The organism is Methylophaga sp. OBS1 (assembly GCF_026319365.1).
In genome coordinates, this window is sequence record NZ_JAPDMS010000001.1 from 57,174 (window position 1) to 518,546 (window position 461,373).

The window sequence follows — 461,373 nt, forward strand, 5'->3', positions numbered from 1 at the left end:
TGATGATCGTTTTGGATATATTTTATTCAGCACCAGTGCGACAGAGATTCTGCCCCTCAGTTACAACCGCGAAGCGATCCTTGCCACTATTGAGGCGGGAGCGTTGGGTAAAGGCTTATCTAAAACCGATATCTTCCAGGCATTGCGCCAAGCCGCTGAAATGTTTGAGGGAGAGGCTTACCGGGGCTCACGTAATATCTTGTTGATTTCCGATGGTGGTGAAATTCTCGATGCGGATGAAAAATCCCAGGTACAGGCGCTTCTGGCCGAAATGCGGATTAATCTCTATTGGATCTATCTTCGCAGTATGAGAGGGATGACGCTGGATGAGCAGGCGGATGATAATCTGTTATGGCTGGATATGCCGGAGCGTAAATTGCACCGTTTTTTTAAACAGCTCACGACACCATACCAGGCCTTTGAGGCTGGTTCCCTGAAAGAGTTTGCCGCTGCCATTGATGAAATTGATCGCCAGCAATATCAGCCGCTGATTATTGAGGAACGTTTGCCCAAGCAGTCGCGTGCGGATGTATTGTTATATCTGGCATTATTATGCTGCGGTGTGCTGGCGTTTGCCCGCCTCTATACCCGTTGGGGCGTAGAGAAAGCCTTTGATAAACACAGTGACTGACAGTCGCAATCAGTGGCCGGCTTTGCTATCGTGACGGGATAACAAGTATTGAAGACCAAGCACCGATGAGCCAATCCCCGCCCGCTGAATGGCTGGAAGTTTCCCTATCTGATCAGCAATGTCGTTTTTGGCACAATGAGCAATGCCTGTTCACTGCGCCTGTCTCAACCGCGTTGAATGGACCGGGTGAAGTCGATGGCAGCGGCTGTACCCCCCGGGGCTGGCATCAAATCCGGGCCTGTATCGGTACGGGACAGCCTGTCAACAGTGTGTTTGTGGGCCGACGTCCTACCGGTGAAATCTACCATCCTCAACTGGCAGCGCAATTTCCCAAACGTGACTGGATTTTGACCCGGATTTTATGGCTCAGCGGGTTGGAAATCGGCAGAAACCGATTGGGAAATGTTGATACAATGCGCCGCTATATTTATATCCACGGTTGCCCCGATTCGGCGCCGATGGGGCAGCCAATCTCCCATGGCTGTATCCGTATGCATAATCAGGATCTGCTGGCTTTGTATGACCAGGTTAAACCCGGTCTCAAAGTACTGATTCGCGAATAGGGTTGAAATGCTATGACACTAGGACCATTGATGGTCGATCTGCTTGGCACCGCGCTGAGTGAGGACGAGAAAGACATTCTGCAACATCCGCTGGTCGGTGGCGTCATTCTGTTCAGCCGCAATTTCGATAATGTCAGTCAGCTAGAAGCCCTCTGCAAGCAGATTCACGCCCTGCGGCAACCACACTTGTTGATTGCGGTGGATCATGAAGGCGGCCGGGTTCAACGCTTCCGCGACGGTTTCACCCGGCTACCGCCGGTTGGCGCGATCGGAAAGACATTTCATCAACACCCCAGGTTGACGCTGCAACGCGCTGAGCAAACCGGCTGGCTGATGGCGGCTGAACTCCGTGCCGTCGGTGTTGATTTCAGTTTTGCCCCGGTGCTGGATCTGGATTATGGCGTCAGTGAAGTGATTGGCGACCGGTCTTTTCACCGCGATCCGCAAGCCGTCACTACAATTGCCCGTGCCTATATACAGGGCATGCGCAAAGCCTGGATGTCGGCAGTGGGTAAACATTTTCCCGGTCATGGCGCGGTGGAAGTTGACTCCCACCAGGGGCTGCCGGTCGATAGCCGTTATTTTGAAGATATGCTGCAGGCTGACATGTTACCTTTCAGCCAGCTGTGTCAGAAAGAACTCGCAGGTATTATGCCAGCACATATTGTCTACGAGCAGAGTGACGCGCTTCCGGCTGGTTTTTCCCGTTTCTGGTTGCAGGAAATCCTCAGAGAGCGACTCGGTTTTCAGGGTGCGATTCTGAGTGATGATCTGAGTATGGCAGGGGCAGCGATAGCCGGCGGTCCACTGGAACGGGCAGAAGCGGCACTGGAGGCCGGTTGCGATATGGTGCTGGTCTGCAATAATCCCGGCAGTGTGGTTGAGGTTATCGATGGTTTAAAAATCAAACCGGATCCTCTGCGTCATGCCCGTCTGGTTCGTTTGCATGGACGACATGCCACGCCCAGGGAGGAACTGCTGACCAGCGGCGAGTGGAAACAAGCCGTTGAAACCATTGCCGGCTATTCACCGGATCCGGAAATGGAGCTGAACCTGGTATGAAAATCTGGTCTTATCTGCTTCTGCTTTTATTGAGCGTCAATGTTCAGGCCGGGGTTTATCCCGGTGCTGCGGTTACCAGTCAGCAGTCAGAGAATAAATCTTCTCAGGCTGAAAACGCCAAGCCGGTGTCGCGTTTACCGAGTCCGCAGGCGACGGTAAAACAATTTATCAGCGCCATGACCCGGGTTGCCACCGGTGAAGATGAGGCGATTGACAAGGCGGTGGCGACGCTGGATTTATCTAAAGTCAGCCCGTTGATTCAGGAGGAGCGCGGTCAGCAGACCGCCCGCCTGTTGTTCAGCGTGATTCAGCTGGGTGAAATTCCCAAAATAGAAGAGATTCCGCTAAGCCCCAAGCTTGAACAATACACACTGCTGCGAAGTGAAGCGGGCAATGTGGTGCTGCGTATCAATGATCAGAACAACTGGTTATTCAGCAGTAAAACGGTGGAAAGTGTGCCGGCTATTTTTGACCTGTTGACCCAGGAGCAGAGCTTCACTGAAGGCGATGAGAGCTCGGTGTCACTGCCCACCAGTGTTCAACTGCGTGCACAAATGCCACCGGTTCTGAAACAGGGCTTTCTGCTGGAGTACTGGCAGTGGATTGGCTTGTTTCTGATTATCGTGGTGGGCTCAGTCGCCGACAAAGTGCTGGCCTGGGTGCTGAAAATCAATGTCAGCCGCTGGCAGAAACAACACCCGTCTTTTGAAACACTGGACAGTAATGTGTTGCGGCCGCTGGGCCTGATGGCGATGGCGTTAATGTGGTGGTCGGGATTAAATATGCTTGGGTTACCCGATACCGCCCTGGTGATCCTGCTGGTGGCAGTGAAACTGCTGGTGTCATTATCCGGTATCTGGAGCGCCTTTCGGATTGTCGATATTTTTGATGCCCTGTGGACAGGTCGGGCACTCAAAACACGCAATAAATTCGATGATCTGCTGGTGCCGATGGTCAGCAAAAGTCTCAAAGTTTTTGTGGTGGTTATCGGTATCGTCTTTGCCGCGGATAATCTCAACATTGATGTCACCAGTCTACTGGCGGGTCTGGGTCTGGGCGGTCTGGCTTTCGCGCTGGCGGCGAAGGACCTGCTGGGTAACTTTTTCGGGTCGGTGACCGTACTGCTCGACCGTCCGTTCAGCATCGGCGACTGGGTGGTGATTGGTGATATTGAAGGTACTGTGGAGCAGGTTGGTTTCCGCAGTACAAGGGTGAGAACTTTTTACAACTCGCTGGTCACGATGCCCAACTCGATTCTGACTACCACCAAGATTGATAATATGGGTGCCCGACGGTTCCGCAGGATGAAGCACGTATTGTCGGTCACTTACGATACGGGGCCGGAGCGAATCGAAGCCTTCTGCGAAGGGATCCGCAAGATCATTCAGCTGCACCCTTACATGCGTAAGGATTATTATCACGTCTATTTCAATGAATATGGCGCAGCCTCATTGAATATACTGGTTTATGTGTTCTGGGCAACGCCCGACTGGAGCACAGAGCTGCGTGAACGACATCGCTTTTTGCTGGATATTTTGCGCCTGGCCAAACAACTGGAAATCGAGTTTGCCTTCCCGACCCAGACGCTCTACCTCAAACGTGGCGATGTGGAGCATCCTCCTGTGGAACCGTTCAAACCCGGCATGAGTCAGGAAGAAGCCTTGGCTCGGGGGCAGAGGGAGGCCGAGTCTATAGTCAGCCAGACACTGGGTACTGATATCCCGGGCCCGGTTGAGTTTCCAAGATAATTAGCATGAGACAGGTTTAAGCTTTAATGGCCGAACAGTTTGTTCATCTTCATCTTCATACCGATTATTCTCTGATCGACGGTCTGGTCAGGGTAAAACCGCTGGTTAAACAGGTCGCTGAATACGGCATGCCCGCTGTGGCCATTACCGATCAGCACAATCTGTTTGCAGCAGTGAAACTGTTCAATGCTGCGATGCAGGCCGGGGTGAAACCCATTCTGGGTGCCGATTTACGCCTGCGCGATCCCAACGATGCTAAGCACAGCACCCGTTTTGTGGTTTTGTGTAAGAACCTGGACGGTTTTCATAATCTGTCGCGATTGCTATCGCGGGCCTATATTGAGGGCCAGCATCTTGGGGTGCCAATGCTGGAGGCCGACTGGCTGGAAGGGCAGACAGACGGTTTGATCTGTCTGTCAGGTGGGCGTGAGGGCATTCTGGGCCGGGCGCTACTGAATCATCAGCACGACGAAGTTCAGAACCAGCTGGCTTTCTGGCAACGCCTGTTTCCCCAGCGTTTTTACCTGGAATTAATCCGCACCGGCCGCGAGGATGAAGAACGCTTTGTGCGTGAAGCGGTAGCCCTGGCTGCACAAAAGCAGATCCCGGTAGTGGCGACAAATGATGTTCGTTTCCTGGAGGCCAAGCATTTCGAAGCGCACGAGGCCAAGGTGTGTATTCACGATGGTCGTCAGCTGGATGACCCCCGTCGTCCCCGACTGTACTCGGAGCATCAGTATCTGCGCAGTGCCGATGAGATGGCAAAAGTCTTTGCCGATATTCCGGAAGCGATCGAAAACACGGTTGAAATTGCCAAGCGCTGTAATCTTCAGCTGACACTGGGTGAGCATTATCTGCCGGACTTCCCGGTGCCGGCAGGCATGACGATTGAGGAATTCTTTGCTCAGGATTCCTTCAAAGGGCTCGAAGAACGCTTGCAGGTCTTATTTCCGGATGAGGCTGAGCGTGCCGCCAACCGGGCCCGCTATGAGGAACGTCTGCAGATTGAGCTGGACGTGATTAACTCCATGGGCTTTCCGGGCTACTTCCTGATTGTTGCCGACTTTATCCAATGGGCCAAAAATAACGGCGTGCCGGTGGGGCCGGGACGGGGCTCTGGTGCCGGTTCACTGGTGGCCTATGCGCTTAAAATCACCGACCTGGACCCGCTTCAGTACGATCTGCTTTTCGAACGCTTTCTGAACCCCGAGCGGGTGTCTTTGCCTGACTTCGACGTCGACTTCTGCATGGATGGCCGTGACCGGGTGATCGAGTACGTCTCGCAGCACTATGGCCGGGATCATGTATCGCAGATCATCACCTATGGCACGATGGCGGCCAAAGCGGTATTGCGCGACGTCGGACGGGTGCTGGGACATCCCTATGGCTTTGTCGATCAATTGGCCAAGCTGGTGCCGTTTGAACTGAAAATGACGCTGACCAAGGCGCTGGAACAGGAGCCTCAGCTAAAAGAGCGTTATGACAACGAAGAAGAAGTCAAAGCGCTGATTGATCTGGCGCTGCAACTGGAGGGGCTGACTCGTAACGTCGGTAAGCATGCCGGCGGCGTCGTCATCGCACCCAAGGAACTGACTGAATACACGCCGCTCTACTGCGAACATAACGGGGCGGGCCTGGTTTCCCAGTTTGATAAGGACGATGTCGAAAGTGTCGGACTGGTGAAGTTCGACTTTCTGGGGCTGAAGACCCTGACGGTGATCGACTGGGCAATGAATAACGTCCGCACGTTATTGGGGGAGAAAGCAGACGAAATCGACATCACCAATCTGCCGCTGAATGACAAACCCACATTTGATCTGCTCAAACGTTGTGAAACTACCGCGGTATTCCAGCTGGAATCGCGTGGCATGAAAGAGCTGGTCAAGCGACTGCAGCCGGATACCTTTGAAGACATTATCGCGTTGGTGGCATTGTTCCGTCCCGGGCCGCTGCAGTCAGGCATGGTTGATGACTTTGTGAACCGTAAGCACGGTCGCGCCAAAGTCGATTATCCGCATCCCGATCTGGAGCCGGTACTGAAACCGACTTACGGCGTTATCGTCTACCAGGAACAGGTTATGCAGATCGCGCAAATCCTGGCGGGCTACAGCCTGGGTGGCGCCGATATGCTGCGACGCGCGATGGGTAAGAAAAAGCCCGAAGAAATGGCCAAACAGCGGCAAATCTTCCTGGAAGGTGCAGCAGGCCGAGGTATCGAGGAAAAAGAAGCCGGTCCTATCTTTGACCTGATGGAAAAATTCGCCGAGTACGGCTTCAATAAATCGCACTCGGCAGCCTATGCGCTGGTCGCCTATCAGACTGCCTGGCTCAAGGCGCATTATCCCGCTGCCTTTATGGCTGCGGTGTTGTCAGCGGATATGGACAACACTGACAAAGTTGTTGGGCTTATCGACGAATGCCGTGATATGAAACTCAATGTGATGCCGCCGGATGTCAACCACAGCAAGATTAAATTCACGGTCGAGGATGAGCGCACAATTCGATATGGTCTCGGCGCGATCAAGGGGGTCGGTGAATCGGCGCTGGCCGGTATTGTGGCTGAGCGTGAGCAGGGTGAGGAATTTGCTTCGCTCTATGATTTCTGCCGCCGCGTTGATATGCGCAAGATTAACCGCCGGGTGATGGAGTCATTAGTCAAAGCCGGTGCCATGGACTCTCTGGGCGGTCATCGCGCCAGTCTGAGTGCCAGCCTGACCCGGGCGATGCAGATTGCCGAGCAGCATCGTCGTGACAAGGACAGTGGCCAGAATGATTTATTCGGTCTCAGTCCGGAAAGTGACACAGAACAGGATGAACCGCTGGAGCCAGCTGCGGAATGGGCAGAAGAGCATCTGCTATTGGCAGAGAAAGAGACGCTGGGGCTGTATCTGAGTGGCCATCCGATTGATCGATACGAAGCCGAGCTCGCGGCGTTCATCCCCAAAAAAATTAATGAACTTGATGCGCCGGAATCCAAGGGCTATCAGCGCAATGAAAAACCGGTTCTGACTGCCGGTTTGATTGTCGCCATCCGTACGATGAAATCGAAAAGTGGCAGCCGGATGGCCTTTATTACGCTGGATGATCAGAGTGGACGACTGGAGGTCCGGGTATTTGGTGAGGTCTACGAACAGTATCAGAGCTTTATTCAGCCCGATAAACTGGTGGTTATTCAGGGCAAGATTGGTCAGGACAATTTCACCGGTGGCCTGTCTGCCACTGCGGAAAAAGTGTTTGATATCACCGGGGCGCGGGAAGCTTTCGGACAGGCATTACAGATTAACTTCTCCAGTGAGGATGAGGTTCATCCCTGGGTGGAGCAGCTCAAAAATACGCTGACGCCATTTAAAGGGGGAGCGCTTGGGATGGAACTCAGGTATCAGAATCAACAGGCCAGTGCGCTGTTCAAGTTTGGTGAAGAGTGGCAGATCACACCAAGCGATACCTTACTCAATCAGATCGCTGCGATGCCGGGAAAGGTTGCTGTTACAATGAAATACAAGTCCTCAGTATAAGGCGGCTCCATGTCTGTGGGAGACAACAGTACAACAACACAGACCGCAGTCAGCGACGATTCGTTAAACGATGCGCTGGATGCGGCGCTTGAGGCAAGCCAGAAGACTGCTTCGCAGGCGCATTCATCGGAAAAATCGGTGCGTCAAAGCAGCTCGGATGAGCGAAGTCAGCGCAGACTCGCCGAGCGTTTAAGTCTGCCATTTATTGGATTGCATGATTATCCTTTTGATGAGTCCGTATTGAGCCTCATCCCGGCTGAGTTCGCGCGTAAACATGATGTGATCCCGCTGAGGGTAAACAAAACCCACCTGTTGGTGGCACTGGCCACGCCGATGGATATGGATCTGTTTCAGACCCTCAACTTCATTACCGGCTACAGTATTGATGTGACGGTCGCCACGCCCGCTGATATTCAGTGGGCGGTCAGAAAGTACTACGGGGCCCGCGATGATGAGCTGGCACTGGAGTCACTCAATGATTCAATCCAGCCGCTGGAACCAACCGCTGATTCGCATGATGAAATGATGCGACTCAGTTCGGAAAAGCCGATTGTGCGGCTGGTAGCTAATATCATTGTCGATGCGATCGAACGCCGTGCTTCCGACATACACATCAAACCCCGTGATAAAAATGTTGAACTGATTTATCGCATGGATGGCGTGCTCACCAATATTCGGTTTTTCAGTAAGACTTTACTGGCTGCTGTGATCAGCCGGATCAAAATTCTGGGCGGCATGAATATCGCCGAAAGACGATTACCCCAGGACGGTCGCTGCTGTGTTAAGCACAAAAATAATCCGGTCGACTTGCGGATTTCAATTATGCCGACGGTTGAAGGCGAAAGCGTGGTGATTCGGCTGCTTAATGCTCAGGTGGGGCTCAAAGCCGTGTCTGAATTAGGGTTTTCGAATCACGATCAGCGTCTTTTTCTGGATTTGCTCAACAGGAGTAATGGCATTTTCCTGGTAACGGGGCCGACCGGTTCCGGTAAATCCACTACGCTGTACGCAGCACTCGCCGAGGTACAGAAGCAAAATGTCAATATCCTCACCGTTGAAGATCCGGTTGAATACCATATGGACGGCATTCAACAGATCCAGATTAATCACGCTACCGGCTATAGCTTTGCCCGGGCATTGAGAAATATCCTTCGCCACGATCCGGACGTGATTCTGGTGGGGGAAATCCGCGATGAAGAAACCGGTAAGATTGCTGTAGAGAGTGCGCTGACAGGTCACCTTGTACTGAGTACCCTGCACACCAACGATGCAGCCGGTGCTGTGACCCGGCTGTTAGAAATGGGCATTGAGCCTTACCTGCTAACCGGCTGTCTGCTGGGCGTACTGGCGCAGCGGCTGGTTAAGCGTAATTGTCAGCATTGTCTGGAAGAGGAACCTGTCGATGGGCCGATAAGGCATGCCCTCAATGTCAGTGACAAGGAAATTTTCTATCACAGTCGTGGTTGTGAACATTGTAATCAGACAGGCGTCGCCGGACGCCTCGCAGTCTATGAATTGCTGGAAGTGAGTGATAGTCTGCGGAAATTGATCCACATTGACATAACATCGGGTGAAATTCATCAACATGCTATTCAGCAAGGGATGGTCTCACTCACCGATAATGCCCTCGCCAGAGCCCGAGCGCGAGAGATTTCATTGGCCGAAGTCTATCGTGTACGATTGGACTGATTGATTAGATAGATAATTCTGAGGATAAGCCGCGTGGATATGACTCCGTATTTCAGGTTGATGGCGGACAAAGAAGCATCAGATATGTTTTTTTGCACCGGCACCGAACCTCACATCAAAATTCAGGGTGTGATTCGACCTGTGGGTACCCAAAAACTGGCACCGGGTGATGTGCGTGAGATGGCATATGCGTTGATGAATGAGGAGCAGGTTGCCGAGTTCGAAAAAACGCTGGAGATGAATTTCGCGGTACCACTCAAGGGCGTTGGTCGTTTCCGGGTTAACATCTTCCGTCAGCGCGGTGAGTGTTCGATTGTTATCCGTTATATCAAAACCAAGATCCCGCGTTTTGAAGAGATGAATCTGCCACCGGTACTGGGTGATATCGTGATGGAAAAACGCGGTTTGATTCTGGTAGTAGGAGCGACGGGTTCCGGTAAATCGACCACGCTGGCATCAATGATTGGCCATCGAAACCGAAACGCCAGCTCGCATATTCTGACGATTGAAGATCCGCTGGAATTTGTTCATGCCCATGAACGTTCGATTGTCCAGCAACGTGAAGTCGGCATCGATACCCTGAATTACGAAAACGCACTGAAAAACGCATTGCGGGAAGCGCCGGATGTCATTCTGATTGGTGAAATCCGGGATATGGAAACCATGAAGCACGCGATTAACTATGCTGAGACCGGTCACCTGTGTCTGGCTACACTGCACTCCAATAATGCCAACCAGGCACTGGACCGCATTATCAACTTTTTCCCGGAAAGCCTGCACCGTCAGTTATTTATGGATATGTCACTGAACCTGCGGGCAATTGTGTCGCAGCGTCTGTTGCCGACTGTGGATGGCAGCACCCGGGTGCCGGCCGTCGAGATCATGCTCAACACGCCATATATTTCCGAACTCATCAATAAAGGGGAGGTCGGCAGTATCAAGGATGCGATGAAAGAGTCGACCGATCCGGGTACGATTACCTTTGATAAGGCGCTGATTAAACTCTTCAAGGACGGTAAGATCACGATGGAAGAGGCACTGCAGAACGCGGATTCGCGGAATGACCTCAGTCTCGCTATCCGTCTCGGCGAAGGCGCGGTCGACAATGACGACGACGATGAATTGATCCTCAACTAAGTTTTGTCCGCCGCCTCTGTGTATAATTCGACAATTTTGGATGTAAGGTTAACCTGATGCAGTTAAATTTCCTTGACTACGAACAACCCATCGCCGAACTGGAAGCGAAAATCGATGAGTTGCGCTACATGAGTAACGACAGTGATCTCAACATCACTGAAGAGATTCAGAAGTTAAAGGAAAAAAGTGAATCACTGACCAAGTCAATTTTCGCCTCGCTGACGCCCTGGCAGGTGACCCAGATGGCGCGACATCCACAGCGTCCCTACACACTGGATTACATCAAACACATCATCAGTGACTTTGAAGAACTGCATGGTGATCGCACTTATGCTGACGACAGTGCCCTGGTCACCGGTATCGGTCGTCTCAATGGCCGTCCGGTCGTCGTCATCGGTCACCAGAAAGGCAGAGATACCAAGGAAAAAGTGGCCCGCAACTTTGGCATGCCACGTCCTGAAGGTTACCGCAAAGCGCTGCGTATTATGAAAATGGCAGAGCGTTTTGGTTTACCGGTGATTACTTTTATCGATACGCCGGGTGCCTATCCGGGTATTGGTGCCGAGGAACGTGGGCAGAGTGAAGCCATTGCCCGTAACCTGTTTGAAATGGCCAAGCTGAAAACCCCGATTATTTCTACTGTCATTGGTGAAGGTGGCTCGGGCGGGGCGCTGGCTGTTGGTGTCGCTGATCACCTGATGATGCTGCAATACAGTATTTATTCCGTGATTTCACCGGAAGGTTGCGCTTCGATTTTATGGAAGAGCGCCGAGAAAGCCTCTGATGCCGCTGCTACCCTGGGTGTGACCTCCGACCGGCTGAAGGAATTAAATCTGATCGATGAGGTGGTGCCGGAACCGCTGGGTGGCGCGCATCGTAATGTTGAGGAAATGGCGGCCCGCATCAGAAAGTCGATCGAAGCCAAAATCAAGGAGCTGGAAGCGGTTTCCCACGATAATCTGATTAAGCGTCGTCAACAACGGATCCTGAGCTACGGCGAATTCGAGGGTTAACGTCGGGGTGTCTCTCAACCCCCAACAATGTATTGTTGATCTGATAAAACGGGTGGATGGACGCGCTGTCTGTGTGGCCTTCAGTGGCGGTGTCGATTCTCACGTGCTGCTGCATCTGCTGGCTACCACCCGCCATCCCCAATTGCCCGCCCTACGTGCTCTGCATATCGATCATGGCCTGCATGCTGAATCTGCTGACTGGGCCGTGCATTGCAGGCAAGTTGCTCAGGCGCTGAACATTAAGTTCGAATCCATCCAGGTCAGCGTGGAAAAGCGGGAGGAGTTGGGTCTCGAAGCTGCTGCCCGTGAGGCCCGCTATCATGCCTTTCGTTATGATCTATCAGCGAATGAGGTGCTGCTTACTGCCCAGCATCAGGATGATCAGGCAGAAACGCTGATGCTCCAGTTACTGCGTGGAGCCGGACCGGCTGGTTTATCAGCCATGTGGCCCGAAGCAACACTTGATGGCCTGAGTATCATTCGACCTTTTCTCAACGTTTCCAAGCAGGCGCTGCTGGAGTACGCCCGGTTGCACCAGCTGCAATGGATTGATGACCCCAGCAACACCGATCTCAGCATTCATCGTAATTATCTGCGTCACCAAATCTGGCCGCGTTTGAATGAGCGCTGGCCGACTGCATCAAAAACCATGAGCCGCAGTGCAGAACATTGCCGCGAAGCGGTTGAACTGATGCGTGATCTAGGCAGTCTGGATGCCCGGCATGTGTGCCCGGAGCAAAAGAATCGCCTGTCCATTTCCGCACTGAGCCAGTTGCCCCAGGCAAGACAACGCAATCTGCTGCGTTATGCCCTGGAGCAAAACTCTCTGCCACTGCCCTCTGCCGCCATTCTGCAAAGGATTATTGATGAGGTCATTCCGGCTGCCGAAGACCGCAATCCTGAAGTGCACTGGCCGGGGGCGATGATAAGGCGTTACCGTGATGTGATTTTCATCGAGCCGGATCGCGACGAGCCGCTGGATTTAGGTGAATTTGAGATAACCGGCAGTGACGAGATCAGACTGGCCGACGGGCGTCTGCTTAGATGGCAACTGGAGTCCGGTAAAGGCCTCAAACAGCATGTACTGAATCGCCCGTTGAAACTGAAATTCCGCGAGGGCGGGGAGCGCATTCGACTGCAGGGCCATGCGCAACATAAGTCACTCAAACAGTTGTTTCAGGAGTGGGATGTGCCACCCTGGCAACGTCAGCAAATCCCGTTGCTTTTTGTCGATCATGAACTGGTAGCCGTTGTGGGTTATGGCTATGCAGAACACTACGCCGCGGATATTGGCGAAAAAGGGTGGCTGCCGGTGCTGGAACAGGCATCTGCGAAACCAGTTTTTGATTGAGCGGACAGGGCAATTCTGATAATTTATACCGTATTTTGAGCGCAGCCATTCTGGCCGCGTCATTTTTATTGAACTCTCCATAATATGACTAAATTTATTTTTGTCACTGGTGGTGTTGTGTCGTCTCTCGGGAAGGGGATCGCCGCGGCATCACTGGCTGCGATACTTGAAGCCCGTGGTCTGAAGGTCACCCTGGTTAAGCTGGACCCATACATCAACGTCGATCCGGGCACCATGAGCCCGCTGCAACACGGCGAGGTGTTTGTGACTCAAGACGGTGCCGAGACTGATCTGGATTTAGGCCACTACGAACGCTTCATCGACGCAGATATGAGCAGTCGTAACAACTACACCACCGGCCAGATTTACGAAAACGTGATTCGTAAAGAACGCCGTGGCGAATATCTCGGTAACACGGTTCAGGTCATTCCCCATATCACCGATGAGATCAAGCGCTGCATTTACGAAGGCGCCGATGATGCCGACGTCGCCTTGATTGAGATTGGCGGTACCGTAGGTGACATCGAGTCGCTGCCTTTCCTGGAAACCATCCGTCAGATGGCGACCGAACTGGGCCGTGAACGCGCGCTGTTCCTGCACCTGACACTGGTGCCTTATATCGCTTCTGCAGGTGAAATCAAAACCAAGCCGACTCAGCATTCGGTGAAAGAGCTGCGTACTATCGGTATTCAGCCTGATGTTCTGGTGTGCCGTATTGACCGTCCGTTGCCGGAATCAGAGCGTCGCAAGATTGCGCTGTTTACCAATGTCCCGGAAAAAGCGGTTATCTCCGCGATTGATGTCGACAGCATTTATAAAATCCCGATGGAACTGCACCGCCAGGGACTGGATGACATCGTCGTCAAACAACTCGGTATCGATGCCAAGCCGGCTGATCTGAGCCAGTGGGAAAAGGTCTACGAAAACCTGAGCAATCCGGAAGGCGAAGTCAATATCGCCATGGTCGGTAAATACATGGAGCTGACCGAAGCCTATAAATCCCTGTCTGAGTCACTGATTCATGCTGGTATTCACACCCGCACCAGGGTCAATGTGCATTATGTTGACTCTGAGCAGGTTGAACAGCAGGGCACCGACTGCATCAAGGACATGGATGCGATTCTTGTTCCCGGCGGCTTTGGTGAGCGCGGTGTTGAGGGCATGATTGAAACAGCCCGGTTTGCCCGTGAAAACAATATTCCGTATCTGGGGATTTGTCTGGGTATGCAGGTCGCTGTGATTGAATACGCCCGTCACAAAGCCGGTCTGCCGCAGGCCTACAGCACCGAGTTTGATTTAAACACGAAAGATCCGGTGATTGGTCTAATCACCGAATGGCAGAAAGCGGATGGCACCGTCGAGCAGCGGGATCAGGATTCTGATCTGGGTGGCACCATGCGGCTGGGTGGTTACTCCTGCCAGCTGAAAGCGGGTAGTCTGGCCCATCAAATCTACGGTGCTGATGAGATTATCGAACGTCACCGCCATCGTTACGAATTTAATAACAATTACATGGAAGCGCTGGAAAAGGCAGGCCTGGTATTCTCAGGCATGTCCAAGGATCAGAGTCTCGCAGAAATGATTGAAATCCCGGAACATCAATGGTTTGTCGCCTGCCAGTTCCATCCGGAATTCACGTCGACGCCGCGACATGGTCATCCCTTATTCGAGGGCTTTATCAGCGCAGCCAAACAGAACAAAACGCAGCGGGGTAACCACTAATGCAATTATGCGGATTTGAAGCTGGAAACCGTCAGCCGCTGTTTTTGATCGCGGGTACCTGTGTCATCGAAAGTGAGCAAATGACGATGGACGTTGCCGGTCAGCTCAAGGAAATCACCGATAAGCTTGGTATCAACTTTATCTACAAGTCTTCTTTTGATAAGGCCAACCGCACCTCCACCAAGAGCTATCGCGGACCGGGCGTGGAAGCCGGCCTGGCGATTCTGGAAAAGGTCAAAAAAGAATTCAATCTGCCGGTCTTGACCGACGTGCATGAAGATACCCCGCTGGCCGAAGTGGCCAGTGTCGTTGATGTTTTGCAGACACCTGCCTTTTTGTGCCGCCAGACCAATTTCATTGTCAATGTTGCTAGTCAGGGTTTGCCGGTGAATATCAAGAAAGGCCAGTTTCTGGCCCCGTGGGATATGCAACATGTCGCGGCGAAAGCTAAATCTACTGGCAATGAACAGATCATGCTATGCGAACGCGGCACCTCTTTCGGTTACAACACCTTGATTTCGGATATGCGCGGTCTGCCCATTATGCGCAACATGGATTGTCCGGTGGTATTTGATGCTACTCATTCGGTTCAGCAACCGGGCGGACAGGGCGGTGCCTCTGGCGGTCAACGTGAATTTGTACCGGTACTGGCCCGTGCCGCAGTGGCAACCGGCGTGGCAGGCCTGTTTATGGAAACCCATCCTGAGCCTGAAAAAGCCCTGAGTGACGGCCCGAATTCCTGGCCTCTGCATCAGTTATCCGCTTTGCTGGAAACGCTGCAGGCCATCGATAGCACAGTTAAACAACAGGACTACATCGAAGACGCCCTGCTGGCGAAACGATAAGTCCCTGAAAACAATTCTTGATAGATGGGAGCAAAGCATTGAGCAAGATTATTGATGTAATAGCACGTGAAATTATCGATTCACGTGGCAATCCAACCGTAGAAGCCGATGTTGTGCTGGAAAGCGGTGCTATGGGCCGTGCTGCGGTACCCTCCGGCGCCTCCACCGGTGAACGTGAAGCCGTGGAACTGCGTGATGACGATAAAGCCCGGTACTTGGGTAAAGGCGTCCTGAAAGCTGTCGCCGCCGTCAATGGTGAACTGCGTGAAGCGGTGTTGGGTATGGAAGCCACTGATCAGCGTGCGATTGACAATAAGCTGATTGAAACGGATGGCACTGAAAACAAGGGCCGTCTGGGGGCGAATGCCTTGCTGGCCATTTCCATGGCCACTGCCCGTGCTGCGGCAGCTGACGCCAAAAAGCCGCTGTACAAGTACCTGGCAGCGAGCGATGAAGCGGTGATGCCGGTACCGATGATGAATATTATCAATGGCGGTTCTCACGCCGATAACAGCGTGGATCTGCAGGAATTCATGATTATGCCGGTTGGTGCCAGCAGCATCAGTGAAGCGATTCGTTACGGTGCGGAAGTATTTCATGAACTGAAAAAAGTATTGAACAGCAAAGGCCTTAACACTGCTGTCGGTGATGAAGGTGGTTTTGCGCCGGACCTGCCGTCTAACGAAGCGGCGATTGAAGTCATACTGCAGGCCATCAAAAATGCCGGCTATGAAGCCGGTAAAGACATCATGCTGGCCCTCGATGCCGCCAGTTCAGAGTTTTACAAGGATGGTCAGTACGTGCTGGCTTCTGAAAACCGTTCTCTGTCTTCTGCCGAGTTTGCCGATCTGCTGGCCGACTGGGTCAGCAAATACCCCATCATCAGTATCGAAGACGGTATGGATGAGAATGACTGGGAAGGCTGGAAACTGCTGACCGATAAAATCGGTGACAAAGTGCAGCTGGTCGGTGATGACCTGTTCGTGACCAATCCTAAGATCCTGCAGGAAGGCATTACTAAAGGTGTCGGTAATTCCATCCTGATTAAGGTCAATCAAATCGGTACGCTGTCAGAAACTCTGGATGCGATTAACCTTGCCAAGGAAAATGGTTATACCGCCGTGGTTTCTCACCGCAGTGGCGAAACCGAAGACACCACCATTGCCGATCTGGCGGTCGCTACTAATGCAGGTCAAATCAAAACCGGTTCTTTGTCACGTTCAGACCGTGTTGCTAAATACAACCAGTTGCTGCGCATTGAAGCAGAGCTGGGTGACAAGGCCAGCTATCCGGGCATGAAGGCGTTCAACGTCAAGTAAGGCCTGATGACTAAGCCCGTCATGATTTTCCTGGCCATTCTGCTGGTATTACTGCAATACCGATTATGGCTGAGTCATGACGGGCTGCCGTCGCTGCTGCGTTTGCACCATCAGGTAGAAAAACAGCGACTGGATAATGAAAAACTGACCGAGCGTAACCAGGTACTGGCAGCGGAAGTTCAGGATTTGAAAAGTGGTCTCGATGCTTTGGAAGAACGTGCCCGCAGTGAACTGGGCATGATCAGAGAAGGCGAGACTTTTTTTCATGTCATAGAAGAGCAAGATGAGCAAAAGTGAAGCCGTATGGGCTGTCGTCCCGGCAGCCGGCATCGGCAGTCGCATGGGCGCCGATATTCCCAAGCAATATCTCAAGCTCAATAACAAAGCTTTGCTACAGCATACCCTGGAGCGACTCGCTTCCCATCCCAAGATTGAAGGCATCGTTGTCGCACTGGCGGAAAATGATCCCTGGTGGCCCGAACTGGCGCTTCAGCTTGATTGTGAGTTGCTGCTGACAAACGGCGGTGAGGCGCGCTCTGATTCCGTAGCCAATGCACTGGCAGCGCTTGCTGAGAAAACCGACGATAATCCCTGGCTGTTGGTGCATGATGCAGCTCGCCCCTGTATTCGTCACAGCGATATTGATCAGATGCTGTTGCAATTAAGAGAGCATGAAGTTGGCGGTATTCTGGGGGTGCCTGTCACCGATACTGTCAAACGGGTTGATGACAGTGGCGTTATTGTTGAAACCGTGGATCGTCATGGTCTATGGCGAGCGGGCACGCCGCAGATGTTTCGTCTCAAATTGTTAAAGCAGGCGCTGGAATCAGCGGCTGAACAAGGCCTTGCCGTGACCGATGAAGCCAGTGCGGTGGAACTGATGGGATTACGGCCGATGATGGTGGAAGGGCATCAGGATAATATCAAGATTACCCTACCGCAGGATCTGGCGCTCGCCAGCCTGTATCTGGAACAACAAAGCAGAGGACAGTAATGCGCATAGGTCACGGCTATGATGTACATCGTTTCGCCGAGAACCGGCCATTAATCATCGGTGGGGTGACGGTACCGCACAGCCATGGCCTGGAAGCCCATTCTGATGGTGATGTGTTGATCCATGCTATTTGTGATGCCTTGCTGGGTGCCGCTGGCTTATGGGATATCGGTCATCATTTCCCGGATACCGATGAAGCCTTTAAAAATATCGACAGCCGCGTGTTGTTGCGACGGGTGATGGCTGACTTATTAGAACGTGGTTGGGTGGTCAATAACGTCGATGCCACCGTGATCGCGCAAGCCCCCAAGCTGGCGCCGTTCATCCCTGAGATGAAAAGCCTGCTCGCCAGCGATATGGCAGTCAGTGAAGATGAAGTGAATATCAAGGCCACAACGACAGAAAAGCTGGGTTTTACCGGCCGTAAGGAAGGCATTGCAGCTCATGCTGTTGTCCTGTTGAGGAAAGCCTGATGGCATTTGATTTCAATTCATTACAACGTGCAAACACCCTGGCAGGCAGTTGCCGCGCCAATATCCGTTTGCAGCCGGACCATTTCCGGGTCGATGAACAGTTGCCTTTCGAACCAAGCGGTGAGGGCGGTCACGCTATGCTGCTGATAGAGAAAACCGGCAGCAATACCGACTGGGTCGCCAAACAACTGGCACAATTTGCTGGTGTGGAGGATGTGGCTGTTGGCTATGCCGGTTTGAAAGATCGACATGCGGTTACCACGCAATGGTTTACCGTGAAAACGGAAGGGCATGAAGAGCCTGACTGGTCGCTATTTTCAGCCGATGACTGTCAAATCAAAACACTTACCCGACACAATAAAAAACTCAAACGCGGTGTATTGTCGGGTAACCGCTTTTTACTGATTTTGACTGGCATTGATGGCGACAGCGCTGTCTGGGAACAGAGCCTTGAGCGCATTCAATCCGAAGGGGTACCCAATTATTTTGCCGAACAGCGCTTTGGTCACCAGTTTTCTAATCTGGACAGGGCGCAGCAGTGGTTCGAAACCGGCAGAAAGCCTAAAAAGCGCCAGCAGAAAAGCATGATTCTATCTGCAGCGCGATCCTGGCTGTTCAATCAGGTGCTGTCAGCCCGTATCAACCAACAGAACTGGCAGACAGGCGTGCCGGGTGATGTGATGCAACTGGCCGGTAGCAGCAGTATTTTTCTGGCAGAAGTCATTGATGAAACCATCACTGAGCGCTTGAATACATTTGATATTGATATTACAGGGCCACTTTGGGGGCGCGGCAGAGCAGCGAATCAAGCCGACAGTCTGGCGCTGGAAAATGCTGTACTGGCAGACTGGCAAACCTGGCAGCAGGGGCTGGAACAGGCCGGGCTCAAACAGGAAAGGCGGCCTTTGCGGGTGTTACCGCAGGCGTTGAGCTGGGAGTTCAGTGAGGATAGCCTGTCTCTGTCCTTCTTCCTGCCCGCTGGTTCTTATGCCACGGCAGTGATGCGTGAACTGGCAGAGATAACTGACGTGAGTCACTGGAACTCGCCGGAACCGCAAGTTTCACATCAATAAACGGGTTTTTCGGGGCTTATCATGCTGAAAATGAAAACAGGCCTTTTGCTGATTATCACTTTGCTAATCACTCACCCTGTAGCAGCACAGCAGTGGCAGGCCGAGAGCGCTGATAAACAGATGGCGGTGCTGGAGCTGTTTGTTTCCGAGGGGTGTGGCCTGTGTCCGGCAGCAGAGCGTTGGGTAGAACATTTACCGGAACAAGGCTACAGCGAAGCACAGTTGATTGTGCTTGGTTTTCATGTCGATTACCTGGATGACAAAAAAGGCTGGGTAGACCGTTTTGCCAAACCCCGGTTCACTGAGCGGCAGCGGCAGATGGCGCGTTTGAACCTGTATCAGACGGTTTTTACTCCGGAGCTCTTTATCAGTGGCGAAGTGGTCCATAACTGGCGCGAGCATGGCACTGATGTGATTGAATTTATCAACAGCTTTGATTCGGAAGCCGAAATCAGCCTGAGGGTCAAAAAAACGGACGACACGCTCAACATCGACACTGCGGTAACGGTGCTCGGCGAGGAAAATCAGGCTAACAGTCAGCTTTATCTGGCCGTGACGGAAGACAATATCATCAGTGAAATTCACGGTGGTGATAATATCGGTGCGGTGTTTAACCATCAGAATCTGGTCAGACGCTGGCTGGGCCCGTTTTCAATTGATGCCGGCGATGATGCCACCCAAATTCAGACCACAGTCCCACTGGATCCGACATGGAAGCACCATGACCTGAGTGTCGTTGCTGTGGTGCAAAACCTCGATAATGCCTATGTTCTGCAGGGGCTCTCTTTACCATTGAAAGCACAGTAATGGATTTCTTACCGATATTTTTAGATTTAAAGCAGCAATCATGTCTGGTTGTCGGCGGCGGAGATATCGCCGCCAGAAAAGCTGGTCTGCTACTCAAAGCCCAGGCTGTCGTGACCATTGTCGCGCCGAAGCTATCGTCGAGCTCACAAAAGCTGGTGACCAGCCAACAGGTTCACTGGCTTGAAGCCAGGTTCGACCCTTCTCAACTGGGGCAGGAGAGACTGGTCATCGCTGCCACCGATGATGAGACAGTCAATGCCGCTGTTTATGAGGCCGCCAAAGCCCGAAATATTCTGGTGAATGTGGCTGACAGCCCGGACCATTGCGATTTTATCCTGGCATCAATACTGGACCGTTCACCGATAGTCGTCGCGGTCTCCAGCGGTGGCGATTCGCCGGTTCTCGCCCGTAACCTGCGTGCGAGACTGGAAACCCTGATTCCACCGTCTTACAGCAAACTGGGTGATCTGGTCGGCCGCTACCGGGACAAGGTCAAACAGAAGTTTGAAAATGTCTCCCAGCGCCGCCGTTTCTGGGAGTCGGTGCTGGAAGGGCCAGTGGCCGATCACATGATGGCAGGTCGTGAAGAATTAGCGGAAAAGACCCTGCTGGAAAAGTTACAGGATCCTGATAACAAGGATCTGGGGCGGGGAGAGGTCTATCTTGTGGGTGCCGGACCCGGTGATCCGGATTTGCTGACATTCAAAGCATTGCGTCTGATGCAACAGGCGGATGTGGTGTTTTACGACCGTCTTGTCAGTAAAGAAATCCTGGCGCTGGTTCGTAAGGAAGCCGAGTTGATTTATGTGGGTAAACAACGGGCCTGGCATGCAGTGCGACAGGAAGAAATCAATGGTCTACTTCTGCAGCATGCGAAGCAGGGTAAACGGGTATTAAGACTTAAAGGCGGTGACCCATTTATTTTCGGTCGTGGCGGCGAAGAAATCGAAACACTGGCTGATGAAAAGATTCCATTTCAGGTGGTGCCCGGCATCACAGCGGCTTCCGGCTGTGCCAGTTATGCCGGCATTCCGCTAACCCATCGCGATTACGCACAAAGCTGTGTTTTCGTCACCGGACAGTTAAAACAGGGCGAACTGGATCTCAACTGGGAGAGTCTGGTGCAGCCTCGTCAAACAGTTGTGGTTTATATGGGACTGGCTGGTTTGCCAGAGTTGAGCCGTCAGTTGCAGGCGCATGGTATGCCTGCAGATAAACCGGCCGCGCTGGTTCAGCAGGGCACGACTGAGAACCAGAAAGTCTGGATCAGCACGATTGATGAATTGCCGTTGCTCGCTGAGCGGGAACAACCGGTGGCCCCAACACTGGTGATCATTGGTGAAGTGACTCGTCTGCATAACACACTGGCTTGGTTTAAGGGTGGGTGATATCAGCCAGTTTGTGTGGTTTATATCAACCAGTAAACCAGAGGTCCGCACCACTGCTTAAAAGTAACTGGTTGTCATAAAACATTTTTCAGAGTTGGCATTTTCCGTGCTTAATTAGAATCGGTTTGACTATAACCATAACAACGATAAAAGATTTCGGGAGAGTAATGAGTAATGCAAGTTCCGCATAAAAAGAAAGCATTAAGTCTGATGCTGGCCTCTGCGCTGGTGTCAGCCCCGGTCCTCGCTGCAGATGAGGATCAGGTAGAGCTGAGTGATATCAAGGTAATCGGTACAACACCCATTGGTGGTGTTGGTCTGGAAGCCGATAGAATTCCAACGAAAACACAATCGGCTGATGCCAGTGATATAGAAAGAGTCCAGAGCCTGGATTTATCCGATTTACTGAATCGAACCATGGGCAGTGTCAACATCAGCGCTGCTCAGAATAATCCTTTTCAGCCTAATTTGAATTATCGCGGGTTTACCGCTTCACCATTGGTCGGTAGTGCCCAGGGCCTGTCCGTCTACATGGATGGTATTCGTGTCAATGAACCATTCGGTGATGCGATTAACTTCGAATTACTGCCGGAAGCGGCGATTGCAGATATTGACCTGGTGTCCGGTTCAAACCCTGTGTTTGGCCTCAATACCCTGGGTGGTGCACTGTCAATCAGAACAAAAACAGGTTTCACGCATCCCGGTCATAGCTTTGAGGCTTACACCGGTTCATTCGGTCGTGATTCAGGCACGATTGAGAGTGGTGGTAGCGATGGGAACCTGGCTTATTATGTGACTGGTTCCATTACCAAAGAAGATGGCTGGCGTGACTTTTCACCCTCACGCGTAGAGCAGTTTTTCTCGAACTTAAGCTATGCCAACGAAGACACCACGCTGGACTTTGGTATCACGGCTGTTGATAGTGATTTGAATGGTAACGGCGCTTCACCAGTCGAACTTGTTGCGGCAGATCGCGATGCCGTTTTCACCTATCCAGATAACACGCAAAATGAACTCCGCATGTTCACTCTGAATGGCTCACATTGGATTAATGACACCACAATGTTAGCTGCCAACACCTACTACCGCAGAAGCGACCGTAGTTCGTTCAATGGCGATGGCGGTGAGTTTGAGGCGGATGGTGATGCCGCAGGTAGTCAGATTATTGATGATGATGGTAACCCGATCAGAACCAGTGCAGGTGCGGTTACTCTGGGCGATTTTGATAACCCTGCCTATGACGTTGAGGCAGAGTTGGAAGATGGTGACTTTGAGGTTGAAGGTCTGGGCCTGAATAACCGGAGTCAAACTGAACAGGACAGCTGGGGCTTTGGTGTCCAGACAACTTCATTCAATGACCTCTTTGGCAGAGAGAACCAACTGACAGTCGGTGTCTCCTTTGACCGCTCCAAAGTGGATTACTCTGCCAGCTCTGAGATCGCTTACCTGACTGAGACCCGGGGCACTGATGGCACGGGAATTGAGTTGCTGGATGAACGCGTCGATGGAGAAATCGACACTAACACTTACAGCATTTTCTTCACCAATACTCACAGCCTCACAGAGCGTCTGGATTTGACTGTCGGTGGTCGATACAACTGGATCGCGATTGATATTTCAGGCACCAGCCAAGGTGGGACCCAAGACTTGAATGAGTCTGGCAATACGCATGACTTCAAGCGGTTTAACCCATCGGTCGGTGCCACTTATGCATTGACAGAGAACCTGACCACCTATGCCAACTATAGTGAGTCCAACCGTGCACCAACGCCGTCAGAACTGACATGTGCTGAGCCGGATTCACCTTGTGCATACCCCAATGCATTCCTTGCTGATCCGCCATTAGATGATGTCGTGGCCAGAACAGTTGAAGCCGGTCTGCGTGGTCAACAGGCTAACTTCAACTGGTCAGCCGGTGTGTTTTACACAGAGCTGGAAGATGACCTGTTCTTCTTCAACGATGCCGATGATGACACACCGGTATTAAACACAGGTGTCTTCGATAACATTGATAAAACAGCACGTGCTGGTCTGGAATTAAGTGCAAACGGTGCCGTTAACAAACTGAGTTGGTTTGCACACTATTCATACATCCGTGCGACATTCGAAGACAACTTCTCCTATAGCCGTGAAGTGAATGAGGAAGATGAAGTCTTTTCTGTCAGTAAAGGTGATAGATTGCCGAATCAGCCTGAGCACAACATCAATGTTGGCTTTGATTATGCGTTTACAGAAAAGCTCTCACTGGGTACAACAGCTTCATACCGCTCCAGTCAGTACTTCCGTGGTGATGAAGCCAACGTTGATAAAAAGATCGAAGGCTATACTGTATTTAATCTGCATGGACGATACAAAGTCACTGAGAACTTTGAGTTCTTTGGCCGTATAGATAACGTTTTTGATAACGAGTACGAATCTTTCGGCCTGTACGGTGAACCGGGTGAAGCTGGGTTGGAACAATATGAAAACCCTCGCTTTGTTGGTCCCGGTGCGCCCAGAGCAGGTTGGATTGGCTTCAAGCTGACGCTGTAAAGCACAGCTTAATTTCAACATTGGGCTACCTTCGGGTGGCCCAATTTATTTCAGGACCAAGCATGCTGAAAACCTTAATACCCGTCATTCTGTTCTGGCCAATAACCAGTCTTGCAGCTGATAACAACCAGCTGTTTGAAACCTGTCTGGATGTCGCTTTAAATGCGCGTAACGGCCATGTCATCAAAGTTGAACTCAAGCTTGAAAATGGGCGTGAAGTTTACGAGTTTGATATCAGAGCATTGGATGGTAAGGACTGGGATGTCGAGTGTCTGAAGTCTTCGGGTGAGTTAATCGAGCTGGAACAGGAGGTGGATCATCCCAACCATCCGCTGTTCAAGAGAAACGTTAAATTCAACGAAGAAGAAGCCAGAGCGATTGCACTGGCGCTCTATCCTGGAGAAATCATCGAGGTCGAATACGAGATTGAGTCCAACGGTGATTCCTCGTATGAGTTTGACATTGATACCTACGAAGGCAGCGAGATAAAAATTGAAATTGACGCAGCTACCGGTGAGGTGGTCGAAACCAACGAGGAGCTGTGGCAAGTGGGTCTTGAATAATCTCTGATCTTTAGACGTTTGTTAACCGCAGTCTGACAATGTTCAACTGCGGTTTTTTATTGAAAGCGCAGTGATAAATCCACGGCCTGAATATCCTTGGTCAAAGCGCCGACTGAAATCCTATCCACGCCGGTTTCAGCAATCTCACGAATATTGGCCAGGCTGATACCACCGGATGCTTCCAGCAAGGCTTTTTTGTCATTGATAGCCACGGCTTGTTTCAGTGTTTGAAGTTCGAAGTTATCCAGCAGCACAATATCCGCACCGGCATTCAGTGCGTGATTCAGTTCATCCAGGTTTTCCACTTCCACTTCGATAGGGACACCAGCATTCAGTGATTGCGCCTGTGATACTGCTGCAGCAATAGAACCGGCTGCATTGATATGATTTTCCTTGATGAGAATCCCATCATAGAGTCCGAAGCGGTGATTAAAGCAGCCGCCGCATCGCACAGCGTATTTTTGTGCCACCCGCCAACCCGGTAATGTTTTGCGGGTATCCAGCACTTTGACCGGCAGTCCGGCAACGGCATCCGCATATTGCCTGGCGCTTGTTGCCGTTGCAGATAATGTCTGCAAAAAGTTCATTGCTGTGCGCTCACCGGTCAGAACTGCGCGCGCTGGGCCTTTTATTCGACAGATGATAGCGTCTGCAGCAAGCGCATCCCCATCCGCTGCCAGCCATTCAATTTGAATACGGTCATCAAGACGACTGAAGACTGCGTTGAACCAGTCACGGCCACATAACACGGCGTCCTGACGCGTGATTAGCTGGGCCTCGGCGATAGACTCTGCCGGAATCAGATTGGCAGTCAGATCCTGTTGACCGACGTCCTCCAGCAGGGCAAGCTTGACTTGGGAGTCGATAAACGCAGACGGTAACGGGTTTTCAATGGTCATTGAAAGGCTCTTTACTGAAAAACTCAATAGGGTAACGCGTGAAGACTGAATAATCTACGACATTGAGGGAATGCCTGTTTGAACATTGATCTGACACAGGGACGCTGCAATGAGGCGGTGTTCTACTTATCACCCAACCATGATGAGCGTCCCGACCCGACGGATATTCAAGGCATTGTCATTCACAACATCAGTCTGCCTCCCGGGGAGTTCGGCCAACGGTTTATTGATGACTTGTTTCTGAACCAGCTGGACAGCTCACAACATCCCTATTTCGAACAACTGAAGGGTCTGAAAGTCTCCTCTCATCTATTGATAAGACGTAATGGGGAGCTGGTTCAGTTTGTACCATTTCATCAACGGGCCTGGCACGCGGGCGTATCAAGCTGGCAAGGCAGGGAACGCTGCAATGATTTTACGATAGGTATCGAGCTTGAAGGCTGTGATGACAAGCCCTTTGATGATACCCAGTATCATCAGCTGGCTGCGGTTATCAGCGCTTTATGTAAGGCTTACCCCCAGCTCAATTATGAGCGAATTGCCGGTCATGAACATATTGCGCCTGGACGCAAAACGGATCCGGGGCCGTTTTTCGAATGGGATTACCTGAGACAGCTACTGGACTGACATAAAAAAAGCCGCCCTCGGGCGGCTTTTTCAACGGCAGGCATTTGCCTTATTGTGTGATAGCGATCAGTTCGATATCGAAAATCAGTGTTTCGTTGGGACCAATCAGCTGACCCGCCCCACGTGGACCATAGGCGAGGTTGGCCGGGACGACGATGCGCCATTTTCCGCCTTCTTTCATCATCTGCAGTGCTTCCTGCCAGCCCTGAATGACACCGTTAACCGGGAAAGTGGCTGGTTCGCCGCGGTCATAAGAGCTGTCAAAGACGGTACCGTCGAGCAGGGTGCCTTTGTAATGCGCGATGACTTTATCGTTTTCAGTCGGTGTCGCACCATCGCCTTCTTTGATGATTTCGTATTGCAGTCCGCTGTCAGTGGTGACAACGCCTTCTTTCTTGGCATTTTCGGCCATGTAGGCTTTTGCTTCAGCCTGTTTTTCGTTCATGACTTTCGCCATTTCCTGGGCTTTTGCTGCCTGGTATTCCTGAATCACTTTTTCTGCCGTGGCCTGATCCAGTTGTGGCTCGTTACCTGCCATCATGTCGGCAACACCTGCTTTGAATGCGTCCAGTTCCAATTCGACGCCTTCCTGCAGCATGTTTTGTCCGACCTGAATACCAAAGATGTAGCTCAGTTTCTGCTTGTCTGTGTCCAGGGTTGCGGCGTGATCATCAGCCATTACGTTTGCTCCAAATAATAAGGGTAAAAAAATCAGTGCTTTTAATTTCATTTATTAGGCTCTCTGGTTGGAATTTAACTCAATAGGCGTTGCGGAATTTAGTACAATTGCATGTTTTAAAGTTCATCACCATACGCGAAATCAACGGAATTTTCACTCGACCCGCGTCAATATCTGAGCAAAACACTTGGTTATTGTCTTAATTGATACTATAATAGTACCAATTAGGAGGTTCAGCTATGCTGCGAATGGGAAAACTGACGGATTACGGCATTGTGCTGATGAGCTATCTGGCAACGCACGCCAGACAGCAGCACAGTGCTCACGCCATCGCCGATGCGGTAAAGGTGCCGTTACCCACCGTCAGGAAAGTATTGAAGTCTTTATCCCATGAAGGTCTCCTGCAATCGGAACGTGGCGTCGCAGGTGGTTACAGCCTGAGTCGGGAAGCGGAACAGATTTCAGTAGCGGAAATCATTACGGCCATTGAAGGCCCCATAGCCCTGACCGAATGTGTCAGTGGTGAAAGCCACTGTGAGCAGGAAACGCACTGTGCGGTCCAGACTAACTGGACGCGCATTAACAACGCGGTGTTTCACGCACTGGATGAAGTTAAGCTCTCAGATATGCTGACATCGCAGAATACATCGGGGATAAGCCCAATTAGATTCTACTCATCTGCAGCCGGGATGAGTAAAGCAACAATACAGGATGGTGAGTTTCATGACTGAGCAAAGTCAACAACTTGAGTCGATTACTCAAAGAGAATACAAGGCCGGTTTTGTTACCGACATTGAGGCAGAAAGTCTGCCGCCAGGCCTGAGTGAAGAGGTTGTCCGTGAAATCTCCCGTATCAAGGGAGAGCCTGAGTTCATGCTGGAATGGCGCCTGAAAGCCTATCGCCACTGGCTGACCATGGACACGCCGGAATGGGCGCATGTGCATTATCCTGAGATCGACTATCAGCAAATCAGCTATTACTCAGCGCCGAAGAAAAAAGACGACGGTCCGAAAAGTCTGGATGAAGTCGATCCGGAGCTGTTGCGTACCTATGAAAAACTGGGTGTGCCACTGGATGAACGTGCCCGTCTCGCCGGTGTTGCCGTCGATGCGGTGTTTGACAGTGTGTCTGTGGCCAGTACTTTCCAGGACAAGCTGGCAGAAGAGGGCATTATCTTTATGCCTATCTCTCAGGCCGTGAAAGAACACCCGGAACTGGTTGAAAAATATCTGGGCAGTGTGGTGCCTTATAAGGACAACTACTACGCAGCGCTGAACTCAGCGGTCTTCAGTGACGGTTCTTTCGTCTACATTCCCAAAGGTGTGCGTTGCCCGATGGAACTGTCGACCTACTTCCGTATCAACGCGGCTAATACCGGTCAGTTCGAACGTACGCTGATCATTGCTGACGACGACGCTTATGTCAGCTATCTGGAAGGCTGTACCGCACCGATGCGTGATGAAAACCAGCTTCACGCTGCTGTCGTAGAACTGGTCGCGCTGGATCGGGCTGAAATCAAATACTCCACCGTGCAGAACTGGTATCCCGGTGATGAAAACGGTAAGGGTGGCATCTACAACTTTGTCACCAAACGTGCTGCCTGCCGTGGTGAGTCCTCCAAAGTGTCCTGGACTCAGGTGGAAACCGGTTCAGCCATCACCTGGAAATATCCCAGTGTCGTCCTGCAGGGTGACAACTCTATCGGTGAGTTCTACTCCGTGGCGGTCACCAACAACATGCAACAGGCCGATACAGGTACCAAGATGATACATCTGGGTAAAAACACCAGCTCGACCATCATCTCCAAAGGTATTTCTGCCGGCCGTTCACAAAACGCCTATCGCGGCCTGGTTCGTGTCGGGCCCAATGCAGAAAATGCCCGTAACTACACCGAGTGCGACTCATTGCTGATGGGCGACAAATGCGGTGCCCACACCTTCCCATATATTGAGGTGAAAAACCCGACAGCGAAGGTGGAGCACGAGGCCTCGACATCAAAAATCAGCGAAGACCAGCTGTTCTATTGTAAGCAGCGCGGTTTGGATGCCGAAGATGCGGTCTCGATGATTGTGAACGGTTTCTGCAAACAGGTCATTCGTGAGCTGCCGATGGAATTCGCAGTCGAAGCGCAGAACCTGCTCGGTTTGTCATTAGAAGGTTCCGTCGGTTAAACGAACGAGAACCCATTCGGATTTTCAGAAATATAGAGACTTATACATGTTAGAAATTAAAAACCTGCATGCCAGCGTTGAAGGGAAAGAAATCCTCCGCGGCATCAATATGACCGTCAATCCAGGCGAAGTCCACGCCATCATGGGCCCGAACGGCGCAGGCAAAAGTACATTGTCCAATGTGCTTGCCGGCCGTGACGGCTATGAAGTGACACAGGGCGAAGTCATCTATAAAGGTGAAAACCTGCTGGACCTGGAACCGGAAGAACGCGCTCAGCGTGGTGTGTTTCTGGCTTTCCAATATCCGGTAGAAATCCCGGGTGTCAGCAATATCTATCTGCTGAAAGCTGCCCTGAACGCGGTTCGCAAATATCAGGGGCTGGATGAAGTTGATGCGATTGACTTCCTGAATCTCGTCCGTGACCGCATGAAGCTGGTCAAAATGGATGAACAGTTCCTGCACCGTAATGTGAACGAAGGCTTCTCAGGCGGTGAGAAAAAACGCAACGAGATTCTGCAGATGGCGGTCCTGGAACCGGCACTGGCGATTCTTGATGAAACCGACTCCGGTCTCGACATCGACGCACTGCGTGTTGTTGCTGAAGGGGTCAATGCCCTGCGTGCTGAAGATCGTTCGATCGTCATGATTACGCACTACCAGCGTCTTCTCGACCATATCGTGCCGGACTTCGTCCATGTATTGTCTGAAGGCAAAATTGTTAAATCCGGCGACAAGGAACTGGCTAAAGAATTGGAGAAATCCGGTTACAGCTGGGTTCACGATGCACCGGAAGGTCAAACCGCATGAAACAGTTAACTGAAATCACAACGCCATTTGGCGAAGTGGCTTCTGCCAAAACCCTGCCGGGCACTGAACTCGGCTGGTTGCAGCAACTGCGCGACAAAGCCCGTGCGCAGTTTGAACGCCACGGCTTGCCGGCGAAAAAAGTTGAGGACTGGAAATACACCTCTCTGTGGTCTTTAAGCCAGGAAGGTTTCAGTCACGATGCCAATGCAGTCAGCCTGGATAAAACCGAGTTGGCACACGTGGCTGCATTGGAAGATGCCTATCGCTTTGTCATTATTGACGGCCGTTTCAGTGTTGAATTGTCCGAGCTTGAAGACCTGGAAGAAGGCCTGTCTATCAAGCCACTGGCAGAGGGGCTCGACAATGCCCAGTCTATGCTGGGTGAGCAGATCGATTTAGAGAAACCGGGTCTGAATGCCATCAACACCATGTTGATGCAAGACGGTCTGGTGCTACAGGTGAATGCGGGCAAAACCATCAGCAAACCAGTTGAACTCCTGGTTATCAGTACCGCTGAAAACCAAAAGCTGGCCAGCCACTTGCGTAATCTGGTTCAGGTTGAAGCGGATGCGGAAGTGACCTTGCTGGAGCACTATGTCAGCTTGGCAGACACCGAAGGTTTCACCAATGTGGTGACCGAAGTGAAGCTGGATGAAAAAGCCACGTTGAATCACTTCAAACTGCAGCACGAATCCTTGGCGCATTACCATATCGCGACCCTGGCCTCAAAACAGGCGGCCGGCAGTAACTGGCATACCAATAATATTTCACTGGGCGGCAAACTGGCGCGTAATGATATTCACAGCCAGTTGCTGGGTGAAGAAGCGCACGTCACGCTGGATGGTCTTTATCTGGTCACTGGTGACCAGCATGTCGATAACCACACGCGTATCGATCATGCCGTGCCCAACACCACCAGTGATGAGGTATACAAAGGCGTGCTTGATGGCAACAGCCATGCCGTATTTAACGGTAAGGTGAATGTGCACAAAGATGCCCAGAAAACCGATTCCAGCCAGAGCAACAAGAACCTGTTGCTGTCTCGCAGCTGTGAAATCGATACCAAACCGGAACTGGAAATCTATGCCGATGACGTCAAATGTGCCCACGGCAGTACCGTCGGTCAGATTGATGAACAGCACCTGTTTTTCCTGCGTGCCCGTGGTTTGGACGAAACAGCTGCCCGCAGCCTGCTGACTTATGCTTTTGCCGTCGATGTATTGCAACGGATTAAGTCAGCACCTATGCGTCAGGCCTTGTCTAATGTCATAGAAAAACGGTTACCGAAAGGGGCGTGATTGCATGACACAAACCGAATTAAAAGCTGTGCCGTTTCCTGAAACCGACTTTGATGTTGAAGCGATCCGACGTGACTTCCCGATTCTGAATCAGGACATTAACGGCAACCCGCTGGCCTATCTGGATAATGCCGCCAGCAGTCAGAAACCGGTTCAGGTGATTGAAGCGGTCGACGCCTACTATCGTCTGGACAATGCCAACGTCCACCGTGGTGTACACAAGCTGAGCCAGCGCGCGACCGATGCTTATGAAGGCGCTCGCGATAAAGTCCGTGGTTTCCTGAATGCTAAATCAGACAAAGAAATTGTCTTTGTTCGCGGTGCCACCGAAGCCATCAACCTGGTGGCACAGAGCTTTGTGCGCCCGCAGATCAAGTCGGGTGACGAGATTCTGATCAGCCATATCGAGCATCACGCCAATATCGTGCCGTGGCAGATGGTGTGTGAGCAGACTGGCGCCAAACTGAAAGTCATTCCCATGACTGAATCCGGTGAACTGGATCTCAGCGATTTCGACAGCCTGCTGAACGAACGCACCAAAATCCTGGCGATTGGTCATGTGTCGAATGCGTTGGGCACCATCAATCCTATTAAGGCAATGATCGGTCAGGCCAAAGCTAAATCGATTCCAGTGCTGGTAGATGGCGCCCAGGCGGTGCCGCATATCGCTGTCGATGTGCAGGATCTGGATTGTGACTTTTACGTCTTTTCCGGTCATAAAATGTTTGCGCCCACCGGTATCGGTGCGCTCTATGGCAAACAGGCACTGCTGGAAGCGATGCCGCCATGGCAGGGCGGGGGCGATATGATCCTCTCGGTCAGCTTTAGCCATACCGAATACAACACGCTGCCATACAAATTTGAAGCCGGCACACCGCATATTGCCGGTGCCGTCGGACTGGGCGCAGCGATTGATTATATGCAGGCTATCGGCATCGATAAGCTGGCTGCCTATGAACATCACCTGCTGGAAGTTGCTACAGCGAAGCTGGAAGCTATTGATGGTATTCGTATTATCGGTACCGCCAAAAATAAAGCCAGCGTGTTGTCGTTCATGATTGAAGATGTGCATCCCCATGATGTCGGTACCATTTTCGACCAGCAGGGGGTCGCGATTCGTGCCGGTCACCACTGTGCCCAGCCAGTGATGGAGTTCTATGGCATCGCCGCAACGGCACGGGCTTCCTTCGCGTTCTATAACACCGAGCAGGAAATTGATGCGCTGGTTAATGCCATCAAAACCACACAGGAGTTGTTTGCCTGATGAGTGATTTAAGAGATCTCTATCAACAAGTGATCATGGATCACAAAAAGAATCCGCGTAATTTCCGTGAGATCACCGATGCCAATCATATGGCGCATGGCAATAACCCGCTGTGTGGTGATGCGCTGGTGGTTTACGCCAAACTCAAAGATGGCGTGATTGAAGATGTCAGCTTTCAGGGCAGTGGCTGTGCGATTTCCGTGGCCTCAGCCTCGCTGATGACCGAGATTCTGAAAGGCAAAACCATGGAAGAAGCCGAAGCGCTTTATGAGAATGTGCATAAAGCCCTGACCGGCGAAGCGGGCGGCGGCGAACTGTCCGGCAAACTGGAAGTGCTGGCCGGCGTCAAAGAGTTCCCGGCTCGCGTCAAATGCGCCACGTTATCCTGGCACACCGTGCATGCCGCGATGGACAGCGACCACGATATATCCGTAACCACAGAATAAGCAGGGCAGATTGATGAACGACCAATACCAAATCAGCCCGGAACAGCTCAAAGAAGATGTGATCGAGGTGCTTAAAACCATCTACGACCCGGAAATCCCGGTCAACATCTACGAGCTCGGGCTTATCTACAATATCGAAATCAGTACCTCAGGCAACGTCCATATTGATATGACGCTGACAGCCCCCGGCTGCCCGGTTGCCCAGTCTTTCCCGGGTGATGTTGAATCGCGTGTGATGTCCGTCCCCGGCGTCAAAAAAGCGCATGTTGAGCTGGTATGGGAGCCACAATGGACCAAGGACATGATGAGTGAAGCCGCACAGTTGCAACTGGGCATGTTCTAGCATACTGCCAAGCTCTCCTGAGCTTATCCAATACACCAAACTGAAAAATACCTGTGGGTGGTAAACCACCCACAGTGAGAGTCAAGAGCCGACCTCTAAGGGGCTGTCATCATGACAGACGAGTAATGCGAGATTAAAGTAATCTCAGTCTCATTATTTCCCCATAACTCCTGATCACCTATAGGAATAATTCCTAAATATGCCGAATTCCTTCTGTGGTTCTTGAGAATCAGATCACAGCCTCCCGCTGTTAATGTGAAGTCGCACAAACTGCAGAATAGGATTTTTTCCTAATGCCTGTTTGCGATTCCCTCACTAATATTGACTGATTTTCAATGACCACAGCGGGACTCAGTCAATGACGGCAGTAACCTCCAACGACCAACCACCACGTTCTCTTCTTGCCGGTTTCAGTATTTTTATGCTGGCACTGATGTGTGTGTTGCCGTTTTTGTCGCCTTATCACATGCCTCCTATCGCCAGTTTTTATAATGAATGGGCAGCTGCTTTGTTGGCAGTATTTGCCAGTTTGTTTTTGATTGGTCAAAGACAAGACAATTTGCAAATTCCTGTCATCACTTTTGTGCCGCTGGGGCTGATGGGGGTTTTAGGGTTGCAAATAGCGCTAGGCATGCCTGATTACTGGCAGAATCAATTTGTCGCCATGCTCTATCTTGGACTGTCAGCATTGCTGATGATCTTAGCTGCCAACCTCAGACATACAGTGTCATTGGAAAAAATCGTACCGGGTATCGCCTGGGCATTTGTTGTCGGTGCGACCTGCATTATGATTTTGTTACCTATTGGGAAGCTTTTGCCAGATGAGCACGCTTTGGCAAAGTGGATACTCGATAGCAAATCCGGCAATATCGGTCAGGTCAATCACTTCTCCAATTATCTGGCCCTGGGACTTGCATCATTGCTTTATCTCAGGATGAGTGGTCGTGTTAATACGCTCATCACTGTGCTGATTGCCGGGCTGATTCTGCTGGGTTTTGCCCAAGGTGGTCAGCGGATGGCGATCCTGTACGTCGCCTTGCTGGCTTTTGGTGGCTGGTTTCTAGGTAGAACTGTTTCCCAAAACCAGTCAACCGCGATGAAGCCCACGGCATTACTTTGGTTGATACCTGGGTTTATTCTGGCTCAACTTATCGTCCCTATGCTGGCTTTTCTCGAACCGTCGAAAATGCCCGCAGAACGGCTGGCACAGACGCTGGGCTCGGAATCCAGTCGTTTACTGCTTATTGATCAGGCCTGGAATTTGTTCAGACAACATCCCTGGTTGGGTGCTGGTTGGGCAGAATTTTCCTGGTACAACTTCACGGTGACGGAAGCTTATCCTTCCTTAAAAGGACTTTGGCATCATGCCCACAATCTTGTTCTGCAGTTACTGGCAGAGACTGGCATTGTTGGGGCAATGATTCTTACTGGCGGTATGTTGTATTGGTTTAGAGAACAGTTTCTTAACACAATGACCGCTGAACGCTGGTGGTTATTGGCACTGTTATCAGTGATCGGTATTCACAGCATGCTGGAATATCCACTCTGGTATATGACTTTTCTGGCCATTGCGAGCCTGCTGCTGGGACTGGGCTCAGAGCGACCATTGCAAATTCGTTTTCAGCTGGCACCTGTCTTTTTCTTAGTCATCTTCATTTTTTCAGCCTGGTCGATGGGAAATATGCTGACCAGCTATCAGCAACTTGAGACTACGCTGACCTCGTTACGTGAGGAAGGATTGCCGCAATCAGAAATCGATAAGAACCTGGAAAAACTCCATCAACTCAGGGAAACATCGGTTTTTACCCCGGTTGCCGATAACTTTCTGGTCAGAGTGTTACCTAATCAACCGGCGTTGATCAAAGACAAGCTGACAATCAGTCAGCAGGTAATTGAGAACTGGCCTGGTCGTGTTGAAACATACACACATGCCTATTTGCTGGCCATGAATAACCAGCCAGTTGCGGCACAGAAGATGGTGCGGATGGCAATCAAGCAATTCCCGGAATATCGTGAAGCCTATCATCGTTTTGTCCTGGCGCAGGTTGTGAAGCGACAGGAAAATGCCCTGTTGCCCATACTCATTATTCTCCAGGACCCCTACCAAGCTTCCGAGTCAGAACTGGGGATTGATGAGTGAACTTAATCAGGAACAAAAAAAGCGGCGGGAATTTATTCCGAAATCATACGCAAAACTATCGCTTTTAATTTCAGGAATTATTCCTATAGGGAACCTTTCCTGATTCGCCTAATATCAACGTCAACGAAGTTCAACCGGAGAGAGTCACATTCATGAATGCCAAAGTCGACACAGACCAACATCCACTGAAAGCCAAACTGCTGGAACTGGTAGACGATATCCTGGCACATGATGGTTATGGTGATATCCGTGTTGAGGTTCGTATTCTCAAACGCCGTCAAAAAGAAGTCATTCTGCATTGCGGTAAACAGTACCGTTACGTGATTGATTTCCCCGGTGAGCAGGGAGCCGCCTCCTGACAGGAGTGAATAAAACCGGATGACAGCAATGAGTGTGAGCGGGTCACATCAATAAAAAACTTTTAAACCCGATGTCCAACAGGCCGCTAGGGGTGGCTGAGGCTCAAAATCCTGAGAGAGATATAAATGAACATCAACCAAATGAAATCGGCGATTGCCAAATTCCGTAAAGCGGATTTGTCAGTCATCAAAGACGAACAACTGCGTAACAAAGCAAAAAAACTGCAAGGTAAAGAAAAAGGTTTCACCCTGCTGGAACTGCTTGTGGTTATCACCCTGATCGCGATTCTGGCAACCGGTGCACTGATTGCCTATGAAGACGTGGGTGAAGCTGCTGAAGCGGCCTCTGCCGGTAATGCTGCAGCGACTATTGACCGCGCCATTCGTACTTACCGTGCGGTAGAGAATGTATATCCCAATCAGTGGGATAACTTAGTTGAAGAGGGTGGCTCAGAAATGTTCTTCCGCGCCCCATCAATGAGAACATTCCTGGCTGCATGGCAAGCACCTGTATCAGGTGATACAGAACATGAAGTTTTGCAAGAAATGTTTGAAGAGTCTGGTATTGAAGAATTACAAGTTCTTAACACAGGCTCCAACTTTACCACTGCGGTCGCTGACAATCCTGCACCTAACCGATTCCACAATGAAAGTACTGGTGATGCCTTTGAAGCGGAAATTGAAGACGGGGAGTTCCCATCGCATCTGGCAGTTGTTCCAAACGATCAGTGTCCAACAGGAATCTTGACCAACGATTATCCAACAGCAGCATTTGACACCACAGTTTCTGTCAGTGGTAACAATCTGCAAAACCGTTATGGTGACGCTCTTGAGGGTGATGAATGTCACATGATGATTGCTCTTGGCTTTGGTGGTGATGCTGCTGCATCAACCACTTTCAGTAACGTAGCGATTGCGCAATCACCAACCTATGTCCGTAATACTGGTGATGAAGATACTTCAGTAAACCCTGAAATTCACTATTCTCGTTACATTGGTTTGTTCCAAGCTGGCCAATATGGTGACGCAGATGGTGACCCCAATGGTGCAGGAGCTGAGTGGTCATGGAACGATACTCTGCGTCTGATTGCTATCGTATCAACTGATGGCAAAAACATTGACGAGCTGGTTTCAGAAGCTCAGCAATAATCTCGTTTAGAGATGCCAAAAGAGGGGCGGGCTCAGCCCGCCCTTTCTTTATTTCAGAACGTTGCGTCAATAAAGCTTATTGCCAGAACGTTTTGTATGAACAGGATGCCATGCAGCGTAAACAGGGGCGCTAAATTCAGCGTGAGATCAATCTATCGGGAACAAGTAAATGTGGTTTTTATTGTTTGACCGAGTTAACAGCACTAACAATAAGAAAAAACAGGCCGGTTTCACACTGATAGAAATTCTGCTTGTCATTGTCTTGCTGGGCATCGTCAGTATTGCCGCGATCAATGCCTTTGATGGTAATGAAGATCAGGCACGTGAGAATATCACCCGACTGGAAATGGCCGAGTTGCAAAAGGCCTTGCTGCAGTTTCGTCGTGATAATCGTGAACTGCCTTGCAGCATCTATCGCCCGGGCGTCTACAACCCCCTTGATTTCCGCAATAACTTCGGTGATGTCGGTTTTATTGATGCCTTTGTGCTTCCAGCCGGTGGCGCTTCTCAGGCTGTGTGGCAGGACTGGTGTCTTTCTGCGCTGAACAATGCCAGTAACGAAGTACAGGCCTCAAATGCGCTTTTCATGCTGAACACCTTCCCTTATGACATTGCAGACCCTGATCTGGCTGCCTTAACGTGGAACAGAAGTACCCAACTGGGATGGAATGGCCCTTACATTAGCAAAGAAGGACTGACTGACGGTTGGGGCAATCCCTACCTGTTGCTGGAAGCGGAGCTGACCCTGGGGCAGAACCATCGCTGTGAAGCAGACTCAGGTGACTATGCCATTGATAGTTCAACGGGGAATTATGTCTGTGTCGCAGCAAATGATGCGGCATTTGACCCCGTCACCGACATACTCCCGGCTGATATCGCCCGTATTGTAAGCTCTGGGCCGGATGGGATTCTGGATAGTGAGATCAGTAACTACGATGTCGCAAAAACCAATCCGGATCCTGAGGTCATTGACGATCCCTGCATCCCACAAAATGACGATTTTGTTTTGTGTTTGTTGAGGTAGGGAGATAAAAGAGTGACTTCGGCACGTTCTCATTTATCACGCTTGCAGGCGGCAGGGTTCACATTGCTGGAAATGGTCTTGGTACTGTTTCTTGTTGGCTTGCTCGCCTCAGCGGGGCTGTTATTCACTGAAAATGTCGAACAACGGGCTGATTATGAGGAGACGCAAAGGCGAATGGCGGCGATTAAACGTGCCATCATTGGTGACCCGAACCGCACGATTGACAACTCGCCAGAAATCAGCGGATTTATCTCTGATGTTGGGCGTTTACCGCTATGCCTCAAGGAGCTCATTACATTAGGCGAAGTCGTCGATATTGTAGACGGTGTTTATGCCTCTCCCTGTGACGATGATGCAGAAAACAATATCCGAATCTGGCAGCTGAATACTGAAACAGGCAGGGGGAGCGGCTGGCGCGGCCCCTACCTGCAGGGGGAGCAGGAGGATAGTGGTGTCAGCACATTCCGGGATGGTTACAGCAATGTCAGTACCGATCCGGTTGAGGACGATTTGAATTTTGGCTGGCAGCGTTTTGAGGCTGATCCCGTCACCGGCGAAGTGCAAATAGTTAGTAGCGGATTTGATCTAAGTAGTGCCGTTGACGATATCAGTGCCACCTTGACGAACCTGAATGACTACATACTGACGCTTGGAAATTCATGGGGCAATGTGTCGACAATCTTGAATTTTGACTCCTCGCTGACATTCCAGGAGTTCAGACTTAAATTAAGCTTTCCAGTGGGAGGCGCCCCCGAATCATGGCCGGCGACCGAAGCAGAGCGGGAGGTGAGTCGCTCGCTGTCGTCAGTATTCCCAACCTTAAACATTAGCAGTGTCACTAATGCAGAGATAACCGTTCCATTATCGACTGTTGAGAAAATACGATTTTCTGCAGCCATCAATAAGTCAGGAGATGAAATTACGCTTGTGCCCGGCACGGTGATCAGTTACACCACGGAGTCAGCACCACTCCCTGAGGATTATATCGATGAATATAAAGTTGCCAGTTATTGTAATGGTGCCTGCACGATAGAGATTAGCAATCTGGCGGAGCCCGATGGCAATTTTATGGAAGTCACGCCGGGCGCCTCATCAGAGATTCTGGCTTCGACCAATGTGATAACTTTTATTGCAAATAACTTGGCAAAACGCGCCATCAAAGTCCCTGATGGCAGTAGCATTTCCGGTACAACACTGACATTACCCAATACGGCTACAATCAGCCTTCCAGCCAATAGCAGCTCTGTGGTTTCAAATAATACGGTCGTGCTGGGAGGCGATACCATCACGGTATCCGAAGCATTTACATTGGCCAACCGAACTGTGACCACCACAACTTCTGGTGATGTTTTTGCTGTGCCAGCGGGTACTGCATCAAGTGGTAATGATTTAATCATCCCCGCGTCGTTGAGTTTGCCTCTCGGCGTTCATAGCCTGACGGTGGTTTGTGAGAACAATGGGCATGTATACGTTGACGGCACCTGTGATGAAGCTAATTTTTCCAACGCCACTGAGGATGTTGTTGTTATTCCGCGAACAAGTGGTCCTGTTAAGCCAGAACCATTCTTATGGGGCGGGCTCTGATGCGGCACATAAGCAATCAGTTTGACTACTTGAAGACCGAGCTAGAATGAATTTAAAGAATCTGACCGATAAATTAACTTCCCTGCGTCCTAATAATGTCATGGTCTGCGAATGGACTGGCCTGTCTATGCAGGCAGCGGTCTTCAGTAAAGCTGGAAAAAAACTCCAGGTCCAGGCCACCGCATCATCAGACAGTATTGATCCTGCAGTCGCCTTCAGCCAGATTCTGAGCTCGCTTAAAACGCAAGGCTGGCAGGGTAAACATGTCGTCATTCTGACCCCCTCTGTGATTACTGCGATGGTAGAGCTTCCGGTCTCACCGAAAAAACCGAAGCCGGTTAATCAGATGCATGAATTGGTTCGCTGGGAAGTAGAACCCCTATTGATGCAGCATCAACTGCAATGGACGCTCGGACAGTTAATGGAGTCACACGGCATGCTCTCACCGGAGCAGGTGCTGGAAATCAATCAGGCGCAAAAGCTGCAAAAACAGGAAGGCAATAGAAACGAGCGTGGTAATAAACGATTCGGTGAAATGGCGCTTGAGCTGGGTTATGTCACTCGTGAGCAGGCACAGTCCCTGTTTGTGGTACAGGATTGGTTGCGGGGTGAGGACGATGACGTTCAATGTGGCTGGTCAGCCCAGGGTGAGGTGGATGATGCGCCGGGTGTCTGGAATTGGCTGACAACGGCCACGCATCAGTCTGTGATAGATAAGTGGAGTGAGCTCTGCGAAGACTATAAGCTTCATCTTGCCGGTCTGATGCCACTGACAGGAAATAGTGTGGCATTGATCGAGCATGCGGAGAAACACCTGGTTGTACTGGAGACAACAGAATTTATCACTACCTCTGTGCATTTGAAACGCGACCTGATCGTTTCGGTTCAGCATTATGTCAATCGCAGTGCTTCAATGCTGGATGCTTGTCTGGAAGTTTTTCATGCTGAAAACGCTCAGCATCCCGGCGTAGTTCTCGCAGCCCCTCCGGATAGCCTGCCAAGCTTGAGACGAAGTTTGAGTTCTGCGTTGGCAAACGAACCTGATCTGGTGATGTTTGATGAGCGCGATGGACTATCACCAGGCATGTTTGCCGCTGGACGGCTGTTTTTTGGTCTCAAAGGCGCTAAAAAAATCAGTATGGTCAGGCCGGGAGGACCATTGCCACCAACCTGGCACAGACCCGAAACACAGGCTTTAGCGCTAGTTTCAGCCATGCTGCTTTTGATCGTGATCTCTGAGATAACGATGTCTATCCAGCAGGCTTCCATCAGTAAAGAAAAAGCTGAAGTTGATGAACGTGCTGCCGTTCTGGATGCGGCAGTAGATCGCATAAAGAAACAACGTGAAGCGATTGAAAAACAGAAAGCAGAGTTGGAAGAGCAGAAAGAAAACCAACGAAGAATGGAAGCCAGGTTGGAATTTTTTGGTCAGGAACTGCCCGAGAGAGCGCTGCTGGTTCAGGCCATACTCGGTGTGCTTCAAAACAATATTAATGAGCAGATCATCGTTAGTCGGGTTGATGAAATGGGGCGGCGCGCGTCTGTGCAGCCATCAGCGTCACCGCCGAGTAAGCCGGGGGGGATAGAAACTGACAATTTCAACATTGATGCCTGGGCGCTCACAGAAAGTGCGGCGCAGGAATTTGTACAAAACATGAAACTCTCTGTGGCCGCTTGGGATATGGAGGTGAGAGATATTCAGGTCATCGAGAAACCGGGCCCAATGAATCTGTCAGGCTATTCGGTATCGATGAGCCTGGTGCGAGTGGTCTCAGAAACGGAGATTGGGGATACGCAGGCATGAAGTTGAGACAATTCAATAAACGTGAACGTATCCTGGCAGGCACAATCCTGGTTGTCGTAATTCTTGGTGGCTATGGCTTATTGAGGTTTGAGCCACGGCTCGAGACTATTCAAAGTCTTGAACGGCAAAAAGACGCTACGCTTAACCGTCTTGCCAAAATGGAAATTCCTAATGAGCCTCAAGAAGGAATAGACGAAATCAAGCGTGAGCTTGAAGACCAGAAAAAAGCATTGGATGCCATTCGAGAGAGTGCTGGCCAGGTTGAAATGCAACTGGCACCGATAGATTCACAGGAACTGAAGGTGAAGATCTCTGAGCTTGCACGTGACAGTGGTATTCGAATTAGAGTCAATGAGGCACTTCGGGCTCAGCCTATCAGTGGTCGGCGCGGTAATAACGGGGAGGAAGTAATACCGCCGGCAACAGNAGNTTNNATAATACGTATGGCNCCTGGTTCAATGTTTCAGCGCCCTTTGCANCGACTTGAAGTCGATGGCAGTTATCTTGCGTTCAGGCGTTTTATCCATGGTCTGGATGAGCTCGCCTATCAAGTCACCGTGATTCGTCTGAATATTGACAAGCTTGAGATATCGCCTTTCAGAGGTACCTCACAAATGTTGAAAACGGAAATGATTTTAGCGCTCTAAACAAGGACTTTCATGGCTGTCAGAGATGAACAATTAATCAGAGCGGGGGTCGAAACGGGGCTTATAGAAGAGTCAACCGTTGAACAATTGCGTCTGATCGGCAGGCGCGAGCGGGTGCCACTATTATCAAAGTTGCTTGCGCATTACCGTTTACCTCTCTCAGCCATGCATAGAGCCCTGGCAGAAGAGCATGGCCACGATTTTGTTGACTTAACGGATGCCGAGCTGAATGCGACGCTCACCAAGAAGATCCCGTCCAGCCTGATCAACCGCAAACAATTGTTGGTCATGACAGTGGACTCTCGTGACATGCTGGTTGTTAGTGATCCTACAGATCGAATGTCGATCGATTCTGCGTTACGCCTGATAGGCACGACTTTACCTGTAGTGATGAGTGACCCTGAACGCTTGCGACTGGCAATCAGGAAAGTGCTGGCCAACACCGCTGTAGGCCAAGCCAATGAGTCTGCAGCAGTGACTGAAACAGATTTGGTTGCCGTCCTGGATAGTGTTCTCAAGGATGCCTATCTTAATCGGGCATCGGATGTGCATTTAATGACGGAAGAGGATGGCTTACGTGTTCGCTTCCGGGTGGATGGCAAACTAACAGATTATCCCCTTGATGCTGACCAGTCTGTTGCAGCGGGATTGATATCCCGGGTGAAAGTATTGTCTGGACTGGATATTTCAGAGCAGCGGATGCCCCAGGATGGTGGTTTCTCTTATCGACTTGCCTCTCCCGTTGATATGGAATTCAACATTCGTGTGGCGACAGCGCCGACCCGCTTGGGCGAGCGCATTACCATGCGTTTACTCGGTAGTGAAAGCAACAGCCTCACACTGACTGATTTGGGCTTTCTTGAGAATGATTTGATCGAGTTCAAGCAGGCGATACGAAAACCTTACGGCATGATTTTGCTTACGGGGCCTACTGGAAGTGGTAAATCAACCACATTGTGCGCCGCACTGCAGGAAATCAATCATTCCGATATCAATATCATGACGGTGGAGAACCCGATTGAATATGTGATTGACGGTATCTCACAAATTCAGACTGGCCCCAAGATTAATTTTGCCGATGCACTACGGTCTTTGCTTCGTCATGACCCGGATGTGTTGATGGTGGGGGAGATTCGTGACTCTGAAACGGCTGACGTGGCCGTCAAGGCAGCCATGACGGGCCACTTGGTTTTCTCTACATTACATACAAACAATGCCGTGAGCGCTGTGACGCGTCTGGTCGATATTGGCTGCGAACCATTTTTGATTGGTTCAACGATGACGGCGGTGATTGCGCAACGGCTGGTCAGACGCCTCTGTCGCCACTGTGCCAAAAGCCGACCAGCTACGGATGATGAAAAAGTGCTGTTGGGTGTTGAAGATGAGGTCGAAATTTTCGAGCCAGTAGGCTGTGCCGTCTGTCAGGGCCAGGGCTTCAGAGGTCGTTTGGGCCTGTTCGAAACGCTTTGGTTCGACGAGCGTCTGGCAAGAATGGTAGCAAAAGGGGCCGATGAAGAAACACTGGAAGCCAATGCGGGGAAAGCCCTCAAATTTATGTGGGAAGATGGCTGTGAAAAAGTTCTGAGAGGGCTTACCACGCTGGACGAGGTCCGTGATGTGGCTGTTTTCAAACGTCATGATATGGCGGAGATAGCCTGAGATGCCGATGTTTGCTTATCAGGCTTTGAGTCGGACCGGGGAGGAGCTCTCCGGTAAGATGCAGGCGGAAAATACTAATGCTGTGGCCCAGGCACTGCGTACAGAGGGGTTGCGTGTCCTTGATATCAAAGAAAAACGTCGTTCAGGTTTTCTAGGACAGGATAACTTCAGCGATTGGTATGCGACACAACGATCTGCTTCGACTGACGCCTTAATTTTCTTCTACCGGCAAATGGCATTCATGCTCAGAGCAGGTCTGCCACTGGCTGAATGTATCCAATTGGCTGCGACGCAAGTGAGTAGTCCCAGGCTCAACTTTGCGCTCAGGAAAATGCACCGTGATATTGAGGCAGGCCAATCTCTGTCCTCTGCGTTGCGTAAACACCCGGATGTATTCAGTAATATCGCGATTAATCTGGTGGTTGCCGGGGAGAGCACGGGTGAGTTGGATGTGATTATGGACCGGCTTGCGATTCATCTGGAAAAAAAATCACAGCTACGCAAGCAGATGATCAACGCCATGATTTACCCAGTGGTGGTCATATTGGCTGCGATTGGCGTGGCGGTATTCATGGTGACAATGATCATTCCCAAATTTGCACAATTTATTCAGGGGCGTGGTAAACGACTGCCAGAATCAACACAGACTTTAATTGACGGTGCGGCTTTCCTGAGAGAGAACGGGCTGACCATTATCGGCGTGATGATTGCCATAATGATCCTTATTCTGATCACTTATAAAACCTACCCCGGCCGACGCTGGATTGATCGCATCCTGCTCAGCACGCCGGTGTTTGGCAAATTAATTATATACGGGTCAATGTCACAGATGAACTGGGCCTCATCAATTCTGATGCGAAGCGGCATAACAATTTTTGAAACACTCAAGATAACAGCAGATCTCATAGCCAATAAAATCTACTCGGACAAACTAAAGCGGGCATCGGAAAGCGTCATGGCGGGGCGGGATCTGGCCAGTAGTATCCAGCATCCTCAAATGCCATCACTGGTGACACATATGATTGCTATTGGCGAGAGAACAGGTTCATTGGATCGTATCCAGCAGGAACTTGGGATCTACTATCAGAACCTACTTGAAATTGGTATCAAACGTCTGTCTGCCATGCTTGAACCGGCGATGATTCTGATCATCGGCGGTATGGTGGGCTTTGTCTATTATGCCTTTTTTCAGGCGCTTTTTGCCCTTGCAGCCTAGACAGCAGGAAAACATGATGAAACAAGTGATCAAGTTAATTATTTCCGGCCTCATACTCGCCCACTTGGGCGCAATAAGTGCGAACGAAATGCAAGGTGCGAGTAATGATCGAACATTTATCCGTGACCCTTTCACGCCGAGTATTCTGATGTACGAACAGGCGGGGACGGTGGCGAACATTGATAGTGATGCATTCGGATTTCGTCCAGCGCCAGATGATGTTGAGATACAGATTCCTAAAATGCGCCTCAGAGGTTTCATCACACCGGAGGGAGAGCAGGAAGAGCTGGCATTGCTCGAGATCAGCGGCAGCGGTGTTTACATGGTGCGTGAGGGGGATGAAATTAACATTGATCCCAGACAGCCCGCCAATGCCATTCGTATTTCTGAAATTTCCCGACTGAGTATCACCATAGAAACCGGGACACTCGGCCGTATTCGCGTTTTAAGATGAGTTATATGAAATCCACAAGAATAAGTTTTGTACTGGTGAGCATGATCGTTGCTGGTTTGGCCTCAGCTGAAACGCAGAATCAAACGGTGATGAATCAGACTTACATCGCCGAGCGACCACAGGCTATCCCGCCTCGGCCTGTTATCAATAATCCTGACAACACCACGCGTATCAGAGAGGTTGAGTTCACGGGTAGTGCGATCAGTGATGTTGTTCGAACCCTTTCTGAGTTGAGTCGGCAGAATATTATTGCGACGCCGGAAGCAGCGCAGAGACAGGTCACGATTCATCTGAAGGATGTCACGATTCTGGATGCAGTTAAATCAATCAGTCGCATCAGTGATTTGTGGTACCGCTATGATGAAGATACCGATACCTATCGTTTAATGACGCGTGAGCAGTACAGTAAGGATTTGATTGTCAGGGAAAGCGAAAACATCGAGATATTCCGTCTTCTCAATGCCAATGTGCTGGTGATCGCACAAGCTATTGAAGACATTTATGGTCAACGGGTTTTGCTCTCTTATGGTTTGCCACCCGCCTCAAACAGTTTCGGTTCTGGTTTTGGTTCCGGAAACAGCATAGGCTCAGGCTCTCAAAGAGGAAGTTTCGGCAACGTCAGAGGGAACAACCGAAGTGTACGTAACTCAAGTCGAACGAGTCGCTCTAGTGGCAGTTCCCGCGGGCGGAGTGGTATTGGTCGTGATAACCTGACGCAGTCGGGTGCGGTCTTGGATGGCGATGAACTCACTGTCGATCAGATCGAACAGATTGCTTCGGCAATTGAGCAGTCAGGAGCCCGCAATGTCAGTCAAGAGGCGCTGCAGCAGGCTACAGTCCAGTCTCAGCCCATTTATGTGACGGTCAATAATGAGCATAATATGCTTGTTGTGCGATCAGACGACCGAGCAGTGTTGTCTGGCATCAAACAGCTGATAGACCGGATGGATATTCCTGTCCCACAGGTGATGCTGGAAATGCGAATCCTTAACGTGGTTCTTGGCGAAGATATCAATTCAATCTTCAACTTTGAGCTGCAGCCCAGTGGCAGTAATCAGTCACAAAACCCGATTTTGCTTGGCAATAATAACCTGCTGAACTCCGGTACTTTTGTTTATGAGTTTCTCAACAACCGTCTGCGGGCCAACATTCAATTTCTTGAAGAACGAAATCGTATCAAGGTTCTATCCAATCCAATGGTTGTTGCTTCCAATCACAGGCCTGCAGAGTTATTCATCGGTGAGGAAGTTCTGCTGACGGAAGGCTTTGAGTTTTTCCCGGCAGTTATAGATAACGGGATTGTATTGCAACAGGCTTTTGTTGAAGCCCAGATTTCTCGTGAGGATATCGGGATTACCCTGCGCCTTACGCCAAGAATTAACAATGACCAAACGGTTGAATTGTTCATTGAACAGGAAAATTCCACTGTAAATGAAGGGGGTGGCACGATTCCGGTGGGAGATACGGTGACGGGTATTACTAATGTACCGGTTGATACAGTAGACACTGCCAGGCTTACCGGAACGGTAATGGCCAAAAATAATCTGACAGTTGCTGTCGGAGGCTTGATTCGAACCAGCGAAAACCGCAATGAACGGAAAGTCCCCCTATTGGGTGAAATTCCAGTTATTGGGCGATTGTTCACATCCACAATTGAAGGTGAAGAAGAGACCGAGACTGTCCTCTTGATAACTCCGCGAATTATGAATGTGCCTGGAGAAAGCGAGAGCATTCGAAACAACGATAATCTTTTTTACAAGTCGCACAACGCGGGCTACCCGGATCCGGCTGAACCGCCAAACCGTTTCATTGATAAAGAAGATGATGTGAATGCGGAAACAGCCACGGCTGCTGAAACAATGGATTCGGCCAACGCAAGTCGTCAAGAAATCTATATGGAAATGAGTGAATATGCCGCAGACATGATGCGCATCAGTGAAATCGATAGACTCAAGGACCCTCTATACTCGCTGGTTAGGGTGCCACGTGCCCTGCGTGAAGATATTTTCCCTGGTACTCAGTTAGCGGCCAAGCCTCTGGATGCATGGAATAGGGGGGGGATGTATGTCACTGCGGTGCGGGTCCTTAATACAACAAGCGTAGAGCAGCCCGTCAATTATCAAGACATTAATGGTCGTTGGCTTGCCTCGACAGTTGAGAATACTTCGCTGGCACCTCGGGGGCAGGAGGGTGACACGACCTATATGTATCTGATTTCAGCCTTGCCGTTTGAGGAGGTGATGAATGAAACCCGGTAAATGGATGCGCCTATCATTGACCTCATTGCCGGTCCTCTGCGTGTCGTTTTCAGCTTTGGCAGCACCGAAGTTAACCATGCATGTATTTGAGGAAGTGCCTACATCAGAAAATGAAAAACAACTGGCTGAGATTAAATCGACAAGCACTTATCAACCGTCTTCCGTTCCAAACAATAAAGCTAAAGAACCTGAGAGGTTAAAATTACACGTCTATGACAGACGTCCCGAGAAAAAAGTGCCGCCATTGACCTATGATTATGCGGACATTTATATCAAAACGGGGTATCGCCGAGATGACCTTCAGTGGAGTATCGCGGGTTTAGGGGGACAGCCGAATATTTTATCGGAGCTCACATGGCAGGATCTGGAAATTGCAACTATTAATCTGGGCGCTAATTTATATCTGAAAAATAACTGGTTCGTGAACGGTGACCTAGTCTGGGGTGAAATCTTTGATGGTAAAAATCAGGATTCCGATTATTTAGGAAACAACCGTACATTGGAATTCTCTCGTTCCAACAATGGGGCAGATGAAGGCAATATTCTCGATATCTCTTTGGCTGCTGGGCATCGCTTTGCCTGGCCTTTAAACCAGGCTAATACTTCAAGTTTTGAATTAAGGCCAAAACTAGGGCTCGCCTATCACAGCCAGAATCTCAAAACAGTTGATGGTTATCAAACCATACCAGCAAACGGGCCCTTTGAAGGGCTGGACTCGAGTTACGACACTACCTGGTTTGGTCCTTGGGTGGGGCTGGAGACGATTTTTATCAAAGAAAATCGCTTTAGCCTTGGGCTGAATCTTGAGTATCACTACTTTGAGTACGATGCGGAAGCTCAATGGAACTTAAGGACGGATTTTGCACAGCCTGTTAGCTTTGAACATGAGGCAGAAGGCACTGGATGGGTGGCTGGAATCAACAGCAAGTGGTCTGTTTCACCTGCACTTGCAGTCACTTTGGATTTTGAATATAAAAACTGGCTTGCGGACAGAGATGGCGTTGATACAACTTATTTCTCTAACGGTAATGAAGTCAGCATTAAACTCAACGAGGTCGATTGGGAAAGCTATGGGTTCAGCCTGGGGCTAAATTATGATTTTTGATCCAGCAACATACCTGATTCAGCTATGAGCTTGCGAGGGCTGATCAACGCCAGGATTGTGCTGTCTGTTGTCTTGATTCTCATTATTGGCGGCCTGATGGCCATCTGGCAGGCGCGTCAGTCGGTTCAGAAAGAGATCAATTCCTCTTTTAACCTGGCCCTCCAGATGATTGATCTGAGCTTCAAATATCCAGCCAATCGTGCGATTACTGAACAGCACTGGATGCGTCAGCTCAGTGCTATTCAGAAAACCCGTCATATACATATCAGTCTGGTGAATGATGACGGCAGTGAAAGTGAATGGCTCGCGGGAAAGAGAGTGTCTGACGAGGAGGATATGCCACCGGCCTGGTTCAAAATGGCGGTCACTTCCGACGCACCCTCTGCGAGCTATGATATTCAATTGCTGGATGGTCGAACAAAAACCATTCTTATCCGCGCTGATCCTATCGATGAAATCGCCGAAGCCTGGGGTGAGTCGGTCGCTTTTTTCTGGTCGATAGTATTGATGATGATGGTCATTTTTGTCGCCATTAATATCGTTTTTCAATCGATGCTTAAGAGTGTCCATGCGATTCTGGCGGGTTTGCGTCGTGTTGAGAGTGGTGAATACAGTAAAAAATTACCGCATTTCAAAATCAGTGAATTCGATGCCATAGCTACAGAAGTGAATAACCTGACGGAGGCCCTGAATATTGCCAGACAGAATAACCAGGCGCTGGCCCGACATACGATGCACATTCAGGAGAATGAACGGCAGACTATGTCGCGCGAACTGCATGACGAAATGGGCCAATCGCTGACCGCTGTTAAGGCGATGGCTGTTGCAAGCAAGCAGCCGAAAGCGAAGATCAATGAGATTGCGGACTCTATCATTGGTATCTGTAACCATCTTTCAGTGGTCGTGCGTTCGATGATGCGTACCCTGCACCCGCTCAGCCTCAGTGATTTGGGGCTCGCAGCGACTTTGACAGACCTGGTCACCGAATGGCAACGGCGATATCCTGCGCTGGAAATTGATTTAACTTATGATGAGGCTGTGAACTGGCTTGATGATGAAGTAGGCATCCATGTCTACCGCATCGTTCAGGAGTGTCTGACTAATGTGGTCCGTCATGCTCAGGCATCCAAAGCAACGGTGACGGTCAGACGACATATCATCAAAGGTAAAGAGCAGGTCGTTATCAGAGTCGAGGATGATGGGATTGGCGGCTCAACGGAAGGAGAAGGCTTTGGTGTGCTGGGTATGCGCGAGCGGGTTGAGAGCATGGGCGGCCAGTTTGCATTCGAATCCATCCCCGGTCAGGGAGTCAGAGTCAGGGCCTGGATGCCATTCATAGAGAGAGAGAATGACGAACAATAACATCAGTGTTTTATTAGTCGATGACCATGAAGTCGTTCGCGCTGGATTTCGTATTTTGTTATCAGCACAACCCTTTATCGGCGATATCATGGATGTGAACCGGGGTGAACTGGTTGGACAGGAATATGAAAGGCTACAGCCCGATGTGGTGGTGATGGATTTATCGATGCCGGGTATCGGCGGCCTGGAGACGATTCGGCGTCTGCATAAGCAGGATCCTAAAGCGGTAGTGCTGGTTTACAGCATCCATGACGAGGCCATTTATGTTGAAAGGGCACTTCAGGCCGGTGCCAGAGGCTATGTCAGTAAAAACAGCGCAGCTGAAGTCCTTGCTGAAGCGGTCAAGGCCGTGGCAGAGGGAAAACAGTATGTGGAGGAGAAGCTGCTACCTGAAATCGATGATGTGCGTCATATGGATATTGAGCATTACCGCGAAGTCGTCGATTTATTATCACCGCGCGAGTTTGATGTGTTCTGTCGGCTGGCTAAAGGCATGACCGCGCACGAAGCAGCGAATGATCTCCACCTTGGCTATAAAACGGTGGCTAACTACAACACCCAGATTAAGAGCAAGCTGAAGGTGAACACAGCGGCGGAACTTGCCAATATTGCCGTGGTGCTGGGGCTGATTAAGCCCTGAGTCAAAATCTAAGTGACTGATATTGATGCCGATCAATATCAATAAAAAAATCTTGATAAACCTCTTGAAAAGCCTCACTGGTGGACACATTATTTTAGTCAGAAAGACATGTCTCTCTGATTAACTTGATGTTTTTTGGAGGTTTATTATGGCAATTCAACGTTACAGACCCCTTAGCCTGCTGGATGAACTGCAGCGGGAAATGAATTCATTGTTTCAGACGCCGACCACAGAGAGCAGCTTTAACAGTGAAGAGTGGAGCCCGGCCGTGGATATCAGTGAAGATCAGGATAAATTCACGATTCATGCGGATCTGCCCGGTGTGAAATCCGAAGACATTGAAGTCACCGCTGAAAACGGCATCCTGACGATTAAAGGTGAGCGCCAGGGGCATAAGGAGGAAGAAAAGGATAACTACCGCCGCGTGGAACGATTCAGTGGCAGTTTTATCAGACGTTTTACCCTGCCGGAAAGAGCTGATCTCGACAATATTGCGGCCAAGACCCGTGATGGTGTGCTCGAACTGACTATTCCCAAGTCAGTGGAGGCCAAACCCCGCCGTATCGAGGTCAAAGTCGATCAGTAAATATTAAAAGCCCGGTATCAATCCTGTGCCGGGCTTTTCTTTATTAATCGCAGTTCCCGGAACCAATGACAGGTTTGCTTTTCCTGCGTGCTCACGGTTTATACTGGCCTTGAGGCGAGGCACTAACAGGGAGCAAGTCCAATGACAGATCAGCGTAAAGAGGAACCTGTCTACATTCCGCATGCCGGCACAGCGCTTTTGGGCACATCGCTGCTCAATAAAGGCACGGCATTCAGCGAGCAGGAGCGACGCGATTTCAACCTGACCGGACTGATTCCGCATCACTTTGAATCAATAGAAGAACAGGCCGAACGCGCCTATCTGCAATATGCCAGCTTTGACTCGGCCATTAATAAACACATCTACCTGCGTATGGTGCAGGATACCAACGAAACCCTGTTTTATTATCTGCTGGAACAACATCTGCAGGAAATGATGCCGGTGATTTACACGCCGACTGTGGGCGAGGCCTGCGAGAAGTTTTCACAAATCTACCGTCGTGCCCGCGGTCTCTTTATTGCCTATCCTGACCGTTATCGCATTGATGAAATTCTACATAACGCCACCAAACGCCATGTCAAAGTGATTGTGGTTACCGATGGCAGCCGCATACTGGGCCTTGGCGATCAGGGCGTCGGTGGCATGGGGATTCCGATTGGTAAATTGTCTTTATATACGGCCTGTGCCGGTATCAGCCCGGCTTATACATTGCCAGTGATGCTGGATGTCGGTACTGATAACGACACCTTGCTCGACAATCCGATGTATATCGGCTGGCCGCATCACCGGATTGATGATGAACAATATGATGAATTCATCGAACTGTTTATCGATGCTGTAGAACGTCGCTGGCCTGGTGTTTTAATCCAGTTTGAAGACTTCGAACAGCGCAAGGCGTTGCCGCTGCTGGAGCGCTATCAGGACCAAATCTGCTGCTTTAATGATGATATTCAGGGCACGGCATCCATCACAGTGGGCTCCCTGCTGGCAGCCTGTCGTTTTAAACAGCAGAAACTCTCGGAGCAGCGCATCGTATTCGCCGGCGGCGGATCAGCCGGTTGCGGCATTGCCGAGCAGTTGGTCGCTCAGATGTGTCGTGAAGGACTGACCGAGGAAGCGGCAAGAACCCGGATTTATATGGTGGATAAAGCCGGGCTGCTGACTAAATCAATGTCCGGGCTTTATGATGCGCAAGCTCGACTGGCGCAGTACGACAATGCAATCAGCAACTGGTCAGTAACGTCTGATTTTATCAGCCTTGAACAGGTCGTTGAGCAGGCCAGACCGACCATTCTGATTGGTGTTTCGGGGCAGCCGGGATTGTTTACCGAATCGCTGATTAAAACCATGCAGCAACATTGTGAGATGCCGGTGATTTTTCCCTTGAGTAATCCCTCAAGTCGCGTTGAGGCGTTGCCGGCAGATTTGATTCGCTGGACCGGTGGCAAGGCCATCATTGCGACCGGCAGTCCTTTTGACCCTGTGGAATTTGAAGGCAGGGAGTTTGTGATATCTCAATGCAATAACAGCTATATTTTCCCCGGTATCGGCCTTGCTGTGGTAGCGGGCGGGATTTCGCGGGTCACTAAGGAGATGATGATGGTGGCGAGTGAAGTGCTGGCTAATAACTCGCCTTTGTCAACGGATAACAGCAGTGCCTTATTACCCNCACTCAGCAGCGTACGTGAGTTGAGTCAGGCGATCGCCTTTGCGGTCATTCGTATCGCACAGGAGCAGGACCTGGCGGCCCAGTCAGATGAACAGAGCGTGCAGGAAGCGATTGAGAACACTGTCTGGAACGCGCAGTATCGTCAATATAGAAGAGTCAGTATTTAGCAAAACTTTTCTTGTTACCACTTGTCATGTTGGATGGGTATAGGAAAAATTCCTAAAATNAATAATGGCTGTTATACTGTACTCACAAGTTTGATCATTGCTCTTGTGGGTAGAGATTGATCGTTTTGGATCTTTCATCTCAAAAAGGAGCTTTACATGACAACTTCTGTTCTGAAAATTATTCCTGCCGCTCTGGCTTTATCTCTCTCTTCTACTGCTTTTGCCGCAGATGACAACTACGATCTGGATGATATTCGTAACTGGAATATCGTCAAAATCGAAACCTGTCTTGATGCCGCACTGGATACCATTCCCGGTAATGCCCGTAAAGTTGAACTGAAAATGGAAGGCGATGATCCGGTTTATGAGTTCGATATTGAAGCAGACGCCGACGGCAACACTTATAACGTTGAATGCAATGCCGAGGAAGGTTTTATTACTGAAATCGAGCGTGAAGTCGATGCTAACGATCCGGCATTCAAGAAACTGGCAAAAATCTCACAAGCTGAAGCGCGTGAGACTGCGCTGATGTTCCATCCGGGTGAAGTCGTCGCCTCTGAAATGGAAGTCGGTTTCGATGGTGACGCCACTTATGAGTTCGATATTCAGAGCGTGCATGGCTATGAAGTCAAAGTCGATGTCGATGCCACCACCGGTGAAATCGAAGAGGCGAATATCGAGCTTTATGAAATCGGTATGGAAAAAGAATAAGCCTTTTTCTGATTGCGACAAAAAAGCCGCTGAAAATTCAGCGGCTTTTTTTTGCCTTTTACTGTGAGCCGCAGTGGAAGCAATTGATAGCTCCAGCCGTGGAGATGTTTCGGCTTCGCTCAACATGACATTTAGCCAATTGTGCCAATAGCCCCTTGATAAAGCAGAGGCCTCTTATACGAGGCCAATGACTGTCCAGTCCAGCCTTTAAGCCCCCAACGCGGCTAACTGCTGTTCCAATTGCTGATAAGCCTGCTGCATTTCTCCCAGCTTTTCGCGCTCTTTGGCCACGACTTCTGCCGGTGCTTTAGCGACATAGTTTTCATTGGCCAGCTTACCGGAAGATTGCTTGATGACCTTGTCGAGCTTGCTCATTTCCTTGTTCAGACGGGTAATCTCGGCGTCTTTATCGATCAGGCCTTCCAGCGGGATCAGGATTTCCATTTTGCCCACCAGCGCGGTGGCAGCGGCCGGTGCTTCACCATCCAGTAAGTCAATGGATTCCAGGTTGGCAAGCCTGCTCAGGAAGTTACGGTTGTTCTCCAGTCGGATCTTATCCTCAGCCTGAGCATCTTTGAGCAATACCGGCAGTTGTTTTTTCGGTGCGATATTCATCTGCGAGCGAATTGAACGCACACCGGTGATAAACTGCATCACCCATTCCATCTCGGCAACGGCAGCTTCATCGATCTTATTGTCATCAGCAACGGGGTAGGGCTGACGCATAATCGATTCACCTTTGACTCCGGCCAGAGGTGCAATAGTCTGCCAGATTTCCTCGGTGATAAATGGCATAAATGGATGTGTCAGACGCAAGGTCGCTTCCAGCACCCGGACCAATGTGCGACGGGTACCGCGTTTGGCTGCTTCTGATGCGGTGTCAGAAGTCAGTACCGGCTTTGACAGTTCCAGGTACCAGTCGCAGTAGTGATTCCAGATAAACTCGTATATGCCCTGCGCAGCCAGGTCAAAACGATAGCTGTCCAGCGCTCGGGTGATGTCTTTCTCCGTGCTTTGCAGCTTGGAGATAATCCAGCGATCGGCCAGACTCAGTTCGACATCACTGTTATCAATGCCGGTGTCCTGATCTTCGGTGTTAATCAAAACGTAACGCGCGGCATTCCACAACTTGTTACAGAAATTGCGGTAACCGGCAATCCGGTTCATATCGAAGTTGATATCACGGCCGGTGGAGGCGAGCGAGGCAAAAGTGAAGCGCAGGGCATCAGTACCGTGTGGCGCAATGCCGTCCGGGAATTCCTTGCGGGTCGCTTTTTCAATCTTGGCGGCAAGTTGCGGCTGCATCATGCCACTGGTGCGTTTGGCAACCAGACTTTCCAGATCGATACCATCGATAATATCGATAGGATCCAGGACATTACCCTTGGATTTCGACATTTTCTGACCATAGGCATCACGTACCAGACCATGGATATAGATTTCCCTGAACGGCACATCATCCATAAAGTGCAGGCCCATCATCATCATCCGGGCGACCCAGAAGAAGATAATGTCAAAACCGGTAACCAGGACGCTGGTCGGGTACCAGGTTCTCAGCGCATCGGTATTGTCGGGCCAGCCCAGCGTGGAGAATGGCCACAAGGCGGAAGAGAACCAGGTGTCGAGCACGTCTTCATCCTGATTCAGTTCAATGTCATCAGCAAGCTTGTGCTTGTGACGTACATCGGCTTCATCATGCCCAACATAGACATGACCGTTGTTGTCATACCAGGCCGGGATGCGGTGTCCCCACCAGATTTGACGTGAGATACACCAGTCCTGGATGCCATCCATCCAGTTGAAGAAGGTTTTATCCCAGTTGCCGGGGACGAATTTGACCTTGCCTTCTTTCACGGCTTTGACTGCGGGCTCGGCCAGTACGTCAGCTTTGACATACCACTGGTCGGTTAGGAAGGGTTCAATGACTGCACCGCTGCGGTCACCGCGGGGCACCATCAGTTTATGATCCTGAATGCTTTCCAGCAGACCCAGTTCTTTCAGGTCATGCACAATCACATCCCGGGCTTCGTAACGATCCTGCCCCCGGTATTTTTCCGGTGCATTATCGTTGATGGCAGCATCAGCGGTCAGGATATTGATCTGCTCCAGATTATGTCGCTGGCCCATTTCGTAGTCATTGAAATCATGGGCCGGGGTAATTTTTACGCAACCGGTACCGAACTCACGGTCGACATAATCATCGGCAATGATCGGGATTTCTCTGCCCACCAGCGGCAGGGTGATGGTTTTGCCAATCAGGTCCTGATAGCGTTCATCTTCAGGATGGACTGCCACCGCGGTATCGCCAAGCATAGTTTCAGGGCGGGTGGTGGCGACTACCAGATGGCCACTGCCATCTGTTAGGGGATAGCGGAAATGCCAGAGGTGACCGGATTCTTCCTCTGACAATACTTCCAGATCAGAGACAGCGGTATGCAATACCGGATCCCAGTTCACCAGGCGCTTGCCCCGATAGATGAGACCTTCATCATAAAGCCGCACAAAGACCTGTTTCACTGCTTCGGACAGCTCATCGTCCATTGTGAAGCGGTTACGTGACCAGTCCAGCGAAGAGCCCAGGCGGCGAAGCTGGCGGGTAATATTACCGCCCGATTCTTCTTTCCATTCCCAGATCCGTTCGATGAATTTGTCCCGGCCCAGATCATGGCGGGTTTTGTCCTGAGCATTCAGTTGACGCTCAACTACCATCTGGGTTGCGATACCGGCATGGTCAGTACCCGGTTGCCACAGGGTGTTATGGCCTTTCATGCGGTGATAGCGGGTCAGCGTATCCATGATGGTATTGTTGAAACCATGGCCCATATGCAGGCTGCCGGTGACATTGGGTGGTGGCAGCATGATGCAGTAAGGGTCACCTTCACCGGTCGGTTTGAATTCCCCGGCCTGTTCCCATTGCTGATACCAGCGTTCTTCAATCGCGTCAGGACTGTATGTTTTTTCCATCTTGTTCTTGTTCAGATCTAAGTCGTTAAAGTAGCAGGGCATTATACCTGCTGAGGCAGGTCGCGGTCAGCCGCAATCGGAAATTGGTCTGCAGGAAAATTAAATGTGGAAGGTATCGAGTTCGTAGCCACGCTGTTTGTAGAACTGAAAACGTTCTCGCCCCGCCTGTTTCACCGGGGCATTATCGTCGATAATCTCAGCCACCCGTTCAAACTGACTGAAAAACAGCGGTTGCTGATCGGTGAGGTTGATTAATACATCCATCAGTCGGGGCGGGCTGGTTTCAGCGTGGCCGATGAGCACCGGGCTGGCATTATCACTGCCTGAACTTACCTGTTCATGAGGAACGAAACTATCCGGGCGGATAGCCCATAATGCCTCGTCCAGCGCGGCACTCTGGCTGGCATTTTCGGTGTGGATGTAGACTTGCTGACCCTGATGATAAATCTTTTCAGCCAGGCGGCAGGCAAAGGCCTGCCGCTGTTCCGGCTCAATTGACTTCAGCACGTAAAAGCTGACTCGGGTCATATCAGCTTTGTGATTCGATTTTGTTCAACAGATATTGCACCAACAGTGGCACCGGACGACCCGTTGCCCCCTTGGCTTTACCGCCGAGCCAGGCAGTGCCGGCGATATCCAGATGTGCCCAGTGGAATTTTTCGGTGAAACGGGACAGGAAACAGGCGGCCGTGACGCTGCCGGCTTCTTTACCACCGACATTGGCGATATCGGCAAAGTTACTGTCGAGTTGTTTCTGGTAATCGTCCCAAAGAGGCAACTGCCAGGCGCGGTCGTAACTGTCATTACCGGCTTTGAGCAGGGCATCAGCCAGATCCTGGTTGTTGGCCATCACACCGGTTGTGACGCTGCCCAGTGCGACAATGATCGCCCCGGTCAGGGTCGCAATATCAATTACGGTATCGGGTTCGAAACGTTCGCTATAAGTCAGCGCATCACACAGAATCAGGCGGCCTTCAGCGTCGGTATTCAAAATTTCGATGGTTTTTCCGGCCATGCTGGTGACGATATCGCCCGGTTTGTTGGCATCGCCGTCCGGCATATTTTCCGAGCTGGGAACCACGCCCACAACATTAATCGGCAGGCCCAGTTCTGCGATGGTTTGCATGGTGCCGAATACGCTGGCAGAGCCACACATGTCGTATTTCATCTCATCCATGCCCTGAGCGGGTTTGAGGGATATACCGCCAGCATCAAAAGTCAGGCCTTTACCCACCAGGACGACGGGTTTGGCGTCGCCGGCACCCTTGTATTCCATGGTGATCAGCTTGGCTGGTTGACGACTGCCGCGGGAGACTGAAAGCAGGGACCCCATGCCCAGTTTTTCCATTTCCGCTTCATCCAGCACGGTGGTAGTGATGCTGTCGAACTGCTGACCCAGTTTGATACCTTGCTCGGCCAGATAGCTCGGGGTGCAGATGTTACCGGGCAGGTTGCCCAGTTCACGTGCCAGGTTCATGCCGCGGCCAATCGCTGCGCCTTGATCGACGGCCTGGCCCAGCGCCGCCGTGTCAGTCTCATCACAGGCAAAACTGAGCTGTGTCAAAGGTTTTTCGATCGGCTTGTTTTCACTTTTAGTGTGTGTGTAACGGTAGAGTGCCGTTTCGGTATTGACACTGGTCTGCCGCACTTTCCAGGCAACTGAGCGATCACCCAGTTCCACCTCGGCGAGACAACAGGTCGCGGTTTGTGCGCCACTTTCATTCAAAACCTGCGCCATGGTGGTGGTCGCCGCGTTGAAATCGTTCTCAGTGGTTTTGCCTTTTTTACCGACACCAACCAGCAGAATACGTGGACTCTTGATGCCTTCGGGGTGATACATGAACAGGGTCTGACCCGGTTTGCCGGTAATATCGGCGGCATCAACCACACGCTGCACCGCGCCGCGGGTGTCTTCATCCAACTGCGCAGCGCAGGGGCTCAGTTCGCCGCCATCATAAACGGCAACAACGAGACAGTCAGTCTGCTGTGACGCCAGCGCATCGGTAGTGACAAAATACTGCATGGATTTCTCCTGTAGGGATGAATTAGTTTAGACTTCTTGAATTCGAAATTGATTGTGCCAAAAACAAACGTTTTATTCTAACCAAGACACGCCGTTAATGCTCAACGTTCCGCACCCGATATCTTCCTGGCTGACCATCATCGATCGCTATTTGCTCAGGGAGTTTGTGATTAACCTGGTCGCTGTGACCGGCGTGCTTTGGCTGATCTATATTTCAACCCGCTTTGCCCGCTATCTCGCAGATGCCGCGGTAGGTAACATGCCAGCCGATGTGATTTTCAGCCTGCTTGGCCTGAGTTCGCTGGGAGCGTTGTCGATTCTGTTGCCGATAGGCGCTTTTCTCGCTGTCATGCTGTCACTGGGGCGGATGAGTTCCGATAATGAACTCACCGTCATGTCGGCCTGTGGCATCTCCAATCTGCGCATCATGCGCAATGTGCTGCTGTTTGCCGGTACCATTGCAGTCATTGTCGCCGTGCTGTCATTGTTCGTGGTGCCCGGCGTGTTGTCTGAACGCTATGAATTACAGGAAAAGGCCAAGATTTCCGCGAATACGACGGGCTTGATTGCGGGCAGTTTCAAGGAAAGTGAAGGCGGCGACTGGACCTTTTATTCGCAGGGGCTCAGCGCCAATAAGCAGTTTATGGAAAATGTCTTCATTGAGATTGATCGTGAGGACAAGCCACTGATATTTCGCTCCGAAACCGGCCACTTCGAAATTGATTCGCAAACCGGGGATAAATTCCTGGTCCTGGAAGAGGGCTACCGCTATGAGGGCAGAGCGGGGGATCAGGATTTCACTATCGCGCAGTTCGGCAGCCACAGTCTGTTGATAGAAAAAGGACAGGAAGGCGAGGTGCGTGAACGTCACAAGGCGATGGCCACGTCAGACCTGCTGGCACGGGGCGAACCGCGTGATCTTGCAGAAGTTCAGTGGCGTACAGCTGCGGCCCTGATGACGCTGCTGCTGTGCCTGTTGGCGATTCCGCTGGCCAATGCCGGTCCCCGTCAGGGACGTTATGCCGGATTTGTCCCAGCGGTGCTGATCTACATCATTTACAGCAATCTGCTGGGCGTCAATCGTGCCTGGGTCGCCAAGGGGGACATTCCCGTCTGGCTCGGTGGCGTCTGGGTGCATGTATTAATGCTGGTGGTGCTGTTGCTGCTGTTGAACCGTCAGACCCTGCGTCGTTTTCTTTCCCGCTATCAACAAAAACAAAGTTCATAAATGCGCATACTGTCTAAATACATTGCCAAAAACATTATTGCCAGCACCGCCCTGGTGCTGCTGGTATTGCTGGCGTTGTATACCTTTATGGACTTTATTACTGAACTCGATGATCTGGGCGAGGGCGACTACGGCATCGGCAGTATCCTCAGCTATATTGCATTGACGATGCCCAAGCGGATTTATGAATTACTGCCGGTGGCAGCCTTGCTGGGCAGTGTGATTGGCCTGGGTAATCTCGCCAGCCAGAGCGAGCTGGTGGCGATGCGGGCCGCGGGTTATTCGATTGCCGATATCAATAAAGCTGTCGTGGTGGTGGCAGCCATACTGATGCTGGTGGCTTTGGTCATTGGTGAAGGGCTTCGACCGATTACTGAACAATATGCCAGACAGTTACAGTCGGTGGCGCAGACCGGCACGGTGGGAACACGCTCCGAACATGGTTTCTGGACCCGTGACGGTAACCATTTCAATCACATTGACAGAATTAATGCCGACGGCAGTTTTTCCAATGTGGCGATCTATGAGTTTGATGACAATCACCGGCTGCGGATCCTGACCCGGGCTGTCAAAGCAGAATATCAGGATGAAAGCTGGATCTTAACCGATGTCGTCCAGAGTACGATTAATGAGGCAGGGGTCAAGGTCCGGTCTGTCACGCACGCCCGCTGGCAATCCCAGCTCAATCCGGGCATGGTCAATATCGTGGTGGTGCCGCCTGAATTCTTACCGGTGTGGGACTTGTTGGAATATGTGACCTATCTGAAAGACAATCATCAGTCGGTGGCCCAGTATGAGCTGGCTTTCTGGAGTAAATTGATGATGCCGGTGAGTGCGGCGGTGATGGTGCTGCTGGCCGTGCCGTTTGTATTTGGACCACTGCGTTCAGCGCCGATAGGGGGCCGGATTCTGGCCGGTGCTTTGCTCGGAATCGGCTTTCACCTTTTTAACCAGAGCTTTCAGCACATGGGGCTGGTGTTCGGTTTGTTGCCGTGGCTGGCATCGTCGTTTCCGACTATGCTGTTTGCCGCACTGGCTTTGTGGATGAACAAGCGGGTAAGGTAAAACAGAATAAAGATGGCGTCCCCAAGGGGATTCGAACCCCTGTTACCGCCGTGAAAGGGCGGTGTCCTAGGCCTCTAGACGATGGGGACCCAGGTCTTTAAATTGTCTCAAAAGAAAAGGGTCTGATTGTTCAGACCCTCAATTTGGCGTCCCCAAGGGGATTCGAACCCCTGTTACCGCCGTGAAAGGGCGGTGTCCTAGGCCTCTAGACGATGGGGACCTAAAACTTTTCTTTCGAGTTATTGGTGGAGCTAGGCGGGATCGAACCGCCGACCTCCTGCATGCCATGCAGGCGCTCTCCCAGCTGAGCTATAGCCCCCGAAAGGAAGCGCATACTATAGGGACTGAAGCCCGCTCTGTCAACACATCATGACAAAATTATTTTATCCCCTCAGCGGATTCAGCGTGCCTGATGAACGGCCTGAAAATCACTCACCAGCAGGCCTTAAAGCTAAGTCTTTGAGCAGATGGGATTATCCGCTTCAGCGTGGCTGATAGCGACGGAACTAATTTGCTGATTACTTATATATATGCGATAAATTGAGCGTTATTTTTCATTCGGTCAGGACGTTAATCATGGCTGGGTCAGCAGCTTGAGGATGAACATGCGCAAATTAAAGCTTCTCTCTACCTTATTACTGTCCTGCATTACCGGGACGGTTGCGGCCCAACAGGAACAGGGACTCAGTTGCCACTTTGGTTACGAGGATCTATTCCTGCCGGCATCGGAGGTAGATTCGGAGCAGAGCCCGGTTGATGTCAAAGCCAATGATGTGCAGTTACTGCAGAGCGGTACCTCGGTGTTCTCCGGCGATGTCGATATCACCCGCGCCGGTCAGCAACTGAGCGCAGAGCGCGCCACGTATAATCGTGCCAGTGGTGATGTTACCGCCAGCGGCGATGTCAGACTGCGTGATAGTGAAATTATCATTGATTCCCAGCAGGCTGAATGGTCGATGCAAAAAGATGAGGGCAGAATGCTGGATGCCCAGTATCGAATCCGTCAGATGCATGCCCGTGGGCAGGCCAGTCACCTGTTGCGTAAAGGCAAAGCCAGCACAGATTTGAAAAACGCCAGCTATACCACTTGTCCGGAAGGGGATAATGCCTGGTTGCTGGATGCCGATGAAGTCCACCTGGACCATGTGTCCGGTGTCGGGGAAGCCGAAGACGTGGTGGTTCGCGTGGGCGGTATCCCCATATTCTATACGCCTTACATCAACTTCCCGCTCAATGATAAGCGTAAGTCGGGTTTCCTGCCGCCTTCAGTAGGCAACAGTGATGAGACCGGTTTCGATGTCATGACACCCTATTACTGGAACATTGCGCCTAATATGGATGCCACTTTGACGCCGCGATATATGAGTGATCGTGGGTTGATGCTGGGCGGGCAGTTCCGTTACTTATCAGAGTGGGGAGAGGGTGAGATCGAGGCCAACTTCCTTGATTCAGACGATCTCAAAAATAGTGGTGAAGATCTGAATCCATATTACCAGGAGGATCGTGAGTTATTTACCTGGCAGCACCGTTCTTATCTGCCCAACCGCTGGCGTGCGATTGTCGATTATAACTATGTCTCGGATGAGAATTATTTCGAGGATTTTGGCTCCAGTCTGAGTCTGTCCAGTCGAACTCACCTGAACCGCCTGGTTGAGACCGGTTATGTGGGGGATGTCTGGAACTTTACTGCTCGCATGCAGGGCTATCAGACCCTGTCAGATGTACCTGAACAATATAAACGACTGCCTCAGCTACTATTGAGCGGTTACCTGCCTGACCAGGCGCTGGGCCTGACCTATGAATTTGATGCGGAGTATGTGGAGTTTGATCACAATGACCGGGTCGAAGGTCAGCGTATTAATTTCGAACCGGCTGTCAGTATGCCGATGGGTAACTCAGCCTTTTTTGCCACGCCCAGACTGGCGTTTAACCATACCCGCTACAATCTCAAAAGCGATGATCTGAATCAGTTTGATGATGATGCATCACGTTCTCTGCCTATAGCCAGTTTTGATACCGGGCTGTTTTTCGAGCGTGAGCTGAACATCGGCAAGGGCAATTTTTTACAGACACTGGAGCCCCGGGCTTTCTATCTTTATATACCCGAGCGAGATCAATCGGATATTCCCGACTTTGACACCAGTCTGTCCACATTTAACATGATCCGGCTTTTCTCCTATGACCGCTTTATTGGTGGCGATCGTATCGGTGATGCCAATCAGCTCTCGCTCGCTGTGACTTCGAGAATCATCAATCAGGAAACCGGTGATGAAAATCTGAGGTTGACGCTGGGACAGATTCGCTATTTTGATGATCGCAATGTAACCCTGCCCAATGGTATTGAAAATAGTGATGCTGATTCAGATATGATTGCAGAAGCTGTGGCATTCATTAATGACGAATGGTCAGTCAGTGGTGAAATCCAGTGGGATCCGGGCGAAACCGAATCCAATATGTCCTCGGTGGGACTGCGCTATCGCGGTGATAAGGGCGGTATTTTCAACATCTCTCATCGTTACCGTCGTGATGGTGCGGATATTACCCGCCTGGAAGGTCTGGAACAGGTCGACATTTCAGCCCAGGTGCCGGTCTCAGATCGCTGGCAGCTGTTTGGTCGCTGGTACCGTTCCATCGATCAGGGTAAAACGCTGGAAGCCCTGGCCGGCTTACAATACGACAGTTGTTGCTGGGCCACGCGTCTGGCAATACGTAACTACGTCAATGATGCCTTTGACGATGACCGCAATCTGGCCATTTATTTCCAGGTTGAGCTGAAAGGCCTGGGCGCCTTTGGTAAAAAATCTGACAGCTTGCTGGAGACCAGTATTCGCGGTTATCAGGCAGACTGAACCCCGTTAGAGTCAAAGCCGTGACACACAGCTTGAACTGATCCTTATATAATGCCCGCGTGAATTTTGGAGTAATAATTTTGATGAAGTTTTTGATTGCCGCGTTATTGGTGGCCAGCAATGTTTGGGCTGCACCGCTGGACCGCATCATTGCCGTTGTTAATGATGAAGTGATTCTGGAAAGCGAGTTGATGGACATGCAGCAGACAGTAAGGCAGCAAATACGTCAGCGTCAGGCTGCGATCCCGCCCAGCGATGTGCTGCGTGACCAGGTATTGGAAAGACTGATTATGCAACGCCTTCAATTGCAGCGTGCTGAACAAGTGGGCGTCAGGGTAGGCGATGATGCATTAAACGCGGCACTGCGTCAGATTGCCGACAACAACAATATGAATCTCAGACAGTTTCGTGATGTTCTTGAAGAAGACGGTTACGACTTCAGTCAGTTCCGTGAAACGATTCGTGAAGAGATGATTATCAGCCGACTGCGTAAAGGTCAGGTGGAGGACCGTGTTGTTGTTTCTGATCGGGAAGTGGATAACTTCCTGTCGACGCAGAGTGTGCAGAGTGGCAACAGTGACATTGAATACCAGTTGCAGCACATCCTGATTAGTATGCCGGAAGCAGCATCACCGGAAGAAGTACAGGCGGCGCAGGAACAACTGGAAAAGATTCAGGGTTTATTGGCCGAAGGCGGTGACTTCGGTCAGGTCGCAGCGGGTTACTCCGATGGTCAGAATGCACTGGAAGGGGGAGAACTGGGATGGCGTAAACAAGGTGAACTGCCTTCACTATTCGCTGACGTCGTTCCCAAGCTGTCTGTCGGCGAAGTGAGCGAACCGCTGCGCAGTGGCAGTGGCTTTCATCTGGTCCGGCTCAAGGACAAAAAGAGCGCTGAGACCCATCTGGTCAAACAGACCCTGGCCAGTCATATCCTGATTAAGACCAACGAACTCGTGACCGATGAAGAAGCAGAAGCACGTTTGAATCAACTGCGTGAACGTATTGCCAACGGTGAAGATTTTGCCGAACTGGCCCGTGCTCACTCTGAAGATACCGGTTCAGCCATTGAGGGCGGCAGCCTGGGCTGGGTCAGTCCCGGTGTAATGGTGCCGGAGTTCCAGGAAAAAATGGATGAACTTGCGATTGGTGAAATGAGCGATGTTTTCCAGAGTCGTTTTGGCTGGCATCTGATCAAAGTGGAAGACCGGCGTGAAGAAAACATGGCGGAAGAGTTCAAACGCAACAAAGCGCGCGAGCAAATCCGTCAACGCAAGATCGACGAAGAATTGGAAAGCTGGTTGCGGGCAATGCGTGATGAAGCCTATGTCGAATACCGTGATCTTTAATGGTGATAAGGCGTATAGCACTCACCAGTGGTGAACCTGCTGGCATAGGCCCTGACCTCGCTGTTCAACTGGCGCAGACCCGGCAACAGGCGCAATTGATTGTCCTGGCTGATCCGTCGCTGTTGCAGCAAAGAGCACAGCAGCTAAATCTGCCGTTAAAGCTGATTGAGGCCGATCTGAATCAGCCTGCGGCCATAGCCGAACCCGGAAGTCTGTACTACCTCCCTGTCCAGTTAAGTCAGCCGGTTACTGCCGGCGAGCTTAATCCAGCCAACAGCAGCTATGTGCTTGCCATGTTGCAGCTGGCACTCGATAAAAGCATCAGTGGTGAATTCGATGCGATTGTGACGGCGCCAGTTCATAAGGGCGTCATAAACGATGCCGGTCACAGCTTCAGTGGTCACACCGAGTTTTTTGCTGATGGTGCGGGTGTCGCTAAGGTGGTGATGATGCTGGCGACGGGTGATTTGAGAGTGGCACTGGCGACAACGCATTTACCGTTGGCAGCGGTGAGCGATGCTATCACCCGTGACAGCCTGCAGCAGATTCTGCATATTACCAATGACTCACTCAAGCGTCAGTTTGGTCTGAACAAGCCCCGAATCGCTGTTTGCGGGCTCAACCCCCATGCTGGTGAAGGCGGTCATCTGGGACATGAAGAAATAGACACCATACAGCCGGTCATTGATGCCTGTCAGTCTGAAGGGCTTGCAGTCAGCGGTGCCTGGCCGGCAGATACCATTTTCAATCAGGATAGGTTGAAAGACTATGATGTGGTGCTGGCGATGTTTCATGATCAAGGGCTACCGGTGCTCAAGCATCATGGCTTTGGTCGCGCTGTAAATGTGACGCTGGGCTTGCCCTTTATCCGTACCTCCGTTGATCACGGTACGGCACTTGATCTGGCTGCGACCGGTAAAGCGTCTGCATCCAGCCTGCAGGCCGCCATCGACATGGCGCTCGAAATGGCTGACAGCCAGCAATCCCAAGACAAATAATATGACTGAATCTCACTACCCTCGGGCGCGCAAACGTTTTGGCCAGAACTTTCTTCATGATCAGGCCATTATTGAAGCAATTATCGAGGTTATCAGCCCCGATAAGGGGGAACATCTGGTAGAAATTGGCCCTGGTCGCGGGGCGCTGACCAAACCACTGCTGAGCCGTTGTGACCATCTGGATGTGGTTGAACTGGATCGGGATCTGGTACCGTTGCTGAAACAGCAGTTCGCTGGCCAACCGCATCTGACAATTTATGAAGCTGATGCCCTTAAATTCGACTATCAACAACTGCAGCAGAATGATGAAAAGCTGCGGGTGATCGGTAACCTGCCTTATAACATTACAACCCCGCTGTTATTCCATCTTATCGAGCAATCCGCGTGTATTGAGGATATGTGCTTTATGCTGCAACGCGAAGTTGTTGAGCGCATCTGCGCTTCACCGGGTTCAAAGCAGTATGGTCGTTTGAGTATTATGCTGCAGCATCAATGCTACGCAGAGCAAATGTTCATCGTACCGCCTGAAGCCTTTGACCCCCCTCCCAAAGTCGAATCTGCGATTATTTATCTGCAACCTCTGTCACAAAAGAAAGGCGGCGATGTGGATAGGGATTGGCTGAATAAGCTGGTCACGGTCGCGTTTAGCCAGCGCCGCAAGACGATCGCTAACACATTGAAAAAACTACTATCTTTGGCTGACCTGGAGCAGGTGGGGGTCAAACCGGAACAACGTCCCGAGACAGTCACCATTGAACAATATGTGGCAATGGCGCGTCGCCTGGAACAGAAACAGGCAACCTGACAATATTCATGGCCTGAATCAGATTGTCAACCTTATGCCGAAGATTCCGGCTGAAGCCCGATAAAATCTATTTACAAACAGTGATCCGTTGTCTTGACACGCTAATTTTGCTGTAGTTAGATACACACAGTCCGGTCTCGCTGAGCCAGGTAGCAGCGAATCCGGCATTTGGACGACATAACGATCAATAACGATATGAGGAATTAAGCTGTGAATAAATCTGAACTCATCGATGCAGTTGCTGCAGCTGCAGACATCTCTAAAGCAAAAGCCGCCCAAGCTGTTGATGGCATGACATCAGCTGTCACTAAAGCGCTGAGCAAAGGCGACCAGGTCACGCTGGTTGGCTTCGGTACTTTCTCTGTTCGTGAGCGCGCTGCACGTACTGGCCGTAACCCACGTACCGGCGAAGAAATCAAAATCGCTGCGGCTAAAATTCCTGCTTTCAAAGCTGGTAAAGCACTCAAGGATGCTGTAAACTAGTCTTTTTTCTTGGGGTGCTTAGCTCAGCTGGGAGAGCATCGCCCTTACAAGGCGAGGGTCGGGGGTTCGATCCCCTCAGCACCCACCAGGAATTCTTGGAGCGGTAGTTCAGCTGGTTAGAATACCGGCCTGTCACGCCGGGGGTCGCGGGTTCGAGTCCCGTCCGCTCCGCCAAGTACGAAAAAGGGCGCATTTTATGCGCCTTTTTTTTTGCCTGATGGTTTAGACTATCCATTTTTATAACTACAGATATGAAGGTTTTCTTCCATGTTGCATTACATTCGTGATCGCGCCCAGGGATGGATTGCCTGGTTCATTGTCGGTCTGATTAGTATTCCGTTTGCTTTGTGGGGGGTAAACTCCTACATGACCGGTGCATCCGACGTTGTTGTCGCAGAAGTCAACGGCCATGAAATCAACCAGACAGAACTCCAGCAGTCCCTGCAGCAGTATCGTGACCAGATGCGTAACGTCCTGGGTGAACAGTTTGATCCGGCGATGTTTGAAGGGGCAGCTGTCAAACGGAACATTCTTGACGGCTTGATTGAACAGCGATTACTGCATGAGGCCAGTCAAAAGCTGGGACAAACAGTCAATGATGCCTCAGTCTCAGAAATGATCCGTTCCAACCCGGCGTTTCAGCGTGATGGCCAGTTTGACCCTGATTACTATGCGATGATGCTGGCCCGTGTGGGTTACAGTCCTGCCAGTTTTGAAGCCCAGCTCCGCAATGATTTGCTGACCCAGGAACTGACCCGGAATATTCAGCGCTCAGCTATCGTAACGCCGGTGCAACTGGATAGAGTGCTGGAACTGGAAAAGCAGCAACGTGAAATTGCTTACGGGGTGGTGCCGCTTCAGAACTATGTTGATAAAGTCAGCATCGATGATGAAGCTGTCCGTGCATACTATGACAACAACAAAACGGCATACACCGCACCCGAGCAGGTCAGAGTGAATTATGTTGAACTCAACATAGACAGTATTGCTGACACTATTACGGTTGATGAAGAAGCATTACAGCAATTCTATGTCGATAACGAATCTCAGTTTGTGGGACCCGAACAACGTCGTGTCAGTCACATCCTGATCGAAGGTGACGACGAACAGGCGCTCGCAGAGATTGAAAAGATTGCTGAGCGACTCCAACAGGGTGAAGATTTTGGAACGCTTGCCAAAGCTGAGTCGCAAGACACGGGTTCGGCAGCTCAAGGCGGCGACCTTGGCTATTTCGGCCCTGATGTGATGGAGCCTGCTTTCGAAGAAGCAGCTTTTGCACTGGAAAATGTGGGCGATATCAGTGAGCCGGTACAGACGGAGTTCGGTTATCACCTGATTAAATTGACCGGTGTGGAATCACCAGAAGTACAGGACTTCAGTGACGTCCGTACTGAAGTTGAGCAACGCTACCGCAGTCAACAGGCTGAAGCTCAATTTTATGATAAAGCTGAACAACTCGCTAACCTGAGTTTTGAAAACCCGGATAGCCTTGATGTGGCAGCCGAAGAACTCGGGCTTGAGATTCAAACTACGCCGCTGTTTACTCGCGGTGGTACCGAGTCAGGCATAAGCAGCGAAGCCAAAGTAGTAGAAGCCGCTTTCAGTGAGGATGTGCTGCAAAACGAACTGAACAGCGCTGTGATTGAGCTATCGGATACGCATCTTGTGGTGATCCATAAGAACAAACACATTCCAGAGAGTGTGTTGCCATTTGAATCTGTTAAACCTGCCATAGAACAACAGCTGTTATTTGATGAAGCCAGCCAGTTTGCCCGTGAAAAAGGTGAAGCCATCGTGGCTGAGTTGAAAACGGGTGCCGAGGCGCAGACGTTGTTGGAAAGCTGGCAGCCCGCAGCTTTTTATGGCCGTGACAGCGAGGCAGTCAGTCAACAGATTCTGCAACGCGCGTTTGAAATGCAAAAGCCTGAGTCTCAGGCCCAATACACCGGCTTTACAGCGGATAATGGCAATTACGTTGTGATCAAGCTGACTGATGTTCAAAACGGTCAGACTGCGGATGTTGAGGCTGAAGAAAGACAGTCCATACAAGAGCAGTTACAGCAAATGATGTCCAACGCTGAACTGCAGGCATTCATTGCCAGTCTGCGAGCAGACGCCGATATTGAGATTCGGGATAAAAGTCTGAGATAGATTTTAAGCAGACAGAAAAAAGCGCCTTCGGGCGCTTTTTTTATGTCAGCCTGGCAATAACGGCAGCACCGACACTGTCACCCCAGATATTGACGGTGGTGCGGAAACGATCCAGGAACCAGTCCACAGCCAGCAGCAGCGCGATACCTTCGAGTGGCAGCCCGACCGCAGTCAACACAATCACCATCGTTACCAGACCGGCTTCAGGGATGCCTGCAGCACCGATTGCAGCCAGTGTCGCAGTAATAAAGACAAGTCCCTGCTGCATCAGCGTGAGTTCGATGCCATAGGCCTGGGCGATAAACATGACCGCTGCCGCTTCGTATAAGGCGGTGCCATCCATATTGATAGTCGCCCCCAGAGGTAAAACAAATTTAACCGCTTTGGGACTGACCTTGTTTTCACGAGCACATTCCATGGTCAGCGGCAGGGTGGCTGAGGAACTGGCGGTACCAAAGCCCGTGACCAGTGCCCTGGCCATACCTAACAGGTAATCCATACCGCGGTGGGCGACAAAATAAAGGATACAAAATAATATAATTGCGTGAAGCAGCAGGCCGGTCAGTACCGTCACGACATGCATGCCTACCGCGCTGATTTCTGCCATAAACTGTTCGCCGCCCCCGGTACTTCCCAGGCGGGCGGCAATCAGCGCGAATATGCCAACCGGGGCAAAATGCATAATCCAGATTACCAGCTTCATCATGGCTTCATTGATACCATCGAATACCGCAAACACGGGTTTGGATCTATCACCGATAGTGGTGAGTGCCATCGCAAACAGGATGGCAAAGACGATGAGTGGCAATAACTCTGTCTGACTGGCAGCAGCAAACAGATTGGGGGAGATGAGTGACAGGAAGATATCACTGATACCCGTGTCCTGTTTCGACAGAATATGTTCCGGCACAGCAGTCTGTGTCAGTTGAATGCCAGCGCCGGGTTGAATCCAGTTTACGACCAGAAGACCGACAAAAACCGCCAGTGCTGTGGTCGACAGATAGTAGACCATCGTATAGCCCCCCAGCTTCCCCAACTGCCGGATATCACCAAGACTGCCAATACCACTGACGACAGAGGCAATGATCAGGGGAATGATGGTCATCTTCAGCGCGTTGAGGAAAAGGCTGCCCAACCAAGCAACAGCCATGGCGGCTTCACCGGCATACCAGCCATAAAAAACGCCGATAACCGCACCGGCAATGATAAAGCCCAACAGAACCAGGGCATGAAAGTGCGACATTGGATTTCCCCGCGCTGAAAACAAAACAGGGCATATAAAATGCCCTGTCGTGAATATTAGCAGATTGCTGGCGTTCTACTTATCGCCGATGCCGACGATGTTGTAACCCGCATCCACATAAGTAATTTCGCCGGTGACCCCTGACGCCAGATCGGAGCAGAGGAAGGCAGCGACATTACCGACTTCTTCAATGGTGACGTTACGACGGAGCGGAGAGTTACGCTCACCATAAGCCAGCATTTTGCCGAAATCGCCGATACCGGCGGCCGCCAGGGTTTTGATAGGACCCGCAGAAACGGCGTTCACGCGAATGCCTTCTTCGCCCAGTGAGTAGGCCATGTAACGGACAGTCGCTTCCAGTGCGGCTTTAGCGACGCCCATGACGTTATAGTTATCAATCGCACGTTCAGCGCCCAGATAGCTCAGTGTCAGCATAGAACCGTTACGGTCAGCCATCATCGGTTTACCGGCCTTGGCCAGTGCAGCAAAGCTATAGGCACTGATATCGTTGGCCATGGAGAAACCCTCGCGGGTGACGCTGTCAACAAAGCTGCCCTGTAATTGTTCACGTGGCGCAAAGGCGACTGAATGAACGATGGTATCGAGACCATCCCAATGTTTGTTCAGATCGTCGAAGACCGCCTGAATCTGGTCATCGCTGCTGACATCGCAGGGAAAGACCATTGCCGGGTCGGCGCCACATTCTTCAGCAATTTTTTCAACGCGGGATTTGAGCTTGTCATTTTGATAGGTAAAGGCCAGTTCAGCCCCTTGTTTGGCCATGGCATGTGCAATGCCGGAGGCGATAGAGCGCGGGCTGGCAACGCCCACAATTAACACGCGTTTGCCTTGCAGGAAACCCATAAGTCTCTCCTAAACTGCGGATAAAGCGGGATAACTTACCTGATTTTATCACCAACGGGAAGGGCGACCGCGCAGTAAACTCGTGATAATCTTGGTCACACATCTGGTTCCAATTTTGACGTTGTGAGAATGAAACTGAGATATCTGCTGGTTTGTCTGTCGCTGCTTGTTGTGTCCGCCTGTGAATTCGGTGCGGTCAACTCACCCTACCCGGATCAGAATGCTGAGCTGGATACCCTCTATACTTCCTTTTCGCTTCGACCCAAACACCTTGACCCGGCCCGCTCATACAGTGCCAATGAAATCGCCATCACCGGTCAGATTTATGAGCCACCGTATCAGTATCATTATCTTAAACGTCCTTATCAGCTGGAGCCGCTGGTTGCAGATGCTATGCCGCAAGTGACTTATCTGGATGAAAATAACGAGCCGGTAGCAGAAGACAGTGACAATATTGCCTACAGTGTTTACACGATTCCGCTCAAAAGCGGGATCTATTACCAGCCTCATCCGGCATTTGTCCGCGATGAACAGGGTGATTTTCTGTATCACGCTTTGACGCAGGAACAACTTGACGAGGTCGAGAAGCTGGCTGATTTTGAACAAACTGATACGCGTGAGTTGAAAGCCGATGATTTTGTTTACCAAATCAAACGCCTGGCCCATCCCGAGATCCACTCGCCGATTCTGGGTCTGATGGGAGAACATATCGTCGGGCTCAACGATTTTGCTGACAAGCTTCGTGAACTCCGTCAGCAGGGGCGGCCTATCGACCTTCAAGCACTGGCACTTGAAGGGGTTAACGTCATTGATGACTATACTTACCAGATTAAGGTCTATGGCAAATATCCCCAGCTCCGCTTCTGGCTGGCGATGCCTTTTTTTGCCCCGATTCCCTGGGAAGCGGAACAATTCTACGCTCAGCCCGGACTGATCGATAAAAACATCACGATTGACTGGTATCCAGTCGGCACCGGTCCCTTCTACATGACGGAAAATGATCCCAACCGGCGAATGGTGCTCAGTAAAAATCCGAATTTCCATGGCGAGTTTTATCCCACGGAAGGCGACCCTGGCGATGCCGAAGCCGGTCTCCTGGATGATGCTGGCAAGCCACTGCCCCTTATTGACCAAATCGTTTTCACTCTGGAAAAGGAAAACACGTCCTACTGGGGTAAATTTATTCAGGGTTATTATGATGTCAGTGGCATCAGTTCCGACAGCTTTGATCAGGCTGTACAGGTGTCTTCTGCCGGTGAGTTCGGCCTCAGTGATGCAATGAAAGTGAAGGGCATACAACTGGAAACGGCTGTCGGCACCTCGACCTTCTATATGGGCTTCAACATGCTGGACCCGGTCGTAGGCGGTTATAGTGAGAAAGCGAAAAAGCTCAGACGCGCCATTTCCATCGCTATTGACCATGAGGAATATATATCGATATTTGCCAACGGTCGGGGCATACCGGCACAGGGGCCTGTGCCGCCGGGTATATTTGGTTACGTAGAGGGTGAAGCCGGCATCAACCCGTATGTTTATGAATGGCAGGATGGAGAGGCGGTGAGAAAGTCTCTTGATGAGGCAAAAAAACTGCTGGCCGAGGCAGGCTATCCCAGAGGGCGTGATGCCGAGACCGGTGAGCCGTTAGTCCTCTATTTCGATGTGCCGGCCAGTGGCCCCGATAGTAAAGCGCAACTGGACTGGTTACGTAAACAGTTCCGCAAACTCAACGTGCAGTTGGTGATCCGCAGCACCGACTACAACCGTTTTCAGGATAAAATGCGTCGTGGTCGCGCCCAGATTTTCCAGTGGGGCTGGAATGCGGATTATCCTGATCCTGAGAACTTCCTGTTTCTACTCTATGGCCCAAACGGTAAAGTTGAGACGAAAGGGGAAAATGCAGCCAACTACAAAAATGAAGCCTTTGATAAGCTGTTTGAGTCAATGCGGGTGATGCCCAACAGTGATGAGCGATTAAAGATTATTCAGCGCATGGCCGATATCGCTCGAGAGGATGCACCGTGGGTGTGGGGATTTCACCCTAAAATGTTTACGCTCTATCATGCATGGAATCACAACATCAAGCCTAACCTGATGGCCAATAACACCCTGAAATACCGCCGTCTGGATACAGAACTGCGGCAACAATTACAGGATGAATGGAACAGGCCGACAGTATGGCCATTGCTGTTGTTGCTGTTGGGCTTGTTGATCGTGATATTGCCCGCTGTGATGGTTTACCGTCATAAAAAGCATAAAAAACATTCAATTCCATCTGCTTGAGCAGCAGATTTTTTGTGAACTGTTCGGTAAAATACCCGCTGAATTTATGCTGTTTCTGCCGGATGCTATAGAGGGAGTTTAAGAGTGGATCTTGCTACGCTGCTGGGCCTTGTGACCGCCTGGGGATTGATTATCGCAACCATCGCACTGGGTGCGGCGGCTGGTACTTTTGTCAACATGCCCTCTTTGGCCATCGTTCTCGGCGGGACCTTTGCCGTGGTTTTGATGCGATTCACCCTGGGGCAGTTTATCGGTTCGATAAAAACGGCGACCAAAGCCTTTCTGCATAAATCCGAATCACCTCAGGCGATTATCGACAACGTCGTAGAGCTTGCCGGTATAGCCCGTAAAGAGGGCCTGCTGGCTCTGGAGCGCCAGGAAATCAGCAATCCGGTGCTTTCCAAGGGCATTATGATGCTGGTCGACGGTCACGAACCCGCGGTGGTAAAAAAGGCTTTGCTGACGGAGTTGAATGAAACGCTTAACCGCCACAGTGTCGGTCAGCAGATTTTCAAAGCGATGGGGGATGCGGCACCGGCAATGGGTATGATCGGGACGCTGGTGGGGCTGGTTCAAATGCTGAGCAACATGTCTGACCCCAAGTCGATTGGTCCTGCAATGGCTGTGGCACTGCTGACCACCCTCTACGGCGCCATGCTCGCCAATATGTTTGCTCTGCCTATCGCCGACAAGCTGTCATTGCGAAGTAGTGAAGAGCTGATGAACAAAAACATCATTATCGAGAGTGTGCTCGGCATTCAGGAAGGCCAGAACCCCAAAATTCTGGGTGAGATTCTGAAAAACTTCCTGCCCGCCTCCAAGCGTGACAGCGAAGAAGAAGCCGCAGCCTGACGCAGCGGTCTTAGTCTATGAGCGAGAATCCGAACAGAGCCAAACGCGACGCGGAAGGCTTACCCGCCTATATGGCGACCTTTGCCGACCTGATGTCACTGCTGATGTGCTTCTTTGTGTTGCTGCTGTCCTTCGCTGAAATTGATGCGTTGAAATACAAGATGGTGGTCAAATCACTGGAAAATGCATTTGGTGTTCAACGTGAGGTTCCCAAAGATGAAATTCCTGAGGGTACCAGCATCATTGCACAGGAGTTCAGTCCGGGGGAACCTAAACCGACTCCCCTGAAAGTGGTCAGACAGGATACAATGGACGAAACTCGCGAACAGCTCAAGGTCACTGCGGATGCCGAACAGCTGGCTCAACAGCAGGTCAAGGAAGTGGCTGAAGAGACCCAGGAATTCAGGGAAGCCTTGGAGCAGGAGATCCAGGATGGATTGATTGTCGTAGAGAGCCAGTTCAGTCGTATCGTGATCCGAATCAGAGAAAAAGGATCCTTTCCCTCAGGTGATGCGCGACTGAATCCAGGATTTGTCCCGATCCTGCGCAAGATTCACGATGTGTTACTGACGACGGATGGTCGCATTGCCGTGGCAGGGCACACGGACAATGTGCCGATTAATACCCCGCGATATCGTTCCAACTGGGAATTGTCCACATCGCGGGCCACATCGGTGGTGCATGAGTTACTGGCCCCCGGTCAGATACCCGCTGAGCGTTTCGTGTTGGAAGGCTACGCGGATACCAAGCCTCTGGTGCCTAATGACACCACGGAAAACCGGGCTCAAAACCGCCGGGTAGAGATTATTGTCCTCAAATCAGCCGTTGAGGAGGAACTGACTCGATCTATTGACGAACTGATGCAGGACCACGAATCCGTCGATAGTGAAATCAGCCCGCTATACCAATAACAGGAGTAGATAATGAAATATCTTCACAGAACCGTTTATTTATTGAGTTTATTGCTGGCATCCACTATGGCTTCAGCGGCTTCCTGGCAGGTGGATAATGGCAAATCTCAACTCAGCTTTGTGTCGGTCAAGAAAAATAATATTGCTGAGGTCCATCACTTTGACTGGATTGCAGGATCTGTCAGCGAGGCGGGTGACCTCGCGCTTGAGATCGATCTGACCAGCGTCAATACCGGCATCGAAATCCGTGACTCGCGAATGAAAGAGTTTTTCTTTGAGGTCGATGCCTATCCAACAGCTGCTCTGCAGGCCAGGATCGACCCCGCCATGATTGCCGAGCTCGAAGCGGGACAATCAAACAATCTGACCGTGGATGCTGAACTGGATCTACACGGACAGAAACAAGCCGTGACAATGACGTTGCTGGTCACCAAAGTCAGTGACAGTGAGCTGCTTGTCGTCTCCAATCAGCCGGTCATTCTCAATGTGGCTGATTACGACTTGGTCAAAGGCTTGGAAAAATTACGTGAACTGGCCGGTCTGCCCAGCATCAGCCAGGCGGTTCCAGTCAGTTTTTATTTAACATTGAACGCGATGTAAAAGAGGTTTAATCCGCGTCATGCAAAAGTTTTCAGTTGAAACCGGCATTGTTATCCCTATGGACAGACCTAATGTGGATACCGATGCCATCATCCCCAAGCAGTTTTTAAAATCCATCAAACGTACCGGCTTCGGTCCCAATCTGTTTGATGAATGGCGTTATCTGGATCATGGTGAACCAGGTCAGGACTGCAGTCAGCGGCCGATAAATCCCGACTTTGAGTTGAATCAGCCGCGTTATAAAGGCGGTACCATCCTGCTGGCCCGGGAGAATTTTGGTTGTGGTTCCAGCCGTGAACATGCGGTCTGGGCCCTGGATGATTTTGGCATCCGTGTCATTATCGCGCCGAGCTTTGCTGATATTTTCTTCAGTAACACCAGCAAGAACGGCATTCTTGCTATCACGCTGGAAGAGGAGCTGATCAACAAGCTGTTTGCTCAGGTTGAAGCCACGCCCGGTTACCAGCTCAAGGTTGATTTAGCGGCGCAGACGATTACACTGCCCGATGGTGAAGTTATCGAGTTCGAGATTGACAGCTTCAAAAAGCACTGTCTGCAGGAAGGACTCGATGATATTGGTCTGACGCTGCAGCACACCGCTGAGATCGAAGCCTACGAAGCCAAACGTAAGCAGGAAGCGCCCTGGCTGTTTTCCTGAAACCAGATAGAGCAATTTAAAGAAAGTAAAATGACAAAAAAAATAGCAGTTCTGCCCGGCGACGGGATTGGTCCTGAGATCGTTGCCGAAGCGGTCAAGGTATTGGAAAAACTCCGCACTGAAGGACTGGATATCAGTCTGGATTATGGGCTGGTTGGTGGTGCCGCCTATGACGAGACAGGCACTCCGTTACCAGAAGCGACGCTGACCATGGCCAAAGAGGCGGATGCGATTCTGCTTGGTGCTGTGGGTGGCTACAAATGGGAGTCACTCGATATCAGTGTCCGTCCGGAAAAAGGCTTGCTGGGTCTTCGCAGCGAACTCAACCTGTTTGCCAACCTGCGTCCTGCCATCCTGTATCCGCAACTGGCCGGGGCATCCACGCTTAAACCGGATGTCGTCGCCGGTCTGGATTTGATGATTGTGCGTGAGCTGACAGGCGGTATTTACTTCGGCCAGCCACGCGGTATCCGTACGCTGGAAAATGGTGAAAAGCAGGGCTATAACACCCTGGTTTATCGTGAAAGCGAAATCCAGCGTATCGGTAAGGTCGCGTTTGATATCGCTGGTAAACGCCAGGGCCGTGTGTGCTCGGTGGATAAGGCAAATGTGCTGGAGTGCACGGAACTCTGGCGTGAAACTATGACAGAATTGGCGAAGGATTACCCCGCTGTCGAACTGAGTCACATGTACGTGGATAACGCGGCGATGCAACTGGTGCGGGCACCCAAGCAATTTGACGTGATGGTGACCACCAATATGTTCGGTGACATTCTGTCTGACTGTGCCTCCATGCTGACGGGTTCTATCGGTATGCTGCCATCGGCATCACTGGATGAAAACAGTAAAGGGATGTACGAGCCGATTCATGGCAGCGCCCCGGATATCGCGGGTCAGAATATGGCTAACCCGCTGGCAACCATTCTGTCAGCTGCTATGATGTTACGTTATACGCTCGATGAGGCCGTCATGGCTGATCGAATCGAAAATGCTGTGAGCCAGGTGCTGGATAACGGTCTCAGAACGGCCGATATCTATTCAGAAGGCAGCACCCGAGTATCGACATCGGAAATGGGCGATGCGGTGGTCGCAGCACTTTAAACCCAAGACAAAAGGTGAAATGTGAGTAAACAAGTTGATGTTGCAGTCGTAGGCGCCACCGGCGCTGTCGGTGAAACCATGCTGGAGATTCTGCACCAGCGTAATTTCCCGGTCGGTAAAGTCTATGCACTGGCCAGTGAGCGCAGTGCCGGCAGCAGAGTCAGTTTTGGTAACAAATCACTGGTCGTTGAAGACCTGGCGACATTTGATTTCTCCAAAGTTCAGGTCGGCCTGTTCTCGCCAGGTGCCAGCGTGTCTGCGGAATACGCACCGAAAGCGGCCGCTGCCGGATGTGTGGTGATTGATAACACCTCACAATTTCGTTACGACAAAGATATCCCCCTGGTCGTACCGGAAGTAAATCCGGAAGCCGTTGCAGACTACAAAAATCGCGGCATTATTGCTAATCCCAACTGCTCTACCATTCAGATGATGGTGGCACTGAAGCCGATTTATGATGCGGTTGGTATCACCCGCGTTAATGTCTGCACCTATCAGGCAGTTTCAGGCTCGGGTAAGCCGGCGATGGACGAACTGGCCAAGCAGACAGCGGATTTGCTTAATGGTCGTCCGGTAGAATCCAGTGTTTATCCCAAGCAGATCGCCTTCAATGTGCTGCCGCAAATTGATGTGTTCCAGGATAACGGCTACACCAAAGAAGAAATGAAGATGGTGTGGGAGACCCGCAAGATCATGGGTGATGAGAATATTCTGGTGAACCCGACAGCAGTGCGTGTACCCGTTTTCTTTGGTCACTCGGAAGCGATTCATATCGAAACCCGTGACAAGATGACTGCTGAGCAGGCAACCGAATTGCTGAAGCAGTCTCCGGGCATTGTTGTGCTCGACGATCGTAATGATGGCGGCTATCCCACCGCTGTGACGGAAGCCTCTGGTCATGATCCTGTCTATGTCGGCCGTATCCGTGAGGATATCTCTCATCCAAACGGTTTGAATTTGTGGGTAGTTGCGGATAATGTTCGTAAAGGCGCAGCACTGAACAGCGTACAAATTGCAGAAGTTCTGGTCGAAAACTACCTTTGATCAGCGCATAGGAAGGGTGAGGGGATGACGATGAAGAAACAGGTTCTGGCCGGAATGGTGGCGGCTGCCACAATGGGTTTTTTCACGCCTCTCACCAGTCACGCTTTTGGCCTAGGTAAGATTGAGGTCATGTCGGCTTTGAATGAACCTTTCAAAGCTGAAATTGGCCTCACTGCACTGCAGCCGGATGAAAAGGATAACTTGCAGGTGAAAATGGCATCTGATGCTGAATTCACCAAGGCAGGTCTGAATCGCAGCATCCTGCTGAGTCAAATGCAGTTCGACATCGTTGAGTCGAATGGCCGTGACAAGATTCTGATTACATCCAAGCAGCCCATCAAAGAACCCTTCCTTGATTTTTTGATTACGGCCACAGCGGGGTCTGGCATTCTGCTCCGTGAGTACACGGTATTACTTGACCCGCCTGAATACGTGACACAAGCGGTTCGTGGCACTGAACGGCCCAGTGAACCGACAACACCATCGACTCAGACCTCGACTACGGATCGCTATCTGTCTCAAAATACAGATAACAGTCCCGGTAGTTATGCGGTAAAACGAAGTGACACACTCTGGAATGTCGCAGCTAATACCCGACCGGATAACAGCATCACAGTGCATCAGATGATGATGGCGCTGCTCAACGCCAATCCCAGGGCTTTCAAAAATCAGAATGTCAATGGTCTTCAAGCCGGTGTGACACTCCAGATTCCCCCGCGTAGTGAGATCACGGCAATGTCGCCCGCTGAGGCGAGAGCCGCCTTTACCGAACAGAATTCAGCCTGGAAGAACCGCAACCAACAGCCTGTCTCTTCTGCGCCTGCCGCTCAGGTAGCAACACAGTCTGAAGACCCGAACACCGAGGCTGATACTGCGTCGGCACAGACGCAAACTGACCAGACCGACAGTGAAGCGTCAACATCGAATGTTGATACTTCGGACGCAGCGTCATCAGATGGTCGTCTCAAGCTGGTTGCACCTGAAGATGCGGCGACATCAGAAGATGACGCCTCACCTAACGTGGCGGGCAATGAAGATATCAAAAAGTTAACTGAGCAATTAACACTGGCTCAAGAAACCATCGAAGCGCAAACTCAGGAAAACATCGATTTCAAACAGCGTATGGATGCCATGGAAGAGCAACTCGAAACCATGCGTCGATTGATTTCACTGAAAGATGCTGATCTGGCCCGCTTACAGTCGATGCTTGAAGAAGAGGACCCGGCGCTTGCTGATCAGGCAGCCATGATAGTCGACTCTGAAGCGCCGTCAGCGCCATCAGCTGACTCTAATGACACTCCCGCTGAGACTGAACTTGAGGATCAGGAACCAGGCTCAGACACTGAAGATGAAACCGAACAGCCTTCACCGGTGCAAACAGCCGCAGATGAGGATGTCATCAGCACGACCGCACAAGCACTTAATCTTGAAGCTGACGAGGTACATTCCACCATCGATCAGGTCAAGCAATTCCTCAATGACAACAAACTACCGGCTGCGTTGGGCCTGTTGTTGGTATTACTGCTGCTTTGGTTACTGGCGCGTCGCAACAACCGTGATGTGAGCTGGGATGAAGCGGTGAAAAAAATGGACAAAGGGGCTGATAATGAGGTCTCAGACACCACGGTAGTCGCCCCGGTGACAGGTGACGACATCACTGATGCACCGCTATCGGAACAAGAGCATGAACAGGAAAAATCGGTTGCAGAACTGGTTGAACAAGCGGATATGTTCGTGGGGTATGCTGACTATGTACAGGCCAGGAACTCGCTGGAAGAAGCCAGAAATATTGAGCCTGATAACACGCTGGTAGCCTACAAATTATTGTTTGTGTTGTATAAGCAGCAGCAGACAGAAGCGTTCATTTCACTGGCGGAAGACACGCCGTTCGATACGGAAAGCTTTGAATGGTCCGAAGTCAAACAATGGGGACAGGAGTTGTCTCCGGCCCATTATCTGTTTGTCGAGCAGCAAACAGCCACTCAGGATGATGAAGTGAATACTGATGACAGTATGACCGACTTCGAGCCTGAGCCTGCGCCTGCGCAAACCGCCGCTGAAGATGAAGACAAGGACAATGATCACCTTGAGTTCAACCTGGCTGATGTTTCTGAGACTGGATCCGAATCTCAGTCTGAGCCCGAGCCCGAAACAGAAGCACAGGAAAGCACTGACAAACAGGTCGTGGATGATCTGGATGATGATTTGTTATCTTTCGATACCAACTTCGGCTTCGATGACAAAGACGAACTGTCTGACAGCGAGCAGGATGATAGCGCTTCACTGAACCTGGATATCGCTGAAGAAGGGGAGCGTGAAGAGACATTATCCTTTGATGAGGATTTTGCCACGGAGACTGCCGAAGCAGAACAAGATCTGCCCGATGAAAATGATTTCACTGCATCTACGGAAGATGAGCCTGACCTGGAGTTTGATATCGGTGATCTCGACGACATTGACGAGGCAGAGACCAAACTGGATTTGGCAGCGGCTTATGTTGATATGGGCGATCCGGAAGGGGCGCGCAGTATCCTGAATGAAGTACTGGCAGAAGGTAACGAAGAACAGAAGAATCGGGCTCAGGCATTGCTCAATTCCCTGTCTTAAAAGGGAGTGAATGTGAGGATTGCGCTCGGCGTTGAATATGCCGGAACCCATTTTTGTGGCTGGCAGTACCAGCCGCATTCCCGCACTGTCCAGGACGAACTGCAAAAAGCGGTGTCGACAGTCGCCAATCATCAGGTAGAAGTGTTCGCTGCCGGCAGAACAGACACCGGTGTTCACGCACTTAATCAAGTTGTTCACTTCGATACCGAGTCGGTTCGGGAGCAGCGTGGATGGCTTCTGGGTATTAATGCCAACCTGCCCAAAGATATATCTGTCAATTGGGTCAGGGAAGTTGACGATGACTTCAACGCCCGCTTTACAGCGATTAAGCGCAGTTATCGTTATCTGATTCTGAACCGGCTAAGTCGTTCAGCAGTGCATCACCAACGAATGTGGTGGCACCATCATCCACTGGATATCGGACGCATGCGTGCGGCCGCTGAGCAACTGGTTGGTCGTCATGACTTCTCATCCTTCCGAGCCAGCGAATGTCAGGCCAAAAGTCCAATCAAAACCCTGGATAAAATTGCTATCAGCAAGCAGGGTGATTGCATTGCTGTTGATGTCGAGGCACGCTCTTTTCTCCATCATATGGTGCGTAACCTGGTCGGTGTGATTGTGTCGATTGGTGATGGCAGTAAGCCGGTCGAATGGGCGGGGGAAGTACTGAGAAGTGCTGACAGAAGTCGGGGCGGTGTTACTGCGCCGCCGGATGGCCTTTATCTGGTCGATGTTCGTTATCCATCAGAATATTCTTTACCAACAGTGTCGGGTTTTCCGGTGCTCTGGTAAAGTATCACAACGATCAACGAGCGATATCAGAACGCAATGAGAACCCGTGTCAAAATCTGCGGCATGACGCGTCGCCAAGATGCTGATTTTGCAGCCGAAAATGGCGCTGATGCGATAGGCTTGGTATTTTACCCGTCCAGTCCCCGTGCGCTGACTGTTGCGCAGGCTCAGGAAGTCGTGGCTGGCATCGCCCCGTTTGTTTCGGTGGTCAGCTTGTTTGTGAACCCGGAAGCAGAACTGGTTTCACAGTGTCTTGACGCATTACCCATTGATATAATCCAGTTTCATGGTGATGAAAGCCCGGCATTTTGTGAGCAATTCGCCAGGCCCTATATCAAGGCCATCCGAATGAAGCCGGGTATAGACCTGAAAAAAGCAACAGAGGCCCATCGCAAAGCCAGTGGCTTTTTGCTGGATGCCTATCAGCCCGGTGTGCCGGGCGGTACCGGTAAAACATTCGATTGGTCTCTAATCGCCGATATTGATAGGCCCGTTATTCTGGCCGGTGGCTTGAATGCTGACAATGTTCGGCAGGCGATACAACAAGTGCGACCTTTCGCGGTAGACGTCAGTGGTGGCGTTGAGCGTGAAAAGGGGATAAAAAGTCATGAAAAGATGAGCGCTTTTATGAGAGAGGTAGCTAATGCTTGAGCAGCATATCCACGATTACTTTAAAAACTTCCCGGACTCACGAGGACACTTCGGCCCTTATGGTGGTCGTTTTGTAGGTGAAACCCTGATGGGAGCCATCTATGAGTTGGAACAGGCTTATCAGCAATATCGCGATGATCCTGATTTTCTGGCCGAAATGGACAAGGATCTCAGTACTTTTGTCGGCCGTCCTTCACCTCTCTATCTGGCGGAAAACTGGTCTCAGAAACTCGGCGGGGCGCAAATCTATCTCAAGCGTGAAGACCTGAATCATACCGGCGCGCACAAAGTAAATAACACCATTGGTCAGGCATTGCTGGCCAAACGCATGGGTAAGAACCGTATCATTGCTGAAACCGGTGCCGGTCAGCACGGTGTTGCCACGGCCACAGTCGCTGCACGGCTGGGTATGGAATGTGTTGTTTACATGGGTGCTGAAGACGTTGAGCGTCAGGCACAGAATGTCTACCGGATGAAATTGCTGGGGGCGCAGGTGGTGCCGGTCGAGTCAGGCTCACGTACGCTGAAAGACGCACTGAATGAAGCACTCCGCGACTGGGTCACCAATGTCGACGATACGTTCTACATTATCGGCACTGTAGCCGGGCCTCATCCTTATCCCGCCATGGTGCGTGATTTCCAGTCCGTCATTGGTCGCGAAACCAGACAACAGGTCATGGAGAAAACCGGAAAGTTACCTGACGCGCTGTTAGCGTGTATCGGTGGCGGTTCAAACGCCATTGGTTTGTTCTATCCCTTCATTGAAGACGAGTCAGTAGCGATGTACGGTGTCGAGGGGGCTGGGCACGGTATTGAAACCGGTCAGCATTCAGCGCCGCTGAGCGCCGGTGTCCCCGGGGTGTTACACGGTAACCGTACCTATCTTATGCAGGATGAGAATGGTGAAATCATCGAGACTCACTCGATTTCAGCCGGTCTTGATTATCCGGGTGTCGGCCCTGAACACGCCTGGTTGAAAGATATCGGTCGTGCCAATTATGTCTCTGTAACCGATGATGAAGCGCTAGCAGCATTTCATGAGTTAACGCGTACCGAAGGCATTATTCCGGCGTTGGAATCCAGTCACGCACTGGCTTATGCCAGTAAACTGGCCCCAACCATGACCTCGGATCAGACGCTTGTCATCAACCTGTCGGGTCGCGGTGATAAAGACATGCATACCGTTGCAGCCATGGCTGGTTTGAATTTCTAAGGGAGTCACAATGAGTCGCATTAGCCAATGTTTCGAAAGTTTAAAAGCCGATGGTCAGACTGCCCTGATCCCTTATGTCACAGCGGGTGATCCTGAACCCTGGGTCACTGTGCCGCTGTTGCATGCGCTGGTTGATGCCGGTGCTGATATCATCGAGCTCGGTATTCCATTCTCAGATCCCATGTGTGATGGACCGGTCATTCAAAAAGCCTGTGAGCGCGCGCTTAAAAACGATGTCAGCATCAGACATGTGCTGAAAATGGTTAAGCAGTTCCGCGAAAAGAATAAAGAAACCCCAATCGTGTTAATGGGATATGCCAACCCGATCGAGGCCATGGGCTATCATAATTTTGCTGAACTGGCCAAAGACGCCGGTGTTGATGGGGTGTTGACAGTGGATGTGCCACCGGAAGAATCTGATGAGTTTCGTCAGACCATGGATGAGCATGACATTGATACTATTTATCTGGTCGCGCCGACCACGTCTCCCGAACGCATGGCAACGATTGCCAGCTTCGCCCGCGGCTTTATTTACTACGTCTCAATCAAAGGGATTACCGGCGCTGCCGCCCTTGATGTGAGTGAAGTCTCGCAAAAGCTGTCACTGCTGCGTGAAAAAACCTCACTGCCATTAGGTGTCGGTTTTGGTATCCGTGATGGTAAATCCGCTGCTGCTGTATCGGAAATCGCTGACGCCGTCGTCGTCGGCTCAACTCTGGTTCGCTGCATCGAAGAGCATGCTGATAAACTGGATGAATTACCCGCTGCTGTCGCCGGTTTACTGGCTGAAATGCGTCATGCGATTAACGCCCGTGACCTGGCCAGTGCCTGATTGCAAATTTAAGGTGAAATGATGAGTTGGTTTGAGAGATTACTTCCGTCCAAGATCCGCACTACGGCTCGCAGTCGCTCAGTGCCTGAAGGCGTCTGGTGTAAATGCCCAAGCTGTGACAGCGTACTCTATCGTGCTGAACTGGAACGCAACCTGATGGTTTGCCCAAAGTGCGAACATCATCAGCGTATCGGTGCCAGAGCCCGTCTGGAAAGTTTTCTGGATGAAGATGAACGAAAAGAAATTGCACCTGACGTCAAACCTATCGATACATTACGTTTTAAAGATAGCAAACGCTATCGTGATCGCATCAGCCAGGCACAGAAAAATACCGGTGAAAATGATGCGCTGATCGCGATGCAGGGAAAAATTAACAATCTGCCGGTCGTTGCCGTCGCCTTTGACTTCAGTTTTATGGGCGGTTCCATGGGGTCTGTTGTCGGCGAGAAATTTGTTCGCGCCGCCCAGGAAGCGCTGAAGCATCATATCCCCCTGATTTGCTTTTCTGCCAGTGGCGGTGCCCGCATGCAGGAGGGCTTGTTCTCTCTGATGCAAATGGCGAAAACCAGTGCCATCCTGACCCAGTTGAGCGATGCCGGGATTCCTTTCATTTCGGTAATGACAGATCCAACTATGGGCGGGGTCTCTGCCAGTCTAGCCATGCTGGGCGACATCAATGTAGCTGAACCCAAAGCGCTGATCGGCTTTGCCGGTCCCCGCGTGATTGAACAGACTGTCCGTGAGACTTTGCCCGAAGGTTTTCAGCGCGCAGAATTCCTGCTCGAGCATGGGGCGATAGATATGATTGTGGATCGCCGTGATATGCGTGACCGGCTCAGCAATGTGCTGACTTTGCTGCAGAAACGCGCTGCGGTCTGATAAGGACACCAATGCGCTTTTCTTCTTTGTCGCAGTGGCTGGCGTGGCAGGAACACTTGCACTTCAGGGATATCGATCCGGGACTGCAACGCGTCGGCACCGTCTGGCAGAGAATGAAAGGCAGCAGCCAGTTGCCTTTCAAACTGATCACCGTTGCCGGCACCAATGGCAAGGGATCGTCAGTGGCGATACTGGCTGCTATTTTGCAAGCGGCGGGCTATAAAACCGCCACTTATACCTCGCCCCATTTACTGCGCTATAACGAGCGTATCGCTATCAACAACGTACCCGCCAGCGACCAGGACATCTGTGAAGCATTCCAGCGTATTGATGATGCCCGTGGCGATGTGTCGCTGACTTACTTTGAGTTCGCTACGCTGGCAGCGGCAGATATCTTCTGTCGTGAACAGGTTGATGTCGCTGTACTCGAAGTCGGTATGGGGGGGCGCCTGGATGCGGTCAATCTGTTCGATACCGATGTGGCACTGATCACGCCAATTGGCCTGGATCACATGGCCTGGCTGGGTGATAACCGTGAACTGATTGGCCGGGAGAAAGCAGGAATTATCCGTAGTGACAAACCCGTTGTCTGCTCAGAAGCTGTCCCACCGCAGACAGTGATTGACTATGCAGCGTCGCAGACAGCGCCGATCTTTATACAAGCGCGTGACTATGCTTATCAGGATTTTAACCAGCAGTGGCAATGGCGTAACGACGATGTCAGTCTGGAAAAACTGCCCCTGCCAGTACTGCCTGGTAAATACCAGTTACAGAACAGTGCTGCCGTATTGCAGGTCTGTCATTTATTGAATCAGCAGGGATTGAAGATTTCTGAAGAGGCCATACGTCATGGTCTGAAAACAATACGCCTGTCCGGACGTTTCCAGATAATTCCGGGGCCTGTTACCCGTGTACTGGATGTGACTCATAATCAGCAGGGCGCTGAAAACCTGGCCACAGTGCTGGAAGAGACTCAAACCGGTGGCAAAACTTATGCCGTACTGGCGATGCTGAAGGACAAAGACTGCCAGGCTGTGGCCAAGGCACTGAACGTGGCGGTGGACGGCTGGTTCCTGGCTGGGCTGGACGGAGATAGAGGCATGAGCGGTGCCGAGCTTGGCAGTCAGATTGCCTCCGTCACTGGTGCAGATAAAACACACTGTTTCGAGACTGTGAAACAGGCCTATGAGGCTGCAATGAATGAAACTGTGGCTGGCGACAGAGTACTGATTTTCGGTTCATTCCACACGGTGGAAGCAGCCATGTTGTTTCTGCCTGAGTGTCAGCAGCCGGTCTCCCGGGCGAGTTAACCTCACTGCTGATACAGGCGGGTAATTTCAGCCTTGTGGTGTTCGAGCACCTTAGCGCGTTTGATTTTCATGGTCGGCGTCATCATGCCATTTTCAATCGTCCATGGTTCCAGCCTGAGACTGACCCGCCGGATTTTGGCGTAGGCAGGAAAGTCATGCATTAACTGACGCAGACGCTGAATGACAAATTGATGCAGTGATTTATCATCCAGACTCGCGTTTTCCATTGGGTTCAATTTCAGTTGCTTGGCCAGGCTGAACCACTTATCACTGTTTAAGACCAATAAAGCAGAAAGATAAGACTGCCCCTCACCGACAATCATTGCCTGTTCAAACAGGGCGTCGGATTGAATAGCCACTTCCATATCGGCCGGCGGGACTTTCTCGCCATTGCTAAGCACCAGAATATCCTTAATACGACCGGTGATAAAAATGTGGCCGCTGCTGCTGATTCTGGCCTGATCCCCCGTATGCAGCCAGCCTTCAGCGTTGATAGTCTGTGCCGTCGCTTTATGATTATTCCAGTAACCCAGCATATTGCCGGGACCTCTCACCATCAGTTCCTCGTTATCACCGATTTTAACGGCAACACCGGGAATGGCGCGGCCCACACTGGCGGGGAAGTTGTTATTGGGCTCATTAACACTGACTACCGGGCTGGTCTCAGTGAGACCGTAACCCTGTAATAAATTCAGGCCCAGACCGATAAAGAGTTTCGATGCCTGTTCCGGCAGGGGCGCACCGCCACTGACAGCCAGACGCATCCTGCCACCCAGTCGTTCCAGTACTTTACCGGCAACCAGTTTGTTTAAGAGGGGCAGCATAACAAAGCCCGGACGCCAGCCACGCCTGCCCTGACGGTAGAGGAAGTGAGACCAGCCGATATTGGCATTGGCTTTGAACAGCATGCGGCTCAGCATGCCTTTCGCGGCCAGTTGTGTTTGCAGACGCGTATAGATACGTTCGAAAATTCGCGGTACCGCAATCAAAATAGTCGGTTTGACCAACTGTATATCATCAGCCAATTGAGAAATACCTCTGGAATAGGCGACGGTAGCGCCAGCCATGATCGGCAGGTAATAGCCGGCAGTTCGTTCCAGGGTATGCGACAGAGGCAGAAAGGACAGAAACAGATCATCACCGAGAATATCGAAATACTGTAGTGAGCCGGCAGCGACAGAAAGCATGTTGTGATGACTGAGCATCACGCCCTTGGGTCGCCCGGTGGTGCCGGAGGTATAAATAATTGAAGCCAGCTGATGCGGATCAGCATCCCAGTCCCTGACCTTATCGGCATGTTCCGGTAACCAGTGGCTGGCATAAACCAGAAGTTCATCGTCGGGCTCATCGTCGTCATGATTGATGATAACCCGCCGCAGGCTGTGTTCTTCAGTAATGGATGACTGGAGCCGTTTCCATTGATTGAGGTTCTGCAGAAACAAGCATTTCACATCAGCGTCTTGCAGAATATAAGCCACATTGTCCGGCCGGTCATCAGGGTAAAGTGGTACAACTACAAGCCCCAGTCCCATTGCCGCCTGATCGAAAAATACCCATTCTTTACTGTTACGCAGATTGAGCGCTACGCGGTCGCCCGGTTCCAGCTTCTCAGCCGCCATCGCCTTCTGCCAGCGGGCTACCTCCCGGGCAACATCACGCCATGAGGTATCTGACCAGTCATTAATCTCAGTGGAGTAGCTCTTGTAAGCCACCTGATCCGGCGTGCGTGCCAGGCGCTCAAGAAATAATCCGTAGAGCGTGCCGGCTTGTTCTGCTGAGATGTAATCTGTTCCTGCTAGTGCCATTAATCCGATCTACATCAGCCAACGAAGTTGCAGCCCCACAATATCGACACTGGCATCATATTTACCGCGGAGGTTATAGATACTCTCGGATTCATTGATGCGAGGGTCATCCATAAAAAGGTGTGCATAGGCCGCATCAATAACGATGTTATCAGAGTATTGATAGCTGGCACCAAACGCTACCCATTTGCGGTCATTACCGGGAATACGTGCAGTTCGGAACCCACTGCTGGGTATCGGTGTTTCATCGTAGGCAACGCCAGTACGGAATTGCCACTTGTCGTTATATTGATAGCTGAGTCCGATGCCGTAACGCATGCTGTTATCCCAGTTTTCTGGCTTATCGGTTGATAGAATCCCGTCTGATTCAATCACCAGTTCTTCAAATCGACTCCATCGGGTCCAGGTGGCATCAGCCATGATGGCCCATTTATCATTCAACTGATGATGTATTGCCAGGGAGACTGTCTCAGGTAAGTCCAGATCGGCGCTGATATCTTCCTTGACGCCGAGGGCATCCAGCGTACCGTCGCCTTCCAGAGTGTGAGAAATTTTTGACCGGTAAGAGAGGCCAACACGGGTTTGATCTGTAAACTGGTAGAGCAGACCAAGATTATAGCCATATCCCCAATCGTCACCTTCCAGTTCAACGCCGGCATCGGCAGGAACCTGAGCGACCTTGGTTAATTTGACGTCGATATATTGGGCACTGACACCAAAACCCAGCGACAACTTCTCTGTAGCCTGAATAGCCAGGGTCGGATTGAAGTTGAGCGTCAGCATTTCAGATTTCACCGCCAGGTAACGACCGACCCAGTCATCTTTGTATTCGGTGACCAGGCCGAATGGTGCAGAGACACCAAAGCCTAATGTGACTTTGTCATTGACGGGGTGGCTCAGGTAAAAATTCGGGACAAAAGCGTCATTACCTGCATCGCCACCATCACCCCCAGTGAGAGGATTGCCATTGATAGTGGAACCTTCATCACGAAATTCGGATTGTGGTTTGATGTAATTCAAACCCAGGTCAAGTTCACTACGGTCGAGATACGTGAGGCCAGCGGGGTTGAAAAATATCGTGCTGGCATCTTCAGCAACGGCAGCACTACCGGCAAAAGCCCGGCCCAGACTGGTGATGCTTTGCTCCTTGATGGCAAATCCGGCAGCAGACACCGTCCCGGGTAAAGCTGCGATTAATACGAATGCTGAAATATTTTTTAGTTTCGAGTTCATAGTCAACCACTTGCATCATTTTCTTAACTAGCAGTCTAAACTATATTAAGCCATCAAATGACGCAAGCATTTATCATTAATCTCATCAAACCCGTCTGAATAACAAGTCCCATACGCCGTGACCAAGGCGGTGCCCACGCTGCTCGAATTTGGTTATCGGTCGGTAGCTTGGCCGTTCAATAAAGCCGTCATCATTGCCACAGTTAACAAAGCGCTGATTGGCAGAAACATCGATCAGCATCTGTTCCGCATAATCCTGCCAGTCAGTGGCCAGATGCAAATGGCCTTCGTGCTTGAGTTTGTCGGCCAGCATCGTGACAAAAGCAGGCTGAATAATGCGACGTTTATGGTGTCGCTTCTTATGCCAGGGATCAGGAAAATAAATCTGCACGCGATCCAGACTGTTATCCGGTATCCGGTGCCTGAGTAGTTCAACGGCGTCAGTACAGGCAACGCGCACGTTATTGAGTGCTAAGGTTTGAATCGATTTAAGCAATTGACCGACACCAGGTCGATGAACCTCAATCCCGATAAAGTTCTGTTCAGGCTGATTTTGAGCCATTTCAGCCAGAGAAGCACCGTTACCAAACCCGATTTCAAGCACGACAGGCGCATGGCGGCCAAACAGGCTATCCAGGTCGATAGCTTCGTGAGTGTCATCGATGCCAAAGCGGGGCCAGAGTTCATCAAGCGCTTTCTGCTGGCCGGGCGTCAGCCGGCCCTCGCGACGGACAAAACTTCGAATCGGACGCATGACTCTGGATTCAGACATCGTGGACTTTTTCCTGCTGGTAAATAAACCTGCGATCATACCGCAATGGTGGTTTACAGGGGATCCCAAATTAGCTTGTTTGTCCCGATTTACCGGTTTAGGATCGGGCGTCGAATAAACGATAAACAGAACTGTCTCACTGTTGTATTTCAGCGACCTTGAAACTGGTAGAATATCAATATAAGTGGGCTGTCAGTATCGCTAAAAAGTGGCGTCAGCTGTAGCTTTACCATGCATCATGGCCGAAGCGAAACGAATTCGACATATGCCAAAATAGACCTTTCAAGGTATAATGGTCGGTCTTGACACAAAATCTTCGGGACATTCCGAGCCCGGCAATCCTTTGCAAACACATCAGGCAAAGCATTAAAGAGAGAAGGAAACTATGGTTCATCCAGTATTAGAAAGCGTCACTAATGACGTAATCGAAAGAAGTAAGAAAACGCGGTCGGTCTATCTGTCGCGGATTGATGAAGCTATTGGTAAAGGGCCTCATCGTGCAGTATTAGGATGCGGTAACCTGGCTCACGGATTTGCAGCCTGCTCAATGACAGACAAAGCCGATTTGGCTGGTGATCAAAAAGCCAACATCGCCATCATTTCTTCTTACAACGATATGTTGTCTGCTCACGAGCCGTTCAAGGACTTCCCGAAACTGATAAAAGATGCCGCTCATGAAGCAGGCGGCGTTGCCCAGTTTGCCGGTGGCGTACCGGCCATGTGTGACGGTATCACCCAGGGGCAGCCGGGAATGGAACTGTCTCTGTTCAGCCGTGACGTGATTGCCATGGCGACCGCGGTCGGTCTCAGCCACAACATGTTTGACGCTGCGCTCTATCTGGGCGTCTGCGACAAAATCGTACCGGGTCTGTTGATTGGCGCGCTGAGCTTCGGTCACCTGCCGGCGATTTTTGTACCGGCCGGTCCAATGCCAAGCGGTATGCCTAACAAGGAAAAAGTGCGTATCCGTCAGCTTTATGCAGAAGGAAAAGTCGGTCGTGAAGAACTGCTGCGTGCTGAATCCGAGTCTTATCACAGCCCGGGTACCTGTACTTTCTACGGTACTGCCAACAGTAACCAGATGATGGTGGAAATGATGGGCCTGCATTTGCCCGGCAGTTCCTTCATCAACCCCAACACGCCGTTGCGTGACGCGCTGACCAAGCGTGCAGCAGCACAAGTCCTGAAATTCACCTCACTGGGTGATGACTTCCGTCCGATTGGTCACATGATCAATGAAAAAGCCATCATCAACGCGCTGGTCGGTCTGCTGGCCACAGGTGGCTCCACAAACCACACGATGCACCTGGTCGCTATCGCCCGTGCAGCAGGCATTATCATTAACTGGGATGACTTTGACCGTCTGTCCAAGATTATTCCATTGCTGACCCGTATCTATCCGAATGGCACTGCCGACGTTAACCACTTCCAGGCGGCCGGCGGTATGGGCGTGCTGATTGGCGAATTGTCAGCCAATGGCCTGATGCATACCGATATCCTGACCGTGGGTGATGACAAGGGTATGGAGCAATACACGCAGGAGCCGACCCTGAAAGAGGGCACACTGAGCTGGCAGGAAGGACCGAAAAAGTCTTTGGACCCGGAAGTAGTCAGCAGCGTGACGGCGCCGTTCGCGACCAGCGGTGGCCTGCATCTCATCCAGGGCAACCTGGGCCGCGGAATGTCGAAAATTTCTGCCGTTGAGCCCAAGCATCAGGTCGTCGAAGCGCCAGCGATGGTATTCGACAATCAGGATCACGTGGTTGAGGCTTTCAAACGCGGTGAAATGAATAAAGATGTCATCGTCGTCCTCCGCTTCCAGGGCCCGAAAGCCAATGGTATGCCGGAACTGCACAAACTGACGCCACCACTCGGTGTGCTGCAGGACAAAGGTTACAAAGTGGCGCTGGTTACTGACGGTCGCATGTCCGGTGCCTCCGGTAAGATCCCATCAGCGATTCACCTGTGGCCGGAATGTGCCGATGGCAACCTGATGACCAAGGTCCGTGATGGTGACATGATTCGTCTCGACACCCAGCGCGGTGAACTGAACGTGCTGGTCGACGAAGAAGAACTGAACTCACGCATGGCTTGTGTGATGGCAAATACGGAACATCATTACGGCATGGGCCGTGAATTGTTCGATAGCTTCCGTCAGGGTGTCTCCACCTCTGAGACCGGCGCCATCAACATGTTCAATGTCGAATAATCAACAATAAGCTGGAAACGCCTTATCCATGTCGAAAACAATTCATGAAATTATGAAAGTTTCACCGGTCGTGCCGGTGATGGTGATCAACAATGCCGACCATGCTGTGCCACTAGCCAAAGCTTTGGTCAAAGGCGGCCTTAAAGTGCTGGAAATCACGCTGCGTACTGACGCTGCGCTGGAATCCATCCGCCGCATCAAAGCAGAAGTGCCTGATGCGATCGTCGGTGCGGGTACGATTATTAATATCGACACGCTGAATGCCGCGATTGATGCGGGCGCTGAGTTCATCGTCAGTCCCGGTACCACAGATAGCCTGATCGATGCCGCCCTGAAAACCGGTGTGCCGCTGCTGCCGGGTATTGCGAACCCCAGCGAAGCCATGCGACTGCTGGAAAAAGGGATCACTGCCATGAAATTCTTCCCGGCTGAAGCGGCCGGTGGCGTCCCCATGCTGAAATCAATCGGTGCTCCGATTCCACAAATCACATTCTGTCCGACCGGTGGCGTCAGCCAGAAAAACGTCAATGACTACTACAAGCTGCCTAATGTCGGCTGTGTAGGCGGCTCATGGATGTGTGCAGCGAATCTGGTCGATGCAGAGAACTGGGATGAAATCACCCGTCTGGCGGCAGAAGCGATTGAACTCGCAACAGCCTGAGTATTTCAAGCATCACTGAAATTGAAAAAGGCGCTAATCAGCGCCTTTTTTATTGGGCGGAATCATGAATAAAGCCGTGTCATGCCGAGCGAAGTCGAGGCATCTTTGAGGTTGGAGAGATCCTTCGACAGGCTCAGGATGACAGGGGTGAGAGTCAAAGCCGTATCATGCCGAGCGAAGTCGAGGCATCTTTGAGGTCGGAGAGATCCTTCGGCAGGCTCAGGATGACAGGGGTAGAGAGTCAAAACCTGTCATGCCGAGCGCAGCCGAGGCATCTTTGAGGTCGGAGAGATCCTTCGGCAGGCTCAGGATGACAAGTGGGATGAATAAAGCCGTGTCATGCCGAGCGAAGTCGAGGCATCTTAGGGCTTTGAGAGATCCTTCGGCAGGCTCAGGATGACAGGGGTAGAGAGTCAAAGCCGTGTCATGCCGAGCGTAGGCGAGGTATCTTTGAGGTCTGAGAGATCCTTCGACAGGCTCAGGATGACAGGGGTAGAGAGCCAAAGCCTGTCATGCCGAGCGCAGTCGAGGCATCTTTGAGGTTGGAGAGATCCTTCGGCAGGCTCAGGATGACAGGGGTAGAGAGTCACAACCTGTCATGTCGAGCGTAGGCGAGGTATCTTTGAGGTTTGAGAGATCCTTCGACAGGCTCAGGATGACAAGTGCGATGAATAAAGCATGTGTCATGCCGAGCGAAGTCGAGGCATCTCACGGGCAGAGAGACGCCACCAATCAATCCCTTTTGAGCAAAACACCACGGTCTAACCAGTCATGAATCAACTGCCGCGCACCCTGCTCAACCACTTCTGGCTGTGAATGCTGCATGGCAGCGACAATATCCTTAACAGACTCATCTCCACGCAGTCCCTGTGACAGTAATTCCAGCAAGCGGGCACTGACCGGATTGAGTTCAATAAACTTAATCTCATCGTGCTCATTGCGCATCACCAGCAAACATACCGGTGTTTCGTTCGCTGATGTTGGTTGGTTCTCAACACTGATTTGATGCACAGGATATTGATACACCAGCAGCCAGGCTAACTGAGATTGCTGATAACGCAGTGCCAGACAATCTTCGTCAGCAATCGGCGTGCGGGAAAATTCAGCTTCATGAATACTTAAAGCCAGTTCCACCCATTCGTAATGTGCCAGTTCCCTCAGAAAAGGCGGATCTGCATCATTGAGCCGTTCATTTTCGAGATAGGCCATAAACTCGCGGGCGATTTCCACGAATAGCGGGGTTTTGCATTGATGCTTAACCATAAAGTCCCGCACCATAGCTTGCCATTGCGCTTCATCATAGAGGCTTCGAATCACCGGAAAAGCGTTTTGCAGCGTGCCGTTGATGTTATTGAAAAACAGATCACGATAAATCGCCATACGCCGGTCTTCGATGTGCGCCGGTGCCGGTTCGCCTTCGGGATTGCGGATGTGTGCGGCGAAGCGGTATTGCGTAGCCTGAAATGAATCAGCCATGCGAGACATGTTTAAACGCTGGCTGTTGCTGATAACGTTGAATGGTGCTGACTTCTTCGATTAACTGCGGCAGTGGCGGGATATTGAAATCGCGCTCAAGCAGAGTGGGTTTGACGCCATGATACTGATAAGTCTGGGACAGCAACTCCCAGACCGGATCGATCACATCGGCGCCATGCGTATCGACAATCAGATCCTCGGCCTCATTGTAGTGGCCGGCAATATGCAGATAGGCAATACGCTCAGTGGGCAGGGCCTTGATATAGTCAATCGGATCGTAACGATGATTGACGCTGTTGACATAGACATTGTTCACATCCAGCAACAGGTCACAGTCCGCTTCTTCAAGAATTGCCCGGGTAAAGGCAATTTCATCCATTTCCTGTCCCGGCGCTGCATAGTAAGAGACATTCTCAATCACCAGTCGACGTTCAAGTATCGACTGAACTTTTTTAATGCGATCAGCGACGTAATGGACGGCTTCTTCAGTGAAAGGAATTGGCATCAGGTCATACAGGTGACCATCGTCACTACAGTAGCTTAAATGCTCGCTGTAACAGCGTATATTGTGTCTGTCGAAAAACTGCTTGAGCCGCTGCAGGAAATGCTCATCCAGTGGGGCAGGACTGCCAATCGACAATGACAGACCATGGCAGAGCATCGGATAACGCTCGGTGATTGCCGAGAATTTACGGCCGAAACCGCCCCCCATTTCCATCCAGTTTTCCGGTGCGACTTCCAGGAAATCGATACCGGTGTCATCCATTTGGGCCAGTTCGTCAATAAAACTGCGGCGCAGGCCGAGGCCGGCACCGTTCACCGGACAAGTTTTACTATTCATAGACGCTCCTGCATTCAGTCTCTGGATCTGTGACGCCTGGGCGGGCGCTTTGTTACAGATGTGGCTTAATCCAGATTGACTTCGAACATGGTGCGATCAACGCCGACATTGCCCGTGGTCGGATCGACCATGTAGACGATCGCTTTATAATGGCCGGATTGTTTGATCTCGGTTTTGCCTGAGAACATGCCCACCGGACCGGTAAATTCAAGCGGCACTTCAGCGAGGGTTTCCTCATCCTGCATCAGGATGGCTTTAACTTCATAGTTATCCGGTTTCCAAAGACCATCTTTGGTAATCGGGCAGCCACACAGCAATGAGGCTTTGGTATAGAACTCGACTTTGCCGCCCTCGAGTACCTGAGTCCAGGCATCGACAATAAAGCCGGGCATGTTAAGAATGATGCCATCACCCAGCAGGTGTTTACCCGGTACGACCCAGGAAGTGACCGTGGCTTCCTGTAGTGACTGCCGGTAGCCATAAGGCCCCATCAGTTTAAATTTCAACAGGCGTGGTGCTTCGAGGTCGACTTCGGCCAGAAATCCGGCAGTTTTATCATCAGTGAGTGTTTGTCCGCGTTTGATCGGGTTTTTGACCAGTAAATCGGTATCGCCGGTCCCGCCATTGATCCAGCCTTCATCCAGAATTTCACCGGTTTCCGCATCTTCAACCACCACGCGCACGCCGCCGACACCGGTACCAATAAATTTGGCATCCACTGCCTGGGCCCGAATCATAATCTTAGTCTCTTCTGCCTGAGCAGGCAGACTCAATGCCATGACCAGGGGTAGCAGTAGGGCGAGAAACAATCTTTTCATGATAGACCTCATGTCATTAATGGAACGGATTACTGTCTTTGTGACTATTATGATTGCGCAATGTTCTGTTTGCATACCTCTATTTCATGACGGCATGCTGATGGCATGGTCAACTGCTACAATGACGCTCTGTGAAACTTGAGGCAAGCGCGTCGGTCATTAATCTGACGTTCTGCCAATCTGGTTACTCCTGACAGGTATCGCTTCATGCTCGCTTATATTATTAGACGGATTCTTTACGCCTTTCCCATACTGTTGGGGGTGAATGCGCTCACATTCGTTTTGTTTTTCATGGTCAACACGCCAGACGATATGGCGCGAATGCACCTGGGTAACAAGTACGTGAACGAGGCGGCAATCGAAACCTGGAAGCAGGAACGTGGCTATGACCAGCCTTTGCTCTGGAACAGTGAGGCAGAGGGTGTCGATAAAGTCACGGAAACCATTTTCTTTGCCAAATCTCTCAGCCTGTTTGTGTTTGAATTTGGCCAGGCTGATGATGGCCGGGACATCGGTGAAGATATCAAGAACCGCATGTGGCCAAGTCTGGCGATCGCAGTACCGATCCTGATTATCGGTCTGATGGTCAATATCACCTTCGCTATGCTGATGGTCTTTTTCCGGGCTACTTATGTCGACCTGAGTGGCGTCATCCTGTGCGTGATTTTGATGTCGATATCCGGCCTTTTCTATATTATTGGCGGCCAGTTCCTGGTCGGTAAAATCATGCAACTGGTGCCGATATCCGGCTACGCAGAAGGCTTTGATGCGACCAAGTTCCTGATACTGCCGGTTGCTATCGGCATTATTTCCGGTATTGGCAGCGGCTCTCGCTGGTACCGGACTTTATTTCTGGAAGAAGCTTCCAAAGATTACGTCCGCACCGCCCGTGCCAAGGGCCTGTCAGAAGTCCGGGTGCTGTTCTCACATGTGCTTAAAAACGCCATGATCCCGATTTTGACCGGTATCGTGGTGGTGTTGCCAACTTTGTTTATGGGCAGCCTGATTCTGGAATCATTCTTCGGTATCCCCGGCCTGGGTAGTTACACTATTGATGCTATTCATGCACAGGATTTTGCGATTGTCCGGGCGATGGTCTTCCTGGGCTCAGTGCTCTACATTGTCGGCCTGATGCTGACCGATATCTCATACACCGTCGTTGATCCGCGGGTAAGACTCGATGGCTGAGTCAATACAACTTCGCGAACAGGCTCTGGAATGCCTGTTAATCGCTGATCCCTGGCTAAAAGCGTCTGCCACTCAGGCACTCTACAAACAGGTCCAGGAACAGGGATTTTCGGTCTCTGATGATAGCCTGGCAGTGCCCGCTTTCCCCGGCCGTCCTGATAAGCCAGAACTGGTTGCACCCCGTGACTTACCGCGTCGCCGCAATAATCAGAAAACCGGTCATGCCACCCTGATTCATGCCATTTGTCATATCGAGTTCAACGCTATCAACCTGGGACTGGATGCCATTGCACGATTTGCCGATATGCCGGAGGCATTTTATGCAGACTGGATGCAGGTAGCTTATGAAGAAGCCACCCATTTTGAAATGCTGGATCAGCATTTACGGACGATGGGATTTGCTTATGGTGATTTCCCAGCCCATGACGGGATGTGGGAGATGGCTCGAAAAACCCATCATGACCCTTTGACGCGAATGGCGCTGGTGCCGAGAGTACTGGAAGCACGTGGCCTGGATGTGACGCCCTCGATGATGAACAAGCTCAGAGGTTCAGGGGATTATCAGGCGGTAGAGATTCTGGAAACGATTTTGCGGGAAGAAGTGGGGCATGTGAAAGTCGGCACCCACTGGTTTAATTTTCTCTGCGAGCAACGTGGACTGGACCCGTATCTGACCTTCAAAGACTTGCTGGAAACTTATTTCAACGGCGAAATTCGCGGCCCGTTTCATACTGATGCCCGTATCGCGGCCGGCTTTAGTGAAGCCGAAATGGCGCTGCTGGAGTCCCAGGCGGTGTATAAAAAACAGGCCTGAATCAGTCTTCTGACGCTTTGGCCTTTTTCTTCGCCATTTCTGCTTTCTGACGACGGGACTCTTTGGGGTCGGCAATCAAAGGTCGATAGATTTCGATCCGGTCCTTGTGATTGAGGCTGGCATTGAGTTTACACATCTTGCCGAAAATACCGACCTTGTCGGTGCTCAAATCAATCTGTGGGTAACGCTCCAGAATGCCGGAACGTTTGATGGCTTCCTCGACCTGGCAGTCGGCCGGCACTTCAATTTCCAGAATCAGTTGCTCATTGGGCAGGGCATAAGCCACTTCAACAACAATATGTTCAGCGTTTTCCATAGATTTCCTGGGCACGTTTGCAGAAGGCATCGACCAGTGAGCCGGAGATCTGGGTAAATACCGGCCCCAAAGCCAAATCCAGCAGCCGGGTGGAAAACTCAAAATCCATATCCAACTGGACACGGCATCCCTGATTGTCACCGATGGGCTTGAATTGCCAGTGACCTTCCAGATGGCGGAAGGGGCCGTCAATCAGTTCGATACGGATAGCATTGCCGTGATCGAGTACGTTTCGTGTTGAAAATTCATGATGGATACCCCCTTTGGCGATATCCAGTGCCGCACAGATCACATCTTCATTTTTATTGATGATACGGCTGCCTTTGCACCAGGGCAGAAAACGTGGATAAGCTTCCACATCATTGACCAGATCAAACATCTGATCAGGCGTATACATCACCAAAGCACTTCGTGTAATGGTAGTCATCAGGTCGGGTTATTGTCTTATATTTTCAGTAGACCGGTCAGGTTGGCAAACACAATCAGGATTGCCAGCGGTGACACGAAACGAATCAACAACAGCCAGCAATAATGCAGAATCCGGCTGCCCATCGCCAACTCATCAGCCGTGCTGGCAGGTTTTATCATCCATCCGGCGAAAATGGCTATCAGTAAGCCACCTAAAGGCAACATGATATTCGCAGTCAGGTAGTCAAGCAAGCCGAAGGCCGTCTTGCCGAACAGCGTCCAGTCCTGACCGATGTTGAATGAAAACAGGGTTAGCAGACCCAGCAGCCAGATAATGCCACAGGACAGCAGGGTCGCATTACGACGACTGAAACCGTGGTTTTCTACCATCCAGGCGACTATCGGCTCCACCAGGGAGATACCGGAACTCCAGGCGGCAAAGACCAGCAGCAGGAAGAAAATACCACCGAAGAACTGCCCACCCGGCATATGGCCAAAGGCGATTGGCAGGGTTTCAAAAATCAGGCTGGGCCCGGCGCCCGGCTCCATGCCGTTGGCAAACACCAGTGGGAAAATGGCCAAACCGGCCAGCAGAGCAACACCGGTATCCATCACTGAAATCGTCACAGACACCTTAAATATAGATGTTTTCTTGGGGAGGTAAGAGCCATAAACCATGATCGCGCCCATCCCCAGGCTCAGGGTGAAAAAGGCGTGGCCCATCGCTATCAGAATTGAGTTCGCAGTCAGCTTGGAAAAGTCAGCATCAAACAGAAAATGCACGCTGCGGGTAAAAGCCTCACCGGTATTGAAAGCGTAACCGACCAACATGATGAGAATGATAAAAAGTGCCGGCATCATAATGCGTACCGACTTTTCCAGACCATGCTGTACCCCACGGGTCACCACAAACATGGTGATAATCATAAACAGCGTGTGCCAGGCCAGCAGCCGCTCGGGGTCACTGACCAGTGCCGAATGAATACTTGCTGCGCCATCCGGGGTGACGCCCTCAAATACACCAAACAAGGTACGCGGGATGTAGGCCATGGCCTGACCGGCAATGACACTGTAATAAGAGAGGATAAAAAAGCCTGCCAGGACCCCCATGGCCCCCAACCAACCCCAGATTCTGGAGCGACCCTCTTCTTCGGCGAGGGACCTCAGGCTGTTTATGGGATTCTGGCGACCCCGGCGGCCAATCAGCACTTCCGCCATCATCAATGGCAGACCAATCAGGGCAATACAGCCGAGGTAGACAATGACAAAGGCACCGCCACCATTTTCGCCGGTGACGTAGGGAAATTTCCAAATATTACCAAGACCAACAGCTGAACCGGTGGCCGCCAGAATAAATGCCCAGCGGGAAGTCCACTCACCGTGTATCGACTTTGCAGGTCTTGCCATGTTTGAGTCCTGATTGATGCACAAATTGCTCCGATTGTAACCAGATTTTGTTCAAATCAACAAACAAGCCTCACCTGGTCGTATTGACTGAAAATAATGAAGACCGCCGCTAAAAACTTTATAATGGACGGATGGCTAAAAAGAACAAAAAGAAAACACTCAGTGACAACACCATCGCGGTCAACCGCAAGGTTCGTCATGACTTTTTTATCGAAGAGACCTTTGAAGCAGGAATATCTCTTGAAGGTTGGGAAGTAAAAAGTCTGCGTGATGGCAAGCTGCAATTAAACGAGAGTTATGTGCATATCCGTCAGGGCGAAGCCTATCTGGCTAATGCTCTGATTTCTCCGCTTAAAACCGCTTCCACCCACATCGTGCCCGAATCACAGCGCGACAGAAAACTGTTACTGCACCGTCGCGAGCTGGATAAGCTCATTGGCGCCGTCGAGCGCAAAGGCTACACCCTGGTGCCACTGACAATGTACTGGATGAAAGGAATGGCCAAGCTAAAAATCGCACTGGCCAAAGGTAAGCAACTCCACGACAAACGCGCCACAGAAAAAGAACGTGACTGGCAGCGCGACAAAGCCCGTATCCTCAAAATGAAATAGGGGCCAACGCTTCGACATCGTCATTGCGAGGCCCCAGGCCGTGGCAACCCAGTCCAGTGCGCAGAGAAATGCCCAAGTCACACCGCGTTTGCCACAACAAACAATGACCAACGCCAACCTTCCCCGTCATTGCGAGGCCCCAGGCCGTGGCAACCCAGTCCCCACCGCCGAGAGTTGCCCGAGTCACACCGTGTCTGCCACAACAAATAATGATCACCCCCAATCCATCCCAGTCATTGCGAGGCCATAGGCCGCGGCAATCCAGTCCAGTGCGCTGAGAAATGCCCAAGTCGCGTCGTGTTAGCCACAACAAACAATGACCAATGCCAACCCATCCCCGTCATTGCGAGGCCACATGCCGTGGCAATCCAGTCCCCACCGTTAATAAGTGCACCAAACCAAAACGACCAGAAACCGATAACAAGTAAAAATAACCAACGCTAATATCGAGCCCACACCCAAAATCCACAAAATAAATTAAGACGACACAAAAAGCCCCTAGCTGAGAAACTTGTCTTTCTCTATAATGTCCATGTAACACAAGCTTTGGGGGCGACCTGGCTTCGACGGGGATCGCAAAACCTGAGGTGCATGCCGAGTATTTCAGTTCTTCTCGTAAAACAGACTGAAACTTAAAATAGTTGCTAACGATAACAACTACGCACTAGCTGCTTAATAACCAGCAAATGCCGTCCGACCAGACCCGTGCTTGTGCGACTGGTATCGGGCGTCGACTCACACAAGATCGTCTCGACGTAAGCTAGGTGCGAAGAGACTAAAACTTTGACTAGCTCGCTGTCTGTTTGCCCTGTCCATCGGGTTGCAGCCAGTTAAATCAAAAGATGGAATAAGCATGTAGATCCAACGGCGGAGGATCTCCGGACGCGGGTTCGATTCCCGCCGCCTCCACCAATCGAATAGAGAAACCACCCTCGGGTGGTTTTTTTGTGTCTTTTGTTTCTGAGTGGCTTCTGTCATTTCTATTTTGAGGCTGATTGTTGTGGCAAGGGATTTAACTATACAACGAACAAGAAAAGTATCTAAAAGACTCTGTTGAGATCATTACTAGTTAGTTTAGTTGATGTACACATTTTTAATCTCCTGTCGCCTGTAGTTGATTATTACATGGGATGCTAAGTTTTCTGAGCAAATACACCTTGAGTTAAAACATACAAATTCATTGGCCTCGTATATTAAATTAACAGCTAAAAATTGATTTTAGTTTTTTATATAATTTAGTAGTCTCTGAATGTGAAGTAATTCTCAAATTTCTCCAATCAGGAACCTGATAGCATGGAAAGCATTACTGAAGAGACTATTACTGCAATTCTAAACCTTTCCCTTCACGTCTGTATGGCTGATGGGGTTCTATCTGAAGTCGAAGAACAGTCAATTATCGAACAAATCAAGGACTGTTTCGAAATTGTCGATGAAAACGCACTCAGAAACTCAATAGATAATTTTTTTGACTCTGATCATCCGCTAGATGGTCTGATAGCTCCTCTGGTTGATACGGTCTATCTAAAAAAATCGTTAAAAATTGCATATTTTGCGGCTGACGCAGATGGCCTTGATGTTAGAGAGAACATTGCTTTTCAGAGGGTTCTGCGTTCATGCAATTATTTCCTAGAGGATATCGTTGATGTCTGAACACATAGACCTGTCTCCAAATCCAATCGCACACATAAGAACGCTTAGTAGCATTGGCTACAACCTCAACAGCGCCATTGCAGACATTATTGATAACTCCATTACCGCTCAAGCCAAGAATATTTGGGTTGATGCAGAGATAAGAGGTAATTCAGTAAAACTGAGAATTACTGACGATGGCTTTGGTATGAGCCGTGATGAGTTGATCGAAAACATGAGGATCAGCTGCAGAGACCCTTTCGAGGAGAGGCATGAGAACGATTTGGGACGCTTTGGTTCTGGAATGAAAACAGCAAGTTTCTCTCAGGCAAAAATACTAACTGTCATTTCTAAAACCAGTGGTTCTAGTCCGGCTGTCGCAATCTGGGACCTGAATTTTGTAGAAGAAAAAAATGCATGGCTGATTAGACTGCCGCAAGTTGAACAGTTCAATCTGCTTTACCAAGAAGAGATTAATTCACTTTCCTCAGGCACAACCCTCATTTGGGAGCAGATCTATAGATATTCTGATTTAAATGAGGGAGAAATTGAAACCACAGTCTCAGCTGATATTGCTGCATTAAAAAAGTTTCTCTCACTCTATTTTCATAAGTTCCTGCAATCAGGTCTAAGAATTTTTATAAACAGGCAGGCAATAACACCAATCGACCCTTTTTTGACTAAATCTAAAGGCTATCAGGAAGGCCCCTCGCAATCCTTCAGGGTAAAAAAAGGTGGCAAAGTTGAGATACGTGTACATACACTGCCTCATGAGTCAAAACTGACCAAGAAAGAGCTTGATGATCTTGGTGGACCTGGCGAACTCACAGCCAATCAAGGTTTGTATGTCTACCGTTCAAACAGGCTCATTATCGCTGGCGGCTGGCATGGGTTAACTCAGTGGACACAGCTCGGAAAGCTGGCGCGTGTGGAGGTTAATGTGCCAGCTTCTCTGGACTCAGAGTGGGGTACAGATGTAAAAAAAGCAACGCTGGAAATACCCACCAAGATCAGAACAAAACTCAAACAGCTGATACAGGATCCTATCAAGAGATCAAAGCGCTCATATAGGTATCGTGGCCAAGTAGAAGAGGCTAATTCCTTTTGGGATATACGAGAGAATGATAGAGAGGCCACGGTCACTTACGAATTATCACGTGATAACAATCGATTGAAAGATATACTTGAACATGTAGACAAGGAAACGGCTGACAAACTTGTTGCATACCTCATAGACGTCTCATCAACTCTTCCTATCAACCACATCTACGAAAAGATGTCATCCAAACCAAACAGTATCGATCAGACAAAAATTGAATTTAGTGATCTCCTTAAGGAAGTTGAACATTTATGGAAAAAGCAAGACTAGAAGATTCATTCAAGAATATTTTTCGCCTATGTGAAGAGGCAAAAAAAGCAGGGCAAATAGTAGATGTCGCATTCATTGATAGTCTTGTCGAGCATCTCCGATCCAGCCCTCTACGACAATATGATGATTTTACAGATGAAGACTGGAAGTTAATCAAGTTCAGGGTTGAGTCCAGTATCAACATTGATATCCAGGAACAGAGCACTTCACTGGTAAGTAAGGATGTTGAGAGATGGCTTAATCATAAACGTGCCGATATCTCATGGAACTATTGGAATGCATATAGAGAACTTTTAGTTGATAACGGCCGTTCAGAGAGTGTCATAAATGACACAGAGAAAGTCATAGATGAAATTCTTGACGCGAGTGGTGACCCGAATTTAACAGGCCCTTGGAAACGCAAAGGCCTGGTAATGGGTAATGTTCAGTCAGGAAAGACTCAGAATTATCTTGGTCTCATTAATAAAGGTATCGATGCTGGTTATAAGGTAATTATTCTGCTCGGTGGACACCTGAATGAGTTGAGAAAGCAGACTCAGGAGCGTGTAGATGAGGGAGTGACTGGTCGAGAATCTTCTCACTTGGCTAAATTGAATACAGGCAATGCTGAGAGGGTAGGTGTTGGCTTATATAGAGATAAGGATCTGGAAGTTTTTACATTTACTTCCACAGAGAGTGACTTTCATAAGAATCTTGAACAGATAAGGTTTCCATTTACACAGGTCAATGCGCCTGTGGTTCTCGTCATAAAAAAGTGGGCATCGGTTCTCAAGAGTGTGAACAAGTGGATTACAGACAAGCATGATCTTGACCCTGAGAATAATATCAAACTCAAAATGCCACTTCTCTTGATTGATGATGAGGCTGACTATGCATCCATCAACACAAAGAAAAAAGTATCAAAAGTTACCACCATCAATGCTGGTATCCGAAGTCTGCTGAATCTGTTTGAGCGTTCAACTTACATCGGTTATACAGCGACACCTTTTGCCAATATCTTTATAGATCCTGACGAGGATGGGGATGAACTGATTGGTGATGATCTTTTCCCTGAGAATTTCATGGTGAAGATGCCAATTCCAGATAATTACGTCGGACAAAATCACTTCTTTCTGTCTGAAGAAGATGATGATTCATCCAGTCCGGTAATTGTTGTTGATGATTACCACACAACCATACCTAACAAGAGTAATAAGTCATCTAAACTGACAGATTTATCAGAGTCTCTGAAAGATGCGGTCAGAGCTTTTCTTATCGTCACAGCTTGTAGAAGCTGCAGAAAAGAGAGTCGGGCCCATAACACGATGCTAGTCAATATGACGCACCTCACTGCTCTGCAGGATCAGTTGGCCGGGATGATTGATTCTTATGTAGGTGAAATAAGAAATGCAGCTGATTTTGCACTTGGATACTCTTCAGATAAAGCAGTTATAAAATCATCTCTCATCAATCAACTTAGAGAAACTTTTAACAACCGCTTCTATGATATTCCGGAAAGTTTTGAGGATATCTATCCTTTCCTGAAACAGGCAATTTTCAAGACGGAGGTCTTGGCGGTTCACGGAAAAGGCGACACACTGGATTATAGTCGTTATCAGGAGAATGGTCTGGCTGTAATTGTCGTCGGAGGACACAAGCTTTCTAGGGGGCTCACCTTGGAAGGACTTACGGTTTCATACTTCACACGTAATTCAAAAATGTACGACACACTGATGCAGATGTGTCGCTGGTTTGGCTACAGGCCTGGCTATAAAGACCTATGCAAGTTATATCTCACTGAAGAGTCACTTGAATGGTATACCTTCATTTCTGAGGCTATTCAGGAGCTCTATCACGAGCTTGAGAGAATGTCCCGACAGAAAAAAACGCCAAGCGAGTTTGGCTTGAAGGTTCGTGACTATCCTGGCGCACTCCTTGTAACTGCAAAACAGAAGATGGATACAGCTGAAGCCTATACCAGATCGATGGACTTGTCTGGCTCGAGGATCAGAAGGTTTGAGTTCTTCACTGATGATCAATCAAACAACAATAATATAAATACTGTGAATGGATTTATAGCCAACCTTGAGAAGCTTTATAAACACACCAAGACAGATAATGGCTCAACGCTTTTCTATGATGTGAATCATGAGGATGTAATAGCGTTCATGCAAATGATGAAGCTCGCTGAGGACGAAATTCCTGATTATCTGATTGAACAGTACATTCAAAAGCTGAAATTGAACGGGTTACCTAACTTCAGGGTGTGTGTAAAAAATTTCACAGGTAACTCACCTGATACGTGGTGGTCAAAGAAGCTTCTCGAAGAATATAACATTACACTGCCAGGGAACTATACCTTCCCGTCACCAGTGGGCTTAGTTAAGGCTGCTAAACGAAAACTCACCTATTCAAGAAACAAGCAAACAATGAGACAGCCCAGCTCAGAGTTGGGTGAGAAAACAGACGAAAGGTTATTTCTTCCCAAAAGTGAGTTTGTAAGCACACGTTCTGATTCGGTTACAGATGACATAAGGCATCCAGACAGAGACTTCCCCGGGCTAATTTTGTATACCTTCGCTACTGCAGTTGTTAAAGCGAAAAGTGGTGTTAAGGGAACTAAAGGTAATAATGATGGTGTGGATAAGCCTCACTCAGATGTCACTGTCGGTTATTCATTGTCTTTTCCGGAGCCGGACAACCTCAAAAATAAACCTAAGGATGAAATAGAACGGATCAGAAAAAATACAAAAGTCAGCTACCTCACAAATAAGGTGTGGCGTGATATGACGGCCTTTATTGATGATGAGCCAGAATTTGACGAAGGGGCCGGGGTAGAAGAGGAGACAGACGAAAATGACAGCTAGTCTCTACGACTTTTTCAAAGATGATCCTTGGGCTGATATTGAACAAGGCACTTATCCAAAATCTGCTCGCAGGCTTTACTCTGAGGACGATCGCTTCTGGGTCTCTGTTGATGAAGCAGGTCAGAAACTTTTTTTCATAGAAGAGCCTGTAATCTGCGAGGTGGATACAGACCTCAAAGTGTCCTGTTTACGGGTAGACATGGTAAAAATGAACAGTTCTACTAGATTAGTCTGCACTCTTGTCGAGGATGAATTAAAAGACAAATTCTCTACTGTTACCAAGGACATCGCTCATTATTGTTCCTCACATCAAGGGCTAAAGTTATTCCAGCACGCTGTTGAACGTATTTTATCTTGGGGAGAGTTCTTGAAACCCTCCAGAGAGGGGCTGAGGCATAGTGAGTTGGTCGGCTTCTGGGGAGAGCTCTATACGCTGAAAAAACATATTTCTCCACACTTACAAATAGACAAAGCAGTGTCAGGCTGGGTTGGACCACTTAAGAAAAAACAGGATTTTACGCTTGGGGAAACCAGCATAGAGGTAAAAACTTCCCAATCCGGCGATGGGAATGAGATAAGAATCTCGTCACTGGAGCAACTCCAGAAACGAACGGAAAAGTTATATTTACTGACTCTGCGTATTGTTAATACTAAAGAACAGGATGATTTGAGTCTTGAAGACCTCTATCTGGAGATTGTTCAAGAGTTGGAGTTTTCTCCTGTTTCTAAACGTGATTTCCTGCAGAAAGCTGCATCACTTTATGGAAAAGCAACCCAAAGCCAGTTGAAGACCAAATTTATAGAAGTCGACCATGCTATATATGAGGTCGATGATGATTTCCCCAGACTCGTTCCTGAAAATATACCTGGTCCTAGTATCGTAAGGGTGAGTTATTCAATCGATGAAAATGCACTTGGCAAACATCGTATTCTGGATGGAATAAAGGATCTATTATCAGATGGATGAATTATTAGAATTTAGGGAACAGTTCCTTAACCGGATTAAACTTGCAGCAGAATCCCACCTCTCAGCTGAAGAAGAGAAGTTTTTTGAAGATATCTCAGAGTCGTTATCTGAGGCCGGTATTTTGGATAACGTTGAGTATTCGCCCTACAGGAACTCTAATAAAGGTCTCAAAATAGACGGATACAGTTGGAATGACCTTGAAAAGTCGCTGACAGGAATCATCACTGATTACGAAGGCCTGGATGAGATCTCAACCATCAATAAGGCCGATATTCTCAAATTAAGTAAAAAGGTAGAGCGCTTTCTAGATAAGGTTGAAGACAAGTCGTTCTTGGATGAGCTTGAAGAATCTACCGATAGAGTTATAGCCACGAGTATGGCTTATTTTCTACCTGATGCAATTAAGTGCAGGGTGGTTATTCTTACAGACAAGAAACTCAGTGACCGGGTTAAGAAAATAGAAATTGAGGACATTAAAGGTTTACCAACCTCAATTGAAATTTGGGACATAGAGCGAATCCGAATACTGAATGATTCAGGTACGGAAAATGAACCATTTACAGTTGACTTTATGGAGCTTTGTAAAGGCCTGAGTGTTCTTCCAGCTAACATTAATCCAGAAGATACAAGTACATACCTCTGTGTTGTGCCTGGTGAGGTTCTCAGCAAACTTTACGATGAATATGGTCAAAGACTTCTTGAAGCAAATGTTAGGACATTTCTAGACTTCAGGTCCTCGGTCAATAACGGCATCAGAAAGGCACTTCTGACCGAGCCTGAAAATTTCTTCTCCTATAACAATGGGTTGACGTGTACCGCTACTGGAATCAAAACAGAGGTTATTGATGGCAGAGAGGTGATTACGAGTCTTGATGACTTGCAGATTGTAAACGGGGGCCAGACAACCGCTTCGATATATTTTTCACCTCGTGAAAAAGGTGGAATAGGAGAGTTGAGGTATAAAGACATAGATCTCTCGAAAGTTTTCGTCCAGATGAAGCTGACAGTCATTACTGAGGAAGAAAAAAGAGAGATTCTAAAGTCTAAAATTTCACAATACGCTAACACACAAAATGCGATCCAGAAGTCTGATCTTGTATCTAATCATCCTTTCCATCTGAATCTGGAGAAACTTGCCCTTACAATACCAATGCCTGCAGGTGAATCTGGCTTATCCACGAAGTGGTTTTATGAGCGGGCTCGCGGACAATATGGAACTAGAATACGAGCTTTGAGTTCTGCGAAACGAAACCAGTTTGAACTTGAGTTTCCCAAAAATCAGAAATTCAATAAAACGGACATGGCAAAGTTTGAGAATACCTGGCGAATGAACCCTCATGAGGTTAAAAAGGGTGCCCAAGCTAACCTGAGATTATTAGGGGCAAAAATAGCAGATGAGTATGACAAGGACGACTCAAGCTTTAAGCATGCCTTTTACAGAGAGCTGATTGCGAAGGCTATACTCTTCAAATCCGCAGACTCTGCCATCTTAAAGTCAGACTGGTACAAGGAAGAGAAAGGTTTCAAGGCTGAGACAGTTACATTTACATTGGCACTACTCAGGCACCTTCTTATCAAAGATGGTAAAGACATAAACTTGGAACGAATCTTCAAAAACCAGTCAGTTTCCTCATCACTTTTAGATGAGATAGTTAGCCTTGCTAAGTTTGTGAGAGAAAAAATACTCGATCCGAATTTTAGACAGGGTGTTGGTAACCCCTCTGAGTTCTGTAAATCAGAGAAAGGTTGGAATCTTGTCAAAAAACTTGATTACGATTTGAGCCTCATCAACAGAGCAGACTATGTGGATGCAGAGCAGAAAAGAGAGGCAGAACACAAAAATGATGAGATAAATGAGGCAGGTGCCCAAATTGAGTCACAAACATCCGTTATGGAAGTGACAGCGGATGAGTGGCTCGCAATCAAGGAGTTTTTTAAAAATATGGGCTATCCGATCGACCATAAAAATGTTGCCTTACCTGAAAAATGCTCTTTCATAAGTAGTGGTAAGTGGTTCCCAAGTGAGAGGGAGAGCAAAGTGGTGATGGATGTGAGGAAGCAGGCATACCTGAATGGCTTTGATTTTGTCTGATTAGGGATAAATGCTACCAATACAGCCTAGAAAAGCCCCTTTTTTTCTAAAATTTTAAGAACATGGTTGGCTATTTGTTTAGCTAGAAATGCTGGTACTGCATTTCCGACTTGTTGGTATTGCCAGCCTCTGGTTCCCTCAAAGTAATAGTCATCGGGAAAGGTTTGTATTCTGGCTGCCTCTCTGACAGTTAAAGATCTATTTTGACTAGCATCATAATGTATTTGGGCATGACCATCTTTTCTTAAGTGACTTGTGATGGTCAGAGGGACCATATCTGAGCCAATAGTCCTGAACCTATCTGCTTGATTACCAGACTCCCAGTTCTTATGGTCTGGCGATAATGCAAATGGAAAATCTTTACTCTTTGGGAAAGGACTTTTCTGATGTTTGTGTGCATTTGCCCATGATGCAGAAAACATATACCTTTGCAGGTCACTAATCATGTGCTGCCTGGTATCATGATTTGGAACGCCATCGAGACTTCTATTCAACCAGTTATATAGATCTGGGTATTTATATTTGAAGTTGTCATCGTATGGGGGATTGTTGCCTTCTTGCTTACAAAAAAGCGCATTCCCCCTACCTGCATTAATGTCAGTGATATCCCCGGATAGTTTGAGTTGCTCGACTTCTTTGAGGGTATTAGCAAAGGATGTTCTGATCTTCTCAGCATCCTTGGAATTGAAGTTCGATAATTTTTTATTATTTCTATCGATGACCCGTTCTATTTCTCTCTTATCAGAGAGAATTGAAATCAAATGGTCTCGATTTTTTTCCCAAGTAGATATCCAGTTTTTATGGCTATCGTTCAATGTTTCACTTTTTTGGCTGATACCACTTCTGAGCTTAGGCAAGCCGCTCAGTAACTCACTTGTTGAAGGGGTGGGTAGGACATCTTCCCTCATAAAATCATCAACAGGACCGTACTTGTGTTTGATACCGAGAAGTATCACGCGCTTGCGAGCTTGAGGAACTCCAAATTTACTTGCGTTAATAACTAATTTCTTATTGCTTTTGTAGAGAGGCCCAGCAGTATCTGTAGCTGGTTCATCTGGTTCACGGACAAGTGAATATATGTCGTAATGTTCGTTATCCTCAATTTTGTCAGGCCTTACCAGTTCACGTTTGATTCGTTCAAAAATCAGTTCACCTGTGGCCAGTTTTGCACTCAGTATGCCTTCGACATTTTCCATGACAAAGACATCTGGATCAGCTTCATCAATTACTCTCAAATACTCTTGATAGAGGAAAAAACGCTCATCATTTTCAGGTGAGTAATCCTTTATTGCCTTGATTCTATTTCTGCCATTAACGGAATATGCCTGACAAGGTGGTCCACCAATGACTATTAAGGGTCCAGTAGTTGAAGATTTAATTTGTCTGATACGCTCAATGATTTCCAATTCATCTTGAGTTTCCTTGTCATCTACATCGCTGATTGGCTCACCTTTTCGTATTTTTTTCCACTTATCAGGTTTACCCAGTGCTCGAGGTTTTAAAAGAGTTTCTTTGCGAGCTTCGTCCCATTTATCACGACATTTCTGGATCATCTCTTCCTTTCTGGCTTTCTTGGTATCTTCATCACTACTGGTGATGTATGGATAGTAGAAGAGTTCACGCTCTTGTTTAGTGAGTTTTCTATAAAAAGACCGCAATGTCAGCGTGTCATGTGCGTTTTTTTCGTACTCGACAGACATTGCAATTTGAAATGGGGAGTTGGGACGACAGTTGCTGAAACCTTCACCGAGCCCCCCCGGGCCAGCAAACAAATCGATAACGGTAATTTTATTTTTTGAATTACTTTTCATTTTTTGCAGGTCAAAATTTTCAGGTAATAATACCAGGTTATCCAGTAAAAACCAGGACATGGTGGAGGTCATTTGTGGCTGATGTTTTTGACAAAGAAACCAGATCAAAAAATATGTCTCGTATCAGGGCAAAAGACACTAAGCCTGAGCTACTAATCAGAAGGGAGCTTCATAAAAGGGGATATAGATATCGCTTACACAGAGCTGACCTCCCTGGTAAACCAGATATGGTTTTGCCAAAGTTTAGGGCAGTAATTGAGATACGTGGTTGTTTTTGGCATGGGCACAATTGCCACTTATTCAAGTGGCCTAAATCTCGAAGTGAGTTCTGGGAGAGAAAAATTAATCAGAATATAGTTCGGGATAAGGCAAACACAAAAAAGCTTGAGGAGTTGGGCTGGAGAGTTTTAACGGTCTGGGAATGTTCGATAAAAGGAAAGACTCGTCTTGGCAGTACGCAACTCATAGAGCGGATAGTTGATTGGATAGTTGCAAATAAAAATAGCAGTTCAATTGAAGGAGAAATATAAGGCGCATAATCATAAGTCATTGGCTTCACCTTTACCGCCAAGTTCAGCTTATGAAACGGATAATTCTTCTCAAATAAGCTTTAAAATCAATTCAATATCATGACTTTTTTATATCTCTCATTGACGGGGCAAGCTGATATTCTCAGTTGGTAGCATATATCAATATCAACACACTAAATTTTAAATTAGCTTCGCGCCGCCCCAATCGAACAGAAACTACCCTCGGGTGGTTTTTTTGTGTCTGCACCATTAATAGAAATATACAGTTATTTGAATGTTGCTCCGGTGTTCTATTGGTAGATTTTCCCCGCCTGATTTTCTTTTTCCACCTGGTAAGCGTCACAGACCGTTCAAAATTGTTGACGAATCCTTCTGTGCTTAGGAAGATAGCCTCATAGCCATTGGGAAAGCCAGTCTCTATGCGGATCAGAGAAAAAATCAGTCTTATTGTCATCGTTAGCATACTGATTACGGCGATACCCACAGCGATACTGATTACAGCTTTTGCCAAAGAGAAGATTCTGAGTCGTGAGGTTAAGAATCTGTTAACCATGACTGATAGTCAGGTTGACGTGGCATCAGAGCGGTTGCGAGCAGGGGAGCAGAAGCTAAAAGCATTATCACGGCTATTACAGGAAGCGCTGCAAAAGCCGGTAACGCAACAAGAAATCGATGCTTTTTATCAGGAGGCCACGCTGAATGATGATGGCATCTGGCGTAACCGTCGTGATGATTATGACGGACAGCAGGAGGCCGGTATTTTTCTGCCGGATTCGTCAGCACTCAGCGATCAGCAGAAAGTCATGCATCTTCGTATCAAGCAGGTTATGGATACCTTTGGTGCTGCAGCCAACCGTTTGCACGAAAATGTCTGGTATCTGTCTCGGGACCGCAGCGAGGTCATTTTCGATAAGACTTTTCCTGAGTTTGTTTTTGATCAAGACGCTGATAATGACTACACCCAGACACCCTGGATGACATTGACTTCCCCCGAATCAAACCCGGCTCGCGGCTATCGGTTTACACCGCCACTATTTGATCCGGTGCCGAAAGTTTGGATGGTCAGTGCAGTCTATCCCCTTTACTTGAATGAACAATGGATGGGTGCACTTGGGGAAGATATGCAACTCACTAATGTTTTGGGGTTTATCTTCCGTGATCAGCAGATGTACCCGGATACGCAGCACTTCCTGCTTGATAAAGAAGGGGAGTTTATTCTTGCCGGTCAATGGCAGGAGGCACTTGAGGCGGCAACGGATCAGGATGATTTCGCGTTGAATGGGGAAGACGAATTAAAAGCGTTACTCAATACCCACTCACTGGATTACGCCTCGGTATTGTTGTCACGGAATTTGATGATTGATGGCGAGGAATATATTGCGCTGGGCATGCGGATTGCCCCGGTGGACTGGTCTTATTTCCGTTTGGTACCTGTGGCTAATATTGTTGAGCCGCTGCAACAGTTACTGTTCATGTTGTTCGTCATGGTCTTTGTGATTACTGCGGTGTGTGGTGGGCTGATCACGGCGGCGATTCACACCAATGTTGTGTCGCGTTTGACCCGTCTGACCCGGGCAATTCGATCTTATGAATCCGGTGACCGAAATGTGGTCGCGCAGAGCGTGAAAGGCAAAGATGAAATTGCCATGGCTGCGCGGGAATTTGATGTTATGGCCGAGCGTGTGGCGGACGCCAGGCAAGCTTTGGCTGAGAGTGAGGAACGCTGGAACCTGGCCCTGGAGGGGGCCGGTGACGGGGTCTGGGATTGGAATATCACGACGGGAGATGTCCTTTACTCCAAACAATGGGCACGAATGCTCGGGTTTAAAGAGCATGAGATTTCCCCCGAGATTTCGTCCTGGGATGAGCTGGTTCACCCGGATGATATTGGAAAAGCCCGCGAGCATCTGGATGACTACCTCAGTGGTAAGAGCGCCGTTTTTGCTGCTGAATTCAGAATGCGCTGCAAGGATGGCAGTTGGAAATGGATTTTGTCACGCGGCATCGTGGTCGAGCGGGACCGGGCACAGTGCCCGACCCGGATGATCGGTATGCATACCGATATTTCTTATCTCAAACAAATCGAAACAGATCTTCGGACACTGACAAAACAGCAACAGGAATTGCTGGAATACAGCCCCATCGCGACAAGGATTGCTGCTGACGGTGGCAGAAAAGTGATATACGCAAACCGGGGCTACGCAGAGCTGATAAAGCGTGACGCTGATACGGTGCTCGGTGCTGACCCTGCTGATTATTATGTCGATGAAGCACAATACCAGCATTACCTGAAGACCCTGGAGCAGGATGGCAAAGTGTCTGATGTGCTCACTCGTCTGCAGATACCCGATGGTGAAGAAAAGGTGGTGCTGGCCACCTATATGCCAATTCAGTACGAAAACGAAAAATGTGTCATCGGCTGGTTTTATGATGTGACCGAGTGGTTGAAAGCACAGGAAGCCTTACGTTTACACGCCAGCGTTTTCGATAATGCCTGGGAAGGTATCCTGATCACCGATAAGGACAATCGCATCATTACCGTTAACCATGCTTTCACTGAAATTACCGGTTATGGTCAAAATGAGTTGATAGGTGAGGATCCGGGCGTGCTGGCTTCCGGTCGTCAGGATAAAAGTTTCTACGACAAGATGTGGAAAACCATTCACGAGACGGGGCGCTGGCGAGGTGAAATCTGGAACCGTCGGAAGAATGGTGAGTTTTATGCCGAAATCCTGACTATCAGTGCCATTAAGGATGAGCAGGGCGAAATCACTAATTATCTCGGCCTGTTCGCGGATATTACCGAAATAAAAAATACCGAGCGTCAACTGGAGGATCTGGCTCATTACGATTCGCTCACCCAACTGGCCAACCGGACATTGTTGTCTGACCGGCTTGAGCAGTCATTGAACCATGCCCGACGCCGAGGCAGTATGCTGGCAGTGTGTTTTCTTGATCTGGATGATTTCAAGCCTATCAATGACAGTTTCGGCCATGATGTTGGCGATAAACTACTGATTGAAGTGGCAAATCGTCTTAATCAGGTGGTTCGAAGTGGTGATACGGTTGCTCGAATGGGCGGCGATGAGTTTGTTCTGCTGATCACCAATATTGAGGATCTTCAAGAACTGGATCCGGTGCTGACCCGTATCAACAAGAAAATTGCAGAAGAAATTTCACTGGATAGCCATATTGTCTCTGTTACCGCCAGTATCGGCGTAGCAATTTATCCGTTGGATGATGTCGATGCCGATACCCTGATTCGTCATGCTGATTTATCCATGTATGAGGCCAAGCAGGCGGGGCGTGACGGTTACCATATTTTTGATGTCAAACTCGACCAGCAGATGCATGCGCTGCATGCCCGTATTGAACAGGTTGCGGCAGCGCTGCGAAACGATGAGCTTTGTCTGTACTATCAACCCAAAGTCAATATGAGAACCCGTGAGGTCACGGGGATGGAAGCACTGATACGCTGGCGACACCCGGAAAAAGGCGTGCTGGGCGCGGGTGAGTTTCTACCGGCGATTGAATCGCATGAACTCATCATTACTGTAGGCGATTGGGTGCTGGAACAAGCCCTGCAACAGATTCAACAATGGCGCAGCCAGGGACTGGATTTACAGGTCAGCGTGAATGTGTCGGCACGGCAAATCCAGCATATTGATTTCGTGGATAAACTGGAAAAACTGCTGTCGAATTATCCTGACATTCCCCCTGCCTTGCTGGAGCTGGAGTTACTGGAAACATCCGCGCTTGAAACCCGCCAAACGGCAGGTGTGGTAGAGGCGGCAGGTCAGCGGCTCGGTATCTTTTTCGCGCTGGATGATTTTGGAACCGGATATTCTTCGCTGACCTACCTGAGAAAATTACCCGTCAGAACGCTGAAAATTGATCGCTCATTCGTCAGCAGCATGCATGAAAGCGAGGGCGATATGGCGATTGTGAAAGGTGTAATCGAGCTGGCACAAACCTTCAAACGGCACATTGTCGCGGAGGGGGTTGAGACCGAAGCGGAGTGTGACACTTTGATGCAATTTGGCTGTGAGACGATTCAGGGCTATTACATCGCCAAACCGATGCCCGCTGCGGCTGTGTTTGACTGGGTTCAGTCCTTTCAGTAATCCAGGTAACACCGGCATAAAACACCGAATCGTAGCGACATGATGAGATTATTCTGATAAGCATTTTCAGGCTTGCTATGATCGGGCAGGCTTTTGTTTCTAACGCATTGAATCGGAGTAATCACCTGTATGAGCCTTGCTATTGCTGCTGTCATTTTTGGCCTGATTTTACTGGTCTGGAGTGCGGACAAGTTTGTTGAAGGCGCCGCCGCTACCGCACGGCACTTCGGCATGCCTGCCTTATTAATAGGTATGGTGATTGTCGGCTTTGGTACTTCTGCGCCGGAAATGGTGGTCTCGGCACTGGCCTCATCGCAGGGAAATCCCGGTATCGCCCTGGGCAATGCCTATGGCTCCAATATCACCAATATTGCCCTGATTCTGGGTATCACAGCTTTAATCAGCCCGATTGCAGTGCATTCACAGGTGCTGAGAAAAGAGCTGCCTATCCTCACCATCATTACCTTCGCCGCAGCCTGGCAGCTTTGGGATGGCAACCTGTCCCGGATGGACGCTATCGTCCTGCTGCTGATTTTCGCTGTTCTGATGGGCTGGACCATCTGGCAGGGGATGCAGAAAAAAACAGATGAATTCGGTACCGAAATGGAGCAGGAGCTTGAACAGCAGCAAATGCCGATTAAACGTGCCGTATTCTGGCTGATTACCGGCTTGCTGCTATTGATTCTGAGTTCCCGGGTACTGGTCTGGGGGGCGGTGGAAATCGCTACAGCCCTGGGCGTCAGTGACCTGATTATCGGTCTCACCATTGTAGCTGTGGGTACCTCTCTGCCCGAGCTGGCCTCATCAGTGATTGCCGCCCGTAAAGGTGAGCATGATATCGCACTGGGTAATATCATCGGTTCCAACTTGTTTAACACCCTGGCCGTGGTGGGTATCGCCGGCAGCATTGCCCCGATGGCCGTCTCTCAGGAACTGCTGTATCGCGATGTGATGACCATGATTGTGTTGACGCTGTCGCTGTTTGTGTTTGGTTACGGTCTCGGTAAACAGGGCCGAATCAATCGGATTGAGGGCGGTATTCTGCTGTCGGCTTATGTCGGCTATACCGTGTACCTGATCACTACTGTTTTCGCTTAATCACGGAACATCATGGCGAATATACTGCTCGACAAGTCGCACAAAAAACTCATTCAGTCGGCGATTGATTTAGGTGACTGGCTGCTTTCCCTGGATGGGCTCAGTGAACAGGACAGTCAGGCCATTAAAGCCGTGCAGAAAGCGCTGAATAAATTGCCCAAGGTCAATGACGGCACCTTGGCGATGTATGGCTTCAGCCTGGAGCAGGGCAATGAAATGGCCGGACTGGTGCGCGGCTGGGATATTTCGCTAGAGTATTTTGCCAATGATCCTGAGCAGCAGGGTGGGCTGGAAATGTTCAGCTCCTATATTCCGATTCCTGAAAGCACTGACCCGGACGTGCTGGCGGAGAAGAAAAACAATGAACTGTATTTTCACTGGCCCATCGGTGATATCTGCAACCTGATTCCAGCCAATCAGGCCAGCCAGTGGCTGGAGCAGGTTTCCAACCCGGCTTCACTCGCAAAATCAGGAGAGCGACTACGGGTGGAAATTGTGTTTGGTGATTATTATTCAGAGCTGGAATACCCAATTCATAGTGAATATTGAAAATCCCCAATATGGGGATTATAGTACCCATATTGGGGATTTTATTGTTGGTGTTCTATGTCAATCACTTCGATAGCTGATGCATTATTCACAAAAACACAGCAACGGGTATTGGGATTACTTTTTAGCAAGCCTGGCGAGCGTTTTTATACCAACGAGATCCTACGTCGGGCTGATATGGGAAGAGGCACTGTCACTCGCGAGTTGGAAAAACTTGCGGGCGCCGGTCTTGTTCTTGTGTCAAGAGAAGGAAATCAACAGCACTACCAGGCTAATCCTGCTAGCCCGATATTTGAAGAGCTGGTCTCAATCGCTCGAAAGACCTTCGGTGTAGCGGATGTGCTGCGCCATGCAATGGCTGCCTTGTCTGAACAAATTGATGTGGCTTTTGTATTTGGTTCGATGGCTTCGGGCGAGGCTGGTGTTCACAGCGATATTGATTTGTGCGTGGTGGGAGAGGTCAGTTTTGCTGAGTTGGTAAAAGCCGTCTATCCGTGTCAGCAGACTCTGGGACGTGAAATTAATCCGAAAACTTTTACACTATCAGAGTGGCAGCAGAGCAAGAAAAAGAACACAGTATTTCTGCAGGAGCTTTTGCACAAACCAGTCATTAATGTGATTGGTAACAGGGATGATTTAGCATGACATTAGATAATCTTGTCGGGAAGTCGCTGGATGCGGTTGCGCCTGATAAACATATGATTCAGCGCTTATTGGCTGCAGCCAGGCGCAATATTGAAGATGCACAAACCACCACATTGAGTAATGAAAACCGTTTTGATATGGCTTATAAGGCCATTATGCAACTTGCCAACGCGTCGCTGCAGGCCAACGGTTATCGCACTGTTACCTCGGTGCCGGGTCATCATCAGACCATGATTCAGAGCTTAGCTAAAACGGTTGGTCTGGATAAGGACATCATTGTAGAACTGGATATCTTGAGAAAGCAACGCAATATTGCTGATTATAGCGGTGACCTAATCACGGATAGATCTATGCAAGCGTGTCTCGACCATGCAGATGCATTATGGAAGTTGGTGAATCAATACTTGCTTGAAAATCACGCTGATTTAATCTCAAAAGCATAGTGATAACTAAACTGATGCCGATTATGAAATATGAGTTTCATTGTTTACGCATAACATGAAAGGCACTGTTTCTGTTAAACGTCTTCTTTTTAATCAAGGCCGATATTGTAATGCCCAAGAAATCTTTATTTTTAATTGCGATTGCCTTAATTGTTACCAGTCTGCATGCCTATAGCGGTGAAGTAAATTTACCTGAGCATCAGACCAATAATCCCTGGTTTCAGGACGCGGCAGCCAAACTGGCAGAAAAACCGGTATTTGAACCCGGGAAAAAAGCCAAAAACATTATTCTGTTTGTTGGCGATGGCATGGGCGTGTCCACTATTACCGCGGCGCGGATTCTGGATGGTCAGAACAAAGGCCTGCCCGGGGAAGAGAACAGCCTGAGCTTTGAAGCCTTTCCGTTTACCGGACTCTCCAAAACCTACAATGTGGATGCCCAGACACCGGATTCTGCCGGTACCATGACCGCGATAATCACCGGTGTGAAAACAGATGCCGGTATTATCGGCATTGATGAAGACGTCACGCGCGGTGACTGCACCAGCGTCAGTGGTAATGAACTGGTCAGCGCACTGGAACTCGCGGAAATGGCGGGGCAGTCGACAGGCTTTGTAACCACAACCCGGGTCACGCACGCCACGCCAGCCGCGACCTATGCCAAGTCACCGGAACGTAACTGGGAAGACAGCGCTGATCTGCCAGCGGATGCAGTGGCGGCAGGCTGTGAAGATATTGCCTCGCAACTGGTCAGTTTTGAGCAGCGACTGGAGCAACGTTATCCAACTGTTGATATTGACGGTATTGAGGTGATGATGGGCGGTGGCCGTCGTCATTTTCTGCCCAATCAGCCAGCCTCGGATAATGAGGATGAAAAAAGCTTATTCACTGGTGACCGAAATGACCAGCGCAACTTAATTGATGAGTGGCAGGCACAATATCCGGGCGGTCATTACATCGAGAATCAGGCAGGATTTGATGCCGTGAATCCCGCTGAAACCCAGAAGCTGCTGGCGCTGTTTGAAGACTCACATATGCACTATGAGGCTGACCGCGGCAATGATGATGCCGGTGAACCGTCGCTCAGTGAGATGACAGCCAAAGCGATTGATATTCTGGATAACAATGAAAATGGCTTTTTCCTGCTGGTGGAAGGCGGACGGATTGATCACGCTCATCATGCCGGTAATGCCCATAACGCCCTGACAGATACGATTGAGTTTGCTCGCGCAGTTGAGATCGCGCTGGAGAACACCAACAGCGAAGAAACACTGATTATCGTGACCGCAGATCACAGTCATGTCTTTACTATGGCCGGTTATCCCAAGCGCGGTAATCCGATTTTGGGAAAAGTCGTTAATATCGGTGAACAGGAACCGGCAGTCGCAGAGGATGGCATGCCCTATACCACGCTGGGCTATGCGAATGGTTTAGGCTTTCGGGATTTGGGCGATGAAACGGATGCGGATGTGGCTTACACTCAGCCAGCTAATACAGGGCGGCATGACCTCAGCCATGTTGATACAGAGGCCAAAGGCTATCACCAGGAAGTGCTGGTGCCGCTGGGTTCAGAGACACATGGTGGAGAAGATGTGGCCATTTATGCGATTGGCCCGGGGGCTTCAGCGGTCTCAGGCGTCAATGAACAGAATCTGATCTTTCACGTCATGCGGCGAGTAGCGCCGTGGTGAGTGTTTTACCAGTTGATTTGTGGGAAACTGTTAAGAGAGGGGCGTGCAAAGTAAAAGCCCTGAAATTTACTGACGCCCGCTGCCAGTAACCACTGAACTTCAGCGGCTTCTTCCACGCCTTCAGCAATGACCGAGATCCCCAGAGAGTAACAACACTCAATAATCGCTCTCACAATAGCTTGTCTGGGGCCATTGGTTTGAATGCCCTGGATCAGTTTGCGATCTATTTTGACTTTGTCTGGTTGAAATTCAGCGAGCAATGAGAGGCCGGCATAGCCGGCACCGAAGTCATCTATCGCTACTTTGATACCAGCACCGCGTAAGCGGGTAATGGCACCGAAAAAGGCATCGTAATTAGTGATAGCCTCTTCTTCGGTGATTTCCACCACAATCTGCTCACTGGAAAGCCCCAGTCTTTCTATCGTATCCAGCAGAAAATCCACAGCATCCGGCACCATAATCAGTGACATCGGCAACAGGTTGAGTGAAATCCGGCAGGGCAGGCCCATATCTGCTGCAATTTGCAGTGCGTATTGTTTAGATTCCAGGTCGAATCGATACAAATCGATGCCACTATATTGAGACAGGATAGAGAGGGGGGATTCACTATTTGGCCCCCTGAGCAGCGCCTCAGCAGAAGTCACCAGTTTACTGATGGGGTTAACGATAGGCTGGAAAGCAAAATTAACCGGGTAGTTTCCGATAGGTACTGCCTTCTCATTCGGCCTTACCACGATGCCGTTAAGATCGTCATAGAGTTTTCTTGAGGGGATATTATAGGAGTCGCGCCAGCGGCCCTTGGCAAAGGCATCAATGATCAAGGAAGCGCGTGTTGCATCGACCCGTTCCAGGTTATCGAGACCCAGTCTGTGGAGTTGATCGTCAAACTCGAGGTCACTGGAGATGATTTGCTTACCACCCTCATCATTGATGACGATAAATCCCAGTCCCCAGTCATCAAAAGTGCGTCTGTATATGGGTTCTTCGAGCACGGTGACGACTTCATCATGTCTGGGATCGGTCTGAATCAGTTCATATAAAGCGCTCACCCTTTGCCTGGGTCCCTCCAGCACCTGCAAAAAAAATTCACCATCAAACACCAGCATACCGGTGATATCGCGATGACGATTTCTGTCGGCGAAGTGCTTTGACATCGCCACAACTTTATCTTTCTTTAGTTGGTTGGTTGAACGACTTCGATAGACCAACAGGCTTAATGACATAGCCAATTCCACGCTTTTTTGTAGGACGTTAACACAGGTTTGTCACATTGTGAAAACACGCTGCGGTAACGGATATACCTCTTTGGGAGTACACACTCATCGGTATTTCACCGTCTCTTGCCCCTCACTAAAATCATTTTATTGATGGTTGCTGAGTGGTTAGGGGGTAAGCATGCAGCAAGCGATGACAAAACCTCGTGAAAGTATTTACCGACAGATTGGTGGCGCCGAGGGCGTTGAGCGGCTGGTTGAGACTTTCTGTAATATTCTGGAAACGACAGAGGTCGGTAAGCCTGTTTATCTGTTGCATCTGCGTGGTCATGGGATGGCCCATGCCCGAATGGAGCAGTTCAATTTCTTCTCCGGTTTATTCGGTGGCCCCAAGCTTTACGCTGAGAAATGGGGGCACTCCAACGTACGACAGATTCATGCGCATGTGCATATCGATGACAGTGTCAGTCAGGCCTGGCTGACCAGTATGTCTATGGCTATGGACAAACTGAACTATAGCCCGAATCTCAAACAGCAATTAATGCAGAGCTTTACTGATATGGCAGCAATTCTGGTTCGCCAATCAGCCCAGGCTCAAACTTAACCGTGTTGGTCGCCCTCAAAGTCGTCGAGGCTGTCGTAGTAGATGATAGCCAGGTAGCGGATCGGCATGTCCAGCTTGGCCATCGGTCGATGCGGCTGTTCGGCATCAAATGTCAGCGAATCACCGGGCTCAAGAATATAGAGCTTGTCACCCACAGAGTATTCCAGCTTGCCTTCCAGCATATAAATGAATTCGGTACCGGCGTGCTCGAAAGGGTCAAACACTTCGCTGTCTTCATCGAGCGAAATCAGGAACGGTTCAAACAGCTTTTTCGGGCCCGTGTCGTAGGCCAGCAGATGATAGGTGTGGCCGCTTTTAGTGCCGCGACGCACGACTTCCATGCCCTCGCCATGGGGAACGTACTGCGCCCCGGCCTTGGGCGTGTCGTAGTCATGAAACAGGCGGGAGAGGGTAACGCCCAGGGCGTTAGCCAGATGTTCCAGTTTTTCGAGGCTGGGTGACGTGAGACCGTTTTCGATTTTGCTCAACATGCCGCGGCTGACATTAGCCCGCTTACTGACTTCGGCAATGGTCAGACCGTTCTCCATCCGCAAGTGGCGCAAAGTATTGCCCAGATGTTTATCCAGTGAATGGCCGGTCGTCCCTGTGGTGAGCGATTCTTTGTTGTTCACGCCTGAAAATACTCCGTCGTATGCCTTGTTCAGGGCTTTGATTATAACCCAGTTTCCGGGCATCAGACCATTCAAAGATTCATTATATGAAAAAAAGTTTACTGCAAGTATTGACATCAAAAATCAGTCATGCGTAAATGGAAATCAAGTTTCATCCAGTGAAACAATGTTTACTAAAAAGGTGGTAGCCGCAGTCTACTTCTTAAGTAGTAGAAGCCAGCACCACGGCAGTGGAGGTAAAGAATGCCATTAGGACTTTTGAAATACGGTCTTAGCAAAGAACATCCGGCACCACGGTTTTTTCGGGACTGCACGCAGCCCAAGAAAAGCTACGATGCCGTCATCATCGGCGGTGGTGGTCATGGCCTCGCTGCCGCTTACTACCTGGCCAAAGATTACGGCATCACCAATGTCGCCGTGCTGGAAAAAGGCTATATCGGTGGTGGCAATACGGGCCGGAACACCACGATCGTCCGTTCCAATTACCTGACACCGGAAGGCGTCAACTTCTATGACGCCAGCGTCAAAATGTATGAGGACCTGTCGGAAGAGCTGGACCTCAACCTGTTTTACTCCACCCGCGGTCACTTCACACTGGCGCACACCGAATCCGCGATGCGCACCATGCGCTGGCGTGCCGAAGTGAATAAACATGTTGGTGTGGAGAGCTATGTGGTCGGTCCGGATGAAATCTCCAAAGCCTGTCCTCAGCTGGATATTCAATGTAGTGGTCAGGCGCCCATTATGGGCGCGCTGTATCACGCACCCGGTTCAGTGGCGCGTCATGATGCTGTGGCCTGGGGCTATGCCAAAGAAGCCGATCGTATGGGTGTGGAAATATTTCAGATGACCGAAGTCACCGGTATCGATGTGAAAAGCGGCAAGGTCGTCGGCGTCAATTCCAGTAAGGGTTACATCGAAACTAACCGGGTTTTGTCTGCCGTTGCCGGTTTTACACCGCGTATTACCGACATGGTCGATATCGATACCCCGATTGTGATTCACCCACTGCAAGCCTGCGTCAGTGAGCCGATGAAACCCTGGCTCGATACCATCCTGGTGTCCGGCAGCCTGCATGTTTATGTCAGCCAGTCATCCCGTGGTGAGCTGGTCATGGGGTCTTCGCTGGATCCTTATGAAGTGCATTCAACCCGCAGTTCACTGGATTTCGTCGAGGGCCTCACTTCGCACATCGTCGATATGTTCCCGTTCCTGTCCAACGTCAAAGTGGTTCGTCAGTGGGCCGGCATGGCCGATCTGACCCCGGACTTTGCGCCGGTGATGGGGAAAACCCCGGTGGAAGGTTTCTATCTCGACGCCGGCTGGGGTACCTGGGGCTTTAAGGCAACACCTATCAGCGGTAAGACGATGGCCGAGACCATCGCCCGTGATGCGGCCCCGGATCTGATCCAGCCTTTCCGTTTATCCCGTTTTGAAGACTACGAGCTGACCGGTGAAAAAGGTGCAGCCTCGGTCGGACACTAAGTGAGAAACACACCATGAAATTACTTCAATGTCCAATCAACGGCATCCGGCCTCTCAGCGAATTCACCTACGGCGGTGAGTACCGTGATATGCCGAATCCCGACACCTGCAGCGACAAGGAATGGGCTGCCTACGTGCACTACCGTCATGGTGCACCCGGTGTGAAAAAGGAATGGTGGTACCACGGGCCCAGCGGCACCTGGTTTATTGCCGAACGCGACACGATGGCTGACAAAGTCGTCCGTACCTACATTGCCGGTCAGGAGGAAGCAAAATGACCCGTCGAATTGCAAAGAAAAGAGGCGAGTGGATCAACCGCGACAAGCCCCTGACGTTTGAATACGAAGGTCAGCAGGTACAGGGTTACGAGGGTGACACCATCAGCAGTGCACTGTGGGCCAATGGTATTCAGGTTTTGGGCCGCAGCTTCAAGTATCACCGTGCCCGTGGTCTGTTGAGTTTTGCCAATCATGATGTCAACGCGCTGATGACCGATGGTGAAGACACCAATATTCGCGCTGATGTCTGGCCGGTCAGCCATGGTATGACCTTGAAAGCGGTCAATACCGATGGCGGCGTTATCAAAGATAAGAACAAGTATATCGATTACTTGTCACCGTTTTTGCCGGTCGGCTTCTATTACAAAACCTTTTATAAACCCAAACGGATGTTCCCGTTCTGGGAAGACAAAATCCGTAAAGCAGCCGGACTGGGCGAGGTTAACTCTAACTACCCGCGCAATATCCGTCCTAAACGCCATGCGCATTGTGATGTGCTGGTAGTCGGTGCCGGTGCATCCGGTCTGTCAGCGGCCCTGACTGCGGCAGCAGAAGGCCTGAGTGTGATTCTGGTGGATGAGAACCGCCAGGCAGGCGGCAGTCTGAGCTATGACTATGCCGGTGATCAGACTTCTGCTGACACACTGAATACGCTGCTGAGTGAAGTCGAAGCCAACAGCAATATCCGCCTGATTACCGATGCTTATGCCGGTGGTTATTACACTGACCACCTGGTGCCGATTGTCGAAAAAAGCGGTATCACCAAGGTGCGCGCACAATCTGTGATTGTGGCAACCGGCGTATTCGAGCAACCCCCCGTGTTCCGCTACAACGATCTGCCAGGCGTGATGCTGGGCAGCGCTGCTCAGCGGCTGGTGCATCGTTATGCGGTCAAGCCATTTGATAAAGGTGTGGTTGTGACAGCCAATGATCATGGCTACCGCACGGCACTGGATCTGGCCTCGGTCGGTGTTGAAGTCGTTGCCGTCATCGATATGCGCATCAGTGGTGCCGGTCAGGAGTTGACTCAAAAGGTCAAAGACAGTGGCATCAGCGTGCATAAAGGCAGCTGCATTTATGAAGCCGTGCCCACTGGTGACAAGCTGGGCGTGAAAGAGGTGGTGGTCTGTCCTTATAACGAAAACACCGCTGAAGCTGATACCAGCCGCAGTGTGCGTCTGAGTTGTGATGGCGTTGCTATGAGTGCCGGCTGGGCACCGGCTGCCGCGCTGCTGTACCAGGCTGGTACCAAAATGGGCTACGACTATGATGTCGAACAGTTCGTCCCGGCCCAGCTGCCTGAAGGCGTATTTGCTGCCGGTAAGGTCAACGGCGTGTTTGATTTGAAATCACGTCAGCAGGATGGCCGCCGTGCCGCGACGGAAGCCGCTAATTACCTGGGTAAAGTGGTCCAGCTGGAGCGCTTTAAAGCCGCATCGGTCAACCGTCCCAGCCATCCTTATCCCATCGTCAACCATCCCAAAGGCAAGAACTTTGTTGATTTTGACGAGGATATCCAGGTTAAGGACTTTATCAATGCCGCCAAAGAAGGTTTCGACAATATCGAATTGATGAAACGCTTTACCACGGTTGGCATGGGCCCGAGCCAGGGCAAGCATTCCAATATGAATGCCATCCGGATCCTGGCTCGTATCCGTCAGCTGCCGGTAGAAAAAATCGGCACTACGACTGCACGTCCATTCTTCCATCCGACCCCGATTGGTCACCTGGGTGGACGTGGTTTCCATCCTCATCGCTATACCGCGATGCACCAGTGGCATGTGGATCACGGCGGTGAAATGATGGAAGCCGGTGTCTGGATGCGTCCGGCCTATTATGCGCCGGCCGGTTCCGGTCTGACTGCCAGTGAGGCGGTACAGCAGGAAACGCTGGCGGTACGCGAGAGCGTGGGCATGATCGACGGCAGCACCCTAGGCAAAATCGAGGTCTTCGGCAGCGATGCCGGCGCCTTCCTGGAACGTTTTTACACCGGTAAGTTTGCCGATCAAAAAGTCGGTGGCAGTCGCATTGCCATGCTGCTCGATGAAGCCGGTGTGGTCAGTGACGATGGTGTCGCGGTGAGAATGGCGGAAGACCAGTTTTATGTCTCCACCAACTCATCCAATGCCGCGACCGTTTACCGTGAAATGCAGCGCTACGTTCAGCTGTGGAAGATGCAGGTCACGCTGGTCAACCTGACCGGTGCAATGGCAGCGATGACTGTCGCTGGTCCCAAATCCCGTGATGTCGTGGCGGCGCTGACCGAGATTGATGTGTCTGAAGCCGGCATGGGTAAAGGCGCGTTCCGTACCGGAAAAGTGGCCGGTGTCGATGCCCGCGTGATGCGTGTCAGCTTTGTTGCGGATCTCGCCTTCGAAATCCATGTGCCCTACAGAGCCGGTCTGCATGTCTGGAAAGCACTGATGGAAGCCGGTAAATCATCAGGCATACGCCCATTCGGAACCGATGCCCAGCGTCTGCTGCGTCTGGAGATGGGGCATCACCTGGTGAGTCACGATACCGATGGTCTGACCAACCCGTTTGAAGCGCATTCTGAATCTCTGGTGGCGATGGATAAACCGTTCTTCATCGGTCAGCGCAGCCTGAAAATCCTGGAGAAAAAGCCGCTTAACAAGAAGCTGACCACTTTTGTACTGGATCCGGGCTTCAACGGCGAGATGCCAAATGAGTGCAACCTGGTCATTGATAGTGCAAGCCGTATTGCTGGACGAGTCACCAGTATTTCCTACAGCGGCTATCTTGATCGTCACATCGGCTTTGCCTTTGTGCCGCCTGAACAGAGCCATGACGGCGCCCGTTTCCAGATCCGTACCGACTCCGGTGCGATGGTATCGGCGACCGCCTGCAATGCACCGTTTTTCCACCTTTTAGAGAGTAGAGGAGAGTAATCATGCAAGACGCCGTATTAATGAGTCCGGTGGCCTTTGCTCACGCATTAAGGAAGCCGGTCAGCGGGGAAGTCAATGGCATGGAGACTGCATTGAGCTTTGATGCAGCCGATGTGGAAGCCTCACGCAGCAAGACCTTGAGTATCTGCGATGTCAGCAATCTCAATCGTTTTGGTGTGAAAGGACCACAGGCTGCCAACTGGTTGCAGACAGCGGGAATCAAGCTGCCTGAAACCACTAACAGCTGGACGCCACAGGACAACGGCAGTCTGGTGATGCGTTTGGGTAATACCGAGTTTCTGCTGGAAGACCGGCCGGAAAACGACCTTGCCCGGATGCTCAACGACACCGCCGTGAATGAGGGCGGTGTGCATAAAGTGATGCGCAATGACGCGGCATTTATTGTCAGCGGTGAGCTGACCCTAGCCCTGTTTTCTGAAGTGTGTGCCATCGATCTGGACGGCGCGACCCTGGCAGAAAATCGTCTGGTCATGACTGTCATCGCCGGTGTGTCAGCAACGCTGCTGAAGCAGACGCTCAACGGCCAATCTGTTTATCGCATCTGGTGTGACGGAACCTTCGGACCTTATTTGTGGAAAACCCTGCTCAGCATTATCGAAGAGCAGGGCGGCGGCCCGGTCGGTTTCAATTTTTATTACTCGCTTACTTAATCACCAACGCTGTTTTTATAAACAGAAGGAAAGAGATCATGAAATACGAACACAACGACACACTTCTGGAGTCAGCCCAAATCGAGCAGGCCAAGAAGTTTCTGAAAGACAATGATGTTAAATACGTCTTGGCTCAGTTTGTCGATATTCACGGTGTCGCCAAGGTTAAATCTGTCCCTGCTTCACACCTGGAAGACATTACCACTAATGGTGCCGGCTTTGCCGGGGGTGCTATCTGGGGCATGGGCATTGCGCCTAATGGTCCCGATTATATGGCGGTGGGTGATTTAAGTACCCTGAGTTTGCTGCCCTGGCAGCCAGGCTATGCCCGCATCATCTGCGACGGTCATGTCAATGGACAACCTTACGGTCATGACAGCCGTGTGGTGCTGAAAAATCAGATCAAGCGCCTGGAAGAAAAAGGCTGGATTCTTTATACCGGCCTGGAACCTGAATTCTCTCTGCTCAAGAAAGACCCGGTCACCGGCAAGATTGAACCATGGGAAGAAACAGACACCCTGCAAAAACCCTGCTATGACTACAAAGGTATAAAGCGCCAGGGTGAGTATCTCGAAAAAATGACCGAAGCCTTGATGAAAGTCGGTCTCGATATCTATCAAATCGACCACGAGGATGCGAATGGTCAGTTTGAAATCAACTACACCTACGCTGATGCCCTCAAGAGCGCTGATGACTACATTATGTTCAAGATGGGTGCCAGCGAAATCGCCAATGAAATGGGCATGATCTGCTCCTTCATGTCGAAACCGTTCAGTAACCGCCCCGGCAATGGCATGCACATGCATATGTCGATTGGTGATGGTGAGAAGAGTCTGTTCCATGATGACAGTGATCCCAATGGTCTTGGCCTGTCGAAAATGGCCTATCACTTTATGGCTGGCATCCTGGAGCATGCTCCTGCACTGACTGCAATAGCAGCGCCTACCGTTAACTCATACAAACGTCTGGTCGTCGGCCGCTCCCTGTCCGGTGCGACCTGGGCACCAGCCTATATTTCTTACGGTAATAACAACCGTTCGACCATGGTGCGTATCCCCTACGGACGCATCGAACTGCGGCTGCCGGATGGCACCTGCAACCCTTATCTGACTGCTGCAGCAGCCATTGCTGCCGGTCTGGACGGCGTGGAACGCCAATTGGATCCAGGCAAAGGTCACGACTCAAACCTCTACGACATGACACCGGCCGAACTGGAACAAAACGGTATCGGCATCCTGCCGCAAAACCTCCATGAGGCCTTGCTGGCACTGGAAAAGGACGACGTCGTGAAAGGTGCTTTGGGTGAAGGACTGGCCAAGGAATTCCTGGAACTGAAACACATGGAATGGGTGGAGTACATGCGTCATGTCTCCGATTGGGAAATCAACCGTTACGTTGAGTTTTATTAATACTCCGCCTGAGAGGCGTTTTTTAGGAGAAATCTTATGTGTGGAATCGTTGGTCTTTATCTGAAAAACGATAAATACGAGAGCGAAATTGGCAAACTGTTCGCCCCGATGCTGATTGCGATGACCGAACGTGGTCCTGACAGTGCTGGTTTTGCGGTCTACGGCGATGCCGTAGAAGACGGCATCAAACTGACCCTGCGTCATGAAGACGAAAACTACGACTGGACAGCCCTGGCGAAAGACATCGAAACGGCCCTGGATACCAAAGTGAACTGGTTCCAGAACAGTAAAGTTGCCGTGTTCAAAGTCGGCGTCGATGCTGAAAAAGTCGAGGACTACCTGGAACAGAATCATGACGATGTACTGGTTATGAGTTCAGGTAAATCGATCGAAATCCTGAAAGAAGTCGGTCTGCCGGAACGTATCGTTGATATGTTCAAACTGGGCGATATGAAAGGCAGCCACATCATTGGCCACACCCGTATGGCGACGGAATCTGCTGTCACCATGGCAGGCAGCCATCCTTTCTCAACCGGTCTGGATCTGTGCCTGGTACATAACGGCTCTTTTTCCAACCACAACCGCCTGCGTAAAGAGCTGCAACGCGAAGGGATTGAATTCGATACCGAAAACGATACCGAAGTCGCAGCAGGTTACCTGACTTACCGTCTGCAGCAGGGTGATTCTCTGAATGAAGCACTCGAGAACGCGCTGAAAACGTTGGACGGTTTCTACACCTTAACCATTGGCACCAAAGACGGTTTTGCTGTGGTGCGTGACCCGATTGCCTGTAAACCGGCCGTCATTGCTGAAACCGACGATTACGTGGCAATGGCATCTGAATACCAGGCTTTGACAACCCTGCCGGGTATCGAAGACGCCAAGGTCTGGGAACCGGAACCTGCACGTATCTACGTCTGGGAACGTAACGGTAACTGAGATTAGGTGATTAGGAGAAGATAATGAGTACAAACAACTTAGCAGAACAAACCTCTGCATTCGAAACCATCAACGGTGTCGGTACGGTTGACCTGTCAGTTCAGACGGTGCGTGACCTGAACCAGGCACTGCACGATCAGCATGATGAAATGACCATCGAAAAATGGGATGTGCTGAACCCGAAAGGCCATCACAACCTGGCGGTTGGTGTTAATCAGAAACTGAAAATCGATATCCACGGTCCGGCCGGTTACTACTGTGCCGGCATGAATCAGGAAGCTGAAATCACGATTCACGGCCACACCGGTCAGGGCGTGGCGGAAAACATGATGTCAGGCCTGGTACGTGTTAAAGGCAATGCCTCATCGGCAGCGGGTGCCACCGCGCACGGTGGTCTCCTGGTGATTGAAGGCGACGCCGGTTCACGTTGTGGTATTTCCATGAAAGGTGTCGACATCCTCGTCAAAGGCAGCGTCGGTCACATGAGCTGCTTTATGGGGCAGGCCGGCGTACTGGCCGTTTGTGGTGACGCTGGTGAAGCCCTGGGCGACTCGCTCTATGAAGCACACATCTATGTCAAAGGCAGTGTGAAATCCCTGGGTGCGGACTGCATTGAAAAAGAAATGCGTGCCGAACACATCGAAGAACTGACCGAGCTGTTTGAACGTGCCGGTGTGACCGATCAGGACCCGAGAGATTTCAAACGCTACGGCTCTGCCAGACAGCTTTACAACTTCAAAGTTGATAACGCTGGTGCTTATTAATTGCTGATATTGCGAGGAAATAGAAATGACTGAAAAGAGAAAATACATGACCGTACCGCGCGAGTCAGCGACATTCGACCGTTTGACGATGGCTGAAATCCGTCGCGCTGCCGATACCGGTATTTATGATATCCGCGGTGCTGGTGCCAAGCGCAAGCTGCCACACTTCGATGACCTGTTGTTCCTGGGTGCGAGTATGTCGCGTTACCCGCTGGAAGGTTATCGTGAAAAATGCAACACCTCGGTCACGCTGGGTAACCGTTTTGCCAAGAAACCGATTGAGCTGGAAATCCCGGTTACGATTGCCGGTATGAGCTTTGGTGCTTTGTCTGCCTATGCCAAAGAAGCGCTGGGCCGTGGCGCCTCAGCAGTCGGTACCTCCACCACTACCGGTGACGGTGGTATGACGCCGGAAGAGCGCGGTCAGTCCACCAAACTGGTCTATCAGTATCTGCCATCACGCTACGGCATGAACCCGGATGATCTGCGTAAAGCCGATGCCATCGAAGTGGTACTGGGTCAGGGTGCGAAACCGGGTGGCGGCGGTATGCTGCTGGGTCAGAAAATCACCGACCGTGTGGCGAAGATGCGTACCCTGCCAAAAGGCGTGGATCAGCGTTCTGCCTGTCGTCATCCAGACTGGACCGGTCCTGACGATCTGGAAATCAAGATCAAGGAACTGCGTGAAATCACCGACTGGCAGGTGCCGATTTATATCAAAGTCGGTGCCACCCGCACTTACTACGATGTGAAGCTGGCGGTCAAAGCCGGTGCTGACGTTATCATCGTCGACGGTATGCAGGGCGGCACCGCAGCCACCCAGGACGTGTTTATCGAACACGTCGGTATTCCGACCATGGCAGCCATTCCCCAAGCCGTACAGGCACTGCAGGAAATGGGCATGCACCGTAAGGTTCAGCTGATTGTCTCCGGTGGTATCCGTAACGGTGCCGACGTGGCCAAGTGTATGGCACTGGGTGCTGACGCGGTTGCTATCGGTACTGCGGCGATGGTCGCGCTGGGTGATAACGATCCGAAGTGGGAAGAAGAGTACCAGAAACTGGGCTCCACAGCGGGTTCTTACGATGACTGGCATGAAGGTCGTGACCCTGCCGGTATTTCTACCCAGGATCCAGAGCTGATGAAACGCTTTGATCCGGTTGAAGGTGGCCGTCGTCTGGCGAACTACCTGCGTGTTTTAACCCTGGAAGCGCAAACCCTGGCCCGTGCCTGCGGTAAGAATGATCTGCGTAACCTGGAACCGGAAGATCTGGTTGCCCTGACTGTTGAATCTGCTGCTATGGCCCGTGTACCACTGGCCGGCACCAGCTGGATTCCGGGTCAGCAACAGACCTTCTAAGCCCCGTTTTTAACGAGCGATCGAAATAAGGGCCGGTACTGCAAAGAATGAATCACTTGTGATCCTTACCCCGTCATCTAGTGTTGATTTCAGCGTGGTATCGGCCCTTATCTTTTTTGCATTTTTTTCAACAGGAGGAATTCGTGTAATTCATTAGTTCAAACAAGAGAGGAAACAATCATGAATAATAATTTAAAAAAACGTATACAAAATATGTATCTACGGGACTGTATCATGGCCTGGTCGGATATCATTCTGATCTGGCTGGCTGTGGGCTTCGTCCTCATTAGTATCTTAAACATCGTCGATGACCCCATTGTTCAATGGGTGTTAATCATCTCCAGTGGTCTGCTTGTGCTCTTTAATACCGCCTCTGTCGGGTCGATGACTCGTCACTATGCGGAAGATAAAGCGTTCATCTATGGCCTCGATATCAAGCACCTGGATGAGAACCGGGCGGCTAAAAACGATGCAAGAGTCAATTAATGAGGAAATGCTATGTCCAGTTATATACCCAAGATCCAGCCTAAACGGGGACAGTTGTTTGATAGTCTGTTTATTCTGGTACTGGTTTATGTAAGTCTCTATATCCCTCTGTTTCTGGAATCCGACAGTAAGTCGGTCGATGAAACAGCCATTGTCCAGTCCCACTCCTGGGAATCTCTGGGCGTCTCCCCTGTTGAACAGGAACAGTGGCAAAAGCTTGGTTATGACGAACAGGCTGCTGCTGAGATTATCAACAATAAGTTCGATTACACCATTGACCCGTTAATGCTTGCCATTACGGCGCTGGTGATCATCGGCTATTTCTTTTTCATGCTGCGGGTTTCCAACAAGCAATACCGGGAAGTCATCAGAGAAAAATTCGATAGTCAGGAGACAGCTTCAAACAGGGAGGCAACACAATGATTTGGTGGGATATTTTAAGTTATGCCGCCTGGATTATCTCCGGGCTGCTACTGCTGTGGATTCTGGTCGATGCCATCAGTGTATCGCGTGAGTTTGACGAAGAGCTTCTGGTCAGTTCCCGTGAGGGTGCCGATGAGTTGCTTGAACAAATCAAGCAAGAGGAGGGCATCCGATGACCGCTGAATCTACGACTGCAGACAATGTACAACGCATCTCGATGTTCAAGGTGCTCAACCCTTTCCATGTATGGGCTTTAGGGGTTGGGATCGTATTAGTTGGCGAGTTTATGGGCTGGAACTTCTCCGTCGCCAAAGGGGGCGCCTATGGGGCCCTGATTGCCTGCTGGGTGATCGGGCTCTTATATAGTTGTGTCGCCATGATCGACTCGGAAGTGACCTCGACAGTAGCCGCAGCAGGTGGGCAGTATACCCAGGCCAAGCACATTATCGGTCCGCTTATGGCCTTTAATGTGGGGTTGTATCTGGTGATGGCCTACACCATGTTGGAAGCGGCCGATGCCCTGATTGTCGGTGATTTGATGGCTGCAGTCGCAGCTGCCACCGGCTATGAAGGTCTCAATCCGCAACCTTTTGTGGTGCTGACGATCGCCTTTCTGGCCTGGCTTAACTATCGCGGTGTGTTCATGACGCTGACAGTGAACTTTGTTATCACGCTGTTTGCGTTTTTGGCGATTATTGCCCTGTTTGTGGGGACTGATCCGCTCAATCCCGGCAACATACTCAAGCACAGTGATCTGCTCACTGAACTGCCCTATGGCTGGATTGGGGTTGTGGCAGCATTGCAGTTTGGTATGTGGTATTACCTCGGTATTGAGGGCACCTGTCAGGCAGCAGAGGAGGTTCGTAGTGCGGGCCGCGCAATTCCACTGGGTACCATCGGTGGCATTCTGACCTTACTGGTGGCAGCCAGTCTGACCTGGTATGTCTCTACCGGTCTGATGCCCTGGCAGTATCTGGGGCAGGCAACGACACCGTTGTATGATGCGGCCTCGATTATCGGTAATCCCTCTCTGCAGGTGGTCTTGTTCATCGGTACCATGTTTGCAGCCATTGCCTCAGCCAATGGCTGTATCAATGATGCCGCACGTGCCTGGTTCTCAATGGGGCGGGATCGTTATATGCCGACCTGGTTTGGTGCGATTCACCCGCATTACCGTACACCTTTCCGGGCCATTATTTTCCTGATTCCGATTGCGGTGTCATTTGCCTTTACCGGCTTACTGGATCAGGTAATTACCTTCTCGATTCTGTCCGGTCTGCTGGGCTACACCTTCATGTCAATCAACATGATGAAGTTCAGAAAGATGTGGCCGCTGGGTGTGATCAAACGGGGCTACATCCATCCGTTTCACCCGATACCGGCGCTGGTATTGCTGGCACTGTGTTCGGTGGTCTATTTTGCGACCTTCCTCGGTTACGGCGCTTCGTTGCTGTCGATCATGGCCTTCTACATCGTCGCGTCAGTGTGGTTTGTCATGCGTCGCTATCAGTTTGTGAAACGGGGTGATCAGTTCACGATGCCCTGGCCACGGCCTAAAGGCTATTAAGGAGGAACGTCATGAAAAAAATCTTATGTGCAACCGACGGTTCTCACAGTGCGCAGAAAGCGGTGGACTATGCGATTGAACTGGCGAAGTTGGCAGAGGCAGAACTGACTTTTATTCACGTGGTAATGCCTACCGGTGAGGATGTTTCACATACTTATTTCTGGAACTCCAATATGCTCGATGCCGCGCATGATCAAATCCAGATGGAGTTGCATGATGCGATGGAACGGGCTCATCAACGTGACTTGCAGCCAGTCTATTGCACTACTGTTCCCGGTCATAACATTGCCAGGGCAATCATTGATTATGCCGAAAACAATGACCATGACCATGTGGTAACAGGGTCAGTCGGCCGAACAGGTGTCGCCAAGGTTCTGCTGGGCTCTATCGCCGAGCAGGTGATCAGTAAGGCGCATTGTCCGGTCACGGTCGTGCGTTGACTTCGTGCCCCGTAACTGTGGTTACGGGGCTTTTTTTTGCCGGTTTAAGGAGGCAAAAATGACACAACTTATCATTCTGATGACCGTGGTATTTTCGATATCCTTGTGGCTCATCTACCGCCGTCATCATCACCAGATACTGCGTGACCGGGCTGCTTTATTAAGTGAAAGTCACAAAGTGATAGACATTAAGCAGCGTGTTTTGGATCAGGCCGGTTTTGCTCACCTGGCAGGAGAGTTCGCCGGTACCAGCGTGGCGCTGAAACTGGAAGTGGATAATCTGACCGCACGTAAATTACCGATAATGTGGTTGCATATCACCATGCTCAGACCCGCCGGCAGTGAGGGCAGTCTGGATATTCTGATGAGACCGCAGAGCGGTGATGTTTTCAGTCCCGGTTGGAATTGGGAGCGGCCGGTTACTCCCCCGAAAAACTGGCCTCAACATGCGCGTTATGTCAGTAAAAACAAAGTGCCGAGCCTGCAGCGTATCGACGGCGATATTCAAAGTATTTTTGCTGACCAGCGTGTGAAAGCGTTGCTGATCACCCCGGATGCCGTGAGATTGACTTATCTGGCCAGGCAAGGCGACAGGGGACAATATTTGCTCTTGCGGATGGCGGATTTTGATATGCAGCCACTGGATCCGACAGAAATTGCTGCTTTGAGCCGACAACTGCAGACTTTGCTGTTTAATCTGGACGGGGGCCATTATGAAAAAGCCGCCTGATGAGCAGGGCACGGGTTTGTGGCATCCCTACCTGGTGTTGCTGGTTGCGATTATTCTGCCAGGTGTTGGTCAGGTACTGAACCAGTCACCCATGCGCGGACTCACCATGGTTTTTTTTATGCTGGTACTGGGCGTAGTGACATTCAACATGGCCAGCCCCGGGGTTTCCGTGATCGGTCAGTTTGCCGGTGGTCTCTTTATCTATGCCTTGTCAGTGATGGATGCATACCTCTGGGCAAAGGTGCGATGGGTTAGTCGGTCTTATCACGAACACGCCTGATTCGGTGTCTCCAAATTCGCCAGCCAGACATTGAAGGTTTCACCTTCAGTGACAGTTTTCTATTGTCAATCAGAAACATAGATTCGCATCGTTACTACCTATGGAGTACTCACAGAAGATAATTACAGTCTTGTTGCAGTAGGGGTAAGTTCAGTTCAGGTCCTGAATTGCCGATTCGGAACCGTCTGAAATTCAATGCTAATAGCAAAAAGCTAAACCACTAGCTGGAGATAGAGATATGAGTGAGTACAACGAATCATCTGTTGGCACCCACGATGCAGAGTCACTGGAACGGTCAATTGACTGGAAACAGGGGCTGGCAATCGCATCTGGGGTGCCATTATTAATTTTACCGTCGCTGGGTTACTTCCCCATGTGGGTGGCGGCAGCGGCTATTCTGGTCTGGGGGCTGTCGGTGCTGCAGGGCTTTATGCAGAATCTGGCCTACGCGGAAATGGCGACTGCCTTTCCCAAAGCATCCGGGTTGCCGGGGTTTGCCCAGCACGTTTTTACATCGAAAGACTACCAGGGAAAGTATGACAAAGGTAAGTTGATTGGCGGTTTCAGTGCCTGGAGTTACTGGTTTGCCTGGAACCCGGTGTTAGCTATCTTCGCCATACTGGTTGGCAGTTACCTGCAGGGGTTGTTCCCCGGCCTGGGTGAGATGTTTACTGAATACCAACTGTCGTTGATTTCGGGCGTGGTGATCTTCAGTGGTCTTATCATCGTCAATTACTTCGGTCTCAAAGACGGTGCGGTGCTGGGTTACATTCTGGCGGCGGTTTCAATCATCCCACTGGTGGTAATGACTGCAGTACCGTTTGCGACCGGTTCAGTGGATATGAGCAATATCACGTCATCCTGGCTTCCGGCTGACTGGTCATGGGATATGCATCATATTCTGATTCTGTTTGGTTTGTTTGCCATCGCCCAATGGAGTGCCTGTGCCTGGGAAACGGCAGCGATTTACGGCCCGGAATACAAAAAACCATCGGTTGATGTACCCAAAGCCTTGTTTGTCTGCGGTGCGATTTGTCTGTTGACCTTCGTGCTGGTACAGGCTGCGGTTATCGGTGTACTGGGTGTGGAAGGTGTTCTGGCTGAGCCCCTGTCACCCATGATTCCGGTTGCACAGGCTGCATTTGGTGAGTCCGGATCCGTTATCACCATCATCATGCTGATTGCGGCAATGATCCTGATTATTCAAACCGCCTATCTGGGTTCTGCCCGTGCCATGCACTCAATGGCGCATGAAGGCAATCTGCCTAAAGTGCTGAGTAAAGTGAATGGCCATGGCACGCCGGTACTGGCGATGGTGGTCATCGGTCTGTTCAACCTGGTGCTGATATCCATGGGCACGCCAGCAGCAATTCTGGCCGCTTCTGCGATTGGTTACACCTGTGCGAACGGTATCAGTCTGTTTGCTTACGTTAAAGCTAAAAAAGACCCGCGTTTTATCAATGTCGAGCGTCCTTTCAAAGCACCGGCCGGCTGGAAAAATGTGGCCATGCTTTTCGGTCTGTTCAATATCCCGCTGTGTCTGGTTGGCGTGGTGTATCTGAACAGCCTGGAAGTCGGCTGGTTCTCAACTTGGGTNTCNTCGNNCTGGGNATNTACCNNCNAATCTGGNTCNANACCCAATTTGAGACCCGCCAGCCAGCACAATGCGGCGATCGGCGCTGTTGCCAGTAAATGATAACGCTGTAACGAAGGGGGCAGTAGACTCTGCCCCCTTATTTTGTTTATCACCACAAAGAGAGAAAACAACATGAAAAAAATGATCCTGTTAATGGCCGCCAGCGGTCTGATGACTTCGGGCGCAGCGATGGCCTGGGAGAGTGAAAACGGTCAGCACAGCACCAGTGCGAGTGTGGCTTTATCCAGTGATTATGTCTGGCGCGGTTATTCTCAGACTGATGAAAAACCAGCCATTTCCGGCAGCTTTGACTATGGTCACAGCAGTGGATTTTATACCGGCATCTGGGCCTCCAATGTCGATTTCGGCGATGCAGCCCCAGATACCAGTATCGAAGTGGATTACTATGCCGGCTATGCCAATGAAATTGGTGACACCGGTATTGCCTATGATCTGGGTATCCTGCGTTACGACTACCCGGGTGAATCCGGCCTGGACTGGAATGAAGTGTATGGCTCACTCAGTTACAGCTACTTTACTCTGGGCGTAGCACATTCAGGTGATGTCTACGGACTTAGCGAGACAGGCACTTATTACAATCTGGGCTTCGATTATGGTCTGCCGGCTGGCGTCAACCTTAGTGCCGCGGTCGGTTATTACGATTATGACGATGATGTTTTCGGTTCCGGCAACCCGGACAGCGCGACTGACTATCGCATCGGTCTGTCCAAAGACTTTGCCGGCTTCGGTTTTGATCTGACTTACACCGATACCGACAGCGATGGTGAAGATCTCTACACCGATGACCTGGCTGAGGGACGCTTTGTCTTCAGTATCTCTAAATCAATGTAAAAAACTGTCGGAAGGGAGTAGCGCCACTATGACCTTGGTAGTAATACCTCTTCGGAATGGTGGCTATCAGGGCTTAAGGAGATAATGAAACTGGAGCTGGTTTTCAGCGAATGTTTCAGCTTCTTGATGGTTATCCTCTTGCCCGTTCCGACTGGCATATTTGGGAGTTGTCGTAGTCGCAAGCAATGATTTATTGCCCGGTTTCGGCAGCTCCTTTTTTTTAGCTGTAGATGATGTCATGACGCGCTTTTTTGTCATGGGAGTGTCAAGCTAATCAAGATCATGCGCTCAGTACTGAACTGAGAGGCTGTGTTGGCTACACCCTGATAAGGAGGGTTTATGTATGTCGATTTCAAACAGCAAATATTTCAAGTTTCTGGCATTGGTGCTAACCCAACTGATGAGTAACGGTTGGATGGTGGGTAGTTACACGGGTGGGATTCTCACTGCAGAAGAGTCAGCTGATTTCGGGCCATTCAATCCACGTTAGGGATTGTTTCTAACACCTAGGTAGTAAGCCTTCTTTGGAATTGTTGAAGGGCATGACAGCCACGATAATTAAACTGAAGCTGATTTGATGACAGGGGTTCAGCTTCTTTCATGGTTATCCTCTAAACCGTTCTCTCGTTGGGACGTTGGGGGCGAACTGACACTGCCAGCATGATGTTCTCAATGGCATGTGTGAACAGGCGTGAACAGTTCGCCTTCCTTTTTGGGTAAGCCAACACCAATTGACTGTACAGTCTGCAAGATAAGGATACGTATTATGAACCTGCCTCTTAAAGCTGGCCTGGAAGATGTTCAGAACACACCTGATAAACGCCAGTTACCGATTGATCGGGTAGGCATTAAATCCTTACGTTATCCTATTTTCTTCGATAGTCAGGATGGCCATCCCATTCGGGTCGTCGCTGATTTCAATATGACGGTCAGTCTGCCCCATCATGTTAAAGGCACGCATATGTCGCGTTTTGTCGAGTTGCTGGAACAGCCGAAACAGGTGTTTTCAGTCGCTGCGATGCCGGCCTTTATGCGTGCCATGCTTGAGCTGCTGGAAGCCGACAATGGTCATGTGCAGATGCGGTTTCCGTTTTTCCTGGAAAAAGCCGCGCCGGTGTCGGGCGTGACCAGCATGATGGATTATGACGTGACCCTGAATGCCGAGATCGGTGAAGCCTACCAACTGACCGTCAAGGCAGAAATTCCGGTCACCAGTCTCTGTCCCTGTTCCAAAAAGATTTCCCAGTATGGTGCACACAATCAGCGCTCTCTGGTCACCGTCGAGGTGGAAATGGGTGAGGCAATGAATCTCGATGAGTTAATTCGCCTGGTCGAAGCGCAGGCATCCAGTCAGCTGTATGGCCTGCTTAAGCGCCCGGATGAAAAGTTTGTGACCGAGTTTGCCTACGATAATCCCAAGTTTGTTGAAGACTTGGTCAGAGACATTGCCGGTGCACTCGAAAAAGCGCCTGAAATTGGTGGTTTCCGGGTTGAATGCGAGAACTTCGAGTCGATTCATAACCATTCTGCCTACGCATTGATTGATCGCATGTAAGGAGGCGTCATGACATATTCCACGATTGCATTTAAAGCCAAGGCTCCTCTGCCTGCGATTTCACCGATAGAAGACATCATCGAGGATATCCGCCTGGGCAAAATGGTGGTGTTGATGGATGACGAAGATCGCGAAAATGAAGGCGATTTGATCATGGCTGCCGATGCTGCTTATGCCCAAGCGATTAATTTTATGGCGATGCATGGCAGGGGATTGATTTGCCTGACACTCACGGAGACACGATGCCGGCAACTTGATCTACCACTGATGGTGGGTCATAACGGCACCTCACTGGGTACCAATTTTACGGTGTCGATAGAAGCAGCAGAAGGCGTGACCACCGGCATCTCGACGGCGGATCGTGCCCGCACTATACAAGCTGCGGTCGCGTCTAACGCGGGACCAGCAGACATTGTCAGCCCGGGGCATATCTTTCCCTTGATGGCCCAACAGGCCGGTGTCTTAAAACGTGCCGGTCATACTGAAGCCGGTTGTGATCTGGCGCAACTAGCCGGCAGAGAGCCGGCCGCTGTTATCTGCGAGATCATGAATGATGACGGCAGCATGGCCCGACTGCCCGATTTACTGGCCTTTGCTAACAAACATGACCTCAAAGTCGGCACCATCGCTGATTTGATTGCCTATCGCCATCAGCAGGAAACGATCATTGAACGTATAGATAGTCGTTCACTGAGTACCATCTTTGGTGAGTTTACGCTCAGCCGTTACCGGGATATTCACAGCAGTGAAGTTCACCAGGCATTGGTTTTTGGGGATGTGTCTGCGGCACAGAATACCCTGGTGCGGGTGCATGCACCGTTTAACGGTCTGGATTTACTCGACAGTGACCGTCGCGGTCACAGCTGGAGTGTCACCGAGGCTATGCAGGCCATTCGCAAAGCCGGTACCGGTGTGCTGCTGTTGATGCATGATGACGGCATCGGTGAATCAAATGATATCCCCAGGCTCAAACTCAAGCACTATGGCGTAGGTGCACAAATCCTCAAAGATCTGGGTGTGACGGGCATGACGCTGCTGACGCGGCCGCGTATACTGCCTGCAATGACTGGCTTTGGCCTGACCGTGCATGATTTTCTGTTGCCGGATGCGGAGACAGAGAAAGAACAAGCCAGCGCCTGAACAAGACATATCTGACCGCAGGGACGACCCTGAGTACGGTTTTTGAGACGGGACGACCCGCTAATAATAAGGACCATTCAGATGGCCTGGATGATTTTATTTATTGCCGGATTGCTGGAAGTGGTCTGGGCAATCGGCCTCAAATACAGCGATGGCCTGACCCGGCCTTTACCGACAATTGCGACGGTCTTTACCCTATTACTCAGCTTTTGGCTGCTCGGCCTGGCCATGCGTGACTTGCCGATTGGCACTGCTTACGGTGTCTGGGTGGGTATTGGTGCGGTAGGCACGGTGATTCTCGGTATTATGTTGTTTGACGAATCCACCAGTTTAAGCAGGCTGGTGAGCATCGCTTTTATCATTGTCGGGATTATCGGGCTCAAGCTTAGCACGGCCGAAGCTTGAAAAAATCCGGCATGACTGGCTGATGTTTGCCTGCGCGCTATGGTGATCATCAAGATCCGCTTAGGGAGCGCATAGTGAGTCAGCAGGATATTTCCATCCCATTCCAACCCATCGACGGTCGCATTCAGACGCTGCATCGCGCTATAGACTGGAAAGGCGCTTTCTGGATAGCGAGTGGCGTGGCCGCACTGGTGCTGTTCTCCATGGGGGCGATTACGGCCACGGTGGGCAAGCCCGCCTGGCTGGTCTGGATTATTGCCATCAGTTTCGGTCTGCTGCAGTCATTTACCTATGCTGAAATTGCCGGTCTGTTTCCACATAAAGCCGGTGGAGTCTCTGTTCATGGCGCTGTCGCCTGGATGCCATACAGCAAACTGATTGCACCGGTGTCGATATGGTGTCACTGGTGGGCCTGGTCGCCAGTACTCGCCATCGGTTCTGGTTTATCTGCTGGCTATATCCTTAACGTACTGTTTCCTGCCGATGCTGTGATTAATACCTGGCAGCTGACACTGATTGATTTGAGTGCGCTCAAGCAGGGACTCAGTTTGCGTATTGACGCCACCTTTATTGTCGGTGCCACCATTTTGCTGGTGGTTTTTGCCATACAGAACGGTGGCGTGTTGCGTTCAGCCAGGACAACCATGCTGCTGGCATTAAGCGCCCTGATTCCCCTGATGTTGATTGCGCTGGTTCCTCTATTGAGTGGTGATCTGCCACGGGATCATTTTTTCCCGTTAACTCCGGTCGCTTATGACTCGATGGGAAAAGTGGTGGCCGGGGAGTGGAGTCTGCAGGGCTGGGTCTTGATGGCTGGCGCTCTGTTTATCGCCGGCTGGTCGGCTTATGCATTTGAAACTGCACTCTGTTACACCCGTGAATTCAGAAACCCGGTTCGGGATACCCATCGGGCGATTTTTTATGCCGGTTTACTGTGTCTGGCCGCTTATATTCTGGTACCAGTGGCTTTTCAGTCCTACCTTGGTATCGGCGAGATGATTCAGCCGGCGATCCTGGATTCAGATGGGCAACTGATAGCGCCTGCCCGCTATGACGGTATGCTCGCCGAAGAGATCTACAGTGGTATGGGGGTGGCCAATGCCTTATCCGCGATGCTTGGCGGTCAGCCATTTATGGCAAATCTGATCGTGGCGATGCTGGTGTTGGCTATGGTGCTGGCAATGATGACGGCGATGTCGGGCGCATCCAGGACGCTGTACCAGGCGTCAGTCGATGGTCTGTTGCCGCGCTATCTGTCTCATGTGAATGAGGAGGGGGCGCCGACTCATGCGATGTGGACCAATCTGGTGATTAACCTGGTGTTGTTGATGATGTCGGATTATGTGTTTCTGCTGGCGGCGTCGAATGTGGGTTATATGATTTTCAATTTCCTCAATCTCAATGCAGGTTGGATACATCGCATTGACCGTGGTGACTGGCAAAGACCGTTCAAGGCACCGACATTTTTGCTTGCTATGGGGATTGTGATGGCCTACATGAATATTGCGATTATGGGGCTGGGTGCCAACGTCTGGGGTAAGGGGGCATTGCTGAGCGGCTTATTGATGGCGGCGGTGAGTATTCCTCTGTTCCTCTGGCGTCATTATCTGACTGACAAGGGGACATTCCCGGCAGGGACGCGGGAGGATCTACAGCGACATCATTCGGCGCTGGGTAGAGCCGGTGTTCTGCCTTATCTGGCGCTGTTGATGGGGGGGGGCATTCTGTATGTCAGTCATATCCTGGTTGAAAGTCTTTTGAGCTGAATTTATTGGCCTCAGCAGCGATTTTTTACTCCCAAGGGAGTACGCCATCAAGAGAATTTTTAAGCCCTTTTATTTGCGTTAATTTGCTTATGAACTTTCTGTTATTAAAGCGGAGCCAGTGCCATGAGCAATTCTACTCAACCTCTCGAAGCCGCGGATGCGGCCATTACCCGTAACTCAGTACTGAATCAACGACATCGCGAGCTGGGTTCCAAGCTGGATGAATCGATCTGGGGAATGCCCATTCCGCAGTTTTATCACAGCGATCCCCATGACGAAGTCATTGCGGTCAGAACCCGTGCCGCACTCTACGATGTGTCTGCGCTGAATATTCTTAATGTCACCGGGCCAGCGGCATTGAAAGTACTGGATAAACTGGTGGCGATCGATGTGACTGAACTCGAGCCCGGCACCTCACGTCTTGCTGCGGAAGTGAATGAAGAGGGTGCCCTGGTGGATGACATTATGCTGATTTGTGATGCCAAGGAACATTATCGAATCTCTCACGGTGGTGGCAGCACCCAGGACAATCTGGCCAGACTGGCTGAAGGTCTGGACGTCAGCATTGAGCAGGATTTTGACGTGCATATTCTGTCACTGCAGGGGCCGAAATCAATCGATATTCTCGGTCCCGAAGTCAGTATTGACCTGGCACGCCTGCCTTATTTCAAACATGTTCAAACCTCGTTGTTTGGTCGTGATGTGATTATTGCCCGTGGCGGCTATTCCGGTGAGCGCGGTTATGAAGTGTATTGCAGCGCTGATGATGCGGTGCATATCTGGGACAGCATCATGGAAAAAGGGCATGCCTACGGGATTATGGCCGGCTCCTGGGAATCTCTGGACCTGACCCGGGTTGAAGCCGCTTTGCTGTTCTACCCATTCGATATGCCAGAAGGCGACACCACCCCATGGGAAGTCAACATGCACTGGTGTGTGGATCTCGACAAAGAAGGCGACTATGTCGGCAAACAAGCATTACTGAAACTGAAAGCCCGTGAACGCTTCAAGCAGGCGGGTCTGGTTTGTCAGAGCAATGAGGCGATGCCGGCAGGGGCCAAAATTATTAAAGATGGTAAGGAAATCGGTGTGGTGACCAGTGCCAGTTTCAGCCGTTACCTGATGAAATCGATTGCCATGGTGCATATCAAGCCCGAGTTCTCGCAACTCGGTACCCAGGTGGTGGTTGCCGCCGAGACGCCGATCAAAGCCCATGTCGTTAAGACACCTTTCTACGATCCGATGCGTCTGCGTACTCATCCCGAACAATAGTTGTCACCCAGCCTGGTATGTCACAGGGACGTGGCAGGGCAACAAGATGAGGAAAAAGTGATGGAAAGAGGATATTGGATCAGAAGCAAACCACTGTATGACTCGCTGGTGTGGAAGCAGCATGCGACCGGTCATGTTGTTATCGCCGAGGGCGAGGGGGGTATTGCCGTACTGAAGTTATTTCAACAGATGTGTCCCCGTGAACCAATCAAGTTATTGTTTGCTGACGATCCGTCGGCATCAAAAAAATACGCTGAGATTATTACCAAGCTGGTACCGGAAGGTCTGCAGGTCTGTGAGTCAGACCAGGCGGTGCTGGCTGCACTCAGGGAGCAATTACCTGATTGTCTGATGGGCACACAGTTTTATGTCGCCGGCAGTGAGGCCTTCATCTGGGCGGTGATGGATGAGCTCAAAGTCTACGGTGTTCAGGACCGCAATGTGGAAAAAGAGCTGAGCGGGACTTTGGCACGTAGCGTTTACTGTGTTCATTGCAAAACCACGGATAAAGATGTGCATCACAGCATTCATCAATGCAGCGGCTGCGGCCGTCATCTGTTTGTTCGTGACCATTTTTCCCGTCGTTTGGGCGCTTACATGGGCGTGATGGTTGATGCTGAAGAACCGGGCAATGTACCGGCAGCAGAGGAGATTTATCCATGAGTGTATTGAATGTGAAAGTGGTGGATGTGGAACAGGTGACTGAGGTGGTCAAACACTTCACGCTGGTGCAGGAAAATGGTGAACCTTTACCGCATTTTTCCGGTGGCAGTCACGTTGTGGTATCGATGGATATCAATGGTCGCATTCACCGGAATCCGTATTCATTGATGGGGTCTACCGCTAATTCAGACAGCTATCATATTTCGGTACGCAAGCAGGAAAATTCACGCGGTGGCTCGGTCTACATGCACGAGCAGGTGAAGCCGGGTACCCGGCTTCAAATCACCTATCCGGTTAACCTGTTCGCGATATCCAAGCTGGGTCGCCGGCATATTCTGATTGCCGGGGGGATCGGTATTACGCCCTTTATGTCGCAGATTTCTGACCTCAATCGCCTGGGCTACGACTATGAACTGCATTATGCCTATCGCTCACCTGAGCATGCGGCGTTCCGTGAACAGTTACAGCAGCTATGCGGCGATCGGGTTCATTTCTACGTAGATAGCGAAGGCCAGCGCCTGGATATCCCCGAACTGCTGCGTCGTCAACCGCTCGGTACTCATGTTTATACCTGCGGTCCCGAACCGATGGTAAAAGCCCTGCACCTGCATGCCAAGAATCTGGGGTGGCCTGACAACCACGTACACAGTGAAGAGTTTACCGCACCGCCTTCAGGCGATGAATTCACGGTGGAACTGGCGTTGAGCGGTATGGAAGTCACGGTGCCGGGTGACATGAGCATGCTGGAAGCGATGGAAGAAGCCGGGGCTGAACCGCCGTTCCTGTGCCGTGGCGGTGCCTGCGGACGCTGCGAACTGGAAGTGGTGTCCTGCGACGGCGTGATTATGCACAACGACCATTATCTGTCGGACCATGAAAAAGCCGAGGGCAGAAGCATTATGCCGTGTGTATCACGGGCCAAGTGCTCAAAACTGGTGGTCAACCTTTGAGGAATAAATGATGAATATGGCTAAGAATCTTGCATTCAAACAAGAAACCTTCCGTGACGATTACAGCTTCAGCAATTCTGCGGAAGCGATCCGCCGTTTCCCATTCCCGTTTGCTGAAGACGAGTACATGTACAGCGTCAATATTGAACAGCACAACGGTGGCGCACCGGGATCGGTATTTGAGCACGCTATTGATGTCGATGAGCATTATGTCGCTGAATGTGCGGATCGGGCCCTGGTGCTGGAAGACGATCCGCTGCGTTACATCGCTTTGCCGCATATGATGGATGCGCAGTGGGATATGGTGGAACTGATGATGGAGTCATTGTCCACGGATTATCCTGAACAGTTTCAACTGACTAAAGACGGTGATAACTGGCACTGGATTAATAAACCGCTGGGTATCGATCAGAAGTTTGTCTTCGGCGATCAATCCACGTTGCCGATGCAACCCTTCGAATTTGTCGGTCGGCAGGTGCAGGGTGACTGGATTATTCTGGATCAGCGTGATGACGATCTGTTTGCCGATATGGGCATCGTTACCAGCCAGGCCGACTGGTCAATGGCGTTTGATGCCGGCATGTCCTTCAAGGAGTGGCATGGTCCGGTGCCACAGGCCAATGAACTGGGTATTTTCGACCGTGCCCTGAAGTACCTACTGCATCTGCAATATGGCAGTCCGGTTCGCCGGCTGAACTGGACCATGACAGTGAATCCACGACTGGATACCTCACCGGAAAACTACCCGCTGTGGGGACCGGACAATGTGTCGGTCACACCGGAAAACGTGGGTGACAAAGTGCATCTGCGGGTAGAGTTACAGGCGTTGTTCCGCTTGCCACGTAGCAACGCGATTGCTTTCAGCGTGCGTGGTTATCTCGCGAGTGTGAATGAACTGGCGACCTACCCGCGCTGGGCTAAGCGTCTGCGCCGTGTGTTGACCAATCTGCATCCGGATTTATCTGAGTACAAAGGCTTGGATTTCTATCGGCAGATGGTCATTGATCACCTGGCGCCGATGGATGATGGCTCAGAGCTGGAGCTGGGCACGCATCCGGAATAAGCCCTGTAATACTGAACGGAGCCCGGACAGTGATGCTGTCCGGGCTTTTATTTGAGTGAGCACAGCATATGATCCAGCCCCTGCTGTAATTGATAGTAATCATCACACTGCAGATCGGTGATAACGCCCTCCAGTGACAGTAGTTCATCGGCACCGGAAAATACGCCCCGGCCCTGTTCATACACCCATTTGGTTTTACCCGAGCGTGTAATCAGCCGATATATCAGCTGAAAACCCTGTTGTTTAGTCAACTGTTGCTGGACATACTCCCAACAGCCGGACTGGTCATCGGGATGAATCAGGCTCATATAGGAAGTGCTGGGGGTGCGCACCAGCTCATAAGGCTGATACTCGGTGACTTCCAGGCTGCCGGTGCTGACATATTCCAGCGACCAGTTACGGTCGTTTTTACAGCGATATACCATGGCCGGGATCCGCGACATAATCATTTCAGTCGAAGTCCGGGCATTGGCTTTGAGCCCTTCAGAGGCCTGTTTCATACGACTGATATCGGTCAGCGTGCCAATGACGCTGCTGCGTTCACCTTTCAATTTGGATGTGGTTGTAGCGCGTATTTCACACCACTGTGACATACCGTTTTTGGCGATCAAACGCAGTTCGAACTGGGTATGCTGCCGCTTACCTTCTGATAATGCGTGCAGACGGGCTTCAGCCAGGGGAATATCTTCAGGATGAATAAAGCGGAACAGTTCACGACCTATGGTTTCATCAGGGGTATAGTCCAGCAATCGCTGCCACGCCGGGTTAACGAACAATAGCTCCAGGTCGACGTTCACCTGAAATACGATTTGTTCAATGCGCTCCAACAACAGGCGGCACTGAGCGGCTTTGACATCATCGTCTTCAGTGACAGGGTGTGAGACGGTGGTCAGAGAAAACTGCAGCAGGTACATATCCGGCTGCTGTTCGCGGTTGAGCGGTGACAATGACATGTGAACCGGGATTGTCGTACCATCCACATACAGCATGCGCAGCGAGAGGGTGCGGTTATTGTCCTCTTCCTGCTGACTGATGAACTGATTGAGTTGATCGTGGTTACTGGGATGAACCAGATTAGTCAGGGGCATATCACTGACAAACTCCGACATACCGGTCAGGCCCAGTTCCTTGAGAAAGGCGCTGTTGGCGAATTTGATATTAAAACCGTCGATGACAGCAGCGGGAGAGGACAGCTTGGCGGAAATATCCTGGCCCCAGTTCAGGTTGTCGAGGCGGTTGGGTGTCTGTAATTTCAGTCGACGCTGTAGTCTGGGATAGACACTGATAACCATGATCACAGAGATGACTGTAGCCACACTGCTGGCAAGCACGGCCAGGTGGACTTTGAAGGGGGCAGTACTGTCCCACCAGAAACCGAAAATCAATACAAAAATGGTACTGAGCATCACCATGGAAAAGAGAATTAAACTCATTGTCAGGCCTCTGATGTGATTACAGTCAATAAACCGCGGCGGATCAATTCGCTATTCAGGCAAATTTCGATGCTGGTCAACGGTTTCAGTCAGCGCACCCTGTATGCCAAGTTGCTAATGTTACTGGGCTGCTTGCTGTTGACAGTGCTGCTGATGCAGGCAAGTAATTTCTTCTTGCTTGATTATATCCCTTCCAGCCAGGCAGCCATAGACAAAGTCAACACACAAAAGGTCTATTGGCACCGTCAACTCTCCTTTATTAATGCCGTCACTCCGAAGGAAGCCAACACCACTTTTACGGATATGCAGCAGAATTATCTGCGTCTGGATGACGAAAATGTGCAATGGATGCTGAAACAGGAGAACCCTGACATCCGGCAGGCAGTTCATCGGCTGGAACAGCTACAGTCAAGCTTTAACCAGGTTGCTGGCTACAATATGCGCTTGACGGCACAGCTGCGACTCGCAGAACGCATTGCGGAATCCTATGATGCACTCAATCTGGCTTTGCAAAAAGACAGTGAGATTAAACGCTCAGTCATTGGTCTGTTGCAGTCGGTGAGCCTGATCTTTGTATTGAGTTGCGCATTGGTGATTGCTATATCGGCCCGCAAGCTGTTGGTTGACCGCTTTGATAATATGCTGCGCTTTATCAATCAACGTGTTCACAGTCCCGATAGTCGCAGCGGTGACGATGAATTCGCGCTGATTGAAAGCCGTATTGCTGAAGTCACCGCTCATGCCCAGGGCGCTGACGCTGAAATCAGCTGGGCTAACCGAACCAGTGAACAGGTCAAGACCCTGATCCGGGCACAGGATTTTCTGCTGCATTTTATTGAAAGTGCCAGCGAAGATGTGATGAGCGAGCGCACTTTACTGAAAATGCTTTATTCGCTGGAGCGGGTGTTTAACTTCAGCAATGCGGCGTTAATTTATACGGATGATGCGGCGGTGATCACTTCCGAGCGCATCATCTTTTCTCACCACCAGCCGACGCCGTTAAGTGATGCACGTTTTGACCAGCTTATGGCCACCGGCATGCTCAACTTCACGGATCATAACCCGGATAATCAAGCGGTTGCCTGCCTGGCCGTTTCCTTTCCCAGTGCCAGTAACGGTATTGGTGTGTTGCTGGTGGAAATGGAGCGTGCCAGGCTGCTGGAAGACTCGGAAATCAAAGTGCTGGAAATTACGGCCAACCTGTTGGCGATGGTGGCCAAGTACCAGAGTCATGATGAAGAGGGGCGGCGACTGGCGGTGTTGGAAGAACGCTCGGCGATTGCCCGGGAGTTGCATGACTCGCTGGCGCAGTCACTGTCTTTTATGAAGATACAGGTAGCAAGGCTGCAGTCGACACAGCTCGACGAGACCAAACAGGCGGATGCGATCAAAGAACTGCGTGAAGGCCTGGATAACGCCTATCGTGAGCTGCGTGAATTACTGACCACGTTCCGTGTGCACATGGACCTGCGTGGTCTGGGCTATGCGATTCAGGCCGCGATTGATGAGTTTTCTCAGCGCTCCGATATCTGCATCTCCCTGGATAATCGTCTGATCAATTGCCGACTGACGGTAAATGAGGAATTTCATATTCTGCATGTGGTTCGCGAAGCCCTGTCCAACATCGTGCGTCACTCCGGTGCCACTGCCGTGTCGGTTTTAATGCGAATGCTGCGTAGTGGCGCGGTGGAATTGATTATTGATGATAATGGTATGGGGTTAACGCCGGCTTCGCCTACCTACGACCATCACGGTCAGGCGATCATGAAAGAACGGGCATATAATTTAGGGGGAGATATTGAGGTCATGAACCGTCGCTATGGCGGTACCCGTGTCAGGCTGATCTTCACCCCCAAACTGGCACAATAAAAGAAGAGAAAAATCATGAGTGAAACCATCAAAGTCATGCTGATTGATGACCACCCGCTGTTTCGCAAGGGAGTGAGACAGATTATTTCCGATGATCCGGCGTTTGAGGTGGTCGGTGAGGCGGCTTCCGGTCTGGAGGGCCTGGAATTAGAACCGGCATTGTCACCGGATATCATTCTGCTGGATCTGAATATGAAAGGTATGGACGGGCTTGAAACTTTAAGGCGTTTTAAACAGGCCGGTTCGCAGGCACATATTGTGGTGTTGACGGTGTCTGATGCCGAAGATGATTTATTGGAGGCATTGCGCTCCGGTGCCAATGGTTATCTGCTCAAGGACATGGAGCCGGAAGAACTGCGCGCCAATTTACTGAAAGCTTTTGGTGGCGTCACGGTATTGCAGGAGTGTCTGAACGATGTACTGAAACGTGCGGTACTCGAACCCGAATCTAAAACAGCCGAGAATGTGAATCTGACTGAACGCGAAACAGAAATTCTGGAATGCCTGGCCGAGGGCATGAACAACAAGAATATCGCACGTCGATTGGGGATCAGCGATACCACTGTTAAAGTGCATATCAAGAATCTGCTGCGTAAGCTCAATCTGACCAGTCGCCTGGAAGCGGCAGTCTGGCGTCATCAACAAAAATCCAGACACTGAGCTTTTTACAGGCATAAAAAAACGGCCCGCTTGCGGGCCGTTTTTGTTGCGATCTGCTGCAGCAGATCATCACTAGTCAGTTCAGATGGGCTGACGCTGACCGGTGAAGAAACCAACGCCACGGGTGGGCGTTTCAAAGGTGATGGTCTCACCGTCACCAAAGAAGAATACGTCACCGACCTTAGCATGAACCTTGTAGCCGGATTCATCAGTGATGACAAACTCACCATCAACGATGACTTTCATTTCCTCGTAATCATAGGTATAGACCAGTGGTTTGTCGGTTTTATTCAGATGGAAAAAACCGGCGCAGAGGGTTTTGTCTTTACTGTCTGAGACAAAAGTATCGCCAAGGGTCGCATCCACACCGTCAACCCCCATGGAAGGCTGTGGATCTGAAATTGCGTTTTGTTTGTATTTCATTGTCTACCTCAATTGTTTGTCATGAATGACACTCGCATTAAATAGCCCCGGGCAAACAGCGACAATTCTCAAGAAGGCTTACTCATTAGGGAGTATAAAAACGCATTAAATCCAGTAATAACAGCGCTTTGCTGATGGCAGGAGAGCACCTTCCCTCCGCCCTGATGGTGCTCGAATTGACGGCGCAGACGGATAAGCCTAAGTTGAGCTTCGACGGTTCAGGACATAAGGATAGGGTAATGGCAGAAGACAACGATTTATCGACCAGGGCCATTCACAGTGGTCAGATAGATGACCCTCACGGTGCCGCGATATCGCCTTTATATGACACCACGACCTTCAGCTTTGCCGACACCGAAGCGCTACTTGATGTCGTGGAAGGTCGTAAACAGGCTGCTTTCTATACCCGCTATGGGATGAATCCCAGCATCACCTCGCTGGAGCAGCGTCTGGCTGCTTTGGATGGCGCTGAATCGGCGCTGGCATTTGGCGCTGGTATGGCTGCGATAAGCTCCCTGTGTCTGGCCTTTGGCCAGGGCGGTATTGTCTGTCTGGGCGAGATTTACGGTGGCACCACAGCGTTTTTGCAGCAACAGGCTGCCACATTGGGTATCGACACTCGCTTTATCCGCAGTGATGACCGCGCCGGGTTTGAGGCAGCATTGCAGCAGGGGGCTTCACTGGTGTTTATGGAAACCCCGGCCAACCCGACACTGAAAATCACGGATGTTGAGAAAATGGCAGCACTTAGCCATCAGCATGGTGCGAGGCTTGCCGTTGACAACACCTTTGCCACGCCGGTTAACCAGCAGCCACTGGCATTAGGCGCCGATTTCTCGGTGCAGAGCGCGACTAAGTACCTTGGTGGTCACAGTGATCTGACTGCGGGTGTCGTCACCGGCCGTGAGCGCGAGATGATTGAACTCAATGAGTGGCGTAAGAGCCTGGGGCAGACAATTGCGCCGGAGGTGGCGCACAAACTGAAACGCAGTCTGGTGACTCTGCCTCTCAGGGTTGAGCGGCACAATCAGAATGCGCAGGCGCTGGCCGAGTTTCTAGAACAGCATCCGATGATAGATAAAGTCTATTATCCGGGACTTGAGCGGTCGGAGAGTTTCGAATTAGCCCGGCGACAGATGCGGGGCTATGGCGGTATGCTCAGTTTCGATCTTAAAGGCGAGGGTTCGGTAGCCAGGCAGTTTGCCGATAAACTCAGACTCATGACCCTGGCCCCCAGTCTTGGCGGTGCTGAAACGCTGGTCTCTCAGCCAGTGGCTACATCCCATTACGGATTACCATCAGTACTACTGAATGAGGCCGGTATCAGTGACAGAATGATTCGTCTCTCTGTCGGGCTTGAGGCAAAACAGGATTTGATTGCTGACCTGGAACAGGCGCTTTCAGGGCTAGCGTAAATTCAACACATTACTGGGCAAATTTCCCGTCTGATAATGGTGTATAGTCCTGATTAGGGCTGAAGCCTGAAAAATAACAAAAATAATAAAAATCAGATGATTACAGGAGAGAGAAATGGCCAGTGTTTTGAAAACAACGCATCACGGTGCGTGTCCACATGACTGTCCCGACACCTGCGCTATGGTGTTTGAAGTTGAAAACGGCAAGCTGATTTCCGTGAAAGGTAATGCCGAACATCCAATGACCCGCGGTGGTCTCTGCGTCAAGCTCAAAGACTACGAAAAACGGCATTATCATCCCGATCGTTTACTTCATCCGATGCGTCGTACCGGTCCCAAAGGCAGCGGTCAGTTTGAGCAAATCAGCTGGGATGAAGCGCTGGATGAGATCACCACCCGCTGGAAAGCCATCATCGAGGAATACGGGCCGCAGGCGATTATTCCTTATAGTTATCTTGGCCATCAGGGACTGGTGCATGGTCTCAATGGCGGCGATGCCTTTTTTAACAAGATGGGGGCCACTGTCTGTGAACGGACCTTCTGCGGTGAGGGTTCCTGTACAGCCTGGCTGCTGACCGTGGGTCCCACGGCAGGACTGGATCCGGAAAGCTACATTCATTCCAAATTTATCGTGATCTGGGGCTGTAATTCGGTCAGCACTAATCTTCATCATTGGCATATTGTTAAAGATGCTCAGAAGCGTGGTGCCAAAGTGGTGGTTATCGACCCGTACCGTTCCCGTACTGCCAAGGAGGCCGATTGGCATATTGCACCCAAACCCGGTACCGATGGCGCTCTGGCCATGGCAATGATGCACACTATTATCGAGGAAGACCTGCAGGATCAGGACTACGTTGATAACTATACCGTCGGCTTTGCGGAGCTGGCTGAGCGTGTTAAAACCCGTACCCCGGAGTGGGCCGAGAAAATCACCGGTATTCCCGCTGAGGAGATTCGGGTTTTTGCCCGTGAATATGCCACCACGCAGCCGGCGGCGATTCGGCTCGGTGTCGCACTGGAACGTAATTATGGTGGCGGGCAGGCGATTCGCGCTGTGACTTGTCTGCCAGCGTTGACCGGGGCCTGGCGTCATGTCGGTGGCGGGGCCACACAGTTCCCCGTGTGGGAGCATCCTTACAAGTTTGATGTGATCAGCCGGCCGGACCTGATTCCGGAAGGCACCCGCGTCATTAACGCGATTCAGATTGGTCGTGCGCTTAATGGCGAAATGGACCTGGATGTGCCGATTAAATCGATGATGTGCTGGAATGCCAACCCGGTGACTCAGGCCGCGGAAACCGACAAGATTGTTGAAGGGCTGATGCGTGAGGATATGTTCCTGGTCTCGGCCGAGCACTTCCTGTCTGATACGGCCTCCTATGCGGATATCGTGTTGCCCGCAGCCATGGGGGCGGAAATGGAGGATATGATCCTGTCCTGGGGGCATTTATATCTGACCTATAACGAGAAATGTGCCGAAGCACCGGGTGAAGCCCTGCCGAATAATGAAATATTCCGCCGGCTGGCAGCGAAGATGGGCTATGAAGAAGAGAATTTCAAATGGTCTGATTCGGAGTGTCTGGAAAACTACGTGGACTGGGATGCACCGGCCTGCGAAGGCATCGATCTGGCCTATCTGCGCAAGCATGGCTTTGCCCGTCTGAATGTCGGTACCCGTGATAACCGGGTGCCCCACAAAGAGGGTAATTTTCCGACAGCCAGCGGCAAATGCCACTTTATGGTGGAAGGCGCGACCAACTTCGTAGCACCGCCTTTCCGTCAGATGTACGAAGGCTTCCAGCCCGGTGAGCCGATTGACAGCCTGCCGGATTATGTACCGTCCCGCGAAACCACTGAGTCCAACCCGACATTGGCCAGTGAGTTTCCACTCAATATCATCTCACCGAAAAGTCATGGCTTTTTGAACTCCTGTTACGCCAATATCGACGACAAAATTAAAGGTCAGGGTGAACAGTTCGTGATGATAAATGCTGCGGATGCGGACACACGAAACATACAAAGTGGTGACAAAGTGACGGTGTTCAATCAGCGCGGTGCGTTCGAGGGGCTGGCACAAATTACCGATGATGTCAGTCCGGGCATTGTGGTGGCGACGCTGGGATATTGGCGTCAGCTCAATAAAGGCACAGTCAATTGTGTCAGTTCGGCTGAGTTCGTTGATATGGGTCATGCGCCCACTTTCACCGATAACCTGGTGCAGGTCAGTCTGGCGAACTGAGACCGTGCAACACTGTCTAGTTCGCTAGATAGCCGTTCAACGTCTCAGGCGATCTGAGACGTCTTAATTGCACTGCTTCACGTTTGTTGGAGCAGTGCAATGTCATTTTTATTATCCAAAAAATCGTCACGTTTGATGTTGAGGAGCAGTATGAAGTCTTTATTGTCAGTATTCGTTTCATTCGCGTTATTCATGTCTGGTGCAGTGATGGCAGAGACAAAAGTCGCCGTTCTGGATATGGAGCTGCGGGATCTGACACTCGAAGTGACTGACCCAAAAAAGCGGGCAGAAATCGCAGCCAACGATCAGCAGAACCTGGCGCTGACACAAAGCTTGATTCGCGAGGGTGTTGAACAACGCGACCACTATCAACTGGTTGAAATCGACGCCAAAGCGCAGAAACAAGCTGATAAAGGCGTCGGTTTCCTGTTTGACAGACCTGATGCCGCCGCTGATCTGGGTCAGCAATATGATGCGGATTATGTTGTTGTAGGACGCTATCACAAGCCCAGCTATCTGTTTTCCTACATCATGCTGCGGGTGGTTGATGTCGAGACCGGCAAAATGCTGGAAGAATTCAAAACCGAAGTAAAAGGGCGGGCACCGGAGACGATTCCGAGAAATATCGACAACGTCATGAAAGACCTTGATGCGCTGTTGTCATCTCGCTGAGCCCCGCTATTCTGATTACTATCCACGATGACAAAGCGTGACCAGCCAGCTTCTACGCAACACGAGCAGGTGCTTTACTTTGCCTATGGGTCCAATATGTCCAGCAAACGGCTCCAGGCCAGGGTGCCATCAGCGAGTTTCTACGCCAGAGCCAGGCTGCGCGGTCATCAGCTGCGGTTTCACAAACACAGTACAGTCGATAATTCAGCCAAGTGTGATGCCTTTAAAACCGATGAGGCCGATGATGTCACTCACGGCATTCTGTTTCTGTTTAATGCCGATGAGCAGGCCAAGCTGGATAGCTGTGAAGGGGCCGGTTATCAAATCACGCAGGTGGAAGTCGAGTTGGAGGATGGTAAGCGGGTTACGGCATTGACTTACCTTGCAATTCACATCGAACCGAGATTACGACCCTATCCCTGGTATAAACGTCATGTGCTTGAGGGCGCACGGGAGCATGCGCTGCCAGCCGAATATATAGCCTGGATTGAAGCTGTGGAGACACAGGAAGATCCGAATCAACAACGCAGTCAGGACGAACTGACAATCCATCACTAAGCGTGGGCTTGGCTCTGTTTGTAATAAAAAAGGTCAGCAAAAGATAAAATGCTTTTTGCCGTCACGGCCGCATGGTAACCTTATAGATTATCAGGAAATTGTGACATTTTTATGCAAAACGTATTCAAACTGGATGCACTGGCCAACGCCCCCATTAACACGGATCCCTACCCGTATTTCACGGTCGACAGAGCGATTGATGAAGATAAGGTGGGCGCTATTATCGACGCCTTTCCGACGATAAATGATGGTGGCAGTTACAACATTGATGATGTCGAAATGCATCCGACGTTCAAGTCCCTGATCGACTCGATTGATACGCCCGCGTTCCGTCGTATTATCTGTGACAAATTCGATGTCAAAGTCATGGATTTACCGATGATGATTACGCTGCGGGGCTATTCCCGCAAGAAAGACGGCCGGATTCATACTGACTCCAAAACCAAAGTGGCGACAATTCTGATTTACCTCAATCCGGAATGGTCGGCAGACAGCGGCCGACTGCGTGTACTGCGAGGTGAGCACGACATGGATGATTATGTCGAGGAAATCGCCCCCGGCCCGGGCAGTTTGATGGCGTTTAAAGTCACTGACAACTGCTGGCATGGCTACCCCAGTTTCGAAGGCAAACGACAGTCGATTCAGATCAACTTCCTGACCAGTCATGCAGCAGGCAACAAACATCGCTTTTTTCACCGGCTGAGCGCCAAGCTGAAATCATTATTCAAATAAGTCTGCCACTGTAGGCAGACTGTTCACGGAACACTGGCTGTTCCCACCTGTCACAGAATGGTTGTCGACTTCAACTGTCGACACGCAGGTTTTGTGACGTCACTGTCAACGGGCTCGCACGCAGGGATGCTATAGTAGATTCAGGATCCATGATCAACGCATCGCATCCAGTCGGCGCGTCAGACATCAATAACGGAGAATCAATCTTAATGAGCGACCAACCGGGACCTATCTACATTGCCCTCGTCAGTGTTCACGGGCTCATCCGTGGCACCAACCTGGAACTGGGGCGAGATGCTGATACCGGTGGACAGACCTTGTATGTGCTTGAGTTGGCTCAGGCGCTATCGGAAAGGCCGGATGTCGCCCAGGTGGATTTGATCACCCGCCGCATCAACGATGAACATATCTCTCCTGACTATTCGGAACCGGTTGAAATTATTAACGATAAATTTCGCATTGTCAGAATAGATGCCGGTCCCGATGAATACATCTATAAAGAACATCTCTGGGACCATCTCGATGTCTTTGCCGATAATCTCGCCGACTTTTTCCGCGACCAGAATCAGTTTCCGGATCTGATTCACAGTCACTACGCCGACGGCGGCTTTGTCGGTGCGCATGTGGCTAATCTGCTGGGTGTGCCACTGATTCATACCGGCCACTCTCTGGGCCGGGTCAAACGCCGGCGTTTGCTGGCCAGCGGGCTCAGCGCCGAGCAAATCGAGACGCTCTACAATATGTCGCGCCGGGTCGAAGCTGAAGAAATCACACTGGCAACCGCAGAACGGGTCATCACCAGTACGCATCAGGAAATCGAAGAGCAATACGAAATCTACGATCATTATCAGCCCGAGCAGATGCGTGTCATACCGCCCGGCACCAATATCACCCAGTTCAAGCCACCGGTTGGTGGCGAACTGGAAGATGATTTATTCACTTATCTTACAGCCCACCTGACTGAACCTGATAAACCTATCATCCTGGCTTTATCCCGACCGGATAAACGAAAAAATATTGCTGTTCTGGTTGAGGCCTATGGTGAGTCGGATGAGTTGCAGAGATTGGCCAATCTGGTCATCATTGCCGGCAACCGTGACGATATTGATGATCTGGAACATGGTGCTCAGGAAGTGTTTCACGATTTGCTGGTGGCAATCGATCGTTATGATCTTTACGGCAAAGTCGCCTTACCCAAACATCACAAACGCGAGCAGGTACCATTGATATACCGCATTGCAGCGGCTTCCGGTGGCGTCTTTGTTAATCCGGCTCTGACAGAACCCTTTGGCCTGACCCTGATTGAAGCGGCGGCTTCCGGTCTGCCGATTGTCGCGACGGAAGACGGCGGGCCCAGGGATATTATCGGTAATTGTCATAACGGTTTTCTGATTGATCCGCTGGAAGCCAGCACTATCACCGGCGCCTTGAAAAAGCTGCTGACAGATAACGCCACCTGGAATCTGTACTCACGACAGGGTCTGGATGGCGTGGCCAAACACTATTCCTGGCAGGCGCATGCCGAACGTTATCTGCAACTGGTCAGACCGATTGCTGAGCGCGCTGACTTTCTTCAGCGCAAACCGCTGGAACGTACCAGTCAGATGTACGCCGAGCGGGCGTTGGTCAGTGATTTGGATCTGAATCTGATTGGTAACGATGAGGCTTTACAGGAACTGTTGAGTTTATTGCGGGTGAACCGCAAAACCACCAAGTTTGCCATCGCTACCGGCCGTCGTCTGGATGTGGCCTTGCGGGTGATGAAAAAACACCAGATTCCAGAGCCCGATATCCTGATCACCAGTTCCGGTACCGAAATCTACTACGCGCCCAAGCTGACTCCGGATAAAGGCTGGGCCGAGCATATCGATTACCACTGGACCCCACATAAAATCAGGCCGTTACTGGATGATTACCCGGGGCTGGAGAAACAGCCCAAGTCAGAGCAGAGCCGCTTCAAACTGAGCTACTACATTGATCCGGAAGAAGCGGATATCGAGGATATCAAGCGTCTGCTACACCAGGAAGAACAGTCTGTACATGCCCAGCTGGCTTTCGGTCAGTACCTCGATATTCTGCCGATTCGTGCCTCCAAAGGCATGGCATTACGCTATGTGGCGGATCGCTGGCAGATACCGCTGGAGCATATTCTGGTGGTTGGTGGCTCCGGTGCGGATGAGGATATGATGCGCGGTAATACACTGGCAGCCGTTGTCGCCAACCGTCATCATGAAGAATTATCGCAACTGGTCGATACCGACCGAATCTACTTTGCCACCCAATCGCATGCGGCTGGCATTCTGGAAGCCCTGGCTCACTACCAGTTTTTCGAACTCGTCACAAACAAGAAAGCACAATCATGAAACAAGCCCAACTCTTGCTTTGTACCGATATGGACCGGACTGTCATCCCCAACGGCTTTCAGCCGGAACCGCCCGATGCCCGGCGTGAATTCAATCAATTCTGCCGCAGGCCTGATGTCAAGCTGGTATATGTGACCGGCCGCCATGTGTCGCTGGTCAAGCGTGCGATCAAGAATTATGCGCTGCCAGCGCCGGATTTCGCCATTACGGATGTGGGCACCAAGATTTATCAGATAGGGAAAGGCAGTTGGCAGCAAATGGCTGATTGGGAAGCGGAAATCGATCAGGACTGGCATGGTAAAACCCATGCACAGTTGAAAGCGATCCTCAAGCCAATCAATGAGTTGCGTCTGCAGGAAAGCAGTAAACAGAACACACACAAACTCAGTTATTACCTGCCTTTATACCTGGACAAAGACAGCATTATTGCCCGCATCGAGGCTTTCCTGAGTGAAGCGGATGTGGATGCCAGTATTCTCTGGAGCGTCGATGAACCGAAAAATGTGGGGTTGCTTGATGTCTTGCCGCGTCATGCCACTAAACTGCATGCGATTGAGTTTTTGCAGAAGAAACTGGGTTACAACCTGAGCGAGGTCATCTTTGCGGGCGATAGCGGAAATGATCTGCCGGTGCTGACCAGTCAGATCCAGTCAGTACTGGTGGCGAATGCCAGTGATGAGATTAAAAAAGCCGCACAGCAGTTATCCCAGCACAATGGTCACAGCGAGGCGCTTTATCTCGCTACCAATGAGCCGCACAAGCACAACGGTAATTATTCAGCCGGCGTATTGCAGGGGATTTTCCATTATTCGCCTTATTTCGCAGAGACAAGCAACACAGAGAAACTGTCATGACATATCCAAAACCGATAACCGTATTCGGAGAAGTCCTGTTTGACTGTTTTCCCGATGGTGAGCAGAAACTGGGTGGCGCCCCGTTCAATGTTGCCTGGCACTTGCAGGCCATGGGCGACCAACCGGTCTTCATCAGTCGTATCGGTCATGACGAATTGGGAGCGCGAATCCAGCAGGCGGTCGCGGATTGGGGGCTGTCAGCGGCGACCTTACAGCAGGATAAGCGTCATCCGACGGGGCGGGTCAACGTCAGTTTTAATGATGGCGAGCCAGCCTATGATATTGCCCAGGGCAGCGCCTGGGATTTTATCGATTACCCGGCGATTAATGACCTGCCGGCGAAAGGGATCTTTTATCATGGCTCCCTCGCAGCGCGTAGTGAAATCAGTCATCAGACCCTGCAGAAACTTAGTGAAAACCCGGATTATGCTATTTTCGTTGATGTGAACCTGCGCAGCCCGTGGTGGCAGAAAGAAGATGTCTATCAATGGCTCGAACAGGCACAATGGGTCAAACTGAACCAGCATGAACTGGCTGAACTGGGGTTCCGCAGCGCCGATTTACACCAGGATATGACCCGGATGCACACCCATTTTCACCTGGATCAGCTGATTGTCACCTGTGGCGAGAAAGGGGCAATTGTCAGAGATACGGACGGAGAGTTTCATCTGGTTAAACCGACGCTGAATGAACAGGTGGTGGATTCGGTCGGTGCCGGTGATGCGTTCACCGCGATGTACCTGCACGGGCTCCTGCATGACTGGGATATCGATACCACCCTCCATGAAGCCCAGGCCTTTGCGTCGAAAGTGGTAGGACTGCGTGGGGCCATCACCGACGATCCGGAATTTTATCGCCATATCAAACTTTAACCGGAAAAAGCTAAATAAGCATTTATGTACGAACAACAGGCTCACAAACTGCTCAACGATATTCTCAATGAGATCGAAGCAGGGATATCCAAACAGGATTTACGCTATTTCTACACAAGGCTGGGCGCGAACTTTTATGCGATTCACTCCCTGTTTGAGCGGCTTTATGGCGCCCGCGATGATTTCCAGCAACAGGCTCAGCGGCTGGTTGAGACCATGGCCTGGCAATATATCCGCCGGCCTGAAGACCTGCGCAAGCGGGATATTGAACGAGAAGCCGATCATAACTGGTTTCTGAGTCAGAACTGGGTGGGCATGGCGCTTTACAGTCACGGCTTTGCCGGTGATCTGAAAGGCATGGAAAGCCATCTGAACTACTTCCAGGAACTGGGGGTGAACATGGTCCACATCATGCCCATCATGCAGTGTCCGCGAGGCAGCAGTGATGGCGGCTATGCGGTCAGTGATTTCCGTGAGATCGACGACAGAGCCGGGACGATTGACGATCTGCTGCATCTCTCCCGCGCCATGCACGAGCGGGATATGCTGCTGACGATGGACGTGGTGCTGAATCACACTTCCAATGAACACGAGTGGGCGCAGAAAGCCCGTCAGGGTGACAAAACCTACCAGGATTATTACTACACGTTCGAGAGCCGCAATGTGCCGGACATGTTCGAGCAGAGCATGCCAGAAGTGTTTCCCGAAACTTCGCCCGGTAACTTCACCTGGGATGAGGATATGGGCCGTTGGGTCATGACGGTGTTTAATAACTACCAGTGGGATCTCAACTATTCCAATCCGGCAGTGTTCATCGAGATGCTGGACGTGATTCTGTTCTGGGCTAATCAGGGCGCCGATATTCTGCGTCTGGATGCGGTGGCTTTCTTATGGAAGAAAATCGGCAGTACCTGCCAGAATGAACGCGAGGCACATCTGATCCTGCAGCTGCTCAAAGACTGTTGTCAGGTGACCGCGCCGGGTGTCTTGTATATTGCCGAGGCTATTGTCGCGCCGGTAGAAGTGACCAAATATTTTGGCGAGGACGCCGTGATTGCCAAGGAATGCGAGATAGCCTACAACGCCACCTTCATGGCGCTGATGTGGGATGCGGTGGCAACCAAGAATGCCAATCTGCTGAACCAGGGTATCAAGAGCCTGCCGGTCAAGCTGGAGCGGGCCACCTGGCTGAACTACATCCGCTGCCATGATGATATCGGTCTCGGTTTTGATGACCGGGATATAGAACTGGTGGGCTATGAGCCTGCCGGTCACCGCAAGTTTTTAATCGATTACTTTATGGGGCGTTACGATAATTCCCATGCCCGGGGCTTGCCGTTTGGTGAGAATGAGAAAACCGGCGATGCCCGTATCTCCGGGTCTCTGGCTTCGCTGGTCGGGCTGGAATATGCCGTTGAAAATGGTGACCTCGAGGCCGAAGACAATGCGATTAAAATCATTCTGCTGCTGCACAGTCTCATCATGTCTTTCGGCGGCATTCCCTTGCTTTATTATGGTGATGAGCTGGGCACCATCAATGATGTTTCGTTCCTGTCCGATCCCCATAAAAAAGGCGATTCCCGCTGGGTCCATCGCCCGGTAATCGATTGGGAAAAGGCCGAGCTGCGCAATCAGCCCGGCCATTATCAGTATGAGATATTCTCGGCACTGAAACGCATGATCGCGGTGCGTAAGGAAATTGATGCTTTTGCCGACTTTAATAATCGTGAACTGCTTGATGTCGGCAATGAACACTTATTCGTGTTTGAGCGCTACAACATCACCCGACAGCATGACAAAGTGCTGGTGGTGGCCAACTTTAATGACAAACCGCAGCATCTGAAACTGGATACCCTGATAGGCTGGGGTGACCCACAGTATGGTCAGCTTTATGACCTCTACAGCGGCCAGCAGCCCGATGGCTTCAATGACACGCTGGTGATACCACCATTCAGCTTTTACTGGCTGCGGGAAGGTTGATCAGGCGTCATCTACACAGCGATCACAACGCCGCTGGCCGGTTAACAGAAAAGCGATTTGCTGGCGATAGCGGGCAAAAAACCGATAACATCCATCAGCCACGGGCCGAATCACTGGCCAGCGTAATACGCCAAGCCAGCGATGACGCCTGACCAACTGCCAGGCTTTGACCGTTACATCAAGGCCGGTCAGCCATTCACCGTTGTGGTCTATGGCATGTAAAAGCTTATCCGCTTCAACGGGGTCTACTTCGGGGTAGCGCTGACTGAAATCGCTGGCGTGTATATTCTCCAATTGCAGCAAATTCTCTTTGTCAGCGCGTTTCATGGCCCTGATTTCCTTCACACAGAGTGGACAATGGCCATCATAAAATACAGTCAATTGGGTTTGTTCAGACATGCTTAGGTTCCTATAACTACGAGTGCATCATCTCACTGAGAGCGTAAAAATATGATCAAAACAGGACTTGTCTGGTTCAATCATGACTGCCGTGTTCATGACAACCCGGTTTTGCTGGAAGCCAGTCTGAATTGCGAGCGTTTGATTTGTCTGTTCTGTATTGACAGCCAGTGGGACAGACCGACCGGTTTCAATGCCAAGCCGATGGGCGAAAACCGACGCCAGTTCATGAATCAGACACTCTTGGATCTGTCTGCTCAACTGGCCAAACGGGGACAGTCGCTGGTGATTCTCAGTGGCGATCCGGTCGAGATTATCTCCAGTCTGATCAGCCGCTTCGATGTCGGCGCCGTCTATCGCAGTCAGCATGTCGGTGTGTTTGAAAACCGCCAGTGGCAGCACTTGAAAGCCGACTTTCCCCGGTTGCGGTTTGAATCACTGCCATCACACACCCTGTTTCGTCCCGAACAGTTACCGTTCTCTCTTGACAATCTACCCGGCACGTTCAGCCAGTTTCGCAAACAGGTGGAAAATATCGATGTCGATCCACCGCTGGTGATGCCCAAAACCTTACCGCCAGCTATCGAACGTCTCAGTGCAGAGTCGGAAGCCGTGCTGGTCAAACCCAAAACAACAGCGGCGTTTGAAGGTGGAGAAAGCGCGGCGCTGGCGCATCTGGAAACCTACTTTTCCAGCAGTGATCCGGCTCATTACAAAAGCTGGCGTAATGAGCTCGACGGCTGGCATAACTCCACCAAGTTTTCTGCCTGGCTGGCTAATGGCAGTGTTTCCGTGCGTCGGCTTGTGCATAGACTCAAACGTTACGAAATGCAGGAAACGGCGAATGAATCCACTTACTGGATATATTTCGAACTGCTCTGGCGCGAGTATTTTCAATGGGTCGCACACACGCTCGGGCACAAATTATTCCGCGCAGGCGGTGTAGCGAACAAAAACGTGCGTTGTTGTTTTTATCCTGAGCGCTATCAGAAATGGTGCCATGGCAATACGCCTTACCCCCTCGTGAATGCCCTGATGAAACAACTCAACCAAACCGGCTATATGAGCAATCGCGGTCGACAGATTGTAGCCAGTTGTTTCATCAATGAGCTCCAGCTCGACTGGCGGTTTGGCGCGGCTTATTTCGAGCAGCAACTGATTGATTACGATGTGGCTGCCAACTGGGGTAACTGGCAGTACATTGCTGGTGTCGGCATGGATCCACGTGGTGGGCGTCATTTCAATATCGACAAGCAATCCCGTCAGTATGATCCCGACGGCCAATTTGTTCGCAAGTGGCACGGGGAGGTGACCAGCACACAGCTGGATTCTGTGGATGCGGCAGACTGGCCAATACTGCCACCCAAAAAAAGCTGATGTCACAACGCGCTGTTAATCTGGTCTGGTTTAAGCGGGACTTACGCTTGAGCGACCATGCCCCGCTGAAAGCGGCGTCTCAATCTGATTTACCGGCTTTGCTGTTCTATGTCATCGAGCCCATGCTGCTGGCAGACCCGCATTACAGCCTACGCCACTGGCGCTTTGTCTGGGAGTCACTGACAGAGATGCAGCACGCGCTCAATAAAACGGGGCATCAGCTGCTGATTGTCCAGGCGGAGATGCCGCAGCTGCTCGACTGGCTTAGTGCAGATGTCGACATTAAACAGATTTTCAGTCATCAGGAAATCGGACTCGCCAATACTTATGCGCGTGATCGGCAAGTGGCAGCATGGTGTCAACAAAACGGTGTCCACTGGCAGGAGTTTGAGACAGGCGCGGTGGCACGTGCCAAGGCCAATCGTGATGACTGGGATAAACACTGGCAACGGGTGATGCGGGCAGACCTGCAGCAGCCGGACTGGGAGCGGCTGCAGACGGTGAGCGGACTGTCTGAGCCAGACTGGCAACCGCCTTTGACCTGGACCCGGCGTAAGGGCTCATTTCAGGCGGGTGGCAGCGAGGCAGCCTGGCGGACACTGGAGAATTTCTACCAGGGCCGGGGCCAGGATTATTACCGTCGTTTATCAAGCCCTTCTGCCAGCCGCGAAGCCTGTAGCCGGATGTCAGCCTATCTGGCCTGGGGCAATATCAGTTTGCGGGAAATGTATCAGCATCTGCTGAGTCACTGGCAGGATCGGGGCTGGCGTCGAAGTCTGGTCGCCTTATCCTCACGTTTACACTGGCATTGTCACTTCATGCAGAAGTTTGAAAGTGAGTGCGAGATGGAATTCAGGCCGGTTAACCGTGGTTATCAGGACTTTCCCTATCGCGATGATGCCAGGGTTCAGCAGGACCTTGCTGCCTGGGAGCAGGGCAAAACCGGCTTTCCTCTGGTCGATGCCTGTATGCGTTGCCTGCATCACACCGGCTATATTAACTTCCGGATGCGCGCCATGCTGGCCAGTTTCCTCAGTCACCATCTTCTAATTGACTGGCGGCATGGTGTAACCCATCTGGCACGCTTGTTTCTCGATTTTGAGCCCGGTATTCATTATCCCCAGTTCCAGATGCAGGCCGGGGTGACCGGTACCAATACCATTCGCATCTATAACCCGATAAAACAAAGCCAGGAGCAGGACCCCGACGGTGTATTCATCCGCCAGTGGTGTCCGGAGCTGACAGAATTGCCCGACGACCTGTTGCATATGCCCTGGCAGATGACGCCGATGGAACAGCAGATGTATCAAGTCACGCTCGGTCAGGATTACCCCGAGCCGATTATTGATTATCAGCACTGTGCCCGGCGGGCACGCGATCTGCTCTGGTCCTGGCGTAAACATCCCCGGGTGCAGCAGGAAAACCAGCGAATTCTGAAGATCCATGTGAGACCGCCTTCACGCTGAGGATCAATCTGATTTGAGTCTGAGGTAGGGCAGGCGCATACTAAAATTGTCGCTTTCACAGAAGGGAGGTCTTTGTGATGCTCAAGGCGATTCTATTTGATATCAGCGGTGTCTTACATGTGGATAAACGACCGATACCCGGTGCCGTTGAGTTGATCGCGACTTTGCAGCAACAGTCGGTGCCGATGCGGTTTGTCACCAACACCTCACGTTCAACCAGTAAAGAGATTTTCAACAGCCTGAGAACAATGGACTTTGACCTTAGCCAATCGGCTATCTTTACTGCCCCGCTGGCAGTGAAACAGGTCTGTGCGCAGCGTGGACTGCGACCTTATTGTCTGATTCACCCGGATCTCGAAGCTGAATTTCAGGATATCAACCAGCAGGATCCCAATGCCGTCGTGATTGCGGATGCCGCCGATCGATTTGATTATGCGCACTTGAACAAAGCATTTTCACTGCTGATCGATGGGGCGCCCTTACTGGGAATCGGCCGGAACCGTTATTTCAAAAGTCAGGGACAGCTGCAACTCGATGCTGGCCCGTTTATCGATGCCCTCGAATACGCTGCCGATATTAAAGCCGAGATTCTGGGCAAACCCGCGGCCGGCTTTTTTCAGGCCGCGGTACATTCATTGGGCTGTGAAGCTGAAGAGGTACTGATGATCGGTGACGATGTCGAGGCCGATGTGATGGGTGCGATGCAAGCCGGTCTGCAGGCCTGCCTGGTGCGAACCGGCAAATACCTGCCCGGCGATGAAAGCAAGGCTGGTCAGGCCGCGGTGGCAGATTCGGTTGTGGACGCTATCAGAGATGTTTTTTATCAGAGCCGTGAGGCGGCTGAGACCTGATTCAAACGCGTTGGGCTGATCAATGTCCGGGATATCAGCACCCTAAAAGCTTTCTGTATGATAGCGATAACAGCGAAGGGTTTCCGACCAGTAATCGGCCGGCAGGCCAGCCTTACGTTTCAATGCGGCGACAAATTGCTCCGGACTGTGCAATGCGTCCCAGACAGCAGGCAGGAAGGTGGCCCGATGCTGTTGATCCTCCAGAATCAAACCATCTTCACCGGCCTTGAGCAGACTTAGCAGTGCTGCTTCGGACTGACAGTTAATGGGTTCAGGCTTACTTAGTACGGCTATATGAATATCCAGTTCATCAACAATCTGTTCTGTCACTGGCTCGAAGCGCCGGTCTCGAAATGCTGCCGAGAAGGCATTAGCCGCGACATCGGCTGCCAGCGGACGGTGAGCATCGAGTGTTCCGATGCAGCCATGCAAAGCACCGGCAAGGTAGAGCGTGACAAAACTGGCCCCCTCTACAGTGACTTTGCGGGGCAGGCTGTCCAGCTCCAATGGCATGACGACGTCATGCCTGAGTCCGTGTTTGATGGCATCGCGGGCGATTTTACGTAACAGGTAGCGTTCGGGCCGGGGAATCATGATTACTGGAACAAGTAGGCGCCGTAACCCACCACACTGTCTCGTTTACCGGCTGTATCACCGGAATTTCTCAAATCCAGTATCTGGCCCTGCATCTGATGCTGGCGTGCGTAGAGCAAAAGACCGTTAATGCCGACACTGCCACAGGCGTGATAGCCGTCAATGACGTGGTTATCCATACTGATAATGGCCTGTGACGTCTCGGCGTCGATTTCGCGAGCACTCTCGTAGTCGAGATAGTGACTTAAATCCGAACTGATCACGATCAGTGTTTCCGGGCCACCCCAGAGCTTATCCAGCACCTCACAAACCAGTTTGGGACTGGCATGTCCGGCGACAATAGGCACAATTTTGAAATCTTCCAGCAGATACTGCAGAAAGGGTAACTGGACTTCCAGGCTGTGTTCTCGAGCATGGGCCTGTTCCAGCACGTGTACGCCATCAATGTTCATGATCTGACTTTCAGCGTGACGGTCTACCGCAATCAGGCCCATCGGGGTTTCGAACCAGTCAACCGACGACACGGCGAGGCCATCAAAGGGTACCCGGTGAGACGGACCAATCAAGACTACCCGTTTGATAATGGCTTTGAGAGACGCCAGCTGTTTATAGGCACAGGCAGCGACCTGACCGGAATAAACATAACCCGCGTGGGGAACTATCAAGGCTTTTGGGACAAGCTCAGTCAGCGTTGAGCTGGCCTGCAGATTTCGGGCAATCATACTGCTGAGTTTCTGTGCATCTGCCGGGTAAAACAGGCCGGCGACGGCACTGGGGCGAACGATTTCCATGGTAACCCTCCGCTTGTCGGCGTAACATGGATAAGTATCAGCTTATCAATAATTTATTGCAATATCTCCGATGAATGGAGCTGCGATATGAATCAGAATTTCAACCAGGGCGAAGCATTTCCCGATGCCGTTGCTACCCGCTACTGGCATGGTCTGGATGATGGCCGGGTACAATGTGATTTGTGCCCGCGATTCTGCAAGTTGCACGAAGGTCAGCGCGGACTCTGTTTTGTGCGTGCCAATTACCAGGGACAAGTGGTATTGACGAGCTGGGGCCGCTCCAGCGCTTTTGTGATCGACCCGATAGAGAAAAAACCGCTGAATCATTTTCTGCCCGGCACACCCGTACTGTCGTTTGGCACTGCCGGCTGTAATCTGGCCTGTAAGTTCTGTCAGAACTGGGATATCAGTAAATCCAGGCAAATGGACAGTTTGATGGACCTGGCCACGCCTGAAATGTTGGCTGATAAGGCCAGACAACTGGGTTGTCGGAGTATTGCTTTTACCTATAACGATCCGGTGATCTTTCATGAGTACGCGATTGATGTGGCTCAGGCGTGTCGGCAGCAGGGTATTAAAACGGTGGCAGTGACGGCCGGCTATGTCACCGCGGAACCCCGGCGCGAGTTTTATAGCTGGATGGATGCGGCCAATGTCGATCTGAAAGCTTTCAGTGAACGTTTCTACAAAAAGATCACCGGTTCGCATTTACAGCCGGTACTTGAGACTCTTGAGTATCTCAAGCATGAAACCGATGTCTGGTTTGAACTCACCACGCTGCTGATACCGGGAGAGAACGATTCTGAAGATGAAGTGACCGAGATGTGTCAGTGGGTGGTGTCACATCTGGGTAATGACGTACCGATGCATTTCAGTGTGTTTCACCCCGACTGGAAAATGATGGACAAAGCCTCAACACCAACTCAAACTGTCCGCAGAGCGAGAGATATCGCCCTCGCACAGGGGATTCGCTATGCCTATGTCGGCAATATGCATGACAGACAGGCAGACAGTACCTGGTGTCATCACTGTGGCAGCCTGCTGATAGGTCGGGACTGGTATCAGTTGTCTGCCTGGCAACTGGATGACAACGGACATTGTCTCAGCTGTGGAACACCCTGTGCCGGTGTTTTCGAGTCTCTGCCCGGCCAGTGGGGCGCCAAACGTGTGGTAGTGGATATGCGTGCAGATTAAAAGGAGATGCGATGTTGTGGTTTGGCCTGTCTTTGATTGCCCTGTTACTGATGCTCTGGGTGGGGATCAGGTTATACCGGCGACACAACCCTGCACCAGTCAGTCTACGCCCCAGGAAAACGCTGATGGACAGCTTACTGCGTGACTTCAAATTACAGCTTGAGCGGGCTGTGGGTGAGGACTATGATGTATTTCCGCACATCCGCCTTACTGATCTGCTGGTCACCGAATCCGACGCAGCCGGAGAGGCAGAAGACCTGCGGCTGAAAATTCAAACCACAACGACAGATTTTGTGCTGACCGAAAAAAACACCAGTAAAATTGCCTGTGTGTTGATTCTGATACATCACGGCACATTGGGTAGCAGGCAGCAATTTATCCGGCAGATCTGTCAGCAGAGTAAGTTGCCATTTCTTATTCTTGATGTTCATAATGCTTTGAGCGACAAGCAGCTTCGCCAGAAAATTATCACGCAACTGGAGCCGACCATTTTGCTCGACGAGGACGCTGCGGAGGATGTCAGAGTCTATCTGGACCCAGGCCAGCGTGATGAAAAACGGCATCAAGCCGGGCTTGACGTTTAAACCTGTTTATTGGCTTTTGAAGGATTGATCATGGCTGTCAGCGATAACAAACATTCACCAAAATTACTCAAGCCTCGTGAAGTTACTGCTTGCAAACAACTGGCAGCATCTCAACTCAGTGATAATCAGCGTGCAGCAGCTTTACTTGCGATACACGAAGGCCAGACACAGAGCATGGCTGCAGCCACGAGCGGCTTATCTCTGGGGCAGGTCAAATATATTGTGACCCGATTTCGCAAACTGAGACTTAAAGCATTGACGGCTGTTGATGAAGTCTCAGCCGAGACAGTTGAACCTGCTGTTGAGTCAAAGACTGAAAAAACCAAGAAAAAGTCAGACAAAAAAGACAAGAAAAAAGCTAAGAAAGATAAAAAAGCCAAGAAAGATAAGAGCAAAAATAAAGATAAAAAGGCCAAAGAAAAAAACAAGAAAAAGAAAAAGGCCAAAAACAAAAAATAAACGCTGAACGACATGACTGCTGAGAAACACACTCACTCAGCAGCAGGATAAGGATGCCAAAGAGCATCTCAGGGGACGATTGTGAAACCACGCCATTGGGTCGTTGGCGGAGGCTTGTTCTATGCCTTTATATTACTGGCAACGACCACCGCAAGTTATGCCCAACCCGACCAGATAAGGGTTGGCGTGTATGAAAACTCGCCCAAGTTAACGCTGAGTGAGCAGGGCGAAGCCAGCGGTATCCTGGGCGACCTGCTCATGCATATTGCCAGACGAGAAAATTGGCGCATTGAAGTTGTTCCCTGTACCTGGCGTGCTTGCCTGAAGATGCTGGAAAATGGCGAAATCGATTTACTGCCGGACGTCGCTAAAAATCAGTCGCGCCAACAGCGTTATCAGTTTCACACTGAACCGGCTTTGATAAGTTGGTCGCAAGTTTATACAGCGGGTAATGTCAGGTTAGCGAACCTACTGGATCTGGATGGTAAAACAGTGGCCGTTCTCGAGGGGTCAGTCCAGGAAGCTTATCTGCAGAACCTTGCCAGTAATTTTTCTCTGAAGGTAAACTGGTTGCGCACCAATAACCTTGATACTGCTTTCAATGCAGTGGTCAGTGGCGAGGCCGATGCCGTGGTCTCCAGTCACTATTATGGCAACAACAAAATGCGGGCATTGGCGCTCAATGCAACGCCCATTCTATTTCAGCCGGCACGTCTCTTTTATGCTGTTTCTCCCCAGTTTGCCCCGGCCACACTTGAGGTGATTGATGACTATCTGATTCGCTGGAAGGCGAGGCCCGACTCAGTCTATTACCAGGTACTGGCAAAGTGGACCCTGCCATCACGGCATCCGATTCCTGTGTTTATCTGGTGGTTGCTGGCATCGCTGATCATTATTGTCATCCTGGTGGTTACGTTCAATCAGGTTCTACGTAAGCAGGTCAATCTTAAAACACGTGACTTATTTGAAAGCGAGAACCGTCTCAACACCATCTTAAACAGTTTGGATGCCATTGTTTACATAAAGGATCGTCAGCATCGTTATCGTTATATCAATCAGAAAATAGCTGATTTAACAGGTCTGACACCGGAAGATTTGATGGGTGAAACGGATGAAAAAATCTTTAATTCGGATACCTGCCAACACCTCAGACTGAATGATTTAAAGGTGATGGAAGAGGGTGAGCGTCTGGTTGAAGAAGAGGAGATCAGTCAGACGCGTGACGGAACCACGCGGCATTTCCTGTCGGTAAAAATACCACTTCGCGATAGCAACGATCACATTTACGCCCTATGCGGCATTTCTACCGATATTACCGATAACAAAAAAATGCATGAGCGTCTGCAGACACTCGAATTCTCCGATCCATTAACCGGGCTGCCAAATCGCTTTGAACTGTTCAGATGTATCGAGAAAAAGCTTCAGGAGGACAGCTCAATGTCTGCCGCACTGATGGTGGTCGATGTCGACGACTTCAAACTGATTAATGAAGCCCATAGTCATGGTCAGGGTGATGAGTTACTGAGACAAATCACGCAACGATTGATGTCCTTCAATGAAACCTCGATGCGTGTATTCAGGACAAGCTCGGATGAGTTTGCCTGTTTGCTGGATATCCCCGGGGACTGTAATAGCAAAGACTACACTGAAGCGGCAGCGACAGAGATACGACAACTGTTATCAGCGCCTTATCAGCTCGGCAAAGGTGCATACAACGCCACAGTCTGTATCGGGATTGCCATGTTCAGCGATGCTGAGGGTCAGACGGGGCGGATTGTCAGGCTGGCTGATTTAGCCCTCCATGAAGCCAAACATCAAGGTCGAAACAGTCAACGCTTTTTTAATCCACAGATGCAGGAATCCATCAAACGCCGCAGTGTGCTGGAAGTGGCTCTGCGTGAGGCTATCGAACATCGGCACATGTCGCTTTATTTGCAGTGCCAGGTGGACAACAGGGAAACGGTCATAGGCATGGAAGCGTTACTTCGCTGGCAACACCCGACGATGGGAACCATATCACCCGCCGAGTTTATCCCCATTGCCGAAGATAGCGGTTTGATTATTCCATTGGGGCAGTGGGTTGTTGAGAAAGCCTGTGAAATATTGTCTGACTGGGAAACTGATCCAGAAAAAAATAACTGGACATTAGCCGTTAATATCAGTCCACGGCAGTTCCGTCATAGCGGTTTTGTTGAACATGTCGAACAGGTGGTCGGGCGATCCGGGATTGATGCCTCAAGGCTCAAGTTCGAAGTCACTGAAAACCTGCTTATCGATAACATGGAACAGGTCGCTGAGAAGATGAACACGCTACAGACGCTGGGTATTCGATTTTCACTGGATGATTTCGGTACAGGCTATGCCTCACTGAGTTACCTGAAATTATTGCCTATTCATCAATTAAAAATTGATCAGTCTTTTGTGCGTGAACTCGGCCAGAATCAAAATGACGAAGCGATTATAAAAACGATTCTCGCACTGGGTCAGAGCCTGGAACTCAACGTTATTGCAGAAGGAGTCGAGACGCAACAGCAAGCCGAGCGTCTAACAGAACTGGGCTGTCATCAGTTTCAGGGCTATTTATTTGGTCGTCCTGTGCCCAGTAGCGATATCTGAATCACTGTCTTTCCGCAGTCAGATTCTTTTTTGAAGAATATTTAATTGCGCGTCATCGATGCCGATAACCTCACAGAGCAAACAAAAGTAATCAGCATTTATTGCTCGTTATAAGGTAGAAAGCACAATGAAGAAAAATTTGCCCGTCACAGACAACGAAGTCACATTCGAGGAAGAACTCATCTCCACCACCGACCTGAAAGGGGCGATCACCGGTTTCAACGCAGCCTTTGAAGAGGTGAGCGGTTTTCCCGGTGAGGAGATGTTAGGGAAAAATCACAATATTATCCGACATCCGGATATGCCCCCCGCCGCATTTGAAGATTTATGGAATACCGTCAAGGCGAAAGACCACTGGATGGGGATTGTTAAAAACCGCCGGAAAGATGGTGACTTCTACTGGGTTGATGCCTATGTCACCCCGATTTTTGACCGCCAGCAAATTGTGGGTTATGAATCGGTGCGGATACCGCCCAAAGCAGAATATGTCAAACGGGCACAAACCCTCTACCAGCAAATTAATGCAGGCAAAAAGCCCAGGCTTGGCAATGTTTTCAGCCGTTTCGGTCTCAAACATAAAACGATGTTGAGCGTGGCGTTGGTGAGCCTGCTGACAATGTTAGCCTCCCAACTGAATCTGGTAGCAGCGCTGCCATTTTTCTTGCCGATGATTGTGCCGGTACTGGTTGGGGCCGGTACCTATGCACTACTGCACAAATGGGTGTTTGCCAGTCTGGATCGGGCTTTAAAAGAAGCGCGTAAAGAGGTTAATAATCCACTGATGGCGATGGTCTATACGGGCAACAACGATGAAATCGCTCAGCTCTCTCTGGTCAATAAATTAGCACAGGCCAAACTGAATACGGTATTGGTCAGACTCAGAGACACTGCGGGCAAGATTGATACTGAAGCGAGAGATACATTCAGCTCGCAACAGTCAATCATGGAGTCGATTCAGTCACAGGCCTCACAGACAGAGCAAGTGGCAACGGCAATGACTGAAATGAGTTCCAGCATTCAGGAAGTGTCCAGTAATGCCAGTAAGGCAGCATCAACGGCTTCAGAAGTTGATGAGTTGACCAAATCCAGTGAACGAAAAGCCTCGACCGCTGTGAACAGCCTGGGCTCCCTCGATACCGCTTTCAGTGACATCAACAGTGTCATCTCCGAGCTGGAGGATGACTCCAACGCCATCAATCCAATAATCGGTGTGATCAGTGATATCGCTGAGCAAACCAATTTATTGGCGCTGAATGCGGCCATCGAAGCAGCGCGAGCCGGAGAATATGGACGCGGTTTCGCCGTCGTTGCCGATGAGGTTCGCTCACTGGCGAGCCGGACACAACAATCGACACAGGAAATCTCCGGTTTGATCCAGAGACTGGATCAGGCAGTAGACAAGGTGGTTGCCGGTATGAAAAAAACACAGGAAACCGCCTCTTCCAGCCGCGAAGATATTTCTGCCTCGATCACCTCTGTTTCCATTATCAAAGACAAGGTGCAGGAGTTGAACGATCTCAACACACAGATAGCGACGGCTGTTGAGGAGCAGAGTGCGGTGAGTGATGATATCAATCGTAATGTCGTTCGTATCAGTAGTGACGCTGAAAGCGTGGTGTCGAATGCCAACCTGGTTAATACCAATGCCGAAAACCTGGCTGGGGAATCAACTGCCTTGTTGAATATGATCCGTCGCTTCAGTCAGGCCTGATAAGCCGCTGACAGCATAATCACATGGTGCCAGGTTTCACGGGCAGTCTTTGATGGCAGTGCAGCGGGTCCAGATGGGATGGTAATTAAGTATCACCCAACGGCTTAAATAACAGGCAAACAGGGCCTGGATAGCAAGACTCATGATCAGACCAGTCGATTTCCCGTACAATCCTGTCAAGGCAGGATTCAGCTGCTACCCGCTAGCCAGCGTGCCTCAAGCCGGCCGCCGACTGAAGCTATACCCGTTGTACAAGTACTAATCACTATGTTTCGCTATTTTGGCTTTGGCTCTAATATGAATATCACCTCACTGCGCGCAAAGGGCGTAGAACCTTTGTCCTCTCGGCCCGCAATTTTAAGGGGGTGGCAGCTTCGTTTTAATGTCGAACATTTTTTTCGTCATGAAGGGGGCGTGGGCAACATAGAGTACGCCGGAGATCCCATTGAACGGGTGCTGGGCGTCCTTCACGAGTGTCCTGATGAAGCGCTGGAAGCGCTGGATGCCATGGAAGCCTATGGTCATGGCTATGACCGTATCACTGTTGAGGTAGAGGTCGACGGTGAGCGAGTCCCGGCATTTGTCTATATCGGCATGCCGGCATTTATTAATCACACCTGTCTTCCCAGCCGGCGTTATCTTAATTTGTTAATTCAGGGGGCTCGTTCGGCAGGGCTGGATGCTGATTACATCCATGATCTGTCAAGTCATCCTGTCCACAAGCCTGAAGCGTACCCGCTTTTCACACCACCCAGTGGTGACTTTCCGCTATTTGATTATCAATCCCTGTCTCGACATCCACTTTATACGGCACTTTACGGAGCGGTGTTCGATATGTCGCAGGCGCGCCCGAGACATGATTACCTCAAGCATTTCTTCGGGGGCCGGGACATGACACTGTTTCATCTCAAGCGGCTCGATACCAGTGATGGTAATGAGTGTCTGGACGATATCCTGCATGACCGTCTCAATGATATCCAGAAACACTATCTCAACTGCTATCTGAATGAGTATGCGAGAGAGTATCGGTATGTGGGGCGATTCAACCACCACCAGGCCTGAGGAGGGCATTAATGGAACAATTTAGCCCCGCACTGGCACATGGACATCTTGAGCCCGTGTTTCAGGATATTTTTTTCGTTACTGGTGCGATGGAAACCGTGCTTCAGGATTTGGATTGGTGTTTTAGTCGCAATATGACCGTGGTCAGGGAGGGGGAACGACTGATCGTCATCAACACGGTTCGCCTTGATGAAACGGGATTGGCGGAGTTGGAGCGTCTCGGACAGGTGACCGATGTCATACGGCTTGGTGCTTTACATGGTCGTGATGATTCTTTCTATGTGGACCGCTATCAGGCTCGATACTGGACCTTACCCGGTCTTGCCAATGACAATACACTGGCAGTGACTCATACGCTCAGTGAGGAGGGACCGTTGCCTATTTCCGATGCCTCATTGTTTGAGTTTCAGACAACGCGGCTCCCTGAAGGTATTCTGCATCTTAAACGAGACGGTGGCATCCTCATCGCCTGTGATGCACTGCAGAACTGGATTTCAGACGATGAATTTTTCTCTGATGCTTCCAGAGATCGGATGCAGGAGATGGGTTTTTTCACGCCCGCCAATCTGGGACCGGTCTGGTGTCAGGCGGCTGCACCTGGCGGGGAAGACTTTTTACGACTGAAAACACTGAACTTCAAACATGCACTTTGCGGACATGGCGAGCCTCTGAGGGAAACGGCGCACGAAGACTACAGCGCGACCTTTAACCGGTTATTCGGTGTCTAGCGCGGTTATCATCGATGAGGGTGAAAAAAGGACTGCAACTACCCGGCTATGAAGTGGGCTCCGCGCTTTATCAAAGTGGGGGACGGGTTATTTATCGAGCTTATCGCATACAAGACAATCTCCCTGTAGCGGTTGAGACGATTGATGCCGAATACCCTGAGCGTCAACAGGTGGCCGAAATGTATCGTGAAGGTCGCATGTTGCGACAGCTGAAAGAAGTGACCGGAGTGCGTCAGATTTATGCAGTGCAGACTCACGGTAGCGGTAATCTGGCACTGATCTGCGAGTACTTCAGTCACACCCTTCAATCCCATCTCAGCGCCAAAGAAGGCAAGATTTTATTGCTTGTCGAAGTGCTCAATATTGCCTTACAACTTGCTCATATCCTGGAGAGACTTCACGAACAGGATATTGTGCATAAAGCACTAACCCCCGACCATATCCTTTTTGACCCTGTCAGTGGTGATGTAGCGCTGGCAGGCTTTGGCATTGCTTCTGAATTAGATCAGGAGCGGCAGACCGTACAACTGTCCAGGCATATCGACGGACCGCTAGCCTATATGTCGCCTGAGCAGACAGGCAGGATGAATCGGGAGTTGGATTACCGATCTGATTATTACTCGCTCGGCGTGTTGTTGTTCGAGTTAATGACCGGGGAAAAACCATTTCAGGCAGACAGTCCGTTGGGATGGGTCCACAGTCATATCAGTCGACTCCCACCAGCCCCCCATCAAATCGTTGAAGCGATACCAGAGGCGCTATCGGATATCGTCCTCAAGCTGATGGCAAAAAGCCCCGAATCACGATATCAGAGTGCTGCTGGACTGATACACGATCTGAAATACTGTGCGGATCGCTTGGCCGCTGGCCATAAAATTGAGCGTTTTCAACTGGGTAAGAGGGATATGGGACATAAGTTCCTGATTCCACAAACCATCTATGGTCGTGAACGAGAGCTCGCGACGTTGATGCAGCTGTTCGATACTGCCGCGTCAGGGGGGACGGCATTCTGCCTGATTCATGGTTATTCCGGTGTCGGTAAATCGGCATTGGTTAACGAGATAGATCGACCGCTGGTGCGCGAGCACGGCTTTCTGGTTCAGGGCAAATTCGAGCAGTTTCAACATGGTGAAGCCTACAAAGTACTGGCAACCGCCTTACGCGGTCTCGTTCAGCAGATTCTGGCATTAGCTGAAGCAGAGCTGGCCGGTTGGCGAGAACAGCTACTGGAGGCGCTGACACCGAATGCCGCTCTGGTCGTGGATTTGGTACCGGAGCTGGAATTAATCATCGGCTCTCAACCCTCAGTTGCCACATTGCCACCAGCGGAAGCCAGTAACCGGTTACACCTCGTTTTGCTTGCTTTTCTACGTGTGTTTGCAGGGGAGGGGCATCCGGTTGTGCTGTTTCTTGATGATCTGCAGTGGAGTGATACGCCTACACTGGATTTTCTGCGTCGCATGATGACGACCCATGAGCTCAAACACTTGCTGTTTATCGGGGCTTATCGCAGTAACGAAGTGGGGCCGGGACACCCACTTCGGTTATTGCTGGAAGAGGTTCAGGAACAGGCTAATATTCACCCTTTACCGCTGGGGCCGCTTGATAGAAGCTCTGTGGAAAAACTCGTGGCTGAAGGCTTATATCGCGAACCGGCTGAAGTACGACCACTCAGCAATATGCTCTATGACAAGGCGCAGGGTAATCCTTTTTTTACAAATGAATTGCTGCGGCAACTTCACAAGGAAGCTGCGATAACAGCAGATCTGAATACGGGACAATGGGACTGGGATTTGGATGCGGCACGGTGGTCAACTGTCAGTAGCGATGTCGTTGAGTTTATGGTGGATAATCTCAGGCGGTTTGAGTCTGACACACAGCTGATTCTGCAATTGGCCGCCTGCATTGGTGGTCGTTTTGATTTGCATACCCTCTCGCTGGTCTATGAGCATTCTTTATCAGACACCGCTAAGGCATTACAGCCAGCATTGAAGCAACACACCATCCTGCCCTTGCACAGTGATTATCGACTGGTAGGAGAGGGCGACCTGGGGTTGGACTTTAATCCAACTTATAAATTCCATCATGATCGTGTGCAACAGGCTGCCTATGCCTTGATCGACCCTCAGCAACGACAAGCTGTTCATCTTTTCGTTGGACGCTTAGTGCTTCAGCACCTGGGTCAGGAGACAGTGCCTGATGATCGTCTTATCGATATCGTTGAGCATCTCAATGCCGGGCGAGCACTAATTGATTCCATAGAAGAGCGATGGCTGCTTGCAGAATTGAATTTGCGAGCGGGTGTCCGTGCCAGGCAGTCTTCAGCCTATGAATCAGCCTGGCACTACCTGATGGTTGCCGCGGAACAGTTACCCGCTGATTCATGGCAGCGCACGCCTGTATTTATGAAAGATCTTGCACTGGAAACGCAGCAGTGTGCCTATCTTACCGGACGTACTGAGGCGGCTGAGAATGGGATAGCGATCTTGCTTGAGCATGCTGAGTCGGATTTGGCGCGAGCAGACATACTGGCCATTCGTACCCGCCAATACGCGACACTGGGCCGAATGGCAGCGTCTATTCATTCGGCAATCGAGGGATTAGCGCTGCTTGGTGTGGATTTTACTGACCAGCCTGGAGATGCAGACATCGACGAAGAGCGACGCTTGGTTGAAGCGAACCTGCAGGGGCGGGCTATCTCAGATTTGGTCGATGCACCTCTGGTTCAGGACAAATCAGCACTGACCGCGATGCGATTGTTGATGGAAATTTTTGCGGCCGCCTTTTTATCCGGTAGTGGTAAGTTATTCCCCTATCTGGTGCTGAAATCAGTCAATTTGTCATTACGTCATGGCAACTGCCCGGAGTCTGCTTTTATTTATGCGGCTTATGGCATGCTGCTTTGTGGCGAACTCAATGAGCCAGCACTGGGTTATCAGTATGGTAAAGTCGGCCTGGCTATCAATGAGCGACTCGATGATCTCACGCTCAGGGCAAGAGTTATCTATGTCTATGGGATGTTCGTACATCATTGGAGTCATCACTGGTCAAGTCTGACCCCCTGGTTCCGCAGAGGTATTGAAGCGGGCTATCAGACGGGGGACTTACTTTACCTCGCCTACAGTGCTCAGGATTGTGTCATTTGGGATCCAAAGCTGGACTTGGAAACAGCACATCGACTGCATGCCGAGAATCTGGAGATTGTGCGTGAGTGTGCCTATCAGGATTCACTGGATTCAGGGACCTTATTTTTACAATTTCAGCGAAACCTGCTTGGCCTGACAGATAATCCCTATTCGCTCAGTGACGCCAGCTTTGACCAAGAGGCCTGTCTGGCCGGCATGCACCAGCGTGGGTTTATGACGGGTATTGCCAATTACCATATCTACAGTGCCGAAATTTGTTTTCTGTATGGCGAGACAGATTTAGCACTGGAACACGTCAGGGCACAGGATGGCCTGGTCAAATCAGCGATGTCTCTGCCGCAGCTGGTTCGTTTCTATATCGTGGCATTTATGACGCTGGCAAGTCACTATCCCAAAATGGCGGCAAATCAGCAGCGCGATACCCGTGAACGCATGATACGTGATCTTGAACAAATGAAACGGTGGGCGGATAACTGCCCGGACAACTTTCGCCATCTTCAGTATCTGATGGAAGCAGAACTGGAGAGCTTGCAAGGCACGCTTGAGTTAGCTCTGGAATACTATGAAGCTGCGATCGATGCGGCGAGAGAAACAGGATTCCTTCGAGACGAGGCCACGGCTCATGAGCGAGCTGCGCGATATTTACTTGCACATAGACGGGAAAGGGCAGCGCTGGGTTATTTACGCGGCGCCTATCATCTATATGATCGCTGGGGTGCCCAGCGGAAAGTCGATCTGCTGGAACAGGAATTCCCGGTATTAAAAGCGTTGTCGGCAGAAGTAAATAGTCATGCTGTACAGAGAGAGCCGACCGATATCGACCTCGCCTCAGTCATGAAAGCTTCAAGGGAAATCTCCGGCGAAATCGTACTGGACCGCTTGCTCAAAACGACGATGAATATCGTGCTTGAAAATGCCGGCGGTCAATGGGGATGTCTGGTCGTTGTTCGAGGTGGTCGATTGGTTGTAGAGGCTGTTGCTCTACCCGAATCGACATTATCGACAGCAGGTTTACCTCATCAATCACTGATTCCTGATAATGAAGGTGGTCGTCTTGCACTACCGGTCACCCTGATCACTCAGGTACTGCGAAGTGGTGAATCAGAAGTTATCCATGATGTATCGCAGAAAAGTTTATTCACTCAGGATCCTTATATACTCAAGTTCAGACCCAAGTCGGTATTGTGCGTGCCCATCAGACGTGAGCGTTTTGAGGGCGCTTTATATATGGAAAATAACCTCGCGAGCGGTGTCTTTACTCAATCACGAGTGGAGGTGATTCAGTTGTTGGCAGCCCAGGCATCGGTCGCAATTGAGAATGCCAGTCTGTACGAACAGGTTCAGGATTATTCCCGGACTCTGGAACATAAAGTAGCCGAGCGGACGGCGCGACTGGAGCAGCTTAATCAGAAATTGCAGGGACTGGCTGAACATGACGGTCTGACCGGCATTGCTAACCGCCGCCGTGGAGATGCCTACCTGGCTGAGGTATGGACTCGACTGCGGCGTGAAAAAAAGCCTTTATCGGTGATTATGCTTGATGTCGATCACTTCAAGGCCTTTAATGATAATTATGGTCATCGGGCAGGGGACAACTGCCTGATATCGGTTGCTGAAACATTACGAGCACAACTACAAAGACCGGGAGATCTGCTTGCTCGATATGGTGGCGAGGAATTTATCCTTATCCTGCCAGACACTGACAGCCAGGGCGCAACGCTTATGGGGGAAAAGGTGCGTGCTGCCATAGAGAGTCTGGCAATAGAGCACGCGCACTCTTCAACCGCCGAGGTGGTGACTTTAAGCGCGGGGACGGCCACTGTGACGCCCGAGGCTGAAGCAGGTCTGGAACAACTACTTCGAGCAGCCGATACCGCACTTTATCGAGCTAAACAATCAGGTCGCAACCGGGTGAAAGCGGCCAATGATGGAGTAAGCGAGAAGTAAAGAGATGAGCACAAAAAAAGCAGTCATCGCTAGGCGAATAACTGCTTTATTGTATTTACTTTTTTGGCGCGCCCGGGAGGATTCGAACCTCCGACCGCCTGGTTCGTAGCCAGGTACTCTATCCAGCTGAGCTACGGGCGCTAAAGCCGTTTATTATACTAACATCCAGTGATGTCCGCAATAATAATTCTGGCGGAGAGCGAGGGATTCGAACCCTCGATAGGGGTTAACCTATACGCCCTTAGCAGGGGCGCGCCTTCAGCCACTCGGCCAGCTCTCCATCAAAGCGGCACAGTATAACAGATGTATTTTATTTGGCTAGTGATATCGTGAAATTAACCGGCATTCGGGTGATCTTTTTCCTGCTGGATACGATCATAGATTTCTTCACGATGCACAGATACGTCTTTAGGTGCGTCCACACCGATTCTGACCTGGTTACCTTTAACACCAAGCACATTTACAACGACATCATCACCAATGATGAGTGATTCGCCGACACGACGTGTGAGTATTAACATGATTTTTCCCCTTTACTCTCAAAAGCAGGCCGAGGTCACCAGGAGAAAATGTGAATTCTTCCATGCTGTAAGGCCTCGTGCCTTGTCCTGTTTAATGAATATTTCCTTGTTTAGAGATCTTATACGTCTCTTTTATTGTGGACTGTAAAATAGTCGTAACTACTTCACAGTCCAGTTCATTTTATCAGGAAGTTAAGTTGTTCGCGAGATAATTGTCTCAGTTTTATGACAAAAATCAGGCAGCTGGGTTCTGTTCCAGGTTGAATGCCTTGTGCAGTGCGCGAACACCCAGTTCCAGGTATTTTTCATTGACTACCACGGAAATTTTAATTTCAGAGGTCGAAATCATTTCAATATTGATGTTCTCATTAGCAAGCGCAGTGAACATCGTGCTGGCAATACCGGCATGAGAACGCATACCTACACCGACGACCGAAATTTTGGCGATATGATCATCACCATTGACCTCGCGCGCGCCAAGTTTTTCAGCTGTCTGCTCCAGAATCTTCAGCGCTGATTTGTAATCATTACGATGGACGGTAAAAGTAAAGTCGGTGGTGGAATCGTGTCCCGTGTTCTGAATGATCATGTCGACTTCAATATTCTGTGCCGCCACCGGGCCCAGAATCTGTGAGGCGACGCCGGGATGATCGGGGACACCCAGTACGGTAATTTTGGCTTCATCGCGGTTAAACGCGATACCTGAAATAAGAGCTTGTTCCATTGATGGGTCCTCTGCAGCGATCAGTGTGCCGCCACCTTCTGTGAAAGAAGAGAGCACACGAAGCGGAACATTATATTTACTGGCAAATTCGACTGAGCGAATCTGCAATACCTTGGCACCTAAGCTGGCCATTTCCAGCATTTCTTCGAAGGTGATGTGATCGAGGCGACGAGCTTCAGGCACGACCCGCGGATCTGTGGTGTAAACGCCATCAACGTCGGTATAGATCTGACATTCGTCAGCTTTCAATGCTGCAGCCAGTGCCACTGCTGTGGTATCGCTACCACCGCGGCCCAGTGTGGTGATATTGCCGTTTTCATCACAGCCCTGAAAACCCGCTACAACAACGACGCTACCTTGTTTGAGATCATCACGGATTTTGTGATCATCGATCTCGGTGATCCGTGCCTTGTTATGGGCGTTGTCGGTAAGAATACGCACCTGACTGCCGGTGTAGGATACCGCTGGCATGCCCATTTGCTGCAAAGTCATGCTAAGCAGGGCGATGGTGACCTGTTCACCGGTTGACAGCAGCACATCGAGTTCGCGACCACGTGGCTCATCATTCAATTGTTTGGCTAAGTCAATCAGCCGGTTGGTCTCGCCGCTCATCGCAGAGACGACAACCACCATATCGTGACCCTGGTTACGGTAATCAATAACTTTTTTGGCAACTTCTTTGATTCGCTCGACCGAGCCTACGGACGTGCCGCCGTATTTCTGTACGATAAGTGACATGCTTAATTTTCCAGCTTAGATCCGACCCAGTCCGAGACAGAGGCCAAAGCCGCTGCCAGGTTCTGAGGCTCATTACCGCCGCCCTGTGCCATATCCGGGCGGCCGCCACCTTTACCTCCGACCTGACCGGCTACATGTCCGACCAGATCACCGGCGCGGATTTTATCGGTAATATCCTTGGTGACGCCAGCAATAATTGTGATTTTTTCATCCTTGACCGACGTCAGCACGATCGCCGCACTGCCCAGCTTGTTTTTGAGCTGATCAACAGCGTCTCGCAGGGCTTTACCGTCAGCACCCTCAAGCGTTGAGGCGAGTACCTTGATGCCATTAATATCTTTAGCATCATTGGCCAGATCGTCACCGGCGCTGCTGGCCAGTTTCCCTTTCAGACTTTCCAGTTCCTTTTCCAGCTCACGGTTGCGCTGAACTAAGGCGGAGGCTTTGTCCTGCACATTGTCAGGTTTGGCTTTCAGCAGTTCGGAAACCTGGTTGAGTGTATTCAGCGTGTTATCGACGAAATCCAGCGCGGTATCGCCTGTGACTGCTTCAATACGGCGGACACCAGAAGCGATGCCGGCTTCAGCGGTGATTTTGAACAGGCCGATATCGCCTGTATTTCTAACGTGGGTGCCACCACACAGTTCGATAGAAAAATCACTCATGCTGAGCACGCGGACTTTTTCATCATACTTTTCGCCGAACAGCGCCATGGCACCGCTATTCTTAGCTTCTTCCAGTGCCATCAAGCGTGTTTCGACCGGGTGGTTCATTCGAATCTGCTGATTAACCATCCGCTCGATTTCATGCAACTGCGCATCGGTCAATGGCTCAAAGTGGGAGAAATCAAAGCGCAGACGATGGGGATCAACCAATGACCCTTTCTGTGTGACATGGTCACCCAGCACTTTACGTAAAGCGGCATGCAGAAGGTGTGTGGCCGAGTGGTTCAGCGCGGTCGCCAGACGATTGTTTTCATCGATCTGTGCGGTGACTTTCTGCCCAACCTGGAAGCGGCCGTTTTCACAGCGGCCGATATGGGTGAAGGCTTTGCCCTGTTTGCGGGTATCGGTGACGGTGAAGCTGGCGGAATCAGTAGTGATTTCACCGTGATCGCCAACCTGGCCACCGGATTCGGCATAGAAAGGCGTATTGTCGAGCACCAGAATGCCTTCCTGACCTTCATTCAGGCTGTCTACGTGCTCACCATTGAGAATGATATCGGTGATAGTGCCGTCTTCCTGAGTATGCTCATAACCACAGAACTCAGTTTCGCTGTCAATATTGAGTTGTTCGGTCATGCCGCCACCGAACTGGCTGGCACTGCGGGCACGTGAACGTTGTTCTTCCATCGCCCGCTCGAAGCCGGCGATATCGATAGTCAGACCACGCTCGCGGGCGATATCAGCGGTCAAATCGATAGGGAAGCCATAGGTGTCATACAACAGGAACACAGTTTCCCCCGGAATCTCCTTGTCCCCCATGTCTTCAATCGCCTGATCCAGAATGCGCAGACCGTTATCCAGCGTGTCGGCGAAACGATTCTCTTCCTGCAACAGGGCCTTTTCAACCAGGGACTGGGCTTGAGCCAGTTCCGGGAATGCCTCGCCCATTTCATCAACTAATGGTTGCACCAGTTTGTGGAAGAAGGTGTCTTTAAGGCCCAGTTTATGACCGTGACGAATCGCACGGCGGATGATACGGCGCAGTACATAACCACGACCTTCATTTGATGGGTGCACGCCGTCAGCAATCATGAATGAGCAGGACCGGATATGGTCAGCAATCACCCGCAGCGAGAAGTTGCTGCTATCTTCAGTGCCTGACAGGGCCTGAATGGCTTTAATCAGGTGCTGGAACAGATCGATGTCGTAGTTGTTGTGCACGTTTTGCAGCACAGCAGCCAGTCGCTCCAGCCCCATGCCGGTATCCACTGAGGGTTTAGGCAGTGGCGTGAGGGTGCCATCAGCGCTGCGATTGTACTGCATGAATACGAGATTCCAGATCTCGATATAGCGGTCGCCGTCTTCTTCCGGTGTTCCCGGTGGACCACCGGCAACCTCAGGGCCGTGATCATAAAAAATCTCGGAGCAGGGACCGCAGGGACCGGTATCGCCCATCGACCAGAAGTTATCCTTGGCACCGATGCGGGAGAAACGCTCTGCAGAAATACCGATTTCTTTGAGCCAGATATCGGCGGCCTCATCATCTTCCTCAAACACCGTGACCCAGAGTTTTTCTGGTGGCAGTCCCAGCGTGTCTGTCAGAAACTCCCAGGCATATTGGATCGCTTCACGCTTGAAATAATCACCGAAGCTGAAGTTACCCAGCATTTCAAAAAAGGTATGGTGACGGGCGGTGTAACCGACGTTTTCCAGGTCATTATGCTTACCACCGGCTCGCACACAACGCTGGGTCGTCACTGCACGTGTGTAGGCGCGGGTTTCCTGGCCCAGGAAGGTCTCCTTGAATTGGACCATGCCAGCGTTGGTAAACAACAGGGTCGGATCGTTGGCAGGCACCAGCGGACTACTGGAAACCACTTCGTGTCCCTTGCCGGCAAAGAAGTCGAGGAACAATTTGCGTATATCAGCGCTACTTTTCATCGTCAGTTACGTTAAAACTTTCCGTTATTTCGTCATGAGTAAACCCGCGGTACTGTAAAAACCGTTGCTGTTTGGCACGGCTCTTAAAATCTTCCGGGTTTTGCTCGCCAAAACGTTTGCGTCTGACCTCAGAGGCCAGCGCAAACCAGTCTGTATCTGCCTGTTGCAGCGTGTCCGTGATAATGTCGGCAGCCACTCCACGTTCTTTCAACTCCATCCGAATCCGGATGCTGCCATAGCCCCGATTGATGCGGGAATTGACAAAGCTCTCAGCAAAACGCTCATCACTCTGTAGCCCGGCTTGTTGCAGTTCGGCCAGACTTTGTTCAATCTCGATCTCTTCAAAACCAGCTTTTGCCAGCTTGCGGTTCAGTTCCAGTGCACTATGTTCGCGGCGGGCCAGATAGCTCACTGCCTGTTCACTGGCGGATTTGCTCACGCTTCCAGATCGTCCTCAACCGCATCGTTCTCAGCCGCCTTCACTTTTTTAGGCAGCAGGATTTCACGTACCTTGGCTTCGATTTCAGCCGCCGTAGTCGGATTTTCCTTGAGGAAGTTTCGAACATTGTCCTTACCCTGACCGATACGGTTACCGTCATAGCTGTACCAGGCACCGGATTTCTCGACGATATTGGCCTGTACACCCATGTCGATCAGTTCACCTTCGCGTGAAATGCCTTCGCCATAGAGAATGTCGAACTCGACCTGTTTGAAAGGCGGCGCCACTTTATTCTTAACGACTTTAACGCGGGTTTCATTACCCAGGATTTCATCGCCTTTTTTGATAGCACCGATACGACGGATATCCAGTCGAACAGAAGAGTAGAATTTCAGGGCATTACCACCGGTGGTGGTTTCCGGGTTACCGAACATGACACCAATCTTCATCCGGATTTGGTTGATGAAGATAACCAACGTGTTGGAACGTTTAATATTGGCGGTGAGTTTACGCAGTGCCTGAGACATCAGACGGGCCTGCAGACCCATGTGGCTGTCACCCATTTCACCCTCGATTTCCGCTTTCGGGGTCAAAGCAGCGACCGAGTCGACGACCACGATATCCACCGCACCGGAACGTACCAGCATGTCGGTGATTTCCAGTGCCTGTTCACCGGTGTCTGGCTGGGAGACCAGCAGGTCGTCGATATTGACGCCCAGTTTTTCAGCGTAATCCGGGTCCAGGGCGTGCTCGGCATCAACGAAGGCAGCCGTGCCGCCTGTTTTCTGCATTTCTGCGATCGCATGCAGCGTTAATGTGGTTTTACCGGATGATTCCGGACCGTAAATTTCAATGATACGACCACGGGGCAGGCCGCCGATCCCAAGCGCGATGTCCAGGCCGATAGAGCCGGTTGAGACCGAAGCCACGTCGCGAGCGGCACCGGCGTCACCCAGACGCATGACCGCACCTTTGCCGAATTGCTTTTCAATCTGTCCCAGCGCTGCGCCCAGTGCTTTCTTTCTGTTGTCATCCATCTTGCGCCACCCCTGAATTGATTAATTAAAACCAATGGATTATCCCATAGATATCACTCAGGCTCTAGAGGTGAAACGGGCTTTTAACGGTGCGGAGAAAATGACCGCTGTATTTAGTCTTCCGCAGCGATTTTTAACAGACCCGAGAGGGCTTCGAACACAGCCTGACGACGGATACTGTCGCGGTCACCGTCAAATTGAAAACAAACACTATGGACGCCGCCACCGTGCAGACCCCAACCAATCCAGACCGTCCCCACCGGCTTTTTATCTGAGCCCCCGCCCGGGCCAGCGATACCGGTAATGGCGATGCTGTAATCAGCCCGGGAATATTTCAGCGCACCAAAAGCCATTTCCTCCACAACCGGCAGACTCACAGCCCCATTTTTTTCCAGTGTGTCAGCAATGACGCCCAGTTGCTGTTGCTTGGCGGCGTTACTGTAGGTGACGAAACCACGATCGAACCAGGCTGAGCTGCCAGCCAGATCGGTGCAGCTTTTTGCGACCCAGCCACCAGTGCAGGACTCGGCGGTAACCAGCATCCTGCCTTGCATAATCAGCAGCTCAGCGACTTGTTCAACCAGTTGATAGAGCGAAGCGTCAGAAATTTTATTCATGATATAAACTATGCCGATGACTCAATCTCAAAATCATACACCGATGATGCAGCAGTATCTGCGTATCAAGGCGGAACATCCTGAATATCTGTTGTTTTATCGCATGGGCGATTTCTACGAGTTGTTCTTTGATGATGCGCACAAAGCTGCAGAACTGCTCGATATTACGCTGACGGCCCGTGGCAACAGCAACGGTGCGCCGATTCCCATGGCGGGAGTCCCTTATCATGCCGCCGACAGCTATTTATCAAGACTGATCAAGCTGGGGGAATCGGTAGCGATTTGTGAGCAGGTCGGTGATCCGGCAAAGAGTAAAGGACCGGTCGAAAGGAAAGTAGTCCGGGTGCTGACACCGGGCACGCTCACAGAAGAAGCCTTGCTCGACAGTCGTCATGAAAACCTGCTGGTTGCGGTGAGCCAGCACAAGGGCCGTTTCGGTCTCGCTTCTGCAGAAATCAGTAGTGGCCGTTTTATCGTCAGCGAAATTGAAACAGCGACCGACCTGCGCGCAGAACTGGCCCGGCTGCAACCGGCAGAGTTACTGATCTGTGACACGGATATCGCAGCTTATCCGCAGTTTGAAAAATGCCTCCGGCCTTTACCGGAATGGCACTTTGAGCAGAAGGCGGCCCGCAGGCGACTCTGTGAACACTTCAAGGTCTCGGATCTGCAGGGATTTGGCTGCGATGACATGGACTTAGCGGTCAGCGCGGCAGGTTGCCTGCTTAATTACGCTCAGCAAACGCATCGTACGGCCTTACCGCATCTGCGGCAGATCACGGTGGAATATGCCCGAGACAGTATCCGGCTGGATCCGCAGTCCAGACGCAACCTGGAACTGGAACAAAACCTGTCGGGCGGTCGTGAACACACCCTGATTTCCGTTCTGGATAGAACTGCGACGCCGATGGGAGCCCGATTGCTCAGACGCTGGCTGATGCGGCCAATTCGTGACACGCGGGTGTTAAAACTACGTCAGGAGGGCTTTCAGCAGTTTATCGATCAGCAAAATGGTGATGACTGCCATGGACTGATGCGGCAGTTGGGCGACATCGAGCGGATTCTGTCACGTATTGCGCTGCGCAGTGCCAGACCCCGTGATCTGATGCATCTGCGTCGCATGCTGGAGATGCTGCCGGAAATGCATGTTTTGCTAAAACCGATGAGTAGCCTTCACCTCCGTCATCTTGACCGTACGCTGGGTCACTTCAGCGAACTGAAACAACTTCTGCAGCGGGCGTTACTGGATGAGCCACCGGTACTGATTCGTGACGGCGGTGTTATCCGTCCCGGTTACCACGCTGAACTGGATCGGCTGCGCGATCTGCATCAGAATGCCAGCGGCTTTCTTGATAATGTCGAAAAGCAGGAGCGTGAACGCACCGGTGTCAGCAGTCTGAAAGTCGGCTATAACAAGGTACACGGTTATTACATCGAACTCAGCCGTGCCCATGATATTGAGGTTCCCACGGAATATGTACGCCGACAGACACTGAAAAATGCTGAGCGTTACATCACGCCCGAGCTGAAAAGTTTTGAAGAACAGGTATTGAGTGCCAATGAAAAAGCCCTGGCACTGGAAAAGTCACTCTATGATGAACTGTTCGACAAGCTGGCTCCGGAATTACCCGCATTGGCCCAATCAGCGTCCGCGCTGGCCGAACTCGATGTCCTTGCCAATCTCGCTGAGCGGGCAGAAACACTGGACTATGTGGCCCCGACATTCACGGATGAGACCGGTATTGAAATTGAAGCCGGTCGTCATCCAGTCGTTGAAACCAGTCAGTCTGCGCCTTTCTGCGCCAATGATCTGAAATTGTCCTCCAAACAGCCGGTGCTGATTATTACCGGCCCCAATATGGGCGGTAAATCGACTTATATGCGTCAGACAGCGCTAATCGTTCTGATGGCTCATATGGGAAGCTTTGTCCCGGCGAGCAGGGCAGTGATTGGTCCGGTTGATCAGGTATTCACCCGTATCGGTGCCTCAGATGATCTGGCTTCCGGGCGCTCAACTTTTATGGTGGAAATGAACGAAGCCGCCAATATCCTCAACAACGCGACAAAACACAGTCTGGTTCTGATGGATGAAATCGGTCGCGGCACCAGTACTTTCGACGGGCTGGCACTGGCCTGGTCCTGTGCAGAGAAACTGATTCGTGATATCAGCGCTTATACACTGTTTGCCACCCACTATTTTGAAATGACTCAGCTCCCTGACTTGTTTGATAAGGCGCGTAATGTCCATCTTGATGCGATTGAACATGGCGACAAAATCGTCTTTTTGCATCAGCTTAAAGACGGCGCAGCCAATCAGAGTTATGGTTTGCAGGTAGCACAGCTGGCTGGGGTACCGGGTGATGTCATATCAGCTGCCAGGGTCAAGTTGCAGCAGTTGGAGCAGTACCGGTACCAGGGCGAGGAGAGCAGAAAGCTGCCGCAGCCGGATTTATTCAGCAGCACCAGCGAGCCATCTGAACTGGAAAAACGCCTTCAAAGGATTGATCCAGATGACCTGAGTCCGAAACAGGCGTTGGAATTACTCTACGAACTCTGGAAACTGTCGAAAGCAGATTCCTGACGAATGCTTTTATATCCGCAGATTACACCGATGGACACAGATTATTGTTGAGGCGTTTGCATAAACAAGATGCTTGAGAGCGCTGACACCTGAGCACGAAGCAGGGTTTTCATCGCTGTAAAGCTGCGTTAATCAGCGAAATCTGCGGATAACTGAGGGTTTTAATGCAAATGCTGCTTTTTGGCATTCATAAATTCGCCCAGTTTTTCCGGACGGGGTGGCATCTGTACATGAAAGCCCTGTGTTTCCAGATTATTGATGACCGCGGCGACATTCTCCCGCGCCAGTGGCCGCTCCGGACTTAATTCCAGTTCCATGACGAATATCGGCTCTTTGCCCATGGAGTCGTAGAGTGACTGTGGAATATCGGAAAAATCATCTTTTTTAACGATGTAGAGATAGAGTTCTTCTTTCTTGCTGCTTTTATAAATGTAGGTCTTCATCGGGGCTATCGTGTGAAACTCATGAAATGGGGGGATGATAGATAATCTGCACTACCGTGCCAGCCGGGTCATAGCAATAAAAACTGCGGGCACCATCACGATGCGTGCGTGGTGCATTGCGCATCTTAACGTTTTTTGACTGCAAAAAATCGAACCAGCTGTCGACTTCATCCATGGTAGGAATAATAAAACCGATATGATCCAGTTTTTGCTGTTCCGGTGAGGCAGGAGTGACTTCAGCCCGATGCAGAGCGAGATTGTCATTACCTGAAGTCAGGTAGACATTATCCTCATCCGGACGCCATTCGACTGTCATTCCCAGACAATCAACATAAAATTGCTCACAGGCTGCCAGATCGGTAACAAACAGGGCGACATGCCGCATGCCACCGGTTTTCCCGGGTCGTTCCATTAATCCTCTCCAAATACGTGTTGGCAGCATTGCTGCCAGATTGCTGAACCGAATTGATGCTCTATCACCAGCGGTAGCGCAACGGAACCGCACTGCAGTAACTTGTCATGAAATGCTCTCAGTTCCTCACCATCCGCCGGCTGAACGATATAACGCAGTGCATTAATGAGTGCCCAGCCCACGGCATAGCTCATCGGCACAGTGGGGGCCTGACTATACCAGTTGCACTCAGCCATGGCCTGCGCCTGAGTGAAGCCGAGTTTATCAACCATTTCCGCTGCAGCCTGCTCAAGCGTCCATTCACCGGTATGAATGTTGACATCAATGATGATACGCAGCGCCCGCCAGAGCCTGTCTCTGAGCATCACGATGTTCTGACCCGGATAGCGATCAAAACCCTGCTCCAGCATCATTTGCTCACAGTACAGGGCCCAGCCTTCGTAAAGTGTGGCACAGGGAAACAGTCGTCGTAGCAGTGCGGAACCCTGGTCAGATTGATTCGCGGTGACAAACTGCAGGTGATGACCGGGCCAGGCCTCATGCACGCTGGTCTGGGCGATGGCGGCGAAATTATGTTCCTTCAGCTCGGCATCACGACTGACCGGGGTCACATAATAAAATGCGCTTTGACTGAGGTCGGCGATGCTGGGATCCAGATAAGCTGCAAAAGGTATTTGATGTCTCAAAAAGCCAGGGGTGTCGACAACATTCAGATGCTGCCGTCCAGGTAAGGTGACCAGGGCGTTCGCCTTGAGGAAATCCCTCGCGGCCTGCATCTCCTGCTGGTAGCTGTCCAGCAGTTGGGAGGCGCTTGGGTGATGGGCCCGGATACGGGCCAGGGTCAGCCCGCTGTCCTGTTCCGCTTTTTTGAGTTCAGCCGAAGTTTGTGCAAACAGTTTTTCACCAAATGCGCTGAGCTTCTGGGCACTGATAGGCAGAAAATGGCGGTAATGCAGCAGGCGCTCAAAGTGCTCTCGACCACAGGCAAAATCACCCTGTGCATGGTTTTGCAGGCGGGTTAGCGAATGGTGCAGGTCTTCCATCGCTTTACCGGCTTCATGGAGCGCGGTGTCGATAGCCTGATGCTGCAGCAGAGCTTTCTGTACCCGCGGGTGATCAGAGAGTTCATGACAGAACTGCACGCCAGCTTCACATTCCTGAATGGCCATTTCCAGCCATACCGGTGGAATGATGGCCGGCTTGAGATTCAGGTAAGTTTTGGCTTCTCTGACACGTCCCGGCACTTTTTGCAGCCGGGACAGCAGTGCCAGACTGAAACTTTCCAAAGGTCGGATAGTTAGTTGATGCAGGGCATCAATCGGCAGAAAAGCGGTTGGATCTCGATAACGCCAGTCGTGCTCCATCATGCTGTGGTGTTCCAGCAGCGCCCAGCCATGCAGAACCTGATAGTTGAGCAAGCGATCGGCGTCCAACGCTGTGATATTGATCTCGTCCAGCGCAGCCAGACATTTTTCATTCAGGACCAGTTGAATGCCCTGACTGGCATCGTCACAGGGTGTCAGCTCACCGGCATAATCCTCGATGCCGGCATCCAGTGCGGTTTCCGGATTAAACCGGCACCAACTGGCAAGATAACTTTCCTGTATTCGGTCGAATGTGTGACTGTTATCAGTCGACATCAATAATCTCGTAGTCATGGGTGATGGTGGCGGTCTTGGCCAGCATCAGCGTAGCTGAACAGTATTTTTCAATAGACATGTTGATGGCACGCTCCACAAAATTGGGTTTGACCTCTTTGCCTGTGATTTTGTAATGAACATGAATGTTGGTATAGACCTTGGGGACTTCCTCACTGCGCTCACCATCCACTTCCACTACGCAGTCACGGATATCCTGACGCGATTTTTTCAGAATTTCCACCACATCAAAAGCCGTGCAGCCGCCCATCCCGAGTAACAGCAGTTCCATGGGGCGCATACCGGTGCCGTGACCACCCGCTTCTTCGGGACCGTCCATGACTACCGTGTGACCGGTACCGGATTCGCCCAGAAACATCACATCTTCTACCCATTTCACTCGTGCTTTCATTAAAATGTTTCCCAAAGTTGATAAATAACTTTAATTTTGCCATATTTGTGAAATCGAAAACGAATTATCACCGTTTGCAACTGTATACTGCCCGCCGGGTTTCAAATTGGAATAATGGATGGAATATCACAAACATAAAGCCTTGGAAGAAGGTCTTGCCGACTTCTTTCACAGTTGTCACAGCAAATTTTATCCTGCAAAAAACATCATTATTCGGCCCGGTGACCCAGCAGATACGCTCTATTACATCCGTGAAGGTTCTGTCACCGTCTGCATGGAAAATGAAGAGGGTGAGGAACTCATCGTGGCCTATCTCAATCAGGGCGACTTCATCGGTGAAATTGGCTTCTTTTCTGAAGTCGGCGACAGAATGGTCACCATCCGTGCCAAGACCGATGTCAGAACCGAAGAGATTTCCTATCAGCAAATCCGTACCCTGGCCGACAGCCAGTTGAAAAACTGTTACCCCACCTTGCTTTATACGCTGGGTGAGCAGATGGCTAAACGCCTGTTGTCGACCACCCGCAAAGCCACTGACCTGGCGTTTCTGGATGTCGCCGGCCGGGTAGAGGCCGCACTGGCAGAATTATCTGCTCAGCCTGATGCGATGCGTCATCCTCATGGCACTCAAATCAAGGTCACCCGTCAGGAAATCAGCCGCATGGTGGGCTGCTCCCGTGAAATGGTCGGCCGCGTCTTAAAAGAGCTGCAGGAAGGCGGTAAAGTCTGGGCTCACGGTAAGACCGTGATTGTCTACGACGAGGTCCACCGCGTCTCTACGCCTGTTATCAAGAAGCTCTGACGCTCTCCATGTCTCAATAAAACAGCTGCTTTAACTGCTGGCCCGGATCGTCAGCGCGCATAAAGGCTTCCCCGACCAGGAATCCATTGACATTATTGTCGCGCATCAATGTAACGTCTTCCGGTGTGTGTATTCCGCTCTCAGTGATCACAATGTGACCATCAGGAATCCGAGGCAGCAGTGACAGTGTGGTGTCCAGCGAGGTTTCAAATGTTCGCAGATTGCGGTTGTTGATACCAATCAGGGGCAGGTTCAATACCAGTGCCCGTTCCAGTTCATCCAGATCATGCACTTCTACCAGTACGTCCATGCCCAGTTGTAGTGCCAGTTGGCTCAGATTTTCCAGTTGATTATCGTTGAGTGCCGATACAATCAGTAAAATACAATCTGCATTGATCGCCCGGGCTTCGAAAACCTGATAGGGATCGATAATAAAATCTTTACGAATAACCGGCAGGCTGCAGGCTTTACGCGCCTGCTGAAGAAACTCCTCATGGCCCTGGAAAAAGTCACGATCAGTCAGCACTGACAGGCAAGTGGCACCATGTTTGGCATAGCTCTCTGCAATTTCAGCCGGTCTGAAATCTTCTCGTAACAGGCCTTTACTGGGCGAGGCTTTCTTGATTTCAGCGATGATGCCAGGCTCACCGTCAGCGATCTTGCGCGACAGAGCCTCAACAAAGCCCCGCGGTTTATCCGCATGCTCAGCCAGTTGCTGCATGATGGCCAGCGGTATTTTTTTGCTGCGTTCAGCAATTTCTTCCTGTTTGCGTTCAAGGATCTTGACCAGGATATCCGGGGTGTTTTCACTCATAATGATCTTCTAGCTCCGGCTGCTGACAATCAGCGCATTCAGTTTCTGTGAGGCGGCACCCGAGTCGATGACTTCGGCTGCTTGCTTGATTCCCTGTTCCAGGGTCGCTGCAATATCGGCCACATAAATCGCGGCGCCGGCATTGAGAACGACAATATCGCGGGCCGGACCGGTTTCTCCGTTAAAGATGGCTTTGATGATGTCGAGGCTGTCAGTGGCATTCTTGACTGACAGGCCTTTGACATCACTGCGGTTGAGGCCAAAGTCTTCAGGTTTGATGGTGTAGCTGGAGATTTCGCCGTGTTTGAGTTCGGCGACGTGCGTTTCGGCACCGATGCTGATCTCATCCAGTCCGTCTTCAGCGTGAACCACTAACACATGTTTGCTGCCCAGTTTTTGCAGCACTTCAGCCATTGGCACCACCCATTTCTTGTCATACACCCCCAGGACCTGGTGCGGGGCGCGGGCGGGGTTGGTGAGCGGACCCAGCAGATTGAATACGGTGCGAACACCCATTTCACGGCGCGGGCCAATCGCATGCTTCATGGCACCATGATGTTTCTGAGCAAACATAAAGCCGACACCGACGGTTTCGATACAGTGTTTGACCTGTTCCGGCGTCAGTTCCAGGTTCACGCCCGCTGCTTCCAGCACATCGGCACTGCCGGAACTACTGCTGATAGAGCGGTTACCATGTTTGGCGACCTGAGCGCCGGCTGCTGCAACAACAAAGGCACTGGCGGTCGAGACATTAAAGGTACTGGCACCGTCACCGCCAGTGCCGCAGGTGTCGACCACATGTTCGCCCTGAATATCAACCGGCGTTGCCAGCGAACGCATGACTTCAGCAGCCGCGGCAATTTCGGTCACGGTTTCACCTTTCATGCTCAGTCCAATCAGGAATCCGCCGATCTGTGCCGGGGTGGCATGACCGGTCATGATCTGATTCATGACATCACGCATCTGATCGGCACTGAGATCCTGACGCTGGGTGACGAGTTTAAGTGCAGCTTGAATATCCATGCTCAGGTCCTATCGATCAAGAAAGTTCTTCAGCAGTTCATGACCCTGTTCGGTCAGGATAGACTCGGGATGGAACTGGACACCCTCAATGGGCAAGGTCTTGTGCTCGATACCCATGATCTCGTCCATCTCGCCGTTTTCAGTTTCAGTCCAGGCGGTGATGGTAAAGCAGTTCGGCAAAGTCTCTTTCTTAACCACCAGAGAGTGGTAGCGGGTGGCTTCCAGTGGGTTATTCAGACCACGGAAAACACTGGTATTGTTGTGGTACACCTTAGAGGTTTTGCCATGCATGATCTCACGGGCGTGAACCACATCGCCGCCGAAAACCTGTCCAATCGCCTGATGGCCCAGACATACGCCCAAAAGTGGCTTTTTACCGGCAAAATGTTTAATCACCGCCATGGAGATACCGGCTTCATTCGGTGTGCACGGACCGGGGGAGAGCACGATTTTATCCGGGTTCAGGGCTTCAATCTCTTCAATGGTGATTTTGTCGTTACGGTGCACCACGACTTCCTGACCCAGTTCAGCAAAGTACTGCACCAGGTTGTAGGTGAAAGAGTCGTAATTATCAATCATTAACAGCATAAATTAGGGTCCCGGCTCAGCCTTCAGCGTGCGGATCGGCTTCCAGGCCAGCTTCCGCCATGGCAACAGCGCGGAAAATCGCTCTTGCCTTATTCATGGTCTCTTTCCATTCCAGTTCAGGAATCGAATCATAAACGATACCGGCCCCGGCCTGGATATGCAGCGTATTATCTTTTATCACGGCAGTGCGGATGGCAATCGCCGTGTCCATATTACCGGACCAGGACAGGTAACCGACGGCGCCGGCATAGACGCCGCGTTTGACGGGTTCAAACTCGTCAATGATTTCCATGGCCCTTACCTTGGGGGCACCACTTACGGTGCCGGCCGGGAAGGTGGCGCGGAGGGCGTCAATGGCAGACATGTTGTCCAGCACCTTGCCGGTCACATTGGACACAATATGCATCACATGTGAGTAACGCTCGATCACCATTTTATCGGTGAGCTCAACCGTGCCGGTCTGACTGACGCGGCCGATATCGTTGCGACCCAGATCAATCAGCATCAGATGCTCAGCGAGTTCTTTGGGATCGGCGAGCAGTTCCTGTTCCAGCGCAGTATCTTCCTCTTCGGTCTTACCGCGACGGCGGGTACCGGCAATCGGTCTGACGGTGACCTCCTGATCTTCCATCCTGACCAGAATTTCCGGTGAGGAACCGACCACGTGGAAGTCTTTGAGGTTCAGGTAATACATGTAGGGGGAGGGGTTGAGCGTGCGCAGTGCCCGGTACATATCGACCGGCTCTGCCGCAAACGGAATCGAGAGTCGCTGTGACAATACCACCTGCATGATATCGCCGTCGTTGATGTATTGCTTTGCTTTTTTAACCGCGTCAATAAAGCCGTCATGGGTAAAGCCGGAGACAAAGTCTTCTTCATTGACCCGTCGACGTTCACCGTGACGCTGGAACCTGGGCGTGGTGTTGCGCAGTGTTTCAATGAGTTTATCCAGCCTTGCCTGCGCTCGATTGTAGGCATTGTCCTGAGCGGGATCGGCATGAACTATCAGGTACAGTCGACCACTGAGATTATCAAACACGACCAGTTCATCCGACACCATCAACATGATATCGGGACAACCCAGTGGGTCAGGTGCCCGCGCATCGCCTAGTCGGGGCTCAACGTAGCGCACGGTGTCATAGCCGAAGTAGCCGACCAGACCGCCGTTAAACTTGGGAAGCTGGCCAGTTTCAGGGACCTTGTAACGTTGCTGGAACTGTTCTACCCAGCCCAGCGGATCGTCACTTTTGTCGGTTTCGATGATATCGCCCTGATGTTCAACGCTGATATCGAAACCATGAACGCGAACCACTGTTTCACAGGGCAGGCCGATGATCGAATAACGTCCCCACTTCTCCCCTCCCTGAACTGATTCAAACAGGTAAGAGTAGGGCGCATCTGCCAGCTTAAGATAAGTACTGAGCGGCGTATCGAGATCAGCCAGTACTTCCCGGGCAAGCGGGATGCGGTTGTAGCCTTCAGCGGCGAGTTGTTCGAATTCTGACTGTTTCATCGCTTCTTTCTAAAATAAGTTTTCCAACTCTGCAAAACTGTCAATGACGACATCCGGATTGGCGCTACGGATATCGGCACCGTGATTGTAGCCGTAACTCATACAAACTATCCGGAATCCGGCAGCGCGGGCCGCTTCGACATCACTGACCGAGTCACCAATCATCAGGGCTTTATCGGGGCTGACCCTGAAAAACTCGGCGCCGTACAGCAGTGGTGCCGGATGGGGCTTTTTCTGCGGCAGGCTATCGCCGCTGATCACCACCTCAAAAAACTGCCGAATCCCAAGAAAATCCAGAAGCGGCAGGGTGAATGCTTCGGGTTTGTTGGTCACGCAACCCAGTTTAATCTGTCGCGACTGCAACCATCTCAAACCAGTTTCGACATCGGGATAGAGATGACTGAGCCGACAACTGTTATCCTTGTAAAGTGTCATGAACAAGGGCAGAGCCTTATCGTACAGAGCCGGATCAGGCTCAGCATTCATGTCACCGGTGAGAGCCCGTTTAATCAGTTTCTCAACGCCGTTCCCCACCCACAACCTGACATCGTCTTCGCTACAGGTCGGGCAATCCAGCGCTTCCAGCATGCGCGCAGTACACCAGGCCAGATCCGGCACGCTGTCGACCAGCGTGCCGTCCAGATCAATCAGTACGACCTCGGGAGGGGGTATGGCCATGAAACGTCTTAAACGTTGGCTTTGGCCAGTTCCTCACGCATTTCAGCAATGATGCTCTCATATTTGTTGGGATCACTGTCTTTGGCAGCACCGAATACGGCGGAACCGGCCACGAATGTGCGGGCACCGGCTTCAGCGATTTCACGGATGTTTTTGACGTTGACGCCGCCATCAATTTCCAGATCGATGTCATAACCACTTTCGTCGATCATTTTGCGTGCCTGACGCAGCTTATCCAGTGTATGTGGAATGAACTTCTGACCACCAAAACCGGGGTTGACTGACATCAGCAGAATACGGTCGACTTTGTCCAGCACGTGTTCGGCCAGAGACAGTGGCGTAGCCGGGTTGAATACCAGACCGGTTTTGCAGCCTTCTGCTTTAACCAGTTGCAGACTGCGGTCAATATGCTCGGAGGCTTCGGGGTGGAAGGTGATGAAAGTCGCGCCGGCTTTGGCAAAGTCAGGGATGATTCGGTCAACCGGTTTGACCATCAGATGGACGTCGATTTCATGCGTTACACCGTGCTTACGCAGCGCGTCACAGACCAGCGGACCAATGGTCAGATTGGGCACATAGTGATTGTCCATGACGTCGAAGTGAACGATGTCGGCACCTGATGCCAGTACGTTATCGACTTCTTCACCCAGGCGGGCAAAATCCGCAGACAGAATAGACGGAGCAATTTTGAATTCAGCCATGTTGTTCTCTCTTAAAACTTTAGGTTTAGAAATGCTGTATAAACCCGATACTTTACCGTATCAGGTCTGATTTTTCAGCTTTTGAAAAGATTCCGCAGTCATTATACTGGGGATGGCATTAACGAGAGGGTGGAGCGTGGTTTGCAAAAGGTTTTAAAAAGCGGTCTTCTGGCGGCGATATTTGTGTTGAGTCAGGGTCTCGCAACCGCCGAAGATGACACCAAACCCGCGCAGGTAGACAGCTCTGTCATCAGCCAGGCTGGTGAGGTCAACGGTTACCTGGCGCTGCCGGTAGGGGATACCCGTATCGACGCGACACTGATTAATGATCGACTGGGCAAGTCTTACGGGAAAGTACTGATTCTGCATGACAGCAATGCCGGCATCGATAGTCCGGGCTTGATCAATACCCTGCGTGAGGGGTTGCCTAACTCGGGCTGGACAACCATGACGGTGGCGCTGACTTACCCCAGAGAACCTGGCATTTTTCTCTCCAGTAATGCTGCATCCATGGCTCAGCCGACAGTCGATGCCAGTCAAGCAAGCGCCGGCTTGCCCGCTGATAATGCAACAGCTGACCAAGACCCGGACACAGAAAAAAAACCTGAACTGCCGGATAATGCGACCCGTCTCAACGCCGCACTGGCTTATCTTGATTCACAGCAAACGGGTACAACCGTTGTTCTGGCTCTAGGTGAGGCCGCGCGTCTAACCGATGCGCTGGCCGAACAGATGGGAGAACAACGTGGTTTAATCTGGATTCGTCCCATGCTTGAGCTTGAGGCTATGCCAGCAATTACACCCATACTTGATATTGCGCCTACTGTGCCCGGTTCAATGAATAATCTGGCCAGAGACCGTCTGGTTTTTATGAAGCAACAGCAGACCACAGCGTATGACCAGCGACGCATTAACGGTGCCGGCTTTCGCTTCTATGGTTTTGAGTCCAGGGTATTGAGTTATGTGCGTGGCTGGCTGCACAAACAGTTCGTCAGCGAGGAACCGAACTGATGCGCATATACGGCGATGGTACGCTGATTCACCAGGCTCAGACTGACGATGGCGTGATCGAGGTAGTAGATAACGGTGACAGCCGCTCGTTGCATTTCGGTACTTATCCCAGACAGAGCAGTATGCGGCTGAGTGATCCGGCCCATCTGGCGTTGAGTTACACACAGTCGATGATGGGCTGCCTGCTGCTCAATCCCATCCCACGGCGGGTGCTGGTGATTGGTCTCGGTGGTGGCTCGCTGGTCAAATTTCTGCTGCAACATTTCCCCCAGTGTCAGATCGATGTCGTCGAGTACCGCCGTGATGTCATTGAGGTGGCCGCACATTATTTTAATGTACCGCTGACCGACCCGCGACTTAACATTGTGCAGGGCGATGGCTATCTGCATGTCAGTCAATTGTTCTACGAAACAGATTTGAGCTACGACTTGCTTTTGGTTGATGCCTACGATCACAACGGCATGGCAGCCAGTGTCGGCGTACAGCCTTTTTTTGATGCCTGCAGCGGCATTTTGACTGCCGATGGTGTCATGAGTATCAACCTCTGGGGCAGCGAGAGAGATTTATTCAATACCACCATGCAGCGTATTAACCAGAGCTTTGCGGGCCGCTCGATGCTGTTGCCGGTGGAGAATAAAGGCAACGTGATTGCGCTTGCTACACAGTTTGAGGTCAATCACCGCGACCTCAAGCTGCTGCGCGCTAAGGTCGATGAGTGGGAAATGCGTTACCGGATTAACCTGCCCAAGGCCTTACAGAATCTGATTCGACAGAATCGTAACTTTATCAGTCGCTTATTTGCCTGATGCCGGAGTCGCTGTTTCTCTATCTTGGATTACTGCTGGTCACCGGTCTGCTGCTCAGTCTGGTCGCTGCGCGTTTTAACCTGCCCCGAATTGCGCTTTATGCGCTAGCCGGCTTGATCTGGTCGCAGGATTCACTCGGCGGTGTGTTTGAGCTGCAATTGGGCGCGGGCTCTGCGCTACTCACCGATACGGCGTTGGCACTGATTGCCTACCTGATAGGCGGATCGGTCACGGCCAGACAATTGAAAAGGCTGGGTAGTACCATTGTGTTTTGCACTGTCGGTGAGGTCTTGGGTGCTGCAGTCGTCGTTTTCCTGTCTGTCTGTCTGTTTCTGTCAGGCCAAGCTGAAGTCATCCTGATTGCGGCAGCACTGGCGGTACTGGCGGCCAGCACGGCGCCCGCCGCCACCGTTGCCGTTATTCATGAATATCGCAGTCGGGGTCCACTGACGACGTCGCTGCTCGGTGTGGTGGCCCTGGATGATGCGATCGGTATCATCCTCTTCTCTCTGCTGTTGGCGGCAACTACGGGCAGCAGCGTCACCGGTGTGATGTCGATGGCGCTGATAGAGATCGGTGGGGCATTATTACTGGGTGCGGTACTGGGCTGGGCTCTGGCCGGTTTCGGACATCGGGTGCGCAATCCGCATTTCTTTTTACCCATGGTGCTGAGTACGGTAGTGCTTTCTCAGGGGCTAGCAGAGGTGTGGCATTGTTCTCCGTTGCTGACTGCGATGACACTGGGCTTTGTGGCCCGTGCCACCTTTAAATCCGGCGGTGAGCGTTTGCTGGCACCGGTTGAATATCTGGAAGAATTCGTATTTCTGGTGTTTTTCACCCTGGCCGGGGCGCATTTTGATCTGGATGTTCTTTTGAGTGGTATCGGGCTGGTCCTGATTTATGTGCTGGCCAGAGTGCTGGGTAAGATGGGCGGGACTAACCTCGCAGCCCGTTTTATTGATGCGCCTGAGCCGGTGCGAAAGTATATCGGACTTGGCGTGGTGCCGCAGGCAGGTATTGCGATAGGTCTGGCACTGTCCTTACTCAATCATCCCGTGTTTGAGGAAAGCGGGCTGCTGATCGTGAATGTGATTCTGGCCAGTACGCTCATCTACGAACTGCTGGGCCCGTTTGCCACACGCTATGCGCTGCAAAAAGCCGGGGAAATCAAAGGGGAGTCAGGTTATGAGTGAACGTATTATCGAACTCACTGTGGCCGAGTGGCTGCAGGCGCATCCTAACGCCCTGGTGACGGTCTCGGCGGATACCGGCCTGAGAGATATTGTGAAGACGCTGATCGAGCATGATTCACGCGATGCTTACGTGCTGGAAAATGGCAAGGTAAAAGGCCATTTGAGTTTCAATAAACTGGTCAATCATCTGTTCTGCCATGACCGACCGGTCCATTCCCACCGGCAATTATTTGCTCAGGTTGCAGCGGCCACAGCCGGTGAGTTGATGGACCCACACTTCGCCTACTGCCGGGAAAATGAAAAAATTAATCAGATTTTGCACAGACAGTTGCAGACGGATGTCACTGATTTGGTAGTATTAGCAGCGGATGAGGCTCCAACCGGGGTCGTCAAACTGACTGAAGTAGTGCGGGAAAGTCTTCAATGAAAAAATTGTCGGTTTCAAGCTTGTTGATAGTGATGTTGCTCGTCTGGCAGCTACCTGCCTCGGCGACAGGGGACTACAAACTGCTGGTTAAGCGTTCGGAACAGCGTTTGATTGTGCAGAAAGATGGTAAGCCAGTGCGCAGTTTTCACGTGGCGCTTGGCAGTGGCGGTAAGAGCGGCAAGTTGCAGGCCGGCGATCGTAAGACCCCACTGGGTGAATATCACATCTATCAGGTTCGTGACAGCGACCGTTTTCACTTATTCATTCAACTGGATTATCCCAGCGTTCGGGATGCCATCAACGCCCTGAAAGCCGGGCGTATCAGCAAAAAAGAATACCGCGGTATTCTCGATGCACATATTTTCGGTCAGCTTCCGCCGCAGAATACCCCTTTGGGTGGTGCCATCGGCATCCATGGTATTGGGGTGGAAACCAAAGATAAACTGGAAATTCACGAGCTGGCCAACTGGACCCAGGGCTGTATCGCACTTCGCAATAACGAAGTGGAACAACTCACTCGCTACATCGACAAAGGCACTACCGTCACCATTACCGACTGAACAGTCGTCAAAACCCTGCTTCAGGTATTTGAATTTGGTAGAATAATGCCACTTTCTGTTTGACCCTCCCGAGGACCTGATGCAAGCCGCACCCGACCTGTTTTCCTATCGTAAATTCTGGGCACATCGTTTCGGTATTGCCCCCGAATTGCCGATGTCGCGTGAAGAAATGGACGCGCTGGGCTGGGACTCCTGCGACATTATCATCGTTACCGGTGATGCTTATGTTGACCACCCCAGCTTCGGGATGGCCCTGATCGGGCGTCTGCTTGAATCTCATGGTTTTCGTGTCGGCATTATTTCTCAGCCCGACTGGACCAGCGCTGAGGATTTTCAGAAGCTGGGCAAGCCCAACCTGTTTTACGGGGTCACCGGTGGCAATATGGATTCGATGGTCAACCGCTACACCTCAGACCGTAAAATCCGCAGTAATGATGCCTATACCGCCGGTGGTGAGGGTGGAAAACGCCCTGATCACAGTGTTGTGGTTTACAGTCAGCGTTGTCGTGAAGCCTACAAAGGGGTGCCGGTCGTTATTGGTGGCATTGAAGCCAGCCTCCGCCGTATTGCCCACTATGACTACTGGTCGGAAAAAGTGCGCCATAGCGTTTTGATGGATTCCAAAGCCGACCTGCTGGTTTATGGCAATGGTGAACGCCAGGTAGTGGAAATTGCACATCGTCTGGCCGCCGGGGAAGCGGTGAAAGACCTCACCGACATTCGCGGTACCGCCTACATGACCAAGCACGGCCGCAGAGACGGGTGGTGGGAGAAAGACTCCACCTCGGTCGATACCCCCGGCAAGCTCAATCCGCCGATTGATCCCTATCAGATGCAGACCGAAGCCAGTTGTGCCGAGGAAAAAGCCCGCACAGAACAGGAAAAAGCGGAACAACCTGCAGGCAATGTGATTAAGATCCACCGGGTCTCACCGCGAAATGCCGATAAAACCGTGATCCGGCTGCCGGCCTACAATCAGGTCAAGGATGATCCTGTTACCTATGCCCATACCTCACGCATCCTGCACCTGGAAACCAATCCGGGGAATGCCCTGGCACTGGTGCAGCAGCATGGAGACCGCGATGTCTGGCTCAATCCGCCACCGATTCCATTAACGACCAAGGAAATGGATGCGGTCTTTGATTTGCCCTATAGCCGCGTGCCGCATACTACCTACGGCAAGATGAATATCCCGGCTTACGAGATGATTCGTTTCTCAGTCAATATCATGCGTGGCTGTTTTGGTGGCTGTACCTTCTGTTCGATTACCGAGCATGAGGGACGCATCATTCAGAGCCGAAGCGAAGACTCGATTATCAAGGAAGTGGAAGCGATTCGTGACACCACGCCCGGTTTTACTGGCGTGATTTCCGATCTCGGCGGCCCCACCGCCAATATGTATCGTCTGGCTTGTAAAGATGAGGAAATTGAAGCCAGTTGTCGCCGACTGTCCTGCGTTTATCCCGGCGTCTGCAAAAACCTGAATACCGATCACACGCCACTGATTAATCTCTACAAGCGTGCCCGCTCATTGCCGGGCATCAAGAAAGTTCTGATTGCTTCCGGTCTGCGGTATGACCTGGCTGTTTTGTCGCCGGAATACGTCAAAGAACTGGTCACACATCATGTCGGCGGCTATCTTAAAATCGCGCCGGAACATACTGAAGACGGGCCTTTGTCGCAGATGATGAAGCCGGGCATCGGTACCTACGACAAGTTCAAACAGATGTTTGATAAGTACTCGAAGGAAGCGGGTAAAGAACAGTATCTGATTCCATACTTTATTGCTGCCCACCCGGGCACCACGGATGAAGATATGATGAACCTGGCGATTTGGCTGAAACGCAACGGTTTCCGTGCCGACCAGGTACAGGCCTATCTGCCGTCACCAATGTCTGCGGCGGCAGCCATGTATCATTCCGGTAAAGACACCTTACACAAGGTGCGGCGTAAGGGCGGTGATATTACCGTGCCTAAAGGCCTGAAAGTACGTCGTCTGCATAAAGCCTTCCTCCGCTATCACGATCCGGAAAACTGGCCGATGTTGCGCGAAGCACTGAAAAAAATGGGTCGGGCGGATCTGATTGGTAATGGCAAGAAACACCTGATCCCTACCTGGCAACCCGCCGGGACGGGTGAACGGGGCGAAGGTGCGCGGATCAGCCGCAAAGCCAAAGCCGGCCGAGGACAAAGCCGACCTTTCAAAACACAACATACCCGTCCGGGTAAAACCAAGGTGAAAGCTGCCCGTCGTCGTCGCTGATAGATTGAATAAAAAAATATCTTATTTGCGAAACATTCGCCTTTGTTCAGGGTCAATCTTCACTATTCGCACGTTAATATTGAGGTAAGGATGCCAGATAAGCCGTCAAATCGACGCTACGATGTTTTTTCGGTATTGCTCCACTGGAGTGTTGCCCTGTTTACCATTGCCCTGTTTGCTTCAGGTCTGTGGATGGTCGACCTCGGATACTATGATGACTGGTATTATCAGGCACCCTGGTGGCATAAGGGGATTGGTGTCGTCACTGCCGTGCTTGTGCTGTCGCGTTGGGGGTGGCAGCGACTCAGAATAGCGCCTGCCGAGATCAAATCGATACCGACCTGGCAACGCATCTCGGCCCGTGCCGCGCATCTACTGATGAATCTGGCCATTCTTCTACTTTTCGTGACCGGGTATCTTATTGTCACCGCCAAGGGGGATCCGCTTGTGGTGTTCGATTGGATTGCCATTCCTGCTTTAATCAAAGACGATAGCGGCTGGATTGACTGGGCAGGGCGGCTACACCTCTGGATTGCCTGGTTTATTATCGCGCTGGCCTCAATTCATGCCCTGGCTGCGTTGAAACACCACTTCATTGATAAAGACGCCACACTCAAGCGTATGTTTGCCATTCCATCAGGAGATGATTCATGAAAAAAACTTTATTCGCCCTGTCTTTTCTGGGACTTTCTTCCATGCTGCCGGCACAGGCTGCAGAGTATGTGATTGATACAGAAAAAGCACATGCCTTTATCGACTTTCGTATTCAGCATCTGGGTTTCAGTTGGATGAGTGGTCGCTTTAATGATTTTGCCGGGACCTTCAACTACGACGCAGAACAACCGGAAGCGTCGGATATTGATGTCGTCATTGATGTGGCCAGTGTCGATACTAATTTTGCCGAGCGTGATAAACACTTACGTGAGAAATTTCTTCACACCGACAAATACCCTGAAGCACGCTTCCAATCCAAATCTGTCGAAGTGAAAGAGGATGGCAGCATGGTAATGGTCGGGGACTTTACGCTTCATGGCGTCACCAACGAACTGGTGATTCCGATTGAAAAAGTGGGTGAGGGTGATGATCCCTGGGGCGGATACCGTGTCGGCTTCGTTGGTGAAACCAAATTCACCATTGCCGACTACGGTATTGATGTGACTAAACTGGGCCCTTCAGCAGAGGAGGTTTATCTGACCCTGTCGATTGAAGGTATTCGTCAGTAATCACACCTGTTTGGCCAGCTCATAGAGCCGGTCAAACTCTTCCGGCAGGCTGTTTACTGGTAACGATTTGCCCGCACGGCGATACCAGTAGGCAGCGTTGCCGTTATCTCCTTCTACGCGGTGCAGATAGCCATGCACCATGCACGCGAGTCTGTCTTCGTAGATCTGTATTGTGCTGTGTGCGCTATCCCAGTCGCCCTGCGCAGCCAGTTCCAGAGATTGTAAGTGTTGTGTTGCCATCGTCATCTCCTCCCAGAAATGTTCTGACAACACTATGCTATAACAGATTGATATAAATGAAAAATATGTGGTTTATAAGCTTTCGCTTTGGTATTGCTCAGGGCTGGCCTGCCAGCAGCAAAAGACCGCCAATAACAGCGAAAGGGGAAGTTACCACCACAAACAGTAGTCGTGCCAGTTCTCTCAGAACATAGATTGCATCGACAATCAGCATTAACATAGCGCCTCCCCGCACCATCGAATCAACTGCTTTGCATTATAATGCGCGGTTGTGACAGCCAAATGACGACAATAACTGACGCCACTATGAAAATTCTTGCACTAGATACCTGCACCGAAGTGTGCTCCGTCGCTCTGCTCAATGCGGACCAGCTCATTGAACGGTCGACCACGACGCAACGTGGTCATTCGGAACGAATATTGGGCATGCTCAATGAACTGCTGCAGCAGGCGGGCGTGGGCCTGGATGAAATCGATTTCTTGGCTTTTGGCAGAGGTCCCGGCTCTTTTACCGGTGTCCGTGTCGGCGTCGGTGTGGCCCAGGGCATTGCTTTTGCCCGACAGTTGCCGATTATTCCAGTATCAACCCTGGCTGCGGTCGCGCAGAGAGCCATTGATGAGTTCGGTGCCACACAAATTGCCGTGGCACTGGATGCCCGTATGGGAGAAATATATGCAGCGCATTATCGCGAAGAAAACGGATTGGCGGTGCTCTGCGACAAGGAACAGGTATGCCCACCCGACACATTTAAACCGCTGGATAACGAGCGATGGTTTGCTGCCGGTACCGGCTGGCAAGAACATGGCGAAGTACTAAAAGCCGCTTTTGCAGGACTTTTATCAGGTGAAGACAGCAGCTTACTGCCCACTGCGGCGGCCATGACCAAACTGGCACGTAAGCTGGCTGAGCAGGGACAAACGCTGTCTGCAGAGCAGGCAGTGCCGGTCTACCTGCGTGACAATGTTGCCAAGAAGAAGGGCGAGCAGTAATGGCACGTGAAAAAGACAAGCTTTACGCCGCCCCTTTGCAACAGATGGTTGATTTTCGCTTTGATGAGCGGGTGGTCAGTGTTTTTCCCGATATGATTCAACGTTCAGTGCCGGGCTATGCCACGCTTATCAGCAATATTGGTACCCTGGCAGGGCGTTACGTGCAAGCTGGCAGCCACTGTTATGACCTTGGCTGCTCGCTGGGTGCAGTCAGCCTGTCCCTGCGTCATGCGATTCAGCAGCCTGACTGCACAATTATCGCCGTGGATAATTCAGAAGCGATGATAGCCAAAGCGCGTGAGGTACTGACTGATGATTCAGCATCAGTGCCGGTCGAGCTGCAATGTGCTGATATTAATCAAGTCGGTATTGAAAAGGCTTCTGTTGTGGTGATGAATTTCACCCTGCAGTTCATTTCGCCTGAATTGAGACAGACACTGATACAAAAAATTTACGATGGGTTGTTGCCGGGGGGGATATTAATCCTGTCGGAAAAGCTGGCCTTTGAAGAACCGCAGGTCAACCAGTTCCATATTGAGTCACACCATAACTTCAAACGGGCTAATGGATACAGCGATCTGGAAATCAGTCAGAAGCGGAGTGCGCTGGAAAAAGTCCTGATCCCAGAAACCTTGAGTGCGCATCAGGCGCGATTGACGCAGGCAGGGTTCAGCTTTGTTGAAAAGTGGTATCAGTGTTTTAATTTCGTTTCGATGGTGGCCATTAAATGAGTGTATACCAGCCTCTGTACGATATCCTCGACGAAGCCGGTTTCTATGAATGGCGGCAGCAGCTTCAAAGCCGAATTGAATCACAACTCTCTCTGACACGTCATGGCAAGATGCCGATGTGGCAACAAGCGTTGAAGGCGCTACCTGCCGTTGTACCCAGTGAGATTGAAATAAAAGACCATGTGGCTATTGGTGGCGCTGCTGATTTGGGAGATGTTGATCGCGAAGCCTTTATCGACCTCTTAAAACAGTTTCATCCCTGGCGTAAAGGTCCGTATTGGTTATTTGATATTCACCTGGATACCGAATGGCGTTCAGACTGGAAATGGGACAGGGTGCTACCCCACCTGAGCCCACTTAAAGGTCGCCGTGTGCTGGATGTCGGCGGCGGTAACGGCTATCACGGCTGGCGCATGCTGGGAGAGGGCGCGGAGCTGGTGCTGGGTATTGATCCGACGCTGGTGTTCACCATGCAGTACCAGTTGATCAATCACTTTATCAACAGTGACCGGCATTTTGTTGTGCCGATTGGTATCGAGCACATGCCGGACAATCTCGGCTGGTTTGATACCGTCTTTTCGATGGGCGTGTTATATCACCGGAAATCGCCCCTGAGCCATCTTCTGGAACTGCGTTCCTGCCTGAAGCCCGGGGGCGAACTGGTGCTGGAAACGTTGATCATTGAGGCAGGCCCGGGGATGACCCTGATGCCGGAGGAACGTTACGCCAAGATGCGTAATGTCTGGTTTATTCCTTCAGTTGAGACGATGTTACTGTGGATGCGCAGGTGCGGTTTTAAAAACGTGCGTTGTGTGGATATCGATATCACGCCACTGGAAGAACAACGCCGCACTGAATGGATGACATTTGAATCCCTGGCGGATTTTCTCGATCCCGACGATACAAGTAAAACGATTGAGGGGTATCCAGCACCAATGCGGGGGGTGTTTATCGCCAATGCGCCGCAGTAATCAGAGTGCGGTGGCAGCAGGGGTGATGGAAATCCACTGACCGCTGCTGTTTTTGCAGGCATCCAGTGATTTCACTTCGGTCACATCATCCTTGGTGATCGATAAGTCATAAGCCAGGCAGGGATAGTGGCCATAAGAATAGGTGTGATCAATGTTGATTTCGTAGGCATTACCGGTTTCCTGGTTGAGCCAGTAATGACGAGAGCCCACGGCTTCTGTCGATAATGCCTTTTGTGTCTGTTCCAGATCGCTGCTCGTCATTGAGGTATCGGTTTCAATACCGGCCTCAACACCTGCGAGCAAATCCAGAGAAGCTTCGGTGCTTGTGATGATGCTAAATGAAGCTATCGAGGCAATGCCTAGACTGGTTAGCTTGTTAAACAACATAAACTTCCATAATCGAAGTACAGACTGGTTATTAAAATACGCCAGTGACTTTCACGGATGAGCAAAACATCCCGTTAAAGCGGGACGTTTTTCCTAACCAGCAGAGTATATACCCGAATTAAAAGCATTTCCAAGCTCTCCGATCACTCCGTCTCAGGCACCGAGTCGCAAACACCACCTAACAAATGTATCGCCATATCAATATGATGGGTCACTGTCTGGTGTTCACTCAGGTATCGTTGCTGTACCTGGTATGCCTCCCGCTCCAGTGAAATATGGGCCTCGCAGGCCAGGGGAAAGTGCTTCATCTTGCCTGATTGATCCTGCAGATAATGCACCAGCTCATGAACGATAAAACTTTTTGCGATCAAGCTGTTTTCCAGATCCAGGTTTTGGTCGTAATAAACAATATCGGTATGGTGGTCATAGTAGGCCACGGCGTTACATTGTTCATGATTGCACAGTGTTGCTTCCAGTTGTGCGTGGGGTATCGCAATCAACTCAGGGAGATTTGCTGCTTCTGGATAGCTACTGAGACTGACCGCCCACATCAGTAAACCATTCACCAGCTGTTGCATACCACCACCCTGTGTTATCGGGACACAGGACGGTAGACACACTGGCGCTTCAATAGGTTCTCAGTGGTATAGATATTAAGCGGTGGGCGATCAGTTATTTTCCGATATTATTGGCACGCTGGTATTTTTGCAGAAACTCTTCGAAAAAGAAGCTGACATCCTCCAGCAGTTGTTCCATGTCGGTAATGTTTTTGGCATAACGGCCCCAGACATAGCCATCTTTGAGGTAGCGCTTACCCTGAGCCTCATATTGCAATTGTCTGCTGAAATCGAGATAAAGCAGGTAACTGCCCGCATGTTCCTCAACTCTGAGTATTAATTGTGCATCATCGCGTTTGCTCGTTTCCAGGCTTGTTTCAGCCAGGGTGGTTTCAACCAGGGACTGAATGGCATGGCTATCGACACTGTCGGGTTCGATGGTATAGACGATATGGAGTGAGTGCGGCGACTCAATTTCAAGTCCGCTACCAGGCTCATGAGCGTTAGCAAGAAAAGAGAGCAGGGTGACTGTGATGGCAAAAATAAGGCTCAGCTTGCGTTTCATGGTTTCATAATCTGTGTACTTGTCGTCACGACAATGTAGCAGAATCAGGCAACATGAGGAACTCTGCTGCTAGTGATTAGTTTGAGATTGTTTTTTCAAGACTAATGACTGTTACTTTCATGACATCTTCATTTCATCGAAATACACAGTGGAGAAGCCGATTGCTGTTATTTTGACTAGCTGTCCTTTCGTTTTCTTTTGAAAGAAATCAACGGAGATTCGGCATTGTGTATGCTGAGATGTGTGGTGATCAGCTGAAATATCACCCGGTTTCCATAAACGTCTATCGTTGCCCGATGAAGGTATGTTGGAAACTTTGTTGTGAAAGTGGTGATTTAGACGAATGTTGTCTTACTGACTCACACAAAAAAGCCCCGGGTCATATCGAACCGGGGCTTATATTTGGCGGAGGGACAGGGATTCGAACCCTGGAAGGGCGTTAACCCTTGCCGGTTTTCAAGACCGGTGCATTCAACCGCTCTGCCATCCCTCCGAAGATGCGAAATTATACAGATAATACCCGCCAGCACAACCGCTAAGGCAAAATTATTTCTGCCAATNTGNATNNTATTGCCATTTAGANCTTATAAGGTAGGATGTTGTCAGTGCAATNGACAATTTCATCAACATCAAATGGAGACACTCTGATGAATTACGATGCTCAATCGACGGTTGCTCGTTCGCAGCAGTCAGTACTTGAGACCAACAAGCTACTCAGAAATACCTACAGCTTGCTGGCCATGACACTGGTATTCAGTGCCATGACAGCCGGTCTATCCATGGCATTGAACCTGCCGCATCCGGGCATCATTCTGACCCTTGTGGGTTATTTCGGCCTGCTGTTTTTGACAGCCAAACTGCGTAACAGTGTCTGGGGCCTGGCCTCCGTCTTCGCGCTGACTGGCTTTATGGGTTTCACACTGGGCCCCATCGTCAATATGTATCTGGGGCTACCCAACGGTAGCCAGATTGTGATGCAGGCCCTGGGTGGCACCGGCATCATCTTCTTTGCCCTGTCAGCTTATGCTGTGAAAAGTCAGAAAGACTTCAGCTTCATGGGTGGCTTCCTGTTCGTTGGTATCCTGGTCGCTTTCCTGGCGGGTCTTGCAGCATTCTTCTTCGAAATGCCGGGTCTGTCACTGGCTGTTTCTGCGATGTTCGTACTGCTGATGGCCGGTCTGATTCTGTATGAAACCAGCCAGATTGTTAATGGTGGTGAAACCAACTACATCATGGCGACAGTCACGCTATATGTTTCTATCTACAACCTGTTCACCAGCCTGCTGCATCTGCTGGGTGCTTTCTCAGGCGATGATTGAATTAAGTAGTGAACTGAGCGCTTAATTTGTTTTCTAATAAACCCCGCCCTGCGGGGTTTATTTTTATGAGATAACCATGCAGAAAAATCTGGCAAACTGGGACCGGCTTTTACGGATTTTCATCGGTGCGGCTATAATAGTGATAGCCTTGTATCATCAGAGCTGGTGGGCATTGCTCGGATTGGCTCTGATTTTGAATGGTGTTACAGGCCGCTGTGGTGGATATGCTTTGTTTGGCTTTTCTACCGCAAAAAGCTGCGACACTCATGCTGGTACTAATAAGCCGGAATAACGGATAGTGAAATGAGCGAATTACCGACACAACTGGTTGACCGCTTCGGACGCAAAGTCACATACGTACGTATGTCGATCACCGACCGATGTGACTTTCGTTGTGTCTATTGCATGGACGAAGAAATGACGTTCATGCCCCGCGAAAAACTGCTGACACTGGAAGAGATTGTCTTTCTGCTTAAGGCTTTTTGTGAGCTTGGTGTGGAAAAGGTCCGAATCACCGGTGGCGAGCCTCTGGTTCGACGCAATGTTGACTGGTTGTTTGATCAGATTGGTCAGCTTAAACAGAATACCTCGCTTAAAGAGCTGACGCTGACCACCAATGGCTCTCAGTTGCCCAAACATGCCGAAGCGCTGGTCAAAGCCGGGGTTGACCGCATCAATATCAGCCTCGACTCACTGGACCCTGACAGGTTTAAAGCTTTGACCCGCACCGGTGAGCTGGAACAGGTCATGAAAGGCATCGAGGCGGCCAGACAGGCCGGATTCAAGCGGATCAAACTCAATGCCGTCATCATGAAAGGTCGCAATGAAGACGAAATCATCGATCTGGCAGAGTTTGCAATCAACAACGGTATGGATATCTCTTACATTGAAGAGATGCCACTGGGTCAGGTGGAACACCATCGTGGTGAGAGTTACTGTTCCAGTGATGAGGTGCTGGAAAAGCTAAAGACACGCTTTGATCTTCAGCCCAGTATTGCATCCACTGGCGGCCCATCACGCTATTACCAGCTGGCTGGCAGCGATAGCCGCATCGGCTTTATTTCCCCACACAGTCATAACTTCTGCAGTAGCTGCAACCGGGTGCGCGTGACTACGGAAGGTCGTCTGTTGCTTTGCCTGGGGCAGGAGCACTCCATGGACCTCAGAGACATCATTCGCCGCCATCCGGGGGATATGGATAAGCTCAAGCAGGCGATTGTGAAGTCAATGGATATCAAACCGGAAGGCCATGATTTTGATATTGAGGCCAAGCCGGTAATTTTCCGCCATATGAGTGTCACGGGTGGCTGATTACAGGCCGAAAATGAGTAATGCCGGTATTCACCGACTACACACTACGACCGTGGTCGATGAAAACGGTGAAAGCCGCGAAGTATCGCTGACCGGCGAACGTCCCCTGACTATCTATCTCAACACCATTGAAATTGTCACTCTGATGACCCTGGGTGCCCAGCCGGAACTGCTGACACTGGGCTATCTGCGAAATCAGGGGCTGGTCGACAAGCTGGATGATATCGAATCGATTCAGGTGGACTGGGACGTGGAGGCGGTGGCGGTCACCACACGCACTGCCAAAGACAATATTGAGGCGTTAACTTCTCGCCGTACGGTAACCAGTGGTTGTGGTCAGGGCACCATGTTTGGCCATGTGATGGATTCGTTGTCAGAACTAAAACTGACTTGTCCGTCATTCAGCGCGGACTCGATTTATGCGGCGCTCAAGGCGCTGACTGAATACAACGAGATGTACAAGCAGGCAGGGGCGGTGCATGGCTGCGCATTGTGTGATGGTACTGATATTCTGATGTTTGTTGAGGATGTCGGCAGGCACAATGCGGTGGATGCCATCTCCGGCTGGATGTGGCTGAACGGCATTAAAGGTCATGACAAGGTGTTTTACACCACTGGCCGATTGACATCGGAGATGGTGATTAAAGTCGCCCAGATGCAGGTGCCATTGTTACTGTCCCGCTCCGGCGTGACCGAGATGGGCCTGAAACTGGCGCAGCAGATCGGTATCGGTATGGTCGCTCGTGCCAAGGGTAAGCACTTTCTGGTCTATAACGGTATTGAAGCTTTCAGTCAGTCTGAAACCGTCAGCTAAATCTCACTGTTGTCCAGTTTTTCCAGCAGCTTGGCCTGATGCCAGAAGGCATCGAGTTCTTCCAGGCTGAAATCGCCAAATCCTTTATTGGCTGCCGTGACGCTGGTTTCGACAAAATTAAATCGCCGGTAAAACTTCTGATTGGTGCCTTGCAGCGCATCCACAGGGTCTATGCCTAAGTGTCTGGCCAGATTGCAGCAGGCAAACAGCACATCACCGAGTTCATCGCTTAAGCGGTTTGTATCCGCATCATCAGCGATTTCTTGGCCCAGCTCATCCAGTTCTTCATGAATTTTGGCAATAACGCCCTGAATATCCGGCCAGTCAAAACCGACTTCAGCGGCTTTTTTCTGCATCGCGACTGCATAACGCAGGGCATCCTGATGTTTATCAAGCTGATTGAGCAGAAAATCCTGGCTGGCCATCTTTAATCCTGACGGGTGAAGCGAATGATATTACGGCGGTCACGTTTGCTGGGGCGGCCTTTTTGCTGACGGAAGCCAAGCGGCTCGTTTTTGATCTGCTCACGAAGTAGCTCGCGTTTCTCGCGACTGTCTTCGGTTTCCTGATAGAGTGCCTGCGCTTCTGTCGCAGGCCGTCGTTGCAGGTTGAGCCCCTGAACGATAATGTCGAATTCGTAGGGTGGTTTGGAGATGGTCAGCTTGTCATCCACCCGCACTGTGCGGCTGGGTTTGACCCGCTGACCATTAAGGTGCACTTTACCGCCGCTGATGGCTTCAACGGCGAGGCTGCGGGTTTTGTAAAACCGCGCAGCCCATAACCATTTGTCTAAACGTTGTGATTCAGATCGGTCGTTCTGATCCGCCATTAAGCCTTACCTTGGAGTTGCAGTAATATCGATTCATTTTCCAGCGTCGATGTATCCTGCGTGATTTCCTCTCCTTTGGCAATGGCGCGAAGCAGACGGCGCATAATCTTGCCCGAACGGGTTTTGGGCAGATTATCCGAGTAACGAATGTCATCCGGTTTGGCGATAGGGCCGATCTGTTCACCCACCCAGTTTCGTAGCTCCTGGGTCAATTTCTCATCAACACCACCTTCAGGACGGGTGCCTTTGAGTACGACATAGGCGAACACCGCTTCACCCTTAACATCATGCGGACGACCGACCACAGCCGCTTCTGCCACCAGTTCATGGGCGACCAGCGCAGATTCGATTTCCATGGTACCAAGGCGGTGACCAGAGACATTCAGCACGTCATCAATCCGACCCATGATCCAGAAGAAACCATCTTCATCACGACGGGCGCTGTCACCAGCCAGATAATATTTACCGCCAAAATACGGCCAGTAGGTGTCTTTATAGCGTTGATCATCGCCCCAGATAGTCTGGATCATTGAGGGCCAGGGTTTACGAATGACCAGATAACCACCCTGATTGGCCTTGGTGATTTCTTCACCATCATCATTAACGATAGCCGCATCAATACCAGGCAGGGCGCGGGTACAGGAACCGGGCTTGGCATGGGTGACACCAGGCACCGGTGCAATCATATGTGCCCCGGTTTCAGTCTGCCACCAGGTATCCACAATCGGGCAGCGGCCCTGACCAATGACGTTGAAATACCACATCCAGGCTTCCGGATTAATCGGCTCACCAACGGTACCCAGCAGACGCAGCTTGGACAGGTCATAGCTGTTAGGCAGTTCATCACCGACTTTCATCAGCGCGCGAATCGCGGTCGGTGCAGTGTAGAAAATGGTGACGCCATGACGGGCACAGACATCCCAGAAGCGACCGGCATCCGGCACGGTAGGCACACCTTCATAAATGACCTGAGTTGCACCGGTGGCCAGCGGGCCATAGGCGACATAAGTGTGACCGGTGATCCAGCCGACATCGGCCGTACACCAGAACACATCAGAGTCCTGGATATCAAACACCCAGCGCATGGTTGTAATGGCGTTGAGCAGATAACCGGCACAGCCGTGCTGGATGCCTTTCGGTTTGCCGGTAGAGCCGGAGGTATAGAGTAGGAACAATGGATCGGCAGCGTCCATCCACTCCGGTTCGCAGTCTTCAGACTGGCCTTGGGTGGCATCATGCCACCAGATATCACGGCCGTCTTTCATTTCCACGCCCTGGTTGCAGCGTTGATAAACAATCACGGTTTCAACGCTGTCGCAGCCGTTTTCAAGCGCCTGATCCGTCGTTTGTTTGAGAGGGACTATTTTACCGCCACGATGACCACCATCGGCGGTGACAACCACTTTGGCACCGGTATCCTCAATCCGGTCTTTCAGCGAGGAGGCCGAGAAACCACCAAAAACCACCGAGTGAATCGCACCGATGCGGGCGCAGGCCTGCATCGCGATAACCGCCTCGGTAATCATCGGCATGTAAATGATGACCCGATCCCCTTTGTTAACACCCTGTGCTTTCAGCGCGTTAGCAAAGACGCATACCTTCTTGTGCAAGTCGCGATAGCTGACATGGTCAACATCACCTTTTTCACCTTCGAATATGATGGCCGTTTTATCTGCATTTTTTTCCAGTTGGCGATCCAGGCAGTTGTAGGACACATTCAGTTTGCCATCCGGAAACCAGCGGTAATGTGGCGCGTTGCTGCTGTCCAGCGTTGTTGTGAACGGCTGCTTCCAGTCGATCAGATCACGCGCCAGATCAGCCCAGAAGCCTTCATGATCTTTTTTGGCTTTGGCGTAAAGCGCTTCCAGGTCATCAGCATGCAGCGCGGCACTTTTGACGAAAGCCTCGCTTGGTGGAAACCGACGATCTTCATGCAGGTTGGATTCAATATTTTCTTGAGCCATATAACGACACCTTTACGATTGTTCTTAAGGTCAGAGTAACACTTTACCCCTGAACAGAATGCCTGTTAAGCAGACATAAAAAACTCTCCCGAAAGCAGGGCTTAGGGGAGAGTTTTGACTAAAACGGATTCTAGAAGAAGCCGAGCGGGCTGGTGCTGTAGCTGACCAGCAGGTTTTTGGTTTGCTGATAGTGCTCAAGCACCATTTTGTGGGTTTCACGACCGACACCTGACTTCTTGTAACCGCCAAAGGCAGCGTGAGCAGGGTAGGCATGATAGCAGTTGGTCCAGACACGACCGGCCTGAATGCCTCGGCCCATGCGGTAAGCCAGGTTCATATCACGGGTCCAGACACCGGCGCCCAGACCGAACTCGGTATCGTTGGCGATTTCCAGCGCTTCAGCTTCATCTTTAAAGGTAGTGACTGACACCACCGGGCCAAAGATTTCTTCCTGGAAGATCCGCATTTTATTGTGGCCTTTCATCAGGGTCGGCTGGATGTAATAACCGCTGTCGAATTCAGCGCCCAGCTGTTCAACTTCGCCACCCATCAGAACTTCAGCACCCTCTTTTTTACCAATGTCGACATATTCCATAATCTTGTCGAACTGCATTTGTGAGGCCTGAGCACCCACCTGAACGTCGGTATCCAGTGGATTACCACGCTTAATCATTTTGGCGCGTTCAATGACCTTGGCGATGAACTGATCGTAAATGCTTTCCTGAATCAGCGCGCGTGACGGACAGGTGCAGACTTCACCCTGGTTGAAGAAGGCCAGAACCATACCTTCAGCCGCTTTGTTAATGAAGTCTTCTTCCTGCTGCATGATGTCTTCGAAGAAGATGTTCGGCGATTTACCGCCCAGCTCTGTAGTCGATGGAATAATGTTTTCCGCGGCGCGGGACATGATGTGCGAGCCGACAGGCGTCGAGCCGGTAAAGGCAATTTTGGCAATACGCTTGCTGGAAGCCAGGGCTTCACCGGCAACACGGCCCATACCATTGACGATATTCAGTACACCCGGTGGCAGCAGATCACCAATGACTTCCATCAGTTTCAGAATCGACACCGGGGTCGATTCAGCTGGTTTCATCACGATGCAGTTACCGGCAGCCAGTGCAGGTGCAATTTTCCAGGCTGCCATCAGCAGCGGGAAGTTCCAGGGAATGATCTGGCCCACAACACCCAGTGGCTCATGGAAATGATAGGCGACAGTGTTTTCGTCGATTTCACCCATGGTGCCTTCCTGCGCACGGATACAACCGGCGAAATAACGGAAGTGATCCGCCGCCAGCGGTACGTCGGCGTTCAGGGTTTCACGAACGGCTTTGCCGTTATCCCAGGTTTCTGCCACGGCCAGCATTTCCAGGTTTTCTTCAATGCGATCAGCGATTTTCAGCAGAACGTTGGATCGGGTAGTAACGGAGGCTTTACCCCAGGCATCTTTTGCCGCATGGGCAGCGTCGAGCGCCAGGTTGATATCTTCCTCAGTTGATTCGGCAACTTCACAGAAGACTTCACCGGTAACGGGGGTGACGTTATCAAAATACTGGCCTTTGACCGGGGCCACCCATTTGCCACCGATAAAGTTATCATAGCGTTTGTCGAAGTTGACAACGGAACCTTCAGTTCCTGGTTTAGCGTAAATCATGGTTTTTCTCTCTCTGTGTGTGCTAATGATCTAATAATTAATATAAGAGTGATGATGCAGGATAAATCCCACCCTTATCAATACGCTTGACTGTAATTCCCAATCACTTGACTTATAGTCCAGAACAGTTCCAAAATTTTGTGACAAACGTATTAAAGAACTCACGATGCAGATTGAGAAACTCTCGCTGTCAAAACGGCGTGAAAAACGACAATTACTGATCGAAAACAAATTGCAGTTTGCAGGTCCTGACTCAGCGTTGAGCATTTACGATACCTATCGTGCTGCCACTGGTGTCGGCCTTGCGGCTGAGCAATTACTGTTCTGTGGCATGGTCAGTGGCCGTAAAGTCATGCATGATCTGCGTCATCAGGATGGCGAGCTGTTTCTCCCGCATGAATCCTATGTGATGCCGCCCGGCGATTATGTGGAAATTGATTTCCCTGACGCCAAAGAGGAAGCACCCACAACCTGTTTGACAATAGAAATATCAAAAGATCGCATCAGCGACATTTCAGAACGAATGCGCGATCTGACCCGACTGGAAGTGGTTGACCACAGTTGGGAGTACCAACCCAAAATTATTCACACCCATCACACCACCGATACTCAGCAGTTACTGGAGAAAATGGTGTCCCTATATACCCAGAATAATCCAGATAAGGAGATCATGCTCGATTTGGGCGTCACTGAGCTGGTTATCCGTTTGCTCAGGGAACAGGGTCGTGAAGTATTGTTGAGCTATTGTCAGCAGGATCCCGATGCCACCGGCGTCACTGCCGCGATTCACTATTTGGAACAGAATCTGACTACGCCGCTGGATGTCGATCAGCTTTGTCGTCGCGCCTGTATGAGCCGCAGCCGACTCTATGTTGAGTTCAAAAAACAGCTGGGCTGTACCCCGGGCGAATTTCAGCAACAACTGCGATTGAAATCGGCGGCAGAGGCCATACGCGCCGGTAAAAGTGTCACTGATGCCTGTTACAGCTTTGGTTTCAACGATTTAAGTCACTTCAGTCGTCGCTTTACCCGTTTCTTTGGCTGTTCACCCAGTCAGTATCGGCTGCTATCAGGCAACGAATAAGGCCGAGGGCCTATCCATAGAATTATGGCAACCGCCTACTTGGCTGTCATAATGTGATTCTCTTAGCACTTTTCATGGGTTTGAGTTTTGTCGATAACGCCAGTCGTTTTTCGTACCATTTTTATTGTCTTAGTGATGCTCAGTCTGCCTTTGCGTGCAGAAGAGCACAGTCGGATCAATGTTGAGCTTAATGGTGTTGATCCAGAGCTGACCCAAACGTTAAAAAACGGTCTCACTATAGAACAGCAGAAGAACAGCGAGCGGCTGAATCCGCGTTATGTGGAAAAGCTATATCAAAGCGGTTTGGAGTCTCTTCAGCAGATGCTGACCGTTTATGGCTACTATTCGCCCAGCATTGAGGGTGAACTAAGCGAGCTTGATTCAGGCTGGAAAGCCACTTACCAGATTGAGCTGGGCCAGGCCGTCACACTGGAAAAAGTGGATCTGCAGATCCGCGGTGAGGCGGAGACCGATCCCGAATTTGAAAAACTAATTGAAGATTTTGCTCTGGAGTCCGGTCAGCAACTCAATCATCAGCAATACGAGAGTGCTAAAAAATCGATCCTGCGCCTCGCCGCCAGCCGGGGTTATTTTGATGGAGAAATGACGCGGGCAGAAGTTAAAGTCTATCCTGATAAATATCTGGCAAATGTTTATTTATATTACGATTCCGGTGAGCGCTACCATTTCGGTCAGATTAATTATCCGGATACGGTGATCGGTGAAAGACTGCTGCTGAAATTGCAGCCGATAGCGCCGGGAGATGCCTATACCGATGCTCAAGTGCTTTCAATGCGGAATAATCTGAGCAACAGCGGGTATTTTGACTCGGTATCGGTCCGTGCAGAGCGCGAACAACGAGAGAACGGCGAGGTGCCGCTTACAGTCAGTCTGAACGAGAAACCCAAACATCTATACACTGCCGGCCTCGGCTATGGCACCGACACCGGTGCGAGACTCGCATTGGGCTGGGAGAATCGCTACATCAATGATCGTGGTCACCGTCTGACAGCTGATGCCAGACTGTCGCAGGTTGCCAATAGTCTGTCTGCTGATTACATCATGCCGTTCTGGAGCGAGACTATTAATACCGTCGGTTTCAACACAGAATATAAACAGCAGGATACCGATACCAGTGAGAGTCAATCATTTGCGGTCGGGAGCTATTACAAGCGACAACGCTTTGGCTGGGATGAAACCGGCTCACTGAAACTGTTGCAGGAAGACTTTGATGTGTCTGATGACAGTGAATCAACTTTGCTGCTCATCCCCGGCGTTTCATGGAGCAGGACCTGGGCTGATAATACCCTCTACACCCGCCATGGCGGACGCTTGACACTATCACTGTCTGGCGCGTCAGAGGCGCTACTGTCAGATGTGACTTTCGGGCAGGTCGTATTACGCGGTAAATATATCCGTAGCATTGGCGAAAGCAGCCGTATCATTACCCGGGCGTCTATCGGCGCGACCGAGGTCAATGATTTCGAACAACTACCGACCTCATTACGTTTCTTCGCCGGTGGCGATAACAGCATCCGCGGTTTTGACTACCAGTCGCTGGGACCGGAAGGGGATGATGGTGAAGTCGAAGGCGGCCGTTATCTGGCTGTCGGCAGCCTGGAATATGAAAATATGTTCCTGGGTGATTGGGGTGGCGCCGTCTTTACTGACTTCGGTAATGCCTACAACAGCTTCAGTGACCCGATTGAATACAGTGTCGGTGTCGGTGTGCGCTGGCGTTCGCCGGTTGGACTAATCCGGGTTGATATTGCCAAAGCCCTGTCAGACACGGATGAATCGATCGGACTTCATATCGTGATAGGCCCGGATCTCTAAATGCGTAAAAAGCTTCTTTATTCCTTCATTATTTTACTGCTGCTGATACTGTTTTCATCCGCCTGGTTGCTGGGAACGCAGTCCGGACTGAATGCGCTGGTCAGCCTCAGCGAACGTTTCGTCCCTGCGTTACAGATTAACCAGGCTGAGGGTCGTGTGCTGGGTAATCTGTCTCTACGGGGGATTCAGTATCGCCCTCAGGACAGTAGCGGTGCAGAGATCGAACAGGTCGACCTCGACTGGCAGCCTGCCGCGCTTCTCAGTGCCACGCTCAAGATCGATACGCTCAGCATCAATAAACTTGATATCTATACCGTCGCCAGCGAGACAACGGCTGAAGAGGGGGCGTTAAATCTGCCCGAGCTACAGTTACCACTGCAGATAAAAATAGCCAGTTTCAATCTCACAGATGTTGCATTAATCGATGAACAAGGTCAGGAAACGCCTCTGATCAACACGTTCAGTACCAATGCAGCACTCAATGATAACGAGCTGATCATCAACGAATTATCAGTCGTGCGTGACGACCTGGAGACCAGCCTGAATGGTAAATTGGCACTTCAGTCGCCATACCCGGCATCAATCGACTATCACGTTACATTGAAGCAGTTGTTTGAAGCGCCCTTAAAGCTGGATGGCAATATAAACGGTGATATCGAGAAGCTCATTCTGAAACAGAAGGTCTCCGAACCGCTGGCTTCGCAGCAAACGGTGGTGGTAACCGATGTACTCGATGACTTGCAGTGGACGCTCGAAGCTAAAGCCGATGAGATTGATTTGGCGGCGGTGATGCCCGACCAGCCCACCCGGTTTGAAGCACTTGATATCGGGGCCGAAGGCAGCCTGAACCGTGTTGATGCCCAGATCAGTGGCCGTGTATTACAATCCGAGCTGCCGCCGCTTGCTGTCAATGCCGATATTAATTCCGATGACCTGGAAAACTGGCAACTGGCCCTCAACACAGCCATTAGTGAAGCTCAGACGCTGAAGCTTGCCGGTAAAGTCAATATCAGCGGCGAGTCGCCAGAAGCGGATCTGACTGCTTCGTGGCAAAATCTCAGCTGGCCGTTAACGGGCGACCAGACGTTGGTTACAAGCCCTGACGGTTCGCTTTCTGTGACTGGCACAATGGAAAATTATCAGGCACAGCTCAAATCGACTTTGAACTGGGAACAGCAACCCCTGCATGTGTCAGCTGATTCGACAGGTAGTCTGAGTCAGTTGCAAATCGAGTCAATGCAAGTTGAAGGCTTTCAAGGTCGCCTTGATGCGACCGGCATGGTCAACTGGCAGGCCTCGCCGATGCAGTATCAGCTTGATGCCGACTGGCAGAATATCGTGTTACCGGAAAATCTGGCTCAACGCGTTATCAAACTGGAACAGGGTCAGATTCAACTGGATGGCAACCCCGAAACTTTGCAGCTATCAACAAAAGCCGATCTGCTCATCGACGATATCAAAGCCAGTATTCAGGCCAACGGCAGTGGGGAGACCAGTCGTGGCTTTGATGCTGCTGAACTGATGATTCAACTGGCAGAAGGCTCGATGCGCTATCAGGGCCCGTTGTTGTGGCAGGGGGATACTCGGGTCGACGGTCAACTGGCATTAAATGAACTCAATCCTGGCCTGTTAGCGGCTGACTGGCCGGGTAGTTTGAGTGGAGATGCGGCAATCAGGGTCTCCGCACCCGACACAGGCATTCAGGTTGATGCGCAGGATATTGCCATTGATGGTGAGTTACGTGACCGACCACTCAAGCTGAACGGCGCTGTCAGTTATAGCGAACAGCGCATTAATGTCAGCGATTTGAGACTGAAGTCCGGACAATCTAGCCTGGCTGCCAGCGGTCAGCTTCAGCAGGAGAGTCTCGACTTTACATGGTCGCTGCAATCTACTGATTTGCAAGATTTTTATCCTGGGGTGTCGGGCCGCCTTGATGCAGACGGTACTGTCTCCGGCACGCTGGAAATGCCCGCCGCCGAGCTTCGGTTAAACGGCAAAGCGATCGCTTATGGTGAGGTTCAGGCAGGAGAGGTGAATGGCACGGCCACAATGACTCTGGCAGAGAACGCGGACTTGAATGCAGATATTGCATTGCAGAATCTCAGGCTGCCGCAATTGACAGCTGAAAGTCTCAATCTGAACATCGAGGGCAAACAACAGCAGCATGATATCGAGCTCACACTTGTTTCCCAACCACTTGACCTGTCAATGCAAGCCAGTGGCGGGCTGGATACCGAACAGGTCTGGCAGGGCCAGTTACAGCAATTGAGTTTCAGCAATGATAAGGCAGGACAATGGCAGTTGAGCGAAAAAGGGCTGATGACGCTCTCAGCACAAAAGCAGACTGTGCCATTACACTGCTGGTCATCGTCCACTGGCGAGTTCTGCCTTGAGGCCAGGCATCAGGACCAGCAGTGGCAGGCTGCTGGTCACTTCGCTGATCTCCCGCTCAGCCTGTTTGAAGCCTTTGTGGTCGAAATCGAACAGCTTCAGGGCCGCTTGCGTGGGCAGTTTTCTCTGGCATCAGATGAACAATCGGTGATCATCGGTGAGGGTGAAATCAATCTGGACGATGCCAGTCTGCAAATGAACCAGACCGCACTGAATCAGCAAAAGCCGGTGCCATTGAACAATGTCAGTCTGCGCTATCAAATCGATGCCGATAAGAGTACAGCCAGTTTCCATCTCGAGCCTCAGTTGGATGGCGTTTCGGCAGTGCATGCCGAATTAGAGACTGCGGGCTTGTCGACGCTGATCAACCATCCTGAACAAGCAGCACTGGACGGTAATATCACCACCGCAGTGCGTGATTTGTCGCAATTGGAGTTATCACACCCGGCCTTTGGTGACCTAAAGGGTCAGCTTGATATCAATCTCGATATCAGTGGCACACTGGCCCAGCCTGCAATTCAGGGCCAAGCCTGCCTGCAGCAGGGTGAAGTCGCTATCGTCGATGCCGGGATCGTGCTGGAACAAATTCAGGCGAGTGTTAAAGGCAATACCGATACGGTCAACTTTGATTTCCAGGCGCGTTCAGGCGGTGGCAGTCTGATGGGGGATGGCGTCTTCAGACTGACAGACTCCAGCTGGGAATTGACGACCAACATCCAGGGACGGGAATTCGAGGCCATGAATACGCCTGAGGCCTTGGTGATTGCCGAACCGGAGTTAACGGTGTCTGTGACGCCGCAAAAGACCCTGGTAACCGGCAAAGTGCATATTCCACGCGCCCAGATTGAGCCGACCCAGTTTAACTCGACCGTCAGCCCCAGCCGCGATGTGGTGGTTGTCAGTGATGAAGAAAAGATCGATGAGTCTGCGGCGGTGACGGAAATCGATATCACGGTCAGCCTGGGAGATAAAGTGAAACTTAAGGCGATGGGCTTTCAGGGTCGTCTGACAGGCTCATTGAGAGTCTTCGGTAAAACCAGCGATATCTTGCTGGCGAATGGCGAGATTATGGTCAAAGACGGCAGCTACATCGCTTATGGGCAGACCTTGCATGTTGATGATGGTAGTATCCGTTTTGCCGGCGGTCCCATTGACAACCCCGAACTGGATATCAAAGCGGTGCGTAAAGGCAAAGATTACCAGGCCGGGCTGCGAATACAGGGCACAGCTGCTTCACCACAGGCGGATTTGTTTTCTGATCCGAGCATGAGCCAGGACGACATATTGTCCTACCTGCTGCTGGGTAAACCGTTGAATCAGGCCAGTGCCACCGACGCCGCTTTATTAGCCTCAGCAGCGACCGGTATGGGCTTGCAGAATGGCGCGATGATTGGCGACGAAATTGCCAGCACCTTTGGACTTGATGAGTTTTCGATTGAAGGTGATAGCGCCGAGAATGCCGCGGTGCAGGTGGGTAAATATCTATCGCCAAAACTCTATTTAAGTTATGGCATTGGTGTGTTCGAATCCGTCAGCACCGTTGAGTTGCGCTATCAGCTCAGTCAAATATGGTCCCTGAAAGCGGAATCCGGCACCGAGAGTGGGGTGGATTTGCTCTATACCTTTGAGCGTGGTGGACCTGAAGACTGACACAAATAAAAAAAGCCCTGCATTGCAGGGCTTTTGTCTAGCGTATGAGGTTTAAAGCAGGCTGCAAGCAGCTTGAGCCCGCCAGGCATCAAACGCGGTTTTTCTCTCTGATTTCGTCCAGCGTTTTACAGTCGATGCACAGTGTTGCTGTAGGACGAGCTTCCAGACGACGAATCCCGATTTCGGTACCACAGGATTCACAGAAGCCGTAATCACCTTTTTCCAGGTCGACCAGCGACTCGTCGATTTTTTTAATCAGTTTGCGTTCACGGTCACGGGTTCGCAGCTCCAGCGTGAACTCTTCTTCCTGAGTGGCACGATCGTTGGGGTCAGGGAAGTTCGCTGCTTCGTCCTGCATGTGGTGAACAGTACGGTCAACTTCTTCACGCAACTGAGCACGCCATGACAGCAGAATGTGACGGAAATGCTCAACCTGAGCGTCGTTCATGTATTCTTCGCCTGGCTGCTCCTGGTAAGGAGTGAACTTAGCGTCGGCTTGAGTGTTTTCCATGTTGAAACCTCATACTTATAAAACCAAGGGCGAATCTATACCAGAACGCCCTCGCATGTGCAAAACTAAAATTCCATTTTAGCCCAATTCAACAGTCAAAAATCACGAATAAACTAATAAAAAGCGGCTGTTTTTGATAAACACTCAACACTTCGCGGATTGACAGTGCTCATGTGCGCCGGCGCAATCAATCGCGCATCATAATAACCCAGTGCCAAGTCCATTTTAGCGTACAAAAATGCTGGTTTTTGTTTGTGACAACGTGGTCACAACGTCGCTTTATGACTTTCAATGTTCCCATCATACGCCAGATAAAAAGCCTGAGATCAAGCCTGATTCAGGATTGTTTTGCCAGCGTGCAGCATTACTCTTATCCTTGCCGGTAATCGTTCGAGTAAGCGTCTAATTTTCAAGGGAGATTCATGAGCAGGCCAATCAGCAAACGGGCACAGGCCATTTCACCATTTCATGTGATGGATATTCTGGCCCAGGCCAAAGCCATGCAGGCGCGCGGCCATGACATCATTCATATGGAAGTCGGAGAGCCTGACTTTGAGACACCAAAGCCGATTATTGAAGCTGGCATCAAGGCGCTCGAAGATGCCCGGACCCATTACACACCGGCACTGGGCTTGCCCGAGCTCAGACAAGCCATTGCGGACTGGTATCAAACCCACTATAGCGTAAAGGTCTCAGCGGATCGGATTATCGTTACACCCGGTGCTTCCGGCGCTTTGCTGCTGGTCATGGGGGCTTTGCTTGATAAAGACCACAAAGTCATGCTGGCCGACCCGGGCTATCCCTGTAATCGCCATTTCGCCCGGTTTGTGGAGGGAGAAGTCAATGCCGTTCCGGTCACGGCAAAGAGCCATTACCAACTCACAGCACAGCATGTTGAAGAACATTGGGATGCAAACACCCGTCTTGCCCTGGTGGCTTCACCATCCAACCCAACTGGCACCGTATTGACCAAATCTGAACTGGCAGCCTTGTCAGCGGCGGTAAAAAAAGAGCAGGGCACTCTCATCGTTGACGAAATCTATCACGGCCTGACCTACGATGGCTTCCACGCACCCAGCGCCCTGCAAGTCGATGATGAAGCGTTTGTGATAAACAGCTTCTCTAAATTCTTCGGCATGACCGGCTGGCGATTAGGTTGGCTGGTCGTGCCCGATGGCTACACCGAAGTCATGGGTCGCCTGGCACAAAACCTTTATCTCGCTGCCCCTACCATGTCGCAATATGCGGCACTGTCAGCCTTTGAAGGTGAGACTCTGGCTATCCTTGAGCAACGCCGTCAAATCCTGCAGCAGCGCCGTGATGCCTTGCTACCCGCTTTGAGGGAAATCGGTTTTGATATACCCGTCAAGCCCCAGGGCGCGTTCTACCTCTATGCTAACTGTTCAACGTTATTAAACGAAAAAGTCCCAGACAGCATGGCTCTGTCACGCTACCTGCTCAAAGAAGCAGGCGTGGCCATTACACCGGGCCTTGATTTCGGCAATTTCGAAGCAGAAAAACATTGTCGCTTTGCCTATACCACCAGTGAAGAGCGACTGCTTGAGGCGGCAGAGAGAATAGGTAAAGCATTAGGTAGATTATGATGAAAGGAAATGCGCAATGAAATCAGAAGGCTGCGCTTAAGCAAACCGTCAGACTCCTTCATGCTTGAAGCGTAAACGACAAAGCCGACCATAGCGAAAGCTTAATAAAACGTTGGTCATTGCGAGGAGGTGACGACGCAGCAATCCACCGATCGCTTGCCACAAGCCCAAGCCTGTGAAATATTAGGCTACAACATGGAAAGACCAAGGCTATCTCGCCTGACCATCATAAATTGTTGAATGGCGTTGAGAAATGGAGATTTGTTTTGCATGGAAGCGACCTCATCCCTGAATAACCACATAACTAACCCGACAATAATCCGTATAGTCGGCCCGATTCTTTTCTCCTTGAAAAGAATCTTTTTTCCATTTCTACCATGTTTACATAGACTTATCGAGCACCAGGCATTTCTTGCCAGAAAATTAAAAGGCCGCCCGATAATATTTATTATGAGGCCAACGGCCTTATTAACAGGCTGTTAGAAACACATAATGAAATTCATTTACTTCCTCCTGACAATACTTTTGTTATCGGCTTGTACTACTTTTCCAGATCATGCTCCGACATACTCAGGTCCCAAAAAAACAAATCAGGAAGTCGCGTTATTAGTTAGAGTGCTAGCAGGTCATTTTTTTTCGAACACTACTGTCTATACAAAGTCCGTCGACAATCAAGACATTCGTGGTCTAAGCTGCAAGGGAGATGATGGAAAAGATATACGCTGCCCATTTGCTTTAGGCTTGATTGATGGTGATCACACGGTTGTGCTCAGTATTCTTGAGCATGAGAACTTATGGTTTCCGGTCTGGTTACGAGAAAAGAAGGTTGACGTCATTTATAAGGTCAATTTTACTTCTAGAAGGGGCTATACCTATGGTCCACTATTAATCCCTGAAGAAAATGACCCTAACAAACATAAAGTCTGTATTGCTGAGACCTTAACTGGAAATTCTGTCAGAGAATCTAAAACCTTTGTTGGATGCTCAGCACCAAAGATATTGGCTGATCAGGAACGTCACGTGTGTTTCGATGTATTCAACACCCGCAAGGAGAAAGTGAATAATAGCTCAAATCAAACTCTGATAGATGTTTACTCGAATGAAGACTGCTTTTGAGTTTTTTAACATGTCCTTCCAGCCGACCGTTAACGCGTCGGTTGAATGAAGCATTAGGCACCAAGGAGAGTACGTTGCAAAACGAAGACGAAATAGTAATAGCGCTCAGCAAATTTAAAATCATTCTGATGATTGCTGGGTCACTGGCATTTGTGGTTGGAGGTCTTTGGCTCACCACATTAGATTCCGAACAAATCGAATCTTCACGCAAATACAGCAACCCTCAAATAGCCCATGCAGTTGGCTACATCTGCATGGCGTTTTTCGGTCTATGTGCCGCTTATGGCATCACTAAACTCTTCGATTCAAAGCCGGGGCTAATCTTCAATCATAAGGGCATCACGGATAATTCAAGCGGTGTAGCTGCCGGGCTTATCCCATGGGCGGAAATATCGGGTTTTAGCGAATATCAGATCCAAAGACAAAAAATGCTAATAATCCATGTCCAAGATCCCAAAAAATATGTAGATCGGGGCGGCGCAATGAAGCGTGCCTTAAACAATGCAAACATGAAAATGGTTGGCAGTCCAATTGCTATATCATCAAATTCACTAAAAATCAGCTATTCGAAGTTACTAGAACTCGTAGAAAACAGCTTTAGCAAATATGGTTCAGGTGCCTAACAATACTCTTCTTGAGTTTTTAATGGAAAGTTAAAAAATCGAGGAAAAGCAAGCCTAACAAAGCATTGCACCGGACAAGCCGGTGAATGCGGCGTTATGCCGAAGGATGCACTGATGACAACTGCAGACCCCATCAAACCCCAGCGACTTCGACTTGGCTTCTGCATGTGGGTTGCGGGCATGCTCGGCGTGGTCGCGCTCACAGTCACTGTGCTACCACAACTTATGGCTGACGTGACGCTTGCCGCGCCCCTATGGTTGGTGTTAATTGCAAGTATTGCGCAGAGTGCGCTGTTAGTCGCTGTCGCGGTGTGGTTGGGCGTGGTGCTGGCGCCGAAAATTGGTTTTCGAGCTGCTGCTTTTGAGGCCGCGGTGACTGCGGGCTCGATCAGGTCGGCCCTTCGGCCGCAGCTCCTTCCCGGTCTGGTCGCCGGGGTCGTGGGGGGAGTTGGGCTATTCGCGATTGGCGGTTTCGGACTCCCATCGATCCTCGCTGAGGTGGATCAGCCATTTACAGTGCCGATAATGGCGCGTGTGCTCTATGGCGGGGTCACAGAGGAGCTGCTTTTACGGTGGGGGCTAATGACAGTCTTGGTATGGCTGGCATGGCGGTTCCTGCAACATCGAAGCGGTATTCCCCGGCCTCGCTATGTCTGGCTGGCCATCGTCGTGAGCGCGCTGCTTTTCGGCGCGGGCCATTTACCAGCGGTAGCAATGCAGACTGGGGAGTTGACGGGCTACGTGGTGCTGTTCATCGTCGGCGCTAATACCGCCTTCGGGATGCTGTTCGGTTACCTGTATTGGCGGTATGGCTTGGAAGCGGCGATCATCGCTCACGCTTTCGCACATTTAGTGAGCTATGTTTTGAGCTTAGGATTGGCATAACAAAGCAAAGGACGCGACAAGCGCGTGATTGCAGGCGTTTTTGTGGCAGTTCCTGAATAGATTTGAATGGCGGGAAAATTGACCGAAGCAAAGGAAAAGCTTTTAAGCACGGAATACCCACATTGGCGCAATCGGCTGTCTTGCGCGATTCTCGTTCTTCTCACCACGGGTATGGTTTCGGGTTGGTGGTATACCTATTACACCGCCTCTGAAATAGAGTGTCACAAAGGCATCCTGTATTTCTCAGCCGTGTGGCTGGCTGCGCAATGGGTGGTCATAGGCTATTTATACCGCTATCAAAATATTCCCGCGTTTGCTCGGGGTGCGATCAAATTGCTGATATTGCTTGGTAATGTATGGTTTGGGCTTTTCGTTTTTTCGCTACAACCGTGTTCCCAGTAGTCCAAGCACATAACCAGTCATTCAAGTTCGTTCCGGCCCTGGCGGGCCTCCACCGGGCCGCCTTGCTCCGGCAAGTCGGCCGTTTAATATTGGCGTTAGGCATCAAAGGAAATAAAACATGGAAGTAAAAGCTATACTTTTTGTAACTCTCTTAATCATAGTTTCAGGGTGCAGTCAGTCAAATGCGAGTGACCCTGAGTTTTTCGGTGCAAACTTTTCTTTATCAAGCTGCGTACAAAATGCCGGGGATGCCAATGCTCTTGATGACTTCATGACTAATGGAATGAAAATAAAAGCGCCACTGCCATCTGAGTTATCTAAGCATTTTCTGAATGGCTCGGATGGAAAGGCATGGTCGTTTAGTTCACGAGATGGAAATTACGCTGTCGCATACAGAAATGATGGTGTTTGTACTGTTTTTATTAAGGAGACAGACGTTGCTAATTACATCACACACATAAATAACAGTATTAATCGTATCTCGGAAAAATCTGGATGGAAGTTTTCTACAAAGAGCATTCCTATGTTTGCTGGAGATAATGAACTCAAGACATATCAGTTCACTGTGGAATTACCTGAGAAAGAAGTAAGCGTTGTCATGAGTGCAGTCACCAAGGTTATTGGTAGTTATCAGGTGGCTTTTAGTACGAGTTTACTGTAATGCCTAACAAGACATTGCAACTGACCGCTAACGCTTCGGCTGAATGAAGCATTATGCCGAAGAATGCACTGATGACAACTGAAGAACCCATCAAACCCCAGCGACTTTGACTTGGCTTCTGCATGTGGGTTGCGGGCATGAAAAAGTGGTATTTGCAGTGGGGATACGAAACATCGGAAGTGCTGCGTACTAATATTGACGAACGCATTTCATTCATTTTGGAAACAATAGATAGGACCCTGGCAAATTGCTGCAGTTGATATCCCAAAGCGCTGGCGCAGTTTTGAAGGCTACTAATGTGGCATTCAGCCACAAGCTATGGGAGGTGTGAGGCTGATGAGTAAGTATTTCGGTTCCTGTCTATGCGGCACCGTGAAGTTCGAGGTAACAGGTGAGTTTGAAAGCTTTTACCTGTGTCATTGTCACTATTGCCAAAAAGATACGGGTGCCGCTTATGCGGCAAACCTGTTTTCACAGTCAGCTGAATTGATCTGGCATTCGGGGGCAGATGCAGTGACTTCGTTTACGCTTCCTGGCACTCGACATAACAAGAGCTTTTGCAAGTTGTGTGGCTCAGCCCTGCCAAACACGCAGCTCCCAGGTTTGCTCGTCGTGCCTGCGGGCTGTTTGGATACTGAAATAACCATGTCGCCAACTGCGCATATCTTTTCATCCAGTAAAGCGGCTTGGGATGTGGTGTTAACGGCATTGCCGACGTTCGAAGGCCTGCCAGATTGAACTACCATACATAACCAGTGGCTGTTGTCGGACGGATCTATAGTTACGTTCCCAATTTGCCGCAGAGCGCGGGGTAGGACCATTAAGATGAGGAGGCTTTCCTGGTGACAAAATTTAGCGGTGGGTGCCTGTGTGGTGCTGTTCGTTACCAAACGACTGCTGAGCCATTGAACCAGAGAGTGTGTCACTGTAGGCAATGTCAAAAGGCTATTGGTGCAGCATTTAACGCTCGAGTGCTCGTGCGGATTGAAGATGTTTCTATCACCGGACCCGTTAATACATTTTACTCATCAGAGACGCTCGAAAGAGGGGCGTGTGCGCGTTGTGGTACAAGCATATTTTCCCGGCGTGCTTCGGCGGGAGTTATCGGATTTACGGCAGGGAGTCTGGACGATCCGTCGCTGTTTAAACCTGATATGCATTTCTGGGTATCCTCCAAACAACCGTGGATAGACATTGCTGATGATCTTCCACAGTATCCAGAAGCGCCACCAACGCTATGAGTTGCCATCAGAACCGGACTGACAGGGCGATTAAATCCGTCGTTGATGGTCGGCGAGTGCTGGCAAACTCGTCTTGTACATGGCAGCGTGATACTTCGTATGGGGGCGTATGAATATCCTTAAACTCGCAGAGAAGTCCATGTCCATGACTGACGATGTATGGATGAGGCACGCCAACCCATGGAGCGTGTACACAAGGTTTACGACGTTACCACTCATTTCCATTGCATTCTGGTCGAGGGACTGGATTGGCGCTTATTCCATAGCGCCAATCTTTCTAGCCATATTGTGGGTATGGCTGAACCCACGACTATTTAATGTGCCAAGGAAAACAAATAATTGGGCCTCAATGGGCACCTTTGGAGAGCGGATTTATCTCAACCGCAAAAACACAGCTATTCCGCATCATCATCGAATAGTCTGCCGAGTCTTGCAGTGTTTATCCGCTATCGGTCTTCCAATCTTCATTTATGGCTTGGTTGCGCTGGATTTCTGGATTTTGGTCCTCGGTAATGTCTGGATAATGGTTTTTAAGGCATGGTTTGTCGATCGTATGGTGTGGCTATACACCGATATGAAAGACGCTAACCCCCGCTACCAATCATGGTATAAAACATAATGCGAGAGCGTTATGCACTCATATTTTAAAATCAGGATGAATATGCAGTATTTAGGATTTCTTTTTGTATGGATGCTCTCAGCTAACGTATATGCTTCGGAGAATCAGCTCGAAAACCTGTACCAAACCAACAACGTTGAAGGCTCAATACTCATTGAGTCTGCTGATGGAAAATTAAAGTATCAATACAACCTGAATAACGAAGCAAGTTACATCCCTGCTTCGACATTTAAAATTCCCAACACGCTCATCATACTTGAGGAAGGTTTGATTAAAGATGCCTCGGAAGTGATTGCCTGGGATGGGGTTGAGCGTGATTATGAGCCATGGAACGCGGATCAAACACTGAAAACAGCCTTTCAAGTCTCGTGCGTATGGTGCTATCAACGTTATGCCAAAATGGTAGGCGACCAGAAATACCATCAGTACCTCCGTGATTTTGATTATGGAAACCAATTAACCGGCAGTGAAATCACACGGTTTTGGCTGGACGGTGATTTGCGGGTCTCTCTGGAAGATCAAATCCGCTTTCTGCGAAAAGTCTACGCAGAGACGCTACCCATACAGCAACAACATATAAAAACCCTGAAGCAGATTATGCTTTCCGACAGCAACAGCGCTGTAAAAATCTGGTCGAAAACCGGCTGGTCCGGTAAAGATGGATGGTATGTGGGGTATCTGGTTGTCAACAATCAAACCTGGTTTTTTGCCAACCACATTGAGATAAAGCAAAGCTCAGATTTGGCGTTAAGAAAATCGCTTACCCTGGAAGCATTTAGATTGCTGGATATTGTCGAACACTAATAGGTTTAAGAGGCGCGCTGTTGGACTGAGTTCCTGGCTTCTCCAGTAGGGAAGGGCATCAAGCCTGCTATTTTGGGCAAGCTATACCCTTTCCAAGCCAAACCGCTGTTAACTAAGTGCCCATAAACTTGATCAGCAAGCCCGCTAGATAAAGGCCAAACCCAAAAACCAGATGGGTCACTAAGCTTTGAATTCTCGCTTGCCATGGGTTGGGTGTTTTCGCCGCTGCGATGCCGGCGCCCATACATGGTTGCATCAACAGAAATGGTGCGGCTAGTGTTCCCAGGCCGACCCAGAGGGCGGGGACAAGTTTAGGCTGTTCAATCCATGACATCCCCCAGAATATGATTAATATGCTGGCAAAACAGATGCCGGTCAGATAGTGGGCAAACCAGCCTATAAAGCATTCTCCCTGAATGGGTTTGGAGGCCTTGATCGATTGATGCTGAAACTGTCCTCGCATCATATGGCCAAACCAGCGGCCCACCAGGCAGTAGTTTGGCGGAGAGATACCGAGTAAGGGCTTGCGAGCCAGTCCCCATATATCCATCAAGAGCGTGGCGCCGATACCAAGGCCAATAATGGTTATTAAATCGTGGGTGATGTTGTCCATAATTTTTCCTTATCAACGTGATTGATGCTAGCCTACAACTTCAAGTTAACTTTAAGTCAAGGGCTGTATGGATATTTCTCAGGTGGCAAAAAAATCAGGTCTTCCGGCTTCTACGCTACGCTATTATGAAGAGAAGGGGCTGATCCATTCGACGGGGAGGCAGGGCCTGCGACGTACTTTTTCGCCAGCTGTCCTGGATCAGTTGTCATTGATTTCACTCGGGCGCGCGGCTGGATTTTCGCTGGACGAGATTGTGCTGATGTTTGAACCTGGCAGCGACCAGCCCCGAATCGACAGACAACTGCTGTCGCAAAAGGCTAACGAGCTGGACAAGAAAATTCGCCAGTTAACTACCATGCGGGACGGACTAAGGCATGCCGCGGCATGTACTGCGCCCAGTCATCTGGCGTGTCCCAAGTTCCGGCGGTTAATGAATCTGGCTACGCTCAAGGTCCGAGACAATCGAAGAAAGGGAGTGCGCGGTAACGTGGAATAAACAGTTGCTTATGCACAGGGGAGAAGCATAGCCAGTGAAAACGTTGAAATATGTGGGAGCATTCTGTGTGCTTCTGCTTAGAACCTGGTACCTGTTTGAAGACTATTGGTATAGAAAAACCACTCCCGAAAATATGGGTATCAACTACCGCGTTGCCATCACTTCGGATTCAGTGCTGAGAGCGGGGCTGCTGTATATAAGATAAGCACTCAGACTCTGCGTGATATCGTGTTGGATGATTTCATGGGTAAACCTTATTAAGCCACACTGATCCGGCTTTTGAGCATTGAGGTAGATAAAATATGGAAATTATTCCTCTGGCTGATAAAAAGGCATTGATTATTGAGTTGGCAACACGCCACCATGCGGAATGGCAACATTTGAACCCGTCGCTGACGCTGGAAGGACGCAGGAAAGTCATCAGGGATGCCGCAGGACGAGAGGGGATTCCCTCGATCTTTATTGCTTTGTCTGGCAATGAACTGCTTGGCTCGGCGGCGATAGTCCATCACGATATGGACACCAGGCGGGATTTATCCCCCTGGTTAGCAGCGGTATACGTAAAAGAGGACTATCGGCATCAAGGTATAGCCAGCAAGTTAATTTCACGCTGTGAACTTGAGGCTGTGCAGTCGGGTGTTTCTGTCTGGTATCTCTATACTGAGTACGCATCAGGGCTCTATCAAAAATTGGGCTGGCATCATATGGAACGATGTCTGTATAAAGGCGTGATGGTCGATATCATGTACAAGCGAATCGGTTGATTGCCAGAAAACAGTGACGGATAACGGTGACAATCTTGCAAAAGGACTTGGAGTGGGACTGTTAAATAAACTTGATTTCGTCAGGGACGAGATAAAAGAGATTCCCGGTATTGAGAAAAAGCCGTCCGGTGGCATCAGAAACTTCGGTTCCAGGGTCGGCTATGCCATATCATTAGGCTTTAAAGAAAAAGAAATCTTTCTATTCAGTTTGCTGCAGTGGGCATCAATTGGCCTTGCGTATTTGCTGTGGGTACAGATGCTTGATTGGATTCCCGAGACGGTCTGGCGAAGTGCCGCAGAATCGGATGATGGTTCAATTGCAGACTGGGTGCTCTTAGCCTGGTCTTTTGTGTGCGTTGGCCTGGCGGCCTTCCCAGTGGGGATTCTTACTGGATGCATGGGGGCGACCCATTTCTTGCATAAGCAAGGTCGTCAATCGAGCGTGGCAAGCTGTTTAGAGCTTGTTCTTCCCCACAGCTGGTCCCTATGGTCGTTTCACTGGATTGATGGTTGGATCACGGTGAATCAAATACTGGATCGATTGCCCAAGAAAGGAGGGCGAAGGAATGCGGTATTAAGTGAAGCGCTGTATTATGCCTGGAAGCTGGGTATCTCCGGCATTTTGCCCAGTATTGTTACAGGAAATAACCTGATTAAGTCGGGTAAAAATTCGGTTATTTTCGTCAAAGATAATTTTGTCGAAGTGGCCAAGTTGCGGGCCGGCTATTCAGCGCTTTGCTGGATTATCGGCTGTGTCAGCTATGGTGGCGTCATCGTTATCTTTATGACTATGGATATCGTGCCCAGTGGCGATGAAATATACGGTCACATTTATACCTTCTACTTTTGGGCTGGTGTTCCGCTATTGATTACTTTGGCAATTCTGATGCTGGTGCTTCGACCAATCTTTGTTTTGGCTTTATGCGATCTTTACTCTGATTATCTCAACAAAAAAGGGGTAGAGTTCGAGTTACCGGAAAACCCTGATAAAAGCACCAGTGCCATTGTTGCTTTCGCCTGTCTTTGTCTTATTGTGATGTTGGTTTATGTGTTTCGCGTCGAACTCGGTGTGATAGAGATGCTGTCGACACCCTATGGGCAGTAAAGCCAATCGGAATGCCTAATAATCTGCCAGTTAAACAAGGATTGAACATGGGTAATTTGAATACAGTTGAAATCAAGGCTTTCGTGCCAGCTAGAGATTTTGAACGGTCTAAGCAGTTTTACTCAGATATCGGCTTTACCAAAGCCTCAGACTCTGGAGGCATTGCTTATTTCCGCTATGGTGATTGCAGCTTTCTGTTACAGGATTTCTACGTGAAAGAACTCGCAGAGAACTTGATGATGCACGTGCTGGTTGAGGATGTAAAAGCGTGGCATCAACACATAACCCGGTCTGGTGTGGCGGAAAAATACGGCGTTGCGGTTTCAGAGATCACAGAGCAACCCTGGGGGATGCTGGATTTTATCGTTGATGATCCCAGTGGTGTTGTCTGGCGCTTTGGTCAGAATATCTAGGCATTACCACCGTGCTTATAGTGATAGCAAACATAGAAAGCCTGAAACTGCTGTGGCCTACCGCCTGGATGCCAGCTAAGTGAACAAGGCATTAGTGACCGGGGCAAGTGGGGCGACCGGAAAGCGGGTCGTGGCTGAACTGCTCCGGCGGAACATTCATGTCGTGGCTATCATGCGAGAAGGGAGTTCGCTGACAGACATTGTTGGTAATCAGGCTAATTACTCGGAAGTCACTGCTGATATTTCCCAGCTTAGTGAGCGGGAAGTTGCAGCTCATCTTGTTGGTTGTGGTGTGGTTATATCCTGTTTGGGGCATAAGCCCACTTTCAAAGGGGTGTTTGGAGAACCCAGACGCCTGGTCACCGATACCCTTAAGAAACTTATCAGTGGTGTTGAAGGTGTTGCTCCAGATCACAAAGTGAAGCTCATTCTGATGAATACATCGGGAAACAGTAACCGTGATATCCCTGAAAAGCCGCCATTTTCCCAGAGATTCGTGATCTCAGTTGTCCGTTTTTTACTGCCCCCACACCGGGATAATGAGCAGGCAGCAGATTATCTGAGAACCCATATCGGTCAGAATCATCCCATCATTGAATGGGTTGCAGTGAGACCGGATAGTCTCATCAACGAATCGGAGGCCTCGGCGTATAGAATCTTTCCTTCGCCGATCAGAAACGTCATTTTTAATCCGGGCACGACCAGTCGGGAAAACGTAGCTCATTTTATGGCCAGTTTGGCTGTTGATCCCGACCTCTGGTCTGTCTGGAAAGGGAAGATGCCGGTGATATATAACGATGCGGGCTAAGGGACTGACGATGACACGAAACGGCTCAAATAATACTTCGTGAGGTGTTATACATGCCTCTGATGGATGACGTGCACGGTGTCTGTAAATTAGGTATCTGACTTTAGATTAAAGCAGCTATCCTTTTTGCAGGATAGCCGCTTTATTCGTTTATCTGGAGTATTAAGCTCCAGCAGAGTCGATGATTAGGTTCTCCATGGATGATCCGGTAAATCACAGACACCGATGGTTTCGACCCCAGCTCTTGCCACTAGATTGTCATTTTCTACAGAACTGCCACTGACGCCAATGGCACCGGACATATAGCCATCATCATCGACGATCGGGACGCCACCAGGGAAGGTAATCAGGCCGTTGTTTGAGTGCTCAATGCCATATAAAGGCTGGCCCGGCTGGGACAGCTGCCCGATTTCACCGCTGGGCATGCCGAAATACAATGCTGTCTGTGCTTTTTTTATAGCGATGTCAATGCTGCCCACCCAGGCATCATCCATGCGGTAGAACGCTTTTAATGCACCGCCGGAATCAACAATAGCTATGCACATGCGGGTTTCAGTAGACTCTGCTTTGGCGAGTGCACCATCAATAGCTTTATTCGCTGCTTCTGAAGTGACATGCATATAAACCTCCTTTTTGATTAACTGACAACGCCAAGTACTCTCCTACACTCACGCGCTGTGCGTAAATGGAAGAAGATGACTGTTTTGTTGCCGTGTTGGATTTAAGCTGTCACTAAAGGTGACAATTTATCTGGCGACTTGGTTTAGTAATAATCACATAGCCGGGCGGGGAAGAATTTGTTTCAGCGGAAACACATGAGCAAAATAATCGAACTTAAGCCGGATAAGCGGAGATAAACATGCTCTCGTCATATTTACCGTTGATGGGGTTGGTTTTATTGATTGTTATGCTGAGACCACTTTGCTGGTGGGCCTCACGCATGGCTACAGTGTTATATCACAAAGCTGCTGTCTGGTTGTTAAAGGCCAGGCATCGAGACGAGGTGGCCGGCCTGTGGTCTCAACTCAAAGTTCGCTACCCGAAAATGAGCGAGCTTGTGCAGGCGAGACTGACAACGTCGCATTTTTCAGGCTTACTACTAAGCCTCATCATATTGGTGATGCTATATCTGCTGGCATTATTCGCCGGGCTGGTCGAAGAACTGCTGGAAGCAGAAGAGCTGATCCGGATCGATTATTGGATTAATGAACAACTGACACTGATTCGAACCGACAGTACCCTGATGGCTTTTGCCTGGCTGACGGATCTGGGTGGCGCTCCGGCGCTTATCGCGGTAGCAGTGGTCGCTACGGGGATATTCTGGGCGCATCATCTGAGTGGCTTTATTGCGCCTCTCTGGCTGACGGTGTTGGGTTCGCAGCTGATGACTTATACCGGTAAATTCCTGCTACAGCGACCACGACCTGAATCAGTAACCGATTTGGTCGAGATAACGCCTTCATTTCCCAGCGGTCATGCCACCAGTGCGCTCGCGGTTTATGGATTCATGGCCTACATCATCAGCCGGGGGGTAAGTTCGGCTCGCCAGCGATTTGAGTTAATTTACTGGGCTGCGATGTTAATCCTTTTGATAGGGGGGAGTCGTTTGGTGTTGAGTGTTCACTATGCCAGTGATGTGGTCGCAGGGTTTCTGGTTGGCAGCTTCTGGTTGCTGATGGGAATCGCTGTGGCAGAATTAATTCACAGAAAATGGCAGCACCAGAGCAGCGGTGAGCTATGAATGCGCCAGTGACCGGTAGGCAGAAGAATCGCCTCCCAATGTGGCTAAAAGTTGGCTACACCGTACTCGTTTGTATCATTGTGCCGATTTACTGGCATGAACTGGGCCCCACAAACTTTCTCTGGTTTTCTGATATTGCATTGATAGCACTGGTAGCAGCAGTCTGGCTCGAAAATCGTCTGATAGTGAGCACCATGGCGGTCAGTGTTTTATTGCTGGAGACCGCCTGGGTCATGGATTTTATGACAGGTAGCCAGTTCATGGGGATTGCCGCTTACATGTTTGATGAGACTGAATCCCGGCTTATCAGGCTGCTCTCTGGCACTTTTCATCTGATCCTGCCACCCTTACTGCTCTATCTGTTATTACGCCTTGGCTATGACAGGCGGGCTTTCCGGTCGCAGGTGATGCTTGCACTGTTAGTGCTGCCCCTGACTTTTGTAGTGACAGAACGGACAGACAATATAAATTGGGTTTATGGTCTTGGAGGGCCTCAAACCGTGCTGCCGCCATTAGCTTATCTGTGTCTGTTCTTTGTGGCGCTGGTTGTATTGATCTATCTGCCATCCCATCTTTTATTCAGACATTTTTTCAGTCAGCAAAAAGATTACCGGCGTGTGGCAGGGCAGTAACGTGGCAAAACGCGATAACACCTGCAACGAGACAGGGAGACTTCAACCCGATATTGGTGATGACGATGAGTGACTGGCTTCAACTGTCACTGCTAACCCTCATAGCTGGCTTGATGATGCCACTGGGGGCAGCGTTGGCATGTATCGAGCGGATACGTCCATCCTGGCTTGAGACCGACTTCAGACATAGTGTTATCGCCTTCGGTGGTGGTGCCTTGATTGCTGCCGTGGCGCTGGTGCTCGTGCCACAAGGCAGCAAGGATTTATCGCTGACGCTGGTCTGTATCAGCTTTGCCAGCGGTGGTCTCGCTTTTATGGGGCTGGATTATTTTCTCTCTAGCCAGGGCACGTCAGTCAGCCAACTGGCTGCGATGTTGACTGATTTTGTTCCTGAAGCATTGGCGATGGGCGCTACTTTTACCGTTTCTCCTGAGGCAGGGCTGCTACTGGCAATCATCATCGCACTGCAAAACTTACCCGAAGGATTTAATGCCTACCGGGAATTGGCTCAGTCCACCTCTTACCCGTCATGGTCTGTGGTATCAGCATTTACACTGATGGCATTGCTAGGGCCGTTAGCAGGTTTGACTGGACATTTTTTTCTTGCTGACCATCCCGTTATTATTGCCATGGTTATGATGTTTGCTGCCGGTGGCATCCTGTATCTGATCTTTCAGGATATAGCGCCGCAAGCAAGGTTGAAAAATCACTATGCGCCGCCGTTGGCTGCCCTGGGCGGTTTTTTGTTAGGTCTGATAGGTCATCAGATCATAAGCCCTTAAACTTTCATTCCCTAAACAATCAAAAGCCTACCGCTCAGGCATTTATATTAACCCGGGTTTGCATGTAGGTAGGTATAGAATGATACGATGTATCATAGCTTTTGATTGAGATGATTGACCTAATTCAGATTTATGTTGTTTCGACACGCTTATATGCAGGTGCTGCTGAGTTTGCTGTTGTTGGTGATGGTACAAGCCAACAGCCAGGTGCATGCGGCTAATCATCATTTATTTGATGTCCCCCATATTCCCGCTAGTTGTGATTGTGAGCAGTTTCATCTCACTCAACACATCGGCGATATTTTTTTCAGGGGCACTGCCAGGGCGCTTTTATCCTGCTGGCAAACATCGCCGACAGCATCTGAAGAGCCCATCGATTATGGCTTACTGTCAATCATTAACCATGTCAGAGCACCACCACATCTCTCTATCTGAATCTTAGACATGATTGGACGCACCTTATAGCGTGCGCTTTATTCAGCGTGGAGAAAAAGATGAAAACCATATTTAATGCCAGCGCAATGCTGGCCGCGCTGGTTGTTTATCCCGTGCATGCACAAGCACAGGACAAAAGCCAGACTTACAACGAGCAACCTCAATTAGCTGCAGCCGAACTCGATACCTTAACGGTGACCGGCACGGCGAAGCGAACACCTGTGTTCAACACACCAGCCGATGTCCAGGTGTTGCAGGGCAGGGAGAAACAAAAAAATCAATCAGCCTCATTGGGAGAGACACTCGATCGCTTACCCGGTATCAGCAATATCGGTACTGGCAGCCAGACGGGCAAGCCGGTAATCCGCGGGCTGAGTGGCAACCGGATACGGGTCATGCAAAATGGCATTGGTCTCTATCATCAGCAGTACGGGGTGCGTCACGCACCCAATATCGAGCCTTTTTTTGCCGACAGAATTGAAGTGGTGAGAGGGGCGTCAAGTATTTTGTACGGCTCCGATGCCATCGGGGGCGCAGTCAATGTTATCTCTACTCCCGTTCCCTTTGCCTCGCCAGGAAAAACTGAACTGGGTGGGGAAGTGACAGCAGGGTACGCCACGAATAATAACGAACGTATGGGTGGACTCAGGATCAATGCCGCTAATGACCAGTTCGGTATGACCGGGGCCTTTCTGGGACGGGAAGGCGAAAATATCACGACCCCTAATGAAGCTACTTTCTCAGAAAGTGGCCGTCCGGGTGCGCCCAATTTTTCCGGTGAACTGGATCATACTGATTTTGAACAGCGTAATGGTGAGTTTGCCGTGGGGTGGTTAGCACCATTCGGCACCATTACCGCGCGTTATAAACACTGGGAGGATGAGCATAACTACCTTCTACCGCCGCCTCTCAATCTGCCTGATGGCATCGGGATTGGTCAGAATCTGGAGAATGATCTGTTGCAGCTCGAGGCGATGATCGATTTATCGCCAGGCTGGCATCTGGAGCCCAGCTTTACCTGGTCAAATAATAAACGGCAGTCAAACCCCGGGCCGCCGCCTGCTGCCGATCGTCCACAAGGTAGTACGCGTGACTATTTACCTGAGGATATTGTGATTGACCTGGAGCGGGACAGCTACACTGGACGGGTAGAACTGGTTCATAACGATATTGATGGCTGGCTGAGCGGCCGTTGGGGGATTGAGGTCGTCCGGGAGGAGCAGGTCTCCAAGGGACAAGTTGCCTTATCACCGGGCGGCGAAATCAGTAATTATTCGGTGTTTGGATTTGAAGAGTTCGAGTTGGGCGACTTGACGCTTAATGCCGGTTTACGTTTTGACCGTCGCGAACAGGAAGCCAAGGCCAGCGAAACGCGTGACCAGACGGTGATTCCCGCGAACGCAGGCTCAAGGGAACAGACCTATAGCGTGATGACCGGATCAGTCGGTGCCAGTTATCAACTGACCGATAATCTGGTTGCCGCAGCTAATCTGGGTAGAGGCTTCAGGGCACCAGACCTGTTTGAATTGTTTGTCAACGGGGTTCATGGCGGTGTCGCAGCTGTTCAAATTGGTGATCCGACGCTGGAGGAAGAAACCGCGATCAATACAGATTTTTCTTTGCGGTGGCGGTCGCAGCGGTTGCAGGCCAAAGCAACCATTTATCGAAACAAAATCAGCGATTACCTGTTTTTTGGTGATACTGGCCAGACCAACGCCGGTGGCCTCCCTATTCTGCAGGCAGAACAGGCGGATGCCACACTCTATGGCGCTGATTTGTCTGCGCATTATCAATTGAATACGCTGGTTGCATTACATGGTAGTTATGAGGTGGTCAGGGGCGATTTTGATGACAGCGGCAATGATCTGCCTCTGCTTCCGGCTGACACAATCAGAGGGGGCGTCACCCTGACGCCGACTGCCATGGGGGCATTGGAAAATCCTTATCTGACGGTTGAAGTGGTCCACAAAAAAGACAAGGATGCGGCAGGGCAACTGGAACCTTTCAGTCAGTTCGACAACACGCCTTTTGGTACAGCATCAACGGATGATTACACCTTGCTGAATCTATACGCTGGCTTTGATTTGCCTTACGAGGCCAGTGGTCAGCCGGGTAGAATTGCCTTGCGTGTCAATAATCTGCTGGATGAAGACTATCGGGATTTCCTGGATACCTATAAAGGTTATGCATTGAGTCCTGGACGTAATGTCACCCTGCAGATGAACCTGCCGTTTTAAGCATCGCACGATGAGTTCCCGTTGCAGGCTTAAAGGGACTCACTAACCAAGGGCGGTGATCTTTCACTCCTGACAAGATCACCGCCTGATATTTCACTGTCATAGCTGCAGTTGTCTGGACTTGTTGCTGTTTCAGCATTATTTCTCCCAATAACTTCATACAGCGTGGCAGCAAAAATAAATGCACCCAAGATCACGCTTCTCCAAGAGACCCTGAACAAAAGCTTGAATAGCCTGTCAGAAGTTTTGATTAAGCTAATTGTGCTGTGTTAGCTTAGTTAATTGTGTTGAAAACATCGCTGTAAGAGGTGGGGGGCCTGTCAGTCGCAGCTTTCAACTCAAGAGAGAGATAAATCCATTAATAACAACGAGAGGACAGGTGCTGTATGGTGTCTGAAGGATTAAACAACAATACCCCGTCGTGGGCCAGCATCCTCGGTGTGGTGGCTATCATGCTGGGGGTTTTTCTAACTGCCGTTCATGGCAACGAAGCAATGAAACAGTCTGTAATCGTCAATAACATGCCAGCAAGTGGTGTTATGCCGGAAGCAGACTGTCCTGAAGAGGAACTTGAAGAAGAAGGAATCACTGTTGCTGAGTGTGAATATCTTATCGAGCACGTTAAAGGTATCGCACTGGCCGCCCCTGATTGGTTCCCTGCTGCACAAATGACACTGGCTGGTATTGGTGCAGTGTTGGCGTTTTTGTCCATCATTATTGGTGGGGCGCTGGTGAACTACACTCCCTGGGCTTCCAAAGCGGCTGTCACGGTTTTCGGTGCATTGGCTGCGGTCGACTTGCTGCAGTTTGCTGCGGTGGTTAATACCGGACCAACTTTGCGTGAAGTATACCTGGGCGGGATCCTGCTCTGGTTTATTCTTCACTTGATGTTAGTCGTCGGCGCACTCGCTGGCAGACACACCGAAGCCGAAGCTTAATTCTTCAATCATTGCAACGAACTATAAACGGAAGCTGTTATGCAAAGACAAGGTTTTAACAGAACGGCGGTAATCCTGCATTGGTTGCTGGCTGTTTCAATTTTCTTTTTATTCATTTCCAGTTGGTGGATGATGGGGCTGCCGCTACCATCTCCGGAATTGCAGTTCCGGGCTTTCCCATTCCAACTTCACAAAAACATCGGTATCACGTTGGTGATTATTATTCTGATGTTGCTTTATGTCCGGCTGAAGTATCGTCCGGCCCCAGTGGATTCAACAAGTATGACAGGCTGGATGCACTGGCTGGCGATTCTGGCACACGTAGCTATTTACGGTTTGATTCTGGCCGTGTGTGTCACCGGTTATTTGTCATCAGCGCNTACTCGCTGGGATACCGTCTGGTGGTGGATCATTGAGTTTCCGCGGATTGCGGCGCCGGATGAAGAGATGAACGAGTTCTGGGGTGAATTGCACACATAAACCGCCTGGGTTCTACTCGGCATCGTTGCTGTTCACGTCAGTGGCGCGATTTATCATGCGTTTAGAAATGACGGCATTGTTCGTCGGATGATGCGCTGGTAAATACAGCAAAATTGATGAAAAATGGGTCGCAAAGCGGCCCATTTTTTTATCTGTAAAAAACTGAAGCATTCACAANCCAATCAAGNAGTGAATTATGCAAATCATGGATGTCACCTGGGGTAGAGCGGCCCGGGTCTGGTGGAGTATTTTCTGGCGTACTTTTCTGATCACAGCCCTGCTGGCTGTGGTGTTCGGCTTTCTCACCGGATTTCTGATCGCGCTTGCAGGACTGGAGGAAAAAAACCTACTCTGGTCTCAGGTAGTGGGCATTGCCTGTGCCGTTGTTGGCGGTATATGGGCAGTCAAAAAAGTGCTGGAGAAGGAATACCGTACATATCGTCTTGTGCTTATTCCATCAACCGAAGCCCAAATGCAGCAAAGCCTCGACAATTAATTCCTCGAAACTTGGGAGCGAGTGATATGGAAGATCCCAGAGTCTTTTTTGCCGCTGAGCGCACTTTGCTTGCCTGGCAACGTACCGGCATGATGCTGATGGCATTTGGTTTCGTTGTCGAACGGGCCGGTTTATTGCTGAAAGTTCTGGGTCAGAGCGATCCCGTCCATGAGTTCACCCTGTTCTGGCTGGGTGTGCTGTTCATGCTGTTGGGTGTGCTGACGGTTGCTATCGCTGTATTCCAGTTCTCACAGTTATTGCCGTCCTTTTCCGCGCTTGAACGGCCTGCTGGTTATCGTGTCGGTATTAGCCTGGGTCTGAACTTGCTGGTTGCGCTGGCTGGCCTGATGATGTTGTCGGTACTGATATTCCTGCGTTTTTGAAACGCGTCGCTTGCAAGGCCGGACTGTCGACCGGCATACTCGGTCATTCCACATGACAAGGAGGAAATCATGACTATTTCTTTAACCCCACTCATTTCTCTGATTGCCGGTATTCTGGTATTGCTGGTCCCACGGCTCCTGAACTATATTGTGGCTGTTTACTTAATTCTGATTGGCCTGGTTGGCCTGTTCGGCGGTAGCCTCAATATCACCCCTTGAATCAGATATCCTTCCCGACCGGAAACAATTTGTGCTGCGTTGTGTCAAGACCACTAGCAGTGCCTGAGACACTGTGAGTCACTTGCAAATCCAAATTATTAATAAGGAGGAAATGCATGAGACATTCAACTGTTTTTGCACTGATGATCCCATTTCTCACACCAGCAGCCATGGCGAATGAATCTCCCTTCAGTCAGGCTGACGATACCTGGGTCAACATGACCGGGACTGCGATCGAAACCGGACCGGACAGCTTTTATCTGGATTACGGTCAGGGCACGATTCTGGTTGAGATGGATGACTGGTCGACCGACGCCGATGCGGCGCCTATTTTCAATGGTGATGAAGTGCGTGTTTACGGCGAGATTGATGATGACTTTTCTGAACTCGCGACCATTGAAGCCGAATCCGTCTATGTTGAAAATCTCGGTGTTTATTTCTATGCCAACTCAACGGATGAAGAGAGCGCCAGGTTTACTAACACGGCCCCCATCATTGTTGGGCAGACTGAAGTTATTGGTACTGTCACCTCGGTAACCGGTCGTGAGTTTACGGTGGATAAAGGTAACCAGATGTTGACCGTCGATACGCTGGGAATGGACTACAATCCACTGGATGATCGAGGCTTTCAGCAAGTCGATGTCGGTGATCTGATCAGTGTCACCGGTAATATGGAAGAAAATATTATCGACACTATGGAATTGGAAGCGGATTCGCTTGTGATCCTTGATGAGCAAAGCTGATTGAGAGCACTTGATAACACACGTCCCGGTTTTTATCGGGATGTGTGTTGAATCTATTGTTGTCACTGCTCAGTAAGCTCGTCCTTCACTGGCTAGCAAATCATTCAGACGACGGGATTGCTTTTGTTTTCAACTATTATCAGTCATGACGAGCCCAGTCACTACAGCATAACCTTATGGGCGCTAGACATTGTAATAGGCAATGATTAGCTTGCGTCGAGGCTTATCTACAGGATTGGCGATATTAATAATAATTGGCTGATAAATAGCCTTATGGCACGGCTATACTTAGCTTGAGCCAAGCTTTCATTGCCCCTGAATCGAGTCTGACTAACCGCCGGAGCTTAAAGAGAACCTGGAGCCGGTCCCCTGAAATGTTGCTAAGGATAAGGGATGCATCCAACTGAATTGTTTGGGCTGAGTCTGGTGTTGCTGACGGCGGCCGCGTTGCCGACTTTGAGTACGCTCTTGGTGATTTCCAACACGATGTTACATGGCGTCCGTTCAGGCACGTCCACAGCAGTCGGCGTTGTACTGGGTGACTTATTCTGGTTGTCGCTGGCGCTTTCAGGACTGGCTGCGGCTTATCCTCTCCTGGCACGTCACTGGTTCCTGATCAAGCTGATTGCCGCAATAGGCCTTATATACCTGGCAATGCGACTCTGTCTCCACAAGCAACCGCCGGTGCGTTCAGAATATGATGGGGCTCAAAGCGGACGCGGATGGCTGGCCGGCTTTATATTGACATTAACCGATCTGAAAGCGGTGTTATTTTATCTGGCGATTCTGCCGGCCTTTGTTGACTTGGCCAATGTGTCTTCTGCAGAGATAATGATGATTGTGAGTGTCACTGTATTCAGTGTCGGTGTAAGTAAACTGTTTTATGTGCTTATGACAGCCAGGTTGAGAGCGACTCTGAATCTGAAGCACATGAAGTTTTTGCGTTGGACGGCAGCCTTTATTTTTCTCCTGATAGCCACCTCATTGTTAATTCAAAACTGACTCACCTGAAGAAACTTTGTTTCAGCTGGAAACTGGGTGTGAGAAAACAGGTCTGTTAAGCGATAATTGTCTATTTACAGCAGCATCAAAAATTCTATGAGTGAAACCAAGCAGACCGAACTGGACGAAATCATTTGTGATTGCAGTGGCACCACCCGTGGCAAGATTCTCAGTCTGATCGAGCAGGGTATTATCGATCCTGACACTATTTCCCGTAAAACCGGTGCGATATCCGGCTGCGGTTCCTGCGAGTGGGATATTGAGACTATCCTCGGCGAAGCAATTGCCCAGCTCTGATCATGACTGCTTCAGGTTTTCCAGATACAAGACTGTGGCACCCGCGACTGCGGCTGGAATGACCAGAAAATTTACTATCGGAATCATGGTTGCCAACATAGTGGCACCACCAAAGCCCAGCGCCAGCCCACGGTTGTTTCTCAGAATGTCACGTTGCTGACGAAAATCGAGCTGATGGTTGCCCATCGGGTAATCATGATAATCCAGCGCCAGTGTCCAGCTGGTAAAAAACAGCCATAGTGCCGGCGCGAATAAATTCAGACCCGGAATCCATGACAGAATAAACAGCGGAATGATCCAGACCAGCAGATAAGCGGTTTTACGCAGTTCATTGAAGATCATCTTGGGACTGTCTTTGAACATCTGCGACCAGGGCATTTCCGGTGGCGGTGTCCCAGCCACGTTTCTCTCAACCATTTCAGCCAGAATGCCGTTGAACGGGGCGGCAAGAATATTGGCGACTACCGAGAAGCTGAAAAACACAATAATCACCAGCAGCAATACAAACAATGGCCAGATGATCCAGGTCAGAACACTTTCCAGCCAGGCTGGCAGCCAGTCCGGCATCAATGCATCCAGCCAGCCGCCGAAATGCGATAGCCCAAACCAGATAGCAACACTGAACAGGATGGTGTTAATCAGCATAGGCAGATAGGCAAAGCGTCGAACGCCGGGCTGATTAATTAAAGAAAAGCCTCTTAACAGGTAACGTGCGCCTCGGACAATGTTCTGCATGATCACCTCGGATAGGATTGATTCATTTCCAGATTTGCGAAATGAAAAAAAGTCGCTAAAAAATCTGTCACTTAGTTTGCCACATAGCGCGAACTATGCCAGCTTTGCAGCGGTTGAAGTGATTTGAATAGCCTATGCATCGACTAGATGACAATGAGGGAATGATAAGCGAGGGTGTAGCAGGATCAACAAACCACCGGCACCTGATGGTGCCGGTAGCCACAAGGTTATATTGATTAAGGCAGGTGAACCGGGGTGGGTGGGATCCAGCCTTCTTTGCGATGCTCAGCGACCACCGTGGTATAAACACCGCCGCGCACATTGAAAATACCGGTGACACGCATAAAACGCGGGTCGCAGGCTGCGACCAGATCGTTCAGAATAGTGTTGGTCACTTTTTCGTGAAACGCACCTTCGTCACGATAAGACCACATGTAGAGTTTGAAGGATTTCAGCTCGACGCATTTCTCGTCGGGTACATAATCAAGCTTAATCGTGGCAAAATCGGGCTGGCCGGTTTTAGGACATAGACAGGTAAATTCAGGTGTCTCAATGTGAATGGTATAATCACGCTCGGGCGTGGCATTATCAAAGGTTTCCAGATGTTTGCTTGGTTGAGTGGACATGGACAATCTCAAATTGAAGTTAAACGACTATTATCTCTTAACTAAAAGATTAAATTAAGTGTTAGAAATCATCGTCCTCACTCTCATTGTTATTGTCGCTTTCATCGCGACCAGCTGGTATGCACATCAGCGCAGCCAGGAGCGGGCCAGAGCGTTCGAAAGAGAGTTGGAAATTGATGAGTCCCGCGAGGACGATTCTTTCCAGCAGCGCTTTGACGCACTTTTCGAGCAAGAGTTGCATGATGACGAGCAAACTTTTTCAGAACAGGAAAAAACGCGCCTGACTGACACTCCTGAAAGAGAACCCGATCTGTTCGATGAGCCGTCACCGAAAGTAGACGAATCCGCCCCTGCAGTGCAGCCTGAGAAAGAAGCCGAAGAAGAAAAACCCGACTGGGAAATGGTGGTCGCTTTCACTATTATGGCACCGGAAGGCAGAGCCTTTACCGGCCGTGCAGTCAAAGCCGCGCTGGAGAAGCATGATATGCACTTTGGTGACATGCAGATCTTCCACAAGCATGTTGCCGGCTCACGCAAGCAAATCCTGTTCAGCGTGGCCAATATTCTGGATCCAGGCACCTTGTTGCCGGATAAATTCGTCTCCATGACAACGCCCGGTCTGCTGATTTTTACCCGTCTGCCGGGGCCGGTTAACGGTCTGGCGCTGTTTGATGATTTGCTGGATACCGCGCAGGGCATCAATGACCAGCTGGGTGGCATACTGTGCGATGAAGCCTGGCAGCCCGTCAGCGACGATGCACTGGAAACCACCCGTAGCAAAATCCTCCATTACCAGATGTCAGCACAGGCAGAGAGCAGCCAATTTTCGAATGACTACTACAACTGAGTTTGAGCAACGCGCCGCAGAATTGCGCGAGCTTATTAATCACTACAATTATCTTTACTATGTCGCTGACAACCCGGAAGTGCCGGATGCAGAATATGACCGGCTGTTTCGTGAACTGCAGGAACTGGAGCAGGCCAACCCGGAGCTGCTGACAGCAGACTCGCCGACTCAGCGTGTCGGCGGCGAGGTGTTGCAGAAGTTCGCCGAAGTCGAGCATGCGATGCCGATGCTCTCGCTCGATAATGTCTTTGATCAGGACGAGCTGACCGCTTTTGATAAACGTGTGCGTGACTGGTTGAACACGGACCAGCCACAAACTTATGCGGCGGAACCCAAGCTGGACGGGCTAGCTATCAGCATTCGCTATGAGAATGGGGTGCTGGTGCAGGCCGCCACCCGGGGTGATGGCAGCCGGGGTGAGGATGTGACGGCCAATGTCCGCACCATCAAATCGGTGCCATTGAGATTACAGGGCGACAACATCCCGGCAGTAATTGAGATCCGTGGTGAAATTTTTATGCCCAAAGCCGGGTTTGAAAAGCTCAATCAAACACAGCTCGAAAACAATAAAAAAGCCTTTGTGAATCCGAGGAATGCCGCCGCCGGTTCTTTACGGCAACTGGATTCACGAATTACGGCCCAACGACCGCTGGATATCTATTGCTATGGCATCGGTTATCTTGAAGGCATGGAGCGGCCGGAAAGTCATTCAGCTTCGATGCGTCTGATTGAAAAAATGGGCTGCCGGATATCGCCTGAGCTCAGAACCCTCACAGGTCTGGCCGAATGTCAGGACTACATTAACTGGTTGGGGGAGCGCCGAGACAGTCTGCCTTATGATATTGACGGCGTGGTGTTTAAAGTTGACAGCACCGGGCTTCAGGAAAGACTTGGCTTTGTCTCCCGCGCGCCACGCTGGGCGATTGCCTATAAATTCCCGGCGCAGGAAGAAATGACGGTAGTCGAAGATATCGAAGTCCAGGTGGGACGCACCGGTGCCTTGACACCTGTCGCCCGGCTGAAACCAGTCTTTGTCGGAGGCGTCACGGTCTCCAATGCGACCCTGCATAATGAAGATGAGATTCGACGCAAAGATGTGCATATCGGTGATACGGTGATTGTCCGCCGCGCCGGTGATGTCATCCCGGAAATTGTCAAAGTCATTGAGTCAAAGCGTCCTGAGTCAGTGCGTGAATTTGTGATGCCGACACAATGTCCGATTTGTGGCTCTGATGTGGAGCGCGAAGACGGCGAAGCAGTGTCACGTTGCAGCGGCGGTCTGTTCTGCGCTGCCCAGCGCAAGGAAGCGATCAAACATTTTGCTTCCCGCAAGGCGCTGGATATTGATGGTCTCGGCGATAAACTGGTCGAGCAAATGGTCGACAGTGGCATGATCAAAAATCCGGCAGACCTGTTTCTGCTCAGTGCCGAAGAGATTGCCGGTCTGGAAAGAATGGGGCAGAAGTCTGCTGAAAATCTGGTCAATGCCCTGCAGGCAGCCAGGGAAACCCGCTTTCCACGGTTTTTATATGCTTTGGGGATCCGTGAAGTCGGTGAAGCGACGGCACGTTCTCTGGCCATGCATTTTCACGATCTGGATTCGCTGATGCAGGCCAATGAGGAAGCGCTGGTCGAGATTGAGGATGTTGGGCCGGTTGTAGCGCATCATATCGAGACCTTTTTCCAGCAGGAACATAACCGCGAGGTTATCCAACGTCTGCTGGAAGTAGGGGTCAACTGGCCTCAGGAAGAGCAAGGCAGTACCAGCTCGGTCGTGAGCGGTAAAACCATCGTGCTCACCGGGACGCTGGATAAAATGTCACGCAGTGAAGCTAAAGAAAAGCTACTGGCGCTTGGCGCCAAGGTGGCAGGCAGCGTCTCGAAAAAAACCGACTACGTCGTAGCGGGTGCCGAAGCCGGCTCCAAGCTGACAAAAGCTGAATCTCTGGGTGTGCCGGTTGTCGATGAAGACACCCTGATTGAATGGTTAACACAGGAATAATCTATGACAGCTGTTGCTGATGCGATCAAGAAAGTCGCCACGGGACCGCATTTAAGTAAAGATCTGAGCCAGGAAGAGGCCTATGCCGCGACCATGGAAATTTTGTCCGGTGAAGCAGATCCAGTGAGAGCGGCAATCTTCTTTATTGCGATGCGCATGAAGCGCGAAACCAACGAAGAAAATCTTGGCATTCTGCAGGCGCTGCAGGCGAATACCGAACAGCAACAGGCAGAAGTAGATGATTTGTTGATTTTTGCCGATCCCTTTAACGGCTTTAACCGCCACTGTCCGGTAACGGCTTTCCTGCCGGCGGTATTGGCGGCAGCAGGTTTGCCGACTGTCTCCCAGGGCGTGTATGAAATGGGGCCCAAGTTCGGCGTTACTCATGCCCAGGTGCTGAAACTGGCTGGTTACAACAATATTATTCAGGTGCCTGAAGCCACACAGGCGGTTAATCATGTCGATATCGGCTGGGCTTACCTGGATCAATCGGCTGCCAGCCCCCTGGTTTATGCCTTGCAGGCACTACGCACACAGATGATTAAACGTCCCAGCATAGCGACGTTGGAAAAAATGGTGATGCCGATAAAAGCCAAAGCCAGAACCCATCTTGCTATTGGCTTTGTTCATAAGGAGTACCCGGCCATTCTGGGCTGGCTGGCCAAGGCATTTGGTTACGATTCGGCCTTTATTGCCCGCGGTCTGGAGGGCGGTATTGTGCCAACCCTGCGGGAGGCTTCCAATAATCACCGCATGCTTGATGGTGACATGCAGGAATGTCGACTGGACCCGGCTGACTTTGGGATTGAGCAGGACACCCGCGGTGTTAAAGTGGATGACGAAGTCACGGCTGAGAGAACGCTGGAAGAGGGTATGCAGGCCCTGAGAGGTCAGACCGGTCCGGCATATGACAGTCTAGTCTATGGTGCCGCCATTGCTTTGTGGCATACCGGGCTGCAAGCTTCACAACGTCAGGCGGCTGACCACGTTCGCACTATTATCAATAACGGCAATGCCAAAGCACATTTCGAGGCTGCTATTCAATCATGATTTATCAACACACACTCACCTATAACAACCAGGGGCGCAGTACCAGCAACATCACCCGCGATGTGCAGCAACTGGTGTCAGAATCCGGCATTCAGACCGGTACCTGTCACGTTTTTGTGCAGCACACCAGCGCGTCGCTGATGCTCTGCGAGAATGCCGATCCGGATGTCCGCCATGATCTGGAAACCTTTATGCAGCATATCGTGCCGGATGGTGATCCCATGTTTCGTCATCAGGATGAAGGGCCTGATGATATGAGTGCTCATGTGCGCACTGTGCTGACAAATCCGGATCTGACTGTACCAGTCAGTGGCGGGCAGTGTGACCTCGGTGTCTGGCAGGGCATTTATCTGTGGGAACACCGCACCGATCCCCAGCGACGTCGCGTGATTGTCACGGTGCAGGGTGAATAAAGATGAGTGAATTTGAAGACGGCAGTGAAGAAAACTGGCCTCAGGACTGGGATAACGAGAAAAGTAAGACCCAGGTCAAAAAGGAGCTTCAGGCTCTCAGAGAACTGGGCAAAGAATTGATTAATCTGCCCAAAAGAGATCTGGACAAGCTGGATCTGCCTGAGGAGCTGCGTGAAGCCGTTGATGATGCGGGTGCAATGAGTAAAGGGGCATTGAAACGCCAGACCGGTTTTATCGGTGGGCTGATTGCCGAGCTTGATCATGTGTCGATTGAGCGTCAGCTTAATCAACTGAAACAACCGCATCAGGGGCAGGTGAAACAGTTTCATCAATTGGAAAACTGGCGGGACCGGCTTTTAGCTGGAGATGATGACGTTTATGGTGAACTGATCAACGAGTTTGATGCCTTTGATGTCCAGCATGTTCGCCAACTGGTCAGGAATGCAACTCGTGAAGCGAAACAGAATAAACCGCCGAAATCAGCGCGGCAGGTTTTTCAGTATCTGCAGGAACTGCAGCAGAATCACTGACGTGGCAGTTCGATAACAAAGCTCGCACCGCCCAGGCGTGAGCGTTCGAGGTTGATATTGCCTTCGTAGGCCACAATGATATCGCTGACAATAGCGAGACCCAGGCCCTGGCCTTCGGCCTGGGTATCAATGCGGTGCCCGCGTTTAATCACAAAGCCTTCAGCCCGTGCCGGGATGCCGCTGCCATCATCTTCGACACGGATGCGAACATTGCCATTTATGGTGGTGACAATCACATGAACTTGGTGTTTACAGTATTTGTAGGCATTCTCCAGCAGGTTGCCCAGTAGCTCATACATATCCCCTTCGTCGGCATGGATATAGGCATCGCGTTCGATTTCACACTGACTGCGGATAGTCTTGCTTTGATACACCTTGTCCAGACTGCTGGTGATTTTGTAGATAATCTCGCCCAGTGATACCGGTGCAAGCAGACTGCTTTTGCCTTCTGTGGAGGCACGTTGTAACTGATAATCAACCAGCGTACTGATGCGATCCAACTGTTCGTAGCCGGTTTTACGGAGTTGTTGCATATTGTCGCTGTTTTCCAGTTCACCCCGGAACACCGATAAGGGGGTTTTCAGACTGTGAGCCAGATCCGCCAGTGAGTGTTTGTAACGTTGTCGTCGCGATTCTTCATGGTCAAGCAGGGCATTGATTCGAAAAGTGAGCTGTTGCAGTTCCTTTGGATATTCATCATTGAGACGGCGGTGTTCTCCGGTTTCAATAGCATGTAAATCGATGGCTACGTCGTATAGAGGCCGAAGACTCCAGCGCAGTATAATCCACTGTGCAATCAGCAGCATCAGACCGGTACCGCCCAGCCAGTACCATAGACTGCGCTGAAAACTGGCGGTCTGTTCCTTCAGTACCTGCATATCCTCAGCCACATTAATGGTGTAGGCAATTTCCTTACCCTCATCGGTCTCCCAGACAATGCCAAATGCCAGGTTCAGCAGGCTCATGCCGGTTTCCATCTCGACGACGTGGTATTCCTCCTGGGACGGCTCTGGGGTGAACGGCAAAGCCAGGAAGTGGCCTATCGCCGACGGTGACTGCCAGACAATCTCGCCTTGTTGGGTGATTTGCGCATAGAGACCGGAATTGGGAATCGAAAACTTGGGTTCTGCCAGATCAGCCGACATCACCAGTTCACCAGAGGCATTGATATCGGCTGCAGTCAGCAGGGTGTAGACGTAATTCTGCAGACGTTTTTTCTGTTCATGCTCGGCGCTGCTTTCAAAAGCATTGTTAAGACTGACGGCGGATAATCCAAAGAATGCAGTTAGCACCAGGCTGACGGCTATCAGAAGTCGGTTGGAGAGGGAAAGCTTATTAACCACGTGGCAGATTCAGCCGGTAACCGCGACCACGTAAAGTTTCAATCGGGTTCAGAGCCTTGTCCGGGTCAAGTTTGCTGCGCAGGCGTTTAACAAACACTTCGATGACGTTACTGTCACGATCCTGATCCAGTTCGTAGATATGGTCGGTCAGTTCAGTTTTTGATATCACTTCACCGGCATGCAGCATCAGATAATGTAATAGCCGATACTCATAAGCAGTGAGATCTATCTTGTTGTCATCCCTGGTGACTTGCTGCGTGCTGGGATTCAGACAGATGGGGCCACAGCAGATTGTCGCGTTCGCCCAACCTGAAGCCCGCCTGGCCAGCGCATTGAGACGGGCCAGTAACTCTTCGAAATGAAAGGGTTTAACCAGGTAATCATCAGCACCCGATTCCAGTCCTTCCACCTTGTCCTGCCAGCGGCCGCGGGCGGTCAGAATCAGTATCGGGTAATCAAGGCCTTGTTGACGCAGTTGTTGGATCACCTCAATGCCGGAAAGTTTAGGCAACCCCAGATCAATAATGGCTACATCATAAGTGTATTCAGTCCCCATAAACAGGCCTTCTTCGCCGTCTGCGACCGCGTCGACAGTCAGGTTCTGATCGTTTAATTGTCTGGTGATTTGCTCACGCAGATGGATTTCATCTTCTATCAGTAAAACGCGCATGCTGTCTCAGGGAAGGGTATGACCGCTATCACGGTCGATACGGTGAACTTTTACTTTGCCATTGTCGTGGAGCACTTTGACCCGAAAAATCAATTGATCGCCGTTGGGCTGTTCCTCTACAGAGAGAATTTTGCCACCGGTTTCGATTTTAGCCAGTTCCGCTGCTGTATGCTTGGTCAGTGGCAGTGTGATTTCGTTGATGATATTCCCCGGTTGCTGTTCATATGGGATGGCGTCATCGGCATGAACAAACGAGCCCATCAGCAAACTAAACAGCAATACACAGCGAAACTTAAACATGGGATTACCTTATCATTATCAGCCGTATTTTTAACAGCATCTGCTGTTAAAGCAAGTCCGGACAGTCACTCACTATTGTCCTGGATTGGTTCATTTCATTTTTTCAGGTTTTACGGCATCAATTGCGCCATCCGCCCGGGCTTTAAGATAGCTATAAATATTGTCCCGACCCTGCATCACAGACTGATTTGATTGCCAAGCCGGCATCATCCCGATTCGACCGGTTTTGCCCTCGGCTACTGTTTTCATAAACTCTTCATAAGTGATTTTATTGAGGCTTTCTGCCAGATTAGGCCCAGCCAGCCCCTGGCCGTAAGTACCGTGACAGCGTGCACACCAGTTGCGGTAGAGCTTGAAACCATTATAGGTATCGGCATCCAGTTTGTTGCCATTGGTAACCGTATAGGGTCTAGGACCCGCGGCTAATACCGGGAGGGCGGATAGGTAAGAAATGGCAACGCCCAGTGTCATTGTCAAAAGCAGTTTTTTCATAATAATCACCTCAATAATTAGCAACGAAGCGGTTCAAGCTGACTCGCGCGGCATGGAGTCCATCATGGTGGTGCTAACGCAACCATCATCCGGGTCACTCATTGTATTAAGCATTCTTTTTTGCCGAGCTTATGCTCTATACACTCCATCAGAGCCGTCGGGCAATCTATGCACCATGAACATCCTCGCATTAACCTGACCACTCTTCGAGAGAACACGGGTTATGCCATTGGCGATAGCGCTGCTGTAAAACAGCTTGTGTCAGGACCGTGTGGCTGGGTATTCCTCATATCCAAGTGCTGCACTTTTTACCGTTTCGATTGGGTAGGCCGGTTCCAGAACGGACAAACGGGCCATACCTCTACAGGAATAAATCCGATATTTACGATCATCGCGATCTGTGGTTCCACCTGCTGACAGGAATTTGGAAGCGGAAGCCGCAGTGATACTTTTCATAACATAGACCCACGTGTGACAGTGTCTGGAAAAGATTAACAAGCGATAACTGAACCATCACTGAATAATGAGGGCTTTTTCCCAACAAATTATTTGCTAAGTTGTGAACTGGCTCACATGTTGAACTGTGTCACATATGATTTACTGTGCAAACCTGTGACAGAGTTCACAAGTACGAAAAAAGCGAAAATTGAGTCTGGAGTATCATTGACTACTAAAATCAGCATGAATAAGGATGTCCGTGCCGTTGAAGCGACCGCTTTCGATCCCATGCGGTTGCAGCTCCTGTTACAGCAAGGCCCCATTGCTATCATCACTAATCTGATTGTCAGCTCGCTGACGGCTGTGATTTTGTATCCTGCCGTTAATCAGCCGTTGTTACTCTGGTGGTTGGGTGTTGCACTTGTCGTCAACAGCGGAAGGCTATGGCTGTGGCGAATCCTGCGTAACAAAAGTGCAGAGCAGCTTGTTCAGGAAACCATTCAGGCGTACGAAAATCACTATGCCATAGCCCTCTTTGTCAGTGGCTTGATTTGGGGATCATTGGGCCTTTTCTTCCATGCAGAACTGCCCCTGACACAACAAATGACCATACCGCTGGTTGCCTGCGGTATGTCCGCAGGTGCCGTTTTCTCATATCTCAGTAGTTTGCGGAGTTTCTCTGCGTTTGTTCTGCCCCTGTTGCTACCAGTTTGTCTTAGCATTTTTTCGGCAGGCCTATACACCGTGGCAATGATAACGCTGGTTTATCTGCTTGCCATCATGCTGCTGGCTCGTAACCTCAATCATAAAATGCTTGAAAGTTTGAGGTTACGCCATGAAAACCAATCATTAGTCAGCCACTTGTCCGATATTAACCGGAAACAGGCAGAACTACTGAGCGAGCTACGCGCTAAGGAAACCTTTTTGATGCACACCTTTGAAGATGCGGGTGTGCCTATGCTTTTAATGGATAAAAGCTTTGTGATTCTGGATGTGAATAAGGCCGGCTGTGAGTTGTTCGGTTTTGACAAAACCAAATTGCAGGGTAAACACGCCATTGAGTTATTGCATCCTGATGACAACGCAGAAATCAGCTCATAGTTCAAAAAGCTGCTTGCATATGAAATCAGACAATATCGAGTCACCCGTCGTTGTATCAGTCGTCATGGAGAAACGCTATGGCTGAACTCAACCATTTCGGCAGTGCGCGGTGAAGATAACGAGATAGAGTNTGTGGTTATCCAGGCGCAGGACATTACCGAGCAGTATCTGCTGAGCAACGATCTTCAACATCAAGCCCTGCATGATGCCATGACCGGCCTGCCCAATCGCCGGGCGCTGGAAAAACAGATACAGGCGGTACTGTCCCAGCCATTGCACACAGGTTACGTACTTTGTTATCTCGACCTGGACCAGTTTAAGGTGATCAACGATACCTGTGGTCACATTGGCGGTGATGCGCTGCTTAAAGAGGTAAGTCAAATACTTCGCAAGGGGTTGAGAGAGCAGGATACGCTGGTGCGCTTCAGTGGCGATGAGTTTGCGATTCTGATGATAGATTGCTCGCAGGAACAGGCACAACGTATTCTCGAAAACCTCCTGGAACATATTCGCACATTCAGCTTTGAGTATGAAAATCATACCTTCAAAGTTTCTGCCAGTATGGGGCTCGTGGTTGTAGATGAAAACAGCACGCTTGTTGAATTGCTTAAACAAGCCGACAGTGCCTGTTATGCAGCGAAAGAAGCGGGACGTGATCGCTTGCATATATTCAGTGAGACGGATTCTGATCTGGTGCAACGCAGTGGTGAAATGCGCTGGGTAGCGCGCATACAGCAGGCATTGAGAGATCATCGCCTGGTGCTTTACAGCCAGCCTATCCAGGCTCTGCATTCGCGCAATAAAGGCAAGTCACATTGTGAGTTGTTGATAAGAATGCTCGATGATGACGGTAAAATTATCTCCCCGGGGGCGTTTTTACCGGCTGCGGAACGATACAATCTGGCCGCCGCCATTGATATGTGGACTGTGGAACACGCGTTATCGCGCCTAAAAGCAGCAAGTGCTGCAGGACGTGATATCAGTGGTATTTATGCGATTAACCTGTCAGGACAGTCACTCGGTGATGGTCGGTTCTATGAGCGAATTATTCAACTTATCATCGATGCGAGACTCAGTGATCATGATGTCGTTTTGTGTTTTGAGGTCACTGAGACAGCGGCTATTACCAATATGCGTTCGGCTTTGCACTTTATTAACGAACTGCGCCAGATTGGCTGTCAGTTTGCATTGGATGATTTCGGCAGCGGCCTGTCGTCATTTGCCTACCTAAAACAACTGCCGATTGATTACCTGAAAATCGATGGCATGTTTGTCAGAGACTGTGTGCACAATACGGTGAATCTGGAAATCGTCAATTCCATCAATGGTATCGGGCAGGTGCTGGGCCTGAAGACGGTAGCCGAATTTGTCGAGGATGAAGCCACGCTGATCAGTATGAAGCACATTGGCGTCGACTTCGTGCAGGGCTATCTGATTGCTGCTCCTCAGCCGTGGGAAGTCTAGATCAGCACTGCTGCCACTGTTTCTCAAGACGTTTGGCACTGATTGGATAGGCCGTTTTCAGCTCCTGTGCAAACAGAGAGATCCGAAATTCTTCCAGCATCCAGCGGTATTCATAGAAAGCCTCGGTCTCGATCTTGTTCACCTTGCTGATAAATTTCTGCCAATGCGGTTTGACCTCAGCCATGCGCTGCCGGTCTTTGGCAGGATCAGTCAGTAATTTATCGAGACGGATACCCGCTGCCTGGCAGTAGACCGGTAATCTTTTCAGCGCTTCATCCGGGGTGTCGTGGACAAAACCCTGATAGACCAGAAAACCCAGCTGTTCCCTGATGTCATTAACTGCGTTGATAGCCGCCAGCGGGATATTGCTGCCCAGACGCTTGGCGATGGCATGATATTCAGCCAATGGCGATGCGATGTTCTGTGCCAGTTCCGATGCAATTTTGATTAAATCGCCACGGCGACTGTTGAGTCGCTGTTCAAATGCTTCGCGGCTGCGAATGGCTGCCTGCTCAAGAATAAAGCAGCGATCAAAGGCAACATGAATCAGATCAGTTTTCAGTTGCTCGCAGGGAGTCAGCCTGCTGTTGGTTTTATCACCGTAGGGAGAAGGCGGCACATTGGCATAATGCAGGCACATCTCCTTAATACCGGGTAGGTTCTTGTGCAGGTATTTCACCGCATCGGCCTGTGCCAGCATGAACAGGCGGCGCAGCCCCAAGCGGGTCAACTGACGGGCCTGGGCGGCGGTATCCATCAGCGTCAGATCAACACTGTCTGTCTTGTCGATCAGGGCAGGATAAGCGGTCATTTCCAGACCGTTCTGCTCCAATGTAATTTGTTCCGGCAGCGCGTCAAAAGACCAACTGGTCAGCCCGGTTTTTTCATATTCACTGTCCGGAATCTGGCGGAAACTGGCAGCCGCTTCACGAGCCCAGTCTTGTTTCAGGCGATTTAAATCACGGCTTTCATCCAGCAGTTTGCCATCATCATCGACCAGCCTGAAATTCATCTGCAGATACAGTGGTAACTCGTCGGTACGCCAGTCTTTTTCATCAATTTCGACACCGGTCAGCTTGCGCAGACGTTCGCTTAAGGCCGGAAGCAGGGCACCGGATTCAGGCGATAAATCTTTAAGGCAGTCATCGGCATATTTCGGTACCGGGATGAAGTGACGGCGTAAAGACTTGGGCAGCGCTTTGAGCAGGAAGACAATCTTATCGCGGAGCAAGCCCGGCACCAGCCACTCATAGCGTTCGGCACTGGTTTGATTCAGCAGCGACAGGGGAATTGTCTGGGTGATACCGTCATGCTGTTTACCCGGTTCGAAGTGATACTCCAGTTTGAGCGGCACCCTGTTGACCAGCATCTGATCAGGATAATAATCGGCGGTGACCTGTTCCGCCTCATGCTGCATCAGCAGTTCCTTGCTCAGAAACAGCAGTTTGGGGTCGTCTTTTTCAGCCTTTTTACGCCATTTTTCGAAGCCGGCGCCATTGATAATGTTATGGGGGATGCGGCTACGGTAGAAATCAAACAGAATTTCTTCATCCACCAGTACATCGCGGCGGCGGGATTTCTGCTCCAGCAGTTCGACTTCCTGAATTAGCGACTGATTATGGCGGAAGAAGGGCGCCCGGCAATGCCAGTCGCCATTGACCAGGGCTTCACGGATAAATATCTGATTCGCGAGATCCGGGTCCAGCGGACCATAATGCACACGACGACGGGTGACAATCGGCAGGCCATAGAGCGAGACAGATTCGAAAGCCACCACCTGGGCTGGCTTCTTTTCCCAGTGCGGATCACTGTACTGGCGTTTGACCAGACTGCCGGCGATGGGCTCGATCCATTCCGGTTCAATCTTGGCATTGATGCGGGCGTAAAGCTTACCGGTCTCGACCAGTTCTGCCGCCATCAGCCATTTGGGACCTTTTTTATGCAGCGCTGAGCCCGGGAAAATACCCAGTTTCAGGTTACGGGCACCGGTGTATTCGAATCGGTCAGTTTTTACGGCAATGTGGCTTAGAAGCCCGCTGAGCAAAGCCTGATGAATACTGTCATAGGCTGCTTCCTGCGTATTGAATTTGAGCTTGAGTTCAGAAAGCTGAATATGCAGTTGCTGGTGAATATCATGCCACTCGCGCAGACGCAGGAAGGAAAGAAAGTTTTCCTTGCAGTACTTACGCAGTTTGTTCTGGCTCAGGTGTTTTTTCTTGTCGTGATACAAATCCCAGAGCTTGAGAAAGCCGATAAAGTCGGAGCGTTCGTCTTTGTATTTAGAGTGCGCTTCATCAGCGGCCTGTTGTTTGTCCATCGGCCGTTCGCGTGGGTCCTGAATACTGAGCGCACTGGCGATCACCAGCACTTCAGTCAGGCTGCCGAGATCTCCGGCTTTGAGCAGCATTCTGGCGATTCTGGGATCTATCGGTAGTTTGGCCAGTTGTCGACCGGTTTCTGTGATGCGTCGCTGACGATCGACTGCATCCAGCTCATCCAGCAGACGGTAGCCATCATTGATCATCTTCTGCGGCGGCGGGTTGATGAACGGGAATTTAGCCGGGTCGCCCAGTTTCAAGGCTGACATCTGCAAAATCACCGACGCTAGGTTGGTACGCAGAATTTCCGGGTCGGTAAAAGCTGGCCGGGCTTCGAAGTCTTCTTCATCATAGAGCCGGATACAGATACCGGCAGCGACACGACCGCAACGCCCGGCACGCTGGTTGGCACTGGACTGGGAGATTTTCTCGATGGGCAGGCGCTGAACTTTGTTTCTGACGCTGTAGCGACTGATACGCGCATTACCAGGATCCACGACATAGCGTATGCCGGGCACAGTCAAAGAGGTTTCGGCGACATTGGTGGCGAGAATAATGCGACGCTGCCCGCCGGTTTTGAATACCCGGTTCTGTTCAGCGGCCGATTGTCTTGCAAACAGCGGCAGGATCTCGGTTTGTGGTGGATGATGCTTACGTAAAGCTTCAGAGACATCACGGATATCCCGTTCGCCGGCAAGGAATATCAGCACATCGCCCGGGCCTTCCCGGCAGAGTTCATCCACGGCGGCAACGATACCTGACACCATGTCGTAATCGGGCGATTCTTCATCCGGCGTCTGTAGTGGGCGGTAACGGATATCGACCGGGTAGGTGCGGCCACTGACTTCAATGACCGGCGCATTATCAAAATGTTTGGAAAAGCGCTCAGTGTCGATGGTGGCTGAGGTGATAATGACTTTCAGATCCGGGCGCTTGGGCAGCAGTTGTTTGATATAACCCAGCAGAAAGTCGATATTGAGGCTGCGTTCATGGGCCTCGTCAATGATCAGCGTGTCGTACTGATTGAGAAACTTATCATTCTGGGTTTCTGCCAACAGAATCCCGTCGGTCATCAGCTTGACGTAGCTGCGATCGGCGTTGACGTGATCGTGGAAACGGACTTTATAGCCAACGGTCTGACCAATTTCCGACTGCAATTCTTCAGCGATACGGGTGGCGACCGTGCGGGCTGCGATACGGCGGGGCTGAGTATGGCCAATCATGCCGGTCACGCCACGGCCGAGCTCGAGGCAGATTTTAGGTAACTGAGTGGTTTTACCGGATCCGGTTTCACCACAGAGAATGATCACCTGATTGTCAGCAATCGCCCGTTTGACTTCTTCGCGGCGCTCGATAACCGGCAAATCGGCCTCGAACGTAGGCTTGGGAATGTTCTGCCGGCGCTTTTCTGCCCGCTCAACCGAGGCTATGACCTGCTGCGCCAGAGCAGCGAGCTTGTCCTGATTTTGCTCTTTTTTCAATCGCTGCCAACGCTGAGTCAGACGGTGCCTGTCACTCAGCATGGTCGATTCTAGCAATGTGTCGAGATCGGGCGTCTGGTTACTCACAATAGAAACGCAAAAGCGTTTATTTTACAGTTTCCAGGCCAGCGACGCAGTATATTTAAAGTCATTGTTGTTAATGCCTTCTTCGGTGGCCGAGTCGTATTCGTTGAGTAAGCCCAGTTTGAGGGCGACTCCGACGTAACTGTTGAGATCAAGCACCCAATCGAGCGAGGTCAGGTTACGATACTCGGAGGTATCCCGCAGACTGGGGTAAAAGCTGTTTGCAAACTCGATTTGCTGGTAGTCATTCACCTTCCACTGGGTTTCCAGGCCGATCAGACCTTCCGGGGTGAACTCTTCTCGCTGGCCGCCAAAAGTCTGATTGAAACCGAGACCACTGCGGCCCAGCAGCATCCAGTTTTCGGTTTTGGCAAATTCATAGCCGACACCACCGTTAGCGTTGACGCGCAAATCCCAGTCTTTGAACTCATCCCAATCAACACGCCCACCGGCGAAATGAAACCAGGGCGTCGTCGGCCGCAGCCAGTCACGGTTAATAGAGGAAAAGAAACTGTGATCCGAGAGTGCCTCTTCGGACTTGGCGCGGAAATAGGCGCTCTTGTGCGAAATGCGGGTGTAGCCACTGTCATAATCGGCACTGAAACCGATGTTGACCTGATGATTTTTGGATTTACCGGCACTGCCTGCAATGCCCAAATCTACCCGACGCTTCCAATTCACCAGGACGCCGCTGCCAAAAAGTCCGTTATCTTCGTTGTCAGCCGACTGCTCTGTGACGGTATCGGCCACGTCTACCGTCTCACTTTGCTCGGGGAGTGCGGCTGTTTGTCTGACTGCCATCACCTGATTTTTGTCGAGCTTAAGTTCGCCGAGGACAGGATGGCTGATCAGGATGTGTGCCTCAGTCTGGCTGAGGATCTCAGCGCTAAGTTGATCACCATTGATGAGTTCTATCTGAGACGGTGCCGCCTGCAGCGGAAAGCTCAGTAAGAAGAGCAACAGCAGCGCGGTTGATAGGATAGAAAGCCATTTAAAAGACACGGATAAGTTCCTGTAAAGAAATAAAAAAGGCAACGTCAAATGACGCTGCCCGCGGATTATACCTGACAGGAACTGAAAAAAATCAGCAGTCGTTATTATTTATCTCACCATCGGGCATGATGGTATTGCAGTACAGAATGCCACGCATCTGAGCACCTTCAATATTCGCACCAGTGAGGTCAGCATCTCGCAGATCAGCGAAAATCAATTGGGTGCCGGACAGGTTGGTATTTTTCAGATTAGCACCATTGAGTTCGGCGTAATCCATCAGCGAACCGGAAATATCAGCGCCTTCCAGATTCGCGCCCTGCATGCGAGAGTGAGTAAACCAGACACCGACCAGTTTGGCATGGCTGAGATCGATACCTTTCAGATTAGCTTCGCTCATATCCGCGCCGCTCAAATCCTTGCCGCTCAGTTCGGCCTCACTGAGGTTGCAGAAATTGCACTGCCGGGTTTCCAGTAGTCTGTCCAGATAGACTTTTTCATAAGCTGCGGCACTGCCGGCAATGATAAGACCAAGGATGAGAAGCGCTTTATTCATGATTGTCTCCTGCTACGCTGCGGGCCACTTCCCGCGGAAGAATTGTTCGGATAATGGACGGCGCTGACGCGGTTTAAGTTCCCGTTCCATCTGTTCTTCAGTCAGGCTGTCCAGCGGGGCCGGGTGACCAATGGCAATCATCGACCAGAGGCGAATGTTATCCGGAATGCTAAACGCTGCCCGCATTTTGTCCGGATCATACCCTCCCATCTGATGACTCATCAGGCCGAGTGAGGTGGCCTGCAGACAGAGGCTGAGGCTGGCGGCGCCAGTATCATGTCCAACCCAGGGGTTATTTTTGTCCTTTTCGCGGAATTCGGTGACCGAGGCGGCAAGAATCAGCAGCGGGGCGTCCTGCGCCCAGGTCTGGTTACCAGGCATCAGCGAATCAAAGGCTTTGTCCCAGGCCGCTTTATCAGTGAACTTGTTGCAAATCAGGTAACGCCAGGGCTCTTCACCGGAACAGGAGGGCGCCCAGCGGGCCGCTTCCGTGAGTGCCACAATGTGTTCCTCGCTCACCTCAAGGTCCGGATCGTAGGCCCGGCCGCTCCAGCGTTCGGCGAGTAAAGTATCAATGTCTTGTTCGGTGTCCGCTGGTTTCTGAATCATGTTGTTACCTGGGTAGTTGAATCGACGGATCTTTGGCAGGGCGGTAGAAACCGCCGATGTTGCCGATAACCAGTATCAGATCGGCACCGGTGGTTTGCGCAATCTCGTCCAGCATCGCCTTGCGTTCTGCGCGCTCCTGGCCGCTAATACGGACTTTAATCAGTTCGTGATGTTCCAGCGCATTGTTGATTTCCGCGACAACCGACTCGGTGAGACCGCTGTTACCGACCATCACTACCGGCTTGAGAGAGTGCGCCAGCCCCTTGAGGTAGCGTTTTTGTTTATCCGTGACTGCCATGAAGTGCGTTACCTGTTTAAAATATGCGGAGTATAACAGGAACCCAATATGGCTAAACAACACAAGTTCACGCTCACAGCGGCGCGCGGCATGCTGCCGCTGCTGGCTGAAGAACTCAAGCAACTCGGCATCAAACAAAGCAAGCAGGAACAGGGTAACATCCGTTTCACCGGCAGTCTGGAGGATGCCTACAAAGTCTGTTTGTGGTCCCGCGTTGCCATACGTGTTTTGATGCCTATCGCCACCATTCGTGCTGAATCGCCGGAACAACTTTACGAGGGTGTCACGGCCTTGCCCTGGGAAGATCATCTTGAGGCGGAAGAGGGCACCCTAGCGGTGGATTTCAACAGTTTCCGTTCCAAAATCAAACACAATCAATACGGCGCGCAGAAAGTCAAAGACGCGATTGTGGATCGTTTTCGCGCGCTGACCGGGATTCGTCCTTCAGTTGACCTTCACCAGCCGGATATTCGCATCAATGTCTACCTGCGACACAATCAGGCCACCATCAGCATCGATTTATCCGGTGAGAGTCTGCACCGTCGCAGTTACCGCGCGCGTAACACCGAAGCACCACTCAAAGAGCATCTGGCCGCGGCCATTTTGCTGAGTGCTGAGTGGCCCAGACTGGCTCGACAGGGCTGGGCATTAATTGACCCGATGTGTGGTTCCGGGACTTTTCTGATTGAAGCGGCGATGATGGCCGCCGATATTGCACCCGGGATTCTGCGGGATTACTTCGGTTTCATCTACTGGAAGCAGCACGACAAAGACGCCTGGAAAAAACTTAAGGCGGACGCCGAGCGTCGACGTCAGGCAGGTCTGGCCAGAATACCGGTGATTCTGGGCGGAGATGCGGATCCCAAAGCGGTGGAGGCTGCACGGGCCAATATTGCCGAAGCGGGTCTCAGTGACTGGATTCAGGTTGCACAACGCAGATTGCTGGACTGGCCGGCTGAAGCACAGGCGCTGCCGCCAATGGGGCTGCTGGTCTGTAATCCGCCTTATGGTGAACGCATGGGAGATGCCGATAGTCTGCCCCGGCTTTATGAGAGTCTGGGCGATATTATGCGTGAGTCTCTGCCGGGCTGGCGCAGCGCGATCATTACCGACAAGCCGCAACTCGGCAAATTTACGGGCCTGACTTTGTTCGAAAGTGTGCCTTTTGATAATGGTCCGATTGAATGTGAAGTGCTGTTCTACCGCGCCAGTAAAGCGGTGACTCAGACAAATCAGACACAGGCTATACCGGAGCCAGTAATCAGTGATACGGCGCCGGATCTACAGGAAGTTGAAATCAGCGAGCAGGGTGATATGTTCGCAAACCGCCTGAAGAAAAATATCAAACACATGGCGAAGTGGGCACGTAAGAACAAGGTCAGTTGCTACCGCATTTACGATGCCGACTTGCCTGATTATGCGCTGGCCATCGACGTATACGACGATCAGGTGCATGTGCAGGAATACGCTCCGCCCAAACAGATTGATCCGCAGAAAGCCGTTGAACGCCTGAAAGAGGCCATGCATATCATTCCCGATGTCCTGGAAGTGCCGGCCAGCAGCGTCAGTCTCAAAGTCAGACAGAAACAGCGCGGTGCTAATCAGTATGAAGCCCAGGCAGCACAGAACAAACGCTTCGAAGTTGAAGAAAATGGCCTCAAGTTCTGGGTCAATCTGAAAGACTATCTGGATACCGGCCTGTTTCTGGATCACCGCGATACCCGCTTGATGCTGATGAATATGGCGCGAGGCAAAGATTTTCTCAACTTGTTCTCATATACCGGATCTGTGACTGTCTATGCGGCCGCAGGCGGCGCTGCCAGTACCACCAGTGTGGACATGTCCAACACTTATCTGGGTTGGGCACAGGACAATTTGCAGCTGAATGGTTTTGATGGCGAACAGCACCGATTTATTCGTGCCAACTGTCTGGAATGGTTGCAGGCTGCGCAGCAGGAGGCTGAGCGCTTTGATCTGATATTCCTCGATCCGCCGACCTTTTCCAACTCCAGCAGGATGGATGGGGTGTTTGATGTACAGCGCGATCATGTCAGCTTGATTCAGATGGCGGCGAATTTGCTGAAACCCGGTGGCCAGTTGATTTTCTCCACTAACCGGCGTGACTTCAAAATGGCACTTAATGTAATGGAAGGGGTGAGCTTAAAAGATATTACTGCCCAGACCATACCCAGGGATTTTGAACGTAATAAGAAAGTTCACCAGTGCTGGCTGGTGACAAAAAGCGACTGATTCTCTACGGGATTTCCCGTCAGATTCACATCAAATTGTCATATCAGATGCGCATGATGTGCCTGACTTAAACAACGGGATAACGCCATGTCACCAGCAGAACGCCATTTCAATTCTCTCAAGGAATGGGAAATGTTCGGTCCGGATCAGGGCAATGAATATTTTCCTAAATTCACCACATCCATACAGACCTACCAGCAGTGGTTGCAGGATAATCCGGAAGGTTATGTCTGTCAGGCCAATGATTAAGCTGAAAACTCTTTCAGTGTTGCTTTGATATCTTGCCAGAGTTGTGCATAAGCACGGCTCACCGGCGAGGCACTATCAAATGCGGGCAGGGGGGCTCGATAATCTCCCATGCGTTCCACCGCTGCGGCATAGGGGATGGGTGTGGGCAGACCATTTTTCAGCATTTTGGGTGGATGAGTCAGCATCACCCGATGCAGGCTGCGACGGCGATCTACCATGGTGAAAAAAGCATGCAGTCGTTTAGGTTTGAGCTTGTTTTCTTTAAAGAAGTCCCGCGTCTGTTCAAAAGTACGCAAGGACAAATGCGTCGGGATAATCGGGATATACAGCGAGTCTGCGGTTTCAAACACCTGCTCAGTCAATAAAGAAAAGCTGGGCGGACAGTCCAGTACCACCAGCGCATAATTTTCTCCAAAAGGCTCAACCAGTTTGGCAATCAGATTACGTTTACCCTGTTCGCTTTGCGTGGCCAGTTGCTGGTCGAGATGACGCAAAGAGAAGTCTGATGGGATTACATCCAGATTTTCAAAATCAGTGCTACGCACCAACTCGCCGATGGGCGTTTTACCACTGAGTATTTTTTTTGGGCGGGTTTTTTCTTTGGCTTGCGCATTTAACAGCCAACTGGCCGCACCCTGAGGATCCAGATCCCATAGCAGCGTAGGAATACCTTCACTGGCCGCATGCCAGGCAATATTGACCGCTGACGTCGTTTTACCGACGCCGCCTTTCAGGTTGAAAAATGCAATCGTCTCCACAATGGCCTCAGTAGGTCTTGGCCATTTGTTCCAGCAAAGAGAGCTGTGCGGCGATTGCAGGCTCCGATTCGGTTTTTTCTACCCGCTGATAACGGGCATCGGCGTTAAGGATCCAAGCCTGGCTATTGTCAGACAGGTAGGTTTCCAGATCGTCAAGAATGCGCTGACGCAGTTTTTTGGACTCGATTGGAAAGCAAGTCTCGACGCGTCTCAGCAGGTTGCGTTTCATCAAATCTGCACTGCCACACCAGATTTCCGGGTTGCCACCGTTTTCGAAATAAAATACCCGGGTGTGCTCGAGAAAACGACCGATGATGCTACGCACATGAATATTTTCAGATAAATCTTTGACGCCGGGCCGCAAGCAGCAAATACCGCGCACAATCAAGTCAATTTTGACGCCGGCCATCGATGCCCGGTAAAGCGCCTGGATCATTTCCTGCTCGACCACGGCGTTTACTTTGATAATGATGCGGGCGGGCTTGCCAGCTCCGGCATGTTCGATTTCCCGTTCGATTTTTTTCAACAGGCCTTCATGCAGGGTGAACGGTGCATGCAGCAGTTTATGCATCTGCGGAATTTTACCCAGACTGGTGAGTTGAATGAACAGGTTGTTGACGTCTTCGCCAATCTGTTTATCCGAGGTCAAGAGGCCATAATCGGTATAAACGCGGGCGGTACCCCGGTGATAGTTCCCGGTACCCAGATGAACATAGCGGCGTAACTTACTGTTTTCACGGCGTAATACCAGCAGCATTTTGGCGTGGGTTTTATAGCCTACGATACCGTACACAACGTGGGCACCGGCTTCCTGCAGGCGGGCAGCCAGTGCGACGTTGGCTTCCTCATCAAAGCGGGCACGAAGTTCAATGACTACTGTCACTTCTTTACCTGCCTGTGCCGCCGTCACCAGCGCATCAACGATTGGCGATTTGGCACCAGTGCGATACAGGGTCTGTTTAATCGCCAACACACTGCTGTCAGCAGCAGCCTGACGCAGCAAATCAATGACCGGGGTAAAGGACTGATAAGGATGGTGTAGCAGCATATCCTGCTTGCGCAGCGCCGCAAATATATCGACATCCGGTGTCAAGCCTTCCGGACGGCCTTGCGTAAATGGCTTGAACTTGAGATCGGGCCGGTCAACCAGTGAGCACACAGCCTGGATCCGGCTCAAGTTTACCGGGCCGTTGACCAGGTAGACATTGTCCCGTTCCATGGCACACTCATTACGCAGAAACTCAACCATATCTTCCGGGCAGTTGTGGGCAATTTCAAGCCGGACTTCATCACCGTAGTTACGCTGGGTTAATTCATCGGCAATGGTGGCCAGCAGGTCACTGGTTTCTTCGGTATCGATAGCCAGATCACTATTGCGGGTGACACGGAATTGATAGCAACCTTTCACTTTCATACCGAAGAACAGATCTTCTGCGAAGGCATGGATAATCGATGACAGGAATACGAATTTGTATTCACCGGGCTGGCACAGCTCCTGTGGGAACTGGATCACGCGGGGTAATGCACGCGGGGCCTGTAAAATCGCGTAGCCACGGTCGCGACCGAAGGCATCTTTACCCACCAGAGAGACGATAAAATTCAAACTCTTATTGAGCAGGCGCGGGAAGGGGTGAGCGGAGTCCAGCCCCATCGGGCTCAGGATCGGCAGAATTTCTTCCTGGAAGTAGTTCTGCAGCCACTTGGTGTGTTCATCATTCCATTGTGATCGCGGTAACACCCGGATTGATTGCTCCTCCAACTCCGGTAACAAGACCTCATTCAGTACCCGGTACTGTTCTTCCACCAGTTCGTGAGCGCGCTGACTGATTAATCTCAGGCATTCCTGTGCCGTGACCTGATCAGCTTCGATATAGGGGTCGCCGATTTCAATTTGCTGAATCAGGCCGGCCACCCGCACTTCGAAAAATTCATCGAGATTGGTACTGGAAATGCACAGGTAATTGAGGCGTTCCAGCAGCGGCACACTGCTATCCAATGCCTGTTGCAAAACCCGCCAGTTGAACTCGAGCAGACTCAGCTCGCGATTAATATAGAGCTCAGGGTTGTTCAGATCGATGGGTTGTTCTTGTTTCATAATTCCTTCTTGAGCGCCTGAGGCGTAGTTATCCTTGATAGTCTAGCTTCGCTTTGTGACAGCAAGATGACGACAGGCGTTACCAGCGGTATTTGTCGTACATTTCGGGGTTGGCCCAGTAACGGCTGTTGAGCCAGTCACGTTTAGGCTGATAATTTTCAATGGCATAAGTAAAGACCTGTAATCCGTCTTCGGTGCCAGCAAGATGTCGGAACCCCATCGCCAGGTAGTCAGTCAGCTCCCAACCTTTATTATCGGCAATCGCAGGGTGGCTGATCAGAATGACATGTGGGGCGAGACGGTTTTTCACCATGCCCAGCCATTGTTGTGCGGCCGCTTTCTCCATCGATTCTGTCAGATGGCTGATAACGGCAAGGTCGGCCGGCTGTGTGTTACGCAACTGATCCTGGCTGAATGGTGTCTTCAGATGCTGCAATTTAGTATCATTATCCTTTTGCAGACACATTGCCGCCGTGTCGCCGGCAGTCAGAATCGACCTGGGGTTGAACTGACTGACAAACGGCGCGAGCAGGCTGGATAGGGCAACTGAATTGGTCATGATTGATCAGGATAAAACATCTGTTGAATTCTGGAAACACAAACGCTTGAGTCAGATGACTCATGATGAGTGGGAGAGCCTTTGTGATGGCTGTGCCCGCTGCTGTCTGCACAAACTGGAAGATGAGGATGACGGGCGTATGTATTACACCCGCGCTGCCTGTTCATTGCTCGACATCAACAGCTGTCGCTGCAAGGACTACGAAAACCGTCAGTCCATCGTCCCCGACTGCATTCAACTCAGTATTAAGAACGCGCATTATTTCGACTGGTTGCCCTCAACCTGCGCCTACCGTCTGCTGGCGGAAGGTGAGCCCTTACCGGACTGGCATCCGCTGATCACCGGTGATCCTGACAGTGTACATAAAGCCGGCATTTCAGTCCGCGAGTTTGCCCAGCCGGAATCGGACGTAGATGATCTGAATGAGGCGGTTATCAAACTCAGTCATGAACCCGACCCAGATGCATGACACCTGAAGAAAGCCGCGAGTTTACCGCCCGTCTGGAACAGGCAGCGCTGCTGTTACTGGAACTGGAAATTTATCGCAAACCCGATGATCTCGCGCGACGTTTCGGCTTGCCAGTACCGGTAGTACGTTACTGGTGGCGTCATACTGATCAGGAAACGCATCCCGTCGACCAGACACAGTTATCTCCGCGTGAAGTTAAATCTATTCGCAAAGCGACTCAAACGCTGGAGGGCTGGGAGAAAATCAAACGCTACCGTCCTCCCTGTGGTGCCAAGTTGCCAGGTGGCAAGCGCTGCAAACGCTCGGTCGCCATCCGTCCCCCTGAAGCCTGGGGTATGGGGGCACTGGCAACACGCTGTCGCCTGCATGGTGGCCTGTCAAAACGGGCGACATTCAAATTAAACGATGATAATGATGACGATGTCATGTAATCTGGTGCACAACCATTCTTAATCATCGGGCTGTTACCACCTATGAGCGCGAATACGGACGTTCTCAAACAACTGGCCAGCGTCTGTCATGAGGCACAAACCGGCACCTTTTTTATTACCACCACTGACAACAAAGCCTGCCATATCGTGATTGAAAAAGGACGTATCTGTGCACTGTCGTATGGTCGGGAACGCGGTAAGTCGGTTATCCATTCGCTACCGTTTATGCAGGTAGCCAGGTTTTCTTTTCAGCAGGATGTGACTATGCCTCTGCCTTCAAAGGCCTTTGTCGAGGACGCTGAAAATCTGTTGGCCGCACTTGGCTTACATCATGCTGATCAAGCCGCTGTGTCCGGCAAGCGCATGTACAGGGGAGCGGAAGTAGAGACTAAAAGGGTAATCCCAAGTCTGAAAAAAGCTAATAAAGAAGCGGTCAAAAAGCCAGCCAGAATGTACCGCGGCCGTCCGGTTAAAGACTAACAATTGTCGAACCGCCTGTTTAAAATCGGTATCATACCGGACACTTCCCTGCATAAAGATTTGTTATGGCTCATTCTAGCAACACATTCAATCAAGGGCTGTGCGATTTTCTCGATCAGTCTCCGACGCCTTATCACGCGGTAGCAGCGATGAAAAACCTGCTTGAGGAGCAGGGGTTCACAGGCTTGTCAGAAGGGGATAGCTGGGGCGAACTGCCGGCAGGCAAATATTACGTGACCCGCAATGATGCTTCGATCATTGCTTTCACCCTCAACGGGGAGTCGCTCACGCAGACCGGTATGCATATGGTTGGTGCTCACACTGACAGTCCTTGTCTCAAGGTCAAACCCAAGCCGGAGAAAGTCCAGCAGACGTTGCTGCAACTGGGGGTCGAGGTCTATGGCGGCGCACTGTTAAACCCCTGGTTTGATCGTGATTTATCGATGGCAGGCAGAGTCAGTGTTGAAGCAGAAAACGGTCGAATCGAACAGCTGCTGATTAATTTCGAATGTCCGGTTGCTGTCATTCCCAGCCTGGCTATTCATCTGGACCGTGAAGCCAACCAAAGCCGTAGTGTGAATCCGCAGCTGCATCTGCCGCCGGTACTGTGCCAGTTGGAGGAGGGCGACACGCTCGATTTCCGTGCCCTGCTGGAGAAACAGTGTCAGCAGCAATATCCGGATCGCCAGATTGGCAAAGTGCTGGACTATGAAATCTGTTTCTACGATACCCAGAAGGCCGCATTGACCGGCCTCTATGGCGACTTTATCAGCAGTGCCCGACTGGATAACCTGCTCAGTTGCTATGTCGGACTGCAGTCGATTCTTAAAGCGGATGGCAGACGGCCGGGCCTACTAATCTGTAATGATCATGAAGAAGTCGGTAGCCAGTCCAGCAGCGGCGCACAGGGTACATTCCTGCACTCAGTGCTGCAGCGCCTGAGTCAGACACCGGAAAATTATCAGCGCATGATTGACCGCTCGATGATGATTTCTGCCGACAATGCCCATGCGATTCACCCAAATTATCCGGACAAGCATGATGCCGAGCATGGCCCGATTCTGAATCGCGGCCCGGTGATAAAAACCAATGCCAATCAGCGCTATGCCACCAGCAGCGAGACCAGCGCCGTGTTCCGTCAGCTCTGCAATCAGCAGGATGTGCCGGTACAGGACTTCGTGGTCCGTACTGATATGGCCTGTGGCAGCACCATTGGTCCGATTACCGCCTCAAATATCGGCATTCGTACACTGGATATTGGTGTGCCCACTTATGGCATGCATTCGATTCGGGAAATGGCCGGCAGTCGCGATGCCGAGATGCTGCACAAGGTCCTGACCGCTTTTTATCAGCAAACTTCTCATTAAAAAGGAAACCCTATTATATGGCTGAAAACGTAGATGAACTGACCGTTGAATATTTCGAAGGCGAGACCATGACAGTCAAAGAGCTGGACAAGGTCGTACTGACCAAGGGTGCCTGGGCCACGGTGATGTTCCGCTATCAGGATCTGGATCGCAAAACCGGTGACTTTGGTCCCGATAAATACACTATCCGTCGTTATCAGAAGCGTAATGGTGAATACAGCCAGCGTTCCAAATTCAATATTTCCAGCCGTGACCAGGCCAGCCAGATCGTGGATGCTTTGACCAAATGGACCAATGAATAAAAGCCTGATCACTAACCTGCTTGCCGCAGTTTTTGTGGCAGGCGGGTTCATGGCGCCAGCGCCTTATCGCGATCCGATTCTGAATACCGGCCTGTTTGCATTGGCAGGGGGCATCACCAACTGGCTTGCGATTCATATGCTGTTTGAAAAGGTGCCCGGTCTTTATGGGTCGGGCATTATTTCAGCCCGCTTTGAAGACTTTAAGTCCGGTATTCACGAGCTGGTGATGTCGCAGTTTTTCAGCAAAGACAATGTCGATCGGTTTATGGCCGAGCTGATTAGGGATAATGCCCAGCACCGGCTTGATTTCAGCGATGTGATTGAGCAGACCGATCTGGCACCGGCCTACGACAGTCTGGTCGATACCATCATGGAATCGTCTTTCGGCAGCATGCTGTCGATGTTTGGCGGCAAGAAATCTTTGGAAGCCTTGAAACAGCCATTTATAGATAAAATGCGTGTGGCACTGGACAATATGGCGCACAGCGATTCTTTCCAAACCAGTGTCAAAGCCAAGCTCAGCAGCAACCCGGTATTTGATGACATTCACGGTCAGATTGAACTTATCGTGCAATCCAGGCTGGATGAACTGACGCCGCCAATGGTGAAAGATATCATCCAGCGTATGATTCGCGAGCATCTGGGCTGGCTGGTTGTCTGGGGCGGGGTTTTTGGCGGCCTGATAGGGCTGGCGACCAGTTTTCTGCCTCTGTAATGGCGCCAATTTGCCCGCTGTGCGGCAGCCACAGCAGTCTGTTTTATGATTTTAAACAGCGTTATTACTACCAGTGTCAGACTTGTCAGGCCATTATCAAAGATCCGGTAAGCTGGCCGGACAGGGGTGAAGAAAAACAGCGTTATCTGGAACATTTGAACGATGTCAGTGACCCGCGCTTTGAGGGCTTTGTCTCTCCCATCACTGAACAGGTCAAACGGCATTTCAGTCCCGCCCATAAAGGTCTCGACTTCGGGGCCGGACATGCGCCTGTCATAACGCATGTACTGGCTGAGCAGGGCTATGACATTCAGGCCTATGATCCGCTGTTTTTTGATCATCCCGCTTTGCTGGAACAGCAGTACGACTATATCTGCAGCTGTGAGGTGATAGAACACTTCCACCGCCCGGCGGAAAGTTTTGCCTTGCTCAGTCGCTTGTTAAAACCTTCAGGCGTGCTGCTGTGCATGACCGAGCTGTATCAGGAAGGGGTTGATTTTCATCGCTGGAATTATAAAAACGACCCGACCCACGTCTTCATTTATCACGCTAATACTATTTCTTATATTTCTGATAAATATGGATTTTCAGAGCCTGTAATTGACGGTAGATTGGTGCTGCTCAAGCGCTGAATTGCTGCTGGATAGCTTCTTTCTCCGAGGCAGGAAGGGAGATGATTAAACTCACTTTATCTGTGAATTGCTGGTCGATGATCTCACCATGAATCTGCTTTAGCTGATATTCCAGCAGTTGCAGTTGCGGGTACTCGATATCGAGTTTCAAAGTCGCCATCTCTACCCAGGGACTGATATTTGCGGCGGCAATGGCCTCTTTTGCGGCAGTGCCATAGGCACGGGTCAGTCCGCCGGTGCCCAGTTTGATACCCCCAAAATAACGCACAACACCGACCACGACATTAATCAGGTTTTCGCCCTCCAGCGGCGCAAGAATCGGCCTCCCGGCTGTACCTGAGGGTTCACCCGCATCATGAAAACGTTCAGTTAGGAATCCTTCCGGCTGACGAATCCGCCAGGCAAAGGCGAGGTGATTGGCATTAGGGTGTTGACGGGCTAACTGCCCCAGTTTGCGCAGTGCTTCGTCTTCTGACTGGCAGGGCATGATCACGCCAATAAAGCGTGATTTTTTGATTTCATAATCGGCTTCCGCGGCGCGGTGAATGGTGTTGAACTTGGAGGCCATCGTTTGCAGCTATAGGAAAAAACGAGGCAACAATTTAACATATCGCTCCACGACACGCGTTTTAGCACTAGGGCTTGTTGATCTTTCATATCCACCGCTGCCGATTGAGGCGGAGATGAGAGAGTCATAGCAGGAGACAATTATGAAAGCCATTCAAGTGGAACATCAGCCTGACCAGTCGCGCCTCACTGAACTCGGCGTTTATGCCTGGCCCATCTGGGAAAAAGAAGCATCAGAATTCCCCTGGCATTATGATGAAAAAGAAACCGCCTTCATCCTGGAGGGCGAAGTCACTGTCACCGCTGATGATGGTAGCGAGTCGGTGACCATCAAAGCCGGTGATCTGGTGACTTTCGCTGCCGGCCTGAGCTGTCGCTGGCACATCAAACAGGATTTGCGTAAACATTATCAATTCGGCTGAACGCCGGGGAAAAACATTGTCAGAAATTGAATTTATTATCGGCCAGCGCTGGGTCAGTAACAGCGAAGCAGAGCTGGGCCTTGGCATCATTAAAGAAATCAGTGGCCGTCAAATTGAGGTCTTCTTTCCGGCGGTCGCTGAGAGCCGGTTTTATGCGGCCAATAATGCGCCGCTGAGTCGAGTGATCTACTCCGAAGGCGAGCAGGTCAAAAGCCGCGAGCAACAGAGCTTTACTATCTCTGCCGTGCAGCCTTTCAATGGCTGTATGATTTATCAGGGTGAGACCGCAGAAGGGGAAGCGGTCAGCTTTCATGAAATGGATCTCGACAGTCGGGTGCATTTCAATCAGCCTCAGGATCGCCTGTTCGCCGGCCAGGTCGATAAAAACAGTCAGTTTGAGTTGCGTGCCAAGGCGCTGTCTTATCAGCATGAACTGTTCAGTTCAGCGGTCTTTGGCTTACTGGGGGCCCGGGTTCAGCTGTTGCCACATCAGCTCTATATTGCGCAGCAGGTGTCCCAGCGTCATGCGCCTCGCGTGCTGCTGGCCGATGAAGTCGGTCTGGGTAAAACCATTGAAGCCGGGCTGATTCTGCATCAGAAAATTCTCAGCGGTGAAGTGAAGCGCGCGTTGGTCATCGTGCCGGATGCTTTGTTGCATCAGTGGCTGGTTGAAATGCTGCGTCGCTTCAATCTGAGCTTCAGTCTGATTGATGTTGAACGTCATCTGGCACTGGTCGAGCTTGATGAGGGGAATCCCTTTGACAGTGTCCAGCTGGTACTGTGCGGCCTCGACGATCTGCTCGAAAACCCGGTGATGCAGGAAGATTTGTTTGCGGCAGACTGGGATATGCTCATTGTGGATGAAGCGCATCACCTATACTGGCAACCCGATAACAGCAGTCCTGCCTATCAGTTGATTGAGCAGCTCGCTGCCCGCATTGCTGCCTTGCTGCTTTTGACAGCCACGCCTGAACAACTGGGTATCGACAGCCATTTTGCGCGTCTGCGCCTGCTGGATCCGGAACGCTTTCATGATCTGGAAGCTTTCAGAGAACAGGAAGCTGCCTATCAGCCGATTTCGGATTTAATTGATGATTTGGATGCACTGCAATCCGCTGATGACAAAAAGCTCAAACCCTTATTAAAGGCACTTGAATCCTATTTGCCCGAGCAAGCTCTGCTTGATTTACAGCAGCATGAGGCGTTTGATGCAGCAAAACTGGCGGCGATCAGACAGCTGCTGGATCAGCATGGCACCGGTCGGGTGTTGTTCCGTAATACCCGTGATGTGGTGAAAGGTTTTCCTGAACGAATCCTGCATCGCTACCCGTTGGAAGCCGATAGCAGGTTGTCCGGTATCGATGCCTTACAAGCAGAAACAGTCCTGGGTCATGACTGGCTCATCGAAGATAAACGGGTTGCCTGGCTGATTGATTTCCTGAAGGCCCATCGCGGCGAAAAAATTCTGCTGATTTGTGCCAGTGCCGATACCGCAACACAGCTCGACAGCCATCTCAGCGTGCATCATGGGGTTAGGAGTGCGGCCTTCCATGAGAAGCTGACACTGGTGAACCGTGATCGCGCCGCCGCCTATTTTGCCGAGGAGGAGGATGGGGCGCAGCTTCTGGTCTGCTCTGAAATCGGCAGTGAAGGGCGTAACTTCCAGTTCTGTCATCACCTGGTACTGCTGGACTTACCACGCCATCCGGATCTGCTGGAACAGCGTATAGGCCGTCTGGACCGTATCGGTCAACAGCATGATGTCGATATTCATGTGCCTTATTTTGCAGGCACAGCGCAGGAGGTCTTACTGAACTGGTATCACCAGGGTATGAATGCCTTTGAACAGGTATTTGCCGCCGGCGATGCCGTTCATAAGGCGACTCAGGCACAACTGGAAGCCTGTCTGAATCAGCCTGCTGATGATAAAGCGCTGATAGAGCTGATTGAAATGACCCGCGATACGGCAGAAAAAGCGAGGGAAAGCCTGCAGTCGGGCCGTAATCGTCTGTTGGAACGTAACTCCTTCGATGACGATGCCGCGCAACATATTATCGCTGAACTGGAAGAGGCCACCCGCGGGCTGGAACTGGCAGATTTTATGGATGACGTGTTTGATGCCTTCGGGGTCGAACAGCAGCCTCACAGCAGCGACAGCATCATCATCGAGCCGGGTAACCATATGGTTTATCCCTTTCCGGAATTACCCGAAGACGGTCTGACTGCGACCTATCAACGCCACCGGGCGCTGGGCCGTGAAGATATGGCTTTTCTAACCTGGGAACATCCCATGGTACTGGGCGCGATGGATTTGGTAATGAACACCGAAATCGGCAACAGTGCTTTCTGTACTCTCGAAAGCGGTTTATTTAACCCCGGCACGCTCCTGCTGGAAGCCATTTTCAAGGTTCAGGCCATCGGCGCACTGCAGACCTATGTGGATCGCTTCTTACCGCAACGCTATCTGCGCATTGTGGTGGACGAGCAGGGCCGTCAGCACCAGGCCAGCCTGCCAGACAGACAATTCAACAAACTGGCAGGACGTATCCCTCGGGCGACCTCGCAGGAACTCATACGCCATGCCCGTCCACAGCTGGAAAAACTGATCCAGCAGGCCCAGCGCGCCAGTTTGGAACCCGGTGAAATGCTGAGACGGGAAGCGCTGGCATCAATGCAGCAGGAAATGTCAGCTGAAACAGTACGCCTGAAAGCGCTGGCAGAGAAGAATCCTGCGATTCGCCAGGATGAGATTGATAGCATGTCGACACTCACTCACGCTCTGGCGAATACGATACAATCAGCCGAATTAAGCCTGGATGCGGTTCGGATCGCGATAGTGACTGAATCCAACTGAATACGGACAGTCTCTTCCTTCTCATGATGGTTGCTTGGAGCATAAGTTGTTAAAAAAAATCGCGTTACCCATTCTCATTATCGGCTTTGCCATTGTGGCATTCATGTTGCTCAAAGTCAGTGAACCGGAAACACCGGCAATGGCAAAAAAGGAAAAAGCCTGGCTGGTTGAAGCGGTAACGGCTGAGTATCAGCGTATTGCGCCGGAAGTCACCATCTACGGCCGGGTCGAAACGCCGCGCGACGCCAGTCTGAAAGCGGCGCTTGAAGCCGATGTCATCGAAGTGAATGTACTGGAAGGCGATAATGTCACCGCAGGACAGACCCTGATCAAGTTGGATGATATTGATATTCAGCTCACACTGCAGCAGCGTCAGGCGGATGTTAGAGAGGCTCAGGCCCAAATCGAGACCGAGAATCAGCGCTTTCAGCGTGATAAGGCGCTGTTGGCCAATCAGAAACAGTTACTGGAACTTGCTGACAAGGCTGTTCAGCGTGCCCGTAAACTGGAGCAGACCCGGCTGGCTTCACAGGCTTCTCTGGATGATACGCTGGCCGCTTACGAGCAGCAGGCGCTGGCACTGAAACAGCTGCAGTTCGATATTGATAACCATAAGATCAGGCTGGCTCAGTTACAGGCTGCCAAGCAACGCGCAGAAGCCTTATTGGCGCAGGCTGAAGTTAATCTCAGTCGTACTGAAATCAAAGCGCCTTTTGATGGTCGCGTAGCCGGTCTGACAGTAGCGCTAGGCGACCGGGTGCGCCCCGGTGACACTCTGCTCACTGTGTATGATCTCGACAACCTTGAAGTCAGGGCGCAAATCCCCGGACGTTATATTCCTCAGGTCCGACAAATGCTGCAGCAGGGCAGAAATTTGCAGGCTGAGGCGGAAGTCGATGATCAGTTGATCCGTCTCTCACTCAATCGCCTGTCCGGTGAAGTCAGACAGGACAGTGGTGGTATCGATGGTCTGTTCCGTATTGAAAACAATATGACGCCATTGCCACTGGGCACCTTTGTCGAACTTCAACTGCAACTGGCTGAACAGAACAACGTCATCGAAGTACCGTTCAGTGCGTTATACGGTATGGATCGCGTTTACCGGATTGACGAAGGGCATTTGCAGTCAGTGGCCATAGAGCGTGTCGGTGAAATCGAGCGTGAAGCAGGTAAAAACAGTCTGTTGATCCGCAGTGATGCTCTCAGTCCGGGTGACTTGATTGCTGCGACGCAATTGCCTAACGCGATTACCGGGCTCAGAGTTGAGGTCGCAGACTGATGGAAGGTCATCGACGCGATTTTATCGGGATTTTCGCTCAGCACCGGGTTGCGGCGAATCTGCTGATGATCATGATGCTGGTTGCCGGGGCATTATCCCTGAACCGGCTGAACACCCAGTTTTTTCCGAACTTCGCACTCGACATCATTACCATCAGTATCACCTGGCGCGGTGCCAGTGCTGAGGATGTTGAGGAGTCCCTGACCACACGTGTAGAGCAGGAACTGCGCACCATCGACTATGTCGACAAGATGACTTCCACATCGTCTTACGGCTCATCACTGGTCACGCTGGAATTCGAAGAAGATGCCGATATGGGCCGCGCACTGGATCAGGTCAAGGACCACGTTGCCCGCATCCGCAACCTTCCCACTGACTCGGAAACGCCCGAAATAAGCCTGGTCACGCGCTATGACACGGTGGCCAGGCTGTTGATCACCAGTGATGGCGAGCTTGATGAGCTGCGTGATTTAGCCCATCAGATCGAACATGAGTTGCTGGATCGAGGTATCTCGCGGGTCAATATCACCGGTCTGCCGGAAGAAGAAATTGCTATCCAGCTCAGTACCTATGAACTGGAGGCATTAGGCCTGAGTTTCAATCAGGTTGGCGAAAGGGTCGGGGAGCAGAGTCAGGATCTGCCTGCCGGCGAAGTCGGCAATAATGAAACCGCCAGACAGCTTCGCAGCGAAGGTCAGAAACGCGATGTCTATGCCTTCAGTGATCTCCTGTTGAAGGCGGATTATGCCGGCGGTCTGGTGATGCTGGATGATGTTGCTGAGATTGAACGGCGGCCGATGCGTAATCAGGTCAAGGTGTTTTATCAGGGACAGCCTGCGGTCGAGATTGAGCTGCAGCGCACAGAAAATGCCGATGCGCTCAAATCTGCGGAGATCATGAAACAATGGTTGGAAGACAGCCGCGATGAATTGCCGGATGGTGTCAAAATCAAAGTGTTCGATGCCGCCTGGGAGTTGATTGAGGAGCGGATTAACCTGCTGCTATATAACGGTCTCGGTGGTCTGTTACTGGTACTCGGCGTCTTGTTTCTGTTTCTGCATGGGCGTGTTGCGTTCTGGGTCGCAGTCGGTATACCGGTCTCATTTATGGCGGCACTGTCAGTGCTTTATGTACTCGGCGGCAGTATCAATATGATCAGCCTGTTTGGCCTGATCATGTCACTGGGGATTATCGTGGATGATGCCATTGTGGTGGGTGAGGATGCGCTGTCTCATTACCAGCATGGTGAACGCTCTCTTACCGCTGCTGAGGGTGGGGCCAGACGGATGCTAGCACCGGTTATTTCTTCTTCATTGACCACAATTTCTGCTTTTCTACCTCTGATGATGATTAGCGGTGTTATTGGCAATATTCTGTTTGATATTCCCTTTGTGGTCATTTGCGTGATTATTGCTTCTTTGATCGAAAGTTTTCTGATTCTTCCCGGGCATTTACGACACTCTTTTCACACAATGCACCATGCTGAACCGGGACGATTCAGACGTTATCTCGATTCGCAGTTTCACCGTTTTCGTGATCATGCTTTCAAACCGCTGGTCACCTATGCCGTCAATTTTCGCGGGGTTACAATTGCAGCAGCGATTGCTCTGTTGATAGTGGCTATCGGTTTACTGGCCAGTGGTCGGATACTGTTTAACTTTTTCCCATCCCCTGAGGGCACTACGATTGTGGCCAATGCCCGCTTTATTGCCGGTACGCCTGCTGAACATGTTGAGCGGTTCCTGACTCATGTGAATCAGAAACTGGATGAAACAGCACAGGAACTGGGGCCGCAATTACTGGATCTGTCAGTAATGCGCCAAAGCACAGCCAGTGCAGCCAACCCCAACGCGACGTCGCAGGTGGATGAACGCTTCGGCTCGATTCAACTGGAAATGATCTCACCGGATAAACGCGATATCCGCAATAAAGATTTTATTAATGCCTGGCGTGAGAAGATTCATCTGCCACCCGGCATCGAAACCTTTACCATCAGCGAACGTCGGGGTGGCCCACCGGGCAGTGATATTGATATCAGGCTCACAGGCGCACCGGCAGATACGCTGAAATCGGCGTCTCAGGAAATCGCCGAAAAGCTCAAAACCTATCCTGGCGTCAGTGCCATAGAAGATGATATGCCCTATGGTCAGGAGCAGTTGATTTACCGGATCAAAGGTCAGGGTGAAGTCCTGGGTCTGACGCTGAACAATGTCGGCCGGCAGCTTCGCGCCGCTTTTGACGGCCAGTTGGTTCAGATATTCCAGGATGGTGATGATGAGGTCGAGGTGCGGGTCATGTTGCCGGAAAATGAACGCAACACACTGGCTACACTGGAGAATTTTATGATCCGCCTGCCTGACGGTGGCAGTGCACCGCTGTCGAGTGTGGTCGAATTTGATGCCCGCCGTGGTTTTGATGTGCTGCGTCATACTGATACCCAACTGGCAATTCATACTACCGCGACGGTCGATGCGACGGTCAATAACAACAATGAAATTCTGGCAGATATGCAACAGTCCTTCCTGCCGGAGTTGAGCGCGCGCTATGGCGTTAATGTGGCTTATGAAGGTCGTGCTGAAGAACAGGCGGAAACGATTGGTGATATGGTGCAGGGCGTGTTGCTTGCCTTTGTCATGATTTACCTGGTACTGGCCTGGGTATTTGCATCTTACGGTTGGCCGCTCGTGGTGATGTCAGCGATACCTTTCGGGCTGATCGGTGCCTTGTTCGGTCACTGGCTGCTGGGGATCGATCTGACGATTCTGTCTCTGTTCGGTATTTTCGGTCTGTCCGGGATTGTGGTGAATGATTCCATTATTCTGGTCACCTTCTTCAAGCAATTGCGTGAATCAGGCTTGGGCACGCAGCAGGCGATTATCGAAGCGGCCAGTCAGCGTCTGCGCGCGGTATTACTGACTTCATTAACCACAATTGGCGGTCTGACGCCACTGTTATTTGAGACTTCACTGCAGGCCCAGTTCCTGATTCCGATGGCGGTATCGATTTCGTTTGGACTGATGTTCGCCACTGCGCTGGTGTTGCTGGTGATACCGGCCATGTTGTCCGTACATGAGAGCGCTGCAGACAAAATCAGTGGTAAGCTTGTGCCACAAAAAAGTTAGTCTGGTTAAGTTTGTATTAAGCTTATGCCGTAATAGTAGCTGTTTGGCGTGATAGTAAGGGGCCAGCATGTCTTATTTGAAATACCTGATTGCCAGTTTTCTGGTCACTCATTCCTTCGTTGTCAGCGCAGGCGAGCTGACACCGGACTACTACTCTGACACACTCTCTCTGAGTACTGTCACCGAGCAGGTCTACCAGCGATTGCCGGGGAAACAGGCAGAGAACAAATTCGGCCAGTTGCAGCAGGCAAATGATGCCTTGGGCAATGCCTTATTTGCTGAGCCTGCGACTGCCAACCTTGATCATTTTAATGATGCTATCGGCAGTGGAGAGGGGTTGCAGGAATGGGAGGGTAGTGTGGATATGCCGTTATGGTTGCCCGGCCAGCAGCAGGCACAGCAGGCTTTATCGACTAAAATCCTGGCTCAATTACCCGCCTATCAGAATCAACTCCGTTTGCGTGCTTCGGGTGAAGTGCGGGAATTGGTCTGGCAGCTAAAGTTGGCAGAAGCGGAGCTTGAACAGGCTGAGCAAGCCTGGGAAATAGCAAAAAAGCTGGAACAGGATGTGGCATCCAGAGTGAAAGCCGGTGATCTGGCAGCCAATGAAGCGCTGCTGGCCAGCAGCAACACAATGGAAGCACACAGCAAGATGATTGCGGCTGAGTCCCGTCTATCGCAGCAGCTTAAAATTTATCAATTAATGACGGGATTGCAACTTTTACCGGTCACAGTGACGGAAGTTCCTCAACAACGAACAGACGTTCCTGCCCAGCATCCAGCCCTGCAAATGCAGGATCAGATCATCGCCAGGTTGCAGGCGGAAATGGGAATAGCCCGCTTTGAAGGCAGTGTGAATCCCAGTATCTCCGTTGGAGTGCGTCGTGAGCGGGGTGATGACAGTGAGTCCTTCAATAACAGTCTTGGCATTGGTTTCAGTATGCCGCTTGATAATCAAAGATACAGTAAGGTCGCTGTGGCTGAGAGTTCGGCGGCACTGGCCGATGCGCAGGTGATCAGACAGGAACTGGAGCGTCAGTTAGACAAGGATCTGCTGGCCACTCAGGAAACCCTATCAGCGACTCGTAAACAATTGGAACTGGCCACTAAACAGAACCAGACCACCAATGAGTATTACCAGATGCAAAAACGCGCTTTTGATCTGGGTGAAATCAATCTGATTGATTTATTACGCAGCCAGGTGCTGGCTAATGAAAGCCGCAGCCGAAAACGCGAACTTGAGGTTCAGATCGAGCAGCAAAAAGCATTGGTAAATCAGGCGCTAGGCATCATTCTTTAAATTTTCATCAACGTTTTCTTCGCTTAATTTTTCGTTAAGACTACCACGCTAATCTGTGTCTCAAATGTCACAGACTGGAGTGGTATATGGAAGCAGTTTCATTCAATAATCTTGTGCCCGAACACGGGCAATTCAAACGGCACTCAGCCAACTGGGGCTTATTACCCCTGTATTCACTGAAGCTGCATACCCCTGATACCCCTTACAGGACAGCTGTAGAGCAGTTCATCTATCAGCGCTTTGCTCACCAGTATGGCGCTGATATCAACACCTTTCTTCCCATGCTGCTGTCAGCGGCTGATGATAAAGGTATCACTGCTGCACTGGGTTTTCAGCCTGCTTCTCTCCGTCGTTTGTTTCTGGAGTTTTACCTGGATTGCGATATTGAAACTACACTTGGACTCGTCACGCAAAGCGAAATCCACCGCCACCGAATCGTTGAGATAGGTAATCTCGCTTCGGGCAGACAGCGTGCAACACAATCCCTGTTTTTGTTACTGGCACAGATCCTTTATGCCGCAGGCTATGAATGGGTGGTATTCACAGCTAACAGCGCCGTAAAAAGCTGGCTGGCAAGGCTGCAGATCCCGGCATTTGTGCTTACCGAGGCTGACCCGAAACGTCTGCCTGATAAAGGCGCAAACTGGGGAACCTACTACGACGACAAGCCCGTTGTGCTGGCTGCCAATATTGATCGCAGCTTCAGTACTATGAACAGTCATCCTTTGATGGCCCATCTGTGTGATCAGTATGCTGATGAAATTGAACATGTCTCTGCCAGGCTGCCGCAATGAGTCTGATCGTTCAGCGATTACGCGAACTGGCTGCAGAAAATCCAGAAGCCGTTGCGGTAACGGATAAACACCAGCGTTTATCCCGGGTTGAATTGATTGGGGCAGTGCAGCTACTTGCTGAAATTCTCAAGCCCTACCAGGGAAAGGTTGTAGCCTTGCTTGCAGACAATCAAATCGACTGGGTTGTCACTGATTTGGCCTGTCTTGAAGCCGGAGTGACATTACTGCCATTGCCGGCTTTCTTCAGTGACAGTCAACAGCAGCATGCGATAGCACAAAGTGGTGCGGTCGCACTGATAAAAGACAGTGTTGATTTCCAGGGAGAGCCACTGACAAACCAACTGAAGATTCAGCCGGTCTATCCAACGTCAGAGGCAAAAACCCCTGACGGTACCGTCAAAATCACTTTCACTTCCGGTTCCACTGGCGAACCCAGGGGCGTGTGTCTCAGTGAAGCCAATCAGATCAATGTCGCTCAGGCCTTGCTAAAGCGCATCGGGTTGGAAAAGACCAAACACCTCTGTGTTTTACCTTTAGCGACCCTGCTTGAAAATATTGCCGGCGTCTACGCGCCCTTACTTAGTTGCGGCGAGGTGATGCTGCTATCGGCCGCTGAACTCGGTTTCAATGGCGCCAGTGACTTTGATGTGCAGAAACTGGCCGCCGCGTTGGAGACCATACAGCCAGAGAGCCTGATTATATTGCCGGGCTTGTTATCGGCATTGATCCACATCATTCAGCAAGGCTGGCAGCCGCCCAGTAGCTTGAAATTCGTTGCCGTGGGCGGCAGCCGGGTTGGCCACGGTTTACTGGAAGCCGCGAGGGCAGTGAGTTTGCCCGTGTATGAAGGCTATGGTTTGTCCGAGTGCAGTTCTGTCGTCAGTCTCAACAGCACTACCGACAATCAGCAGGGCAGTGCCGGTAAGCCACTCCCACATGTTGCTGTTTCGTTAGAAGACAATGAAATTGTTGTGTCTGGCAATGCTTTTCTCGGTTACGTGAATGAGCCGGCGAGCTGGTATCAGCAACAGGTGAAAACCGGGGATCTCGGCTTTATTGATGACAGCGGTTTTCTACATATCCTCGGTCGTCGAAAAAATCTGCTCATCAACAGTTTCGGACGCAATATCAATCCGGAGTGGGTTGAGAGCGAAGTCCTGGCCAATCCTGTCATTGCTCAGTGCGTGGTTACAGGAGATGCACGGCCGTTTTGCATCGCCCTGATTTATGCCCGATCAGCGGTAAGCGATGCGCTTATCGATAACTGGTTACAGCAGGTTAATCAGGCACTCCCGGTTTACGCCCGTATCAAGCAATGGTTACGGCTGCCTCAGCCTCTGAACCAGGGAAACGGCACGCTGACAGCCAACGGCAAACCGGTTCGCGACCGGATAGACCAAATTTATCAAGCAGAAATTAATCATCTTTTTAAGGAGCAGGCGTGAATGGCTTTTTTTGATGTTTTACAGGCTGAAACTACCGAGACAAGAGCACAGCTTTTTTCAGCCCCGATTTTTCAGCGGGCTTTTTCCGGTGACATTGATACTGAGCTTTACATCGATTTTCTGACACAGGCTTACCATCATGTGAAACACACGGTGCCGCTTTTGATGACCGTCGGCGGCCGCTTACCTGAGAGCAAAGAGTGGCTGCGCACAGCGGTGGCTGAATACATTGAGGAGGAAGTGGGGCACCAGGAATGGATATTAAATGATATTGCCGCCTGTGGTGGAGATAAGGAAGCTGTCAGAAATAGTCAGCCCAATCTGCATACCGAGCTGATGGTCGTCTATGCCTATGATATGGCCCAGCGTGTGAATCCATTGGGCTTCTTCGGTATGGTGCATGTCCTGGAAGGGACCAGTATTACTTCTGCAGACCGCGCTGCAGAATCGATTCAACAGACATTGAAACTGCCCAATCAGGCATTCAGTTACCTGCGTTCCCATGGGGCGCTGGATCAGGACCATGTGAAGTTTTTTGAAGGCTTGATGAACCAGATAACTGAGCCGGAAGAGCAGGAATTGATTATCCGCTCGGCCCAGCGTTTTTATTATCTCTACGGCAATATTTTTCGTAGCCTGACTGGAGATGCAATGCCATGCACAGTCTGAAAGATAAAACGATTGTCCTGACCGGGACGGCAGGCGGTATTGGCCAGTCTGTCGCTGAATTACTGAGCACGATGGGGGCCACGCTGGTATTGACCGATATCAACAGCGATAAATTGGAACAGCTGAATCACGGTTTTAATGACAAACATTACACCGTGGCAGCCGATTTGGCCTCAGCTGAAGGCCGCAGCAAACTGGTCGAATGCTGCAGCGAGATGCTGTCACCGCCGCAAATGCTGATCAATATTGCCGGCATCAACCAGTTTGCTCGCTTGACTGATTATAGTGATGAGCAACTCGACAAGCTGGTGACCGTGAACCTGATCAGCCAGATTGCCCTTTGTCGTGACTTTTTGCCCCTATTCAGCCGTTTGCCGTCAGCAAGCATCATTAACGTCGGATCCATTCTCGGCAGTATCGGGATGCCAGGCTACAGCGTTTATTGCGCGACCAAGTTCGGCTTACGGGGATTTAGTGAAGCATTAAGCCGTGAACTGCTGGACAGCTCGGTCGCAGTGCGTTATTTCGCGCCAAGAGCCACTCAAACCGCACTCAATGATAAGCGGGTTAATGAGATGAACAAAGCATTGGGCAATGCGATGGATACGCCAGAACAGGTCGCTGCTGAACTGGTCAGTTTTCTGCAAAACCACGACAAGCGCGGTTACCTGGGCTGGCCGGAGAAATTATTCGTGCGTATCAACAGCCTGTTTCCATCCCTGGTGGATAGATCTTTCCAGAAACAGCTGGCTGTGATTAAACGTTATATGTGAGGAATCAACCATGAAAATATATTTATTTTTGTTGGCGATGGTGGTCAGTTTTTCAGCGTCTGCTGATGTGATGGAACAGGTGTCTGAAGTCCAGCATCACTGGGCGGAAGCCAACTATCAGATCAAGGGCAAAGCGCAGCAAACCCGCTTTGAGGGTTTACTGAAAGAGGCCGATGCCGTGGTGCAGGCGAATCCCGCATCTGCCGAGGCTCTCATTTGGCGCGGTATTGTGCAGTCAAGCTATGCCGGCATCAAAGGCGGGCTGGGGGCGCTGGGCCTGGCTAAAGCTGCCAAAGCTGACTTTGAACAGGCGCTGAAGATCAATGACAAGGCGCTAGCCGGCTCCGCTTATACCAGTCTCGGTACTTTGTATTTCAAAGTCCCCGGCTGGCCGTTGGGCTTTGGCGACAACGACAAAGCCGAGCAACTACTGAAACAGGCGCTGGCGATTAACCCGGATGGTATCGATAGTAATTATTTTTATGGGGTTTTTATGCTGGATCAGAGACAATACGAAAAAGCAGAGCAGTATTTATTGAAAGCCCGGCAGGCACCGGCACGGCCGGACCGGCCACTGGCAGATCAGGGGCGGCAACAGGAAATCACCGACGCATTGCAGCAAGTTCGTTATCAACTGAGAACACATCAACATGCAGGTATTGCTGATTGAAGATGATGCCTCTCTGGCAGAGGGACTCAAACGGTCGCTCAAACATGAAGGCTTTACTGTTAACCATCTGACGCTGGGTAAGCAGGCTGTCAGTGCCGTTGCTACATCAGCACCGGATATGCTGGTGCTGGATCTGGGCTTACCGGATATGGATGGTCAGGAGGTGCTCAAAGCCATTCGTAAACTTGATGCAGAACTACCCATACTGATTCTGACAGCCCGGGCTTCATTGGAAGATAAAGTCACGGGATTGGATAACGGTGCTGATGATTACCTAGCCAAACCCTTTGAAACGGATGAATTACTCGCCCGCCTCAGAGTGTTCGAAAGAAGGCTGAGCAGTTTTAAACATGCCGGATTAACAATCGGTGAAGTCACGATGGACACCAAAGCGCAGACAGTCAGGGTTTCAGGTAAAGAGATTGAACTCTCCCGGCGTGAGTTTATGTTGCTCAAAATGCTGATGGAAAATACCGGACGGGTGCAGACCCGCGATAGTCTGGAAAGCAAGCTCTACAGCTGGGGTGAAGAGATTGCCAGCAATGCGATTGAGGTGCATATCCATCATCTCAGAAAGAAGCTGCCTGAGCATTTCATCAAGACCGTTCGTGGTGTCGGTTACACCATCAAGGTGGCATGAAGTCGATACGCCTGTTCCTGCTGCTATCGCTGCTGGCGACGATCACGCTGGTGAATTTTGTCGCCTTGCTACATGGTTATCAGTCCAGTATGGAAAAGGCGCAGAGCCTGTTTGACTCGAGGCTGGCGAGCACAGCGAGACTGATTGCTTCTGCAAATTCCGAGCAGGCGATTCAGCAGGGGATTGCCGAACAGCAGACGCCGTTCACCTATTTTCAGATTTGGGACAGTGACAGCAGGCAGTTGCTCACGCGATCCCGAAATGCGCCCGGGTTTGTCACCGGCGAACTCAGTGAAGGTTTTCATGAGATCAACTTCGATAGTTATCGCTGGCGTAACTTTGTCTACCGTGATCAGCATCTGAACCGCTGGATTGTGGTGGCAGAGCGTATCGATATTCGCTATAGCCTGGCTGAGGAGGTGGTACTGGAATCCTTGTTGCCCATTGTGATTGGTATACCGGTCGCCGCATTGATTATATGGCTGGCCGTCGGCATCGGTCTGAAACCGCTCAAACAGTTTGCTGACCAGGTCCGCGCTAAAAGGACTGATGATCTGAGTCCGATTCAATTGGAAAGAGTGCCTTATGAACTGATGACGGTTGTTTCCAATACCAATGCTCTGCTGGGCAGACTGGATGATGCTTTTCACCGGGAACAGCGCTTTGCTTCTGATGCAGCGCATGAGCTGAGAACCCCCATCAGTGTACTCAAAGTGCATTTATATAATCTGAAACAACGCTTGGGGGAGGGAGATGAGGACGTGGCCCTGCTCAAGGCCGGTATTGAACGCATGGGGCATCTGATTGAACAGATTCTGGCCCTGTACCGAAGCTCACCGGACCAGGCATCAGACCGTTTCGAATCGGTCGATCTCTACAAGCTGGCGCAGACAGTGATTGCCACTGATTTTGCCCGTTTTGAGCGCAAGCAGCAGAACATATCACTGGATGGCGAGCCCGCCTTGATACCTGGGAATCGGTTTGCACTGGAAACCCTGCTACAGAATTTATTAAGCAATGCCAACAAATATACGCCCCCGGGTGGGGAAATCCGGGTCAGCGTGCGGCTGCTTGACAACAGGGTAGAGCTCAAAGTCGAAGACTCCGGCCCCGGCATCCCGGCTGAACAGTACCAGCGGGTATTTGAGCGTTTTTATCGGGTTGATGGCGACAGGCACGACAGTGGCGAACTCGGTTGCGGTCTGGGGCTCACCATTGTCAGTCACATCGTCGATTTGCATCATGCCCGGATACAGCTCGGACCCTCATCGCTGGGGCAGGGGCTGGGCGTGACCATTGAGTTTCCGGGGGAAAGCTAAATTGAAACAACTTTTTATTCTGCTGAGTTTATGCTGTCTGTCACCGCTGGTTATGGCAGGGCCGCCGGTGATTGAAATCGAGATCAAGGATCATTTGTTCTTCCCTGATGAGGTGCGGATTCCGGCTGATACCAAGGTTAAATTGCTGGTAAAAAACCTGGACCCGACGGCAGAAGAATTCGAGAGCTATGAACTAAACCGGGAAAAGGTGATTGCCGGTCACAGCGAAGCCATTATTTTTATCGGCCCGCTACCGGCCGGTGAATATCCCTTCTTCGGCGAGTTTTTCCCAAAAACCGCCCAGGGCAAAGTGATCGCGGAGTGATGTGATGTTATTGAATGCAGTCATTATTATTCTGCGCGAAGTGCTGGAAGCGGCATTGATCATCAGTGTGTTTCTGGCGCTGAGTCAGCTGCTGAACCGTAATCTGTGGTGGATGTTGCTGGCTTTGATAATCGGTTTCAGCGGCGCGTATATCTACGCGGTGAATCTCAGCGCGATCTCAATGGCGATGGAGGGCACGGGGCAAGAGGTACTTAACGCTGTATTACACAGCGTGATTTTCCTTGCCTTACTGATATTTATGATCACTGTGCCCCATCAGGCACACCCCATGTGGCGACGCATCAATCTTATGACCATCGTACTGGCCGTTATCACCGCTATTGTTCGCGAAGGCTCTGAAATCATCCTTTACATTAAAGGCTTTATCGGTATTCCGGATTTACTCAGCCCGGTATTAATGGGCAGTGCCGTTGGTGCCGGCATTGGACTCAGTGTTGGCGTGTTTTTTTACTATCTGCTGGTCAATATGCGCACCAGCCATGGTATCTGGCTGGGTTACCTGATTCTGCTGCTGATTGGTGGCAGCATGGTAGCGCAGGCAGTCGAATTTATGATCCAGGCAGACTACATCGCCGCCAGCGCACCGGTGTGGGACAGTTCTGCGATTATCAGTGAACGATCAGCGGTAGGCCAATTGCTCTATGCTCTTGTCGGCTATGAAGCAACACCGGCACCGCAGCAGGCTGCGGCTTATTTCTGCAGTATAGTCCTGCTGGTTGTAGCTGCTGCTATCAGTTTTATGTTCAGAGGAAAGTCATCATGAAATTCATCCGTCTCATCATCGTGCCAGTATTGATGCTTCCCGGACTGGTGATGGCGGATGACCTTGCCATTGATAAGGTCTATCACCCTTATGTTCAGCCACTGGAGCGGGAAGTGGAATGGCGGATGGTGGCTGCGGACGGTGATCACTTGCAGCGGTTGGGTATCGGACAATCCTTAAATGATCGGGTCTTTGTCGAGGGTTATCTGCTGGCAGTTGAAGAGGGCGATACTTTCCGACTGGAAGGCTATGAACTGGAAACGCGGATCCAACTGACCGAGCAGGGCGAATATCCAGTTGACTGGGGCATGCTGGTTGAACTGGAAAAAGCCCATCACCAAGATGAATGGGAGCTGGCCACTGCCCTGTTAATGGAGAAACAGTGGGGCAGGTGGGTCGGGGCAGCCAATTTCTGGTTGGAATACGAATGGGGTAATCAGATCAAGGATGAGTTTGAAACAGCTGTCGCCCTGCAAACCCGTTATCGTCTTTCACCCGAGTTTGAGCCGGCGATTGAGTTTTATGGTGGTGAAAATACCCGGGCATTGGGACCCGTTGCGATGGGAGATATCCGCTTCGGTCCCGGTAAAAAGTTACATTGGGAAACTGGCATTCTGCTCGGTCTCAGTAAAAAAACGCCGGATGCTACATTGCGACTACTGGCTGAATACGAATTCTAGCTTATTGCAGTGCCTGTTCCTTCATCCGTCTCTCCAGATCATTCCATAGCGAGAGTTTGGAAGCTTCGCCAACCCGCTGGCCTTCACCACGGGATTTGGCCAGCCACAGTCCAGTACCGTTAAAGCTGTAGACCGGCACCAGATCATTGCGGCGGCTGGCCGGTTTGATATCGGTAATCAGGTTATCGAGTACCAGCGGTACTGAGCGCTTGGTTTCAAAGTAGGTCAGCACCATGTGTGCCTGATCGATTTCAATGGCCTTAACATAGGTGATTCTCAGCTTGCCTTCATCGACGCCCAGCTCTTTGAGGGTGAAGTATTTGGCAATTGAGTAGTCTTCACAGTCGCCGGCACCGATAGACAGCATTTCCAGTGGCGTCGCCCAGTAATCTTTTTTCTGCCACAAATCGATATCGTTAATAAACTGCACGTTACTGTTGAAGAATTGATTGACCAGTTCCAACTTTTCTTTTTCCGGTAAGTCGTGATTGGCCGGATCGTCTACCAGTTCACGCCAGCCTTCAACGCGTTTGCGCGCGAATTTATTGTACTGGCTTTCGATGCGGGCCAGTACTTCATCGCTGATATTGAGCTTGGCGATGCCCGGCAGGGCAAACAGCAGCGAAGCCAGTAGCAGCGTTATCAGACTGTGACGGTAAAGACGCATTTAATCCCCGGCGATCAGACTCAGCGACTGATACCAAACAAGCCGGTCTGTTTCACAATCTCAAAGTCCTCATCGGCTTCTACCGATTCAGCCAGCACCTTAATTTCAATCAGGCTCGATACTTCCTGAATCAGCTCAAGGAAGTCTGGCTTGCTGGCATTGCCTCGGATGTTATGTGTCAGATCCCGCGCCAGTCGTATATAGTCGATGTGCAGATCATGCAGCATTTCGACAGGGATGATGTCGGAGGAATAACGTTTTAACAGCACGGTTGCTCCCTGAGACTCGACAAAGCTGCTGAAACTGTCGAAGGCCGCAATATCCTTGGCTGCGGCATAAGCGGTCACCGAAAAAGCCAACAGATGATTAGCCAGGCTGGTTTGTTCCATACGGGCTTTGAGCCAGCGGTGGAATGCCAGCGATGACACCGATGGCATTGACAGGTTGATGGTAACCGGCGTGGTGATGTTTTCGGCTTCCATTTTGAGAATGATTTTGTTGACGATGACTTTGTCCAGATCTTCAGCCAGATCAAACTCTTGTGCAACGGAGAAGAAGGTACCGATGGACAGCGCCTTGCCGCTGGCGTCTTTGACCACGGTAAAGGCTTCCTGCATCACCTTGAGGGGAATATCGGTATTGTAATTATAAGCTTCAGCCGTGAAAGTGATTTCAGGTGTGTTGTTGTCGATAGCATGGACGATGGCTTCGCGCCAGGCCTGTTCAGTCATCGAGCTGATGCTGTCCTGCTTGATGAAATAGGCATTCTGACCAATGTTTCTGGCCTGTTCATAAGCTTCGATCAAGGCCGGCATCAGGCGATCAAATTCACTGGTCTTATCGAAATACACAATACCGGTATGCACCATGTCATCCAGCTCATAGCGTTGACCTAACTCATTGATATCGTGCTTGAGTCTTTCAGCCAAAGCTGTGACCGAATTCACATCTGAGTCTGGGCTGATCAATGCAAATTCAGAGCCGTAAAGACGGTAGACATCAGCCTCTTCAGGGGCATTTTTACGCAGTAGTTCGGCGAATGACTGCAGTAATTTATCGACTTTCTGATTGCCCAGTTCTTTGCTAATGGCAGCGAGATCATCAAATTTGAAATACAGCACATAACCATGACTACCCGCAGAGAGGGCGCGTTTGACATCGACACTGAATGTTGCCTGATTGAGCAGACGGGTCAGAGGGTCGCGTTTCAGGCTGTCACTGAGTGAGTCGAGGCGGGTATTCAGCCGGGCAATGGTATCGCCGATTTTACGTGACATGCCATTCATTGAGTTCGCGACATGGCGCACCTCGGTGGTCCAGGGCAGCCTGTTAATTGTGGTGAAATTACCACTGGAAATCTCATTAGCCTGTTTCTGTATGTCTCGCAGTGGTTGAAGCGTCAATCGCAGTACCAGCATTAACAGCAGGAAGGCCGCTAGGAAAATAAACAGGGAATAAAGCAGCGTCTCCTTGGCTTGTTCGTACAGTTTGAGATAGGCGTAGGAAGGGTTGCTGGTGACATACAGGCTGCCGGAAATATTCCAGCCCGAGCTGATCTCAGTTCGCGCTGTGGCAGTTTTCATCGGTAACAGTCTTATCAGCCAGTCGGGTACGCCTTCCATCTGTACTGGATTGGTCAGTGTGACCAGGTTTTCACCATCCACATTTTCCAGGCGCATTTCCTTGTAATAGCCCATATCAAAGATGGCATTCATCATTGTCTGCAAGATAGGATCCTGCTCATCAGTCATATGCGGGCTCAAAGATAAACCCAGCGAGGTAGCGGTATCCTGAACATGAATCTGAGATTCCACCTCCAGGTAATTGCGAATATTGTTCATGCTTAAATAAAAGCTGACCGAGAAGACAATCAGGAAAATCAGACTGATCAGGATCAGGAGTTGCTTGGACAGAGACATAATGCGTTCCTCGAAACAGGCCAATGCAGAATTAATTCACCATCTGATAAACCTTCGCTATCCTTCTGGTCTATCTCAAGTTAATGATGAAATTCAGTTAAAGATACGCTGCCAACCAGCATCAGGCAAGGTGATTCGGGCATTCACAGCGCTTTTGTTTTAGTGCAGCGGTTGCTAGGATCAGTTTTTCTCCCCGCAAGGCGAATGGCATGTTGTCGACCATGTTGCAGATGGGGCTGCTGATTGCCTTTGGCACACTCTGGCGATTGTTGGCTCCCAGGCATATCCCCGCGCTGGCTCACCGCCGGGCTTTGACTGATCTGGTATTTTATATTTTGCTGCCGGCACTGGTGTTGGATGTCATCTGGGGCGCGCCGATTGATCTCACTTCAATGAAAATTTCGCTGGTCGCTTTATCGACCTTGGCGGTCTCTGCTTTGCTGATGATTTTGGTACTCCGTTTTTTCGAGACCAGCCGGCCGACAAAAGGAGCCTTACTACTGGCCGCCGTATTTCCCAATGCGACTTATCTGGGGCTACCGGTCACTGATCAGGTACTGGGTAAATGGAGTAATTCAGTTGTACTTCAATTTGATTTATTCGCCTGTACACCGGTACTGCTGACCCTGGGCATTTTAATGGCTAATCATTTTGGTGCGGACGGTCGGGAAGTTCACCCCTTGCGTGAGTTGCGAAAAGTACCTCCGCTCTGGGCTGTGGCTGTGGCCATGCTGTTGAATATCTTGGACGTCCCCAGACCAGAACTCGTTCACAACACCTTATCGACGCTATCGGGCGGCGTGGTGCCATTGATGCTGATCGCGCTGGGAATGAGTATCCGCTGGGATACGATGCGCCTGAAATTTTTGCCGATGTTGTTACCGGTCGGCGTGATTTCATTGCTGATAGCGCCTATTGTGGCGTTTGTTGTCAGTCATGGCCTGTCTATGCCACAGGATATTTCCACCGCTGTGGTATTACTGGCCGCGATGCCGACCATGATATTCGGGATTGTAATTTGTGAGCGGTATGGTCTCGACAGTGCGATTTATGCTGCAGCGGTTTTCCTGACCACAGTCCTCAGCGTATTGACGCTGACAGTCTGGTTTTACTTTCTGCCGCCAGCCTGATCATCCCAGATAAACCCGGACTTCTCGATTTCGGCAATCATCACGGCCATGGCCTGTTCCACCTGCTGTTCATCACCGCGCAGGCTGAACAGGATATAGGGCTCATCGCCCAAGTGAGGCAGGCTGGATAAAAGCAGATCAGGATAGTCATCGACAATTTGATTCATGGTATGCAGCAGGTCGGACTCGCGCCCCCTGGTAATGCGGATAATACGTTCACTGCGTGGTCGCAGATCACGCAAATGGGCATATTCGTTGTCGAGCAACCATTCCACCATCGGCCAGGCCATCTCCGGAAAGCCAGGCATAAAGTGATGATTATCGACGCTGAAACCCGCCACGCGGTTCACCGGGTTGGGAATCAGCCTGCAGCCTTCGGGCAGGTGTCCCATCAGAATACGATTGGGGTAAGCCGCTTCACCGAACTTGTCCTCGATTTCCTTGACCGCTTCAGGATGTGGCACCAGGGGCACACCTTTAACCAGTGCAGCGGTCTGGCGGGTGCGGTCATCCGGGGTTGCGCCGATGCCGCCAAAACTGAAGACCAAATCATCACTCGCCATTGAAAAGCGCATGGCACGCTCGAGATCGGCGGCATCATCACCGACGATGAGGCTCCAGCTGAGCTCCAGTCCACGTGCGGCGAGCACTTCCTGTAAATGTGCAAAATGACGATCCTGTCTTTTACCGGATAGGATTTCATCACCGATAATCAATGCCCCGATTTTCATCCCGTGGTTTGCTCCTGTCTGTTACGCATGAAGTCAGCGGTTTGTACAAATGAGGACATTAATTGTTCTGCAAATAGCCGGTCAAGATCCATCGTTTTCAGAGCCTGTGCCATGCAGTAAAGCCATTGGTCGCGTTCTTCGATACCGATAGAGAAGGGCAGATGTCGTGCCCGGAGCCGGGGATGACCGAACTTGTCTGTAAACAGGGGCGGACCACCAAGCCAGCCGCTCAGAAACATAAACAGTTTCTCTTCACTGCTGCTGATGTCTTCGGGGTGCAGCCTGCGGATCAACTGTGTCTGCTCTGTCTCGCACATGATCTGGTAGAAAGTCTGACACAGCTTTCTGACACCGGCTTCGCCGCCGATGCGCTCGTAGGGTGTTGCAATATCTGCCATGGTTTTTAGCTTATGGAAAAAGGCTAGTTTAACTTGCCTTGTCTGACTGATAAAGCAAGCTTTTAGTGCCTGCCGGGACAAAATTTGTCAATAATCAATAATATGTATTGCCTTGTTCATGCCAGACAGTGTTTGCTATTAAATCGCGCAGGGCATCGCTTTTTGCTCTGTTAATTCCGACAGACTCAAATTATTTCTACCCACCAGGCTTTGTTTTGCAGCTGCCATCAAGCCGCTGTATATGGTTGATTACTCTGCCAACGCTTGTCGAACATGATGGGGCGCGGGTTGCGACGAGTCACTCAGAGCGGGATAATGGTGCATTTTTTTACGTCCAATCTTAAGGAGAATCTTAATGAGCGATAAAATCGTAATGCGTACCGGTGAAGCACTGGTCGGTGGTGGTCCCGCTTTCACAGCGGCTGAACCAGAAGTAGTTATCGGTGAACTGGATGGTCCATTCGGTACTGCTTTCGCCAACCTGATGGGTGACCAGGTACAGGGCCATTCTCGTGTACTGGCACTGATGAACACCGATATGCAAGTTCGTCCAGCCACCATCATGGTCAGCAAGGTCACCGTTAAGAAAACGGCTTACACCAATATTCTGATGGGTACCGTCCAGGGCGCGATCGCCAACGGTGTTCTGGATGCGGTTCGTAACGGTACTATCCCTAAAGAAAAGGTCAACGATCTGGGTATCATCGTTTCTGTGTGGCTGAACCCAAGCATCACCACTGTGGAAGATCTGGATCATGAAGCGCTGTTCAACATTCATCGTGAAGCGACCCGTCGCGCGCTGGAAAAAGCGATGAACAATGAACCTAGCATCGACTATCTGCTGGAGAATCAGGATAAACTGGTTCATAAGTATTACCAGAAAGAACTGGATGCAAAAAAATAAAATAACATGAAACTCAGTTATTTAGCTGTGGTCTGTCATAAAGAGGATTGATTCACAGCCTCGCACAATTAACGGTCCGTCTACGACAGTGGGTGGACCGTTTTTTTTGCCATGTATAATGAGCCTCATGACACACTCCACCCAGGTAGATATGGAACTGTACTCCATAGATAAATTGATGCATGAAACCCGGCAGCTGGCAGCAAAATATCGCCAGACTACTGGCAGTACCTTACCTGTGACCGGTGAAATCGCCCGGTTTGATGCTGCCAAAGCGCTCAATCTCTCTTTAGTTGATGACCCCGGTAGTCCAATAGACGCATTGGGTCTGTCTGGAGAGCGCAAAGACAAAAAATTTATCATCAAAGGTCGCGCCATTTTCGAAAATACCCGCTCCAGCCCCAGAATTGGTCAGCTCAACCCGGATCAGGACTGGGATTTTGCCGTGCTGGTCCTATTTGATGAAGAATACGAAGCGGACGAAATCTTCGAAGCCAGTCGTGAGGCGATAGCCGCAGCGATGGAGAGCAAACCGGACAGTGCCCGTAAAAAACGCGGCGCTATGTCAATCGCACAGTTTAAAATTATCGGCAACCGGGTCTGGACGCGTGAAAACGGGCCAGAACAGGAACTCTGGGATAACCAGGAAACATAACAAGGAGCGACGATGAGTGTAGGCGAGTTTATTTTCTGGGGGCTGGTTGCGGTTCTGCTGGTCTATATAGTCATTATCTATAACAACCTGGTCAGTCTTAAGCACAATGTCAGTAAAGCCTGGTCCAATATTGATGTCTTGCTCAAACAACGTCATGACGAGTTGCCTAAACTGGTCGAAACCTGTCGCCAATACATGCAATACGAGCAGGAAACCCTGGAAAAAGTGATGCTGGCACGTTCCTCTGTCGCTAATGCGCAGCAACAAGGCGATGTCGCGCAACTGGGTCAGGCTGAGGGGGCTTTAAGATTGGGACTGGGTAACCTGTTCGCCTTGGCTGAAGCCTATCCGGAACTGAAAGCTGACGAAACCTTCCAGCATCTGCAGGCACGTATTACCGGACTGGAGAACGCGATTGCTGACCGCCGCGAGTATTATAACGAGAGTGTCAACATCAACAATGTCCGCATTGAACAGTTCCCGGATGTGATTATTGCGCGGCTGTTTAACTTTAAAGCTTTTACGCTGTTGGAGTTCAGTGCGGAAGAGACTGCTGATGTCAATTTGCGCGGCCTGTTTGAACAGTAAATGCAGGATTTTCTGGCTTCATTATCCAGGGTAATCAAAACGGCAGATCCGAATTGGTTCTGGGTTGGCGTTATGCTCGGTCTGGTCTTCGCACTGTTTGCATTTTGGAAAATGTTTGCAGATTACCGTCGAGCACGTCTGATTTCGAACATCCCCACCGCTAAAGTTCGATCGGCACCACAGGGACACATAGAACTGTCAGGTCAAGCCGTAGCCATGGAGGGACCCGTAATCCGGTCTCCGGTGTCGTTAAAAGAATGTGTTTGGTATCACTACACTATCGAAGAGCGCCGCAGTCATTATGACAGCAGTGGAAGACGAAGTAGTCGCTGGCATGTGGTCAAAGCTGAAACCAGCGATGATCTGTTTCTGTTAAGAGATGAAACGGGCGACTGCGTCATTGATCCCGAGTCTGCCGAGGTCATTACGAATTACAACCGCCGATGGTATGGAGATGACTTGGCTCAACGGCGGCGGTTTAAAGAAAAACTGATTCTCGCTGGTCAACCTTTGTATGCGATTGGCTGGCATCAATCATTTTCCGAATCAGAGCCGGAAAGCTTCAGAAGGGAAGTTACACAGTTACTCCGTCACTGGAAACAGAATCCGGATTTACTGATTCAGGACTACGATACTGATGGTGACGGCCAAATCAGTCTCAATGAATGGGATAAAGTCAGGCACAACGCTTCTGAGCAAATTAAAAGAGAACGGGATAAGCGTCGAAATACACAATTGAGTGTGATCAAACAGAGCCCGAATCGATATCAACATTTCATTCTTTCCGTCGAACCAGAACAGCGCCTAGTCAGGCGATATCAACTGGCAGCGATGGGTAGTCTGATCCTTTTTTTCTGTCTGGGTACTGCGTTGGTATGGGCTTTTAACCAGCGCATGGGCGTCTAAATGCTGACTGAGTTAACGCAGTTATTCGAAGTTGATGGCCTGATATCGAAACATATCGAGGGGTATCAACCCAGGCAGCAACAAATCGAGATGGCAGAAAAGGTCAGTGAGGCACTGAGCAACCAGGACATGCTGATTGCTGAGGCCGGCACAGGCACCGGTAAAACTTATGCCTATCTGGCACCGGCCATATTGTCGGGTCAAAAAATCTTTATCTCAACTGGCACTAAAAACCTTCAGGATCAGTTGTTTAAAAAGGATTTGCCGAAACTGCGTGAAGTGTTGTCTGTGCCTTTAAAAGCCGCTTTACTCAAAGGTCGCAGTAATTATTTGTGCCATTACCGATTGTCTCTGGCTGAAACAGAGCCCAGTTCAGCCCTGAATCAACATGTACTGCAGGAACTGCGTGAGTGGTCAGGTAAAACCGACTCCGGCGATTTGAGTGAGACCGATCTGCTGGAAGCGCAATCGCCGTTATGGCCCAAAGTGACCTCGACGGTCGATAATTGCCTGGGCCAGCAGTGTCCGGATTATGACCAGTGTTTTATCGTCGAGGCCCGGCGCAAGGCGCAGGAGGCGGATATCGTGATCGTCAATCATCATCTATTGATGTCTGATATGGCGCTTAAGGCCTCTGGGCAGGGAGAGGTGTTGCCGGATGCAGATGCTTTTATTATTGACGAAGCCCATCAGTTACCTGCAATTGCCAGTCAGTTTCTTGGTCATCGGGTCAGCAGTCATCAGTTGCAGGAGCTGAGCCGAGACAGCATCAGGGAAATGGAGCTGGAAGCCAATGATATGGACAGTATCCGCCAAGCGGCTGAGAAACTGGAAAACCGTTTGCACCAGTTTAAACTGAGCTTGGTTGATAGTGAGCAACGTCTGCCGTGGCATCAGTGCCTGCAGCGTTTTCCGGATGTTAAGGAGCAACTGGAGACATTGATAAGCAGCGTTGAAACCCTGATGGAAACGCTGGAAACAGCCAGCGAACGGAGCAGGGGACTGGAACAATGCTATGAACGCAGTCAGGACTTAATTGATCGCTTATCAATATTCAGTGATAACGCCGAAGATGACAATCTGGTGCTATGGCTCGATATTCGTGGCAACAGTTTTGTCTTGCATGCCACACCGCAGGAAGTCAGTCAGCATTTTCAGCAATGGATCGCCGAGAAACCCAGCGCCTGGGTGTTTACCTCAGCCACATTAACCGTAGCCGGCAAATTCAATAACTTCATTCAGCAGTTAGGCCTGGAAGATCCGCTCACAGCCAGTTGGCAGAGCCCATTTGATTATGCCCGTCAGAGCCTTTTATATATGCCATCGATACCGGTTGAGCCTTCGCATCATGGTTATAACCAGCATATTGCCGAGATTGCACGTTCGGTCATCGAACACAGCCGGGGCCGGACTTTTCTGCTTTTCACCAGTTACCGGGCTTTGAATGAGGTCGCCGAGGCTTTGCAGGATATGGATTATCCGATTCTAGTGCAGGGTAGCCGCGCCAAAAACCAGCTGTTGGCAGAATTCAGAGATCACGGGAATGCGGTTTTACTGGGCACAAACAGCTTCTGGGAGGGGGTGGACGTCAGAGGGGAAGCCTTATCCTGCGTGTTAATCGATAAAATTCCCTTTGCTTCGCCTGGCGACCCGGTACTGGAAGCTCGGATTAATCATCTGCGGGAGCGGGGTGGTAATCCTTTCCGTTCAATACAGATACCTTCAGCCGTGATCCAACTGAAGCAGGGCATTGGCCGACTGATTCGTGATAAACAGGATTCGGGCGTACTGGTGTTGTGTGATCCCCGGTTTTTAAGCAAACCCTATGGCAAAGTCTTTATGCGCAGCCTGCCGCCAATGCCCATAACGCAGCGTATTGATGATGTCGAGGCATTTTTCAGCGAAGCATTACTGAGTCCCGCTAGTTAAGATCAGCAGCAAACGCTTTCAACAAATCCAGTGGAATAATTTCGGTTGCCCGCTGATGGGTACCAGCCAGGTAAACGCGGGGTGCCATATTGTGTTCATAAGCTTCCAGCCAGCGCGCCGCACAAAGACACCAGCGATCACCTTCCTTAAGCCCGGGAAAACCGAACTCATCCATGGGGGTTGTCAAATCATTGCCCCGGAACCGTGAGTATTCCAGAAAAGCCTGGTTTACCTGCACACAGACAGTGTGCTGGCCAAAATCCGCATCACTGGTGTTGCAGCAACCATCACGGTAAAAGCCGGTCAAGGGTTCTTCACTACAGCTCTGAAGCGGTTCTCCAAACACATTCAAGGATTCATCGATATCCATTAATCACCTGGTTTCCTTAACATTTTCCTGACTTCACCGACATGCATTTCCTCTTCGCTGATTTTCTGCCGGGCATATTCTTCCAGCATCACGCTTTTTCCTTCAACCAGTTTGAGTAAGGCATGATATTTCTCAATCGACAGCTGCTCATGTTCGAGGGATTCATGGAGAATCGCGCCGATGTCATGCTGCTGTGATTCCAGCAGGGTGCCAATCCCCAGCGAGGGATGGTAACCAAGGTGGGTGATGAGTTCGCCGGCTTCCTGAGCATGAGTAAGCGACTCGTCAGCCTGACTTCGCATCCAGGATACGATGGGGATACGGCCGTAACCATAGACCATAAAAGAGTAGTGGGTGTAGCGAACCACACCCGCCAGTTCAGTTTCAAGAATTTGATTGAGTAAATTGACTACTTTATCAGTGTCTAAAGCCTGGTCAGTCATATCAGACCTCCCGTGGTTTAGCTCAGATGAATGGTGCCATCCACTTTATGCTTGATAGACAGCGCGGGGACATCCAGCGTCATTTTGACTTCAATGGTTTCCATACCATTGAGTTCATCATTATCCAGCGCTCGGATAATCGCATGTTCGATTTCACGTTGAGAGGTGACACCGACCTGCTTCAGGAACTTGCGTATATCCATATTGAGCATTTCATCGTTCATGGCATCGCTCCGTCACTCATTAATCGTATTTGATGTATTTGAAACGGGGATCGTCAGGTGTCCCTGTTAATGCCCCGTCATCCAATCCCGGCTGCCACATGACCACTTCTTCAATTTTCCTGGCCAGTTCGAAATCTTTATCGGTAATGCCTTTGGCAGCGTGGTTGACCAGTTTCACAATGACAAAGGCATAGGACACAGTCAGGTCCGGATGGTGGAATGCTGCTTCAGCCAGATGACCTACCGTATTGACCACCATCAAGGTGCTTTTCCAACTACTGGTTTTATATTTCCGACGAATCCAGCCGTTTTCAAGATACCAGTGAGGCAGTTCCTGCTTCAGTCTGGCTTCAACTTCCTCATCCGTGTAGGTTTTTTCTTTGCCGTCTTCTCTCCAACTCATTGTTTCCACCTATTACAAATTAATTCTACTCCCAGTTAGACATATTTGAATATCACTGTCAAAACCAGACAGCATGCTGGTGACGGTTTGTCTCACGGTGTTTAAAGAGTAAGATGAAGTTATTGATTTTGAAGAAGGGGAGACAATATGAATGATGCCGCCAGCTTCAGAGAAGTCGGTTTTTTATCAGAACAATGCTGCCATGGCGATTTTGCCACGGAAATTAAGCAAAGCGGCTACTACACCGTTTGCAAAGACCTCAATAAGCTGGGGCAATCGGTCCTGAATCACTGTCACATTCACCCGGACGATGAGAAAGAGGTGTATCTGACACTGCATTTCCAGCGAATGCTGTCACATTTTCAGTCGATTATTCTGATGTCTGAACGTGGCATGACTCACCAGGTAGAGATCATGGCCCGTTGCATGCTGGAGCTGTTGTTTAATCTGGTAGCATTCCATCAGCACGATGATTTGCTGGAAGCCATGACAGTTGGCGATGATGACCAGAGGAGGGAAGTCTTGATCAGACTGTATAACCAACAGTTGGAAACACCGACCTTTACAAAAGAGGAAATAAACCACCTCAAAAACGTTATCAACAGTGCTGACGAAGACGATCGCGATGATATCCACGTGTTTATCAAAGCGGAACTGGCAGGACTACTCAATGAGTACCGCACGACATACCAGTTACTCAGTGAGAGCGTTCACAGTAACCTGCATTCCTTGAAAGCGGATCTGGAAGTCGAAGATCGCAGTGATGCGATTGTTGGCATCAACACCCGAGCAGACCATCAGGACAAACTCTCAACCTTGATGTTAACGGCAGGAGACTACCTGATAGCCGGCATTGAAATCATGTTGAAAATTCAGCGTCAACCTGAAGAGCAATCTGAAAGCCTGGAAACGATAAAACACAAAGCGCAGGATGTCTGGAAACACACCGTGGTGAAAGTCTCACACCGATAACTTTTAGTTTTAGTACTTATCTTTTGAAGGCCCAACTGAAATTTTCAGTTGGGCTTTTTTTATGCTTTCAGAATTTAAAATCTGGTGATGCTTACCGGGGATAACACCTCAGAAATTAAATTCTGAACTGCTGCTTTTTGGATTTTTAGCACCTGAAGTGGAGAAGTGATGATTTCATATCGTAAGCACTTACATATCTATCAGATATTATTCTTGAATACTTAATTTAACATAATATATATTATACGAACTTAAGCGTAAGCAAAAACACAAAGCGCAAACCACGCTTTCTTTGTGGTTCGTATCATTCAGGTTATGACAAATTGAGATTCAGGTGCTGCAGATAACTCGCGCTTCCAGAATTTAAAATCTGGACGGTTTTACACTATCAAGCCAGCTAGATTTCAAATTCAGAATGCGACACTCGCGTCACTGATTATGACTACTTAATGATGTTTTCCCCTGGTTGATTTCTACAGGTTAGATTGTGGAAACATTTTTTGATTATCTCGATCGCATCGAAAATCTGTCCTTCCTCAGTGTGCCTCCCAAGGCTAAAACGCATTGAAGACAGCGCTTCTTCGTCAGTCAGGCCCAGTGCTTTCAAAACATGTGATGGTAGAACCATTTCACTATTACAGGCAGAGCCTGTTGATGCTGATATGTCAGGCTGCAATGCACCGAGTAGTTCTGGTGCATTGACTTGTTTGAATTGCACATTGATATTGCCAGGGTGACAGTATTTCTGGTCACCATTGAGAACAAATTCAATACCCGAATTACCGAGCTCTTCTATAAAAGTTTCTTTCAAAGTGCTTAATTTGGCTCGATTGAGCTCCGCATTCTCTACTATTAAGGACAATGCCTTAGCCATACCCACACAGAGTTCTGTGGGAACTGTGCCTGAGCGGGCGCCACCTTGTTGTCCACCCCCATGTATCAATGGTGGTAACTGAGCTTGCAAAGTGTTTTTGATAAACAAAACCCCGATACCTTTGGGCCCATAGATTTTATGCCCAGAGAGACTGAGTGTATCCACATTCCAGTCCTGGACATCAATATCAATGGTTTCGGGTGCTTGAGCTGCATCACAGTGAAATAAAGCATCTACATTGTGAGCCATTTCAGCTACTGTCTTTATGTCCTGTATTACACCGATTTCATTGTTTACGGCCATAATGCAGACCAAAGCCACACTGTCTGAGAGCATTGCTTTGTATGCCTCTAGATCAATAATGCCATTGCTTTGAACAGGAATTTCTTCAACATGAAAACCCAGTTTACTAGCATAAAAGTAAGCGGCATTTTTAACGCACTTATGCTCAATAGCACTGATTAAGACGATATTTCTGTTACTACCTGCTTTATCGAATAAAACGCTTGCGATAGCGTGGTTATTAGCTTCTGTCGCGCCAGAAGTGAAGATCACCTCCTCCTCTTTTGCCCCAATAAGCGATTCAATTTTTGCTCTAGCATTTTCAACTGCTGAAGCAGACAACTGCCCTAATGTGTGCTGGGTTGCATGCGGGTTTGCGAAGAAAAGCTGATCACACTCAAGCATGACCTGCCGCACTCTAATATCGACGGGCGTTGATGCCATATAATCGAGATAAATGGAATTCTCTGCTCTCATAGTTTCTAAATCTGCCTTTTACGAATCTGTACAGTGTTGCGGATATGGGAAATTTGTCACTCAAGCCATTGATTCAGACAACTGTTGAGTTAGCCATGTTACAAAGAACTCAACATCGGACTGCATCGGTGATAGCAAATTTCCAGTTACCAGATAATATTTGAGGCCCTCTACAGAGTGTGTGTCGGGCAATCTTACCAGCCACTCATTTTGGACATAGTCATTAACGAGTATGTCACTGACAAACGCCACTCCCCGTCCTGATACTGCGGCCTGAATAACATGGTTTTCTTGATCATAGCTCTCTGCTTTTTGTGCCTGATACCTGCCGTTATCAATGCAACCGGTGAAGCTTATATCAGGCAGGGCTTTATTTTTCCAATTTGTCGTAATGACTGGAATAGTGTTACTGCTCAAACCTGATATATAGGCTTTAGAGGCATATAGGCCCATAGTTTCTGTAACTAAGGGTGTGGCATTTTTCGTGTTATCAATGTCTTTAGCGTAGCGAATGGCTAAATCAATATTCTGGCTGGATTTCATATCAACAACGTCGTCTGAGGTGATAATCGAAACCTTGAGCCCAGCGTTAAGTTTTTGGAAATCAGCCAGCTTGGGTACCAGCCACATGGAGGCAAAAGCGACTGTTGTCGTTACTGTGATTTGTTTATCTTCACTGGTGATGTCATCCAAAGTTCGTGTCAGCTCACTAAATATACGCTGACTGACATCAGCCAGTTGTTGTCCCTTCTCTGTCAGTTGAATCTCTCTGGTCAAACGTATGAATAACGTTTGACCTAAGACCTCTTCGAGCTTTCTCATTTGATGCGAAACCGCTGTGGGGGTGATATGGAGCTCAGTTGCTGCATCTTTAAAACTTTTCAGCTGGGCTGCTCTGCTAAAGGTATAGAGCATGTTCAGGTTCGGGATTTTGGTCATCATTTAACCTATACATGAGATAAGTTCATCTATATTGAAGATAATATCATTTGTAAAACAACAAGATAAATAGAAATATAGTCTCTGAAATTCATCACGCTTGAATTAGGAGACGAACATGACTGTATTACTTATTGAAGCAAGTGCCAGACCGCTTAATAACGAGAAAGCTTCACATTCTTCCCTTTCCCGCACTCTGGCACGTGAATTCATCAAAAAATTAGATGAACATTCCCCAGATGAAGAAATCATTTACCGTGATGTGGGAGCGTTACCCCCTGCTTTTATCAGCCATGAATGGATCGGCGCGGTCTTCACACCTGATGACAAGAGAACTGAGCAGCAAAAACAGTTGCTTAGTCAGTCTGATACGCTCATCGAGGAGCTGGTAAGGGCTGACCTGATAGTGATTTCTACGCCGATGTATAACTATGGAATGCCGGCTGCACTCAAGGCCTGGTTCGATCAGGTTGTCAGAGTGAATAAAACCTTCACTTTTGATCTTTCACGTGGTGACTTTCCACTGGAACCAACACTGTCAGGAAAAACAATGGTCCTGATCACTTCAGCAGGTGAGTTTGGCTTTTCTCAAGGTGGTATCCGGGAAGAGATGAATCACTTAGGGACTCACATCAAGGTCTTGTCGAAATATCTCGGTGTCCAGACGTTTTATGAGATTGGTAGTGAGTACCAGGAGTTTAATGATAATCGACATCAAAAGTCCTATGCCAATGCATTGAAAGAAATACAGTTATTGGCTAGAGATCTTGCCGTTGGCAATACAGATAATCCGTTCATGGACAAGAGTCTTGAAAAGATGGGACAACAGGTTTAAACGATCTTGGTCCTGATTGCCGATACGCCCATGAATATACGTTTCAAGCACTGTGTCTGAACCACTTCAACACGGTGGCTTTGGCCCCCCATGCCTTTATTGTTAGTCTGAGCCCTTTTAGTGCTGCAAGTAACTTTTCAACCAGGCACTGGGGGAAAGACCTGTTTTCCGTTTGAAAGCCTTTGATAAAGCCGAGCTGTTCTCATAGCCGACTTCGTTTGCCACAATAGACACGGGTTTCCCCTTTTTTAATTCACTTTGTGCCACCGAGACGCGCCAGTCAATCAGATAATCACCCGGCGTTTGTCCGACTACCCTTCTGAATTCTTCAGCAAACTTTGAGCGAGACATAAATGCAAGCTCACTCATTGACTCAAGCGTCCATGGCTCAGCCGGTGACTCATGCAGCCTGATAATAACCCTGGCAAGCTGATGATGGGCCAGGCCTGCCAGAACGCCCCGATAATCTGTCCCTTTGCTTAGCACTGCTCGGAGCAAGTGAACAATGATCACTTCTGTCAGCCGGTCTATTAATAGCTGCTTACCATCTCTGTCATGAAAAGCTTCTTCAAACAAACCGTTGACTGTGGCTAAAACATACTCGTTTTCGGCAAAATCCAGGGTCACCATCCCCGGCAGTGCATTGGTTAGAGGATTACTGGTATCTGCACCATAGCGGATGGAGGCGCAAACGACTTTAGCATTATCAGACTCTTTAGCCTGCAAGCGATGAATGCTTGGCTTGGGAAAGAATATAACGGAGGGTTTGTCGAGCTTAATCACATCACCATTTTCATCAATAACATCCATCCTGCCCGATGCTAATAAATGAATATGCCCCTCGTTTTGAGCCGTCCCATCAAAATGAGCCAGTCCACACATTTCACCAGAGAAAAATACACCAGCAGTGACCGATAAACGGTCCAGTATCAATGAGAGTTTGTCCATAACTCGCTTCTGGATGATTGGATAAATAACCAGGACGATCATAGCTCACCGACCTCACCTTAGTCACTAAAGTATGCATCGTGCCTGTGCACTTTAATCGACTGAATGGTGATGAGTTTTTCAGGCTGAGCTGAGTGATTATTTCATTTTAAGCAATAGTTTATTAATCAGACGACTTATTATTTTTTAAAACAGAACAAGAAATAATGATCTCGCTGGTAAGAAAACGTCAGCAGTAACTAACGCAGCAACCGTTCAGTAATGACAAACACAAACCTGGAGATAAACAAATGTTAAAGAAAATTATCACAACTACCGCGGCCACTCTGGCACTGAGTCTTTCAGCTGCAAGCTTTGCAGCCGATATTGATATGAATGCAAATGGAAACGACCTGGCCATCCAGGGTTATGACCCCGTTGCCTATTTCACTAATGAAAAGCCGACCAAAGGCTCTAGTGACTTCACTGCCACATACAAAAACGCCATTTATCACTTCAGCAGCGAAGAAAATCGCGACTTGTTCCGGGCCAGCCCAGCTAAATACGCCCCTCAGTTTGGTGGTTTCTGTGCTTTCGGTGTGACCAAAGGCAGAAAGTTTGACACCGACCCGACTGCCTGGCGTGTTGTCGACGGTAAGCTTTATCTGAACCTGAATAAAGATGTTCAGAAAGTCTGGCTGGAAGATGTGCCTGGCTACATCACCAANGCTANTCAAACCTGGCCAACCATTAAATCGTTTACTGATTCGGCCCTGGAAACATTCTAAACTAGTCTGTCCCGGCAACCTCGTTGCCGGGGCTCAATTCTGGAGAAAGAGGATGAAACAAATAGCAACCATGGATGATTTTGAGACTGAGAAACAGCAGCACGAATATTTGTTGCTGAAAATTTCAGCCTCATGGTGTGAACCGTGCCGACGCTTTGCCCCGGTTATTGAGTCCGTCTCTGCCGAGCGTCATGACATATCTGTCGCAGAGATCGATGTTGATGCGCTGCCCGATGTCCGTGAAGTGTTCAAGGTGCGTTCAGTCCCTACGCTGATCATGCTCAAAAATGGTTCACAAATCGACTCGCTGGTTGGTTCACAACCCGGCGACAACGTTAACGCGTGGATTGACCACGCTATTCAAGCCTAAGAGGAATAAATGATGAAAAACAATGCCATTATCGCTGCGGCTATCGCAGCCACAGTGTCGCTGAGTGTGACCGTTCCCATGACTGCCCACGCTGCCAGTAAGGAAAAATGCTACGGCGTAGCTAAAGCCGGTCAGAACGATTGTGCCAACCTGGCAGGTACCCACTCCTGTGCGGCGCAATCCAAAGTCGATAACGACCCGGGTGAATGGAAGCTAGTGCCAGTTGGTACCTGTACTGACCTGGGTGGTTACTCCAAAGACGAAGCCAAAGCGCTGTTGAGCGCTAATTGATCTGCACTTTGATCTTCGAAATGGAAATGCACTGATGTTCATTAACGAGGCTATGGAGGCAGCGATGATTCAAGTTGGCGTAGGTTTACGATCAGCACACTACGAGGCAGCGATGACTCCTGCCCCCATAGACTTCGTTGAAGTGCATGCAGAAAACTTTTTCGCTGAGGGAGGTGTGACGCATGACTTGTTAATGTCGGTAGCAGAGCAATACAAGATCAGTTTGCACGGTACTTCATTGGGACTCGGCTCTTTGCAACCGCCCCCACTTTCTCACTTAAAGAAAATGAAGCGTCTGATAGACAGGTGCTCTCCTTTTCTCATTTCAGATCATGCTTGTTTCAGTTGGTCTGACGATGGCAACTCGGCAGTTCATGCCGGTGATTTGCTGCCAATCCGCTTTGATAATGAAACATTACAGGCAATGACCAATAACATTCAGCGAGTGCAGGATTTATTCGGCCGTCAGATTCTGATCGAAAATATCTCCTCATATATAGCCTTTGAGGGTTCGGTCATACCGGAAACCGAATTTTTCAACAGGCTCTGTGATGTTACCGGCTGTGGTTTGTTGCTGGATCTTCACAATCTTTACGTCAATGCCCATAACGCGGGTGCCAAGCAGCCTCTGGATAATGTTTTGGCCACGCTTACCGCGCTGGACCCACACATTGTTAAAGAAATTCACTTGGCCGGTATTCATGATATGGCTCAGGAAACCTGGATCGATGACCATAGCGGCCCGGTTAGTTCGGATACCTGGATTACTTATGCGGATGCGATCAGACGATTTGGCGCTGTACCGACATTAATCGAATGGGACACGCGCTTACCTGCATGGTCAACGCTCATCTCTGAGGCGAGTACAGCCGCTTCTTTTGCCATGAGAGCACTCGAAAATGCGTAATTATCAGGCAAGTCTTTTCGAGGCGATATGGAACGGAAAAGACGACTCATTCAGTCATGCTGGTCTTGCTGTATACAGACAAAACCTGTTGATGAACGCAGAGCGGGCCCTATCAATAAGTTATCCAACGGTAGTGGAGCTAGTTGGTGAGGAATTCTTTTCCATGCTGGCAAGAACCTTTGTTGGCCAGGAGAAACTGGTAGAGGGTGATTGGGGGATGTGGGGTAATACATTCCCAGACTGGTTAGGGCAACTTGAGAATCTTTCCCCTTTTCCATTCATTGCCGACAGCGCCAGACTGGACTTGTTATGCCACCTGGCAGAGAGAGAGCAAAGTCACATAACTCCGGCTGGATGCCCTCAAGCTGATGCCGATTTGAGTCAGCTACATATTCATTACTGTGCCGGCAGCCAACTGCTGGATTCCATTTATCCCATCGTCGACATCTGGATGGCGCATCAAACAAAAAACCCTGATGAGCGACAACAATGTTTAAGCAGTGCGAAGCACAAGCTCTCACAGGGGCGCGGGCAAAAAGCTGTGATATGGCGGCCTGCCTGGAAGGCATTGGTTCGTGAGGTAGAGCCAAGCGAATCAGATTGGTTAGACCTGACCATGGGTGGGGTTTCAATTTCAGATGCACTGGACCAGCTGAGTCAGCGATTTGTATTGGCTGACTGGCTTATTCAATCGACCGGTGAAGGTCTTGTCACTGGTTTTTATTAGGAGATAACACAATGACTTATTTCAACTATCGTATTCCCTACTCTGATTATGTCATGCTGGCTCGTTCCATACTTGAGTCAGTCACATTGCTGGGTGTTAGGGTTTATTTGTTTACCACATTTTTTTTCGCGGGTTTTAACAAACTCAAAAACTGGGAATCCACCCTATTCTTATTTGAGTATGAGTATGCCGTTCCGCTCTTGAGGCATGATTTTGCAGCTTACCTTGGAACAGCCAGTGAAATCATTCTGCCTGCGATGTTATTACTCGGACTTCTCACTCCCTTTGCAGCTCTGGGCTTGTTTATTTTCAATATTGTGGCGGTTCTGAGCCTGGCTGATATGGCCCCGGCTGCCTTTTTGTTGCATGTCATTTGGGGCGGGATGATTTTCAGTTTGATTGTGTGGGGAGCAGGAAAGGCTTCACTTGATAACGTGCTTTTCAGTGCCAAAGGCTCAACCTGAATCAACTTCAGATTTTAATTCAGCTTCAGGGTAGCAATGCTGCACATTGCTACCCTTTTTTTATCTATTACTAACGATTAATTCTTCCTTACCTACTTTCCGTAGCCGCAGGCAAACAGGTATGGATGAATGGACACATCCTCTTTACTTTTGGACATCCGGCAGGAAGTGAATCCACTTAACATGGCATCACTGCATTGGGCAGTGCAACCTATTGAGGATTTATTATGCACAACTATCAAAAATTGAACTCAGTCATTTTCGCTTTAACGATCAGCGCTTCAGGCTTATCTGTTGCTGAAACGTTTCCACCGGAACATCTCAATGTAAATCTGGACTTGCAAGCGAAACAACAAGTGGTGGCGCATGAGGTGTTGAGCAAGCACAATAATCAGCGTGTGCTCTCATCTCCACAGCATATCTATCAGTATATCGACGCGGCAAAAGCCCCACGCCCTGTTGAACTTGATGAAGAGAAAGCTGCTAAACAAGCGGTGATGGCGAACTCTTCATTACATTTATTTAATTATTACAATTAGTAAGCCGGATGCCCGTTGACTCAGTGCAACGGGCATCACCCATCAATTCAAGGAAGGCTGGGCCCTGAGGTGTTCTACCATCCAATCGATTAATGTTCTTGTTCTGGCCGAAGAGTAACGTCCCTCTCTGTGGACAACATGAACAGGAACAGGGCGAGGCTCGAACTCACTCAAAATAATTTTCAAAGCGCCACTGGCCAGACTTTCAGCTACCTGATAAGACAGTAATCGCGTTATTCCCATGTGAGAGATAACTGCTTTCTCAGCTGAAAAATTATCACTGACAGTCAGAAATGGATTGACTCTGACACTGGTATTTTTCCCACCTTTAGAAAACCTCAACTCATTCGTCGGGCTTAAGCCTCTTGCCAGAATAATTCTGTGATCACTCAGGTCTTCAGGTTTTTGGGGGTATCCATATTCATTTAAGTATTGCGTTGAAGCGCAGAACACACGCCTGACTGCCCCAACCTTGATGGCCTTATATGTTGAATCCTGTAATTCACCGATTCTGACAGCAACATCAATCCCCTCTTCCAGCATGTTGACAACGCGATCGACGAAAAGCGCATCAAGTTGCATTTCCGGGTATTGCTTCAGGTAGCTGACGATACCGTCCATTACATACAAGCGACCGAACAAAACGGAAGCTGTGATTCTTACTAGCCCCCTGGGGACAGCATTTTTCCCTCTTACGGCATCATCAGCTTCCTCAGAGAGCGTGACGATATGTTTGGCATCCTTGTAATAACGCTGACCAGCTTCGGTGATTTGTAGGTGTCTGGTGGTGCGTTGCAAAAGCTTGACCCCCAGCCGTGTTTCCAGTTCTGTAATAGCCCGACTTACTGCGGGGGGACTCAGCCTCAGCTTTCGAGCAGCACTGGCAAACCCCTCGTTATCAACGACGGCGACAAAAACGGTCATTAAATGTAATCGGTCCATTGATTATTCCATTATATGAAATAGTGAATTAGTCATTTGCTCTATTATTTTATTATTGATAATACCCAATAATGTTCTCACTGGATACTTAAGTGCCAGTTTCAATTAATAGGAGAACGAGACATGAGTAGAATCACAACCGTCACAGACGATATTGCTAACAGTGAACAGGCTGAACTGTTTGCTGCCATTAAATCCAACTTGGGCATTGTGCCAAATTTCCTTCGCGTCTTTGCTAATTCACCAGACGCACTGAAAGCCTTTCTGGGTTTTCATCATATTGCAGGTAATGGCTCACTGGATGCAGCAACACGTGAGCGTATTGCTCTGACATTAGCTCAGAGAAACGAATGCGAATACTGCCTATCCGCACACACTGCGATTGGTCGCAAGACCGGTTTGAATACTGCTGAGATAAACAGCAACCGTAATGGTGATAGTCAGGACGCGAAAGCAGCGGTCGCTGTTAAGTTTTCACGTTCACTCGTTGAGCATCTCGGTGATGTTACGACTGCAGAGGTTGAGGAACTGCGACATGCCGGTTTCACCGATGCCGATATTGTAGAAATCATCACCCACACGGGTATCAATTTGCTGACCAATATTTTAAGCAAGGCCAGTCGTATTGATATTGACTTTCCCAGAGTCGATTTGAATCAGGCTGCATAAATCAGCTCAATGCCCGGCCCTCGGCCGGGCATTCATCTTGAGGAAATGTTTATGGCCAGCGCATTTGCAAAAATCGGCTTCACACCGAATGTAAAACAAATACAGAAGGAAATGGGAAGTAGAAAGAACTACCAGTCACTTGAGCAGGGAGAAACAGTTTCCTCTGTTATTGATGATAAGACCAAACAGTTTATTGAACAGCGGGATAGTTTTTACATGGCTACCATGAATGAAGACGGTTGGCCCTACATACAGCACCGTGGCGGACCTAAGGGCTTTCTCAAAGTGCTGGGGAAGAACATGCTCGGTTTTGCCGATTTCAGGGGCAACCGTCAATATCTGACGGTTGGCAATTTGCTGGGTAATGACCGGGTTTGCCTGTTTCTGATGAGTTATGGCGAGCGCAGAAGGCTGAAAATTTGGGGACGGGTGAAAGTCATCAAAGAAAATGATGACCCCGCACAAGTTGCACGCCTTGAGGTAGCCGACTTTCGTGCACCCGTTGAACGGGGAATGATTATTACTATAGAAGCGATGGACTGGAACTGCTCTAAATACATCTCGCCTCGCTATACTCAAGAGGAATTAGATACGCAGCTTATTGAGTAGCCGCTTTTTTAGACGGTCGCAGATCACAATACTGTGACTCATTAGTCATCTGAAAATACCGAAAAATTAATCACCAGAGATGAATCCACATGATCTTATACAACATCGCTTTATCCGGTAACTGCCATAAGATTCGACTGATGCTGAGTTTTCTGGGTATTGAGTACAAGACACATGATCTGGATCTCACTGCCTCTGAGCAATCCAGCGACGCCTATTTAGTACTTAACCCGTTTGGACAAGCCCCCGTGCTGGATGACAACGGCACGGTAATTAGAGACAGTCAGGCGATATTGGTTTACCTGGCCAAAAAATACGGTGATAAACAATGGTGGCCTGAGTCATCGGATGAGTTGGCTGAAATCATCTCGTGGTTATCGACGGCCGCTAATGAGATTCAAAACGGCCCTGCTCGGCTTCGAGTACATTATAAATTCAGACGCCCGATTGATTTTAAACTAGCCTCTGATACGAGTAATAAAGTGTTGAGAATCATAGAAAGCCACCTTGCAAAGAAGCCTTGGCTGGTGGGTGAACAGCCTAGCATCGCAGACATAGCCCTGTATCCCTATCTCGCTCTGGCTCATGAAGGTCATATTGATATGACGCCGTATGGGCATATTCAGAGCTGGAAGAAAAGGTTTGAAGCTTTACCCGGTTATCTGGCAATGCCGGGCATTTTGAATGACGATATTTTGGAGTAACGAATGACAACTGAAATTAAACCCCCACTCCCCCCCTTTGATAAAGAATCCGCAATCAAAAAGGTGAGAATGGCAGAAGATGCCTGGAATAGTCGAGATCCTGAGCGTGTGTCTCAAGTCTATACTGAGGATACCATTTGGCGTAACAGGTCAGAATTCCCCCGTGGCCGTAAAGAGGTAAAAGCCTTTTTAGAACGCAAGTGGAGAAAAGAGCTGGATTATCGGCTCATCAAAGAGCTTTGGGCTTTTGACAACAACCGGATAGCAGTTCGGTTTGCTTATGAGTGGCATGACGATAGTGGTTACTGGTTCCGGTCTTATGGCAATGAAAACTGGGAGTTCAATCCTGATGGCCTGATGCAGGGACGTTTCGCTTGCATAAATGACTTACCTATCAAAGCGTCTGAGCGTTTGTTCCATTGGACACTTGGGAGAAGACCAGATGATCACCCCACTCTGAGTGATTTAAACCTTCAAGTCACCAGGTACGCTCCGGAAAGGGACCTCCGGAGCACAAAAGATAATTCAGGGAAGTTCTGCTTCACATCTTTTTATGAAACCCGACCAGGTATCATTTGGCTCCCAGTCAGGGTAAATGTATCTTGCTGAATCGGCTTTGGATTGCCTTTTTACGAGGCGACTGTATAGGTAGAGAAATGCAGACGCTCGGTAATTCAAGGCACAATGAACCCAGACTTTGTTTGCAGAAAAAGCATCCATTGCCCTGGAGAATGCGTGGAAGTGAGATGATTCTGGGGAGTCGAATGGTACAGGGATATGGATATAGGCCATACCCGTTGAGGTGACCAAATAACCCTCATTTGTGAGCGCGCTCTTTGAGTCAGGCATAGAGAGGTTTATCACCACTTGGTAGCCTTGTTCTGCTATAAGCTCGAAATCCTCTGGGGCTGGCTGACCTGAGCTTGATAATTGGGGGGATATTTCTAAATAGTTTTTGACTGTCATGTCATGCACACCAAAGCTGTATAGCGACAATTAATGCTTCGCCTATCTTCATGAACTTACGTCTCAGTAAGATATTTCATCCTAACTCTAAATATACAATGAATAGGTTTTGATTGGGAATGATGGTGGAAGCCTCACCAATACAGCAATTGTCGGCTAACTTACTATCCAATAGAGATAGTTGAAAAGGAGTCAGAGAGAGTCTAGCTCGTATCAGTCTATTGACCAATCTTGCATTGGTCGCATTCGCCCGCAACTCGATATTGTGTCAACTGGCACTGAAGTAAACCTAAATCCTCATTGCTGAGTCCGTTTTCAAAGGCAGACTTCTTAGTCCTTTATCGCAATTGGTTAGGATTTTGTGACAAAGAATGTCATTTGTTTGATAAACGCTGCTCTAGTTAATTTTGAGCAATGGATTACATTGACCGTTTGTGCTAGCCCCCACTATCCTATTGTTCCTTTATCCACCTCACAGGTATTGAATCATTAATGGAAAAGCTGTTTGAAAAACTGATGTATTCGTCCCGCTGGATTATGGCGCCTATCTATCTGGGGCTCAGTCTGGTGCTGGCACTGTTGGGCATCAAGTTCTTCCAGGAGATTTTTCATATTTTCCCCATGATTCTGGAAATGAAAGAGGTAGACCTCATTCTGGTTGCCCTCTCGTTGATTGACATTACCCTGGTGGGCGGTTTGATAGTAATGGTGATGTTCTCAGGCTATGAAAACTTTGTCTCTCGGCTGGATGTGGATGAAGGCGAAGACAAGCTGGGGTGGCTTGGGAAGCTGGATGCAGGCTCTCTGAAGAACAAGGTGGCGGCGTCAATTGTGGCAATCTCATCGATTCATCTTCTCAAGGTGTTCATGAACGCAGAACATATCTCTAATGACAAAATAAAGTGGTATTTGCTGATTCACATCACTTTTGTCGTGTCTGCTTTCGCCATGGGCTACCTGGATAAAATCACCCGTAGCAAGTAATTCAGATGACTGTAAATGGTAACCGGTGTGTGGGAGCCTGCTTTATTCTAAGCTAAGCCTTCGATTAAATTACTTCACAATGTCAGCATATGCTGATAATTTGAAGTGACTGTCTGGCTATACAGGGGGTGCCTTATGAACAAGTCTAAAATCAGACTGTTGTTTTATATGCCCGTTTTATTGACTCATGCCATGATCCTGTCGGGCTGTGACCAACCAACAGAGAACGATTCCTCATCTCAAATCAACAATGAAGTCACTGATGTTTCCCCTGCCGAGCCAATGGCAGAGCAGCAACCCAGTCAGGAATCGAGCAGCTCCCCAGAAGTCAACCCGCCTGAACAGCATGCTGAGCCCCCTGCTCCATCATCAGTAACACAAGCAGAATCAAGCGCTTCGTCGGAGGAGAAACAGTCATCTGACGACTTATATCAGGTTGTTGATGGTAACAAGCTGGATGAGTTCAGTTATGAAGGTTTTAAGCTTTACCGTAACTGGTGTGCGCGTTGCCACGGCACCTATGGGCAAGGCATGGTGGGCCCCAACCTTGCGGACAGTCTTAATGTCATCAGTAAAGCGGAGTTTGTCGACGTCGTTACGCATGGCAAGACTGGACAAATCGGCAGTATGCCCGCCTGGGAGTCAAATGCGACGGTGATGAGCGGTATGGAGAATCTCTATGCCTACCTCAAGGCGCGTGCCGATGGCGCTATAGGCGAAGTTAAACCAGCTAAACAACAGTAATATTACCAACCCGCTCATCAGCGGCACTATCCTGGCAACGCAAGTTAACCAGCCCGCCATCTCAAAAATCGATAGGACACAATACCCAGCAGATGTTGTGTTTTTGAGGTAATGGTTTGATCTTCCAATCAGCACGACCGATATCTATGATGTCAGTATGATAAACACTACGTCACAGTCACAGCCCGGCTGGGTTTTTTATATCTCACTTTCCTTATTATCCGGTTTCATTGCTCTGGCAACGCTATATCCGGATTTATTCTCAGAATCCGCTGAGCGAGCATTATCTTTTACAACGAGCCACTTCGGTTGGTTGTATTTATTTGTCACTACCGGCTTTCTGGTTTTTTGTATCAGCATCGCGTTATCTAATTACGGTCAAATTAGACTAGGTGCCGATGGTGAGGCGCCAGAGTTTTCATACTTGTCATGGCTGGGCATGATTTTCTCAGCAGGTATGGGGGTAGGCCTCGTCTTCTGGGGCGTGGCTGAACCCATGACGCATTATGCATCGCCACCTTTTGGTAGTGCTCCAGCCAACTCGCCAGAGTCAGCCGGGCTTGCCATGCGTTACTCCCTGTTTCATTGGGGGTTTCATCAATGGGCTAATTTCGGGATCGTCGGCCTCGCCATTGCCTATGTTCGTTTCAGACAACAACGACCTGGCCTTATCAGTGAAGCGTTCCGTTCCACTCTGGGGGACCGCGTAGATGGCGGTATGGGGCATGCCATCAATGTGTTGGCAGTGGTGTCAACGGTTTTTGGTGTCGCTACGACACTGGGGCTGGGTATGCTTCAGATCAACAGCGGCGCATCATCTGTTTTCAATATTGAGTTTGGCCTCTCCTCCCAATTGGCGATCCTGGCTGGCGTGGGGGTTGTCTTTCTTCTCTGCTCACTGGCACCGTTGGAGAGCGGAATACGTTATATCAGTGATCTGAATATGTGGCTGGCGGGCTTACTGCTTATTTTCGTTTTTTTTGCCGGCCCCACTGATTTCATTACCGCCTCGATGACCAACGCGATTGGGGACTACTTCGGTAATTTGATTGGTATGAGCCTGGTAATGACACCCTACACCGGAGAAGACTGGGTTGAGCGGTGGACGATATTCTACTGGGCATGGGGACTATCCTGGGCCCCCTTTGTGGGCAGCTTTATCGCCCGAATTTCACGTGGACGCACAATAAGAGAGTTTATTTTCGGGGTAATTGGTATGCCGGTGTTACTCAGCGCTATCTGGTTTGCAACATTCGGCGGCAGTGCCTTGTATTACGAAGTGTTTGCCAATGCTCAAATTGCCCAGGCCGTATCACAGGAGATCAGCGCTGGCTTGTTTGCATTGCTTGCGCTGTTACCCGGCGCAGAAATGACGGCCGTTTTAATGCTGGTTTTAATTGTTTTATTCGTTATCACTTCAGCCAATTCAGCGACGTTTGTGCTGGGCATGTTTGCTGGTAAAGGCGCATTGATACCCAAACCCTGGCTGAGATTTGTCTTTGGCCTGATTCAGATTCTGGTCGCGGGTGTTTTATTACTGAGTGGCGGTCTGTCATCGTTACAGACCGTTTCTATCGTTGCCGCTTTCCCGTTCATGATATTGATGGTTTTTATGGCCAGTGCCTTACTCAAATCGCTGAGAGATGAGCAAAGACAGATCGAGCTGCATGAAGCATTGATGAGAGAGAGATTGCAGCGTCTTCTTGATGAGCATGAAGTTGAACAAACGAAATCTGAAGATAATCAAAATCAATAGCGTCGTTTAATCAGCAGCTATCAATCCGCTTGACTGACACTGTGTCTGAAGCGCAATAATGAAATGGTAAAAAAGACCAGGCCGATTGCGAGCAAAGACACTATCTGTGGGACGATGACATCAATATCAGCACCGCGGTAAAGAATGGCCTGTGTGCCGGAAACATAGTGCGTTGAGGGCATAAACTCCATCAACACTCTGGCAACCACTGGCATGCTCTCTCGAGGTGTCACCCCGCCAGACAGCATGAGCATCGGCATCATGACCAGCATCATCAGCAGTCCGAACTGTGGCATGCTTCGGGCGATGGTGGCCATGAAAATACCCATGGAAGTCGTGGAAAACAGATACAGGCCGGTCAACAAAACAAAGAACCAGATTGAGCCCTGGATCGGAATACCCAGCCAGCCTTTGATGACAAAAGTCACCGAGAGCGTGGAGGCAACCAGAACAATAATGCCGGTGGCCCAGACTTTTGCCAGCATAATTTCAGCCGGTGTCATCGGCATGACCAGCAGGTGCTCAATGGTGCCATGCTCACGTTCACGGATGAGGGCTGCCCCAGCGAGAATGATGGAGAGCATCGTGACCATTTCAATCAATTCAATGATCGAGCCGAACCATTTCTGTGACATGTTGGGGTTGAAGCGGATCCGGTAAGTCAATTCAACCTGTTGTGTCGCTGTCTCACGATAGCCTTGAATAAACTCATTAATTTCCTCCATGACTATCTGCTGGGCATACCCTGCTCCACTGAAAGCTTGAGACATGCGGGTGGCATCAACATTAAGCTGGATTGCAGGGGACTTTCCAGCCAATACATCCCGCTGAAAATTCGGCGGGATATCGAGCGAGAAGGTGAAATAACCCGCATCAAGACCCGTATCTACTTCCTTCAGGTCAACAAGGTAAGGTGGTTGAAACTCAGGAGGCTGAAAAGCAGAAATAATTCGCGTAGATAAAGGCGAACGATCTTCATCCACAATCGCAATAGGCACCTTGTTCAGGGTATCCGGCATGGATGTGGCTGCGATATAAATCAGTAATGAAAAACCATAAGCAATGAGAACCAGCATGACCGGGTCGCGAAGAATGCTCCAGAGTTCTTTCCCGCCCAGACGGTAGACATGACTGATCCTGACCATGGCTATGTCTCTTGTTTCCCTAATAGCGCAATGGCTAACAGCATGACCAGCAACGCTCCCATGGAGATGGAGAAAATAGCGGGCAGTAACTCGGGTAATGTCAGGGCTTTGCTGAATACACCGCGACTGATGGTGATGAAGTGCGTCGTCGGATTGAGTTCGCCGATGATTCTACCGACGCCTTCCAGCGAAGAGACGGGATGAATCATCCCGGAAAACTCTATTGTGGGTATCAGTGAGCCCATGGCAGTAAAGAATATGGCAGCGATTTGACTTCGAGTGAACGTTGACGACAGCAAACCAAATGCTGTGGCAAAACTGACAAAAAATATCGAGGCAATAAGCAGCGCCGGAAAGCTGCCTTTGATCGGTACTTCAAACACCCAGATGGCAAAAGCAACCATAAGAAGGAAATTGATCATGGCCAGAACAATATAGGGTAGCTGTTTGCCCAGCATAAACTCAGTTCGGGTCACGGGGGTGACGTATAGATTGATAATGGAGCCCAGTTCTTTTTCACGGACGACCGCCAGCGCGCTCAATATGGCCGGAATCAATAACAACATCATGGGCATCACCGCAGGCACCATGGCAGGCAGACTTTTGACATCCGGGTTGTAACGAAAGCGGGTTTCAATACTCGCCGCAGGTGCACTACTATCTCCCAACGCTGAACTGACCCAGCTTTGATGCATACCTTTTACATAACCCAGCACGGTTTCAGCACGTTGGGGCATAGCGCCATCTATCCAGGCGCTGATTTCTAATGTGTTGTCTCTGGCGAGATTTCGTGAAAAATTGGGAGGAATTTCAATAGCCAGTGCCAGTTCTCCGCTGCGCATTCTTCTATCCAAATCGGCATAATCCTGAATAGGTGCCTTCTCAATAAAATAGCGTGAGCCCGACATGTTGAGGGTATAGTTCTGACTCAGGACAGTCTGATCACGATCCAGAACTGCATAGCTCAGGTCGTTTACATCCATCGAAATGCCATACCCCATGATGACCATCAGTAGCAGGCTACCCATCAGGGCCATCGTCAGACGAACACCATCCTGTTTCAGTTCAAGCATTTCCCGCATGCTGTAGCTGAGTGCCCGTTGCCAGCTAAACAGTTTGTTGTGACTTGAATTGTTTAAGCTTTCCCGGTCATCAATCTCCGTCTCAGGCGTTGTCGATTGTGTTGTGCTGGTGGATTCGAACGATGCTTCGTGTTGTTTCAAATAAGCGATAAAGGCTGTTTCCAGCGTTGATGCCTGTTGTTTGTTAATGATTGCTTCCGGTGAGTCCGTATCAAGCACCTGTCCAGCATGCATCAGTGAAATGCGATCACAGCGCATAGCCTCATTCATAAAATGGGTGGAGATAAAGATAGTGACCTTTTCATCCCGGGATAACTCAACCAGTAAGGACCAGAAAGCATCCCGGGCAACCGGATCCACACCGGAAGTCGGTTCATCCAGAATCAATATTTCAGGTTTATGTACAACAGCGACAGCCAGTGACAAGCGCTGTCGCATTCCCAGCGGTAATTTGTCCGGCAGCCTTGTTGCGACTTGATCAAGCTCGAATCGGGCCAATAACTCATCGACTCTGCCCTGAATTTCTGCTGAAGGTACGTTAAACAGTTGTGCATGCAGTACCAGGTTTTGCTTGACGCTGAGTTCGTTATAGAGAGAAAAGGCCTGTGTCATGTAACCAACACGACGTCGTGTTTCAACATCGCGGGATTTAACTTTATGACCGAACAGCCTGGCCTGACCTTCGGTAGGGGCTAAAAGGCCTGTCAGCATTTTCATCGTGGTGGTTTTACCGCAACCATTGGAACCGATAAAACCGAAAATTTCCCCGCGTCTGATTTCAAAGTTCACCTGATCCACTGCAACAAAGTCACCAAATCGCATGGTGAGATCACTGGCTTCGATGGCGATCTCATCCTGGTTGCTGAATTCAGGAATGACGATAGACGAATGATGCCGTTTTTTCTGCTCGGGAAGTAAGGCAATAAAAGCGGCTTCAACGCTCTGAGTATCCGTCGTTTGCATCAGCGCTGCAGGTGTCCCTGTGGCCAGAATTTCGCCTTCATCCATGGCAACAAGCAGCTCAAACCGTTCCGCCTCCTCCATATAGGCTGTGGCGACCAGTACGCTCATGCCCGGGCGCTGTGCTCTTATTTGTTCAATCAGTTGCCAGAATTGATTTCTGGATAAGGGGTCCACCCCCGTTGTCGGCTCATCCAGAATGAGCAGGTCAGGGTCGTGTATCAGGGCGCAGCACAGAGCCAGTTTTTGTTTCATGCCGCCTGATAATTTGCCGGCAGGACGATCAAGAAAGGGATAGAGTCCCGTCGCCGTTGTCAGATGTTCTATACGACGACGGCGTTCCGCTGGGTCATGACCGAATAAACGGCTGATAAACTGTAAGTTATCTTCCACTGACAGGGAAAGGCTCAAGTTCTTACCCAGACCCTGTGGCATATAGGCAATCGTGGGACAGATTTGTCTGCGGTGATGTCTGGAAGACATATCACCATTGAGCACCCTCAGTGAGCCTGCCTGAAGTTTTCTTGCTCCTGCAATCAATGACAGTAAACTCGATTTTCCTACTCCATCCGGACCGATAAAGCCGACGGTTGCACCGGCCGGGATGCTGAGGTTAATCTGCTTCAGAGCTTGTTTGGAGCGATAGTTCAGACTGACATCGTTCAGTTCAATAACGGGCTGTTTATCAACTGCCTGCACTATTCGGATACCCTAACCTGTAGCGATTCAGGCCAGTCCTGATTGTCATCCAGTTTCAGCCAGGCTACGCCTGGTAACCCTGTTTTTACCTGGCGAATATGTTTGTTCAGCAAATCCGGTGAAATACGGACTTTCACACGAAACATCAGCTTTTGACGCTCCTCGGCTGTTTCGACTGTTTTCGGGGTGAACTGCGCCACACTGGAGATATAGCTGACTTTGGCAGGAATGACATACTCAGGAAAGGTATCCAGAATAATACGGGCATCACTCCCCAGCGCAACACGGCCAACTACGGTTTCAGGCAAGAAAAAGGTCATGTAGACATCAGTCAGGTCGACCATGTTGAGCACTTTGCCACCACTGGGCAATACTTCCCCCGGCTCGGCGACCCGGAACTGGACTCGTCCAGCTCTGGGCGTTTTGAGTTGGCTGTCAGCAATATCAACATTGATCCGCTCTATGGTGGCTTCAACAGCAGCGACAGTAGACTTGGCACCGTCGACTTGTGATTTTGCTGCAATGACAGCCGCTTCAGCGGCCTTTACCTGGGCTTTGGCTGCAGCAAGTGTTGCCTCTGCACTTCTTACTAAAGCCTTGTCGTCATCGAGTTGTTGTTTGGATGCCGATCCTTTTTGTGCCAGGGTTTCAGTACGGGCCAGTCGACGCTGTGCATTTTCCAGTTCACTGGCTCGCTGGACCACGACTGCTTCAGCGGCTGCCACGTCACTCTCCCGAACAGCCACTTGTGCCTCGGCGCTGGCAACAGCATTCCTGGCTTTCTGTAGTTGAGCCTGTGCTTCACTGAGTTGTGCATTAAGCACATCGATTTGCATACTGGCGACAATGTCGCCTGCCTCGATAAAATCCCCCTCCCTGGCGTGAATCTCTATCACCCGGCCAGCATATTTGGTGGCGATATCAATCTCAGTCGCCTCAATACGGCCATTACCACTCACCAGATAGTCAACAGGTTGACTACTTTTCTGAATAAACCAGAACCAGATAGAAAGGCTGACCAGGGCGATCAGTCCTACCAACAGCGATATTTTTTTGACTGTGTTCCTCATGTGTTTCCTTCACTGATGTGGCCATAGAACGCAGATAGTCAGCTTTCCAGTACGTGATTAACTTTTCAGGCACGTCAGACCTTGTTTCCGAATTGCTCACTTTGTTACTGAATTCATATTAAGGATCAGTTGTCCTAGCAGCAATAAGTTAAACAATAAGAGATTTCAAAATCACGGCAACTGATTCAGATCAAATTCCTGCCAAATGATGGCCTCAGGCTGGATAAAAAATGCTCGACGATGAGCAACCTGATTTGTTTTATCGATAAGCTGGTTGCAATCAAAAACGATATTTCAAATTTGATTTGTCCCGGTTCCGGGCATACCATGAACTCAATTATTTCATTCATACGTTGACGTGAAGCCGAACTTCCTGATCACAATCAGTTTACTTATCTGCATGGTTTTCTCGACCAGTGCATCAGCTTTTTTGCACCTCAATGAACACCAACTCGAACTGACGCATGCCGATTTGACGTACGCTGATCATCAAACTGATTCGGGTGTGCATGAGGAACATGATGCCAGTGCTGAGCATGCGCATCACTTCAACCTGCATATCACAGCGGATCTGATTGAACATGAAGCTATTCGTTTTATCAAATCGGCTAATCATATCAGTGGCGATGTGATGAGCCCGCTGATTACCCGCTCTTATACCCCCCCTCTTCCCCCGCCCAACGCCTGATCCTTTAGCAACTGGTCTCTTAAGACACGCTTTTGCGTGTGAATTTGCTATGGGATTTGATCATGAAATTGTTGAATTTATTATGCCGCTCCGCCATGCCGGTGCTGGCAGTCGTCACCGGGCTGCTGAGTTCAGGCTCAGCACTGGCTATTGAGCCGTCAACCGCGGTAAAACGAACGCTGCAAGCCAGTCCGCAGTTAGAGCTTTATCCTTACCATGTGCGCACTCTCGAGGGTGAAGCGCTGCAGGCGGACCTGAGACCCAATCCAACGCTGGGCGCCAGCCTGGAAAATGTGATGGGCACCGGTGATAGCCGCTTTCTTGCGGGGCATGAACTGACGCTGTCTTTAAGTCAGGTACTGGAACTGGGTGGCAAGCGTGAGCGTCGGGTCGATGTCATTGACCGCAAGTCGGCTGAGTTACAACACGACTATGAAGTCAAACGTCTCGATGTCGTGGCGGCTACCCTGCGAGATTATTATGCTGCACTGCGTTTACAGCACCTTATGGACTGGAACCGACAGCGGATTGTCAGCGAAAAGGCGGCTTTAGAAGTCATTCAAAAACGCGCCAATGCCGGTGTGGTCGGTGAAGCCGATCTGATGCGTATGCAATTGCGTTTGGCGAAATCTGAATCCAAGCAACAAACGCTTCTCGCAGAGCATGAACAGGCGCTGAGAATGCTGGCTGCCAATTGGGTACAGGCGCCGGATTTCGAGGCTGTCGCTGGCAAACTCGCCAAGCTCCCCCGTCTACCGGATGAGAATGAACTTCAAGCGGCTTTAGTTAAAACGCCGGATTATCTGCTTTTAGCGGCACAGGCCCGGATCAATCAGGCGAGACTGGCGCTGGCTGAAGCTGAGCGTACTTCAAATGTCACGGTGGGTGCCGGTATCAGACGATTTGAGGGCAATGATGATCTGGCGCTGGTATTCAATTTCTCCATGCCCTTGCAACTGAATGATCAAAATCAGGGCAGCATCGCCGCCGCACAGGCCCGGTATCAGGAAAAACTGGCGCATCAAACGTTGATGAAAAACCGGCTGGAGATTGCGCTGAGTCGCATTCTGGCGGCAATGCAAAACAATATCGAGCAGGAAAATCGCCTTAATCAGGACCTTAAGCCTGTGGCGAACTCATTACTCGACGAAGTGGAACGCGGCTACCAACTCGGTATTTACAACGTCCTGCAATGGGTCGATGCCCAGGATGAGCTCTACGCTATCGAGCGGGACATTATCGAAGCCCAGTACGCTGTTCATCTGCAGTTTCTGGAACTGGAACGGCTCAGTGGCATGAGTCTGGTTAACCACTCATCCAGCGACGCTGCTGACAAGGAATAAGCACCATGAAATTTTATTTTTTGATATTCACTTTTTTTATTCATACCACTGCTTTCGCTGCCGGCGGTCACGGCCACGGTCATGATGACAGCGGGCATGAAGCACCACCGGAAGGTCCCCATGGCGGGCGTCTGCTGGAGAGTGACAGTTTGAACCTGGAACTCAGCATTTTTGAATCCGGTATTCCACCGGAGATGCGGGTTTATGCTTATCAGCCGGACGGTACAGCGATTGATCCTGAAAAGATTAATATGACCGTGACTTTAAACCGGACCGGCGGTGATCAGGATCTGATTGATTTTATGCCTGAATCCGATTATTTGCTGGGAGACCAGGAGGTTAGAGAGCCACATTCATTTGAAGTCGAGGTCACTGCCCGTTACCAGGATGAGGAGCATCACTGGCATTTTGAAAGTTATGAGGGCCGTGCAGAAATCACAGACAGATTGCTGGCCTTATCGGGCGTTATAACAGACACCGCCAGCCCGCAGACTTTGACAGTGACCAACACCGTCTACGGCATTATCAGTAAAGCCGAAGACCGGGTGTTTCATGTCCATGCGCCCTACCCCGGTATTGTCCAGTCGGTGCTGGTCAATACCGGTGACCAGGTTAAAAAAGGTCAGCGTCTGCTGACCGTGCTCAACCAGCAGACCCTGCAGACTTATGCCGTGACCAGCCCGGCTGCGGGTGAGGTGACGCTGCGTCCTGTTAAAAAAGGCGACCATAGCGATATGGGTACGCTGGTCGAAGTCAGTGACCTTTCCAAAGTCTGGGTAGAAATGTCGATGTTTCCCCAGGATATCGAGGCTATTTCCAAAGGCATGAAGGTCAGAGTCAGTGATCTTCATGACGAGCAAATGGCAGAAACTGAACTCGATTATCTCTCACCCCAGATGACCGGGGGGCATATTGCCCGTGCCAGGGCGACACTGGCCAATCCCGATGGCAACTGGCGGCCCGGTATGCATGTGATTGCCAGCGTTGTCACTGAACAACTCGAAGTGCCGCTGGCTGTCAAACGCTCAGCGCTGCAGACCTACCGTGACATGCCGGTGGTCTTTGCCCGTTTTGGCAATATCTTTGAAGTCAGGATGGTGCAGCTTGGCCGTCAGGATGAAGCGTATGTAGAAGTCACTGGGGGGCTGAAACCCGGCACCGACTATGTCATTGAAAACAGCTATCTGCTTAAGGCCGAAGTCCTGAAAGATGGCGCCAGCCACAGCCATTAGGAGCGAACCATGATTGATTCGATTATTCGCTTCGCGATAAATCAGCGTTGGCTGGTACTGGTGTTGACCCTGCTGATCGCCGGGCTGGGTGTTTACAACACTTATCAACTGCCCATTGATGCAGTACCGGATATCACCAATAAGCAGGTGCAAATCAACACGGAGGTGCCTGGATATTCGCCACTGGAAGCGGAACAGCGTGTCACTTACCTGATTGAGACCGCTATGGCCGGTCTGCCGGATCTGCAATACACCCGCTCCCTGTCACGCTATGGTCTGTCTCAAGTGACGGTGGTGTTTGAGGATGACACCGATATTTATCTGGGAAGACAACAGATTAGTGAGCGTCTGCAATCCATACGCGGTCAATTACCCGCCGGTGCCGAGCCACAACTGGGGCCAGTCGCCAGTGGTCTCGGCGAAATTTTTACCTATGCAATCAGCGCTGAAGCAGATGCGGTTAAAGAAAACGGTGAGCCCTACAACGCCGAAGATCTGAGAACCATCCAGGACTGGATCATCAGGCCGCAACTGGTCACGGTGCCTGGCATTACCGAAATTAACAGTGTCGGTGGCTATGAGCGTGAGTACCAGGTTGCGCCGGACCCGGCAAAATTACTGGCTTACAAACTAACGCTGGCCGACGTGTCTCAGGCGCTGATGGAGAACAATCAAAATACCGGGGCCGGATATATAGAGCGTTATGGTGAGCAGTGGCTGGTTCGCTCGCCGGGACAGCTCAAAACCCTGGATGACATTCGCAAAGTGGTGATTGCCAAGCGTGATGATATGCCCATCACTGTGGGCGATGTCGCTGAAGTGATGCTGGGCAAGCAACTTCGCACTGGTGCAGCGACCCAGAATGGTCAGGAGACCGTTTTGGGTACCGCTTTTATGCTGATTGGTGAAAACAGCCGGGTTGTGGCTGAAGCCGTGTCTGAGAAATTGGCGGCGGTTAACCGCAGCTTACCTGAGGGCGTCAAAGCCGAAGCGGTCTACAACCGCACCACCCTGGTCGAAGAGACTATCGCCACCGTACAGAAAAATTTGCTAGAGGGCGCCTTACTGGTCATCGTGGTGTTGTTTGCTCTGCTCGGCAACTTCCGGGCAGCCTTTATCACTGCCATGATCATCCCTTTGAGCATGTTGTTTGCGGTAACCGGCATGGTCAATAACCGGGTTTCGGGCAATCTGATGAGCCTGGGGGCGATCGACTTTGGTCTGATTGTCGATGGCGCGGTGATCGTGGTTGAAAATGGACTTCGCAGACTGGGATTGGCGCAGGAGCGACTTGGACGCTTATTGACCCTGCAGGAGCGCTTAAAGGAAGTCACAGAAAGCACGCGTGAAGTCTTTAATCCGGCAGTTTTCGGCGTCCTGATAATCATGCTGGTTTATTTGCCCCTGTTTGCACTGGGCGGGGTTGAAGCCAAGATGTTTGAGCCCATGGCATTTACCGTCATGGCGGCCCTCACCGGGGCATTAATCTTTGCTGTGACTTTTGTACCGGCGGCACTGGCGATTTTTGTCAGGGGTAAAGTGCGACACCGGGAAAATATTTTGATGCGCGGTGCACGTTTTGCCTACCGGCCTTTTCTGTCTCTGGCTATGCGTCTGCCGCTGGTAGTGACACTGTCTGCATTGATTTTCGTCATCTGGACGGCCAGTCTGACCACGCGTATGGGCGCGGAATTTCTGCCTAAACTGGATGAAGGTGATATTGCCATGCATGCGCTGAGAATCAGCGGCACAGGCCTGGAACAATCTGTTGATATGCAGAACCAGCTGGAAAGCGTGATTCGTGAATTTGCACAGGTTGAGCGGGTGTTCTCAAAAATAGGTACCCCCGATATTGCCACTGATCCTATGCCACCCAATGTCGCGGATACCTATATCATTCTCAAGCAACGCAGTGCTTGGCCCGATCCGACTCAAACCAAGGCGGCGTTTCTGGATGAGTTACGTCAGGCAGTTGAAGCTGTACCCGGCAATAAATACGAATTCACCCAGCCGATTGAGATGCGCTTCAATGAACTGATTGCGGGTGTAAGAGCGGATGTTGCTGTCAGGGTTTATGGCGATGATCTGGATGAGCTTAATCAAATCGGCGAATCAGCCATTAATATCATCAAGCGTGTTTCGGGGGCGGCCGATGTCCGCATGGAGCCTATTACCGGTCTGCCGATGATCGCCATCGAACCTGATCGTGATCATCTCGCCCTCCTGGGCCTCACTATCAATGATATGCAGCAGACTATTCAGACTGCGATTGGTGGCCGTGAGGTTGGTTTGATTTATGAGGGCGATAAACGCTTTGATCTGATTGTCAGGCTGGCCGATGAAAAGCGTGAAAACATTGCGTACCTCTCAAAGCTTCCCGTAGCACTGCCAGATAGTGATGAGCCTGATTTGTCCTATGTGCCTCTGGGTGAAATTGCGACCATTAAGAGAGTTATTGGTCCAAATCAAATCAATCGGGAAAATGGCAAACGGCATGTGCTGGTGTCGGCTAATGTCAACCAACGTGATTTGGCCTCCTTTATCAGTGATGTTCAAACGGCGATTAATGAGCAGTTATCGATGCCGGCGGGTTACTGGGTCGACTATGGCGGCACATTTGAACAATTGCAGTCCGCCACGCAGCGGCTATCAATCGTGGTGCCGGTCACCCTGCTGTTGATTCTGGGCCTGTTGATTAGCGCCTTTCAATCACTTAGAGACGCGCTGCTGGTGTTTACCGGTATACCGTTGGCACTAACCGGTGGTGTCTTGTCTCTGCTTTTCAGAGATATGCCGCTGTCGATTTCCGCAGCAGTCGGCTTTATTGCCCTGTCAGGCATTGCCGTGCTCAATGGTATTGTCATGCTGTCATTCATCCGCCAACTGCGTGCGAAAGGGGAAAACCTCTTGATAGCGGTAAGAAGTGGAGCGATGCAGCGTTTACGACCGGTTTTAATGACCGCATTAGTGGCCAGTCTCGGCTTCTTACCCATGGCGCTCAATACCGGTACAGGGGCTGAAGTACAGCGGCCTCTGGCCACCGTGGTCGTGGGGGGCATAATCTCGTCGACCTTACTCACGCTGGTCGTGTTACCGGCGCTGTATATTCTGGCTCATCGACGTGCTGAGCGTCGGTCGGCGCAGCCATAAATTGACATCAGACCTGATACGGCATAAACGGAAAGGCGCGATCACAAAAAATTCATCAATCATCTCTATTCTGGATGAATATGGCTGTGTCATTCGTGCTTAATTCAGCAATGAACGGTCAGATTGACATAATGCTATTCTGCAATGGCTAAACCGCTAATTCTGCCGTTTGAATGCCGGCTTTTATTTGAGAGGTCTCTATGCGTAATCAAAATAAGATAGGTAAGTTGTCTGGCTGGATAGGTATCTGTTTTATGGCTTTTCTGCCGGGACTGGCATTAGCAGAAAGTGCCCATGCCAACATCGTCGATACCTTTGTGGCCCTGTCAGGTGGTCCATGAAGGTGAGCGGGTTAATCACGCAGAGGGCATTGTGGCTGAAGGCATTTTTACGCCATCGTCTCAGGCCAGCCAGATCACCACAGCACCCCATTTCCAAAAAACGCCCACTGATGTTGTCGTCAGGTTTTCAAATGCGACCGGTGTCCCGCAAATTCATGATGCGTCTGGCGAAGCTTTTCCCAAGGGGATGGCTATTCGTTTTTTACTCGAAGACGGGGATGAGACTGATATGGTGTTGTTATCCGTCAATCGATTCCCGGTCAGTACGCCGGAAAAATTTCTTGAGTTACTGACAGCGATTAAAGCATCCCGTGACAGTGATGCCACCCCTTCGCCGATTGCCCGCTTTCTTGAAAACAATCCCAGTGCCAAACGCTTTGTTGAACTGGACAAACCCGCACCAGAAAGCTTTACCACACAAAACTATCATGGTCTGAATGCCCTTATTTTCACTAATGCTGATGGTGAGCGCGTTTACGGGCGTTATCTGGTAGAGCCGGTTAATGGTTCACAGTTTCTGGATAGAGACGCACGCGAATCGGCAGCGCCGGATTATCTCTCCACTGAATTAAAAAGCCGGCTTGAACAAGGCAAAGCCGTGATGACAATCTCGCTACAGATTGCGAGTGAGGACGATATTAAAAATGATCCTACCGTGGTCTGGCCGGAAGAAAGACAAATCATCGAACTGGGTACACTTGAAATTCAGAACATCATGGACAATGGCGCTGAATATGCCAAAAACACCCTGTTCAATCCGCTGGCATTGACCGATGGCATCTCGGCTTCTGATGATCCGGTTTTACTTGCAAGACCCACGGCTTACGCGCTCAGTTTTCAAAAACGGGCAGACTGAACGCCAGCACCGCATCGATAAAAAAATGCGGGTTAAAGCCCGCATTTTTTGTTTCAGTCCTGCTGTGGATTACGTACCCAATTTTCGGATATGAACAATTGATAGTCCACTGATAACATTACGACAAGCGTACTTATCCATAAAGCCTTATCCCTGACACTTGAGCTTTCGCTCATAAGCCGCATGGACATTTGATTTGCAGCGAGCGCAACGATTTAAGACCTTTCAATTTGTCGAGCCTGGTTCTCCTGAATCACGGGGGCGGCGCAGGCGTTTACGTGCCTGTCAGGAATGTGACTGGGTAGTGGCCTTACCGGCACTCAAGCCCAATCAGCTTGCCACATGTCCCCGTTGTCATCACACGCTGGCGCGACGACATTTCCGCCCGGCGCAACGCAGTATGGCGCTGGCCATCAGTGCCTTAATTGCGTTAATGCTGGCGGTCTATTTTCCTTTTGTCAGTTTTCATGCGCTGGGCATCGGTCAGAAAATTCAGCTCAGCCAGACAGCCACGCAGTTACTGAGTTTTGAACAGCCATTGATGGCCATTCTGGTGTCATTGACTATCGTGATTTTGCCGGCGTTGTACCTGCTAGCAGTGATCTGGTTGCAAAGCGGTTTGCTGCGGGGGAAACCACAGCCAATGAGTCGGGTTATTGCCCGATCTTTGAAACATTTGCATCCTTGGATGATGGCGGATGTGTTCATCATCGGCGCGCTGGTCAGCCTGTTTAAGCTGTCTGGGTCCGCTGATGTGACGCTCGGGGCTGGCTTCTGGGCCTTTTGCAGCTTTGCCATTTTGCTGCTGATGACGACCCGATCGGTTGATGATGACTGGTTGTGGTTTTCGATTGCCGGCGAACCACCGGCACCCGAGGGAACACAAACCGGAATAACAGCGGCCTCACAACAGCTGACCGGCTGCAGCACCTGTGGCCTGTTGCAGAGACTGCCGAATCAGGGACAGGCTCACTGCGAACGCTGTGGTGAGCGACTACGCCCCCGGCTCCCCCACTCCCTGCAGCGCACCTGGGCCTTATTGCTCACCGCCTGTGTGCTCTATGTGCCGGCCAACGTCTACCCGATTATGCATAGTACCCGGCTGGGACAGACGCAGCCACAGACGATTATTGGTGGTGTTGTCGACCTGATCAATGGTGGCTCCTGGCCGATTGCCCTGATCATCTTCACCGCCAGTATTATCGTCCCGGTAGGCAAAATACTGGCTCTGGGCTGGCTGTGTCTTCGTGTTGGCAAAAGCAGTGAGATGACGTATCGCAGTCGTATCAGACTCTACCGTGTTGTGGAGTTTATCGGTCGCTGGTCCATGGTCGATGTGTTTGTCGTCGCCATCCTGGTCGCGCTGATTCGTGCCGGCAACCTGATGTCCATCACACCCGGTCCGGCTGCACTGGCCTTTGCCCTGGTGGTAATATTGACTATGCTGGCTGCCATTTGTTTTGACCCGAGACTGATTTGGGATCAATCCACTGAACACAGAAACCACGCTTTCAAGGACCCACTGCATGAGTGAAAACGGTTCAACCGACCAGCCACACAACAGCGATTTACACAAAGCGACGACTGTCAGGGCCTCACGATTATCGCCTATCTGGATCATTCCTGTTGTGGCAGCCCTGATAGGTGCCTGGCTGGTTGTCGACAACTATCTACACACCGGTCCGTTGATCACCCTGACTATCTCCAACGCTGAAGGCATTGAGGCCGGTAAAACCCGAATCAAGACCCGCAATGTTGATATCGGCCAGGTTGAAGAAGTGAAATTATCCGATGATCTCAGTCAGGCCCTGGTGATGGCCCGCATCAACCACGATGCCGAGGAAGTGCTGGTTGAAGATACCCGCTTCTGGGTTGTGAAACCCCGTATCAGCCGTGAGGGCATCAGTGGTTTCGGCACCGTGTTGTCCGGTGCTTATATCCAACTGCATCCCGGCCAGTCACAGAAACAACGGCGAAAATTTGAGGTACTTGAGCAGCCACCGGTGGCGTTGGATGGCAATGAAGGGATCCGAATCAAGCTGGTCAGTCAACTGGGAAATTCTCTGCGGGTGGGCGACCCGGTGACGTATCAGGGTTACACCGTGGGACGTGTTGAGAGTGCCGAGTTTGATGAGGCCGCCCTGCAGGTCAATCACCAATTGTTTATAGAGCAGCCCTATGATGCCCTGATTAACGCTAATACCCGATTCTGGTCTGCCAAAGGTGTCAACCTGGAGTTGAGCTCCACCGGATTTGAGGTCAATATCGCTTCACTGGAAGCCCTGTTGAGCGGTGGCGTGACTTTCGGCATTCTGGAAGACTTGCCGGCAGGCCCTGTAGAACAGGAGCAGGTTTTTCAACTATTCCCGGACGAAGAAAAAGCCCGTCAGGGACTGTTCAGCGATTCACTGGAGTATGTGCTGCTGGTGGAAGACACGGTGCGCGGTCTCAGTGAAGGCGCACCGGTGGAATTTCGTGGTCTTCGTGTTGGCACGGTCAAGGAAGTACCCTGGCGCTTTACCTCACCGGAACGACGTATTCGTGAAAACTTTGCCATCCCGGTATTGATCAGTATTGAGCCGCAGCGTCTTGGTGGTCAGGAAAAAGTCGACCTGGCGTCCTGGCGTGAAAGATTGAAAAACATCGTGGAGAATGGCCTGCATGCCACGCTGAAATCCGGCAATTTGCTTACTGGAGCCTTATTTGTTGATCTCAACTTTCAGCGTGACCAAGACGAAAACAGGAAGCTGGAAACCTTTGAGAAACGGCTTGTGATCCCCACTACCCCGACAGGGCTGGCGCAAATTGAGCTGAAGGTATCCAGTCTGCTGGATAAACTCAATGCACTGCAGATCGAGCCAATCATGAAAGGGATGGACAATAATATGCAGCAGTCCGAATCCCTGTTGCGGGAAGTCCGCAGTCTTACTGCCAGCGTTAAGGATTTGCTGGATAATCCGGAAATTCAGCAGGTCCCGACCAATATCAATCAGACTTTGACTGAGCTGCGAAAAGCCATTGAAGGCCTGTCACCGGAGTCGCAGACCTACCAGGAACTGAACCAAACACTGCAAACCCTGGAAACCCTGCTGCGGGACCTGCAACCTCTGGCACGAACCCTGGGTGAGCAGCCTAATGCCTTGATTTTTAATCCACCGGCGACTAATGACCCACAGCCACCGGCAGCCACACCCTAATCAGGAATCGATTTTACTGTGATGACACCGAAAACTTATCTAAGCGTTTTGTTCATTCTGCTATTGTCGGCCTGTGCCAAGCCGACTATGGACAAGCAACATTATTTCCTGCCGGGACCGAGCGGCGAGATTGAGTCAGCCGATAAGCCGGGGAAAATGCAATTGCTGCAAATCAGTGACGTACAGTTGGCTGACTTTCTGAATAAATCGGGACTGGTGTTGCAACTGGACGACATTACCCTGAATCAGGCAAAAAACCATGTCTGGGCTGAAGATCTACGCCGGCAAATCAACCGTGGTCTGCAGGCACGTCTGAATCTTCAGTCACAGCCCTACACAGTGGTAAGACCTCAGACTCCGGCTGATTTACGTTTATCTATCGATATTCATGGATTTCATGGCCGCTATGATGGTCTGGCGTTGACCAGCGGACAATGGCAACTGAAAAATCAACAAGGTGAAATCCAGCACATCCAGCGCTTTGAGATGGAGACAGCACTCAAGGAGTCAGGTTACCCAGCGCTGGTCAGAGCGCTGGGGCAGAATCTCGATAAACTGTCGCAGCAGATTGCAGACTATCTGCAACCCTAGCGGTTGCCAGGATATGCGTGTTAAGCACCTTATTACAGCTCGTCGACACCCTTGATTTCATCCGCTGACCAGTTATTTATCGCTGCTTCGACGCTGCCATGTCGACTGACAGCACCATCAAACTGGTTCATATACACCATACCCAGGTTGACCCCGTCGAGAATAATATTGTGCACCTGCCAGGCTTGGCTGCTGTCTTTTCGGCCCAGGGCATAATCAATTGAATAAATTCGGTTGTTGCCTGCTTCTGCCTTCATTTTGATATAGGTCCGGTTATCACGCTGCGGATTGAAATCCGCCGGCAGGGGCTGGACTTCGATACTTTTGACTTCAAAGGTTTGAAAGCTTTTCATGTAGAGCTTTGACAGGCTGCGCTTAAAGGCCTCCGAAAAGGCTTGCTTCTGTTCCTGTGTCGCTGCTTTGCCGTGCTTGCCCATGACCCCGCGAGCAATGGCATCAAAATCCACAATCGGTTCCAGTACCTGAAACAGATCATCCGCCATCTCCTGCGTCATCTGGCCTTCGTCGAGCGTCTGGTGCTCTTTGATAATATCCAGTACTTCAGTCGTGGATGCCTGGATGATGTCTCTCGGGTTGTTATGACCCTGCTCTGCGCTGACAGTGAACGCAAAGAAAAGCAGGTATGTCGCTAAAATCCAATGGAAAAACGTGCTGTGTTGCATAAGTAAGGTATCCCTTTTCCGTAGTTGGTATTTCAATGAATGAGTCAGTTTTCGCTGGCCTGAGTTCGCTGCTTATCTTTTGACTGGTAAGCGAGAATCAACAGTCCAGGCAGAATGGTCAGATTGGCGGTCAGCGCCAGCATCATGGCCAGTGCCGTCATCAAACCAAAATAGACACTGGGAATAAAATTGGAAAACACCAGCACTGAAAAACCGATAATGACCGTCACCGAGGTGTAGTAAATCGCATTGCCAATACTCTGGTGGCTCTGGCTGACAGCAGTTCGGACATTATGGCTGGCCGCATATTCCTTCCGGAAGCGATGCAGATAATGAATCGCATCATCGACCCCGATACCGATAATAATCGCGGCAATGGTAATCGTCATCACATCCAGCGGGATGCCCAGGTAGCCCATCAGGCCAAGCGCAGTCGCTGCGGCAAGCACATTGGGAATCAAACCCAGTACGGCCAGCGTCAGGGAACGCAGCAACAGCATGAACATGATCAATGTCGCGATAATCACAAATACCAGGGTGGATGTCTGCGAATCAAACAGGTGCTGCAGCATACCGTTGAACAGTACTGCCATGCCGGTGATGCGAACATCCTCTGCTGCAAAACCGAGTTCGTTCACCGCATGGTGTTCGATATCTTCAATCAGCCCCTCAATCGTGTAATCAGGCACCGTTTCATGCAGACGCAGGGTGATACGCATCATGCCAGTCTCGGGGGAGGCGTAGGGTTCAATCAGATCATGGTAAACCCGCTCAGGCATGGCTTTGATGGCCGTAACCAGCTCAACCGGCCCCAGGGGCTCACCATCATTGTAGGTCTGTGCCACCTGTTCCAGGTTTTCCAACGAGATGATTTTACCGACAGCCTCTTTACGCTCCAGGTAGTCATGCATCTCACGCAAATATTGAATCTTGTTGGGGGTAAACCAGTAGAGTCTGGCGTTGCTATCTTCTGCACCAGTGCTGAAGAAGCTGGTCTCCTCCTCTTCCGGTTCTTGATAAGGCGGGAATTGGAGAATGATATCCATCGGCATGGTGCCACCCAGATTCTTATCAATAAATTCGAGCCCTTTATGAATTTCGGTGTGATCACGGAAGTATTCGACAAAGCGATTATCCATGCTCAGTCGGCCGATACCGAGCGTTGCCACAACAAACACAATCAGCATCAGGATTAACACCAGGCGGGTACGATTCACGGCAAGACCGCTCAGGAAATGGGTGAGATGTGGTTCATCATGAAGGCGGGCATGGTCACCCGCTCTGGGCAGCAGCAGTAAAATGCCGGCGAACAAAGCGTACGTCACCAGAAATGACACCAGGATGCCGATACTCATGATCCAGCCAAAATCCATCACCGGTACGATATCACTGGTGACCAATGAGCCGAATGCCACCATGGTGGTCAGCGCCATATAAACACAGGGGGCCAGCTTATCTTTCATGGTCTCGATCACCAGTGCCTGATGCGGCATGTCTGGGTTCTTGCTTCCCAACTCGCGGTAACGAACGATGAGGTGAATCGCAAAGGAGATGCTGAAAATAGTTAGCAGAGAGATATAGTTGGAGGAAACGACCGTGGTCGGCTGCTGTAAAAAGCCCAGAATACCTGTGGTCAGAAAAATGGTCACGCCGGTGCTGGCAAGCGGATATAACACCCAGCGTAACTGTCGGAATAGCCAGAACAGCATCGCAGAAATGAGGGCAATCACAATGCTGCCGAAAATCACCACATCCTGCTTCACGTAGCTGATCATGTCGGCGGCAATCATCGGAATCCCGCCGAGATAGGCTTTCACATCATCACTTACGTTGTCTCGTACCGCCCGAATCTGGCTGATTAACTGTTCCCTGTCCTGTAGATGCTGGCTGTAGACTTTTTGATAGCGCTCCTCGACCGAGGCCAGCTGAAGCTGTTGTTCCTCTGTTGGGTTCTCAATCTTCCGTAACGCACGACGCTGTTCTCTAATTTCAGCGAGTGCGTGATCCGGTTCTAACTGAATACGGATTGCGGTAGTCTGACCCTCTTCTGATATCAACAGATTGCGGAATAACGGGCTTTGCGTCAGCTCTTCTCTGGCCAGGCTTAAATCCACATCATCTGACAGCAGTGTGCGAAAGCCTGTTGCCAGTTCCGAGACCGGCACATGGGGGCTTTGCAGTAACGGCGCTTCCAGCATTGAATCCACATTACTGACGCCATCAATTTCCTCCAGTTGACCGACCAACTGCTGCAGGTTTTGAATGCTCTGCGGACTGATTAAAGGCTGGTTTGTGGGCGTATAGGTCAGCACCAGGAAGCCTTCGCCGCCAAACTGTTCACTAACATCACGGTAATAGGCCAGCTCCGGATCGCCCTCTGCCACCAGCGTGTCTTCCGAGGCATCAAAACGGAAGTCCTGAACGTAGTATGCCGCGACCAGGCAAAGGCCTGTCAGCAATAGAATCAGAGAGAGTGGCGCAATTAAGCTTTTTTTCATGCGGTATCCAGTGTTGCTGTGTGTTTGAAGTAAATCGGGTCCACAAGTTCACGCCCACTCTGCCCAATCCTCGTATGACAGTAAAGTTCTGGACTGGTCTGTTGGAACCTTCGCCGCAACTAATAGCCAGATTAGCCATTATATTGATCAACAGGAGACGTTTCATGGGACTGCTTATTGACGGGAAGTGGTATGACCGCTGGTACGACACGGCATCCAATCAGGGCCGATTCAAACGCAGTGAATCCCAGTTTCGTCATTGGGTGACGCCGGACGGTCAGCCCGGCCCCAGCGGCAATGCTGGCTTTAAAGCAGAAAAGGATCGTTATCATCTCTACGTCTCACTGGCCTGCCCCTGGGCCCACCGGACATTGATATTCCGTAAATTGAAAGGTTTGGAATCAATAATTTCACTATCGGTGGTGAATCCGTACATGGGAGAGCATGGCTGGACTTTTGAAAGCGGAGACGGCGTGATAGCCGATCCAGTCCACGATGCCGACTTCCTGCATCAAATCTATACCGCTGCTCAGCCTGACTTTAGCGGCCGGGTGACCGTGCCGGTACTGTGGGACAAGCAGCAGGATACGATTGTGAATAATGAGTCTGCCGAGATTATCCGTATGTTCAACACAGCCTTTGACGGGCTGGGCGCCGAAGCCGGTGATTATTATCCTGAAGCACTGCGGTCAGAGATTGATGCAATTAATGATGAGGTTTATGACCGGATCAATAATGGCGTTTATAAAGCCGGCTTTGCCACCACGCAGGAAGCATACGAAGAAGCCGTCATACCGTTATTCGAAGCCCTGGATAGGATTGACGAGCGTCTGTCACAGCAGCGCTATCTGGTCGGCGATCAACTGACGGAAGCCGACTGGCGCCTATTCACCACCCTGCTCCGGTTTGATCCGGTCTATGTTGGCCACTTCAAATGCAATCTGCGGCGGATTGCGGATTATCCCCACCTGTCAGGCTACCTACGTGAGTTATATCAATGGCCGGGTGTCGCCGACACCGTCAATATGGCCCATATCAAACAGCATTACTACCGCAGCCACGGCACAATTAATCCCACCGGGATTGTGCCTGCCGGGCCGGTACTGGATCTGAATCAGCCGCATGGGCGTGAGCAACGCTGAACGGGCTGCTCTTCCTCGCCATTGACGTGGCGTTGCTGACGGTGGCGTCGATTGCAAACGGCTTGAGGCTTTGATCCGAGCATTTCACTTTTAAGCCATATGATTGTGTAACACCAAAGCAAATTTCAGCGGTCAATTTGTGACTTTATTTATCCCTCCGCTGCCGTGCTTTCAGCGGGTGCCTTTCTGCTGACAGTACTTGGCTTATTCGGCAGTCCGTATTTGTTTAAAAGCAACTTATACAATGCGCCTGAATAGCCTGAAAAAGCGCGCATTGCCCAGCCTCATTCCGGCAGCGAAGCCGTTTCAAAAAAAGCCTGGGTTAACGAGAATCAATCAATAAGCCTGTAGTTTTGGGCAAGCTTGTCTCTGCGCATCCACCTACAATGCTAATCACTTTCCTCAGCCCAATGACGGCCTGAGACCTCGGGCACAGCATTCAGCAGGTCTGTTTTTCCTGGCCAGGGCCAATCAATTAACCGGATTTTAATAAATGTATGCGTTCATTAGACGCAATCTGCCATGGAGTTTAAGCATGCGACTTTCATTTTCAGCTTTAGTCTTTTTAATGACATTGGCCTCCACAGCCTGCACGGATAGCACACAGAATGCCGACGCTGCCCCAAGTCCACCCCCGCCGCCGGAAGTGGATGTAGCGACACCTTTAAAACAGACGCTGACCGACTGGGATGAGTTCACAGGGCGTTTTGAAGCCATCAACGATGTGCAATTACGTGCCCGCGTCACCGGTTATCTGGTGGAAAAAAGATTCAAAGACGGACAGATGGTCAAAAAAGGCGATGTGCTCTACGTCATTGACCCGCGCCCATTCAGCTATGAACTACAGCGGATAGAAGCACAGCACCAACTGGCACAGAAAGAATGGGAACGCGCCCAGAATCTACGTGAGAGCCGGGCGATTTCTCAGGAAGAAGCTGATCGGCGCTTTCAGGAGTTACAGATTGCCAAATCTTCGCTGGACAACGCACGTTTGCAAATGGCCTTTACCGAAGTCACCTCGCCGATTGATGGCAAGGTCAGTGACAGTTACGTGGATGTCGGCAATATGGTGGAAGAAAACGAAACGGTATTAACCCGCATCGTCAGCACCAATCCGATACATTTCCGCTTTGAAGGCTCGCAGACTGATCTGCTCAAATATCTGCGTCTGGATCGGGCCGGTCAACGTCCAAGCAGCGATTCCGCGCCGAATCCCATTTACATCAAACTGCTGGATGAAGATAAATTCTACCACCAGGGCAAGATGCACTTTGTCGACAATGCCGTTGATAATTCCACCGGCACCATTCAGGCGACCGCCACCGTCAACAATGACAACGGCATTATCTACCCGGGCCTGTTCGGCCGTGCCCGTCTGTTGGGCAGGGCCAATTACGAAGCGATTCTGCTGCCGGAAAAGGCCATCAATACCGACCAGGATAAAAAGTTCGTCTATGTTGTTGATAGTAAAGACATCGTACAGCGGCAGTATGTGCAGATCGGCAACCTTCTGGATAACGATCTGATTGTGGTCAGCGAGGGATTGAGCGGCGATGAACGCGTGGTGATTAACGGCATTCAGCGGATCCGTCAGGCGGACCAGCCCGTCACTCCTAATCCTGTTGAGTTAGCGTGGCAAGAGCCCGATACCCTGGTGCAGGCGGAAGGTACAGGTTCTGAGCAACGGACGGATCAGGAATAAGGAATTTTTATGCAATTTCCCAAGTTTTTTATCGACAGACCGATATTTGCCACGGTGATGTCTATCATGACCGTGATCGTCGGTGCGATGGCCTTTTTTACCCTGCCGATTGAGCAATATCCTTCAGTGGCTCCCCCCACCATCCAGGTTTCGGCCAATTACCCGGGGGCCACCGCCGAAACGGTGGCAGAAACGGTAGCCACACCGATTGAGCAGGAAGTGAACGGTGTCGAAGGCATGCTCTATATGCATTCACAGGCTTCAGCCGACGGCAGTATGACCCTCACTATCACCTTTGAACTGGGTACGGATCTGGATACCGCCCAGGTGCTGGTTCAAAACCGGGTGGCGATTGCTGAACCGCGCTTGCCGGAAGTCGTCCGTAGCATGGGGGTGACAACCCGTAAAAACACCCCGGATCTGATGCTGGTAGTCAATATGTCCTCCCCGGATGGCACTTATGACCAGAACTACCTGGCTAACTATGGCGTGCTTAATGTTCGTGATCGCCTGCGCCGGATTGAAGGTGTCGGTGAGGTCCGGGTATTTGGTGCTGCTGATTATGCGATGCGGATCTGGCTGAAACCGGCATTGCTGCAATCCTATAATATCGCGGCCGGCGACATCATTAATGCCCTCCGGAGTCAGAACGTGCAGGTTGCCAGTGGCACGCTCAACAGTGCACCGCAAAAGGAACAGAACTACTACGAATACATTGTGCAGACTCAGGGCCGGCTGGAAACCCCGCAACAGTTCGGGGAAGTTATCGTGAAAGCCGAGGAAGGCCGGATTGTTCGCCTGAAAGATGTGGCCCGTATTGAACTCGGTGCTCAGGAGTATGTCACCAAAGGCTACCTGGGTGAAAAACCGGCCGTGGCGCTGCCTATCTACCAGCGTCCGGGATCCAATGCGATTGCTACCACCCAGGCCCTCAAGGCTGAAATGATCGATATCGCCAAGGATTTCCCGCCCGGAATCGAATACGAGTTTGCTTATAACCCCACCGAGTTTATTGAACAGTCGGTTGAAGCGGTTGAACTGACCGTGTATGAAGCCGTGTTCCTGGTGGTGATCGTCATTCTGGTGTTTCTGCAGACCTGGCGCGCTGCCATTATTCCGATTGTGGCGATTCCGGTGTCTTTGATCGGGACCTTTGCCGTGATGTCGGCGCTCGGCTATTCGCTCAATAACCTGACCCTGTTCGGTCTGGTGCTGGCGATTGGTATCGTGGTCGATGATGCCATCGTCATTGTAGAAAATATGGAACGCAACCTGCGCAATGGTCTTTCACCCCGTGATGCCGCCCGTAAAACGATGGATGAGGTCGGTTCCGCGCTGATTGCGATGGGACTGGTCCTGGTCGCGGTGTTCCTGCCAACCCTGTTCCTGGAGGGGATTTCGGGCAAATTCTACCAGGCTTTCGGTCTCACCGTGGCCGTGGCCACGATGATTTCGGTGGCAGTATCGCTGACCCTGTCCCCTGCTTTGGCCGCCATACTGATGAAGGTGGAGCCGCATGACCACAAACCGGTCAAATGGTACAAGTCACCGGTCAAAGCCTTCTTTAATGGTTTCAATAAAGGCATGAACGGGCTGTCGAATCGTTATGGCTGGTTTGTCGGCAAAACCATTCGCATGGGCTTTATCATGCTGCTGATTTACGGCGGTCTGATGACGCTGACCGCGTTTCAGTTCGACCGTGTGCCGACAGGCTTTATTCCATCACAGGACCAGGGCTCGCTGATTGTTGCGATTACGCTGCCGGAAGGTGCGTCTCTAACTGAAACCGATGAGGTAGTCCAGGCCGTTAGTAGCGAAATGTTGAAGGTGCCGGGCCTTGCCAATACGGTGGGTTTTACCGGTTTCTCCGGCGCGACCCGTACGCTGCAATCCAATGCCGCGGTCATCTTCACGCCACTCGAGTCATTTGATAAGCGGCTCGCTGAAGGCATTGAATATCAAAGCATTCTGGACAATATGCGTGCTGTTGCGGGCTCGTTCAAAAATGCTCAGATTGCCGTGTTTGAGCGACCGCCTGTTCCCGGTATCGGGAATGCCGGTGGTTTTAAAATGATGTTACAGGACCAGGGTGGGCGCGGTCTGGCTGTGCTGGAACAGGCAGCCAAAGATATGGCAGCGGCTGCCAACAGCCCTGACAGTCCGGCCACGACAGCAGCGTTTACTTTCTTCAATACCAATAATCCACAGCTTTACCTGGATATTGACCGCAATAAGGCTGAGCGTCTGGGCGTACCGGTGGATAACGTGTTTGAAGCGCTGGAAGTCTTTATCGGGTCGGTCTATATCAATGACTTTAATTACCTGGGCAGAACTTTCCGGGTCACAGCGCAGGCGGAAGCCGAAGAACGCCTCAGCATTGATGATGCATTGCGAATCCGGGTGCGCAATAACAACGGTGATATGGTGCCGATTGGCTCTTTTGCCACAGTGGAAAACACCTCTGGCCCCTCCCGTGTGCCGCGATACAATCTGTATCCGGCGGCCGGTGTAATGGGCAGTGCCAGTCCCGGCTACAGCTCGGGTGAAGCGCTGAACGCGATGGAAGATCTGGCCGCGCAGATCCTGCCTGACGGCATTGGTTATGAGTGGACAGAGATTGCCTATCAGCAGAAATCGACCGGCGATACGGCGGTCCTCGCCTTTGTGCTGGCGGTGGTGTTTGTCTTTCTGCTGCTGGCCGCCCAGTACGAGAGTTGGACGCTGCCACTGTCCATTATTCTGATTGTGCCGATGTGTCTGCTGTCGGCCATTACCGGCGTCTATATGGCCGGTATGGATAACAACATCCTGACCCAGATCGGTCTGGTGGTCCTGGTGGGGCTGGCCTCTAAAAACGCCATTCTTATTGTCGAGTTTGCCCGCGAACTGGAAGATCAGGGTCGTGATATGTGGCAGGCGGCGGTGGAAGCGGCGCGGCTTCGCCTGCGCCCGATTCTGATGACCTCCTTCGCCTTCATTCTGGGCGTGGTGCCGATGGTGATTGCCACCGGTGCCGGTGCGGAAATGCGCCAGGCGCTGGGGGTGGCCGTGTTCTCCGGCATGCTCGGTGTGACCGCCTTCGGCTTGATATTCACGCCGGTGTTTTATGTGTTGTGCCGCAAACTGGCACTGATTCGGGTCAAAAAGACCTCGGATAACCTGTCTTCGGAGTCTGTTTAATGACAAAGCGACCTTTACTAGCGCTACTTATCGGGGTTCTCATGGCAGCCGGCGGCTGCGCCTCATTTCGCGATTATCAGGCACCGGAAACGCCCGAGGCGGTGTCGGAAACTGAACTGCAACAGGCCGGTAATGATCGTGTTCAGGCCAACAAAAAACCGGTTGCCGACTGGTGGCGTGAATTTAATGATCCCCTGCTGACCGAATTGGTCAACACCGCGCTCAATGCTAATCCGGATGTGCGGATCGCCTACGCCAATCTGCAGGAAGCCCGGGCTTTGCGTCGTGAAGTCGGTTATGACCGTCAGCCTGCTGTCGATGCCACCGGCGATGCCTCGCGTAACCTGAATTCGCAGGAGAGCTCCAATGGGACCAACCTGCCCAGAACCAATAACAGTTTCCAGGCGGGCTTTGATGCCAGTTGGGAACTGGATCTGTTCAACCGTGTATCATCTAGGGTTGAAGCACAGCAGGCTTTGACGGAATCTGCCGAAGCGGATTTACAGCAGATTTATGTCACCATTGCTGCAGAGGTTGCCAGAGCCTACATCGAACTTCGCGGTGCCCAGCACCGGCTGGATATTGCCGAGCGTAACCAGAGCAACCAGGCTGAAACCTATGAACTGACGCAAGTGCTCCTGGATAATGGTCGCGCTACAGCGCTGGATGTGTCCCGAGCTGAAACCCAGTTGACCCTCACCAAGTCGACTATCCCCCCGCTGCAGGCAGCGGTATCTGCCGCCATCAATCGTTTATCAGTGCTGACAGGACAGGTACCGGACGCCTTGCGTAAGCGATTATCAGAAAAAGCGCCACTGCCTGAATTGCCGGTGACGCTGGCTGTGGGTGATGCTGAGTCATTACTCAAACGACGTCCTGATATTCGCGCGGCAGAGCGCAATCTGGCGGCCAGTGTCGCGGCTTATAATGTCGCTGTTGCTGATCTGTTCCCGAAAGTCAGCCTGCTTGGCTCGCTGGGTTTTGTCGCCACCAATCTCAGCAGCTTCGGCACTTCGGCGCTAGCTGGTTCACTGGGTCCTTCCCTGCAATGGCAGGTATTCAACCGTGACAGCATTCGTGCCCGTATCGATCAGGCTGATGCCCGCAGTCTCGCCCAACTGGCGAACTACGACAAAACGGTACTGGCGGCTTTGGAAGAAACACAGACTGCGGTCAGTGATTTTGCCCGCGAAGAGGAACGCCGGGCGACCCTGCAACAGGCGGCAAAGTCAGCCCAACATTCTGCCGAGCTGGCACGACAACGTTTTGATGAAGGCTATGATGATTTTCTGGATGTGCTGGATGCCGAGCGAACTTTACTGGAAACCGAAGATACTCTGGCCGGAAGTGAAATCAGTGCCGTGCTGAACCTGATTGCCATTTACAAGGCGCTAGGTGGTGGTTGGCAGGTAAAAAGCTGAGAACTGAATTTATCCGTGGTGGTCAGTTATTCATATCGGACGGGTTTACTGGAGAATCAGTCAACAAGGCTGTAGCTTCAGGCAAGTCAGACAAGCTGTCAGTCTCTAGAATTAAAGATTGATAATTTCCATGCTATCACGGCCACAGCGGTAGGTTGACCATGACTGAATTAAACCACAAAGAAGCGCACGCTGCCAGCAGCGATGACAGTGCTGATGCCCGTGCGGCACTGGCTAAACTCATCAGTCGCTATGCACCGCATGACGGTCTGTTTGATCTGCCACTGCCCGGCGTGCACCTGCTCCGCACCGCCAATACCGACACCAACCCGACCCGGGCGGTGACCAATCCGGGCATGTGCATTATTGCGCAGGGTGCCAAGCGGGTCCTGATCGGACAGGATGTTTACGACTACGATAACTCCCGAATGGCGGTCTACTCCACCGAGGTGCCGGTCTCGGCCAAAATTTTAAGAGCCAGTGAAGCCGAGCCTTATCTATGTCTGATTGTCGATATTGAACCGCAGAAGCTGGCCGAGCTCACTTTAAAAGCTTTCCCCCACGGAGTGCCCCGGGTGCAGCATCCACGAGCTTTGTTTATCGGTAAGGCTAATCCGAAGATTGTCGAAGCCGGCACTCGTCTGCTTGAGCTGCTGGCACAACCTGAAGATGCCGAGTTTCTGCAGCCACTGATTATCGATGAAATCTTCATCCGACTGCTGCGTAGTGATATCGGTACCCTGGTGGCACAGATTGCGTCCACCGATTCCAGTCTGCAAAGAATATCCAAAGCCATCAGCTGGATCCGCGAACATTTTAAAGAACCGATGAAAGTGGAGGAACTGGCCACGCTCAGCAATATGAGTGTGTCTGCGTTTCACACCCACTTCAAAAATGTCACGCGCATGACGCCACTGCAGTTTCAGAAAGAGTTGCGACTGCACGAAGCCAAGCAAATCATGCTGACAAGAATGATGGATGTCAGCACCGCCTGCATGCATGTCGGCTATTCCAGCGTGTCTCAATTCAGCCGTGAGTACAGTCGTTTATTCGGGGTGCCGCCCAGCAAAGATGCCCGGTCACACCTGACAGCCAGTTAACACAATAAAAAATCAAACGCGTTTTCAAATTTAAGGGATTGTGTATGAAAATCACTATCAATGAGCAGGTCCATCAGGTTGATGTGCCTGAGGATATGCCCATCCTGTGGGCGCTTCGTGATGTTTTAGGCATGACCGGCACCAAATTCGGTTGCGGGCAGTCACTGTGCGGCGCCTGCACTGTGATGCTTGATGGTCAGCCCATCCGCTCCTGTGTGACCCCGATCAAACAGGCCGAAAACAAAAAACTGACTACGATTGAGGCAATCTCTGAGCAACCCGCGGGTCGCGCCATTCAGGCTGCCTGGCTGGAAAAGAATGTGCCCCAATGTGGTTACTGTCAGTCCGGTCAGATAGTTTCTGCCACCGCGCTGCTCAACACCAATCCCAAACCCAGTGATGAGGATATCAACAACGCCATGAGCGGCAATATCTGTCGCTGCGGCACCTATACCCGCATTCGTGATGCCATCAAACAGGCAGCCAACAAACTGGGGGCCGGTCATGAAGGATAACATCGTTAACATCAGCCGCCGCGGTTTTGTCAAAGGTTTTGCGCTGAGTGGTCTGGTATTGGCCGTCGGTCTGCCGGGGCTGTCCGCCGAAGAAGAAAAGCCCAAATATGGCCGAGATGCCATGCCTAACGGCTGGGTTGATAATCCACTAGTGTTCGTGTCGATTGCTGAGGACGGCACTGTCACCATCGTTGCCCACCGTGCAGAAATGGGTCAGGGGGTACGTACCAGCCTGCCTATGGTGGTGGCCGATGAAATGGAGGCTGACTGGGAGCGGGTCAAAGTCGTTCAGGCGCCGGGTCATGAGCAAAAATATGGCAATCAGAACACCGATGGATCCCGCAGTGTTCGCCACTTCTTCATGCCGATGCGCAATGTGGGCTCAGCCGCCCGCATGATGCTGGAAACAGCAGCGGCGGCGATGATGGCAGTACCGGTCTCAGAAGTGAAAGCGCTGAATCATGAAGTGATCCACCCGCCTTCAGGCCGCAAAATGGGCTATGGCGAACTGGCTCAGGCAGCTGCCCAGTTAGACGTGCCGGAACGCTCCAGTCTGCAATATAAATCAGCTGAAGATTTTCGCTACATCGGCAAAAACAGCAGTAAGAATATCGACGGTCACGCCATCGCCACCGGCCAAGCCGAATATGGCATGGATGTTCGCCTCAATGACATGGTCTATGCCGTCGTTGCTCATCCGCCCGCTTATGGCGACACGCTAAAATCCTTTGATGATAGTGAAGCATTGAAAGTCCCGGGCGTGATTAAAACGCTGACTCTGCCCTCTTCCCCGCCGCCTGCGGTATTCAACCCGTTGGGTGGGGTGGTCGTGGTTGCCGAGAATACCTGGGCAGCGATGGAAGGCCGTAAAAAACTCAAGATCGAGTGGAACAAAGGCCCGAACAGCGACTATGACTCAAAGGCTTTTCGTCAAACGCTGGAACAGTCAGCCAAACAAAAAGGTGGCAAAGTCCTGAGACAGCTCGGTGATGCATACAAGACACTGGAAAATGCTGAATCGACCCTCAGTGCCGGCTACTACATTCCGCACCTGGCACAGGCACCGATGGAGCCGCCTGTAGCGACAGCCCATTTCAAGGGCAATGCCTGTGAGCTTTGGGCTTCGACACAAAACCCCCAGGCCAGCGTGGATACCGTGGCCAAGTGGCTGGAACTCAAACCAGAACAGGTCACCGTGAATGTCACCTTGCTTGGCGGCGGTTTCGGACGTAAATCCAAGCCTGACTATCTGGTTGAGGCGGCCCTGACCTCCAAAGCGATGGATGGCAAACCGGTCAAACTGGTCTGGACACGTGAAGACGATATCCAGCATGCCTACTATCACACGGTGTCTTACGAACACCTGGAAGCCGCATTTGATGAGAACGGTAAAACCCAGGCCTGGTTGCATCGTACCGTCGCGCCTTCGATCTCATCGACTTTTGATGCCAGCTCTGAGCATCAAATGCCGATCGAAATCGGTATGGGCGTGGTGAATATCCCTTATGCCATTCCTAATATTCAGCTGGAAAACCCAGCTGCTAAAAACCATACCCGAATTGGCTGGTTCCGTTCGGTCTCCAATCTGCCTCATGCCTTTGCCGTGCAATCGTTTATCGCAGAAATGGCGCATCAACAGCAACGTGATCACAAGGAACTGCTGCTGGAACTGATTGGTGATGATCGTCAGATTGACCCGCGCACCCTACAGGATGATTGGAATTATGGTCAGTCACCGGAGATTTACCCCATCGACACGGGTCGCCTGCGCCGGGTTGTTGAGCTTGTCACAGACAAAGCCAGTTGGGGCAAGTCATTACCGTCCGGTAAAGGTCAGGGTCTGGCTGCTCACTACAGCTTTGTTTCCTATGTCGCCGCTGTGGTCGAGGTTGAGGTCAATGATGACGGTGAAGTCACGATACCCCAGGTCGATATTGCTATCGACTGCGGGCCGCAGGTGAATCCTGAGCGTATCCGTTCACAGCTGGAGGGTGCCTGTGTGATGGGGATCAGCTTTGCCATGCTGGGAGAAATCAGCTTCAAGGACGGTGTGGCAGAACAGGATAACTTTGATGGTTACCAGGTCACCCGAATGGATGGCGCACCGGGCAGAATCAATGTCCACTTTGTACCAGCCAAAGATTACAACCAGCCGCTTGGCGGTGTTGGTGAACCCGGCATGCCACCAATTGCGCCGGCCTTGTGTAATGCCATTTTCAACGCGACCAAGAAGCGCATCCGTAACCTGCCCATCCGTTATCAACTGGAGGCCTAGATGCAAAGCACCGATATCACGGTTTTGCGGCAGGTACTAAGTTGGCACGAAGCTGGTCACGTTGTCTGGCTGAGCACGGTGATAAAAACCTATGGCTCCAGCCCCAGACAACCCGGTGCGATGTGCGCCATCCGGCAGGATGGCGCCCTTATCGGCTCAGTCTCGGGTGGCTGCATAGAAGAAGATCTCAAAGACAAGGTTCTGTCGGGAGAACTGGCCGGAACAAAACTGAGGCTGTTGACTTATGGTGAATCGGTTGAGGAACGTGACCGGTTTCGTCTCCCCTGCGGCGGCACTTTGCGCCTTTCTTTGGAGAAAGTGACAGACATCAGCTGGGTGAAACAAGTGCTGGAAACGATTGAACAGCGCCGGACTATTCAGCGCCGGCTTGATCTCGTTCAGGCAAAAAGCTTTATTGAGCTGGCAGACAGTGAACATCTGGTTCAGGAAAAAGCTACAGAGCTGACTTTCAGCTATGGTCCACGTGCCCGCCTGTTGGTGATCGGTGCCGGTGAAACTTCCGGTTATTTAGCCAAAATGGCCTCGGCACTGGATTACCAGGTGCTGGTTGCCGAGCCACGTGAGGACATGCAACAAACCTGGTTGGCTGAAGATGGCGAGTTACTGCCGATGATGCCCGATGACGCAGTGGTCAAAATCGCACCGGATCAGCATACCGCCATTATTACCCTGACCCATGATCCCAAGCTCGACGACATGGCTTTACTGGAAGCACTGAAATCAGAGGCGTTTTTTATTGGTGCTTTAGGTTCCAGCCGTACCAATGCCAAACGTCGGGAACGACTGGCCATGTTTGATCTGACGCCAGAACAGATTGACCGCCTGCATGGTCCGGTGGGCCTGGATATCGGCAGTAAAATCCCGGCTGAGATTGCCGTTTCCATCCTGGCACAGCTGATTAAGCTGAGACGCAAAAGCCAGCAATCACAGCAGCAACCCGTTGTCCGTGCAGTCAGTAACGGTTGAATGACAGCACGATCCATCTGCCCTATTCTGCTGGCAGCCGGTCAATCACGCCGCTTTGGCAGTGATAAGCTGCTTCATGTCATGTCTTATCAGAGTGAGGCCAAGCCACTGATTTTGCATGCTTTAAATCCCTGGCTTGAAGTGTTTCCTCAAGTCAATGTGGTTATCCGGGCTGATAATACCGCCCTGCTCAATCTGCTTAGTCAGTCACCATTTTCATCCCGCTTAACACTGATAACCGCCGAGAATGCGCACAAGGGGATGGCCGCCTCACTGGTCAGGGGCATCAAAGCCAATCAGCAGGCCGATGGCTGGCTGGTTGGACTGGCTGATATGCCTTTTATTCAATCCCCTGTGATTGCAGAGTCACAAGCACTTCTACAAGAAGGCGCGGCGATAACCCAGCCTGAATATAACGGTCGTCGTGGTCACCCGGTCGGCTTTGCGGCTGCATTTTTGCCGCAACTACTGGCTTTAAACGGTGATAAGGGCGCACGAGACATTCTGTCTGTCTATGCCGGCCAAATCTTGCTTATCAACAGCCCTGACGAGGGTATTTATCGGGATATCGACACCGTCAATGATATAACTGATGTCTAAGTTACCAGTAATACAGCTGAGCAGATGACGTATAAAGTAGCGGCCAGCGTCATAGCAATGCCTGCCATATGCTCATGGGATTGATTTGAGTATGGTTTATAGATTAGCGCTTCCGGGTAGTGCCGGAAGCGCTGTATTGGCAAGTGCTCTCAGAATTGCGTTTCAAAAGTCAGGGTAACTTTCAATGGCTCACCGAAATAACTTTGACGGGTAGGTCCAGACACCCGGCTGTAATAGCGTTTATCAGTCAAGTTAGTGCCATTTAGAATGAAACGGCTGTCATTACTGAGTTGGTAAGCCACCATCGCAGACAACGTTGTGTAACCGCCCTGCTCCCATTTAACATTGCCTGACTCATAGAAGGTACCGCTGTTGTACTCGGCGCCCAGACCCGCAGCCCACTGCTGGTTAAAGTTATATTTACCCCACAGTCTCAGGCTGTGTTCCGGCGCATCGGGATTAAAGATATTGCCTTCTGCATCCGGATCAGCGGCTTCGAGTTGCTCGGTATCGGTATAGGCATAGCCGGCCAAAACGTCCAGCTTGTCAAACAGGCTGCCGGAAATCTCGGCTTCAAAACCACGGGCGCGAACCTTGCCGCCGGCAATAGAAAAAGTCGGGTTATTGGGGTCATTGATAGCACGGTTCTTATCAGTCAACTCGAACACGGCCATTTGGTAGTTGGCAGCGCCGTTATTAAGGATGCCTTTCATACCGATCTCATACTGGGTGCCGGTTCTCGGGTCGAGCAGTTTTTCATTGGCATCCAGATTGGTTTGCGGGACGAAGGATTCGGCCGCACTGACATACAGCGTGGTCGTGTCATTCAAATCATAAACCAGGCCACCGTATGGTGTGAATTCATTATCAAACTCGGACACCGACCCCATAGCATCGGTTTTCCAATCGGTAACTCGCCCCCCCAAAATCAACTTGGTTGCTTCGGTCAGATTGGAAGTGGTTTTGAAGTAAAGCCCCCGCTCACGGGTATCCGTTTTACCCCGTGAGTAGGCTGGTACCAGGTTAGGCACTGGATTGCTGACTGAGCCCGGATCAAACACATTGATGGATGGATAGGCCACGTCACGCATGTAGCCTTTGTTATTGTTTTCTGAATGGCTTCCGTTAGCGCCCAGCAGTACTTTGTGTTTCATGCCCAGGATGTTGACGGGCAAGTTGATATGAGCATCAAAACTGTTCTCTGCCAGTTCCTGATCTGCCGACAGCGACCAGCGATCAACATTACCTGTGACCGGATCAATTGGCGAGGTGGTGTAGTTGAGCAAATATTTCATATCACGATCAGAGTGATTCATTGTCACCACGGCTTCAGCACCGGAATCAAAGCGATGCTCAAGCTCAACAAACTGCCGACGCAGGCGACTTTCTTTGTAGTTAAAGCTGGTACCGGTATATAAATCGCGAGAGATGGGGGCAAACGAACCATCAGCGTACAAAGGCACCCCCACATAAGGTGTGTCATCGGTATCTTCCAAGCTGGCACCAACGGAGATTGTAGTGTCACTGCTCAGGTCCAGTTCCAGCGTGCCATAGAACACTTTTTTCTCCATCTCGACGTCGTCAATATGTGAGTCACCATCTTCATAGGCAGCGACAGCACGCCCCCGCAATGTGCCGGCATCGTTTAAAGATCCCGTCACATCCAGATCAGTGCGGTAACCGGGCCAGGAATTAGCAGAGCCACGAAAAGCCACCTTGTGCTCAGCCAGCGCGCGTTTACGAACCAGGTTGATAAAACCACCCGGCTCCCCCGAGCCTTGTAGTAGCCCTGCTGGGCCACGTAAAACTTCAACACGTTCATACGCGGCCAGATCAGGCGCACCATGCCCATGTGTCCCTGTACCAGTAGCTGAACTTTCAATACCGTCAATATTGATGGTGTTGATCTCAAAACCCCGCATAATATAGTTGGCGGTACCAGTACCATAAGTCTTAACGCTGACACCCGTAGTATTTTGCATTGCGTCTTTCAGCGTTAACAGATTTTTATCCTTAATTAATTGACTGGTAATCACACTGACCGATTGCGGGATCTCCCGCAAATCTTCAACACCCTTTCCAAGGCTGACGGCACCAGTAGCATAAGAATCAGTAGCCTCTGTGTTGAGGCCGAGGTGCGTTTCCTGAACCTGGATCGCAGGTAATGCATAATTATCTGGATTCCGAGTAGATGCTGCCTTTTCAACCGTAACGGCATTATCAGCGGTAAACCTTGCTGTCAGGCCGCTGCCTGCCAGTAACTGATCCAAAGCAGCTTGCAGGGTATAACTGCCGTTCAATACCTGGCTTTGTTGATCAAACGCACTTTGTTCTGTGTAGAGTACCTGGATACCGGTTTGCGCTGAGAGATCGGCGATAGCCTGGGGTAAAGGTTTTGCCGGAATATTTAAATCCCAGGTTTGTAATCTCTGACTACTGCTGTCCGGATTGGGTGCGGTCTCGGCTGCAACAACTTGCGCCATTGGCGATAATGCCACTGTGATGGCCGCGGCAAGAACACGACGTTTGGAATTTCTCAGGAAATGTTCAGTGTAAGTCATAGATGCTTCTCTTGTAGTTGCTAATACGATTGATTACCAAATACATCTAAGACGAGTTGATTCTGAACTTTCCCCCACTCAAAATGTTAAAAAATTTACTTTTGTAGCAAAAAATATATCAAGTAACTGTTTTTATTTATTTTTATCTGGGAAAGAAGTTACAAATGTAAAAAAACCAGATAGTCACTGACCCGGGTTTGTTGAACCGGTAGCGTTTCCAGTATCAACGCCAGTGCTTCGTCAGGTGCTTTGGTGGAAAAAACACCACTGACTTTGAGTGAGTTCAGCGCTTTACTGGTAATGATGATATGACCCTGACGATGGCGGTTGAGCTGATCAACGACATCAACAAGCGCAGCGTTATAGAACACGAACTGATCACGACGCCAGGCTGTGACCGCAGTTTGATCAAATTCTTTGGGGGCACTAATTCGACTGTTCGCCAGGTTGGCTTGCTGACCGGCATGAAGGGCAGCTGAGTCAGTATCGGTATTTAGCCGCACACTGCCCTCTGTGAGACTCACTGTGGTTCCTCGTCGATCAAGCCGAAGATTAAATTGAGTGCCGGTGACCTTAACCTCACCGTGAGGTGTTTGAATAATAAAAGGGCGGTTTCTGTCATGACTGACATTAAACCAGGCCTCACCTTCAAACAGCTCAACACGCCGTTCACGGTCAGAAAAGTCGATGGACAGGGCGGTTTCCGAGTTTAAAGTGACTTCACTGCCGTCGACGAGACTCACTGGCAGCTTTTCTCCCACAATCGTCACGTAATCACTACGCCATTGAGTTATCCAGCCAAGCTGCCAACCCAGACCGCTGACCATAAACAGCATCAGACAGGCAGCAATGGCAAAGTGGACAAACCGTGTCGATTTCTGCTGGTGATCGTGACGTGGCCGGTCTGTCTGTAGCAGACTACCGGACGATTGCAAAATCGCTTCTGAGTCGAAAGCTTTGACGGGTAAATCCAGTAGCCCCCAAAGCAAAACAATTTCATCAAAAGCCTGTTGATGTTTTGGATCGGCGGCTAACCAGATTTCAAACTGCTGCAGGGTCTGCTTGGCCTGAGACGATTCAGGATCATATTCCCTCAGATTAGCATGCCAAACTGCAGCCTGTTCCAGTATTTCGTCTGGTATTGCGTTCCAGCCAGTCCGGTTTGGGTCATCCATGCTGTCTCACTGCCTTTACGCTTTGATATGTGAGTAGAATAATCTCATTGTTCATAAAATTAAGACGATATGTTGAGTGGTTTTCCCCCACTCAGCCTTGAGGCTCTAGTTTGTCGTGTAATAGACGGGGTGTAAGAAAACAATCAGCAATTATAAATCAGATCTGGCGGCCCGCCTCTTGCAAACGCTTGCGGCAATGCAGCATGGCACGGGCAATATGCTTTTCAACCGTTTTGGCTGAAATGCTGAGACTGGATGCGATTTGCCGCATCGTTAGCCCTTCCCCACGATAGAGAAGAAATACTTCTCTACATTTTTCAGGGAGTTCTTCAATCGCGGTTTGCAGAATTGATAACTCCTGTCTGGAGATAACCGACTCTTCCGGTGACGGCACCAAAGAGATCTGCTGACTCTCATCGCTGCTGTCTACCGGGTTGTCCGGGGGGGAATAGGCGTTTTTATTAGTCTCACGACGTATCAGGTCAATGGCTAAATTGTTGGCCATACGATAGAGATAGGCGCGGGGATTGTCGGGGATTAATTTGTTATTTGAATTAGCACGGATCCACGTCTCCTGTAATACCTCTTCAGCCAGACTGTGAGAACCAGTTCGCTGTCTGATGTGCATCAACAACTCCTGGTAATACAGCTCCACAAAGCTGGCAAGAGAATAAACGGAAGAATCACTCATGAATGCGGTATGTGCCTGAACGGGTTACTAAGAAACGCAAAGCACTGTAAATGATAATTATTATTATCTAATAATTCAATCAGTTATTACCCAATAAGATGAGTTAGGCTGTCAAATTGAATCCCGAGATAGGAAAATAAATACTGAATAATCAGATAATTGGGAGCCTTACCTCAAACAGGCTGCCTGTCCCCAGCTGGCTCTCAACCGAGATAGAACCGCGCATCAGCTCAATAAGTTGACGGGATATCGTGAGACCAATACCGGTTCCCTCGACATGGCTATTTTCTGCTTCGAGCCGCTCAAATGGTTCAAACAACAATTCCAGGTGTTCTTCAGCAATCCCCCGTCCACTATCAGCAATCAGAATAACGGCATGACCGTCATTCGAAGTGACCTCAACCGAGACGTGACCGCCAGCCTGGTTATATTTAATGGCATTGCTGAGCAGGTTCAACAGCACCTGCTTCAGTCTGCTTTGATCAGCGAGGGCGATAACGGGGTGCTGATTGTGATGCTTCAGATGAATTTGTTTTTCTTTGGCTGCCTGGGCTATCAAAAGAAGACTTTCTTCAACAGTTTCATTCAGATCCACGGCTTTGATCTGCAATGACACCTTTCCAGATTCGACTTTAGATAGATCCAGTAATTCATTGATTAAATATAGTAAGTGCTTTCCTGATTTCAAAATTTCAGCGGCATATTTCTTATCTTCCCAGTGCCCTTGCGGATTACTCTCAATGAGCTGGCTGTACCCCGTAACAGCATTGAGCGGTGTTCTGAGCTCGTGGCTCATATTGGCCAGGAAGCGCGATTTCGTTTTGTTGGCTGATTCTGCTTTTTCCCTGGAAAGCTTGAGTTCAGCCTCAATCTCCTTACGCCAACGGATTTCACTGGACAGTTTCCAGCTCCAAAGCGCGAAGATCAAAATCAAACAGGCCGCCGATCCGGCGATGCTGATCAGTAATGTCAGGTCCGTTTTGTGTTCATAGGTGACGGCAACCCAGTTTCTTGAGATGACGTTTCGCTCCTGCTCGGTGATCGCGTTGAGCCCTTTAGTCAAAATCGCCTGCAGCATCGGCATACTATCTTTGACTGCCATGTAGAGGTTTGTGCCATAAGGCGTATCAGCGGCTATTTTGACGTTCGCAAAGCCCAGATTTCTGGCGACATAGTTGATGACCACCAGGTTACCGATATATGCGTCAACCTGACCGGCATTTAACGCTACAAGTGCCTCATCAGCGATATCCACCCGATATAACTCAATTTGAGGGTGATATTTTTCGAGAGCACGCGCGGCGGCACCGTCCTGGAAAACCGCCACTTTTTTATGATTGAGGTCATCTATGTCATGGATAATGCTGTTTTCTTCCCTCGTGAAAATAACGAAAGGCATCGCCAGGAAAGGTGTGTCAATCACTGAGTAGTGAGACTCATTGAGTTTATCCGGCGCAGCTACCGCTGACAGCATGTCTGCCGTTTCGTTGTCGGGATCTTCGGCAGATCGGACAAAACGAAAGTGGATAGGTAGTTTCTGTTCGATCTGTTTAAGATAATCAACAGAAATACCTTTGAACTGGTGATCCTTATCGAGAAATTCGACTGGTGCCCAACCATGGCTGACGGCCACAGTGACTTCAGGGTTCTGTTTGAGCCAGGCTTGTTCAGCTTCGGTGAGAAGGATTTGATTAGACGCTTGTGCTGCCAAGACCGCACTGCTGCCTGTAGACAGCGACAAAGAACAGAGCGACAGCAACAGCAATAGCATTTTCATTTAACAACCTGACCTGTTTTCGAAGCAGCGGAGGCTTTATCGGTCCTGCACCTCTACCTCTCCGTTGAGGTTGTCATGCTGCTAAATGTACCAGACAGAGTGTTCTATGTTGCCTCTATGCTGTCAAGGTCTACTGACCAGAATCAGTTCAAGCTGATGTTATTCAACTAGGCGCTCAATGAGGAAAGGTCCAAACATCCTGTTTGCGTTCGAACTTGAACAGCGTTTCATGCAACAAACGTAATTTCAATAGCGCCATCATATCGTCTGGAGGAAAGCCGCTGCGGGTGTTGTTGCGGGTCTCTGTAAACAGTGAGTCAAGGTAGGGTTCACAGAATTCACTGCCCCAGAATATCACCAGCTTTTTCGCAATATGAGGATATCTTTGAGCGATGCTGATATAGGACGCGTCCTGCTGGAGTTGTTGTATTGTCGCATTCATCATATTCACCTGATCCAGGATGACCTCAGGGCGGAACGCCCGCTTGATGGGTAAGGCTTTATGTGGTGTGAACCTGTATAGATAACCATCACCCCTCAGTGGCTTCTATTGTTTTACGAGCTATAAGCAAGTGCTATTTCATCGCGTTTATGATGGCCTGTTTCAGTATCGGCAGATGCGATTGCTCAAGGTCTTTGACCACAGAGAGCAAGGTAATCGGCTTTTTTTCTGCTAATTGAGCGACTGCTGCCATTGCCTCAGGCGCTGACTGGAGTGACTGGATATATTGCCTTTTGAACTGGGCATCACTGATTTCATCCTGATGCCAGGCTTTTCTTAGATCGTTGGGTGGACATAAAGCTTTAATCCAGTCGTCATAGTCCAGCTCGGTCTTTTTAATGCCACGCGGCCAGAGACGGTCAGCAAGCAGCCTGACACCATCTGACTTGGCCGACTTGTCATAGACTCTCTTCAGTTTGATTGTGCTTGGGTTTGTCATGACGAATCAGCTGTTGACCGGTTGTAGTTTAGTCAGTATTGCTTTGTTGAAAGCATCCAGGTCACCGGGGTGCCTTGATGTTATCAGGTTCTCATCAATCACCACGGGGGCATCAAGATATTCCGCCCCTGCATCTATCAATTCATTGGCAATTTTTTCAACACAAGTCGCCTTGCGCCCCTTCAACAAGTCAGCTGTGACCAGAATCTGTGGCCCGTGACAAATTGCAGCGACAAGCTTGCTTTCGGCGAAGAAATGTTTGGCGATATCCAGCGCCCGTTCTGACTTTCTCAAGTTAGCCGGAGCCTCACCGCCGGGTAATAGTAACAGTGCATAATCAGCCGTATTGACTTCATTGAGTGTCATCCCGGCAACTACTTCAGTGCCCTTCTTGCCTTTAATAATGCCGGTTTGCAGTGAGGCGATATCATATTCAACACCGGCCTGCTCCAGTTGCTTGAGCGGCTCGGTCACCTCGCTGTCTTCAAAGTGATCAGCACTGAGAATGATGGCTTTCATTTTTGCCTCCTTTCTCTGAAACCGCTATTTCACCCAACACCCTGTTTTGTGCAGGGAACTCAAAATCAGACTGCAAACACAGATGATTTGGATGAGTCGCTTTTATTTGTTACGGTTGGTTTGTGGCGTTTACATACTAAGACACTCATACACGCGCCATGTTCACAAAATCTGCTTTCAAAGAGACGTATGACTGGATTAAGGTCAGCAGAGAAAGCAACATCCTGCCCTGGCTGAGCCTTAGCCAGAATTGTCCCGAAAAATTTGTTGGCTTGTAATGTATCGTTCGGACTCTTTGTAAGCTCGTCAGACGAAACTCGTCTTATCAAACAACAGAGAGGTGTTCACCATGAATATTCTGGATGTTTGTCAGCACAAAGTAGCCATGTTGGAAAAAAATGAGAAAGTTCAGGAAGCCGCCAGACAGATGAAAATACATCACGTCGGTGATGTGATTGTTGTCAGTAAGGAAAACGGTCAGAACAGACCTTTGGGTATCCTGACTGATCGCGATATCGTCATTAATTTAGTCGCCGATGATGCCGACCTAAGCGCCATCACAGTAGGTGATTGTATGAGCGATGACCTGATGACGGTGAGAGACAATGCGGATATCGCGGATACCATGAAAGAAATGAGTCGGCGCGGGGTAAGGCGGGCGCCGGTTGTTGCCTCAGATGGGAGCCTCTGTGGGATATTGAGTATGGATGACCTGATTGAAGTCTCATCCAATATTCTGCGGGATATGTCTGCGTTGATTACCAGAGAGCAGGCATGCGAGGAACTCAGACAACGGCCACATTGAAATCATTGCCTTTATTCAGGGGGGAGTTTGCTCTCCCCTGTCTTTTAGCTATTTACTTACCCAGTTTGCTTTTAATTTTGTTGCATAGCGCAATCAGTTGCGATGCTTCGGCTGATGACAGCCCTGTGGCACACAATGCCTGCTGAGCTATAGCTTCAGCCTTGAGGGCAAACTCACGACCTTGCCGGCTCAGTGTGATGGCCATCGTTCGTTCATTGCCGGGCACCCTTTTGCGTTGAAGATAACCATGGTTTTCGAGGCTTCTCAGCATGGGCGTTAAAGTGGCTTTGCTCAGCCCGATGTTAGCGCCCAGTTCGGTGACTGAAACACCCTCTCCCTGCCATAGCCCCATCAACACCACAAACTGTGAATAGGTGAGCTGATGTGGCTTGAGCAACTGAGCATAAGCCTGCGTAACAATCCCGCTGGTTGAATACAACGCATAGCAGACTTGCTCTGCTAATTTCGGGCCCGGCGTGCCAGGGCTACTTAAAGAGGTACTTGACATGCATATTTATCCAGCATAACGTTAGGCTGCGAACAGTTGGTTTGCGAACATAAGGAGATAGTACCATGAAATCAATAATTTATCTGTTTCCTCTGTTAATGGCTTTTTGGTTGCCAGTCACCGCGAGTGCTGAAGAGATGAAAGCCAGTGACGACTATATGCCTTCACTGATTACCGACACCCCCTATGAAGGTCGTCAGCTTGCGATCAAGATAGTACGCAAAACTATCGGCACCATTCAGACAGACAGCGCTGCCAAGCACCGGGTCAGAGCGAAATACGCTGAAGATCCGGCACTGTTGATGAACGCTGCTGAGCTGGTGGCAATTGAATTCAAGACTATCGCTATCGCCAATGATTACTGGCGCGATTAATGGCTTTCTCCGGGCACGGTAGCTATCAGCAACCTGCCCGGAGCCACGCTTTCACCGGGTTGAAGCAATGACAAATAAAGAATCACAACATGCGCTGCTGGATCTGGCTTTCAGACCTTTTTTCCTGCTTGGCGCAACGTTCAGCATGATTGCATTATGGCTCTGGGGAGCGAACCTGCATGGCTGGGTAAGTCATGCATACCATGGATACAGCCAACTCTGGCATGGTCATGAAATGCTGTTTGGTTTTGTAGCGGCCATACTCGTCGGTTTCCTGCTGACAGCGGTACAGAACTGGACCGGCCTGCGCTCTGCTCATGGCAAAGTCCTCATTTTATTGATTAGCTTATGGTTACTGGGCCGATTTACGATCTGGTTCGCCGCAATGTTGCCGTGGTGGCTGATTATTGTCGTTGACAGCAGCTTTTTGCTGATTGCTGCCTGGCTGTTAGCGCGACTTTTAATTAAAAAGCAGCAGCGTCGTAACTATTTTGCCGTTGGCGCGTTGTTGTTACTGACTGCGGATAATCTGGTATTTCATTTCGCTGTTGCAGCCGGTCATTTCCAGGTAGCGACTCAGTCGCTGCACAGTGTGATTTTACTGATTACCCTGTTAATGACAGTCATCGGTGGCCGGGTGATTCCGATGTTTACCGGTAATACCACCCAGATTCCCCCGAGATCACGGATCGAGGTGCTGGATAAAGCCGGTCTTGGTCTTTTATGGGCTCTGGTTGCGATTTACATTTTCCAGTTACAGGCTTATCTGGCTGACAGTCTGCTGGCAGTATTGTTTGCGATTACAGCACTCTTTATCGCTGCCCGCTGCGCCCTCTGGCGGCCCTTATCGACTTTCAGACATGCCCTGTTATGGTCACTGCATCTGAGTTACTGGTTTATCCCACTGGGTCTGTTTTTAATTGCCTGTCACCATGCCGGCCTGGCAATCAGCTTGAGCACCGCTTTACACGCACTCACTGTGGGCGCGATGGGCGGACTGATTCTGAGTATGATATCCCGCGTTTCGCTGGGTCATACCGGCCGGCCTATAACTGCTGTGCCGGTGATCAGGCTGGCGCTGGGATTGGTACTGCTGGCCGCATTAACGCGTGTCGGGCTGGTGATATTAGCGCCCTCGCTCAGTCTCTGGGCCTGGTGGCTGAGCATGGCATTCTGGAGTCTGGCTTACGGCATTTTCCTGTATCGCTATACCCCAATTCTGATCGCACCCAGAGCAGATAGCTAGTGGAACCGGACAAAGTCCGGTTCCTCTTGATTAGCTAATTTAAGGGATTTCAGCCAATCGCTGCTGCATCTCCTCTGCAGTTGGACGCAACTGAGGCAGCCCTTTCTGCTTACGACGCTGTCCCAGAAAATACAGGATTGGCGCAGCAATAAAGACCGATGAACTGGTACCAATCACGATGCCAAATAACATCGGCAAGGCAAAACTGGCCACCGCCGAACCGCCGGCGATCCCCATCGGTAATAAAGCCAAGAAAGTCGTGACTGAGGTGAATACCGTCCTTGTCAGCGTGGATGAAATGGATTCGTTCATCAGCGTCATCATTGGCTTATCCGGGTTGGCACGCAGATTCTCCCGGATGCGATCGAACACCACCACCTTGTCGTTGACCGAATAACCAATCAAAGCAAGCAAGGCCGCGACTGCTGTCAGATTAAACTCCACCCCGGTCAGGGCAAAAAAGCCAATGGTTTTGGTTAAATCCAGCGCAATCGTTAGCGTTGCCGCAATGGCAAAATGCGATTCAAAGCGAATCGCCAGATAAGCCAGCATGCCGAATCCAGCCAGCAAAATGGCCAGAATCGTATCATCGGCAAAGCCGCTGCTGACCTTGGGTCCGACCATATCCACTTTGGGAAACGCAGCATCAGGCTGCACGCTCTGAACCGCTGTTTTCAAGGCATCGACTTGTGCCGCTGTCGCTGCCGGGGCCTGATTTTCGGCCGGCAATCGGACCAGAAGCTCACCCAGCTCTGCCGACTCCTGAATCGAGGCCTGCGCCATAGCATGGTTTTGCAGCGTAGCGCGTAAGTCTTCCACTGAAAGCTGACTGGCGTGAACTTCAACCAGCGTGCCACCGGTAAAATCAACACCGTATTTCAAACCCGGCTGAAAAAACAGCATAATGGCAGCGAGCGACAATAAAGCCGATACAGTGAGCCCCACAAACCGTCCCCGCAGGAAATCCAGCGAGCGGCTGCTCAGTTTATCAAGCAAAGCAAAACCATTAATCTCCAGAGGTTTTTTCTCACGGCCTTTGATTGACCACTCCATCAACAAACGGGTGACGGCAATCGCGGTAAACATCGAGGTCAACAGACCGATACCAATCGTCACCGCAAATCCCTGTACCGGCCCGCTGCCAAACATGAACAGCAGACTGACCGCAATCAGCGTCGTCAGGTTAGAATCTAGAATTGTGGTGTAAGCTTTGTCAAAGCCTTGATGAAGGGCTTTCCAGGCTGATTTACCATTTCTGGATTCCTCGCGGATCCGCTCGTTAATCAGAATATTGGCATCAACCGCCATCCCCAGGGTCAGAATGATGCCGGCAATGCCCGGCAGGGTTAAGGTGGCACCCAGCAGACTCAATATGCCAAACACCAGCCCCATATTGATAGCAAGACTGACGCAGGCGATGAAGCCCCAGCGGCCGTAAATACTCATCATGAATAAAATAACCAGGGCCGCGCCAAATAGACCGGTGGCCAGCCCCATGGCAATGGCATCACTGCCGAGATCGGGGCCGACACTACGCTCTTCCATTACCAGGAGTGGCACCGGCAAAGCGCCGGCGCGAAGCAGCAAGGCCAATTCGGCTGCTTCCTGAGTAGTGAAGCTTCCGCTGATTTCGCCACTACCGGCAGCAATTTCATTTCGAATGACCGGCGCAGTAATGACTTTGTCATCAAGTACGATAGCAAGTGGCCGACCGATATTGTCACGCGTCATCTTGCCAAACAGTTTGGCGCCCTCATTATCGAGTTTGAAAGTCACCACCGGTTCACCACTGTCCGGATTAAAGCTGGCCTGCGCATCACGGATATGCTGGCCTTCCATTGCAATCCGTTTTTCCAGTCTGAACTGTTGTTGGCCGTCCTGTGCCGGAAGAGACAGGGTGCCCTCTTCCACGCCACCCTGAGCATCCCAATGAAAGCTCATCTTGGCTGTGGTGCCGAGCAGCTGACGAATCTCAGTGGGATCGGCGACCCCGGGCATTTGAACCAGGATGCCAGCATCGCCTTGACGGGTAATACTGGGATCGACCAGACCGCTCTCATCCAGACGCTTCCTGACCACTTCCAGACTACGCTCAACGGCATCAGCCAACACGGCTTCAGTCCAGCCTTTGTCTAGAGTGACTTGAATACCAGTAAGCTGGTTTTTAACATTAAAACGTCGGCTACCGGTTTGACTGTCACGGGCTAAAGATTCGGCAATGGCCTGAGCTTGCTGTACGGAGTCCTGACTTCTTAATGTTAAATCCAGACCGTCAGGTGTAATGACAGGTTGCTTGTAATAGATACCCGCTTCACGAAGTCGATCGGTCAGTTCATCGGCGACTGACTGGTATTGCTCGTTGATAAGTGCCTGACTGTCCGCTTCCAGCAAAAGATGGGAACCGCCCTGAAGATCGAGTCCCAGAGCCACACTGTTCTTGCTGTACCAGGCCGGTAATTCACCGGCGATTCTATCAGGCAAAAGATTGGGGAGCGCGCTCATTAAACCGAGCACGATTAATAGGCCATAAACAATGGCCCGCATAGATAAAGATTTCATGCTAATCCTCAAAATAGAGTGAATATGTGCGAAGCCAGTAGAATCTGGCGGCGCCATGGATTTCGGGATTAGCGCAGAGGTGGTGCTCTTAGATGGGGGCGAAGAAAACGACTGGCACTGGCTTTAGCAGATAAATGCCGAGTCAGTGAAGACAGTGATGAATGAAAATAGAAAAGTGAAAGCCAGACAGAAACCAGCGCCTGCCAGTCCGGTGGGTCAATATCCACGGACGACTGCCCGGACTGCTCTGTTTTAAGCCCCAGCCTCAGACCATTATCATGCAGTGCTATCTGAGTATCGAGATGGGATACAAGGCCCGTGTCAGAATGATTATTGGCCGAGTTGAAATAGGCAGCAACCGGCAATAAAGCCATCAAAAAGGCAAAACTCAGGATCCACAGCCGGGCAGCTATGTGATGAGTTAACAATCTCTGTTGCTGGAGATACATCCAAGTTCTCTGAAGGAAACCGCAGTCATCTGCGTATTGCTAATATACAGGATTTAATTCATGACCAGCGTCATTTTTCTGCCTGTGATGACCGGCTTTTAATCGAGATAAATCAGAACCAGAACCGTACCCCGGCAACAAAGCTTGTTGTGCTGTCTTCACCGCCTTCACTCTCAGCCAGATCTCTGGTGTCACCAAATAATTGTGTGGCTGTAACGCCGATGTAGGGGGCAAACTCACGACTCAGGTGATAACGCAAGCGTAGCCCGGCGGTGATGCCTGTCAGTCCTTCTGCCTGCTCGAATTCCTCTGCGTCGGAAAAAGCAAAACTGGTCTCTCCCCTCGCCTGCAGGATCAGCTTTTGTGTCAGGCGCCAGTTATATTCTGCTTCCAGATCAAGCCAGGTGTCACCTTCATCACTGAGACGAAGATTAGTGTCGATTTCGAACCAGTAAGGTGCCAGTCCCTGAAAACCAATGATGCCGTAGTAACGCTCGTGCTTGTCACCGGCGCCGAAACTGGTCTGGGTACCGATACCGGTTTGCAGGTCCCAGAAAGGACTGATTCGACGGCTGTACTGTAAGTCGAGATTTTCTATTTCACCACTGTGCTCATCATCATATTTGCCTTCCGTTTCCAGCCAGAAGCGATTCAAATCCTTGCCATACCAGGCCTGCGCATCCCAGAGCAGTTGTTCTTTGCCCTCGATACTTTGTATTTCGAAACGGTCGAACAGGAGCAGGCCATAGGCCATATCATCATGAATGGGTTTAGGCCAGCTGGGATCGGCCTGCAGGCCGATGCCGTCAGCCAGCGTCTGGTTTGTCCCCACTATCAGGGCCAGCGAAAACATCGTTGTTAAGGTTCTGGATAATGGCATGAATGACTCCTAGGCCACCGAAACGACACGGAACATGCCGGCTTTCATGTGATACATCAGATGACAGTGGAATGCCCAGTCTCCGAAGGCATCGGCGGTAATCAGGGACGACACCCGCTCACCTGGTTTGACGATAATGGTGTGTTTTCTGGGCCTCAGGTCACCATGACCGTTTTCCAGTTCCATCCACATCCCGTGCAGGTGGATCGGATGATCCATCATGGTGTCATTCACCAAAGTCAGTCTCAGGCGCTCGTCTTTATAGAATCGAATGGGGCCATCCACTTCCGAGAACTTTTTGCCGTCAAAAGACCACATGTAGCGTTCCATGCTACCAGTCAGATGCAGTTCAATTTCCCGCGCCGGCGGTCTTTTATCGGGCCAGCCATCATGGCTTTTCAATTGCGAATAGGTCAGCACCCGATGATCCACATGCTCAAAACCGACACCGGGATCATCGAGCCTGGAGGTAGGTCTATCCACTACCATGGCGGCGCCGGGTCCATGATTATCAGGCCCGTGGGAAACGGTTTCTACTGTGTCCTCAGCAGCCATCTGATGTGCATGGTGTTCTCCATGATCCATCTGCATGTCATCTTCACTGCTGTCCATCGCCATTTGACCATGCATATCATGACCGGCTCCCATTGCTTCCATGCCCCTTTCAACTCGGGGATACAGGTCAGGAATCGGTGCTGTCAGACCGGGACGCGACGCCAGCGTGGCGCTGACAAAACCACTGCGGTCCTGTGACTGGGCAAAGAGGGTGTAGGCCTCATCCACAGGCTCTACAATCACATCATAGGTTTCGGCCACGCCGATACGAAACTCATCGGTTTTTACTGGCTGAACCGGTTGCCCATCAGCAGCGACAACCGTCATTTCGAGGCCGGGTATTTTCAGGTCAAAAAATGTCATGGCTGAGGCATTGATCACCCTCAATCGGACTTTCTCACCCGGACTAAATAGCCCGGTCCAGTTACCCGCAGTCGCCTTACCGTTAATCAAATAGGCGTATTCACTGCCGGTCACATCCAGGATATCGCGCGGGCTCATGCGCATCTGTCCCCACATCGCCGATTTCTGCCAGGCTGCCTGCCAGCCCATTTTTTCAACATCATTAAAAAAGTCAGCAACGGTACGGTGATTGTAGTTGTAGTACCCCTCCGCCACTTTCAGCTTGCGCATCACATCGGCCGGGCTATCGAAAGTCCAGTCGGAAAGCAGAATCACATAATCACGATCAACGCTGATGTCATCATCCTGTTCCGGCTCGATGATCAGGGGTCCGTAATGACCTAATTGTTCCTGCATACCGGAATGACTGTGATACCAGTAAGTGCCGTTTTGCACGACCGGAAACCGATACTCAAAGGTTTCACCGGGTTTGATCCCAGCAAAGGAAATACCGGGCACACCATCCATCTGATAAGGCAGTAAAATACCGTGCCAGTGAATCGAAGTATCGACATCGAGCTCGTTTTTGACCCGTAAAACGGCTTCTCTACCTTCTTTGAGCTTGAGCAGCGGCGCCGGGATAGTGCCGTTGATGGTGATCGCCTGTGCGCTGAACTGACCGTCAATCTCCAGTGGTGTTCGGGCAATATTAAAGTCAAAAATATCAGCATTACCCTCTGCCCGCCCCGGAACCAAAGGCGTGAGCGACTGTTTGGCCATGGCCGGCATTAGAGGATAAACAGCACTCAACAATCCTGCAGATGCCAGTGCCTGTAATATTTGCCGTCTTTGCTTGTTATGATGCTGTGTCATAGTGATGTGCTTTTATGTTGATAACGCCAAGCTAGCAAACAACAGCTTTCAGCAAGGTGACGCCAACATGACAAAAATGTCATCTTGGCTTCATCAAGCTGTCAGACTCGCACTGGCAGGCTAACTGGATTTGGAACCTTTATGCGCCTGTTGATCATTGAAGATGACGAGAAAACTGGTCGATATCTGACGCAGGGTCTGACCGAGGCTTCTTTTGTCGTGAGCTGGGTTCGTCATGGCATCGATGGGTTACACGAACAGGCCAGTACCCCTTTTGATTTGGTGATTCTAGACAGAATGCTGCCGGACATGGATGGCTTGCAGGTACTTAAGCAGATACAGGCGCAGGGAACGGCACCGCCCGTGTTGTTACTGACTGCCAAAGCCAGCATCGAGGACCGGGTTACCGGGCTGGAAGCCGGTGCTGATGATTACCTGGTGAAACCCTTTGCTTTTGCCGAACTGCTTGCCCGTATCAGAACATTACTTAGGCGCGGCCAGCAGCCGATTGCAGAGTCAGTTTTGACACTCGCTGATCTGGAAATCGATCTAATCGGACGCCGGGTCTATCGCGGCGGTCAACAAATCCGGCTCACCGTCAAAGAATTTGCCTTGCTGGAATTGCTGGTCAGGCATCAGGGCCAGGTCCTGCCCCGCTCCATGATTGCCTCCATGGTGTGGGATATTAACTTTGACAGTGACACCAATGTCATTGATGTGGCAATTCGTCGCTTACGTTCCAAGGTCGATGAAGGCTATGAACTGAAATTAATTCATACTGTTCGGGGCATGGGCTATGTCTGTGATGCAACAAGCCAGGACTAAATTCAAATCCTTATCGCTGGCTGCCAGACAAACCCTGTTGTTTGCGTTGATTATGTTGATTGTAATCAGCGGTCTGGGCGTGTTTGTTGAAACGGCTATTCGCCACCATTTCAAAGTCGGTGACAATGCCGAGTTAGAGGCGATTATCAAGCGGGTTGAAATCACCCTGGAACAGGGAGGTGACAATCTGCCTCAGCGTTTCGAAGATATTCTTATTGGGCATCATCATCCTCTTCTGCTGGTAAGTGAGGCTAAGGGGCACAGGGTTTACCTGAGTGATCCGGACGCTGCTGAGTTATTGCGCTGGCAGGCTGAGGTCGCGGAGCAGCCCGTCACGCTGGAAACGGCGGATAAACGACATTATCGGCTTCGCTATCAAGGTTTTGAAACCACAAGCGGACAGTCATTTCACATTACTGCAGCCATCGCGATTGATTACCACCTCAGCTTCCTACAGCAGTTCAATCAGAGTCTGTGGCTGATTCTGTTAGCCGCGATTGTCATGTCCACCGTGCTGGGCTGGTTGGCGATTCGCTATTCATTACGACCGCTCTCGGCCATCGTGAAAAAGATTCGTAATCTGTCCGTATCGCAATTGAATGATCCGCTCGACACCAACCAGGTCCCCAGAGAACTGGCTCAGCTATCAAACTCTCTGAATGCCATGATGAGACGCATTGATGACGCTTTTCAGCATCTGGCCGATTATTCCTCAGATATCGCTCATGAACTGCGGACACCGGTGACTTCCTTAATGACCCAGACTCAGGTGGCGCTGAGTGCTGACAGAAGGTCCGATGAATATCGTGAGGTGCTCTATTCCAGCATGGAAGAGTTACAGCGCATGAGTCAGATGATCGCCGATATGCTGTTTCTGGCACAGACTGACAACACTCAGCAATTACCAGATATTGAGACAATTAATCTGAGCAATGAAATCAATAACTTATTAGAGTTTTATTCCATTCTGGCTGAAGATAAGGCAATGAATCTGTCTGCTGGGGGCGAGGCGACGCTGCAGGCTAACCGTTTGATGATAAGACGCGCTGTCGGCAATCTGCTCACCAATGCTATTCGTCACAGTCCCAAGGGAAGTTGGGTCAAACTGCACATGGCGTCTTTGCCGGACGAAGTGCAAATCACAGTATCAAATGCAGGCGGGCCGATACCAGAATCGGACAGAGACAAATTGTTTGACCGCTTCTATCGTTCCCGGGGTACGGAGAACAAAGGCACGGGCTTGGGACTGGCACTGGTCAAATCGATTGTTACGGCACATGGTGGCAGCATCTCGCTGGAATCTGACGAGGAGCAGACCTGCTTTACACTGCATTTTCCCCGTCGCGACTAATGCGGTGAATCTGCCATAAACATGCAATACCGACCGCCATGCAGGCTGCAGCCAGCCACAGCGCTCCGCTATAACTACCGGTCAGTGTTGCGATATAACCGGCAATCGCCGGTGCGGTAATCTGCGCGATGCCATAGCTGATGGTCAGTTTCGCCATCGCCTTAGCCGGGTTATGGGGAAACTTATGACCGATGAATACCAGCATCAGGCTGACAACACCGGCAAATGTCCCGCCGAACAGTATCGCCCCCAGTACATTGAGCCAGAGGCTGTTAGTCAGGGCCGGAATAATGATCGATATCAGCAGAATGCTGTAACTCGCGATTAAAGCGCTGGTCTCCCCCAGACGGTGGGAAATTTTGTCCCAGACCACACAGGACGGTACCGCGGTCAGGCCCAGGATTACCCAGATCCAGTCTCCCCAGCCCGCCAGCGCCGGCATATGTTCAAGAATCGCTACAATAAAGGTGGCGCTGACTACGTAGCCGACACCGGCACAGAAATACGCCGCAATCATCAGATTCATCCAGCTTCTGGATGGTGGTTTGAACTGGCTGTCATGCTGCTCAGCTTGTTTGACCGGCGCTGGCATCCAACGCCAGGCTGGTATAAAAAACACCAGACCGAATATACCCATCACAACCCATTGCAGCGCCCAGTCAAGGTGATGGTTCATCCAGACAATGGCCATGCCCGGAATCGCTATACCCAGCCCCAGACCGGAGAAGTGCAGGCCCAGATTACCTCGGAACTGATGACGTTTCAGCCAACTCATCACAAATCCCGCTGCGAGAATGATGCCGGCGGTGCTGGATAAGCCGGCAATCAGCCTGAACAGGCTCCATAAAACCACATGGGTAGTCATGCCCATAGCGATGGTGCTGAGCACAGCCAGGATCAAATTGAGCCTGTAGAGTTTGAATTTAAGCTCCAGATCACTGATCCAGGCAATCAGGATGACACCGAGCAGATAACCACTGTAATTAAAAGTAGCCAGCCAACCACCGGCCAGGGTCGACAGCCCTGCCTGTTCCAGCATTAATGGCAGAAACGGTGTATAGGTAAACCGCGCAATGCCAACGGTCAGAATCAGGGCACTGATACCGGCGATAATGACTTTTCGTCTGCTTAAATCTGGAGAATTAATGTTCAGGCTCTTTCAGGTCAGGTTTTTGTGCTCATCATAGCGACTGTCGTCGTTGAAATAAAAGACAGGATGACAACAGTCAGCTGATCTGTTCAGGCTTATCCGCTTTTACCCATAAGCCCCGGGTTTCCACCACTTCGTAGCGAGCCCACTGGCGGAAGGTTTCGCGTTCACAGTAACCGGTTTCATACAAGTTTTGTCCGGCCACTGTTTTATAGATGACTTTGTCCTTTCCCGGGGATTGATTGTCAGCCTCATCGATGACTTGGCGGACGCCCCACAGATTACCGATATTACCGTTGCTGTAATAGTGGCCTCGCTTAATCTCATCAGGGTGATTCACACTGTATTGTGCATGCTGCCTGGCCTGCTCCAGCAGTTCAGTCAATCCTTCCTCAGTAATATCAACGAAGGAGTCCAGTTTATGGATCGCCGCATTGAAATCCTCCGTGGTAAGGACATAATCCGATGTCGATAATTGACCAGTGTTTTCAGTCAGATGCCGTGTGTTGATATGGGCCGGATAGCGCCGCCAGGGAAAGAAAAAATTAAAGCTCATCGCAATGCCCAGTATGACGATGACATTAAGCAGTAGCGGATAAAACAGAAACTGATAACCCATATCAACAACTTCACTGCCACCTATTAGAGTTGTCAGGGCGCTGGCGCCACCCGGGGGATGGATGCAGCGTAAATAGTACATCACCCCCACTGCCACCCCGACAGCAATGCCCGCGGTAACAAAGCTAGATGGCAACCACCGTTGACAAGTTATACCGATAAAAGCGGCAGTCATATGGCCGCCAAAAACCGGCCAGGGCTGCGATAATGCCCCATGTGGCACAGCAAATAACAACACCGCCGAAGCCCCCATTGAGCTGATAATCAGCAAGCTTCCTGTAGCGCCGATATCCGTCTGTGTAATCAACCACATTGAAAACAGCACTGTCATCGCAATACCGGTCCCGGCGCCGAAAGCCGAAATCACTTTTTCAGTATGACTGGTCTGGTTGCGTTCAATGCCAAGCCATTGGGCCACGGCGTCTCGATTGGTTTTGAAGCGCATCAACTCACTCAGATTGCACAATAATGGTGCGTTATCATAACGATCCAGACCCGGTATTACCATATAAACAGGCAAAATAAATACCTATTCATTGTCACAGCTATTTCTTTTGTCGCTTTGGCTGAATTCTTGCTGCATTTTGTGCTGGATCAATGCAATAATTTTTTACTGATGCCAAACTATTAGTCAGCTAATTTTTTTATCTTCACAACGAGGAATGACTCTGAACCCTGTTTACCGCTTTCTGCGAGTTTTGTTTTTATTCGTTTTATCCGCTTTTATCACGGCCTGCAGTGACAAGGAATCAGCGCTGCGGGTTGCTACACATGTCTGGCCTGGCTACGAGTTCCTCTATTTGGGCCAACAACTGGGTTACATACCCCAAGAGCATGTGACTTTAGTCGATACCGGTTCTGCGACTCAATCAATTGAAAAGTTAAAACAAAACCAGGCCGACGCTGCCACCTTAACGCTGGATGAAGTGTTAGTTGCAAGGAATCAGGGGCTTGATTTAACCATTATTCTCATCATGGATATTTCTGTGGGGGCTGATCAATTGATAGCCAGGATGAACATTGATTCTCTGGCGCAACTTAAAGGGAAAACCATCGCGCTGGAAGAGACGGCGGTGGGCAGACTGCTATTTGCAAAAGCCACTGAAAGTGCAGGCATAAAAACGGATGCATTCACCCTCTTACCTGCCACCATTGATCAGCATGTTGATTTGTGGCGGGAAGGAAATGTGGATGCAATTGTGACCTATGAGCCGGCAGCCAGCCAGATACTACGCCAGGGAGGCCGTGTTCTTTTCGACAGCAGTCAAGTTCCGGACACCATTGTCGATGTATTAGCTGTAAGATCCGATCTGGTTGAGGAGCAGTCGGCCATGCTTCATCTTTTGGTGTCCGGTTTTTTCAAGGCCCAGAAACACTTTCTTACCAATCCTCAGGATGCCTCGTATCGAATGTCCAGCAGGCTTGATGTTCCCAGCGGTGAAGTGATGTATCTCTATCAGGGTTTGGGATTACCCAACATCGAACACAATAAAAAATTGCTATCACCAGACAACCCTCAGCTGACTCAGGTCGCTGAGAATATATTACGACTGGGGTTATTTCCTTATCATCAGGATGCAAAGCGGACCCAACAACTTTTTAGTGACGAATTCCTGCCATGACTAAAGAGCGTTTGAGCGTCGCTCTCTTATTTTTATTATTATGGCTGCCCGGTCTGAGTCAGGCAGCAGAAACCTTTCATCTCGGTATTTTTGCCTATCGCCCCGTCGAGGTTATTGAACAACGCTGGCAATACCTTGAGTCCTATCTCGAAGAACAGGTCGCTGATGCTGACTTTGTACTGCATATTCTGGAGTTGGATGAGCTGGAACAAGGGGTTCAGCAAAACCGCTTTGATTTTGTTTTTACTAACCCCCGTCACTTCATCCAGATGCGGACCAAATACCCATTATCAGGCGCTCTTGGTACCCTCGTCAGGTTGGAAAACGGTCACCCGGTTTCGGCGCTGGGTGGTGTGATTTTTAGTCTGAAAGATAGTGCTGAAATAAAAACGCTGGCAGATGTTAAGGCGCACACCATTGCCGCCCCCGGTGATGGTTTTCTGGGCGGTTATCAGGCGCCACTGTATGAACTACATCAGGCCGGCATCAATATCAATGCGCTTGATTTAGTCTTTACCGGATCGCCTCACGACAGAGTGTTGCAGGCATTACGTGATGGCGAGGCGGATGTGGGTTTTGTCAGAACCAGTGCATTGGAACAGATGGCGGCCGAAGGATTACTGTCGCTGGATGAAATTAATATCATCAATCGTCAAGCACTGTCAGACTACCCGTTCGTGACCAGCACCCGTCTGTTTCCTGAGTGGCCCTTTATCGCACTGCCGAAAGTACGGGAGTCGACTGCCCGACGTGTAGCTTCGGCTATTCTGGCGCTGGAGCCCAGCCACCCGGTCAGTCAGCAAATCGGTATTTCCGGCTTTACTGTGCCTGCCGATTATCTGCCGGTGGAACTATCCATGCGAGAGTTGGGGTTGCCACCATTTGATGTCGAAGCCGATGTCAGCCTGGTGCAGATCTGGCATCAGCATCATGAGCTTATTATCGCGCTGGTTGTCGCATCCAGCCTGATTCTGCTGTTGTTACTGGTCATTGCCAGGCAGAACTACTCGCTCAGGATCAGTGAAACTAAGGTGACTCAATATCTGAAAGAAATTGAAAAACGTCACCAGTTTCTCCGCAGTACTTTCACAGCGATTCCCGACCTGGTCTGGATTAAGGACCCGACTGGTATTTATTTAGACTGCAACAGTCGCTATGAGCGCTTTATGGGCAAAACCCGGGAGGATATTCTGGGACAGACCGACCACGCGCATATGCCTGCTTCACAGGCCAGTCAGATTGAGCTTGATGATCAACAGGTATTGCAACTCCGCATGCCCAGTATTGAGGAAGAAAAGTATTGCTTTAAATCCGATGGTCATGAAGAAGTGCTCGAAATCATCAAAACCCCGATACTCGATGCCAGCAACGATATTATCGGTATGCTGGGCATTGGTCGTGACATTACCAGCCGTAAGCGTGCTGAAGAAGCACTGCGCCTTTCACGCGAGGTGTTTGAGAACATTCTGGAAGGCATCATGGTGACGGATCGGGAAGGCCTGATCGTTGACGTCAACCCGGCTTTTAACAAAATCACCGGTTATGAACGTCATGATGTACTGGGACAGAGTCCTTCAATACTGAACTCAGGACGTCAGTCTCAGACTTTCTATGAAGAAATGTGGCAACAACTGCAAACGGTGGGATTCTGGAAAGGTGAGGTTTGGAACCGGAATAAAAATGGGGAAATCTATGCAGAGCAGCTTTCTATCTCTTCCCTGAAAGACAAACATGGCAAGATTGAATTTTTCGTCGGGATATTCTCTGATATTACCCGTAGTAAGGAACAACAAGAACAATTGAGCATGATGGCACATTACGATGTGCTTACCTCTCTGCCTAACCGCGCGCTGTTTGCTGATCGCTTCAACCAGGCGATCCTGCATAGTAAGCGGAATCAGACATTACTGGCTGTCTGCTTTATTGATTTGGATAACTTTAAACCGGTTAACGATAACTATGGTCATGAAACCGGGGATCAGTTGCTGGTCGAAGTGGCCCAAAGACTGCTGGACAGTGTGCGGGGAGAAGATACAGTATCCCGCCTGGGCGGTGATGAGTTTGCCCTGTTACTGAATGATATCAACTCTGAAAAAGAGTGTATGCGGACCCTGGATCGCATTCTTCACAACCTGGAAATGCCCTTCCTGATCAACGGTTACTCGCACTATATTTCCGCATCGATTGGCACGACGCTGTATCCACGTGATGATGAGGATGTCGACACCCTGCTCCGTCATGCCGACCAGGCCATGTATCAGGCAAAAATCGCCGGCAAACATCGTTACAATGTGTTTGATAGTTATCACGACAAAGTCGTTAGCGAAAAACAGCTGGTTCAGGATCAGGTTAAAAAAGCGCTCTATGCTGATGAATTAACCTTGTTTTACCAGCCTAAAATTATTATGGGAACAGGTGAAGTTTATGGTGTCGAAGCCCTGCTACGCTGGCAACATCCGGAACAAGGCCTGATCCCGCCACTCAGTTTTCTGCCACAAATCTCCAATACTGAGCTGGAAGTCGAAGTCGGTGAGTGGGTGATCAACCAGGCGATCCGTCAACTGCATGAATGGTCTAAGCAGGATATCGAGCTGGAGATCAGCGTTAATATCGCCTCTCACCATCTGCAGCAATCCTCCTTTGTCTCCAGACTCGCATACGCGCTCAATGAGTACCCGGATCTTAACCCTCAGCAACTGCAGCTGGAAGTATTGGAAAGCAGTGTGCTCGCTGATCTGAAGAAAATTCGTGAAACGATTGATGCTTGTCGCAACAGACTGGGCGTCAGCGTCGCTTTGGATGATTTTGGTACCGGCTATTCGTCACTGACCCATTTACGCTCTTTCTCTGCCGATACAGTCAAGATTGATAAAAGCTTTATTCAGGATATGCTCGATGATCCCAATGATTATGTGATCGTGGATGGTGTCATTGGCCTGGCCGAGTCTTTCAGCCGCAAGGTAATCGCTGAAGGCGTCGAGTCCAGAGAACACGGTCTTATGCTGCTGGCCATGGGCTGCCATCTTGCACAGGGCTTTGGTATTGCCCGCCCCATGCCGGCCGGAGACTTTTCTTCCTGGCTGAAACGATACCGGCCTGAACAAAGCTGGCTCAATTATGCTGCCAAACCCCGGTCACTGGCCGATAACAAATCCACTTTACTGAGCTTGACGTTCAAACAATGGCACGCCCGCTTTTTAGCCAGAATCAATGCTGCCGCGGATTCGAGTCTGGAGTGGCCAATCATGAACACAAGCCGATGCCACTCTGGGGTGTGGATTGAAGCCGGACAGAAAGAGCAGTTATTCAAAGCCAGTCACCTGTCGGAGCTGAGCCTGGCACATGATGCATACCATGCTAATGCCCGTGAAATTTATGCTTTATATCAGCGTGCTGAGCATGCGAGAGCCCAGCATGGGGTTAGCAGTCTTAATCAGGCCTACGAAAGAATGTTGTCTGCCATTGTCGCCTGTCAGGCTGAAGAACTGAATGCCGATAAAATCGTCGCCAGTTACTCAAGAGGCTACCTCTAGGGTTTCTGCTTGCCTTCCAGCCGCCGCTCGATCGAGGCCACCTTCTCGTAGGCCTGAGACTCATTATGGATATTTTCAACCAGACCGCGGTGAATGGCGACCGATACCGCTTCCTGATTATTGAAGCGAGCACCATCCTTGAAAATCAAGTCAACCAGTTCACGTGCCGGCATATCCAGATAAGCAGCAAGATTCTGAGTTTCCTTGGAAAAGAACTTCAACACCTCTGGATGAGTGTGTTTGACCGTAAGAATCGCCAGATTATCAATCAGTACCAGTTCGTAACGGGTTTTTTCTGAGAGACCGTTATCCTGCACAAAGCGCAGACTGGTCAGACCGGTCAGCTCGTAGAAGGCATTCTGAACTTTAACTGAAGGTGCCTGCCTGTCAGCAACCAGGACTTTGAGCCATTTCAGACGATGCCGGGCGAGGATGATGATGCTCTTTTCCAACAAAATTCGCTACCTCCCTCAAGTGTTTGTCTTGAGTATTAGAGCTGGGATCCATTGTAAAGTTTGTTGACGCCTGGTGGATAGTCTCGTGGTATTGCGCACAGAGTCGCTTCCAGATTTATCCTCAGACAACGCAAATCAGGCTAAGCAATTGATCCGGTATCCGTTCTGATTTGCTCCTCATTAAGCCACTTTACATTCCCACCTAATACTAGGAGACTCTGGCGGATAATGCCTAAGCCCATGAGGGCGGTCCTGATGATTTTGTTCAACGTTTTGCAAACCGGATTATGTTGAAATACACCTATTTTCTCTTCGCCCTGTTTTTTTCATGCTTTGCCAATGCCCAAACTCCTGCTTCAGGTCCGGGGAAATATCTCGCTGAATTACCGGCCGGTGCCGAGGCCAGTCTGCTGGTTGCTGATGCAAACACCGGTCAAACCCTATTCAGCCATGATGCCGAAACGCTGAGACCGCCCGCCAGTGTACAGAAAGTCATTACCGCCCTTGCCGCGCGCCTGCAACTGGGCAAGGAGTTTCGCTTTCACACCGATATCGAAGTCAAAGACAATGATGTTATTTTCCGTTTCAGTGGCGACCCGTCATTGCGACGCGATGACATTCGTCGCCTGGTGGCGTCATTGAAACGCGAGACGTCGATTATCCGGGGGAATGTCTATCTCAACGGCGCTGCCTTCGACGATTTTGAACTGGCAGACGGTCTGCCCTGGGACAATTTGGGTATCTGTTACAGCGCCCCTTCCAGCAGTATTTCACTGGATAATAACTGCGCGGTCGCCAAGATGCTGTTCACTGATGAAAACAAGACCCAGATCGACTTTCAGATTTCGCGCGATGCCCCCATTAATATCATTAACAAACTCGACCTGACTGATGGTCTGGAAAAGCGCTACTGCAAATTCAGATTAATGGCCGACAATACCAATCAGTACACGCTGGGCGGCTGTCTCGGCCGTCATGAAATACCCCGCTTTCTCAGCTTTGCGGTTCAGAACACCGAGCTTTACGCTGCTGAAATGATCCGCCGCGAACTCAAACACGCTGGCATTGAGTTACAGGGTAATGTCATCCGCAATGACCGAGCTTCAGGACGCATTATTGCCCGCCATGAATCAGAAGCGTTACCGGTACTGCTGGATGAAATGCTCAAGGACTCCGATAATCTGATTGCCGACAATCTCCTGAAAGCCGTGGGCCGTAGTTACTATCAGGAGCCCGGTAGCTTTGATAACGGTGTTTCGGCTACTAAAGCGGTACTCAAAGATAAAGCCGGTATTGATTTAGCCAGCGCGGCGCTGGCCGATGGCTCTGGCCTGTCTCGCAATAACCGGATGTCCGCCTCTCAGATCATGTCGGTATTGCAATATATTCATGCTCATCCTGAGCTCGAACTTTGGCAAGCCATGGCTGAAGCCGGTAAAAGTGGCACGCTGCGTTACCGCTACAGCCTGCGTGGTGACACGTTCAAAGGCAAAGTGAAAGGCAAAACCGGCACACTCTATGGCACTTTTAATATTGCCGGCATGATGACCACGGCTACCGGCACACCCCTGCTGTTCGTTCAGATAGTCACCAACTATCATCACCCGGATTACCACCGTCATGAAAAGCGGGAAATCAGAAACTTCGAGAAAAAGTTTTATCAGTCACTGTATTCGATGAAATAAGCCGTTTCTCCGGCGTCCGGGATTCGCAATCCTGTCGCCGGAGATGTAAAATTCAGCGCTTCTGGCAATTCAGGAATTTTGGAATTTAAACATGGCGCAATACGTTTACAGTATGAATCGCGTTGGCAAAGTCGTTCCGCCGAAACGCGAAATTCTCAAAGATATTTCCCTCTCATTCTTTCCCGGTGCCAAGATTGGTGTGCTGGGTCTCAACGGTGCCGGTAAATCCACATTACTGAAAATCATGGCCGGCCTGGATCAGGACTATATTGGTGAAGCCAGACCCATGCCCGGCATTAATGTCGGTTACCTGCCGCAGGAACCGGAACTGGACGACAACAAAACCGTTCTGGAAGTTGTCGAGGAAGCGGTTTCTGATGTCAAAGAGGCACTGGCTGAACTCGATGCCGTATATGCCGCCTATGCAGAACCGGATGCCGATTTCGATGAGCTGGCTAAAAAACAGGCCAATCTCGAGAATCTGATTCAGGCCAAAGATGGCCATAACCTGGAAAACGCGCTGGAGCGTGCGGCCGATGCCCTGCGTCTGCCACCCTGGGATGCCAAAGTCGGCACCTTGTCCGGTGGTGAGCGCCGCCGTGTCGCTTTATGCCGCCTGCTGCTGGATCATCCTGACATGCTGCTGCTGGATGAGCCCACCAACCACCTGGACGCCGAATCGATTGCCTGGATTGAGCGTTTCCTGCAGGAATACCCGGGTACCGTGGTCGCTATTACCCATGATCGCTACTTCCTTGATAATGCCGCTGGCTGGATCCTGGAGCTGGATCGTGGTCGTGGTATTCCTTATGAAGGCAACTACTCTTCATGGCTGGAACAGAAAGAAAAACGTCTGGAACAGGAAGCCAAGGAAGAAGCCTCACATCGCAAGGCGATTGAAGCCGAGCTGGAATGGGTCCGTCAGGGCGCCAAAGGTCGTCAGGCCAAATCCAAAGCCCGTCTGAAACAATTCGAAGAAATGAACTCTCGCGAATTTCAGAAGCGAAACGAGACCCAGGAAATCTATATTCCACCCGGCCCACGCCTGGGTGACAAGGTCATTGAACTGCACAATGTGACCAAATCCTACGGTGAAAAACTGCTGTTTGAAAACCTGAACTTCTCGATTCCAGCGGGTGCCATCGTCGGTATCGTCGGTCCCAACGGTGCCGGTAAGTCAACCCTGTTCCGGATGATTGCCGGTGAAGAGCAACCCGATAGCGGTGAAATCGAGATTGGCAGTACTGTTAAACTGGCTTATGTGAATCAATCACGCGAGCTGGATGGCAAGAAAACCGTGTTCGAGGAAATCTCTGACGGTGCCGATATGATTACTGTCGGCAACTATCAGACTCCGTCACGCGCCTATTGCGGCCGTTTTAACTTCAAAGGCTCGGATCAACAGAAATACGTGAAAGATCTGTCCGGTGGTGAACGTAACCGTTTGCACATGGCCAAGCTGCTGAAAGAAGGTGGCAACGTTTTGCTGCTCGACGAACCGACCAATGATCTGGACATCGAAACGCTGAGGGCCTTGGAAGAAGCGCTGCTCGCCTTCCCGGGTTCAGCCGTGGTGATTTCGCATGATCGCTGGTTCCTTGACCGGATTTGTACCCACATCATCGCCTACGAAGGCGAGTCCAATGTGGTCTTCTTCGAAGGCAACTACAGTGACTATGCCGAAGACTACTTCAAACGTTTCGGTAAGGATCACCAGCCGGAGCGGATTAAATACCGTCGTATCAGCTGATAAAGCATAAACTCATCCGCAGATGACGCAGATGGACACAGATTTTTGATCGCAGCTTTTAGAGCCTTAGCTGTCCTCCTGAATCTGTGAAAATCTGCGAAATCAGCGGATAAATGTTTGTCTACTTCTGGTTGATAAGCGGTTCATGCATCATCTGCGGGGTCCGCTCTTCACCGACAATGCCCTGACGCACCAGAAAATCACCGAAATATTCATTCTCATGTCGCTCGGCAGCAAATTGCTCAATCATCGGTTTCAGCGTATCGAGTATCGTTTTCTCATCTACATTTTCTAAATACAGTCGGTTCAGCCGCTGGCCACTGAAATCAGCCCCCAAATAGAGGTTATATTTACCCATCGCCTTACCCGTCAGGCCGATTTCACCCAGGTACGGCCGGGCACAACCATTGGGGCAGCCGGTCATCCGAATATTGATCAACTGATCCGGCAGACCGGCATCGACCACGATCTTTTCCAGCTTCTCGATAAACTCCGGTAGATATCGCTCGGCTTCAGCCATGGCAAGACCACAGGTCGGTAATGCAACACAGGCCATCGCATTCAAACGCAAGGCTGAACCCTGACTACCATCATCGAGCTGATATTTTGTAACGATGGCTTCAATCTCTTTGCGTTGCTCCGGACTGATATCGGCAATCATCAGGTTCTGATTACAGGTGACACGAAACTCACCCTGAAGCATTTTCGCAATCTCCCTCAAGCCGGTCCGGGTTAACTGTTTTTCAGTATCGGCAACGCGACCACCGGGTATGAATAAAGTCAGGTGAGACTGACCGTTTTCAGCTTCAGTCCAGCCGAACTTATCGCCATTTTCTTCTAGCTCGAATTCCCTGACCGCCTCCAGCGGCTGACCGTGATACTCGGCGAACTTGTCTTTAAACCAGTCCAGCCCGTTATCATCAATCGTGTATTTAAAACGGGCATGAGCACGATTGCTGCGGTCACCGAAATCACGCTGGATAGCGGCGATGGCTTCACAGGCCTTCACTGCCTGATCAGCAGGCACAAAGCCGACTACTGAAGCCAGCCGCGGATAAGTGGCTGGTTCGCCATATGACATACCGAAACCACCACCGACAGCAATGTTAAAGCCCTGCAACTGACCATTATCGACAATCGCAATCAGACCGATATCGTTGGCAAGCACATCACAATCATTACGGGGCGGTACCGCAATCGCGATTTTAAACTTACGCGGCAGATAGACATCGCCATAAAACGGTTCTTCCGGTTCACCGCTCTGAAAGACCTTGTCCTCACCCAACCAGATTTCGCCATAGGCACCTGACTGCCAGCAGAGATGTTCGCTGATATCCTGTGCAATCTGGTACACCTCGGCATGCACCGATGACTGCTGCGGGTTGATACTGGTGACGACATTACGGTTTACATCACCGCAGGCGCCTTTGCTGTCCAGCAGCAGCTGATTGATCTGCTGCATAAAAGATTTCAGATCTTTTTTCAGGATTTCGTGAAATTGAAAGGTCTGCCGTGTCGTCAGACGCAAAGTGCCGTTGGAGCAGTCATCGGCGATCGCATCCAGGCCCAGCCATTGCTGCGGACTCAACACCCCACCCGGCAGGCGCAGACGCACCATAAAGGAATACAGCGGCTCCAGTTTCTGATGACGGCGTTCATCACGCAGATCCCGATGATCCTGCATATAACTGCCGTGGAATTTAAGCAGTTTATTATCATCATCGGAGATGGCCCCTGTTGCCATATCGGCAAGGCCCTCTTCAATATGACCACGCAAAAATTGACTGTTGAGTTTAAGCAGCTCTGCTTCGGGTAACTTATCGTTCATAATCACCTAAAAGGGTTTTAAGGTCTGCGTATCGCATTAATAGACATCGCGCTGGTAACGCTTGTCTCTGGTAAGCTGTCGCAGATAGTCGCTGGCTTCATCACGGGTTTTTCCACCCTGCTGGCTGATGATGTCCAGTAAGGCTTCATTCACGTCCGGTGCCATGTTGTCGGCATCACCGCAGACATAAATGTGCGCCCCTTCCTGCAGCCAGTTCCAGATATCAACCGCATTCTGTCTGAGACGGTGTTGCACATAAACTTTCTCAGCCTGATCACGTGAGAAAGCGACATCAAGACGCGTCAGCAAGCCGGATTTACGCCAGGCCAGCCATTCGACCTGGTAGAGAAAATCACTTAAAAAGTGCTGATCACCGAAAAACAGCCAGTTTCTTCCTGTCGCATCACGTTCCTCACGTTCCTGCATAAAGCTGCGAAATGGCGCAACACCGGTACCGGGACCAATCATAATGATGGGCGTATTGTCATCATCCGGCAGTTTGAAGTTTTTATTGCTGTCTATGTAGACTGGGACCTTACTGTCTTCTGTCAGTCTATCAGCCAGCCAGGTTGAGGCCACACCACTACGCTCACGTTCATGTGCCGAATAGCGCACTGCAGCCACAGTAATATGGACTTCATCCTCGACCGCGGCCTGGCTGGATGCAATCGAATACATTCTGGGCGGCAGCTTGCGGAGTAGGTTTACAAAAGTAGTCGCATCCAGGTTCTTGATCGGATAAGCCTGGATCAGGTCGAGCACATCTCTGCCCTGCAGCCATTCATTTAATGCAGCTTTATCAGCGACCAGTGAATTAAGTGCATCAGAGCCAGCCAATTCGGCCCACTGTTCCAGCATCGGCCGGGTCAGAACCGTAATCTCGCGTTGATACAGCAACAACTCGCTCAGTTTTTGTTGCTCTGTGTCGTTATCAATCAAAGTTTCAGGGTCAAAGCCAAGTGTTTCAATCACAGCCGCTACCAAAGCAGGATCATTCTGGGCATACACGCCCAGTGCGTCACCAGGCTGATATTGCAGGCCCGAACCGTCCAGAGACAATTCCAGATGCAAGACCTCTTTGCTGGAGCCGCGTCCACTCAGAACCTGCTTTTCCAATACCTCGGCTGGAAACGGATTTTTACGGTCATACGTAGTTTTGGCTGCTGTTTGAGCAGGTAGATTAAAACTCGGCGTGTTGCTAATAGCAGCGGTCGCTGACAAGGCCTCAATCAGCTCGTTAATCCAGGCATCAGCAGCTTCGTCATAATCCACGTCACAATCCACCCGTGGCACAATCGCCGTCGCTCCCAGAGCAGTGAGTCTGGCATCAAAATCCTTGCCGGTCTGGCAAAAAAATTCATAGCTGGAGTCACCCAGCGACAGAACGCTGTACTGCAGCTGCTTTAATTCCGGCGCCTTGCGGCTGTGTAAGAACTCATACAGATCAAGCGCATTATCCGGTGGATCGCCCTCCCCATGCGTAGAAGAGAGAATGGCAAGATATTCTTCATTTTTCAGCTGTTTGGGCTTGTACTCGGCCATATCCACCACCTTGGCTTCAATACCGCCTGCCAGTGCCTTCTCAGCCAGCAAATTGGCGACATCTTCAGTATTGCCGGTCTGCGAGCCATACAGAATAGTCAGTGCCACTGAACTGGGCTGCTGAGCATCAGGCACGGAAACAGCTTGTCCCTGCATTGCCTCCTGTGCAGCACGAAAGCCTGACAGGTAGCCAGACAGCCATTCGACCTGCCAGCTTTCCAGATCCTGCAGTAGATTATTGAGTTGCGCTAACTGCTCGTCAGTCAATGGCGCATTATCCAACCTGATATTCATTCCTGATTCGTCTCAAAAGTTGATGTCTATGTTGAGAAAATACCAAAATCACTTATAAATATAAAATATATATTATCTCTTTGTATATTTTAAAATTAAATATAGCTGTTTTGACAGCGCTTTCTTTTCTACTTTTTGTCCACCCATAACAATCTAAATGTTGTGAATGCGGCGTGATGCTTCTTCTGCCCATGCGTTGAAACCGTTATATAAAAAATTGCTTTTTCAGACTTCGCGGGTTATACAAATTTAACGTGTTAGGGATGGCGCGCCGTTTTGGGCTGCCAAATACAGAGTGGTTATTAACAGGGAGTAGATTGGGCGATGCACACCGTAAGTGTTTTTCAGTGGTTTAACCGCCACAAGCAGGTGATCAACTATTCTGCTGCACCGATGCTGGTATTGTTGACGATTGCTGTCGGTTTACTTGTCTACTACACCGGCGGTATTAAATATGTCTATTCCCATTCTATGTATGTTCCTATCGTGCTGTCCGGTATGATTTACGGCGTGACTGGGGGCGTGACTATTGCCTTGATTGGTGGTCTGATTCTTGGACCCAATATGCCGTTGGATATCGTCACCGGTGAAATGCAGCCCACGGTTAACTGGCTCTATCGAACGGGTTTTTTTGTTCTCCTCGGTTCTTTGAGTGGTGCCGTCAGCGCCACTGTACGAAACTACATTCGACACCTGCACTGGGTCTCACGTCATGACGTGGCAACACAATTACCTAACAGGCTGGCGCTGATGGATGACCTTAGCTTGATACCTCGTCGTAAACGTTCGGCTGTTCAAAACAGAATATTGCTCGTGCTGTCAGTCAATAGCACAGTAGAGCTCAAAGCGGCTTTTGGGCATGAGGTGATAGAAAGCATCATCACGCAGACAGCGCATCGTTTCAATCATATTCTGATTAATCGAGGACAGGTATACCGTGCCGATACTGAAGAAGTTAGCGCGTTGATTGAACTCATAGACATACAGGATATGAATGAAATTTTGCTGGATTTAAATCGTACATCACGTCTGCCTTACCAGTTTGAAGGCATACCGGTACATGTCGATTCCCGAATGGGCTATGTCACTATCACTGATGTTCATAGCAATCCGGGACTCTATCTACAACAAGCGGAGGCTGCGCTTAGTGCAGCCAATGACTCATTACTGGAATTTGTAGAATATCAACCCTCTATCAAACTGGCTACCAGAGAGAACGTGTCCTTGCTGGGCGAGTTAATGAGAGCGATTGAACAGAATCAGCTCAAACTCCATTATCAGCCAAAAATCGATATCCACTCCGGCAAGCTCCTTGGTGTAGAAGCACTACTTCGCTGGACTCACCCAAGCCGCGGTAATATTCCACCAGGCACTTTTATTCCCTGCGCTGAAAGAAGTAGCTTAATTCACCCGCTCACCGAATTTGTTCTCACTCAAACGATGCATACCGCGCTCCACTTCCAGGAGCAATCCATCTCCGTACCTATCGCAGTCAATATCTCTGCCCATAACCTCTGTCAGCCTGATTTCGCCGAGAATATATTTAAACTACTGGCTGAGTTCGGCCTTGAAGGTACAGTGCTGGAATTGGAATTGACCGAAAGTGCGCTTATCAAAGATATGAACCACACGATTCACGAGCTTACTAAGCTTGCTGACGCCGGCATTCAGATTGCGGTCGATGATTTTGGTACGGGATATTCCTCTCTGCAATACCTCCATCGTTTGCCGATAACTCACTTGAAAATTGATCAGTCATTTGTGAGGCGTTTGCCCCGAGGCCAGGATGCCATACATATCATCGAGGCTGCTGTCAGCCTTGCCCACAAGATCGACCTGACAACAATTGCCGAGGGCGTTGAAAATGCTGCCGTAATGCAATTCCTTGGCGATATTGGCTGTGATATGGCACAAGGCTTTTATATTTCCAGGCCGGTGCCGGAGAACGATTTCATCGACTGGTACAAGCAGCATCAGGGAGCAATCAACTGGCAACACTAAGCCAAAATTATTTTTTCAGCTGAGTGAATTTTTTGCCTTTGCATTTGTCTTTAATATTGCTGCTTGCCAAAGCAGCATCTTTATCCTTGCTATATCTTGGTTGACTTTGGATGGCACCTTTCGTGCCATCCATTTTTTTAAACCTGACTATGAAAGCGTCTCAAAAAGCCCGCCTCAAACTTCGCTGTCCCATCTCTCTGGGGAGAAACCATCAAATTACAGTACCTGATGGCTGGTTCGATCTGGTTTACGGGATGTGCGCGAGTATTGAAGACGTAGTTCAGCAAGTCAATCTGAAACGCCGGCAACGCATGTTTCTCCCGCGTATACTTTTCATCGAGGAGCATATGGGCAAACTGACTTGCGAGGTGATTAACCGCAACAGGGATATCAGCGAGATTATCAAGAAAGCTCAGATGCGTTCAGTACAGCTGTGTATGTATTGTGGCGAAGAAGCCCATCAGTTTCGAAGAGGCGGGCACCTCATCACTTGTTGCCATCGGCATCGCTCTCAATTTTCTCTCTAATCAGGGTTTATTACGCATACAACTGTCGTAGACCTGGGTTTCCACTTGATCTTCGTTAAGTGAATCATCAAAGTTAAAAGCTAGGTTTATTGCCAAATCTACGATGCGGAAAAAATCACTGTTAATAAATTCAGGTGGCGTGCTCTGCTGCATGTCCGCTTTAGACTTTCCTTCCAGCCGCTGAGCGTAATAATCGCCGGTCAATGAGGCAATCATAGCGCATTGTTTATGTTCATCCTGCGCCATGACGGATGAAGAGAAAAAACCCGTCATAAACAGCGCCATCCACATCCAGGTCAATTTGCTAAGCATGAGATTTCCCCGTTTTTTTCACGTATCGTTCGCAACTAGACTGCGATAATGTCCATTAATATCCGAGCTAAATTTAAATGACTGAAGGAAACAAGATGAAAGCCCTACTTATTGTCGCTCACGGTAGCCGCAGGCAAGCTTCAAATCAGGAAGTATTCGCCCTGGCAGAACAATTGCGTTCCAGTCAGCAGCCAGAGTTTGATTTGGTGGAGGCCGCTTTTCTGGAACTCGCCGACCCATCGATCCCAGATGGCGTCGCCCATTGCATCAGCGAGGGTGCAAATGAAGTGATCGTGTTCCCCTATTTCCTCAATTCAGGTCGACATGTCACTGAGGATATACCGGGTATTCTCGATGAAGTACGCACCCGGCATCCCTCTGTCTGCATTGTTCTCAGTCAGCACATTGGCGCATCTCCCGCCATGCCCGAACTGGTATTGCAGACCGCGACTAGTCATGCATAAAGCTACCAGAGAACTGATGACCCGGTCGACGCTGATTCAGCTTGGTAATCAGCATCCGGATAGCCTGCTCGTCACCTGAAAACACATAGGGAGCCAGCTCGGCCAAACGGCCTTGAATATAAGGTGATATTTCGGTGTCTTCGACAAACATCTGTGAGCGAATTTCACAGATTTTCCTGATACCGTTGGCAAAGCGTTCTACATCGTGCGCCGGGGTATTGTCCTCACCAAGCACCCAGCCACGGGTCTTCCACTCGTTATAGCAATCGTTAGCAAGCGAGCCAAAGGCAGGTTCCGCACTGAGCGGCATAGTCATTAGCATGGGCATGCTGGCTATCAGGAAAAGATGTCTCATCAGTCGCTGTCTCCGTGTTTCATCAACGGACTCAAACGCAATGACTGAAGTTCCTTATGGAGCGTTACAAGGCGCCTGACTGGCTGAGCAATTGATGAATCCGTTCAGCGAGCAGTCGATAACCGCTGGCATTCGGATGAATGGGGTCGGATTTCAACGTGTTTTCAGATTCAATCTCAACAATGATATTGTCTTCCAGGGGGACCTGCAGCGACTGCGCGACTTCCCGGTAAATTGGTGACGGCTTCAGAAACAAGCCTGGTTTGGGTACGGATAACATCACCACCTCAGCACCCTGCTGACGGATAAGTTGTATCATCTGAGTGAGGTTTTGTTTGAGCTCGACTTCGCTCAGTTTGCGAAGCAGGTCATTGCCACCATGACAGAGCAGAACCAGTTCTGGTTGGTGTTGTGTCAGTAAGGTTTCAATCCTGGCCAGGCCTTCGCGACTGACCTCTCCCGGCACGCCAGCATTAATCACTGTTCGCCCGCTGAGCTCAGCCAATATGGCGGGATAGCTCTCCGTCTGGTGTTCTGCACCGGTTCCATAGGTCAGGCTGTCACCAAAAGCCAGAATAACCGCTTCTTCGGATAGCGTGCGGAGCGATGCCTGGCTACTGTCGCCACAGGCAGCAAGCAAAGACAGGTTGAGGATCAGCAGCCAGCTGGTCAGCAGATGTCTCAGCCGCATGCTTACTGAACCGTAGAAGGGAACAGGCGCTGGAAATTAGCCGTCGTGGTTGCTGCAATGTTTTCGACTGTATCCCCGCGCAACTCGGCCAGAAACTCAGCCACATGTTTGACGAAAACCGGTTTATTGGTTTTACCTCGGTGTGGTACGGGCGCCAGGTAAGGGGAATCTGTTTCGATCAGCATCCGGTCCAGCGGCAACTTCTTAGCCACGTCCTGCAGTTCTCTCGCACTCTTGAAAGTGACAATGCCAGACAGCGAAATATAGAAACCGATGTCCAGAGCGCGTTTGGCGGTTTCCCAGTTTTCAGTGAAGCAGTGAATGATGCCGCCGGCTTTTTCAGCGTCTTCGTTCTCGAGAATACTCATCGTATCTTCGCGCGCTTCACGGGTATGAATAATTAATGGTTTCTGGGTTTTTTTAGCGGCTTCAATATGAACACGGAAACGATCACGCTGCCACTCCAGATCACCTTCACTGCGAAAATAATCAAGGCCGGTCTCGCCAATCGCGATGACTTTGGGGTGAGCAGCCTGTGCCACAAGCTCTTCAACAGTGAATTGTTCCTGCTCATCGACATTAGGATGAATGCCGACACTGGCAGTGACTTGCGGGAAGCTGTCTGCAATCGATTTCACTTCTGCGCAACTGGCTTTATCAATCGCAATACAGAGAATGTGTTCAATACCGTTATCGCTGGCTTCACTCACCATGGCGTCAATACCGCCCGGCTCATCTGCCAGCATGTTGAGGTGACAATGAGAGTCAATATACATAAAAAATTCTTGAAAGCTTGATTGCGTAACGCGTGTGCGTTACATGGTGTAGGTGGCTTTATCGGATTTGAGCTTATCCACCAGATAATTTTCGATTTTACCCCGAACAACGGAAGCGCCCCCGTCGATATCACTGAAATGGACACCAATCCCCGCCGCTTGGTTGCCCTGTGCCCCGCGGGGTGTAATCCAGACAATATTGCCGGCCACGGGAAGCTTTTCAGCCTCATCCATCAGGGTCAACAGGATAAAAACCTCTTCACCGATCTGATAGCTCTTGTTGGTCGGTATAAACAGGCCACCATTTTTCAGAAACGGCATGTAAGAATGATAGAGCATATTCTGATCGGTGATTTTCAGTGACAGAATGCCCTTGCGTGGATTCATTGCCATGGCTGTTACCTTTGGGTTTCCTTGAGCTGATGAAGCTGATCAGCGTGCTGCATAACCGTCACCATAAAATCCTCTATTAACAATATCTTGTTCAGATTATTTTGAGATGATATTAACTTTATTGTGTTGCTGATGCAATCCATGATAGCCCAGTACTGACGCAGGATCACGCCCGGCACCGGCTCATCGCGAATGAGCAGATTGCTGATTTTAGTCTGCATCATCTGCTGAATCTGATACAGCACTGATTTCAAATCGAATTGTTGCCAATCAGCAGCCATTTGCACCGGGTTCGCTTTCGCCTGCATCAGCAGAGCAATGTCGTGAGTCACCTGCCGGCTTTGCTGCAGGCCCGCTTCGCCGGCAGCCATGGCAGCGAGCGGTGCGCCATGACTCACTCTCAACAATGACAACCATTCATCCTCTGAGAACGACATATCCGTGTGCTGCAACCACGCCAGTGCCGCTTCCTTGTCAGGGGTCGGGATAGCCAATGTCTGACAACGGCTTTTTATGGTGATTGGCAGCTGCTGACGGTTTTCCGAGAGCAATATCAGCACAGATTCCGGCTGAGGTTCTTCCAGTAGCTTGAGCAGGCTGTTGAAGGCAGAGATATTCATCTGGTCCGCCGCGCTAATGAGCACCACCTTGCCGCGGGACACCTTGGGCATCAATGTCTGACTCTGTTTCAAATCACGTATTTGATCGACTTTGATCTGTTTGCCGGGCTCTTCGGGACTCACCGCTTTATAATCCGGATGGGAACCGGCAGCCAGAAGCTGACAGCTATGGCAGTGCCCACAGGCATCAAACCCACTGTTGGTCTGGCTGCATAACAAACTGGCTATCAGCCTGTCTGCAAAAGCGCGCTTTCCCACACCGGCAATACCTGAAATCAGCAGTGCATGCGGCATCCTCCCCTGCTGCTGCATCGCCTGCAGATGCTGCCAGGGCTTTTGGTGCCAGCTGTAATCAACATTAGCCATCATGATGACAAAAGGGTCGTTAGGATGGTGGTGAGTTGTGCCTGAATGGCTTCAATATCCTGACTGGCGTCAATCCGTTTGATTCTATCCGGCTCTGTTTCAGCACGTTGCAGATAGCAGTCACGGATTTTTTCGAAGAAAGCCGACTTCTCCTGCTCGAAACGATCTTTCTGCTGTTGACGCTGGATAACCCGGGATTGACCGACCGAGACAGGCAGATCAAATAACAGCGTCAGATCCGTTTGAAGGCCTTGTAATGTCCAGTCAGAGATAGTCTGAATTCGCTTGCGATCTATGCCACGGCCCCCTCCCTGATAGGCAAAGGTCGCGTCAACAAAACGGTCGCATAATACCCAGTCGCCGCGTTCCAGTGCTGGCTTGATTTTCTGATGCAGATGCTCTGCTCTGGCGGCAAACATCAACAGCAATTCGGTATCTTCGCTCATGCCAGACTCGCGCGGGGCCAGCAATAATTCACGAATCTGTTCGCCCAGGTCAGTACCACCAGGCTCACGACTCACGATCACTGTTTTGCCATTTGCTTCCAGAAAGTCACGGATAAAGCTGATTTGAGTGGATTTACCTGCGCCCTCAATACCTTCAACACTGATGAATTTTCCGTTCATGATTACCTGAGTTGATAGCGTCTGACTGCCTGGTTATGTTCTTTTAAGGTCGCAGAAAACTTGTGTCGACCGTCTTCACCGGTAGCAACAAAATACAAGCTGTCACCATCGGCCGGATGCAATGCAGCCTCAATCGACTCGATACTCGGGAGACAGATCGGTGATGGCGGCAGTCCACCACGCGTGTATGTGTTGTAGGGCGTGTCACTGCGTAAATCTTTTCTACGCAGATTACCATCAAACGTTTCTCCAAGGCCATAAATCACCGTCGGATCAGTTTGCAGCCGCATACCTTTCTGCAAACGGCGAACAAAAACCCCGGCAATTTGCGGTCTTTCCTCAGCAATACCGGTTTCTTTCTCGATAATTGACGCCATAATCAACGCTTCGTAGGGCGTGTCATAGGGCAGGTCTTCAGCACGGTTCTGCCAGGCCTGCTCCAAGCTCTCCTGCATTTGCTGATAGGCACGACGAAGGAAGGCGATATCAGTGGTACCTGAGGGGAAATGATAAGTTTCCGGCATGAACCAACCTTCACCATTTTTCTCCGGAGCGCGCAGTTCAGCCATAACCTTGTCCAGACTATGGGTATCCAGCGTTTTAACAATCTTCGGGTGCGCGTGCAGGCTCGTGATCATCTCCCGGGCAGTCATACCCTCGATGATGGTGAAGGCATTCATCACAACTTTGCCTGATACCAGTTTATCGAGAAACGCAGGTAGCGTAGTCTCAGCTTCTATCTGATACTCACCAGCTTTGATTTTATGCGCCTGATCAGTGAGACGGCCATAAACCTGTAAATAGATCGGTGGTAAATCCGTCAGCCCCAGTTGCTTCAAATCCTCGCTGATTTTTTTCAGGTTCGTGCCGGGTTCAACGGTGTAGCTCATATCATTATCGAGCGCCAATGGTTCATTGAGAAAACGTTGATACTGCAGTGCAAAATAAGTGCAGACAGCGGCCACGATAGCCGCAGGTAATAAAACCTTAAATAACAGGGTCTTTGTCATATTAACGTTCGGCTTGTTTCAGCTCGGCTTGAAAACGACGGGTCAGCATGCCGTAAGGCCATTTCAGATCGGTGTTCCAAAGATGTGTTATTGGCCAGATTTCAATAATGCTGTTGGTGAGAAAGACTTCATCAGCCTGTTCCAGATCATTGAGGCTCATGTTTTTTTCAGTAACAGGGATATCCAATTTTGAAGCCAACTTGATGACTTCGCCGCGCATAATTCCGGCAATGCCATTTTCTGCGATAGTTGGTGTCACTAACTGCCCGTTTTGAATCATAAACAGGTTACTCATCGTGCCTTCTACCAGCTTGTCGTTGATATCCAGCATCAGGCCTTCACGAATAGTGTGATCATCCCATTCACTGCGCGCCAGCACCTGCTCAAGACGATTGAGGTGTTTAATGCCGGCCAGTGCCGGGTTGATTCCCAGACGATGCTGGCACAGTCGGACTGTGATGCCCTGCTGGCAGCTTTCCGGATAGTCCGGCATGGGATGAGAGGAAATGATTCGAAGCGGTTCCGCTTCTTCTGGGGCCTTGTAACCGCGACCACCACTGCCGCGGGTGACCATGATTTTAATCACACTGTCTTCGGCTGTCTGGGCACAGACTGTGGCCAGTTCAACCTCAAGCTTATCCTTGTCGGCAAAATTAATCCCCAGCCGCTCACAGCCCCACATCAGGCGCTGCAGATGCGCGTTGAGAAACTCCAGCTTGCCCCGGCGAAAAGCCAGTGTTTCAAACAGACCGTCGCCATATTGCAGGCCACGGTCTGTCACAGGGATTCTGTTATCGGGTTGGCCGTTTATCAGAATCACTGAACGCTACTCTGGATTCAGTTCAGCTTTTTGAAGATAACGGTACCATTGGTGCCACCGAAACCGAATGAGTTCGACATGGCGACATTGATCGGCATTTGTCTCGCTGTATGCGGGACATAATCGAGGTCACAGGCTTCGTCAGGATTATCCAGATTGATGGTGGGAGGCGCCACCTGATCACGAATCGACAAGACACTGAAGACAGCTTCGACACCACCGGCAGCACCTAACAGATGTCCAATCATCGACTTGGTCGAGCTAACAGCGGTTTTGGATGCAGCATCACCCAGCGCCTGTTTAATAGCCATGGTTTCTGCGACGTCACCTGCCGGCGTCGAAGTACCATGCGCATTGATGTAGTCAATTTCATCTGCATTCAGTCCAGCATCTTTCATCGCATTTTTCATGCAACGGGCCGCACCTTCACCACCCTGAGACGGCATGGTCATATGATAGGCATCACTGCTCATCCCGGAGCCGATGAGTTCGGCATAAATATTCGCCCCACGTTTAACCGCATGCTCGTATTCTTCCAGAACCAGCACACCGGCACCATCACCCAGCACAAAGCCATCACGGTCTTTATCCCAGGGACGGCTGGCTGCCTGTGGGTCATCATTGCGGGTCGACAAGGCGCGAGCAGCAGCAAAGCCACCCAGACCGGTTTTAGAAGTCGCCATTTCCGCACCACCGGCGATCATCACATCGGCTTCGCCGTACTGAATCATGCGACCTGCAGCAGAAATACAGTGGGTGCCCGTCGAACAGGCAGTAACGATAGCGGTGTTGGGCCCTTTCAAACCATACATGATCGACAGGTTACCGGAGATCATGTTGATGATATTGCTGGGGACAAAGAACGGAGAAATTTTGCGTGGACCACCACTGAGATAATTGTCATAACCGGCTTCAATACCTGGCAAGCCACCAATGCCCGAGCCAATGACTACACCAATACGTTCCGCATTGTCTTCTGTGACCTCCAGACCGGCATCTTCAATGGCCTCTTTGGCGGCGGCAATGCCGTAATGGATGAAGGTATCCATTTTCTTGGCATCTTTTTTAGGAATGACGCTGGTGACGTCAAAATTTTTGACGCTGGCACCGAAATGGACACTGAAATCCGACACGTCAAACAAAGTCAGTGGTGCGACACCGCTTTTACCAGCAACAATATTTTCCCAGCTTTCTTTGACTGTCAGGCCAACAGGTGTGACGGCACCCAGACCAGTCACCACAACACGTCTTTTAGACATCAGGATTACCCCTTAAAACCTATACTCACTCAAGATAAGATTGTCGCATTGCAATCAGTTCAAGGCACTGAAGACGGTCACAAACCGGGATTGCATAAGTCAGTGATAACGAATGCAGCAATATTATCTTGATAGAGCACTGCTATACACAACATAGCCGCCTAGCGTGCACGCACACTAGACGGCTATCTTTAAGCGGTCAGCTATATTAAGACTGGTGAGCGTTAATATATGCAACAGCTTCTTTGACTGTGGTGATTTTCTCAGCTTCTTCGTCTGGAATTTCACATTCAAATGCTTCTTCCAGCGCCATGACTAGTTCTACTGTGTCCAGAGAGTCAGCGCCCAGGTCGTCGATAAATGAAGCGTCAGCAGTGACTTCATCTGCATTCACGCCCAGCTGCTCAACAACGATTTCTCTTACGCGAGCTTCGATATCACTCATAACTAATGTTTCCTTTGGTGGTTAATACATCAAACAATGTGCAGGCATTTTATAGTGCCAGCACCATGGAGACAAGCTAAACGCCGGCAGGCGCCACTGTCTCGTCAATAAAAATCAGTGCTGTCAGACGCTTAGCGCTGATTAACTCATATACATCCCGCCGTTAACATGCAGGGTTTCACCTGTAATGTAAGCGGCACTCGGGCTGGCCAGGAAGCTGACCGCCGCCGCAATTTCTTCCGGCTCGCCCAGGCGTTTGACCGGCACCTGCTCCAGCAGCGCCGTTTTATGCGCCTCAGCTAGACCACTGGTCATATCGGTATCGATAAAACCTGGCGCGACAGTGTTGACTGTAATACCGCGGGCGCCAACCTCGCGAGCCAGCGATTTACTGAAACCAATCACACCGGCTTTCGCTGCCGCGTAGTTGGACTGGCCGGCATTGCCCATGGCACCGACTACTGAGGTGATGGTGATGATTCTGCCCCAGCGGGCTTTGGTCATCGCACGCAAGCAACGCTTGCTGAGTTTGAAGATCGGCGTCAGATTGGTGTTGATAATGTCATCCCACTCTTCATCCTTCATCCGCATCAACAGATTGTCGCGGGTAATACCGGCGTTATTCACCAGGATATCGGGCGCCCCGAACTCTGTTTCGATGGCAGCAACAATGGATTCTATAGCCTCACCATCGGTGACATTGAGAACAACACCTTTGCCGTTAATGCCGGCTTCTTTGAGGAAGCTGCTGATAGTCTCAGCACCACTATTGGAAGTTGCAGTGCCCACCACAGTGGCACCCTGCTCTCCCAAGCTCAGTGCGATTGCGCGGCCAATACCGCGGGTAGCGCCGGTTACCAGCGCAACTTTACCTTCCAGGCTCATTATCCTTCTCCCACAGCTTGTTGTAATTTTTCCAGTGTGACCGGATCAAATACCGGTAATGCATTCAGCGTCTTATCGATGCGTTTATTGAGGCCGGCAAGGACTTTACCCGGTCCGCTCTCAACCACGGTGTCGACGCTCTGATTCGCCAACCATTGGATTGTCTCCACCCAGCGTACCGGGCTGTGTAACTGCTGTGCCAGCAACGCTTTCAACTCAGAGATATCCTTTGCTGCAGTCACGCTGGCGTTATGAATCACCGGCGTAGATGGCATGCGTAGATCAATTTTGTCCAGTTCCGCAGCAAGTTGTTCAGCAGCCGGCTTCATCAGTTCACAATGCGATGGCACGCTGACCGGCAATTGCAGGGCACGTTTGGCCCCTTTCTCTGTTGCCAGTGCAATGGCCTGTTTGACGGCAGGCGAGCTGCCGGCAATCACAACCTGTCCGGGAGAGTTGAAATTGACCGCTTCAACAATGCCTTGCGCGGAAGCTTCAGCACACAATGCGCGAACCAGGTCATCATCCAGCCCCAGGATCGCTGCCATGGCACCTTCACCTGCGGGTACCGCCTGTTGCATAAACTGACCACGCTTTTCCACCAGTTTGACAGCATCGACAAAATCAATGGCATCAGCGGCAACCAGCGCAGTATATTCACCCAGGCTGTGACCGGCGAAATAGGCAGGCTTCAGGTCAGACATCGATTGCCAGACACGCCAAACTGCGACACCCGCGGTGAGCATGACAGGTTGGGTACGATCAGTCTGGTTTAACTGTTCTTCCGGACCTTCCTGAGTGAGCTTCCAAAGGTCGTAACCGAGTGCGTCTGACGCTTGCTGAAAAGTCTCTCTAACCAGGCTGTATTCAGTGGCCAGACCAGCAAGCATGCCGACTGACTGTGAACCCTGCCCAGGGAAAACGAATGCTGATTTCATCAAAAACCCTCTGAATGATCAGTATTGAATGAGTGCTGAGCCCCAGGTGAATCCGCCACCAAAAGCTTCAAATAATAAAGTTTCGCCACGCTTGATTCGACCATCACGCACTGCCACATCGAGTGCCAGAGGAATGGAAGCAGCCGAGGTATTACCGTGTTCATCGACAGTGACCACGACATGATCCATCGACATATTGAGTTTACGTGCCGTGGCGGCAATGATACGGATATTGGCCTGATGCGGAATCAACCAGTCCACATCTTTTTTATCCATGTTGTTGGCTTCCAGCGTTTCATCGACAATCGTACTCAATGTCCTGACGGCCACTTTAAAGACTTCGTTACCCTGCATATCGACATAAGCCGTGTCTTCATTGAAGTCACGTGAACCCGGACCGGTAGGCACATGCAACAACTGGTTAAAATTACCATCAGAGTGAATGTGCGTAGACAGAATGCCCGGTTCTTGTGAAGCTTGCAGCACCACAGCGCCAGCCCCATCACCAAACAGCACGCAGGTGTTACGGTCTGTCCAATCTATAATGCGGGAAAAAGCTTCGGCACCGATAACCAGTACGTTGTTGACACCGCCAGCCTTGATGAATTTATCCGCAACAGTTAAAGCGTAAACGAAGCCCGTGCAGACAGCCTGAATGTCGAAAGCAGGACAACCGCCGATCCCGAGTTTTTCCTGAAGCAGTGAAGCGGTGCTGGGGAAAATTCGGGTCGGCGTTGTGGTTGCCACGATAATGAGGTCAATATCATTCTTAGTGATATCCGCCGCTTCCAGGGCTTTCAGCGCTGCCTGGTAAGCCAGATCGGTCGTGGTTTCATCATCAGCGACGATATGGCGTTTTTTGATACCGGTGCGTTCAGTGATCCATTGATCACTGGTCTCAACCATCTTCTCAAGATCGTGGTTGGTCAGCACCTTTTCAGGCAGATAGCTACCGGTGCCGGCAATACGTGAATAGATCACAGAACCTGCCCCTCCAGCAACACATCAAGATGTTTGCTGATATTTTTAGGCACATCTTTCTTGGCTTCAACAATCGCAATATCAATCGCGTTAGCAAAGGCAAAGGCATCCGCGCCGCCGTGACTTTTAATCACAATGCCCTGAAGACCAATCAAATTGGCACCGTTAAAAGCTCGTGGATCCAGATCGCGCCGGAACTGCTTCAGCACCGGCGAAGCAATAATCGCTGCCAGTTTGGTGAGCCAGTTACGGGTGAATGCTTCACGCAGGTAATGGCGAATCATATGCGCTACACCTTCACTGGCTTTCAATGCCACGTTGCCAACGAAACCGTCACAGACCAGTACATCCACTTCACCGTGGTAAAGGCCGTCACCTTCGACGTAGCCCTGGTAGTTCAGATCAGTTTGTTCCAGCAGACGAGACGCTTCTTTGACTCGTTCGTTGCCTTTGATCTCTTCTGAACCAATATTGAGCAGACCCACAGATGGGTTTGGCTTGCCATCGACCAGTTCAGCCAGTACCGATCCCATCACAGCAAACTGCACCAGATGCGCAGCACTGGAATCAACATTCGCCCCCAGGTCCAACACATAGGTGTGACCGGTCATGGTTGGTAAAGCCGTCACGATCGCCGGACGTTCGATACCGGGCAAAGTTTTGAGGACAAAACGGGCTGTTGCCATCAGTGCGCCAGTGTTACCGGCACTGACACAGGCTGATGCCATGCCCTCTTTGACCAGATTTATAGCCACCCGCATAGAGGAATCTTTTTTACCCCGAAGTGCCTGCGAAGGCAGTTCGTTCATCTCTACCTTCTGTGAGGCATGGTGAACCTGCATTCGAGGATCATCCTGCACTTTATGCTGCTGCAGGTGGTAAGTGAGGGTGTCTTTGTCACCCACGAGGATGAAATTGACCTCGGGATGTTTTTTCAGCGCTGATAAGGCAGCGGGGATCACGACCTCAGGTCCGTGATCCCCGCCCATCGCATCAATTGAAATCGTCAGGCTCAATGTCTATCCAGGCCTTATTCGCTCTTATCTGCAACAACTTTACGACCACGGTAGTAACCGTCAGCTGATACATGGTGACGGCGGTGCAGTTCACCAGTAGTTGCGTCGACAGACAAGGTTGAACCTTTCAACGCATCGTGTGAACGGCGCATGCCACGACGTGAAGCACTCTTTTTGTTTTGTTGAACAGCCATGTGTAAAACTCCTAAGCCTTAATTAAATTCAAATCATTTTTTTGTTTTCAGTGACGATAGCACTGAGAACGGAGAATTCGGCTTAACCGCCTCCTCCTCGCTTTCTTCGTCCCCTGAAAACAGCGCCGTTTCAGGCAAACAGTTTTCCTCGTGCTTTGGCACCAGGGGCAGTGCCAGAATCAGTTCGTCTTCAACCACCGATACCGGATCAGTCAGTTCCGAGTCTTCAACTACCCAGGGTTCGTATTGATCAGACAGCTTTTCAGCCAGCTTTTCGTGACGAACCAGACCCAACAGACTGTGAATATCCATGGGTAATGTCATTGCCTGCAAACAACGCTCACAAGTCAGTGACAAAGTCGTTTCAAAACGGCCTTCCATAAACGGTGTGCCGGTATCATCGATATCAAACCGCATCCAGATTTTGACTTTGCCATCGGTGTTTCGCAAAGACTCGGCCAGACGCGTCATTTCGGCCAGATCGACCTCGCCATTCAGCTCCCGCCCATTATGGGCAAAACGAAACGGATCAATTTCTTCAGGTAAATACTGGCGCATAATCGACGGGATTATATAAGAATTGTGACTAAACAGCAAAGCAGATCAAAGCAAGCTGCATGCCGCATTAAGCGTTATTGTGCAATTCTATAACGGCATTGCCCTTTTCTTTTGACTGCTTATTGGCATCATTACGAAGCGCATCAATGTAATACAGATAATTCGCATCAATATCACCGGTAATATAATTACCGTCAAAGCAGGACGTATCAAAGCGTTCGACGTTACTCTTCTTGTTGATGGCAGCGACGAGGTCCGGCAGGTCCTGGTAGATCAGCCAGTCCACACCAAGCTCTTTGGCAATCTCATCGACATTGCGATCATGTGCAACGAACTCATTGCAGGAAGGCATATCGATACCGTATACATTCGGGAAACGAACCGGCGGTGCGGCGGAAGCCAGGTATACTTTTTTAGCACCGGCATCACGCGCCATCTGAACGATCTGCTGGGAAGTGGTGCCACGTACTATGGAATCATCGACCAGCAACACGTTTTTGCCCCGGAACTCGAGGTCAATTGCATTCAGCTTCTGACGCACGGACTTCTTACGCATGGTCTGGCCGGGCATGATGAAGGTACGGCCGATGTAACGATTCTTGATAAAGCCTTCGCGATACACCACGCCCAGGTCATAGGAAAGCTGTAAGGCAGCGCTGCGACTGGTATCCGGTATCGGAATCACCACGTCAATATCGTGCTCGGGATAATCACGTTTGATTTTCTCTGCGAGTTTGGTGCCCATACGCATGCGACTCTTATGCACCGAGATCCCATCCATCATTGAATCCGGGCGGGCAAAATAGACGTATTCAAAGATACAGGGAGACTTGACCGGGTTCTTTGCGCACTGCTGAGAATGAAAGTTACCTTCCGTGTCGATAAATACGCATTCGCCGGGCTCGACATCACGCACCAGTTCAAAATCCAGAATATCCACGGCCACACTCTCTGAGGCCACCATGTATTCCGTGCCATTAGCTGTTTCACGTTTGCCGATAACAACCGGACGAATGCCATAGGGATCGCGGAATGCCAGTACCCCCACACCGGAGATCATCGCGACAGCAGCATAGGCACCACGACAACGACGGTGAACTTCTCTCACTGCGTTAAAGACATCATCCGGCTGGGGTTTGAGTTTGCTGCTGGTTTGCAGTTCATGTGCCAGGACATTGAGCAGTACTTCCGAATCCGAATCGGTGTTGAGATGACGGCGATCGGTCTGGAACAGTTCTTCTTTGAGGATCTTGGTATTGGTCAAGTTACCATTGTGCGCCAGTGCAATGCCGAAAGGTGAATTGACATAAAACGGCTGAGACTCAGCAGAACTGGAGCAGCCCGCGGTCGGATAACGAATATGACCAATCCCCATTCTGCCTTTGAGCCGGATCATATGACGGGTATGAAACACGTCTTTAACCAGACCATTGTCCTTACGCAGAAAAAACTTACCTTCCTGGTCACAGGTCATGATGCCAGCGGCATCCTGCCCCCGATGCTGCAACACGGTCAATCCATCATATAAGGCCTGGTTAACCTCAGAATGACCAACAATACCAATAATTCCGCACATAAATTGCCCTGTCAGGAGTTAGTTGTAGTTGATGTGTTGTGCAATCTCTGCCGGTAAAAACTCCCGGACCCAGAGTGCCAGTTTCACAAAGTGATCGATAAGCAGTGAGTTCTGCCACCAAGTATCTGCAGGCATCGGTGTCGCGCCTGCGCCTAAAACTAAAATTGTCACGATGGCGAGACCTCGAAGTAAGCCGAAGACCACGCCCAGCGAGCGATCCGTGCCGGTCAGGCCGGTTTTTTCAACCACCTGACAGATAAGATGATTAACCAGTGCGCCCAGAATCAGTGTGACCGCAAATAAAACGAAGAATGCGAGAAAGAGCCTGATTGAGGGGGTGGAAATGTAATTTGCCAACAAGGTTGATAAATGGGAGTGAAACATCAGGGCGACCCAGAATGCCAGGATCCAACTGATTAGCGAGAGCACCTCTTTCATAAACCCACGGACGATACTGATACCGGCCGAGATGGCGATGATCCCGATAATCAGGTAATCAACCCAAACCATATACACTCCGCAATACCCTGCGTTTTAAAGTGCGAATTCTAACAGATTGGCCGGCAACAACCCAGCCATTTTTACAGTTATATTGCAGAGACAACTATGACCACAAATCAAGGGTTATGTTGCAGAATCTGGGCATTGAGTTTGAGTTTATCGCTAAGTCTTTCAGCGGTTTGCTGTAGCTTGATTCGGTCGGTGACCGGTTGAAGTCTGACACGGTATATCAGTGTGCCTGCATTGGAAATCGTCTCAATCATCGGGTCGTAACCCATTTGCTTGAGTTGAGTCGATAGCGCATCGGCATTGTCTCGGACAGAGAAGCTGGCCAGCTGCAATACCCACTGTGGCTCTGCCGTGCTTGTTGCGGCAGGCCGATTGTCTTGAGTAGCTTTGACGGGTTCAGGCTTCGCTTCAACTTCCGGCTCAGGCGCCGGTGCTGGTTTTGTCTCCGCTTTTTGCTCTGGTTCCGGCGCTGGTGTCGAGCTTTGCGGTGACGTTGCTTGCGGTGCAGCAGCTGAGGCATCCTGCGAATCGGTCAAGGATGCAGGCTCAGATAACCCCTGTGGGTCAACCAGTGCTTCTTCCGTTGGCTCTATCACTTCGACATCATCCGGAATCGGTTCTATCACCGAGTCAAAGGCAATCGGCTCTTCCTGAGGCTGTTCCGGTTGGTTCTTTTCAACCGTATCCAATAAAAACCAGGCAATGACACCGATCAGGCAAACCAGTAATACCGCGCCCAATAAGCGTTGTTGCTGAATCAGTGTCATCACCTGCTCCCGGAGTTATCAGTGTCTTTTCTGAGGAGAGTTTACCTCATGATAACTGGTTTTATCACTGGCAATAACACCTTCGGCTTCACCACTGCTCTCAGTACCGTGAGGCATATGCTGTAAGGCCACTTCCAGTACTTCATTGATCCAGCGAACAGGAAGAATGGTGAGGCCCTGTTTCACGTTATCCGGAATTTCCTTCAGGTCTTTCACATTATCCTGCGGAATCAGTACCGTATCGATGCCGCCACGATGGGCTGCCAGTAGTTTTTCCTTCAGCCCCCCTATGGCAAGCACTTCTCCACGCAGGGTGATTTCACCGGTCATCGCCACATTGGATTTGACCGGTATGCCAGTAATTGCTGACACCAGTGCCGTACACATGCCAATACCGGCACTCGGACCATCTTTGGGTGTCGCGCCCTCCGGAACGTGAACGTGAAGATCGTGCGTTTGCAGAAAGTCTTCACTGATACCCCACTCGGTTGAGCGTGAACGCACGACGGTAGTGGCAGCCTGAATCGACTCCTGCATGACATCACCCAGTTTCCCGGTGTAGGCGGATTTGCCTTTACCCGGCATCACTGCGGACTCAATGGTCAGCAACTCACCGCCAACTTCAGTCCAGGCCAGACCGGTGACCTGACCAATTCGGTCATTGTCTTCAGCAACCCCGTACTGATAGTGATAAACGCCGAGGTAGTCTTCGATGTTTTTGGCGGTAACCACCAGTTTCTTCTTGCTCTTCTCCTGCAGGATCTGCTTGACGAGCTTACGGCAGATCTTGGAGATTTCACGCTCCAGGCTACGTACACCCGCTTCACGGGTGTAACGACGGATAATTTCCAGAATGGCCTCTTCCGTGATTTCCACTTCGACTTTTTTCAGACCATTCTGTTTGATGGCTTTGGGTAACAGGTACTTGACCGCGATGTTCAGTTTTTCATCTTCGGTGTAACCGGCAAGACGGATAATTTCCATCCGGTCGCGCAGTGCATCCGGGATGTTGAGGGTGTTCGCGGTGCAGACAAACATCACATCCGAGAGGTCATATTCAACTTCCAGGTAGTGATCAGCAAAGGTCGAGTTCTGCTCCGGATCCAGTACCTCGAGTAACGCAGAGGCAGGGTCACCACGGAAATCCTGTGCCATCTTGTCGATTTCATCGAGCAGGAACAGCGGGTTTTTAACCTCGGTTTTGCAGATATTCTGAATGACTTTACCCGGCATGGAACCGATATAAGTGCGACGGTGGCCACGAATTTCAGCCTCATCACGAACGCCACCCAGGGCCATACGTGTGTATTTGCGGTTTGTCGCGCGGGCAATGGATTGAGCGATCGAAGTTTTACCTACACCTGGAGGGCCAACCAGACACAGAATCGGCCCTTTCAACTTCTTGACGCGTTTCTGCACAGCGAGGTATTCGAGAATACGCTCTTTGACCTTTTCCAGACCGTAGTGATCCTCTTCCAGTACTTTCTCTGCACGATCCAGGTCCAGGGTAACCCGCGAGCGTTTTTTCCAGGGCACTTCCAGTAGTGATTCGATGTAGTTACGAACGACGGTCGCTTCAGCTGACATCGGCGACATCATGCGCAGTTTTTTGAGCTCAGACTCAGCCTTTTCAAGTGCTTCAGCAGGCATCCCTGCTTTGTTGATACGGGCTTCCAGCTCATCAGCCTCATTGGCCGTTTCATCAATTTCACCCAGCTCTTTCTGAACCGCTTTCAGTTGCTCGTTCAGGTAATATTCGCGCTGGCTTTTCTCCATTTGTTTCTTGACGCGATTCCGGATGCGTTTTTCAATTTGCTGAATATCAATTTCGCCTTCGAGAAAGGCCATCAGACGTTCAACGCGCGCTTTAACATCGCTCATTTCCAGCAGATTCTGTTTGTCCTCAAGCTTAAGGCTCATGTGCGCTGCAACCGTGTCAGCCATCCGTGAGACTTCATCGATACTGGACAGTGAGGCAATCACTTCAGGCGGGATCTTCTTGTTGAGTTTGACGTATTGTTCAAACTGTCCCATCAAGGTTCGCATTAAAACATCGGATTCACGATCGTCTGTGACGTCATCGGGGAAAGCCGCGACTTCTGCTTCCATGTATTCAGTTTTTTTACTGAAATAGGCCACTTTGGCGCGCTGGGTACCTTCAACCAGCACCTTGACTGTGCCATCAGGCAGTTTCAGTAACTGCAGGATATTAGCCAGTGTTCCCGTTTCGTAGAGACCTTCTGATTCCGGTGCATCTTCAGAAGAGTCTTTCTGAGCAAGCAGCAAAACCTGCTTGTTTTCATCGGTAGCCACTTCCAGCGCCTTGATGGATTTATCCCGTCCGACAAACAGCGGTATGACCATGTAAGGATAGACAACAACGTCACGTAGCGGCAGGACAGGCACAACCTGCATGCCGTTATCGTTGGGAGTGGTTTTTACTTCATTTTCCATTGGGGAACCTCTTAAGAGCGCTCGCGGCACTTAAATCAAACATGATTTCAATATGGGGACAGGCATCAGGATATCAAGCATTCAATTGGATTAATTACTCAAATTATATGAGTGGTGATTGGTATCTTTGGTAACAGCCAGTGAAGCTGTCGTTTCAAGCCCTTAATCCAAAAGCGTTAAATCAGCATAAGCACTTTAAATGACTGATGCGGGTGATGTGATGAAATGATAGAACATGCCCCACTCCGGCCTGACGAACAATTGAATGGAGGTCAGGCCAGATGGGTGTCAACAGCCCCTGAGGACGATGCCGCGAATGTTTACAGACGCTTATTTGTCACCAGACGCCATGTCCGCACTCTGATCTTCGTAGATCAGGATCGGTGAATTTTCGCCAGCGATCACGCTCTCATCGATAACCACTTTTGAGACATTTTCCAATGAAGGCAGGTCGAACATGGTATCGAGTAGCACATTTTCGATGATGGAACGTAAGCCACGTGCACCGGTTTTGCGTTCCATTGCCTTGCGTGCAATAGCATGGAGTGCATCATCACGGAACTCGAGTTCGGCACCTTCCATTTCGAACAGGCGACTGTACTGTTTGGTCAGGGCGTTCTTCGGTTCAGTCAGAATCTGAATCAAGGCATCCTCATCCAGTTCGTCCAGCGTCGCTACCACTGGCAGACGACCAACAAACTCTGGAATCAGACCGTATTGAATCAGGTCTTCCGGTTCGACAGAGCGAAGCGCTTCGCTGAGTGGGCGTTGATCATCTAGGCTTTTAACTTCAGCAGAGAAACCGATGCCGCCCTTATGAGTACGATTACGGATGACTTTATCCAGTCCAGCAAAGGCACCACCGCAAATAAACAGGATCTTGCTGGTATCAACCTGGAGAAATTCCTGCTGCGGATGTTTGCGGCCACCCTGGGGCGGGACAGACGCAATGGTACCTTCAATCAGTTTCAGCAGGGCCTGCTGCACACCTTCACCGCTGACATCACGGGTGATTGAGGGATTATCCGATTTGCGCGAGATCTTATCGATTTCGTCAATGTATACAATACCGGTCTCGGCTTTATCAACGTCGTAGTCGCACTTCTGCAACAGTTTCTGAATGATGTTTTCGACGTCTTCCCCGACATAACCTGCTTCAGTCAGTGTGGTGGCATCAGCCATGGTAAACGGCACATTCAGCTGGCGAGCCAGGGTTTCTGCGAGCAGCGTTTTACCGCTACCGGTGGGCCCAATCAGCAGAATATTACTTTTAGACAGTTCCACATCGTCTTCTTTGTGGCCACTGCGAAGTCGTTTGTAGTGGTTGTAGACTGCCACCGACAGGTAGCGCTTGGCTTTTTCCTGACCGATCACGTAATTGTCGAGTGCGGTATTAATCTCACGAGGCGTTGGCAGTTTGGTCTCGGCTTCATCCGCAGACATTTCCTGCATTTCTTCGCGAATAATGTCGTTGCACAGGTCGACGCACTCATCGCATACAAACACTGACGGACCCGCAATCAGTTTTTTAACTTCATGCTGACTTTTACCGCAAAAAGAGCAGTAGAGTAATTTGTCGTCGTTGTTCTTGTCGTCGCTCATAGCCTTACTACCTTACTCATCAAATCTATAATCATTATCGGCGGTTTATGCCGTTTCTGCAGGACGGTTAGTCAGTACAGAATCAATTAAACCATATTCAACCGCTCTATCGCCATTCATGAAGTTATCACGATCCGTATCGCGGCGGATTGTCTCAATATCTTGACCAGTGTGATGAGCCAAAATTCCATTCAGACGTTCACGGATACTGAGGATTTCCTTGGCATGTATATCGATATCCGAGGCCTGACCCTGGAAGCCGCCCAGCGGTTGATGCACCATGATTCTGGAATTAGGGAGGCAGTAACGTTTGCCCTGTGCACCGCCAGCCAGCAATACAGCGCCCATACTGGCCGCCTGGCCAATACAGAGTGTGCTGACGTTGGGCTTGATGAACTGCATGGTGTCGTAAATCGCCATGCCGGCTGTGACGGCGCCGCCCGGTGAGTTGATGTATAGATGAATATCTTTGTCCGGATTCTCAGATTCCAGGAACAGTAACTGGGCAACAACCAGATTGGCCATTTGATCTTCAACTGGCCCTACCAGGAAAATCACGCGCTCTTTCAGCAGGCGTGAATAGATGTCGTAAGAACGTTCACCCCGAGCTGTCTGCTCTACAACGATGGGGACCAGTGCGTTTTGAATACCTGGGAATTCTTCGTTAGAGAATTTGTTTGTCATAACCGTCCTATTTTCCGGATCCTAATAAAAAATCAGCCCGTGCCCATTCAAGATGAGCACGGGCTGCATTCATGTTAAGCGTCGTCAATTAGTTGGATACAGCGTTAACGACGTCTGAGAATGTTGATGTACTCTCTTCTACTTTAACATGGTCGAAAATCCATTCAACAACCATGTCTTCAACCACGGTCATCTGAATTTCTGACAATCTTTCCTGATTGTTCATGTAGTAGTTAACCACTTCTTCCGGGTCTTCGTAGCTGGCTGCAATGTTATCAATAGCCTGCTTGACACGTTCCTCGTCAGGCTTGATTTCATTGTCTGAGATGATCTTACCGATCAACAGGCTCAGCTTGACGCGATTTTGAGCATTGGGTTTGAAGTTTTCCAGGTCGAAAGGAATGCCTTCTACGTTAACGCCCTGATTACGAAGGTTATTTTTGGCCTGCTCCGCCAGATACTGGGCTTCACGCTCTACCGGTGCTTCTGGCAGCGCCAGTTCGTTTTTCTGCGCGATCATGTCCATAGCTCGGCGTTTGTTGAGAGTTTTGAGCGCCGAAGTCAGTTCGCGTTCCATGTTGGCACGAACTTCTTTCTTCAATGCGGCAATGCCCTCTTCCACACCACACATGGCGGCGAATTCTTTATCCAGCTTGGGCAGCTTTTTCTTGGCTACCTGTTTGACAGTAACATCAAACTTGGCAGTTTTGCCCTGCAGCTGTTCTGCACGGTAATCTTCCGGGAAAGTCAGAGTGACTTCGACTTCCTGATCCGCTTTTTTACCAATCAGTTGTTCTTCGAACTCCGGCAACATTCTGCCTTCACCCAGTTCAATCAGAACGTCTTTACCTTTACCGCCCTGGAATTCTTCACCGTCGATGGTACCAACGAAGTCGATAGTAACGCCGTCACCTTCCTTGGCTCCACGTTTCAGCGGATCCCAAGTCATGCGTTGTTCACGCAGGGTTTCGATCATTTTGTCGACGTCTTCGTCGGTGACTTCAGCAACGGTTTTTTCCAGTGTGATGTCATCCAGTTTGACATCGCTGACTTCCGGAAACACTTCGTAATTGAGGGTATAGATGAACTTCTCGCCTTCCTCGTCCATGCTGTCGATGTGCGGCGGGCCAGCCGGGTTGATGTTTTCCTGAGTAAAGGCTTCGCGCATGCTTTCCTGCACCAGTGAGTCGATGACATCGCGTCTGGCAGCAGGACCGTGAGTACGTGCCACCATATTCATGGGCACTTTACCAGGGCGGAAGCCAGCCATTTTGACATTAGGTCGGATTGACTTGAGACGCTCCTGTACTGCTTTTTCGATATTGGCATCTTCGACTGTCACCGTCATTCGGCGACCGAGTTCGCTCACATTTTCTACAGTAACTTGCATTATCTACCTCAAACATGGGGTGAAGGCATGAATGGTGTGACACCATCTGCCTCATTGTTATTTGGTACGAGAGGAGAGACTCGAACTCTCACAGGTTACCCTACTGGAACCTAAATCCAGCGCGTCTACCAATTCCGCCACTCTCGCAAAATCTGGTTATCAGGCGGTGTAGTCCGCCTGAAGAAGTCCGACATTATAGCTAGTCGGCCGGGATAAAACTACCCTTGCATGGCCAAAATGGTTAAGCCCATATTCGCCTGCTGACAGAATTGTTGAAATGCCAGAAAGTCCGTCTCCGTTAGTAAGCGGCCGCTGGCGTTTCTATCAGCAATGAAGAGGCCGATGACTTTATTTTTCACTATTGCCGGCATCACCATGTAGGGTGGCTTGCCAAGCAGCTTTAGCGTGTCTTTGGACAAGGTGCCCCCTAATTGCGCTGGATCCCCGGGCAGTAGACGCGGCTTCTGCGTCTCGATGATCTGATGAAAGACATTTTCAGGGCGTCTGACATCAATCAGCAGTTTCTCTCTCAACAACTCAGCATCATCGGCAAACAGATATTTACAACTGAGGTGGCTTCTCTCAGGATTGAGCATCATAAATATTGCTCTGTCCGTCCCCACACCGCGATAAATACCTTCAAGCACCATTTCCAGAATAATGCCAATCTTGGGCCGCTCCTGAATCGTCGCTGAAATCTCCTGCATCACGGTCATTTGATAATGAATGTCTGGCTCTGGGTAGCTGGCAGCGATTATCGAATCGTCCTGCATTTCAGCCTTCTCTGAATCCTCCTCAGTCACCGGCACAGGGATAGCTTCACTGGCTGTTTTGCTACCATACAACTCGGTGACTTCCCTGGCTTGACGGGCGTTCTCAAAGACATGTCTGCGTAACTCGGCAACTTCCACATCAAAATGATCTGCCAGTTCATGAATTTTCAGTTCGGCTTCAGTGCTATCCCAGCCTGCTCTGGCGGCATCAGCAAGACTAAGACCGGCATTAATACAGGCTGCTTTGTTAGCTTCCAGCCTTTTATAAAGATAATCACTGACCACATCACCAAGATGCCATTCATGACTCAATGCCTTAGTCAGCTCAACAAGCTCAAAACCGAGTACGACCTTCTCCGCCTCCGCTTCTTGGATTCCCTCCTCCAGCAGAGAAAGCAATTCATCTGCCTGCTTGCCGGCAAAGGCCCAGAAAGCCATATTTCCCAGCCGTGACAACAATGTTGCAACAAACAGATCCTCGGGATCACCGGCATGGCTAATTTTGGCAAACTCCTGCGCCTGGGCGGCAGCATGAAAAGCGCCGGCCATTTCGGTAATGAGTTTTTGTCGCTGATGTCCCCGGTTCAGGCTATCCACCAGTACCATCGAGAATGTCAGCGCGCGTACCTGTTCAAACCCCATAACCATCACAGCCCGGGAAACAGTATTAATAGTCTGGTTGGTGGGGTTGAAATGAAAACTATTGACGACTTTGAGGACCCGGCCAGTCAGTGAAGCATCACGCAACACGACATTAGCCACATCTGATGCCGATGTATCCTCACTGTTTAATACGGCACTGACTTCGGCCACGGTACCGGAAAACACCGGCATATCTTTTTCACTGAGCTGTTTAATCCAGTTTTGGACAGCCCGACTTCTCTGAACGACCAATCTCAGTCCTGCTCAACAATGGTTTTTTTATTGGCAATGCCATGAGGAACATGCCCGGTGGCAACATGCTCCTTGGCCGAATGGCAATGCTGTTCCTGATCATCAAAGAAAATATCCGCACCGAAAGCCTTCAGGAACGGTCCCTTGGCCTTACCACCCAGGAATATCGCTTCGTCGATACGAATATCCCAGGCTCGCAGGGTTCTGATCACACGCTCATGCGCCGGTGCTGAACGTGCAGTGACCAGAGCAGTACGGATAGGGGCATCATTCTCCGGATATTCTGTCTGAATACGGTTCAGCGCCATCAGGAAATCTTTGAAGGGGCCACCCGGTAAAGGCTCTCTGGCTGTTTGCGTTTCATTTTCAGTAAAGGCTTCCAATCCTTTTTCTTTGTAAATCTTTTCAGAGTCATCAGAAAACACCACCGCATCGCCATCGAATGCAATACGCAGTTCTTCCGATTCGGGGTTATTGCCCACATTGGAAGGCAGAATCGTGGCGGCAGCGATACCGGCCTCCAGCGCCATAGCTACATCTTCCGGACTGGTAGAGAGAAACAGGTTGGCACCAAACGGTGCCACATAGCGGTAAGGACTGCTGCCTGAAGTAAACACAGCACGGATAATCGATAACTCGTGATGCTGGATCGAGTTGAATACCCGAAGGCCGGTGTCAGCGCTGTTACGAGACAAGAGAATGATTTCCACCTTGGGCGTCTTGGGATTATTATCATTTAATGCCAGCAATTTACGAGCAAGATTGAAGGCGCCACCCGGTGCCAAAGGCACATCCTCATTTTCAATCTGATGCCGACAATAGGCTTCAGTACCCTGCTCTTCGAATATGCGATGGCTTTCGTCGAGATCAAACAAAGCTCGGGATGAAATTGCCACAACTAGCGGTTTAGTTTCCATCAGGATCACGTTTCTCTCAATCTACCTGACCGTTTTTTCGGCCAATACGTAAAATTCTTTCCCATACATTGACACTGCCTCCTGACATCTTGGGCGCTTCCAGAATCGCTTGCAAGTCCTGCTCCAGGCTTTGCACTGTCGAAACATTGTCTGGTTTACCTTTGGGAAAGTCACAGTGTCCAGTAAATATCACGCGATAGAAAATAGGAATTTTCGGTGCCAATGGTTGAAGTGCATACTTCGCATTCTGAATGTGGTGCAGCGGGTTGGCAAACTTGAAACTGCGCCCGTCTATGATTTGAGTCCACTGATCAATTTGTTCAGCACCGAAAAGGTGCCCATTCATCGGATAGGTTTCTATAATCAGCAGACCTCTGTCGGTCAGAATCAGTCGATCCAGCTCCATCAAACCACCAATTCCATCAGGGATCACGATAGACCGGACTTCATCCAGCTTATATCTGCGCAGGATTTTGTCGAGATGGCGCGCTTTACGGGTTTGATTCAGACGGCGACGGACAAGAGAAGCGAACAAAGCTAATAACGCTAGCACTGCAATGCACAGCAGTAGCATGGTTGAGTCTGACTTAAAGATAACTGTGTCCCCTTCGATTTTACGAGGCGGAATTATACGAGATTGCTTTCACTTTGTGCGTTATTTCCTGCTTGCAGACCGGGGGGCATGTGTGTCACTGGATCTTCGTGAATGATGACCTCTGCATCATCAAACAATTCCGCTACTTTTTTCTCCAGTTCATCCGCTATGGAATGCGCCTGTCTCAGTGAGAGATTTTCATTGAGTTCCAGATGAAGCTGGACAAACACTGTATTGCCAGACTGACGGGTTCTCAGATCATGAAAACCAATCGCATCAGGATGCTGGGTAATCAGTGCGCCTATTTTCTGTCTGTCCTCATCCGGCAACTCATGATCCATTAGCAGGTTCACCGCCTCGCGAACGATCTGCCAGGCGCTGTACAAAATAAACAAAGCGATGCCGATGGCAAACAGGGGATCGACAAAATCCCAACCATAATAGGTCAGCAGCAATGCCACAATGACGCTGGCGTTGACCAGCAGGTCCGTTTTGTAATGCAGAGCATCCGCTTTTATCGCTGTTGAGTCCGTGCGTCTAATCACATAACGTTGAAAACTAATTAAAGCCAGTGTCGCCACAATAGACAAGAGCATGACACCAAGTCCGAGTTGCAGCCCTTTTTCGAGCGGTTGCGGATTGATCAGCCGACTGATGCCCTGCAGCAGCAGAATACCGGCTGAGCCGGCAATGAACATCGATTGTCCAAGCCCCGCCAGGGCTTCAGCCTTACCATGCCCGAAACGATGCTCGCGGTCAGCCGGTTGCAGCGCGTGATGGACAGCGATGAGATTCACAATGGAAGCCAGTACATCCAGGCTGGAATCGACCAGTGTGGCGAGAATACTGACCGAATCACTGATAAACCAGGCGACCAGTTTGGCCAGGATCAGCGTCACCGCGGTCGCCACAGAAGCGTAGGTAGCAAGGCGCAACAAACGCGCTCTATCAATCTGTTGAGGCTTATTCATGGAGTCAGTATAGTTAATCGAAAAGTTAGGCTGAGTCTAACAACAAACCCGCAATGATGCTCGAATTCAACCAGGAATGATTTATGGCCTTTACGACGGTGAGAACCGCCCCTTTCGATGACCAGAAACCCGGCACATCCGGTCTACGTAAAAAAGTTAAAACCTTTCAGCAAGCCCACTACCTGGAGAACTTCGTCCAATCGACTTTTGATTCACTGACAGACTGTCAGGGGCAGACGCTGGTCGTTGGCGGGGATGGCCGTTATTACAACCAGACCGCCATCCAAATTATTCTGAAAATGGCGGCAGCCAATGGTTTCAGTCATGTCTGGGTGGGGCAGAACGGCATCCTCTCTACCCCGGCCGCTTCCTGTGTTATTCGCAAATATCAGGCATTCGGCGGCATCATTCTCTCCGCAAGCCATAACCCGGCCGGTGTGAATGGTGATTTCGGTATCAAGTTTAACACCGCTAACGGCGGTCCGGCGCCGGAGTCCATCACCGGGGCGATTTTCAATCACAGCCGCCATATCAGCGAATATCGAATCAGTGATTGCGCTGACATCAACTTGACTGAGATTGGCACCCAGACACTGGATGGCATGACGGTTGAAGTGATCGATTCGGTCTCGGATTACGCCGAACTGATGGCCAGCCTGTTTGATTTTGATGCCATCCATGACTTACTGACCGGCGGCAACTTTAAAATGCGCTTTGACGCCATGCATGCCGTCACCGGGCCATACGCGACGGAAATACTGGAAAATCGCCTGGGCGCACCGAAAGGTACGGTGATCAACGGTATACCACTGCCTGATTTCGGCGAAGGCCACCCGGATCCCAATCTGACTTATGCTGAAGAACTGGTTACCGAGATGTTTTCGGATAATGCACCTGATTTCGGCGCTGCCTCCGACGGTGACGGCGACAGGAATATGATTCTGGGTGACAACATCTTTGTCACGCCGTCTGACAGTCTCGCCATTCTGGCCGCCAACGCGTCTCTCGTACCCGCCTATAAAGCTGGACTCAAGGGCGTAGCCCGCTCAATGCCAACCAGTCAGGCAGTAGACAGAGTCGCTGAGAAGCTTGGCATTGAATCACACGAAACGCCCACCGGCTGGAAATTTTTCGGTAATCTGCTGGATGCTGATCGTGCCACCCTCTGCGGGGAAGAAAGCTTCGGCACCGGTTCCAACCATATCAGGGAAAAAGACGGCCTTTGGGCAGTGCTGTTCTGGCTCAATATTCTGGCAGCCCGTGCCATCCCCGTCGCTGAAGTTGTCAATCGCCATTGGCAGGAATTTGGTCGCAATTACTACACCCGTCATGATTACGAATCGATCCCCAGCGAGCAGGCCGAAGCTTTGATGCTGCATCTGGAACAACAGTTGGCAGATTTGCCCGGCAGACAGATTGATGGCCGAACGGTCGAATATGCTGATAACTTCAGCTATCGTGACCCGGTTGATAATAGTGTTGCTGACAAACAAGGCATTCGAGTCGGGTTTGAAGGCGGCGATCGCATTATTTATCGCTTATCCGGCACGGGGACTGAAGGGGCTACCTTAAGAGTCTATATCGAGTCTTATCAGGCTGATCAGAGTAAACAACGGCTGGACACTCAGCAGGCTCTGGCCGATTTGATTGAACTCGCGGAATCATTAGCCATGATTCGTGATCTGACCGGACGCACCGCGCCCACTGTAATTACCTGAAGGCTATTAAAGCATGCAACAACTTATCCTGGGTTCAAGCTCGCCGTTCCGGGCTGAGCTTCTGAACAAACTTGGTCTGACTTTTATTCAGGTTTCACCTGATATTGATGAAACGCCGCAATCGGATGAATCACCAGCAACACTGGTACAGAGGCTGGCAGAAAGCAAAGCCCGTGAGATTGCACGTACACATCCGGAAGCACTGATCATCGGGTCTGATCAGGTCGCAGTGATTGATGATGATATTCTGGGAAAACCCGGCAACCATCAGAATGCGATGGCTCAGCTGAAAAGCGCTTCCGGGCGAAAAGTCACATTCCTGACCGGCCTTGCGTTACTGAATGCAAAGAATGGCCATATTCAGTCATCAGTAGAACCTTTCAGCGTTCACTTCAGAACTTTGACAGACAACCAGATTGACTTCTATCTGAAAAAAGAACAACCCTATCAGTGTGCCGGCAGTTTCAAGTCTGAAGGCTTTGGCATCAGCCTGTTTTCAAAACTGGATGGGGAGGATCCCAACACACTGATAGGATTACCGTTGATACGTCTGATTCAGATGCTGCAGCACGAGGACATTGATGTACTGCAACTGAATCACTAGCGTTATTCGGCCGATTCTGCCTCTGCGTCCTGTTTTATTTTCTCAGCATTACTGGCTGCTTGGGCTTGAGCTGCCAGGTTATTCATGGTTTTGGTCATTAACTGACGGGCAGCTCGGGTCCGCATGGTTTTTGCCATACCCTCAACCAGCGCAGGTTCAACCTGATTGTCGGTCAAATGTGCTTTGAGGGCATCGAGGTGGGTTTCACAGTTCTGCATGATCTGATCGGCGGCAGCCTGACCGCTTTCGATTTCAGGCAATGATTGCAGTCGGGTCTGCATCATGCAGCTATTGTACTGAGTCAGGATGCTGTACATTTTGTCAGATGCCTGCTCAGATAGGTCACCGGGAGTGACGTAATCCTGAGCCAGGGCCATACTGGAAGCTGTCAGCAAGGCGGCGGAAAATAAGAATTTGTTCATTGCTACTCCGATATTACTTATGGTTTAGTACGCTATTACCTCGCATCATTGACAGGCAATGCGGGAAATAATTCCCTGATGATACATGAACAATTCTGATTCAGCAGCCGGGTCAGTTACAGCGCTTGAGACAGTCCTCAACGTAGAAACAATAATTTATTAAAATCAGCGTGATATAGAACAATTCCAACGAAAACATGAAGATTGATTTAGACTCTGATCCGCGTCTTCGGCAGGTCAATGAATGGCTGACGGCGATACTACCCGACCGCGACTTCGAGCTGAAAGTGGCTTCCAGCGACGCCAGTTTCCGCCGCTACTTCCGCGTCTATCAGCATGGCCAGAGTCGGATCGTGATGGATGCCCCCCCTGAACATGAAGATATCGAGGCTTTTGTGCGCGTCGCCGAATTCCTGGCTGGCTCAGGCACACATGTACCTCATATCTATGCGAGAAATGTTGAACTGGGATTTCTGCTGCTCAGTGATCTGGGCACGACCTCTTATTTGTCAGCACTCAATCAGGATTCCGCCGATCGACTCTACCAGGCAGCGATTGATGAAATCATCAAAATGCAATTGGCGCCGGTTTCTGAGATCGAGCTGCCCGCTTATGACGATGAAAAATTACTGAGCGAAATGCGCCTGTTTCCTGACTGGTTTCTGGAGCGACATTTATCCCTCGCTGTTCCATCGGATCTGGATTCGATATTTGAGCTTCTGCTAGACAACGCCAATAGCCAACCACAATTTTTTGTCCATCGCGACTACCATAGTCGAAATCTGATGCTGGGACCGGATAATGAAGTCGGTGTTATCGACTTTCAGGACGCGGTGATTGGACCTGCTACTTACGATCTGGTGTCCTTGCTACGCGATTGTTACGTCGAGTGGCCACAAACCAAGATCGAGCAATGGCTCGATTATTATTATCAGCAGGCGCAGAATCAACAATTGATGACCGGAATTGACAGGTCAGCTTTTGTCCGCTGGTTTGATCTGATGGGACTACAACGTCATCTCAAGGTCCTGGGCATTTTCTGCCGCCTTAATTACCGTGATGGTAAATCCGGTTATATGAAGGATTTGCCACTGACACTGAAATACGTGTTGCAGGTAACCGCGCGTTATCCGGCACTCGCTTCACTGCATCAGTTTTTAACCCAATCCCCAAAAATCATGGCCATCTTATGAAAGCAATGATCCTCGCGGCCGGTCGCGGTGAAAGGCTGCGTCCGCTGACTGATACCACCCCGAAACCGCTGATTAAAGCAGGTCCCAGGCGGCTGATTGAGTATCTGATTGAAGGACTGGTCAAAGCCGGGTTCGATGATCTGATTATTAACTACGCCCATCTTGGCGAACAATTTCCGACAACACTGGGTGACGGTCAGGATTATGGTGCCAGAATCCGTTACTCACCGGAACTCGAAGGCGGACTGGAGACAGCGGGCGGAATTATTAATGCCCTGCCCTTGCTGGGTGACGAACCATTTCTGGTGGTGAATGGCGATATCTGGACTGATTTTGATTTTGGGCAACTGGCAGGTTTTCAGCTGGATGCTGACAAACTCTGTCATCTGGTACTGGTTGATAATCCACCGCATAATCCGGAGGGTGATTTTGCTCTGGATAAGACAGGTAACGTACAGGTCAACAATGCTGATAAGGCCACATTCAGTGGCATAGGCATTTATCGTCCAGAGATGTTTGCCGGTCTGAAGAACGAAAAACGTCCACTCAAACCCTTATTTGATCAAGCCATTACCCGACAGCAAGTTTCAGGTCAGCACTATCATGGCCAGTGGTCAGATATCGGCACGGTTGAGCGCCTGCAACAGCTTGAGGCTGACTTACTCGCCGATTAGGAATTCCAGCAGGGCCTTCTGTGCATGCAGTCGGTTTTCGGCCTCGTCCCAAACCACACTCTGCGGTCCATCGATCACTTCAGCGCTGACTTCTTCACCGCGATGAGCCGGCAGACAATGCATAAATAAGGCGTCTGTATTCGCCAGCGCCATGATAGTCTCGTTAACCTGAAAGCCGGCAAAAGCCTGTTCACGTTTGCGCTGCTCTTCTTCCTGTCCCATGCTCGCCCAGACATCGGTGACAACCAGATCAACACCCTCTGCTGCCGCTTTGGGATCATTGAACAACTGCACATCGGCTTTGCTGGCTTCAACAATGGCCGAATCCGGTTCGTAACCTTCAGGTGTCGCAATATTCAGCGTAAAGCCGAACTGTTCAGCTGCATTGATGTAGGAGTGGCACATATTATTGCCATCACCGATCCAGACAACTTTCTTACCCTTGATATCACCCCGGTGCTCCTGGTAAGTCTGCATATCTGCCAGTAACTGACAAGGGTGATACTCATCAGTCAGGGCATTAATCACCGGCACTGAGGAGTATTTGGCAAAAGTTTCAATTTTACTATGGGCAAAAGTGCGAATCATCACCGCATCCACCATACTGGAAATGACTCTGGCTGAGTCTTCCAGCGGCTCTCCGCGCCCCAGTTGCGTGTCGTCCGGTGACAGAAAAATCGAGCCACCACCAAACTGAATCATCGCCGACTCGAAAGAAACCCGGGTACGAGTTGAGGATTTCTCAAAAATCATCGCCAGCACTTTGCCTTTCAGTGGCTGGTAAATGTCCCCGTGTTTGTGCAGTTTCTTTAGTTCTCCAGCACGTTGAATCAGCAGTTTCAGTTCCGCCGGAGTCAGGTCTTTCAGAGTCAGGAAATGTTTCATTTTCAGGCTACGCTCTCAACAGCGTGGGATGACAAAAAGTCGAGTACCAGTCTGCAGACTTTATCCACGATAAGCTCGGCTTCTTCTGCATTGATGATCATCGGTGGTAACAGACGTATGACGGACTCAGCCGTGACGTTGATTAACAGGCCTTCAGCGAGCGCCTGTTTGACCAGAGGCGCACAGGGCATACTCAGTTCAATACCGAACATAAAACCCAGTCCACGAACATCCTTGACCCCCTCCTGGCCGGCCAGTCTGTCCTTAAACGCGTTCAGCATCTGCTGACTGAGCGTGGCAACATGATTGAGCAGTTGTTCCTGCTCAATCGTGTCCAGCACGGCGAGGGCGGCACTGCAAACCAGCGGGTTGCCACCAAAGGTGGAGCCATGGTTACCAGCTTGTAAGACACCGACGGCAGGACCAGCGACCAGACAGGCACCAATCGGCACACCGTTGCCCAGTCCCTTAGCCAGCGTCATCACGTCGGGTAGCAGTTCATCATTGTGCTGAAAAGCAAACCACTGACCGGTACGGCCAACCCCGGTCTGCACTTCATCCAGCATCATCAGCAATTTACGCTGTGTGCAAATAGCACGGACACCAGCCAGAAAATCGGGTTCCGGCACTTTGACACCGCCCTCACCCTGAACGGGTTCAACCAGTACTGCCACCGCTTCCGGCCAATGACCAATTGCCATACGCAGCGCATCCAGGTCGTTGTAGGGTACGCGGACAAAACCAGGCAATAACGGGTCAAATCCAACTTGGACCTTGGCATTGCCGGTTGCTGTCAGGGTGGCCATGGTACGGCCATGGAAGCTGCCATCCATCACGATAATGACCGGCTTTTCAATGCCCTTGCTATGGCCGTACTTACGGGCAATTTTGATTGCCGCTTCATTAGCTTCAGCACCGGAATTGGAAAAGAATACCTGCTCCATGCCGGACAGTTCGGTGAGTTTATCAGCCAACTGCGTCTGTAAGGGGATGTGGTACATATTGGAGGTGTGCACCAGGGTTTCAACCTGATGTTGAACAGCCCGGGTCACAGCAGGATGACAATGGCCAAGATTGCAGACAGCAATACCACTCAGTGCATCGAGATACTGCTTGTCATTGATGTCTGTTAACCAGGCGCCTTTTCCACTGGCGAAAGCCACATCGAGTCGCCCATAAGTCGGCATAACCGAATTTGTCATGGCTGAAAACTCCTTGCCCTGACGGCATGAAAACCGGGTCTTTTTCAGACCTTTGAAACGAAAAATGGCAGTTTCTGACGAAACTGCCATCAATCAAAAAAGCGGTATTTTATAAGTTAACGGGAGAGAAGTAAACTGACGCCCCTCCCGCTATTCTCAGGCCGCGTAGTTGGCTTCAACAAAGTCCCAGTTAACCAGGCCCCAGAAGGCTTCCAGGTACTTAGGGCGCGCGTTGCGATAGTCGATGTAATAAGCATGTTCCCAGACGTCAACTGTCAGCAGTGGTGTCTGTCCTTCAGTCAGTGGGCAACCGGCATTGCTGGTATTAACGATGGCGATGCTACCGTCTTTGTTTTTCACCAGCCAGGTCCAGCCTGAACCGAAGTTGGTGGCTGCAGATTTGCTGAAGTCTTCTTTAAATTTGTCGAAAGAACCAAAGGTTTTATCAATGTCAGCGGCCAGATCACCCGATGGTGCGCCTTTGGCATCAGGTGTCATGCAGTTCCAGTAGAAGGTGTGGTTCCAGACCTGAGCTGCATTGTTAAAGATACCGCCACTGGCTGAAGTAATGATGTCTTCCAGAGACTTGCCTTCAAATTCAGTACCAGGTACCAGGTTGTTCAGGTTATTCACATAGGTTTGGTGATGCTTACCATAGTGATATTCGAGCGTTTCAGCTGAAATCGTTGGTTCCAGAGCGTTTTGTGCATAAGGAAGTGGTGGCAATTCAAAAGCCATATTTTTATCTCCTAAATGTGAAAAAAATAACCGAGTAATTAAGTCAATTAGTCTAAAAGAGCCCCTGCGCTATAGCAAGTGCTCATAAGTAGTACTGCCGTCTATTCATTGACGGTTTTTGATGACTGGCCTTAATAATGACAGCAGTGCTGCCGCTAAATTCCGCCGAAAATCGACTGCGACGAGAGATCCAGCCCCATCAAAATGGCATCCTCCCTGCCCTGCTCAGCCGGGTAATAGCCCCTGCGTATCGACATTTCGTTGAATCCCAGCTGGTGATAAAGCTGCTGTGCGCGGAAATTGGATTGTCTGACCTCCAGTACCACCAGATTGGCGGAGCGTGTCAGGGCATGGTCAATCACATGCTCAAGAATACGACGACCATAACCTTGCCTTTGCATCTCGGGTCTGACGCAGATATTGAGCAGATGCGCTTCATCAATCACCAGTTGCACAATGGCATAACCGATAACGACATCAAAAGCGTCACAGTAAACCCAGCAAAAATGGCCCGCATCAAGACTGTCCGCGAAATTCTTTCTGCTCCAGGGAAAGCGATTCGCCGCTTTCTCAATAGCATGCACCTCAAACAGATCGTCTTCAAGCATGACACGCGGAAGCATCATTTCAGGACCTTTTCAGAACACAGGGCTCAGATGTTTCAGTGCCTGCCAGGCTGCCGCTTTAAGGGATGGCTGCTGCAGCATCTCCTCCAGGCTGAAACAGGCTAAAAACTGCGCCTGATACTGGCTGACAGTCTCAGGATTGTCAGGGGACAAATCAGGCATCAGTTCAGCAGTTATGTCACTCCCCAACAGCAGCACCGACTTATTGGCCATGCTGGCGGTATTAATCTGTTCGAACTCCCTGCTGGTTAAACTCAGTACCTGATCTTGAGTGAGTCTTGCAGCCTTTAGCATCGCATTAAATAAACGCTTCGCGGCCTCTGACATGGCCTGTGCTTGTGTTACCACAATCAGCTTGACTGGGGCAGCAACATTGATATCTGACTGCTCAATCTCGACAGGCGTTTCTGCTGCTCCCTGCTGCGGGTTCTCAGGCTCCGAGCGCCGAAGCGCCCAAAGCTGAATACCCATATCAGCCAGAATCCGTTGTTGTGAGTTCGAGAGCTGCATCAGACCTGTGGATGGGCTCTTTCTACATGCGCCAGAATTTTATTCAGGGCGTTAAGGTAGGCCTTGGCCGAGGCAATCACGATATCGGTATCAGCCCCTTGACCACTGACAATGCGACCGCCTTTTTCCAGACGTACATTAACTTCACCCTGGGCATCAGTGCCGGTGGTGATATTGCTGACTGAATACAACTGCAGTTCTGTATGACTCTGCACAATCGCTTCGATGGCTTTGTAAGCCGCGTCTACCTGGCCACTGCCACTCATCTGGGTATGGACTTCATCACCATCCACCGACAGCGTGACATTGGCTACCGGCGTTTCCCCGGTTTCACTGCAGACCTTTAATGACACCAGGGTTATACGCTCATCTGTAGCCGCTACCACATCACTGACCAACGCCTGAAGATCCTCATCAAAGATCTCATGCTTTTTATCAGCGAGTTCCTTGAACCGGGTAAAGGCCGCATTAAGCTCTGCCTCCGACTCCAGTTCGATGCCCAGTTCCTGCAGACGGCTGCGGAAAGCATTTCGACCGGAATGTTTGCCCAGAACCATGCGGTTGGTGTTCCAACCGACATCTTCGGCACGCATGATTTCGTAGGTTTCACGGTTTTTGAGCACGCCATCCTGATGAATACCGGACTCGTGGGCAAAGGCATTGGCGCCGACAATGGCTTTATTGGGCTGGACCACAAAACCGGTTACCCCGGAAACCAGGCGTGAAGCGGCCAGAATGTGCTGGGTATCGATATGGGTATCACAGGGAAACATATCCTGACGGGTGCGGACTGCCATCACCACTTCTTCCAGTGCCGCATTACCGGCACGCTCACCCAGGCCGTTAATGGTGCATTCAACCTGACGGGCACCGCTCATCACTGCTGACAGCGAGTTGGCAACAGCCAGGCCCAGGTCATTATGACAATGCACTGAGAACACAGCTTTATCGGCATTGGGAATGCGTTCACGCAGCGTGGCAATCAAGGAACCAAACTGATGCGGCAAGTTATAGCCCACCGTATCCGGAATATTGAGTGTGGTCGCACCCGCATCAATAACCGCTTCCAGAATCCGGCACAGGAAATCGATATCACTACGGCCAGCATCTTCCGGTGAAAACTCGACATCGTCAGTGTACTGACGGGCGTGTTTCACTGCTTTGACTGCATTTTCCACCACTTGATCGGGCTCCATTCGCAGCTTCATTTTCATGTGAATCGGCGAGGTGGCGATAAAAGTATGTATGCGAGAGGCGTTGGCCGGTTTGAGTGCTTCACCGGCACGGTCAATATCGGCTTCCAGCGCCCGGGACAAACTACAGATACGGCTGTCTTTAACGGCTTTCGCCACCGCCTGTACCGCTTCAAAGTCACCCTGACTGGCAATGGCAAAACCAGCCTCAATCACATCCACGCGCATGCGTTCCAGCGCTTTAGCGATCCGGACTTTTTCATCCTTGGTCATCGACGCGCCGGGGCTCTGCTCACCGTCACGCAATGTGGTATCAAAAATAATTAACTGGTCTGTCATTTTCCTGCTCCGTATGCAGACGTTGCGCCGTCATTAAGTCCGGCCGGCCGGACAACATTCAAGTCTGTTCTGGTATTCGCAGGACTGAAATCTGGTTTTTGGGCCATCGTCGGCATCACGCTGATTGGTTTTTGCACCTAAAGTGCATCGCTATGCGTTAAATATTAGGGCTAAAAGCCTCGTCTGCCAAGTTATTTGCCGGTGTTACGTTCACTACGATGTTGACGCAGTTTAAACAGGGTAAATACCGGACCGGAAACAGCATAGACCAGAAAAGCTGAAAACAGGATCAGCGGTGGGTCATTGGCGATCAGGGCAAAAATAAGTACCAGGGCCAGCATCTTGATAAAAGGCACCCGATTTTTCAAATCCAGTTCCTTGAAGCTGTAGTAGCGCATGGAACTGACCATCAAAATCGCCGCGAAAAACGTAATGGGCACCGCCACATTGCTGACCAGCGCTGGATCCAACCCCCGGTCGGTACCCAGCCAGACCCAGCCAGCTACACAGGCTGCAGCAGCAGGACTCGGCAGACCCTGGAAATAACGTTTATCAGCAGTGCCGATCTGGGTGTTAAAGCGAGCAAGACGCAAGGCGCCACAGGCAGCATAGATAAAGGCAATCATCCAGCCGAATTTGCCCATATCAAGCAAAGCCCAGAGGAACACGACCAGCGCTGGTGCCAGGCCGAAGGCGACCATATCAGACAGACTGTCATATTCAGCACCGAAGGCGCTTTGTGTATTAGTCATTCTGGCGATACGGCCGTCCAGTCCATCCATGATCATCGCCACAAATATGGCGATAGCAGCAGCATCAAAATCCTGCCGGATTGCCGCGATAATGGCATAGAAACCGGCAAATAAACCTGCTGTTGTGAACAAATTCGGCAACAGGTAAATACCGCGTCGCTGCTGTTTGTCACTACTGACCATGAATACACTCCCTGATATCGAATAAAAGCATTATGACATCTGCGCTATACAAACAAAACGGGGACGGTCGTTTGCACAACCGTCCCCGTTCTTGACACGTGAAAAAGTCTTTTAGTTTTTAGACTTATCGACGATCTTTTGGATCCAGGGCATCATCGCACGCAGTTTTTCACCGGTTTGTTCAATCGGGTGTTCTGCATTCAGGCGGCGCATCGCGGTCATTTCAGGGTAACCGGACTGACCTTCCTGAATGAATTGTTTGGCGTATTTACCTTCCTGAATATTCTTCAGTGCTTCGCGCATCGCCCAACGACTCTCTTCGTTGATAACGCGTGGGCCGGTAACATACTCGCCATACTCGGCATTGTTGGAGATCGAGTAGTTCATGTTGGCGATACCACCTTCGTACATCAGGTCCACGATCAGTTTCAGTTCGTGCAGACATTCGAAGTAAGCCATTTCCGGCGCGTAACCGGCTTCTACCAGGGTTTCAAAACCGGCTTTAACCAGTTCAACGGCGCCACCACACAGAACAGCCTGTTCACCGAACAGGTCGGTTTCAGTTTCGTCACGGAAAGTGGTCTCGATGATACCGGTACGACCGCCACCGACGCCTGAAGCATAAGACAGAGCGATGTCTTTTGCTTTACCGGAAGCATCCTGTTCGATAGCAATCAGGTCAGGGATACCGCCGCCTTTGACAAATTCACTGCGGACAGTGTGACCCGGTGCTTTCGGTGCAATCATGATGACATCCAGATCACTACGCGGTGCGATTTGGTTGTAGACGATGGCAAAACCGTGAGCAAAGGCCAGAACCGCACCCTGTTTCAGGTTAGGTTCGATTTCCTGTTTGTAGAGTTGAGACTGGAATTCATCCGGTGTCAGTACCATGACCAGGTCAGCGCCTTTAACGGCTTCAGCCACGTTGTCAGAGACTTTCAGGCCAGCACCTTCGGCTTTGGCGATAGAAGATGAACCGGGACGCAGCGCGACAGTGACATCAACGCCAGAGTCTTTCAGGTTGCAGGCGTGGGCATGGCCCTGGGAACCGTAACCGATAATAGTGACTTTCATGCCCTGGATGATGGACAGGTCACAATCTTTATCGTAATAGATGTTCAAACTCATGATTGAATTCCTTAGATTTTTTTCTTAAAGCGAAAGGGTGTTAATTACAGGTGCAGACTTTTCTCACCACGGGCAATACCAGTGACACCGCTACGCACGGTTTCAATGATTTTGTGCTCAGCCAGGGCATCAATAAATGAGTCCAGCTTGGCACAGGCACCGGTCAGCTCGATAGTGTATGTCGAGGTTGTAACGTCAATGATGTGACCACGGAAAATATCCGCCAGGCGTTTCACATCTTCACGCTGAGCCATGGAAGATGCCTTGACTTTGATCAGCATCATTTCACGCTCAATGTGTGGTCCTTCAGTCAGATCCAGCAGTTTCACCACATCAACCAGCTTGTTCAGCTGCTTGGTGATTTGCTCGATAATGCGTTCGGTACCCGATGTCACGATGGTCATACGAGACAGCGTCGGGTCTTCGGTAGGCGCGACAGTCAAGGATTCGATGTTGTAACCCCGTGCAGAGAACAAACCGGCCACACGCGACAATGCCCCTGCTTCGTTTTCGATCAGGATGGAAATGATGTGACGCATGTTAAGACAGCTCCCTCTCTGGGTCTTGTGGTGGTTCACAGTAAGGCGACATATGCATGTCGTTATGTGCCTTACCCTGGGCAATCATCGGGTACACGTTTTCAGTCTGGTCAGTCACGATATCGAAGAACACCAGACGATCTTTCATCGCAAAACCGCGTTCCAGTTCTTTGCGCAGATCTTCCGGCTTCTCAATACGGATACCAACATGACCATAACTCTCGGTCAGCTTGACGAAATCCGGCAATGACTCCATGTAGGAATGCGAGTAACGGTTTTCATAGAAAAATTCCTGCCACTGACGCACCATACCGAGATAACGATTATTGAGGGCAACAATCTTAACCGGCAAACCGTATTGCAGACAGGTTGACAGTTCCTGAATACACATCTGAATACTGCCCTCCCCCGTGACACAGATAACCGTATCTTCAGGGAAAGCAAACTGCACGCCCATAGCAGCCGGCAGACCAAAGCCCATGGTGCCGAGACCACCGGAATTAATCCAGCGGTTAGGTTCATCAAAGCCGTAGTACTGTGCCGCCCACATCTGATGCTGACCGACGTCAGAAGTCACATAGGCATCGCCATTGGTGATCTCATGGATCATCTCAACGACCATCTGCGGTTTGATCTTGTCGCTGTTGCGGTCATAGGACAGGCACTTCATTCCACGCCAGCCGTTGATTTCCGCCCACCAGGCATCAATCGCCTTCTTGTCGGGTGACTTCTTGGTGGTTTCCAACAAGCCGTTCATTTCCTGCAATACATCAGGCACACTGCCTACGATTGGGATATCAACGGTAATCGTTTTTGAAATCGATGACGGGTCAATATCGATATGAATGATCTTGGCATCCGGGCAGAACTCGGCAATTTTGCCAGTAACCCGGTCATCAAAACGTGCACCGATAGCAATCAAGACATCGCAGTCATGCATCGCCATGTTGGCTTCGTAGGTACCGTGCATGCCCAGCATACCAATGAATTGCTCATCACTGGATGGGTAAGCCCCCAGCCCCATCAGGGTACTGGTAATCGGATAACCCAGCTTGCGCACAAACTTGCGAAGTTCTTCTGAACCTTTGCCCAATACCACACCGCCACCGGTGTAAATCATCGGTTTCTTGGCAGACAGAAGCAGATCCACCGCGCGCTTGATCTGACCGCTATGGCCTTTCAAGGTCGGCTGGTAAGAACGCATCTGAACCGTTTCCGGGTAGTGGTATGGAATCTTGATATTCGGATCAGTAATGTCTTTCGGTACGTCGACTACAACCGGACCGGGACGGCCAGTGGTCGCAACATAGAAAGCTTTCTTAACGGTTTCCGCCAGATCATTAATGTCTTTAACCAGAAAGTTATGTTTGACGCACGGACGGGTGATACCCACGGCATCGACTTCTTGGAAGGCATCACTACCGATGTTGGCAGTCGCGACCTGACCGGTAATAACCACCATAGGAATAGAGTCCATATAGGCAGTGGCAATACCGGTAACGGCATTGGTAGCACCAGGACCCGATGTGACTAAGACGACACCAGGCTTACCTGTAGCCCGTGCATAACCATCTGCTGCATGCGTCGCTGCCTGTTCGTGGCGCACCAGGACGTGTTTGACATCCTCCTGGTTATACAGTGCATCGTAGATATGCAGCACTGCACCGCCCGGATAACCGAACAGGAAATCGACACCTTCGTCTTTGAGACACTGAACCAGTATCTCGCCACCGCTTAATTCCACGTGTTTCCCTCTTAATCTCGTCACGAGAAGCTTAAAAACATCAAACGTGTAAAGTTACTTGTAATGCGTGATAAGGTCAAGAACAAGCGCTGTTGCCCTTCGAGCGCGGATCACAAGTTTTTCAGCTTAAGCTATTTGCTATGGCATAATTCGCGGCTATGACACAAATAAAACCAACTGAAATTACCCTCACCCGTCCCGACGACTGGCATCTCCACTTGCGGGACGATTCTGCACTTTCCCGCACCGTGCCCGACACCGCGCGCGTATTCGCCCGTGCGATTGTGATGCCTAATTTACGCCCGCCGGTGACGACTGTCGACATGGCCCGGGATTATCGTCAGCGCATCATGGCCGCATTGCCTGAAGACAGTGTATTTCAGCCATTAATGACCCTGTACCTGACAGACAACACCCGCGCCGATGAAATTCACCGCGCCAAAGACAGCGGGTTTGTTCATGCTGTCAAACTTTACCCGGCCGGTGCAACCACCAATTCCGATGCCGGTGTCACTGACCTCAAACATTGCCACGCTGCTTTGGAAGCCATGCAGGAGCGCGGCGTTCCACTGCTGGTTCATGGTGAGGTCACCAGTGCCGATATCGACGTCTTTGATCGCGAAAAAGTCTTCATCGACCGCGTGCTGCAACCGCTGTTAAAAGACTTTCCTGAACTTAAAGTCGTGTTCGAACATATCACCACTGCCGATGCCGCGGTGTTTGTTGCCGAAGCGGAAGATCGTATCGCTGCCACCATCACACCACATCACTTGCTGCTGAACCGCAATGATCTGCTGGTTGGTGGTATTCACCCGCATCATTACTGTTTGCCGGTATTAAAGCGCAATACCCATCAACAGGCGTTGATTCAGGCGGCGACCAGTGGCAGTCCCAAGTTCTTTCTGGGGACTGACAGTGCACCACACCCGCGTGCAGGCAAAGAGAGTAGTTGCGGCTGCGCAGGTATTTACAGTGCTCATGCGGCTATTGAGCTCTACGCTGAAGCGTTTGAAATGGCCGGCGCGCTGGACAAACTGGAAGGCTTTGCCAGCTTACATGGCCCTGACTTTTATGGTCTGCCCAGAAATACCGACAACATCACCCTGACCAAACAAAACTGGCAGGTGCCGGATAAGTTGAGTTTCGCCGGTGATGAATTGGTACCGATGCGGGCAGGCGGGCTGATTGGCTGGCAACTAACGGCCTGATTGTTCTTTTTTCGATCGGTTTTTGCGCTGGTACATCAACTGATCGCCCTCGGCCAGCAGATCGTCCAGATCCTGATGTTTAGCTGGATCGAAATGAACCACGCCATGAGAGTATGCAATTTTGTAATCCAGCGGTTGCTCACGGTTGGCCTGCTCGACCATGCCGGTAAAGCGGGTGAGAATCTTGTCTACATCTGATTTGTTTGTGTTAGGCAGGAGCAGCGCGAACTCGTCACCGCCAATCCGGGCAGCAATATCGCTCTGCCGACAGATCTTTTTCAGCATACTGGAGAAAGTTTTCAATGCCTTGTCACCCTCGGCATGACCGAATTGGTCATTGATAGGTTTGAAGTTATTCAGATCAAGAAACACCAGGCTGACAGGTAAATTCTGACGCTGACACAGACTCAGCGCCTGATTGGCATTTGAGAAAAAACCGCGGCGGTTCGGAATTTCAGTCAATTCATCGACTGTCGCCAATTGCACAGCCTGAATTTCATGTTCGACGATCTTTGCCAGATCTTCGAGTATAAGGCGCTCACGGCGACTGAAGTGACGGGGCTTGGAATCCAGAAGGCAAAGCGTCCCCAGTTTCTTACCATCAAGGTAGCGAATTGGATAGCCAGCGTAGAAGCGAATATGAGGCTCACCGATGACCAGCGGATTATCTGCAAAGCGCGGATCCTGGTGTGTATCTTCAATCACGAACGCTTCATCGCCGAGAATGGCATGACCGCAAAAAGAGACATCTCTGTCTGTCTCTGTCAGATTCGCTCCCTGGCAGGACTTGAACCACTGACGGTTTTCATCAACCAGACTCACCAACGCAACAGGGACTTCAAACACATGCAATGCCAGTCGGGTCAGTCTGTCGAAACGCTCGTCCCTGTCAGTATCAAGAAGATTCAGCGACCTCAGCGTGACGATGCGTGATTCTTCATCAACCGGTTTTGCTGGAATTTGCATACGGGCTCCATTTACTGACTGAATTGCAACATAACACACTCTGACACAAGAACTGTCACCATAACTCCAGTCGATTATGTGAAACAGCGCACAGAAATAAAAAACCCCGAGCCAGGGCTCAGGGTTTGTTTACTTGAATTTGTTTGAATCAGGACTCAGAGTGGTACACCAATGCGCTGAGCGACTTCTTCATAAGCCTCAATAACACCGCCCAGGCCTTGCCTGAAACGATCCTTATCCAACTTCTTGCGGGTTTCGGCGTCCCATAAACGACAACCATCCGGACTAAACTCGTCACCCAGATAGACGGCCCCTTTAAACAGACCAAACTCCAGCTTGTAATCGACCAGAATCATACCCGCATCAGCAAACAGCTTCTTCAAAAGCTCATTAACTTTGAACGTTAACGCTTTCATTTCATTGACTTCTTCAGGCTTTGCCCAGCCAAATGTTTCGATGTGATACTCATTAACCATGGGGTCATGCAGCGCGTCATTTTTGAGGAAAAATTCAAACACCGGCGGCGTCAGTTCCATACCATCTTCCACCCCCAGACGACGGACCAGACTGCCGGATGCCACATTACGCACCACACATTCAACCGGAATCATCTTCATATTTTTGACCAGAGACTCGGTATCATTGAGCCGTTTTTCAAAATGAGTCGGCACGCCGTTATCGGCAAGATACTGCATGATGTGAGCATTGAATTTATTATTGACTTCACCTTTTCGGCTCAGCTGTTCAACTTTTTCCCCGTCAAAGGCGGATGTATCGTCTCTGAAACTCAGGACCACGTAATCATTGTCATCAGTGGCAAAAACGCTTTTGGCCTTGCCTGAGTACAGTTCTTGTTTCTTTTCCATTGCTATTCTCTTTATCGAGTGACCAGTTCGCGCCAGCCAAAGCCAGCATTCTGTTCAGCGACACCTATCCAGTTTTCTTCACACTGCAGGGCCCTAGCCAGTAACGGGACGACAATCGACGGACAGTTGTTCTTTTCCGAGATATGCATCGCCATGATGTGTTGTAATTTCGAGGTGTCAATTTTCTCAAGTAATGTGGCAGATTGCACGTTATTTAAATGCCCCAGCCGACCGCCGACCCGACGTTTCAAATGCTCGGGATACTCACCCTGCTCCAGCATTGTGACGTCGTGGTTGGTTTCCAGCAACAGACCGTCGCAGGCGTTGAGTGTCTCTTCGATCAACGGCGTGATGGAGCCCACATCGGTGAGCAGGCCCAAACGGTGCAAACCGCTGCTGAAGACGAACTGACTGGGTTCACGGGCATCATGTGGCACCGGGAATGGCTCCACCTCAATATCGTTGAGGGTGAAGCGCTCATGACAGTTGAACTCGCGAATATGGGTAGCGATATCTGCGGGCAGGCATCCTGCTGTACCGGGCGTAGCATAGACTGGCAGACGATGCTTGCGGGCCATGACCCTGACACCAGCCATGTGATCGGCATGTTCATGAGTAATCAGAATCGCTGTGAGCGAAGGCGCATCAATATCAAGCTGATGCAGTCTTTTCTCAGCTTCACGAGCAGAAAAACCACAATCAATCATGAGCGTGGTTTTTCCGTGCGTGACTATGGTTGCATTACCTCGACTACCGCTACCGAGGGACGCAAAACGCATTAGGGTGCAAGCTGCTCCTGAATCAGATTCAACAGGCGTTTGGCAGTATCACTGGAGGTACGCTTCTCTTCCGCGTCCATGACCACCACTCGTGTATCTGATGCCTCTGAAATCAGTTTGATGTAGTAATACTCTTCCGGCTTTTCTTCTACTTCATCACGCCAGAAAGCGAGACCACTGAAGAAACCCTTTTCTTCCTGCTCGATTTCCTTGAATGGATCGATGTAACGCACAAAGTAGTAACCCAGGCTGCGATCGCGATCTTCAACAGAGAAACCTTTGCTGTCCAGAACGCGACCGACACGACGCCAGGCAGTCTGGAAATCCTGTTCGATAAACAGACTTTGTTGACCGCCCTCTTCATCGATCAACAGCACGCGGGCAGTTTCTTCCGGTGGGGGTGCAGGCTGGGCGATGCGCATTTCCTGTACGTCTTCTTTGTACAGGGTACCCAGATAATCGGCGAGCTGACGCAGTGTTGCTTCATTCTTCTGAGAGTTAGTCCGGGTTTCATCCACGGCGCTTAAGTAAACTTTGGATTGTTTGGAGGTATCGCCCCGTTCCATGCGAATGCGATAAGCATAGCCATCGGCATCTGGCGCTGTATCCATCAGGCCAATACGACTGTCGATGCGTGCTATAGCCAGGCCCTGGGTGGCCCAGAACTCCTGAATACGCTGCCATGTCACGTCCCGCTCACCGGGTACAACAAGGTGACGGCTTGCCCCTTCACCCGCCAGAGACGGTTTTTTATCTGGCTGTATGTTGTATTTGGCAGCGAGCGGATTATTTGAGGCTTCCTCAAACTCTGAATAGGTGGCCGTCGAATCTTTCTCACCGGCAATAACATCATTGATGCGGTTGGTACTCAGCTCAGGCGGCACGTCCAGTGGCGGCATGGTTTCGGCACGACGATATTCCTGCGTGTTGTCAGGCACCACCTGGTCCAGATTTGAAAATGCGCCACAAGCACTCAGTACGGACGCCATCATGACGACCAGCGATGTTTGTTTGAAATGTTTCGCGTTCATTTAATAAAGTTCACCCATTTATTCTAATTCAGAACACCCGCCGTAATGAGGGCCTCACGCACTGACTGATGGTATTTTTCCGATAATACCGTCATGGGCAGACGAATCCCTTTCGGAATCATTCCCATTTCAGCCAACGCCCATTTAACAGGAATCGGGTTAGCCTCGACAAATAAAAATTGATGAAGGGCAACCAATTTCTGGTTAATTTCCCGTGCTTTCTCCTCGTCGCCGTTGATGGCAGCCATGCACATATCATGCATCAGACGCGGTGCCACATTCGCTGTGACGGATATCACACCACAGCCACCGGCCAGGATAAAGTCAACGGTGTTGGCGTCTTCGCCGGTATACAACTCAAAGTCTTCCGTCGCCAACTGACGGATTTGCTGCACCCGGGAGACATCGCCGGAGGCTTCCTTGATACCAAGGATATTACGGATTTCAGATAAACGTCCGACTGTCTCCGGTAGCAGGTCGGAAGCGGTCCGGCCGGGCACATTATATAAAATTTGCGGAATATCGACTGCCTCAGCAATCGCTTTGAAATGCAGGTACATGCCTTCCTGGGTAGGCTTATTATAGTAGGGTGCTACCAGTAAGGCCGCATCAGCGCCCAGATCTTTGGCGTATTCAGTGAGCTCAATCGCTTCCGAAGTCGAGTTGGCGCCGGTACCCGCCAATACAGGGATGCGGCCGTTAACCTGCTCTACCACCTTGCGGATCACACCACAGTGTTCCTCGACGCTCAAAGTAGCAGACTCACCGGTCGTGCCGACAGCGACGATGGCATCGGTTCCTTCGCTGATATGAAACTCAATCAGCTTTCGCAGGCTGTCATCATCCAGTGCACCATCTTCATGCATCGGGGTGACAAGCGCTACCATACTGCCGCTATACATAATCTTTGAGACTCCGGAAAAATAACAGGCATGGTACTTTGCCTGCCTGTTGATGACAAGATCAGCGATGATTGTGTAAGGTACGTTTCTCCCTAAATCGTTTCAAAACAGGATGATCAGATGAGTCAAGTTGCAGTGGGACAAAAAGTCCCTGACTTTGAAGTACCCAGCACCGGCGATAAAACCTTCCGCCTCTCTGACTTTAAAGGCAAAAATGTGCTGATTTATTTCTATCCCAAAGACAACACACCGGGCTGTACCACTGAGGGTCAGAACTTCCGTGACAACATCGAATTTTTTGACCAGCACGATACTGTGATTGTGGGTGTGTCCCGTGACAGTCTGAGGAAACATGAAAACTTCAAGGAAAAACAGTGCTTTCCGTTTGACCTGTTATCTGATGAAGATGAAGCCGTCTGTCAATTATTCGATGTCATCAAGCTCAAAAAAATGTACGGCAAAGAACACCTGGGCATTGAACGCAGTACTTTCCTGATCGATAAAGCGGGTGTACTTCGTCATGAGTGGCGCAAGGTCAAAGTAAAAGAACATGTTGATGAAGTGAAAGAAGTTATATCAGCACTTTAAATACCTATTTTAAGTTAATGGTTTTTATCACAAATATCGGCACTAATTTGGACCATTAATATTACAAATCAGTCTCATTCGCACTATTCCGGTGCACTGGTCTGATACCGGTGTGCCGGAATACCGAATGAAAACATCGGCTTAATCCGGTGGCGCAGGATTTGCTCGGTGTGTTTCGGATAGACCACAAGAGAAACACAATGAGCAAACTCAAAAGCCACACAATGAACCTGAGCCGGGCAGAGAAAAAATGGTTACCCTGGTTTGGTAGTACCGGCAAACTGGCGATGTCCCGTTCCTGCTTTCTCAATCGACACAATTACAGCGCTGTTGAGAAAACCTTTGAAGGCATTGCAGCAACCCGCGTCAAGTTACTGCAGCAATGGGTCGCCAGTCACTGGGATCAAATGGAATTGCTCGCCGAACAAGTTGCCAGCAGCTACCCTGATATCGGCAACAACCTACTCAATGAACGAATGGCAGCCGCGCCGGACTTCTCCGAACTGTTTGTCATTGACACCAGCGGTACCGTCACCCACTCCACCTACAGCGCCCACAACGGACAAAATGATCTCGACCGTAAAGCCGTAGAAAAAGGGCTGAGCGACGCTTTTCTGCACGGCCCTTATGTCGATGAGCTGACATTGAAGATCGGCCCGTCCAGTTCCAAGTTCCATGATGAAGTGACTTTGATGTTCTACCAGCCAGTCGTGCTGGATGGCGAGGTTCTCGGTGCGGTATGTGGTCGGGTACCCAATGATGTGCTGGGTGATTTAATCCAGCGCGAAGCCGGCCATATTTACCCGGAGTCGGGCGACAACTACATATTTATGGTGGATTCACGTTTTGACCCCAGCATTCAACAGGGTATTGCCCTCTCCCGTTCGCGCTTCGAAGACAATACCTTCTCACACGGTGAAAACCTGAAAAGCGGCATTCACACCAAGTTTGGCACCGTCAAAGTCAACCGTCACACCGAATTTGAGATTCGCTTTACCGACCCCGCCACCGGGCAACTGCACCCGGGTGTCCGTGAAACCATTCGTAATGGCAATAACCTGTTTGTTACCTACCCCGGTTATTCGGACTACCGGCATTTCCCGGTCATAGGTAAAGGCGTCACCTTCCAGCTCAAAGGTTCGCCGGACCGCTGGGGCATGATGTGTGAGGGCGATCTTGAGGAGGTTTACCGTCGCCGCTCAGTTAACGTGAGCCTGATGAAAGGCTTCATCTACGCCATGGTAGCGCTACTCTGCGTCAATACGGGGCTGCACATTCTCACTGATTTGCCGGATCTGGCCATCGCCGGTACCTCAACGGTGATGCTGGTGATCATTGCCATGCTCTATAAGACATTTACCACCAACCCGTTAGCCAACCGTCTGGATGAAATGACGGAGGTCATTCGCACCATTGCCGAAGGGGAAGGTAACCTGGCCCAGCGGCTCGATACCGGACAGATGAAAAATGATGAGACCGGCGATATGGGGCGCTGGATCAATAGCTTTATTGATAACCTGGATGGCATTGTTGGTCAGGTCATTAAAACCAGCAGCAATGTCAGCCACACCAACGAAGCGATGCTGGAAACCAACCGCGAAGCCTTCACGGTCTCCAATGAAGTCGCTGACGCGATTGATAAGATGTTGCAACTGCTGGAGGCCCAGATTAATGACATTGGCAATGCCTCCAGTACCGCAGAATCGATGAAACAGGCGATGGATGAAGTCGTGCGCGACGCCCGCATTCAGTTTGAATCAGTCCGGGACGGCACGCAGGAAATCCGCGATGTAGTCGAAACCTCAGCCAAAGCAGTACAGAACCTGCATAGCCGCACCGCAGAAATCGGCAATATCATCGGCGTCATTTCCGAAATCACCAACCAGACCAACCTGCTCGCCTTAAATGCCGCTATTGAAGCCGCCCGCGCCGGTGAGCACGGTCGAGGCTTCTCTGTGGTGGCTGATGAAGTGCGCGGCCTGGCGTCACGCACTGCCAACTCCGCTGAAGAAATTCAGAAGATGATCGAGACCATGCAGGCGGAAACGCTGGAAGCAGTGAAATTCATGGAGTCCGGGGTTGATAATGTCGATCGCAGCCTGAAAAAGACCGAAGAAGCCTCCTCCGAAAATACTGCGTTGCATCAGCTGGTAGAACAGATGTTTGCCACTATCAAGCAACTGGATCAGAACAGCCAGATCCATGGAGAAACCGCCCGCGATGTCGGTCATTCTGCCAGCTTGATGACGCAGGCGATTGATGCCCTCCAGCAACGCGCAGTCATGGTCCGCAACACGGCGCATAAACTCACGCAACTGGTCGGTGTGTTCCAGGTCAGCCAGCGCTAATCTGCAAGCCCCTGTTTTTTCCCCTGCCGTGGATAAGGATATCTGCGGCTTTTTTATTGTCACCCATAGTAAGGGCATATCCCGAATCATTCAGGAGGTATGATGAAAGATATGAAAATGAATTTAGAGAAACGCCCACACACCGTTGCAGGGATTTTTGAAACCGAACAAACAGCGAAACACGCTGAAGAATCGCTGATTGATCAGGGTCACTTCCAGTCCGCTGAAGTGCAGTTACTTAAACCTGGTGACACGCATCTACAGGACCGTCTGGAACCCGAAACCAAGGCCATCGGTAAAGAACTGATCCTGTCACACTATGTTCTGGGCGCCGTCGGCCTTCTTGCCGGTGTGATTATCGCTGCGGTTGTGACCACGATAGGTCCAACATTTACTCAGTCCAGTCCATTACTCACGTATCTGGCACTGGGTATGGTCGGCGCATTTATGGGGTTGATCGCCGCAGGCGCATTTACGCTCCGTCCTGACCATGATCCGCTGATCAATGAAACAATCGAAGCAACAAAAGCCAATAAGTGGGCAGTGATTGTCCAGGCACGTGATCGTGATGATCAGCAGCGTGCTCGGCAACTGCTTAGCCCAGCAGCCATTTCTGTGATTGACACACTCTGATCACAATTTAACTTCATAATTAATGATGTCGCCGGTGGTTGTTTTCTGCCATCGGCGACAGTATGATTGCCAGCCCCTGACTCAGGGCAGACAAAATTTGCTTTTTTTGCCTCGTTGAAAAAAATATTTTTTCAGCACCAAAATCGCCCAAATCCCGGGAGCTGGCACCCCTGCTACGCTACGTCGGGATCGCCTGCTACTTATCCACAAAAAGTGCACAATTTATGTGCAACTTTTCCACTTGCCAAGGCTTCAAAAACACACTATCTTGTGGTTCAATCATTTCAAAACCACAATCTCTAGTGGTTTTCATGATTTTTGTTTTTTCACCAAACATGCAGGGAATTCATTATGGCGAGCGAACCAGCACAATCCATTAACAACGCCTCTGCCGAAAGCGGCTACAGCGTTATCCGTCGTAACGGCAAAGTCACCGACTTTGACAGCAGCAAGATTGCTGTGGCGATGACCAAGGCCTTTCTGGCCGTCGAGGGCGAATCAGCCAAAGACAGTCGTCGCATTCACGACACCGTTAAAGAACTGACCAAACAAATCACCGATAACCTGCTGCGTCGTCTCGACGAAGGTGGCACAGTCCACATTGAAGACATCCAGGACCAGGTTGAACTGCAACTGATGCGTGCCGGTGAGTACAAAGTGGCCCGTTCTTACGTGCTTTACCGTGAGAAACAAGCTGAAAAACGCGCCGAAGAAGAGAAAAAACATCCCTCACCAGCGAACGAGACGACCCTGCATGTCACCGCCGCTGACGGCACTCGCCAACCGCTGGATATCGACCGTCTGCACGATCTCATCACCGAAGCCTGTGTCGGTCTGGCAGAAGTGGATCGTGACCGCATTCTGCGTGACACCCAGCGTAACCTGTTCGACGGCGTGAAGTCGTCTGACGTTGAAAAAGCCCTGGTTATGGGTGCTCGCACCTTCATCGAAAAAGATCCCGCCTACAGCACTCTGGCCGCTCGCCTGCTGATGGACGGTATCCGTCGTGAAGCCCTGAGCTTTGTCTACAAAACCTACAGACAAGCCAAGCAAAGTGAAATGGCCGATATCTACCCGGACTATTTCAAAACCTACATTCATGCCGCGATTGAGCATGAACTGGTCGACTCTGAACTGGGCCTGTTTGATCTGGAACGGCTGGGTAAAGCGCTGAAACCGGAACTCGATTTCGAATTCACCTACCTCGGCCTGCAAACCCTGTACGACCGTTACTTCATTCACCATGACGGCACCCGCTTTGAACTGCCACAGGCGTTCTACATGCGTGTCGCAATGGGTCTGGCCATCAACGAAATCGACCGTGAAGAACGGGCGATTGAGTTCTACAACCTGCTCTCAAGCTTCGACTTCATGAGCTCGACCCCGACCCTGTTCAACTCAGGCACCCTGCGTCCGCAGTTGTCTTCATGCTACCTGACGACCGTACCTGACGATCTGAGCGGTATTTACAGCGCGATTCGCGATAACGCCCTGCTCTCCAAGTTTGCCGGTGGTCTGGGTAATGACTGGACCCGTGTACGTGGTCTGGGCGCTCATATCAAAGGTACCAACGGTAAATCACAAGGTGTTGTCCCGTTCCTGAAAGTCGCCAACGACACGGCGGTTGCTGTGAACCAGGGTGGTAAACGTAAAGGCGCGGTCTGTGCCTACCTCGAAACCTGGCACATCGATATCGAAGAATTCCTCGATATGCGTAAGAACACCGGTGATGATCGTCGTCGTACCCACGACATGAACACCGCCAACTGGATTCCAGATCTCTTCATGAAGCGCGTGGCTGAAGAAAGTCAATGGACTCTGTTCTCACCGGAAGAAGTGGAAGACCTGCACGACCTGACCGGTCTGGCATTTGAAAAGGCCTACACCGAGTACGAAGAAAAAGCCGTCCGCGGCGAAATCCGTAACTTCAAGCAACTGCCCGCCGTCGACCTGTGGCGCAAAATGCTGGGCATGCTGTTCGAAACCGGTCACCCATGGGTTACCTTCAAAGATCCCTGTAACATCCGCAGCCCGCAACAACATGTCGGCGTCGTTCACAGCTCCAACCTGTGTACCGAAATTACGCTGAACACCTCTGACAAAGAGATTGCGGTCTGTAACCTGGGCTCGGTCAACATGGTCAAGCATGTCGACGAGAACGGTAATCTCGACAAAGAGAAGCTGCAGAAAACCATCCGTACTGCGATGCGTATGCTCGACAACGTCATCGAGTACAACTACTACAGCGTGCCGCAGGCGCGTCACTCTAACCTGCTGCACCGTCCGGTCGGTCTGGGCATCATGGGCTTCCAGGATGCACTCTACAAACTGCGTATGCCGTATGCCTCTGAAGAAGCGGTCAAGTTTGCTGATGAATCGATGGAAGCGGTCAGCTACTACGCGATTGAAGCCTCTTCAGACCTGGCTGCAGAACGTGGCAAGTACCAGTCTTATGAAGGCAGCCTGTGGAGCAAAGGCATTCTGCCAATCGACTCTATCAAGTTGTTGAAAGAGGCCCGCGGCGAATACCTGCAACAGGACGAAAGCAAAACCATGGACTGGGATATGCTGCGTGACAAGATCAAACGTCAGGGCATGCGTAACTCAAACACCATGGCGATTGCACCGACTGCCACCATCTCCAACATCTGTGGTGTCAGCCAGTCAATCGAACCGACGTATCAGAACATCTTCGTCAAATCGAACCTGTCCGGTGAGTTCACCGTCATCAACCCGTACATGGTTGAAGACCTGAAATCACGCGGTCTGTGGGACGACGTGATGATTAACGACCTGAAATACTTCGACGGCAGCCTGCAGGACATCGACCGTATTCCTGATGAACTGAAAGCGCTTTACACCACTGCATTCGAAATGGATGCCCGCTGGTTGATTGAAGCCGCTTCCCGTCGTCAGAAATGGATCGACCAGGCACAGAGCCTCAACCTGTACATGGCAGAACCATCAGGTAAGAAGATGGACAACCTGTACAAACTGGCTTGGGTCCGTGGTCTCAAAACCACTTACTACCTGCGCTCGATGGGTGCGACCGGTGCGGAAAAAACCAGCTCGGCCCCAACCCCGCCACCGTCAGCCGAAAAGCCAAGTGGTCCTAAACCGGTTGCCTCCGGCCCGACCGCTGCGCCTGTTGCCAGTGCCGCCACAACTGGCGCGACCCTGACCAGCACTGTTGCCGAAGCCGAAGAGTTTTTGGGTGAAGGTATGGAAGCACCGAAAGCGTGCTCAATTTTGGAACCAGATTGCGAGGCATGTCAGTAATGTTGAATTGGGATGATCCATTCTCAGCACCGATAGCCGGTACCGCTGAGGCGAAAAAAGAAGAAGAGAAAGCAGAACAGGCCGAAGCTGCAGCCCCTGCAGCCAATGACCTCACCGAAGCACCCGCTTCGGCTGAGGTCAAAGCGATGCCCCTGAGCAACGCCAAGCCGGTCAATGTCGATGACAAACGTGTCGTTAACGGCGACACCGACATTAACCAGCTGGCACCGTTCAAGTATCCCTGGGCCTGGAACTACTTCCTCAACGCCAACAAAAACCACTGGACGCCACTGGATATCAACATGGCGCAGGACGTTCATGACTATCGTCACAAGCTGACGATGGAAGAGCGCCACGTCTATGAAAATGTGCTGTCCTACCTGACCACCTCCGATATTCTCGCCATGCGTAATATCGGTCTGGCGGTCATGGAAAAAATGGCGGCGCCTGAGCTGCAAATCTATCAGGCGCGTCAGGTTTATGAAGAAGCTCTGCACACCTGGACCTACCAGCACTGTATCGAAACCATCGGTCTGGACCAGTCGGAAATCTACAACCGCTACCGCGTGGTGCCGGAGATTTACCAGAAGATCAAACTGGCCAATGACCGTCTGAACACCGTGCTGCGCAGTGATATCGACCTGCGTGACCGTGACGAACTGGAAAACTTCGTGATGTCCTATGCCTTCTTCGGCGGCATCTTCGAAGGCGCCTGGTTCTATAACGGCTTCTCGCCGATCTTCGCCCTGCAACGTCGCGGTCTCATGAAAGGCACCGCCGAACAGCTGCAATACATCATGCGTGACGAAGTCATGCACGCCTCGTTCGGCATCCGCGTCTGCAAGCAGATTATCAAAGAAGAAAACGTCAAACTGGATCCGAAGAAAATCCAGACCATGTTTGAAGAAGCTGACGCAGCGGAAGAAACTTATGCCGGCTACATTCTGCGAGACCCAATCCTGGGTTACTCAAAAGAAATGCATCACGGCCAGTTCCGTTACACCGCTAACCGTCGTGCCAAACAGCTTGGCTTTGAAGAACCGTTCCCCGGTGCCGAAGCCACCCTGCCCTGGCTCGATGAACAGGCCAATATGAGGAAGGAGAAGAACTTCTTCGAGACCAAAGTCACCGAGTATCAGACTGGTGCTGGTCTTAAATGGGACTAGGAAGATATCGAATAACAAGCCGACCTTGAGTCGGCTTTTTTTGATAAATGAAAGAGATTTCCAAATTGAATCAAGGATTTCTAATGAAGAATAGAGAGATTCACTATAGATACGGGATATCTTACCTTCTCATCATTATCGTAATGCTTATATCTTTTGCTTACTACGAAGTGCCTCATTTAGTCGAGAGAGTATCTTTTGCCCTTACAGTATCATCCCTACTTTTAGCAATTTTAGCTATTTTTTACACAATTATTTCTGGCAATAAGCAATCTACCCAACTTGAAAAAGTTATTGAAGCGAATACAACTCTCTCAAATTCAATCCATGATATTCAGAGTGCTTCAAGTTCAATAGCACATCTTACAAAAGACATTCCAAAGCAATTTACGAACATTCATTCCAAAATTGACTCGTTATCTAAAAGCTATCAAGGGCTGCCAAAAGATACATCAGAAGATGCTAATTCGAATGGTGAAATGAGGCAGGAGGCTGATCTGAGTACTTTTAGATGCACAATTGCAAGAATGCATTTTGCAGCTATGGTGGTTCTATATGTCTTTGAAAGGTCATTCTCGCTTGATAAACCCATTCCATCTGAAGTATTCGAAGAGCTAGAACTGGGGACTGAATACAGTATTGGTGCGCTAACAGGATATAGTGCAACTGGGTTAATTGAATTCAAAATTCATTCTGATGAAGTCGTCCCTACGCACTGCGCGAAAGTCATTACTGAAAACATAAAAGCTGAGTTAGAGTCTTTATGTGAAATATTGAGTGATTCAAGTAAAGAATACCTGCAATCTAAATTAAAAGAAGTTGATGAGTTAAAAGATTGGTAATTTGTACGAAGCCCAACAATCAAAACAACCGAAACAATTCCACGCTTTGTATCCTACTCCCACGTTGGGCTTCATGCTTCAGCCCAACCTACATTGTTCCAGGCAATAGAATCACAGGGTCAGGCACGATGAAATCAAGTCGCCGGTAATTACTTCTTCTTAGCTCGTCTTGTCCTATTAAACACACAGTAAAGCTGGTAAAGGATATAAGGCGTGATAGCCAATATCACCATTTCTGTACCCGTCATTTTCTCTCCTGCCAGCACCAGAATAATGACCAGTAAAAATCCCACAACGCCAAGCTTGAGAAGCTTGAATGCCTCTTTCTTATAAACCTTCTGCATGTTGCTTCCTTTTGTAAAACTTAATCAGCACAGAGGCGACTGTAATTGTTCTAGGAGTGAATCTACACCTTTGTCTGGAGGCCTAGCAATGACTTGGGCTAGTCTGACCGATAATCAAAGGTAGGTTGGACTGAGGAACGAAGCCCAACAATCAAAGTTTGAATCCTCACCCACGTTGGGCTTCATGCTTCAGCCCAACCTACGTATTTTGCAGGTCTGGTGTTTGGCTGATACATTCGTCAAATACATTTTTTTAAATTTCACAAGGAATGTGAATCATGCGTTATCGACGTGTGGATGTGGCGGGTGCCACTTATTTTTTTACGGTTAATCTGCTTGACCGGCAACAATCGCTTCTGACCGAACATATTTCCTTACTGCGGCGTTGTGTGCATAACGTCAAACAAAGACATCCTTTCTCTATTGATGCCATGGTGATCCTGCCCGATCATCTTCATGCAGTGTGGACCTTGCCTGATGGCGATGCGAATTACTCCAAACGTTGGATGTTAATCAAATCAACGTTCTCAAGATCATTAGCCAAGACTGAGAAACTCAAGTCGAGTCACATCAAAAAACGTGAGCGTAGCATCTGGCAACGCCGGTTCTGGGAACATCTCATTCGAGATGAAACCGATTATGAGCGGCATGTGGATTACATTCACTATAACCCGGTTAAGCATGGCTATGTCGACAAAGCCATTGACTGGCCTTATTCAAGTATTCATCGGTACATGAGAGAGGGACTGTTGAGTCCGGACTGGGGATTTTTTCAGTCTGTTGATGAGGGGATTTTTGGTGAGCGGTGATTTGTTGGGCTTCCTTTGTCAGCCCAACCTACGTGATTTCTCTATTTTTTGCTGGGTTTGTTGGGCTTTATGCTTCAGCCCAACCTACCTTCTTAAACACGTCCCATAGCATCGTTGCCTATGAAAATACACGCTGATCTTGTAACCTACCTTCCCCTGAAATCATATCGACCGGCGATATGAGATTAATCAGGAAAATAAATTGAAACAAATCACCGTAGAACCTAATCCAAGCGAAGAACAACTCAAAAAACTGGGCATTAAACACTGGCCGACCTGGCAGAAAGAAGTCTCTGTATTCCCGTGGAAATTTATCACCACGGAATATGCCTATATCCTTGAAGGCGAGTGTGTGATGACACCGGAAGATGGCAGTCCGGCAGTGACATTCAAAGCCGGTGATTTGGTGATTTTCCCGAATGGCTTCAAGGGCACCTGGGAAGTCAAAAAGCCCTTCAAGAAGCATTTCAAACATGCCAATGGCAATGTGGTTAAATGCTTGTTGAGCCGGGTTAAAATTATGGTCAATCGAATCAAGTCACTGTTTGGCTGAGCAAAACTTAAAACGATTATTAACGAGAGAGAAAATGAGCGAAAACGCCCCAAAAGAAAAAACCTTCCAGGAACGTTGTGACGAATTTATTGCGGTTGCCAACCAGCAGCATGCAGAAACTGAAGTCGACAATGTGAATGCAGCCCTGCTGTTTTCTGCTGCTCGCTTCAACGTGTTCAGCACCGTTCGTCAGTTTGACGATGTGGAAAAGCTGAAACAAGAAAAGCAGAAAATGGTGGATTACTTCTCTCAGCGTTACAGAGAGATGATGGAGCAAAACATCGAGGAATATATCGAGCGTTTTGATGACTACAACCCAAAGTAAGTTGAAGTCAGCACTCTGCTAAATAAAAAGCCGACTTTGCGTCGGCTTTTTTGTGTCTGTGTGCTTGAGACAGCTCTATGCTGGCACGCTCTGAAGCTTGTTAATGGCTATGGATGCTGCCGCTGTGCGGGTTTCAACGCCAAGCTTGATATATACATGCTCCAGGTGCTTATTGACTGTTCTCGGGCTACTCCCCAGGATCTGGGCAATTGTTTTATCTGTTTTGCCCATGATGACCCAGTGCAACACTTCTGATTCACGTTTGGTTAGATTAAACGTGGCTCTCAACTTCTCTATTTGTGCTTTTTCTGACTCTTCCTGAAGCAGGATGAGCCACTGCTCATCACTCTGGATATCAGCAGCAGTTAATACCAGCTTACTGGCATTTTTTTCAATGACCAGTGAACTGCGTTGTTTGGGCTGTTTCTGTTCCAGCTCTGCTATCCACTCGGAGAATTTAGAGCCATCATACGAATGCCCCTCAGGAAAGTAATCCTGCATCAGTTTTTTGGCTAACGCGGTTTGCCAGATAATACGGTCCGTGCCGGGCAACAATGCCAAGGCTGCCTGACCAAATGCATCAAACGCCCCCTGTGTGTGACTCATGAGGCGAGACGTTTTCATGTGGGTGTTCAACCGTGCAATCACTTCAACCGGAATCAGCGGTTTGGTCACGTAGTCGATTCCGCCCGCATTAAACCCGGCCACAACATGCTCAGGCTCAGTGAGGCCGGTCATGAAAATAACGGGAATGCCCCGGGTTTCCGGTTCCGCTTTAAGCGCTTTACAGACTTCAAAGCCATCCATGTCAGGCATGACAGCATCCAGAAGCACAACATCCGGCTTTGCCTCGTTGCAGATTTTCAAAGCGGACGGGCCATTGTTCGCAACAAGAACAGAAAAGCCGGATTCAATCAGGGCGTCATGCAATAAAGCCAGGGTATCTGGAAAGTCGTCTACGACCAGTACCAAGCCGCTGGCGTTTTGTTCATCTTTCATTTGAGTACTTCTCCAGAAACTGTTTGATGCCATCCAAATCAAATGACGCCAGCATCGGGCTCATTGTCTCAACAAAGTCCCGGCAATGGGGTGATGTCCGTATCACCGCTTCCAGACACTGATTGATGGCTGTAATGTTACCCATTTCCAGTAACTTCATGAGCTTGTTGATTGTCTCCTGAGGTGGCGGGATAACTGTCTTTGCCAGCTTTTTATTATCGTCGCTTTTATGAATCCATTGAATAGCGAGCGCGCGTTCCAGCCAATTGATTAACTCAAACAGGTTAATCGGCTTGGGCATGAAGTCGTCGGCGGTAATCCCCGATGAGTTTTCAAGCCCCCTGTCAAAGGCATTGGCCGACACAATGCAGATTTTGACCGTGGCGAAATGAACATTTCTGATAATGTGCGCGGTTTCCCAGCCATCCATCTCCGGCATCGCCAGATCCAGGAAAATGACATCCGGCTTTAATGTCTGGTACAGCGTTATACACTCCATCCCAGAGGCGGCCTCAATCACATTAAAGCCTAATGGCACCAACAGGTTACTGAGCAGTTCTCTATCGACGGGGTCGTTATCAACGACCATGATTTTTTTGCGTTCCCCTTCATAAGCGACGGGCATTCTATTGGGGATAGTATGTTCCGGCTGAATACTGCGAATCGTCGGCAGAAACAGCCTGATATCAAATTCACTCCCCTCGCCCAGCTCACTCTTGAGTTCAATAACCCCACCCATTAACTCGGTCAGCAGCTTGGCAATGGTCAACCCCAGGCCCGTGCCACCAATTCCCGTCGCGGTGTTGCCTCGGGCAAAGGGTTCAAAAATTCGTGCCTGTTCTGAAGCGGATATCCCGGGGCCTGTATCTTTCACCTTGATATTCAGAAACTCCCGGGCATAGTTAAAATACAGTGATACCTCGCCTTGATGCGTGTATTTCACGGCGTTGCCGATGATATTGGTCAGAATTTGAGTCAACCTTTTATGGTCTGCCTTAACCACGGCAGGCAAGTCTTCATACCCGGTGTAGTTGAATTGCAGGCCTTTATTTCGGGCCTGGATTTCAAACATGCTGACGATTTGCTGAATGTAATCCGGCAACCGCAGTGATTTCAGATCAAATTCAAGCTTGCCGTTTTCTATCCGGGCGATGTCGAGCGTGCCCTCTATCAACGACAGTAAATGTTCCCCACTTCGCAAAATGACCTTGGTGGCATGACGGTTTTTGTCATTCTCCTGGTCACTGTTGTTGAGTAACTGAGCATAGCCAAGAATACTGTTTAAGGGTGAACGGAGCTCATGACTAATCCCGGTGATGTAACGACTCTTGGCCTGGTTCGCGTCCTCGGCGACTTTTCTGGCATGTTGCAGTTCGGCGTCGGTTTCTTTGTGCAACAGGATCTCTCGCTGCAGCAATGCATTCTGGTGATTGGACTCCTGGTAGGCCGCATTTCTTGATTGTGAGGCCAGCACGATCCACCACACGATCACGGCACTCACCAGCACCAAGGCAAAAAATGCCTTGGTGAAGCCAATCATGATCTGGGGCATGATTTGCGCGGCATATTCTGTCACTGTCAGCGAAATATGGGTGTATAAAAGCCCGAATATCGCTGCCAGCAAAATAACCGTGGCTGACAACAACAGCAGATAATGTCCCAACCCACTGTGTACACTGCTCGACCATTTATTGGGAAGCAGTTTATTCACCAGTGTCTGCCATTGCGAACTCAGCGTGGCGTGGGGCTTACAGGCATCATTACAGCGTGCATCCAGACTACAGCACAGAGAACAAATGGGCCCTTGGTAGGCTGGACAATGCGCCACATCATCAGTCTCATAGTCACGGCCACAAATACTGCAGGTTTCTTTACCGGTTGTTTGATGAAACTGGTAAGGCTGACGGGCCAGATAAAAACGTCCTTTGGTTAAATACGCCAGAACCGGCGAGACAATCAGCGCCACGATAATCGCGATGAAGGATGAAAAAGCCTGGGCCTCCAGCCCGAATGCGCCAAGGAATGCGGTCACGGACAGTATCGAGGCAATGATCATGGCCCCGACCCCGACCGGGTTGATATCGAACAGATAGGCTCTGCGGAATTCCACCCCTTTGGGGCTGAGACCCAAAGGCTTATTGATGACCAGATCGGCGACGACAGCAGTGATCCAGGAAATCGCAATATTCGAATACAAGCCTAAGATTTGTTCCAGCGCCTGAAACACGTCCAGCAACATCAGCATCGTGGCAATCAGCACGTTGAATATCAGCCAGACCACACGGCCAGGGTGACGATGTGTCAGCCGGGCAAAAAAGTTTGACCAGGCCAGCGAGCCGGCATAGGCGTTGGTAATGTTGATTTTTATTTGTGACAGCACGACAAAAAACACCGTGACTGCCAGCACGACATCGGCGTTATCAATCAGCTCACCGAAGGCCACCATATACATGTAGGTGGGATTCACTGCTTGTTCGAAAGACAAGCCGGCTGTGACAGCGAGATAGGCCAGAAAAGTACCGATAAACATCTTGACCATGCCCATACTGATCCAGCCGGGACCGGCAGCAACCACGCCGGCATACCATTTCAATCGGTTTGATTTGGTTTTTTCAGGCATGAAACGCAGGAAGTCGACCTGCTCGCCCACCTGGGGAATTAGGGCCATGCCAATCGCCACCGCAGAGCCGAACATATAAATGTTGAAATCTCTGTCGTAACCGGACTCACCGGCAAAATTAACCAGGCCGCTCAGTGCATCAGGGTGCTTAAACAGGATGAATCCAATGGGGATAAAGGTCATTGCCAACCACACCGGCTGAGTGACCATCTGAATTCGGCTGATAAACGTCACGCCGTGTGTGACCATCGGGATAATTGCCAGGGCGGATATCAAATAACAGACATAAATTGGCAATGGAAAATAGAGGCTGATGGCGTACGCCATAATGACGGCCTCTAAAGCAAATAAAATGAAGGTAAAGGTCGCGTATATGAAGGAAGATATTGTCGAACCGATATAACCGAAACCCGCACCACGCGTCAGCAAATCCATATCTAATCCATACTTCGCCGCGTAGTGACTGATGGGCAGGCTGGTCAGGAAGATGATCAAAGTGACGGTCAATATTGCCCAGAAGGCATTATTGAAACCGTAATTGATGGCGATAGTGCCACCGATTGCTTCGAGAACGAGGAAGGATATCGCCCCCAGAGCCGTATTTGAAACACGGAATATAGACCACTTACGAAACGAATGGGGCGTGAAACGCAGCGCATAATCTTCAAGCGTTTCATTGGCCACCCAGGTATTGTAATCACGCCGGATTTTTACAATACGTTGTGGTGCATCGGGCTCTGGATGTATTGATTTGGCCTGGTTTATGTTCAATGCTGCTGTCCTGACAAAGGTTTAATGCTTGTCCGGGTCTCAAACATTAGATTGCTCAACGGGCATCATAGCGGATACCCATTGATGAGTTATCTACGTAATTTTACGTAGTTACCTTGCCGACGCTTCGGATGAGACGCGACAGGGCGTAAGCAGCATTGCTTTGTTAACTGAGCAGGAACAGTGCGCCAGTAAACGTTAAACAAGAAACGATAATGTTTCTGAAGTAAGCACCAACCCGACCCTGGCGCTTACCAAAGTATACACCCATAACAATAAGCAGTGAGGATGACAGCAGCATACCGGCGATCACTGCGAGTGCATTGTCTGCAAGCACTAATTCATTGCCATGCGCCATGCCATGGAACAGGGCAAACAGGCTGGTTAATCCATATTTCACCATGTTGTTGACGTCACTGGCGAGCATAAGAACGACGGCCATCGTGAATAAACTTGCCAGTATTCCCCACTCGACAAAAACGGCACTCTGGAGACCGGCGCCAAACAGCAGTCCAATCAACATAAAGCCGATGAAGATAGACGGTAGTTGCCACATTTGTCTGGATGTTCGGGCAGCCCAAAAACCCACCGCCAATATCACTAATAAATGATCAATCCCTGTCAAAGGATGCAGATAGCCACTCATAAAAGTGCTCGTGTCATGTCCCGGATGGGCCATTGAAGTGAGTGGGACCAATAGAAAAAATAATGCTGTTAAATAAGCGCGTTTCATCCGAACCTCCTGTTAGTGTTGTATTAATTGAGCATCAAGCCCTGCTTTTCGATAAAAGCAATAATCTCGTCAAGCCCTTCTTCATCCTTCAGATTGGTAAAATAGAAGGGTCGGTCAGCGCGCATCTTTTTGGCGTCCCGGTCCATCACCTCCAACGACGCGCCAACCAGGGGTGCCAGGTCAGTCTTGTTAATGATAAGTAAGTCAGACTTGGTAATCCCCGGCCCCCCTTTTCTCGGAATTTTCTCACCGGCAGAGACGTCAATCACATACAAGGTCAAGTCCGAGAGTTCCGGGCTGAAAGTCGCTGCCAGATTGTCGCCGCCACTTTCTATGAAAACGATATCCAGGGGATCAAACCGCTTACTGAGCTGTGCCACGGCTTCCAGGTTCATGGAGGCATCCTCTCGTATCGCTGTGTGGGGACAGCCCCCCGTTTCGACACCAATAATCCGATCAGCCGAGAGCGCTTCATTCCGGGTAAGAAATTCAGCATCTTCACGCGTATAGATATCATTCGTGACCACGGCGATGTTATAGACATCGCGTAGACGTCGGCACAAAGCCAGTGTTAATGCCGTTTTACCTGAACCGACAGGACCGCCTATACCAACTCTTAAAGGTTCTTTCATGGTTGTTCTCTTAATCATTGCATCAGGATCTAAAAAGCCGTGTGTACTGCGTTTCGTGACGACAACTGGCGATCGTCAATGCCGGAGAAAAGTTTGATATGTCATCCTCGTCAAGACACAGGGATGACTCAACAGTAGACGGTATCAACAGAGACACCTCTCCCAGCATTCGCTGGCCTGCAACCTGCCCTAGCGGAATCGTTTTCATCGCCACACTGACCTGGTTCTCCAGCCATGACCATAAATAGGCATGCAGACAGTCTTTCACGGGAATTTCCCAACTCACAGCAACGGCAGCATAAAGTGTTGGAAAAGCCGGTTCGCTGATGCGCTCAGCGATGGCTAATCTTTCTTCGGATAGCGTAGACAACGCTTTTTGCAGTGTGAGTAGAGAATACCCCATTTGCCTTGATTCCAGCAGCGTCTCTGCTGTATCACGCCCGGCTGTGTATCTTGCATCCCAATGATGAATTTGCGCTTCGTTCACTGCCTGCCAGGCTTCATAAAGACGCTTGATGACGGGCAAATCAAACACACCCAGATAATTATTCATTACCTCGGCCATCCAGTTTTGTGCCTGCTCCGGCGAAGCAACGTCACCGGACTCAATGGCCCACTCCAGACCCTGAGAGTAGCTATATGCCCCTATTGGCAGTGTTGGACTGGCTAATTGCAGTAAACGGGAAAAAGCAAATCTATTCTCCATCAGTGATCATGCCCGTGATGATGTCCACCACCATAGGCACCCGCCTCAGGCTCAAAGGGGGCATCTAAATCTTCAACCTCGATATCGCCCAATCCCAGTAACATGTCTTTGAGCACGGCATCCTGCTCGAAGATCAACCAGCTCGCTTCTATCTGCAGAGGTACATGACGATTACCGAGATGGTAAGCAGCCCTCGTTAATGCCTGAGCGGTTTTTGCAGTCACTCTACTGACTGCCTGATCCGCCGCAATCACCGTAATTTTTCGTCCGTCACTGGCTACCAGTATGTCTCCACCGCGTAATATTGATCCCCTGGGCATGAAAATCGCCGCCTCTTCCCCATTGCTCAACGCCACTCTGATCCGGCTTTTCTTCCTGGCGTCATAACTCAGTGCCACACTGAGATCGGTCATCGTTTCATGGTGATGAGATAATTTCTCACTAATTTCCAGCATGATTAACTACCTAAAATAAAAAATAGCGTTGGGCCATAGGCAGGACTTCAGCAGGCTCACACATCAAGAGCTCACCATCGGCCAGCACCTGATAGGTCTCTGGGTCAACCTCAATCCGCGGTGTTGCGTCATTCAGTACCATATCCTTTTTTGTCACATTCCGGCAGTTTTTGACGGCGACCAGCATCTTGTTCAGCTCCAGCATTCGCAGCTCGGGGTTTCGCATTGCAGCCTGAGAAACAAAAGTTAATGAATTATTTGTAACTGATTTACCGAAGCTGCCGAACATGGGACGGTAGTGAACAGGCTGCGGGGTCGGAATTGAGGCATTGGGATCCCCCATGGTAGCGGAGACGATGGTGCCGCCCTTCAGAATCAGTGTGGGTTTAACGCCAAAAAATGCCGGTCGCCAGAGTACCAGGTCAGCGAACTTACCAGACTGAATGGAACCAACAATCTGTGAGATACCATGCGTTATCGCCGGGTTGATCGTGTATTTTGCGATGTACCTTCTGACACGGAAGTTATCGCTCTCGCCCTGACCTCGACTTTTATCCTCTTCCAGGGGCCCTCGTTGCACCTTCATTTTGTGGGCCGTCTGCCAGGTGCGCATGATGACCTCACCCACACGTCCCATTGCTTGCGAATCAGAGGACATCATTGAAAATGCCCCGGTGTCATGCAGAATATCCTCGGCAGCGATGGTTTCACGACGAATACGGGATTCGGCAAAGGCGACATCTTCGGCTATTGACGAATCCAGGTGGTGACACACCATCAGCATGTCGAGGTGTTCATCCAGCGTATTCACTGTGAATGGCCGGGTAGGATTGGTAGAGGATGGCAGCACGTTGGGCGAACTGATGGCTTTGATGATATCCGGCGCATGGCCGCCACCGGCACCTTCGGTATGGAAAGTATGTATGGTCCTGCCCTTGAAAGCGTCCAGCGTGGTCTCGACAAAGCCTGACTCATTCAATGTATCCGTATGGATTGCCACTTGAATATCCATGGCCTCGGCAACACTCAGACAGTTATCGATAGCCGCTGGGGTTGTGCCCCAGTCTTCATGCAGCTTGAGCCCGATAGCTCCGGCGCTGACCTGCTCTTCCGCCGCCTCCGGTAGTGACACATTCCCTTTACCGAAGAACCCCAGGTTCATCGGAAAGGCCTCTGCCGCCTCCAGCATTCTGTGAATATGCCAGGGGCCCGGCGTGCAGGTCGTGGCAAAGGTGCCCGTAGCAGGCCCTGTGCCACCACCAAGCATCGTCGTGATGCCGGAAGTCAGTGCCTCTTCGATTTGTTGTGGACAGATCCAATGAATATGACTATCAATGCCCCCCGCCGTGAGTATCATCCCCTCTCCGGCAATGATTTCCGTCCCTGCCCCGATCGGGATTGTAACCCCAGGCTGAATATCCGGGTTCCCCGCTTTACCCACACTACTGATATAACCATCTTTAATGCCGACATCCGCCTTAATCACACCTGTAATGGCATCAATAATGAGCGCGTTGGTAATGACAGTATCAGCCACATCGATCGAAGTCAGTTGAGATTGGCCCATACCATCACGGATGACTTTACCGCCCCCGAACTTCACTTCTTCACCATAGCTAGTGAAGTCCTGTTCCACTTCCACCCATAGCTCGGTGTCTGCAAGCCTGACCTTATCGCCTGTTGTCGGACCAAACATTTCAGCATAGGCCTGACGATCTATTTTGACACTCATTTCAAGGACCCCATGATTTTGCCGGCAAAGCCATACACAATTCGGTTTCCGGACAGACTGACTAACTCTACGGTTCGCATCTGGCCGGGCTCGAATCGGACCGCTGTGCCCGCTGTAATATTGAGTCGAAAGCCATAAGCCTTGTCTCGGTCAAAGCTCAGCGCCTCATTCACTTCATAGAAGTGATAATGCGAGCCAACCTGAACCGGCCTGTCACCAACATTAGCGACATCGACCTGTCGTGTCTCACGGTCGGTATTGAGTTCGATATCGCCTTCTGCACAATGTATTTCACCGGGAATCATCATAGTTTCCTCAAACAATTGGGTGGTGAACAGTGATGAGCTTGGTCCCATCGGGAAAGGTCGCCTCGACCTGGATCTCCGGGATCATTTCCGGGATGCCTTCCATCACCTCATCACGGGTCAGTAAGGTTGCCCCATATCCCATCAGCTCACTGACACTTCGCCCTTCTCTGGCACCTTCCATGATCGCAGCTGAAATAAAGGCGACAGCCTCCGGATAGTTCAGCTTGAGTCCCTTATGCAAGCGTCTTTCAGCCAGGAGTGCCGCCGTGAAAATGAGTAACTTGTCTTTTTCTCTGGGAGTTAATTCCATATTTCTTCAACCTCAGTGATGATGAAGTCACGTTGCCCATATTCTGGGACGAACGGCATTTTTTGCGGCATACCAGGGACGCAAACAGGACCAGATTGCCTCGAAGTACTGCCTGGCTTCCTGGGCACAGTCCCCTATATATCGAGCGGTAAAAATGTCCGGCAAGGCTGATACCCCATATAACGCCTCGGAACTCAATGCGACCTCGCGACAAGCCTTGATCAAGTCCTGGGGTAGCTCACTCGCCGCCAAAATCATATTGCCGAAAACAAGCCTGTCACGCAGGCCCGACACGGATGAAAGTACGGGGCTATCAGGCCTCAGAACCACACTGTCGTACCAGATAAGCTTTTCATCCCGGAAAACCTCGGTACATTGCTTCAGGCGACCGTTTTGCCAGGATTCACCACTGGCTTTCCGGCCCAGACAGGTGATTTCCCACGTCGAAAAAATGGCATTACCACTCAGCGCTACTGTGGTTGAAATATCAGCATCAGCACCATCGAATACAATATTTTCCTGGGGTAACCATTCCAGGACTGTTTCTTGACCTTGCTGAATATGAATGGATTGTTTGGCTCGTCTTCCCAGCGATTTGTACCACTTGGTCGCTCCCGGGGTTGTGAGTAAAACCTGTGACTCGTCATTGAGCTGAAAGCTGATATCAAGACTGTCCCCTCCAGCTACACCGCCGGGAGGATGGACAATTAATCCGTGAGCCGTGTCCTGTCCTTCCGGATAGAGCACTTT

The 461,373-nt window shown here is 50.4% G+C and carries 435 protein-coding genes, 9 tRNA genes, 1 other RNA gene and 1 pseudogene (2 of these 446 running past the window's edge); 280 read left to right on the forward strand and 166 right to left on the reverse strand.

The window, feature by feature from the left end:
• The 20 genes from OMQ46_RS00290 to OMQ46_RS00385 form a co-directional block, all read left to right on the forward strand.
• Window positions 1–631 carry the 3' portion of a vWA domain-containing protein gene (locus OMQ46_RS00290; RefSeq protein ID WP_266234865.1) on the forward strand. The gene continues 389 nt to the left of window position 1, outside the view, so the window shows 631 of its 1,020 coding nt (coding positions 390–1,020); its start codon lies off the left edge, out of view; the stop codon is at window positions 629–631.
• Between the two features lie 65 nt (window positions 632–696).
• Window positions 697–1,194 carry a L,D-transpeptidase gene (locus OMQ46_RS00295; RefSeq protein ID WP_266234867.1) on the forward strand — a complete coding sequence of 166 codons (498 nt, stop codon included), beginning with the start codon at window positions 697–699 and terminating at the stop codon, window positions 1,192–1,194.
• Window positions 1,195–1,206: 12 nt separating this feature from the next.
• Complete coding sequence (nagZ, locus tag OMQ46_RS00300; protein ID WP_266234868.1) at window positions 1,207–2,256, forward strand: beta-N-acetylhexosaminidase; 1,050 nt, start codon at window positions 1,207–1,209, stop codon at window positions 2,254–2,256.
• On the forward strand, window positions 2,253–4,004 hold the full coding sequence (locus tag OMQ46_RS00305; protein ID WP_266234870.1) for a mechanosensitive ion channel family protein: 1,752 nt from the start codon (window positions 2,253–2,255) through the stop codon (window positions 4,002–4,004). The genes nagZ and OMQ46_RS00305 overlap by 4 nt, the downstream gene beginning before the upstream one ends.
• Window positions 4,005–4,030: 26 nt before the next feature.
• Window positions 4,031–7,519, forward strand: a complete 3,489-nt coding sequence (dnaE, locus tag OMQ46_RS00310; protein WP_266234872.1) for a DNA polymerase III subunit alpha — start codon at window positions 4,031–4,033, stop codon at window positions 7,517–7,519.
• A 9-nt stretch (window positions 7,520–7,528) separates the two neighbouring features.
• Window positions 7,529–9,208 carry a GspE/PulE family protein gene (locus OMQ46_RS00315; RefSeq protein ID WP_266234873.1) on the forward strand — a complete coding sequence of 560 codons (1,680 nt, stop codon included), beginning with the start codon at window positions 7,529–7,531 and terminating at the stop codon, window positions 9,206–9,208.
• Between the two features lie 33 nt (window positions 9,209–9,241).
• Complete coding sequence (locus OMQ46_RS00320) at window positions 9,242–10,345, forward strand: PilT/PilU family type 4a pilus ATPase (protein WP_416234827.1); 1,104 nt, start codon at window positions 9,242–9,244, stop codon at window positions 10,343–10,345.
• A 56-nt stretch (window positions 10,346–10,401) separates the two neighbouring features.
• Window positions 10,402–11,358: an acetyl-CoA carboxylase carboxyl transferase subunit alpha gene (gene accA / locus OMQ46_RS00325; protein WP_266234875.1), complete on the forward strand. Its 957-nt coding sequence runs from the start codon at window positions 10,402–10,404 to the stop codon at window positions 11,356–11,358.
• 7 nt (window positions 11,359–11,365) lie between these two features.
• Window positions 11,366–12,709 carry a tRNA lysidine(34) synthetase TilS gene (gene tilS / locus OMQ46_RS00330; RefSeq protein WP_266234877.1) on the forward strand — a complete coding sequence of 448 codons (1,344 nt, stop codon included), beginning with the start codon at window positions 11,366–11,368 and terminating at the stop codon, window positions 12,707–12,709.
• 84 nt (window positions 12,710–12,793) lie between these two features.
• Complete coding sequence (locus OMQ46_RS00335) at window positions 12,794–14,431, forward strand: CTP synthase (RefSeq protein ID WP_266234878.1); 1,638 nt, start codon at window positions 12,794–12,796, stop codon at window positions 14,429–14,431.
• Window positions 14,431–15,276, forward strand: coding sequence for a 3-deoxy-8-phosphooctulonate synthase (gene kdsA / locus OMQ46_RS00340; RefSeq protein ID WP_266234880.1), 846 nt, complete (start codon window positions 14,431–14,433; stop codon window positions 15,274–15,276). Before OMQ46_RS00335 ends, kdsA begins: the two co-directional genes overlap by 1 nt.
• 38 nt (window positions 15,277–15,314) lie before the next feature.
• The gene (gene eno / locus OMQ46_RS00345) at window positions 15,315–16,595 is read left to right on the forward strand and encodes a phosphopyruvate hydratase (RefSeq protein ID WP_266234882.1); all 1,281 of its coding nucleotides are present in this window, start codon (window positions 15,315–15,317) and stop codon (window positions 16,593–16,595) included.
• A gap of 6 nt (window positions 16,596–16,601) precedes the next feature.
• Window positions 16,602–16,892, forward strand: a complete 291-nt coding sequence (gene ftsB / locus OMQ46_RS00350) for a cell division protein FtsB (RefSeq protein WP_266234884.1) — start codon at window positions 16,602–16,604, stop codon at window positions 16,890–16,892.
• Window positions 16,879–17,589, forward strand: coding sequence for a 2-C-methyl-D-erythritol 4-phosphate cytidylyltransferase (ispD, locus tag OMQ46_RS00355; RefSeq protein ID WP_266234885.1), 711 nt, complete (start codon window positions 16,879–16,881; stop codon window positions 17,587–17,589). The genes ftsB and ispD overlap by 14 nt, the downstream gene beginning before the upstream one ends.
• Complete coding sequence (ispF, locus tag OMQ46_RS00360) at window positions 17,589–18,062, forward strand: 2-C-methyl-D-erythritol 2,4-cyclodiphosphate synthase (RefSeq protein ID WP_266234887.1); 474 nt, start codon at window positions 17,589–17,591, stop codon at window positions 18,060–18,062. Before ispD ends, ispF begins: the two co-directional genes overlap by 1 nt.
• On the forward strand, window positions 18,062–19,135 hold the full coding sequence (gene truD, locus OMQ46_RS00365; RefSeq protein WP_266234888.1) for a tRNA pseudouridine(13) synthase TruD: 1,074 nt from the start codon (window positions 18,062–18,064) through the stop codon (window positions 19,133–19,135). Before ispF ends, truD begins: the two co-directional genes overlap by 1 nt.
• Before the next feature lie 21 nt (window positions 19,136–19,156).
• Window positions 19,157–19,942: a DUF1223 domain-containing protein gene (locus tag OMQ46_RS00370; RefSeq protein WP_266234890.1), complete on the forward strand. Its 786-nt coding sequence runs from the start codon at window positions 19,157–19,159 to the stop codon at window positions 19,940–19,942.
• Window positions 19,942–21,330 (forward strand): siroheme synthase CysG, encoded by a 1,389-nt coding sequence (cysG, locus tag OMQ46_RS00375; protein ID WP_266234891.1) that lies wholly within the window; start codon window positions 19,942–19,944, stop codon window positions 21,328–21,330. Before OMQ46_RS00370 ends, cysG begins: the two co-directional genes overlap by 1 nt.
• A gap of 174 nt (window positions 21,331–21,504) precedes the next feature.
• Window positions 21,505–23,862: a TonB-dependent receptor gene (locus tag OMQ46_RS00380; protein ID WP_266234893.1), complete on the forward strand. Its 2,358-nt coding sequence runs from the start codon at window positions 21,505–21,507 to the stop codon at window positions 23,860–23,862.
• 62 nt (window positions 23,863–23,924) lie between these two features.
• Window positions 23,925–24,425 carry a PepSY domain-containing protein gene (locus tag OMQ46_RS00385; RefSeq protein WP_266234894.1) on the forward strand — a complete coding sequence of 167 codons (501 nt, stop codon included), beginning with the start codon at window positions 23,925–23,927 and terminating at the stop codon, window positions 24,423–24,425.
• A gap of 56 nt (window positions 24,426–24,481) precedes the next feature.
• Here OMQ46_RS00385 and nadC read toward each other — a convergent pair whose 3' ends face one another.
• Window positions 24,482–25,324, reverse strand: coding sequence for a carboxylating nicotinate-nucleotide diphosphorylase (gene nadC / locus OMQ46_RS00390; RefSeq protein WP_266234896.1), 843 nt, complete (start codon window positions 25,322–25,324; stop codon window positions 24,482–24,484).
• A 78-nt stretch (window positions 25,325–25,402) separates the two neighbouring features.
• Here nadC and ampD point away from each other — a divergent pair, with 78 nt between their 5' ends.
• A complete protein-coding gene (gene ampD / locus OMQ46_RS00395) occupies window positions 25,403–25,951 on the forward strand; it encodes a 1,6-anhydro-N-acetylmuramyl-L-alanine amidase AmpD (protein WP_266234898.1) in 549 nt (182 codons plus the stop codon).
• A gap of 49 nt (window positions 25,952–26,000) precedes the next feature.
• On the opposite strand, the gene OMQ46_RS00400 is transcribed toward ampD, so the two are convergent.
• A complete protein-coding gene (locus tag OMQ46_RS00400; protein ID WP_266234899.1) occupies window positions 26,001–26,630 on the reverse strand; it encodes an FKBP-type peptidyl-prolyl cis-trans isomerase in 630 nt (209 codons plus the stop codon).
• Between the two features lie 239 nt (window positions 26,631–26,869).
• Between OMQ46_RS00400 and OMQ46_RS00405 the strand changes: the two genes are divergently transcribed.
• The 24 genes from OMQ46_RS00405 (at window position 26,870) to OMQ46_RS00520 (ending at window position 53,495) form a co-directional block, all read left to right on the forward strand.
• Window positions 26,870–27,361 (forward strand): SUF system Fe-S cluster assembly regulator, encoded by a 492-nt coding sequence (locus OMQ46_RS00405; RefSeq protein WP_266234901.1) that lies wholly within the window; start codon window positions 26,870–26,872, stop codon window positions 27,359–27,361.
• Window positions 27,354–28,802, forward strand: coding sequence for a Fe-S cluster assembly protein SufB (gene sufB, locus OMQ46_RS00410; protein ID WP_266234903.1), 1,449 nt, complete (start codon window positions 27,354–27,356; stop codon window positions 28,800–28,802). The genes OMQ46_RS00405 and sufB overlap by 8 nt, the downstream gene beginning before the upstream one ends.
• A gap of 46 nt (window positions 28,803–28,848) precedes the next feature.
• Entirely contained in the window at window positions 28,849–29,610 is a 762-nt protein-coding gene (gene sufC / locus OMQ46_RS00415; protein WP_266234904.1) for a Fe-S cluster assembly ATPase SufC, read from the forward strand.
• The gene (gene sufD, locus OMQ46_RS00420; protein WP_266234906.1) at window positions 29,607–30,908 is read left to right on the forward strand and encodes a Fe-S cluster assembly protein SufD; all 1,302 of its coding nucleotides are present in this window, start codon (window positions 29,607–29,609) and stop codon (window positions 30,906–30,908) included. The genes sufC and sufD overlap by 4 nt, the downstream gene beginning before the upstream one ends.
• 4 nt (window positions 30,909–30,912) lie before the next feature.
• The gene (locus tag OMQ46_RS00425) at window positions 30,913–32,172 is read left to right on the forward strand and encodes a cysteine desulfurase (protein ID WP_266234909.1); all 1,260 of its coding nucleotides are present in this window, start codon (window positions 30,913–30,915) and stop codon (window positions 32,170–32,172) included.
• Window positions 32,172–32,618 carry a Fe-S cluster assembly sulfur transfer protein SufU gene (sufU, locus tag OMQ46_RS00430; protein WP_266234910.1) on the forward strand — a complete coding sequence of 149 codons (447 nt, stop codon included), beginning with the start codon at window positions 32,172–32,174 and terminating at the stop codon, window positions 32,616–32,618. The genes OMQ46_RS00425 and sufU overlap by 1 nt, the downstream gene beginning before the upstream one ends.
• Window positions 32,619–32,631: 13 nt before the next feature.
• Window positions 32,632–32,961, forward strand: a complete 330-nt coding sequence (locus tag OMQ46_RS00435; protein WP_266234912.1) for an SUF system Fe-S cluster assembly protein — start codon at window positions 32,632–32,634, stop codon at window positions 32,959–32,961.
• A 358-nt stretch (window positions 32,962–33,319) separates the two neighbouring features.
• On the forward strand, window positions 33,320–35,101 hold the full coding sequence (locus tag OMQ46_RS00440; protein WP_266234914.1) for a PglL family O-oligosaccharyltransferase: 1,782 nt from the start codon (window positions 33,320–33,322) through the stop codon (window positions 35,099–35,101).
• A gap of 152 nt (window positions 35,102–35,253) precedes the next feature.
• Window positions 35,254–35,460, forward strand: a complete 207-nt coding sequence (locus OMQ46_RS00445; RefSeq protein WP_266234916.1) for a hypothetical protein — start codon at window positions 35,254–35,256, stop codon at window positions 35,458–35,460.
• A 126-nt stretch (window positions 35,461–35,586) separates the two neighbouring features.
• Window positions 35,587–36,609: a type II secretion system protein gene (locus tag OMQ46_RS00450; protein ID WP_266234918.1), complete on the forward strand. Its 1,023-nt coding sequence runs from the start codon at window positions 35,587–35,589 to the stop codon at window positions 36,607–36,609.
• 169 nt (window positions 36,610–36,778) lie between these two features.
• Window positions 36,779–37,633, forward strand: coding sequence for a type II secretion system protein GspG (locus OMQ46_RS00455; protein WP_266234919.1), 855 nt, complete (start codon window positions 36,779–36,781; stop codon window positions 37,631–37,633).
• A 12-nt stretch (window positions 37,634–37,645) separates the two neighbouring features.
• Complete coding sequence (locus tag OMQ46_RS00460) at window positions 37,646–39,217, forward strand: prepilin-type N-terminal cleavage/methylation domain-containing protein (RefSeq protein WP_266234921.1); 1,572 nt, start codon at window positions 37,646–37,648, stop codon at window positions 39,215–39,217.
• Window positions 39,218–39,263: 46 nt separating this feature from the next.
• Window positions 39,264–41,021 (forward strand): hypothetical protein, encoded by a 1,758-nt coding sequence (locus tag OMQ46_RS00465; RefSeq protein WP_266234923.1) that lies wholly within the window; start codon window positions 39,264–39,266, stop codon window positions 41,019–41,021.
• A complete protein-coding gene (locus tag OMQ46_RS00470) occupies window positions 41,018–41,668 on the forward strand; it encodes a hypothetical protein (RefSeq protein ID WP_266234925.1) in 651 nt (216 codons plus the stop codon). Before OMQ46_RS00465 ends, OMQ46_RS00470 begins: the two co-directional genes overlap by 4 nt.
• Window positions 41,669–41,680: 12 nt before the next feature.
• Entirely contained in the window at window positions 41,681–43,327 is a 1,647-nt protein-coding gene (locus OMQ46_RS00475; protein WP_266234926.1) for a GspE/PulE family protein, read from the forward strand.
• 1 nt (window position 43,328) lies between these two features.
• Window positions 43,329–44,543, forward strand: a complete 1,215-nt coding sequence (locus OMQ46_RS00480) for a type II secretion system F family protein (RefSeq protein WP_266234928.1) — start codon at window positions 43,329–43,331, stop codon at window positions 44,541–44,543.
• Window positions 44,544–44,556: 13 nt separating this feature from the next.
• Window positions 44,557–44,997, forward strand: coding sequence for a hypothetical protein (locus OMQ46_RS00485; RefSeq protein ID WP_266234930.1), 441 nt, complete (start codon window positions 44,557–44,559; stop codon window positions 44,995–44,997).
• 5 nt (window positions 44,998–45,002) lie between these two features.
• Window positions 45,003–47,255, forward strand: a complete 2,253-nt coding sequence (locus tag OMQ46_RS00490) for a DUF3438 family protein (protein WP_266234931.1) — start codon at window positions 45,003–45,005, stop codon at window positions 47,253–47,255.
• Window positions 47,242–48,360, forward strand: a complete 1,119-nt coding sequence (locus tag OMQ46_RS00495; RefSeq protein WP_266234932.1) for a TonB-dependent receptor — start codon at window positions 47,242–47,244, stop codon at window positions 48,358–48,360. The genes OMQ46_RS00490 and OMQ46_RS00495 overlap by 14 nt, the downstream gene beginning before the upstream one ends.
• A 24-nt stretch (window positions 48,361–48,384) precedes the next feature.
• Window positions 48,385–49,722, forward strand: coding sequence for an ATP-binding protein (locus OMQ46_RS00500; RefSeq protein ID WP_266234934.1), 1,338 nt, complete (start codon window positions 48,385–48,387; stop codon window positions 49,720–49,722).
• Window positions 49,709–50,362, forward strand: coding sequence for a response regulator (locus OMQ46_RS00505; RefSeq protein ID WP_266234936.1), 654 nt, complete (start codon window positions 49,709–49,711; stop codon window positions 50,360–50,362). The genes OMQ46_RS00500 and OMQ46_RS00505 overlap by 14 nt, the downstream gene beginning before the upstream one ends.
• Window positions 50,363–50,510: 148 nt before the next feature.
• Window positions 50,511–50,948: an Hsp20/alpha crystallin family protein gene (locus tag OMQ46_RS00510; protein ID WP_266234938.1), complete on the forward strand. Its 438-nt coding sequence runs from the start codon at window positions 50,511–50,513 to the stop codon at window positions 50,946–50,948.
• Between the two features lie 141 nt (window positions 50,949–51,089).
• Window positions 51,090–52,784, forward strand: coding sequence for an NAD-dependent malic enzyme (locus OMQ46_RS00515; RefSeq protein ID WP_266234939.1), 1,695 nt, complete (start codon window positions 51,090–51,092; stop codon window positions 52,782–52,784).
• A gap of 156 nt (window positions 52,785–52,940) precedes the next feature.
• On the forward strand, window positions 52,941–53,495 hold the full coding sequence (locus tag OMQ46_RS00520) for a PepSY domain-containing protein (RefSeq protein WP_266234941.1): 555 nt from the start codon (window positions 52,941–52,943) through the stop codon (window positions 53,493–53,495).
• Window positions 53,496–53,702: 207 nt separating this feature from the next.
• On the opposite strand, the gene OMQ46_RS00525 is transcribed toward OMQ46_RS00520, so the two are convergent.
• The 3 genes from OMQ46_RS00525 to OMQ46_RS00535 form a co-directional block, all read right to left on the reverse strand.
• Window positions 53,703–56,459, reverse strand: coding sequence for a valine--tRNA ligase (locus tag OMQ46_RS00525; protein ID WP_266234942.1), 2,757 nt, complete (start codon window positions 56,457–56,459; stop codon window positions 53,703–53,705).
• A 99-nt stretch (window positions 56,460–56,558) separates the two neighbouring features.
• Complete coding sequence (locus OMQ46_RS00530; protein ID WP_266234943.1) at window positions 56,559–56,987, reverse strand: DNA polymerase III subunit chi; 429 nt, start codon at window positions 56,985–56,987, stop codon at window positions 56,559–56,561.
• 1 nt (window position 56,988) lies between these two features.
• Window positions 56,989–58,482, reverse strand: a complete 1,494-nt coding sequence (locus OMQ46_RS00535) for a leucyl aminopeptidase (protein WP_266234944.1) — start codon at window positions 58,480–58,482, stop codon at window positions 56,989–56,991.
• A 97-nt stretch (window positions 58,483–58,579) separates the two neighbouring features.
• Between OMQ46_RS00535 and lptF the strand changes: the two genes are divergently transcribed.
• Window positions 58,580–59,710, forward strand: coding sequence for an LPS export ABC transporter permease LptF (gene lptF, locus OMQ46_RS00540; protein WP_266234946.1), 1,131 nt, complete (start codon window positions 58,580–58,582; stop codon window positions 59,708–59,710).
• Window positions 59,711–60,775 carry an LPS export ABC transporter permease LptG gene (gene lptG, locus OMQ46_RS00545; protein ID WP_266234948.1) on the forward strand — a complete coding sequence of 355 codons (1,065 nt, stop codon included), beginning with the start codon at window positions 59,711–59,713 and terminating at the stop codon, window positions 60,773–60,775. It abuts the gene before it with no gap.
• Window positions 60,776–60,788: 13 nt separating this feature from the next.
• Here the strand turns inward: lptG and OMQ46_RS00550 are convergent.
• From OMQ46_RS00550 to OMQ46_RS00560, 3 genes are all read right to left on the reverse strand, one after another.
• Window positions 60,789–60,864, reverse strand: a tRNA-Glu gene (locus OMQ46_RS00550).
• 55 nt (window positions 60,865–60,919) lie between these two features.
• A tRNA-Glu gene (locus tag OMQ46_RS00555) sits at window positions 60,920–60,995 on the reverse strand.
• A gap of 23 nt (window positions 60,996–61,018) precedes the next feature.
• A tRNA-Ala gene (locus tag OMQ46_RS00560) sits at window positions 61,019–61,094 on the reverse strand.
• Between the two features lie 286 nt (window positions 61,095–61,380).
• On the opposite strand from OMQ46_RS00560, the gene OMQ46_RS00565 reads away from it, so the two are divergent.
• The 8 genes from OMQ46_RS00565 to OMQ46_RS00600 all read left to right on the forward strand — a co-directional run bounded on the left by OMQ46_RS00565 (window position 61,381) and on the right by OMQ46_RS00600 (window position 69,410).
• Window positions 61,381–63,624, forward strand: coding sequence for an LPS-assembly protein LptD (locus OMQ46_RS00565; RefSeq protein WP_266234950.1), 2,244 nt, complete (start codon window positions 61,381–61,383; stop codon window positions 63,622–63,624).
• Window positions 63,625–63,683: 59 nt separating this feature from the next.
• Window positions 63,684–64,973 (forward strand): peptidylprolyl isomerase, encoded by a 1,290-nt coding sequence (locus OMQ46_RS00570; protein WP_266234951.1) that lies wholly within the window; start codon window positions 63,684–63,686, stop codon window positions 64,971–64,973.
• A complete protein-coding gene (pdxA, locus tag OMQ46_RS00575) occupies window positions 64,973–65,971 on the forward strand; it encodes a 4-hydroxythreonine-4-phosphate dehydrogenase PdxA (protein WP_266234952.1) in 999 nt (332 codons plus the stop codon). Before OMQ46_RS00570 ends, pdxA begins: the two co-directional genes overlap by 1 nt.
• Before the next feature lies 1 nt (window position 65,972).
• Window positions 65,973–66,776, forward strand: a complete 804-nt coding sequence (gene rsmA / locus OMQ46_RS00580) for a 16S rRNA (adenine(1518)-N(6)/adenine(1519)-N(6))-dimethyltransferase RsmA (protein ID WP_266234953.1) — start codon at window positions 65,973–65,975, stop codon at window positions 66,774–66,776.
• A 210-nt stretch (window positions 66,777–66,986) separates the two neighbouring features.
• A complete protein-coding gene (locus OMQ46_RS00585) occupies window positions 66,987–67,259 on the forward strand; it encodes an HU family DNA-binding protein (RefSeq protein WP_266234955.1) in 273 nt (90 codons plus the stop codon).
• Between the two features lie 12 nt (window positions 67,260–67,271).
• Window positions 67,272–67,347: transfer RNA gene (locus OMQ46_RS00590), tRNA-Val, on the forward strand.
• 9 nt (window positions 67,348–67,356) lie between these two features.
• A tRNA-Asp gene (locus OMQ46_RS00595) sits at window positions 67,357–67,433 on the forward strand.
• Window positions 67,434–67,526: 93 nt separating this feature from the next.
• Window positions 67,527–69,410: a SurA N-terminal domain-containing protein gene (locus OMQ46_RS00600; RefSeq protein ID WP_266234957.1), complete on the forward strand. Its 1,884-nt coding sequence runs from the start codon at window positions 67,527–67,529 to the stop codon at window positions 69,408–69,410.
• Window positions 69,411–69,450: 40 nt separating this feature from the next.
• Here OMQ46_RS00600 and OMQ46_RS00605 read toward each other — a convergent pair whose 3' ends face one another.
• Complete coding sequence (locus tag OMQ46_RS00605; RefSeq protein ID WP_266234958.1) at window positions 69,451–70,653, reverse strand: dicarboxylate/amino acid:cation symporter; 1,203 nt, start codon at window positions 70,651–70,653, stop codon at window positions 69,451–69,453.
• Window positions 70,654–70,728: 75 nt separating this feature from the next.
• Window positions 70,729–71,517: an enoyl-ACP reductase FabI gene (locus OMQ46_RS00610; RefSeq protein ID WP_266234960.1), complete on the reverse strand. Its 789-nt coding sequence runs from the start codon at window positions 71,515–71,517 to the stop codon at window positions 70,729–70,731.
• Between the two features lie 129 nt (window positions 71,518–71,646).
• Here OMQ46_RS00610 and OMQ46_RS00615 point away from each other — a divergent pair, with 129 nt between their 5' ends.
• From OMQ46_RS00615 to folC, 14 genes are all read left to right on the forward strand, one after another.
• Complete coding sequence (locus OMQ46_RS00615; protein ID WP_266234962.1) at window positions 71,647–73,797, forward strand: ABC transporter substrate-binding protein; 2,151 nt, start codon at window positions 71,647–71,649, stop codon at window positions 73,795–73,797.
• A gap of 84 nt (window positions 73,798–73,881) precedes the next feature.
• A complete protein-coding gene (pomA, locus tag OMQ46_RS00620; protein ID WP_266234963.1) occupies window positions 73,882–74,649 on the forward strand; it encodes a flagellar motor protein PomA in 768 nt (255 codons plus the stop codon).
• A 17-nt stretch (window positions 74,650–74,666) separates the two neighbouring features.
• Window positions 74,667–75,560, forward strand: coding sequence for a flagellar motor protein MotB (locus OMQ46_RS00625; protein ID WP_266234965.1), 894 nt, complete (start codon window positions 74,667–74,669; stop codon window positions 75,558–75,560).
• A gap of 12 nt (window positions 75,561–75,572) precedes the next feature.
• The gene (locus OMQ46_RS00630; RefSeq protein ID WP_266234967.1) at window positions 75,573–76,160 is read left to right on the forward strand and encodes a YceI family protein; all 588 of its coding nucleotides are present in this window, start codon (window positions 75,573–75,575) and stop codon (window positions 76,158–76,160) included.
• 19 nt (window positions 76,161–76,179) lie between these two features.
• Window positions 76,180–76,818 carry a 3-isopropylmalate dehydratase small subunit gene (gene leuD / locus OMQ46_RS00635; protein WP_266234969.1) on the forward strand — a complete coding sequence of 213 codons (639 nt, stop codon included), beginning with the start codon at window positions 76,180–76,182 and terminating at the stop codon, window positions 76,816–76,818.
• Window positions 76,819–76,848: 30 nt separating this feature from the next.
• On the forward strand, window positions 76,849–77,919 hold the full coding sequence (gene leuB, locus OMQ46_RS00640) for a 3-isopropylmalate dehydrogenase (protein WP_266234970.1): 1,071 nt from the start codon (window positions 76,849–76,851) through the stop codon (window positions 77,917–77,919).
• Between the two features lie 21 nt (window positions 77,920–77,940).
• The gene (locus OMQ46_RS00645) at window positions 77,941–78,963 is read left to right on the forward strand and encodes an aspartate-semialdehyde dehydrogenase (RefSeq protein WP_266234971.1); all 1,023 of its coding nucleotides are present in this window, start codon (window positions 77,941–77,943) and stop codon (window positions 78,961–78,963) included.
• A 30-nt stretch (window positions 78,964–78,993) separates the two neighbouring features.
• Window positions 78,994–81,570, forward strand: a complete 2,577-nt coding sequence (locus OMQ46_RS00650) for a FimV/HubP family polar landmark protein (protein ID WP_266234973.1) — start codon at window positions 78,994–78,996, stop codon at window positions 81,568–81,570.
• Window positions 81,571–81,582: 12 nt separating this feature from the next.
• Window positions 81,583–82,362: a tRNA pseudouridine(38-40) synthase TruA gene (gene truA, locus OMQ46_RS00655; RefSeq protein WP_266234975.1), complete on the forward strand. Its 780-nt coding sequence runs from the start codon at window positions 81,583–81,585 to the stop codon at window positions 82,360–82,362.
• A gap of 36 nt (window positions 82,363–82,398) precedes the next feature.
• On the forward strand, window positions 82,399–83,013 hold the full coding sequence (locus OMQ46_RS00660; protein ID WP_266234977.1) for a phosphoribosylanthranilate isomerase: 615 nt from the start codon (window positions 82,399–82,401) through the stop codon (window positions 83,011–83,013).
• On the forward strand, window positions 83,006–84,226 hold the full coding sequence (gene trpB / locus OMQ46_RS00665) for a tryptophan synthase subunit beta (RefSeq protein ID WP_266234978.1): 1,221 nt from the start codon (window positions 83,006–83,008) through the stop codon (window positions 84,224–84,226). The genes OMQ46_RS00660 and trpB overlap by 8 nt, the downstream gene beginning before the upstream one ends.
• A 10-nt stretch (window positions 84,227–84,236) precedes the next feature.
• The gene (gene trpA / locus OMQ46_RS00670) at window positions 84,237–85,058 is read left to right on the forward strand and encodes a tryptophan synthase subunit alpha (RefSeq protein WP_266234980.1); all 822 of its coding nucleotides are present in this window, start codon (window positions 84,237–84,239) and stop codon (window positions 85,056–85,058) included.
• A 21-nt stretch (window positions 85,059–85,079) separates the two neighbouring features.
• On the forward strand, window positions 85,080–85,937 hold the full coding sequence (gene accD, locus OMQ46_RS00675; protein ID WP_266235921.1) for an acetyl-CoA carboxylase, carboxyltransferase subunit beta: 858 nt from the start codon (window positions 85,080–85,082) through the stop codon (window positions 85,935–85,937).
• A gap of 11 nt (window positions 85,938–85,948) precedes the next feature.
• Window positions 85,949–87,247 carry a bifunctional tetrahydrofolate synthase/dihydrofolate synthase gene (gene folC, locus OMQ46_RS00680; RefSeq protein WP_266234982.1) on the forward strand — a complete coding sequence of 433 codons (1,299 nt, stop codon included), beginning with the start codon at window positions 85,949–85,951 and terminating at the stop codon, window positions 87,245–87,247.
• Between the two features lie 2 nt (window positions 87,248–87,249).
• On the opposite strand, the gene OMQ46_RS00685 is transcribed toward folC, so the two are convergent.
• The 3 genes from OMQ46_RS00685 to trmB form a co-directional block, all read right to left on the reverse strand.
• Complete coding sequence (locus OMQ46_RS00685; protein WP_266234984.1) at window positions 87,250–89,052, reverse strand: AMP-dependent synthetase/ligase; 1,803 nt, start codon at window positions 89,050–89,052, stop codon at window positions 87,250–87,252.
• A 9-nt stretch (window positions 89,053–89,061) separates the two neighbouring features.
• The gene (locus OMQ46_RS00690; RefSeq protein ID WP_266234985.1) at window positions 89,062–90,285 is read right to left on the reverse strand and encodes an OmpP1/FadL family transporter; all 1,224 of its coding nucleotides are present in this window, start codon (window positions 90,283–90,285) and stop codon (window positions 89,062–89,064) included.
• Between the two features lie 85 nt (window positions 90,286–90,370).
• Window positions 90,371–91,057 carry a tRNA (guanosine(46)-N7)-methyltransferase TrmB gene (gene trmB / locus OMQ46_RS00695; RefSeq protein ID WP_266234987.1) on the reverse strand — a complete coding sequence of 229 codons (687 nt, stop codon included), beginning with the start codon at window positions 91,055–91,057 and terminating at the stop codon, window positions 90,371–90,373.
• Window positions 91,058–91,442: 385 nt separating this feature from the next.
• On the opposite strand from trmB, the gene edd reads away from it, so the two are divergent.
• Together edd and OMQ46_RS00705 are read left to right on the forward strand one after the other, a co-directional pair.
• The gene (gene edd, locus OMQ46_RS00700; RefSeq protein WP_266234989.1) at window positions 91,443–93,266 is read left to right on the forward strand and encodes a phosphogluconate dehydratase; all 1,824 of its coding nucleotides are present in this window, start codon (window positions 91,443–91,445) and stop codon (window positions 93,264–93,266) included.
• A 28-nt stretch (window positions 93,267–93,294) separates the two neighbouring features.
• A complete protein-coding gene (locus tag OMQ46_RS00705) occupies window positions 93,295–93,927 on the forward strand; it encodes a bifunctional 4-hydroxy-2-oxoglutarate aldolase/2-dehydro-3-deoxy-phosphogluconate aldolase (RefSeq protein ID WP_266234990.1) in 633 nt (210 codons plus the stop codon).
• Window positions 93,928–94,659: 732 nt separating this feature from the next.
• Here OMQ46_RS00705 and OMQ46_RS00710 read toward each other — a convergent pair.
• The 3 genes from OMQ46_RS00710 to OMQ46_RS00720 all read right to left on the reverse strand — a co-directional run bounded on the left by OMQ46_RS00710 (window position 94,660) and on the right by OMQ46_RS00720 (window position 97,062).
• On the reverse strand, window positions 94,660–95,403 hold the full coding sequence (locus OMQ46_RS00710) for a DNA-binding domain-containing protein (RefSeq protein ID WP_266234992.1): 744 nt from the start codon (window positions 95,401–95,403) through the stop codon (window positions 94,660–94,662).
• On the reverse strand, window positions 95,396–96,244 hold the full coding sequence (locus tag OMQ46_RS00715) for a DUF692 domain-containing protein (protein ID WP_266234994.1): 849 nt from the start codon (window positions 96,242–96,244) through the stop codon (window positions 95,396–95,398). Before OMQ46_RS00715 ends, OMQ46_RS00710 begins: the two co-directional genes overlap by 8 nt.
• A gap of 65 nt (window positions 96,245–96,309) precedes the next feature.
• Window positions 96,310–97,062 carry a hypothetical protein gene (locus OMQ46_RS00720; RefSeq protein WP_266234996.1) on the reverse strand — a complete coding sequence of 251 codons (753 nt, stop codon included), beginning with the start codon at window positions 97,060–97,062 and terminating at the stop codon, window positions 96,310–96,312.
• 207 nt (window positions 97,063–97,269) lie between these two features.
• On the opposite strand from OMQ46_RS00720, the gene OMQ46_RS00725 reads away from it, so the two are divergent.
• Both OMQ46_RS00725 and OMQ46_RS00730 read left to right on the forward strand, forming a co-directional pair.
• The gene (locus OMQ46_RS00725; RefSeq protein ID WP_266234998.1) at window positions 97,270–98,250 is read left to right on the forward strand and encodes an ABC transporter permease; all 981 of its coding nucleotides are present in this window, start codon (window positions 97,270–97,272) and stop codon (window positions 98,248–98,250) included.
• Window positions 98,243–99,064: a ferritin-like domain-containing protein gene (locus OMQ46_RS00730; RefSeq protein WP_266235000.1), complete on the forward strand. Its 822-nt coding sequence runs from the start codon at window positions 98,243–98,245 to the stop codon at window positions 99,062–99,064. Before OMQ46_RS00725 ends, OMQ46_RS00730 begins: the two co-directional genes overlap by 8 nt.
• 1 nt (window position 99,065) lies before the next feature.
• On the opposite strand, the gene OMQ46_RS00735 is transcribed toward OMQ46_RS00730, so the two are convergent.
• The 3 genes from OMQ46_RS00735 to OMQ46_RS00745 are packed head-to-tail and all read right to left on the reverse strand — an operon-like array spanning window position 99,066 to window position 101,195.
• Complete coding sequence (locus OMQ46_RS00735) at window positions 99,066–99,380, reverse strand: RnfH family protein (protein WP_266235001.1); 315 nt, start codon at window positions 99,378–99,380, stop codon at window positions 99,066–99,068.
• The gene (locus OMQ46_RS00740) at window positions 99,367–99,807 is read right to left on the reverse strand and encodes a type II toxin-antitoxin system RatA family toxin (RefSeq protein WP_266235003.1); all 441 of its coding nucleotides are present in this window, start codon (window positions 99,805–99,807) and stop codon (window positions 99,367–99,369) included. The genes OMQ46_RS00735 and OMQ46_RS00740 overlap by 14 nt, the downstream gene beginning before the upstream one ends.
• Window positions 99,808–99,824: 17 nt before the next feature.
• On the reverse strand, window positions 99,825–101,195 hold the full coding sequence (locus tag OMQ46_RS00745) for a sodium-dependent transporter (protein WP_266235004.1): 1,371 nt from the start codon (window positions 101,193–101,195) through the stop codon (window positions 99,825–99,827).
• 131 nt (window positions 101,196–101,326) lie between these two features.
• On the opposite strand from OMQ46_RS00745, the gene smpB reads away from it, so the two are divergent.
• From smpB to OMQ46_RS00780, 7 genes are all read left to right on the forward strand, one after another.
• Window positions 101,327–101,806 (forward strand): SsrA-binding protein SmpB, encoded by a 480-nt coding sequence (gene smpB / locus OMQ46_RS00750; protein ID WP_266235006.1) that lies wholly within the window; start codon window positions 101,327–101,329, stop codon window positions 101,804–101,806.
• Between the two features lie 548 nt (window positions 101,807–102,354).
• Window positions 102,355–102,718, forward strand: a transfer-messenger RNA (tmRNA) gene (gene ssrA / locus OMQ46_RS00755).
• Between the two features lie 381 nt (window positions 102,719–103,099).
• Window positions 103,100–103,456, forward strand: a complete 357-nt coding sequence (locus OMQ46_RS00760) for a hypothetical protein (RefSeq protein ID WP_266235008.1) — start codon at window positions 103,100–103,102, stop codon at window positions 103,454–103,456.
• Entirely contained in the window at window positions 103,449–104,804 is a 1,356-nt protein-coding gene (locus OMQ46_RS00765; RefSeq protein WP_266235010.1) for an ATP-binding protein, read from the forward strand. The genes OMQ46_RS00760 and OMQ46_RS00765 overlap by 8 nt, the downstream gene beginning before the upstream one ends.
• Window positions 104,786–107,650 carry a Z1 domain-containing protein gene (locus OMQ46_RS00770; protein ID WP_266235012.1) on the forward strand — a complete coding sequence of 955 codons (2,865 nt, stop codon included), beginning with the start codon at window positions 104,786–104,788 and terminating at the stop codon, window positions 107,648–107,650. Before OMQ46_RS00765 ends, OMQ46_RS00770 begins: the two co-directional genes overlap by 19 nt.
• Entirely contained in the window at window positions 107,640–108,617 is a 978-nt protein-coding gene (locus OMQ46_RS00775) for a PD-(D/E)XK motif protein (protein WP_266235014.1), read from the forward strand. The genes OMQ46_RS00770 and OMQ46_RS00775 overlap by 11 nt, the downstream gene beginning before the upstream one ends.
• Window positions 108,610–110,709: an AIPR family protein gene (locus tag OMQ46_RS00780; protein ID WP_266235015.1), complete on the forward strand. Its 2,100-nt coding sequence runs from the start codon at window positions 108,610–108,612 to the stop codon at window positions 110,707–110,709. Before OMQ46_RS00775 ends, OMQ46_RS00780 begins: the two co-directional genes overlap by 8 nt.
• A 26-nt stretch (window positions 110,710–110,735) precedes the next feature.
• On the opposite strand, the gene OMQ46_RS00785 is transcribed toward OMQ46_RS00780, so the two are convergent.
• Window positions 110,736–112,580 carry a DNA cytosine methyltransferase gene (locus OMQ46_RS00785; RefSeq protein WP_266235016.1) on the reverse strand — a complete coding sequence of 615 codons (1,845 nt, stop codon included), beginning with the start codon at window positions 112,578–112,580 and terminating at the stop codon, window positions 110,736–110,738.
• Window positions 112,581–112,594: 14 nt separating this feature from the next.
• Between OMQ46_RS00785 and OMQ46_RS00790 the strand changes: the two genes are divergently transcribed.
• The 7 genes from OMQ46_RS00790 to OMQ46_RS00820 all read left to right on the forward strand — a co-directional run bounded on the left by OMQ46_RS00790 (window position 112,595) and on the right by OMQ46_RS00820 (window position 121,600).
• Entirely contained in the window at window positions 112,595–113,050 is a 456-nt protein-coding gene (locus tag OMQ46_RS00790; protein WP_266235017.1) for a very short patch repair endonuclease, read from the forward strand.
• A gap of 419 nt (window positions 113,051–113,469) precedes the next feature.
• Entirely contained in the window at window positions 113,470–117,174 is a 3,705-nt protein-coding gene (locus OMQ46_RS00795; RefSeq protein WP_266235018.1) for an EAL domain-containing protein, read from the forward strand.
• A gap of 129 nt (window positions 117,175–117,303) precedes the next feature.
• Window positions 117,304–118,272: a calcium/sodium antiporter gene (locus OMQ46_RS00800; protein ID WP_266235020.1), complete on the forward strand. Its 969-nt coding sequence runs from the start codon at window positions 117,304–117,306 to the stop codon at window positions 118,270–118,272.
• A 12-nt stretch (window positions 118,273–118,284) separates the two neighbouring features.
• Window positions 118,285–118,821, forward strand: coding sequence for a hypothetical protein (locus OMQ46_RS00805; protein WP_266235021.1), 537 nt, complete (start codon window positions 118,285–118,287; stop codon window positions 118,819–118,821).
• 57 nt (window positions 118,822–118,878) lie between these two features.
• Complete coding sequence (locus OMQ46_RS00810; protein WP_266235023.1) at window positions 118,879–119,466, forward strand: nucleotidyltransferase domain-containing protein; 588 nt, start codon at window positions 118,879–118,881, stop codon at window positions 119,464–119,466.
• Window positions 119,463–119,909: a HEPN domain-containing protein gene (locus OMQ46_RS00815; RefSeq protein ID WP_266235025.1), complete on the forward strand. Its 447-nt coding sequence runs from the start codon at window positions 119,463–119,465 to the stop codon at window positions 119,907–119,909. The genes OMQ46_RS00810 and OMQ46_RS00815 overlap by 4 nt, the downstream gene beginning before the upstream one ends.
• A 110-nt stretch (window positions 119,910–120,019) precedes the next feature.
• Window positions 120,020–121,600 (forward strand): alkaline phosphatase, encoded by a 1,581-nt coding sequence (locus OMQ46_RS00820; protein ID WP_266235026.1) that lies wholly within the window; start codon window positions 120,020–120,022, stop codon window positions 121,598–121,600.
• A gap of 5 nt (window positions 121,601–121,605) precedes the next feature.
• Here the strand turns inward: OMQ46_RS00820 and OMQ46_RS00825 are convergent, their stop codons facing one another.
• A complete protein-coding gene (locus tag OMQ46_RS00825; protein WP_266235028.1) occupies window positions 121,606–122,823 on the reverse strand; it encodes a diguanylate phosphodiesterase in 1,218 nt (405 codons plus the stop codon).
• A gap of 184 nt (window positions 122,824–123,007) precedes the next feature.
• On the opposite strand from OMQ46_RS00825, the gene OMQ46_RS00830 reads away from it, so the two are divergent.
• Window positions 123,008–123,418, forward strand: coding sequence for a group II truncated hemoglobin (locus tag OMQ46_RS00830; protein ID WP_266235029.1), 411 nt, complete (start codon window positions 123,008–123,010; stop codon window positions 123,416–123,418).
• Here OMQ46_RS00830 and OMQ46_RS00835 read toward each other — a convergent pair.
• Window positions 123,415–124,050, reverse strand: a complete 636-nt coding sequence (locus OMQ46_RS00835; protein WP_266235031.1) for a helix-turn-helix domain-containing protein — start codon at window positions 124,048–124,050, stop codon at window positions 123,415–123,417. The genes OMQ46_RS00830 and OMQ46_RS00835 overlap by 4 nt on opposite strands.
• 243 nt (window positions 124,051–124,293) lie before the next feature.
• Between OMQ46_RS00835 and OMQ46_RS00840 the strand changes: the two genes are divergently transcribed.
• From OMQ46_RS00840 to OMQ46_RS00965, 26 genes are all read left to right on the forward strand, one after another.
• Window positions 124,294–125,535: an FAD-dependent oxidoreductase gene (locus tag OMQ46_RS00840; RefSeq protein WP_266235033.1), complete on the forward strand. Its 1,242-nt coding sequence runs from the start codon at window positions 124,294–124,296 to the stop codon at window positions 125,533–125,535.
• 14 nt (window positions 125,536–125,549) lie between these two features.
• Window positions 125,550–125,813 (forward strand): sarcosine oxidase subunit delta, encoded by a 264-nt coding sequence (locus OMQ46_RS00845; RefSeq protein ID WP_266235034.1) that lies wholly within the window; start codon window positions 125,550–125,552, stop codon window positions 125,811–125,813.
• Window positions 125,810–128,722 carry a 2Fe-2S iron-sulfur cluster-binding protein gene (locus OMQ46_RS00850; RefSeq protein WP_266235036.1) on the forward strand — a complete coding sequence of 971 codons (2,913 nt, stop codon included), beginning with the start codon at window positions 125,810–125,812 and terminating at the stop codon, window positions 128,720–128,722. Before OMQ46_RS00845 ends, OMQ46_RS00850 begins: the two co-directional genes overlap by 4 nt.
• Window positions 128,723–128,724: 2 nt before the next feature.
• Window positions 128,725–129,393: a sarcosine oxidase subunit gamma gene (locus tag OMQ46_RS00855; RefSeq protein WP_266235038.1), complete on the forward strand. Its 669-nt coding sequence runs from the start codon at window positions 128,725–128,727 to the stop codon at window positions 129,391–129,393.
• Window positions 129,394–129,431: 38 nt separating this feature from the next.
• Entirely contained in the window at window positions 129,432–130,802 is a 1,371-nt protein-coding gene (gene glnT, locus OMQ46_RS00860; protein ID WP_266235040.1) for a type III glutamate--ammonia ligase, read from the forward strand.
• A gap of 36 nt (window positions 130,803–130,838) precedes the next feature.
• Window positions 130,839–131,741: a class II glutamine amidotransferase gene (locus OMQ46_RS00865; RefSeq protein WP_266235041.1), complete on the forward strand. Its 903-nt coding sequence runs from the start codon at window positions 130,839–130,841 to the stop codon at window positions 131,739–131,741.
• 23 nt (window positions 131,742–131,764) lie between these two features.
• Window positions 131,765–132,505 carry a protein glxC gene (locus OMQ46_RS00870; protein ID WP_266235042.1) on the forward strand — a complete coding sequence of 247 codons (741 nt, stop codon included), beginning with the start codon at window positions 131,765–131,767 and terminating at the stop codon, window positions 132,503–132,505.
• A gap of 25 nt (window positions 132,506–132,530) precedes the next feature.
• Entirely contained in the window at window positions 132,531–133,865 is a 1,335-nt protein-coding gene (locus tag OMQ46_RS00875) for an FMN-binding glutamate synthase family protein (protein WP_266235043.1), read from the forward strand.
• A gap of 180 nt (window positions 133,866–134,045) precedes the next feature.
• Complete coding sequence (locus tag OMQ46_RS00880) at window positions 134,046–134,351, forward strand: hypothetical protein (RefSeq protein WP_266235044.1); 306 nt, start codon at window positions 134,046–134,048, stop codon at window positions 134,349–134,351.
• Window positions 134,352–134,363: 12 nt separating this feature from the next.
• Window positions 134,364–134,774: a hypothetical protein gene (locus OMQ46_RS00885; protein WP_266235046.1), complete on the forward strand. Its 411-nt coding sequence runs from the start codon at window positions 134,364–134,366 to the stop codon at window positions 134,772–134,774.
• On the forward strand, window positions 134,771–134,950 hold the full coding sequence (locus OMQ46_RS00890; protein WP_266235048.1) for a hypothetical protein: 180 nt from the start codon (window positions 134,771–134,773) through the stop codon (window positions 134,948–134,950). The genes OMQ46_RS00885 and OMQ46_RS00890 overlap by 4 nt, the downstream gene beginning before the upstream one ends.
• Window positions 134,947–136,341: an APC family permease gene (locus OMQ46_RS00895; protein WP_266235049.1), complete on the forward strand. Its 1,395-nt coding sequence runs from the start codon at window positions 134,947–134,949 to the stop codon at window positions 136,339–136,341. Before OMQ46_RS00890 ends, OMQ46_RS00895 begins: the two co-directional genes overlap by 4 nt.
• A gap of 11 nt (window positions 136,342–136,352) precedes the next feature.
• Window positions 136,353–136,781: a universal stress protein gene (locus tag OMQ46_RS00900; protein WP_266235051.1), complete on the forward strand. Its 429-nt coding sequence runs from the start codon at window positions 136,353–136,355 to the stop codon at window positions 136,779–136,781.
• Window positions 136,782–136,839: 58 nt separating this feature from the next.
• Entirely contained in the window at window positions 136,840–137,511 is a 672-nt protein-coding gene (locus OMQ46_RS00905) for a hypothetical protein (protein WP_266235053.1), read from the forward strand.
• Window positions 137,495–137,791, forward strand: coding sequence for a hypothetical protein (locus OMQ46_RS00910; protein ID WP_266235055.1), 297 nt, complete (start codon window positions 137,495–137,497; stop codon window positions 137,789–137,791). Before OMQ46_RS00905 ends, OMQ46_RS00910 begins: the two co-directional genes overlap by 17 nt.
• A 238-nt stretch (window positions 137,792–138,029) precedes the next feature.
• Window positions 138,030–139,487, forward strand: coding sequence for an APC family permease (locus tag OMQ46_RS00915; RefSeq protein ID WP_266235057.1), 1,458 nt, complete (start codon window positions 138,030–138,032; stop codon window positions 139,485–139,487).
• A gap of 72 nt (window positions 139,488–139,559) precedes the next feature.
• Window positions 139,560–140,279, forward strand: a complete 720-nt coding sequence (locus OMQ46_RS00920) for a TorF family putative porin (protein WP_266235059.1) — start codon at window positions 139,560–139,562, stop codon at window positions 140,277–140,279.
• Window positions 140,280–140,622: 343 nt separating this feature from the next.
• Window positions 140,623–140,769 (forward strand): hypothetical protein, encoded by a 147-nt coding sequence (locus tag OMQ46_RS00925; RefSeq protein WP_266235060.1) that lies wholly within the window; start codon window positions 140,623–140,625, stop codon window positions 140,767–140,769.
• 276 nt (window positions 140,770–141,045) lie between these two features.
• The gene (gene folE2 / locus OMQ46_RS00930) at window positions 141,046–141,834 is read left to right on the forward strand and encodes a GTP cyclohydrolase FolE2 (RefSeq protein ID WP_266235062.1); all 789 of its coding nucleotides are present in this window, start codon (window positions 141,046–141,048) and stop codon (window positions 141,832–141,834) included.
• A gap of 9 nt (window positions 141,835–141,843) precedes the next feature.
• Window positions 141,844–142,974 carry a bifunctional 3,4-dihydroxy-2-butanone-4-phosphate synthase/GTP cyclohydrolase II gene (gene ribBA / locus OMQ46_RS00935; RefSeq protein WP_266235064.1) on the forward strand — a complete coding sequence of 377 codons (1,131 nt, stop codon included), beginning with the start codon at window positions 141,844–141,846 and terminating at the stop codon, window positions 142,972–142,974.
• 81 nt (window positions 142,975–143,055) lie between these two features.
• Window positions 143,056–143,379, forward strand: a complete 324-nt coding sequence (gene sugE, locus OMQ46_RS00940) for a quaternary ammonium compound efflux SMR transporter SugE (RefSeq protein ID WP_266235065.1) — start codon at window positions 143,056–143,058, stop codon at window positions 143,377–143,379.
• 74 nt (window positions 143,380–143,453) lie between these two features.
• The gene (locus OMQ46_RS00945; RefSeq protein WP_266235067.1) at window positions 143,454–145,145 is read left to right on the forward strand and encodes an APC family permease; all 1,692 of its coding nucleotides are present in this window, start codon (window positions 143,454–143,456) and stop codon (window positions 145,143–145,145) included.
• Between the two features lie 123 nt (window positions 145,146–145,268).
• A complete protein-coding gene (locus OMQ46_RS00950) occupies window positions 145,269–146,417 on the forward strand; it encodes an aminomethyltransferase family protein (protein WP_266235069.1) in 1,149 nt (382 codons plus the stop codon).
• Between the two features lie 60 nt (window positions 146,418–146,477).
• Window positions 146,478–147,080 (forward strand): dimethylamine monooxygenase subunit DmmA family protein, encoded by a 603-nt coding sequence (locus tag OMQ46_RS00955; protein ID WP_266235071.1) that lies wholly within the window; start codon window positions 146,478–146,480, stop codon window positions 147,078–147,080.
• Window positions 147,077–148,030 (forward strand): PDR/VanB family oxidoreductase, encoded by a 954-nt coding sequence (locus OMQ46_RS00960; RefSeq protein WP_266235073.1) that lies wholly within the window; start codon window positions 147,077–147,079, stop codon window positions 148,028–148,030. The genes OMQ46_RS00955 and OMQ46_RS00960 overlap by 4 nt, the downstream gene beginning before the upstream one ends.
• 16 nt (window positions 148,031–148,046) lie before the next feature.
• Complete coding sequence (locus OMQ46_RS00965; protein ID WP_266235074.1) at window positions 148,047–149,093, forward strand: heme-dependent oxidative N-demethylase family protein; 1,047 nt, start codon at window positions 148,047–148,049, stop codon at window positions 149,091–149,093.
• A 47-nt stretch (window positions 149,094–149,140) separates the two neighbouring features.
• Here the strand turns inward: OMQ46_RS00965 and OMQ46_RS00970 are convergent, their stop codons facing one another.
• Window positions 149,141–150,526, reverse strand: a complete 1,386-nt coding sequence (locus OMQ46_RS00970) for a PAS domain-containing protein (protein WP_266235076.1) — start codon at window positions 150,524–150,526, stop codon at window positions 149,141–149,143.
• Between the two features lie 69 nt (window positions 150,527–150,595).
• Here OMQ46_RS00970 and OMQ46_RS00975 point away from each other — a divergent pair, with 69 nt between their 5' ends.
• Both OMQ46_RS00975 and narL read left to right on the forward strand, forming a co-directional pair.
• Window positions 150,596–152,395 (forward strand): histidine kinase, encoded by a 1,800-nt coding sequence (locus tag OMQ46_RS00975; RefSeq protein WP_266235077.1) that lies wholly within the window; start codon window positions 150,596–150,598, stop codon window positions 152,393–152,395.
• A gap of 15 nt (window positions 152,396–152,410) precedes the next feature.
• Entirely contained in the window at window positions 152,411–153,055 is a 645-nt protein-coding gene (narL, locus tag OMQ46_RS00980; RefSeq protein WP_266235079.1) for a two-component system response regulator NarL, read from the forward strand.
• Between the two features lie 81 nt (window positions 153,056–153,136).
• Here narL and OMQ46_RS00985 read toward each other — a convergent pair whose 3' ends face one another.
• Window positions 153,137–153,478, reverse strand: a complete 342-nt coding sequence (locus tag OMQ46_RS00985) for a cupin domain-containing protein (protein WP_266235080.1) — start codon at window positions 153,476–153,478, stop codon at window positions 153,137–153,139.
• Between the two features lie 239 nt (window positions 153,479–153,717).
• On the opposite strand from OMQ46_RS00985, the gene OMQ46_RS00990 reads away from it, so the two are divergent.
• From OMQ46_RS00990 to OMQ46_RS01030, 9 genes are all read left to right on the forward strand, one after another.
• Window positions 153,718–154,893 carry a trans-sulfuration enzyme family protein gene (locus OMQ46_RS00990; protein WP_266235081.1) on the forward strand — a complete coding sequence of 392 codons (1,176 nt, stop codon included), beginning with the start codon at window positions 153,718–153,720 and terminating at the stop codon, window positions 154,891–154,893.
• Window positions 154,894–155,008: 115 nt separating this feature from the next.
• Window positions 155,009–157,132: a molybdopterin-containing oxidoreductase family protein gene (locus OMQ46_RS00995; protein WP_266235083.1), complete on the forward strand. Its 2,124-nt coding sequence runs from the start codon at window positions 155,009–155,011 to the stop codon at window positions 157,130–157,132.
• A gap of 207 nt (window positions 157,133–157,339) precedes the next feature.
• Window positions 157,340–157,804 (forward strand): DUF2380 domain-containing protein, encoded by a 465-nt coding sequence (locus OMQ46_RS01000; protein WP_266235084.1) that lies wholly within the window; start codon window positions 157,340–157,342, stop codon window positions 157,802–157,804.
• A 27-nt stretch (window positions 157,805–157,831) separates the two neighbouring features.
• Window positions 157,832–158,362 (forward strand): gamma-glutamylcyclotransferase family protein, encoded by a 531-nt coding sequence (locus OMQ46_RS01005; RefSeq protein WP_266235086.1) that lies wholly within the window; start codon window positions 157,832–157,834, stop codon window positions 158,360–158,362.
• A gap of 111 nt (window positions 158,363–158,473) precedes the next feature.
• Window positions 158,474–159,094 (forward strand): 2OG-Fe(II) oxygenase, encoded by a 621-nt coding sequence (locus tag OMQ46_RS01010; RefSeq protein ID WP_266235088.1) that lies wholly within the window; start codon window positions 158,474–158,476, stop codon window positions 159,092–159,094.
• Window positions 159,095–159,303: 209 nt separating this feature from the next.
• Window positions 159,304–161,457 carry an HAD-IIB family hydrolase gene (locus OMQ46_RS01015; RefSeq protein WP_266235090.1) on the forward strand — a complete coding sequence of 718 codons (2,154 nt, stop codon included), beginning with the start codon at window positions 159,304–159,306 and terminating at the stop codon, window positions 161,455–161,457.
• Entirely contained in the window at window positions 161,454–162,311 is an 858-nt protein-coding gene (locus OMQ46_RS01020) for an HAD-IIB family hydrolase (RefSeq protein ID WP_266235091.1), read from the forward strand. The genes OMQ46_RS01015 and OMQ46_RS01020 overlap by 4 nt, the downstream gene beginning before the upstream one ends.
• Window positions 162,308–163,183: a carbohydrate kinase family protein gene (locus OMQ46_RS01025; RefSeq protein WP_266235093.1), complete on the forward strand. Its 876-nt coding sequence runs from the start codon at window positions 162,308–162,310 to the stop codon at window positions 163,181–163,183. Before OMQ46_RS01020 ends, OMQ46_RS01025 begins: the two co-directional genes overlap by 4 nt.
• Window positions 163,184–163,207: 24 nt before the next feature.
• A complete protein-coding gene (locus OMQ46_RS01030; protein ID WP_266235094.1) occupies window positions 163,208–165,163 on the forward strand; it encodes an alpha-amylase family glycosyl hydrolase in 1,956 nt (651 codons plus the stop codon).
• Here the strand turns inward: OMQ46_RS01030 and OMQ46_RS01035 are convergent, their stop codons facing one another.
• The gene (locus OMQ46_RS01035) at window positions 165,164–165,562 is read right to left on the reverse strand and encodes a thiol-disulfide oxidoreductase DCC family protein (protein WP_266235095.1); all 399 of its coding nucleotides are present in this window, start codon (window positions 165,560–165,562) and stop codon (window positions 165,164–165,166) included. It abuts the gene before it with no gap.
• Window positions 165,563–165,613: 51 nt separating this feature from the next.
• Here OMQ46_RS01035 and OMQ46_RS01040 point away from each other — a divergent pair, with 51 nt between their 5' ends.
• The 3 genes from OMQ46_RS01040 (at window position 165,614) to OMQ46_RS01050 (ending at window position 169,256) form a co-directional block, all read left to right on the forward strand.
• Window positions 165,614–166,939, forward strand: coding sequence for a DASH family cryptochrome (locus OMQ46_RS01040; protein ID WP_266235097.1), 1,326 nt, complete (start codon window positions 165,614–165,616; stop codon window positions 166,937–166,939).
• Window positions 166,939–168,405, forward strand: coding sequence for a cryptochrome/deoxyribodipyrimidine photo-lyase family protein (locus tag OMQ46_RS01045; protein WP_266235099.1), 1,467 nt, complete (start codon window positions 166,939–166,941; stop codon window positions 168,403–168,405). The genes OMQ46_RS01040 and OMQ46_RS01045 overlap by 1 nt, the downstream gene beginning before the upstream one ends.
• Window positions 168,406–168,482: 77 nt before the next feature.
• The gene (locus OMQ46_RS01050; protein ID WP_266235101.1) at window positions 168,483–169,256 is read left to right on the forward strand and encodes a TIGR01458 family HAD-type hydrolase; all 774 of its coding nucleotides are present in this window, start codon (window positions 168,483–168,485) and stop codon (window positions 169,254–169,256) included.
• Between the two features lie 42 nt (window positions 169,257–169,298).
• On the opposite strand, the gene amrA is transcribed toward OMQ46_RS01050, so the two are convergent.
• Both amrA and amrB read right to left on the reverse strand, forming a co-directional pair.
• Window positions 169,299–169,850, reverse strand: coding sequence for an AmmeMemoRadiSam system protein A (amrA, locus tag OMQ46_RS01055; protein ID WP_266235102.1), 552 nt, complete (start codon window positions 169,848–169,850; stop codon window positions 169,299–169,301).
• Window positions 169,851–169,852: 2 nt separating this feature from the next.
• Window positions 169,853–170,641 (reverse strand): AmmeMemoRadiSam system protein B, encoded by a 789-nt coding sequence (gene amrB / locus OMQ46_RS01060; protein ID WP_266235104.1) that lies wholly within the window; start codon window positions 170,639–170,641, stop codon window positions 169,853–169,855.
• Window positions 170,642–170,728: 87 nt separating this feature from the next.
• On the opposite strand from amrB, the gene amrS reads away from it, so the two are divergent.
• The 8 genes from amrS (at window position 170,729) to OMQ46_RS01100 (ending at window position 184,088) form a co-directional block, all read left to right on the forward strand.
• Window positions 170,729–171,835: an AmmeMemoRadiSam system radical SAM enzyme gene (amrS, locus tag OMQ46_RS01065; protein ID WP_266235106.1), complete on the forward strand. Its 1,107-nt coding sequence runs from the start codon at window positions 170,729–170,731 to the stop codon at window positions 171,833–171,835.
• Window positions 171,836–171,846: 11 nt separating this feature from the next.
• The gene (locus tag OMQ46_RS01070; protein ID WP_266235107.1) at window positions 171,847–172,419 is read left to right on the forward strand and encodes a DUF2726 domain-containing protein; all 573 of its coding nucleotides are present in this window, start codon (window positions 171,847–171,849) and stop codon (window positions 172,417–172,419) included.
• A 30-nt stretch (window positions 172,420–172,449) separates the two neighbouring features.
• Window positions 172,450–172,878 carry a helix-turn-helix domain-containing protein gene (locus OMQ46_RS01075; RefSeq protein ID WP_266235108.1) on the forward strand — a complete coding sequence of 143 codons (429 nt, stop codon included), beginning with the start codon at window positions 172,450–172,452 and terminating at the stop codon, window positions 172,876–172,878.
• An 81-nt stretch (window positions 172,879–172,959) separates the two neighbouring features.
• Complete coding sequence (locus tag OMQ46_RS01080) at window positions 172,960–175,494, forward strand: EAL domain-containing protein (protein WP_266235109.1); 2,535 nt, start codon at window positions 172,960–172,962, stop codon at window positions 175,492–175,494.
• A gap of 127 nt (window positions 175,495–175,621) precedes the next feature.
• A complete protein-coding gene (locus OMQ46_RS01085; protein WP_266235111.1) occupies window positions 175,622–177,205 on the forward strand; it encodes a methyl-accepting chemotaxis protein in 1,584 nt (527 codons plus the stop codon).
• Between the two features lie 267 nt (window positions 177,206–177,472).
• Window positions 177,473–178,267: a gamma-glutamylcyclotransferase family protein gene (locus OMQ46_RS01090; RefSeq protein WP_266235113.1), complete on the forward strand. Its 795-nt coding sequence runs from the start codon at window positions 177,473–177,475 to the stop codon at window positions 178,265–178,267.
• Window positions 178,268–178,278: 11 nt separating this feature from the next.
• Window positions 178,279–178,995, forward strand: coding sequence for a hypothetical protein (locus OMQ46_RS01095; protein ID WP_266235115.1), 717 nt, complete (start codon window positions 178,279–178,281; stop codon window positions 178,993–178,995).
• A 14-nt stretch (window positions 178,996–179,009) separates the two neighbouring features.
• Window positions 179,010–184,088: a diguanylate cyclase domain-containing protein gene (locus tag OMQ46_RS01100; protein WP_266235116.1), complete on the forward strand. Its 5,079-nt coding sequence runs from the start codon at window positions 179,010–179,012 to the stop codon at window positions 184,086–184,088.
• A gap of 64 nt (window positions 184,089–184,152) precedes the next feature.
• On the opposite strand, the gene OMQ46_RS01105 is transcribed toward OMQ46_RS01100, so the two are convergent.
• The 8 genes from OMQ46_RS01105 to pncC all read right to left on the reverse strand — a co-directional run bounded on the left by OMQ46_RS01105 (window position 184,153) and on the right by pncC (window position 190,770).
• Window positions 184,153–184,229 (reverse strand) — tRNA-Arg (locus tag OMQ46_RS01105).
• Window positions 184,230–184,278: 49 nt separating this feature from the next.
• Window positions 184,279–184,368 (reverse strand) — tRNA-Ser (locus OMQ46_RS01110).
• A gap of 55 nt (window positions 184,369–184,423) precedes the next feature.
• A complete protein-coding gene (csrA, locus tag OMQ46_RS01115) occupies window positions 184,424–184,609 on the reverse strand; it encodes a carbon storage regulator CsrA (RefSeq protein ID WP_266235118.1) in 186 nt (61 codons plus the stop codon).
• A 235-nt stretch (window positions 184,610–184,844) separates the two neighbouring features.
• Window positions 184,845–186,071, reverse strand: a complete 1,227-nt coding sequence (locus OMQ46_RS01120; protein WP_266235120.1) for an aspartate kinase — start codon at window positions 186,069–186,071, stop codon at window positions 184,845–184,847.
• Between the two features lie 2 nt (window positions 186,072–186,073).
• The gene (gene alaS, locus OMQ46_RS01125; protein ID WP_266235122.1) at window positions 186,074–188,677 is read right to left on the reverse strand and encodes an alanine--tRNA ligase; all 2,604 of its coding nucleotides are present in this window, start codon (window positions 188,675–188,677) and stop codon (window positions 186,074–186,076) included.
• Complete coding sequence (gene recX / locus OMQ46_RS01130) at window positions 188,667–189,116, reverse strand: recombination regulator RecX (protein ID WP_266235124.1); 450 nt, start codon at window positions 189,114–189,116, stop codon at window positions 188,667–188,669. The genes alaS and recX overlap by 11 nt, the downstream gene beginning before the upstream one ends.
• A complete protein-coding gene (gene recA, locus OMQ46_RS01135) occupies window positions 189,113–190,153 on the reverse strand; it encodes a recombinase RecA (protein WP_266235126.1) in 1,041 nt (346 codons plus the stop codon). Before recA ends, recX begins: the two co-directional genes overlap by 4 nt.
• 113 nt (window positions 190,154–190,266) lie before the next feature.
• The gene (pncC, locus tag OMQ46_RS01140; RefSeq protein WP_266235127.1) at window positions 190,267–190,770 is read right to left on the reverse strand and encodes a nicotinamide-nucleotide amidase; all 504 of its coding nucleotides are present in this window, start codon (window positions 190,768–190,770) and stop codon (window positions 190,267–190,269) included.
• A 16-nt stretch (window positions 190,771–190,786) separates the two neighbouring features.
• On the opposite strand from pncC, the gene mutS reads away from it, so the two are divergent.
• Window positions 190,787–193,351, forward strand: a complete 2,565-nt coding sequence (mutS, locus tag OMQ46_RS01145; RefSeq protein WP_266235129.1) for a DNA mismatch repair protein MutS — start codon at window positions 190,787–190,789, stop codon at window positions 193,349–193,351.
• A 161-nt stretch (window positions 193,352–193,512) separates the two neighbouring features.
• On the opposite strand, the gene OMQ46_RS01150 is transcribed toward mutS, so the two are convergent.
• The 4 genes from OMQ46_RS01150 to OMQ46_RS01165 are packed head-to-tail and all read right to left on the reverse strand — an operon-like array spanning window position 193,513 to window position 196,255.
• On the reverse strand, window positions 193,513–193,794 hold the full coding sequence (locus OMQ46_RS01150) for a YcgL domain-containing protein (protein WP_266235131.1): 282 nt from the start codon (window positions 193,792–193,794) through the stop codon (window positions 193,513–193,515).
• A gap of 19 nt (window positions 193,795–193,813) precedes the next feature.
• Window positions 193,814–194,206, reverse strand: coding sequence for a VOC family protein (locus OMQ46_RS01155; RefSeq protein WP_266235132.1), 393 nt, complete (start codon window positions 194,204–194,206; stop codon window positions 193,814–193,816).
• On the reverse strand, window positions 194,206–195,864 hold the full coding sequence (locus tag OMQ46_RS01160) for a DUF885 domain-containing protein (RefSeq protein ID WP_266235134.1): 1,659 nt from the start codon (window positions 195,862–195,864) through the stop codon (window positions 194,206–194,208). Before OMQ46_RS01160 ends, OMQ46_RS01155 begins: the two co-directional genes overlap by 1 nt.
• The gene (locus tag OMQ46_RS01165; protein WP_266235136.1) at window positions 195,836–196,255 is read right to left on the reverse strand and encodes an OsmC family protein; all 420 of its coding nucleotides are present in this window, start codon (window positions 196,253–196,255) and stop codon (window positions 195,836–195,838) included. Before OMQ46_RS01165 ends, OMQ46_RS01160 begins: the two co-directional genes overlap by 29 nt.
• A 118-nt stretch (window positions 196,256–196,373) precedes the next feature.
• On the opposite strand from OMQ46_RS01165, the gene crp reads away from it, so the two are divergent.
• The gene (gene crp / locus OMQ46_RS01170) at window positions 196,374–197,057 is read left to right on the forward strand and encodes a cAMP-activated global transcriptional regulator CRP (RefSeq protein WP_266235137.1); all 684 of its coding nucleotides are present in this window, start codon (window positions 196,374–196,376) and stop codon (window positions 197,055–197,057) included.
• A gap of 13 nt (window positions 197,058–197,070) precedes the next feature.
• Here crp and trpC read toward each other — a convergent pair whose 3' ends face one another.
• The 6 genes from trpC to rpe are packed head-to-tail and all read right to left on the reverse strand — an operon-like array spanning window position 197,071 to window position 202,374.
• Entirely contained in the window at window positions 197,071–197,871 is an 801-nt protein-coding gene (trpC, locus tag OMQ46_RS01175; RefSeq protein WP_266235139.1) for an indole-3-glycerol phosphate synthase TrpC, read from the reverse strand.
• A gap of 9 nt (window positions 197,872–197,880) precedes the next feature.
• Window positions 197,881–198,894: an anthranilate phosphoribosyltransferase gene (gene trpD / locus OMQ46_RS01180; RefSeq protein ID WP_266235141.1), complete on the reverse strand. Its 1,014-nt coding sequence runs from the start codon at window positions 198,892–198,894 to the stop codon at window positions 197,881–197,883.
• A gap of 9 nt (window positions 198,895–198,903) precedes the next feature.
• A complete protein-coding gene (locus OMQ46_RS01185) occupies window positions 198,904–199,482 on the reverse strand; it encodes an aminodeoxychorismate/anthranilate synthase component II (protein WP_266235143.1) in 579 nt (192 codons plus the stop codon).
• Between the two features lie 16 nt (window positions 199,483–199,498).
• Complete coding sequence (gene trpE / locus OMQ46_RS01190; RefSeq protein ID WP_266235144.1) at window positions 199,499–200,995, reverse strand: anthranilate synthase component I; 1,497 nt, start codon at window positions 200,993–200,995, stop codon at window positions 199,499–199,501.
• Window positions 200,996–201,004: 9 nt separating this feature from the next.
• Entirely contained in the window at window positions 201,005–201,673 is a 669-nt protein-coding gene (locus OMQ46_RS01195; RefSeq protein ID WP_266235146.1) for a phosphoglycolate phosphatase, read from the reverse strand.
• A gap of 8 nt (window positions 201,674–201,681) precedes the next feature.
• Complete coding sequence (gene rpe, locus OMQ46_RS01200) at window positions 201,682–202,374, reverse strand: ribulose-phosphate 3-epimerase (protein ID WP_266235148.1); 693 nt, start codon at window positions 202,372–202,374, stop codon at window positions 201,682–201,684.
• A gap of 141 nt (window positions 202,375–202,515) precedes the next feature.
• Between rpe and OMQ46_RS01205 the strand changes: the two genes are divergently transcribed.
• The 8 genes from OMQ46_RS01205 to OMQ46_RS01240 all read left to right on the forward strand — a co-directional run bounded on the left by OMQ46_RS01205 (window position 202,516) and on the right by OMQ46_RS01240 (window position 209,857).
• Window positions 202,516–203,385: a DUF3530 family protein gene (locus OMQ46_RS01205; protein ID WP_266235149.1), complete on the forward strand. Its 870-nt coding sequence runs from the start codon at window positions 202,516–202,518 to the stop codon at window positions 203,383–203,385.
• Window positions 203,385–204,191, forward strand: coding sequence for a spermidine synthase (locus OMQ46_RS01210; RefSeq protein ID WP_266235151.1), 807 nt, complete (start codon window positions 203,385–203,387; stop codon window positions 204,189–204,191). Before OMQ46_RS01205 ends, OMQ46_RS01210 begins: the two co-directional genes overlap by 1 nt.
• Window positions 204,191–205,384, forward strand: coding sequence for a cation:proton antiporter (locus tag OMQ46_RS01215; protein ID WP_266235152.1), 1,194 nt, complete (start codon window positions 204,191–204,193; stop codon window positions 205,382–205,384). The genes OMQ46_RS01210 and OMQ46_RS01215 overlap by 1 nt, the downstream gene beginning before the upstream one ends.
• Window positions 205,377–205,811 carry a CBS domain-containing protein gene (locus OMQ46_RS01220; protein ID WP_266235154.1) on the forward strand — a complete coding sequence of 145 codons (435 nt, stop codon included), beginning with the start codon at window positions 205,377–205,379 and terminating at the stop codon, window positions 205,809–205,811. The genes OMQ46_RS01215 and OMQ46_RS01220 overlap by 8 nt, the downstream gene beginning before the upstream one ends.
• A complete protein-coding gene (locus OMQ46_RS01225; RefSeq protein WP_266235156.1) occupies window positions 205,808–206,371 on the forward strand; it encodes a L,D-transpeptidase family protein in 564 nt (187 codons plus the stop codon). Before OMQ46_RS01220 ends, OMQ46_RS01225 begins: the two co-directional genes overlap by 4 nt.
• Before the next feature lie 79 nt (window positions 206,372–206,450).
• Window positions 206,451–208,634: a YgiQ family radical SAM protein gene (locus OMQ46_RS01230; protein ID WP_266235158.1), complete on the forward strand. Its 2,184-nt coding sequence runs from the start codon at window positions 206,451–206,453 to the stop codon at window positions 208,632–208,634.
• 90 nt (window positions 208,635–208,724) lie between these two features.
• On the forward strand, window positions 208,725–209,288 hold the full coding sequence (locus tag OMQ46_RS01235; protein WP_266235159.1) for a cytochrome b: 564 nt from the start codon (window positions 208,725–208,727) through the stop codon (window positions 209,286–209,288).
• Window positions 209,285–209,857 carry a YceI family protein gene (locus OMQ46_RS01240; RefSeq protein ID WP_266235161.1) on the forward strand — a complete coding sequence of 191 codons (573 nt, stop codon included), beginning with the start codon at window positions 209,285–209,287 and terminating at the stop codon, window positions 209,855–209,857. The genes OMQ46_RS01235 and OMQ46_RS01240 overlap by 4 nt, the downstream gene beginning before the upstream one ends.
• Here the strand turns inward: OMQ46_RS01240 and OMQ46_RS01245 are convergent, their stop codons facing one another.
• Complete coding sequence (locus OMQ46_RS01245) at window positions 209,858–210,097, reverse strand: hypothetical protein (RefSeq protein ID WP_266235163.1); 240 nt, start codon at window positions 210,095–210,097, stop codon at window positions 209,858–209,860. It abuts the gene before it with no gap.
• Window positions 210,098–210,194: 97 nt separating this feature from the next.
• Window positions 210,195–210,317 (reverse strand): hypothetical protein, encoded by a 123-nt coding sequence (locus OMQ46_RS01250; RefSeq protein WP_266235164.1) that lies wholly within the window; start codon window positions 210,315–210,317, stop codon window positions 210,195–210,197.
• 86 nt (window positions 210,318–210,403) lie between these two features.
• Here OMQ46_RS01250 and tsaB point away from each other — a divergent pair, with 86 nt between their 5' ends.
• Genes tsaB through cmoB form a run of 3 tightly spaced genes read left to right on the forward strand, consistent with a single transcriptional unit; the run spans window position 210,404 to window position 212,789 of the window.
• The gene (gene tsaB, locus OMQ46_RS01255; protein ID WP_266235166.1) at window positions 210,404–211,087 is read left to right on the forward strand and encodes a tRNA (adenosine(37)-N6)-threonylcarbamoyltransferase complex dimerization subunit type 1 TsaB; all 684 of its coding nucleotides are present in this window, start codon (window positions 210,404–210,406) and stop codon (window positions 211,085–211,087) included.
• A complete protein-coding gene (gene cmoA, locus OMQ46_RS01260) occupies window positions 211,087–211,818 on the forward strand; it encodes a carboxy-S-adenosyl-L-methionine synthase CmoA (RefSeq protein WP_266235168.1) in 732 nt (243 codons plus the stop codon). Before tsaB ends, cmoA begins: the two co-directional genes overlap by 1 nt.
• On the forward strand, window positions 211,815–212,789 hold the full coding sequence (gene cmoB / locus OMQ46_RS01265; RefSeq protein ID WP_266235169.1) for a tRNA 5-methoxyuridine(34)/uridine 5-oxyacetic acid(34) synthase CmoB: 975 nt from the start codon (window positions 211,815–211,817) through the stop codon (window positions 212,787–212,789). The genes cmoA and cmoB overlap by 4 nt, the downstream gene beginning before the upstream one ends.
• Here cmoB and OMQ46_RS01270 read toward each other — a convergent pair whose 3' ends face one another.
• From OMQ46_RS01270 to OMQ46_RS01285, 4 genes are all read right to left on the reverse strand, one after another.
• Window positions 212,790–213,176, reverse strand: a complete 387-nt coding sequence (locus OMQ46_RS01270; RefSeq protein WP_266235171.1) for a hypothetical protein — start codon at window positions 213,174–213,176, stop codon at window positions 212,790–212,792. It lies immediately after the preceding gene.
• 143 nt (window positions 213,177–213,319) lie between these two features.
• The gene (locus OMQ46_RS01275) at window positions 213,320–213,754 is read right to left on the reverse strand and encodes a hypothetical protein (protein WP_266235173.1); all 435 of its coding nucleotides are present in this window, start codon (window positions 213,752–213,754) and stop codon (window positions 213,320–213,322) included.
• A gap of 94 nt (window positions 213,755–213,848) precedes the next feature.
• Window positions 213,849–214,298 carry a hypothetical protein gene (locus tag OMQ46_RS01280; RefSeq protein ID WP_266235175.1) on the reverse strand — a complete coding sequence of 150 codons (450 nt, stop codon included), beginning with the start codon at window positions 214,296–214,298 and terminating at the stop codon, window positions 213,849–213,851.
• Between the two features lie 403 nt (window positions 214,299–214,701).
• Window positions 214,702–214,791, reverse strand: a tRNA-Ser gene (locus tag OMQ46_RS01285).
• 154 nt (window positions 214,792–214,945) lie between these two features.
• Between OMQ46_RS01285 and OMQ46_RS01290 the strand changes: the two genes are divergently transcribed.
• The 4 genes from OMQ46_RS01290 (at window position 214,946) to fdhD (ending at window position 217,742) form a co-directional block, all read left to right on the forward strand.
• Window positions 214,946–215,617: a Bax inhibitor-1/YccA family protein gene (locus tag OMQ46_RS01290; RefSeq protein ID WP_266235176.1), complete on the forward strand. Its 672-nt coding sequence runs from the start codon at window positions 214,946–214,948 to the stop codon at window positions 215,615–215,617.
• 76 nt (window positions 215,618–215,693) lie between these two features.
• Window positions 215,694–215,909 (forward strand): DUF2892 domain-containing protein, encoded by a 216-nt coding sequence (locus OMQ46_RS01295; protein WP_266235178.1) that lies wholly within the window; start codon window positions 215,694–215,696, stop codon window positions 215,907–215,909.
• An 11-nt stretch (window positions 215,910–215,920) separates the two neighbouring features.
• Entirely contained in the window at window positions 215,921–216,928 is a 1,008-nt protein-coding gene (gene moaA, locus OMQ46_RS01300; RefSeq protein ID WP_266235180.1) for a GTP 3',8-cyclase MoaA, read from the forward strand.
• Window positions 216,921–217,742 carry a formate dehydrogenase accessory sulfurtransferase FdhD gene (gene fdhD, locus OMQ46_RS01305; protein WP_266235182.1) on the forward strand — a complete coding sequence of 274 codons (822 nt, stop codon included), beginning with the start codon at window positions 216,921–216,923 and terminating at the stop codon, window positions 217,740–217,742. The genes moaA and fdhD overlap by 8 nt, the downstream gene beginning before the upstream one ends.
• Here fdhD and OMQ46_RS01310 read toward each other — a convergent pair.
• The 4 genes from OMQ46_RS01310 to OMQ46_RS01325 form a co-directional block, all read right to left on the reverse strand.
• Window positions 217,739–218,167: a MazG nucleotide pyrophosphohydrolase domain-containing protein gene (locus OMQ46_RS01310; protein WP_266235183.1), complete on the reverse strand. Its 429-nt coding sequence runs from the start codon at window positions 218,165–218,167 to the stop codon at window positions 217,739–217,741. The genes fdhD and OMQ46_RS01310 overlap by 4 nt on opposite strands.
• A 2-nt stretch (window positions 218,168–218,169) precedes the next feature.
• On the reverse strand, window positions 218,170–218,571 hold the full coding sequence (locus OMQ46_RS01315; protein ID WP_266235185.1) for an RNA-binding S4 domain-containing protein: 402 nt from the start codon (window positions 218,569–218,571) through the stop codon (window positions 218,170–218,172).
• A complete protein-coding gene (gene acs / locus OMQ46_RS01320; RefSeq protein WP_266235186.1) occupies window positions 218,571–220,535 on the reverse strand; it encodes an acetate--CoA ligase in 1,965 nt (654 codons plus the stop codon). The genes OMQ46_RS01315 and acs overlap by 1 nt, the downstream gene beginning before the upstream one ends.
• Before the next feature lie 130 nt (window positions 220,536–220,665).
• Complete coding sequence (locus tag OMQ46_RS01325) at window positions 220,666–222,186, reverse strand: aldehyde dehydrogenase family protein (RefSeq protein ID WP_266235187.1); 1,521 nt, start codon at window positions 222,184–222,186, stop codon at window positions 220,666–220,668.
• A gap of 166 nt (window positions 222,187–222,352) precedes the next feature.
• Between OMQ46_RS01325 and OMQ46_RS01330 the strand changes: the two genes are divergently transcribed.
• The 3 genes from OMQ46_RS01330 to OMQ46_RS01340 all read left to right on the forward strand — a co-directional run bounded on the left by OMQ46_RS01330 (window position 222,353) and on the right by OMQ46_RS01340 (window position 229,150).
• Window positions 222,353–223,270 (forward strand): AraC family transcriptional regulator, encoded by a 918-nt coding sequence (locus OMQ46_RS01330; protein WP_266235189.1) that lies wholly within the window; start codon window positions 222,353–222,355, stop codon window positions 223,268–223,270.
• 87 nt (window positions 223,271–223,357) lie between these two features.
• Window positions 223,358–225,106, forward strand: a complete 1,749-nt coding sequence (locus tag OMQ46_RS01335) for an autotransporter assembly complex family protein (RefSeq protein WP_323135138.1) — start codon at window positions 223,358–223,360, stop codon at window positions 225,104–225,106.
• Window positions 225,107–229,150 carry a translocation/assembly module TamB domain-containing protein gene (locus OMQ46_RS01340; RefSeq protein ID WP_266235190.1) on the forward strand — a complete coding sequence of 1,348 codons (4,044 nt, stop codon included), beginning with the start codon at window positions 225,107–225,109 and terminating at the stop codon, window positions 229,148–229,150. It begins immediately after the preceding gene.
• A gap of 88 nt (window positions 229,151–229,238) precedes the next feature.
• Here the strand turns inward: OMQ46_RS01340 and dksA are convergent, their stop codons facing one another.
• Window positions 229,239–229,661, reverse strand: a complete 423-nt coding sequence (dksA, locus tag OMQ46_RS01345) for an RNA polymerase-binding protein DksA (RefSeq protein ID WP_266235192.1) — start codon at window positions 229,659–229,661, stop codon at window positions 229,239–229,241.
• Between the two features lie 422 nt (window positions 229,662–230,083).
• On the opposite strand from dksA, the gene OMQ46_RS01350 reads away from it, so the two are divergent.
• The 10 genes from OMQ46_RS01350 (at window position 230,084) to OMQ46_RS01390 (ending at window position 237,616) form a co-directional block, all read left to right on the forward strand.
• Window positions 230,084–231,265 (forward strand): pyridoxal phosphate-dependent aminotransferase, encoded by a 1,182-nt coding sequence (locus tag OMQ46_RS01350; protein WP_266235194.1) that lies wholly within the window; start codon window positions 230,084–230,086, stop codon window positions 231,263–231,265.
• A 492-nt stretch (window positions 231,266–231,757) separates the two neighbouring features.
• Window positions 231,758–232,381, forward strand: coding sequence for a hypothetical protein (locus OMQ46_RS01355; RefSeq protein WP_266235195.1), 624 nt, complete (start codon window positions 231,758–231,760; stop codon window positions 232,379–232,381).
• Window positions 232,382–232,455: 74 nt separating this feature from the next.
• On the forward strand, window positions 232,456–233,004 hold the full coding sequence (locus OMQ46_RS01360; protein ID WP_266235197.1) for an STM3941 family protein: 549 nt from the start codon (window positions 232,456–232,458) through the stop codon (window positions 233,002–233,004).
• Between the two features lie 114 nt (window positions 233,005–233,118).
• A complete protein-coding gene (locus OMQ46_RS01365) occupies window positions 233,119–233,889 on the forward strand; it encodes a CPBP family intramembrane glutamic endopeptidase (RefSeq protein WP_266235198.1) in 771 nt (256 codons plus the stop codon).
• A gap of 66 nt (window positions 233,890–233,955) precedes the next feature.
• On the forward strand, window positions 233,956–234,291 hold the full coding sequence (locus tag OMQ46_RS01370) for a hypothetical protein (RefSeq protein ID WP_266235200.1): 336 nt from the start codon (window positions 233,956–233,958) through the stop codon (window positions 234,289–234,291).
• 118 nt (window positions 234,292–234,409) lie between these two features.
• A complete protein-coding gene (locus OMQ46_RS01375; protein ID WP_266235201.1) occupies window positions 234,410–234,952 on the forward strand; it encodes an NMCC_0638 family (lipo)protein in 543 nt (180 codons plus the stop codon).
• A gap of 336 nt (window positions 234,953–235,288) precedes the next feature.
• Window positions 235,289–235,690, forward strand: a complete 402-nt coding sequence (locus OMQ46_RS01380) for a GFA family protein (protein WP_266235203.1) — start codon at window positions 235,289–235,291, stop codon at window positions 235,688–235,690.
• Window positions 235,691–235,869: 179 nt separating this feature from the next.
• Complete coding sequence (locus tag OMQ46_RS16605; protein WP_416234830.1) at window positions 235,870–236,193, forward strand: GFA family protein; 324 nt, start codon at window positions 235,870–235,872, stop codon at window positions 236,191–236,193.
• Window positions 236,194–236,356: 163 nt separating this feature from the next.
• A complete protein-coding gene (locus tag OMQ46_RS16575; protein WP_323135142.1) occupies window positions 236,357–236,812 on the forward strand; it encodes a DUF6653 family protein in 456 nt (151 codons plus the stop codon).
• A gap of 42 nt (window positions 236,813–236,854) precedes the next feature.
• The gene (locus OMQ46_RS01390) at window positions 236,855–237,616 is read left to right on the forward strand and encodes a penicillin-binding transpeptidase domain-containing protein (RefSeq protein WP_266235207.1); all 762 of its coding nucleotides are present in this window, start codon (window positions 236,855–236,857) and stop codon (window positions 237,614–237,616) included.
• A 112-nt stretch (window positions 237,617–237,728) separates the two neighbouring features.
• Here the strand turns inward: OMQ46_RS01390 and OMQ46_RS01395 are convergent, their stop codons facing one another.
• On the reverse strand, window positions 237,729–238,229 hold the full coding sequence (locus OMQ46_RS01395; protein WP_266235208.1) for a DUF2938 domain-containing protein: 501 nt from the start codon (window positions 238,227–238,229) through the stop codon (window positions 237,729–237,731).
• Between the two features lie 67 nt (window positions 238,230–238,296).
• Here OMQ46_RS01395 and OMQ46_RS01400 point away from each other — a divergent pair, with 67 nt between their 5' ends.
• The 5 genes from OMQ46_RS01400 to OMQ46_RS01420 all read left to right on the forward strand — a co-directional run bounded on the left by OMQ46_RS01400 (window position 238,297) and on the right by OMQ46_RS01420 (window position 241,815).
• Window positions 238,297–238,725 (forward strand): helix-turn-helix domain-containing protein, encoded by a 429-nt coding sequence (locus tag OMQ46_RS01400; protein ID WP_266235210.1) that lies wholly within the window; start codon window positions 238,297–238,299, stop codon window positions 238,723–238,725.
• Window positions 238,726–239,027: 302 nt separating this feature from the next.
• Window positions 239,028–239,489, forward strand: a complete 462-nt coding sequence (locus tag OMQ46_RS01405; RefSeq protein WP_266235212.1) for a GNAT family N-acetyltransferase — start codon at window positions 239,028–239,030, stop codon at window positions 239,487–239,489.
• A gap of 13 nt (window positions 239,490–239,502) precedes the next feature.
• Complete coding sequence (locus OMQ46_RS01410) at window positions 239,503–240,594, forward strand: hypothetical protein (protein ID WP_266235214.1); 1,092 nt, start codon at window positions 239,503–239,505, stop codon at window positions 240,592–240,594.
• A gap of 47 nt (window positions 240,595–240,641) precedes the next feature.
• Entirely contained in the window at window positions 240,642–241,007 is a 366-nt protein-coding gene (locus OMQ46_RS01415) for a VOC family protein (protein ID WP_266235215.1), read from the forward strand.
• 79 nt (window positions 241,008–241,086) lie between these two features.
• Complete coding sequence (locus OMQ46_RS01420) at window positions 241,087–241,815, forward strand: NAD(P)-dependent oxidoreductase (RefSeq protein WP_266235217.1); 729 nt, start codon at window positions 241,087–241,089, stop codon at window positions 241,813–241,815.
• A 185-nt stretch (window positions 241,816–242,000) separates the two neighbouring features.
• Here OMQ46_RS01420 and OMQ46_RS01425 read toward each other — a convergent pair whose 3' ends face one another.
• Window positions 242,001–242,435: a GlcG/HbpS family heme-binding protein gene (locus OMQ46_RS01425; RefSeq protein WP_266235220.1), complete on the reverse strand. Its 435-nt coding sequence runs from the start codon at window positions 242,433–242,435 to the stop codon at window positions 242,001–242,003.
• Window positions 242,436–242,755: 320 nt separating this feature from the next.
• Between OMQ46_RS01425 and OMQ46_RS01430 the strand changes: the two genes are divergently transcribed.
• The 13 genes from OMQ46_RS01430 to OMQ46_RS01490 all read left to right on the forward strand — a co-directional run bounded on the left by OMQ46_RS01430 (window position 242,756) and on the right by OMQ46_RS01490 (window position 252,200).
• On the forward strand, window positions 242,756–243,556 hold the full coding sequence (locus OMQ46_RS01430) for a phosphatase PAP2 family protein (RefSeq protein ID WP_266235222.1): 801 nt from the start codon (window positions 242,756–242,758) through the stop codon (window positions 243,554–243,556).
• Window positions 243,557–243,594: 38 nt separating this feature from the next.
• Window positions 243,595–244,188, forward strand: a complete 594-nt coding sequence (locus OMQ46_RS01435; RefSeq protein WP_266235224.1) for a hypothetical protein — start codon at window positions 243,595–243,597, stop codon at window positions 244,186–244,188.
• Window positions 244,189–244,253: 65 nt separating this feature from the next.
• Entirely contained in the window at window positions 244,254–244,970 is a 717-nt protein-coding gene (locus OMQ46_RS01440; protein ID WP_266235227.1) for a ZIP family metal transporter, read from the forward strand.
• Between the two features lie 132 nt (window positions 244,971–245,102).
• A complete protein-coding gene (locus OMQ46_RS01445) occupies window positions 245,103–245,405 on the forward strand; it encodes a hypothetical protein (protein ID WP_266235229.1) in 303 nt (100 codons plus the stop codon).
• A 59-nt stretch (window positions 245,406–245,464) separates the two neighbouring features.
• Window positions 245,465–247,642, forward strand: a complete 2,178-nt coding sequence (locus OMQ46_RS01450) for a TonB-dependent receptor (protein ID WP_266235231.1) — start codon at window positions 245,465–245,467, stop codon at window positions 247,640–247,642.
• A 386-nt stretch (window positions 247,643–248,028) separates the two neighbouring features.
• On the forward strand, window positions 248,029–248,580 hold the full coding sequence (locus OMQ46_RS01455; RefSeq protein WP_266235233.1) for a hypothetical protein: 552 nt from the start codon (window positions 248,029–248,031) through the stop codon (window positions 248,578–248,580).
• Between the two features lie 39 nt (window positions 248,581–248,619).
• Entirely contained in the window at window positions 248,620–249,060 is a 441-nt protein-coding gene (locus OMQ46_RS01460; RefSeq protein ID WP_266235236.1) for a cytochrome b, read from the forward strand.
• A gap of 196 nt (window positions 249,061–249,256) precedes the next feature.
• Entirely contained in the window at window positions 249,257–249,556 is a 300-nt protein-coding gene (locus OMQ46_RS01465; RefSeq protein ID WP_266235238.1) for a hypothetical protein, read from the forward strand.
• 26 nt (window positions 249,557–249,582) lie between these two features.
• Window positions 249,583–249,939, forward strand: a complete 357-nt coding sequence (locus OMQ46_RS01470; protein ID WP_266235240.1) for a YidH family protein — start codon at window positions 249,583–249,585, stop codon at window positions 249,937–249,939.
• 69 nt (window positions 249,940–250,008) lie between these two features.
• Window positions 250,009–250,158 carry a DUF3096 domain-containing protein gene (locus OMQ46_RS01475; protein ID WP_266235241.1) on the forward strand — a complete coding sequence of 50 codons (150 nt, stop codon included), beginning with the start codon at window positions 250,009–250,011 and terminating at the stop codon, window positions 250,156–250,158.
• 116 nt (window positions 250,159–250,274) lie between these two features.
• On the forward strand, window positions 250,275–250,901 hold the full coding sequence (locus OMQ46_RS01480) for a hypothetical protein (RefSeq protein ID WP_266235244.1): 627 nt from the start codon (window positions 250,275–250,277) through the stop codon (window positions 250,899–250,901).
• 393 nt (window positions 250,902–251,294) lie between these two features.
• Entirely contained in the window at window positions 251,295–251,903 is a 609-nt protein-coding gene (locus OMQ46_RS01485; RefSeq protein WP_266235247.1) for a LysE family translocator, read from the forward strand.
• Between the two features lie 96 nt (window positions 251,904–251,999).
• The gene (locus tag OMQ46_RS01490) at window positions 252,000–252,200 is read left to right on the forward strand and encodes a (2Fe-2S)-binding protein (protein WP_266235248.1); all 201 of its coding nucleotides are present in this window, start codon (window positions 252,000–252,002) and stop codon (window positions 252,198–252,200) included.
• Here the strand turns inward: OMQ46_RS01490 and cysZ are convergent, their stop codons facing one another.
• Both cysZ and queF read right to left on the reverse strand, forming a co-directional pair.
• On the reverse strand, window positions 252,201–252,935 hold the full coding sequence (gene cysZ / locus OMQ46_RS01495) for a sulfate transporter CysZ (protein WP_266235249.1): 735 nt from the start codon (window positions 252,933–252,935) through the stop codon (window positions 252,201–252,203).
• Between the two features lie 236 nt (window positions 252,936–253,171).
• Complete coding sequence (gene queF / locus OMQ46_RS01500; RefSeq protein ID WP_266235250.1) at window positions 253,172–253,561, reverse strand: preQ(1) synthase; 390 nt, start codon at window positions 253,559–253,561, stop codon at window positions 253,172–253,174.
• A 58-nt stretch (window positions 253,562–253,619) separates the two neighbouring features.
• Here queF and OMQ46_RS01505 point away from each other — a divergent pair, with 58 nt between their 5' ends.
• The 5 genes from OMQ46_RS01505 to yjgA are packed head-to-tail and all read left to right on the forward strand — an operon-like array spanning window position 253,620 to window position 258,403.
• On the forward strand, window positions 253,620–254,408 hold the full coding sequence (locus OMQ46_RS01505; RefSeq protein WP_266235251.1) for a cell division protein ZipA C-terminal FtsZ-binding domain-containing protein: 789 nt from the start codon (window positions 253,620–253,622) through the stop codon (window positions 254,406–254,408).
• Entirely contained in the window at window positions 254,392–256,410 is a 2,019-nt protein-coding gene (gene ligA / locus OMQ46_RS01510) for an NAD-dependent DNA ligase LigA (protein ID WP_266235252.1), read from the forward strand. The genes OMQ46_RS01505 and ligA overlap by 17 nt, the downstream gene beginning before the upstream one ends.
• Window positions 256,411–256,413: 3 nt before the next feature.
• Window positions 256,414–257,460: an anthranilate phosphoribosyltransferase gene (locus OMQ46_RS01515; RefSeq protein WP_266235253.1), complete on the forward strand. Its 1,047-nt coding sequence runs from the start codon at window positions 256,414–256,416 to the stop codon at window positions 257,458–257,460.
• Window positions 257,457–257,873: a secondary thiamine-phosphate synthase enzyme YjbQ gene (locus OMQ46_RS01520; protein WP_266235255.1), complete on the forward strand. Its 417-nt coding sequence runs from the start codon at window positions 257,457–257,459 to the stop codon at window positions 257,871–257,873. The genes OMQ46_RS01515 and OMQ46_RS01520 overlap by 4 nt, the downstream gene beginning before the upstream one ends.
• Window positions 257,874–257,875: 2 nt before the next feature.
• A complete protein-coding gene (gene yjgA, locus OMQ46_RS01525; RefSeq protein ID WP_266235257.1) occupies window positions 257,876–258,403 on the forward strand; it encodes a ribosome biogenesis factor YjgA in 528 nt (175 codons plus the stop codon).
• Here the strand turns inward: yjgA and OMQ46_RS01530 are convergent.
• The 5 genes from OMQ46_RS01530 to OMQ46_RS01550 all read right to left on the reverse strand — a co-directional run bounded on the left by OMQ46_RS01530 (window position 258,397) and on the right by OMQ46_RS01550 (window position 261,664).
• Window positions 258,397–259,746 (reverse strand): ATP-binding protein, encoded by a 1,350-nt coding sequence (locus tag OMQ46_RS01530; RefSeq protein ID WP_266235258.1) that lies wholly within the window; start codon window positions 259,744–259,746, stop codon window positions 258,397–258,399. The genes yjgA and OMQ46_RS01530 overlap by 7 nt on opposite strands.
• Window positions 259,739–260,416: a response regulator transcription factor gene (locus tag OMQ46_RS01535; RefSeq protein WP_266235260.1), complete on the reverse strand. Its 678-nt coding sequence runs from the start codon at window positions 260,414–260,416 to the stop codon at window positions 259,739–259,741. The genes OMQ46_RS01530 and OMQ46_RS01535 overlap by 8 nt, the downstream gene beginning before the upstream one ends.
• A 6-nt stretch (window positions 260,417–260,422) precedes the next feature.
• Window positions 260,423–260,716: a PepSY domain-containing protein gene (locus OMQ46_RS01540; protein WP_266235262.1), complete on the reverse strand. Its 294-nt coding sequence runs from the start codon at window positions 260,714–260,716 to the stop codon at window positions 260,423–260,425.
• A gap of 90 nt (window positions 260,717–260,806) precedes the next feature.
• A complete protein-coding gene (locus OMQ46_RS01545) occupies window positions 260,807–261,208 on the reverse strand; it encodes a c-type cytochrome (protein ID WP_266235263.1) in 402 nt (133 codons plus the stop codon).
• Between the two features lie 261 nt (window positions 261,209–261,469).
• Window positions 261,470–261,664 carry a hypothetical protein gene (locus OMQ46_RS01550; RefSeq protein ID WP_266235265.1) on the reverse strand — a complete coding sequence of 65 codons (195 nt, stop codon included), beginning with the start codon at window positions 261,662–261,664 and terminating at the stop codon, window positions 261,470–261,472.
• A gap of 270 nt (window positions 261,665–261,934) precedes the next feature.
• Here OMQ46_RS01550 and OMQ46_RS16610 point away from each other — a divergent pair.
• Together OMQ46_RS16610 and OMQ46_RS16615 are read left to right on the forward strand one after the other, a co-directional pair.
• Window positions 261,935–262,903, forward strand: a pseudogene (locus OMQ46_RS16610) (PAS domain S-box protein); the annotation flags it as partial.
• On the forward strand, window positions 262,880–264,211 hold the full coding sequence (locus OMQ46_RS16615) for an EAL domain-containing protein (protein ID WP_266235268.1): 1,332 nt from the start codon (window positions 262,880–262,882) through the stop codon (window positions 264,209–264,211). The pseudogene OMQ46_RS16610 and the gene OMQ46_RS16615, both read left to right, overlap by 24 nt.
• Window position 264,212: 1 nt before the next feature.
• On the opposite strand, the gene hrpA is transcribed toward OMQ46_RS16615, so the two are convergent.
• From hrpA to yhbY, 5 genes are all read right to left on the reverse strand, one after another.
• Window positions 264,213–268,097, reverse strand: a complete 3,885-nt coding sequence (hrpA, locus tag OMQ46_RS01565; protein WP_266235270.1) for an ATP-dependent RNA helicase HrpA — start codon at window positions 268,095–268,097, stop codon at window positions 264,213–264,215.
• Window positions 268,098–268,121: 24 nt separating this feature from the next.
• The gene (locus tag OMQ46_RS01570; protein WP_266235272.1) at window positions 268,122–269,096 is read right to left on the reverse strand and encodes a DUF481 domain-containing protein; all 975 of its coding nucleotides are present in this window, start codon (window positions 269,094–269,096) and stop codon (window positions 268,122–268,124) included.
• 82 nt (window positions 269,097–269,178) lie between these two features.
• A complete protein-coding gene (locus OMQ46_RS01575; RefSeq protein ID WP_266235273.1) occupies window positions 269,179–269,640 on the reverse strand; it encodes a pentapeptide repeat-containing protein in 462 nt (153 codons plus the stop codon).
• A gap of 12 nt (window positions 269,641–269,652) precedes the next feature.
• Complete coding sequence (locus OMQ46_RS01580) at window positions 269,653–270,249, reverse strand: nitroreductase family protein (protein ID WP_266235275.1); 597 nt, start codon at window positions 270,247–270,249, stop codon at window positions 269,653–269,655.
• Between the two features lie 4 nt (window positions 270,250–270,253).
• Window positions 270,254–270,547, reverse strand: a complete 294-nt coding sequence (gene yhbY, locus OMQ46_RS01585; RefSeq protein ID WP_266235277.1) for a ribosome assembly RNA-binding protein YhbY — start codon at window positions 270,545–270,547, stop codon at window positions 270,254–270,256.
• A 48-nt stretch (window positions 270,548–270,595) separates the two neighbouring features.
• On the opposite strand from yhbY, the gene rlmKL reads away from it, so the two are divergent.
• Entirely contained in the window at window positions 270,596–272,797 is a 2,202-nt protein-coding gene (gene rlmKL, locus OMQ46_RS01590; RefSeq protein WP_266235280.1) for a bifunctional 23S rRNA (guanine(2069)-N(7))-methyltransferase RlmK/23S rRNA (guanine(2445)-N(2))-methyltransferase RlmL, read from the forward strand.
• An 87-nt stretch (window positions 272,798–272,884) separates the two neighbouring features.
• The gene (locus OMQ46_RS01595; RefSeq protein WP_266235282.1) at window positions 272,885–273,046 is read left to right on the forward strand and encodes a hypothetical protein; all 162 of its coding nucleotides are present in this window, start codon (window positions 272,885–272,887) and stop codon (window positions 273,044–273,046) included.
• Here the strand turns inward: OMQ46_RS01595 and OMQ46_RS01600 are convergent.
• The 3 genes from OMQ46_RS01600 to OMQ46_RS01610 all read right to left on the reverse strand — a co-directional run bounded on the left by OMQ46_RS01600 (window position 273,043) and on the right by OMQ46_RS01610 (window position 276,458).
• Window positions 273,043–273,804, reverse strand: a complete 762-nt coding sequence (locus tag OMQ46_RS01600; RefSeq protein WP_266235284.1) for a ParA family protein — start codon at window positions 273,802–273,804, stop codon at window positions 273,043–273,045. The two genes, OMQ46_RS01595 and OMQ46_RS01600, sit on opposite strands and share 4 nt — an antisense overlap.
• A gap of 7 nt (window positions 273,805–273,811) precedes the next feature.
• The gene (ppk1, locus tag OMQ46_RS01605; RefSeq protein WP_266235287.1) at window positions 273,812–275,899 is read right to left on the reverse strand and encodes a polyphosphate kinase 1; all 2,088 of its coding nucleotides are present in this window, start codon (window positions 275,897–275,899) and stop codon (window positions 273,812–273,814) included.
• A gap of 79 nt (window positions 275,900–275,978) precedes the next feature.
• Window positions 275,979–276,458, reverse strand: coding sequence for a DUF6231 family protein (locus OMQ46_RS01610; protein ID WP_266235289.1), 480 nt, complete (start codon window positions 276,456–276,458; stop codon window positions 275,979–275,981).
• Here OMQ46_RS01610 and OMQ46_RS01615 point away from each other — a divergent pair.
• From OMQ46_RS01615 to OMQ46_RS01645, 7 genes are all read left to right on the forward strand, one after another.
• The gene (locus OMQ46_RS01615; RefSeq protein WP_266235290.1) at window positions 276,457–276,927 is read left to right on the forward strand and encodes a YcgN family cysteine cluster protein; all 471 of its coding nucleotides are present in this window, start codon (window positions 276,457–276,459) and stop codon (window positions 276,925–276,927) included. The two genes, OMQ46_RS01610 and OMQ46_RS01615, sit on opposite strands and share 2 nt — an antisense overlap.
• Window positions 276,924–277,358, forward strand: a complete 435-nt coding sequence (locus tag OMQ46_RS01620; protein ID WP_266235293.1) for a hypothetical protein — start codon at window positions 276,924–276,926, stop codon at window positions 277,356–277,358. The genes OMQ46_RS01615 and OMQ46_RS01620 overlap by 4 nt, the downstream gene beginning before the upstream one ends.
• A 42-nt stretch (window positions 277,359–277,400) precedes the next feature.
• Window positions 277,401–277,838: a hypothetical protein gene (locus OMQ46_RS01625; protein WP_266235294.1), complete on the forward strand. Its 438-nt coding sequence runs from the start codon at window positions 277,401–277,403 to the stop codon at window positions 277,836–277,838.
• A gap of 65 nt (window positions 277,839–277,903) precedes the next feature.
• Window positions 277,904–279,205: a M18 family aminopeptidase gene (locus tag OMQ46_RS01630; RefSeq protein WP_266235296.1), complete on the forward strand. Its 1,302-nt coding sequence runs from the start codon at window positions 277,904–277,906 to the stop codon at window positions 279,203–279,205.
• Window positions 279,206–279,222: 17 nt separating this feature from the next.
• A complete protein-coding gene (locus OMQ46_RS01635; protein WP_266235298.1) occupies window positions 279,223–279,507 on the forward strand; it encodes a hypothetical protein in 285 nt (94 codons plus the stop codon).
• Window positions 279,500–280,222 carry a DUF445 domain-containing protein gene (locus tag OMQ46_RS01640; protein ID WP_266235299.1) on the forward strand — a complete coding sequence of 241 codons (723 nt, stop codon included), beginning with the start codon at window positions 279,500–279,502 and terminating at the stop codon, window positions 280,220–280,222. Before OMQ46_RS01635 ends, OMQ46_RS01640 begins: the two co-directional genes overlap by 8 nt.
• Window positions 280,222–280,854 (forward strand): class I SAM-dependent methyltransferase, encoded by a 633-nt coding sequence (locus OMQ46_RS01645; protein WP_266235301.1) that lies wholly within the window; start codon window positions 280,222–280,224, stop codon window positions 280,852–280,854. The genes OMQ46_RS01640 and OMQ46_RS01645 overlap by 1 nt, the downstream gene beginning before the upstream one ends.
• On the opposite strand, the gene OMQ46_RS01650 is transcribed toward OMQ46_RS01645, so the two are convergent.
• On the reverse strand, window positions 280,844–281,422 hold the full coding sequence (locus tag OMQ46_RS01650) for a YigZ family protein (protein WP_266235303.1): 579 nt from the start codon (window positions 281,420–281,422) through the stop codon (window positions 280,844–280,846). The genes OMQ46_RS01645 and OMQ46_RS01650 overlap by 11 nt on opposite strands.
• Before the next feature lie 142 nt (window positions 281,423–281,564).
• Between OMQ46_RS01650 and OMQ46_RS01655 the strand changes: the two genes are divergently transcribed.
• From OMQ46_RS01655 to OMQ46_RS01725, 15 genes are all read left to right on the forward strand, one after another.
• Window positions 281,565–281,843, forward strand: a complete 279-nt coding sequence (locus OMQ46_RS01655; protein WP_266235304.1) for a cupin domain-containing protein — start codon at window positions 281,565–281,567, stop codon at window positions 281,841–281,843.
• 16 nt (window positions 281,844–281,859) lie between these two features.
• Window positions 281,860–284,697 carry an RNA polymerase-associated protein RapA gene (rapA, locus tag OMQ46_RS01660; RefSeq protein WP_266235306.1) on the forward strand — a complete coding sequence of 946 codons (2,838 nt, stop codon included), beginning with the start codon at window positions 281,860–281,862 and terminating at the stop codon, window positions 284,695–284,697.
• A gap of 46 nt (window positions 284,698–284,743) precedes the next feature.
• Window positions 284,744–285,976: an efflux RND transporter periplasmic adaptor subunit gene (locus OMQ46_RS01665; RefSeq protein WP_266235308.1), complete on the forward strand. Its 1,233-nt coding sequence runs from the start codon at window positions 284,744–284,746 to the stop codon at window positions 285,974–285,976.
• The gene (locus OMQ46_RS01670) at window positions 285,976–289,098 is read left to right on the forward strand and encodes an efflux RND transporter permease subunit (RefSeq protein ID WP_266235309.1); all 3,123 of its coding nucleotides are present in this window, start codon (window positions 285,976–285,978) and stop codon (window positions 289,096–289,098) included. The genes OMQ46_RS01665 and OMQ46_RS01670 overlap by 1 nt, the downstream gene beginning before the upstream one ends.
• 67 nt (window positions 289,099–289,165) lie before the next feature.
• Window positions 289,166–290,398 (forward strand): TolC family protein, encoded by a 1,233-nt coding sequence (locus OMQ46_RS01675; protein WP_266235310.1) that lies wholly within the window; start codon window positions 289,166–289,168, stop codon window positions 290,396–290,398.
• A gap of 86 nt (window positions 290,399–290,484) precedes the next feature.
• Complete coding sequence (locus tag OMQ46_RS01680) at window positions 290,485–291,192, forward strand: thermostable hemolysin (RefSeq protein ID WP_266235312.1); 708 nt, start codon at window positions 290,485–290,487, stop codon at window positions 291,190–291,192.
• Window positions 291,189–292,637, forward strand: coding sequence for an AMP-binding protein (locus tag OMQ46_RS01685; protein ID WP_266235313.1), 1,449 nt, complete (start codon window positions 291,189–291,191; stop codon window positions 292,635–292,637). Before OMQ46_RS01680 ends, OMQ46_RS01685 begins: the two co-directional genes overlap by 4 nt.
• On the forward strand, window positions 292,638–293,306 hold the full coding sequence (locus OMQ46_RS01690) for a TenA family transcriptional regulator (protein WP_266235315.1): 669 nt from the start codon (window positions 292,638–292,640) through the stop codon (window positions 293,304–293,306). It begins immediately after the preceding gene.
• Window positions 293,294–294,079: an SDR family oxidoreductase gene (locus OMQ46_RS01695; protein ID WP_266235317.1), complete on the forward strand. Its 786-nt coding sequence runs from the start codon at window positions 293,294–293,296 to the stop codon at window positions 294,077–294,079. Before OMQ46_RS01690 ends, OMQ46_RS01695 begins: the two co-directional genes overlap by 13 nt.
• Before the next feature lie 10 nt (window positions 294,080–294,089).
• The gene (locus tag OMQ46_RS01700; protein ID WP_266235318.1) at window positions 294,090–294,749 is read left to right on the forward strand and encodes a tetratricopeptide repeat protein; all 660 of its coding nucleotides are present in this window, start codon (window positions 294,090–294,092) and stop codon (window positions 294,747–294,749) included.
• Window positions 294,730–295,389 carry a response regulator transcription factor gene (locus OMQ46_RS01705; protein ID WP_266235320.1) on the forward strand — a complete coding sequence of 220 codons (660 nt, stop codon included), beginning with the start codon at window positions 294,730–294,732 and terminating at the stop codon, window positions 295,387–295,389. The genes OMQ46_RS01700 and OMQ46_RS01705 overlap by 20 nt, the downstream gene beginning before the upstream one ends.
• Complete coding sequence (locus OMQ46_RS01710) at window positions 295,386–296,708, forward strand: ATP-binding protein (protein ID WP_266235321.1); 1,323 nt, start codon at window positions 295,386–295,388, stop codon at window positions 296,706–296,708. The genes OMQ46_RS01705 and OMQ46_RS01710 overlap by 4 nt, the downstream gene beginning before the upstream one ends.
• 1 nt (window position 296,709) lies before the next feature.
• A complete protein-coding gene (locus OMQ46_RS01715) occupies window positions 296,710–297,033 on the forward strand; it encodes a cupredoxin domain-containing protein (RefSeq protein ID WP_266235322.1) in 324 nt (107 codons plus the stop codon).
• Between the two features lie 4 nt (window positions 297,034–297,037).
• Entirely contained in the window at window positions 297,038–297,817 is a 780-nt protein-coding gene (locus tag OMQ46_RS01720; RefSeq protein WP_266235323.1) for an FTR1 family protein, read from the forward strand.
• Complete coding sequence (locus tag OMQ46_RS01725) at window positions 297,814–298,497, forward strand: hypothetical protein (RefSeq protein ID WP_266235324.1); 684 nt, start codon at window positions 297,814–297,816, stop codon at window positions 298,495–298,497. Before OMQ46_RS01720 ends, OMQ46_RS01725 begins: the two co-directional genes overlap by 4 nt.
• 1 nt (window position 298,498) lies before the next feature.
• Here OMQ46_RS01725 and OMQ46_RS01730 read toward each other — a convergent pair whose 3' ends face one another.
• A complete protein-coding gene (locus OMQ46_RS01730) occupies window positions 298,499–299,164 on the reverse strand; it encodes a transglutaminase-like cysteine peptidase (RefSeq protein WP_266235326.1) in 666 nt (221 codons plus the stop codon).
• Window positions 299,165–299,184: 20 nt separating this feature from the next.
• Window positions 299,185–301,083 (reverse strand): LapD/MoxY N-terminal periplasmic domain-containing protein, encoded by a 1,899-nt coding sequence (locus OMQ46_RS01735; RefSeq protein WP_266235328.1) that lies wholly within the window; start codon window positions 301,081–301,083, stop codon window positions 299,185–299,187.
• A gap of 209 nt (window positions 301,084–301,292) precedes the next feature.
• On the opposite strand from OMQ46_RS01735, the gene OMQ46_RS01740 reads away from it, so the two are divergent.
• Window positions 301,293–302,213 (forward strand): AEC family transporter, encoded by a 921-nt coding sequence (locus tag OMQ46_RS01740; protein ID WP_266235329.1) that lies wholly within the window; start codon window positions 301,293–301,295, stop codon window positions 302,211–302,213.
• Here OMQ46_RS01740 and OMQ46_RS01745 read toward each other — a convergent pair.
• Window positions 302,192–302,944 carry a competence/damage-inducible protein A gene (locus OMQ46_RS01745; protein WP_266235330.1) on the reverse strand — a complete coding sequence of 251 codons (753 nt, stop codon included), beginning with the start codon at window positions 302,942–302,944 and terminating at the stop codon, window positions 302,192–302,194. The two genes, OMQ46_RS01740 and OMQ46_RS01745, sit on opposite strands and share 22 nt — an antisense overlap.
• Window positions 302,941–303,342 carry a group II truncated hemoglobin gene (locus OMQ46_RS01750; RefSeq protein ID WP_266235332.1) on the reverse strand — a complete coding sequence of 134 codons (402 nt, stop codon included), beginning with the start codon at window positions 303,340–303,342 and terminating at the stop codon, window positions 302,941–302,943. Before OMQ46_RS01750 ends, OMQ46_RS01745 begins: the two co-directional genes overlap by 4 nt.
• A 355-nt stretch (window positions 303,343–303,697) precedes the next feature.
• Between OMQ46_RS01750 and fae the strand changes: the two genes are divergently transcribed.
• From fae to OMQ46_RS01775, 5 genes are all read left to right on the forward strand, one after another.
• Window positions 303,698–304,246 (forward strand): formaldehyde-activating enzyme, encoded by a 549-nt coding sequence (gene fae / locus OMQ46_RS01755; protein WP_266235333.1) that lies wholly within the window; start codon window positions 303,698–303,700, stop codon window positions 304,244–304,246.
• A 127-nt stretch (window positions 304,247–304,373) separates the two neighbouring features.
• On the forward strand, window positions 304,374–304,901 hold the full coding sequence (locus OMQ46_RS01760; RefSeq protein ID WP_266235335.1) for a hypothetical protein: 528 nt from the start codon (window positions 304,374–304,376) through the stop codon (window positions 304,899–304,901).
• Window positions 304,902–304,913: 12 nt separating this feature from the next.
• The gene (locus OMQ46_RS01765) at window positions 304,914–305,489 is read left to right on the forward strand and encodes a LemA family protein (RefSeq protein ID WP_266235337.1); all 576 of its coding nucleotides are present in this window, start codon (window positions 304,914–304,916) and stop codon (window positions 305,487–305,489) included.
• Complete coding sequence (locus OMQ46_RS01770; protein WP_266235338.1) at window positions 305,490–306,395, forward strand: GIDE domain-containing protein; 906 nt, start codon at window positions 305,490–305,492, stop codon at window positions 306,393–306,395.
• Window positions 306,396–308,324, forward strand: coding sequence for an ATP-dependent DNA helicase (locus OMQ46_RS01775; RefSeq protein WP_266235339.1), 1,929 nt, complete (start codon window positions 306,396–306,398; stop codon window positions 308,322–308,324).
• Here the strand turns inward: OMQ46_RS01775 and OMQ46_RS01780 are convergent.
• The 4 genes from OMQ46_RS01780 to OMQ46_RS01795 are packed head-to-tail and all read right to left on the reverse strand — an operon-like array spanning window position 308,317 to window position 309,764.
• Entirely contained in the window at window positions 308,317–308,688 is a 372-nt protein-coding gene (locus OMQ46_RS01780; RefSeq protein ID WP_266235925.1) for a DUF2237 family protein, read from the reverse strand. The genes OMQ46_RS01775 and OMQ46_RS01780 overlap by 8 nt on opposite strands.
• A gap of 5 nt (window positions 308,689–308,693) precedes the next feature.
• Window positions 308,694–309,137: a ferritin-like domain-containing protein gene (locus tag OMQ46_RS01785; RefSeq protein ID WP_266235341.1), complete on the reverse strand. Its 444-nt coding sequence runs from the start codon at window positions 309,135–309,137 to the stop codon at window positions 308,694–308,696.
• Window positions 309,138–309,154: 17 nt separating this feature from the next.
• A complete protein-coding gene (locus OMQ46_RS01790) occupies window positions 309,155–309,361 on the reverse strand; it encodes a DUF6494 family protein (RefSeq protein ID WP_266235343.1) in 207 nt (68 codons plus the stop codon).
• A 19-nt stretch (window positions 309,362–309,380) separates the two neighbouring features.
• A complete protein-coding gene (locus OMQ46_RS01795; RefSeq protein WP_266235344.1) occupies window positions 309,381–309,764 on the reverse strand; it encodes a 4a-hydroxytetrahydrobiopterin dehydratase in 384 nt (127 codons plus the stop codon).
• A gap of 147 nt (window positions 309,765–309,911) precedes the next feature.
• On the opposite strand from OMQ46_RS01795, the gene OMQ46_RS01800 reads away from it, so the two are divergent.
• Window positions 309,912–310,736 (forward strand): DUF5677 domain-containing protein, encoded by an 825-nt coding sequence (locus OMQ46_RS01800; RefSeq protein ID WP_266235345.1) that lies wholly within the window; start codon window positions 309,912–309,914, stop codon window positions 310,734–310,736.
• Window positions 310,737–311,178: 442 nt separating this feature from the next.
• Here OMQ46_RS01800 and OMQ46_RS01805 read toward each other — a convergent pair whose 3' ends face one another.
• Window positions 311,179–312,369 carry a cysteine desulfurase family protein gene (locus OMQ46_RS01805; RefSeq protein WP_266235347.1) on the reverse strand — a complete coding sequence of 397 codons (1,191 nt, stop codon included), beginning with the start codon at window positions 312,367–312,369 and terminating at the stop codon, window positions 311,179–311,181.
• A 60-nt stretch (window positions 312,370–312,429) separates the two neighbouring features.
• Window positions 312,430–313,311: a LysR family transcriptional regulator gene (locus tag OMQ46_RS01810; protein ID WP_266235349.1), complete on the reverse strand. Its 882-nt coding sequence runs from the start codon at window positions 313,309–313,311 to the stop codon at window positions 312,430–312,432.
• A gap of 115 nt (window positions 313,312–313,426) precedes the next feature.
• On the opposite strand from OMQ46_RS01810, the gene OMQ46_RS01815 reads away from it, so the two are divergent.
• On the forward strand, window positions 313,427–314,143 hold the full coding sequence (locus OMQ46_RS01815; protein ID WP_266235350.1) for an FMN-dependent NADH-azoreductase: 717 nt from the start codon (window positions 313,427–313,429) through the stop codon (window positions 314,141–314,143).
• Window positions 314,144–314,260: 117 nt separating this feature from the next.
• Here OMQ46_RS01815 and OMQ46_RS01820 read toward each other — a convergent pair whose 3' ends face one another.
• A complete protein-coding gene (locus OMQ46_RS01820) occupies window positions 314,261–315,091 on the reverse strand; it encodes an AraC family transcriptional regulator (protein ID WP_266235352.1) in 831 nt (276 codons plus the stop codon).
• Window positions 315,092–315,381: 290 nt separating this feature from the next.
• On the opposite strand from OMQ46_RS01820, the gene OMQ46_RS01825 reads away from it, so the two are divergent.
• The 7 genes from OMQ46_RS01825 (at window position 315,382) to OMQ46_RS01855 (ending at window position 319,156) form a co-directional block, all read left to right on the forward strand.
• Window positions 315,382–315,858 carry a YHS domain-containing (seleno)protein gene (locus OMQ46_RS01825; protein ID WP_266235354.1) on the forward strand — a complete coding sequence of 159 codons (477 nt, stop codon included), beginning with the start codon at window positions 315,382–315,384 and terminating at the stop codon, window positions 315,856–315,858.
• A 52-nt stretch (window positions 315,859–315,910) separates the two neighbouring features.
• Window positions 315,911–316,228, forward strand: a complete 318-nt coding sequence (locus OMQ46_RS01830) for a thioredoxin family protein (RefSeq protein ID WP_266235355.1) — start codon at window positions 315,911–315,913, stop codon at window positions 316,226–316,228.
• A 9-nt stretch (window positions 316,229–316,237) separates the two neighbouring features.
• Entirely contained in the window at window positions 316,238–316,519 is a 282-nt protein-coding gene (locus OMQ46_RS01835) for a DUF2282 domain-containing protein (protein WP_266235356.1), read from the forward strand.
• Window positions 316,520–316,553: 34 nt separating this feature from the next.
• Complete coding sequence (locus tag OMQ46_RS01840; protein WP_266235357.1) at window positions 316,554–317,426, forward strand: DUF692 domain-containing protein; 873 nt, start codon at window positions 316,554–316,556, stop codon at window positions 317,424–317,426.
• Window positions 317,419–318,153, forward strand: coding sequence for a DNA-binding domain-containing protein (locus tag OMQ46_RS01845; RefSeq protein WP_266235359.1), 735 nt, complete (start codon window positions 317,419–317,421; stop codon window positions 318,151–318,153). The genes OMQ46_RS01840 and OMQ46_RS01845 overlap by 8 nt, the downstream gene beginning before the upstream one ends.
• An 11-nt stretch (window positions 318,154–318,164) precedes the next feature.
• Window positions 318,165–318,617 carry a DoxX family protein gene (locus tag OMQ46_RS01850; protein WP_266235360.1) on the forward strand — a complete coding sequence of 151 codons (453 nt, stop codon included), beginning with the start codon at window positions 318,165–318,167 and terminating at the stop codon, window positions 318,615–318,617.
• Between the two features lie 227 nt (window positions 318,618–318,844).
• A complete protein-coding gene (locus tag OMQ46_RS01855; protein ID WP_266235362.1) occupies window positions 318,845–319,156 on the forward strand; it encodes a hypothetical protein in 312 nt (103 codons plus the stop codon).
• 42 nt (window positions 319,157–319,198) lie between these two features.
• On the opposite strand, the gene OMQ46_RS01860 is transcribed toward OMQ46_RS01855, so the two are convergent.
• The gene (locus OMQ46_RS01860; protein WP_266235363.1) at window positions 319,199–320,098 is read right to left on the reverse strand and encodes a LysR family transcriptional regulator; all 900 of its coding nucleotides are present in this window, start codon (window positions 320,096–320,098) and stop codon (window positions 319,199–319,201) included.
• 123 nt (window positions 320,099–320,221) lie between these two features.
• On the opposite strand from OMQ46_RS01860, the gene OMQ46_RS01865 reads away from it, so the two are divergent.
• The 4 genes from OMQ46_RS01865 (at window position 320,222) to OMQ46_RS01880 (ending at window position 322,689) form a co-directional block, all read left to right on the forward strand.
• Window positions 320,222–320,767, forward strand: coding sequence for a carboxymuconolactone decarboxylase family protein (locus OMQ46_RS01865; RefSeq protein ID WP_266235365.1), 546 nt, complete (start codon window positions 320,222–320,224; stop codon window positions 320,765–320,767).
• Window positions 320,768–320,818: 51 nt separating this feature from the next.
• Window positions 320,819–321,376 carry a pyridoxamine 5'-phosphate oxidase family protein gene (locus OMQ46_RS01870; RefSeq protein WP_266235367.1) on the forward strand — a complete coding sequence of 186 codons (558 nt, stop codon included), beginning with the start codon at window positions 320,819–320,821 and terminating at the stop codon, window positions 321,374–321,376.
• A gap of 89 nt (window positions 321,377–321,465) precedes the next feature.
• A complete protein-coding gene (locus OMQ46_RS01875; RefSeq protein WP_266235369.1) occupies window positions 321,466–322,080 on the forward strand; it encodes a glutathione S-transferase family protein in 615 nt (204 codons plus the stop codon).
• A 3-nt stretch (window positions 322,081–322,083) separates the two neighbouring features.
• On the forward strand, window positions 322,084–322,689 hold the full coding sequence (locus tag OMQ46_RS01880) for a nuclear transport factor 2 family protein (RefSeq protein ID WP_266235370.1): 606 nt from the start codon (window positions 322,084–322,086) through the stop codon (window positions 322,687–322,689).
• On the opposite strand, the gene OMQ46_RS01885 is transcribed toward OMQ46_RS01880, so the two are convergent.
• Entirely contained in the window at window positions 322,606–323,046 is a 441-nt protein-coding gene (locus OMQ46_RS01885) for a protein tyrosine phosphatase family protein (RefSeq protein WP_266235372.1), read from the reverse strand. The two genes, OMQ46_RS01880 and OMQ46_RS01885, sit on opposite strands and share 84 nt — an antisense overlap.
• A 492-nt stretch (window positions 323,047–323,538) precedes the next feature.
• Between OMQ46_RS01885 and OMQ46_RS01890 the strand changes: the two genes are divergently transcribed.
• From OMQ46_RS01890 to OMQ46_RS01900, 3 genes are all read left to right on the forward strand, one after another.
• Window positions 323,539–324,030: a TIGR00645 family protein gene (locus OMQ46_RS01890; protein ID WP_266235373.1), complete on the forward strand. Its 492-nt coding sequence runs from the start codon at window positions 323,539–323,541 to the stop codon at window positions 324,028–324,030.
• Window positions 324,031–324,165: 135 nt separating this feature from the next.
• Window positions 324,166–324,774, forward strand: a complete 609-nt coding sequence (locus tag OMQ46_RS01895; RefSeq protein ID WP_266235374.1) for a c-type cytochrome — start codon at window positions 324,166–324,168, stop codon at window positions 324,772–324,774.
• A gap of 157 nt (window positions 324,775–324,931) precedes the next feature.
• Window positions 324,932–326,530, forward strand: coding sequence for a BCCT family transporter (locus OMQ46_RS01900; RefSeq protein WP_266235375.1), 1,599 nt, complete (start codon window positions 324,932–324,934; stop codon window positions 326,528–326,530).
• Between the two features lie 20 nt (window positions 326,531–326,550).
• Here OMQ46_RS01900 and OMQ46_RS01905 read toward each other — a convergent pair whose 3' ends face one another.
• From OMQ46_RS01905 to OMQ46_RS01915, 3 genes are read right to left on the reverse strand one after another with little or no spacing between them, the layout of a single operon-like run.
• Window positions 326,551–327,675, reverse strand: coding sequence for an ABC transporter permease (locus tag OMQ46_RS01905; RefSeq protein ID WP_266235377.1), 1,125 nt, complete (start codon window positions 327,673–327,675; stop codon window positions 326,551–326,553).
• 2 nt (window positions 327,676–327,677) lie between these two features.
• The gene (gene rbbA / locus OMQ46_RS01910) at window positions 327,678–330,416 is read right to left on the reverse strand and encodes a ribosome-associated ATPase/putative transporter RbbA (protein WP_416234828.1); all 2,739 of its coding nucleotides are present in this window, start codon (window positions 330,414–330,416) and stop codon (window positions 327,678–327,680) included.
• The gene (locus OMQ46_RS01915) at window positions 330,416–331,486 is read right to left on the reverse strand and encodes an HlyD family secretion protein (RefSeq protein ID WP_266235378.1); all 1,071 of its coding nucleotides are present in this window, start codon (window positions 331,484–331,486) and stop codon (window positions 330,416–330,418) included. The genes rbbA and OMQ46_RS01915 overlap by 1 nt, the downstream gene beginning before the upstream one ends.
• A 430-nt stretch (window positions 331,487–331,916) precedes the next feature.
• On the opposite strand from OMQ46_RS01915, the gene OMQ46_RS01920 reads away from it, so the two are divergent.
• The 9 genes from OMQ46_RS01920 to OMQ46_RS01960 all read left to right on the forward strand — a co-directional run bounded on the left by OMQ46_RS01920 (window position 331,917) and on the right by OMQ46_RS01960 (window position 342,884).
• Entirely contained in the window at window positions 331,917–332,174 is a 258-nt protein-coding gene (locus OMQ46_RS01920; protein ID WP_266235379.1) for a hypothetical protein, read from the forward strand.
• 62 nt (window positions 332,175–332,236) lie between these two features.
• Complete coding sequence (locus tag OMQ46_RS01925; protein WP_266235381.1) at window positions 332,237–333,517, forward strand: TolC family protein; 1,281 nt, start codon at window positions 332,237–332,239, stop codon at window positions 333,515–333,517.
• A 5-nt stretch (window positions 333,518–333,522) separates the two neighbouring features.
• The gene (locus tag OMQ46_RS01930) at window positions 333,523–334,749 is read left to right on the forward strand and encodes an efflux RND transporter periplasmic adaptor subunit (RefSeq protein ID WP_266235383.1); all 1,227 of its coding nucleotides are present in this window, start codon (window positions 333,523–333,525) and stop codon (window positions 334,747–334,749) included.
• 9 nt (window positions 334,750–334,758) lie between these two features.
• The gene (locus OMQ46_RS01935) at window positions 334,759–337,899 is read left to right on the forward strand and encodes an efflux RND transporter permease subunit (RefSeq protein ID WP_266235384.1); all 3,141 of its coding nucleotides are present in this window, start codon (window positions 334,759–334,761) and stop codon (window positions 337,897–337,899) included.
• Window positions 337,900–338,099: 200 nt separating this feature from the next.
• Complete coding sequence (locus tag OMQ46_RS01940; protein WP_266235386.1) at window positions 338,100–338,240, forward strand: hypothetical protein; 141 nt, start codon at window positions 338,100–338,102, stop codon at window positions 338,238–338,240.
• Entirely contained in the window at window positions 338,194–339,096 is a 903-nt protein-coding gene (locus OMQ46_RS01945; protein ID WP_266235387.1) for a catalase family peroxidase, read from the forward strand. Before OMQ46_RS01940 ends, OMQ46_RS01945 begins: the two co-directional genes overlap by 47 nt.
• Window positions 339,097–339,292: 196 nt before the next feature.
• Complete coding sequence (locus tag OMQ46_RS01950; protein ID WP_266235389.1) at window positions 339,293–340,630, forward strand: paraquat-inducible protein A; 1,338 nt, start codon at window positions 339,293–339,295, stop codon at window positions 340,628–340,630.
• Window positions 340,623–342,293 (forward strand): intermembrane transport protein PqiB, encoded by a 1,671-nt coding sequence (gene pqiB / locus OMQ46_RS01955; RefSeq protein ID WP_266235391.1) that lies wholly within the window; start codon window positions 340,623–340,625, stop codon window positions 342,291–342,293. The genes OMQ46_RS01950 and pqiB overlap by 8 nt, the downstream gene beginning before the upstream one ends.
• A 21-nt stretch (window positions 342,294–342,314) precedes the next feature.
• Window positions 342,315–342,884: a PqiC family protein gene (locus OMQ46_RS01960; RefSeq protein WP_266235392.1), complete on the forward strand. Its 570-nt coding sequence runs from the start codon at window positions 342,315–342,317 to the stop codon at window positions 342,882–342,884.
• A 32-nt stretch (window positions 342,885–342,916) separates the two neighbouring features.
• Here OMQ46_RS01960 and OMQ46_RS01965 read toward each other — a convergent pair whose 3' ends face one another.
• Window positions 342,917–343,567, reverse strand: a complete 651-nt coding sequence (locus tag OMQ46_RS01965; protein ID WP_266235393.1) for an MlaC/ttg2D family ABC transporter substrate-binding protein — start codon at window positions 343,565–343,567, stop codon at window positions 342,917–342,919.
• 44 nt (window positions 343,568–343,611) lie between these two features.
• Entirely contained in the window at window positions 343,612–346,065 is a 2,454-nt protein-coding gene (locus OMQ46_RS01970) for an efflux RND transporter permease subunit (RefSeq protein ID WP_266235394.1), read from the reverse strand.
• 164 nt (window positions 346,066–346,229) lie between these two features.
• Between OMQ46_RS01970 and OMQ46_RS01975 the strand changes: the two genes are divergently transcribed.
• The 9 genes from OMQ46_RS01975 (at window position 346,230) to OMQ46_RS02015 (ending at window position 358,987) form a co-directional block, all read left to right on the forward strand.
• The gene (locus OMQ46_RS01975) at window positions 346,230–347,207 is read left to right on the forward strand and encodes a glutathione S-transferase family protein (RefSeq protein ID WP_266235395.1); all 978 of its coding nucleotides are present in this window, start codon (window positions 346,230–346,232) and stop codon (window positions 347,205–347,207) included.
• Window positions 347,208–347,742: 535 nt separating this feature from the next.
• Window positions 347,743–348,909 carry an efflux RND transporter periplasmic adaptor subunit gene (locus OMQ46_RS01980; protein WP_266235397.1) on the forward strand — a complete coding sequence of 389 codons (1,167 nt, stop codon included), beginning with the start codon at window positions 347,743–347,745 and terminating at the stop codon, window positions 348,907–348,909.
• Between the two features lie 9 nt (window positions 348,910–348,918).
• Window positions 348,919–352,089, forward strand: a complete 3,171-nt coding sequence (locus tag OMQ46_RS01985) for an efflux RND transporter permease subunit (RefSeq protein WP_266235398.1) — start codon at window positions 348,919–348,921, stop codon at window positions 352,087–352,089.
• Window positions 352,089–353,510 (forward strand): efflux transporter outer membrane subunit, encoded by a 1,422-nt coding sequence (locus OMQ46_RS01990; protein WP_266235400.1) that lies wholly within the window; start codon window positions 352,089–352,091, stop codon window positions 353,508–353,510. The genes OMQ46_RS01985 and OMQ46_RS01990 overlap by 1 nt, the downstream gene beginning before the upstream one ends.
• Before the next feature lie 161 nt (window positions 353,511–353,671).
• Window positions 353,672–354,610 (forward strand): AraC family transcriptional regulator, encoded by a 939-nt coding sequence (locus OMQ46_RS01995; RefSeq protein ID WP_266235402.1) that lies wholly within the window; start codon window positions 353,672–353,674, stop codon window positions 354,608–354,610.
• Between the two features lie 44 nt (window positions 354,611–354,654).
• Entirely contained in the window at window positions 354,655–355,125 is a 471-nt protein-coding gene (locus OMQ46_RS02000; protein ID WP_266235403.1) for a (2Fe-2S)-binding protein, read from the forward strand.
• A complete protein-coding gene (locus OMQ46_RS02005; protein ID WP_266235405.1) occupies window positions 355,115–357,400 on the forward strand; it encodes a xanthine dehydrogenase family protein molybdopterin-binding subunit in 2,286 nt (761 codons plus the stop codon). Before OMQ46_RS02000 ends, OMQ46_RS02005 begins: the two co-directional genes overlap by 11 nt.
• Window positions 357,401–358,387: an XdhC family protein gene (locus OMQ46_RS02010; protein ID WP_266235406.1), complete on the forward strand. Its 987-nt coding sequence runs from the start codon at window positions 357,401–357,403 to the stop codon at window positions 358,385–358,387.
• Window positions 358,388–358,987: a nucleotidyltransferase family protein gene (locus OMQ46_RS02015; RefSeq protein WP_266235408.1), complete on the forward strand. Its 600-nt coding sequence runs from the start codon at window positions 358,388–358,390 to the stop codon at window positions 358,985–358,987.
• Window positions 358,988–359,136: 149 nt separating this feature from the next.
• On the opposite strand, the gene OMQ46_RS02020 is transcribed toward OMQ46_RS02015, so the two are convergent.
• The 7 genes from OMQ46_RS02020 to OMQ46_RS02050 all read right to left on the reverse strand — a co-directional run bounded on the left by OMQ46_RS02020 (window position 359,137) and on the right by OMQ46_RS02050 (window position 366,651).
• The gene (locus tag OMQ46_RS02020; RefSeq protein WP_266235410.1) at window positions 359,137–361,548 is read right to left on the reverse strand and encodes a TonB-dependent siderophore receptor; all 2,412 of its coding nucleotides are present in this window, start codon (window positions 361,546–361,548) and stop codon (window positions 359,137–359,139) included.
• A 158-nt stretch (window positions 361,549–361,706) separates the two neighbouring features.
• Window positions 361,707–362,723 (reverse strand): FecR family protein, encoded by a 1,017-nt coding sequence (locus tag OMQ46_RS02025; protein ID WP_266235411.1) that lies wholly within the window; start codon window positions 362,721–362,723, stop codon window positions 361,707–361,709.
• 157 nt (window positions 362,724–362,880) lie between these two features.
• Window positions 362,881–363,414 (reverse strand): RNA polymerase sigma factor, encoded by a 534-nt coding sequence (locus tag OMQ46_RS02030; RefSeq protein WP_266235412.1) that lies wholly within the window; start codon window positions 363,412–363,414, stop codon window positions 362,881–362,883.
• 151 nt (window positions 363,415–363,565) lie between these two features.
• Window positions 363,566–365,191, reverse strand: coding sequence for an ATP-binding protein (locus tag OMQ46_RS02035; protein ID WP_266235413.1), 1,626 nt, complete (start codon window positions 365,189–365,191; stop codon window positions 363,566–363,568).
• Window positions 365,192–365,366: 175 nt separating this feature from the next.
• On the reverse strand, window positions 365,367–365,636 hold the full coding sequence (locus tag OMQ46_RS02040; protein ID WP_266235414.1) for a hypothetical protein: 270 nt from the start codon (window positions 365,634–365,636) through the stop codon (window positions 365,367–365,369).
• 130 nt (window positions 365,637–365,766) lie between these two features.
• A complete protein-coding gene (locus OMQ46_RS02045; protein WP_266235416.1) occupies window positions 365,767–366,132 on the reverse strand; it encodes a DUF488 domain-containing protein in 366 nt (121 codons plus the stop codon).
• 6 nt (window positions 366,133–366,138) lie between these two features.
• Window positions 366,139–366,651, reverse strand: coding sequence for a type 1 glutamine amidotransferase domain-containing protein (locus OMQ46_RS02050; RefSeq protein ID WP_266235417.1), 513 nt, complete (start codon window positions 366,649–366,651; stop codon window positions 366,139–366,141).
• A 349-nt stretch (window positions 366,652–367,000) separates the two neighbouring features.
• On the opposite strand from OMQ46_RS02050, the gene OMQ46_RS02055 reads away from it, so the two are divergent.
• Window positions 367,001–367,456, forward strand: a complete 456-nt coding sequence (locus OMQ46_RS02055; RefSeq protein WP_266235419.1) for a CBS domain-containing protein — start codon at window positions 367,001–367,003, stop codon at window positions 367,454–367,456.
• A gap of 52 nt (window positions 367,457–367,508) precedes the next feature.
• On the opposite strand, the gene OMQ46_RS02060 is transcribed toward OMQ46_RS02055, so the two are convergent.
• A complete protein-coding gene (locus OMQ46_RS02060) occupies window positions 367,509–367,964 on the reverse strand; it encodes a MarR family winged helix-turn-helix transcriptional regulator (RefSeq protein ID WP_266235421.1) in 456 nt (151 codons plus the stop codon).
• Window positions 367,965–368,029: 65 nt separating this feature from the next.
• On the opposite strand from OMQ46_RS02060, the gene OMQ46_RS02065 reads away from it, so the two are divergent.
• Together OMQ46_RS02065 and OMQ46_RS02070 are read left to right on the forward strand one after the other, a co-directional pair.
• Window positions 368,030–368,338, forward strand: coding sequence for a hexameric tyrosine-coordinated heme protein (locus OMQ46_RS02065; protein ID WP_266235422.1), 309 nt, complete (start codon window positions 368,030–368,032; stop codon window positions 368,336–368,338).
• Between the two features lie 67 nt (window positions 368,339–368,405).
• Window positions 368,406–369,584, forward strand: coding sequence for an NnrS family protein (locus tag OMQ46_RS02070; protein WP_266235424.1), 1,179 nt, complete (start codon window positions 368,406–368,408; stop codon window positions 369,582–369,584).
• Between the two features lie 39 nt (window positions 369,585–369,623).
• On the opposite strand, the gene secD is transcribed toward OMQ46_RS02070, so the two are convergent.
• The 4 genes from secD to OMQ46_RS02090 form a co-directional block, all read right to left on the reverse strand.
• Entirely contained in the window at window positions 369,624–372,143 is a 2,520-nt protein-coding gene (secD, locus tag OMQ46_RS02075; protein WP_266235426.1) for a protein translocase subunit SecD, read from the reverse strand.
• A gap of 68 nt (window positions 372,144–372,211) precedes the next feature.
• Entirely contained in the window at window positions 372,212–372,592 is a 381-nt protein-coding gene (locus OMQ46_RS02080; protein WP_266235428.1) for a hypothetical protein, read from the reverse strand.
• A 112-nt stretch (window positions 372,593–372,704) separates the two neighbouring features.
• Window positions 372,705–373,472: a copper resistance protein B gene (locus tag OMQ46_RS02085; RefSeq protein ID WP_266235430.1), complete on the reverse strand. Its 768-nt coding sequence runs from the start codon at window positions 373,470–373,472 to the stop codon at window positions 372,705–372,707.
• Between the two features lie 9 nt (window positions 373,473–373,481).
• Window positions 373,482–375,242: a copper resistance system multicopper oxidase gene (locus OMQ46_RS02090; protein ID WP_266235431.1), complete on the reverse strand. Its 1,761-nt coding sequence runs from the start codon at window positions 375,240–375,242 to the stop codon at window positions 373,482–373,484.
• Between the two features lie 141 nt (window positions 375,243–375,383).
• On the opposite strand from OMQ46_RS02090, the gene OMQ46_RS02095 reads away from it, so the two are divergent.
• Together OMQ46_RS02095 and OMQ46_RS02100 are read left to right on the forward strand one after the other, a co-directional pair.
• Complete coding sequence (locus tag OMQ46_RS02095; RefSeq protein ID WP_266235433.1) at window positions 375,384–376,067, forward strand: heavy metal response regulator transcription factor; 684 nt, start codon at window positions 375,384–375,386, stop codon at window positions 376,065–376,067.
• Window positions 376,039–377,418: a heavy metal sensor histidine kinase gene (locus tag OMQ46_RS02100; protein ID WP_266235435.1), complete on the forward strand. Its 1,380-nt coding sequence runs from the start codon at window positions 376,039–376,041 to the stop codon at window positions 377,416–377,418. Before OMQ46_RS02095 ends, OMQ46_RS02100 begins: the two co-directional genes overlap by 29 nt.
• Here OMQ46_RS02100 and OMQ46_RS02105 read toward each other — a convergent pair.
• Window positions 377,390–378,571, reverse strand: coding sequence for a YbfB/YjiJ family MFS transporter (locus tag OMQ46_RS02105; RefSeq protein ID WP_266235928.1), 1,182 nt, complete (start codon window positions 378,569–378,571; stop codon window positions 377,390–377,392). The two genes, OMQ46_RS02100 and OMQ46_RS02105, sit on opposite strands and share 29 nt — an antisense overlap.
• 73 nt (window positions 378,572–378,644) lie before the next feature.
• A complete protein-coding gene (locus tag OMQ46_RS02110) occupies window positions 378,645–379,706 on the reverse strand; it encodes an HPP family protein (RefSeq protein WP_266235436.1) in 1,062 nt (353 codons plus the stop codon).
• 142 nt (window positions 379,707–379,848) lie between these two features.
• On the opposite strand from OMQ46_RS02110, the gene OMQ46_RS02115 reads away from it, so the two are divergent.
• On the forward strand, window positions 379,849–380,808 hold the full coding sequence (locus OMQ46_RS02115; RefSeq protein ID WP_266235438.1) for an ABC transporter substrate-binding protein: 960 nt from the start codon (window positions 379,849–379,851) through the stop codon (window positions 380,806–380,808).
• The gene (locus OMQ46_RS02120) at window positions 380,805–384,341 is read left to right on the forward strand and encodes an EAL domain-containing protein (protein ID WP_266235440.1); all 3,537 of its coding nucleotides are present in this window, start codon (window positions 380,805–380,807) and stop codon (window positions 384,339–384,341) included. Before OMQ46_RS02115 ends, OMQ46_RS02120 begins: the two co-directional genes overlap by 4 nt.
• Here OMQ46_RS02120 and OMQ46_RS02125 read toward each other — a convergent pair.
• Complete coding sequence (locus tag OMQ46_RS02125) at window positions 384,338–384,796, reverse strand: hypothetical protein (RefSeq protein ID WP_266235441.1); 459 nt, start codon at window positions 384,794–384,796, stop codon at window positions 384,338–384,340. The two genes, OMQ46_RS02120 and OMQ46_RS02125, sit on opposite strands and share 4 nt — an antisense overlap.
• Window positions 384,797–385,083: 287 nt before the next feature.
• Between OMQ46_RS02125 and dacB the strand changes: the two genes are divergently transcribed.
• Together dacB and ettA are read left to right on the forward strand one after the other, a co-directional pair.
• Entirely contained in the window at window positions 385,084–386,481 is a 1,398-nt protein-coding gene (gene dacB, locus OMQ46_RS02130; protein ID WP_266235443.1) for a D-alanyl-D-alanine carboxypeptidase/D-alanyl-D-alanine-endopeptidase, read from the forward strand.
• A 91-nt stretch (window positions 386,482–386,572) separates the two neighbouring features.
• Window positions 386,573–388,231 carry an energy-dependent translational throttle protein EttA gene (gene ettA, locus OMQ46_RS02135; protein ID WP_266235445.1) on the forward strand — a complete coding sequence of 553 codons (1,659 nt, stop codon included), beginning with the start codon at window positions 386,573–386,575 and terminating at the stop codon, window positions 388,229–388,231.
• Between the two features lie 121 nt (window positions 388,232–388,352).
• Here ettA and OMQ46_RS02140 read toward each other — a convergent pair whose 3' ends face one another.
• Entirely contained in the window at window positions 388,353–390,059 is a 1,707-nt protein-coding gene (locus OMQ46_RS02140; RefSeq protein ID WP_266235447.1) for an NADPH-dependent assimilatory sulfite reductase hemoprotein subunit, read from the reverse strand.
• Between the two features lie 36 nt (window positions 390,060–390,095).
• Window positions 390,096–391,895: an assimilatory sulfite reductase (NADPH) flavoprotein subunit gene (locus OMQ46_RS02145; RefSeq protein ID WP_266235449.1), complete on the reverse strand. Its 1,800-nt coding sequence runs from the start codon at window positions 391,893–391,895 to the stop codon at window positions 390,096–390,098.
• Window positions 391,896–392,219: 324 nt separating this feature from the next.
• On the opposite strand from OMQ46_RS02145, the gene OMQ46_RS02150 reads away from it, so the two are divergent.
• Window positions 392,220–393,896, forward strand: a complete 1,677-nt coding sequence (locus tag OMQ46_RS02150) for a putative bifunctional diguanylate cyclase/phosphodiesterase (protein WP_266235450.1) — start codon at window positions 392,220–392,222, stop codon at window positions 393,894–393,896.
• A 7-nt stretch (window positions 393,897–393,903) separates the two neighbouring features.
• Here OMQ46_RS02150 and OMQ46_RS02155 read toward each other — a convergent pair whose 3' ends face one another.
• Window positions 393,904–394,029 carry a hypothetical protein gene (locus OMQ46_RS02155; protein ID WP_266235452.1) on the reverse strand — a complete coding sequence of 42 codons (126 nt, stop codon included), beginning with the start codon at window positions 394,027–394,029 and terminating at the stop codon, window positions 393,904–393,906.
• 394 nt (window positions 394,030–394,423) lie between these two features.
• Window positions 394,424–394,735 carry a hypothetical protein gene (locus OMQ46_RS02160; RefSeq protein WP_266235453.1) on the reverse strand — a complete coding sequence of 104 codons (312 nt, stop codon included), beginning with the start codon at window positions 394,733–394,735 and terminating at the stop codon, window positions 394,424–394,426.
• 95 nt (window positions 394,736–394,830) lie between these two features.
• On the opposite strand from OMQ46_RS02160, the gene OMQ46_RS02165 reads away from it, so the two are divergent.
• A complete protein-coding gene (locus OMQ46_RS02165) occupies window positions 394,831–395,199 on the forward strand; it encodes a sirohydrochlorin chelatase (protein WP_266235455.1) in 369 nt (122 codons plus the stop codon).
• Here OMQ46_RS02165 and OMQ46_RS02170 read toward each other — a convergent pair.
• The 28 genes from OMQ46_RS02170 to OMQ46_RS02305 all read right to left on the reverse strand — a co-directional run bounded on the left by OMQ46_RS02170 (window position 395,186) and on the right by OMQ46_RS02305 (window position 420,265).
• Entirely contained in the window at window positions 395,186–395,554 is a 369-nt protein-coding gene (locus OMQ46_RS02170) for a hypothetical protein (RefSeq protein ID WP_266235456.1), read from the reverse strand. The two genes, OMQ46_RS02165 and OMQ46_RS02170, sit on opposite strands and share 14 nt — an antisense overlap.
• Before the next feature lie 64 nt (window positions 395,555–395,618).
• Window positions 395,619–396,245, reverse strand: coding sequence for an arylesterase (locus tag OMQ46_RS02175; protein ID WP_266235458.1), 627 nt, complete (start codon window positions 396,243–396,245; stop codon window positions 395,619–395,621).
• A 2-nt stretch (window positions 396,246–396,247) separates the two neighbouring features.
• A complete protein-coding gene (locus OMQ46_RS02180) occupies window positions 396,248–397,021 on the reverse strand; it encodes a TatD family hydrolase (protein WP_266235460.1) in 774 nt (257 codons plus the stop codon).
• Window positions 397,022–397,060: 39 nt separating this feature from the next.
• Window positions 397,061–397,414: a PilZ domain-containing protein gene (locus OMQ46_RS02185; RefSeq protein ID WP_266235462.1), complete on the reverse strand. Its 354-nt coding sequence runs from the start codon at window positions 397,412–397,414 to the stop codon at window positions 397,061–397,063.
• A gap of 5 nt (window positions 397,415–397,419) precedes the next feature.
• Window positions 397,420–398,403: a DNA polymerase III subunit delta' gene (gene holB / locus OMQ46_RS02190; protein WP_266235463.1), complete on the reverse strand. Its 984-nt coding sequence runs from the start codon at window positions 398,401–398,403 to the stop codon at window positions 397,420–397,422.
• On the reverse strand, window positions 398,400–399,026 hold the full coding sequence (tmk, locus tag OMQ46_RS02195) for a dTMP kinase (RefSeq protein ID WP_266235465.1): 627 nt from the start codon (window positions 399,024–399,026) through the stop codon (window positions 398,400–398,402). The genes holB and tmk overlap by 4 nt, the downstream gene beginning before the upstream one ends.
• Before the next feature lie 2 nt (window positions 399,027–399,028).
• Window positions 399,029–400,036, reverse strand: a complete 1,008-nt coding sequence (gene mltG, locus OMQ46_RS02200) for an endolytic transglycosylase MltG (RefSeq protein WP_266235466.1) — start codon at window positions 400,034–400,036, stop codon at window positions 399,029–399,031.
• Window position 400,037: 1 nt separating this feature from the next.
• Window positions 400,038–400,856, reverse strand: coding sequence for an aminodeoxychorismate lyase (gene pabC / locus OMQ46_RS02205; protein ID WP_266235468.1), 819 nt, complete (start codon window positions 400,854–400,856; stop codon window positions 400,038–400,040).
• Window positions 400,857–400,873: 17 nt separating this feature from the next.
• On the reverse strand, window positions 400,874–402,115 hold the full coding sequence (gene fabF / locus OMQ46_RS02210; RefSeq protein ID WP_266235470.1) for a beta-ketoacyl-ACP synthase II: 1,242 nt from the start codon (window positions 402,113–402,115) through the stop codon (window positions 400,874–400,876).
• 208 nt (window positions 402,116–402,323) lie between these two features.
• Window positions 402,324–402,560, reverse strand: a complete 237-nt coding sequence (gene acpP / locus OMQ46_RS02215) for an acyl carrier protein (RefSeq protein WP_266235472.1) — start codon at window positions 402,558–402,560, stop codon at window positions 402,324–402,326.
• A 141-nt stretch (window positions 402,561–402,701) separates the two neighbouring features.
• Window positions 402,702–403,445, reverse strand: a complete 744-nt coding sequence (gene fabG, locus OMQ46_RS02220) for a 3-oxoacyl-ACP reductase FabG (protein WP_266235473.1) — start codon at window positions 403,443–403,445, stop codon at window positions 402,702–402,704.
• Complete coding sequence (fabD, locus tag OMQ46_RS02225) at window positions 403,445–404,383, reverse strand: ACP S-malonyltransferase (protein WP_323135139.1); 939 nt, start codon at window positions 404,381–404,383, stop codon at window positions 403,445–403,447. Before fabD ends, fabG begins: the two co-directional genes overlap by 1 nt.
• A gap of 18 nt (window positions 404,384–404,401) precedes the next feature.
• Window positions 404,402–405,364, reverse strand: a complete 963-nt coding sequence (locus OMQ46_RS02230) for a beta-ketoacyl-ACP synthase III (protein WP_323135140.1) — start codon at window positions 405,362–405,364, stop codon at window positions 404,402–404,404.
• Window positions 405,361–406,380, reverse strand: coding sequence for a phosphate acyltransferase PlsX (plsX, locus tag OMQ46_RS02235; RefSeq protein WP_266235476.1), 1,020 nt, complete (start codon window positions 406,378–406,380; stop codon window positions 405,361–405,363). Before plsX ends, OMQ46_RS02230 begins: the two co-directional genes overlap by 4 nt.
• Before the next feature lie 14 nt (window positions 406,381–406,394).
• Window positions 406,395–406,574, reverse strand: coding sequence for a 50S ribosomal protein L32 (rpmF, locus tag OMQ46_RS02240; RefSeq protein ID WP_266235478.1), 180 nt, complete (start codon window positions 406,572–406,574; stop codon window positions 406,395–406,397).
• Window positions 406,575–406,607: 33 nt separating this feature from the next.
• A complete protein-coding gene (locus OMQ46_RS02245; RefSeq protein WP_266235480.1) occupies window positions 406,608–407,132 on the reverse strand; it encodes a YceD family protein in 525 nt (174 codons plus the stop codon).
• Between the two features lie 67 nt (window positions 407,133–407,199).
• Window positions 407,200–408,708, reverse strand: a complete 1,509-nt coding sequence (gene purF / locus OMQ46_RS02250) for an amidophosphoribosyltransferase (protein WP_266235481.1) — start codon at window positions 408,706–408,708, stop codon at window positions 407,200–407,202.
• An 18-nt stretch (window positions 408,709–408,726) separates the two neighbouring features.
• Window positions 408,727–409,218, reverse strand: a complete 492-nt coding sequence (locus OMQ46_RS02255) for a CvpA family protein (RefSeq protein WP_266235483.1) — start codon at window positions 409,216–409,218, stop codon at window positions 408,727–408,729.
• Between the two features lie 107 nt (window positions 409,219–409,325).
• Window positions 409,326–409,985, reverse strand: coding sequence for an SPOR domain-containing protein (locus OMQ46_RS02260; RefSeq protein WP_266235485.1), 660 nt, complete (start codon window positions 409,983–409,985; stop codon window positions 409,326–409,328).
• 18 nt (window positions 409,986–410,003) lie between these two features.
• Entirely contained in the window at window positions 410,004–412,400 is a 2,397-nt protein-coding gene (gene lon, locus OMQ46_RS02265; RefSeq protein WP_323135144.1) for an endopeptidase La, read from the reverse strand.
• Between the two features lie 369 nt (window positions 412,401–412,769).
• A complete protein-coding gene (gene clpX / locus OMQ46_RS02270) occupies window positions 412,770–414,041 on the reverse strand; it encodes an ATP-dependent Clp protease ATP-binding subunit ClpX (RefSeq protein ID WP_266235488.1) in 1,272 nt (423 codons plus the stop codon).
• A 45-nt stretch (window positions 414,042–414,086) separates the two neighbouring features.
• Entirely contained in the window at window positions 414,087–414,725 is a 639-nt protein-coding gene (gene clpP, locus OMQ46_RS02275) for an ATP-dependent Clp endopeptidase proteolytic subunit ClpP (RefSeq protein WP_266235490.1), read from the reverse strand.
• 88 nt (window positions 414,726–414,813) lie between these two features.
• Entirely contained in the window at window positions 414,814–416,115 is a 1,302-nt protein-coding gene (gene tig, locus OMQ46_RS02280) for a trigger factor (RefSeq protein ID WP_266235492.1), read from the reverse strand.
• Between the two features lie 62 nt (window positions 416,116–416,177).
• A tRNA-Leu gene (locus OMQ46_RS02285) sits at window positions 416,178–416,262 on the reverse strand.
• A 71-nt stretch (window positions 416,263–416,333) separates the two neighbouring features.
• On the reverse strand, window positions 416,334–417,782 hold the full coding sequence (locus OMQ46_RS02290) for an HDOD domain-containing protein (protein ID WP_266235493.1): 1,449 nt from the start codon (window positions 417,780–417,782) through the stop codon (window positions 416,334–416,336).
• Between the two features lie 2 nt (window positions 417,783–417,784).
• On the reverse strand, window positions 417,785–418,699 hold the full coding sequence (locus OMQ46_RS02295) for a 5'-nucleotidase (RefSeq protein WP_266235495.1): 915 nt from the start codon (window positions 418,697–418,699) through the stop codon (window positions 417,785–417,787).
• Window positions 418,700–418,715: 16 nt separating this feature from the next.
• A complete protein-coding gene (locus OMQ46_RS02300) occupies window positions 418,716–419,252 on the reverse strand; it encodes a nuclease-related domain-containing protein (protein WP_266235497.1) in 537 nt (178 codons plus the stop codon).
• A gap of 74 nt (window positions 419,253–419,326) precedes the next feature.
• Window positions 419,327–420,265: a cation diffusion facilitator family transporter gene (locus OMQ46_RS02305; protein ID WP_266235499.1), complete on the reverse strand. Its 939-nt coding sequence runs from the start codon at window positions 420,263–420,265 to the stop codon at window positions 419,327–419,329.
• A gap of 83 nt (window positions 420,266–420,348) precedes the next feature.
• Here OMQ46_RS02305 and OMQ46_RS02310 point away from each other — a divergent pair, with 83 nt between their 5' ends.
• Together OMQ46_RS02310 and OMQ46_RS02315 are read left to right on the forward strand one after the other, a co-directional pair.
• Window positions 420,349–421,983, forward strand: a complete 1,635-nt coding sequence (locus tag OMQ46_RS02310) for an alpha-D-glucose phosphate-specific phosphoglucomutase (protein ID WP_266235501.1) — start codon at window positions 420,349–420,351, stop codon at window positions 421,981–421,983.
• A 13-nt stretch (window positions 421,984–421,996) separates the two neighbouring features.
• On the forward strand, window positions 421,997–422,587 hold the full coding sequence (locus OMQ46_RS02315; RefSeq protein ID WP_266235502.1) for a Maf family protein: 591 nt from the start codon (window positions 421,997–421,999) through the stop codon (window positions 422,585–422,587).
• A 2-nt stretch (window positions 422,588–422,589) separates the two neighbouring features.
• Here OMQ46_RS02315 and OMQ46_RS02320 read toward each other — a convergent pair whose 3' ends face one another.
• Window positions 422,590–423,009 (reverse strand): hypothetical protein, encoded by a 420-nt coding sequence (locus OMQ46_RS02320; RefSeq protein WP_266235504.1) that lies wholly within the window; start codon window positions 423,007–423,009, stop codon window positions 422,590–422,592.
• A gap of 197 nt (window positions 423,010–423,206) precedes the next feature.
• On the opposite strand from OMQ46_RS02320, the gene OMQ46_RS02325 reads away from it, so the two are divergent.
• Both OMQ46_RS02325 and murU read left to right on the forward strand, forming a co-directional pair.
• Complete coding sequence (locus tag OMQ46_RS02325) at window positions 423,207–424,202, forward strand: aminoglycoside phosphotransferase family protein (protein WP_266235506.1); 996 nt, start codon at window positions 423,207–423,209, stop codon at window positions 424,200–424,202.
• On the forward strand, window positions 424,199–424,876 hold the full coding sequence (gene murU, locus OMQ46_RS02330) for an N-acetylmuramate alpha-1-phosphate uridylyltransferase MurU (RefSeq protein ID WP_266235507.1): 678 nt from the start codon (window positions 424,199–424,201) through the stop codon (window positions 424,874–424,876). Before OMQ46_RS02325 ends, murU begins: the two co-directional genes overlap by 4 nt.
• Here the strand turns inward: murU and argF are convergent.
• From argF to OMQ46_RS02380, 10 genes are all read right to left on the reverse strand, one after another.
• Window positions 424,862–425,761, reverse strand: coding sequence for an ornithine carbamoyltransferase (argF, locus tag OMQ46_RS02335; RefSeq protein WP_266235509.1), 900 nt, complete (start codon window positions 425,759–425,761; stop codon window positions 424,862–424,864). The genes murU and argF overlap by 15 nt on opposite strands.
• 2 nt (window positions 425,762–425,763) lie before the next feature.
• Window positions 425,764–426,963, reverse strand: coding sequence for an aspartate aminotransferase family protein (locus OMQ46_RS02340; protein ID WP_266235511.1), 1,200 nt, complete (start codon window positions 426,961–426,963; stop codon window positions 425,764–425,766).
• Window positions 426,964–427,119: 156 nt separating this feature from the next.
• The gene (sodB, locus tag OMQ46_RS02345) at window positions 427,120–427,701 is read right to left on the reverse strand and encodes a superoxide dismutase [Fe] (protein ID WP_266235513.1); all 582 of its coding nucleotides are present in this window, start codon (window positions 427,699–427,701) and stop codon (window positions 427,120–427,122) included.
• Window positions 427,702–427,856: 155 nt separating this feature from the next.
• Window positions 427,857–428,327, reverse strand: a complete 471-nt coding sequence (gene rimI / locus OMQ46_RS02350; protein WP_266235515.1) for a ribosomal protein S18-alanine N-acetyltransferase — start codon at window positions 428,325–428,327, stop codon at window positions 427,857–427,859.
• A gap of 12 nt (window positions 428,328–428,339) precedes the next feature.
• Window positions 428,340–428,837: a DNA polymerase III subunit psi gene (locus OMQ46_RS02355; protein ID WP_266235516.1), complete on the reverse strand. Its 498-nt coding sequence runs from the start codon at window positions 428,835–428,837 to the stop codon at window positions 428,340–428,342.
• A complete protein-coding gene (locus tag OMQ46_RS02360) occupies window positions 428,837–430,369 on the reverse strand; it encodes a 2-isopropylmalate synthase (RefSeq protein WP_266235518.1) in 1,533 nt (510 codons plus the stop codon). Before OMQ46_RS02360 ends, OMQ46_RS02355 begins: the two co-directional genes overlap by 1 nt.
• Window positions 430,370–430,560: 191 nt before the next feature.
• Window positions 430,561–431,304, reverse strand: coding sequence for a CDP-diacylglycerol--serine O-phosphatidyltransferase (pssA, locus tag OMQ46_RS02365; RefSeq protein WP_266235520.1), 744 nt, complete (start codon window positions 431,302–431,304; stop codon window positions 430,561–430,563).
• Between the two features lie 111 nt (window positions 431,305–431,415).
• Window positions 431,416–432,429, reverse strand: coding sequence for a ketol-acid reductoisomerase (gene ilvC, locus OMQ46_RS02370; RefSeq protein WP_266235932.1), 1,014 nt, complete (start codon window positions 432,427–432,429; stop codon window positions 431,416–431,418).
• 50 nt (window positions 432,430–432,479) lie between these two features.
• Window positions 432,480–432,974 (reverse strand): acetolactate synthase small subunit, encoded by a 495-nt coding sequence (ilvN, locus tag OMQ46_RS02375; RefSeq protein WP_266235521.1) that lies wholly within the window; start codon window positions 432,972–432,974, stop codon window positions 432,480–432,482.
• A gap of 1 nt (window position 432,975) precedes the next feature.
• Complete coding sequence (locus tag OMQ46_RS02380) at window positions 432,976–434,718, reverse strand: acetolactate synthase 3 large subunit (RefSeq protein WP_266235523.1); 1,743 nt, start codon at window positions 434,716–434,718, stop codon at window positions 432,976–432,978.
• Window positions 434,719–434,876: 158 nt separating this feature from the next.
• Between OMQ46_RS02380 and pyrC the strand changes: the two genes are divergently transcribed.
• A complete protein-coding gene (gene pyrC / locus OMQ46_RS02385; protein WP_266235524.1) occupies window positions 434,877–435,926 on the forward strand; it encodes a dihydroorotase in 1,050 nt (349 codons plus the stop codon).
• Here the strand turns inward: pyrC and OMQ46_RS02390 are convergent.
• The 5 genes from OMQ46_RS02390 to dapA form a co-directional block, all read right to left on the reverse strand.
• Window positions 435,915–436,892: a sensor domain-containing diguanylate cyclase gene (locus tag OMQ46_RS02390; protein ID WP_266235526.1), complete on the reverse strand. Its 978-nt coding sequence runs from the start codon at window positions 436,890–436,892 to the stop codon at window positions 435,915–435,917. The two genes, pyrC and OMQ46_RS02390, sit on opposite strands and share 12 nt — an antisense overlap.
• A 155-nt stretch (window positions 436,893–437,047) precedes the next feature.
• Window positions 437,048–437,758 carry a phosphoribosylaminoimidazolesuccinocarboxamide synthase gene (purC, locus tag OMQ46_RS02395; RefSeq protein ID WP_266235528.1) on the reverse strand — a complete coding sequence of 237 codons (711 nt, stop codon included), beginning with the start codon at window positions 437,756–437,758 and terminating at the stop codon, window positions 437,048–437,050.
• A gap of 11 nt (window positions 437,759–437,769) precedes the next feature.
• The gene (locus tag OMQ46_RS02400; RefSeq protein WP_266235530.1) at window positions 437,770–438,537 is read right to left on the reverse strand and encodes an MBL fold metallo-hydrolase; all 768 of its coding nucleotides are present in this window, start codon (window positions 438,535–438,537) and stop codon (window positions 437,770–437,772) included.
• A complete protein-coding gene (bamC, locus tag OMQ46_RS02405; RefSeq protein ID WP_266235531.1) occupies window positions 438,537–439,568 on the reverse strand; it encodes an outer membrane protein assembly factor BamC in 1,032 nt (343 codons plus the stop codon). Before bamC ends, OMQ46_RS02400 begins: the two co-directional genes overlap by 1 nt.
• Before the next feature lie 23 nt (window positions 439,569–439,591).
• Window positions 439,592–440,470, reverse strand: a complete 879-nt coding sequence (gene dapA, locus OMQ46_RS02410; RefSeq protein ID WP_266235533.1) for a 4-hydroxy-tetrahydrodipicolinate synthase — start codon at window positions 440,468–440,470, stop codon at window positions 439,592–439,594.
• A 120-nt stretch (window positions 440,471–440,590) separates the two neighbouring features.
• Here dapA and bcp point away from each other — a divergent pair, with 120 nt between their 5' ends.
• The 6 genes from bcp (at window position 440,591) to OMQ46_RS02440 (ending at window position 449,326) form a co-directional block, all read left to right on the forward strand.
• Entirely contained in the window at window positions 440,591–441,058 is a 468-nt protein-coding gene (gene bcp / locus OMQ46_RS02415; RefSeq protein WP_266235534.1) for a thioredoxin-dependent thiol peroxidase, read from the forward strand.
• Between the two features lie 200 nt (window positions 441,059–441,258).
• Window positions 441,259–443,406 carry a methyl-accepting chemotaxis protein gene (locus tag OMQ46_RS02420; protein ID WP_266235535.1) on the forward strand — a complete coding sequence of 716 codons (2,148 nt, stop codon included), beginning with the start codon at window positions 441,259–441,261 and terminating at the stop codon, window positions 443,404–443,406.
• Between the two features lie 111 nt (window positions 443,407–443,517).
• Window positions 443,518–444,039, forward strand: coding sequence for a hypothetical protein (locus OMQ46_RS02425; RefSeq protein ID WP_266235537.1), 522 nt, complete (start codon window positions 443,518–443,520; stop codon window positions 444,037–444,039).
• A 351-nt stretch (window positions 444,040–444,390) separates the two neighbouring features.
• Window positions 444,391–447,318 carry a ribonucleoside-diphosphate reductase subunit alpha gene (locus OMQ46_RS02430; RefSeq protein ID WP_266235539.1) on the forward strand — a complete coding sequence of 976 codons (2,928 nt, stop codon included), beginning with the start codon at window positions 444,391–444,393 and terminating at the stop codon, window positions 447,316–447,318.
• Window positions 447,318–448,484 (forward strand): ribonucleotide-diphosphate reductase subunit beta, encoded by a 1,167-nt coding sequence (locus OMQ46_RS02435; protein ID WP_266235541.1) that lies wholly within the window; start codon window positions 447,318–447,320, stop codon window positions 448,482–448,484. The genes OMQ46_RS02430 and OMQ46_RS02435 overlap by 1 nt, the downstream gene beginning before the upstream one ends.
• A gap of 83 nt (window positions 448,485–448,567) precedes the next feature.
• Window positions 448,568–449,326 (forward strand): hypothetical protein, encoded by a 759-nt coding sequence (locus OMQ46_RS02440; RefSeq protein WP_266235542.1) that lies wholly within the window; start codon window positions 448,568–448,570, stop codon window positions 449,324–449,326.
• A gap of 149 nt (window positions 449,327–449,475) precedes the next feature.
• Here the strand turns inward: OMQ46_RS02440 and OMQ46_RS02445 are convergent, their stop codons facing one another.
• On the reverse strand, window positions 449,476–449,670 hold the full coding sequence (locus tag OMQ46_RS02445; protein ID WP_266235544.1) for a hypothetical protein: 195 nt from the start codon (window positions 449,668–449,670) through the stop codon (window positions 449,476–449,478).
• Window positions 449,671–449,948: 278 nt separating this feature from the next.
• Between OMQ46_RS02445 and OMQ46_RS02450 the strand changes: the two genes are divergently transcribed.
• The 3 genes from OMQ46_RS02450 (at window position 449,949) to OMQ46_RS02460 (ending at window position 451,357) form a co-directional block, all read left to right on the forward strand.
• Window positions 449,949–450,479: an REP-associated tyrosine transposase gene (locus OMQ46_RS02450; protein ID WP_266235546.1), complete on the forward strand. Its 531-nt coding sequence runs from the start codon at window positions 449,949–449,951 to the stop codon at window positions 450,477–450,479.
• A 202-nt stretch (window positions 450,480–450,681) separates the two neighbouring features.
• The gene (locus tag OMQ46_RS02455) at window positions 450,682–451,032 is read left to right on the forward strand and encodes a cupin domain-containing protein (protein ID WP_266235548.1); all 351 of its coding nucleotides are present in this window, start codon (window positions 450,682–450,684) and stop codon (window positions 451,030–451,032) included.
• Between the two features lie 34 nt (window positions 451,033–451,066).
• Window positions 451,067–451,357, forward strand: a complete 291-nt coding sequence (locus OMQ46_RS02460) for a DUF3144 domain-containing protein (RefSeq protein ID WP_266235550.1) — start codon at window positions 451,067–451,069, stop codon at window positions 451,355–451,357.
• A gap of 75 nt (window positions 451,358–451,432) precedes the next feature.
• Here OMQ46_RS02460 and OMQ46_RS02465 read toward each other — a convergent pair whose 3' ends face one another.
• The 10 genes from OMQ46_RS02465 to OMQ46_RS02510 all read right to left on the reverse strand — a co-directional run.
• Window positions 451,433–452,356: a response regulator transcription factor gene (locus OMQ46_RS02465; RefSeq protein ID WP_266235552.1), complete on the reverse strand. Its 924-nt coding sequence runs from the start codon at window positions 452,354–452,356 to the stop codon at window positions 451,433–451,435.
• Window positions 452,346–455,747 carry an ATP-binding protein gene (locus OMQ46_RS02470; RefSeq protein WP_266235553.1) on the reverse strand — a complete coding sequence of 1,134 codons (3,402 nt, stop codon included), beginning with the start codon at window positions 455,745–455,747 and terminating at the stop codon, window positions 452,346–452,348. The genes OMQ46_RS02465 and OMQ46_RS02470 overlap by 11 nt, the downstream gene beginning before the upstream one ends.
• 166 nt (window positions 455,748–455,913) lie before the next feature.
• Window positions 455,914–456,480 (reverse strand): HupE/UreJ family protein, encoded by a 567-nt coding sequence (locus tag OMQ46_RS02475; protein WP_266235555.1) that lies wholly within the window; start codon window positions 456,478–456,480, stop codon window positions 455,914–455,916.
• Between the two features lie 23 nt (window positions 456,481–456,503).
• Window positions 456,504–457,112: an urease accessory protein UreG gene (gene ureG / locus OMQ46_RS02480; RefSeq protein WP_266235557.1), complete on the reverse strand. Its 609-nt coding sequence runs from the start codon at window positions 457,110–457,112 to the stop codon at window positions 456,504–456,506.
• A 22-nt stretch (window positions 457,113–457,134) separates the two neighbouring features.
• Complete coding sequence (locus OMQ46_RS02485; protein WP_266235559.1) at window positions 457,135–457,818, reverse strand: urease accessory protein UreF; 684 nt, start codon at window positions 457,816–457,818, stop codon at window positions 457,135–457,137.
• Complete coding sequence (gene ureE / locus OMQ46_RS02490; protein WP_266235561.1) at window positions 457,818–458,273, reverse strand: urease accessory protein UreE; 456 nt, start codon at window positions 458,271–458,273, stop codon at window positions 457,818–457,820. The genes OMQ46_RS02485 and ureE overlap by 1 nt, the downstream gene beginning before the upstream one ends.
• 10 nt (window positions 458,274–458,283) lie before the next feature.
• Window positions 458,284–460,005 carry an urease subunit alpha gene (gene ureC, locus OMQ46_RS02495; RefSeq protein ID WP_266235563.1) on the reverse strand — a complete coding sequence of 574 codons (1,722 nt, stop codon included), beginning with the start codon at window positions 460,003–460,005 and terminating at the stop codon, window positions 458,284–458,286.
• A complete protein-coding gene (locus OMQ46_RS02500; protein WP_266235934.1) occupies window positions 460,002–460,310 on the reverse strand; it encodes an urease subunit beta in 309 nt (102 codons plus the stop codon). Before OMQ46_RS02500 ends, ureC begins: the two co-directional genes overlap by 4 nt.
• A 10-nt stretch (window positions 460,311–460,320) precedes the next feature.
• Window positions 460,321–460,623, reverse strand: a complete 303-nt coding sequence (gene ureA / locus OMQ46_RS02505) for an urease subunit gamma (RefSeq protein ID WP_266235565.1) — start codon at window positions 460,621–460,623, stop codon at window positions 460,321–460,323.
• 27 nt (window positions 460,624–460,650) lie between these two features.
• A protein-coding gene (locus OMQ46_RS02510) for an urease accessory protein UreD (protein ID WP_266235567.1) crosses the window boundary here: on the reverse strand, window positions 460,651–461,373 show its 3' portion. 99 nt of this gene lie beyond the right edge of the window; the window shows 723 of its 822 coding nt (coding positions 100–822); its start codon lies off the right edge, out of view; it ends in the stop codon at window positions 460,651–460,653.

What these genes read in the sequence shown, in the direction of transcription:
- OMQ46_RS01930 (WP_266235383.1), top strand. Translation starts at nt 333,523, where the DNA reads ATGAAATTTTATTTTTTGATATTCACTTTTTTTATTCATACCACTGCT.
- OMQ46_RS02445 (WP_266235544.1), bottom strand. Translation starts at nt 449,670, where the DNA reads ATGCAGAAGGTTTATAAGAAAGAGGCATTCAAGCTTCTCAAGCTTGGC.
- cmoB (WP_266235169.1), top strand. Translation starts at nt 211,815, where the DNA reads ATGAGTGTATACCAGCCTCTGTACGATATCCTCGACGAAGCCGGTTTC.
- OMQ46_RS01710 (WP_266235321.1), top strand. Translation starts at nt 295,386, where the DNA reads ATGAAGTCGATACGCCTGTTCCTGCTGCTATCGCTGCTGGCGACGATC.
- OMQ46_RS00925 (WP_266235060.1), top strand. Translation starts at nt 140,623, where the DNA reads ATGTCGATTTCAAACAGCAAATATTTCAAGTTTCTGGCATTGGTGCTA.
- OMQ46_RS01310 (WP_266235183.1), bottom strand. Translation starts at nt 218,167, where the DNA reads ATGGCCAGCCAGGATTTTCTGCTCAATCAGCTTGATAAACATCAGGAT.
- OMQ46_RS02155 (WP_266235452.1), bottom strand. Translation starts at nt 394,029, where the DNA reads ATGGATGGCACGAAAGGTGCCATCCAAAGTCAACCAAGATATAGCAAG.
- OMQ46_RS01970 (WP_266235394.1), bottom strand. Translation starts at nt 346,065, where the DNA reads ATGAAAAAAAGCTTAATTGCGCCACTCTCTCTGATTCTATTGCTGACA.
- OMQ46_RS01025 (WP_266235093.1), top strand. Translation starts at nt 162,308, where the DNA reads ATGACATATCCAAAACCGATAACCGTATTCGGAGAAGTCCTGTTTGAC.
- OMQ46_RS02475 (WP_266235555.1), bottom strand. Translation starts at nt 456,480, where the DNA reads ATGAAACGCGCTTATTTAACAGCATTATTTTTTCTATTGGTCCCACTC.
- OMQ46_RS00955 (WP_266235071.1), top strand. Translation starts at nt 146,478, where the DNA reads ATGGAAAGAGGATATTGGATCAGAAGCAAACCACTGTATGACTCGCTG.
- OMQ46_RS00600 (WP_266234957.1), top strand. Translation starts at nt 67,527, where the DNA reads ATGTTGCATTACATTCGTGATCGCGCCCAGGGATGGATTGCCTGGTTC.
- OMQ46_RS01550 (WP_266235265.1), bottom strand. Translation starts at nt 261,664, where the DNA reads ATGAAAAGTATCACTGCGGCTTCCGCTTCCAAATTCCTGTCAGCAGGT.
- trpD (WP_266235141.1), bottom strand. Translation starts at nt 198,894, where the DNA reads ATGGATATTCAAGCTGCACTTAAACTCGTCACCCAGCGTCAGGATCTC.
- OMQ46_RS00605 (WP_266234958.1), bottom strand. Translation starts at nt 70,653, where the DNA reads ATGTCGCACTTTCATGCCCTGGTTCTGTTGGGCTTTATCATTGCCGGT.
- OMQ46_RS01685 (WP_266235313.1), top strand. Translation starts at nt 291,189, where the DNA reads ATGAGTCTGATCGTTCAGCGATTACGCGAACTGGCTGCAGAAAATCCA.
- rlmKL (WP_266235280.1), top strand. Translation starts at nt 270,596, where the DNA reads ATGGCTAAACAACACAAGTTCACGCTCACAGCGGCGCGCGGCATGCTG.
- OMQ46_RS00385 (WP_266234894.1), top strand. Translation starts at nt 23,925, where the DNA reads ATGCTGAAAACCTTAATACCCGTCATTCTGTTCTGGCCAATAACCAGT.
- OMQ46_RS00520 (WP_266234941.1), top strand. Translation starts at nt 52,941, where the DNA reads ATGACAACTTCTGTTCTGAAAATTATTCCTGCCGCTCTGGCTTTATCT.
- OMQ46_RS00435 (WP_266234912.1), top strand. Translation starts at nt 32,632, where the DNA reads ATGAACGACCAATACCAAATCAGCCCGGAACAGCTCAAAGAAGATGTG.
- OMQ46_RS01275 (WP_266235173.1), bottom strand. Translation starts at nt 213,754, where the DNA reads ATGCAACAGCTGGTGAATGGTTTACTGATGTGGGCGGTCAGTCTCAGT.
- OMQ46_RS00480 (WP_266234928.1), top strand. Translation starts at nt 43,329, where the DNA reads ATGCCGATGTTTGCTTATCAGGCTTTGAGTCGGACCGGGGAGGAGCTC.
- accD (WP_266235921.1), top strand. Translation starts at nt 85,080, where the DNA reads ATGAGTTGGTTTGAGAGATTACTTCCGTCCAAGATCCGCACTACGGCT.
- OMQ46_RS01440 (WP_266235227.1), top strand. Translation starts at nt 244,254, where the DNA reads ATGAGTGACTGGCTTCAACTGTCACTGCTAACCCTCATAGCTGGCTTG.
- leuD (WP_266234969.1), top strand. Translation starts at nt 76,180, where the DNA reads ATGCAAAAGTTTTCAGTTGAAACCGGCATTGTTATCCCTATGGACAGA.
- pqiB (WP_266235391.1), top strand. Translation starts at nt 340,623, where the DNA reads ATGAGTGAAAACGGTTCAACCGACCAGCCACACAACAGCGATTTACAC.
- OMQ46_RS01800 (WP_266235345.1), top strand. Translation starts at nt 309,912, where the DNA reads ATGAATGATGCCGCCAGCTTCAGAGAAGTCGGTTTTTTATCAGAACAA.
- OMQ46_RS01940 (WP_266235386.1), top strand. Translation starts at nt 338,100, where the DNA reads ATGCGTAATCAAAATAAGATAGGTAAGTTGTCTGGCTGGATAGGTATC.
- OMQ46_RS02255 (WP_266235483.1), bottom strand. Translation starts at nt 409,218, where the DNA reads ATGGTTTGGGTTGATTACCTGATTATCGGGATCATCGCCATCTCGGCC.
- OMQ46_RS00890 (WP_266235048.1), top strand. Translation starts at nt 134,771, where the DNA reads ATGATTTGGTGGGATATTTTAAGTTATGCCGCCTGGATTATCTCCGGG.
- OMQ46_RS00950 (WP_266235069.1), top strand. Translation starts at nt 145,269, where the DNA reads ATGAGCAATTCTACTCAACCTCTCGAAGCCGCGGATGCGGCCATTACC.
- OMQ46_RS00785 (WP_266235016.1), bottom strand. Translation starts at nt 112,580, where the DNA reads ATGTCCTGGTTTTTACTGGATAACCTGGTATTATTACCTGAAAATTTT.
- ureE (WP_266235561.1), bottom strand. Translation starts at nt 458,273, where the DNA reads ATGCTGGAAATTAGTGAGAAATTATCTCATCACCATGAAACGATGACC.
- OMQ46_RS02170 (WP_266235456.1), bottom strand. Translation starts at nt 395,554, where the DNA reads ATGAGACATCTTTTCCTGATAGCCAGCATGCCCATGCTAATGACTATG.
- ureA (WP_266235565.1), bottom strand. Translation starts at nt 460,623, where the DNA reads ATGGAATTAACTCCCAGAGAAAAAGACAAGTTACTCATTTTCACGGCG.
- OMQ46_RS01050 (WP_266235101.1), top strand. Translation starts at nt 168,483, where the DNA reads ATGCTCAAGGCGATTCTATTTGATATCAGCGGTGTCTTACATGTGGAT.
- OMQ46_RS02320 (WP_266235504.1), bottom strand. Translation starts at nt 423,009, where the DNA reads ATGAACAAATTCTTATTTTCCGCCGCCTTGCTGACAGCTTCCAGTATG.
- OMQ46_RS00965 (WP_266235074.1), top strand. Translation starts at nt 148,047, where the DNA reads ATGGCTAAGAATCTTGCATTCAAACAAGAAACCTTCCGTGACGATTAC.
- OMQ46_RS01860 (WP_266235363.1), bottom strand. Translation starts at nt 320,098, where the DNA reads ATGGACCGATTACATTTAATGACCGTTTTTGTCGCCGTCGTTGATAAC.
- OMQ46_RS00305 (WP_266234870.1), top strand. Translation starts at nt 2,253, where the DNA reads ATGAAAATCTGGTCTTATCTGCTTCTGCTTTTATTGAGCGTCAATGTT.
- OMQ46_RS00715 (WP_266234994.1), bottom strand. Translation starts at nt 96,244, where the DNA reads ATGAATAGTAAAACTTGTCCGGTGAACGGTGCCGGCCTCGGCCTGCGC.
- OMQ46_RS02340 (WP_266235511.1), bottom strand. Translation starts at nt 426,963, where the DNA reads ATGACAAATTCGGTTATGCCGACTTATGGGCGACTCGATGTGGCTTTC.
- trmB (WP_266234987.1), bottom strand. Translation starts at nt 91,057, where the DNA reads ATGTCTGAATCCAGAGTCATGCGTCCGATTCGAAGTTTTGTCCGTCGC.
- OMQ46_RS02015 (WP_266235408.1), top strand. Translation starts at nt 358,388, where the DNA reads ATGACAGCACGATCCATCTGCCCTATTCTGCTGGCAGCCGGTCAATCA.
- pdxA (WP_266234952.1), top strand. Translation starts at nt 64,973, where the DNA reads ATGGTGATAAGGCGTATAGCACTCACCAGTGGTGAACCTGCTGGCATA.
- OMQ46_RS01040 (WP_266235097.1), top strand. Translation starts at nt 165,614, where the DNA reads ATGATCAAAACAGGACTTGTCTGGTTCAATCATGACTGCCGTGTTCAT.
- OMQ46_RS02150 (WP_266235450.1), top strand. Translation starts at nt 392,220, where the DNA reads ATGCACACCGTAAGTGTTTTTCAGTGGTTTAACCGCCACAAGCAGGTG.
- OMQ46_RS01515 (WP_266235253.1), top strand. Translation starts at nt 256,414, where the DNA reads ATGACAGCTGTTGCTGATGCGATCAAGAAAGTCGCCACGGGACCGCAT.
- OMQ46_RS00975 (WP_266235077.1), top strand. Translation starts at nt 150,596, where the DNA reads ATGCTGGTCAACGGTTTCAGTCAGCGCACCCTGTATGCCAAGTTGCTA.
- sugE (WP_266235065.1), top strand. Translation starts at nt 143,056, where the DNA reads ATGGCCTGGATGATTTTATTTATTGCCGGATTGCTGGAAGTGGTCTGG.
- OMQ46_RS00745 (WP_266235004.1), bottom strand. Translation starts at nt 101,195, where the DNA reads ATGGCAAGACCTGCAAAGTCGATACACGGTGAGTGGACTTCCCGCTGG.
- OMQ46_RS01690 (WP_266235315.1), top strand. Translation starts at nt 292,638, where the DNA reads ATGGCTTTTTTTGATGTTTTACAGGCTGAAACTACCGAGACAAGAGCA.
- OMQ46_RS01575 (WP_266235273.1), bottom strand. Translation starts at nt 269,640, where the DNA reads ATGAATAAAGCGCTTCTCATCCTTGGTCTTATCATTGCCGGCAGTGCC.
- OMQ46_RS00425 (WP_266234909.1), top strand. Translation starts at nt 30,913, where the DNA reads ATGACACAAACCGAATTAAAAGCTGTGCCGTTTCCTGAAACCGACTTT.
- OMQ46_RS00740 (WP_266235003.1), bottom strand. Translation starts at nt 99,807, where the DNA reads ATGACTACCATTACACGAAGTGCTTTGGTGATGTATACGCCTGATCAG.
- OMQ46_RS01595 (WP_266235282.1), top strand. Translation starts at nt 272,885, where the DNA reads ATGTCACCAGCAGAACGCCATTTCAATTCTCTCAAGGAATGGGAAATG.
- rsmA (WP_266234953.1), top strand. Translation starts at nt 65,973, where the DNA reads ATGACTGAATCTCACTACCCTCGGGCGCGCAAACGTTTTGGCCAGAAC.
- OMQ46_RS02450 (WP_266235546.1), top strand. Translation starts at nt 449,949, where the DNA reads ATGCGTTATCGACGTGTGGATGTGGCGGGTGCCACTTATTTTTTTACG.
- OMQ46_RS01900 (WP_266235375.1), top strand. Translation starts at nt 324,932, where the DNA reads ATGATAAACACTACGTCACAGTCACAGCCCGGCTGGGTTTTTTATATC.
- OMQ46_RS01485 (WP_266235247.1), top strand. Translation starts at nt 251,295, where the DNA reads ATGCATCCAACTGAATTGTTTGGGCTGAGTCTGGTGTTGCTGACGGCG.
- OMQ46_RS01635 (WP_266235298.1), top strand. Translation starts at nt 279,223, where the DNA reads ATGGCTGAAAACGTAGATGAACTGACCGTTGAATATTTCGAAGGCGAG.
- OMQ46_RS01725 (WP_266235324.1), top strand. Translation starts at nt 297,814, where the DNA reads ATGAAATTCATCCGTCTCATCATCGTGCCAGTATTGATGCTTCCCGGA.
- OMQ46_RS02035 (WP_266235413.1), bottom strand. Translation starts at nt 365,191, where the DNA reads ATGAAAATGCTATTGCTGTTGCTGTCGCTCTGTTCTTTGTCGCTGTCT.
- OMQ46_RS02465 (WP_266235552.1), bottom strand. Translation starts at nt 452,356, where the DNA reads ATGAAAGATGAACAAAACGCCAGCGGCTTGGTACTGGTCGTAGACGAC.
- OMQ46_RS00820 (WP_266235026.1), top strand. Translation starts at nt 120,020, where the DNA reads ATGCCCAAGAAATCTTTATTTTTAATTGCGATTGCCTTAATTGTTACC.
- OMQ46_RS00825 (WP_266235028.1), bottom strand. Translation starts at nt 122,823, where the DNA reads ATGTCATTAAGCCTGTTGGTCTATCGAAGTCGTTCAACCAACCAACTA.
- OMQ46_RS01770 (WP_266235338.1), top strand. Translation starts at nt 305,490, where the DNA reads ATGCAGGATTTTCTGGCTTCATTATCCAGGGTAATCAAAACGGCAGAT.
- OMQ46_RS01815 (WP_266235350.1), top strand. Translation starts at nt 313,427, where the DNA reads ATGACTGTATTACTTATTGAAGCAAGTGCCAGACCGCTTAATAACGAG.
- OMQ46_RS02420 (WP_266235535.1), top strand. Translation starts at nt 441,259, where the DNA reads ATGAGCAAACTCAAAAGCCACACAATGAACCTGAGCCGGGCAGAGAAA.
- OMQ46_RS01760 (WP_266235335.1), top strand. Translation starts at nt 304,374, where the DNA reads ATGACACACTCCACCCAGGTAGATATGGAACTGTACTCCATAGATAAA.
- OMQ46_RS01625 (WP_266235294.1), top strand. Translation starts at nt 277,401, where the DNA reads ATGAGCGCGAATACGGACGTTCTCAAACAACTGGCCAGCGTCTGTCAT.
- OMQ46_RS00685 (WP_266234984.1), bottom strand. Translation starts at nt 89,052, where the DNA reads ATGGCACTAGCAGGAACAGATTACATCTCAGCAGAACAAGCCGGCACG.
- OMQ46_RS02325 (WP_266235506.1), top strand. Translation starts at nt 423,207, where the DNA reads ATGAAGATTGATTTAGACTCTGATCCGCGTCTTCGGCAGGTCAATGAA.
- OMQ46_RS00500 (WP_266234934.1), top strand. Translation starts at nt 48,385, where the DNA reads ATGAGCTTGCGAGGGCTGATCAACGCCAGGATTGTGCTGTCTGTTGTC.
- OMQ46_RS01545 (WP_266235263.1), bottom strand. Translation starts at nt 261,208, where the DNA reads ATGAAAAAACTGCTTTTGACAATGACACTGGGCGTTGCCATTTCTTAC.
- OMQ46_RS01875 (WP_266235369.1), top strand. Translation starts at nt 321,466, where the DNA reads ATGATCTTATACAACATCGCTTTATCCGGTAACTGCCATAAGATTCGA.
- OMQ46_RS00660 (WP_266234977.1), top strand. Translation starts at nt 82,399, where the DNA reads ATGAGAACCCGTGTCAAAATCTGCGGCATGACGCGTCGCCAAGATGCT.
- OMQ46_RS00775 (WP_266235014.1), top strand. Translation starts at nt 107,640, where the DNA reads ATGACAGCTAGTCTCTACGACTTTTTCAAAGATGATCCTTGGGCTGAT.
- OMQ46_RS01005 (WP_266235086.1), top strand. Translation starts at nt 157,832, where the DNA reads ATGACAAAGCGTGACCAGCCAGCTTCTACGCAACACGAGCAGGTGCTT.
- OMQ46_RS00845 (WP_266235034.1), top strand. Translation starts at nt 125,550, where the DNA reads ATGAAATTACTTCAATGTCCAATCAACGGCATCCGGCCTCTCAGCGAA.
- OMQ46_RS01245 (WP_266235163.1), bottom strand. Translation starts at nt 210,097, where the DNA reads ATGGCAACACAACACTTACAATCTCTGGAACTGGCTGCGCAGGGCGAC.
- tig (WP_266235492.1), bottom strand. Translation starts at nt 416,115, where the DNA reads ATGCAAGTTACTGTAGAAAATGTGAGCGAACTCGGTCGCCGAATGACG.
- OMQ46_RS00830 (WP_266235029.1), top strand. Translation starts at nt 123,008, where the DNA reads ATGACAAAACCTCGTGAAAGTATTTACCGACAGATTGGTGGCGCCGAG.
- OMQ46_RS00610 (WP_266234960.1), bottom strand. Translation starts at nt 71,517, where the DNA reads ATGGGTTTCCTGCAAGGCAAACGCGTGTTAATTGTGGGCGTTGCCAGC.
- OMQ46_RS00795 (WP_266235018.1), top strand. Translation starts at nt 113,470, where the DNA reads ATGCGGATCAGAGAAAAAATCAGTCTTATTGTCATCGTTAGCATACTG.
- OMQ46_RS00530 (WP_266234943.1), bottom strand. Translation starts at nt 56,987, where the DNA reads ATGACCCGAGTCAGCTTTTACGTGCTGAAGTCAATTGAGCCGGAACAG.
- OMQ46_RS01535 (WP_266235260.1), bottom strand. Translation starts at nt 260,416, where the DNA reads ATGCGCGTTTTACTGATAGAAGATGAAATCCATCTGCGTGAGCAAATC.
- lptG (WP_266234948.1), top strand. Translation starts at nt 59,711, where the DNA reads ATGCGCATACTGTCTAAATACATTGCCAAAAACATTATTGCCAGCACC.
- OMQ46_RS00295 (WP_266234867.1), top strand. Translation starts at nt 697, where the DNA reads ATGAGCCAATCCCCGCCCGCTGAATGGCTGGAAGTTTCCCTATCTGAT.
- OMQ46_RS01185 (WP_266235143.1), bottom strand. Translation starts at nt 199,482, where the DNA reads ATGCTGTTAATGATTGATAATTACGACTCTTTCACCTACAACCTGGTG.
- queF (WP_266235250.1), bottom strand. Translation starts at nt 253,561, where the DNA reads ATGTCCACTCAACCAAGCAAACATCTGGAAACCTTTGATAATGCCACG.
- dapA (WP_266235533.1), bottom strand. Translation starts at nt 440,470, where the DNA reads ATGTATAGCGGCAGTATGGTAGCGCTTGTCACCCCGATGCATGAAGAT.
- OMQ46_RS01905 (WP_266235377.1), bottom strand. Translation starts at nt 327,675, where the DNA reads ATGGTCAGGATCAGTCATGTCTACCGTCTGGGCGGGAAAGAACTCTGG.
- OMQ46_RS02070 (WP_266235424.1), top strand. Translation starts at nt 368,406, where the DNA reads ATGACAAATAAAGAATCACAACATGCGCTGCTGGATCTGGCTTTCAGA.
- OMQ46_RS01000 (WP_266235084.1), top strand. Translation starts at nt 157,340, where the DNA reads ATGGCAGAGACAAAAGTCGCCGTTCTGGATATGGAGCTGCGGGATCTG.
- OMQ46_RS00475 (WP_266234926.1), top strand. Translation starts at nt 41,681, where the DNA reads ATGGCTGTCAGAGATGAACAATTAATCAGAGCGGGGGTCGAAACGGGG.
- OMQ46_RS01355 (WP_266235195.1), top strand. Translation starts at nt 231,758, where the DNA reads ATGAAATTCATTTACTTCCTCCTGACAATACTTTTGTTATCGGCTTGT.
- OMQ46_RS00865 (WP_266235041.1), top strand. Translation starts at nt 130,839, where the DNA reads ATGTGTGGAATCGTTGGTCTTTATCTGAAAAACGATAAATACGAGAGC.
- OMQ46_RS00985 (WP_266235080.1), bottom strand. Translation starts at nt 153,478, where the DNA reads ATGAAATACAAACAAAACGCAATTTCAGATCCACAGCCTTCCATGGGG.
- OMQ46_RS00650 (WP_266234973.1), top strand. Translation starts at nt 78,994, where the DNA reads ATGAAGAAACAGGTTCTGGCCGGAATGGTGGCGGCTGCCACAATGGGT.
- pyrC (WP_266235524.1), top strand. Translation starts at nt 434,877, where the DNA reads ATGACACAAATAAAACCAACTGAAATTACCCTCACCCGTCCCGACGAC.
- mutS (WP_266235129.1), top strand. Translation starts at nt 190,787, where the DNA reads ATGACTCAATCTCAAAATCATACACCGATGATGCAGCAGTATCTGCGT.
- OMQ46_RS00840 (WP_266235033.1), top strand. Translation starts at nt 124,294, where the DNA reads ATGCCATTAGGACTTTTGAAATACGGTCTTAGCAAAGAACATCCGGCA.
- OMQ46_RS01490 (WP_266235248.1), top strand. Translation starts at nt 252,000, where the DNA reads ATGAGTGAAACCAAGCAGACCGAACTGGACGAAATCATTTGTGATTGC.
- OMQ46_RS01415 (WP_266235215.1), top strand. Translation starts at nt 240,642, where the DNA reads ATGGGTAATTTGAATACAGTTGAAATCAAGGCTTTCGTGCCAGCTAGA.
- nadC (WP_266234896.1), bottom strand. Translation starts at nt 25,324, where the DNA reads ATGACCATTGAAAACCCGTTACCGTCTGCGTTTATCGACTCCCAAGTC.
- OMQ46_RS02140 (WP_266235447.1), bottom strand. Translation starts at nt 390,059, where the DNA reads ATGAACGATAAGTTACCCGAAGCAGAGCTGCTTAAACTCAACAGTCAA.
- OMQ46_RS02430 (WP_266235539.1), top strand. Translation starts at nt 444,391, where the DNA reads ATGGCGAGCGAACCAGCACAATCCATTAACAACGCCTCTGCCGAAAGC.
- OMQ46_RS01290 (WP_266235176.1), top strand. Translation starts at nt 214,946, where the DNA reads ATGAATTACGATGCTCAATCGACGGTTGCTCGTTCGCAGCAGTCAGTA.
- OMQ46_RS00905 (WP_266235053.1), top strand. Translation starts at nt 136,840, where the DNA reads ATGACACAACTTATCATTCTGATGACCGTGGTATTTTCGATATCCTTG.
- OMQ46_RS01645 (WP_266235301.1), top strand. Translation starts at nt 280,222, where the DNA reads ATGGCGCCAATTTGCCCGCTGTGCGGCAGCCACAGCAGTCTGTTTTAT.
- purF (WP_266235481.1), bottom strand. Translation starts at nt 408,708, where the DNA reads ATGTGCGGAATTATTGGTATTGTTGGTCATTCTGAGGTTAACCAGGCC.
- OMQ46_RS00765 (WP_266235010.1), top strand. Translation starts at nt 103,449, where the DNA reads ATGTCTGAACACATAGACCTGTCTCCAAATCCAATCGCACACATAAGA.
- OMQ46_RS01330 (WP_266235189.1), top strand. Translation starts at nt 222,353, where the DNA reads ATGCAGATTGAGAAACTCTCGCTGTCAAAACGGCGTGAAAAACGACAA.
- OMQ46_RS00455 (WP_266234919.1), top strand. Translation starts at nt 36,779, where the DNA reads ATGTGGTTTTTATTGTTTGACCGAGTTAACAGCACTAACAATAAGAAA.
- OMQ46_RS01340 (WP_266235190.1), top strand. Translation starts at nt 225,107, where the DNA reads ATGCGTAAAAAGCTTCTTTATTCCTTCATTATTTTACTGCTGCTGATA.
- OMQ46_RS00380 (WP_266234893.1), top strand. Translation starts at nt 21,505, where the DNA reads ATGCAAGTTCCGCATAAAAAGAAAGCATTAAGTCTGATGCTGGCCTCT.
- ilvN (WP_266235521.1), bottom strand. Translation starts at nt 432,974, where the DNA reads ATGCGTCACATCATTTCCATCCTGATCGAAAACGAAGCAGGGGCATTG.
- OMQ46_RS01465 (WP_266235238.1), top strand. Translation starts at nt 249,257, where the DNA reads ATGCAAATCATGGATGTCACCTGGGGTAGAGCGGCCCGGGTCTGGTGG.
- OMQ46_RS01785 (WP_266235341.1), bottom strand. Translation starts at nt 309,137, where the DNA reads ATGACTGACCAGGCTTTAGACACTGATAAAGTAGTCAATTTACTCAAT.
- dksA (WP_266235192.1), bottom strand. Translation starts at nt 229,661, where the DNA reads ATGGAAAACACTCAAGCCGACGCTAAGTTCACTCCTTACCAGGAGCAG.
- OMQ46_RS02440 (WP_266235542.1), top strand. Translation starts at nt 448,568, where the DNA reads ATGAAGAATAGAGAGATTCACTATAGATACGGGATATCTTACCTTCTC.
- OMQ46_RS00315 (WP_266234873.1), top strand. Translation starts at nt 7,529, where the DNA reads ATGTCTGTGGGAGACAACAGTACAACAACACAGACCGCAGTCAGCGAC.
- glnT (WP_266235040.1), top strand. Translation starts at nt 129,432, where the DNA reads ATGAAATACGAACACAACGACACACTTCTGGAGTCAGCCCAAATCGAG.
- OMQ46_RS01380 (WP_266235203.1), top strand. Translation starts at nt 235,289, where the DNA reads ATGAGTAAGTATTTCGGTTCCTGTCTATGCGGCACCGTGAAGTTCGAG.
- OMQ46_RS01975 (WP_266235395.1), top strand. Translation starts at nt 346,230, where the DNA reads ATGGGACTGCTTATTGACGGGAAGTGGTATGACCGCTGGTACGACACG.
- OMQ46_RS02000 (WP_266235403.1), top strand. Translation starts at nt 354,655, where the DNA reads ATGAAAATCACTATCAATGAGCAGGTCCATCAGGTTGATGTGCCTGAG.
- murU (WP_266235507.1), top strand. Translation starts at nt 424,199, where the DNA reads ATGAAAGCAATGATCCTCGCGGCCGGTCGCGGTGAAAGGCTGCGTCCG.
- OMQ46_RS02030 (WP_266235412.1), bottom strand. Translation starts at nt 363,414, where the DNA reads ATGAGTGATTCTTCCGTTTATTCTCTTGCCAGCTTTGTGGAGCTGTAT.
- OMQ46_RS00810 (WP_266235023.1), top strand. Translation starts at nt 118,879, where the DNA reads ATGTCAATCACTTCGATAGCTGATGCATTATTCACAAAAACACAGCAA.
- amrA (WP_266235102.1), bottom strand. Translation starts at nt 169,850, where the DNA reads ATGATTCCCCGGCCCGAACGCTACCTGTTACGTAAAATCGCCCGCGAT.
- OMQ46_RS01435 (WP_266235224.1), top strand. Translation starts at nt 243,595, where the DNA reads ATGTGGCTAAAAGTTGGCTACACCGTACTCGTTTGTATCATTGTGCCG.
- OMQ46_RS02010 (WP_266235406.1), top strand. Translation starts at nt 357,401, where the DNA reads ATGCAAAGCACCGATATCACGGTTTTGCGGCAGGTACTAAGTTGGCAC.
- OMQ46_RS01540 (WP_266235262.1), bottom strand. Translation starts at nt 260,716, where the DNA reads ATGTTTAAGTTTCGCTGTGTATTGCTGTTTAGTTTGCTGATGGGCTCG.
- OMQ46_RS00495 (WP_266234932.1), top strand. Translation starts at nt 47,242, where the DNA reads ATGAAACCCGGTAAATGGATGCGCCTATCATTGACCTCATTGCCGGTC.
- OMQ46_RS01020 (WP_266235091.1), top strand. Translation starts at nt 161,454, where the DNA reads ATGAAACAAGCCCAACTCTTGCTTTGTACCGATATGGACCGGACTGTC.
- OMQ46_RS01210 (WP_266235151.1), top strand. Translation starts at nt 203,385, where the DNA reads ATGCGCATATACGGCGATGGTACGCTGATTCACCAGGCTCAGACTGAC.
- OMQ46_RS00725 (WP_266234998.1), top strand. Translation starts at nt 97,270, where the DNA reads ATGCTCGCTTATATTATTAGACGGATTCTTTACGCCTTTCCCATACTG.
- OMQ46_RS01880 (WP_266235370.1), top strand. Translation starts at nt 322,084, where the DNA reads ATGACAACTGAAATTAAACCCCCACTCCCCCCCTTTGATAAAGAATCC.
- OMQ46_RS01075 (WP_266235108.1), top strand. Translation starts at nt 172,450, where the DNA reads ATGGCTGTCAGCGATAACAAACATTCACCAAAATTACTCAAGCCTCGT.
- OMQ46_RS02090 (WP_266235431.1), bottom strand. Translation starts at nt 375,242, where the DNA reads ATGACACAGCATCATAACAAGCAAAGACGGCAAATATTACAGGCACTG.
- OMQ46_RS02080 (WP_266235428.1), bottom strand. Translation starts at nt 372,592, where the DNA reads ATGTATCTCCAGCAACAGAGATTGTTAACTCATCACATAGCTGCCCGG.
- OMQ46_RS01195 (WP_266235146.1), bottom strand. Translation starts at nt 201,673, where the DNA reads ATGGCCATACCCCCTCCCGAGGTCGTACTGATTGATCTGGACGGCACG.
- OMQ46_RS01620 (WP_266235293.1), top strand. Translation starts at nt 276,924, where the DNA reads ATGACACCTGAAGAAAGCCGCGAGTTTACCGCCCGTCTGGAACAGGCA.
- OMQ46_RS02485 (WP_266235559.1), bottom strand. Translation starts at nt 457,818, where the DNA reads ATGGAGAATAGATTTGCTTTTTCCCGTTTACTGCAATTAGCCAGTCCA.
- smpB (WP_266235006.1), top strand. Translation starts at nt 101,327, where the DNA reads ATGGCTAAAAAGAACAAAAAGAAAACACTCAGTGACAACACCATCGCG.
- trpB (WP_266234978.1), top strand. Translation starts at nt 83,006, where the DNA reads ATGCTTGAGCAGCATATCCACGATTACTTTAAAAACTTCCCGGACTCA.
- OMQ46_RS02060 (WP_266235421.1), bottom strand. Translation starts at nt 367,964, where the DNA reads ATGTCAAGTACCTCTTTAAGTAGCCCTGGCACGCCGGGCCCGAAATTA.
- OMQ46_RS01700 (WP_266235318.1), top strand. Translation starts at nt 294,090, where the DNA reads ATGAAAATATATTTATTTTTGTTGGCGATGGTGGTCAGTTTTTCAGCG.
- acs (WP_266235186.1), bottom strand. Translation starts at nt 220,535, where the DNA reads ATGGCTCAAGAAAATATTGAATCCAACCTGCATGAAGATCGTCGGTTT.
- recA (WP_266235126.1), bottom strand. Translation starts at nt 190,153, where the DNA reads ATGGATGACAACAGAAAGAAAGCACTGGGCGCAGCGCTGGGACAGATT.
- OMQ46_RS00895 (WP_266235049.1), top strand. Translation starts at nt 134,947, where the DNA reads ATGACCGCTGAATCTACGACTGCAGACAATGTACAACGCATCTCGATG.
- OMQ46_RS01220 (WP_266235154.1), top strand. Translation starts at nt 205,377, where the DNA reads ATGAGTGAACGTATTATCGAACTCACTGTGGCCGAGTGGCTGCAGGCG.
- OMQ46_RS01085 (WP_266235111.1), top strand. Translation starts at nt 175,622, where the DNA reads ATGAAGAAAAATTTGCCCGTCACAGACAACGAAGTCACATTCGAGGAA.
- nagZ (WP_266234868.1), top strand. Translation starts at nt 1,207, where the DNA reads ATGACACTAGGACCATTGATGGTCGATCTGCTTGGCACCGCGCTGAGT.
- OMQ46_RS01475 (WP_266235241.1), top strand. Translation starts at nt 250,009, where the DNA reads ATGACTATTTCTTTAACCCCACTCATTTCTCTGATTGCCGGTATTCTG.
- OMQ46_RS01765 (WP_266235337.1), top strand. Translation starts at nt 304,914, where the DNA reads ATGAGTGTAGGCGAGTTTATTTTCTGGGGGCTGGTTGCGGTTCTGCTG.
- holB (WP_266235463.1), bottom strand. Translation starts at nt 398,403, where the DNA reads ATGATGGCTAATGTTGATTACAGCTGGCACCAAAAGCCCTGGCAGCAT.
- OMQ46_RS01630 (WP_266235296.1), top strand. Translation starts at nt 277,904, where the DNA reads ATGGCTCATTCTAGCAACACATTCAATCAAGGGCTGTGCGATTTTCTC.
- OMQ46_RS01470 (WP_266235240.1), top strand. Translation starts at nt 249,583, where the DNA reads ATGGAAGATCCCAGAGTCTTTTTTGCCGCTGAGCGCACTTTGCTTGCC.
- OMQ46_RS02435 (WP_266235541.1), top strand. Translation starts at nt 447,318, where the DNA reads ATGTTGAATTGGGATGATCCATTCTCAGCACCGATAGCCGGTACCGCT.
- bamC (WP_266235531.1), bottom strand. Translation starts at nt 439,568, where the DNA reads ATGAACGCGAAACATTTCAAACAAACATCGCTGGTCGTCATGATGGCG.
- ettA (WP_266235445.1), top strand. Translation starts at nt 386,573, where the DNA reads ATGGCGCAATACGTTTACAGTATGAATCGCGTTGGCAAAGTCGTTCCG.
- OMQ46_RS02120 (WP_266235440.1), top strand. Translation starts at nt 380,805, where the DNA reads ATGACTAAAGAGCGTTTGAGCGTCGCTCTCTTATTTTTATTATTATGG.
- ureG (WP_266235557.1), bottom strand. Translation starts at nt 457,112, where the DNA reads ATGAAAGAACCTTTAAGAGTTGGTATAGGCGGTCCTGTCGGTTCAGGT.
- OMQ46_RS01945 (WP_266235387.1), top strand. Translation starts at nt 338,194, where the DNA reads ATGCCAACATCGTCGATACCTTTGTGGCCCTGTCAGGTGGTCCATGAA.
- trpA (WP_266234980.1), top strand. Translation starts at nt 84,237, where the DNA reads ATGAGTCGCATTAGCCAATGTTTCGAAAGTTTAAAAGCCGATGGTCAG.
- OMQ46_RS01405 (WP_266235212.1), top strand. Translation starts at nt 239,028, where the DNA reads ATGGAAATTATTCCTCTGGCTGATAAAAAGGCATTGATTATTGAGTTG.
- OMQ46_RS01720 (WP_266235323.1), top strand. Translation starts at nt 297,038, where the DNA reads ATGTTATTGAATGCAGTCATTATTATTCTGCGCGAAGTGCTGGAAGCG.
- OMQ46_RS01965 (WP_266235393.1), bottom strand. Translation starts at nt 343,567, where the DNA reads ATGCAACACAGCACGTTTTTCCATTGGATTTTAGCGACATACCTGCTT.
- OMQ46_RS01750 (WP_266235332.1), bottom strand. Translation starts at nt 303,342, where the DNA reads ATGGCAGATATTGCAACACCCTACGAGCGCATCGGCGGCGAAGCCGGT.
- OMQ46_RS02400 (WP_266235530.1), bottom strand. Translation starts at nt 438,537, where the DNA reads ATGCGTTTTGCGTCCCTCGGTAGCGGTAGTCGAGGTAATGCAACCATA.
- pncC (WP_266235127.1), bottom strand. Translation starts at nt 190,770, where the DNA reads ATGAATAAAATTTCTGACGCTTCGCTCTATCAACTGGTTGAACAAGTC.
- OMQ46_RS02245 (WP_266235480.1), bottom strand. Translation starts at nt 407,132, where the DNA reads ATGCGCCAGTATTTACCTGAAGAAATTGATCCGTTTCGTTTTGCCCAT.
- OMQ46_RS02180 (WP_266235460.1), bottom strand. Translation starts at nt 397,021, where the DNA reads ATGTATATTGACTCTCATTGTCACCTCAACATGCTGGCAGATGAGCCG.
- ftsB (WP_266234884.1), top strand. Translation starts at nt 16,602, where the DNA reads ATGACTAAGCCCGTCATGATTTTCCTGGCCATTCTGCTGGTATTACTG.
- OMQ46_RS01350 (WP_266235194.1), top strand. Translation starts at nt 230,084, where the DNA reads ATGAGCAGGCCAATCAGCAAACGGGCACAGGCCATTTCACCATTTCAT.
- tsaB (WP_266235166.1), top strand. Translation starts at nt 210,404, where the DNA reads ATGAAAATTCTTGCACTAGATACCTGCACCGAAGTGTGCTCCGTCGCT.
- ribBA (WP_266235064.1), top strand. Translation starts at nt 141,844, where the DNA reads ATGACATATTCCACGATTGCATTTAAAGCCAAGGCTCCTCTGCCTGCG.
- dacB (WP_266235443.1), top strand. Translation starts at nt 385,084, where the DNA reads ATGTTGAAATACACCTATTTTCTCTTCGCCCTGTTTTTTTCATGCTTT.
- OMQ46_RS01450 (WP_266235231.1), top strand. Translation starts at nt 245,465, where the DNA reads ATGAAAACCATATTTAATGCCAGCGCAATGCTGGCCGCGCTGGTTGTT.
- mltG (WP_266235466.1), bottom strand. Translation starts at nt 400,036, where the DNA reads ATGACAAAGACCCTGTTATTTAAGGTTTTATTACCTGCGGCTATCGTG.
- OMQ46_RS02185 (WP_266235462.1), bottom strand. Translation starts at nt 397,414, where the DNA reads ATGGCAATGAATCCACGCAAGGGCATTCTGTCACTGAAAATCACCGAT.
- OMQ46_RS02295 (WP_266235495.1), bottom strand. Translation starts at nt 418,699, where the DNA reads ATGGAAACTAAACCGCTAGTTGTGGCAATTTCATCCCGAGCTTTGTTT.
- OMQ46_RS01845 (WP_266235359.1), top strand. Translation starts at nt 317,419, where the DNA reads ATGCGTAATTATCAGGCAAGTCTTTTCGAGGCGATATGGAACGGAAAA.
- OMQ46_RS00450 (WP_266234918.1), top strand. Translation starts at nt 35,587, where the DNA reads ATGAACATCAACCAAATGAAATCGGCGATTGCCAAATTCCGTAAAGCG.
- crp (WP_266235137.1), top strand. Translation starts at nt 196,374, where the DNA reads ATGGAATATCACAAACATAAAGCCTTGGAAGAAGGTCTTGCCGACTTC.
- acpP (WP_266235472.1), bottom strand. Translation starts at nt 402,560, where the DNA reads ATGAGTGATATCGAAGCTCGCGTAAGAGAAATCGTTGTTGAGCAGCTG.
- OMQ46_RS01655 (WP_266235304.1), top strand. Translation starts at nt 281,565, where the DNA reads ATGAAAGCCATTCAAGTGGAACATCAGCCTGACCAGTCGCGCCTCACT.
- OMQ46_RS00900 (WP_266235051.1), top strand. Translation starts at nt 136,353, where the DNA reads ATGAAAAAAATCTTATGTGCAACCGACGGTTCTCACAGTGCGCAGAAA.
- clpP (WP_266235490.1), bottom strand. Translation starts at nt 414,725, where the DNA reads ATGACAAACAAATTCTCTAACGAAGAATTCCCAGGTATTCAAAACGCA.
- argF (WP_266235509.1), bottom strand. Translation starts at nt 425,761, where the DNA reads ATGAAACATTTCCTGACTCTGAAAGACCTGACTCCGGCGGAACTGAAA.
- OMQ46_RS00855 (WP_266235038.1), top strand. Translation starts at nt 128,725, where the DNA reads ATGCAAGACGCCGTATTAATGAGTCCGGTGGCCTTTGCTCACGCATTA.
- ureC (WP_266235563.1), bottom strand. Translation starts at nt 460,005, where the DNA reads ATGAGTGTCAAAATAGATCGTCAGGCCTATGCTGAAATGTTTGGTCCG.
- OMQ46_RS02425 (WP_266235537.1), top strand. Translation starts at nt 443,518, where the DNA reads ATGAAAATGAATTTAGAGAAACGCCCACACACCGTTGCAGGGATTTTT.
- sufB (WP_266234903.1), top strand. Translation starts at nt 27,354, where the DNA reads ATGACTGAGCAAAGTCAACAACTTGAGTCGATTACTCAAAGAGAATAC.
- OMQ46_RS00440 (WP_266234914.1), top strand. Translation starts at nt 33,320, where the DNA reads ATGACGGCAGTAACCTCCAACGACCAACCACCACGTTCTCTTCTTGCC.
- OMQ46_RS00735 (WP_266235001.1), bottom strand. Translation starts at nt 99,380, where the DNA reads ATGGAAAACGCTGAACATATTGTTGTTGAAGTGGCTTATGCCCTGCCC.
- pssA (WP_266235520.1), bottom strand. Translation starts at nt 431,304, where the DNA reads ATGGTCAGTAGTGACAAACAGCAGCGACGCGGTATTTACCTGTTGCCG.
- OMQ46_RS01795 (WP_266235344.1), bottom strand. Translation starts at nt 309,764, where the DNA reads ATGAGTTGGAGAGAAGACGGCAAAGAAAAAACCTACACGGATGAGGAA.
- sodB (WP_266235513.1), bottom strand. Translation starts at nt 427,701, where the DNA reads ATGGCTTTTGAATTGCCACCACTTCCTTATGCACAAAACGCTCTGGAA.
- sufU (WP_266234910.1), top strand. Translation starts at nt 32,172, where the DNA reads ATGAGTGATTTAAGAGATCTCTATCAACAAGTGATCATGGATCACAAA.
- OMQ46_RS01960 (WP_266235392.1), top strand. Translation starts at nt 342,315, where the DNA reads ATGACACCGAAAACTTATCTAAGCGTTTTGTTCATTCTGCTATTGTCG.
- OMQ46_RS01295 (WP_266235178.1), top strand. Translation starts at nt 215,694, where the DNA reads ATGCAGAAAAATCTGGCAAACTGGGACCGGCTTTTACGGATTTTCATC.
- OMQ46_RS01160 (WP_266235134.1), bottom strand. Translation starts at nt 195,864, where the DNA reads ATGACTACGAGATTATTGATGTCGACTGATAACAGTCACACATTCGAC.
- clpX (WP_266235488.1), bottom strand. Translation starts at nt 414,041, where the DNA reads ATGAGCGACGACAAGAACAACGACGACAAATTACTCTACTGCTCTTTT.
- OMQ46_RS02065 (WP_266235422.1), top strand. Translation starts at nt 368,030, where the DNA reads ATGAAATCAATAATTTATCTGTTTCCTCTGTTAATGGCTTTTTGGTTG.
- OMQ46_RS01870 (WP_266235367.1), top strand. Translation starts at nt 320,819, where the DNA reads ATGGCCAGCGCATTTGCAAAAATCGGCTTCACACCGAATGTAAAACAA.
- OMQ46_RS00370 (WP_266234890.1), top strand. Translation starts at nt 19,157, where the DNA reads ATGCTGAAAATGAAAACAGGCCTTTTGCTGATTATCACTTTGCTAATC.
- OMQ46_RS02315 (WP_266235502.1), top strand. Translation starts at nt 421,997, where the DNA reads ATGCAACAACTTATCCTGGGTTCAAGCTCGCCGTTCCGGGCTGAGCTT.
- OMQ46_RS01365 (WP_266235198.1), top strand. Translation starts at nt 233,119, where the DNA reads ATGACAACTGCAGACCCCATCAAACCCCAGCGACTTCGACTTGGCTTC.
- OMQ46_RS00780 (WP_266235015.1), top strand. Translation starts at nt 108,610, where the DNA reads ATGGATGAATTATTAGAATTTAGGGAACAGTTCCTTAACCGGATTAAA.
- trpC (WP_266235139.1), bottom strand. Translation starts at nt 197,871, where the DNA reads ATGAGTGAAAACACCCCGGATATCCTGGTCAAGATCCTTGAACGCAAA.
- OMQ46_RS00720 (WP_266234996.1), bottom strand. Translation starts at nt 97,062, where the DNA reads ATGAAAAGATTGTTTCTCGCCCTACTGCTACCCCTGGTCATGGCATTG.
- OMQ46_RS02115 (WP_266235438.1), top strand. Translation starts at nt 379,849, where the DNA reads ATGACTCTGAACCCTGTTTACCGCTTTCTGCGAGTTTTGTTTTTATTC.
- OMQ46_RS01805 (WP_266235347.1), bottom strand. Translation starts at nt 312,369, where the DNA reads ATGAGAGCAGAGAATTCCATTTATCTCGATTATATGGCATCAACGCCC.
- ppk1 (WP_266235287.1), bottom strand. Translation starts at nt 275,899, where the DNA reads ATGAAACAAGAACAACCCATCGATCTGAACAACCCTGAGCTCTATATT.
- OMQ46_RS01820 (WP_266235352.1), bottom strand. Translation starts at nt 315,091, where the DNA reads ATGGACAAACTCTCATTGATACTGGACCGTTTATCGGTCACTGCTGGT.
- OMQ46_RS01375 (WP_266235201.1), top strand. Translation starts at nt 234,410, where the DNA reads ATGGAAGTAAAAGCTATACTTTTTGTAACTCTCTTAATCATAGTTTCA.
- OMQ46_RS00850 (WP_266235036.1), top strand. Translation starts at nt 125,810, where the DNA reads ATGACCCGTCGAATTGCAAAGAAAAGAGGCGAGTGGATCAACCGCGAC.
- OMQ46_RS00910 (WP_266235055.1), top strand. Translation starts at nt 137,495, where the DNA reads ATGAAAAAGCCGCCTGATGAGCAGGGCACGGGTTTGTGGCATCCCTAC.
- OMQ46_RS02305 (WP_266235499.1), bottom strand. Translation starts at nt 420,265, where the DNA reads ATGAATAAGCCTCAACAGATTGATAGAGCGCGTTTGTTGCGCCTTGCT.
- OMQ46_RS01855 (WP_266235362.1), top strand. Translation starts at nt 318,845, where the DNA reads ATGCACAACTATCAAAAATTGAACTCAGTCATTTTCGCTTTAACGATC.
- OMQ46_RS00710 (WP_266234992.1), bottom strand. Translation starts at nt 95,403, where the DNA reads ATGGCTGATTCATTTCAGGCTACGCAATACCGCTTCGCCGCACACATC.
- OMQ46_RS00995 (WP_266235083.1), top strand. Translation starts at nt 155,009, where the DNA reads ATGGCCAGTGTTTTGAAAACAACGCATCACGGTGCGTGTCCACATGAC.
- OMQ46_RS01915 (WP_266235378.1), bottom strand. Translation starts at nt 331,486, where the DNA reads ATGAGGAACACAGTCAAAAAAATATCGCTGTTGGTAGGACTGATCGCC.
- OMQ46_RS01445 (WP_266235229.1), top strand. Translation starts at nt 245,103, where the DNA reads ATGTTGTTTCGACACGCTTATATGCAGGTGCTGCTGAGTTTGCTGTTG.
- OMQ46_RS00960 (WP_266235073.1), top strand. Translation starts at nt 147,077, where the DNA reads ATGAGTGTATTGAATGTGAAAGTGGTGGATGTGGAACAGGTGACTGAG.
- OMQ46_RS01030 (WP_266235094.1), top strand. Translation starts at nt 163,208, where the DNA reads ATGTACGAACAACAGGCTCACAAACTGCTCAACGATATTCTCAATGAG.
- dnaE (WP_266234872.1), top strand. Translation starts at nt 4,031, where the DNA reads ATGGCCGAACAGTTTGTTCATCTTCATCTTCATACCGATTATTCTCTG.
- OMQ46_RS02100 (WP_266235435.1), top strand. Translation starts at nt 376,039, where the DNA reads ATGTCTGTGATGCAACAAGCCAGGACTAAATTCAAATCCTTATCGCTG.
- OMQ46_RS02005 (WP_266235405.1), top strand. Translation starts at nt 355,115, where the DNA reads ATGAAGGATAACATCGTTAACATCAGCCGCCGCGGTTTTGTCAAAGGT.
- OMQ46_RS00730 (WP_266235000.1), top strand. Translation starts at nt 98,243, where the DNA reads ATGGCTGAGTCAATACAACTTCGCGAACAGGCTCTGGAATGCCTGTTA.
- leuB (WP_266234970.1), top strand. Translation starts at nt 76,849, where the DNA reads ATGACAAAAAAAATAGCAGTTCTGCCCGGCGACGGGATTGGTCCTGAG.
- OMQ46_RS01640 (WP_266235299.1), top strand. Translation starts at nt 279,500, where the DNA reads ATGAATAAAAGCCTGATCACTAACCTGCTTGCCGCAGTTTTTGTGGCA.
- OMQ46_RS00565 (WP_266234950.1), top strand. Translation starts at nt 61,381, where the DNA reads ATGCGCAAATTAAAGCTTCTCTCTACCTTATTACTGTCCTGCATTACC.
- narL (WP_266235079.1), top strand. Translation starts at nt 152,411, where the DNA reads ATGAGTGAAACCATCAAAGTCATGCTGATTGATGACCACCCGCTGTTT.
- OMQ46_RS01650 (WP_266235303.1), bottom strand. Translation starts at nt 281,422, where the DNA reads ATGGCCTCCAAGTTCAACACCATTCACCGCGCCGCGGAAGCCGATTAT.
- fabF (WP_266235470.1), bottom strand. Translation starts at nt 402,115, where the DNA reads ATGTCTAAAAGACGTGTTGTGGTGACTGGTCTGGGTGCCGTCACACCT.
- kdsA (WP_266234880.1), top strand. Translation starts at nt 14,431, where the DNA reads ATGCAATTATGCGGATTTGAAGCTGGAAACCGTCAGCCGCTGTTTTTG.
- OMQ46_RS01150 (WP_266235131.1), bottom strand. Translation starts at nt 193,794, where the DNA reads ATGAAGACCTACATTTATAAAAGCAGCAAGAAAGAAGAACTCTATCTC.
- tmk (WP_266235465.1), bottom strand. Translation starts at nt 399,026, where the DNA reads ATGAACGGAAAATTCATCAGTGTTGAAGGTATTGAGGGCGCAGGTAAA.
- rimI (WP_266235515.1), bottom strand. Translation starts at nt 428,327, where the DNA reads ATGATGCTTCCGCGTGTCATGCTTGAAGACGATCTGTTTGAGGTGCAT.
- rpe (WP_266235148.1), bottom strand. Translation starts at nt 202,374, where the DNA reads ATGGCTGAATTCAAAATTGCTCCGTCTATTCTGTCTGCGGATTTTGCC.
- OMQ46_RS01890 (WP_266235373.1), top strand. Translation starts at nt 323,539, where the DNA reads ATGGAAAAGCTGTTTGAAAAACTGATGTATTCGTCCCGCTGGATTATG.
- OMQ46_RS16575 (WP_323135142.1), top strand. Translation starts at nt 236,357, where the DNA reads ATGAGGCACGCCAACCCATGGAGCGTGTACACAAGGTTTACGACGTTA.
- ispF (WP_266234887.1), top strand. Translation starts at nt 17,589, where the DNA reads ATGCGCATAGGTCACGGCTATGATGTACATCGTTTCGCCGAGAACCGG.
- OMQ46_RS01095 (WP_266235115.1), top strand. Translation starts at nt 178,279, where the DNA reads ATGGAACAATTTAGCCCCGCACTGGCACATGGACATCTTGAGCCCGTG.
- OMQ46_RS00970 (WP_266235076.1), bottom strand. Translation starts at nt 150,526, where the DNA reads ATGAGTTTAATTCTCTTTTCCATGGTGATGCTCAGTACCATTTTTGTA.
- OMQ46_RS01250 (WP_266235164.1), bottom strand. Translation starts at nt 210,317, where the DNA reads ATGTTAATGCTGATTGTCGATGCAATCTATGTTCTGAGAGAACTGGCA.
- OMQ46_RS00880 (WP_266235044.1), top strand. Translation starts at nt 134,046, where the DNA reads ATGAATAATAATTTAAAAAAACGTATACAAAATATGTATCTACGGGAC.
- OMQ46_RS00630 (WP_266234967.1), top strand. Translation starts at nt 75,573, where the DNA reads ATGAAATATCTTCACAGAACCGTTTATTTATTGAGTTTATTGCTGGCA.
- OMQ46_RS02355 (WP_266235516.1), bottom strand. Translation starts at nt 428,837, where the DNA reads ATGCAGCTCTCGAACTCACAACAACGGATTCTGGCTGATATGGGTATT.
- OMQ46_RS01045 (WP_266235099.1), top strand. Translation starts at nt 166,939, where the DNA reads ATGTCACAACGCGCTGTTAATCTGGTCTGGTTTAAGCGGGACTTACGC.
- OMQ46_RS01850 (WP_266235360.1), top strand. Translation starts at nt 318,165, where the DNA reads ATGACTTATTTCAACTATCGTATTCCCTACTCTGATTATGTCATGCTG.
- OMQ46_RS01225 (WP_266235156.1), top strand. Translation starts at nt 205,808, where the DNA reads ATGAAAAAATTGTCGGTTTCAAGCTTGTTGATAGTGATGTTGCTCGTC.
- sufD (WP_266234906.1), top strand. Translation starts at nt 29,607, where the DNA reads ATGAAACAGTTAACTGAAATCACAACGCCATTTGGCGAAGTGGCTTCT.
- lon (WP_323135144.1), bottom strand. Translation starts at nt 412,400, where the DNA reads ATGCAGGTTGTGCCTGTCCTGCCGCTACGTGACGTTGTTGTCTATCCT.
- OMQ46_RS00400 (WP_266234899.1), bottom strand. Translation starts at nt 26,630, where the DNA reads ATGGCTGATGATCACGCCGCAACCCTGGACACAGACAAGCAGAAACTG.
- amrB (WP_266235104.1), bottom strand. Translation starts at nt 170,641, where the DNA reads ATGGAAATCGTTCGCCCCAGTGCCGTCGCCGGCCTGTTTTACCCGGCA.
- folC (WP_266234982.1), top strand. Translation starts at nt 85,949, where the DNA reads ATGCGCTTTTCTTCTTTGTCGCAGTGGCTGGCGTGGCAGGAACACTTG.
- OMQ46_RS00815 (WP_266235025.1), top strand. Translation starts at nt 119,463, where the DNA reads ATGACATTAGATAATCTTGTCGGGAAGTCGCTGGATGCGGTTGCGCCT.
- alaS (WP_266235122.1), bottom strand. Translation starts at nt 188,677, where the DNA reads ATGAAAAGTAGCGCTGATATACGCAAATTGTTCCTCGACTTCTTTGCC.
- OMQ46_RS01865 (WP_266235365.1), top strand. Translation starts at nt 320,222, where the DNA reads ATGAGTAGAATCACAACCGTCACAGACGATATTGCTAACAGTGAACAG.
- OMQ46_RS01090 (WP_266235113.1), top strand. Translation starts at nt 177,473, where the DNA reads ATGTTTCGCTATTTTGGCTTTGGCTCTAATATGAATATCACCTCACTG.
- OMQ46_RS01740 (WP_266235329.1), top strand. Translation starts at nt 301,293, where the DNA reads ATGTTGTCGACCATGTTGCAGATGGGGCTGCTGATTGCCTTTGGCACA.
- lptF (WP_266234946.1), top strand. Translation starts at nt 58,580, where the DNA reads ATGCTCAACGTTCCGCACCCGATATCTTCCTGGCTGACCATCATCGAT.
- OMQ46_RS01425 (WP_266235220.1), bottom strand. Translation starts at nt 242,435, where the DNA reads ATGCATGTCACTTCAGAAGCAGCGAATAAAGCTATTGATGGTGCACTC.
- fabG (WP_266235473.1), bottom strand. Translation starts at nt 403,445, where the DNA reads ATGAGCCTGGAAGGTAAAGTTGCGCTGGTAACCGGCGCTACCCGCGGT.
- sufC (WP_266234904.1), top strand. Translation starts at nt 28,849, where the DNA reads ATGTTAGAAATTAAAAACCTGCATGCCAGCGTTGAAGGGAAAGAAATC.
- OMQ46_RS01035 (WP_266235095.1), bottom strand. Translation starts at nt 165,562, where the DNA reads ATGTCTGAACAAACCCAATTGACTGTATTTTATGATGGCCATTGTCCA.
- OMQ46_RS00875 (WP_266235043.1), top strand. Translation starts at nt 132,531, where the DNA reads ATGACTGAAAAGAGAAAATACATGACCGTACCGCGCGAGTCAGCGACA.
- OMQ46_RS02165 (WP_266235455.1), top strand. Translation starts at nt 394,831, where the DNA reads ATGAAAGCCCTACTTATTGTCGCTCACGGTAGCCGCAGGCAAGCTTCA.
- OMQ46_RS00760 (WP_266235008.1), top strand. Translation starts at nt 103,100, where the DNA reads ATGGAAAGCATTACTGAAGAGACTATTACTGCAATTCTAAACCTTTCC.
- cysG (WP_266234891.1), top strand. Translation starts at nt 19,942, where the DNA reads ATGGATTTCTTACCGATATTTTTAGATTTAAAGCAGCAATCATGTCTG.
- yjgA (WP_266235257.1), top strand. Translation starts at nt 257,876, where the DNA reads ATGAGTGAATTTGAAGACGGCAGTGAAGAAAACTGGCCTCAGGACTGG.
- OMQ46_RS01155 (WP_266235132.1), bottom strand. Translation starts at nt 194,206, where the DNA reads ATGGAACGACCCGGGAAAACCGGTGGCATGCGGCATGTCGCCCTGTTT.
- OMQ46_RS00920 (WP_266235059.1), top strand. Translation starts at nt 139,560, where the DNA reads ATGAAAAAAATGATCCTGTTAATGGCCGCCAGCGGTCTGATGACTTCG.
- OMQ46_RS01935 (WP_266235384.1), top strand. Translation starts at nt 334,759, where the DNA reads ATGATTGATTCGATTATTCGCTTCGCGATAAATCAGCGTTGGCTGGTA.
- cysZ (WP_266235249.1), bottom strand. Translation starts at nt 252,935, where the DNA reads ATGCAGAACATTGTCCGAGGCGCACGTTACCTGTTAAGAGGCTTTTCT.
- OMQ46_RS01680 (WP_266235312.1), top strand. Translation starts at nt 290,485, where the DNA reads ATGGAAGCAGTTTCATTCAATAATCTTGTGCCCGAACACGGGCAATTC.
- OMQ46_RS01395 (WP_266235208.1), bottom strand. Translation starts at nt 238,229, where the DNA reads ATGGACAACATCACCCACGATTTAATAACCATTATTGGCCTTGGTATC.
- OMQ46_RS02390 (WP_266235526.1), bottom strand. Translation starts at nt 436,892, where the DNA reads ATGCAAATTCCAGCAAAACCGGTTGATGAAGAATCACGCATCGTCACG.
- OMQ46_RS01790 (WP_266235343.1), bottom strand. Translation starts at nt 309,361, where the DNA reads ATGAACGATGAAATGCTCAATATGGATATACGCAAGTTCCTGAAGCAG.
- OMQ46_RS02085 (WP_266235430.1), bottom strand. Translation starts at nt 373,472, where the DNA reads ATGCCATTATCCAGAACCTTAACAACGATGTTTTCGCTGGCCCTGATA.
- OMQ46_RS00510 (WP_266234938.1), top strand. Translation starts at nt 50,511, where the DNA reads ATGGCAATTCAACGTTACAGACCCCTTAGCCTGCTGGATGAACTGCAG.
- folE2 (WP_266235062.1), top strand. Translation starts at nt 141,046, where the DNA reads ATGAACCTGCCTCTTAAAGCTGGCCTGGAAGATGTTCAGAACACACCT.
- OMQ46_RS00615 (WP_266234962.1), top strand. Translation starts at nt 71,647, where the DNA reads ATGAAACTGAGATATCTGCTGGTTTGTCTGTCGCTGCTTGTTGTGTCC.
- OMQ46_RS00405 (WP_266234901.1), top strand. Translation starts at nt 26,870, where the DNA reads ATGCTGCGAATGGGAAAACTGACGGATTACGGCATTGTGCTGATGAGC.
- fabD (WP_323135139.1), bottom strand. Translation starts at nt 404,383, where the DNA reads ATGAAATCAGCATTCGTTTTCCCTGGGCAGGGTTCACAGTCAGTCGGC.
- OMQ46_RS02095 (WP_266235433.1), top strand. Translation starts at nt 375,384, where the DNA reads ATGCGCCTGTTGATCATTGAAGATGACGAGAAAACTGGTCGATATCTG.
- OMQ46_RS01735 (WP_266235328.1), bottom strand. Translation starts at nt 301,083, where the DNA reads ATGTCTCTGTCCAAGCAACTCCTGATCCTGATCAGTCTGATTTTCCTG.
- OMQ46_RS01240 (WP_266235161.1), top strand. Translation starts at nt 209,285, where the DNA reads ATGAAAAAAACTTTATTCGCCCTGTCTTTTCTGGGACTTTCTTCCATG.
- amrS (WP_266235106.1), top strand. Translation starts at nt 170,729, where the DNA reads ATGAATCAGAATTTCAACCAGGGCGAAGCATTTCCCGATGCCGTTGCT.
- OMQ46_RS01675 (WP_266235310.1), top strand. Translation starts at nt 289,166, where the DNA reads ATGTCTTATTTGAAATACCTGATTGCCAGTTTTCTGGTCACTCATTCC.
- OMQ46_RS02160 (WP_266235453.1), bottom strand. Translation starts at nt 394,735, where the DNA reads ATGCTTAGCAAATTGACCTGGATGTGGATGGCGCTGTTTATGACGGGT.
- bcp (WP_266235534.1), top strand. Translation starts at nt 440,591, where the DNA reads ATGAGTCAAGTTGCAGTGGGACAAAAAGTCCCTGACTTTGAAGTACCC.
- OMQ46_RS02260 (WP_266235485.1), bottom strand. Translation starts at nt 409,985, where the DNA reads ATGACACTGATTCAGCAACAACGCTTATTGGGCGCGGTATTACTGGTT.
- OMQ46_RS01580 (WP_266235275.1), bottom strand. Translation starts at nt 270,249, where the DNA reads ATGATTCAGAAACCAGCGGACACCGAACAAGACATTGATACTTTACTC.
- OMQ46_RS02020 (WP_266235410.1), bottom strand. Translation starts at nt 361,548, where the DNA reads ATGACTTACACTGAACATTTCCTGAGAAATTCCAAACGTCGTGTTCTT.
- OMQ46_RS01730 (WP_266235326.1), bottom strand. Translation starts at nt 299,164, where the DNA reads ATGCGTCTTTACCGTCACAGTCTGATAACGCTGCTACTGGCTTCGCTG.
- OMQ46_RS01325 (WP_266235187.1), bottom strand. Translation starts at nt 222,186, where the DNA reads ATGATTTACGCTAAACCAGGAACTGAAGGTTCCGTTGTCAACTTCGAC.
- OMQ46_RS02040 (WP_266235414.1), bottom strand. Translation starts at nt 365,636, where the DNA reads ATGATGAATGCGACAATACAACAACTCCAGCAGGACGCGTCCTATATC.
- OMQ46_RS01985 (WP_266235398.1), top strand. Translation starts at nt 348,919, where the DNA reads ATGCAATTTCCCAAGTTTTTTATCGACAGACCGATATTTGCCACGGTG.
- OMQ46_RS01270 (WP_266235171.1), bottom strand. Translation starts at nt 213,176, where the DNA reads ATGTTGTTTAACAAGCTAACCAGTCTAGGCATTGCCTCGATAGCTTCA.
- OMQ46_RS02145 (WP_266235449.1), bottom strand. Translation starts at nt 391,895, where the DNA reads ATGAATATCAGGTTGGATAATGCGCCATTGACTGACGAGCAGTTAGCG.
- OMQ46_RS00485 (WP_266234930.1), top strand. Translation starts at nt 44,557, where the DNA reads ATGATGAAACAAGTGATCAAGTTAATTATTTCCGGCCTCATACTCGCC.
- OMQ46_RS00800 (WP_266235020.1), top strand. Translation starts at nt 117,304, where the DNA reads ATGAGCCTTGCTATTGCTGCTGTCATTTTTGGCCTGATTTTACTGGTC.
- OMQ46_RS01370 (WP_266235200.1), top strand. Translation starts at nt 233,956, where the DNA reads ATGGCGGGAAAATTGACCGAAGCAAAGGAAAAGCTTTTAAGCACGGAA.
- OMQ46_RS01840 (WP_266235357.1), top strand. Translation starts at nt 316,554, where the DNA reads ATGTTCATTAACGAGGCTATGGAGGCAGCGATGATTCAAGTTGGCGTA.
- OMQ46_RS01100 (WP_266235116.1), top strand. Translation starts at nt 179,010, where the DNA reads ATGAGGGTGAAAAAAGGACTGCAACTACCCGGCTATGAAGTGGGCTCC.
- OMQ46_RS01430 (WP_266235222.1), top strand. Translation starts at nt 242,756, where the DNA reads ATGGCTACAGTGTTATATCACAAAGCTGCTGTCTGGTTGTTAAAGGCC.
- OMQ46_RS02025 (WP_266235411.1), bottom strand. Translation starts at nt 362,723, where the DNA reads ATGGATGACCCAAACCGGACTGGCTGGAACGCAATACCAGACGAAATA.
- ligA (WP_266235252.1), top strand. Translation starts at nt 254,392, where the DNA reads ATGACTACTACAACTGAGTTTGAGCAACGCGCCGCAGAATTGCGCGAG.
- OMQ46_RS01885 (WP_266235372.1), bottom strand. Translation starts at nt 323,046, where the DNA reads ATGACAGTCAAAAACTATTTAGAAATATCCCCCCAATTATCAAGCTCA.
- OMQ46_RS01120 (WP_266235120.1), bottom strand. Translation starts at nt 186,071, where the DNA reads ATGTCACTTATCGTACAGAAATACGGCGGCACGTCCGTAGGCTCGGTC.
- OMQ46_RS00990 (WP_266235081.1), top strand. Translation starts at nt 153,718, where the DNA reads ATGGCAGAAGACAACGATTTATCGACCAGGGCCATTCACAGTGGTCAG.
- moaA (WP_266235180.1), top strand. Translation starts at nt 215,921, where the DNA reads ATGAGCGAATTACCGACACAACTGGTTGACCGCTTCGGACGCAAAGTC.
- accA (WP_266234875.1), top strand. Translation starts at nt 10,402, where the DNA reads ATGCAGTTAAATTTCCTTGACTACGAACAACCCATCGCCGAACTGGAA.
- OMQ46_RS01895 (WP_266235374.1), top strand. Translation starts at nt 324,166, where the DNA reads ATGAACAAGTCTAAAATCAGACTGTTGTTTTATATGCCCGTTTTATTG.
- OMQ46_RS01520 (WP_266235255.1), top strand. Translation starts at nt 257,457, where the DNA reads ATGATTTATCAACACACACTCACCTATAACAACCAGGGGCGCAGTACC.
- OMQ46_RS00490 (WP_266234931.1), top strand. Translation starts at nt 45,003, where the DNA reads ATGAAATCCACAAGAATAAGTTTTGTACTGGTGAGCATGATCGTTGCT.
- OMQ46_RS00525 (WP_266234942.1), bottom strand. Translation starts at nt 56,459, where the DNA reads ATGGAAAAAACATACAGTCCTGACGCGATTGAAGAACGCTGGTATCAG.
- OMQ46_RS02045 (WP_266235416.1), bottom strand. Translation starts at nt 366,132, where the DNA reads ATGACAAACCCAAGCACAATCAAACTGAAGAGAGTCTATGACAAGTCG.
- cmoA (WP_266235168.1), top strand. Translation starts at nt 211,087, where the DNA reads ATGGCACGTGAAAAAGACAAGCTTTACGCCGCCCCTTTGCAACAGATG.
- OMQ46_RS01995 (WP_266235402.1), top strand. Translation starts at nt 353,672, where the DNA reads ATGACTGAATTAAACCACAAAGAAGCGCACGCTGCCAGCAGCGATGAC.
- OMQ46_RS01980 (WP_266235397.1), top strand. Translation starts at nt 347,743, where the DNA reads ATGCGACTTTCATTTTCAGCTTTAGTCTTTTTAATGACATTGGCCTCC.
- OMQ46_RS01695 (WP_266235317.1), top strand. Translation starts at nt 293,294, where the DNA reads ATGCACAGTCTGAAAGATAAAACGATTGTCCTGACCGGGACGGCAGGC.
- OMQ46_RS00805 (WP_266235021.1), top strand. Translation starts at nt 118,285, where the DNA reads ATGGCGAATATACTGCTCGACAAGTCGCACAAAAAACTCATTCAGTCG.
- OMQ46_RS01390 (WP_266235207.1), top strand. Translation starts at nt 236,855, where the DNA reads ATGCAGTATTTAGGATTTCTTTTTGTATGGATGCTCTCAGCTAACGTA.
- csrA (WP_266235118.1), bottom strand. Translation starts at nt 184,609, where the DNA reads ATGTTAATACTCACACGTCGTGTCGGCGAATCACTCATCATTGGTGAT.
- OMQ46_RS01400 (WP_266235210.1), top strand. Translation starts at nt 238,297, where the DNA reads ATGGATATTTCTCAGGTGGCAAAAAAATCAGGTCTTCCGGCTTCTACG.
- OMQ46_RS02360 (WP_266235518.1), bottom strand. Translation starts at nt 430,369, where the DNA reads ATGACAGACCAGTTAATTATTTTTGATACCACATTGCGTGACGGTGAG.
- OMQ46_RS00705 (WP_266234990.1), top strand. Translation starts at nt 93,295, where the DNA reads ATGTCGAAAACAATTCATGAAATTATGAAAGTTTCACCGGTCGTGCCG.
- OMQ46_RS01835 (WP_266235356.1), top strand. Translation starts at nt 316,238, where the DNA reads ATGATGAAAAACAATGCCATTATCGCTGCGGCTATCGCAGCCACAGTG.
- OMQ46_RS02050 (WP_266235417.1), bottom strand. Translation starts at nt 366,651, where the DNA reads ATGAAAGCCATCATTCTCAGTGCTGATCACTTTGAAGACAGCGAGGTG.
- OMQ46_RS01705 (WP_266235320.1), top strand. Translation starts at nt 294,730, where the DNA reads ATGCAGGTATTGCTGATTGAAGATGATGCCTCTCTGGCAGAGGGACTC.
- OMQ46_RS02460 (WP_266235550.1), top strand. Translation starts at nt 451,067, where the DNA reads ATGAGCGAAAACGCCCCAAAAGAAAAAACCTTCCAGGAACGTTGTGAC.
- OMQ46_RS02055 (WP_266235419.1), top strand. Translation starts at nt 367,001, where the DNA reads ATGAATATTCTGGATGTTTGTCAGCACAAAGTAGCCATGTTGGAAAAA.
- OMQ46_RS01010 (WP_266235088.1), top strand. Translation starts at nt 158,474, where the DNA reads ATGCAAAACGTATTCAAACTGGATGCACTGGCCAACGCCCCCATTAAC.
- ispD (WP_266234885.1), top strand. Translation starts at nt 16,879, where the DNA reads ATGAGCAAAAGTGAAGCCGTATGGGCTGTCGTCCCGGCAGCCGGCATC.
- OMQ46_RS01670 (WP_266235309.1), top strand. Translation starts at nt 285,976, where the DNA reads ATGGAAGGTCATCGACGCGATTTTATCGGGATTTTCGCTCAGCACCGG.
- OMQ46_RS01315 (WP_266235185.1), bottom strand. Translation starts at nt 218,571, where the DNA reads ATGGCGGATCAGAACGACCGATCTGAATCACAACGTTTAGACAAATGG.
- OMQ46_RS00770 (WP_266235012.1), top strand. Translation starts at nt 104,786, where the DNA reads ATGGAAAAAGCAAGACTAGAAGATTCATTCAAGAATATTTTTCGCCTA.
- OMQ46_RS01165 (WP_266235136.1), bottom strand. Translation starts at nt 196,255, where the DNA reads ATGAAAGCACGAGTGAAATGGGTAGAAGATGTGATGTTTCTGGGCGAA.
- OMQ46_RS01610 (WP_266235289.1), bottom strand. Translation starts at nt 276,458, where the DNA reads ATGACCAATTCAGTTGCCCTATCCAGCCTGCTCGCGCCGTTTGTCAGT.
- OMQ46_RS01480 (WP_266235244.1), top strand. Translation starts at nt 250,275, where the DNA reads ATGAGACATTCAACTGTTTTTGCACTGATGATCCCATTTCTCACACCA.
- OMQ46_RS01070 (WP_266235107.1), top strand. Translation starts at nt 171,847, where the DNA reads ATGTTGTGGTTTGGCCTGTCTTTGATTGCCCTGTTACTGATGCTCTGG.
- OMQ46_RS01925 (WP_266235381.1), top strand. Translation starts at nt 332,237, where the DNA reads ATGAAATTGTTGAATTTATTATGCCGCTCCGCCATGCCGGTGCTGGCA.
- fae (WP_266235333.1), top strand. Translation starts at nt 303,698, where the DNA reads ATGAGCGATAAAATCGTAATGCGTACCGGTGAAGCACTGGTCGGTGGT.
- OMQ46_RS00625 (WP_266234965.1), top strand. Translation starts at nt 74,667, where the DNA reads ATGAGCGAGAATCCGAACAGAGCCAAACGCGACGCGGAAGGCTTACCC.
- OMQ46_RS00535 (WP_266234944.1), bottom strand. Translation starts at nt 58,482, where the DNA reads ATGCAGTATTTTGTCACTACCGATGCGCTGGCGTCACAGCAGACTGAC.
- OMQ46_RS01280 (WP_266235175.1), bottom strand. Translation starts at nt 214,298, where the DNA reads ATGAAACGCAAGCTGAGCCTTATTTTTGCCATCACAGTCACCCTGCTC.
- OMQ46_RS00335 (WP_266234878.1), top strand. Translation starts at nt 12,794, where the DNA reads ATGACTAAATTTATTTTTGTCACTGGTGGTGTTGTGTCGTCTCTCGGG.
- OMQ46_RS00690 (WP_266234985.1), bottom strand. Translation starts at nt 90,285, where the DNA reads ATGAACTCGAAACTAAAAAATATTTCAGCATTCGTATTAATCGCAGCT.
- OMQ46_RS01745 (WP_266235330.1), bottom strand. Translation starts at nt 302,944, where the DNA reads ATGAAAATCGGGGCATTGATTATCGGTGATGAAATCCTATCCGGTAAA.
- OMQ46_RS01830 (WP_266235355.1), top strand. Translation starts at nt 315,911, where the DNA reads ATGAAACAAATAGCAACCATGGATGATTTTGAGACTGAGAAACAGCAG.
- edd (WP_266234989.1), top strand. Translation starts at nt 91,443, where the DNA reads ATGGTTCATCCAGTATTAGAAAGCGTCACTAATGACGTAATCGAAAGA.
- purC (WP_266235528.1), bottom strand. Translation starts at nt 437,758, where the DNA reads ATGGAAAAGAAACAAGAACTGTACTCAGGCAAGGCCAAAAGCGTTTTT.
- truD (WP_266234888.1), top strand. Translation starts at nt 18,062, where the DNA reads ATGGCATTTGATTTCAATTCATTACAACGTGCAAACACCCTGGCAGGC.
- secD (WP_266235426.1), bottom strand. Translation starts at nt 372,143, where the DNA reads ATGAAATCTTTATCTATGCGGGCCATTGTTTATGGCCTATTAATCGTG.
- OMQ46_RS01775 (WP_266235339.1), top strand. Translation starts at nt 306,396, where the DNA reads ATGCTGACTGAGTTAACGCAGTTATTCGAAGTTGATGGCCTGATATCG.
- rpmF (WP_266235478.1), bottom strand. Translation starts at nt 406,574, where the DNA reads ATGGCTGTTCAACAAAACAAAAAGAGTGCTTCACGTCGTGGCATGCGC.
- OMQ46_RS01455 (WP_266235233.1), top strand. Translation starts at nt 248,029, where the DNA reads ATGGTGTCTGAAGGATTAAACAACAATACCCCGTCGTGGGCCAGCATC.
- OMQ46_RS02175 (WP_266235458.1), bottom strand. Translation starts at nt 396,245, where the DNA reads ATGCGGCTGAGACATCTGCTGACCAGCTGGCTGCTGATCCTCAACCTG.
- OMQ46_RS00445 (WP_266234916.1), top strand. Translation starts at nt 35,254, where the DNA reads ATGAATGCCAAAGTCGACACAGACCAACATCCACTGAAAGCCAAACTG.
- OMQ46_RS01810 (WP_266235349.1), bottom strand. Translation starts at nt 313,311, where the DNA reads ATGATGACCAAAATCCCGAACCTGAACATGCTCTATACCTTTAGCAGA.
- yhbY (WP_266235277.1), bottom strand. Translation starts at nt 270,547, where the DNA reads ATGGCAGTCACGGATAAACAAAAACGCTACCTCAAGGGGCTGGCGCAC.
- OMQ46_RS00465 (WP_266234923.1), top strand. Translation starts at nt 39,264, where the DNA reads ATGAATTTAAAGAATCTGACCGATAAATTAACTTCCCTGCGTCCTAAT.
- OMQ46_RS01015 (WP_266235090.1), top strand. Translation starts at nt 159,304, where the DNA reads ATGAGCGACCAACCGGGACCTATCTACATTGCCCTCGTCAGTGTTCAC.
- OMQ46_RS01230 (WP_266235158.1), top strand. Translation starts at nt 206,451, where the DNA reads ATGCAAGCCGCACCCGACCTGTTTTCCTATCGTAAATTCTGGGCACAT.
- OMQ46_RS00505 (WP_266234936.1), top strand. Translation starts at nt 49,709, where the DNA reads ATGACGAACAATAACATCAGTGTTTTATTAGTCGATGACCATGAAGTC.
- OMQ46_RS00870 (WP_266235042.1), top strand. Translation starts at nt 131,765, where the DNA reads ATGAGTACAAACAACTTAGCAGAACAAACCTCTGCATTCGAAACCATC.
- OMQ46_RS01990 (WP_266235400.1), top strand. Translation starts at nt 352,089, where the DNA reads ATGACAAAGCGACCTTTACTAGCGCTACTTATCGGGGTTCTCATGGCA.
- OMQ46_RS01215 (WP_266235152.1), top strand. Translation starts at nt 204,191, where the DNA reads ATGCCGGAGTCGCTGTTTCTCTATCTTGGATTACTGCTGGTCACCGGT.
- trpE (WP_266235144.1), bottom strand. Translation starts at nt 200,995, where the DNA reads ATGAAACAGTCAGAATTCGAACAACTCGCCGCTGAAGGCTACAACCGC.
- OMQ46_RS02500 (WP_266235934.1), bottom strand. Translation starts at nt 460,310, where the DNA reads ATGATTCCCGGTGAAATACATTGTGCAGAAGGCGATATCGAACTCAAT.
- OMQ46_RS01235 (WP_266235159.1), top strand. Translation starts at nt 208,725, where the DNA reads ATGCCAGATAAGCCGTCAAATCGACGCTACGATGTTTTTTCGGTATTG.
- OMQ46_RS00885 (WP_266235046.1), top strand. Translation starts at nt 134,364, where the DNA reads ATGTCCAGTTATATACCCAAGATCCAGCCTAAACGGGGACAGTTGTTT.
- OMQ46_RS02310 (WP_266235501.1), top strand. Translation starts at nt 420,349, where the DNA reads ATGGCCTTTACGACGGTGAGAACCGCCCCTTTCGATGACCAGAAACCC.
- OMQ46_RS01615 (WP_266235290.1), top strand. Translation starts at nt 276,457, where the DNA reads ATGATTGATCAGGATAAAACATCTGTTGAATTCTGGAAACACAAACGC.